Source organism: Bradyrhizobium sp. 2S1, from assembly GCF_011516625.5.
GTDB classification, from domain to species: domain Bacteria; phylum Pseudomonadota; class Alphaproteobacteria; order Rhizobiales; family Xanthobacteraceae; genus Bradyrhizobium; species Bradyrhizobium septentrionale.
The window spans coordinates 6181103-6642475 of record NZ_CP147717.1 but is presented as its reverse complement, the minus strand read 5'-3'; the positions used below and the strand labels follow the sequence as shown (position 1 = coordinate 6642475).

Sequence of the window (461373 nt, the reverse complement as noted above, 5' to 3'; positions counted from 1 at the left end):
GAGCTCCATCGCCCAGCTATCGAGATTGACCGACGCGCGTCCGGTAGCGACCGCGTGAAAGGCAGGATCGATGTAGTCCGGCCCGCTCTTCAGGCACTGCACCTTCAGCCCGCGATTCCGATAGGCGCGGGCCAGCGCCAAAGTCAGCGTCGTCTTGCCGACGCCGGATGCCGGCGCCGAGATCACGAGCCCCGCGCTCATCGCGATGGTTCCGGAAAGCGTGGCTCCGCTCCCACCGGCCGGTAGCGGCGGTCGTAGTCGGCCGCATAGAGGCGGCTTTCGGCGAATTCATCGGCACCCAGCGTCTTGCCGACCAGGATCAGCGCGGTGCGTTCGAGTTCCGGGCCAACGGCGGCGTCGAGGGTCGAAAGCGTGGCGCGCACGATGCGCTGGTCCGGCCAGCTCGCACGCCAGACGATCGCCACCGGGCAGTCGGCTCCGTAATGCGGCGTGAGCTCAGCAACGACCCTGTCCAGCAGATGGATCGAGAGATGGATCGCGAGCACCGCGCCGGTCGCGGCAAAGGCCGCGAGCGTTTCACCGTCTGGCATCGCGCTCGCCCTGCCCGGCGTGCGCGTCAGCACCACCGATTGCGCAAGGCCCGGCAGCGTCAGCTCGGACTGCAGTGCCGCCGCGGCTGCCGAGAAGGCCGGCACGCCTGGTGTCACCGAATAGGGAATCTGTAACGCGCGCAGCCGGCGCAACTGTTCGCCCATCGCCGACCAGATCGAGAGATCGCCCGAATGCAGCCGCGCGACGTCCTTGCCCTCCGCATGCGCGGAGGCGATCTCGGCGACGATCTCGTCGAGCGACAGCGGCGCCGTGTTGACGATACGCGCATCTTTTGGGCAATGCGCCAGAACCCCTTCCGGCACGAGCGATCCGGCATAAAGACAGACCGGGCAAGAGGCGATGAGATCGCGCCCGCGCAAGGTCAGGAGATCGGCAGCGCCTGGCCCTGCGCCGATGAAATGCACCGTCATTCGCCGTCTCCTTCCGCGATCGCCGCAGTGGCCATCCGATCCTGTGACGTCGCCCTGACCGAAATCAGGCGCGCACCGCGTCCTGCCGCAGCGATTGCCGCGGCTTCGGCGACCGAGCCCGTTTCAAACCTCGCCTTGATGAACCCGGATTGCGTTACGGTCTCTATCTCAGCCAATTTCTCTGCCGAAATCCCCCGGATCGGCAAATCCAGTTCCTGCGCCAGCAGTTTCAACGCCACCGCATCGGCCTTGTCACTCACCGTTGCAACGGCCGCAAGGCCATCGGAACCGCCGGCCGCGTCGAGCGCCTCGCGCAAGGACGCGGCACTGGCGTCACGCCTGAATCCGAAACCTGCGACCTTCATCGGATAACGCTCCATTGCACGATCGGCCGCGTAGCCTTCCAGGAGCGATACCGCCCCAGCAGCTCGGCATGGGCGATCTCGACGCGCATCAGGTCGCCACCATGGCGTTGATGCAGATCGGAGAGCAGCGCGTCGGTTTCCAGGGTCACCGCATGCGCAACCAGTCGCGCTCCCGTCGCGATACGCGACCAGATCGCGTCGAACATCGCCGCATCGAGGCCACCACCGATGAACACCGCATCGGGCGCCTCGAGATTCGATAAAATGCCGGGCGCCTCGCCGTCGATCACGGTGATCCGGTGGGCCAAGCCGGAGCTCGCAGCATTGCTGCGGATGTTCGCGGCACGTTCGCCACGGGCCTCGACCGCGATTGCCGTCCCGCCGCACAGCGCCCATTCGATCGAGATCGAACCCGAGCCGGCGCCGATGTCCCACAGCCGCTCGCCAGGCCGCGGCGAAAGCGCCGACAATGCAAGCGCGCGGATCGGCTGTTTTGTCAGTTGCCCGTCATGCACAAAGAGTGCGTCGGGAAGACCTGAGCTGCGCGCGATCCCTAGCGTTCCCCTCGCCTCCAACGCGACCGCGACCAGGCTGTCGCTTGCGTCGCCGGCGTAGCCGTCCGCGCGATGCTGCGTGACGGACTCACGGGGTCCGCCAAGCGCGGAAAGCGTCCACATCGATGACGGCCCCCAGCCGCGGCCCGTGAGCCATTGCGCGAGATCGGAAGCTGCCTTGCCATCGCGCACCAAGCAGATGATCCGTGCACCGCGCACGAGATGCGGCAACAGACGCTCGAACGGTGCCGCATGAAGGCCAAGGCAGATGACGGTCTCTAAGCGCCAGCCCAAGCGTGCCGCCGCAAGCGAGAACGTCGATGGTCCGGAGTATGCGACCCACTCGCCGGCCTGCAGCGTCTCGACAAGGCTCCCTCCGACGCCATGCCAGAACGGATCGCCCGAGGCGAGCACTGCCGTCGGACGGCCGCGGCATTCAAGCACAATGCCCGCATCGAACGGCACCGGCCAGGCACGGCCACGGTCGGTGATGCCGGCCAGCGCGAGGTGGCGTTCGCCGCCGAAAACTGTTTCGGCTTCGCGAAGCGCCTTTCGGCTTGCGTCGGAGAGGCCGGCAAGGCCATCTTCGCTGATGCCGATGATGGTCAACCAGGGATTATTCATGATGCGCGCCCTGATCCTGGGCGGAACCGCCGACGCCAATCTGCTCGCCGCTGCAATCGCGCGCGCGGGGATCGACGCGGTCTATTCCTATGGCGGCCGCACGCGTGCGCCGGCCGATCAGCCGCTGCCGACCCGGATCGGCGGCTTCGGCGGCATCAGCGGTCTTGCCGACTATCTTCGTCGCGAAGGCATTACCCATGTGATCGACGCGACGCATCCCTTCGCGGCCGAGATGAGCCGCAACGCGATCGCCGCCTGCGCGCAAACCGTAACGCCGTTGATCGCGCTCGAACGCTCGCCGTGGGACAAGGAAGCCGGCGACCGCTGGATCGAGGTCGCGGACGTCGTCTCCGCCATCGCGGCACTGCCGGACAGCCGCGCGCGCGTATTCCTCGCGATCGGCCGCCAGCACATCGCGCCGTTCGGCAGCCGGCCGCAACACGCCTATACGTTGCGATTTGTCGACCCGCCCGAGGAAGCGCCGCCATTGCCCGATGCAGACGTTATTGTCTCGCGCGGACCGTTCACGCTCGACGGCGAGCTCGAGATGATGCGCGAGCGTCGCATCGATTGGATCGTTGCCCGCAACTCCGGCGGAACCGGCGCGCGCGCCAAGATCGACGCCGCCCGTGCGCTTGGCCTTCCCGTCATCATGATCACCCGGCCACCTCTGCCCGACCGACCACGGCTGGAAAGCGTCGGCGATGTGATGCAATGGCTCGGTCATCGGACCTGCCTCGGCGCGTAGACCCAGCGCCCGACCCGCCGCGTCGCCGAATTGCCGACGATCACCAGTGTCCGCATGTCCGCCATTTCCGGCTTCGCGTCGCGCAGCTCGACCGTCTCGATCCGCTGATCGGGCGTGCTGACGGCACGCGCGAACACCACGATCCGCTCGTCGCAACCCGCCTCGCGCAGGATTTCGAGCGCGCGACCAAAACCTTCCGGCCGGCTCGCCGAGCGCGGATTGTACATCGCGATGGCAAAATCGGCTTCGGCCGCAAGCCGCAGGCGCTTCTCGATCAGCGGCCACGGCTTGAGATTGTCGGAGAGGTTGATCGCGCAGAAATCATGACCGAGTGGCGCACCGGCGCTCGCGGCCGCCGCCAGCATCGCGGTCACGCCGGGCAGCACGCGAATCGAGAGGTCGCGCCATTGCGGCGCGTCCTCGAGCGCCTCGAACACGGCGGACGCCATCGCAAAGACGCCGGGATCGCCCGAAGACACCACTACGACGTGGCGCCCTTCGGATGCAAGCCGCAACGCGTCGGCGGCGCGCTGCAGCTCGACGCGATTATCCGAGGAATGCAGCGTGAGCCCGGCGCGCGGCGGCACGCGCGTCACATAGGGCGCATAGCCTACGATGTCGGTCGCAGCCGCAAGCGCGGATGTGACTTCCGGCGTGATCAGCGCCTCGTCGCCCGGTCCCAATCCCGCGATGGTCAGCGTTCCCGTCATTCGGCCGCCTCCCTGCGCCGTCCCTGCCCGTGCACCAGCACGATCGCAAAATACGGACAGTCGGCCTCGCCGATCTCGGCGAGCCGGGCGACACGCTGATCCGGCATGGTGCCGCGTTCGACCAGCCACGCATCGTCGAGACGCCCCGCCGAGGCGAGCGCGCGTCGGATCTTCCTGAGATTGCGGCCGGTCTTCATGACGACCAGCGCGTCGGAGCTGCGCATCCGCTCTTCCAGCTCAGCCTCCGGCAGCGTGCCCATCAGCACGGTGGTCACATCATCACCCAGCGCGATCGGCTGGCCGACCGAATTCCAGCAGCCCGCCATGCCGGGAATGCCGGCGATCACCTCGATCTCGACACGCCCCTGCAGGCGCGAATGCAGGTGCATGAACGAGCCGTAGAAATAGGGATCGCCCTCGCAGAGCACGACGACGTCGATCGCGCGCGCAAGCCGCGCCAGGCGCTCGGCCCATTCGTCGTAGAAGCTCCCAAGCAGCTGCGCATAGTCCGGACTGTCGAAGGCGATCTCCGTGGTGACAGGATACTCCATCGGATACTCGCTAACGTCGGCGACGAGCAACCCCTCCACGATGCGGCGGGCCTGACCCAGCTGGCCCTTCTTGCGGAAATAGGCGACGTGCTTTGCGGCACGCACAGTGCGATCAGCGCGTACGCTCATCAGGTCCGGATCGCCTGGGCCGAGGCCGCAGCAGATGATGCGTCCCATCTACTCGCTCCGGCTCGCCAGTGCGTTGACGGCGGCGACCGTGATCGCCGAACCACCGAGACGTCCCTCGACCGTCAGCGCCGGCGCGTGCGGTGCGGCCATCAATGCCGTCTTGGACTCAGCCGCGCCGACAAAGCCGACCGGACAGCCGATGATCGCCGCCGGCCTTGGGCAATCGGGGTCCTCCAGCATGTTGAGGAGATGGAACAGCGCAGTCGGCGCATTGCCGATCGCGACGATTGCGCCGACCAGATGCGGCCGCCACAGCTCGAGCGCAGCAGCGGAGCGCGTATTGCGCATCGATTGCGCGAGTGCGGGAACCTCGGGATCACCAAGCGTGCAGATGACAGCATTGCCGGCCGGCAGCCGCGCGCGCGTAATTCCTTCAGACACCATGCGCGCGTCGCAAAGGATCGGCGCCCCGTTCTGCAAGGCGGCACGCGCGCTCGCGGCCATGCCGGGCGTGAAGCGGACATGCGCTTCCAGCCCCACCATGCCGGCGGCATGGATCATGCGCACGACCACCGGTTCTTCGTCCGGCGTAAAGCGGCCAAGGTCGGCCTCGGACCGGATGGTGGCAAAGGACTGCCGATAGATCGCAGCACCGTCGGTCTCATAGATGTGCGGCATCAGCGGCCTCCCAGCAGCACGGAGGGATTTGCGACGATGCCGGCGCCTGTCAGCCCACGCATGACGGGCTCATCCCGGGTCGAGCCACGACGGATCAGATCGAAGCCTTGGTTCGTAGCCACGAGGGTGACATCCGCAGAGCCGGAATGCGCACATCCCTTGGCGCAACCGGACACGTGAAGCCGGGCATCGGCCGGAATATGCCGCACCAGCGCCGACGCCAGCGCGCGCGTGTCGGCATGCGCCTCGCCGCAGCGCGGCGCACCGCTACAGGCGATCGCGCGGAGCGCCGGATCGTCGACCTCGGTGACGATGTCGGCCCCACCGGGCATCTCGCGCATCCCCTCCGCCAGCAGCATCCGCCACGGCGTCACGCGGAGAGCCTGCGCGCAGCCGGCGAGATGGCGCAGCGTCTGCTGCGGCATGAGCCCGAACGCAACGCCGACCATCGCACCGGACGAATAGAGTCCGGGAACGGCGTCTATCGATCGCGGCGCCGGCTCGACATCGCCGCGCAAGGATTCGGGCAGGCTCGCGCCGCCGGCGAGATAGGCCGCCATCCGTCGCCTCTCACCTTTCGCTCCGCCGGAAGCGATGAACCACTCGGCCAGCGCCAACGCGACCTGCACGGCCTCGCTCCGCGTGACGGAAAGCCCGAGCTCGGCGCCATCGGCGCGCACCAGCAGGCCGCCATTGCGATCGCGCTCGATCCTGATATCCGCAGACGCGCCAGCCAGCACCCGCTCGCTGCCATCATCGATTGCGAAACCGAACTTGGTCGGAAGATCGAGCAAAGAACCGGCGAGCACCCGCTCAAGCTCGGCGGCGAGCGCGCGCGTATCGTCGCCGGTGGCCCAGAATGGCGTCACCAGAATGTTGCGCTGCGCCTCGATGTCGGCATCCGTATCCAGCAACCCGAGCTCGCCAATTCCTTCGATCAAGCGCGGATAACCTTCATCGCTGACGCCGCGAATCTGCAGATTGGCGCGGCTGGTCAGATCGATCAGGCCGTTGCCGTGTCGTGCGGCCAGATCGGCGATTCCCGTTGCTTGCGTTGCCTCGAGCCGTCCGCCACGCGGGCGAATCCGCACCACGAGGCCGTCGCCTGATAGCATCGGCCGCAGCGCGCCGGGACACCAGCCCTTGATCGCAACAGCGCTCATGAGGCCTCCTGCAATGCCGCCGCAATCGAATTGCGCCGCGTCTGCCAGAGCGACGCCTCGTGCAACCGGGTAAAGCAGGTTTCCATCGCAGCCAGGGCAGCCGGGTTCTCGCGCGCCATGAAGCCGCGAACGTCGTCATTGCCGAGCGTCGCGTCGTAGTAGAGGTCGAACAGATGCGGCGGCACCGCGTCGGCCAGATGGGCGAACGCCGCCATGTGCTCCAGCGTCGCCGTGATCTCGGCGGCACCTCGGAAGCCATGGCGCATCATGCCGGCGATCCATGCGGGATTGGCGGCGCGCGCACGCACCACGCGCGAGATTTCCTCGGTCAACGAGCGCGCATGCGGCTGATCCGGCCGCGTCGCGTCGAGATGATAGAGCGCCGGGACCTCTGCGCCAATGCGCCGGGCTGCCGCCGCGATGCCGGCTTCATGCGCGGCATAGTCCGCCGCCAGCAGCAGGTCGGTCTCGGGCAAGTCCTGGGTATGGACAAAACTGTCGGCGGCCGCGAGCCGCCCCTCGATGCCGGCGCGATCGGGCCGCATCTCGCCGTCGGATGCAAACGCCCAGGACGACGCCGACAGCCAGGCTTCGCCGGCCGCATCGCGCGCTTCCTGGGTGAAGACGTCCGGAACCGACGCGATGCCGGCGCCATAGTGTCCCGGACGAGGCCCGAACACGCGCGACATGCGTTCGCTGTAGGGATTCTCCTCCCCCTCATCGCTGCGTTCGGACAATGCTTCCGTGGCCGCCTCGAACAACTGGGCAAGCCCCGAAAAGACGTCGCGGAACAACCCCGACACGCGCAGCGTGACGTCGATGCGGGGACGACCGAGCTCCGCCGGCGCGATGATGTCGTAGCCAACCACGCGGCCCGATCCGTGATCCCAGCGCGGCGCAATGCCGGCGAGATGCAGGGCCATCGCAAAATCCTCGCCGGCCGTGCGCATCGTCGAGGAACCCCAGAGGTCGACGACGAGCCCTTTCGGCCAGTCGCCGTGATCCTGCAGGTGACGGCGCAGCAGCTCTTCGGCGAGCTTCACGCCCTGCGCATGCGCCGACGGCGTCGGAACCCCGCGGGGATCAACGGCAAACAGATTGCGTCCGGTCGGCAGCACGTCGCGGCGCCCGCGATAGGGTGACCCCGAAGGTCCCGGCGCGACGCGCCGGCCAGAGAGCGCATCGCGTAACGCAGCCTTCTCCTTCGCACCGCAAGCGCCCTGCCCGAATATGTGCAGGCCGTCACCGAACTGGCTCTCCTTGAGATCGCAGACGAAGCGGTCGATCTGCGGAATCGCCTCGGCCGCGGAGACCGACGCAGCGAGACCAAGATCGTCCTCCAGCCCGGCCAGCCGCGCTTCCTCGCGGATATCGGCAATCAGGCGCTGCCGCCGTGCCGGATCGAGACCGTCCGCAGTCGAATATTCATCGAGTAAGCGCTCGAGCCTGCGCAAGCCTTCCGGCACCGCCGCCAGCGCGAGCGGCGGCGGCAGATGACCGATCGTCACGGCGCCGATCCGCCGCTTGGCCTGCGCCGCCTCGCCGGGATCGTTGACGATGAAGGGATAGATGACGGGCAGATCACCGATCAGCGCCTCGGGCCAGCACGCGGACGACAGCGCGACCGACTTGCCGGGCAACCATTCCAGTGTGCCGTGCGCGCCCATGTGCACGACGGCATCGATGCCCTGCTGCCTGAGCCACAGATAGAACGCGACATAGGCATGACGCGGCGTGCGCGACAGATCGTGATAGTCGGCATCGCGATGGCCGATATCACCGCGCTCCGGCTGAACGGCGATGATCGACTTGCCGCACTGGATTGCCGCGAATTGAAATTCGCCGTCACGACAATCGGGATCGTCCTCCGGCGCGCCCCATGCACGCGCGAGGTCGTCCTGGAGCTGTGACGGAAGGCCGGAGATGGCCGCGCGATACCCGGCCACGTCCCATGTCAGTTTCCGGTGCAAGAGCGCATCGCCCAGCAACGCCACCGGCTCGGGATCAAAGCCCGCGGCCGCGAGATCGGCCCGCAACGCCTCGACCGAGGCAAGCGCATCGAGGCCGACGGCATGCGCGATCTGGTGCGGACGGCCCGGATAGTTCGACAGCACGAGCGCGAGTTGCTTCTCCTGCGCGGGCTTGTCGGCAAGCCGATGCCAGGCTGCCACGCGGGCGGCAATTGCTGCGACGCGCCCGGCATCCGGCCGATGCGCAAGATGCGCGAATTGCAGATCGGGATCGCGCTCGCTCGCCGACTTGAAGCTCACCACGCCCGCAAACAGGCGGCCGTCAACCTCCGGCAACACCACATGCATCGCGAGATCGCCGGGCGACAGACCGCGGAGCGACTCGGCCCAATCCTCGCGCCGCGCCGTCGACAAGGCGACCTGGAACACCGGACATGAAGCGGCATCGAACGGCGTGGTGCCGTCATCGCCGGCCGCGGAGAATGCGGTCGCATTGACGATGGCGGCTGGAGGGCATTGCGCGAACTGAGCGCGCAGCCAATCGGCCACGCCTGCGGCCTTCAACGAGGCGACGAACACGCCGTAGGCGTCAAAACCTTTCTCGCGTAGCGCCTCGACCAAGGCATCGACCGGCGCGGTGTCGCCGGCCGCGAGATAGGAGCGATAGAAGGTCACGAGTGCCCGCGGCCGGCCACCCGATGCCGGCAACGCTGCGACAACACCGCGCCGCGGATCGTAGACGCCGATCTCCGGCAGATCGATCTCGCCGACGACAGGCCCGGCATAGAGCCCTGACGCCAGCGCCAGTTGCGCGATCACGGCCTGGGCCGCGACAGGCCCCCCCTTGTCGCACAGCACCTTAAGTCGCCGCAGCGTCGAGACCGGCAGGGTGGAAAATTCGTCCAGCCGCAGATCGTCGCGGCCATCCGCCGGCAACACCACCAGGGCGATATCGCGCTCCTTTGCCAGGCGATGCACCGCGGCCAGCCCGTAGGACCAATAGGGCTCACCGCCGATCAGCCGCACCAGGATGCCGCGCGCGTGCGACAGCGTCCGCTCGATATAGGTATCGACCGACAGCGGGTGGCGCAGCTCCGCGAGATTGGCGAGCCGCAGCGACGGCAGCGCGGCGCGGCCCCGCCGCCAGCCGGCCGCGAAGGCAGCGAGATCGCTGTCGGAAAACGACAACACCACGAGATCGGCCGGATCCTGGCCGAGGTCCCTTGGTGTCGCGGTCTCCTCAAGGCCGCGGCTCTCGCGGAAGACGACGTGCATCAGACACCTAGTCGCGCCCTGATCGCAGCTTCATTGATGTCGCCGTGCTCGCCGATCACGACCAGCTTCGACTGCCGCGGCCGTGTGCCCCAGGGCATGTCGAACTGATGCCGCACGCGTTCGCCGACGGACTGCACGAGCAGCCGCATTGGCTTGCCTTCGACTGCGATATAGCCCTTGGCGCGCAGCACGTTCTGCTCGCGGGCCAGCCCCTTGATCGAAGCGACGAGTGCCTCGACATCCGAAACCTCGGGAAGATCGATCACCACGGAGTTGAAATCATTGTGCTCGTGCTCGTCCTCGCCATCGTGGTGCGACGGCCGCGACGCGAGATCATCCTCTGCCGCGGCCTCGAGCCCCAGGATCACGCGCGCATCGACGGCGCCGTCGACGATCGGCAACATCGGAACCTCGCGCGGCATTTCAGCGGCAATCACCGCTTTGGCCGCCTTGATCCCTTCCGCTCCGGCGAGATCGGCCTTGGTCAGCAGCACGATATCGGCACAGGCGATCTGGTCCTCGAACACTTCGGACAGCGGCGTCTCGTGGTCGAGATTGCCGTCGGCCGTACGCTGTGCGTCGACCGCAGCCGGGTCAGGCGCAAAGCGGCCGGCCGCGACCGCCTCGGCATCGGCGAGCGCGATCACGCCATCGACCGTGATCCGCGAGCGGATCTCCGGCCAGTCGAACGCCTTCAGCAGCGGCTTCGGCAGCGCGAGCCCCGACGTCTCGATCACGATGTGATCGGGCCTCACGCTTCGCGCCAGCAACTGCTCCATGGCCGGGATGAAATCGTCGGCGACGGTGCAGCAGATGCAGCCATTGGCGAGCTCGACGATGTTCTCGGCCGGACAATTGGCGTCGGCGCACGACTTCAGGATCTCGCCGTCGACGCCTTCGCTGCCGAACTCGTTGACCAGCACCGCAAGCCTCTTGCCGTTGGCATTGCGGATCAGATGCTGGATCAGCGTCGTCTTGCCGGACCCGAGAAACCCGGTCACGACGGTGACCGGAACCTTGGCGAGCGTGGTCATTCTGCGGCCTCCGGCACGACGGAAAGAGGTGGAATGCGGGCGAGCGATTGCTTGCGGAAGATTTCCGGACGGCTGCGCCACGGCACGATGCCGTCAGGCGCGGCCGCATAGGCGGAGGCACCGGCGATCACATCCCTGGCATTGTCAGCGGACAGGCGGCCATAGACATAGGACCACCGCCCCGGCGCGCTGAGCGCGACCGAGCAGCCTTGGCTACAGGCCGACAGGCATTCGACGGGAACAAGATTGACGTCATCGGGCACGCCGGCCTCAAGAAGCGCGGCATGCAGGCGCGCACCGAGCGCGAGCTCACCTTCCGCCAGCGTCTGGCCGGCGCGGCACGTGATGCAGACATGAAGTGTAACGCTCATCGCCCATCCTGGATTGACAGCGGGAGGCGAAGAGGCACACGAACCGATGTGAATGGGTTCGTTCCCCGTCGCGGAACACCCCGTCCGCCGGTCTCACTACACGTTGCGTTGGCAGGTCTCCCGGCTTGCGGAGCAGGATTTCTCCCTCGATACCCACCTTCCCGATCCCTGAAGGGAATCAGTGGCTTTTGGGCATCTCTCCGGTCACGGTCGCGGGGGCGGCTGCTTTTCAGGCCCACCTTGAGCCCTATCGCATTCCCTCTTCGCCTGTCGTAGGACAGGAACCAACGCGGGCCCACCATTCGTCCGTGGCTCGAACTTGTCAAGCCGAAGGAACGTCATGATTTCTGAAGAAAACGGCGCCGAAGACGAGGTCGTCAGCAGCGAGGTTTCGCTGGATGCGCGCCACGCGACCAAGATGGCGAAAAAAAAGGTTGCCCGCGACAAGATCATGGCGACCAAGAGCGGTGAAAAGGGTCTGATCATCGTTCATACCGGCGCCGGCAAGGGAAAGTCCTCCTCCGCCTTCGGCATGATCGTGCGCTGCGTGGCGCATGGCTTCCCATGCGCCGTGGTGCAGTTCATCAAGGGCGCCTGGGATACCGGCGAGCGCCGCCTGCTCACCGGGCATTTCGGCGAACTCTGTCAATTCCACGCGATGGGCGAAGGCTTTACCTGGGAGACCCAGGATCGCGCGCGCGACATCGCGGCGGCTCAGGCGGGCTGGGAAAAGGCCAAGCAGCTGATCGCAGACCCGAGCTTGCGCATGGTTGTGCTCGACGAGATCAACATCGCGCTGCGCTACGATTATCTCGCCATCGCCGACGTCGTCGACTTCCTGACGACGTCAAAGCCGCCGATGACGCATGTCGTGCTCACCGGACGCAATGCCAAGGAGGAGTTGATCGAGATCGCCGACCTCGTCACCGAGATGACGCTGGTGAAGCATCCGTTCCGCTCCGGCATCAAGGCCCAGCCGGGCGTCGAGTTCTGACAAGCACCATGGCGCGCGCATTGATGATCCAGGGAGCCGGCTCGGACGTGGGCAAGTCGCTCATCGTCGCGGGCCTGGCGCGCGCTGCCAGACGGCGCGGCCTGCGTGTCTTGCCTTTCAAGCCGCAGAACATGTCTAACAACGCCGCCGTGACCATCGACGGCGGCGAGATCGGACGTGCGCAGGCCCTGCAGGCGCTCGCCGCCGGTGTCGAGCCGCACACCGACATGAACCCGGTGCTGCTGAAGCCGGAGAGCGATGTCGGCGCCCAGATCATCGTGCACGGCAAACGGATCGCTACCGCACGCGCGCGCGAATATTCCGCTATGAAACCGTCGCTGATGGGCGCGGTGCTGGAGAGTTTTGGGCGGTTGAAGGATCGCGCCGATCTGGTGCTGGTCGAAGGCGCCGGCAGCCCCGCCGAGGTCAATCTGCGTAAGTCCGATATCGCCAATATGGGCTTTGCACGCAAAGCTGACGTCCCCGTGGTGCTGGTCGGCGACATCGACCGCGGCGGCGTCATCGCACAGCTCGTCGGTATCCAGGCGGTGATCGATCCCGAGGATGCCGCGATGATCCAGGGTTTTGTCATCAACAAGTTCCGCGGCGATCCGACGCTGTTCGACGACGGCTACCGCCTGATCGAATCCCGCACGGCATGGCGCGGCTTTGGCGTGCTGCCCTGGTTTACCCGCGCCGGCGAGCTTCCGGCCGAAGACGCGCTCGGGCTCGGCGAGGCGCGCAAGCCCGGCCAGTGCAAGATCGCCTTCCTTGCGCTGTCGCGGATCGCCAATTTCGACGATCTCGATCCGCTGAAGCTCGAGCCCGGCGTCGATCTCGTGATGGTGCGCCCGGGCGAAGCCATCCCGGGTGATGCGAAGCTCGTCATCCTGCCCGGCTCGAAATCGACCCGCGGCGACCTCACCTTCCTGCGCGCGCAGGGCTGGGACATCGATCTGCTCGCGCATCATCGCCGCGGCGGCCATGTCCTCGGTCTCTGCGGCGGATATCAGATGCTCGGACACAGCGTCGCCGATCCCGACGGGATCGAAGGCTCGGCCGGCGAAACGCGCGGCCTCGGGCTTCTTGATGTCACAACTGTCATGACCGAGCAGAAGACGCTGACACGCGTCAGCGCGGTGCATGCCGCTACCAGTCAGCCGATCAGCGCCTATGAAATCCATATCGGGCGCACCGACGGTCCGGATCGTATCAGGCCATTTGCGTCGCTCGACGGCGCACCCGAAGGTGCCGTTTCCGCCGATGGTCGCGTTCACGGCAGCTATCTGCACGGCCTGTTCACGTCGGACGAATTTCGCAAGGCGTTCCTTGCAAAGCTCGATATTCCCGCGGCCGACCATCCATACGGCGCCAGGGTCGAGAGCGCGCTCGACGCGCTCGCCGAACACATCGAGACCCATCTCGATGTCGAAGGCCTGCTCGCGCTGGCGCGCTAGTACCTACTGTTCTTAAAGCGTGAGTCGTGATTCAAGGTCGGGATGATACCCGAAGCAAGAGAAGTCCACCTTTCGAGGAAAGATCGCAAGGTGCTTGAGGCGTGTTGCCGCTCCCCGGTGACGTTGCAGCGCGATTTGAAGCGGGCGCGGATAGTTCTGTTGGCGGCGGATGGACGCAGCACTCGGTCGATCGCCAAGGAAGTTGGGGTCCAGCCGCGGATTGTCAGCCTTTGGCGGCATCGCTATGCCGACCAAGGCCTTGAAGGGCTGCAAGACAAGCCGCGACCGGGCAAGCAGCCAATCTATACGAAGGCCACCGACAAGCGGATTCTGAAGCTGCTGGACAAGCCGCCGCCGGACGGGTTCGCACGCTGGACCGGGCCCCTGCTGGCCGGGGCGCTGGGCGATGTTGACGTCCAATATGTCTGGCGGTTCCTGCGCAGCCACAAGATTGACCTCGCGGCTCGTAAGTCCTGGTGTGAGAGCAACGACCCGAACTTTACGGCCAAAGCCGCCGATGTTGTCGGCCTCTATGTCGCCCCGCCCGCGAAGGCCATTGTGCTGTGCGTGGACGAGAAGCCCTCGATCCAGGCTTTGGAGCGAGCGCAGGGTTATCTGAAGTTGCCCAATGGCCGCGCCTTGACCGGCCAGAGCCACGATTACAAGCGGCATGGCACCACAACATTGTTTGCGGCGCTCGAAGTCGCCACCGGAAAGATCATCGCGGCGCATTCAAAACGCCGACGCCGCGTCGAGTTTCTCGACTTCATGAACAGCGTCACCGCGGCTTTTCCGAACCGGAAGCTTCACGTCATCCTCGACAACCTCAACACCCACAAGAAGAACGAGCATTGGCTCAAGGCCCACCCCAACGTGCAATTTCATTTCACGCCGACAAGTGCGTCTTGGCTCAATCAGGTCGAGGTATGGTTTTCGATCTTGCAGGGGCAGTCGCTCAGCGGCACCTCCTTCACAAGCCTCACGCAGCTTCAGGAGCACATCGATGCCTACGTCAACGCATACAACGACAGAGCCGAGCCCTTCGTCTGGACCAAGAAAAAGGTCCGTCAACGCCGTTTCAAAGGCCGCCGTATCACTCAGCTCTGATTCTGGGTACTAGGTCAGCGCGACAACGTCGTAGACAGCCGAGACCATTCGGCCTCGCCGCCGGGCAGACCGAGGCGCAGCCATCCCGGTTTTTGCTGAAAGACGCGCGACCAGATCAGCCCGCGGGCAAGCTTGTCCTGCGCGGCCAGCGCATCGCCGGTCTCGTAGAGACGGAACAGCGGCGTGCCACCGACCAGAGTCCAGCCCTGCGATCGCACCGCTGCATCGAGCCTGACGCAGTCGTCCGCCAGCCGCGCGGCCGTCGCCTTTGCCCAGTCGTGATCGCGCAGCGCCCGCCGCCCAATCGCAATCGCAGCCCCCGAAACCGGCCATGGGCCCGCCATCGCCGCAAGCGCGGCGATATCCGCCTCGCTGCCGATCGCGAAGCCGAGCCGCAGCCCGGCCAGTCCGTAAAACTTTCCGAATGAGCGCAGGATCACGAGCCCCGCTCGTCCGGCTTCCGGTGTGAGCGACAGGTCCGGCACGGCGTCCGCAAAACTCTCGTCAATCACGAGCCGTCCAACGCGCGGCAGCAGCGCGAGCAGCTCGCGCCGCTCATGGTGCCGCCCATCGGGATTGTTCGGATTGACCACCACGGCAAGATCGGCGCCCGCGAGCGCTGCGAGATCGGATACCTCGGCGACGTCCCATCCGGCAGCCGACAACACCGCGGCATACTCATTGTAGGTCGGCGCCAGAATCCGCGCCCGTCCACGGGACGCCAGCTGCGGCAGCAGCTGAATGGCAGCCTGCGCACCGCCCATCGCCACGATCGGCGCGTCGGTCGCGTAAGCCTGCCGCGCGGCGGAGTGCAGGGATTCAATCTCGGACCGCGACGGCAACGCGCTCCATTGCCGCGGCGACACATCGACGTCAGGATAAGGCACCCGATTGATCCCCGTCGACAGGTCGATCCAGTCGTCCGCAGCGCCGCCGAAGCGTTGCTGGGCGACATCGAGATTTCCGCCGTGCTCGCGCATGCGCCGCTCCTTCACGCCAGCGCAAGAGCGACGAACGCCGCAGCCAGCAGCATCATGGCGTAACGATAGAGTTTCAGCCCGGCGAAGATGTCGGCGGCAGCCGGATCGCGCGCGCCCTCGTTCAGCCAGGGCTCATCGGCGATGCTGCCGTGATAGATGCGGGGACCGCTAAGCCGCACGCCGAGCACGCCGGCCATCGCCGCCTCCGGCCAGCCGGCATTCGGCGAGCGATGGCGGCGCGCATCACGCAACATGCATGACCACGCCTGCGATGGCCGCGGCGCGAGCACCACGAACAGAAGGCCGGTCAGCCGCGCCGGAACGAGATTGGCGAGATCGTCGATCCGCGCGGCCGCCCAGCCAAAGGCGTCGTGCCGCTCGGTGCGATGGCCGATCATGGAGTCCAGCGTGTTGATCGCCTTGTAGCCAAGGATGCCCGGCAGGCCGAACAGCGCACCCCAGAACACCGGCGCCACGATGCCGTCGGAGGCATTCTCGGCGAGGCTCTCGATGGTCGCGCGCGCGACGCCGGCATCGTCGAGCGTTGCCGGATCGCGTCCGACAATCTGTGCGACCGCCGAACACGCGGCCGCGATGTCACCGGACGCCAGCGGATCGGCCACCGCCGCAACATGGTCATGCAGCGAGCGCAAGGCCACCAGCGGCCACGCCAGCACACCAACGAGGACGACGCGCACCCATCCGGATCCGAGCACGGACTGAACCGCCCAACCGAGGGCCATCGCCAGCGCGATCACTAGGATAGCAGCCGCGACACCGGCGACGCGGCGAAACGCCGGCGGGTCAGTGTTCCGGTTCCAGGCGCTGTCGACAAGCTGGATCAGCCGGCCGAGCCAGGTCACGGGATGGCCGATGCGTGCAAACAGCGGCGATGGCCAGCCCATCAGGGCATCCACAGCCATCGCCACCGCCATCGCTCCCGCAAAGCCCACTTAACCCTCTCCTCGCCGCGATCCCCCTGATGCGCAAGACATTGGCCGAGTGCAAGCCCTCCGTGGCGGATTTCGGCTTTGTGTTTCACCGCGATTGGTGGTTAGAGCGACGTAAACAGGAGATCCCATGGCCGTCATTCTGATCACGGGCGGAGCCCGATCCGGGAAAAGCCGGCGCGCAGAACTGCGTGCGCGCAGCTTTCCGGAGCGGCCGGTCTATATCGCGACCGCCGAGGCGCTCGATACGGAAATGGACGAGCGGATCGCCAAACATCGCGCGCGGCGCGGCAGCGACTGGATCGAACGCGAGGTGCCGCTCGACCTTGTCGCGGCGCTGTCCGAGACCGACGGCGGCGGCGCAAGGCTGATCGATTGCCTGACGCTCTGGCTGTCCAACCTGCTGCATGCGGAGCGCGATTGGTCCGAGGAAGTGACGCGCCTGGCGGACGCGCTGCCGCGTCAGCACAGCCCGGTTGTCCTGGTCACCAACGAGGTTGGCCTCGGCATCGTGCCCGACAACGCACTGGCGCGCAGCTTCCGCGATGCCGCCGGTCTGATGAACCAGACCATCGCCGGCGTGGCAGACGAGGTCGAGTTCGTCGTTGCGGGCCTGCCGATGAAGCTTAAGTGACGTCCGCGATGGATTCAGCCAAAGGCCCCGCGATGGTCTCATTCGACGATGGGTTTCGCCGGCAACTGCAGGAGCTGTTCGTGTGGCGGCGCGACGTGCGGCGCTTCCGAACCGATCCGCTGCCGGATGGCACGATCGAGCGGCTGATCGAGGTCGCCTGCCTTTCGCCTTCGGTTGGCCTGAGCCAGCCCTGGCGGTTCGTGATTGTCGACGATGCGGCACGCCGCCGCGCGGTGATCGAAGACTTCAAGACTTGCAACGCCGATGCGCTGCGGTCTTACTCGGGCGAGCGTGCAGCAAAATATGCCGCTTTGAAGTTATCGGGCCTCGAGGAGGCGCCCGGCCATCTCGCCGTATTCGCCGACAAGACCGACCACATCGGCTCCGGCCTCGGGCGTGCGACGATGCCGGAGACAACAGAATATTCCGTGGTGGCCGCGATCTGCTCGATGTGGCTTGCCACGCGCGCCGAAGGCATCGGGCTCGGCTGGGTGTCGATCCTCAACCCAGCCCGCATTCAGGAGATTCTGGAAATACCGGACGCCTGGAAATTCATCGGCTACCTCTGCATCGGCACCCCCCAGGCGGAATGCGACCGTCCGGAGCTCGAGCAGGCCAAATGGGAATCGCGGCGAGGTCCGGATGAATTCACCATCCGACGCTGACGGAGCTCCGGCCGCCGGCGGCGCCCAAAGCGGGGACGTTCACTGGCGCGCCGACATCGCCTCCCTGGTCTTTGGCCTCCCGGAGCACAGCGCGATCTGCGCGGTGCATCGGGGCGCATTTCGGACGCTGCTCGGCACGAACCCGACGCCAGACGCCTGTCTCGGCTATTTCTGCCAGTTTGAAGAAGCGTTTAGAGCAGCGGCGCACGCGAAAATCCTGCGCAAGCGCATCCCTGTTGCAACAAATTTGCATCTTACCAGTCGCGACATCGCGCGAAAGCTGCTAGAAGCCGACCAAATCGAACGTGGAGAACGACCATGAGCCAACCCCAGGTCACGCAAGCTCAAGTCACGCATCTGCCGGTTGCCACCGGACAGGTCGGACGGCTTGCCCAGTCCCTGATGGCGATGACGCTCGGTCTGTTCATCGTCGGCGTCGTCGGCTTCTCGCACATCGACATGATCCACAACGCGGCGCACGACGTGCGCCACTCCAACGCGTTCCCCTGCCACTGACCGCCTTGACATGAGCACGTTTCGCTCGATCGTCTTCTCGTCGGTCATTGCCGGTTTCATCGTTGGCCTGATCGTCACGGCGGTCCAGCAGTTCGGCACCGTCCCCCTGATCCTCAAGGCCGAGGTCTACGAGAAGGCGGCCGAGCACAAGCACGAAGCCTCCGCGCAGCCGCGCGCCATCCTCGTGCACGATCAAGCAGCGCATGATCATGGTGCGGAAGCCTGGGAGCCACGGGACGGGTTGGAGCGCACCCTCTATACGGCGGGGGCCAACATCCTGACCGGGATCGGCTTTGCGCTTTTGCTCTGCGGCTTCTTTTCGGTTCGCAGCGGCGCGACCGGCGAACCGGTCTCGTGGCATGAAGGCTTGATGTGGGGACTCGCAGGTTTTGCCGTCTTCACGATCGCGCCGGGCCTTGGGCTGCCGCCTGAACTGCCAGGTGTCCCCGCTGCACCACTGATGTCGCGTCAGATCTGGTGGGTCACCGCGGTGCTGGCGACTTCGGCCGGCCTCGGGCTGATCGTTTTCCGGCGTTCAGCGCCAGCCGCGATCGCCGGTGTGGTCCTGATCATGCTGCCGCATTTGATCGGCGCGCCCGAGCTCGAGCATGTCGAGACCAATGTGCCGTCGTCATTGTCGCATCAGTTCGTGGTCGCGGTCACGCTGACCAGCCTGGTGTTCTGGTCCCTGCTCGGCAGCCTGACGAGCGCCGCGTTCGCTTATTTCGATCGCCCCACTTCGGCCTAACGGCTTGATGACGACGCGGCTCAGCTCGCCTTCCTGAGCCGCTTCCCGGCCCGCAACTCCCTGTCCTGCACCAGCACCTTCTCGGCATAGAGCTGGTCGATCTCCTGCTCCGACAGCCCGAGCTCACCCAGGATCGCCTCATTGTGCTCGCCGAGCAGGTCGGCCCTCAGGTCGGCTTGCTGCGGCCATTCCGAGAAACGCATCGGCGCACCCGGGATCGCAAACTTGCCAATCTGCGGATCGCTGACATGGCGGACCGTGCCGCGCTCGATCAGATGCGGCTGCGCCATGGCATCATTCAGGGTCAGCACCGGCGCGCAGGGAATCCGCTCTTTCTCCAGCGCAGCAATCGCCGCATCGCGCGACGGAAACGTCTTGAGCCAGGCTTCCACGATCTCCCCCACCAGCACCCTGTTGTCGGCGCGGGCGCGCGCCGACTCGAACCGCGGGTCCTTTTCGAACTCCGGCCGCCCCAGCGCCCTAACCATTTGCGGCCATTGATGCGCCAGCGCGCAGATCACAATAAACTCGTCCCGGCCGCAATCGAACACGCCGACCGGGCCGCCGTTCGGGTGTAGCGAGCCTTCCCGCTGCGGCACAAAGCTGTCGCCGCGCAACGAAACCTTCGGCACATTGGCCTCGTGCATATGGAAATAGGTGTCGAGCAGCGTCGACTCGATGAACTGGCCTTCGCCGGTACGCTCGCGATGCAGCAGCGCAAACCCCACCGCCATCGCCGCGGCAACGCCGGTCGAGGCGTCTCCAATCGCGACCGGCACCTGCGCCGGTTTCCCGTCGGGGTCGCCGATCACGCCGGTGATGCCGGCGAAGGCCTGCGCGATATAGTCGAAGCCCGGCTTGTCGCTCAGCGGACCGCTCTGTCCGGCAAAGGAGATCGAGCACATGATCAGCCGCGGATTGATCTTTTTGAGCGTCTCGTAGCCAGGTCCGGCGCGCTCCATCACGCCGGGCGTAAAGTTCTCCACCAGAACGTCGGCCTTGGCCGCGAGCCGGGTCAGGATCTCGCGGCTCTTCTCGTGCTTGAAGTCGAGCGCGAGGCTGCGCTTCGAATGGTTCTGCTGGAAGAAGTAGGTGCTCTGCGAGGTGTTCTTGTAGGCGGGATCGCGCGGCTTGAGGCCCTGGAAGCGCGATCGGTCGCCAAACGGCGCGAGCTCGATCTTGATCACGTCGGCGCCGGCCTCGGCCAGCAGACGCGTGCAGGTCGGGCCCGCGACAAACTGGGTGATATCGAGCACGCGATAGCCGGTCAGCATTTTCGGAGGCAGGGTCATCTCAATGGTCCAATTGTTGTGATTGAAGCGCTCCGCCGGGCGCATCTCCACCCGCCGGCCTCGTTCCAAACAGATTGCTCCGCGCCTGCGCGTCGAGCGTCTTGCGAATGCCACGCCGGCCGACCGCGAGCCCCTTCTGGAGCTTCGGCCGCGCGCGCAACTCGGCGAACCAGCGCCTGACGTGTGGAAAGTCGTCGAGGGTGACGCCTTGCGCCTTGTGGGTCATCACCCAGGGAAAGCAGGCGATATCGGCGACCGAATAGCCGTTACCCGCAACACAAGTGCTCTCGCCGAGCCGATCGTTGAGCACGCCGTAGAGACGGCGCGCCTCATTACTGTAGCGCTCGACTGCATAGGGTATCTTGCTCGGCGCGTAGAGTGAGAAGTGCCCGTTCTGGCCGAGCATCGGTCCGAGCGCGCTCATCTGCCACATCAGCCATTGCTGCACGCGGGTGCGGCCACGCATGTCACGCGGAAAAAAGGAGCCAGTCTTCTCCGCGAGATAGAGCAGGATCGCGCCGGACTCGAAGATGGTCACCGGCTCTCCTCCGCCGGGCGGATCCCTGTCGACGATGACAGGGATCCGGCCATTCGGATTGAGTGCGCGAAACTCCGGCCGGAACTGGTCGCCGCGCGTGATGTTGACGGGCACCACGGTGTACGGCAGCTCGCATTCCTCAAGCATGATCGAGATCTTCCAGCCATTCGGTGTCGGCGCGAAATGAAGATCGATCATCGGAGCCTCCATCCTGCCGTTCAGGCCGGCTGCTTTTCTCGGGCGAGCAAAAGGCCAACCTCCTGCAGCCGGCGCTCCAGCATCGGCACCCGGTCGTTGCCCCAGAACTGCTCGCCGCGGAAGACGCAGATCGGCACGCCGAAGATATGGTCGCCCTGGCTCTCCTGTTGCGCCTCCTCATATTCGCGGCGGCCGTCGCCCTCGACATAGGCGCGATAGTCGGCACCGGACATGCCGAGCGAGACGATGAAGCGCTCCACCGCATCGACCTCGTCGACCGCGAGCTCGCGGCGGAAGAACAGCTCATAGACCAGCCGGCTGTATTCGATCAGACGTCCCTGCTTCTCCGCGAACAGCCCGCCGATCAGCGCCGGCGCGGTGTCAAAGATCTTCAGCGGGCCGCGGATGATCTTCTTGTCGCCGCGCTCGTTGGCGGACCGCCGTGCATCCATGTAGGAATACTTGACCTTGTATTCCGAATAGACGCTGCGCTGGCCGGAGCCCTTGATCCGCAGCTGGAACGGCCGCCATTGCACCTTGATGTCGTATCTCTTCTCCAGCTCGAACACCGGATCGAACGCCAGCCAGGCATAGGGGCTCTTGTAGTCCGAATACATCTTGAGGATTTCGCGCGACATGGTCTCTCCTTTGTGTCGATGTCATTGTGATTGAGCGACGAGCGGGCACTGGCTCTCCGACAGCGGCTGCGCCGCCTCGGATGGCGGAATGACCTTCTCGATGTTGTAGTAGTCCCAGGGCTTCTTGACCTCGCCGGGCGCCTTGATGCTCGCCATATAGAACGGATGCATCAGCCAGCCGTCGGCGCGCACAAAACCGTTCTCGACATACATGTCGTTGACCGACAGCTTCCGGATCTCATCGGCGACCTTCGGGCCATCGAGCGTCCTGGCGGCGGCGACGGCCTGCAGATAGTGCAGCGTTCCCGAGTAGACCGCGGCCTGATCCATGGTCGGCATCGCATGATGCTGCCTGAAGAAGCGCTCCGACCAGGCGCGTGTTTTGTCGGTGCGGTCCCAGTAGAACGGCGTCGCAAAGGTCAGCCCCTGCACATTGGCAATTCCGAGCGCGTGCACATTGGTGATGTAGGTCAGCGGCACCACGATGTGCTGACCGCCCTCGGCAATCCCAAACTCCTTGGCCTGCTTCAGGGCATTGGTGGTGTCCTCGGCGGCGGAGATCAGCCAGATCACCTTGGCCTTTGACGACACCGCCTGCAGCAGGAACGAGCTGAAGTCGGGATTGTTCTGCGGGAAGCGCACCGAGCCCAGCACCTTGCCCCCGGCCGCCTTGATCGCATTGGTGGCAGCGTCCTCCATCGCCTTGCCGAAAGAATAGTCGGCCGAGAGGAAGAAGAAGCTGTCGAGCCCGCGCTCGATCAGCGGCTTCGGCAGCGGCGCCGAAATCGCATAGGCATTGAGCGACCACGAGAAGGCGGTCGGCGCGCAAGCCTGCTGGGTGATCGCCGGACTTCCGGTCACGCCATGGATGACGATCTTGTTGCGCGCCCGCGCCAGTTCCTGCACGGCGAGCGCCACCGCCGACTGCGCCACATCGACGATGACGTCAGCGCCGCCGTTGTCGAACCAATTGCGGGCGATCGCCGCGCCCACGTCGGCTTTCGCCTGGTGGTCGCCGGAGATGACCTCGATCGGACGGTCCAGCACCTTGCCGCCAAAATCTTCAACCGCCATTTTGGCGGCGAGCACCGAGCCCGGCCCCATGATGTCGCGATACATGCCCGACATGTCGGTGAGCACGCCGATCCTGACCGGCTGCACATCCTCCGCCCGAACCGGCATCACCATCGCGCTGCCGACCAGCAACGCGATTGCCGCACCTGTGATCCATCGTGTCTTCGCCATCACTGTCCTCGACGTTCCCCACTTGGGACGGCATGCATGTGCCGGCCTCTTTGCTTCAGATGATCCGCCTTGACTTCAGATCGTCGATCCTCTCACCGGAAAGACCCAGCAGATCGCCATAGATCTCCAGATTGTTCTGCCCGAGCGTCGGCGCCGGCGCGGCGTATCCCTTATGCGTCCGTCCCAGCTTGATCGGGAAACCGGCGCCGATGACGCGCTGCTCGAGCGCCTCCGTCGGATGCGCGACGGCCTGCAGCATGTCGCGCGCATCGAGATGCTCCCAGGCGAGGATGTCGTCGATATCGCGGATCGGGCTTGCCGCGACATCGCCGCGATTGAGCGCCTCGATCGCCTCTGCCGTGGTGCGGCCCAGCGTCCATTCGCTGACGATCGCGTCGACGAGCGCATTGTTGCTGACGCGCCAGCCGGTGTTCATGAATTTTTCGTCTTGCGCGAGGTCGAGCCGGTCCATCACACCCAGCAGCGCAAGCCAGTCCTCGTTGGTGGCGGCGCCGAGCGCGATCGCACCGTCGCGCGTGGCATAGGTGTTGAACGGCGAGAATCGCATGATGCGATTGCCCTGCCGCGGCGCCATCCCCATCTGCTCGTAGCAATCCAGGGGCTCGTCGAGCACCAGCGACAGCAGGCAGTCGGCCATCGCGACGTCGACGAACTGGCCTTGCCCCGAAATGCGCTGCTCGGTCAGTGCCGCCAGAATGCCGGAGACCGCGAAGGCGCCGGTGATGCCATCCGCGAGCGCAGTGCCTGCCTTGCTGGGGCCGCTGTCCGGCGCACCCGTGATCGACATCAACCCGGACGCCGCCTGGATCATCAAATCATAGGCCTTGAGACGCCGGTCGGCGCCGGTCGATCCGTAGCCGGTCAGCGCGCAATGCACGATCGCGGGGTTGACCTGCCGGTTCGCCTCATAGTCGATCCCGAGCCGCTCGGCGGCGCCCGGGCGCAAATTCTCAACCAGGATGTCCGCCTTGCGCAGCAGCGCATGGAACAGCTCCATGCCCTCCGCCGAGCGCATGTTCAGCGTGATCGACTTCTTGTCGCGGCAGCGCTTCAGATAAGCAAGACCGAGATCGCTGTCGTGCTTGCGGTCGAGCGCGACGCCATCCTTGCCGAGGAACGGCGGCCCCGTCATGGTCGGGTCGCCCTGCTCCGGGGTGTCGATGCGGATGACTTCCGCACCGAAGCCCGCCAGCATCAAGGTGGCGAACGGACCTGAATAGAACCGCGTCAGATCGAGAACGCGGACACCCCTGAGCGCGCCGTTTGCCGTCATATTCAGGCTCGCCGTCATCCGGAATTCCCTTCCCGCTCACCGCCCTGCCGTTGTCTTCATCGTTGACGCCGCGGCGATATAGGTCAAATATTTTCCGATCCGGATTATTGATGCCAAAATGGAATGAATGATGCGCCAGCGTCGCCCGCGCCAGTTCGAGGTCAGCCTCAAACATCTACGCGCCGCCAACTCGGTTGCGGTGTATGGCAGCTTCACCGCGGCTGCCGCCGACCTCGGCATGACGCAATCGGCGGTCAGCCGTCTGGTGCTTCAGCTCGAGCGGCAACTCGGCGTTTCGCTGTTCCTGCGCTCGACGCGCAACGTCATCCTGACCGCACCGGGCCGCGAATTCACCGCATCGACGCAGCGCCTGCTCGCCGATCTCGGCGCCCAGGTCGACAATGCCCGTGCGCTCGGCGATCAGATCAAGGGACGCCTGATCATCTCGTGCCTGCTGTCGTTGACCCACCACGTGGTGCCGGAGGCCGTGCTGAAATACAGGAAGGCGCATCCGGGCGTCGAAATCCACCTGCGCGAGGGCCTCGGCAGCGAGGTCTATGAGGATGTCCGCAGCGGCCTTGCCGATTTCGGCGTCGGCAACGTCACCGCGCTCGGCCAGGAGGTGGTCAGCGATGACGCAGTGGAAGAGTCCTGCTTCGCGATCCTGCCTTCGCGCCATCCGCTGCGACACAAGAGCACGCTGAGCCTGCGCGAGTTGCGCAATGAAGCCTTCGTCTCGCTGCCGACCGGCTCAGGCCTGCGCAAGCAGATCGACAGCGTCGCGACCGCGAACGGCATCGTGCTTAATCACAGCACAATCGTCGAGCAGTTCGGCACGCTCTATGATTTTGTCGGCGCCAATGTCGGCATCTCGATCGTTCCGGCATCGGCATTGCCGCCGCGTGCCCCGCGCGGTGTCGTGGTCAAGCGCCTGGTCTCGCCGCCGCTAGTCCGCAAGATCGGCATCCTGCGGCTAAAGAACCGCCCGCTGACTCCGGCGGCGACCGGATTTCTCGATATCTTCCGGCCGCTGTTTCTGAGCGCATCGCGGCGGTGAAATCCGTCACCCCGTCAGCCAGGCGAACGCGCGGCGCAGGAATCCCGGCGCATCCTGCTCGACCGGAGTTCCGTGAGCCATCAGCACCTTTTCGGCGGGCCACGCCAGAATCCGTTGCAGCGCCTCGCGCGCCGCGCGGCGGTTGGTGAAGGCTGTGCGGAACTTGCGCGGCACCGACGGCTCCGGCCCGACCATCAGGTCGAGCCTTGCAATCGCCGCACGCCAGCCGGAGACCAGGTCGGCAGGGATCTGTTGCACCAGGTCAGTGAACAGCACGGTCCCGCTCGCGAGATGAAAAAATACCACCTCTGACGTGATCAAATTGCCGCGCATCACGACCTGGTCGATCTGCCCTGCCCAACCGGCGCTCGGTCCATCTGCGAGATCGGCATCGAAGGCGAGATCGCGCCGCCGCTTGCGCAGGCCCGGCGGGGCATGGAGCACGGCGGCCGGATAGGCCTGCTTCCACTCGCCGAGGAACAGGTGGTGCAGCGAGTTGGGGGCCACGATGTGCCTGATCGGGCCGATCGCGTCCACTTCGGTCCGCAGTTCCGCCGTCAACCGGACCGGAGACCAGATGAAGAGACCGCCGTCCGACAGCCTGATGACGGCCATCCGGGTCGGATAGTGAAACCCGGCGACCGCGACGTTCGGTCCTCCGGCGATCCAGATGTCGGGGCCGAAGTCCTGCAATACCGCCATTTCCGATGAACCATGACCGTCGAGCGCCGCGCACCATCGGCACGCTGCCGCCGGCGTTGCGGGTTCCTTTACCATGCCCGGCGTGACACGCCGCGGACAAAGGCAATGTCGCGCGACGGGTTCCGATCCTGCCGCGGCCAATTGCAGCGACCGGGTTTACGCAACCTTAGACGATTTGATCCAAATGTTGCGCGTGCATGACGCGATTGGGATGAAGCGGCCGATGTCGCAAAAGTCGGACCTCGAGGGACACAGGCTGACCTTCGCTGACGATGCTACGCGTCACCTCGCGACGCCGTCGGATGCCGCAGGTCCGGGCGCCGTCACGCTGCGCGCGACCAACAGCCAGACGTCCGGTCCAGGCACGCTGGTCTCCGCGCTGCGCGAGGCCGAATGGCTCACGGCCGATCGCGTCACGGCGTTCACCCGCGTCTTTCTCCTGCTGTTCATCGGCTGCATCGCGATCATCCCGTGGGCTGCGCCGACGATGGATGTCGGCCCTGACTTCGCAGCATTCTGGACCGCGGCAAAGCTCGCGCTCGAGGGCCGCGCCGGTGACGCCTATGGCGACGCAGGTCGCGCCGCGGTCGCGGCCCTGTTCGGTCAGAAGACCTACGCACCGTTCTTCTATCCGCCGACGTCACTGCCGTTCTGGCTGCCCTTCGCGCTGGTGTCCTTTGCGACCGCCGCCATCATCTGGATCGTCGCGACCGGCGCCGCCTATGCAGCCGCGGTGAGAGCCTTGCTCAAGGGCGGGTCCGTCGTTCCCATTCTCGCCTTTCCCGGCGTCTGGGTGTGCGCATTGTTCGGACAGAACTCGCTGTTCTCGGCAGCCTTGCTCGGCGGATCGGCCGTGACGCTGGACCGCTATCCGGTGATCGCGGGCGCGCTGCTCGGCTGCTTCAGCTACAAGCCGCAGGTCGCCCTGCTTGCGCCGCTCGTGCTGATCCTGACGCGGCGCTGGCGCGCGCTCGCAGCAGCGGCCGCAACAACGCTCGTGCTTGTCGTGGCGGCCACCGCCTGCTTCGGGATTGAGCCGTGGATCAAATTCATTGCCGTGCTGCCGGAGGCAAGCGCCTGGAGCCTCGGCGGTGAGCCCGGCTTCGAGAAGTTCGCGAGCCCCTACGCCGCGATCAGGCTGGCCGGCGGATCGAGCAACACCGCCTGGCTCGTCCAGGTGGCCGCGGCCGCGGTCGCGATATCAGTTCTGATCCTGGTGCTCCGGAAGCGGCCCGGCGGCGCCGCCGAGATCGCGCTGATGGTCGCGGCGACCGCCCTATGCGTGCCATCCCTGGGCAGCTACGAGGTGGTGATCCTGGCGATCCCGGGCGCGTGGCTGATTGCGCACGCGCTCGCGCACGGCTGGCTGCCGTATGAACGCATCGCGCTCGCCGCGCTCTACATGACGCCATTCGCCATGGTGCCTGCGGGCGCCAACGGCCTGCAGCTGGCGCCGATCGCCGCCGCCGTGCTCATGGCACTTGTCGCGCGACGCATCAGGCAACAGGCAATTTTTGACGCCTCGGCCGAAATTGCCAATCACTGAGTTGCCCGACGGCGCAAGCCCTCGCAGCAAAAATATTTCGGTTTATCTGAATACCCAACTCAGTGTATGAACTCCCCGTCTCACCCGATCGAGGGACGCTTGCGCATCGTCACGGGTGTTGCGGTGAGATGCGGTGGACGCCGAGCGTGGTGCTGACGAGAGCACGCGAAGCGGACGGTGAAGTCGTGTGGTCCTGACGCACTAGAGCGGGATGGGTCTAGCTTGAATCGATTTGGGATTCCCAAATCGGAAGGCTTCTGATTCAACATGCTGGCTGGGAAGGAGGCCAGCATGGATGGGACGAGCCTATTCGGACGACCTTCGTGAGCGGGTAGTGAGAGCTGTCATCAAAGGTGGCCTGTCGCGGCATCAGGCTGCGGCTCAATTTGGGGTGGGCATCAGCACGGCGATCAACTGGGTACAGCGCTTCCACGAGACCGGTAGCGTCAAGCCAGACCAGATCGGGGGCTATCGGCCAAAGAAGATTGCGGGGCCGCACCGCGAATGGCTGATGCAACGGTGCCGAAACGATTTTACCGTGCGCGGGCTGGTGGCCGAACTCGCTGAGCGTGGCCTGAAGGTCGATTACCGCACGATGTGGGAGTTCGTCCACGCCGAGAAGCTCAGTTACAAAAAAAGACGATGATTGCCGCCGAGCAGGATCGTCCCGATGTCACCCGTCGGCGGGCGCAGTGGACCAAGTATCGGGATCGGATCGATCCCACTCGGCTGGTGTTCATCGATGAGACCTGGACCAAGACCAATATGGCGCCGCTGCGGGGCTGGGCGCCGCGCGGTCAACGTATCAAAGCCAAGGTACCGCACGGCCGCTGGCGGACCATGACCTTCATGGCCGCCTTGCGCCACGATCGCATTACCGCTCCGTGGTTCCTCGAGGGGCCGATCAACGGCGAAGCCTTCCTTGTCTATATCGAGAAGGCTCTGGTCCCGACCCTGCGGCACGGCGACATCGTCATCATGGACAATCTCGGCTCGCACAAGGCCCACGCCGTGCGTCGCGCCATCCGTGCCGCCGGCGCCCGGCTCTTCTACCTGCCGAAATACTCGCCTGATCTCAATCCGATCGAGCAGTTCTTCGCCAAGTTCAAACACTGGCTGCGCAAAGCCGCACAGCGAACCACCGAGGCCGTCTACGATGCTATCGCTCCGATCCTCGGCACCGTCTCACCGGCCGAATGCGCCAACTACTTCGCAAAGGCCGGATATGACCAAAACTAAACTCATCACGCTCTAGTGGCCGGTGTCTCCCCGCAAGACGCGAAAGCGTTTTTGCGGAGACGGTGACAAAAAAGCCAAGTCTCGCCGGGGAGAGCACGAAGTAAGCCGTAAAACCATCGCGCAGGGAGAGCCGGAGTGTTTCCGGTTACACCTGTGGTCCTACCCCCGAGCTTTCTACCCATTGCTCGGGGCCCATGGGTGCGATCGGCACCCGGCTTTCCCTGCGCCCTCTGATCTCAGAGCGGCGAAATGAGACGCAAAGCTCGGACAAATCATGTCGCGAGAATGCGAAGCTGCGGCGCACAGGCGTCTCTGGAATACTGGATCACCCGCATGCGCGGGTGATGACACCGAACAAGCTGTTTGACAGTTGAATCAGACCAATACCGTCAACACGAACGCACGTCCCGCCTCTACCCGGCCGGCGTCAGGATCGCCTGCCGTGCCGCATGCCAGCTCGCCTCGTCGGGCGCGCAGAGCAGGCCGCCCGTCAGGTTGACCGGCTTGTACGGAGATCCGTCGAAATGCGCGCTGTAGCCGCCGGCCTCGCGATGCAACAGCCAGCCGGCGGCATGATCCCACGGCATCAGCTTGTTGTAGAACAGCAGGTGACAATGGCCGGACGCCGCCATGCGATACTCGTGCGCCGCGCATCGGAGCCAGGCACTGGCGCCAAGCCTGCAAAGGTTGCCGGCGACAATCGTGCGCAGCGGCTCAGGCAGGAAGTTGACACCGACCACCGCGTCCATCTGCTTGACCGGCACGGCCGGCGCCACCTTCATGTCATGCCGCCGGCCATCCGGCATCTCGAGCCACGCGCCCTCGCCGCGCAGCGCGAATGCCGTGTCGTTGCTCACAGGATCATGGATCGCGCCGAACACGATCTCGCCGCGCATGGTGGCGGCCACCATGGTGCCGAACAGCGGCAGGCTCGAGGTGAAGTTCCGCGTGCCGTCGATCGGATCGATGATGAAGGCGAGCTCCGCGGGTCCAACCTGATCGAGCGCGGCCGGATGGCGCGACGTCGCTTCCTCGCCGATCACGACCGCATTCGGGAAAGCCCGGAGCAGCGCCGCCGATATCGCCTGCTCGGCAAGTTCATCGGCTTCGGTGACCACGTCGAATGCCGATGTCTTGGTACGGACCTCGATCTCCCGCACGCGGCGGAACCGCGGCATGATCTCGCTGCGGCCGACCTCGGCGAGGATGTTTCCGATGTTCAGCGCATCGGCATGAGACAGTTTCACGCGGCGTCCTCCTGTGTTGCGCCAGCATCGTATCGTGAAACTGTGACTGCGTGGCCGTCACCGGCGCTGATTGTAGACATCGATGCAGACGGCGCCGAGCAGGACGAGGCCCTTGATCACTTGCTGATAATCGATGCCGATACCGAGGATCGACATGCCGTTGTTCATCACCCCCATGATCATCGCACCGACCACCGCGCCGCCGACCCGGCCGACGCCGCCATAGGCCGAGGCGCCGCCGATGAAGCAGGCGGCGATCACGTCGAGCTCGAAGCCGAGCCCGGCCTTGGGCGTCGCGGTGTTGAGCCGGGCTGCGAACACGAGCCCCGCCAACGCCGCCAGCACGCCCATGTTGACGAAGGTGAAGAAGGTCAGCCGTTCGGTCTTGACGCCCGAGAGTTTCGCGGCCTTTGCGTTGCCGCCGACGGCATAGATCTGCCGGCCGATCACCGTCCGCCGCGCCACAAAACCGTAGAGCGCGATCAGGACCGTGATGATGACGAGCACGTTCGGCAGGCCGCGATACGAGGCGATCAGATAGGTGAAATAGAGCACCGCGCCGGCCAGCGCGATGCTCTTTGCCACGAAGAACGCGTAAGGCTCGACCTCGATGCCGTGCGACTGCTCGCGCGCCCGGCTCTTGGCGCTCGCCAGCACCAGCGCGAACGCCAGCACGACACCGATCAGCAGCGAGCTCGGATAGAGCGTGCCGGCACTCGGAAACAGCTCGGGGATGAAGCCGGACGACAGCTTCTGGAAGGTCGGCGGAAACGGCCCGACCGACCGGCCCTGCAGCACCGCGAGCGCAAGGCCCTTGAACACCAGCATGCCCGCCAGCGTCACGATGAAGGACGGAATCTTGAAATAGGCCACCCAGTAGCCCTGCGCCGCGCCGATCGCGGCACCGACCAGCAGACAGGCGACGAAGGCGATCGGGTAGTCGACATGGTAGCTCACCATCAGCACTGCTGCGACCGCGCCGACGAACCCCGCGACCGAGCCGACCGACAGGTCGATATGCCCGGTGACGATCACGAGCAGCATGCCGAGCGCCATGATCACGATGTAGCTGTTCTGCAGCACGAGATTGGTGAGATTGACCGGCTGCAACAGCGTGCCGTCGGTCACGATCTCGAAGAACAGCATGATCGCGAGCAGCGACAGCAGCATGCCGTAGTTGCGCAGATTGTTCTTGATGAAGCCGGAATGCTTGGGGGTTTCGGGAAGTGACACCGTCTTGTCGGTCATTGTGCTCCGCCTCCCGCCCGCACCTCACTGGCAGGGGCGCCGTTCCCGGACATCCTGACATTGCGCATGATGGCGCGCATGATCTTCTCCTGCGTCGCGTCGTCCTTCGCGAACTCGCCGACGAAGGCGCCGTCATTCATCACACAAATCCGGTCGCAGATGCCGAGCAATTCCGGCATCTCCGACGAGATCACCACGACCCCCTTGCCGGCCTCCGCGAGCTCGTTGATGATACAATAGATCTCGTACTTTGCCCCGACGTCGATGCCGCGGGTCGGCTCGTCCAGCAGCAACACCTGCGGATCGGTCATCAGCCATTTCGACAGCACCACCTTCTGCTGGTTGCCGCCGGAGAGCTGCCCGGCCTCCTGATAGACGTCGGAGCAGCGGATCCGCATCCGGTTGCGATAGTCGCTGGCGGCCTTCAGTTCGACCACATCGTCGATCACGCCACGATCCGACACCTGGCGAAGGCTCGCCAGCGTCACGTTCTTGCGGACGTCGTCGGCGAGAAGCAACCCGAGCTGCTTGCGGTCCTCGGTGACATAGGCGAGCCCGGCATCGATCGCCGCCGGCACGCTGGCAAAGTTGGCATCGCGTCCATTGAGGCCGATCCTGCCGGAGATATTGTAGCCCCAGGCCCGGCCGAACAGGCTCATGGCGAACTCGGTGCGGCCAGCGCCCATCAGGCCGGCGATGCCGACCACCTCGCCGCGGCGCACCTTGAAATCGACGTTCTTGATCACCTGCCTCCCGGTGTGCAGCGGGTGATACACCGACCAGTTCTCCACCGTCAGCACGGGATCGCCGATCGCGACCTTTCGCTCGGGAAAGCGGTGCGCGAGATCGCGGTTGACCATGCTGCGGATGATCCGGTCCTCATCGACTTGCTCGGTCCGGCAATCGAGGCTGTCGACGGTGCGACCGTCGCGCAGCACCGTGATGCGGTCGGCGACGCGTGCGACCTCGTTCAGCTTGTGCGAGATCAGGATCGAGGCGATGCCCTGCGCGCGGAACGCCAGCAGCCGATCCAGCAGCGCGGCGCTGTCGGCCTCGTTGAGGCTCGCGGTAGGCTCGTCCAGGATCAGGAGGCGCACCTGCTTCGACAGCGCCTTGGCGATCTCGACGAGCTGCTGCTTGCCGACGCCCAGATCGGTGACCAGGGTATCAGGCGATTCCCGCAGGCCGACCTGGGTCAGCAGCTCCGCGGTCCGCCGGTACACCGCATCGCGGTCGATCACCCCGAACCGCGACGGCGCGCGCGACAGGAAGATGTTCTCGGCGATCGACATCAGCGGGATCAGCGCCAGCTCCTGGTGGATGATGATGATCCCCAGCGCCTCGGAGTCGTTGATGTCGCGGAACCGGCGCTCCTCGCCGTCGAACAGGATCGACCCTTCATAGCTGCCGGCGGGATAGACCCCGCTCAGCACCTTCATCAGGGTCGACTTGCCGGCCCCATTCTCGCCGACCAGGGCATGGATCTCCCCGGCCTCCACGGTGAAGTTGACGTCGCGCAATGCCTGCACGCCGGCAAAGCTCTTGCTGACGTCACGCATCTCAAGCATCGCCGTCATCAGATCGTGTCCCGCAGCGTCGATCGGTCTCGGCGCTATCAGCCGCCGCTCACCCGCCACTCCGCTCTAGTCGAATTGCGAGCGCTTATAGTAGCCGCTGTCAATCAGGACTTTCTCCCAATTGGTCTTATCCACCACGACCGGCTTGAGCAGGTAGGACGGAACCACCTTGACCCCGTTGTTGTAGGTCTTGGTGTCGTTGACGCTGACCTCCTTCTTGCTCAGCACGGCATCGACCATGTCGGCCGTGACCTTGGCGAGATCGCGGGTGTCCTTGAAGATGGTCGAGTATTGCTCGCCGCGCAGCATCGCCTTGATCGAGGGCACCTCGGCATCCTGGCCGCTGACGAACGGCATCGGCTGGTCCTTGCTGCCGTAGCCGACGCCCTTCAGCGAGGAGATGATGCCGATCGACAGGCCGTCATAGGGCGACAGCACCGCATCGACGCGCTTCTTGCCGTAGAAGGCGCTGAGCAGATTGTCCATGCGGGCCTGCGCGGTGGCGCCGTCCCAGCGCAAGGTCGCGACCTTGCCCATGCCCGTCTGGCCGCTCGCAACCACAAGCTTGCCGCTGTCGATATAGGGCTTCAGCACCGACATCGCGCCGTCGTAGAAGAAATAGGCGTTGTTGTCGTCGGGCGAGCCGCCGAACAGCTCGATGTTGAAGGGCCCCTTGCCGTCCTTCACCCCGAGCGCATTCTCGATCGACTGCGCCTGCAGCACGCCGACCTGGAAATTGTCGAAGGTCGCGTAGTAGTCCACATTCGGCGTATCCCGGATCAGACGGTCATAGGCGATCACCGTGATGCCCTGAGCCTTGGCCTGCTTCAGCACGTCGGACAGCGTGGTGCCGTCGATCGCCGCGATGACCAGCACCTTGGCGCCCTTGGTCACCATGTTCTCGACCTGGGAGAGCTGGTTCGGGATGTCGTCGTCGGCATATTGCAGGTCGGTCCCGTAGCCGCGTTCCTTCAGCACCTTGACCATGTTGTTGCCGTCGTCGATCCAGCGTGCCGAGGATTTGGTCGGCATTGCGATGCCGATGGTCGGCTTGCTCTGGGCGCGCGCGTCCGGCGCGGCCGCGGTGAGACCTGCCAGCGCCAGCGCGATCAACGAGACCTTCAATCTGAACATGCGTCACTCCCCTTCTTCCTGGATTGGTTTCCGCGCTAGGGCCGCTGGCGCATCAACAACCATGACGAGCACGGCATATTGCGTACCACCTCGCGACGACCGAACCTGCGCCGCTGTCAGGGTGATTTGTTGCGAAAAAGTCGATGCAGCCCATGACTGGCACCACCATCCCTCGCGTCCCGTCGATCGCCAGTCCACGCGGCACCGGCCGGCTTCACTCGCCTGCGAGGGAAGGGATTGAAGCGGGCGCAACGGTGGATTCGGGCATCATGAGGCGCGGTCTCCCAAGCTCATTCGTGTGCGCCCCCCACCAGCGTTCAAGGTGGTGTGGCAGCGCAGGGCGACCCTCTTGCGGGGTACTTCGGTACTATTCCACGGAAGAAATGCGCCGACTAGTCACATTGTTTGTGACCTGTACCGGGCAGACCTATCCGAACGACAGGGCGCCGACCTTACTTGTCGATCACCGAGAGGTCGTCGACGACGAGCAGCGCCTCGGCGAAATCGTCATCACCGAAATACGCGCTTCGGGTGATAACCACAGGGATGCCTGCGTGCGACGCGGCAACGAGGCCATTGCCGGAATCCTCGATGGCGATGCAGTCCGACGGCGCCAGTCCAAGCCGGGCCAGGACCTCGACATAAACGTCGGGCGCGGGCTTCTTGCGCGGAACGTCATCGCCGGCAACGATCGCCTCGAACAAATCGGCCCAGTCGAGCCCCAGCGCAACCGAGAGCAGCGCATCGATGTTGCCATGCGAGGTCGTGGTCGCAATCGCAAGACGCTGGCCGCGGCGGCGCGCATTGCCGAGGAATGCTCTCACGCCCGGCCGCAGCGGGCAGCCGCCCGCCGCAATCAGCGCGGCATAGCGCGCGGTCTTGATCCGGTGTAGGTCCGCGATATCGGCGAATGTCAGCGACGGCACCGCGTTGCGCTGGTCGAACGCGTGGATGCGCTCCTTGCCTCCGGCGACGCGCAGCAGCCGCGCGTAGGTGACCCGATCCCAGAACCAGTCGAGGCCTGCCTCGGCAAACGCCTCGTTGAAGGCGCGACGGTGCACCTCCTCGGTTTCGGCCAGCGTGCCGTCGACGTCGAAGATCAGCGCACGGGCGCCCGCAATGATGTCGCGCATCCCGGTCTTTCGGATCACCGCGAGCGCCTGGTTCATCGTCCCTCGCCCGCTGCACCGGCTCCCTTGCTGAACACGCGGCTGGCAAGCACGTCACCGGCCTCGATCGACATCACGTCGTCGGCCGTCAGCGTGCGGTCGAGCTTCGCCACGATCCGGTTGGCCTGGCGCAGCCGGATACGGTCGAGCGCGTTGCGGATCGAACGTGCATTGGAGAACAGCGGTTGTTCCTTGCGCACGGCGATGTAGCGGATAAAGGCCTCGCGTGCTTCCGGAGACAAGCGATAATTCTGCTGCTGCAACATCAACTCGGCGATCCAGAGCAGCTCGCCGTCCGAATAGTCCGGGAAGTCGATGTGATGCGCGATGCGGGAGCGGAAGCCCGGATTGCTCTGGAAGAACTTCTCCATGCGGTCGCCGTAGCCGGCCAGGATCACCACCATATCCTCGCGCTGCTGTTCCATGATCTGCAGCAGGATCTCGATCGCCTCCTGGCCGTAGTCGCGCTCGTTCTCGGGGCGATAGAGATAATAGGCCTCGTCGATGAACAGCACGCCGCCCATCGCCTTCTTCAATATTTCTTTGGTCTTCGGCGCGGTGTGGCCGATATATTGCCCGACCAGGTCGTCGCGCGTGACGCTGATGACGTGGCCGCGGCGCACGAAGCCGAGCTTGTGCAGGATGCCGGCCATCCTGAGCGCAACCGTGGTCTTGCCGGTGCCGGGATTTCCGGTGAACGACATGTGCAAGGTCGGAAATGTCGTCGCCAGCGCCATCTTCTGCCTGATGCGTTCGACCAGCAGCAGCGAAGCGATCTCACGGATGCGGGTCTTCACCGGCTTGAGGCCGATCAATTCGGAATCGAGCTGGTCGAGCACGTCGCCGATGCCGAGGTCGGCGAACTCATGCCGGAGGTCGATGGTTGCGAGCGGCGTCTCGCGGACTTGGTCGCTGAGTTGTTCTTGCGCTTGGGTCATCATCCTCTCGCTTCGAAAAAGGCTCCGTCGCCGCGGCGGCGACGACGGAGAAGTGCATCCGGACCAGGACGGTCGAGGGAGCAATCCGCCTGGTTTGCTGACCGGACGCGGTCACTGGTCGGTGTAGCGTTCGCCCTCGGGGCGCGTCGCCGCATAGGAACGCGTCGCGTAACGGAGGTTGCGTCCGGCGGCTTCCTGGCGGTCGAGCCGGAAGCCCGGCTCCTCGCGCGGCCGGTTGACGATGAAGGAGATGCGAACGGACTCCCAGCCGTGGCCGGAATCGAAACCGGAGATCCGGATATAGCGGTCGCCATAGACCCGCCGGCAGTCGGCGAGTTCCTTCATGATGCCGGCCGCATCGCGCAGGTCGAACATCGGCAGGCCCCACATCTCCCAATAGGTGTTGCGGGGATGCGGATCGTCGGTGAACTCGATGTTCACCGCCCAGCCCTTGTCGAGGCAGTATTGCACCTGTGCGGCGATCTGCTCGTCGGTGAGATCGGGCAGGAAGGAAAAGCAGCCTTGGGTAACGCGCATGAGAACCTCCTGTCAGACCGCCATGCTCGGCGTGGGAACGAAATCGGGGGCATCCGTCGACTCGTAGTTGAAGGTGACGTCCTTCCAGACGTCCAGCGCCTCGCGCAGCGGCGTGCAGGTCTGCGCCGCCTTGGCCAGGATCTCCGGTCCTTCATGGACGTAGTCGCGCCCCTCGTTGCGGGCGAGGACCATCGCTTCCAGCGCGACGCGATTGGCGATCGCGCCGGCCTGGATGCCGCGAGGATGCCCGATCGTGCCGCCGCCGAACTGCAGCACGACGTCCTCACCGAGCAGATCGAGCAGCTGGTGCATCTGGCCGGCATGAATGCCGCCGGAGGCCACCGGCATCAGCTTGTTGAGGCTCGCCCAGTTCTGGTCGAAGAACACGCCGTGCTCGAGCTGCATCGGGTTGAAGTCCTCGCGGCAGATGTCGTAGTAGCCCCGCGTGGTGTTCGGATCGCCTTCGAGCTTGCCGACCACTGTGCCGGCATGGATGTGATCGACACCGGCCAGCCGCATCCATTTCGCGATCACCCGGAACGAGACGCCGTGGCTGCGCTGCCGCGTATAGGTGGAATGGCCGGCGCGGTGCAGATGCAGGATCATGTTGTTCCTGCGCGCCCACTTCGCCATCGACTGGATCGCGGTGTAGCCGATCACCAGATCGATCATGACGATGTTGGAGCCGAGCTCATGGGCATATTCGGCGCGCTCGTACATATCCTCCATGGTCGCCGCAGTGACGTTGAGGTAGGTGCCCTTGATCTCGCCGGTCGCGGCCTGCGCGCGGTTGACCGCCTCCATGCAGTACAGGAAGCGCTCGCGCCAGTGCATGAAGGGCTGCGAGTTGATGTTCTCGTCGTCCTTGGTGAAGTCGAGCCCGCCTTTCAAGGCTTCATAGACAACACGGCCGTAGTTGCGGCCGGACAGGCCGAGTTTCGGCTTCACGGTGGCGCCGAGCAACGGACGGCCGAACTTGTCGAGCCGCTCGCGCTCCACCACGATGCCGGTTGCCGGGCCCTGGAATGTCTTCACATAGGCGATGGGCAGCCGCATGTCCTCGAGGCGCAGCGCCTTCAGCGGCTTGAAGCCGAACACGTTGCCGATGATCGACGCCGTCAGGTTCGAGATCGAGCCCGGCTCGAACAAATCGAGGTCGTAGGCGATATAGGCGAAGTAGCTGCCGGGCGAATTCGGCACCGGATCGACGCGATAGCACTTCGCCCGATATTTCTCCGCGGCCGTCAGCCGGTCGGTCCACACCACGGTCCAGGTCGCGGTCGAGGATTCGCCCGCCACCGCCGCGCAGGCTTCGGTCGGATCGACGCCGTCCTGCGGCGTGACGCGGAACAAGGCGATGACGTCGGTGTCCTTGGGCTCGTAATTCGGCTCCCAATAGCCCATCCGCTTGTATTCCATCACGCCGGACTTGTAGCGATCCTTGCCGCGCACCGTGATCGACTGCTGAATATTCATCAAAATCTCCTGTCGTTCGCTGCCATTTGCTCAGGCGGCCTGGGTCATCTTTCCAATCTGCGGATCGAGCGCGCCGGCGCGGTAGCGCCGGGCCATCTCCGGCAGTGCCACCACCTTGATCCTGGCGGCATTGCCGGCCGTGCCGAATTGTTCGAAGCGGTCACGGCAGAGTTCGCGCAGCGCATCCATCGCGGGCTTCAGGAATTTGCGCGGATCGAACTCGCTCTTCGACTGCACCGCGACCTTGCGGAAGGCCGCAGCCATCGCCAGCCGGCAATCGGTGTCGATATTGACCTTGCGCACGCCGTGCTTGATGCCGCGGACGATCTCCTCGACCGGCACGCCCCAGGTCTGCGGCATCTCGCCGCCGAACTGGTTGAACATGTCCTGCAGCGGCTGCGGCACCGAGGACGAGCCGTGCATGACCAGATGCGTGTTCGGCAGCCGCGTGTGGATCTCCTCGACCACGCGCATCGCCAGGATCTCGCCGTCGGGGCGGCGTGTGAACTTGTAGGCGCCGTGTGAGGTGCCCATCGCGATCGCGAGCGCATCGACCTTGGTGGCGCGGACGAAATCGACGGCCTGGTCGGGGTCGGTGAGCAGCTGATCATGGCTCAGCTTGCCCTCGACGCCGTGACCGTCCTCCTGCTCGCCGCCGCCATGTTCGAGCGAGCCGAGCACGCCGAGCTCGCCCTCCACCGACGCACCGACCCAGTGCGCCATCTCGACGACCCGGCGGGTGATATCGACATTGTAGTCGTAGTCGGCCGCGGTCTTGGCGTCGGCTTTCAGCGAGCCGTCCATCATGACCGAGGTGAAGCCGTAGCGGATCGCCGTGGCGCAGGTCGCCTCCTCGTTGCCGTGATCGAGATGCAGGCAGAGCGGGATCTGCGGATACATCTCCTCCAGCGCGTCGATCATCTTCGCCAGCATGATGTCGTTGGCATAGGACCGAGCGCCGCGCGAAGCCTGGATAATGACAGGCGCATCGCAGGCCGCAGCCGCCTCCATGATGGCGAGGCCCTGCTCCATGTTGTTGATGTTGAAGGCCGGCACGCCATAGCCGCGTTCGGCGGCGTGGTCCAGCAATTGCCTCAGTGTGATCCGCGCCATCGTGGCGTCCTCCTTTCAATTCGCTCGTTGCATGAGCTGTTTTGCTGCGGCTGCGACCGCCGCAGGCGTGATGCCAAATTCGCGGTACAGCACGTCGGCCGGCGCGGAGGCGCCGAAGCCGGTCATGCCGACGAACGCGCCGTCGTCGCCGAGCCAGCGCGCCCAGTCGCCCTCGACTGCAGCTTCCACGCCGACGCGCGGGGCGCTGCCCAGCACCTTGGCGCGGTAGTCGCGCGGCTGCTGGCGGAACAGGTCGAGGCACGGGGCCGAGACGACCGCGGCCTGCACCCCTCCTTCCGCCAGCAGCTTTGCGGCTTCGAGCGCGATCGCCACCTCCGAACCCGTTGCAATCAGGGTGACGTCACGCCCGAAGGCCGGCTCGACGAGAACGTAGGCGCCGAGCGCGACCTGGTTGTCCTTGATATCGTCGCGGACCGTCGGCAGTGCCTGCCGCGACAGGCAGAGGATCGACGGCGAGGTCTCCGCCTTCAGCGCGCAGTCCCAGGCTTCAGCCGTCTCCACTGCGTCGGCCGGGCGGAACACCAGCAGGTTCGGGATCGCCCGCAGCGCCGCCAGATGCTCGACCGGCTGATGCGTCGGCCCGTCCTCGCCAAGCCCGATCGAATCGTGGGTCATCACATGGATGACGCGGATCCCCATCAGCGCCGCGAGACGGATGGCCGGCCGGCTGTAATCGGCGAAGCTGAGGAAGGTGCCGCCATAGGGAATGAACCCGCCGTGCAGGGCGATGCCGTTCATCGCCGCGGCCATGCCGTGCTCGCGGATGCCATAATGGATATAGCTGCCGTCGAGCGTCTCCGGCCGCACCGAAACCTGCGACTTCGCCAGCGTCAGATTGGAATGCGTGAGGTCGGCCGAGCCGCCCAGCAGGTTCGGCAACGCCTCGGCGATCACGTCGATGACCTGCTGCGAGGCCTGCCGCGTGGCGAGCTTCGGCCGCTCCGTCGCAAACCGCGCCACGAGCTTGGCCATCGCTTCGGCATAGGCGCAGGGCAGTTTCCGGTTCAGCGCGTCGTGGAACGCAGACCGCTCGCCCTTGTCGGCCTTGCAGGCGCTGCGCGAACGCTCGATCCAGGCCCGCCGCGCGTCGCGGCCGCGGCCGCCGAGCTCACGCCACTCGGCCAGCACCGCGTCGGGAATCTCGAACGCCGGATACGGCCAGCACAGGGCGCTCCGGGTCTTCGCCACCTCATCGGTGCCGAGCGGCGCGCCATGCACTTTCTCGCTGCCCTGCCGGTTCGGCGCACCGAACCCGATCACGGTGCGGCAGGCGATCAGCGACGGACGATCGCTCGACCGCGCCTGCCTGATCGCCGCAGAAATTGCCTGCGGATCGTGGCCGTCAATGCGGCAGACGTTCCAGCCGCTGGCCGCAAAGCGCGCCGTCTGGTCGTCCGAACAGGACAGCGAGGTGGCGCCGTCGATCGAGATGTGGTTGTCGTCGAACAGCACGATCAAGCGGTTCAGCCGCAAATGGCCGGCGAGCGAGATCGCCTCATGGCTGAGGCCCTCCATCAGGCAGCCATCGCCGGCGATCACATAGGTGTAATGGTCGACCAGGTCGTCGCCGAAGCGTGCGTTCATCAAGCGCTCGGCGAGCGCCATGCCGACCGCGGTCGCAATCCCCTGCCCGAGCGGCCCGGTCGTGGTCTCGACGCCCGGCGTATGCCCGTATTCGGGATGGCCCGGGGTTTTCGATCCCCATTGCCTGAAGGCCTTGAGCTGATCGAGCGTCATGCTCTCGTAGCCTGTCAGATAGAGCAGCGCGTAGAGCAGCATCGAGCCGTGACCGGCCGACAGCACGAAGCGGTCGCGGTCAGGCCAAGCCGGATCGGCCGGATCGAACTTCAGGAAGTCGGTGAACAGCACGGTCGCGACATCGGCCATGCCCATCGGCATACCGGGATGGCCGGATTTCGCCTGCTCCACCGCGTCGATAGTGAGGAAGCGGATGGCGTTGGCCATCTCGTCATGGCTGACGTCGGGCCGGCTGGCAACGGACGCAAGTGCGGTCATATCGTTCGCCTCTTTCGTTCGATCAGTTGCAGGATCAGCGGGGTCAGGATGAGCTGCATCGCGAGGTCGAGCTTGGCGCCGTGGATCACGATCGAGTTGGCGCGCGACATGAAGCTGTTCGGGATCATCGAGAGCAGATAGGGAAAATCGATGCCGCGCGGGTTCTTCAGCCGGATCACGACCATCGATTCATCCGGCGTCGGGATCCAGCGCGCGATGAAGGGGTTCGACGTGTCGACCGTCGGCACACGCTGGAAGTTGATGTCGGTTTCGCTGAACTGCGGGCAGATGTAGTTCACATAGTCAGGCATGCGGCGCAGGATGGTGTCGGTCACCGCCTCGGTGGAGTAGCCGCGATGGCTGCGATCGCGATGCAGCTTCTGGATCCATTCGAGGTTGATGACCGGCACGACGCCGATCTTGAGGTCAGCGTGCTGCGCGACGTTCACCTTGTCGGTGACCACGGCGCCATGCAGGCCCTCGTAGAACAGCAGGTCGGAATTCTCCGGCAGCGGCTCCCACTTGGTGAAGGTGCCGGGCTTGGCGCCGTAGAGCCGGGATTCCTCTTCGTCGTGGACATAGTGCCGCGTCGTTCCGGTGCCGGTCTCGGCATAGTCGCTGAACAGCTTCTCCAGTTCCTCGAACAAATTGGTCTCGGGGCTGAAATGGCTGAAATGCTTGTCGCCGCGCTCGGCCTTCTCCAGCATCTGGCTGCGCATCTCGGCGCGGTCGTAGCGGTGGAAGGCGTCGCCCTCGATATAGGCCGCGACCACGTTCTCGCGGCGGAAGATGTTCTCGAACGTCTTCTTCACCGAGGTGGTGCCGGCGCCGGAGGAGCCGGTGATCGAGATGATGGGATGTCGACGAGACATACGCTCCCCCTCAGCGGAACAGGCCGCGCCGCGCGAACAGCGGGGCATCGCTGCTCTCGAACAACGGCTCGACGGTCAGGTGGATCGCATCAACGTCGCGCACGGCGCGTGCCGATCCCATAATCAAGGGCACGCGCTGATGCGGCGTACGTGCCGAGAGTTCAAGAATGCGCGAGCGGCCGTTCGACGCGGCGCCGCCGGCCCATTCCATGATCAGCGCGATCGGATGCGCCTCATAGAGCAGGCGCAGCCGGCCTTCGCGGTAGCTCTGGCGCGCATCCGCCGGGTACAGGAACACGCCGCCGCGCATCAGGATGCGGTAGGCTTCCGCCACCAGCGAGCCGATCCAGCGCATGTTGTAGTCCCGCCCGCGCTCCCCGTTCACCCCGGCGAGGCACTCGTCGATGTAGCTGCGCACCGGGCCGCTCCAGTGCCGCCGGTTCGAGGCATTGATGGCGAATTCCGACCCGTCCTGCGGCACCCGCAGATCACGCGCGGTCAGCACGAACTCGCCGGTTCGCGGGTCCAGCGTGAAGCAGTCGACGCACTGGTCGAGCGCCAGCACCAGCACCGTCTGCGGACCGTAAATGAAGCAGCCGGCGGCACATTGCGCCGTGCCGGGCTCGAAGAATGTCGAGATGATGTCGTTTCCCTTCGGCCGGATCGAGAAGATCGTGCCGATCGAGATGTTGTTTTCGAGATTGGCGGATCCATCGAGCGGATCGATCGCAACACAGAGCGGCGCATCGGGATCGAGCGTCTCCGGCAGCTCGACCTCCTCCGACAGCACCGCGGCGACCGGCGCGGTGCGCAGCGCGTCGCGCATCAGGCGGTCGGCGACGATGTCGACGGTCTTCTGGTGATCGCCGTCTGGATTGACGCCGCCGCTCTCGCCGCCGATCCCGGCGAGCGGGCCGGAGGCGATGAGCCGCGAGAGGACGATCGCCGCACCGGCAAGGGCTTCGATCACCGCAACGGTCGCGGCGCGCAACGGGTTGTGTTGCGTCGGCCACTCCAGATGGGCATGCAATGCAGGACGAATCTCCACCGGCCTCTCCCTTTGATCGCCCTCTGTCCCGAGGGTCGAGAGGCGACCGCAGGGAGTCGCCGTGGCCACATCAACGCGCGATTTGCCGAATTAGGGAAATTTTATTATCTTTGGTCCGGGCAAAGTATTTCTTATGGAGCTTGTCGTGGCCGGGAACTTCTCGCGGGACCTCACCATCCGCCAGCTGCGCGCGCTGTCCGCCGTGCACGGCGCCGGCTCGATCACATCGGCGGCCAACCAGCTGAACCTGACGCAGCCAGCAGTGACGCTGCAGCTCCGCAACCTGCAGGCGCTCGCCGGATTGCCGCTGATCCAGCGCACCGGCGACGGCATGGCGCTGACCGATGCCGGCGCGCATGTGCTGACGCTGGTCGAGCGGATCGAGGCGGCGCTCAAGGACTGCGAGCAGTCGCTCGACATGATCGCAGGCCGCAGCGGCGGCCGCGTCGCGATGGGCGCGGTCTCGACCGCGAAATACTTCGTGCCTTTCGCGATCGCGGCGTTCTCGCGCCGCTTTCCCAAGATCGAGGTCACGCTCAGGATCGGCAACCGCGAGGAGATCCGCGACGCGCTGCGCGGCTACGATCTCGACATCGCGGTGATGGGCCGGCCGCCGGCCGATGTCGAGGTCGAGATGAAGCCGCTCGGCCGGCATCCGCACTTCATCATCGCTGCGCCCGATCATCGGCTGGCGCGGCGGCGGCACGTCGCCACATCGGAGCTCACCAATGAGACCTTCATCACCCGCGAGCAGGGATCAGGCACGCGGATGCTGATGCAGCAATATTTCGAGCGGGTCGGGCTAGAGCCGAAGCTCGGCATGGCGATGGACAGCAACGAGACGATCAAGCAGGCGGTGATGGCCGGACTCGGCATCGCCTTCATCTCCCAGCACACGGTGTTTCACGAGCTGGAGGACGGCCGGCTGGTGGTGCTCAAGGTGAAGGGCCTGCCGATCGTCCGGCAGTGGCACGCGATCAGGCGCATCGACAAGATCCTGCTGCCGCCCGCGCAGGCCATGCTGGACTTCCTCGGCAAGGAGGGCTGGCGCTATCTGCCGAATTCGCGCTAGCGCCGCGCACTGCCGCGATGCACGCGCGATCGAGAAAAACGAAGTGGCACCGTATGTTAGGCATTGAAGTTCCGCGAAACGCATGTCACATCTTGAGTGCGGCCACCTGGCGGACCGTATCCCCCAAGGGAGGATGAACTGCAGAACCAGTCCCCGCCGATGCCTGACTTCAAGGCGGTATTCGAGGCGGCGCCCGGCCTCTATCTGGTGCTGACCCAGCCCGACTTCCGCATCGTGGCAGTAAGCGACGCCTATCTGCGTGCCACCAAGACCGAGCGCGCCGCGATCCTTGGGCGCGGGCTGTTCGAAGTCTTTCCCGACAATCCCGACGATCCGGCCGCCGACGGGGTACGGAACCTGCGCGCCTCGCTCGAGCGGGTGGTCCAGTTCCGCCGTCCCGACACCATGTGGGTGCAGAAGTATGATATCCGCAAGCCCGACTCGGAGGGCGGCGGCTTCGAGGAACGTTACTGGAGCCCGCGCAATTCGCCGGTACTCGGGCCGAGCGGCCAGTTCACCTACATCATCCATCGGGTCGAAGACGTCACCAGCTTCATCCAACTGAAGCAGCGCGGCGCCGAGCAGGACAAGCTGACGGACCTGCTGCGCGAGCGCACCGAGCAGATGGAAGCCGAAATCTTCATGCGCGCCCGCGAGGTCGAGGCCGCCCGCGAACAGCTCGAAGCCGAGCAGAAGCTCCGCCAGGTGCAGAAGATGGAGGCTGTCGGTCACCTCACCGGCGGCATCGCGCACGACTTCAACAACATCCTGACCGTCATCACCGGCCTGATCGACATCCTCGCCGAGGCGGTCGAACATGATGCCGCGCTGTCATCGGTGACGAAAATGATCAGCGACGCGGCATTTCGCGGCGCCGAGGTGACCAAGCATTTGCTGGCCTTCTCGCGGCAACAGCCGCTACAACCGCGTGAAGCAGACCTCAACACGCTGGTGCAGGACACCGCGCGGCTGCTGCGCCCCTCGCTCGGCGAGCAGATCGAAATCGATACCGCGCTCGAGCCCGACGCCTGGCCGGCCTTCATCGACCCCAACCACATGTCGACCGCGCTGCTCAATCTCGCCCTCAATGCCCGCGATGCGATGCCCGATGGCGGCAAGCTGATGCTGGAGACCAGCAACGTCATCCTCGACGAGGTTTATGCCGCCGCCAATCTCGATGCGCGGGCGGGCGAATATGTGATGGTCGCAGTCAGCGACACCGGCGCCGGCATTCCGGAGGGGATCCGCGAAAAGGTGTTCGAACCGTTCTTCACCACCAAGGACACCGGCAAGGGCACCGGCCTTGGGCTCAGCATGGTCTACGGCTTCATCAAGCAGTCCGACGGCCACCTCAAGATCTATTCCGAAGAGGGCCACGGCACCTCGATCAAGCTCTATTTGCCGCGCAGCAGCGGCGACATGGTCGACGTCGAGCCGCCTCCTCTGGTCGACACGCGTGGCGGCAATGAGTCCATCCTGGTCGTCGAGGACGATCCGCTGGTCCGCAACTATGTCAGCGCCCAGCTCGAGCAGCTTGGCTACCACACGATGGTCACCGCCAACGGCCCCGAGGCATTGGCTGCCGTCGAAAACGGGTTCGTCTGCGACGTGCTGTTCACCGATGTCATCATGTCCGGCGGCATGAACGGCCGGCAGGTGGCCGATGCGGTGATCGCGAAGCTGCCGTCGGTGCGCGTGCTCTTCACCTCCGGCTATACCGAGAACGCGATCATCCACCACGGCCGTCTCGACCCCGATGTGACGCTATTGCCGAAGCCCTATCGCAAATCCGATCTGGCACGGATGATCCGCCAGGTGCTGGCCCAACCGCCGGCATCAGCGGTGGCAGCCAAGTAGCAGGGCACGCTTAGGGTCCGAAACTCGAGCGGCTCTGGATCTTCCAGGCGCCGTCGAGCAGGCTCAGCACGTAAAGCGAATCGTAGATCCCGATGATCGATCCGTCCTCGCGATAGCGCGTGTAACGAACGGCGTAATGCGCTTTCGCCGGCGATGACTGCACGAGCGTCGTCTCGTTCCAGGCGCTGCGGTGCCAGCCGTCCTGCTTGCGCAGCCGCTCGAACAGGTCCATCGGATTGTTGCCGGACTGCTGATAAACCGTGACCACGCCGCCCGCGATCCGCACATGCGGGATGTGCATCAGCGCATCCATGGCTGAAGCATCATAACCATTGAGCGCCGCCATCCAGCGCGTCAGCACGTCCTGGCATTTGGCCTGATCGTCGCGCGAAATCTGCGCCTCGACGGTGTAGGTCGGCCCCGGCTCCGGCATCACGCGTCTCCACTCTGCTTGCTGGTCTGGTCGGCCGGCACCGCGCATCCGGACAGGAAGAGGGCCGCGCAGGCCCTGGCGCGCGCCTCGATCTCGCTGCGTGCCGGCGGCGGCTTGTGCCCGAACATGACGTCGCGTTGCGGCTTGAACACGAGCATGCCGAGCAGCATGCCGGCGGCAGTCTCGGCATCGTCCAATACGATCCGCCCCCGCCTCTGCTGCACGCCAAGCCAATTCGCCAGCGCGGCGACGGTGCGCTGCATGGCCTTTTCGTAGAAGGTCTCGGCAATGTCGGGGAATTTGTCGCTCTCGGCCAGGATGATCCGTTGCAACGCGATCACCTCGCCATCGAGAATGAGCTCGGCGCAGCTCAGCAAGGCGGCCTCCAGCGCCGCCGCAATATTGCGGCCGTCGCAGGCGCCGAGATTCACGATCGACACGAACCGGTCCACCCTGTCCGTCACCATGCCTTCGAACAGCGCGAGCTTGGTCGGGATCAGCCGGTAGAGCGTCTTGGTGGAGACGCCGGCGCGGCAGGCCACGTCGGCGATGTTGGCCGCAGCGAAGCCGCGTTCCGAGAACTCACGCCGCGCGGCCTCATAGATCAGCGCGCGCGTCTCGTCGTCGGAGCGCAGCTGGGGCCGCCCGCGGCCGCGCCGCTCCGGTGCCGGCGCGCTTTGTCCTGCCTGAGGTCCTGCCTGACCTTTGCCCTTTCCGTTCATCGGTCGATCCGAGCCATTTAGATGATGCCTGTCATTCTATTGACGTTCCTAATATGGGCTCTATTTTGGAAAAAATCAAGTTTCCTAATTAATCCCGCCAGCCGCCACCGGAATAGGCAATATTTTACAACGGGATAGAACGGATCAGGAGCGCCGCCATGAGCCAGCATGAGACATCATTCAAGGCCGAGAGCCAGGTTCCGGCCGAGACCGCCAAGCAATTGATCGCCGCTCCGGAGGCCTCAAGGGCGCCCGCCGCCAAGGGCAAGCTTCGCCGCCTGCTGCTGACCGGCGCAGCTCTCGCCCTCCTCTCCGGTGGCGCCTGGTACGGCTGGGATTACTGGACGGTCGGCCGCTTTCAGGTCTCGACCGACGACGCCTATGTGAAGGCCGACAACACGACCATCGCACCCAAGGTCTCCGGCTATCTCAGCGCGGTGCTGGTCGGCGACAACGAGCATATACGCGCCGGCCAGGTCCTGGCGCGGATCGATGACCGCGATTTCAAGGTCGCGCTCGATCAGTCGAAGGCTGACGTCGCCGCCGCTGAAGCTGCGATCACTAGCAAGCGCGCGCAGCTCGACGTGCAGCATTCCGTGATCGAAGCCGCCCGTGCGACGCTCGATGTCGACACCGCAACGCAGACTTTCGCCGAGCAGGAGAACAAGCGCTACACCGACCTCGCCGGCACCGGCTACGGCAGCGTGCAGAACGCGCAGCAGGCCCAGTCGCGGTACGCCAGCGCGCAAGCCGCGATCGCCCGCGACACCGCGAACCTCGCCTCCGCCCAGCGCCAGGTGGAGCTGCTCAAGGCCGAGATCGCCCAGGCGGTCGCAGCGTTGGGACGGGCCACTGCCCTGCAGCACCAGGCCGAGCTCAATCTCAGCTACGCCACCATTACCGCCCCGATTGACGGCGTCGTTGGCAACCGCACGCTGCGCACCGGCCAGTACGTCCAGGCCGGCACGCAGTTGATGTCGCTGGTGCCGGCCAGCGGCGCCTATGTGATCGCGAACTACAAGGAGACCCAGCTCACCAATGTTCGCAAGGGACAGCCGGTCGAGATCGAGGTCGACATGTTCCCCGGTCAGGTCGTGCGCGGCCATGTCGACAGCCTCGCGCCGGCGAGCGGTCAGGAATTCGCGCTGCTGCCGCCTGACAACGCCACCGGCAACTTCACCAAGGTGGTGCAGCGCATCCCGGTGAAGATCGTGCTTGACGCAACTTCCGTCGAGCTGCGGCCGGGCATGTCCGTGATCCCGTCCATCGCGACGCTTTCACATCCTGCCGAGGACGCCCCGCACGCCAAGGCCACCCCGAAACTCGCTGTCGCCTCGTTCAAATAGGTGATATTATGTCCGACCTCGCGCTCTCCTCCCCCGCCGCCGCGCCCCGCGCTGCGGCCGCCGTCGATCCCAACCGCGCCAGCGTGACCGTCTGGATTTCGATCCTGGCGGCCATGATCGGTGCCTTCATGGCGATCCTCAACATCCAGATCACCAACGCCTCGTTGCTCAACATCGAGGGCGGCATCGGCACCGACGTCGACAATGGTTCCTGGATCTCGACATCATACCTGATCGGCGAGATCGTGGTGATCCCGCTGACCGACTACCTCAGCCGTGTGTTCTCGTTCCGCAAGATCATGATCGTCCACGCCACGCTGTTCGCGATCTTCTCCGTCGCCTGTGCCTTCACCCACGATCTGCCGTCGATGATCACGATGCGCGGCTTGCAGGGCTACTTCGGCGGCGTGCTGATCCCGATGGCGTTCACGCTCGTGTTCACCAAGCTGCCGAAGCCGCAGCAGCCGATTGGGCTGGCGATGTTCGCGCTCGCTGTGACCTTTGCCCCGGCGATCGGCCCGACCATCGGCGGCTACCTCACCGAGAATTACGGCTGGCAGACCATCTTCTTCGTCAACGTGATTCCGACCGCGGTGATGGTCATCACCCTGTATTTCACGCTGGAACGCCAGCCGATGCAGCTCCACCTGCTCCGCGAGGGCGACTGGCTCGGCATCATCACAATGGCGATCGGTCTCTCGTCGCTGCAGGCGGTGCTGGAGGAAGGCAACAAGGACGACTGGTTCGGCTCGCCCTTCATCGTCAGGCTCGCGGTGATCGCAGCCGTCAGCCTCACCCTGTTCGTCGTGATCGAGCTCGTGGTCGAGAAGCCGCTGCTCCGGCTGCGGCTGCTGACCGAGCGCAGCTTCGGCTTTGGCACCATCTCGGCGGTGTTCGTCGGCTTCGCGCTGTTCGGCTCGGTCTATTTGCTGCCCGCCTATCTCGGCCAGGTGCAGCGCTACAATGCTGAGCAGATCGGCCAGGTGCTGGCCTGGACTGGCCTGCCGCAGCTGATCCTGATTCCGCTGGTGCCGAAGCTGATGCAGCGCTTCGATGCCCGCCTGATCGCGTTCACCGGCATGGCGCTGTTCGCGGTCTCCTCCTTCATGAACATCCAGATGTCGCTCGACTACTCCGGCGACCAGTTCTTCTATCCGAACATCGTCCGCGCCGTCGGCCAGGCGATTACGCTGGCCCCGTTGTCCGCGATCAGCCTCGGCAGCGTCGCGCCGCAGGATGCGCCGGCGGCCTCCGGCATCTCCAACATGATGCGCAACCTCGGCGGCGCGATCGGCACCGCGCTGCTCGCGACCATCGTCACCAAGCGCGAGCAGTTCCACTCCAACATCATCGGCCAGTCCGTCCATCTCGGCCGCGAGGAGGTGCGCACCCGAATCGCCGAGGTCACCAACTACTTCCTCAGCCACGGCATCTCGGACCCCGCCACCGCACACAGCCAGGCGATCGTGGCGATCGGCAATATCGTCAAGCGCCAGGCGCTGGTGCTCGGCTTCAGCGACGCGTTTGCGGTGATCGGCGTCGTGCTGGTGCTCGCCGCAATCGCGATCGTGCTGACCGGCAAGCCGAAGAGCGCGGCGGGCGGCGCCGGCGCGCATTGAACTCTCGATGGCGACGGCCGCAGCCGGCGCCCTGCTCTCAACTAGAGCATTTTCCGACCGGAATGAATCGGGTGGGGATTCCCAAAACGGCGCGAGTCAGATTCAAGCTGCATGCTGGCGAGGGAGGCCAGCATGTATGGCCAGGGCGCTTTCGGTTGATCTTCGTCAAAGGGTGATAGCCGCGATTGACGGTGGCATGTCCTGTCGACAGGCTGCTGAGCGCTTTGGTGTCAGCGCGGCCAGTGCGATCCGCTGGCGCGGTCGCCTCAAGGAAGTTGGCGACATCGTTCCTAAACGCCAGGGCGGTGACCGCAAATCGCAGCGCATCGAAGCGCATTCGCAATTGATTCTGGAGGCAGTGACAGCGAAGCCGGATATCACGCTCGCCGAGTTGCGAGAACTGTTGAAACGTCGTGGAATATCGACTGGCATCGCGTCGCTCTGGCGTTTTTTCCAGCGCAGAAAGATCACACTTAAAAAAAGACAGCGCACGCCGCCGAGCAACGGCGCGGCGATATAAATGCCGCGCGTGAGGAGTGGTTCGAAGGGCAAATCGATCTTGACCCTGAGCGTCTCGTCTTCATCGACGAAACCAGCGCCAACACCAAAATGGCGCGGCTTTACGGCCGCTCGCCACGCGGCGAGCGATGTCGTGCAGCTATCCCACACGGACATTGGAAGACGACGACATTCACCGCTGGATTGCGCTCCGACGGTCTGATCGCGCCGCTTGTTCTGGACGGTCCAATGGATGGCGACGCTTTCCTGGCCTACGTCGAGCAATTGCTCGCCCCATCGCTGCGGCCGGGCGATACCGTTATCATGGACAACTTGCCCGCTCACAAGGTCCATGGCGTTCGAGAGGCCATCCGGGCGGTCGGAGCAAGCCTGCTCTATCTTCCGCCCTACAGTCCAGACTTCAACCCGATCGAAATGGCCTTCTCTAAACTGAAAGCCCTGTTGCGGGCCGCCGCAGCGCGCACCATGCCCGATCTCTGGCAAGCAATCGCCAACGCTCTCAAGCGCTTCTCACCCGAGGAGTGCCAAAATTATCTCGTCGCGGCTGGTTACGACGCAACGTGATCGGAAAATGCTCTAGCTTCTCGCAGCTTGAAGCGCTGGATCTTTCCGGTCTGGGTCTTCGGCAGCGCCTCGACGAAGGCGATCGCGCGGGGATATTTGTATGGCGCGATCGTCGCCTTGACGTGATCCTGCAACAGCTTGACCTCGACATCGTCGTTGCGCGCACCCTGCTTCAGCACCACGAACGCTGAGACGATCTGTCCCCGCTCCTCGTCGGGCGCGCCGACCACGGCACACTCCGCGACATCGGGATGCCCGAGCAGCGCGGCCTCGACCTCGGGGCCGGCGATGTTGTAGCCCGCCGAGATGATCATGTCGTCGGCACGCGCCACGAACGACAGCCGGCCGTTCTCGTCGCTGACGAAGGCGTCACCGGTGATGTTCCAGCCATCGCGGACATATTTGGTCTGCCTGGAGTCCGCGAGATAGCGGCACCCGGTCGGGCCGCGAACCGCCAGCTTGCCAACCTGGCCCGGCGGCAGCTCGTTCATGTCTTCGTCGACAATCCTGGCCTGGTAGCCGGTAACAGGCGTGCCTGTGGCGCCGCCGACCGCGCTACCCGTCCGGTTGGTGATGAAGATGTGCAGCAGCTCCGTGCTGCCGATGCCGTCGAGGATCGGCTTGCCGGTCTTCGTCGTCCAGCTCTCGAACACCGGCGCCGGCAGCGTTTCGCCGGCCGAGACCGCGAGGCGCAACGAGGACAGATCGGCCCCCTTGTCCATCGCGGCCATCATCGCCCGATAGGCGGTCGGCGCCGTGAAGCAGATCGTCGCCTTGTAGGTTTCGATGATCCTGATCATCTCGCTCGGCGCCGCGTTCTCCAGCAGCGTCGCGGTGGCGCCGAAGCGCAGCGGGAAGATCGCGAGCCCGCCAAGGCCGAAGGTGAAAGCGAGCGGCGGCGAACCGACGAACACATCGTCCGGCGTCACATTGAGCACTTCCCTGGCGTAGCCGTCCGCCACGATCAGGAGATCGCGGTGGAAGTGCATCGTCGCCTTGGGTTCGCCGGTGGTGCCCGACGTGAAGCCGAGCAGTGCGACATCGTCGCGGCCGGTCTTCACAGCATCGAACTTCACCGGCTTGTTCAGCGCGATCCGGTCGAGTTCGGCATCGTGGTTCTGGGTGCCGTCGAAATTGACGACCTGCTTGAGGAATTTGCTGGTCTTGGCGCAGGCCACCAACTCATCCGCGATGCGGCTGTCGGTCAGCGCCAGCGCGATCTCGGCCTTGTCGACGATCTTGGCCAATTCGCCGGCGCGCAACATCGGCATCGTGTTGACGACAACCGCGCCCGCCTTGGTCGCTGCGAGCCAGGCCGCAACCAGCGCCGGGTTGTTGCCCGAGCGGATCAGGACGCGATTGCCGGGCTTGACGCCGTAATTTTCCACCAGCGCATGCGCCAGGCGGTTCGACCAATCTGTCAATTCCTTGTAGGTGCGCTGGCGGCCGTTGCCGATCAGCGCGATGCGATCGCCCATGCCCTGCTCGACGATGCGGTCGGTCAGTTCGACCGCGGCGTTGAGATAGTCGGGATAGCAGAATTCAGGCCGGTCGAGCAGCAGCTGCGGCCATTGCTCGACTGGCGGCAGGTTGCGCCGCGCGAAATCGTCAATATGCCCGGATGGGCCGAGCCCGGGAAATTCACCTGACATTCGATTGCCCCTCGCTTTCCATCCAGAAAGGCCAAGATCAACATCAAGATCAAATCAACATCGAGAAGACCAGGATCGAGGACGCCCGGCAGCGTTCCAATCGCCAATCATTTTATACTTAAAATAATTTGGCGCAAGGGTGGAAATCGCGCGGAATAGCCGGCGATCCCCGAACCTCAGATCTGCCTGAGCTGCGTCAGCCGCGCGACCATCGCCGATCCCGGGTCGGCAAGCGGTGCGATCGCGGTGAAATGATTGGCATCGGTCACGACGTCGAACTGCGTTGCCACGCCCGCTTTGCCCCAGACGTCGACGATGGTCCGGCTCTGCCGATGATATTCACTGCTCTCATTGCCGCCGACGACGGCATCGAGCGTCGCGCCCGCGGGCGCTTTCCAGAACAGCGGGCTCGCCGACCTTGCCGCGGCGCGGTCGAGGCCGAGCGCCTTGTTGACGGAGGTGCCGACCAGCGGCTCGAGATCGAACAGGCCGGAGATCGCGTAAGCAGCCCTGACCAGGTTCTTCGGCAGCGTCGCGTCGTAGGCCGGCCAATCGGTCGCGAGCATGCATGCATGCGGCAAGATGTCCGCCCGCCGAATGCCCCGACACGATCAACGGCCGGCCGAGCTTCGTCAGTTCGCGTGACGCCCCGCGCATCTCCTCGATGATATCGCCGACCGAGACGTTGGGGCAGAGATCGTAGCTCGGCACCGCGACGCTGATGCCGTGGCCATTGAGGCCGCGCGCGCAGTGGCTCGATGACGAACCGTCGAGCGCCTGCCAGTAGCCGCCATGGATGAAGACGACGAGTGGCCGGTCACGATCGGCTTCGAACAGGTCGATGACGTTGCGGCTGCCCGGACCATAGGTCAGCCGCCGCGGCGGGTGCTGCTCGCGATAGGCCGCAGAGTCCCTCGCCCAGCCGGCCATCAGCGCCGGATTTTCCGGCACCCGCGCCCGGTTGTTGTACTCGACCTCATAATCGATGTCGGTCACGGCGCTACGCCGTCCTTGCCTTGGCGGCGCGCTGCGCCGAGCCCTTTGCCTTGGCGAGCAGCCGCATCAGTTCGCGGATGTCCTTCGGCGAGAGGTCGCCGAAGATATCGGCGATCCATTTCTCGTGCTCGGTCGCCATCTTGCGGAATTCGGCCCGCCCGAGCTTGGTCAGCCGGATGAACTGCACGCGGCGGTCCGTCTCCGAGGTGCGGCGATCGAGATGGCCCGATTCGACCAGGCGCTCGACCAGTCCGGTGACGTTGCCGTTCGACACCATCATCCGCTTCGACAGGTCCGACAGCGTCATGCCGTCGGATACCTTGTCGAGCTGGGCCATCAGGTCGAAGCGCGGCAGCGTGACGTCGAACTTCTCGCGCAGCCGGCTGCGCACCTCGCCTTCGATCAGCGTGGTGCAGGTCAGCAGCCGCAGCCACAGCCTGAGCTCGGTGCCGTGATCGTCGGGCAGTTCGACGGCTTTGGTTTCGGAATCAAGGATCATGCGGCGATCGCGCCTCTACAGCGGGTTCCGGTCGGACCGATTGCTTTGAGCTTCAAGCAATTCGCCTCGCCCCGCAAGGACAAATGCGAATCTTGCCTGCTACATCAGGCCGATCCTGCAATTTCTTTAAACTTCAAGCAATTGGCGCGGCGCTTGCATGTGCGGCGAGTGGATGCTGCGCGACGATCGCCCTGACACGATGCCGCATCGCTTGCAGCGGTCGCGCGCGTCGGACTAAGCTGAGGCCAAACAAGTTGAAGCCGAGGCATCGAGCCAGGGGTTGGGGGAGTGAGATGAAGCAATTGACGAAGCTCGCGGGATTGGCGGCGCTGCTGGGTATCGCAGACACCCCGGCGGCCGCGCAGGAGAAGATCAAGATCGGCGTGCTGGTGACGACCTCGGGGCCGGCCGCCGCGCTCGGCCAGCAGGTCCGCGACGGCTTTGCGCTCGCGATCAAGGACCTCGGCGGCAAGATGGCCGGCCGCGATGTCGAGATCGTCAACGCCGACGACGAGCTCAAGCCCGACGGCGCCGTGGTCAAGGTGCGCGGCCTGCTCGAGCGCGACAAGGTTGATTTCGTGGTCGGCCCGATCTTCTCCAATATCCTGCAGGCGATCCACCGCCCGGTCACCGACAGCAAGACCTTCCTGATCAGCCCGAATGCGGGCCCGTCCAGCTACGCCGGCAAGGAGTGCAACCCGTTCTTCTATGTGACGTCGTACCAGAACGATCAGGTGCACGAGATCCTCGGCAAGGTGGCGCAGGACCGCGGCTACAAGCGCGTCTATTTGCTGGTGCCGAACTATCAGGCCGGCCGCGACTCCGTCGCCGGCTTCAAGCTCGATTACAAGGGCGAGGTCGTCGAGGAATCCTACACGCCGCTGAACACGCTGGATTTCCAGCCCGAGCTCTCCAAGATCGCCTCGCTGAAGCCGGACGCGCTGTTCACCTTCATGCCGGGCGGCATGGGCGTGAACCTCGTGAAGCAGTACAAGCAGGCCGGCGCGACGGTGCCGGTGCTCTCGGCCTTCACCGTCGACGAATCCACTCTCCCTGCGCAGCAGGACGCAGCGGTCGGCATGTTCGGCGGCGCGAACTGGGCGCCGAACCTGGACAATCCGCAAAGCAAGAAGTTCGTCGCGGCCTATGAGGCGGCCTACAACGGCGTGCCCGGCACCTATGCGATGCAGGCTTATGACGCGGCGCTGTTGATCGACAGCGCGGTCAAGGCGGTGAAGGGCGACCTCTCCAACAAAGACGCGGTCGCGGCGGCGCTGAAGAAAGCGGATTTCACTTCGCTGCGCGGTAACTTCAAGTTCAACACCAACGGCTATCCGATCCAGGATTTCTACCTCACCAAGGTCGCGAAGCGGCCGGACGGCAAATTCCAGACCGAGATCGTCGAAAAAGTGTTCTCGAACTATGGCGACCGCTACGCCAAGGACTGCGCCTCCAAGTGAATCACTCAAAGTGTTTTCAAGCGAAGTGGACACCGGTTCGCGAGAAGAAAACGCGCCAAACAAAGCGAGGGAAACATGACGATGAAAGACGAGATCGCCGGCATCACCCGCGCCAATGAGGGCATCCAGGGCATTTCCTGGAGCATCCTTGGCCAAACCTACGTGCCGAAGAGCCGCACCGAGCATTCGTTCTCCTGGCACGCCACCTTTCCGCCGGCACCTTCGTGCCTCCGCATATCCATCCCGACCAGGACGAGTACCTCTACATCCTCGAGGGCAAGCTCGACTTCATGCTCGACGGCGCCGACGAGTCAGCCACCCCTGGTGATCTGGTGCGCCTGCCCATGGGCAAGCCTCACGGCATCTTCAACAAGTCGCAGCAGCCGGCCAAGACGCTGTTCTGGGTGTCGCCGACGCGGAGGCTCTACGACCTGTTCTGGGCGATCCACAACATGAAAGAACAGAACCCGGATGACGTGGTGCGGCTCGCCGCCGAACACAACATCCACTTCCTACCGCCGCCTCCGGCGTAGCACCGGCGCCGGTACTCTCTCCCGTCATCCTGAGGAGCCGCGAAGCGGCGTCTCGAAGGATGCACGGCCCGGCTGGTGGCCGTCGACCCTTCGAGACGGCCGCGTTGCGGCCTCCTCAGGGTGACGGATCGGAAGTTGCCGCCTCACCATGAGGAGCAATCGTCTCGCCTCGACCTACTGCCGCGCCACCACGCGCGCGGCGAAGCCGGCCTTCGCCGCATAGCCGCGCACGATCGCTTCGCGCGCCTCGTAATTGAGGATGGTGTCGACGTCGGTAAATCCCTGCGGCGCGAGTTGCTCGACGGCGTCGATCAACACCCTCCGGACCGCCGCGGCGGTTGGAGGCGACGATGTCGGCGGTCATCGGCAGCCGCTGCCGCTCATAGCCGGCCAGCGCCTGGCGCGGATGTTAGGCCCGCGCCAGCGCATCAGCAAGGCAGCGCGCATCGAGGATGGCCTGCGAGGCGCCGTTCGAGCCGACCGGATACATCGGATGCGCGGCGTCGCCGAGCAGCGTGACGCGGCCGCTCGACCAGTACGGCAGCGGATCGCGGTCGCAGCACGGATACTCCCAGAACTCCGGCGTGGCCTTGATCAGGCCGGCGAAGTCGACCTGCGGGATCGTGAAACCAGTGACATAGGGCATCATCTCGTCGCGCCGGCCGAGATTGGACCAGCCCTCGCGGCGCGGCGGCGGCGAGGAGCCGTCGCCGATCCGCACCAGCACCGCCCAGTTGGTGAGGCGGCTTGCCGGGCTCGAGCCCGGCGCGATCGGATAGATCACGGCCTTGGCGTTCAGCCCGCCGGCGATGATCATCGAGCGTCCGGTCAGGAAGGCCGGCCAATCGGTGGCGCCGCGCCACAGCATCAGTCCGTTCCAGCACGGCCCGCCTTCATCCGGAAACAGCATCTCGCGCACCTTGGAGTGGATGCCGTCGGCGCCGATCAGAATGTCGCCGCGCGCGGTGTGCACATGGCTGCCGGCGCGGTCGAAGAAATGGGCCGAGACGCCGCCCTCGTCCTGCGTGAACGAGCCGAGCCGGCAGCCGGTGCGGATCGCGTCCGCGCCAAGACGGTCGATCACGGCCTGATGGATGACGCCCTGCAGGCGGCCGCGATGAACAGAGAATTGCGGCACGTCGTGGCCGGCATCGAGCCCGCGCTTCTCATGCCAGACCTGCTGCCCATGCCGCGTCAGATAGAACAGCTCAAAGGTGCGGATCGCGACGTCGTCGAGCTTGTCGAGCAAGCCAAGCCCCGCCAGTTCGCGGATCGCATGCGGCAGCGTGTTGATGCCGACACCGAGCTCGCGGATCGTCTCCGACTGCTCATACAGCTCGCAACTGATGCCGCGCGAGCGCAGCATCAACGCAGCGGTGAGGCCTCCGATTCCACCTCCGACGATAATCGCCTTCATCGTCCTTTACTCCACTCACAACAGGAGGTTTTTACGCTTGCGCCTAGGGTCGCACGGCCGCTTGGCTGGCCGCAAGCAGGTTTGCCGCCCCGAACTCGGGCTGGCCCGCGATGATTGGGCTTAAGCTTAACATTGCTTCAGCGTACTCCAATCTATTCCCGTCACCCTGAGGTGCGAGCACAGCGAGCCTCGAAGGGTCGACGGCCGCCAGCCGGGCCGTGCATCCTTCGAGACGCCGCTTCGCGGCTCCTCAGGATGACGGATTACTCTGAGGCCTATTCCCCTCAATCCGGCAGCACCGCTATCGCCTGGATCTCCACTTTGGCGCGATCCTCGATCAGGCCGGCAACCTGGACGGCGGTCATCGCCGGAAAGCTCCGACCGATCACGTCGCGATAGACCACGCCGATCTCCTTCAGCCGCGCGGAATATTCCTTGCGATCGAGGAGGTACCAGGTCATCGACACGATGTGCTCCGGCCCGGCCCCGCCGGCGGCGGCGGCGACCGCGACGATGTTGCGCAGGGTCTGCGCGATCTGCGCCACCAGATCGTCGGTCTCGAACACGCATTGCCCGTTCCAGCCGATCTGGCCCGCGATGAATATCTGCTTGCCGCGCGCGGCCATGCCGTTGGCGTAGCCGATCGGCTTCGCCCATCCGTCCGGTTGCAGGATCTCGATCATCTCAATTGCCCTCGAAGGCCGGTTTCTGCTTGGCGGCGAAGGCTTCGAAGGCGCGGCGGAAATCGCCGGTCACCATGCAGATCGCCTGCGCCTGCGCCTCCGACTCGATCATCTCGTCGACGCCCATCGCCCATTCCTGGTTGAACATCGTCTTCGTCACGCCATGCGCGAACCACGGTCCATCGGCGAGCGAGCGCGCCAGCTCCTGCGCGGCGGCAGCGAGTTCGGCCGGCGGCACCAGGCGGTTGTGAAAGCCCCACGCAAACCCCTCCTCGGCGCTCATCGCCCGGCCGGTGTAGAGCAGATCGGCAGCATGGCCCTGCCCGATCACCCGCGGCAACAGCCCGCAGGCGCCCATGTCGGCGCCGGCCAGGCCGACGCGGGTGAACAGGAATGCGGTCTTGGCCTGCGGCGTCGCGAGCCGCAGGTCGGACGCCAGCGCCAGCATCGCGCCGGCGCCGGCGCAGATGCCGTCGATCGCGGCGACGATGATCTGCGGGCATTTGCGCATCGCCCGCACCACCTCGCCGGTCATCCGGGTGAAGGCGAGCAGATCCGGCATCGCCATCCGCGTCAACGGCTCGATGATCTCGAACACGTCGCCACCGGAGCAGAAATTGCCCTCGGCGCCGGTCAGCACGATGGTCCGGACATCGGAGGCATATTTGAGATTGGTGAAGAGATCGCGCAGCTCTTCGTAGGACTCGAAGGTCAGCGGGTTCTTCTTGTCCGGCCGGTTCAGCGTGATGGTGGCGACACGGCCGCTCTCATCAGTCGACCAGCGGAAGTGTATCGCAGGATAATCCTTGAACGGCCGGAGCTTTGCTTTCATCTCGGACATGATGTGTTCCTTCACCCGGTAAGGACTTCGCCGCCGGCGACCGCGACGGCTTGTCCGTTGATTGACGATGCAGTCTCGGACGCCAGCCAGAGGATGGTGTCGGCGACCTCCTCCGGCGTGACCAGCCGCTGCATCGGATTGACTTTTGCCAGCGCCGCGCGCGCCTCCTGCTCGCTGCGTCCGGTCTTGGCGACGATGTTCGCGGCGGCATCGGCCACCAGCGGCGTGTCGGTATAGCCGGGGCAGACCGCATTCACGGTGACGCCGCGCCGGGCATATTCCAGCGCCAGCGAGCGCGTCAGGCCGACGACGCCGTGCTTGGCCGCGACATAGGCGGACACATAGGCGTAGCCGGTCAGACCTGCGGTCGAGGCCACGTTGATCACCCGCCCGCGGCCGCGCTGCGCCATCCCCGGCAGCACCGCCTGCGTCACCAGGAACACGCTGGAAAGATTGCTCGCCAGCATGTCCGCCCACAGCGCCGCGTTGGTCTTGTCGAACGGCGCGCTGGCGGCCTTGCCGGCATTGTTGACGAGGATATCGATCGGGCCGGCCGCGGCTTCGATCTGCGCGACACCCTTGGTCACCGCCGCTTCATCGGTCACGTCGATCGCAACAACAGCGCCGGTGTTCTTGCCGAGCAACGCCGCCGTCGCCTTCAGCGCGTCGATCCGGCGTCCGGCGATGCTGACGCGCACGCCGGCTGTTGCGAGCGCGACCGCTGTTGCGGCGCCGATGCCGGAACCGGCACCGGTGACCAGCGCATGCGCATTGGGCCAGAACCGTGTCATGGCTTCACTCCTGCGGCTGCGCGTTCGAGATTGGCTTCGTATTGCGACTTGCCCGACTGATACTGCTTCGGCCAGGCGATCTGCTTGACGCCGATCTTCGCGGCCTCGTGCAGCGTCCAGGCCGGATCGGCGAGATGCGGCCGCGCAATGGCGCAGAGATCGGCGCGGCCGGCGGCGATGATCGAATTGGCATGGTCCGCTTCCGAGATCGCACCGACCGCGATGGTGGCGATGCCGACCTCGTTGCGGATCTTGTCGGCGAACGGCGTCTGGTACAGCCGGCCATAGATGGGATGGTCGTCGGCCCAGACCTGGCCCGACGAACAATCGATCAGATCCGCGCCCGCTCCCTTGAACAGTTTTGCGAATTCGAGCGCATCCTCGGGCGTGTTGCCGCCCTCGGCCCAGTCGTGACAGGACAGGCGGACCGACATCGGCTTGTCCTCCGGCCACACCGCGCGGATGGCGCGGAACAGCTCCAGCGGATAACGCGCGCGGTTCGCGATCGATCCGCCGTAGCCGTCGGTGCGGCGGTTGGTCAGCGGCGAGAGGAAGCTCGACAGCAGATAGCCGTGGGCGCAGTGCAGCTCCAGAATATCGAAGCCCGCGCTCGCGGCGCGCCTGGCCGCTGCGACGAACTGCTCGCGCACCTCGTCCATCTCGGCGCGGCTCATCGGCTCCGGCACCTGACCGTCGGGCAGATAAGGCACTGACGAGGCCGACACCAGCGGCCAGTTATGGTCCGGCAGCGGCTCGTCCATGCCCTCCCAGGCAACCCGGGTCGAGCCCTTGCGGCCGGCATGGCCGAGCTGGATGCCGATCTTGGCCCCCGAATTGCGATGCACGAAATCGACGATACGCTTGTAAGCCGCCGCCTGTTCGTCGTTCCACAGGCCGCAGCAGCCCGGGGTGATCCGCGCCTCCGGCGAAACGCAGGTCATCTCGGTGAACAACAGGCCGGCGCCGCCGAGCGCGCGGGAGCCGAAATGCACCAGATGAAAATCGTTCGGCACGCCCTCCTCGGCCGAATACATCGCCATCGGCGAGACGATGATCCGGTTGGTAAGCGAAAGCCCGCGAATCTGGAACGGCGTCAGCATCGGCGGCGTGACGCGCTCGTTGGTGGCAGGCACGCCGCTCCGCTCCGCGAACCAGCGCTCGTAGCCTTCTAGCCACGCTTTGTCGCGCAGCCTTAAGTTCTCGTGGCTGATGCGCTGCGAGCGGGTCAGCAGCGAATACATGAACTGCTCCGGCTCCAGCGTATCGGCATAGCGCGAGCCGACCACCTCGAACCATTCCATCGCGTTGCGCGCGGCGTTCTGGATCCGCGCCACATCAACCCGGCGCAGCTCTTCATACGCCTTCAGCACCGCCGGAATGCTGTCCCTGACAGCGCCGTGGTTCTTGAACTGATTGGTCAGCTCGATCGCGTCTTCCAGCGCGAGCTTGGTACCCGAGCCGATCGCGAAATGCGCGGTGTGGGCGGCATCGCCCATCAGCACGACATGGCTGTTGCCGTTGAACGCGGTCCATTTGCCGCAGATCAGCCGCGGGAACGACAGCCAGGCCGAGCCGCGCAGATGCCGCGCGTTGGAGACCAGATGATGGCCCTCGAGGATTTCCGCGAACACGTTTTCGCAGAACGCGATGGATTCGCCCTGCTCCATCTTGTCGAGGCCGTGGGCGAGATACGCCTCCTCGGTGGTCTCGACGATGAAGGTCGCCGCGCCGTCCTCGAATTTGTAAATGTGCGCTTGGAACCAGCCGTGCTCGGTCTTCCGGAAGTCGAAGGTGAAGGCGTCGAACGGCCTGACGGTGCCGAGCCAGATATAGCGGTTCGGCCGCATCAGCATGTCGGGCTGGAAGGTCTCGGTGTACTTGGTGCGGACCTTTGAGTTCACGCCGTCGCACGCCACGATCAGATCGGCGTCGGGAAACTCGAGATCGGAGTTCACCTCGCGCTCGAAAATCAGCTCGACACCGAGTTCCTCGGCCCGCGCCTGCAGGATGTTGAGCAGCCGCTTGCGGCCGATGCCGACGAAGCCGTGGCCGGTGGTGCGCATCCGCCGGCCCTTGATCAGGACCTCGATGTCATCCCAATGGTTGAAGGCCTGCTCGATCGTGTCAGCGGTGACCGGGTCCCATTTGCGCATGTTGTCCATGGTCGCATCCGAGAACACCACGCCGAACCCGAAGGTGTCGTAGGGCCGGTTGCGCTCGACCACGGAAATGACGTGCGCGGGATCCAGCATCTTCATCAGAATGCCGAAGTAGAGCCCGGCCGGCCCGCCTCCAATGCAAACGATGCGCATGGCGTTCTCCCGTTGGCTTCGGCGGATCGGGGTGCGGACGAGGTGCGGTCCCCTGGAACCGAGGAGGCATATTATTTTATACTTAAAATAATTGTCAAGAGCGGCTTGAGCCGGGCGCACAACAGTCGTCCCTGCGAAAGCAGGGACCCATAACCCCAGGCCCTTGTTGTTGAAATGGACTGTGGCCCCAGCGCTGCAAACCAAAAGCACTCGGTGGCTATGGGTCCCTGCTTTCGCAGGGACGACACCGAATTTGTTGCACGGGCGGTGACTCACGCACCCGTATGCTCGCGGCGCGATGCGCCCGAGGTTTGCGTTCTGGTATCAACAGGTCTTGCCGGGTTGCCCGTCGGGTTAGTTTGTTGCAGCGCTCCCGACATCATTCCGGGTGCTGTAGCGCGGATTAGCCGAAGGCGTAATCCGCCGTTCGCGACGGCACGAGAAGATGGCGGATTACGCTGCGCTAATCCGCCCTACGCATCTCGCCCGGACCGCATCACGACCTCAATGCACCGCCGCGTACAAGATCTTGTCCTGCGTCGCGTCCGCGGCGTCGAATTCGGCGGCGATGCGGCCGGTGCGGGCGACCAGGATGCGGTCGGACACCGCGAGGATCTCCGGCAGATATGACGAGATCACCACCACCGCCTTGCCCTCGTCGGCGAGACGGCGGATTTCGCCGTGGATGTGCGGGATGGTGCCGACGTCGACGCCGCGCGTCGGTTCGTCGAAGAAGATGATCGACGGCTCCTGCACCAGCGTCTTCGCCAGCACCACCTTCTGCTGGTTGCCGCCGGACAGCTCGACGATCCGCGCCTTGCGTTGCAGCGCGCTGATCTTGAGCCGCTCGACCCAGTAGTTGGCGAGCTTGCTGCGCCTGGCGCGCGACAGCAGGAAACTCCAGCCCTTCCTCGTGGCGAGGCTGCCGATATAGACGTTGTCGTCGACCACCATGGTCTCGAAGAAGCCGTTGGCCTTGCGATCCTCGGTGATGTAGGCGATGCCGTCATTGATCGCCTGCCGCGGCACACGGTAGCGGATCGGTTTGCCGCGCAGCCGGATGGTGCCGCCATTGACCAGATTGCGCTTCAACGCGCCGTAGATGATCTTTGCAATCTCGGTGCGGCCGGAGCCGATCAGGCCGGCGATGCCGACCACCTCGCCGGCATAGACCGAGAACGACATGTTCTTGACCGCCATGCCCATAGTGACGTTCTCGACCGTCAGCACCTTCTCGCGGCGCTGATGGGTCTTCTCCTTGCGGCCGTAGACCGCCTGCGCCACCTCGCGCCCGACCATGTGCTGCACCAGCGCGTCGCGGGTGAGCTGCTTGGCGGGCGCCGTGATCACCAGCTTGCCGTCGCGCAGCACGGTGATGCGGTTGGCGATCTGCAGCGATTCCTCCAGCGCATGCGAGATGTAGATGATCGAGACGCCGCGGGCGCGCAGGTCGCGCACCAGATGGAAGAAGTGGACGATCTCCTCCGGCGTCAGCGACGCGGTCGGCTCGTCGAAGATGATGATGCGCGCCTTGTTGTAGATCGCGCGCGCGATCTCCACCATCTGCTTCTTGGCGGTGCCGAGCAGCGCCACCGGCGTTGCCGGATCGACGTGGAAGTTGAGCGACTGCAGCAGCTGCTGGGCCTGGATGTTCAGGGTGCGGAAGCGCGTCAGCAGCTTTTCGTTGCCGAGCTCGATGTTCTGCGCCGCCGTCATGGTCGGCACCAGGCTGGTCTCCTGATAGACCATGCAGATGCCGGCATCGAGCGCGTCGCGCGGCTGCTCGAAATTGGCAGGCTTGCCGTCGAGCAGATAGTCGCCGGAGGTGAGATTGATCGCGCCCGCGATCGCCTTGCATAGCGTCGACTTGCCGGCGCCGTTCTCGCCAACCAGCGCGTGCACCTCGCCGGGATAGAGATCGAAATTGACGCCCTCGATGGCGTGAACGCCGCCATAGATTTTCGAGCCGCTAGTGATCCGCAGCACCGGCTCGCGGGTTGCGGACTGGGGCGCGGTCGTGGCCTGCATCACGCCGTCATTCATCGCAGCTCTCCCGTATAGCGCAGCAGCCGTCCGGCGCCGCGCGCGGCGATCACGACGCCCGAGGGCGTGGCGCAGGCGGCAGTGATGCCGTGGAAGCGGCCGCCGGCGCGGCTGTGCAGGCTGTCGCTGGCCTCGCCATCGGCATCGAGATGCACCAGCAGGCCATAGGAGCGCGGCGGCGCCCAGGGCTTCTGGATGCCGAGCGCCTTGACGCTGCCGATCTGCATCGGCTCCAGGCAATCGCTGCCGCCGGTGAGCGCCGGCGCCACCCAGTAATCCGGCGGCATCGTCGCCATCATCTCCTCGCGGAAATCGTCTTCCTTGAGCACGAACTCGATCAGATGCGTGCGGCGCGCGAACATGCCGAGCAGCAGGCCACCATGGCCATCCGGATGCAGCCGCGCCGGATAGCCCGGCATATTGGCGGCGACGGTCTCGCGCGGGCCAAGTCCGTCACCGGCAAGCGCGAAGCGGCTGAGCCGATGCGCCCAGCTCTCCGTGAGCCACAGGCTCTTGCCGTCGTCCGAAACGCTGACGCCATAGGGATACGCCAGGTCGCGCAGCAGCACCTGCGGATTGTCGAGGCCGGCACCGCAGCTCACGAGGCGGCCATTGGCGCGCTTTTCCATCAAATCATGCCGCCACTCGCCTGGGCGGCGGCCGGCGCTGCCTTCGACGGCATAGATGCGGCCATCGGGCGCCGCCGTCACCGACAACAGCCCGGTCAGCGCGCTGCCGCCGGCAGCCTCCAGCCAGCGCGGATCGGGCTTTGCCGGATCGATCGCGGCTAGCCCCCTGCCCGCGACGCAGACCAGCAGGCGGCCGTCCGGATGCAGCGCCAGCCCGCCGGCATCGTCCTCGAACTCGGCGACAACAGTGCGGGTCGAGAGATCGTTGCCACTGAGCTTCAGCACCTGCCTTCCGGCGGAGACATAGACCGCGCCGTCGCCGGCCGCGATAACGTCGTCGATGCCGGGCAGCGGCTCGCCAATCGGCACGGCGGCGTCGAGCCGGTCGTTCGGGCTCATCGCGCCGTCGAGCGGCGGGATCGCGTTCTGGCCACCGTCGCGGTCGATGACGCTTCTGATGTCGCGCAGCAGATGATCGAAAAATCCCATTATTTCGCCACCCTGCTCTTTGCGCCCCAATACGCATCGTAGCCAGTCCAGCTGTCGTCGACGCCGTCGAGCTTGATGCGGCCGATCCGGTTGTTCTCGAGCCCGCCGAGATAGAGATAGCCCTCGTGCTCGCGCATCGAGGTCAACGTTGAATGCGAGATGCCGGTCGGGTCCCACCACGACTCCAGCGCCTCACCCTGCTCGTTGAACTTCAGCACGCAGCCATGGTTGAGCGCCGGCGCCAGCCACTCGTCGGTCGGCACCTGCTTGACCATGCGCAGCCGGAAGCCGGGTTTTCGCGCGGCAAGGTCGAACGTCGGCGTGCGGATGCCGACCAGTGCCAGCCAATAGGTGCCGTCGGAGGCGCGGTTGATGTTGTCGGGGTTGCCCGGCAGTTCGTCCATCAGCACTTCGGTCTTGCCCTTGTTCGGCCCCTCGATCCAGTGGCGGAACACCTTGCACAGCGAGGTCGACGCGATCAGGATCGACCTGCCGTCATGCGAGACGCAGATCCCGTTCGGAAAATAGAAGTGGTTGATCACGGTGCGCGTGGTCTTGGTCGCCGGGTCGTAGCAGACCACGCGACCGTTCGGCCGGCCCTCGAGAATGTCGAGGGTGTTGGTGGTCATCTCGTAGCGCGTGGTGCAGTCGCTGAAATAGATCTTGCCGTCGGGCGCGATGTCGAGGTCGTCGGCCATGCGCAGCCGGGAATCGTCGTTCAGCTTGTACCAGGTACGGTTGGTCTCGTCGGTGACCTTGAAGATGCCGCCATCGGGCGCGACGCCGTAGACGCCCATGCCGGCGACCGCGACGATCAGATTCTCGTCGCGATCGAACTGCATGCCGAGCGGCCGCCCGCCGATATGGGCGAACACCTCGCGGGTCTTGAAGTCGGGCCCGGAGAAGCGGATCACGTTGCCGTCGCGGGTCGAGCCGTAGAGCCGGCCCTGGCGGTCGAGGATGACATCCTCGGGCCCCTCGACCTGGTCGACGCCGATCGCCTGCGCGTTGATCAGCCGGTCGTTCTGCGCGTAGGGCGATGTCGCGCCGGGCTGCACCGCCGGCGCCGAGGCCAGCGGCACGAAGGCCGGGTTGACATAAATCTTCTGGATCGCCTTGCCGCGGTTCTTCGACCATTTGACGTCGATGCCAACGGCGGCGAGCAGGATCATGCCGGTCACTGCCGAGGTGACGTAGCCCGGGATGCCCATGCGCACGAGGCCGTTGATCAGAAGGAAGATGATCAGCGCGCCAATCATCGCCCGCCACACCGTGCCCTTGCCGCCGGCCAGCGACACGCCGCCCAGCACCACGGCGGTGAGCGCCTGGAACTCCCAGCCGACGCCGGTGGTGGAATCCGTCGAAGCCTGGCGTGCAGCGTAGAAGATTCCGCTCGCCGCGCACAGCGTGCCCGACAGCACATAGGTCATGAACAGCATCAGGCGGACGCGGATGCCGGCGTGGCGCGCCGCCTTGCGGCTGGCGCCGATCGCGGTGAGATGCCAGCCATAGCGCGAGCGCGACAGGAAGATGTGGCAGATCAGGAGCACCACGAACAGCGTCGCCGCATTGATGGGAATGCCGAGCACGCTGCCGCCGCCGACGAAGTCCCAGGCGTCGCTCTCGACCGAGTTGGTCGCGAACACCTGGGCATAGCTGGTGTTGAGCAGATTGACCGAGGCGCGCAGGATGATCAGCGTCACCAGCGTGGTCAGGAACGGCCGCGTCTTCAGGAAGCCGATCAGGAAGCCGTTGATGCTGCCGAGCAGCGCGCCGACCAGAAGCGTCGCCGGAATGGCCAGCCCAACCGGCCATTCGCGCACCAGCAGGAAATACAGCGCCGCAAAATTGCACAGCGCGAAGATGGCGCCGACGGAAAGGTCGATGCCGCCGGTGACCAGGCAGAAGCCCATCGCAAGCGCGACGAAGCCGAATTCGGCGAACAGCCGCAGCAGCGAGACCGAGTTCTGCACCGAGGCGTAGTCGGGAATGGTGAGCGCGAAATAGGTCCACAGCCCGATCATCACGGTGAAGGGAACCACCGGCTCGAACCACTGCTTGAGCAACAGCTCCGACAGCAGGAGCCGGGGTGAGAAGCGCCGCACCGATGCGGCAAAGGAATCGACAGCCATCGACATCGTCAAAGCACTCCCTCGATCATGATGTGAGAACTCCCATCGTGATCTCGTTCTCTTATTGAGCATGATCTTTCGGAAAACCGGCTTCCACTTTTCCTGATCATGCTTGTGATACAGCCGGCGCGGGAATGCCCCCCGCGCCGGCTGTCTCGCGCCTTGTTAGTTTTTCTTGGGTAGCGCGAAGCAGTTGGCGCCCGAGGCGTTCGACTTGTCGAGCCAGATCGGCCGCGTGTAGTAGACGAGATTGCGCCCGCCCGGCTTCTCGCCGGATACCAGCAGGGTTTCGGCGGCGAACATCAGGTCATGGCCCTGCTCGGTCGCCTTGTAGCTCAGGAACTTGTAGAAATTGCCCGAATTGACCTGGTCGCAATCGAGCTGCGAGCCTTCACCCGAGGCGAACACCTTGACGTCGTCGATCTTGCCGGCGTTGCGGATCGCCTGCGCCGCGCCCGACTCCATGATGCCCCAGAAGCCGATCGAGGCGCACAGGTCAGGATGCTGCTGGATCACGGTTGCGGTGACATTGAGCGCGGTGTTGGCGTCCCAGTTGGCGGCCTGGTTCGAGACCACCTTGATGTTGGGATCCTTGTTCAGGACCTCCATGATGCCGCCGACCTGGTCGACGCTGGCGGCCGCGGTCAGTTCGCCCTGCACGATCTGGACCTTGCCCGACTTGCCGGAGCCGGTGCCGCAGGCCTTCACGGTCTCGCTCGCGAGCATCTTGCCGATCTCGCGCCAGTCGGCGCCGACAAAGGCGCCGGACTTGTAGTTCGAGGACATGTTGATCTGGATCACATGCGTGCCCTGGCTTTCGGCGCGCTTGAGGTCCTTCATCAACAGCGTGACGCTCGGATTCTGCACGATCAGCACGTCGGGCTTCTGGTCGACCAGCGCGGTCAGCGCCTGCTGCATCGCCGACGGATTGTTGTTGGGATCGCGCACGACGTATTTCATGCCGCGCCACTCGGCCTCTTCCTGCACCACCCGGCCCCATTCGTCGGACAGCGGCACGCCGAGCGCGATCGGCAGATAGGCGATCGTCTTGCCCTGCAGCGCCTTGTCGTAGACGGCGCGCAGCTCGCGCGCGGTCTTGGTGCCTTCCTCCTGCGCGGGTGCCGCAAACGGCATCGCGGCCAGCGTCGCGCCGGCGAGCAGGATCGTCCAGAACTTGGTCGTCTTCATCGTCTCCTCCACACAAAATTCTTTTGATTGATTGGGAATTGTTCTGATTGATTGGCGCGAGGGGCGCGCTCAATCGCCTTGTTTCAGTCGCCTTCCTTTAGTCGCCCTGCCGCGCGGTCTCCTCGTCGCGAGGATGCAGCCAGTTGTCGAGCACGATGGCAGCCAGCAGCACCACGCCCTTGACGATGTTCTGCACCTCGCTGTTGACATCCATGATGGTGAAGGCATTGAGCAGCGTGCCGATCAGGACGCAGCCGACCACGACGCTGAACACGCTGCCGCGGCCGCCGATCAGGCTGATGCCGCCGATCACGACGACCAGCACGACGTCGAAGATCATGGTGCCCTGGGTGATCGCCATCTGCATGCTGCCCGTGGTGCCGACCCAGACCAGGCCTGCAATCCAGGCGAGCAGTGCAACCAGCACGTGCTCGAGCACAATCAGCGGCCGCAGCGGGACGCCGGTCAGCCGTGCGGCCTCCGGATTGTCGCCCTGCGCATAGATGAAGCGGCCGATCGAGGTGCGCGACAGGAACAGATGCATCGCGATCGCGCAGACCGCGAACACCAGGATCGGAACCGGGATGCCGAACAGCCGTCCGGCGCCGAGATACATCAGGCCCGGCGCATCCTTCGGCGCATAGACCACCCAGGCCGGCGCGATCCAGAACGCAAGGCCATAGATCACGAAGCCCGCCGCCAGCGTCACGAACAGCGCCGGCGCCTCGACGAAGGCGACCATCACGCCGTTGACGACGCCGATCAGGACCGCAATCGCCAACGCCAGCAGCACTGCCGTGAAAACAGGCATGCCGTTCTGCATCTCGATCAGCGCGATCGCCCAGGAACCCGCCATGATCGCGACCTCGGAGAGGTCGATGCCGCGGCTGATCACGATCAGCCCCATGCCGAGGCCGAGCACGCCGAGGATGGAAATACTCCGCAACAGATTCAGGAGGTTGGAGACGGTGGCAAAGCCGTTCAGCGTCAGGCCGAACACGACCAGAAGCGCGATCGTGATCAGGAGCACGATTTGCTCCTGGCTCGGCTTTGCGAACATTGTGCCCGAGCGAGATGATGCCGCAGGGACAGCAACGCCGCGCGATGGCGATTGCACGCTCATCGTTTCCTCCAGGTATTATTTTGCTTGAGACTTTAAGAGTGCCGACTAGTATTCGTCAAATGCATTCGACGGATACGGGTAGATCATTTCTATGCATGTACGCGACGTCGACCTGAACCTGTTCGTGGTGTTCGACGCGATCTATTCCGAGGGCGGCGTCAGCCGGGCCTGCTTTCGCCTCAATCTGACGCAGCCCGCGGTGAGCCATGCGCTGGGCCGGCTGCGCGCGATGTTCAACGATCCGCTGTTCGTGCGCCGCAACCACGTGATGACGCCGACGCCGCTTGCACGCCAGATCATCACCACGGTGCGCCAGGCACTCAACGGCCTTGAGACGACGCTGCCCCACACCCACCGCTTCGATCCGGCGAAGACGCCCAAGCGGTTCGTGATCGGTCTGCGCAACAATCTCGAGGCGCCGATGCTGAGCGCGCTGATCAACCGGATCAGCACGGTGGCGCCGCTGGTCGAGATCGCGACCGTGCGCAGCGAGCGCAACAATCTGGAGCGCGAGCTTGCCGCCGGCACGCTGGATGTCGCGATCGATACGCTGCTGCCGCTCTCGACGGAGGTGCGGCGCGAGCAGATCCTGACCGAACATATCGCGGTGTTCGCGCGGCGCGGCCATCGCGAACTCGGCACAAGGCTCGACAAGAAGGCGTATCTGCGCATGGAGCATGTTTGCGTGACGTCGCGGCGCAGCGGCCTGTCGTTCGAGGATTTCCAGTTCCAGCGCCTCGGCCTGACGCGTACCGTTCGCCTGACCTGCCAGAATTTCGCGACCGCCTGCCACGTCGTGAGCCGCAGCAACATGCTGCTGACGGCGTCGGAAAGCGCAGCCTCCGTGCTGGAGGATCCCGGGCTGTTGCAGTGCTTCCCCTGCCCGTTCCCGATCAGCCCGCACGTCAATTATCTCTACTGGCATGCCACCGCCGAGGGCGACACCACCAATCAATGGCTGCGCGAGCAGCTGCGCGCCGCCGCTTCGCTGCTGGCGGGCAGCCGTTTCAGCAAGAAGAACCGGCGCGCGGCCAAAACGCGCCCCAAGGTCGGCATCCCGGTGCCGACCAGCCTCGCCGCGGAATAGCCGCGTCAGCCCACCACGCGGATTGGGTCCGAGCCGTCCCAAGTCGCGGCCACGGTCCTGATCTTCTCGAAGAACCGCCCCTTCGATCCCGAGATGTCTGAGATCTCGATCACGGTGCCGGCGTGGCCGGCGGTGTCGAAATAGGCGAAGCGTCCGTTGGGGCCGCCGATCTGGCCTTCATGACCGATCGTGAAGCCTGCCGCGATGGCGCGCTCGTAGAGCGACTGGTAGTCCGTGCTCCAGTACGACATGTGCTGCAGGCCCTCGCCGTGGCGCGCCAGAAAATCCAGATACATCGACGGCGCGTCGTTGCGCTGTTGGATCAGCTCGATCTGCAGATCGCCGGAATTGGCCAGCGCGATCGACATCTCGACCGCGGAGTCCACGCCGCGATAGCGGAACCAGTCGACCTTGACCGAGGGGATCAGGAAGAATGGCCCGACCCGCAGCGTCTCGGTCCAGAACTCCAGCGCCGCATCGATGTCGCGAACGACGTAGCCGTTCTGACAGACCTTGCCGAACAATGCACTCATGCGCCCTCCCCGCCGCTCACAAACCGCTGAGCCCGCTGTCCACCGCCAGCGTCTGCGCGGTGACGTAGACGCTTTCATCCGACATGAAGAACAGCACGGCGTAGGCGATCTCCCACGCCGTGGCCTGACGGCCGAACGGGACATGCCCCTTGCCGCGCGATGGCCGGCCGGCGCCGGCCTCGCGGCCGTTCGGGGTGTCGACCAGCCCGGGATAGACCAGATTGGCGCGGATGCCGCGCCGCGCACCGGCATGCGCGATGTTGCGCATCAGACCGCCGAGCGCAGCCTTGGAGGAATCATAGACCGCCATCTGCGATCCCGCCTTCAGTGCCGCGATCGAGGAGATGAAGACGATCGCGCCGCCGTCCGCGAATTTCGGCAAGGCAGCGCGGCAGCACAGCATCGGGCCGCGGACGTTGACGTCGTAGATCCTGTTCCACTCCTCGGCGCTGACATTGTCGAGCCCGGTCTTGCCGAAAGTGCCGATGTTCAGCACCATGCCGTCGAGCCCGCCCATGGCGCGGTGCGCCTCGTCGATCATCCTGATGACATCGGCCTCGTTGGTGACGTCGGCGGCGATCGCGAACGCGCGGCCGCCGTCATCGGCAATACGCGCGACCGTATCCTCGGCGGAGGCGCGATTGAGGTCGGCGACCGCGACATGCGCGCCCTCGCGCGCGAACAGCAGGCTCATGGCGCGGCCGTTGCCGATCGGATCGGTCGCGGCATCGAACACGCGTTGGCCGCCGCCGACCACCAGAATGCGGCGTCCGTTGAGACGTCCCCTGCCCGGCGCGATGCCTGACGATTCCGCGCTCAGGGGACGGACATAGCGCTCCGGCTTGGAGTCTTGTGACGTGTCCGACATCTCATCAGCTCCGCTTCTTGCCGCCCTCGTAGACGGCCATGCCGGCGGCCGGATCGAGATCGGTCTCGGTCGCCTCCGTCAGCCGCGCCATCATCATGTAGAAGCCGACCGCGACGATCGCCTCGACGATTTCCTGGTCGCTGAAGTGTTTGCGCACAGCGGTAAAGGCGGCATCGCTGACGCGCACCTTCTCGACCACCTCGCGGCCGAAGCCGAGCAGCGCGCGCTCGGCCGCATCAAGTGCAGCATCGTCGTAATTGCCGCGCTCCACCGCATCGATCTGCGCCTGCGTCACGCCGACGCCGAGTGCGATCGGCACATGCTGGCGCCACTCATAGGCGCCGCCCTCGAGCTGCGCGGCCTGCAGGATCAGAAGCTCGCGGTTGACCGCCGACAGCTTCTGCTTGTGCAGGATCGAATTGCCGAGCCGCATCACGGGAATCGCATTGGCCTCGGCATGGGCCATCATGCGGAAGATGTTGAGCTTGACCGGCATTCGGTCGAACGCGGCGCGGATGTCTCCGCCGGTCGTCTCCGGATCAATCAGGGGCAGCCTTGCCACGCGTCTCTCCCTTTTGGTTGTTCTTGTTCATTGTCTTGCTGTCCGGCTTCCCGGTCCGTCCAGCTAATGCGCGGGGCCGGCTGAGATCAAGCTGGCCCGTCGGAATGGTCCGAATAGCGGGGTTCTGCCATGCGGTTCCGCGCTTGAATCCGCAGGCCCGGGCAGGCATAAGGACCCCATCTCCCCTAAAAAATGCCCATAGCCCAAGGATTTACGATGCCCGCCTATCGCTCCCGCACCACCACCCACGGCCGCAACATGGCGGGTGCTCGCGGCCTCTGGCGCGCCACCGGCATGAAGAACGAGGATTTCGGCAAGCCGATCATCGCGGTGGTCAACTCCTTCACCCAGTTCGTGCCGGGACACGTGCATCTGCAGAACCTCGGCCAGCTCGTCGCGCGCGAGATCGAGAAGGCCGGCGGCGTGGCAAAAGAGTTCAACACCATCGCGGTCGATGACGGCATCGCGATGGGCCATGACGGCATGCTCTACAGCCTGCCCTCGCGTGAACTGATCGCCGACAGCGTCGAATACATGGTCAATGCGCATTGCGCCGACGCGATGGTCTGCATCTCGAACTGCGACAAGATCACGCCCGGCATGCTGATGGCGACGCTGCGGCTCAACATCCCGACCGTGTTCGTCTCGGGCGGCCCGATGGAATCGGGCAAGATCCTGCTCAAGGGCAAGAAGCGCGCGGTCGACCTGATCGACGCGATGGTGGCGGCCGCCGACTCCAACGTGTCGGACGAAGAGGTCGAGGTGATCGAGCGCTCGGCCTGCCCGACCTGCGGCTCCTGCTCCGGCATGTTCACCGCAAACTCGATGAACTGCCTGACCGAGGCGCTCGGCCTCGCACTGCCCGGCAACGGCTCGGTCCTGGCCACCCATGCCGACCGCAAGAGCCTGTTCGTCGAGGCCGGCCATCTGATCGTCGACCTCGCCCGCCGCTACTACGAGCAGGACGATGCCAAGGTGCTGCCGCGCAATATCGCGAACTTCAAGTCGTTCGAGAACGCGATGACGCTCGACATCGCGATGGGCGGCTCGACCAACACCGTGCTGCATCTGCTCGCCGCCGCGCGCGAGGGCGAGGTGCCGTTCACGATGACCGACATCGATCGTCTGTCGCGCAAGGTGCCGGTGCTGTGCAAGGTCGCGCCCTCGGTGCAGGACGTCCACATGGAGGACGTGCATCACGCCGGCGGCATCATGGCGATCCTCGGCGAGCTCGACCGCGCCAGGCTGCTCACCACCGACGGCCCGACCGTGCATGCCGCGACGCTCGACGACGCGCTGAACCGTTGGGACGTGGTGCGAACCTCAAGCGACAAGGTGCGCAACTTCTATCGTGCCGCGCCGGGCGGCGTGCCGACCCAGGAAGCCTTCAGCCAGGACCGCCGCTTCGACGAGGTCGATCTGGACCGCGCCAAGGGTGTCATCCGCAACGCCGAGCACGCCTATTCCAGGGATGGCGGTCTCGCCGTGCTGTTCGGCAATCTGGCGGAAGATGGCTGCATCGTGAAGACCGCCGGCGTCGACGAGAGCATCCTGAAGTTCTCCGGTCCGGCCCGCATCTTCGAGAGCCAGGACGCATCGGTCGACGCCATCCTGGGCAACAAGGTGAAGGCCGGCGATGTCGTGCTGATCCGCTATGAAGGTCCGCGCGGCGGTCCGGGCATGCAGGAGATGCTGTACCCGACCAGCTATCTGAAGTCGAAGGGACTTGGAAAGGCCTGCGCGCTGATCACCGACGGCCGCTTCTCCGGCGGATCGTCCGGCCTGTCGATCGGCCACGTCTCGCCGGAAGCCGCCGAGGGCGGCCTGATCGGCCTGGTCGAGGAAGGCGACATCATCGAGTTCGACATCCCGAACCGCAAGGTCAACCTCAGGGTCGACGACGCCGAACTGAAGCGCCGTCGTGCGGCGATGGAAGCCAAGGGCAAAGCTGCGTGGAAGCCGGCCGCACCGCGCAAGCGCGCCGTCTCGACCGCGCTGAAGGCCTATGCGGCGTTCGCGAGCAGCGCGGCCAAGGGTGCCGTGCGCGTCCTGCCGGAGTAACAAGCGACGAGCTTGGCCGCGTTTGGCTCCGGTCTCGCGGCAGACCAGCTGCACCTCTCCCGCTTGCGGGAGAGGTCGTCGCAGGGTTGCACTGCCAAAATATCGAAAACAACCCCATGCAAAGTAGCCGGCGGACACGGCAACTTGACTCGACGGGCAACTCAGCGGTATTCTTCGATTATCCAGAAATCGTGCAGACGCCCTCCCCCCGGGACTATCGCATCGGCATTTCCGGACTTCTGCAACAGACGCATATGCGATTGCCCTCCCCCGCAAGCGGGAGAGGGAGCACAGAGCGGATGCGGCTGATCTCGACCTAGAGCATTTTCCGATCACGTTGCGTCGTAACCAGCCGCGACGAGATAATTTTGGCATTCCTCGGGTGAGAAGCGCTTGAGAGCGTTGGCGATTGCTTGCCAGAGATCGGGCATGGTGCGCGCTGCGGCGGCCCGCAACAGGGCTTTCAGTTTAGAGAAGGCCATTTCGATCGGGTTGAAGTCTGGACTGTAGGGCGGAAGATAGAGCAGGCTTGCTCCGACCGCCCGGATGGCCTCTCGAACGCCATGGACCTTGTGAGCGGGCAAGTTGTCCATGATAACGGTATCGCCCGGCCGCAGCGATGGGGCGAGCAATTGCTCGACGTAGGCCAGGAAAGCGTCGCCATCCATTGGACCGTCCAGAACAAGCGGCGCGATCAGACCGTCGGAGCGCAATCCAGCGGTGAATGTCGTCGTCTTCCAATGTCCGTGTGGGATAGCTGCACGACATCGCTCGCCGCGTGGCGAGCGGCCGTAAAGCCGCGCCATTTTGGTGTTGGCGCTGGTTTCGTCGATGAAGACGAGACGCTCAGGGTCAAGATCGATTTGCCCTTCGAGCCACTCCTCACGCGCGGCATTTATATCGCCGCGCCGTTGCTCGGCGGCGTGCGCTGTCTTTTTTTAAGTGTGATCTTTCTGCGCTGGAAAAAACGCCAGAGCGACGCGATGCCAGTCGATATTCCACGACGTTTCAACAGTTCTCGCAACTCGGCGAGCGTGATATCCGGCTTCGCTGTCACTGCCTCCAGAATCAATTGCGAATGCGCTTCGATGCGCTGCGATTTGCGGTCACCGCCCTGGCGTTTAGGAACGATGTCGCCAACTTCCTTGAGGCGACCGCGCCAGCGGATCGCACTGGCCGCGCTGACACCAAAGCGCTCAGCAGCCTGTCGACAGGACATGCCACCGTCAATCGCGGCTATCACCCTTTGACGAAGATCAACCGAAAGCGCCCTGGCCATACATGCTGGCCTCCCTCGCCAGCATGCAGCTTGAATCTGACTCGCGCCGTTTTGGGAATCCCCACCCGATTCATTCCGGTCGGAAAATGCTCTAGCGTCACGTCACGTGCAAGTCGGCCGCTTCGATCCGGATGCGGTCAGCATGCAGTGACCAGTCGCACAGCGATTGTTCCTGACAGAATTTGAGCTTGGCCATCTCGGTGGCCTGGCCTTCGCTCGAGGCGTCGATCTCGAGCGCGCCCTGACAGACCTCGCGCTGGCGGCCATTGCCGCCGAGCACGTCCTTCATGAAATGAACGACGAAGCGTGACATGGAACCCTCCCTGCTGCGGGGGCAGAGCCCGGGGTTCACGTGCTAGCACTGACGCGGGGCGATGTTGAGTTAATTCGGCGCGCGGTTGCGGCGCACGGTGGAAAACTTACGCGCCGGCCTGCGGCAGGCTGGCGGCAGCGATCGCGACGATCTGCGCAATGCGGCGGCCGATCCTGGCCGGAGCTGCACGGAGGTATGACTGGACCTGTCGCATGACGCATTTTCCTTCCGCGCCCGGAATGGTCGGGCGCACCGGGAAAATGGCGATTTCGCCCTAAGCCGTCGATATCTCGGGGAAAATAACAACGGACGCTTCGTGAGGCGGTCGTTTGGCAGTGGGTTTGTTGTCCCGATCGAGGTTCCGGCGAAGGAGATTTTCTCCGACGGTTTTTTAGCCGCACGGCACGCTCCACCTCTCCCGCTTGCGGGGGAGGTCGGATCGCATCGCAGATGCGATCCGGGTGGGGGCTCCCTCCACGATGCGACTCGCGGAGAGAGCCCCCACCCCCACCCTCCCCCGCAGGCGGGAGAGGGAGCCCACGGCCGGTGGACGTGGAGACATCAAGCGCCGATGCCGCGGATCACCTACCCCGGCATGAACCCGAACGCCTTCTCGAACCGCTTCGCGTAAACCGGCCAGACCTCGGGGTTGATGATGCGTGGCGGGCGCTTGCCGTCGAGTGCGTCGAGGATCTGCTCGGCCGCGATGCGGCCCATGTTCATCCGCGCCTCGCGGGTGACGCCGGCGGTGTGCGGGCTCGCCAGCACATTGTCGAACTGCAGCAGCGGATGATCCGGCGGCGGCGGCTCCTTGTCCCAGACGTCGAGGCCGGCGCCGGCGATGCGTTTTTCGCGCAGCGCGTCTTCCAGCGCCTTCTCGTCATGGATGAAGCCGCGCGCGGTGGTGACGAAATAGGCGTGCGGCTGCATCAGCGCGAATTCGCGCGCGCCGATCATGCCTCGGCTCTTGCTGTCCAGCGGACAGGAGATCGAGACGAAATCGGCGCGGCGCAAGAGATCGTCGAGCTCGACCTTCTCCCCGCCCCGCTTCGCCATCTCATCCGCGGTGAGATAGGGATCGTAGGCGATCACCTTCATGTGCAGCAGGCCCTTGCACAGCTCGGCGATACGGCGGCCGACATTGCCGAGGCCGACGATGCCGACCGTCTTCTCGTTCAGCTCGTTGCCGATCAGGTCGTTGCGGTTGACATTGGCCTCGCGCCGCAGCCTGCGGTCGGACTGGATGATGCGCTTCGACAGCGTCAGCATCATGCCGAGCGCGTGCTCGGCGACCGAATTGGCATTGCCGCCGGACTGGTTGACGACAAGCACGCCCGCCGCCGTGCAGGCATCGACGTCGACGGGATCGAACCCGGCGCCGTTCGAGGAGACGATCAAGAGGTTCGGCGCGCGGTTCAACAGCTCGGCATGGGCATGGAAATGCGGTGCCAGCTCATCGCGCGCCGCGCCGATCTGATAGGCATGCGCATCGGCGAGGACCGGCGCGAACGTCGCCTCTGGCGTCTCGTTCTCCAGACGATCGAGCCGGACGTCAGGCCGCTTCTTCAGGATGTCGACGTAGATCTCGTGGGCGAGGTATTTGACGTAGAACACGCGCTTGTTGTTGACGGTCATGTCTTCGGACAGCTCTCAGTTTGGGAAGCCATAGAGTTTTGCGGGATTGTCGACGAGGATACGGTGCCGGGCCGCCGCATCCGGCGTCCATTCCTGGAACAGCGTGAGCAGATGGCCGGCGTCGGGCATCTCACCCGCGACCCGCGGATGCGGCCAGTCGCCGCCCCACACCAGCCGCTCGGAGTTGGCCGCGACCAGCGCCTCGTGGAACGGCCGCGCATCCGGATAATCCGGCGCTTGCTGGCTCAGGCGATGCGCGCCGGAAAGCTTGGCCCAGCACCAGCCCTCGCCGACCGCGCGCAGCAGGCTCTGGAAACCCTCGGTGTTGGTGCCAGCACGCGCATCGGTGCGGCCCATGTGATCGACTACGACCGGCAGCCCGAGCGCCTTCAGTGTCGGGATCGTGTCCGGCAAGTCCTTCACATCAATCCAGAGCTGCAGATGCCAGCCGAGCTCGGCCATCACAGCCGCGTGCGTCTCGGCGACACCAAGCGGAATGCCGCCGCGATAGTGCAACTGGCCGGCGCGGAAGAAATGGTTGAAGCGCAAGCCGCGCACACCGAGCACATGCCATTGCCGCAGCGTGCCCGCCGCGACATCGGCATCGGCCACCGCGACGCTGCGCAGCCGCGCGGGCTCGCGCTGTAGCGCATCCAGCATCGCCGAGTTGTCGCGGCCATGCGCGCTGCCCTGCACCAGCACGCCGCGGCTGAAGCCGAGCGCATCGAGCATGCCGAGATAGGTCGCAAGCGGCGCGTCCGGCGGCGTGTAGCTGCGATCTCCCGCATAGGCAAAGCGGTCCGCCGGCCCGAACACATGCGCATGGGTATCGCAGGCCTTCGCCGGCAACCTTTCCCTAGGCGGCGTCACCGGACGCGGCGGCAGGCAGGCGGGAATCTCTGACGCAGCCATCGGCTCACTCCGCCTTCATGCCGGCGGCCTTGATGATCGGCCCCCATTTGTCGTAGTCGGCCTTGATCTTGGCTGCGAATGTCTCCGGCGTCGAGCCGATCGGGATCGCGCCAAGCTTGCCGAGACGCTCCTTCACGGCCTCGGTGTTCACTGCCGCGACGAAATCGTGCGAGATTCTTGCGACGAGATCGGCGGGCATGCCGCCAGGGCCGATCAGGCCCCACCACACCTCGGTGTCGTAGCCCGGCACGGTCTCCGACATGCTGGGCACGTCAGGCAGGAACGGCGCGCGCGAGCCCGTCGTCACCGCCAGCGCGCGAACGGTGCCGGCCTGCAACTGCCCGACCGATTCCGGCCCGTTGTTGAACGACATCGGAATTTGTCCGCCAAGCAGATCGTTGATCGCGGGTGCGCCGCCCTTGTAGGGGATCGCGTTGAGATCGATCTTCGCCAGGCTCTTGAGCAGTTCTCCGGCAAGATGGGTCGAGGTACCGTTGCCGGCATGGGCGAAGGACAGGCTACCCGGCTTTGCCTTCGCCGCAGCGATGACGTCGCCGACCGATTTGAACGGTGAGTCCGCGCGCACCAGCAGCACGTTCGGCGACGATGCCAAAAGCGAGATCGGCGAAAAATCCTTGAACGTGTCGTAGGGCAGTTTTGGATACAGGAAGGGATTGGTGGCGTGGCCGCTCGCCACCATGATCAGGTTGTAGCCATCGGGTGCGGAGGTCGCGATCGCCTGCGAAGCGATCACCCCGCCGGCACCCGGCCGATTCTCGACCACGATCGACTGCGTCCAGGATTTTGACACCGCTTCGGCCAGCGTCCGCGTCAGCACATCGACGCCGCCGCCGGGCGGATATGGGACGAGAATGTGAACGGCCTTGGCCGGGAACGGCTGCGCGGACGCAAGGCCGGCCACAACCATGGCCGCTGCCGCAATGGCGGTCCGCCAGACCCATCCGGCCATCGACGCCTCCCGTCCCTTTATCGTTCCGTCCCTTTATCGTTAAGCCTCTATCGCACGTTGGTTCGGCGCTGGGATGGCCGAATTCCGCAGATCGCGTTGCGGCCGCGGCATGTTGACAATCGCATGCACGGCGTCAAGTTGCGTGTCACAAGCGCGCCTTGAGCATCGCGCGAGCAGGGAGAACAGGATGGCGGCCGCGGAACAAGCCTCGTCCCAAAATACAGCGAAGGACACGGCGACCACCTGGCACGGCATCGTGCTGCAAACGCTGAAGCGGAACGAGATCAAGCTGGTGCCCTATGTGCCCGACCGGGTGCTGACCACGCTGATCAAGAACCTGCACGCCGATCCCTATTTCACGACGTTTCCGACCGCGCGCGAGGAAGAGGCCGTCGGCATCGTCTCCGGCGCCTGGATGGCCGGAATGCGCGGCGCGGTGCTAATGCAGACCTCGGGCTTCGCCACGCTCGCCAACGTGCTGGCCTCGCTGGCGGTGCCCTACCAGATCCCGCTGATCATGTTTGTCTCCGAGCGCGGCACGCTCGGCGAGTTCAATTACGGCCAGGCGCTGGTCTGCCGCACCATGCGTCCGGTGCTGGATTCGCTTGCAATGGAACATCACACCATCACCCGGCTCGACGAGCTCGAATTCATCGCCGACCGCTCGATCAAGCAGGCCGTCGCCACCCAGGCGCCGGTGGCGCTGATCCTCTCGCCGCTGCTGACCGGCGGCAAAACCTTCGACAAGTGAGCGCCGCCATGATCAACACCCACGCGCGCAACACCAAGGTGATGAACCGCTTCGACCTCACCCAGCGCCTCGTCGCCAAATTGAAGGACGAGGCCGTGATCGGCGGCATCGGCAACACCAATTTCGACCTGTGGGCCGCCGGCCACCGCCCGCAGAATTTCTACATGCTGGGCAGCATGGGACTTGCGTTCCCGATCGCGCTCGGCGTCGCGCTGGCGCAGCCGAACCGGCGCGTGTTCGCGCTCGAAGGCGACGGCTCGCTGTTGATGCAGCTCGGCTGCCTCTCGACGATCGCGACCCTGGCGCCGAAGAACTTGACGATGGTGGTGATGGACAACGGCATCTACCAGATCACGGGCGCGCAGCCGACGCCTGCCGCCGGCCCTGCCGATGTCGTCGGGCTCGCGCTCGCCAGCGGCCTTGCCAACAGCTCGTGGGCCGCCGACGAGGACGATTTCGAGCGCCTGATCGAGCAGTCGAAACAGGCCTCAGGCCCGTCACTGATCGGCGTCCGCATCGACGACAAGCCCGGCACCGGCACCACCCGCCGCGACCCCGTCCAGATCCGCGAGCGGTTCATGAGCGGCATGGGGGTGAGGCAGCTGTTGTAGGCAATCTGCCACGATATCTCCCCCGACATTGCGAGCGACGCGAAGCAATCCATCTCTCCGCACACGTGGACAGATGGATTGCTTCGCTCCTCGCAATGACGGGGGTCAGCGCTGTGGCGCGGAGCCTACCTCTCAGTTCATCCGCAACTCCGTGATGTGCCGCGGATCCGGCGCGAGTTCGCCGCGTTCGACGCGCTTGACGATGTCGGTCAGCGCGGCGTTGGCCGTGCAGGCGATACCGAGCTTCTCGCCTTCGCGCACCACGAGGCCGTTCAAGAACTCGATCTCGGTGCGGCGGCCCTTCTGCATGTCCTGGCCCATCGAGGGGCGCTGCGCCGATGACGTGCGCTTGGCATCCTTGAAGCGTTGCTCGTCGCAGGCGCGCGTCGCGGCCTCATCGCCCTCGCCGGCCCGCGCGATGGTCTCGGGCGGCAGATGCAAGATTTCTTCCAGCTGATAGCCCTGCGCCTGCCCGACCCGGATCGCCTCGCTGCCGAGCCGCGTTGAGAAGCGGCGCAGCGGTTCGCTTTGCAGCACCTCACCGCCGGGCAGGCCGGTGCAGGCCGACAGCCCGTTGCCCATCACATTGGCGACCAGTTTCGACCAGCGCTCGCCCCACAGATTGCCCGTGACTTTTGCGCTGTCGGAATAGCCGACGAGACGGCAAACCTCTTCCGCCCGAGCGGTGATGCGGCCATGCACCTCGCCGGCGCGAAACACGGTGTGCGCAGCCCCGCCCTTGCCCGCGCCGCGGTGGATATGGCCGGGCTCGGGCAGATTGACGGTGATGCTGCTCGCGATGCAGCCGAGCGTCTTGCCCCAGCCGACAATGCCGGCGATCGTCTCCTCGTTCATGCAGTTCTGCAGCGACACGACGTAACCATCGGCCGCCAGATATTGCCGGATCAGCATCGTCGCCCAGGCCGTGTCGTACGACTTCATGCAGACGAAGGCGATATCAACCGGCTTTTCCTTCGCCAGTTGCTGCGCGTCGGTGACGTGCAGCGCGCGCACCGGCACCGAGAACTCCGCGACGTCCATCGCGTGCGTGACCCGCAGTCCGTGCTTGCGCATGTGCTCGACATGCTCGGGCCAGGGATCGATGAAGGTGACATCCTCACCCGCCTGCACCATATGCACACCGGCGTAGCCGCCGACCGCACCCGCGCCGACGATCGCGATCTTCCGACCCATGTTTCCATCCTGCTCTTGGCCGACGCTGGCCGCGTCCGCTCGTTGGGGCCAGTCTAGGAGCCCGTCCAGATATGTTTTCGTGACGGGCATTTGTTGTAGAGTAGCAGGCTCAGGCTGCGTTTGCGAGGTTGAACAGCTTGAGGAGGTTATGGACGGTGCAGATCATTGTCCACTCGGCGCGCACTTTCTCGATGCCCCGCAACAGGAACTGGCGGAAGCCTCTTGCCTGTTTGATCTGCCCGAACACCGGCTCCACCACTTGCTTTCGCAATCGGTAGGGTGTTTCGAAGCCGCCATCGTCGATCTTCTTTCGCATGGCCTGTGTCAGCGGGCCGCCGACTTTTCCGTTCGCTACTGTCGGGTGCTTGGCGCGTCCGGGCGCGACATAGCCATCGATGCTGCGTGTGTCGAGCGCTTCGAGATTGGCTTCGCTGCAGTAGCCGGAATCCGCTGAGGCCTGCCGCGGCTTGCGGCCAAGATTGCTCTCGATGGCCTCGATCAGGGGCACCAACTGGCCCTGATCGCTGCCGTGCTGGGTCAGTTCTTGCGCGACAATGATCTGGGCATGTGCATCGACGGCCGCCTGGGCATTATAGGCCTGAACGAAGCCATCCTTCGACTTCATGATGCGGCTTTCCGGATCGGTGAAGTTGCGTTGCGCCTTGGGATTGGGTTCCTCCGATGGCAGCGCCGCCGGTTTGCCCGGCTTCTTGCGGCCTTCGGCCTGGCGCTGCTGTTCCTTTTCGGCCTCGATGCGGCGCTCTTCCTCCGCCGCCAGTTTGGCGTCCGCTTCCAGCGCCGCCATCGCTTGCTGGATCTTCGCCAGCCGTTTCTGCTTGTCGACGGTCCAGTCCGGCAGTTCGTCGCTGTTGCCGAAAGTCTCATCCTCCGAGGCATCCGCCGCCTCGGCGGCCGCCAGCATGCGAGCGACCTCGGCCTTCAATTCCGCCTCGCGCTTCTTCATGCGCTCATAACTCATCGCCTTGTGTTTCGACGCGTTCGCCTTGATCTTCGTACCATCCAGCGCGACATGACCGAGCTTGACCAGCCCGGCCGTCTCGCACAACTTCAGAACCTGCACGAATAGCGCGCCGAGCGCCTTCAAATGTCGCTTGCGAAAGTCGCAGATCGTCCGAAAATCCGGCGCATCCAGCGCCACGATCATCACAAAATCGTTCCGCTCCCGGCAGGCCTTGGCAATCCGACGCGACGAATACAGCCCACTCGCATAGCTATGCAGCAGCAGCGCCACCATCATCCGCGGATCAAACGGCGGCTGCCCAAGCCCGCTCACATAGCTGCCCATGATCTCCCTGAGATCGAGGCTCTCCCGCACCAGATCAACCATAAACCGCGAGACATGGCCTTTCGGCACGAAGTCCTGCACATTCGGCGGCAGAAGCAGCGTCTGATCGATGTTCCAAGGCCGAAAATACTTGCTCATCGCCCAATGTTGAATCAGACCCGACCAGATTTGAACAGCGACTATCCAGACAAGCTCCTAGGGGATCGCGCCGTCAGGCCAACCGCTCGGTGCATGCCAAAAGCGGACCTGTGCCATGCCCGTATTCATGGGACAAACGAATCCCCGCGGGCGATGCGCCCGCGAGGATGTCGACAGTCAGAAATCCGGGCGCGATCAGTCGATGACCCTCACCACCCTGCGGGTGCGGGAATCCACGATCACGCGGTGATCGTTGACGATCGCATAGTGATATTCGGCGTAGCGCGGCACGGGGTGCAGCACGACCGTATCCGGCAGCGGCTCGCCGACCACGACGCGTTCGCGCACCACCACCGAAGGCTCGCCGCGCGGAATCGATCCGATCACCGCATTCGGAATCTCGAGGCCGGCGCCGACCGCAGCACCAACGGTGCCGCCGACGATCTCGCCGACGGGACCTGCGATTTCACCACCGGTCCGCGCACCGTTCGCGGCGCCCGCTGCAGTCGTGGACTGCGCGAAGGCCGAACCGGACGCAAGCAGCGACGCAGCAGCGACAAGGGAAACGGCAAAACGCTTGTTCATCATTCTCCTCCTCCGAGTTGTGAGCTGCCCCTCAACATCGCAAGCAATGAGAACGTTCCAGTTCCAACAGCGCAACTTGCGCGCAGACAGCGGTTCCGCGCGCAATTCCCTTCAGTTCCGGTGCGAATGAAAATGCCGCGTCGGATGGAAGTCCGAGGCGGCATTCATGATCAGTTCAGATTGAAGCGGATCAGAGCAGGCGCGGGCCGCTCATTCCGCAGGTTTTCGCGGCGCTCGCCGTCTTGGCGGCCTTGGCGGCGGTGCAGCCGCCGGCTTGACGCGGATTCGCATCGTCCCACCCTTGGACTCGATCTCGAAGGCGTTTGTCCTGCGCACCAGCTCACCCAGGGTGCGGAAGCCGTAGGTCCTCTGATCGAAATCGGACGCCAGATTGGCGAGCTGCCGTCCGACCTCGCCGAGCGTCACCCAGCCGTCCTCGCTCGCCATCTGGCCGATGACCTTCTTGAGGATGGGCGTCGCGGCGTCAGGCGGCTGCAACGGCTGGGCACGCACCGCCGCATCCTGATTGCTCGTCACCCCGCCGCGCAAATTCTCGGTATAGACGAACCTGCGGCAGGCCTGCCGAAAGCTCTCCGGCGTCTTCTGCTCGCCGAACCCGAACACGTCGATGCCATGCTCGCGGATGCGGGCGGCAAGGCGCGTGAAATCGCTGTCGGAGGACACCAGGCAGAAGCCATCGAACCGGCCGCTGTGCAGCAGGTCCATGGCGTCGATGACCAGCGTGATATCGGACGCATTCTTTCCGGTCGTATAGGCGAACTGCTGCTGGGGGATGATGGCGTGCTTCGACAGCACGTCGGCCCAGCCCTTGGATCGCGGATTGGAGAAGTCGCCGTAGATGCGGCGAACGCTGGCCTCGCCGATCTTGGCGATCTCCTCGAACAGCGCGTCGGCGATCCTTGCAGATGCATTGTCGGCGTCGATCAGGACGGCGAGTCGGGGCGAACGCAGTTCGGAAGGCATGGCTTTTCTCGGCTGGGAAGCGATGGATCGGCGTCTCCGCAAACGGCAGCGGAACCGGCGCGGCGCCGCATCGGAGCACATCGCGCGTCCCAAGCATAGGCTTGGCGGCCGTCGGGTAGATTTTCGCGACGACGGCAGCCTTCAGGCGGTGCGGATCAGATTACTTCGCCCATGTCGATCGCCCGCCTGGCGAATTCGATGGCCTTCTCGGCGGTGATCGCATCCGCCGTCGTCGTTGCGTCGTCGCGCACCGAGGGCGGAAAGGCGATCCGGATCTTCTTGCCGTTCGACCGGCGGATAGTGGCGCGCCAGCGATCGACATCGCGCCGGTAGGCATCGATCACATAGTCCTTGTAGGCGACGCCGCTCATGAGCGGCTGCCGCGATGCCATGTCGAGACCGGGCGGCCGGCTTGCGATATCGCGAACCAGTTCGACGATGGCCTCGACGGCATGGTCGCGCGCCACGCCGGTCGCGTCCCTGAGCAGATAGCTCACCGCCGCGTCGATCTGCGCCCTCGCGCGATCGTCGTTCTCAAAATCCGAATCGAGCTGAATTGACATGGTAGGGAAAACGCCTCCTCCGGACGCGCCATCGGATACCTTCCGGGTATCGCGCACGTGCAACCACGAGACGTTTAATCGGCCCCCCGTTAAAGCCGGATTATCTGTTAGCCCCCGATTTCTCGGATGCCGTTAACCGGGTGGCGATGCCGCTCCGGAGGGCCTCCGAAGCGGCACCGATTGTCGACCAGATCACAGCAGGCCCGTGCCGCGCGCCGATTTGTCCGCGGCCGCATCCGGCGCCGCAGCCGGGTTCGTACCGCCAATTCCGCACTGATCACCAATTGACATATCACTGCTATCCGTGTGACATTTCATGGACGGGCCGGCAAGAGCCCAGCAACGTCCAGCTGGGCAGGACAGCCATGACCATTTCCGACGTCACCGCATCGGCCGGTAGCCGGGCTCCGGCCGCCGTCGCGCGCACCGCGCAAGCGCAGCAGGTCGCCGACATCGCGGCACGGCTCGAGCGCCTGCCGCTGACCTCCTATCAACGCTGGATCTTCGGAATCATCGCGACCGCATGGTTCTTCGACAGCATGGACCTGGCCGCGCTGACTTTCGTGCTCGGCTCGATCCGACAGACCTTCGGCCTGTCGACGGCGGAAACCGGGCTGCTGTCCAGCATGAGCTTCCTCGGCATGTTCGCAGGCGCCGCCTCCGCCGGCCTGCTTGCCGACCGATTCGGCCGCGCCCGCGTCTTCCAGGTCAGCATGATCTTCTGGGGATTGGGCAGCCTGTGCTGCGGTCTCTCGACGACGGCGACCGCGCTCGGCGCATCCCGCCTGCTGCTCGGCTTCGGAATGGGCATGGAGTTTCCGGTCGCGCAGTCGATGGTCTCGGAGATCATGCCGGCCAAGAACCGCGGCCGCTACATCGCTTTCCTCGAAGGGTTTTGGCCGCTCGGCTTCATCGCGTCGGGCCTGTTGACCTACTTCGTGCTGCAGGCCGCCGACTGGCGCTGGGTCTTCATCTTGCAGGCGATCCCGGCCGTCTTCGTGCTTGTGGTGCGACGCTACGTTCCGGAATCGCCGCGCTGGCTGGCTTCCCACGGCTATTCCGAGCAGGCCGAAGCGACCGTGCGCGACATTGAAAGCAGGGTCCGCGATCGTCTCGGCAGCAAGGAACTGCCGCCGGTCGTGCGCCAGGCCGCCGCTCCCGCGTCCGAAGTGACGGGCCTGAGGACGCTGTTTTCAGGCATCTACGCCAAGCGGACCACGATGTTGTGGACCTTGTGGTTCTTCGCGCTGCTCGGCTTCTACGGTCTGACCACGTGGCTCGGCGCGTTGCTGCAGGCCAAGGGATTCCCGATCACCAAATCGGTGTTCTACACGATCCTGATTTCGCTCGCCGGCATCCCCGGCTTCCTGGTCTCGACGTGGCTCGTCGAATCCTGGGGCCGAAAGGCGACGCTGGTGATGAACCTGCTCTGCGGCGCGATCGCCTGCCACTTCTACGGCTCGGCGGCGGACCAGACCCAGCTCATCATTGCCGGCCTCTGCATGCAGTTCTTCCTGTTCGGCATGTGGTCGGCGCTCTACGCCTATACGCCTGAACTGTACCCGACCCATGTTCGTGCCACCGGAACCGGTTTTGCCTCCGCGGTCGGCCGAATCGGTTCACTGATCGGCCCTTATGTGATCGGCGTGATCCTGCCTGCGGCGGGACAGAGCGGCGTGTTCGCACTGGGCGCCGGCGCGTTCGTGGTGGCGGCGCTGGCGGTGCTGTTGCTCGGCGAGGAAACCCGCGGCCGGACGCTGGAGAGCATTTCGCACTGATGATGCGCTGCTGTTCGCTGCATACGGCCGGATTCGGCGTAGCGCTGATCGACTGGCCTTGTCAGTGCCATCGGGGCATGTGAGATATCTGCTGTACAGCAGCACGCGTGACCCCGATGGCCGATTCGAACAAGCGATCCAGCACGGTGCGCGCGCGCGCAGCCGGAAGCCGCCGGCCGGCGCGGCGATCGTCCGCCGCCGCCGATAAGCCGCGCGCTGCCGCGCAGGCCCCGCTCCCGCAAGGCGACGTCACCCTCACCGATCGCGCCTATGCCGAGCTGGAAGAGCTGATCGTGACCCTGCAACTGCCGCCCGGCACCGCGCTCTCCGAGCTCGTGCTCGCCAAGCGGCTCGACATCGGCCGTACCCCGATTCGCGAGGCGTTGCAGCGGCTGTCGCGCGACGGCCTCGTCAACATCCTGGCCCGTCGCGGCGTGCTGGTGTCCGAGATCGACCTGCGGGCCCAGCTCCGCCTGCTCGAGGTCCGGCGCGAGTTGGAACGGCTGATGGCGCGCGGCGCCGCCGAGCGCGCCACCAGCGAGCAGCGCGCGCAATTCACCGAGATCGCCGCCGGCATGCGGCGCGCGGCGGAAAAATCCGACGATCTGCTGTTCATGCGGCTGGATCACCAGTTCAACACACTGATCTCCGCGGCATCACGCAACGAGTTCGCCACCCGCGCCATGGGCCTGATGCACGGCCTGTCGCGCCGATTCTGGTACCAGCATTACAAGGAAGCGGCCGATCTGCCGCTCGCGGCGCGGCTGCATGCCGACGTCGCCGAAGCCGTCGCCGAGCGCCGCGTCGATGCCGCTGGCGCGGCGTCCGACAACCTGATCGACTACATCGAAAGTTTTGCACGTTCGACGCTGTGAGAGCTTTGGATCATGATGCGATTACATGGAATCGCATCATGATCTCATCTCTTTGTTTGAGCATGATCTCTTCGGAAAACCGGATTCCACTTTTCCGGATCATGCTCTAGAACTCGACGACCGTGCGGATCGAGCGGCCGCGCCGCAACGCCTCGAAGCCATCATTGATGCCGTCGAGGGTGCAGCGGCCGGTGATCAGTTCGTCGAGCTTGAGCCGGCCATCGAGATAGGCCTGCGCCAGCAAAGGGAAGTCGCGCCGTGGCCGCGCCCCGCCGTAGCTCGAGCGGCGAAATCGCTTCTCGCCCATCAACGCCCCCCAGCGGAAACTCACATCTTGCGTGACGTCGATCTTGCCGAGCCAGATCACCTCCCCCCCCGGCCGCACCGCCTCCGCGGTCTGCCGAAACGCCAGCGGATGGCCCGCCGCCTCGAGAATGACGTCAGCGCCCCGCCCGCGCGTCGCCTCCTTTGCGAACTGGACCGGGTCCTGGCGCGCCGCGTTGACGACCTGCGTCGCGCCGAGCGTTCGCGCCAGCGCAAGCTTTGCATCATCGAGGTCGACCGCGATGATCGCACCGGCGCCGGCGAGCCGGGCGCCCTGCACCGCTGCCAGCCCGACCGCGCCGCAGCCGGTGACCATCACGGTATCGCCATGGCCGATGTCGGCGACGTTCAGCGCGGCGCCAACGCCGGTCATGACGCCGCAGCCGATCAGGCACGCGCGATCGAACGGGATATCCTTTGGCACCACGATCGCCTGCTGCGCCGGCAGCACGACATATTCCGAGAACGCGCCGAGGAACATCAGATGCGCCAGGCCGCTGCCGCCCGCGAGCTGCGCCTTCGACGCGCCGTCGAAATGCACGCCTTCCGCGCCCCTGGCGAGATAGGTCTCGCACAGGATCGGCTGCCCACGGTCGCAGTGAAAGCAGTGCCCGCAATGCGGATTCCAGGACAGGATCACGTGATCGCCGGCGCGCACGTCACGCACCGCGCTGCCGACCTCCTCGACCACGCCGGCCGCCTCGTGCCCGAGGATCATCGGCAAGGGATAGCGCAGCGATCCGTCGATCACCTCCAGATCGGTGTGGCAGAGCCCCGCGGCACGCACCTTCACCACGACGTCGGTCGGCATGGGTGGTGCAAGCGAAACGCGCTCGACCGAAAGCGGCGTTCCGCTTTGATGCAGCACCGCCGCGCGACAGGTCAGGGTCATCTCGAAAGGCTCTCTGTCGGAAAAATCAGCGTGGGTTAGGCCGTCCGCCCGGACCGCAGCGCCGTGACCGCGTGTCGAGATCGGCGGAGGAAAGTTCCCATTCATTGTCGAAATTGGCGACGACGCGCCGCATGAACGCTTCGTGCAGCGCCTTCGCAGCGGCGGCGTCGTGCAGATGATCATAGAGCAGCGCGAAGGCCAGTTGTGCCGGCTCCGGCCCCTCATAGCTCCATTCAAAACCGTGTTCGGTGAGCCGAAGCTGGTCGTAATGCGCAGACAGCGGCGCGCCGTCGACCAGCACGGAAATGCCGTCGATGGTGCGGTCCCCGGTATAGCTCGCCATCGGCTCCTCCCTGTGCTGCCGCATCATATCAGGATCCCGGCGGACGCATCTTGAGGTTCTTCTTGACGACCTCGGGGAAGATCCACATCGCGACCGTGGCAAACACGCCGAGGAAAGCAACGGCGAAGCTCGGTCCCCGCCGTCCCAGATAGACCATGAAAAAGTATCCACCGGCCGCCGTGGCAAGGCACGCCAGCGACAGCATGAGCTTGATGTGGCTTGGCATCGAGACCTCCCTCTAGAGCATTTTCCGACCGGAATGAATCGGGTGGGGATTCCCAAAACGGCGCGAGTCAGATTCAAGCTGCATGCTGGCGAGGGAGGCCAGCATGTATGGCCAGGGCGCTTTCGGTTGATCTTCGTCAAAGGGTGATAGCCGCGATTGACGGTGGCATGTCCTGTCGACAGGCTGCTGAGCGCTTTGGTGTCAGCACGGCCAGTGCGATCCGCTGGCGCGGTCGCCTCAAGGAAGTTGGCGACATCGTTCCTAAACGCCAGGGCGGTGACCGCAAATCGCAGCGCATCGAAGCGCATTCGCAATTGATTCTGGAGGCAGTGACAGCGAAGCCGGATATCACGCTCGCCGAGTTGCGAGAACTGTTGAAACGTCGTGGAATATCGACTGGCATCGCGTCGCTCTGGCGTTTTTTCCAGCGCAGAAAGATCACACTTAAAAAAAGACAGCGCACGCCGCCGAGCAACGGCGCGGCGATATAAATGCCGCGCGTGAGGAGTGGTTCGAAGGGCAAATCGATCTTGACCCTGAGCGTCTCGTCTTCATCGACGAAACCAGTGCCAACACCAAAATGGCGCGGCTTTACGGCCGCTCGCCACGCGGCGAGCGATGTCGTGCAGCTATCCCACACGGACATTGGAAGACGACGACATTCACCGCTGGATTGCGCTCCGACGGTCTGATCGCGCCGCTTGTTCTGGACGGTCCAATGGATGGCGACGCTTTCCTGGCCTACGTCGAGCAATTGCTCGCCCCATCGCTGCGGCCGGGCGATACCGTTATCATGGACAACTTGCCCGCTCACAAGGTCCATGGCGTTCGAGAGGCCATCCGGGCGGTCGGAGCAAGCCTGCTCTATCTTCCGCCCTACAGTCCAGACTTCAACCCGATCGAAATCGCCTTCTCTAAACTGAAAGCCCTGTTGCGGGCCGCCGCAGCGCGCACCATGCCCGATCTCTGGCAAGCAATCGCCAACGCTCTCAAGCGCTTCTCACCCGAGGAATGCCAAAATTATCTCGTCGCGGCTGGTTACGACGCAACGTGATCGGAAAATGCTCTAGGTCATCCAGATGTGAAAAGACGGTGCAGCCACGCCGACGAGCAGCGCAAGCGCCGCAATCATGGCGCAGCAGGACAGGCGCAATCCCGCCCGTCCGTTACGCCACCATTCCGGCAGCGCCTGAAACAGCCCGGGCAGGAACAGGAACAGCACGCCGCCTACGACAACGACCGTGGTCCAGCGCAGCTCGACCAGGGCGAATGCCAGCGTGCCGGCGAGCAGCGTCACCCACAATATCGTCGTCACCGTCACCGGCAGAACGGCGCGTCCGCGCAGTGGATACATCCCGGCCAGTTGCAGGAAGCCGATGCAGCACACGCTCCACAGCAGACCGAACCAGGCGAGGCCGGCGAGGTTGGGTTCAAGCTGCGGCATGCGGCACCGATCGCTCCTTCGCCACGACCCGCGGCGTCCTCGCCGTCCGTCGCATGTCGGTCTTCACGTAGCGCGTGCTGTAGCCGTTGAAGATGTGGCCGAGCAGGCCGCGATTGAGATCGGAGGTGCCCAACAGGCAGTCCATCACCGGGAAGGTCAGATTCATGTTCCGCTCCATCATGATCGACTGGTTGTGATGGGCGGTATGATGCCGGCGGATGGTGTTGACAAAAGGCATGTTGCGCACGAAGGCATTTTCCTCGACGTGGCAGCAGAAGTGCATGAATTCGTAGATCAGTTACATCGACGTCGTCGTGGTGATCAGCAGCCAGCCGGTATTCGCCGAGATCACGAGGCCGGCGACGATCGCCGGCGGGATCGACATCAGGGTAAACACCACGAGCGCATAGGGAGGGAAGAAGGTGACGCGCCAGTCGTGATGATCGGCAAAGCGCATTTCCTCCTCGGTGAAGAACTGATGGTGCATCAGCGTGTGGCGGCTGTAGATCGCGCGCAGCAGCGGCACGTTCGACGGCCGGTGCATGACGAAGCGATGCACCGCCCATTCGAAGAAGTTTGCAATCAGGAAGACCGCCGGAATGGTGAGGTATTCCCACCACTTCACGTCATGCACATTGGCCAGGTAGACGTACAGCGCCGTGAAGCCGATCGTGTAGATCAGCACGACGTGCAGCCAGCCATTGTACCAGCCCACCACGCGCTCGCGGTAGGTCGCGCGATATTTGCGCTGGCGGTCGGTCATCCCTGTTGCAGCCAACTCCATCGCGGCTCCCTCCATCATCCTTCATCTGACATATCAATAGTACATCAGATGCGAAAGGCAAGCTGCCTTGCTGGGCCGAACGCGATCGGGAAAAAGGAATGGCGCGCGGAACCCGCGCAAGACGCAGCAGGAAGCCTGGGCAGGTTTTCGAACGATCGGGCCGATGCCGCCCTTTCCCGCTCACCTCGGCGGCAAGGCTCAGACGGGGCGACCCAATAAAAAGGGCCGCCCCGGACGATGTCCGAGGCGGCCTGTGGTCTTCGATGGATCAGACGATCACAGCAGGCCCGCGCCACGCGCCCACTTGTATTTGGCGCCCAGCACCTCGACCGGCAGTTCGGTCGAATAGGCGTAGGCCGGAATGCCGTTCTGGTAGAGATATTCGGCAGCTTCCTCGACCTCGACGTCGCCGGCGAGCGAGGCGACGATCGGCTTGACGAAGCCCTTCGCCTCCATCTCCTTCTTCACCTCAACCATGTTGCGCGCGAACACCATCGGCGGTGTCACGATCGTGTGCCAGTAGCCGAGGATCAGCGCGTGGATGCGCTCATCCGACAGGCCGAGCTTCACCGTGTTGACATAGGTGATCGGCGGCTCGCCGCCGGTGATATCCACAGGATTGCCGGCCGCGCCGAACGGCGGGATGAACTTGCGGAACGCCGCATCGAGATCCGGCGGCATCGACATCAGCGACAGGCCGTTGTCGACCACGGAGTCGGAAAGCAGCACGCCGGAGCCGCCGGCGCCGGTGATGATCAGGATGTTCTCGCCCTTCGGCGTCGGCAGCACCGGCACGCCGCGGGCGAATTCCAGCAATTGCCGCAGGCTGCGGGCGCGGATCACGCCCGACTGCTTGAACACGTCCTCATAGATCTTGTCGTTACCGGCCAGCGCGCCGGTGTGCGACGAGGCAGCCTTGGCGCCGGCCGAGGTGCGGCCGGCCTTGAGCACCACCACCGGCTTCTTCTTGGAGACGCGCTTGGCGGCCTCCGCAAAGGCGCGACCGTCCTTCAGGTCCTCGCAGTGCTGCGCGATCAGGTTGGTGTTGGGATCCTGCTCGAAGAAGGCGAGCAGATCGTCCTCGTCGATGTCGGACTTGTTGCCGAGGCCGACGATCGCCGACACGCCCATCTTGGCCGAACGCGAGAAGCCGATGATCGCCATGCCGATGCCGCCCGACTGCGACGACAGCGCGGCGTGGCCCTTGACGTCGTAGGCGGTGCAGAACGTCGCGCACAGATTGGCCGGGGTATAATAGAAGCCGTAGATGTTCGGCCCCATCAGGCGGATGTCGTACTTCTTGCCGACCTCGACGATCTCGGCCTGCAGCTCGGGCGCACCGGCCTCGGCAAAGCCCGACGGAATCAGCACCGCACCGGGGATTTTCTTCTCGCCGCATTCGGCGAGCGCACCGGCGACGAATTTCGCGGGGATCGCGAACACCGCCGTGTCGATCACGCCGGGGACGTCCTTGACGCTCTTGTAGGCCTTGTAGCCGAGAATTTCCTCGGCCTTGGGGTGGATCGGATAGATATCGCCCTTGTAGCCGCCGTTGATGAGGTTCTTCATCACCGAGTTGCCGATCTTGCCGTCCTCGGCGGAGGCGCCGATCACGGCCACGCCCTTCGGCTGCATGATGCGGCTCATCGCCGCGACGATCTCCTCGGTCGGACGCGGCGCCGGGCGCGGCTTGTAGTCGAAGTCGACGACGATGCGGACGTCGGCCGCGATCGCGTTCTTGCTGGTGGCGAACACCGGATTGAGGTCGAGCTCGACGATCTCGGGGAAATCGCTGACCAGCTGCGACACCTTGACGATGACGTCGGCCAGCGCCTCGCGATTGACCGGCTCGCCGCCGCGCACGCCCTTCAGCATCTCATGGGCCTGGATGCCGTCGAGCATCGACAGCGCATCGTCCTTGGTCGCGGGCGCGAGACGGAAGGTGATGTCCTTGAGGATTTCGACCAGCACGCCGCCGAGGCCGAAGGCGACCAGCTTGCCGAACGAGCCGTCGGTGATCGAGCCGACGATCACCTCGGTGCCGCCGCCCAGCATCTGCTGCACCTGGATGCCCTCGATCTTGGCATCGGCCTTATATTTCTTGGCGTTGGCGAGGATGGTCTCGTAGCTCTTCTCGGCGTCCGCGGCGCTCTTGACGCCGACCACTACGCCGCCCGCCTCGGTCTTGTGAAGGATGTCGGGCGAGACGATCTTCATCACGACCGGGAAGCCCATGTCGGAAGCGATCCGGGCGGCCTCGGCCGCCGACTTGGCAACGCCTTCCTTCGGCACCGGAATGCCGTAGGCATCGCACACCACCTTGCCTTCGGGCGCGGTGAGACTCGTGCGCTTGTCGGCCTTGACCGCATCGAGAATTTTGCGGACCGCATCCTTAGAATTTGACATTGGCTTCCTCCTGGGACAGATTTCGTGGCATTTGGTATGCCAAAGACGTAATTGTCAAGGTCGCTTGATGTCGAAAAATATCGAAAAATATAGGCACCTTGACATCCTGGTATTTGGCATGCCAAAAATCTAGGGTATTTCTTCTGCTAAGAAGACGTCTCCAAGAGGAGGAGACGAGTCGTGCCAGAACCGAAACAGACCAAGGCGTCACCCAACATGGCTGACACAGATATCGCCATCGTCCGGATCGCGCCGGAGACGAGCTTCAAGAACAAGGCCTATGAGGCCTTGAAGGAAGCGATCCTGAAGATGGACATCTACGCGACGCCGGAGCCGGTGATGCTCGACGAGCGCGCATTGTCCGAGCGTCTCGGCGTCAGTCGCACGCCGATCCGCGAAGCGATCGCGATGCTCGAGCAGGACGGCTTCGTGAAGACCGTGCCGCGCCGCGGCATCGTGGTGGTCCGCCGCACCAAGGCGGAGATCGTCGACATGATCCGCGCCTGGGCGGCGCTGGAGAGCATGGCGGCGCGCCTGATCACGACCACCGCGCGCAAGAAGGACATCTCGTCGCTGCGCGACTTCTTCAAGGACTTCAGCGACGATCGCCTGCCGCAGGATCACGTCGAGGAATATTCGAAGGCCAACATCGCCTTCCACCAGGCGCTGATCTCGCTGTCGGAATCGCCTGTGCTGGTCGACCTCACCAATGACCTGCTGCTGCATGTGCGCGGCTATCGCCAGCTCACGATCGGCCGCAAGGACCGTACCGCGACCTCGCTGCCCGAGCATCTCGGGATCATCGAGGCACTGGAGGCGCGCGACACCGAACTCGCGGAAAAGCGCGCCCGCGATCATACGCTTGGCTTGGCGGCTTATGTCGAGGCGCACGGCCAGGAACTGTTCACCTAAGACTTAGAGTTCACACACGCTTCAGACGACATTCAGATCGTCCGAACAAGAACGACCAGGGAGACGATGCCGATGCTGAATACCGCTACGAAGTCCGAGGCACCGGGCACCGAGCAAGAGCTGACCGATGGCTTCCATCTCGTCATCGACGCGCTCAAGCTCAACGGCATCGACACCGTCTATGGTGTGCCGGGTATCCCGATCACGGACCTGGGCCGCATGGCCCAGGCGGCGGGCATTCGCGTGCTGTCGTTCCGCCACGAGCAGAACGCCGGCTATGCGGCCTCGATCGCCGGCTTCCTGACCAAGCGTCCAGGCGTCTGCCTTACGGTCTCGGCGCCCGGCTTCCTCAACGGCCTCACAGCGCTCGCCCACGCCACCACCAACTGCTTCCCGATGATCCTGGTCTCCGGCTCGTCCGAGCGCGAGATCGTCGACCTGCAGCAGGGCGACTATGAGGAGATGGACCAGCTCGCGATCGCCAAGCCGCTGTGCAAGGCGGCGTTCCGCGTGCTGCACGCCCAGGACATCGGCATTGGGCTGGCGCGCGCGATCCGCGCCGCGGTGTCGGGCCGCCCGGGCGGCGTCTATCTCGACCTGCCCGCAAAACTGTTCTCGCAGGTGATGAACGCCGACGCCGGCCAGAAATCGCTGGTCAAGGTGATCGATGCGGCGCCGGAGCAGATCCCCTCCCCGTCATCCGTCAAGCGCGCGCTCGACGTTTTGAAGAACGCAAAACGTCCGCTGATCATCCTCGGCAAGGGCGCGGCCTATGCGCAGGCCGACGAGGCGATCAAGAATTTCGTCGAGAAGAGCGGCGTGCCGTTCCTGCCGATGAGCATGGCCAAGGGCCTGCTGCCCGATCTGCATCCGCAATGCGCAGGTGCTGCGCGCTCGACGGTGTTGAAGGACGCCGACGTCGTGATGCTGATCGGCGCCCGACTCAACTGGCTGCTCTCGCACGGCAAGGGCAAGACCTGGGGCGAAGCCCCGAAGAAGTTCATCCAGGTCGATATCGAGCCGAAGGAAATGGATTCCAACGTCGAGATCGTGGCCCCCGTGGTCGGCGATATCGGCTCCTGCGTGTCCGCGTTCCTCGACGCCATGGGCGCGAACTGGTCGGCCGCACCGAGCGACTGGCTCGCCACCGTGGCGAAGAAGCGTGACGACAACGTCGCCAAGATGGCGCCGAAGCTGATGAGCAACGCCTCGCCGATGGATTATCACGGCGCGCTCGGCGCGCTGCGCGCCATCATCGCGGAACGTCCGGACACCATCTTCGTCAACGAGGGCGCCAACACGCTCGACCTCGCCCGCGGCGTCGTCGACATGCACAAGCCGCGCAAGCGGCTCGACGTAGGCACCTGGGGCGTGATGGGCATCGGCATGGGCTATTCGATCGCGGCCGCGGTCGAGACCGGCCTGCCCGTGCTCGCGGTCGAAGGCGACAGCGCGTTCGGTTTCTCCGGCATGGAGGTCGAGACCATCTGCCGCTACAAGCTGCCGATCTGCGTCGTGATCTTCAACAATGACGGCATCTATCGCGGCACCGACGTCAACGTTGCCGGTGACGATCCGGCGACCACCGTGTTCGTCAAGGGCTCACGCTACGACAAGATGATGGAAGCCTTCGGCGGTGTCGGCGTCAACGCCACCTCCCCCGACGAGCTGAAGCGCGCGGTCAATGCGGCGCTGGATTCCGGCAAGCCGACGCTGATCAACGCGGTGATCGATCCGGCGGCGGGCTCGGAGAGCGGCCGCATCGGCAACCTCAATCCGCAAAGCGTGCTGCAGAAGAAGAAGTAAGCAACCCCTTCAACCCATTTTCCCTGCGGGTGCAGGGGTAGACCAGAGTACACGGAGCAAAAGATATGACCAAGGCGCTCAAGGGCGTTCGCATTCTCGATTTCACCCACGTCCAGTCGGGTCCGACCTGCACGCAATTGCTGGCCTGGTTCGGCGCCGACGTGATCAAGGTCGAGCGTCCCGGCGTCGGCGACATCACGCGCGGCCAGCTGCAGGACATTCCGAACGTGGACAGCCTGTATTTCACCATGCTGAACCACAACAAGCGCTCGATCACGCTCGACACCAAGAACCCGAAGGGCAAGGAAGTGTTGACCGCGCTGATCAAGCAGTGCGACGTGCTGGTCGAGAATTTCGGCCCCGGCGTGCTCGATCGCATGGGCTTCCCCTGGGAGAAGATCCACGCCATCAACCCCAAGATGATCGTCGCCTCGATCAAGGGTTTCGGCCCCGGCCCGTATGAGGATTGCAAGGTCTACGAGAACGTCGCGCAGTGCACCGGCGGCGCCGCCTCGACCACCGGCTTCCGCGACGGCCTGCCGCTGGTCACCGGCGCGCAGATAGGCGACAGCGGCACCGGGCTGCATCTCGCGCTCGGCATCGTCACCGCGCTCTATCAGCGCACCCACTCCGGCCAGGGCCAGCGCGTCACCGCGGCGATGCAGGACGGCGTGCTCAACCTCGCCCGCGTCAAGCTGCGCGACCAGCAGCGCCTCGCCCACGGCCCGCTCAAGGAATACAGCCAGTTCGGCGAAGGCATTCCGTTCGGCGACGCGGTGCCGCGCGCCGGCAACGATTCCGGCGGCGGCCAGCCCGGCCGCATCCTGAAGTGCAAGGGCTGGGAGACCGACCCGAACGCCTACATCTACTTCATCACCCAGGCCCCGGTCTGGGAGAAGATCTGCGACGTGATCGGCGAGCCGACCTGGAAGACCGATCCGAACTACGCCAAGCCGCCGGCCCGCCTGCCCCGCCTGAACGAGATCTTCGGTCGCATCGAACAGTGGACGATGACGAAGACAAAATTCGAGGCGATGGAGATCCTCAACAAGGACGATATCCCCTGCGGCCCGATCCTCTCGATGAAGGAGATCGCGGAAGACCAGTCGCTGCGCGCGACCGGCACCGTGGTCGAGGTCGATCACCCGACCCGCGGCAAGTACATCTCGGTCGGCAACCCGATCAAGCTGTCGGATTCGCCGAGCGAGGTCGCCCGTTCGCCGCTGCTGGGCGAGCACACCGACGAGATCCTGCGCGAGGTGCTCGGCTTCTCCGATCACCAGGTCGCCGATATCCACGATTCCGGCGCGCTCGATCCGCCGCGCAAGCAGGCGGCGGAGTAAGGGCTGCACCTAATCAAATCGACAAATGGCCGCGGGCAACCGCGGCCATTTTTGTTTGGGCTGGTTGCCCGCTCTCCGCGTCGATAGCGACCTCAATAAGATCCGCCCGCGATGGTGCGACCGGTCAACTTCTGCGCACAGCGTCAGTCGTGCCTGACGCCAAGGGTATGCCGGACGATCGCGCTGATCTCGGCGGCGTAAGATCCTGGATAAAATCTCTCAGTGCCTCGGTATCGAACGGCTTGCGAAGTATTCTTAGACTCGACGGAGCTGCTTTCGCGGCATCGCTATAACCGGTTGTAAGGGCTATCGGCAAACCGGGATATCGCGACCGAACTTCTCTCGCGAGCCCGACGCCATCGATGGTCCCCGGCATGACGATATCGCTGAAGACGAGATCGATCTTTGTACCGGTATCGAGCAATTTCAGTGCCGCTTCGGCCGAATCTCGATAGATGGTTTCATAACCCAGATGCTCGAACAGCGAGGATGTCACATCCGCCACTTCGGGGCTGTCGTCGACAACGAGAAGCGTCTGCCGCTGCGGCTGCCTCGGCTTTGCCCGGGCAGCGGCGAGTTCCTTGCTGCTGATTTGCTCGTCTGCACAGGACGGCAAGTAGATTGTAATCGTTGTTCCTTGTCCAACCTTGCTGTCTGCCGTCACCGTTCCGCCCGCCTGGTGCGCAAAACCATAAACCTGGGACAAACCGAGCCCGGTCCCTTTGCCGACCTCTTTGGTCGTGAAAAATGGATCGAACATCTTGGACAGAAGATTCGGCGGAATACCGGTGCCCGTATCGCCAAGCGTTATCTGAATGCGCGCAACGAGCCGGCTCACGTCCCGGCTCGTTCGGCACCGGCGAAGCACCGTGTGCGGCGTCGCCTGGACGCCTGGCCGCCGCTTGAAGGGATCTTTATGGAATAAGCGACGGCTTGCCAGAGCAAGCCGTCGCAATGTTTTTAGCGCAGTGACCCACCGTAGCGCTGCCGCTCCTCGCGAATCTCTTTGGCGCCGTAGGGCTGGCTGGCAGGATCGAACGATTTCCACCCGGCCTTTTGCCAGGCGGCACTCCGGTCACGCAAGTTGACGGACGACTCGTCAAGTATCGTCTCAAGGCGAGACCGCTCCGCGTCCGCTACGCGCGCCGACACGAGCGTACCTCCGCGACGGACTCCTTCCGTGTAGGTGCCCGCGTCCTCTCTTGAAACGCCGGCCTCCGTGAGCGCTCCGACAATTCCGCCCGTAGCTGCTCCCGCGGCAGCACCAACAGCAGTCGCGGCCAGCCAGCCGGCTGCGACAACGGGCCCAAGACCAGGGATCGCGAGCAAGCCGAGGCCGGCAAGAAGACCGGCGGCGCCACCCAGGCCCGCACCGATGCCAGCGCCCTTGCCGGCACCTTCGGCGCGATCGTCGACACCATCGCGGTCACGATCGACCTTCTTGTCGGTGCTGAACCAGCTATCCGAATTGTTGGCAACGATGCTGATGTCCGAATGCGGCACGCCGGCAGCCTCGAGGCGTCGAACAGCCTGCTGGGCGTCATTGTATTTGTCGTAAAGACGAGAAATCGTAATGGTCATTTTGTACCCTTCTTACTTGGCCGAATTACTTGGCTGAATTGACGTTGCCTTGAAAGTCGACGCTTACCGCAGTGGCCGATCCGCCTTTGCTGGCCTGGCCGCGCCAAACGCCGTTGTCGTCCTTCTTCAGTTCGGTGACGTTGGCGTAGCCAGCATCCTCGATCTTCGATTTGGCTTGTCCTTCGGTGAAACTGTTGCGACCCGCGACAGGAGCGTCGGAGTTGTTCTGACCGGCACTGTTGACCGCGTTGTTGTTCGGTCCGGACTGCGCCGGTGGATTTTGCGCTGAGGCCGGCAACGCCGTGGCAGCCGCCAATAAAGAAATGCAAACGAAAAGGAACGGGCGTTTCATAGTTATCTCCAAGGTGTGAGGAGTGAGCCAAGCCCGCATCGGCGCTTTAGTTCCTCCATCGCCGCGCTGCTTGCCTGCGATCAAGCTCCGAAAAATATCAACCACGTGCCCGCCATGATGAGCCCTGCAAGCGCCAGGCTTACGGCCAGCAGCATCAACATGCCGCGACCGAGCTCGCCCTGGCGCGCTTCGAGTGAAGTCTCAACGATACGTCCGCTCTTGTCTCGATCCATGACATTGAATCCCGCGTTCGAAGGGATGGGCTTGACCGTTAGCTTGCGCGAACAGGAAGCGAAGGAAGAGCCGCAGCGAGCCTTCCGTTGTGCTCAGAGAAAGCTCGATATCGCTGCCGAGCAGTGCCAGCCCGCGGCGTGGGAACTTTGGCTAATTCCGGTCGAGCATCAGTTAGGCCGACGTTGCCGCGCGAAAGCCGCACGCGGATTGATGCCACATCCGGCATCGCGGCCGGACGCCGATGCCATGCATTGTGCCCGCGTCTGATAGTTGCAGTCGCCCGGATAACCGGTCTGCTTTCCCTGAAGACACCAGCGATATTCCTGGGCATCCGCAGGTCCCGCGCCATCGAGCACGCCCGCGCCGGCCGTAAGTAACATCAAGACTACAAGCTTGCGCACGGCCGTCTCCCGTTGCTCAGTCAAATCGTCCTATGGAATCCCAATCGGGCCTTGCGAGGTTCGTTCCTAATCCTGCCGTGCCGCAGCTCTTCGCAGTGCTAGGAACATATGGTTGCGCCTCCTGTTGCGTCTGCACGACATGACCGCCATGGCACCACCGGAACTGTCCTCGATGAGTTCAAGGCCGCAACGTTGTTGGCTACGAGATCGTTGAGGACCAAATCGATCCCAGCTTTGTGGGTGCCCCATCCGGCCGGCCTCGAAACGCCTCCGGGATGCACATGAAACTCCGGGACAAAGAAGCCGGCGTCATCAAGGTCGTGATCAGACCAGGACGTTAATCCGGCGACGCCCCCTCCCCGTCTCGAACAGCTGGCTCCGTCCAGCGGAAGTATCACATGCGCATACTGAAAAAACGTTCGCCATCGCTAGCAACCAGCACCTTTCGTGCTCTGAAGGAATATCCGATCGCGTCCACCGTAGTCGCCACGATCGGCTTGATGGCTGCCGCTGCGGTCGTCAATCAACGACTTGCCGACAAGGCGCAACGCGATCATCCGCCACAAGGACGTTTCATCGAAATCGACGGTGTCCGCCTGCACTATGTCGAACGCGGGTCCGGCCGGCCTCTGGTCCTGCTTCATGGCAATGGCAGCATGATTCAGGATTTTGAGACAAGTGGTCTCATCGATCTCGCAGCCAAGCACTATCGCGTTATCGTGTTCGATCGCCCGGGCTTCGGCTACAGCCTGAGGCCCCGAAATGTCGTATGGACCCCCGCCGCTCAGGCTGATCTCTTCAGGGACGCGCTTGCGCACCTTGGCGTCGAAAAGGCGATCGTGCTCGGACATTCCTGGGGAGCTTCCGTTGCAGTCGCCTTGGCAAGCAAGCATCCCTCAATGGTCGAAGCCCTCATACTGGCATCGGGATACTATTTCCCGACGGCGCGCACCGACGCGATCATGGCGATGACCGGGCCGGCGATACCTGGTTTCGGTGATATCCTCAGTCACACAATTTCCCCGATCCTCAGCCGTATCATGTGGCCTGCCATGCTACGGCAGCTTTTCGGACCGAAATCCGTCCCTCAAAAATTCGACGGCTTTCCAAAATCATTGGCCGTGCGCCCATCGCAACTTCGCGCCAGTGCCGCCGAGGCTGCGCTAATGGTTCCTGCGGCGATCCTGTCCGCGAAGACCTACGGTGAACTGGCCATGCCGGTCGTCATCCTGGCAGGCGAGGATGATCGCCTCATCGACATCGACGAGCAGTCCGGCAGGCTGCATGACGAGATCAAGCACAGCAAAATGCACCGCCCGAGAGCCGGCCATATGATCCAGCAGTCGGATACGGCCGACTTGATGGCTGCGGTCGACGAAGCCGCAGCGGAAACGCTGCATTGAAAACGTTCTGAGCAGAACTGATTGCGGCGCGAGTGGAATTAGGAACGTTCAACACAGCGTCCAGTTGGCCTCGAGCTTTCCCTGCCAATCAAAGGTCTTTCAATGTACCATCACGTCAAAAAGCTCATGTTCACGGTCCGGGTCGATGAACCCGATCCTCGGTTCGGCAATATGCTGCTGGAACAGTTCGGCGGCGCCAACGGCGAGCTGGCGGCCGCCATGCAATACTCCATTCAGGGCCTTAATTGCGAAGATCCGGATCGCAAGGATCTCTTGATGGATATTGGAACCGAGGAATTGAGCCACCTCGAAGTCGTCGGCTCCCTCGCACGCCTGCATCTGAAGCCCTCGAAGTTCGATCGCGAAGCGGCGGAAGCCGATCCCTTGATCGCGATTGCCGGCGGGGGCGGCGTCAATCTGTTCAACTCGCAAGGCAACGCCTGGACGGCCGACTACCTCAAGATCACGGGCGAGCTTGACGTTGATCTGCGCAGCAACATCGCTGCAGAAGCGCGCGCCAAGATCGTCTATGAACGACTGATCAATTTCTGTGATGACGCCGGCACCAAGGATGCGTTGCAGTTCTTGATGACGCGGGAAATCACTCATATGAAGGCGTTCGCGCTTGCGCTTGAGAGTATGGGCAAGCCCACGTTCAGCATCGGCCGTATCGCCCCTACGCCAGGCCTTGTCGACCAGTTCTTCAACGATTCGACCGGTTCCGGCGACAACGGTGAAATCGACACCCGAGGTCCCTGGAACGAGGGTGATGCTTGGGTTTTCATGGAATCACCGGCCCTCCAGAGCGGCGATCCCGGCGCGACACCTTCCATCGTTGCCGAGAGTTCCCCGACCGAAGCTTTCGTTGGCTTCGACGATCTGTTGATCGATCAGCTGCGGGATCTCCTGCATGCCGAGAAACAACTGACAAAGGCGTTGCCTGAGATGATCGAGGCGGCACGCTATGACCAGCTCCGCGAGCTCTTCACAATTCATCTGGCCGAAACCGAAGCGCAGGTCGACCGTCTCGACGAGTGCTTCGGGTTGCTAGGCAAGAAGCCGCGCGCCAAGCCCTGCAAGGGTATGCAGGGACTTGTCGAAGAGGGCGGCGAAGTGATCAAGGAGAGCGCCAAAAAGGACGATGCAGCCGCGGATCTTGCGCTGATCGGCGCGGCACAGCGTGTCGAGCACTACGAAATCGCGGGTTACACGACTGCCCGCAACCTCGCGCAGCAATTGCGGTACGGTGCTCTCGTCGCGCTGCTCTCGAAGACGTTGGCGGAAGAGGAGAACGCGGATCAGGTGCTCAATCAGGTCGCGCGCTCACTGATGTCGGTTGCGAAAATGCCCGCCGCTATTGAGCAGACCTTGTCCGAAGATGAGCCCACCGCGGGCTAGATCATCTTCAGAGTATTGATATTGAAGCAAGGTGGCCCCACGGCGCCACCTTGCTTCGTTCGCCATCGTCGACACGCCATGGAAAAACGACCTGTTCGCCCCGCTTCAGCCGTCGAGGCCGAGCTTGCACAGCGGCGGAATCGTATTCCCGCGAGCTTTGCCAGCAATCTCGCGCTCGCCCCCGGCATGCAGCTGACGCCGCGCGCCTCGGTGGCCTGGCAATACGCCTTCGGCGACGTGACCCCGACGGCGGCGCTCGCGTTCCAGAACCTGGGAACCGGTTTCAGCGTGGCCGGTGTGCCGCTGGCGCGCAATGCGGCGCTGGTCGAAGGCGGGCTCGACCTCAAGGTCACGCCGCAGGCCCAGCCTCGGCATCGCCTATGTCGGTCAGCTCGCCGGCCGGGTGCAGGATCACTTGGTAAAGGCCAGTTTTAGCTGGAGATTCTGACCCTTAGGGGTCCGGGTTCGGTCCGCGGCCCCTCAATCTGGGATGCCAATCAGCCGGTTTTGCTGCATTGCACAGTCGCGAATGCTGCTATGCAAACAAGTCCGCTGCGTCTGGCATCTGGTATACATAATTTGGCTGCAGATGATGAGCCGGCCCGTTGCTGGCTTCCAGCCAAAGGGGACACCAATGTCCAAGACCACCGCTTTCGCGCTCGCGCCCTCCTCCACCCTGTTCAGCCGCCTGCTGGCCTCGATCGACCGCCTGCTGATGAAGAGCGCGGAGATCTCCAACCGCAATGGCGACCTGCCGCGCTTCGGCCTCTAGGCAAGGGTTTTCCGGCACTCTCCACCGGATGCGGCTTTCGTCGCGAAACCCGACCTGACATTCAACCTTCGACCAATGGCCCCGATTTCCGGGGCCATTTTCTTTGCGCGCTGAATTACTGTCCCGCGATGCCCACTGAGTCCCGTGCGGCATAAGCGCGCGTTACCGCTGCGACAGCTTGAACCTTGGCATATCAGATACCAAGATGCCGGTCGCGCGCCATAAGCAACGACAAGGGCGCACTGGGAGGATCAATTGGCGGACATGGTTCAGGCAACTGCGGCCCCGACGGCCGCGCGTGTCAGCGACACATATCGTTGGACGCAACTCGCGATCGGCGTCGCCGCGATGGTGATGATCGCAAACTATCAATACGGGTGGACGTTCTTCGTCCCCGACATCCAGAAGAAGTTTGGATGGGATCGCGCATCGATCCAGTGGGCCTTTACGCTCTTTGTGCTGTTCGAGACCTGGCTGGTGCCGGTCGAGGGCTGGTTCGTCGATAAATACGGTCCGCGCATCGTCGTCCTGGTCGGCGGCATCCTCTGCGCGATCGGATGGGCGATCAACGCGCAGGCGACCACGCTGAACGGCTACTATCTCGGCATGATCGTCGCTGGCATCGGCGCCGGCGGTGTCTACGGCACCTGCGTCGGCAATGCGCTGAAATGGTTTCCCGACAAGCGCGGACTTGCCGCCGGCATCACCGCCGCCGGCTTCGGCGCGGGCTCGGCGCTCACGGTCGCGCCGATCCAGGCGATGATCAAGGATTCCGGCTTCCAGACCACCTTCCTCTATTTCGGTCTCGGCCAGGGCATCATCATCGTGCTGCTCTCCTTCTTCCTGCTGGCGCCGAAGGCCGGACAGGTGCCGGCGGTCGTGGCCAATGCCAACATCATCCAGACCCGGCGCAACTATCAGCCGACCGAAGTGCTGCGGCAGCCGATTTTCTGGCTGATGTACTTCATGTTCGTGATCGTCGGCGCCGGCGGGTTGATGGTGACGGCGAACCTGAAGCCGATCGCGGTCGACTGGAAGGTCGACAGCGTGCCGGTGACGCTGATGGCGGTGACGATGACGGCCGTGACCTTCGCGGCGACCATCGACCGCGTCCTCAACGGCCTGACGCGTCCGTTCTTCGGCTGGATCTCCGACATGATCGGCCGCGAGAACACGATGTTCATCGCCTTCGGCATGGAAGGCTTCGGCATCTGGATGCTCTACCTCTGGGGACACGATCCGGTGTGGTTCGTGCTGCTCTCGGGCTTCGTGTTCTTTGCCTGGGGCGAGATCTACTCGCTGTTCCCCTCGACCTGCACCGACACGTTCGGCAGCAAGTTCGCCACTACCAATGCGGGGCTGCTCTACACCGCGAAAGGCACGGCGGCGCTGCTGGTGCCGATCGCCAACTACATGCAGCAGTCGTCGGGCAGTTGGGACAGCGTGTTCATCATCGCGGCAGGCGCCAACATCCTCGCCTCGCTGCTGGCGATCGCGCTGCTCAAACCGTGGCGAAAGATCGTGGTCGCGAAATCGGCTATGGCCTGAACAACGACCTCACTCCTGCTGACGAAAGCGCCCGGCCAAAAGCCGGGCGTTTTCATTTCTTCCAGAGCATTTTCGAGCGAAATGGATGCCGATTCCGGCTCCGTATGCCAGATTTGCTGCGACGCAGCAGAAAGATGGGCTCGCTTTCTGGAATATAGTATACCAACTTCCGCCGAGCGCTTGCGACGATACGCCACAATAATTGCGACACTCGGTCACAAGACCAGCGCGCTCGGGAGGACTTGATGGTTTCCAGCAATACTGCCGTCACACAAGATCAACCTTCGTCCAGTGGCTTCCGCTGGCTGCAGCTCGTGATGGGCATCGTCTGCATGGCGATGATCGCGAACCTGCAATACGGCTGGACGCTGTTCGTCGACCCGATCGACGGCACGCATCATTGGGGCCGCGCGGCTATCCAGTTTGCCTTCACGATCTTCGTGGTGACCGAGACCTGGCTGGTGCCGGTCGAGGCCTGGTTCGTCGACAAATACGGCCCGCGGATCGTCATCATGTTCGGCGGCGTCATGATCACGCTGTCCTGGGTGCTGAACTCGTACGCTGATTCACTCACCATGCTCTACGCCGCGGCGGTGATCGGCGGCATCGGCGCCGGCTCGGTGTACGGCACCTGCGTCGGCAATGCGCTGAAATGGTTTCCCGATCGCCGCGGCCTTGCCGCGGGCGCAACGGCCGCAGGGTTCGGCGCCGGCGCGGCGCTGACCGTGGTGCCGATCGCCAACATGATCGCCTCGAGCGGCTATCAGGCCGCGTTCTTCGATTTCGGCATCGGGCAAGGCCTGATCGTGTTCCTGCTCGCCTTCTTCATCCAGAAGCCTGCGGTCACGATCCCGCCGAAGAAGAAGCAGCTCAATCTGCCGCAGACCAAGATCGACTTCACGCCGCCGCAAGTGCTGCGCAGCCCGATCTTCTGGGTGATGTATCTGGTGTTCGTGATGGTCGCCTCCGGCGGCCTGATGGCGGCGGCGCAGATCGCGCCGATCGCGCACGACTACAAGATCGCCAACACGCCGGTGACGCTCGCCGGCTTCCAGATGGCGGCGCTGACCTTTGCGATCTCGCTCGACCGCATCTTCGACGGTTTCGGACGGCCGTTCTTCGGTTGGGTCTCCGACAATATCGGCCGCGAGCACACCATGTTCATCGCGTTCGGTACCGGCGCGCTGATGCTGCTGACGCTCTCCACCTGGGGCCACAACCCGCTGGTGTTCGTGCTGGCAACCGCGGTCTATTTCGGGGTGTTCGGCGAGATCTACTCGCTATTCCCGGCGACCTGCGGCGACACCTTCGGCTCGAAGTTCGCGACCACCAACAACGGCATGCTGTACACGGCAAAGGGCACCGCCGCGCTGCTGGTGCCGGCCGCCAGCATCGTCGCCGCCAGCTATGGTTGGCAGGCGGTGTTCGTGATCGCGGTCGCGCTCAATGCCACCGCGGCGCTGATGGCGCTGTTCGTGGTCAAGCCGATGCGCCGCGCCTTCATCCACGGCAACGAGGCTGCCGCCGCGACCGAAACCGCGACGAGCGCCAAGACCGCTTGATGTGACGGCCTGATTTGACGGGCCTGATTTCGAGACTTCCTCCCGAACTGACAGAGGCGCACTTCGGTGCGCCTCTTTCTTTTGGCGCAGTCAGGCATGCCAGATACCAGTGAGCCGGAGTAGCCGAAGGTCCGGTCACTCATCGCAGCTCATAATCGTCCGAAATGTCAGCGTCCCTGCCTATTTCAGCGATTTCCTGGTGGTAGATTTCTGCCGTGGCCACGTTGACAACTGGTATTTTGTATACCAGAATCCTGTCAACGATAACCCAAGGAGGTTGCCATGCAAGTCGGAGATATCCTGCGCAAGAAAACCCCTCGCGTCGCCACGGTTCGCATGAACGAGACGGTCGCGATCGCCGCGCAACTGATGCGCGCCAGCAATATCAGCGCGCTGGTGGTCAAGGATGTCGTTCGCACCGAAGGCAACACCGCGGTCGGCATGTTCACCGAGCGCGACGTGGTGCGCGCGGTCGCCGAGCACGGCGCAGCCGGCGCCAGCATGAAGGTGTCGCAGTTCGTCTCGGTGCAGCAGCTGGTGTCGTGCACCTCGACCGACACGCTCGAGCACATCCGTCATCTCATGACCAAGCACCACATCCGCCACGTGCCGGTGATCGACAATTACAGCCTGATCGGCGTCGTCAGCATGCGCGACATCGCAGCCGCGTTCGACGAGGAAACCGCCGCGTCGATGAAACAGGCTGTGCCAGCGTAACGCGCATCATCTTGCCTTGCTCTCAACAGAGCGTTTTCGAGCGAAGTGGATACCGGTTCGCGTGAAGAAAACGCGTCAAGATGAATCGAGAGCTCCGGTCCGATTCAATCGGAACGGAAATAGCTCGAGGCGCTGCGTGTCGAACACCAGCGCCTGAGCAATTGACCGAAAGCTTCGAGCCCGCCCTCACCTGACCGCCGCGCGCCCCTTCATTTCCGCATGGGCGCGCCGCCGGCGGCCGGTAGACATTTGCCGGTCAGGACTGCATCCTTCCGCTCGACATCAAAAACAAACCGTGCGCGGCCGTCCGCGTCGCGGAAAATTCCAGCGGAAACCGAGGGCAGAATGATCAAGACACGTTTCACCGAGATGTTCGGCGTCGACCACCCGATCGTGCAGGGCGGCATGCAATGGGTCGGGCGCGCGGAGCTCGTTGCCGCCGTCGCCAATGCCGGCGCGCTCGGCATGATCACAGCGCTGACCCAGCCAACGCCGGACGATCTGCGCAAGGAAATCGCGCGCTGCCGCGAGCTGACCGACAAGCCGTTCGGCGTCAACCTGACCATCCTGCCCGCGATCAAGCCGCCGCCCTACGCCTAGTATCGCCAGGCCATCATCGAGAGCGGCATCAAGATCGTCGAGACCGCCGGCAACAAGCCGCAGGAACATGTCGACGAGTTCAAGAAGCACGGCGTCAAGGTGCTGCACAAATGCACCAGCGTCCGCCACGCGCTGTCCGCCGAGCGGATGGGCGCCGACGCGATCTCGATCGACGGCTTTGAATGCGCCGGACATCCCGGCGAGGACGACACCCCCGGCCTGATCCTGATTCCTGCCGCCGCCGACAAGGTGAAGATCCCGATGATCGCCTCCGGCGGCTTCGGTGACGCGCGCGGCCTCGTGGCTGCGCTGGCGCTCGGCGCCGAAGGCATCAACATGGGCACGCGCTTCATGTGCACCAAGGAGAGCCCGATCCATCAGCTCGTCAAGAAACGCATCGTCGCCAATGACGAGCGCGAGACCGAGCTGATCTTCCGCACCATGCGCAACACCTCGCGCGTCGCCAGGAATGCGATCTCGACCAAGGTCGTGCAGATGGAGAAGGAAGGCGCCAAGTTCGAGGACGTCCGCGAGCTGGTCGCCGGCGCCCGCGGCAAGATGGTCTATTCGACCGGCGATGCCGACGAAGGCATCTGGTCGGCCGGCCAGGTGCAGGGCCTGATCCACGACATCCCGTCCTGCGGCGAACTGATCTCGCGCATCGTCCACGAGGCGGAAGCGATCATCCGCGAGCGGCTGGAAGTCATGATGTCCGGCGGCAAGCGCCAGGCCGCGGAATAGGCGTCCAGTAGTGATCCGTCACCCTGAGGAGCGCGAAGCGCGTCTCGAAGGGTCGACGGCCACCGGCCGGGCCGTGCATCCTTCGAGACGCCGCTTCGCGGCTCCTCAGGATGACGGAATTAATCTCACGCAAGCCAGGAACAATCCCATGAAAGCCTATGTGTACGGCGCAAACGGCCCCGAGATATCAGACGTCGCAAAACCCGTGCCGAAGGGCACCCAGGTGCTGGTGAAAGTCCACGCCTGCGGGCTGAACCGCGCCGACCTCGGCATGACCAAGGGCCACGTCCATGGCGCGGCCGGCGGCGTCGGCAGCGTGCTCGGCATGGAATGGGCCGGCGAGGTCGCCGAGCTCGGCCCCGACGCCAAAGGCGTCAAGGTCGGCGACAAGATCATGGGCTCCGGCGGCGCGGCGTTCGCCGAATACACGCTCGCCGATCACGGAAGGCTGTTCCGCAGCCCCTCGAACATGAATTTCGACGAGGCCGCCACCCTGCCCGTCGCGCTCGCCACCATGCACAATGCGGTGGTCACCAACGGCGCGCTGCAGCCGGGCCAGACCGTGCTGATCCAGGGCGCGAGCTCCGGCGTCGGCCTGATGGCGATGCAGATCGCCAAGCTGAAGGGCGCCAAGCTCGTGGTCGGGTCCTCGACCGATCCGATGCGGCGCGGGCGCTTGAAGGAATTCGGCGCCGATCTCGCGGTCGATTCCAAGGATTCCGGCTGGGTCGATCAGGTGTTGCAGGCGACCTCCGGCGAAGGCGTCGATCTGATCGTCGATCAGGTCTCAGGACCCGTCGCGAACCAGAATCTCAAGGCGACCAAGGTCAAGGGCCGCATCGTCAATGTCGGCCGGCTCGGCGGCACCCATGGCGACTTCAACTTCGACCTGCATGCGGCGCGCCGCATCCAGTATATCGGCGTCACCTTCCGCACCCGCTCGATCGAGGAGATCCGCGAGATCTTCGACGAGGTGCGCAAGGACATCTGGCCCGCGGTGGAGTCGCGAAAACTGCAGCTGCCGATCGACCAGGTCTACAAATTCGCCGACATCGGCAAGGCGTTCGCGCACATGGAAGCGAACAACCACCTCGGCAAGATCGTGGTGACGCTCTAGCGAAGGCACCAGTGCGTAGGATGGGTGGAGCGCAGCGATACCCATCAATTATATCCGCGCGGTGAGATGATGGGTTTCGCTACGCTCTACCCATCCTACGGTCCTGTTCCTTATGCGAAAGGAAGAGACGCCCGCGTCTCGCTCAGGATTTCCTTTGAGAGTTTCTCATCGTCGACCAAACGGGCAAGCACCATCGCGCCGACCATGGCCGACCATGCGGCAATTGCTGCGCGCCGTTTCTCCTTCGGCACGTCGCCTTCGGCATCAACAGTGAGATGATCGATCCGGCTGCGGACGGCTGCCGTCATTTTCTGCCGGAGATCGGCGGACCCTCGCGCGGCTTCCGTTCCCAGGCTTGAGAACAGGCAAGAGGTGGCGCGGTTGTCGCGGTGCTTGACGCTGAGATAGCCGTTGGCAAATTCCGCCGCCGAGCGGCGCGGCCTGGCCGTATCCGGAGCCGGTGGCAGCGCTTGCCCAACCGCTTCCGCGACCAGCGCCTCCTTGGATGGAAAGTGTCCGTAAAAGGCGCCGTGCGTCAGGCCCGCCTCCTTCATGACATCAGCGACGGTGACATAGTCGAAGCCTCGCTGCCGAAACAGGCTGGCGGCGACGGCCAAAATCCGTGCGCGGTGCTCTGCGACCTGTTCCTTGCTCACTTTCATGTGCGCGTCTCCGAACCCGCTTGACTCTATACATGACACTCATCATGAATACAATCATGATGTTCGTCATGAATAAGAGCCCGCACACCATGCCTCACAACCTCTCGGCCATCCTGCGCCGCCGCTCGGTCAGCGCCGCGCTTCTCCTCATCGCATTGGCGACCATCCCGGGCGGACGTGTATCCGCCGCCGCCGGTGAAGCCGAGGCACGCGCGTTCTTTGCCAAATTCGTCGCTGCGCAAAATGCCCATGACGTCAGCGACGTGAAGGCCATGCTGTGGAATTCGCCCGACATGCTTTGGTACGGGCGAGGCGTCGAGACCAGAGGGCCCGACGCCGTCGCCGATCGCTTCAGGGAATACTACCAGGGCACATGGCATCTCGAGCCCGACATGTCGCAATTTCGCGCCACCGCGATCTCGGACGACGTCATGCAGATCCTCGTTCCGATCGTTTTCACGCGGGGCCTCCCAGGCCAGCCGTCGCGAGACAACAAGTTTCTGATCAGCCAGACGCTGATTCACGATGCAAACGGCTGGCACGTCGCCTCGATCATGCCGATCGCAAACACGCAGTTGAAGTAGTCGCGCAGGATGGGTGGAGCGACTTGTCCGCCGTAGCTCGAAGAGCGAAGGCGGAAGCGATACCGATCAAGCGGCGCGCGGTGAGATGATGGGTTTCGCTCCGCTCTATCCATCCTTGCACCGTGACGGCACGTCGCGGGCCGGCCTATGCGAGCGGCAACGCGATTTCGCACCTGAGCCCGTTTGCGCGCCAATCAAAACGCACCTCACCCTTGAGTTGCCCGATCATGTTTTCCACAATGCGTGTGCCGAACCCGCGGTGCGTCGGCGGCGTGACGGTTGGCCCACCCGATTCGACCCAGCGCAGGCTGAGCCTTCCGCCTGCCGTAAGGGACCACGTGATTTCAACGTAACCAGCCGCCGCCGATAGCGATCCGTATTTTGCCGAGTTGGTCGCGAGCTCGTGCAAGGAAATTGCAGCAGTCTGAGCCGTACTCGGCTCCAGCATGACGGCTGGGCCGTCAATTCGCACACGCGCCCCTCTCTCCCCGCTGTAAGCCAGAAGCTCTTGCGTGACCAGGCGGTGAAGCTCGGCTCCCGCCCAGCGGGATTCCACGAACAGCGTATGGACCTTTGCCAACGCTCCAATGCGCCCCTCGATCAGTTCCTTGAGATCGTCAGACGTAGCTGAATGGGAAAGTCGCACCGTCGCCAACACGGTGGCCAGGATGTTCTTCGTTCGATGCTCGGCCTCGTGCGCGAGATTGACGACCTGCGCCTGGCTTCGCTTGTGCTCGGTGATGTTGCGCGCGATTTTCGATGCGCCGACGACCGCGCCTTGAGCATTTCTGACCGGCGAAACGCTCAGGGAAATGTCGATCAAGCGCCCATGCTTGCATTGCCGAACAGTTTCATAGTGTTCGACGCGCTGACCGCGCCGGACTCGCCCCATGATCACTGTTTCCTCTTCCTGGCGATCTGGCGGAATCAGAATCGTAATCGGCTGGCCGATGATTTCCTCGGCGAGGTAGCCAAAAATGCGTTCCGTGCCGCCGTTCCAGCTCGTGATGGTGCCATTGAGGTCCTTGCCGACGATCGCATCGTTGCTTGATTCGATGATGGCGGCGAGCCTTAGCGCGGCCTCCTCGCCGCGTTTGCGCTCCGTTATGTCCTGGAAGCAGTTGATGGCGCCGGCAATGTTCCCCTCACGGTCCTTGACTGCCTCGATGTCAACGAGCGCGATGCCGCGAGAACCGTCAGGTCGCTCAATGTGAACTTCCTGCTGGCGCACGGATACACCGGTGCGCAGAACATCGGCCATGGGGCATTGATGGTGCAGGAGCAGACTGCCGTCGGGGCGAAACATTCGATACGATCCACAGAACCGTTCCTCGGGATCGCCGAGTTTCGGCAATCGGCCCCATAGTTCCGCAGCACGGCGGTTGTATCGAACGACAAGACCATCCCGGTCACAAACATAAACGGCAAACGGCAGTTGCTCGAACAACCGCCCGGGCAATTCGAAGGCCGGTTCCTCATCGCGCACACCAAGGACGACGCCGGCAGCGTTCGCAATTGCATCGACCTCGTTGGAGGTTCTCACGGCTTCGCGCTGACGGAAGCGTCGCGCGTCGGAAGGTACAGTGCTCATTGTGGTGCAATCCAAGTCGGATTGGTGATTTGGTTTATCCCGGAGCCGGAACCCGACATGCCGCAACTCTCCCGATCCGCATCTGTTACTTCGATTTGACGGCTTGTGGTGCAAGCGCGCGCTTCATGAAAGCATACACCCTCAACTGTGCGGCGTTACGAAGCGCATTCTGTCTCGCCTCGCCTTCCGGCAATTGCTTCGCCTCACTGGCGCGCGCATCTGCCTGCTCGTCCAGATGGTCGGCCGTCAGAAATGTGGTCTTCGTCCTGTTACGCCTTTTGAGGTTCATGTCGGTGATCCCGAATTTCCCTCAAACCAGTCGAGCGGTTCGGGTTGGGACGGGCCCGATACAACCTGCATTTGATGGACGTGGCCGCAGCTTTTGCAGCGCAGCGTCCAATGCTCATGCCCAGGTCGCGAAGGCATAATGCGCTGCACCACGGTGGCGCCCGCACATCGCTGGCATCGTGGGTTCGACTGGAACCGGGGTGGCGATGGAGCTGTTTGATCGGCCATTTCTAATCTCCCATTGAGATTGCCAAAATCTAGTCCGGGGATTTAAGGTGGCCGCTAAGCCACCCTCGGCCGTCGCCGCTCAAGGGGTCGCTGACCACCAAGGTTCGCTGGGCACGATCACACTTGGGGCACTCGAAAGTGCGGACTTGGTAACCCACTGCGCCCGACGCAATGCAGGCCAGCCGCGTGCGGGTCTGGCAGAGCGGACAGCGCGGGCGCTCGATGGCGCTCAGCGGCGGACCGGTTGGAAACGTGCGAAGGCCGAGCATGCGGGCACCCTCTCTGGATCGGGCGGGCGCCCACCACATTGCCGGACACCGGCCACCGACCGGGTGATTTTCTCCCCTTGGAAACTGGTCCGCTGGTCAATATTGACCACAACACACCAGTTTTAATATTTAGAGATCGCTGGTCCGAAGGAGGGGCTTGTGAAGCCTGCAAAGCGACAGTTCGATCCCCAGGCTTTTCTCGCCAAAGTCGGGACCGGCAAGACGATATTGAAGTACCGTAAAGGCCGGATCATCTACGCCCAGGGCGAAGAGGCCGATAAGGTCTTTTACGTCCAATCGGGCAAGGTCAAGGTGACCGTCGTTTCCGAGCAAGGCAAGGAAGCCGTCGTCGGCATATTGGATGCTGCGCAGTTTTTTGGCGAAGGCTGCCTGAACGGTCAGGCGGTCCGCGTGGGAACCGCAAGGGCGATGGAGGAGTGCCTTATCACCTCAATCACGCGGAAGGCGATGATGGCGGCGCTCCGCAAGGAGCCACGATTTTCAGAACTTTTGGTGACCTACCTGGTGACCAGGAGCAATCGCATTGAAGAAGACTTGATCGACCAGCTGTTCAATTCGAGCGAGAAGCGGCTCGCACGCCTTCTTCTTCTGCTGGCCAATTTCGGAAAAGATGGAAAGCCAACACCAATCGATGCTTCGATCAATCAAGCAACCTTGGCGGAGATGATCGGAACGACCCGATCCCGGGTGAGCTACTTCCTGAACAAATTTCGCAAGCTGGGATTGATCAGCTACAACGGAAAGATCGAGGTGCATCGTTCCTTGTTGAACGCGGTCCTGTATGAAAAGCCTCAGCTGGAAAGAGACGAAGAACCCGCCCAATAGATCGCACCATTGCGCGAGCCTGAGCGGACTCGATCCGGCCGGTCCGGCTTGTCCGTAAAGGACAAGAGAAGGTCATTCGCTAAGGGAGCCGTTCGACCTTCGCCGCCATGTCAGGGGCACGCGTAATCCTGTACTTGGCATTGCTGCATTTGAGAACCCAGACGTCGCGATCTGGTCGAGACAATCTCGTATTCTTCTTTGCACCGAGCGGCTTCTCGCAGGTGAAGCCTTGTGTGCGAATCTGGGCCGCCAGCATCCCCTGAGGCGTTTCGGCCGGAATCTGCTGCGCCCGCGCCTGGGGACTAAAAAGAACAAGACCGATGGCCAACAGTAGTGATCCAGGTGCTTTGTGCATGATTTCAACCCTTAAAGCAGACACCCGCCGCCCGTTCGAATGTCGAACTATAGCAGAAACACCCGTGTTGCCTTCCTGCCAAACCTGAACTTTGGACATACCGATCCATCGACGCCAAGGACGCGGTTTGCCAACAAGACCGGCCATCAGCCGACCTTCCAAATTGCAAAAATGCGTCGCGCACGCTCGATCGACTAGACCGCTACCCGTTGCGAGCGACCGTGAGTCCATTCGCGAGAATCTGCCGGCGATCGTGAATCAGGTTCTCCAGACGGTGCGCTGCGACATTCAGGGTTGCGGCATCCACGGCACTCTCGTCGCCAGCCGCAGCCTTGGCCCGTTGCGCCCGCAAGATATCGTCAATCTCGTCTTCGATCGTACCGAGTTCGGCCTCGCTATCTGCACTCCGTATCCGCCGAACCAGGGCATACAACGCGTCGAGCGGACCATCATTTGCGAATGGCCCGATTCCCAGAAATTTCCAGGCCGCCGCGAGCACCGTGGCCATGCCGCCCAAGATCATCGGCGTCAGATAGATCCAGTTGCCGTATTCATCCATGAAGCTCTGCTGGGTCCCGTTGTAGAAGGCGGCGGCTCCCGGATGGAGCGCGAGGTAGGCATCCGCATCTGTGCTGGGAGCCGCAATTTGCGCAAAGATCGGCTGCTCGACCATGAGGTCCCTGCGCACGTTCATGATCGTCTGGGTCAGGCTGGTGACCAGATCAGAACCGAGCTTCTTGTTTGCAACCAGATATAATGCGGTTCTCAGCGTCGTCAGATCGTCGTCAGGAACCGGCGGGGCTCCGCGCAACGTGCCCTTTGGCACGTCAAAGCTCTCGTAGGCGCGGTCGGCTTCCGCGATCGCCCCGGCGGATCCGATTGATATGAGCACCGGCAACGTTTTGGGACCCTGCTGGAAGAATCCTCGCACCAGCGACAAATATTTTTGTGACAGTGGAATGACGACGAGGAGAGCGCTGATCTCCTTCGATTGAAGCGCGCGCCGGGCGTCTGCCAGTGCAACGTCCTTGAACACCTTGGCACGAACCAGGCCATATTCATTGCTCAAGACATCCACGAGCTTGGAGTTTGTTTCTGCTGAAATCACACCGACACTATGGCCCTTGAGCCCGGCCATGTCCTCGATTGACGAGCCCGGCGGCGCAATCACCAGCGCTACGACGTGGCTGACGACAACAACGGCCTGCGCTTGCGACAAATCACCGACATCGCCGCGAACGACAGCGAGATCGGCCTTGCCCGAAGCGAATGTCTTGGCCGCTGCCAGCGCCGTCCCGGTGTCGATGACTGTCAGCCGCACCGGCGCGTTGATCGTGACCAGCCGGCTCGCGATCGTCGACATTGCCTTGGCAGCTTCACCGTCGATCGAGCCGACCGCCACAGTCAGGGTTACGGGACGCGTATAGTACCGGTAGCCAAAGAGACCTGCACCGGCAGCAAGGATGACACCCCCCGCAATCAGGACGAAACGAAGCCAGAGCGGCAATCTGATCGACGTTAGATTCACTGTTGCCTCTCCGTTTGGTCGAGCGATGTGCAATCGCTCCCGCCTCAAAGATACGCTGTATAGGAGCTGACCCACACAAGAATCGAAGCGAGAAGGCCAATCACGCGTGTGCGGGCAATCTGACCGTCGGCGGGAACGCCGACGGCACGTTCTCGATTTCGCCAACGGCGCCCGCCAGCACGGTGACGCCGACACGCAGGATGGTGACGAAGTAAAGCTTATCGTGCCGGGCCTGAACCGGTGAACGCCAGTGGCGAGGCGACCTTCGGCGCGCTATGCAGTTTGTGCCAACGTTGACGACATGTGAAATCATCAGCAAATTAGCACGATCGCAAGCCAGCAGCAGCGCTGCGTGGCTGGTCTTTGAGTTTTGTGCTAAGCTTCACGCTCGTGGAAGTAGTCAAGGTCTCCTCTGCCAATTGTCTTAATTGCATCTAATTCCAAAGATCCCGCTTCTATCTTCGCGTCGTGCGCCATGAGATGGAATGCCGGCCGCGGCGATCCATCGCTTTAGAATTCAATTGAGCTGACAGGGAGCGCCGACATGAACCGCAGTGGCCGGATTGCGTCGTTGGGTAGCGCAGCTATCGCTTTCGTGTCGCCGGCGAGGGCGCAAAGCGCGGCCAATCCCGAGCGCATCGCCTATTTCGGCCAAACGCATCAGCACACAAGCCGGTCGCTGGACGCGTACATCATCGGCAATACCCTGGCCGGGCCGGACGACGCCTACAAATATTCGATGGGCGAGCCGATCAAGCACCCGGCGGCAAACTACATGATGAAGATCACTCGTCCGCTCGATTTCCAGGGCGTGACCGATCACTCCGAATATGCCGGCATGCTGAGGCTGGCGAACGACCCAACCTCTCCCATCAGCAAGCTTCCGATCGCCGCGAAGCTCAAGGCGAAGACGCCGGAAGAAGTCAACAAGGTCTTCCAGTTCCTTGCGCGCTCCATTGCCAAGCAGCAGCGGCTCAAGGAGCTGACCGACCCGAAGGTCGCCGGGTCGGTCTGGTCGCAGAACAATGCCATCGCCGACAAGTACTATAAGCCGGGAAAGTTCACGACGTTCTGCTCGTATGAGTGGACCTCGATGCCGAACAATCAGAACATGCATCGCAACGTCTTCTTGTGGGATGTCCTTCGGCAGCGTCTTCGGAGGCCGTCATGACACTCGCCGATGCGACCTCGTCGTCGAGCCGCGAACAACTGCCAGAGCATGGGGCCGATGCTGGCATGCTCTACGTTCCGGGCGGCACGTTCCGCATGGGTTCGGATCGACACTATCCCGAGGAAGCGCCCGTCCATCGCGTGACCGTCAACGGCTTCTGGATGGACCGTACGCCGGTGACCAATCGGCAATTCCGACAGTTCGTTGAAGCGACGGGTCATGTCACTTTTGCCGAAACAGCCCCGGACCCGAAGGACTATCCGGGCGCGCTGCCACATATGCTCAAAGCGGGTTCTCTCGCCTTTGCGCCGCCCAAACGGCGCGTCGATCTGTCCCACTGGGGCGAGTGGTGGACGTTCAAGTTTGGCGCCAACTGGCGGCGACCTTACGGACCCGGCAGCTCGATCCGCGGACTGGACGAGCACCCGGTCGTGCATGTGGCCTTTAGGGACGCCGAGGCTTTTGCCAAGTGGGCGGGCAAGGATCTACCGACCGAGGCGGAGTGGGAATTCGCGGCACGCGGCGGCCTCGAAGACGCCGAGTACGCCTGGGGCGACGAGCTCACGCCCAGCGGGCGTCAGATGTCCAACACCTGGCAGGGCGAGTTTCCGAACGAGAATCTGGCGACCGACGGCTATGAGCGGACATCGCCGGTCACCGCGTTTCCGCCGAACGGCCATGGCCTCTACGACAAAATCGGCAACGTCTGGGAATGGACGCTCGATTGGTACGCGGCCAAGCATGAGGCCGATGCACCGAAAGCCTGCTGTATCCCGGAAAACCCGCGCGGCGGTCGCGAAGACCAGAGCTACGACCCGTGCGCGCCCAACATCAAGATTCCACGCAAGGTGCTCAAAGGTGGATCGGATCTGTGCGCGCCCAATTATTGCCGCCGCTACCGGCCGGCGGCGCGCCATCCCGAACCGGTCGACACATCGGCCAGTCACGTTGGGTTCCGTTGCATCAAGCGAGAGGAGAAATCCCATGATCGATGAACAAGCCAGGCCTCGACTGAAGCAAAGGCTGTTGTTGGCCACCGGTCTTGCGACCTTGCTCGTCACCTTGCCGGGCCTGCTTGCTGCGCCGGCGGCGGCCCAACAAATCACGGGCACGCCGGGTACGCCCAGCGCCACGATGACACTTGATGGCAAGCAGCTTCCGGCCGAGCCTCCGAAGTTCGGCGGCGATATCAAGGAAACCGCGAAAGACTCCAAGCCCTACTGGCCACCGTCCGTCGTGCCGCCCAAAGGCGCACCAAACGTGTTGCTGATCATGACCGATGATCAAGGTTATGGCGTGACCGGCACCTTCGGTGGCGTCATCCCAACCCCGAACATGGATCGTATCGCGAAGGCAGGATTGCGTTATACGCAGTTTCACTCGACCGCGCTTTGCTCGCCTACGCGCGCAGCGCTGATCACCGGCCGCAACCACCATTCCGTCGGGTTCGGCGTGATCGATGAATTGTCCACTGGCTACCCTGGCTACGATTCCGTCATTGGTCCGGAGAGTGCGACGATCGGGACCATTCTGCGAGATAACGGATTTGCCACCTCATGGTTCGGCAAGAACCATAATACCCCGACCTATCTGTACAGCGCCGCTGGTCCATTCGACCAGTGGCCGGTTGGAATGGGATTTCAATACTTCTACGGATTCATGGGCGGCGAGACCGACCAGTGGACACCTTATCTTTATAAGAACACGACCCAGATTTTTCCGTGGATCGGCAAGTCCGGCTACAACCTCACCACCGATATGGCGGACGAAGCCATCAACTATATGAACAGCCTGAACGCAGCCGCACCCGACAAGCCGTTCTTCCTCTACTACGTGCCCGGCGGCACGCATTCGCCGCATCAGCCCAAGAAGGAATGGATCGACAAGTTCAAGGGCAAGTTCGACATGGGCTGGGAGAAGCTGCGCGAGCAAATCTTCGCCAACCAGAAGAAGCTCGGGGTGATCCCCGCGAACACCCAGCTCACTGCCTGGCCTGATACCCTCCCGAAGTGGGACTCGCTCTCGTTGATCCAAAAGAAGCTCTACGCGCGGGAGGCCGAGGTGTTTGCCGGCTACGCGGCCTATACCGACAATGAAATCGGCCGCGTCATCCAGGCGGTGGAGGACATGGGCAAGCTCGACAACACGCTGATCATCTATATCAGCGGCGACAACGGCACCAGCGCAGAAGGCACGCTCGAGGGCACCCCGAACCAGATGACCGCCTACAACGGCGTGCTGAAGCTTCCCGAAGCCGAGCTGATGCTGCACTATGAGAATTGGGGCTCCGACAAAACCTATCCGCATATGTCGGTAGCCTGGTCGTGGGCGTTCGATACCCCGTTCAAGTGGACCAAGCAGGTGGCATCGCACTTCGGCGGGACCCGGCAAGGCATGGTCATCTCTTGGCCCGGTCACATCAAGGACGTCGGCGGCATTCGCTCCCAGTTCCACCACATCATCGATATCGTGCCGACGATCCTGGAGGCCACGGGTATCCCGGCGCCTGCGACGGTGAATGGAATTGCGCAAAAGCCGATCGAGGGTGTGAGCATGGCCTATACGTTCGACCGGACTAACGCCAACGCACCATCAAAGCGCGACACGCAGTATTTCGAGATGTTCGCCAACCGCGGCATCTACCACGATGGCTGGTATGCGTGCACGACACCGCCCGAAGCACCTTGGCTTATGGGCACGGCAAAGATGCCGGACATCAACGAATACAAGTGGGAACTCTACAACATCGCCGAGGACTTCTCGCAAAACAACGACGTCGCAGCCAAGAATCCTGACAAACTGCGAGAGCTGAAGGAATTGTTCCTGGCTGAGGCGGCAAAGTACCAGGTCCTGCCGCTCGACAATTCCGTCTTGCCGCGCCTCGTGACGCCGCGGCCGAGCGCGACCGCTGGACGAACTGAATTCATATACAAGGGAGCGACCCCCGGCATTCCCGCCGAGAATGCGCCCAACATCATGAACAAGGACTACAAGATCACCGCCGAGATAACGGTCCCGCCCGGCGGGGCTGAGGGAATGATCGCCACTCTCGGCGGCAGGTTCAGCGGCTATGGCCTCTATTTGCTGAAGGGTAAGCCGGTCTTCGTCTACAACATGCTGGATTTGAAACGATACCGCTGGGAAGCCGGCGTGGGCGCGCGCGACTGGTTGGGCTCTGCGCTCAAGCCGGGCGAGCATACCATCGTGTTCGATTTCAAATATGATGGACCCGGCCCGGCCAAGGGTGGCACCGGAGTGCTCTCGGTGGACGGCAAGGAGTACGCCCGCCGGTCGATCCCGCACTCGATTGGGTTCCTGATGGCCATCGACGAATCCTTCGACGTCGGCGTCGATAGCCGCACCGGGGTGGATGACAGCTACAAGCTGCCGTTCGAGTTCACCGGGAAGATCGACAAGCTGACTTTCAAGCTCGGGCCGACGCAGTTGACGAGCAGCGAACGGAAGTCGATGCGGCACGCGCTTGAACGAGCGAGGGACTAGCCCGAATACGCTCTGATTTGCGGACATCCTCCACAGGATGTTTTCGGAAATGCTGATTGGAGTGAATAGCAGGCGATTTTTCGCGACTTTGGCGCAACAGTCGCGATGGAATTTCGATTTGGATCGCTTCGTATAGCGATCGCTTGCGACGAGGCGTTCAATCTAGGTCAAGCTCGGGTTGATCACTGTGATCTCAGGGACATGCAGGGATACCTCAATCCGAAGGGCTATGGTGAATTCGACGCCGTCAACCGACCGTCGGGATGGAATACGTGGCTGACGTTCTCGATCTCGCCAATGGCATCCACCAGCACAGTCACGCCAACGTGTCGAATGGTGACGAGGTAAGGTTTCCATGCTGCCAGATACACCGACCGTCAGCCAGCTCTCGCATGTGATCTCGCAATCGGCAGCGCCCGCTTTTCTGCTGGGAGCAATTGCGGCATTTATTGCGATCCTGATCTCGCGACTGAACAGGATCATAGACAGAACGATCGTGTTGAACGGGATATCGGAAGTCAACACCACCAAAGTTCGGCTCAGGGCCGATCTTCCCCGCCTGATGCGGCGCACCGCAATGTTGAACCGCGCAATCTTCTGGGCTGTCATCAGCAGTATAACGATAGCGGTGCTTGTGATCGTCGCATTCGTGAGTGCGTTCTTTGCAATTCAGCACGAGCGCGGGGTTGCCATCCTGTTCATCGCTTCCCTCGCCGCCTTCACTGTATCGCTGGTTGATTTTGCCCGCGAGGTGCGAATTGCTTTGAGCGAGTTCGATCACTATGCCTGACGTTGGCTTCGAGTTTACTGAAGTCGGCCATGGGTCAAAGACAGAAGTCGGTTCCCCTGAGGGGCATATCCCCTTTCGTACCTGGGAGTGGCCCTTGGCGCTCCACTCCGGCATGACTGTCAGGGTGCCCTCCTCATTCTGCCCGACGGGCAACTCAGCCAAACCTGTCAATCCCCCGCAGTAAAGATATTTCGGTTTATCGGAATGGCAACTCGGTGTATGGTTCGCCCGTCTCACCCGATCGAGGGGCGCTTCGCGATCGTCACGGGTGTTGCGGTGAGATGCGGTGGCCGCCGCATGTGTGACTGACGAGCATGCATGAGGCGGACGGTGAAGTCGTGTGGTCCTGACGCCCCAGTGGCAGGTGTCCTCTCGCAAAATGCGCAAGCGTTCTTGCGAAAGCGGTGACAAGCAAGCCCGGTCTCGCCGGGGAGAGCACGAAATAAGCCGTCAACCCATCGCGCAGGGAATGCCGGAGTGTCTCCCGCTGAACCTGTATGCTCGTGTGCGCTTTTGTTTCTACCTTTGCACACGGGACCGCGGGTGCAGCGCGCACCCGGCATTCCCTGCGCCCTCTTGTTTCCAGGGCGAACGATTTGGCAAAGCTCGGGCGAAACACGCCGCGAGAACGTGGATCCGCATCTCGGGCAAACGATGAGTCAAACTGCTTCCGACTTCAGAACAATTCGCAACAATCCTGCTCCTGCAAGTGAGTTGCGATTGCGAGATATCGACGACACTTGATGTTCACAGATTGGCTGCTAAACCGCCGCCCATGAGCGCACCCAGTACCAAGACATCCGTCGCCGCGATCTCGATCCTTGCCAGTGGCACCATGGCCCTGGCAAAGTTCGTCGTCGGCATTGCCATCGGATCGCTGGCGCTGATCTCCGAGGCGCTGCACTCGACGATCGACCTGGTCGCCACCATCATCACCTGGGCGGTGGTGCGGGTATCGGACCAGCCGGCCGACGCCGAGCATCATTACGGCCACGGCAAGTTCGAGAGCGTGTCGGCGCTCTTCATCATCGCCCTGCTCTACGTGCTGGCCGGCGGCATCCTGGTCCAGGCCTACAGCCATCTGCGCGAGGGCGCGCCGCCGCCGTCGATCTCGGCTGTCCCCTTCATCGTCCTGGTCATCGATATCGGCGTCAATCTGTGGCGCGCCCGCGCGCTGCACCGCGCCGCGCGCGACACCAAGAGCCAGGCGCTGGCCGCCGACGCGCTGCATTTCGCCTCCGACGTGATGGGCTCGACCGCCGTCATCGTCGGCCTGGTGCTGGCGGGCTTCGGCTTCTGGTGGGGCGACGCCGCGGCCGCGATCGCGGTCGCCGTGATGATCGCCCTGTTGGGCCTGCGCATGGCGCGGGAGACGGTCGAGACCCTGCTCGACCGCGCGCCCGAAGGCGCGCTGGAAAAGGCGACGACCGCCATCAAGGCGGTGCCTGGCGTCGTCGACGTCGATCGCCTGCGGGTCCGCATGGTCGGCGCCACCCATTTCATCGATGCCATCGCCAAGGTGCCGCGCACCTATCCGATCGACCGCGTCGAGGACATCAAGCGCAGGGCGCAGCAGGCGATGACCAAGGCGTTCGGCGACGCCGACCTCACCTTCACCGCGGTGCCGGTGGCGCGCGACAATGAGAGCGTGCGCGAGCGCATCATGGTGATCGCGCGCAATTCCGGCCTCGCCATCCATCATGTCACCGTGCACAATATCGGCGGCAGGCTGATCGTCGGCATCGACCTCGAAGTCGACAGCGACATGACGCTGGTCGCCGCGCACGACATCGCCCACGGGCTCGAGCGCGCGATCCGCGAGGATTTTGGCGAGGACGTCGAGGTCGACACCCATATCGAGCCGCTCGAGCCGGAGCTGCCGTGGGGAACCGACGCCGCACCAGACCGCGTCGAGGTCATCAGGACCGCGTTGACTGGATATGCAGCTGGCGGCGCGATCCATGACATCCACAATGTGCGGGTCCGCAACACCGACGCCGGCGAGATCGTCAACTTCCATTGCCGCGCCGCGCCCGCGATGAGTGTGATCAAGGTGCACGAAAGCGTCGACGAGATCGAACGCAAATTGCGCCGCGCGTTCCCCACCGTGAAGCGTGTGATCAGTCACGCAGAACCGGCGCGCGCGTAATTCTACGGAGCCGTTCCCGTTTCGGACTCACTTTGCGCCAACCGATTCTGTCTTGGACAAGAATTTTTTCGCATTAACGAATCGTTGACTCTCGACAGTCCGGGAAATCTGGATTCAAATCATCATGATTCGGATGCCTCGTGGGGAGCATCCGAACCGGGTAAAAAATCAGCTTAGAGCGGGGGTCTAGGGCATGGCGCGCGCGCATGCAGCGAACGCGTGCGTCCAATCCGATTCGATCAAAGGATTGGCGCAATCGATCGCAAAACCGGCCTATCACAGGCTCTTGACGGCCGAGCCTGCACTGCGCCGCGCTGTGCCTACCCTGATCATCGCCTTCCTCATCACCATCTGCCTCGGCGCCTTCGTCCAGGTGATCGACCAGACCCGGCAGAAGCGCGGCGCGATGAAACGCGACCTCGCCGCGCTGTCGGACATCCTCGCCGAACGTCTCGATCGACTGACCTCGGTGCGCCGCGAGCGGCTCGTCAACATCGAGCGGATGCAGGAGCTGCTGCCGGACCTGATTCCGTCCTGGGGCATCGCCTACGGCCGCCACGTCATCATCACCGGCGCCGATCACCGCGTGCTGGCGCGCGTGCCGATCGATAGCGCCGGCGAGAACGACCGCATCCTCGACATCGTCTCCACCGCGCAGTTGATGATCGCGCCGGGCCAGCAGGGTACGGTCAATGACATGACGTTGCCGGGCGGTACCGGCGCGCTCGCGATCTCGCAGCTCGTCAAGTCGCTGCCCGGCCAGGTCGTCGTCATCCAGGAGATGAACGAGCCGATCTGGGGATCGGACGCAGCGCTCTCGATAACGTTGTCGGCGACCACGAGCTTCGTGGTGCTGATCCTCGGCTTCGCCTTCCACTGGCAATCGACCCGCGCCCGCGAGGGCGATCTGATCAACGACGCCGTGCGCGGCCGGATCGACACCGCGCTCAATCGCGGCCGCTGCGGATTGTGGGACTGGGACCTGTCGCGCGGCAGGATCTTCTGGTCGCAGTCGATGTTCACCCTGCTCGGGCTCGACACCCGCAACGATCTCCTCACCTTCGGCGAAGTCAACGCGCTGGTGAATTCCGACGACATCAACCTGTTCGACATCGCCGAGCAGCTGATCTCGGGCAAGATCGATCACATCGACCAGAGCTTCCGCATGCGGCATGTCGGCGGCCACTGGATTTGGCTGCGCGTGCGCTGCGAGCTCAGCCACGCCGCGGCGGACAGCGGCCTGCATCTGATCGGCATCGCCATCGACGTCACCGAGCAGAAGAGCCTCGCGGAGAAGTCGGTCGAAGCCGACTTGCGGCTGCGCGACGCGATCGAGACCATCCCGGAGGCCTTCGTGCTCTGGGACGCCGAGGACCGCCTCGTGCTCTGCAACTCGCACTTCCAGCGGCTGCACAAGCTGCCGGACTCCGCCGTCAGCCCCGGCACCTCCTACGAGACCGTGATCGAGGTCGGCAGCATGCCCGAGGTGCGCACCCGGCTGCACGAGAGCGGCGTGCCGGCGCCCGGCGCGCGCACCTTCGAGGCCCAGCTCGACGACGGCAGCTGGCTGCACATCAGCGAACGCCGCACCAAGGACGGCGGCTACGTCTCGGTCGGCACCGACATCACCCGGATCAAGGCGCACGAGCAGAAGCTGGTCGACAACGATCTGCGCCTGCGCGCCACCGTGATCGACCTGCAGCGCTCGCAATCCGAGCTGGAGCGGCAGGCGGTCGAGCTCGCTGACCTCGCGGAGAAATATTCGCAGGAAAAGACCCGCGCCGAGGACGCCAACGCCGCGAAGTCGAAGTTCCTCGCCAATATGAGCCATGAGCTGCGCACGCCACTCAACGCCATCATCGGCTTCTCCGAGATCATGGGCAGCGGACTGTTCGGCACGCTCGGCTCGGACAAATACCAGGAATACTGCCACGACATCCTGACATCGGGGAAATACCTGCTCGAGGTCATCAATGACATCCTCGACATGTCGAGGATCGAGGCCGGCCGCATGAAGTTCGACATGGAGCCGCTCGACCTCTCCGGCATCCTCGCGGAATCCCTGCGGGTGGTCTCCGGCCGCGCCGAGCACAAGGGACTGTCGCTGGAATCCGATATCGAAAGCACGATCTCGGTGGTCGCCGACCGTCGCGCGGTCAAGCAGATCATCGTCAACCTGCTCTCCAACGCGGTGAAGTTCACGCCGGATCACGGCCGCGTGCTGGTGCGCGGCCAGATGCTGGACGACTCGATCGTGCTCCTGATCGCCGACAGCGGCATCGGCATCGCGCCGGAATCGCTGCGCCGGCTCGGCAAGCCGTTCGAGCAGGTCGAGAGCCAGCTCACCAAGAGCTACCAGGGCTCGGGCCTCGGGCTTGCGATCGCGCGCTCGCTCACCAACCTGCACGGCGGCTCGATGAAGCTGCGCTCCAAGCTCGGCGTCGGCACCGTCGTCCGTATCACACTGCCGCGCGATCCGCGCACCCTGCAGAGCAAGCTGCCGGAAGCGGCGTAGCTGCGCTACGACGTCTCCAGTGTCGGCGCGACCTCGCGCGCGACCTGCACCAGGGCGGCGATCAAGGGCGTCATCGGATCGCGCTGCGGGATCACCAGGCCGATGCTGTAGTCCACCACCGGATCGACGATCGGAATGCTGCGCACGGCATCCGCAAGGCCGAGCGTCTCGGCGAGCTTGGCCGGCATCACGCTGGCCCAGCGCCCGGTCTTCACATGGGTGTACAACACCAGCAACGAATTCGAGGTCAGCGTCGGCGTCGCCTCCGCGCCGACCGAGGTCAGCGCACGGTCGATGATGCGGCGGTTCTGCATGTCGGGCGTCAGCAGGCAGAGCGGCACGGTGCCGACTTCCTTCCACGTCACCTGCTTGCGGTCACCGAACATCGCGTCGGGCGCCGTCAGCAGCCGATAGCTCTCGTTATAGAGCGGGATGGTGCGAACCTTGCCGATCGGCTCGTTCTCGATATAGGTCAGCCCAGCATCGACCTCGAGATTTTCCAAGAGGCCGAGCACGTCGGCCGACGTGCAGGACTGGATGCGGAAACGCACATCGGGATGGCGCGCCCGGAACGGCGTGGTGAGCGCGGCCACCATGCCGAGCACGGTCGGGATCGCCGCGATCCGGATCTCGCCCGACAGCTTGTCCTTGAGGCTGTTGATCTCCTGCTTCATCGCCCGGGTATCGCCGACGATGCGCCGGGCCCAGTCGAGCGTCCGCTCCCCCTCAGGGGTGAAACCCTGGAAGCGAGAGCCGCGCTGCACCAGCATCACGCCGAGGATTTCCTCGAGCTGCTTGAGGCTGGTCGACATGGTCGGCTGGGTGACCCCGCAGGCCTCCGCGGCCCGGCCAAAATGCCGCTCCTTGGCCAGTGCCAACAGAAGTTCCAGCTTGTCGATCAAGGATTAAACCCCATCGGAAAAACGGTGTCCCAACACTGCCACACGTACCACGACCGCCGCGCGATCCCCAATCCCAATACGCGATGGAAGTGCGTGATTCCAGACCATTATTGCGATCCCAAATCGTCCAATTGCGCAACGCTATTAATCGCATTTCGCAATCGCCGCATGAGACAGCTTTATTGATGTTTCGAAGGATTCCAATGCAGATGTGCAAAGCAAAAAACTGATCGTGAGAAGCGCGAATGACGGTGGGATACGAACCCTGGGACGCGGCGCGCGGCGCTGAAATCATCGCCGAGCACGCCAAGCTCGAAGGCGCCACGCTGGTGATCCTGCACGCGCTGCAGGAGGCGTTCGGCTACGTGCCGGAGCCGGCGATCCCGATGGTTGCCGAAGCGCTGAATCTGTCCCGCGCCGAGGTGCACGGCGTGTTCACCTTCTACCACGACTTCCGCAAGCAACCGGCCGGACGCCACGTCCTGAAGCTCTGCCGGGCCGAGGCCTGCCAGGCTGCCGGCGGCGATGCGCTGGCGGCGCGCGCGGAGGCCAAGCTCGGCGTTTCGCTGGGACATACCACGGCGGACGAGCGCGTGACGCTGGAGCCGATCTACTGCCTCGGGCTGTGCGCCACCGCGCCGTCGGCGATGCTGGATGGCCGCGTGGTCGGCCGGCTCGATGAGGCGCGAATCGACGCGCTGGCCGCGGAGGCACAGCGATGACGATGCGAATCTACATCCCTCGCGATGCCGCGGCGGTCGCCGTCGGCGCCGACGATGTCGCCCTCGCCTTCGAGCAGGCTGCCACCGCGCGTGGCGCAACGGTCGAGATCGTCAGGACCGGCTCGCGCGGGCTGTGCTGGCTGGAGCCGATGGTCGAGCTTGCGACCGCCCAGGGCCGCGTCGCGTTCGGCCCGGTGACCACGTCTGACGTCCCTGCCCTGCTCGATGCGATGGCCGGCAACGGCCAGCATGTGCTGCGGCTTGGTGTCGCGGACGAGATTCCCTGGCTGAAGCGCCAGACCCGCCTGACCTTCGTGCGCTGCGGCGTGGTCGATCCGCGCTCGGTCGACGACTACCGCGCCCATGGCGGCTACAAGGGCCTGGAGCGGGCGCTGACGCTGACCTCCGACCAGATCCTGGCCGACGTCACCACCTCGGGCCTGCGCGGCCGCGGCGGCGCCGGCTTCCCCACCGGCATCAAGTGGAAGACGGTGGCGCAGGCCAACGCCGACCGCAAATACATCGTCTGCAACGCCGACGAAGGCGACAGCGGCACCTTCGCCGACCGCATGATCATGGAGGGCGACCCCTTCGTCGTGATCGAGGGCATGACGATCGCGGGCATCACGGTCGGCGCCACCAAAGGCTACATCTACATCCGCTCGGAATATCCGCATGCGGTCGCGGCGATGAACGCGGCGATCGCAGCCGCCCGGCGCGCCGGCTTGCTCGGCAAGCGCATCGGCGGCTCGGTGCATGAGTTCGATCTCGAGGTGCGGGTCGGCGCCGGCGCCTATGTCTGCGGCGAAGAGACTTCGCTGTTGGAAAGCCTCGAGGGCCGCCGCGGCATCGTGCGGGCGAAGCCGCCGCTGCCCGCGCATAAGGGCCTGTTCGGCCGCCCGAGCGTGATCAACAACGTGCTGTCGTTCGCGGCGATCCCCTTCATCCTCGACAACGGCGCCAAGGCCTACGCCGATTTCGGCATGGGCCGCTCGCGCGGCACGATGCCGATCCAGCTCGCCGGCAACATCAGATATGGCGGGCTGTTCGAGACCGCGTTCGGCGTCACGCTCGGCGAGCTCGTCGACGAGATCGGCGGCGGCACATTCACCGGACGCGAGGTGCGCGCGGTGCAGGTCGGCGGTCCGCTCGGCGCCTACTTCCCCCGCGCGCTGTTCGACACGCCGTTCGACTATGAGGCATTTGCGGCGCGCGACGGCCTGATCGGCCATGGCGGCATCGTGGTGTTCGACGACAGCGTCGACATGGCCAAGCAGGCGCGCTTCGCGATGGAGTTCTGCGCGGTCGAATCCTGCGGCAAGTGCACGCCGTGCCGGATCGGCTCGACCCGCGGCGTCGAGACCATCAACAAGATCATCAACGGCGAGCGCGTCACCGAGAACCTCGCGGTGGTCGAAGACCTCTGCAACACCATGAAATTCGGCTCGCTCTGCGCACTCGGCGGCTTCACGCCCTACCCCGTGCTGAGCGCATTGAAACATTTCCGGGAAGATTTTGGCCCGGCACCGGCCCGGCTGCAGGCCGCGGAATAGCAAGGAGATCACGATGTCGCTGATCCAGGAAACCGATTTCGGTACGCCAAAATCCAAATCCGAGACGATGGTCACGCTGACCATCGACGGCAATCAGGTCACGGTGCCCGAGGGCACCTCGATCATGCGCGCGGCGATGGAAGCCGGCACCCAGATTCCAAAGCTCTGCGCGACCGACATGGTCGACGCGTTCGGCTCCTGCCGGCTCTGCCTGATCGAGATCGAAGGGCGCGCCGGCACGCCGGCCTCCTGCACCACGCCGGCGATGAACGGCCTCGTCGTGCACACCCAGAGCGAGCGGCTGAAGAAGCTGCGCAAGGGCGTGATGGAGCTCTACATCTCCGACCATCCGCTGGACTGCCTGACCTGCGCAGCGAACGGCGACTGCGAATTGCAGGACATGGCGGGCGCCGTCGGCCTGCGCGACGTGCGCTACGGCTATGAGGGCGAGAACCACGTGTTCGCCAAATCGCACGGCTGCGAAAACGACAACTGGATGCCGAAGGACGAATCCAATCCGTACTTCACCTACGATCCGTCGAAGTGCATCGTCTGCTCGCGCTGCGTCCGCGCCTGCGAGGAGGTGCAAGGCACCTTCGCGCTGACGATCTCCGGCCGCGGCTTCGACAGCCGCGTCTCGCCCGGCATGGGCGAGAGCTTCCTCGGCTCCGAATGCGTGTCCTGCGGCGCCTGCGTGCAGGCGTGCCCGACCGCGACGCTGACCGAGAGATCCGTGATCGAGATCGGCCAGCCCGAACGCTCGGTCGTCACCACCTGCGCCTATTGCGGCGTCGGCTGCGCCTTCAAGGCCGAGATGCGCGGCGAGGAAGTGGTGCGCATGGTGCCGTGGAAGGACGGCAAGGCCAACCGCGGCCATTCCTGCGTCAAGGGCCGCTTCGCCTGGGGCTACACCACCCACAAGGAGCGCATCCTGAAGCCGATGATCCGCGAACGGATCGAGGATCCCTGGCAGGAAGTGTCGTGGGACGAGGCGTTCAACTTCGCCGCCGCGAAGTTCAAGGGCATCCAGCAGAAATACGGCCGCGACTCGGTCGGCGGCATCACCTCGTCACGCTGCACCAATGAAGAGACCTACCTGGTGCAGAAGCTGATCCGTGGCGGCTTCGGCAACAACAATGTCGACACCTGCGCCCGCGTCTGCCATTCGCCGACCGGCTACGGCCTGTCGCAAACCTTCGGCACCTCGGCCGGCACGCAGGATTTCGACTCGGTGGAGGACACCGACGTCGTGATGATCATCGGCGCCAACCCGGCCTCCGCACACCCGGTGTTCGCCTCGCGGCTGAAGAAGCGGCTGCGCCAGGGCGCCAAGCTGATCGTGCTCGATCCGCGCCGCACCGAGATGGTGGAATCGCCGCATGTGAAGGCACTGCATCTGCCGCTGATGCCCGGCACCAACGTCGCGGTGGTCACGGCGCTCGCCCATGTCATCGTCACCGAAGGGCTCGTCAACGAGAGCTTCGTGCGCGAGCGCTGCGACTGGAGCGAGTTCGAGGAATGGGCGGCCTTCGTCGCCCAGGAGAAATACAGCCCCGAAGCGACCGCGATCATGACCGGCGTCGACCCGAAGGATCTGCGTGAGGCGGCGCGGATCTACGCCACCGGCGGCAACGGCGCGATCTATTACGGGCTCGGCGTCACCGAGCACAGCCAAGGCTCGACCACCGTGATCGCGATCGCCAACCTTGCGATGGTGACCGGCAATATCGGCCGGCCCGGCGTCGGCGTGAACCCGCTGCGCGGTCAGAACAACGTGCAGGGCTCCTGCGACATGGGCTCGTTCCCGCACGAGCTGCCGGGCTATCGCCATATCTCGGGCGACGCCGTGCGCGAGCAATTCGAGGCGATGTGGAACGTCAAGCTCAACAAGGAGCCGGGCCTGCGCATCCCCAACATGTTCGACGCTGCGATCGAAGGCAGCTTCATGGGCCTCTATGTGCAGGGCGAGGACATCCTGCAATCCGATCCGAACACCAAGCATGTGGTGGCGGCGCTGTCGGCGATGGAATGTGTGATCGTCCATGATCTGTTCCTGAACGAGACCGCGAACTACGCCCACGTCTTCCTGCCCGGCTCAACCTTCCTGGAAAAGGACGGTACCTTCACCAATGCCGAGCGCCGCATCCAACGGGTCCGCAAGGTGATGACGCCGCGCAACGGCTATGCCGACTGGGAAGTGACGATCCTGCTCGCCAAGGCGATGGGATTCGAGATGCACTACAACCATCCGTCGGAGATCATGGACGAGATCGCGGCGCTGACGCCGACCTTTACCGGCGTCTCCTACGCCAAGCTGGACGAGCTCGGCTCGGTGCAGTGGCCCTGCAACGAGAAGGCGCCGGAGGGCACGCCGATCATGCATATCGGCGGCTTCGTCCGCGGCAAGGGCAAGTTCATCGTCACCGAGTATGTCGCGACCGACGAACGCACCGGCCCGCGCTACCCGCTGCTGCTCACCACCGGCCGCATCCTCAGCCAGTACAATGTCGGCGCGCAGACCCGGCGCACCGAGAACGTGGTCTGGCACGCCGAGGATCGCCTCGAGATCCATCCGCACGATGCCGAGCTGCGCGGCGTGCGCGACGGCGACTGGGTCCGGCTGGCGAGCCGCGCCGGCGAGACGACGCTGCGCGCCGAGATCACCGACCGCGTGGCGCCGGGCGTGGTCTACACCACGTTCCACCACCCGGACACCCAAGCCAACGTCATCACGACCGACTTCTCCGACTGGGCGACCAACTGTCCGGAGTACAAGGTCACTGCCGTGCAGATCTCGCCGTCGAATGGTCCGTCCGACTGGCAGAAGGCCTATGACGAACAGGCACGCCACTCCCGCCGCATCGCGCCGGTGGTGGAAGCCGCGGAGTAGCGATGCGCGAGCCCGTCTACCAGGCGAACCGGAAGGTCTGGCGCAACGGCGTCTTCAGCGACGGCGCGCGCCTGATCCCGGAGGAGACGCCGCTCGCGCTGACCTATAATGGCGGCACCTACGCCGTGATGATGGGCTCGCCCGAGGACCTCGGCGACTTCGCTGTCGGCTTCAGCCTCAGCGAAGGCATCGTGCAATCGGCCGACGAGATCGAGACGCTCGACATCATCGAGCTCGATGACGGCATCGAGCTTCGGATGTGGCTCAAGCCTGACAAGGCCGCGCAGATCGCCCAGCGCCGCAGAAACATCGCCGGCCCGACCGGCTGCGGCCTCTGCGGCATCGATTCCATCGCCGAGGCCGTCCGGCCGGCGGCAGTCGTCCCCGCAGGCCGCGTCTTCTCGCCGCGCGAGATCATGACCGCGTTGGCGGCGGTCGCGCCGCTGCAGGAGATCAACCACCAGACCCGCGCCGTGCACGCCGCCGCGTTCTGGACCGCGACGCGCGGCATCGTCGCGCTGCGCGAGGATGCCGGCCGCCACAATGCGCTCGACAAGCTCGCCGGCGCGCTGGCCCGCGACAGGGTCGTCGCCAGCGATGGCATGGTGCTGCTGACCAGCCGCGTCTCGGTCGAAATGGTGCAGAAGACCGCTGCAATTGGTGCGCCGCTGATCGCAGCGGTATCGGCCCCGACCGCCTTTGCGGTGCGGATGGCGGGCGCCGCCGGCATCACGCTCGCCGCGATCGCGCGTGCGGATGGATTTGAAATCTTTACGCATCCGGAACGCGTCACCGGCGCGGTGGCCGGCAAGGAGTCCGCTTATGTCGTCGTCGCCTGAAAAACTGATCTACATGGCGAACCAGATCGGGAAGTTCTTCCACAGCCAGGGCCACGACCGCGCCGTACAGGGCATCTCCGAGCACATCTGGAAGTTCTGGGACCCGCGGATGCGCAAGCAGATCTTCGCCCATCTCGACGCCGGCGGCGCCGGCCTCGACCCTGACGTGCTCGACGCGCTGCAAAAGCTGAAACAGCAGGCGTAGCAGGCCGACGACGCTCGTACTCTTAGACCGTCACCCTGAGGAGCGCGCTCTTGCGCGCGTCTCGAAGGGTCGACGGCCCGAGTGTGGCCGTGCATCCTTCGAGACGCCGCTACGCGGCTCCTCAGGATGACGGGTCGAGAGTTAGCCGCCGCCGACGATCGCGTTGAAGACGCGGCGTACCTCGCTTTGGGTCTCGCGCAGGCGCGCTTCGAGTGCTGAGAAATCCGGCGCGTCGCCGGCCCGTGCCATCACGCGCCGCAGGTCCTCGCCCGCGGTCTCCGGATTGAACTTGCCGGTGACGCAAAGCCGCAGGATCTGCGTCAGATCGTGATAGAGCCGCGCCGCCGAGCGCAAGATCTCGGCCTCGGATTGGCCGAGCAGCCCGAGCCTCGCCCCATGCTCGAGCACCTGCAGCGTCGAGACGCTGAGGATTTCCGGCTTCACCGAGGCATGCGCGAGCTGGAGATATTGCGCGATGAAATCGATGTCGACGAGCCCGCCGGCGGCGAGCTTGAGGTCCCAGACATCGTCCTCGCCCTTCTCCAGCGCGATCGCCCGCCGCATGTCGGCAACGTCGGCCGCGGTCGACGCCGCATCGCGCGGACGGGTCAGGACGCGGCGGATGATCGCCTCGATCTGCTCGCGGAATGCAGGCGACGACGAGATCACGCGTGCGCGCGTCAGCGCCATGTGCTCCCAGGTCCAGGCCTCGCGCTCCTGGTAGTCGGCGAAGGCATCGATCCGCGAAGCGACCGGACCGGCGCGGCCGGACGGGCGCAGCCGCATGTCGACCTCGTAGAGCACGCCGTAATTGGTGCGGGTGGTGAAGGCGCTGATCAAGCGCTGGGTGAAGCGGGCAAAATACTGCGCGCCGTGCAGCGAGCGTTCGCCGTCGGAATCCGGCGCCTCGCTGTCGAAATCGTAGAGCAGGATCAAATCGAGGTCGGAAGACGCCGTCATCTCGCGGCTGCCGAGCCGGCCCATCGCGATGATCGCGGTCTCCTGCCGCTTGATCCGGCCATATTGCGCGGCGAACTGGTCGGTGACGAGGCCGTGCACGGTGTGCACGATGCCCTCGGCGACGTCGGCAAAGGCTGTGCTGGCGTGCTGCGCCGACACCGTGCCTGACAGGATCCGCGTGCCGATCAGGAACAGGCTCTCCTGGCCGAACAGGCGGAGGCGGTCGAGGAAATCCTCGTAGGACGACGCATCCTGCAGCGTGGCGGCAAGCCGTTCCGACAGCTCCTTCTTGTCCGGCATCGCACCGAAAAAGCGCGGGTCGACCAGGCCGTCCATGATCTGCGGCTGCCGCGCCAGCATGTCGCCGAGCCGCGGCGCAGCACCAAGGATCAGCGCCACCAGCGCAACGAAGTCGCGGTTCTGGCTGAGCAGCGAGATCAGCCGCCCGCCCCGCTGCAGCGCGCCGAGGAAGCGGTCGAGCGCCGCCACGGCATCGTCCGGCTCCTCGGCATCGGCGAGACCGTCGATCAGGCCCGGAATGAACTCGAGGAACGCGGCACGCGTCGCCTCCACGCGCAGCGCGCGATAATCGCCCGCGATCCACTGCTGCAGTGTTGCGGCGACGGCAATTGGCTTCTTGAACCCAAGATGGGCAAGATGTTCGATCAGGCGGGCGTCTTCGGGGCCAGCACCGTAGTCGATATCCGGCAGCTTCGCGGTGCCGGTCGGATCGTCACCCTCGAACAGTTTGCCGTAGTGGTTCTGCACGATCTTGAGCTGGCCGAGCAGGTCCTTGGCAAAAGCCTCGCGATTCTCGTAACCGAAGAAATTCGCGAAGCGCTCGACGGCTTCCGGCTCCTCGGGCAGCGAGTGGGTCTGGTCGTCGGCGATCATCTGCAGCCGGTGCTCGACCCGGCGCAGGAATTCGTAGGCCGCCGTCAGCTCGTCGCGCGCCTCGAAGGTGATCCAGTTGCTGTCGGCGAGCACGTTGAGCGCCTCCAGCGTCGGCCGCACCCGCAACTCCGGATGGCGGCCGCCGGCGATCAGCTGCTGGGTCTGGGCAAAGAACTCGATCTCGCGGATGCCGCCGCGGCCGACCTTGACGTTGTGGCCCTCGACCGAGATCTCGCTCTGGCCGCGATAGGTCTGCATCTGCCGCTTCATGTCGTGGACGTCGGTCAGCGCGGCAAAGTCCAGATGCTTGCGCCAGACGAAGGGCGCGAGCTCGGCGATCAGCGCGTCACCGGCCTTGGGGTCGCCGGCGCAGGGCCGCGCCTTGATCATCGCGGCGCGCTCCCAGGAGCGTCCCTCGCGCTCGTAATAATGCAGGGCCGCGTCGGTGGAGATCGCGACCTGGGTCGAGGCCGGGTCCGGGCGCAGCCGGAGATCGACCCGGAAGACGTAGCCCTCGCCCGAGCGCTGCTGCAGCATCCGCGCCATCGCCTGGGTGACGCGCACATAGAACGGCTGCGGCTCGATATCCTCGGCAAGCGAGGTGGCGGCCGCGCGGTCGAAGAACACGATCAGGTCGATGTCGCTGGAATAGTTCAGTTCGCCCGCGCCCATCTTGCCCATCGCGAGCACGATCAGACCTGAACCCGCTTCAGGATGCTCAGGATCGACGGCGGTCATCCGGCCGCGGGCGATTTCCTGCCGGAACAAATATCGCAACGCCGATTGCACCGAAGTCACCGCGATGTCGGTCAGCGCCGCGGTCACCCGCATCACCGGCCAGGCGCCGCCGATGTCGCACAGCGCGATCATCAACGCGGCCTCCGCCTTCATGCGGCGAAGCAGATGCATCACGTCGGCCTCGCTGCCGGCGGCGAGCACCTCGCGCGACGTGGTCTCGATCAGGTCGGCAAGATGCGACTCGGGGTCGCATGACAGGATCCTGATCAGCCGCGCGGCGTCCGAGCGCGCGAGCTCGAACAGGTATGGCGAAAATTCGGCGATACCGCGCAGGATGTCCCGCGCGAACGGCTGCTCCAGCAGCGCCGCAAGCGCAGCCGATTGCGCTGGTTCGAGCTCGGCGAACCAGTCGGTCAGGCGCTGATCGGCGGATACGGAAACGGCGACATGCGGTCCGTCCGCGAACCGCGCGGCCAGACGATGTCGATCCGCGTTTCCCGGCGCGGCGGCATTCATGCCGCCTTCTGTGGCACATCCTGCGTTTGAGCCGCAAGCCTGTCACTGCCGCCCGCCCGCGCCGGCAGCACCAGGGTCGCCACCAGCCCAGGATGGGCGTCGCTCAGCCGCAGCTCGCCACCATGGAGCGTGGCAACCGCCGAGGCCAGGCTGAGGCCGAGGCCGGAACCGGGCAAGGTACGGCTCGCCTCGAGCCGGACGAAGCGCTCCACCGCGTGCTTGCGGTCGCCCTCAGGGATGCCCGGACCATGGTCGGTGACGCTGAGCAGGACCTGGTCGCCCTCGCGCCGCGCCTCGATCAGGATCTCGCGCGCATCCGCCTTCAGCGGCTCCACGCCCGCGTCCGGCTTGCCGTACTTGATGGCATTCTCGACCAAATTGGCGACCGCCTGGCTGATCAATTCGCGGTTGCCGTGAATCGGGGCCGGCATGGTCTTGACCTGCAGCGTCATGCCGTCGTCCTCGGCGAGCGGCTCGTACAATTCGTGGATGCCGTTGGCGACATCGGCGCCGTCGAAATCGTCCATGTTGCCCCGCGCCTGGCCGGACTCGGCACGCGCGATCATCAACAGGGCGTTGAAGGTGCGGATCAGCCCGTCGGACTCCTCGATCGTCCGCTCCAGCGCCGCGCGATAATCGGCCTCGCTCCCCGATCGCGCCAAGGCCTCCTCGGCGCGGTTGCGCAGCCGCGTCAGCGGCGTCTTGAGGTCGTGGGCGATGTTGTCGGAGACCTCCTTCAGCCCCGTCATCAGCGCCTCGATACGCTCCAACATGGCGTTGAGATTTTCCGCAAGGCGGTCGAGCTCGTCGCCGCTGCGGCCGACCGGCAGCCGGCCGGACAGATCGCCCGCCATGATGCGCTTGGTGGTGCCGGTCATGGCGTCGATCCGGCGCAGCACGCGGCGCGCGACGAAGATGCCGCCGCCGATACCGAGCACGACAACGACGAGGATCGACCATTGCGCGGCCTTGGCGACGATGCCGAACATCCGCCGCCGCTCCTCGAGGTCGCGCCCGACCAGGAGACGGAAGCCGTTGTCCATCTCGGTGACCCGCACCAGCGCGCGGTGATCGGTATTGTCCTGGTCGTCGAACCGGCGATAGGCGGTCTCGCTCCAGCCCTGGACGCTCATCACGCCCGGCGCCAGCGAGCCGACATTGCCGGCCAGCGCCTGCCCGTTCGGCGCCGTCAGGAGATAGAGATTGGCGCCCGGCCGCAGCGCACGATTGCCCATGGTGGTCAGCAGGCCGTGCAGGCCGCGACGGTTATAGATGGCGGTGATCTCGCCGATCTCGACGTTGACGGTCGTGGTGATCTGCTCGGTGATCAGCCGCCGCGTGTTCCAGGCGAAATACGCCAGCAACGAGGCGGCGAACAGCGCAAACAGGAACAGATAGACCAGCGTCAGCCGAAACGCCGTGGTCCGGATCAGTTTGCCGAAGGCCGTCACGATCTACCTGATGCCATCTCTGATCATATACCCAGCGCCGCGGATGGTATGCAGCAGCGGCCGCTCAAAACCCTTGTCGATCTTGGAGCGCAGCCGCGAAATGTGCACGTCGATGACGTTGGTCTGCGGATCGAAATGATAATCCCAGACGTTCTCGAGCAGCATCGTGCGCGTCACCACCTGCCCCGCGTGCTTCATCAGATATTCGAGCAAGCGGAATTCGCGCGGCTGCAAGGTCAGCTCATCCTTGCCGCGGGCGACGCGATGCGACAGCCGATCGAGCTCGAGGTCGCCGACCCGGTAGGTGGTCTCTTCGGCCGGCCCGACATTGCGCCGCGACAGCACCTCGACGCGCGCAAGCAGCTCGGCGAAGGAATAGGGTTTTGGCAGATAGTCGTCGCCGCCGGCGCGCAGGCCCTTGATGCGGTCGTCGACCTGGCCGAGCGCCGAGAGGATCAGGACCGGCGTCCGGTTGCCCTTGTCGCGCAGAATGCCGATCAGCGACAGGCCGTCCCGCTTCGGCAGCATGCGGTCCACAACCAGCACGTCGTAATCACCGGTTTCGGCCATCGACAGCCCTTCCTCGCCGTCGGCGGCGAGATCGGCGATATAGCCGACTTCGCGGAATGCCTTGACCAGATAGTCGGCTGACTCGCGGTCGTCTTCGATGATCAGGATGCGCATTTGCGGAGCGGTTGCAGTCACCGGAATTGGCCCTCTGTCAGCATGGCGCGGCCGGCCTGCACATGCAAGACGACCGCGCATAATCTCGAATTGTTAGAGAAAAGTGGGCGGTGAAGCTGGGGGACCTCACCGCCCTGAGACCTTCCGACAGAGGGGGGCATATTCCATCGAAAGGCAACATAGGGAGCGAGCAAGGGGCCCGCCCCCCGGAAAGCGCCGTCGGCGGGGGCGACTGATGCCGGCGACACTTTCCAACTCATAGATAGTTATCCCTTGGCCAATGGCACTGCCACAAAGCGCGACGAACCGCCGCTCTTCACGCGCATGAGAACGCTGTTCTTGTTGTCGCTGCGCGCCGCGGTGATCGCATCACGCACCTCCCCGGCAGTGCCGACCGACTTGCCGGCGACCTCGAGGATCACGTCGCCTTCCTTGAAGCCCCGCTCGGCGGCAGCACTCTTGGGATCGACTTCGGTCACGACCACGCCTTCCTTGCCGGCACCGGCCACGCTGTTGGCAGGCGCCACGGTGAGGCCCAGCTTCGGCACGTCGGTGCCGCGGGACGAGTTGCCCTTGTCGCTGTTGTCGGTGTCAGCCTTGGCTTCCAGGGTGTTCGGCAACTGGCCGAGCGTGAGGTTGATGGTCTTGTCCTGACCCTTGTGCAGTACGTTCAGCTTCACGGCATTGCCGGGCGCGAGGCCGCCGATGGTGCGGGCGAGCTCGCGCGCATCCTTCACCGGCTCGCCATTGACGGCGGTGATGACGTCACCGGATTCGATGCCGGCCTTGGCCGCCGGACCGTTGGCCTGCGGTTCGGCAACCAGCGCGCCTTCGGCCTTCTTCATGCCGAGGCTGTCGGCGATGTCGGAGGTCACCGGCTGGATCTGGACGCCGATCCAGCCGCGGCTGACCGAGCCCTTGTCCTTCAGCTGGGCAACGACGCTCTTCACGGTCGCGGCCGGGATCGAGAACGCGATGCCGACGCTGCCGCCGGACGGCGAATAGATCGCCGTGTTGACGCCCATCACCTCACCGGACACGTCGAACGCCGGGCCACCCGAATTGCCCTTGTTCACGGGCGCATCGATCTGGATGAAATCGTCATACGGGCCGTTGCCGATGTCGCGGCCGGAGGCGGAGACGATGCCCGCGGTCACGGTGCCGCCGAGACCGAAGGGATTGCCGACCGCCAGCACCCAATCGCCGATGCGCGGCTTGCTATCGGAGAGCTTGGCAAACTGGAAGTTCGAGCCGCCCTCGACCTTGATCAGCGCGAGGTCGGTGCGCGGATCGGTGCCGATCACTTTGGCGGAATAGGTCTTGCCGTCGTCGGTGGTGACTTCGACCTTGTCGGCGCCGTCGACGACGTGATTGTTGGTCACGGCAAAGCCGTCAGCCGAGATGAAGAAGCCGGAGCCCTGGCCGGTCACGGCCCGGCCGCCGCCGCGCGGTCCACCGCGCAGGCCCGGGGGCAGGCCATCCGGACCGCCGAAGCGGCGGAAGAAGCGCTCCATCGGCGAACCCGGCTGGAACGGCGAGTCGTCATTGTTGCTGCTGTCGTCCTTGGCGACCTTCTCGTTGATGTTGACCTTGACCGAGATCACCGACGGCTTGACGCGCTCGACGATGTCGGCAAACCCGACCGGCTGCTGGACCTTGCGGACCTCGTTGTTGACCTGGGCGTGCGCAGGCGTCGTGAACAGGTCGGCAGGATTATGCGAGGGGCTGAGGCCATAGGTGGCGGCACCGAGGCCGGCCACGACCGACGCCATCAGCGCGAGTTTGCGAGCAGAAAACAGCGAGCGCTTCGGCGCCTTGTAGGACGGGAGGGTCGAGAGGTCGGGACGTTCGGTCATTGGCTGAAATCTCCAGGGCCAGAATCATTGGTGCGGGGGCAAGCACCTGATGCGTCTGAACATGGGGTCATCAGCCTTACAGCGCGCTGGCTGCGGAATTAAACTTTTGTAATTGAGCGGGCCGATGCTGCGGCAGAATAGCGCAGGCAAATAAAGGGCTTAAAAGGGGGAACTAAACCGGTCTGTCCGGCCCGGATTCAGCCGCCAAGAGCCGTTCCAGGCGGGCCTGCTCGTCGGAGGTCAACCCGGGGGCGGAATCGCCCTCGCCCGCGGCCGAATTTGCCTTGCGCCGGCCGAGCCGCCAGAGCGCAAAACCACCCAGCAGAAGCGCCAGCGGCGGGGTCAGCCACAGCAGCAGCGTATGCTCATTGAGGCGCGGCTTCAGCAGCACGAATTCGCCGTAACGGGCGACCAGGAAATCGATCACCTGGCGGTCGCTGTCGCCGGCCGCGATGCGTTCGCGGACCAGGAGGCGGAGGTCGCGCGCCAGCGGCGCCTCCGAATCGTCGATCGACTGGTTCTGGCAAACCATGCAGCGCAGTTCCCTGGAGAGCTCGCGCGCCCGCGCCTCCTTGGCCGGATCCGCCATGATCTCGTCGGGCAGCACCGCCCGGGCGGGCATCGCACCGAGCATCAGGGTCGCCGCAAGCACGGCGGCTGCAAGACCGCGCGGCCGCATCACTCGGCCGCCTGCAATGCGCGCGCCGCCGCCTTGGCCGGTTTCGGCGCACCGACCCGCAAGCGGCGGTCGGACAGCGACAGCATGCCGCCGAACGCCATCAGCACCGGCCCCCACCAGATCATCAGCACCAGCGGCTTGTGATAGATGCGCACCGCGATCGCGCCGTCGGCCGAGGTATCGCCGAGCGAGATGTAGAGCTGGCTGGCGCCGCGGGTCAGCAGCGCGGCCTCCGTGGTCGAGGCGCCGCGGGTCGTGAAGTTGCGCTTTGACGGGGTCATCACGCTGACCTTGTCGCCGTCATGGGTCACGGTGAATTGCGCGACCATCTCGCGGAAGTTCGGCCCCTGCCGTGCGTTCACGCCGTCGAGCCGCAACTCGTAGCCGGCGACCCGGGCGACGTCGTCCGGCTTCATCGCGCCGATATATTCGCTGTTCCAGGTGGTCTCGCAGACGATCCCGATCAGCGCGACGCCGAGGCCGGCATGGGCGAAGGCGGTGCCCCAGGTCGCACGCGGCAGGCCGCGCGCACGGCGCAGCGAGAGCGACAGCGGAATCCGGAACAGCGCGACGCGTTCGGCGAGATCACACAGCGCGCCTGATATCACGAACACCGCAAGCCCGATCGCGAGCGGCGCCAGCGTCGCACCGCCATAGGTCCAGGCCCAGACCAAGGCGATCGCAACCAGCGCTGCGATGCCGGCGACCATCAGCCGCTGCGCCGCGCCGAGCAGGTCGCCGCGCTTCCAGGCCAGCAGCGGCCCGAACGGCACCGCGAGCAGCAGCGGCACGAACAGCGGCGCAAAGGTGAAATTGAAGAACGGCGCGCCGACCGAGATCTTCTCGCCGGTCAAAACCTCGAGCGCCAGCGGATACAGCGTACCGATGAACACGGTGGCGCAGGCCGTGGTGAGCAGCAGATTGTTGAGCACCAGCGCGCCTTCGCGCGAGATCGGCGCGAACAGCCCGCCCTGCTTCAGCGTCGGCGCGCGCCAGGCATAGAGCGAGAGGCTGCCGCCGATGAAGACGAATAGGATCAGCAGGATGAAGACGCCGCGCGTCGGATCGGTGGCGAAGGCGTGAACCGACGTCAGCACGCCGGAACGCACCAGGAAGGTGCCGAGCAGCGACAGCGAGAAGGTCAGGATCGAGAGCAGCACGGTCCAGACCTTCAGCGCGTTGCGCTTCTCCATCACCAGCGCCGAATGCAATAGCGCGGTGCCGGCAAGCCACGGCATCAGCGAGGCGTTCTCGACCGGATCCCAGAACCACCACCCGCCCCAGCCGAGCTCGTAATAGGCCCAGTAGGAGCCCATCGCGATGCCGAGCGTCAGGAAGATCCAGGCCATCAGCGTCCACGGCCGCACCCAGCGCGCCCAGGCCGCGTCGATCCTTCCCTCCAGCAGCGCTGCCACCGCGAACGAGAACGAGATCGAGAAACCGACATAGCCGAGATAGAGCATCGGCGGATGCACCGCGAGGCCGATGTCCTGCAGCACCGGATTGAGGTCGCGCCCCTCGAGCGGCGGATTGGCGATGCGCAGGAACGGGTTCGAGGTGATCAGGATGAACAGATAGAACGCGCTGGCGACCCAGGCCTGCACTGCCAGCACATGCGCACGCAGCGACAGCGGCAGATTGTTACCGAAGGCTGCGACGAGGCCGCCGAACAGCGCCAGGATCGACACCCACAGCAGCATCGATCCTTCATGGTTTCCCCACACGCCGGTGATCTTGTAGAGCAGCGGCTTCAGCGAATGCGAATTCTCGTAGACATTGGCGACCGAGAAATCCGAGCTGACGTGCAACGTCACCAGCGCGGCGAACGACGCCGCGACGAACAGCAATTGGGCGAGCGCGGTCGAGCGCGCCACGTTCATCAGCGCCGCATCGCGCCAGCGCGCGCCGACGATCGGCACGATCGACTGGATCAGCGCCAGCCCGAGCGCGAGCACCAGGGCGTAATGTCCGCTTTCGGCGATCACCGCATCGCTCCCTGGGTCGGCGCCGCGGAGGCGCTCGGCATGCTGTTTGGTTTGGCGCCGTAATCGTCCTTCCAGTGGCCCTGCTTCTTCAGCGCGTCGGCGACGTCCTTCGGCATGTAGGTCTCGTCATGCTTGGCGAGCACGGTGTCGGCGCGGAACACGCCGTTGTCATCGAGCGCGCCTTCGGCAATCACGCCCTGCCCTTCGCGGAACAGATCCGGCAGGATGCCCTTGTAGGCGACCGGCAGCGTCGCGCCGCCGTCGGCGACGGTGAAGGTCACGGCGAGATTGTCGCCGCGCTTGAGCGAGCCCTGCTCGACCAGGCCGCCAAGGCGGAAACGCTTGCCCGGCCCGAGGTGCTTCTCAGCGACCATCGACGGCGTCGAGAAGAACACGATGGAATCGCGCAGCGCGTTCAGCACCAGGCCTGCGGCGATCGCCAGCACGACGAGCGCGCAGCCGATCAATGTCAAACGCCGTTGCTTCCTGGTCATGGTTTTTCCTTGCGCATGACGTTCTCCGAAAACCGCTGTGCACTTTTCGGCGTCATGATTTATCCATCCAGCCCGAGATTCTTCAGCCCCTCATTGAGCTGACGCAACCGATCGGCATCGTTGGCCACCGCCTGACGGGCATCCGCGAGCGCGCTCATCGCCTTGTCGCGCTCGCCCATCACGAGATAGGCGCGGACCAGCCGCAGCCAGCCCTCGACATCGTCGCCATTGGTCTTCAGCCGCGTTGCCAGCCGATCGACCATACCCTGGATCATGGTGCCGCGATCGGCCTCGCTCATGTCCTTGGCCGCGGCCACCGCGCTGTCCGGTAACGCGGGTGCGCTGACGCCGCCGGGTGCGCTGACGACGCCGACGCGGACCAGCGCGGCCTGCACCAGCGGCCGCCACGGCGCATCCTGTGGCGCCTTCGCCAGCATCTTCTGCCATAGCGCCGCGGCGTCAGCCTTGCGGCCGTCCTGCTCGGCGGCAAGGCCGAGGAAATAATTCGCCTTGGCGTCATCGACATTCAGCGCGACCGCGCGCTCGAACTCCGTTTTGGCTTCCGCGGTGACGACGCCGCCGGCGGTCCCGATCATCGCCTCGCCGAGATCGGCGCGGCGATCGGCGCTGTCGCCGGCGTAGGTAATGGCATTGCGATAGGCGCGGACGGCGTCATCGTAGCGGCCGAGGCGCGACAGCACCGGCGCCAGCACGGTCCAGCCGCGGCCGTCGGTCGGGTTCTTCTCCAGATGGGCCTCGACCTGCGCGACCAGATTGGCGAGCGGCTGGTTGGCGTCGGCGACCCGGCTGCGCTCGGAAAGCGGGAAGTCGCCAAGCCGCGGCGAGCCGAGCGCGAGATAGAAGCCGGAGGCAATGACCGGCAATCCGACCAGGGCCACGATCGCAGCCGCGCGCCGCAGCGTGAGACTGCCTTGCACCGGGGTTTCGCGTCCGCTCTGGTCGGCGGCGGCCAGCAGCCGGCGGCTGATCTCGACCCGCGCGGCATCGGCCTCGGCGGCGCCGATGATGCCGGAGGCCATGTCGCGGTCGATTTCGGCGAGCTGGTCGCGGTAGACCACGACCTCGCTGCCGCCGGTATCCGCCCGCCCGCGTCGGCTGAGCGGCCAAAGCACGGCAAAGATCGCCGCGACCGTCATCAGCGCGAACACAAACCACAGCGTCATCAAACGGTTCCCGGATGGAACGGCGGCTTCCGGCAAGCCGCCTTAGAATCGCTTTACACTACCGGCGCCAAGCCCGGCAATTGACAATTGCTGGATCGGAGGACAGTGGGAACAGGCGGCTTCCGGTGGCCGGTCCGGCGGTACTGCAAGAGCGTTTTCGGGCGAAGCGAGCACCAGTTCGGACCCGATGCGCCAATATACCCGTCGCGAAGGCGCGCGCCGGCAAAATATCGAAAACAACCCCATGCAAAGTAGCCGGCCGCCGCCGGTACCCGAAGATTTGACATGTCGGGCAAATCAGCTGCACACTTCCATTATTCCGAAATTTCGCAAGCGTTTGTCGCCCGCCCTGGCGGCGAACAAAGTGAGGGATGCGCTCATGTTCACCCCTGAGCAATTATTCATTTATAACTTTGAGAAGCTTATTCGGTGTCACGACAATCCGACCCAAGAAAACCTCTTCGAGTCGGTCGGACCTCTACGTAGACTTTTGCTGGATCATCCGTCGATCACGAGCCTTGCGAACCGCAGGGCGCAACTGAAATTCCGCTTTACTATCTATTCCGACCCTACAATGAGGATCAATTACGATCCGAAGATACACCCCTCAACTCGAGAGATTATCAAGACGATGACTCTGGATGAGTTTCTGCGACATCCACTTATGCAGTTCAGGGGCACGGACATCACTGTCAAAACCGCAATAAATTATGTCCGAGACTATGCATGGCTCGAACACAAGAACGAACCAGAGAGCTGGCTCCGCAAATTCGGACAGTAGCTTGAGTGGATTTTCTGCCTGACAGCGGCGAGGATTCTTGCTGCGAATCAGGAGCGAAGATGACGAAGAAGAGCCGCCGGATGCATTCTCCGGCATTCAAGGCGAAGGTTGCTTTGGCTGCGGTCAAAGGCGACAAGACGCTGGCGGAGCTGGCGCAACTGTTTGATGTTCATCCGAACCAGATCACGATCTGGAAAAACCAGCTCCTGGAAGGCGCCGCCGGCGTGTTTGGGCATGACAAGGCGTCGGCCGAGACGCCGGTCGATTTGAAGGCGTTACATGCCAAGATCGGCGAGCTGGCGTTGGAAAACGATTTTTTGTCCGGCGCGCTCACCAAGGCGGGCCTGCTGAGCGCAAAGCGATGATCGACCGCGGTCATGATCTTTCTATCGTGCGCCAGGCGAAGGTCCTGAAGCTGGCTCGCAGCACGGTCTACTATGAACCTCGGCCAGTTTCGGCCGAGGACCTTGCCTTGATGCGTCGGCTCGATGAGCTGCATCTCGATTATCCCTTCGCGGGAGCGCGTATGCAGCGATCGTTGCTGCGGCGGGAGGGCGTATACGCCGGTCGCCGCCACATCGCGACGCTGATGAAGCGCATGGGGATCGAGGCGGTCTATCGTCGCCCGAACACGAGTAAGCCGGCACCGGGTCACAAGATCTACCCGTACCTGTTGCGCGGATTGAAGATCGAGCGGCCCGACCAGGCGTGGGCAATGGACATCACCTACATTCCGATGCGGCGTGGCTTCGTCTATCTCGCGGCGGTCGTCGATGTGTTCAGCCGACGGGTCCTGGCCCATCGCGTCTCGATCACAATGGAGGCGGCCTTCTGCGTCGAAGCGGTCCAGGAGGCGTTGGCGAAGCACGGCAGGCCCGAGATTTTCAACACGGACCAGGGCAGCCAGTTCACCAGCCTCGAGTTCACCGATGTGCTGCTGGACGCGAAGATCGCCATCAGCATGGACGGCAAGGGCGCCTGGCGCGACAACGTGTTTGTCGAGCGGCTCTGGCGCACGGTCAAATACGAAGAAGTTTATCTCCGCGCCTACGACAGCGTGTCCGAGGCGCGAGCGTCAATTGCCAAGTATCTGGCCTTCTACAATCAGGGACGCCCTCACTCGAGCCTTGACGGGCGCACGCCCGACGAGGCTTACTTCGGCACGCAAGCTATGGTGATGGCCGCATGACCGTCGCCGACGATTTTGTCGTCGCTCTGGTCGGGCTACGCCCTCCCGACGCAACGACAAAATCGTAAGGCCCCGCGTTCAGCATAACCCGGCAGGAATCCACTTAAATCCCGCGGGGCGCTGTCCAAACAACCGGCGCCAGCTCTCCAGACAGCGACACGTTGAGGGCAGCCCAGAATGTAAATTGGATCGGATTGGGTGGGATGCCAGCAATCCTGTACTGCCTGAAAGGAGCTGTCTCCCTAACACTTCAGGGATACGAACCGTTGTATCGAAAGCTTAAAGGACACTGAGAGCTCTACCCCGCGCGGGAGGATTTCCGCTCGCCGGTCACGGCGTTTTCGGCCGCCCGGTTCATCAGCGAGGCGTAGTCGTGGCCGAACAGCACCTCGCAGAAGCGGATCGCGGCCTTGACCTGCTGTTGACGGAACGCCCGGACCCGGGCGTCGCCGCCGCGCAGCGACTGCACCAGCCCCTCGGTCGATTGCTCGACATAATGCTGCAGGTCGGAGAAGGTCCGCAGCGTCACCTCGTTGATGGCGAGCTCGCTGGCATAGGTGCGGCAGACCGCGACGAAATCGATCAGGGCGGCGGCGTCCTCGACCTCGGACATGTCGATCTTGGCGCCGGCGGCAATATCCTTGTCGGCGCGCTGGCGCAGGATGCGGCGGACCCGGCCCGGCACGCTGTCGATCTCCGATTGCAGCGCGTTGGAGGTATCGGCGCGCACCGAGGTGAGCTGGCGGCCCCAGGTGGAATCGTTGCGCAGATCGAACTCGGTGCGCAGGCCGCGGACGCCGTCATGCAGGGTCTTGAGCTGCTCACCGACATAATCGAAATGCCCGCGCCTGATGTCGGTGCGCAGACAGGCCGCGACAAATGACAGGTCGTGCAGCGCGATGGTGACGGCGACGCCGTAGGGCGTTGCCGCAACCCGCAATTCGTCGTCGGAGGCCGCCATCTTGATGGCGAGGCGGATGATCTGCCATGGCGCAGCGAGCCGCTGCGCAATCAATGACAACGCGAAGGGCAACAGCTGCGGCGTCTGCAGCGACGGCAGCTTGAGCGCCTCGGTGGCGGAGGCGATCTGGGAATCGGCGAACACCCGGATCTGGCTCGGCAGCCGGCTTCCCAGGGTCTCCAGCGCTTCGCGGGCCTGCAGGACCAGGCCGATCGGCAGCAAATCCTCGACCACGCTGGTCGGACCGACGCGCAACAACGCACGCTGGCGATCGTCGCCCTGAGCCGGCGCCGCAATCTTGAGAATGGCTTCCGCGGCAGCCAGCTGGAACTTGCGCGCGGCGATCTCCATCGGACCGCTCTCGGTGGCCGCGGCGAGCGCCGCTTCGAATTCGCGGGCCGCCTCCGGCGCGCCCTCACGGGCCAGCCACTGCCAGATCGGCAGCAGTGAGGCGCGCCGCAGCTGGCCCGCTCGCGTCGGGAAATTGGTCTCGGCAAGGAACGGTTCGAGCGGCCGGAACAGCAGCCGCGCCGGATCGTCGCTGCGCGGCTCGATCTGCTCGTCCTCCTCGGCTCCGCGCACGATCTTGCGCAGCTGCTCCAGGACCAGATTGGCAACAGTGACGTCGTCACCGCGTTCGACGGCGCGCTCCAGCTCGCGCATCAGCAACGCCTGCGATTGCGGCGGAAGCTGTGCGAGATAATCCCTCAGCCGCTCGGTCGATTTCTGGCTCATCCGCCCGGTCGTGAAAGCTTGGTGCCCGGCGAAACCGCCGCAACCCGTCCGCCCCGCGATGATAGAGGTGGGCGCGTTAAGAAGCCGTTTAGGAATACTGACGGCGCCGAAGCGAGAGCTATACCGCCGGCAGCACGAGCTCGGCCCGCAAGCCGCCGACCGGCGCGTTATTCAGGGTGAGATTGCCGCCATAGAGGCCGGCGAGGTCGGTCACGATCGACAGGCCAAGCCCCGAGCCGGGCTTTGATTCATCGAGCCGCTGGCCGCGCCGCGCCACCTGGGCGCGCTCGTCCTCGGACAGGCCGCGTCCGTCGTCATCGACCACGATGCGCAGCTTCGGCCCGGCGCCCTGCGCCTCCGGCGGCACGACTGTGACCTCGATGAACACCTGCGAGGCCGCCCATTTGCAGGCGTTGTCGACGAGATTGCCGACCATCTCCTCGAGGTCCTGCCGCTCGCCGCGAAACCGTGCCGCCGGATCGGCCTTCGCCTCGATGGCGAGGTCGCGGTCGCGATGAATCTTCTCCATGGTCCGGCGCAGCGCCTCGATCGCGGGTGCGACGTCGGTGATGGTGCTGACGATGGAGGCCCGGGCGGCGATCCGCGCACGCTCGAGGTGGTGCGCGACCTGGTCCCGCATCACGTCGGCCTGCTCCAGCACCTTGCTGGCGAAGGGATCGGCGGCATGCCCAGCGGCCTCGTTCACGATCACCGACAACGGCGTCTTGATCGCATGGGCGAGGTTGCCGACATGGGTTCGCGAGCGCTCGACGATCTCCCGGTTGGCATCGATCAGCGCATTGGTCTCGCGTGCCAGCGGCGCGATCTCGACCGGAAACCGGCCTTCCAGCCGCTCGGCGCGGCCGGAGCGGATATCGGCGATCGAATCCGAAATGCGCTTGAGCGGCGCGAGGCCGTAGCGCACCTGGAAGATCGTGGTCAGCAGCAGCACGATGCCGAGGGCGGCAAAGGTGCCGAACAGATAATAGTCGAAGCTGCGCGTCTCATCGAAGATCTCGGTGGCGTCACCGGCGACGCTGACCAGGAACTTGCCGTCGGCACCGAGATCGACGGGACGCTCCACCACGCGCAGGCTCTGGCCTTCGGGTCCGTCGACATAGCCGAGGCGGACGCCCGCTGCGGTCAGCTCGGCGCCGTGCTCCTCGAGCTTCGGCAGCTTCTTGTCCCACAGCGAGCGCGAGGCGCGGGTCTCGCCCTTTTCGGTGTCGGTGCGGGTGATCTGCCAGTACCAGCCCGACAGCGGCAGGTCGAACAGCGGCTCGCCGAGCGACTGAAACTGGCGGTCCGCCGGCTCGTCCGGCGTCGCCACCTCGGCGATCAGGGTGCGCAGATAGAGATTGAGCCGCCGGTCGAAGGCGCGCTCGGTGGCGTCGCGATAGACCGACGACAGGATGACGCCGGTGATCGCCAGGATCACCACCACCCAGGCAGTCGCCGAGACGAACAGGCGGGTGGCAAGCGAGCTGCCGCCCATCAGGGCACGGGCCCGAACATCGTGTCAGCGGCAACAGATTCAGCGGCAAAAGACATTGGCGAATCCAGTCCTCCCGAATCGGATCATGCCGATGCCCGCATGGCGATCAAGCGCCTTAAGAGCATGATCCGTTTGAATAGGATGTGCTCTTATCCTTTTGTTTGGTCGCGTTTTCTTCACGCGAGTGAACCGGTATCCATCCCGCATCAAGTGCGGGACAGGCTTCGCTCGAAAACGCGCTAGAGCGCGATCAGATCAGATCGTGATCGCGCCTTAGCTTCTTGTTTAAGCATGATAAACCGCTTCACACTTTTCCGGATCATGCTCTAGGTCGGCGGCGACAGCATGTAACCGAGGCCCCGAACGGTCTGGATGATATCGACTTCCAGCTTCTTGCGGATGCGGCCGACGAACACCTCGATGGTGTTGGAGTCGCGGTCGAAGTCCTGGTCGTAGAGATGCTCGACCAGCTCGGTGCGCGAGACCACTCGCCCGGTGTGGTGCATCAGATAGTCGAGCAGATTGTACTCGTGCGAGGTCAGCTTGATCGGGTTGCCGTTGACGGTGACGCGCTTGGTGCGGGTATTGAGCGCCACCGGCCCGCAGACCAGCTCGACCTGGGCATGCCCGGTCGCCCGGCGCAGCAGGGCGCGGATCCGCGCCAGCACCTCCTCGAGATGGAAAGGCTTGGCGACGTAATCGTCGGCGCCGGCATCGAAGCCCTGAACCTTGTCGCTCCAGCGGTCGCGTGCGGTCAGAATCAGCACCGGCATCACCCGCTTGTTCCGCCGCCAGGCCTCAAGCACCGAGATACCGTCCATCTTCGGCAGGCCGATATCCAGCACGACCGCGTCATAAGGCTCGCTGTCACCGAGGAAATGCCCCTCCTCGCCGTCGAATGCGCGATCGACCACATAGCCGGCATCCGTCAGCGCGGTGGTGAGCTGGCGGTTCAGATCCGGGTCATCCTCAACGACGAGCAGACGCACATTGGCCTCCGAGAGTGAGCATTGCGATATCCGGTATCAAATGAGGCTTCCCGCCGTGAACGGCCTATGAATGGAACAGCCAGACGAACCTAAATATTTCGTCAGGTGCACCATCCCCAGGACGCGCGCAAGCCTTACGGGTTCCATCAATAAGATGCGGACGAAGCGCGTTCGGGTTTCAATTGTATGTATTATAATACCCATGACTTGAACGTGTGGCCGGCCGTCCCTTCGTCGCCGAACCACTGCCGTCAGCGCTGTGACCATTTGCACAGACAGCGGGCAGTTAACCTTCGGCGGCCATTTCCATGTCGCCGACCCCTGCGATGGGCTAATCCAGCGACGGTGCGGCGGGGGCACAGGGATCGGAAAAGATCATTGCTTGTTTCAAAGATCAGGACGTTCGCAGTGGTTGTCGGCTGGCTCGCGCTGGCCTTCATCGCATTCGTCACACTGTCCTCAATCCAGGACCGGCCCTCGTTTGCCAATCCGCAGGCCGAGCGTTTCGCGGCGTTTGCGGTGATGGCAATGGCCTTCGTGCTGGGTTATCCGCGGCGCACCGCGCTGATCGTGCTCTTTGTCGTCTTCAGCGCCTTCACGCTCGAGGCGATGCAATTGCTGACGCCGGACCGCCACGGCCGGCTGCTTGATGCGGTCGTCAAGGTGGCGGGAGGTCTCGCCGGCATCGGCGCCGGTCGTCTGGTGCTGCTTGTGCTGCGCAGCCAGTTCGGCCGGTTGAGATCGCGCGCGGAACATCCCGCGAGCTGAGCCGCCGGCGCGCTGCGCCCTAAGCCACACTTGCGGCTGCGCAGGGCATCATTCCGGCTCAATCGGTTTTGGGGACTTCCGCGGACGTGCTGCCGCCCTGCGCCATGCATTGCTGAAAGAAGTGCAGCCGGTCGCCATTCATCGGCGCGGCGCCCGGCCGCTTGTACGGGTAGACCATGTAGGCTGCGCGCAAGCACCGTTTCGCCGTCTCGGCATCGGGTGCTGCGACGGCGGCACTCGACGCCATCAGCAGCGCCAGCACGGCACTGAACCGGAGCCAAGCGCCGCTCACGGTTTCTCACATTCCGAATAGACACGCCATTTGCGGCCGCCAGCCGCTGCAGGCAATGCCGCTTGTCGGTCACCGCGCCCTCGACGGTGAAATCGTAGGCCTGCGCCTTCAGGATCAGCGCGTAGCGTCCCGGCGACAGCGGCGCGTCGTCGCGCGGCTGGACCTCGAACATCTGCGGATCCTCGCTCAACGGCGCGGCGCGGAACGGGATCGAGATGTTGCGGATCACCCAGGTGTCGTCACCCGGCGAGACCACCGGCTTGCCGGTCGCGTCGAACGTGGTCTGCTGGTTCACGCGCGCGATCAGGCGCACATCGATCGGGTCAGAGGCGCCGCTACTGCCTTCGCGCCGGAACACGATGAAGCGGAGATGGCCGTCGGGCAATGCGGTCTCGCTTGGCCTGGTGATCGCAGCCGAAATCGCCACGCGCGGATCCGGCGCCCGCCCCTGGATCAATTGCAGTTCGTACAGCCTGCCACCGCTCTCGGCGTAGACGCCGTAAGCGGTCGGCAACGGCCGTTTCGGCGCCGGCGGCGCAGCGGCAACGGCCGGTGCAGGCACCGCCGCGATGACGGCCGGCTTTTGGGTTTCAACCGGCGCCGGCGTGGGCTCGCCCGCAATCATCGCGCGCGCAGCTCCCAGGACACACCGCGTTGCTGCAGCAGGACAACGGCCGCGATCAGTCCAAAGAAGCCCAGCATGGCCACATAACGCAGCGGCGCCGACGACGACCATTTCGGACGGCGCAACAGCTCGACCGGCTCGGCGCGATCGAGCGTTGTGATGAATGCGTCCTCGGCATCAATCGAGGGAGGCCCCTCGATCCTCCGCGCGGCGCCCGCCGCCTCCAGAAATGCCGGAAGCGCCCGCGCCGGCGGCACCGGGAATTTCTCGACCGGATGGTTCCGGGTGTGCGCTTCGACGCCTTCGATCGCCGCTTCCAGCGCCTGCAGCAGGCGGTGCTTTTCGTTCGGATCCTCATGGGCGAGCTGCTGCAGCTTCTGCCGCGCGAGCTCGAAGACCGCGCTGCGCAGCTGCTGCGGATCTGAACTCACGAAGTCGATGGTTCGCGCCAGAACCAGCGCGAACTCCACCTCGGGGTGCGCAGGGCTGATGTCCCTGACCGTCCTCTGGGCCGGCGTCGACGTCATAAATGTTAGTCTGGTTTGATCATAACGTTAATGTATTCTAGGTGGCTTTTATCGTTAACACAAATGACGCAGCTCGCGGATGACGCCGTGCTCCAACCCTATCGTACCGAACCGCAGCGTGGTTCATTGATCCGTCCCTGGCAGATCCTGGACGACTGGTTGTTCGCGCCGAAGCGGGACCGCCGATCCTGGCGCGACATCCTGCTGCTTGCGGGATGGATGGCGTTGGTGGGCTTCCAGATCGCCCGTCACGTGATGTGGCGCGACGAAGTCCGCGCGCTCACCATTGCGCTGAACGGCGACGATCTGATCGCCATGCTGAGAGGGCTGCACGGCGAAGGCCACCCCGCCCTTTGGTACCTGCTGCTGCGCGGTGCGCATGCCGTGTTCGGCCGCGTCGAGGTGCTGTCAGGCGTCGCCTTCGTGGCCGGGCTCGTCACGGTCGCGCTGCTGATCTTCCGGTCGCCGTTCCCGCGGCCGCTGGTCCTGCTCCTGATCACCGGCCATGCGCTGCTGTTCGAATATGTCGTGATGGCGAGGAATTACGGCATCTCGGCCCTGTTCCTGTTTGCGATCGCGGCCTGCTATCCGGCCCACCGCGACCGTGGCGTCCTGCTCGGCGCACTCTTGTTGCTGCTCGCCAACACCAATGTCGTCGGCGCGATCATGGCCGGCGCGTTCCTGCTGTTCTGGCTGCTCGACCTGCTCGAGGCCCATGGTCGGCGCTGGTCGCCGCAACTGACCAATTTCGCGATCAACGCCATCATCGCGACGATCGGCGTCGTCATCTGCGCGGTGACGATGCTGCCGACCTATAATGACGCGGCGGCCCGCGACTGGTCGCACTCGTCACCGCTGACGGCCGCCATGCTGTCCCTGGTGAACCCCGGCGCGACGTCACTGGGGGCGCTGTTTGCCAATCTGCTGCCGGGGATCGTGGGATCGGTCCTGCTGTTTGCCGCAACGCTCGCCCTCCTGCCGCGACGTCCGGCTTTTCTTGCCGCCATCGCCGCGCTCCTGCTGACGTCGCTGTTCTTCGCCGTCGCTGCCAACGGCGCCTACCGCCACGCCGCGGTCTGGCTGTGCTTCCTGATCGCGCTCTACTGGATCAGCTGGCGCCAGGTCACCGCAGCGTCGACCTCTCGAACTTGGCTCGACGGGCTCTTGCCCGCGATCGGACGCATCTCGCTGCTGCTGGCGCTCGCGATCCAGACCGCCGCCGGCATCAACGACCTGCGCAACGCGGCGACCGACGTCGTCGCAAGCCGCAGCGCCGATCTCGGCCGCCTGATCGCCTCACGCGCCGATCTCGCCAACGCGGTCATCCTCAGCGAGCCGGAGTACCTGGTCGAGGCGCTGCCTTATTACGTCAAGAACCGGGTCTATCTCGCACGCGACCACAAGTTCGGAAGCGTCGTGATCTTCTCGCGCAAGGGCAGGATGGACAGCGATCTCGGCGAGACCCTGCGCCTGGCGCGCGAGCTCCGCGACACAACCGGCGCGCCCGTCATCATCCTGCTGGCCTATCGGCTCGACGAGATCACGCCAGACCGGACCTACGACGAGGGCAAGGACTGGCGCACATTCCGCGCCTCGCCCGCGCAGATCCGCGATTTCCGCGATTTCCGCGAAGCGACCACGATGATCCGCCGCTTCCGCCCCGCCAGGACCGACGAAAGCTTCGATGTCTACCTCCTCAACTAGGCGATCGCCGAGATCGAGGACAACTGGAAAGGATCACGCGATGGCGCTGATGGACAGCAAGCTCGAAACCGGCAAGCCGCCTGCCGCGGGCATCCGGCAGTACCTCACCATCCTGCGGCTCGATCACAGCACCAAGCACATCTTCATCGTTCCCGGGATCATCCTCGCCTGCCTACTGCGCGGCGTACGAGGCGATCATGTTGCCGCCTCAATCGTCCTTGGCCTTGTGGCCGCGGTCTGCATCGCGTCGGCCAACTACGTCATCAACGAATGGTTCGACCGCGACTTCGACCGGCATCACCCGACCAAGTCGCAGCGCTCCGCGGTCCAGAGTGCAATGGACGGCAAGATCATCGGCATCGAATGGCTGCTGCTGGTCGCGCTTGGCCTGGTCTGCGCGTCCGCGAGCAGCCGGCTGATGCTGTTCGCCACCGGCATCTTTGCCCTGCAGGGCATCGTCTACAATGTCCCGCCGCTGCGCAGCAAGGACAAGGCCTATTTCGACGTCATCTCGGAATCCGTCAACAATCCGCTGCGGCTGTTGATCGGCTGGGCCATGATCGACCCGACGTCGCTGCCGCCGGGCTCGGTGATCCTGTGCTACTGGTTCGGCGGCGCGTTCCTGATGGCCGCCAAGCGGTTGTCCGAATATCGCGAGATCGCCGCGTCCCACGGCAGGGAGCTATTGGCGCGTTACCGCGCGAGCTTTTCAGACTATAGCGAGGTGTCGCTGACCGCCTCCTGCCTCAGCTACTCGCTGTTCTCGGTGTTCTTCCTCTCGGTGTTCCTGGTGAAGTACCGCATCGAATACATCCTGGCGATGCCGCTGGTGGTGATGCTGTTCACCACCTATTTTTCGATGTCGACATCACCGGGATCATCAGCGCAAAAACCCGAGAAGCTCTATGGCGAGCGCGGCCTGATGCTGATCGTGCTGGCGCTGGTCGCCGTCTTCCTGGTGGCAAGCTTCGTCGATATGCCGTTCCTCGCCCGGCTGGCGGAGCAGCACTACATCACCCTGGATTGAAGTCTCGCGGCCGCGGGTTTATCGCCGGCGCGGATGCGCCTTCTGGTGCCACGCCCAGGCCGAGCGAATGATGTAGCCGAGATCGGACCGCTTCGCCTTGAAGCCGAGGCCGCTTTCAGACTTGGAGGGATCTGCCACCAGGATCGGCGGATCGCCGGCCCGACGCTCGCGCACCACGCTCGGCACCGCTTCACCGGTCACGGCGCGGATCGCGTCGAGTACTTCGCGCACCGAATAGCCGGTGCCGGTGCCGAGATTGAACACGCCGCCGGCGCCGCCGTTCAACAGCAGTTCGAGCGCTGCGATATGGGCGGCAGCGAGATCGTCGACATGGATGTAGTCGCGCACCGCGGTGCCGTCAGGCGTTTCATAGTCCTCGCCGAAGATCGCGAAATCAGGCACGTGCCCGAGCAGCGCCATCAGCGCCCGCGGAATCAAATGCGTCTCGGGATCGCGAAGCTCGCCGATGGTGGCGGAGGCATCGGCGCCGCAAGCGTTGAAATAGCGCAGGCAGACCGATTTGAACTGATAGGCCGCGCGATAATCAGCCAGCATCTGCTCGATCATGAATTTGGACCGGCCATAGGGATTGACGGTCGGACCTGCGGCGCTCTCGGGAATCGGATCGCGTCCGGCGTTGCCGTAGACGGCACCGGTGCTGGAGAACACCAGGCGGTCGCAGCCCGCCTCCCGCATGCCGCGCAGCAGGCCGAGCGTGCCGGTCACATTGGTGTAGTACTTCTGCGGATCCGCGACGGACTCGCCGACGGCGCTGAACGCGGCGAAATGCATCACGGCAAGCGCATCGTGCTCGCGGATGGTGGCGGCGATCCTGCCGTGATCGGCGACGTCGCCGATCACCAGCGGTCCCCATTGCACGAAGTTGCGGTGGCCGGTGGACAGGTTGTCGTAGACCACGGGGACAAATCCCGCCTCGGCAACAGCCTTGGCGCAGTGGGACCCAATGTATCCCGCGCCGCCCGTGATGAGTATCGAACCCCTGCTTGCCATTGAAAATGTCGTCCCTGCGCGGACCAATCCTGCATCTCAACAGACGCAGCGACTGAATGGGTACGACATTCCGTCTGACGCGGCAAAATGACGATGGGATTAGCGTTAAGACCGAACGGATTTGCCGCTGACGTGACGGTTAACGCGACCCGAGCGGGACGTTGGTCCGTTGCCCGGCCGGCGGCGCGTGTCGCGACGGCCTCCCATAAGGGTAAACCGGCGTTGCCGGCGGCACCGGCTGGGTCGCCTGCGGCCGCGATGTCGGAACGCCGCCGCCCGGTCCATCGATCGAATAGCGGGTTGCCGCGCCTTGCGTGGTCTGCCCGGTGCCCTGCGCAAGCACCGGAGCGCCGGAGGCTGCGACCAGCGCCGCAGTTGTGACAAGACAGGCCAGCTTCATGTCGATGCCTCGATGGGTTGGATCGACATCAACCGGTCACGCCGCCAATCGTTCCGGCAACGTGGTGGCAGCCGTCCAGCAATCGCGGGTCCCTCATATGAAAAGTGGCGCGGCGAAATGTCTCGCCGCGCCACTTTCGATCGATGGAGCTAACTGAAAAATTCAGGCGCCGAGCTGCGCGACCGCGGCCCAGTGATCGGGGTTCGCCGGGGTCTGCATCCTGACCCAGCGGTAATGCGCCTGCGACCAGTTGCGGATCTGCGCGTTCAAATTGTCGAGCACGATGTCGCCGCCCTTGGCGCGGACCACCAGCACCAGATGATGCTCGCCCCAGGAGGTCACCACCTCGCTCAGCAGCAGATTGCGCATCGGCCAGGCGCGCGCCAGCAACTCATGGCGCTTGCTGACGGCGTAGTCGTTGCAATCGCCGCGCGCCGGATTGATTAGCCATTCCTCGCCGGCAAGGCCGCGTTCATTGCGCTGCGGAGTGATGTGGCGATTGACCGAAGCATTGACCTCGATCAGGTCGGCAATGCGCTGCTTGGTCAAGCGCATCGCACCACCGCGGAACACCATTCGGGCGCGCGGCTTCTGCTTGCATTCGTCGGAATAGCGCATGCAGAACATCGTGTAGGCCATCGGCGCCAGCGTCGGCTCGCTGAAGCGGATCTTCTCGATCACGCCCCGCAGCGGCAGCGGAAAGCCGATCATTCCGGCCTGCGTGTCCCGTGCGCTTGTCCCGAGCGCAACGATCGCCAGAACCAGGGCCACCACTCTCTTGACGTTGTACATTCTTCACTCCCCACCGTGACGGGAAGCATGTACGGGAAATGTCTTGAGCCTAGCCTCAAGCGCGCGGCGGCATTTGCCTCAAATGCTCAGCTCTGCGCGAGCAATGCATTAACCAAGCAAGGGTTCCTCCCGATGGCGGGCATTTCGGCTTACCGCGATGGCGCGCGCGCCGATCTGCGACCATCGACAAACCCTAACGTTAGGGCTTTCGCGGCCCTATTCCGCGATTTCTGCCAAGACGGCCGCCGGATGAAGGCGCCGATGGCGCCGCAGAATTTTTTGTTCCCACGCCGGCATGGTTAGCCACGCGTGAGCGGCCGGCGCGCTTTGTTAAATCGTCACGCGCTGTCGCGGCGCGATCCCGCTCCAGCTCATGACGAGATCGGCAAGCGTCTTGATCTCGATATCCGCGGGCGTACCGCCGGCGAAATCGGCAACCGATTGCCCCAACGCGAAGGCGCGAACATAGGCCGAGCGGCTTCCGATCGTCGGCCCGATCGCTTCCTCGAATGTATCGAGCTCCTCGATGAATTGCTGGCCTTCGAGGGTGCGGTGGTCGACGCGGTTCGGCACGATCATGGCGCGGAGCGCCGTTCGCCGCGAGGCGCGCACCTCCCGCACGATGTCGAGCGTCCTTGCGGTCGCCTCGATGTCGAGGCCGGAGGGCGTACATGGCATCAGCACGATATTGGCGACTGCGAGCACGGCACCCAGCGCCCGATCGTTCGGTGCGGAGTCCACGACGATGATCTGATGCGGAACCTGGCGCATCAGCGTGGCCCATTCGGCGACCGGCCTGGTTTCAGGATCGAGCTGGTAGACCGGAAACGACAGATTGCCGGGCTCGGCCCAGTGACACGCCGACGCCTGGGAGTCGGCGTCAACCAGTCCCACCGCGCGCGTACGCCGATCCAGTTCTGCGGCCAGCAAGACCGCAAGGGTCGTCTTTCCGACCCCGCCCTTACGCTGGGCAACTGAGATCACAAGCGGCATCGCAAACTCCTGGCATTCTTCCCATGGGTGCGCGGGAGGACGCCGTCATCCAACGAGCGTCAGCATCCGGGGCAAGCAGACCCGCTTTGCGTCGTAATTGTCTCTCACAAAGCTCCTCGCCTTCATCCGCATCTTCTTGAAGGCCCTGGGCCGTGACAGCACCGAGATTACCTGATCCGACAGCGCATCAATATCAAAAAACGGCGCGAGGAGACCGTTGCCATCCGAGATGATGTCGCGCAGCGGGGCGGTGTCGGACGCCACCACCGCGCACCCCGCGCTCATGGCCTCCAGCAGCGACCATGACAGCACGAAGGGATAGGTCAGATAGACGTGCACCGAGGAAATCTGCAGCAGCTCGAGATACTGTTCCCGGGGAACTCGGCCGAGGAAATGCACGCGGCGCAGGTCGATGTCCGACCTGATCTCGTCCAGGAACGTCGACTTCCAGCTCGCGCCCTTGGGCGGATGCGCGCCATAGGATGTGCCGCTGCCGCCGACGATCACGACCTGCGCATTCGGCCGCGCGGCCATGATCCTGGGCAGCGATCGCATGAAGACGTGGAAGCCGCGCACCGGCTCCAGGTTGCGCGAGACGTAGGTGATCACTTCGTCGTCTGCCGAGAGTGTCGCACCGTTCGGAAGCTGATGCCTCGCGACGGGATTGGGCTTCACCTCGTCGGTGTCCACGCCCTCGTGGATGACCTCTATCTTGCTGCGAAACTCGGCGGGAAAGGTCGACCGCTGCCATGGCGTCGGTGAAACGCCCACGTCGCATTCGGTGAGCGCCAGCAGCGTGGTCGCGTTTTTCAGGTGGAGCGCGACATTGCCATCAAGGCCGGTCATGGGAAATTCCGGATCGAAGCCGACGTCCCTGCCTTCGGCCCCATAGTAGAATTCGCAATACAGGATGATCCTCGCCCTCGGAAACATCGTGCGCAGCGGCAACGTCTCGCCCCATCCGGGATGGGCGAAGATCAGATCCGGGACAAAGCCCTGCCCCGACAGCGATGACAGCGCATACAGAACCTCTTCCGCGCGCCGCGCTTCGGTATCGAAACGGCGGGCAAAGGGATGCACCGCGGCGGCGTCCGCCTTTGTGGTCGAGTATTTGATCAGCCGGATGTCAGGCGAAGTGACTGCAGTCGACGAACCGACCGCAACGATCCTGTTTCCGGGCTGATCCGCAAGCGCACGCGCGATGTGGCGATACTGGGCTGGAAAGTTATTGTGGACGAAGAGGACGTTCATCGGCGGGCGAGCGCGCCCCCCGGCCGCGCGATCTTCCATGGAGGTCAGGGTCGGCACCATGACCGGGCGTGTGTCATCGATCTGCACGGGTGAAACAATCTTACCAGATTAACATTAAGACCCCTTCTATCACATCAATTTTTGGGGCACACTGTGTGAGAGATATATCGACACATTCGGTTAGGTTCACAGGCGGGCGATGAACGAACAGATCCAGCAGAAAACCGTTGACCTGGCACGAGGTCTCTTCCTGGTCCGGTACAATGGCGCAGATGATAAGACGTCACCCCCGGTGGTGCGCGTATATGCAGATCGCGCCAGTCTTAACAATTGTAATATCATTACCGGGCCGGACGTGGTCAATGGAACCCTGTTCGCGCCCGAGAGCGCGCTGGTCGTATCGGTCGCCCGGCCAAGCCGCTTGATCGTCGAGGTCACGGCAGGACGTGCCGGCGGGTCGACCGCCGCCAATATCAAGATCGAGCCGCTGACCCAGGGACAGCAGGTTGGGCAGCCGGCCGGACAGCCGGTCGCGCAGCCGGTCGACACCTACGAGCCCGAGCCCAATGCCGGCGCCGGCGAGCTGGACGACCTCAAGCTGCTCGCACATGTTGCGGGTTTGGGCGACGTGACGGTCGGTGCCAACGCCTGGATTGCCGGACCGTCGGCTCCGGCCCGGATCGAGGGAATTTGCCTCGAATGGCCGAACATGCCGCACGATCTCAACCTGCAATATGCCGTCAAATTCGCCAGGCCGCAGCGGGGCGACAATCAGTTCGTTTCCATTGGAACCTTTGCCGGAACCCGGGGACGCGCGTTGGCCATCACCGGATTCTCGCTCGAAGCCACCGGCCCCGGCGTCGATCGCTACGCCATTTCGGCCGAGACCATCTTCTTGGGAGCTCCGGCGCTGCGGGTGTCCGGGAACCGGATCGTGGTGTCGGGCCCTTCAGGCCGGGAACCGCTGGTCGGCCTCAAGCTCAACCTCCAAGAGCGCCGCGTGCAGGCAGCACCGCTTGCGCCCCAGCAGCCGAGGCGCGTTGAGCCCGTCAATCAAATACCGCGCCTGGAGGGACGGGTGCGCGTGTTCCGGAGCCTGCAGAGCGCCGCAAAGACGGCCGGCTGACCATGCGGGCGCATGAGGGCGAGATTTGACCGCCGACGCGCGCAGGATCGCCTTCACGTCCAGAACGCTCCACCACATCGATCTCGAGCGCGCCGCCGTCAGGGCGCTCGAAGCACGCGACTTCCGCCTGGCGTTCGCGCTCGCCGATCGCCGCTGCCGGATTCTGCCGCATGCGGACGCCCGCGCCCATTTGCTGCGTGCGCAAGCGCTGTTTCATCTCGATCTCCTGGATGCGGCTGTCGCCAGCGTGGCAAGGGCGCTCGAGCTCGAGCCGGACGATCTGGTCGCCGCGCGGCGCATGATGGCATGGGGCGACGGCGCCGAGCAGATCGACGCCGCACGAAGCATCGCGCGGCGCGACGACGATCCGGATTCGGTCAGGGGCGCCCTCCTGCTCCTCGAACAGGCCGGTCAGGACAGCTGCGCCCGCGTCGACTTCCTCGATGAGGAGGTGAAGGGATGGGTGACATGGCGCGGAGCGGACGCCCCGCATCTTTCACTGGCGCAGGCGGGCCAATCGAGCACCGTCACGCTTCCCTCCGATCCCCGCCACAGATTCGCGCTCCACGGGCGACGCGCCGCGAGCTTCCGCCTGATGCGGCCGGCGTCCACGACCTCGCAGCTGCTCGAGATCACGCAGGCGGACCGGGTCATCGCAAGTCTCCAACTCCCGGCCAACCGCGCCCCGGATCGCCGGATCGCGCCGCATAGGCCCGCTCGCACCGGGCACGGCGAAACACCGCCGCTCACCATCATCATCCCGGTGTATCGGGATCTGACCGCAACGCGCGTCTGCATCGAGAGCGCATTGACCGCGATAGCCTGCACGCCGGATTCGACCATCGTCGTCGTCGACGACGCATCGCCTGAACCCGACATCAAGCATTTGCTCGGCGAGCTGGCTGCGGACTCCCGCATACGGCTCCTGACCAATGCGCACAATCTTGGATTCGTCGGAGCCGTCAACCGGGCCCTTGCCGAGACGACGGCGGGCGATGTCGTGCTGCTGAATTCGGATGCGATCGTGCCGCAACACGCGCTGCAGCGCCTGCGAAGCGCCGTGCGATCGATGCCGGGGATAGGTACCGCGACGCCGCTATCGAACAATGGCGAATACACCAGCTTCCCGGTCGCAAACAGATCGAACCCCCTGCCCCCGCCCGCCGAACTGGAATTGCTGGATGAATTTGCCGGCGCAGCGAATTCCGGCATCGCGATCGACATCCCCAACGGCATCGGGTTCTGCCTCTACATCACCCGCGAATGCCTCGAGGCCGTGCGTGAGTTGTCCGACGACTTCTATCGCGGCTATCTCGAAGACGTCGACTTCTGCCTGCGTGCTGCAGAGGCCGGATTCCGAAACGTATGCATCCCCTCGGTGTTCGTCGGACATGAGGGGTCACGCTCATTTCTTGGCGAGAAGCGCTCGCTGGTGATGCGCAACCTTCGCGTTCTCGAGCACCGCTACCGGCGCTACGCGACCGAGTGCGCGGCGTTCCTGCTTGCCGATCCGCTGCGCGATTGCCGCGCGGCGCTTGAGCTCAAGCTGCTTGCGAACGAAGCGCGCGCCACGGGCCCGCACGTCGTCCTCTGCGGCTCCTCGGTTGGCCGCGCGATCGCCATCAGGCGATGCCGGCAGCTCGCGGCGGAGGGCGAGCGCAGCCTGATCGTGCATTTCCGCTCCGAGGGACAACGCCAGCTGGCTGCAGCGTTCGACCCCGACGGTGGAACACCGCAGTCGATCGCATTCGACGTCGCGACGCATCAGGGCGGCGAGGCCTTTCTGAAGTTTCTCACCGGTCTCGACATCCGCTCGCTTACGATCGCAGAGCCGAACCGCATCCCCAACGCATGCCTGGCACAGCTCACCCAGCGCTTCGTCTACGACCTCCTGATCACCGACACCGCGCTTGCAACGCGCCCCGCGATTGGGGCTGGTGTTGATCCCGACTGGTCAAGCCTGATCGCTGTGGCGCGACGCGTGACTGCGATCAGCCAGAGCGGCGCCGACTTTTCGGACGCGGTGCTCGACCTGCGAGTGGTCAGGTTCGGCGAACCGTCTGCATCGCCAGCGCCTCCTCACGCCGCGAGCGGCCCGGCGCGTCTCGGCCTGCTTGCCCTCCACGCCAGCGCTGCGGAATTTCGCTTCATCCGCGCGTTGAGCGACCAAATGGCCGACGCCGACGACGAGATCGAGATCATCGTGCTGGGCACCACCCTCGACGATCTCAAGCTGATGCAGCGGACCAATGTCATGGTCACCGGCGAGATCGCCACGGCCGACGTTGCCACACTGATCGCGGGTCACGGCATCACGAAACTGGTTCTCGACATCGGCGCGCCGGCGTTTGGACATCCACTGGTCGACGCGCTCCTGGCAACCGGGCTGCCGGCCGCCGCAACAGCGTGGATTCCGGCACCAGGGCGCGGCCGAACAACCGACCTGAAGCTGCGGCCTGGCTTTGATGCCGACGCGACGATCGCTGCCGTATGCGACTGGTTGGTCGAGGATGTCGAGCTACATTCCGATCGGGGGAACGGTCGGAACGGGCGGCAAATTGGCACGCGCCTTCCATGACCGGGGCGGCCATGCAAGTGCAGAGAACGGCGCCGAATCCAGCCCCAGCAGCGGGCTGTAATAGGGATCGTCGAGCAGCACCGCTCCCCATTTCGCGCGCAGCATCGCCAGTTCGCGATTGAAGCGGGCCTTGCGATCCGGCGCGGAATCACGGCCCCGGCTCGCCGACTCCAGGTGAACGAGTTTCGCGTCGGGCGTGAATACGATCCGCTTTCCGAGCTGGCGCAGCTTCAGGCACAGATCGATATCGTTGAAATTGATCGGAAAGCGGATCGCGTCCATGCCGCCGACGGCGACGAAATCGCGCTTGCGCATCAGCAGGCACGCCGCGGTCACCGCCGAGCATTCGTGCGCCACCTGGAGCAGATCGCCGTAGCCGGGATCGCCATCCATCCGGTCATTGAAGGCGTGCGCGGCGAAGAAGTTGGTGCCCAGCACCACTCCGCCATGCTGCACGACGCTGTTCGGCCAGAGCAGCTTCGCACCGACAGCTCCGACATCGGGAGCAGCCAGCCGCCACAACAGTTCCGCCAGCCAGCCGTCGTCGAGCGCCTGAACGTCGTTGTTGAGAAAGCAGATATTCTCCGTGTCGACGCAATCGACGGCGGCGTTGTTGATCGCTGCGAAGTTGAACGGCCCCTCGGCCGAAATGACGTCGATCTCCTCCGCAGACAGGCTCTCCAGATAGTCCAGCGTTTCAGGTTCGGTCGAGCCGTTATCGACGACAAGAATCCGGGCATTGGTCTCATGTACTGCCGGCGTCACCGTCTCGATGCACCGCTTGAGAAGCTCGGCGCGATTCCTGTTCAGAATAATGATGGTGGTGCGCGCGTTCCAATCGACCGCGCGCCTGACCCGAACGGCCGGCAGGAGGCCAGCCTTTCGCGGCTCGACATTCGCGTCCATGCCGGCTCTGGCGAAATGCGCTTCGCTTGCGGCGATCAGTTCGGCGGTCGCAGCCAACGCATCGATCCGCGGCAATGCCGCAACCGATCCCGGCAGATGAAACGTGCGATCAGGCTCCACGCAGGACAGGAAGATATCGTAGAGCGACGTCGCGGATCGCAGCGCTTCCAACGCACGTTCCCGGCGCACCGCGAAACAATACGCGCCATAGGCCTGCTCGAGCGCACGTTCGAGGTCGAAGGCCGAAAACGCCAGCGGCCAGACGGCGCCGCCCTGGACCTCGACATCGCCGTAGACAAGATCGCAGTCGATTTCTGAAGCGAACACTTCGGCGAAGCGCTGCAGGGCGTCTTCCGCGAGGATGGTCCCGCTCAGGCAGAACACGAAAAACTCGCTGTTGGCCGCATCGCCGTCGACAAATTCGCGCGCAGCTCTCGGATCGAACTGGCTGAATCCCTGTGCTGGCAGGCTCGCCGCCGTCCAGGCCGCGTGCCGCTGGGCTTCGAGGCTCTCGATGCTTTCGTCCACCCTGACGTCGCCGATCAGCACGACCGCGGCCTCGGACGACACGTCGGACTGAATGGCCGGCCAGAAGCGCGCTTTCCAGCCCTGATAGGTGTGGAACGGCACCGAGGCCGGCAGCAGCTGGTCGAACAGCTGTCCGCGCAACCGCTCGCTGTCCCAGCGTCCGAGATCGGCGAGGGTTTGCTCCAATCCGCGATCGAACGCGACAAATGCAATCGGCTCGGAGACCAGACTCCGCCCCGACATTGTCCGCGCCGACAGTCCACGCACGCGACCATCCGCGAAATGCTCGGGCAGATGAAAATCAATCCGGCGGCCGACCCCGAACTCGCTTCCTCGCGCGATGTTGGTCCACCCGATCGGCCTCACGGTCATCACCGGCCGTTGCGCTATCAGGATTTCGATGTCTTCGTCGACGTCTTGAGCAAGCCAGCCTTCGAAGCGCAAACCTCCGGCCCATTTGATGTCGCCGATCCGGTGCCACTGCGCCTCTGGTGCGGCGACATCGCAACGAATCGGAGTACCGACGGGACTTCCGATATTTGCCAGCCTGGCTTCAACGATCCCCGCGTTCGAGCCGACCTGATCGTGCACGTGGAAGGTAAAGCCAAATCGGCCATCGCCGATCCCGGCGTCGGCCAGCTCTGTTACAAACTCGTCACACAATGATGACATGTATGGCTCGCCGTCGACGAGCAGTTCGACGGTGTAGCGTCGGCCGAGATCGGTGCGGTCATAAACAAACCCAGAAAACGTGGTGCGATCGTATCTGGAGAACTGCGTTTGCAACGACGCGTATTCAGTTCCTGAGGGCTTGTGCTTGCTGATCGTCTTCATCCTCATGTCACCCCTCAAACGGCGGCTCGGTTGTCAATCGATTGCAAACTGAGAATGACGTCCATGGCGCGCCCTGGGTGACTAGCGAGCACTCAACTGCACTCAGGCAATCACCGTTTGCACAAAAAGCCGCCGACCTTCAACATAAACTATACGTTATAAAACTTGGCGTTATCGGTGCCAATTGTGCTAGTGCTAACTCCTCCTCTCCACACACTGATCGACGAGCGGATTCATGAAGATTGCAATGGTTGGAACGGGATATGTAGGTCTCGTGTCAGGAGCGTGTTTTGCCGACTTCGGCCATCAGGTCGTTTGTGTCGACAAGGACGCCGACAAGATCGAAACCCTGAAGCGCGGCAAGATCCCGATCTACGAAACTGACCTCGATCAGCTCGTCAAGACCAACACCGGCGCCGGGCGGCTGACCTTCACGACCGAGCTCGCGGGAGCCGTCGGGGAAGCCGATGCCGTGTTCATCGCGGTCGGAACTCCGTCGCGGCGTGGCGATGGCCATGCGGATTTGAGCTACGTCTATGCGGCCGCCCGCGAGATCGGCGCGGCGCTCAAGAAATTCACCGTGGTGGTGACGAAGTCGACCGTGCCCGTGGGCACCGGCGACGAGGTCGAACGCCTGATCCGCGAAACCAATCCCAGCGCTGATTTCGCCGTGGCGTCGAACCCCGAATTCCTGCGCGAAGGCGCCGCGATCCAGGATTTCCGCCATCCGGATCGGATCGTCGTCGGCACCGAGGACGAGCGCGCCAAGAAGGTGATGGGTGACGTCTATCGCCCGCTCTATCTGAACCAGGCGCCGATCCTCTATACCGCTCGGCGCACGGCGGAATTGATCAAATATGCCGCAAATGCCTTCCTTGCCACCAAGATCACCTTCATCAACGAGATCGCCGACCTCTCCGAAAGGGTTGGGGCGAACGTGCAGGAGGTCGCGCGCGGCATCGGGCTCGACAACCGGATCGGAACCAAGTTCCTGCATGCCGGCGCGGGCTATGGCGGCTCCTGCTTCCCGAAGGACACCCGCGCGCTGTTCAAGACGGCGCTCGACCACGACGTGCAGCTGAAAATCGTCGAAGCCACGCTGACTGCGAACGACAACCGCAAGCGCGCGATGGCGCGCAAGGTCGCCAACGTGCTCGGCGGCGAGCTGCGCGGCAAGACGATCGGCGTGCTTGGCCTGACCTTCAAGCCCGATACCGACGACATGCGCGAGGCGCCCTCGATCCCGCTCATCAACGGCCTGATCGACTTCGGCGCCAAGGTTCGCGCCTACGATCCGGTCGGCATGGAGCAGGCGCGCAAGGAATTGCCTGAAATCGAGTACTGCAAGGACGCCTATGAATGCGCGCGCCAGGCCGATGCGCTGGTGATCGTGACCGAGTGGCGCCAGTTCCGCGCCCTCGATCTCAACCGCATCAAGCAGGAGATGAAGCATCCGGTCGTCGTCGACCTGCGCAACATCTACCGTCCGGACGAGATGGCCGCGCACGGCTTCACTTACGACAGCATCGGCCGGCCGCGCTGAGCGGCCGGGCCTGACGGACGGCGATCACCGCGGGCCGGCTCAATCACGCAGCCTCGGTTCTGATGGACTCAGAACCGAGGCTTTTTGTTTGACGCGCTTTGTTCGCGCGAACCGGCGTCCACGTCGCGCGAAGACGCGCTAGGCGTGAGCCGGCGCGCCGAGCTGGACAAATGCATCGAGTTCGGGTGCGAGCGCTTCCTGCCAGGTCGGCATCGTCACGCCAAACTGCGCCTTCAACCGCGACAGATCCAGCCGCGAATTGCCCGGGCGCACCGCCTTGGTCGGGAAATCGGCCGTGGCAATCGGAACGACGTTCTCGACAGCCAGCGCGACGCCACGCGACCTCAGGCCGTCGACGATGGCACGCGCAAAACCATGCCAGCTGGTTTCGCCGGCACAAACGAGATTGACGACACCACCGCGGCGCACGAGCTGATCGTGCAGCGTGGTGAGGTTCGGCACCACGATGCCGGCAACCGCTCCGGCGATCGCCCGTGCCGTCGTCGGCGCACCGATCTGGTCGGCCACGATCCGCAACTCCTTACGCTCGCCGGCGAGCCGCGCGATGGTGCGCAGGAAATTGGTGCCCGTTGCGGCATAGACCCATGAGGTGCGCGCGATCAGATGCGCGCCGCCCGCCGCCTGGATCGCAACATCGCCGGCAAGCTTGCTCGCGCCGTAGACCGACAGCGGCTCGGTCGGACTATCCTCGCGCCACGGCCTGTCGCCCGAACCATTGAAGACGTAGTCCGTGGAGAAATGCACCAGCGGAACGCGGTTCGCCGCAGCCCATTTGGCGATCGCTTCGGGTCCCTTCGCGTTGACCAGGAACGCCAGCTCGCGCTCGTCCTCGGCGCGGTCGACCGCGGTATAGGCCGCCGGATTGATGATGAGATCGGGCTTCAAGCTTTCAAGCTGGCCCGCCAGCTTTTCCGGCTTCGACAGATCGAACTCCGCGGTCGGCGGCGCGATGATCGTGCCGTGGCCTTCCAGCAGCGGCTTGAGCGCACTGCCAACCTGGCCACGTGTTCCCGTCAACAAGATCCGCATCAGATTTGTCCGTAGGTCGGAAGATTGCTGGCGTCGGCCAACAGCGGCGCGTCGGCATCCTTGGCCGACAGCTGCGGCTTGTCGACGCCCCATTTGATCCCGATCGCGGGATCGTTCCACCGGATCGAGAGCTCGTCCTTGGGGCTGTAGAAATCGTCGCACTTGTAGAAGAAGTCGGCGGTTTCCGAGAGCACCACGAAGCCATGGGCAAAACCGCGCGGCACCCACAATTGCCGGCGGTTCTCCTCGCTCAATTCGACCGCGACATGCTTGCCGAAATTCGGGCTGCCGACGCGCACGTCGACGGCAACGTCCAGCACCTTGCCGCGCAGCACGGAGACGAGCTTGCCCTGGGTGACGGGGTTTTGCAGATGCAGCCCGCGCAGCACGCCATAGGCCGAGCGGGACATGTTGTCCTGCACGAAGGGCCGCGTGATGCCGTGCTCGACATAGCGGGGGAACTGGTAGGTCTCCAGGAAGAAGCCGCGCTGGTCGCCGAACAGCTTCGGCTCGACGATCAGGACTTCAGGAAGCTCGGTCTTGATGACGTTCATTTAACAAAGGTTCCGATCTGCGCAGGCCCGAAATGTTAATTCGCTCTCATAACAAACTTGTGCGGCGCACGCTATATGTTATGTTTTGATAATCAAACTGTGAGGGACCATGAAGGGCATTATCCTCGCCGGTGGAACCGGCTCGCGCCTCTACCCCGTGACTACCGTCGTTTCCAAACAGCTGCTGCCGGTGTTCGACAAGCCGATGATCTACTATCCGCTGTCGACGCTGATGCTGGGCGGAATTCGCGACATTTTGATCATTTCGACGCCGCAAGACAAGCCGTTGTTCCAGCGCCTGCTCGGCGATGGCCACGAGATCGGCATCAGGTTCTCCTACGCCACGCAGGAGACCCCGCGGGGTCTCGCCGACGCCTTCATCGTCGGGCGCGACTTCATCGGCGATGACTCCGTCGCTCTTGTGTTAGGAGATAACATTTTCTACGGCCACGGCCTGCCGAGCATGCTGTCGGCCGCCTCGGTCCGCAAGAAGGGCGCCACCGTGTTCGGCTACGTCGTGAACGCGCCGGAGCAGTATGGCGTGGTGGAACTGGACAGCACCAACCGGGCGCTGTCGATCGAGGAGAAGCCGAAGCGGCCGAAGTCCAACGTCGCCGTCACCGGCCTCTACTTCTACGACAATGACGTGGTCGACATCGCGGCCGGCATCAAGCCGTCGCCGCGCGGCGAGATCGAGATCACCGACGTCAACAAGGCCTATCTCGAGCGCGGCGACCTCTATGTCGAGGTGCTCGGCCGCGGTTTTGCCTGGCTCGACACCGGCACCCATTCCTCGCTAGTCGAGGCGAGCCACTTCGTCCAGATCCTGGAGCAGCGCCAGGGCTTGCGCATCGCCTGCCCCGAGGAAATCGCGCTGCGCCAGGGCTACATTTCGCTCGAAGCCTTCGCCAAGGTGGCACAGAAGACCGCCAAGAGCAGCTACGGCGAGTATCTGCTGTCGGTCTATCGCTCCTTCCAGGGCCAACCCCGCACTGCCGAGGTATTGAAACATGCGGTTTAAGGGATCGACGATTTTCGTCACCGGCGGAGCGGGTTTCATCGGCTCCGCCGTGGTCCGTCACTTGCTGCGAGACACCCACGCCCGCGTCGTCAACATCGACAAGCTGACCTATGCGGCAAACCTGGCTTCGCTGCCCCGCGCCACCGAAAGCCTGAACTACAGCTTCGAAAAGGCCTGCATCTGCGAGGCGCAGAACCTGCGCCGGCTGTTTGAGAAATATCAGCCCGACGCGGTGATGAACCTTGCCGCGGAAAGCCATGTCGACCGCTCGATCGACGGCCCCGGGGAATTCATCCAGACCAACATCGTCGGCACTTTCACGATCCTGCAGGAGACGCTGCGCCACTGGCGCACGCTCTCGCCGGAGAAGCGCGACCAGTTCCGCTTCCTGCATATCTCGACCGACGAGGTATTCGGTTCGCTCGGCGACGAAGGCCTGTTCACCGAAACCACGGCCTATGCGCCGAACTCGCCCTATTCCGCCAGCAAGGCATCATCAGATCATCTGGTGCGCGCCTGGCGCGAGACCTACGACCTGCCGACCCTGGTGACCAACTGCTCCAACAATTACGGCCCCTATCACTTCCCGGAGAAGCTGATCCCGCACATGATCATCAAGGGGCTCGCCGGCGAACCGCTGCCGGTCTATGGCGACGGCCAGAACATCCGCGACTGGCTGTTCGTCGAGGACCACGCCAAGGCGCTGACGCTGGTGCTGGAGCGCGGCGAGGTCGGCGAGACCTACAATGTCGGCGGCCGCAACGAGCGCACCAATCTGCACGTGGTCGAGAGCATCTGCGACCTGCTCGACGAGGTCGCGCCGGCTGCGGCAGGCCCGCGGCGTCAACTGATAAATTTCGTCAAAGACCGGCCCGGCCATGACCGCCGCTACGCCATCGACGCCACCAAGCTCGAAACCGAGCTCGGTTGGCGCGCCGAGGAAAATTTCGAGACCGGCATCGCCAAGACCGTGCGCTGGTATGTCGACGAGCAGCCATGGTGGCGCGCGATCCTGGAGCGCGGCTACAAGGTCGAGCGCGTCGGGCTGAACCAGTAGTCGCCGATCTCTCGCGAGCGCCCGGGTTCAAGGATGCGAACATCGGGCGCTTGCTCGAAATGCCAGAGGCGGTCTTGCGGAGGGACGTTGTCCAAGCAGGAAGCCGGGAAGCGCGATGGTGATTCAATCTCATCGCCGTTTGACGAGCCACATCCGCCTTCCGCCAATGGTGGGCGCCACCCACCAGAGCAATCAAGAAACGACAGGATTCGCCATGAATGTCGCAATGGACGGTCAGGAACTGACACTGTTCAAGAGTTTCGTGGATCTCTCGACGCGCTATCTGGAATTTGGTTCGGGAGGAAGCACCTGGCTAGCCTGCCAAACCAGGAAGGAGTGGGTCATCTCCATTGATTCCTCCGAGGAATGGCTCTCCAACGTCGGCGACGCTACAAAAGGCGCAAGCACCAAACCGCTGCTGCTGCACGTCGATATCGGCAAGCTGCGCGAATGGGGTCATCCGGCGGACCGGGAGCGAGAGAGCTCGTGGCCCGACTATCACGAACTCGTCTGGGAGCGTCCGGAAAGCAAGACTGCCGACCTGTATTTCATTGATGGCCGGTTTCGCGTGGCCTGCTTCGTGCAGTGCGTGCTTCACGCCGCACCGGGCGCTTTCATCGCAATTCATGACTTCGAGAACCGCCCCCACTACCATCCGGTGCGAACGGTCGCCCGGGAAATCGCGCGTGCCAACAACATGTCGATCTTCCAGAGGCCGCCGAGGATCGACGTCGACGCCGCGCAAGCGCTGCTGCAGAAATACCGGCTGGAGCCCCTGTAGCCGACCGCTGCGATCAGGGATCGCTTCAAGCACCCACGATTTATCGGGGCCTCGCCAGCCGCCCCCTACCAGGCGAGCGGGGCTAACGTATTTGGCAAATCCGGTGCGCCGCGTCTTTGCGGCCATCCTTCGCGACGCCGCCCATGGCAGGCACCTCCAGCGACAAAGGCAAACCTTTGCGCGGAGATGAGGTGTTGTTTTTGTGGCAGAGCTGTAGACCCTCATGGCGAGGAGCGCCGCTTGCGGCGCGTCTCGAGCCACGACGCCAGGCGCTTGCACGGTCGCCGAAGGGAAGCCTGGGCGATCGCCCTCCCCCAGCGAGGAACATCGCTGTTCCCCAGACTCAGCCCGGGATCAGTTTCTTCAGCTCAGGAAGAAATCGTTGAATCGTTGCGTCTTCAACGTCATTGCGATCCCGCAAGGTGAAGAACTCCATCGCGCGGATCTTTTCAGGATCGCCATCGGCCAACGGCCTGCCGCGCTCGCGCTTCTTCAGCAATTGCTGCCGTGACTTCGTGTAGTAGTGGTTGATCACGAGCTTGTTCCGCTTGGGAGCGGTAATGCGCCCGCCGATCGGAAACACAGGCGTGCCGTCTTCCTGGACGTAGCAACCCAAAATCAGGGATTGGTGGGGATGCAGGTAGGCCACGATGGTGTCGGGCCTCAGGATTGACTTCATGATGAAATGATCCGGGAAGTCGTCCGGAGCGCGACGCGTGAAGGACTCGATGCACAAGCCGGCCGGCCTCGCGTCGTGACCGTTCGATCCGAAATTCAACCACTGCACCGCCACGGCCGGCGCCGGCCCGACCTCCGCCAGGACGTCCTTGATGTTGCCGGCCTCGGTCGGAAACAGGTACTCATCGGCATCAATGAAGGCGCACCATTCCGAACAATTGCGATAGCTGTCGATCGCATGCGAGAATGCGCGCATCTGACCGAATTCCCCCGCCACGAAATGATACGTGATCATTTCGGGCCACGGGAAGGACTCGATGACGGCACGGGTATTATCGGTGCTGCCGTTGTCGTAGAGATAGAAGTGATCGACCCCTACCAGCTTGTGGAAGTGCAACCATTCCAGTAGATCGTCGCCCTCATTCTTGATGGCGCACACCACTGCCAGGCCGTGCTTCTTCCGATCGATCCCGGCATAGAGCTTCCTCGCCTCCATCACGCGCAGGAGGCCGGCAAACTCTCGCCGCAGATTTTCACTTTTCGGGGCCGCAGCGAGCGCGGAAAGATAGACGTCCTGCGCTTCGGAGGCGGCTCCCATGTTGAGATCCGCGATCGCGAGGCGATGCAACACCCGCGAGTCGGACGGCAGCTGCTTGACGAGGTCGAGAAGGATGCCGCGCGCTCCAGCGAAATCACATGCCTGCACAAGCGCCGCCGCCTTTGCAAACTGGAATTCCCTGTAATCACCGAACTGCTGCTCCAACTGCTTGACCGATTGGATCAGTTCGTCGGGATTCGGATTTGCGATCCGCCCGGAAAAGAATTCTCTAAGCCTTGTCTCGATCTCACTTGCTGGAAGCGTATCGAGATTCACGCCTGAGCTGAAACTAGACAATGCTGGAATTTCCATGTCCAACCTGCGCCGCTCCCCACGAGATCAACAAGCAATTAACATTGGCTCGCACCACGAATTCCCTACTAGCGCACTTATTTTGCGAGATTAAGGCTATAACACGAAGTGCTCACACTTAACTGTTGTAAGGTTATTTCGAGGGAAATCAATACAATAGAGCAGAGAGGCTTGGTGTCGTTTGCACGAAAATCGTGTCACGGGACGGGAACGATCGGAGATCGGCAATGGACAATAGGAACGAAGCAGCTCGGAAGCCGTTCGCGCTCACGCGCAGGATGTTTTTGGCATCACTATCCGCAAGCTTCCTGCCTGGCGCGCTCAGCGTCTTGGGTTCCGGCCAGTCTGCCGCGGCCCCGGTCCCTCACAGGCCGCTCGTGGGCGCAATTCGATGGGACGCCTGGTATTCACCGGGCTCGCAGCCAACCGAGGCCGTCAAGCAATCACTCGCCCCTGAAAGATATCGTTGGCGGACTCCCTTCTTCGGGACGCAGGTGAACCGCGCGCCCAACACGCTTGATTTCCCGACCTCGATCGAGACCGAGATGGATAAGGAGATCGACCAGGCGATCTTTGCCGGACTGGATTATTGGGCATTCGCCGCCTACGGGGCCAACCATCCGATGTCAAAAGCCCTTTACGAGTTCAGGGCCCGTCCCAAGGCCGCCAATCTCCGATACTGCATGTTCACCGAGCTCGGCCGGTGGGGATCGCTGGCCAAGCAGTCCTCGCTCCCCCACGAGCACATCGGCCTGATGGCGGACAAGAACTATCTGAGGGTGGAGAACGATCGGCCGCTCTACTTCCTGGGCTTCATCAAGGGTGCGGATGTTCAGCGAAGCTGGGGAGGTGTGGAAGGCCTCCGGAGCGCGTTGAGCAAGTTCAAATCCGACGCGAACGGAGCTGGTCTCGCGGATCCCTACATCGTGCTGGCAGGAGACATGAAATTCCTGAGCCAGGAGGCCGCCAATGTGGGTGCCGACGCAGTGGGGTCGTATGCGCTGACAACGGGTAACGGCCGGGGAAGCTTTGTCGATCTCGCGAAATATGCCGAAAAAGGCTGGAATGATCTGGCCGCCAGCCAGCTCCCAGTTGTGCCCACGGTGATGACGGGATGGGACAGGCGCCCTCGCATCGAACACCCCGTGCCCTGGGAGACAAAGCAGCGTCCCGGCGACGGGATCACCAATTTCTATGCAGCTCCGACCAAGAAGGAATTGGCGGGCCATCTGGCGCAATCGATCAGCTGGGTGAACAGCCGCGCCCCCGATCGTCGGGCGCCCGCAGTGCTGATCTATGCCTGGAACGAAAATGACGAGGGCGGCTGGCTGGTCCCGACCATGCCTTGCCAAACCGATCGCCTCGAAGCGCTACGCGAAGTGCTGAAAGCGACCGCGCAGTCGCCGTCCAAGAACCTGTGTTAGATCGCCTCCGCACGAACCGCGCGCCGGCATCCGTGAAGCAGGTGCGCCGAACCTGAAGCCCGGCTCCGTTCCGATTCGATCGGAACGGACAGAGCCGGCCTTACGCGCCTCGATCAGCGCCAGCGAAGCGGCCTGGTCCGATCGTTCGACTCCACGGTCCGATGCTCGAGATGATAGGGCGCGTAGATCTGCTTGACCCAATAATTGAAATTAGGATGCAGCTTCACGAAGTCATAGAATGAATCGCCGAAATTCGACGGACTGAGGCAGGTCTTGTTTTGAGGCCTCGACGCGATCGCATTCAGACAATACGACTGCATGCAGGCCTTGGTCTCGCTCTCCGCCACCTTGGTCAGACTTCGGAAACTGTTGGCTGAATGAAGCCGATACAGATAGCGGTCCGTTTCAAGGTAGGTCGGCTCGACTTTCGTTACGGCGCGCAGGGCGAAATCCCAGTCATGGCAGTATTTGAGATCGGCGAGCCAGCCGACCTGCCGCAGCAGCTCACGGCTGAAGACAAAGTTTCCGGTTGAGGCCGCGATCTGGGAATCCAGGAACGTCCATGACAATGGCGTGCTGGCGATCTGAGCGCGGTCGATTGCATAACGCAGGCGCGTCGGAAACTGATAGTTGGCGATCGACTTGCCATGTTCGTCGATCGGCTCGACGGCCGAGAAGCCGAAAAACAGCCGCTCCTTGCCACACTTGTCTGCGAACTGCCGAACCCGATCCTTGGAAAAGGCGTCGTCCGAGTTCAAAAGGAAAATCAGGTCGCCGCCGGTCAGCGACAATGCTCTGTTCCAGGTGTAGTGGGCGCCCAGATTTTGCGGGTTCTTGAGCAGCTTGCAGGAAACAAAGCGCTTCCCAAACGACTTCTTCTTGATGACCTTCTGCGCGACCTCAAAACTCTTGTCCGGCGAATTGTCGTCCACGATGACGAGTTCGAGGTCGGCAAAGGTCTGTTGATAGACAGTCTCGAGGCATTCCTCGAGGTACTGTTCGTGCTTGTAGCAGGCGATGACGACACTTGCGAGCATAGCCGGCCTCAACGTCTCACGATGATCGAGTGACGCGACCTCACGAGGAGGCTGGCTCCGTCGCCGACCTCCAGGACGGCGAGTTGATACTCACCATCCGCCAGATCCCGAATCGAGAAGGACACCTGAAAACCGAAATAAGAGTCCTTGCTTTCGGCCTTCATGTATTCCTTCACGTCGACGCGCTCGTGCCAGTCGACGATCAGACAGTACCCGCTGTTCGCTGCATTCTCCGCGGCAAGCGACGATAGGACCAGGAATCCTGTTCTTTGCCTGCTTGCTTCGAACGCAGTGCCTGCGCAGATCCATCCGCGCACCACTATCTCGTATCGCGGATCGGCGATCACCCGCTCGCTCGTTTGGGAATTGATGTTTTCAATGACCAGCAACGAGCCCACCGGACCATCGGACGCGCCTTCTGCCTCGACCGGGACGCCGCTTCTGACGCGCTGCACCCCCGACTGACCGAGACCCGATCGATGCAGGTTTGCCAGCACCTCGACATGCGCAGATGATTCCTTCACCGCCCATTCGAGCTCCTGCCTGCTCAGGCAATCCAGAAGGTCCGGAGTATTTCGAATCTGGACCGAAATAGGCTCCGCCGAAGCGACCCGCCTCACGACCTCCAGAAACGCGCGTCCATAGCGCGAGTCCGGCTCGAGATGAGCACCCTCCGCCCACTCGTTCCAGGAATTGATGAAGACCAGTGACTCGGTAAAGCTGTTGCCCTTGGCCCGCAGGGTCGCGTCGCGAAGCCAGACCTCGAACGCTTCCGGGCTCGACCTGGTAAAGACGTGACCGCGCGCGCCCTTGCGCGGCGTATTGTCCCAGCGCGGCATCACGGCAGGAAAAAACGGGAAATCGTAGCTCTTGCCGAGAGACGACCGCATGGCGTCGACATAGTCGTACACCTTGCCGGCGAAGGTCGCCGGTGCGTCGACGTCGGTCGGCGGCACCTCTCTCGTCGAGACCGTATGCGGCGGAAATTCGATGGCGGCATCGCAATTGACATCTCGCGGGTCGAACTCTCCGAACGTCATCGCATTGCAGATCAGAAGCTCGCCGATTCCGAGCTCTCTCGCTCGCTTGCGCCAGATATCGAACATGTGCTGCTTGTCCGGCAACAATGACGGCCGGTAGATGACGATGATCTTTCGACCATCGACGGTTATGTAGCGCTCATCGAGCAGCAGATCGGCCATGTCGTCGATAAAGCGAACATCATCGTCCAGCGAGTGATTCTGCCCCAGCAGAAGCTCGGCATCCGAACCGTCCCACCGGCGGGACCAGTTCTCGTTTGCCCAGCAGATGCAGAACGGCAGGTTCGGCTCTCCGTCCTCAAGCATGAGCTGGAGCGGCTTCTCCAATAGCCTCCGCCCCTGAAACCAGTAGACATAGTAGCAGAACCCGTCGATGCCGTACTTGCGCGCCAAGTCGCCCTGCTGACGGCGCGTTTCCGGCAACCGGACGTCATAGAAGCCGAGATCAGCCGGCAGCCATGGCGATTCGTGCGTGGGGAATTGCGCGCGCATGCGCGCGACGTTGGTCCACTCGGTGAACCCCGGTCCCCACCACCTGTCATTTTCTTCAAATGAATGGAATTGCGGCAGGTAGAAACAGATGTAGCGCACCTCCTTGCTGGTGCCCTCCGCAAGTCCGGTAACGATCCTGCCGTCGTTGTTCGGAAACAGAAGATCGTCGTAGTCTTCGGTCGAGAAGCCGAGCGCAACAACCACCTCGCTTGGGGCGAAGTTTTCGAACAGGGGTATCTCGTAGTACTCGCCGTCGTTCAGGCTGACGCGGAGATAGATTTGCGCATGCTTGGGTTCGATTAGCGCGTTTCTCAGCGCGCGGGCCAGGCGGCGGCGCACGCCGCGCGTCGATAGATTGATCCGAAATCCGGGACGCCCGATCGCGCTCTGCTTGCCAATGCTGGCCGGCGCCGGTCGGCCTGTCCGTCCCTCTTCGACACAGTGCGAAGCGATAAAGAGCGCGATCGAGACGGTCGAAGCAGGCGATTGAGCGTCCACAATCCAACCGGAAACCGCCCGCCCCGAATACTCGAGGATCGCGCCGCGCAATCTTGGTCCGGATTGAAGATCGCTTACATCCGGATCCAGGAACACGCTCTGCGAATGATCGTCCTGCTGAACCGGACTGGCAACGGGCTGCATGTCCCTTGTGTCCCTGACGCTCCGTTCAACAATCTTGTTCATTGCCACTCAATCTCCTGCCAACGTTTAACGTTGGTCCCAGTTCTTTCCCGGTGAAGCAAAAGTTCGATTCCGAGATCACGTTGTTGTTCAAGCGCATCCAGGATCGATGACCTCCCGGTGCTATCGGTCATCTTCACACAACCAATGATACATGGAAGGTTTACTCCGCGACCGCAACATTAACGCAATCTCTCTGTCGTCGATATGAAAGTCATCGTTCGCCTTGCCCAGATTGTCATCCAGACGTGCCCGCTTCCGTGCCTTCGCGCCAACAACAAAGCCGCCGATCGTCTCTGCTTTAGCTGCGCACGACGAGAGGCACGCATCCAGCAACATCAGCCGACGCTCTCGCCCATCGCCTGCAGGCGGCGCAGCGCCCCTTCGTTGTTCTGCTGTGCCGCTTGTCGATACCAGCGCAGCGCAGAATCGCGGTCCTGCTCGACGCCGCTGCCGGCGCGCAGCGCATCGCCAAGCGCGAGTTGGGCTTCCACCATGCCCTGCTCCGCAGCTGCCTTGAACCATTCGGCCGCCTTCGCCGGATCGGCCTCGCAGCCCTGTCCGCGCCCCAGCATCGCGGCAAGGTTGTATTGCGCCGTCGTGTGGCCCTGGCGCGCCGCCGCCTCGTACCACGTGACGCCCTGGGCAAGGTCCTGCTCGACGCCCTGCCCGGTGCAATACATCACCGCCAGCTTGAACTGCGCTGCGGCGTTGCCGCCTTCTGCAGCCTTGACGATCCAGTTCGTGGCGGCCTGCGCATCCTTGATGCTGCTCTTGGGATCGGAATACAGCAGCGCCAGGCTGTGCTGGGCCTCGACATGGCCGGCACTTGCCGCACGCTTGAACCATTGGGCGGCCGCCGGTAGATCGACGGGACCACCTGATCTCCCCATGTGAAGCCCGCCCAGCTGGAATGCCGCGGCGGAATGTCCGACCTCAGCGGCGTCGGTCAACAGCGTGCGTGCCTGCGCAAGACGCGCTTCGGATGGGTCATCCTGGATCAGAAACACGGCATAGGCCGTCTTCGCATCGGCGTCGCCGCCGTCGGCCGCCTTGCTAAGCCATTCGGCTGCCCGCGCCTGGTCGCGCGGCACGCCGTTGCCCGCCGAGTAGAGCCGGCCGAGCTGCACGCCCGCAGCGCTGATGCCGCCCTCGGACGCGCGCTCGAACCACTTGATCGCGGTCGCGACGTCGCGCGTCACGCCGTTGCCGTTGAGATAGAACACCGCGATGTTGTGGGCAGCCGTGGCGTGGCCGTTCTCGGCCGCGCGTTCGAACCACTTCGCGGCCTGGCGGATGCTGGGCGCAACGCCGGTGCCGGTGGCATAGAAGCGCCCCGTAAAGAACTGCGCCTGCGCGTCGCCGCGCTCGGCCGCCTTCTCGTACCAATACGCCGCCTCGCGCAGATCCGGCTCCGCAGCAGTGCCGAGTGCATAGAATTCGGCCAACGCCTGGATCGCCGGCAGGTAATCCTTCCGCGCCGCCTTGCGCAACGCGGTCTCGGCCTTGTCGACGTCCTTGACGGCCCCTTTGCCGCTCAGCCGCAGCAGCGCGATGTTGTACAGCGCGATCGTATCGTCATGGGCAGCCGCACTCTGGAACAGCCGCGCGGCTTCTTCGGCGTTCACCGGGAGGCCGGTGCCCTTGAGGCTCATGAAGGCGAGCGCAACCTGTGCGCGGACATGCCCCTGCTCCGCAGCTTTCTGATACCAGGCCGCGGCCTGCGCGAAATCAACGCCAACGCCGCGCCCTTGATAATGCACGTCACCGAGTGCGAATTGACCTGACGCCGCGTTCTGCTCGGCCGCGGCCTGGTACCAACGCAGGGCAGTCGCGTGATCCCGCGCGCAGCCTTGCCCGTTGGCGTACATGTCACCAAGGATCGCTTGCGCCTCCGCCTTGCCGGCTTCCGCCGCCACCGACATCCAGAGGAAGGCGATGTCGAGATCCCTGGGCACGCCGGTCCCGTTCGGGAACACCAGATCGTGGACGCTGGCGGCCTTGTCACCCAGACGCGCCGCAGTGGATTGCCGCCACATCTCGGGCCTGTTCGGCCCGACGGCAGCCTGGACGCCGTGGAAGTAGATCAAGCCAAGCTGGAATTGCGCATCAGTGTGTCCGCTCAGGGCGGCGCGGTCATACCACGCGACCGCGTCCGGAAGGCTGCCGATAACACCCTCGTTCTTCGCATAGAGCAGTCCGATCCGGTAATCCGCCTCCGGATTGCCCGCTTCCGACGCAAGCCTCCAAAGGCGGAACGCCTCGAGATATTGCCGGTTCTCGTAAGCCGCCAATCCCCGTTCAAACGGGTGTGACTCTGAACGGGACGAACCGGATCGGAACAAGTCAAGCAGGGATCGCGCCGATACCGTCATGGCTCACGCATAGCTTCTTTGGCACTGCGCAGCATGCCGCCGAGCAGATACATCGCCACCGAGCGGGTGCCGACATTAACATCGCCCTGCAGCGTCATGCCGGGGATGAGGCGGAAGTGCTTCGGGACATCCTTGAAGTTGGTCTCGTCGACCGAGCACCGCGCCTTGTAGAAGGCATCGACAACCTTTCCGTCATCATCGGTCGTGAAGGCGCCTTCGCTGATCCAGCGAATCTTGCCTTGTGCCGTACCGTGCTCGGCCGCGTTGAAGGCATCGACCTTCATCGTGCAGGGGTCGTTCGGCCGAACGAAGCCGACGTCGCGCGACAGGATCTGGATCTCGGCCTCGAGCCGCGTCTTCAGCGGCATCAGCGTGATGAAGGGATCGCCCGGCTTCAGCACGGATCCAACCGAGAGCTTGGCGAGGGTCAGCACGACCGAGGGCTCTGCAGCCGTCCACCGCACGAGGTCCTGATGCTTGGTAGCCTTGTCAAAGGATGCGCGGGCCGTATCCAGGCTGTTGCGCGTCGTGACCAGATCCTGGCTCAGCTGCGCGTTCCACTGCTCGATGAAGGCCTTGCGGTCCGCCTTGAGCGATTCCAGCTGGTGTTGCGCTTCCAGCAAGGTGTTGTGGGTGTTGTCGATCTGACGCAACAGCTCCAGCCGACTGTCCTGCGAGAGATACAGGTTCAGCTTGGAGCCGCTGCCGCTTTCGGCAAGCGTCGAGCGCATGTCCTCGATCTTGCCGGCGATCTCGGCGCGTTGACCATACCGCTCGTCGTCCTTTTTCGCCTTCTGGATCGTCGCTTCGGTCTGACTGATCTTGGAATCGTAGCTCGTCACCTGCGCGTTGTACTGGGCAACGCGCTGGTCGTAGAGCGCCTTTTGCAAGGCGTTGTACTTGGTGGCCTCCGAATCCTTGGTCCCACCAAATGACAACGGTTTTCCGGACAGTTCGGCCTCATCGCGGGCGACCTGCGCGTCAAGGCTCGCAACCTGCGACTTGTACTGCGTGACGTCGGCCGCGGTGAAGGTCGAGTCGAGGGTCGCAAGCAGCTGTCCCTTCTCAACCTGCTGACCGTCCCGAACATCGATCGTCTTGATGATCGACGCGTCGAGCGCCTGCAGCACGTTGATCGAATCGACGGGAACGATCCTGCCGCCCACGCTCGTGATCACCCGATCGAGGCGCGTGAGGCACATGATCGCCACAAGCGATACCAGGAACGCCGACAGCACGAACAGCGTCGCGCGGGCCAGTAGCGGCTCGGCGGCCTCGCGGATCGCGTCGGTCTCGGACTGGAACTGGCGAACGGTCGCGAGCGAAGCTTGGTTAGGAGACAAGGGTCGGGCTCCTGAAGTTCTTGTCGCTGCGGCCCGTCGGAACAAGGTGTGTATTCTGCTGGTACCAGAGCGAGCTATAGATGTCGTTTCGTTCCAGAAGTTCATCATGACGTCCGATATCGTTGACCACGCCGCGATTGAGCACGAGGATCGCATCGGCCTTGGTGAGCGACGACAGGCGGTGCGAGATGATGATCAGCGTGCGGCCATGCGCAATCCGCGAAATGTTCGCGTTTACGATGGTCTCGCTCTCCGCATCGAGCGCGCTGGTCGCTTCGTCCAGGATCAGGATCGGGGGATTGACGATCAGGGCACGCGCGATCGCGAGGCGCTGACGCTGGCCGCCGGAGAGATTGGTGGAACCCTCGTAGATATAGGTCTCGTAGCCTCGCGGCAGCTTATCGATGAATTCCTCGGCGCCGGCCATTCGCGCCGCCCTGACAACGTCGTCGAAGGTCGCATCCGGCTTTGCGGCGGAAATATTCTCGCGGATGGTGCCGCTGAACAGGAAGTTCTCCTGCAGCACAACGCCCACATTGCGCCGGAGATGGTCGACATCGTATTCGCGGACATCGATACCGTCGACTTTGATCAAGCCACCATAATCGGAGTGCAGCCGCTGCAACAGCCGCGTGATCGTGGTCTTGCCCGAGCCGCTCTTGCCCATCACGCCGAGCGTGGTGCCGAGCGGAATCTCGAAGGAGACATTGTTCAACGCCGGCGACACCGCGCCCTTGTACTTGAAGGTAACGCCGGAGAACTCGATCAAACCCTTCAGCGGGTCCCTCACGCCATGGCCGGAACGTCCCTCTTCCGCCGGCTGATTCACCAGCCTGCCGACGATCGTGACTGCGGTGCGCGCCTCGTCATACTGGTTGATGAGCTGGGCCATCTGCATCAGCGGGCCGGCAACACGTTGCGACAGCATCAAAAAGGCAAACAGCGCCCCGACATAGACCGGATCGCCGCTGCTCACCGCCAGGTAGACACCGAGCGCATAGGGAGCGCTCACCGCCAGCCGTTCCAAGGGACGCACCAGCGTCTGGATCGCAGTTCCGGTCAGGCCTTCCGCAAGACGCGCCTTGGCGACGCGCGCCACCAGCACATCCCACATGTGCCGTTGCCGCGTATCGAGCGCCAGCGACTTGATGGTCCTCATGCCGTTCAGGCTCTGGATCAGAAACGCCCCCTGCGCGCCTTCAGCCGCCAGAGTTGCCGAGGACTTCTTTCGGTAGGCCGGCAGCATCAAGACGAGCCAGGTCACGATCGCTCCAGCAAAGGCCAGAACCATCAGCGTCATGGTCGGACTGAAGAAGAACATGACGGGCAGGAAGAAGAAGAGCGTTGTCGAGTCGAGAACGGTACCGAACAATTGCCCGGTCAGAAAGCCGCGAATCCGGAACACTTCGCGGATGTCCCGGGAAATCAGGCCGACAGGGTTCTGTTCGAAGTAATCAATCGGCAGATTGAGCACCTTCTCGAACACGTAGGTCGACAGCTTGACGTCGAGGCGTGCCGTCAGGCGCTGCACCAGATACTGCCGCAGGAACGTGAATGCCGCCTCGAACAGGATGACGACGAACATCGCAACACACAGCACGTAGAACGTGTTGTAGGCCTTGTAGAAAATGACCTTGTCCGAGAGCAGCCGCCAGAACATGATCGGCGCCAGGCCCATGAAGCCCAGGATCAGCGCCGCGATCGCGACGTCGCGCAGGATGCGCCGTTCACGGAACAGCAAGGCGACGACAAAGCCGAAGCTGAACGGCTGGGTCTCGTCGGAAATCTCGTAATCGCGCTTGGCCATGACGACATCGCCCGACCAGATGTCCTCGAAGCGCGGCTGGTCGATCACGAGCAGGGCATCCTCGCTCGCGTTCGGATCCCGCAACACCACCCGGGTGTTGTTCTCATCGCCCTCGAGGCGCAGCAACACCATGTGGCTGCCGTCGCGCAGGCGAACGATTGCCGGCAGCGCCCGCTTGAGATGGCTCAAGCCCTTCCAGTCCAGCTTGACGGCCTTTGCCGTCATGCCCGACGAATTCGCACACTTCAGGAGCTCGGGGAGCGTGACTTCCTGATCGCGCAGGAGATTGTCATGGATGAGCTGGGACGTGGTGAGGTGCAAACCATGCTGTCTTGCCACGATGACGAGACAGGCGAGGCCCGTGGGAGGCAGGTCGTCCACCGAAGCAGCGCCGACGAGCGAGAGGTGTGTGGTCATGGATGCCTCGAAGTTTCGACTGCGCAGATCCGGTTCTCAGCGAATTATAACTTATCATTGTTAGTTCGCTAACGCAGCATTTTCAGCAAGCCAGCCAAAAATATATGTATCGAGAAGGTTTGAGAAGCCTGTCTCGACACTGCTGCGGACCGGGTTTAATCGGAACCTTATAACATTATTTAACATCGACAACCGTCAAGCGGCGCTGACGGTCTCCCGGAAGTCGAACCCGCAGGCCTCCAGGAGCGGCCGGATCCGCCCATCATCGGCCTCCGGCATCAGCGCCAACGCGCAGATCTCGAAATTCCCGCTGCGCACGGAGACGGTCGGAAACCCGGCGCCGAGCAGCAGGTTCCCCATCCGGTCGCTCGAAAAGCCGGTCTTGTGCGCCATATGATGGCGCCCCTGCTCGATTGCGCCGGAATGTCCGTAGATCATGTCCAATGGCCGGATCGGACCGGCCGCCGAGACATAGGCGATCGCACCGAGACCTTGAGTCAACATGTGCTGGGCCACCGCCTCGAGATCGGGCGACATGATCAGCGCGAATCCGTCCGGCTTGAGGACCTCGCGGAACTGGACAAAGGTCGGGTGAATCTCATGGGCATAGAGGTGCTCCATCAGGTGGGAACACCAGATCGCGTCGAACGAGGCCGGCGGGAACAGTTCGGAGAGATCGGTGATCGATCCGACGATGTCCGGATCGACGTCTGCGTCGACATCCAATCGAATCTCTTCCCACTCAGGCGATGTCAGGAGCGGCTGGATCCGCTTGGCAACCGTCAATCCAGCACCGGCATTCAGCATCTTCTTCTTGGCCAATTCGAGAGCTCCACGCGTTGGTCCGTTAAGCGGCTGATTTCTACAGCAATCGCTTATCTTGACTGATGTTACCAAGGCCGCGGAAAGCTATTGGCCATAGTTCCATCGGGTCAAGCAAGCTTCCCGGCTTTACAAAAGCTACGTGGTCCGAATGTGACAAAGTAACTTCTAACATCCGTCGACGGGAAATGCCTGGCGCGGGACTTGTAATGCAGATCGGCCATTCGAGCGGGTCGATCGACAAAGCTCAGCATGTTCGGATGCAAAAGAAAGGCGCCGCCTCGGCCAGGGTTGAGGCGCCGTCGTCGTTTGGTGCAGACCCAGGATCTTACAGCTTGGTCCAGTGACCATCGTTGAAGATCAGGTATTCGATGTTGCTGATCTGGGTCACCTGGCCATTGCTGAAGGTGACGTCCAGAGAACCGTCCTTTCCGGCGGTGATGTCGGTCACGTCGGTCGAGGCGTGACCGAGGAAGGTCAGCGAGTCCTTGCTGCCCCCACCGCCGTCGATGCTGTCGCGGCTGGTGGCGTTCTTCAGGTAGAAGTAGTCCTGACCACTGCCGCCAACCATCGAAGCCGTACCGGTGGCGGAGCCGACGAACGAGTCGTTGCCGTTGCCGCCGATCAGCGTCTGCGTGCCCGAACCGGCGACCAGCGTGTCGCTGCCGGAGCCGCCGTAGAGCGAATCGTTGCCATCGCCGGCATAGAGCGAGGTCGCATGCGACGCGTCGCTGCCGGAGTAAAGCACATCCTTGCCGTCGCCACCGTACTCCGCGACAGTCCTGGCGCCGCCGACCAGGAGGTCGTTGCCGGCACCGCCGTAGAGCGTGTCGGCACCCGCACCGCCATACACCGAGTCGCTGCCGGCACCACCGTCGAGAAGCGAACCGTGCGATGCATCCGAGTGCGAGTAGAGCGCGTCGTTACCGCGGCCACCATACTCCGCAACAGTCCCGGCAGCGCCGATCAGCAGGTCGTTGCCGGCACCACCGTCCAGCGTGTCGGAACCGATACTAGCGGGGTTATACCCCGCACCGGCAACCAGCGTGTCGTCGCCCGCACCGCCATCGAGCAACGTGCCGAGCCCATAACCGGCGCCTGACTTGAGAACGTCGTTGCCGCTGCCACCGTACTCCGCAACAGTGGCTGTGCCGCCCTGCAGAGCTGGCGCCGGTTGTTTGGACAGCGCCCCGCGGGATTTAAGTGGATTCCTGCCGGGTTATGCTGAACGCGGGGCCTTACGATTTTGTCGTTGCGTCGGGAGGGCGTAGCCCGACCAGAGCGACGACAAAATCGTCGGCGACGGTCATGCGGCCATCACCATAGCTTGCGTGCCGAAGTAAGCCTCGTCGGGCGTGCGCCCGTCAAGGCTCGAGTGAGGGCGTCCCTGATTGTAGAAGGCCAGATACTTGGCAATTGACGCTCGCGCCTCGGACACGCTGTCGTAGGCGCGGAGATAAACTTCTTCGTATTTGACCGTGCGCCAGAGCCGCTCGACAAACACGTTGTCGCGCCAGGCGCCCTTGCCGTCCATGCTGATGGCGATCTTCGCGTCCAGCAGCACATCGGTGAACTCGAGGCTGGTGAACTGGCTGCCCTGGTCCGTGTTGAAAATCTCGGGCCTGCCGTGCTTCGCCAACGCCTCCTGGACCGCTTCGACGCAGAAGGCCGCCTCCATTGTGATCGAGACGCGATGGGCCAGGACCCGTCGGCTGAACACATCGACGACCGCCGCGAGATAGACGAAGCCACGCCGCATCGGAATGTAGGTGATGTCCATTGCCCACGCCTGGTCGGGCCGCTCGATCTTCAATCCGCGCAACAGGTACGGGTAGATCTTGTGACCCGGTGCCGGCTTACTCGTGTTCGGGCGACGATAGACCGCCTCGATCCCCATGCGCTTCATCAGCGTCGCGATGTGGCGGCGACCGGCGTATACGCCCTCCCGCCGCAGCAACGATCGCTGCATACGCGCTCCCGCGAAGGGATAATCGAGATGCAGCTCATCGAGCCGACGCATCAAGGCAAGGTCCTCGGCCGAAACTGGCCGAGGTTCATAGTAGACCGTGCTGCGAGCCAGCTTCAGGACCTTCGCCTGGCGCACGATAGAAAGATCATGACCGCGGTCGATCATCGCTTTGCGCTCAGCAGGCCCGCCTTGGTGAGCGCGCCGGACAAAAAATCGTTTTCCAACGCCAGCTCGCCGATCTTGGCATGTAACGCCTTCAAATCGACCGGCGTCTCGGCCGACGCCTTGTCATGCCCAAACACGCCGGCGGCGCCTTCCAGGAGCTGGTTTTTCCAGATCGTGATCTGGTTCGGATGAACATCAAACAGTTGCGCCAGCTCCGCCAGCGTCTTGTCGCCTTTGACCGCAGCCAAAGCAACCTTCGCCTTGAATGCCGGAGAATGCATCCGGCGGCTCTTCTTCGTCATCTTCGCTCCTGATTCGCGGCAAGAATCCTCGCCGCTGTCAGGCAGAAAATCCACTCAAGCTACTGTCCGAATTTGCGGAGCCAGCTCTCTGCAGCAGGTCGTCACCGGCGCCGCCATCCAGCGTATCGGCAACGCCACTGGCACCACCCTCCAGCGTGTCGTTGCCGTCACCGCCCGACAGCATCGAGCCCTGCGACGCAAACAGGTCCGCGTAGAGTATGTCGTTGCCGGCGCCACCGTAGAGCTGACAGCTCTCCATGCCTGCGACCAGCGTGTCATTGCCCGCGCCGCCGTCGAGAATCTCGTTGCTGAAACCTGCGCTCAACCAGTCGTCGCCGGCGCCTCCAAACAGTTGATCGTTGCCCCAGCCACCGAACAGCACATCGTTGCCGGTACCGCCGTAAAGCGTACTGGAAATGCTCGTATCGAACACTGGGCCGCTGGACAGCAGCGTGTCGTCGCCGCTACCGCCAAACAGTTGCGCTGAGCTACCGCCCCAAAGCCAGTCGTTGCCGGCGCCACCGTCCATCGTTTCGTGACCCACGCCGCCACCGTACACCGTGTCGTTGCCCGCGCCGGCAAGAACCGTCGTCCCGCGGTTGTTGTTAAAGGTGACAACGTCGTTGCCGTCGCTAGTCGCGACCAGCACCGGGGCGGCGCCGTTCACCGTCAGCGTCACGTCGCTCTTGGTGGCTTCGATGATCGCCTTCAGCTTGGCGTCAAGCTTGATCGTATTGTTCGCGTTGGTTTCGATCAGAACATTGGCGTCCGGATCCGGGCTGCTGATCCCAGCGCCTTCCTGGACCGGGATCGTGCTGCCGTCATCCGGCGAGGTGTACCCGATCCCCGCCGTGATCAGATAGTCGAGGATCTGTTGCCGGGTTGCGTGATCGATCGTGGAGCCGATCGCTGCATTGAGCCCCGTCTGGTTCAGGTTTTGCGTCACCATCGATGGAGCTCCTGCTTCGACGCGCTACATCATCGCTAAGCAAACGCTTAAATTATCTCGATGACTCACAATTGGAGCAGGCTGCAACACTCCGAGATTATCAGACAGCATTTCAGAACACCACCTGCAATCGCAAAAAAGCACCGCCTCAACCAGGGTTGAGGCGGCGCCTTCGTTTAGTGAAGACCTAGTTTGTGAAGACCTGGGATCTTACAGCTTGGTCGAGTGACCATCGTTGAAGATCAGGTATTCGATGTTGCTGATCTGGGTCACCTGGCCGCTGCTGAAGGTGATGTCCAGAGAGCCGTTCGATCCGGCGCTGATGTCGGTCACGTCGGTCGAGGCGTGATCGAGGAAGGTCAGGGAGTCCTTGTTGCTGGCGCCGCCGTCGATGGTGTCGCTGCTGGTGGCGTTGGACAGGTAGAAGTAGTCCTGACCATTGCCGCCGACCATCGAGGCCGTGCCGGTGGCGGAGCCGACGAACGAGTCGCTGCCGTTGCCGCCGATCAGCGTTTGCGTGCCCGAACCGGCGACCAGCGTGTCGCTGCCATTGCCGCCATACAGCGTGTCGTTGCCAGCACCGCCGTAGAGCGAGTCGTTGCCGTTGCCGCCGTAGAGCGAGGTCGCGTGCGAAGCATCGCTACCGGAGTAGAGGATGTCTTTACCGTTGCCGCCATACTCCGCGACGGTCCCGGTGCCGCCAACGAACAGGTCGTTGCCGTTGCCGCCATACAGCGTATCAGCGCCGGCGCCACCGTAGAGCGAGTCGGCACCGTCACCACCCCTCAGGACCGAGCCGTGCGACGCATCCGAGTTCGAGTAGAGCGCGTCGTTGCCGGCGCCGCCGGAGAGCAGATTGTTGCCCGTGCCGCCGACCAGCACGTCGTTGCCGCGACCGCCGACCAGATCAGACGAGGTACCGCCGTAGAGCGTGTCGTTGCCGGAGCCGCCGAGCAGCGCATCGGAACCAGAGCCGAACAGCAGATCGTTGCCGGCGCCGCCGTCCAGCGTGCTGTGACCGGAGGCATTATCGACGAGCACGTCATTGCCGGCGCCACCGCTGATTGAATCGTGCCCCGACCCGCCGAAGACGGTGTCATTGCCGGCGCCGGTGAGAACCGTCGTATCGCCGGTGTTGTTGATGAAGACCTGATCGTTGCCGTCGTCGGTCGCGACCAGCACCGGGGTGCTGCCGTTGACCGTCAGCGTGACATACTGGCTGGTGGCCTCGATGATCGCCTTCAGGTTGGCGTCAGTGTTAACAACGTTATTGGCGTTGGTCTCGATGAGAACATTGGCAGCCGGATCCGGGTTGGAGATTCCGGCGCCGACCTGGACCGGGATCTCCGTTCCGTCATCGGGGCTGGTGTAGCCGACCCCTGCATTGATCAAATAGTCAATGATCTGTTGCTGGGTCGCGTGATCGATCGTCGAGTTGATCGCGTGTTTGAGGTCGGTTTGGTCGAGATTGTAAGTCGCCATCGAGGTAGCCCCTGCTGGGATACGAGGATTCAAGCCGCTCGCCCACACGTAAGCTGTTGAATCACAACCCGTTTGTTGCGACGCAGCTCAAATGTGGACACATGTTACGAACTTGTTAAGTCCATTGTTAAGTCCGCGGTATCCGAGAGTCAATCAGCAATGTGCTATTAACGTCTGGTTCCATGAGGCTTTTGCGAGACTTAACGCAATTTCAGGCGTGCACTAACATTCAGCGCAGGCAAGCCGCCAATGTTAGCCGCGGCGCAAAAAAGGGTAGCGATTATACGGGGTTTCACGGGGGCTCGGGTTGGCGCGAGCGGACCGAATTTCGCAGATGTTGTGCGCGCTTCGACGCGATTTTCTGTTCTGAAAAAATATTTCTGTACCGCGTGAGAGCTTTTCCAAAAAAACGTCAAACTTCACAACCGGCGGGCCTCCGGCCAAGTGTTATGACGCTGCCTGGTTGCAGATTGTGAGCTTCAATCGGGCGAAATTCGCGGAATCAGCCGCAGAATCAGGGCCACTCGACCACCAGGCCAAACCTGGCGCGTCGCCCGCCGGACGCCGTGATATAACAAATTAACACCAGATTTGCCGCAATGTGTTAGCGACGTGGAAACGGAGCGACGATGCCCGATCACGGGCGGAGCACCGACCCGCGGCGGTCATCCGCCGACGGTACGCGCGTAGATCGCCTCGAGCAGCCGGCGGTTCTCGTCCGGCGCATAGAGTTCGAGATAGGCGGCCCGTGCGGCCCGTCCCCATGCAGCCGCCAGATCGGGGGCGCTGACAACGTCAGCGATCCGCTGCCGGAGCGCGGCCGCGTCGCCCGGCGGGACCAGCGCGCCCGTTCCGCCGTCGCTCACCACCTCGGCAAGCCCGCCGATCTCGGACGCAATTACCGGCGTCCCGCGCGCGAAGGCCTCGAGCACGACCATGGGAAATCCCTCGTACCAGAGCGACGGCACGACCAGCGCCCGCGCTTTAGCCATTTCCGCAAACACCTCCTCGCGCGAGATGGCGCCGAGGAACGTGACGTTGCCGCTCGCCCGGGCCTTCAGCGCAGTCGCCTCCGGCCCCTCCCCCGCAATCCGCAACGGCACAGCCGTGCCCGCAACGGCTTCGAGCAGCACGCCGACGCCCTTCTCGCGGCTCAGCCGCCCGACATAGAGCAGCCCGTCGCGCGGCGTCGCCGGATCAGGTGCCCCCGGATCGGCCATGAAGTTCGGCTTCACGTCGATCCGGCCAGCGTCGAAGCCGGCCTGCGTGAACAGATTTCGGGCAAACTGCGTCAGCGCGATCAGGCGCAGGCCGGGACGCGTCCAGGTGCCGCGGCGCTGGTGCTGCGCGATCATGTAGGCTGAAGCGAGCGAACCCGGCAGCGATCCGCGGTAGCAGCGATGCACAACGCCCCACAGATGGCCGCCGTCCAGGCACTTGTGGCAGATGCGGCCGTCGCGCAGCAGCATGCCGCCGGTGCAGATGGTGCGATAATTGTGCAGTGTGACCACGGCCGGCACGCGCTTTTGCCGGCACAGATCGAACACCGCCGGCGAGAGCAGCGGGAAGAAATTGTGGACGTGGACGATGTCGGGGCGGAAGCGATCGATCGCCTCCGCCACGACCCGCTTTCCCTGCGCATTGTCGGCGATCGACAGCGTCGTCGCGATGCGCGCGGCCAGCGAATTGATCGCCTCGTTGCTCACCGTGAGCGTTTCGACGCTGTGTCCTGCATTGCGCAGCAGGTCGACTTCCGCTTCGAAGACGACGTCCTCGCCGCCGCGTCCCTGATACCTGTTGTGCGCGACGAGAATCTTCATGGTCGGCGTGCCGGGTCTGAGAACCAGCGCAACTCCGTCACCAGATTTTGGCCGGCGGCGAGCGTACCGGCGCCGATCAAGGTCGTCGCCGGCACCTTGAGATCGAACGACGGCGAATACCAGCCGGCAGGCAGGGTCTCGTCGCCGCGATACGACATCCAGCTGAGTTCTGCCGGCAGATCGAGCTCGCCGCGCCCGCCAGGCCACGACAGCAGCGCCGTGCGCCCGTCGAGCGTGCATTCCACCTCGGGACCGAGATGCCAGCTGAGGCTCGCCGGAGCGGTAAGCCCTTCATTGCCAAGCACAATATCCGTGACCACGAGCCGCGCCGCCTGACGCTGCAACTGCACCGAACGGCGATGCACGAGGCCTGCGCCGCCCTGATATCCCGCGTGCTCGGCGACCCAGTCTGCGTCTGCATCACGCTCGTCGAGGCCGCTTGATGCGACAAGCCGGCTCTGCGCATGCCGTGTCCAGAGGAAAGGCCCGCCCGACACCGACTGATCGCGCGCGAACAGGCAGAGCGTGTTGTGGGCCAGCGTGGAGCGGAAGTAGGCCCGCCATCGCGGATCGCCGTGATAGCAATAGGTGCCGGGGTCGGCGAAGATCTCGACGCCGCCGATCCGGCATTCGATCGACAGCGCATCCGCATGGGCATGCGCCGCAATCCGGCCGAAGCCATGCGGGCCATGGTCGCAGCGGCACCACACTGCTCGCTCAGTATCGACGAGAAAAGTCTGCCCCGCCCTGTCAAGCAAATGCGGGCGGCGGGCGGGCCGCGCGGCGATCGCACGCGGCTTGATGCCGTCGGCCAGAACAAACGTGCGCAGATCAGGCTCCGGCAAACCGGGCCACCATGGCAGATCGCCGAACAGGCGCGCGCCCGTGCTGAGCAGGCCAAGCCAGCGATTGCCGCCGTGATCGTCGAGCAAGAGGCCAATGCCGTCATCGCCATCGCCCTGACGCGGCGGACGAGCGCGATCGTCGAGCATCGCGGCAATGACATCGCTCATGCGGCACATTGTGGTCCAGACCGCATCGTCGAGCGGGTGCCCCGACGCTTCGCCTTGTACCGCCGCCGCCAGCAGGAGTTCGAGGACAAAGCCGTGATAATCGGTCGCGAGCTCGCCGTTGCTGCCGCAGGCGAGGGTTTGCGCGATGGCTTCGTGTGCCAGCGTGCTGGCTGCATCCTGGCGCCATCGCGCGCTGTCGCGGAAGAAAGGAAACGCACAGGCCGCGACGAACTGCCCGGTGGCCTCAGCGATGACGTGGTTGTTGGCGGACGAGCCGCGGCTCGGAAACCGCGACAGCCAGTATTGATGGGCATGGAGCTGTGTCACGAACAGCTCATTATCCTCGAACAATGCGGGCGCGCCGGGCCAGTTCTGCAGCAGCTGGCGCACCCAGGTCCATGAGATCAGTCGCACGCCAAGCTCGATGCCGCTGATCCAGTGCGGGCCGCACGGGAATGGATTTTCGCGCCACCAGCTCGTGAGATGCTCGGCCACGCGCCGGGCGTAACGTTCGTCCGAGGTCAGGTAATAGGCCGATGCGAGCACCGTGAGATGGTGGTGACGCGACGGCTCCCAGATGTATTTGATGTTTCCGACCGCCGCTTCGTCGCGATAGGGAACCGCAAATGCGTATGTGTCGCCCGGCGCCCGCTTGCCACTGCGGACATCGACGAACCAGTCGGGCTGTTCGCCCAGCGCCTCATGATCTCTGGCGAAAACCCGCCAGCGTCCGGAGAGAATCTGATCGGCGCTATGGATCAGCCGCTCGGCAGCGTGCTGCGGGGCATTGGCGGCCAAGGGCAGCGGCTTCAGGCGCGGCTGCCGCGCGCCCGCCATCAGCCTGGCGCCCGCGCGCCGCGCGATGTCGGGCGGAGCGATCCGCCAGAGCAGGCGCAGCGCCTGGTCGTTCACCCGTCCGGCAAGCTCGGACGGCTCCATGCGCTGCAGTCTGCGCAGATACCAGGCCGGATTCATTTCGCGCCGGTCGCGGCGCGCAGAGCGCCCTGCCCCGCGGCGCCAATCGTCAGATCGACCGGCGTCCCGGAGGCCGCGCTTTCCTGCACGGCAAGCGTTGCGCGGGTGGTTGCAAGCAGCGAGTCGAGCGCGATCGGCATTGCGGCCCCCGATGCAACCGCCGCAATGAAGGCATCCAGCATCGGCCGCTGGCCCTTGTCGAGCCGCGCTTTCTGCGCTGTCCGCTGTCCGGCGTGCCAGATCTCGAAGCGCGAGAAATTGTCAAAGGCGGCAAATCCTGTGCTTGCCGATACTTCAAGCGCCTCCTTCGGCACGCGCGGATCGCCGCCGGTAAGATAGCTGAGGCTCGCGACCGAGCCGTCGGCAAAGTCGAAGGTCGCGACCAGATTGTCGACGTCCCTGCCCGCGGTACTGGCGGAGACACGCACGGGCTCCGCGCCCAGCCACCAGGACAACACGTCGATGAAATGCCCGCCCTCGCCGACGAAGCGGCTGCCTTCGGTCTCCGCCTGCAGATACCAGGATGATTTGTCCAGCGGGCCGGCGATGACCCGATATTGCAGGGTCTGCGGCCCGGCCGGCGCGAACGCCGTGCGCATGCCTCGCAGCAGCGGCGAGAAGCGGCGGTTGAAACCGACCATCAGCCTGTTGTTGCCGGTCTCGCGGATCGTCTGTTCCAGTTGATCGAGCGCATCAGTGTCGATCGCCAGGGGCTTTTCGACGAACACCGCCTTGCCGGCGCGCAGCGCGCGCGCCGCAAGGTCGGCGTGAGAAGCATGGCGTGTCGCGATCAGCACGGCATCGATATCGTCGGCCTCGAGCACCGAGGCAGCTTCCGTCGAGGCGCGCGCGAAGCCGAACTTGCGCACGGCGGTCGCGCCGCTCAGGCCGGTATTGGTGGCGACCTCGACGAGATCGACGCGCTGGTTATTCGCAAGCTGCGGCAAAAGCATGCTGGAGGCATAATTGCCGGCGCCGATGACGCCGAGCCGCACCCGGCCGCTGCGCAGGGCCGCGACCGGGCGATACGTCATCTGCAGCGCGCGGGGAGCGGCATCCGGATAGGCGAACACCATGCCGAGGCCGACTTCGCCGCGGCTCATGCGCTCGAAGGCCGACGTCGCCTGTTCCAGCGGCACCACTTCGGAGATCAGCGACGAAAAATCGAGCCGTCCGTCGGCAAGCAGCGCGACGATGGCCTCCATGTTGCGCTTCTCGGTCCAGCGCACATGACCGATCGGATAATCGATACCGCCCTCCTCGTAGAGCGGATCGTAGCGGCCGGGGCCGTAGGAGCGCGAGAAGCGAACGTCGAGCTCCTTGTCGTAGAATTCGTTCCACGGCAGGTTCAGCGTGCATTTGCCGATGTCGACGATGCGGCCGCGGTCGCGCAGCAGCGCGGCCGAACGCGATGCGAGATCGGGATCGTCGCTGCCCGCCGTGATGAACACGCAATCGACGCCGCTGCCTGCGGTCAACTGGTCGATCCGGGCGCGAAATTCGGCCGCGGCATCGTCCGATACGACCGCGCAGACTGCGGCGCCCGCGGCCTCCGCCTGGCGGCAGCGTGCTTCAAGCCGATCAAGCCCTACCACCACGACGCCGGCGCTGCGCAGCAGGCGCACCATGATCTGCCCGATCAGGCCGAGGCCGATCACGCAGGCGGTCTCACCGAAACGGATCTCCGACTGACGCATCGCCTGCAACGCGATCGAGGCGATCGTGGTGAAGGCGGCCTGGTCGAGTGCCGCACTGTCCGGCACCGGCACGCAGAGATTCACCGGCACCCAATTATATTCGGCGTGGGTCGCATATTGATTGCCGCCGCAGCAGACGCGCTGCCCGACCGAGAAGCCGCCGACGCCCTCACCCACTTCCACGACGGTGCCCGACAGCGAGTAACCGAGCGGCGTGTAGGAATCGAGGCGGTTCATCACCTTCTGATAGGTCGCGAGCAATCCCTGCTGACGGACCGAGCGCACCACCTTGGCGACCTGGTCGGGTCGCGCGCGCGCCTTGCCAAGCAGCGACAGGCGCCCTTCCGTGAACTTCATCATCTCGGTGCCGGTCGACACCGCCGAGAACGCCGTGCGCACCAAAACCCCGCCGGGGCGGCAGCGTGGCGACGGCACATCGATCAGCTTGAGCTCGCCGCTCTTATAGTTCTGCGCGATCTGCTTCACAGTCGGTCAATCGCCTCACGTTAACAGCGCTCCTTGTATCGCGCCTGTTATCCTGTTGTTCGTGAATTAACATCGTATCATTCGAGCAACAGGATCGGTTTTGGCGAGATCTCGACCTCGCCGTTGGCGACAGGTCCCTCGCCGCCATCCAGGCCCTGATAGCGGCTAAAGCGCGGGTCGACCCGGTAAACCGACCGCCCCTTGGTGGTCCACAGGATCAAGCCGTCACGGCCATCCTGCATATGAAGCGCAACGCGCCAGGTCGACGGCGAGGTCCGGATGGCGGTCACGATGCGTGCGCCGACCAGCCATGACTGGACCGTGCGGTAGGCCACGCCACCCGGAAGCAGCTCGCGCGCCGGATCCCATAATTTTCCAAAATCGCTGCCCCCGCCGGCAAACTCATACCAATAGAAGCGGTCGACACCATTGATCCATTTCAGGATATAGGCCCGCGCCAGACACCCATCCGGATTGTCCTCGTAGGACGACCAGCCGGCCTCGGTGTCCCAGATCGGCTTTGCGGAAAGATCGTGCGCAGCCAGGATCTGCCTGAAGCGCGCAATGATGCCGATCACGGCTTCCGGTTCGCTCGTGTAGCCGTGGAAGGCGAAGATATCGGCATATTGTCCGCCGCCCTGCGCCATGAAGGCCTGTTGCCAGCGATAGCCGTCCGGCGTGCCGTTGGACGGCGGCGTCAGCACCATCAGGCCGGGATCGCTGGCCTTGATGATCTGATAGGCCCGCTTCTGCATCTGGACCATGGTGGCGATATCACCCGAGTAATATTTGGGATCCTCGGGCTCGTTCCAGATTTCCCAATATTTGATGCGCCCCGCAGCGCGCGTGACGGCTGCGCGCACCCAGTCATCCCATGACGCGAGATCGCCGGGCGGCGAGCTTGCGCCCGGCGTGAACGCCGGCGGCGCATCCTTCACCGAAGCGGCCCAGCGCGGCGTGTAGGCGAGATTGAGAACGATATCGACATGCTCGCGCTCGGCCGCCGCGAGGATGGCGTCGAAGCGCGCCCAATTGTAGATGCCGGGCGCCGGATTGACCTGCGCCCAATAGATCGCGCCCCACAGCCGAACGCCGTCGAATTTGAGCTCGGGCCAAGGTGGCGACTGCGGCTGCGACTGCCCGATCGCGTTGATCGTCATGCCGAACAGCGTCGGCGGGATCACTACATTCTCACGGCTCGCATTCAGCGCATCGTTTGCCGATGCACCGCCCCACTGCAGCGGCCATTTGTGGGCCAGCGGCACCACTGCGCTCAAAATCAGGGCAATCAATGCCCTGTGGCCCCAATCCCTCGCTCTACCTGCCATGTCCGCATCTCGTCGCCGTCACATCGGTGCCGGGATTGCATAGTGCAAGCCGCGCATGTTAATGCCGATGTTAGTCAGATTGTGATGTTGTTAGGTCAATGGTATAGATCATCGCAGATGTCGAGAGCTGAACCATCCCCGCGGCGGATCCTGATCATCGTCGAGAACCTTCCGGTTCCTTTCGATCGCAGGGTGTGGTGCGAAGCAACGTCGCTGCGCAAGGCAGGCTACGCGGTCTCGGTGATCTGCCCGAAGGGCCGCGGCCATGACGCGTCTTACGAATGCCTCGAGGGCATTCACATCTACCGCCATCCGATGCCGGTGGAAGCACGCGGGATCGCCGCCTACCTCATCGAATATCCGGTCGCGCTGTTCTGGGAGATGTGGCTTTCGATCAAGGTGGCGTGGAAGCACGGCTTCGACGTGATCCAGGGCTGCAATCCACCCGATCTGATCTTCCTGATCGGCCTCTTGTTCAAGCTCGGCGGCAAGCGCTTCGTGTTCGATCATCACGACGTCAATCCCGAGCTCTACGAGGCGAAGTTCGGCCGCCGCGACATGTTCTGGCAGCTGCTGCGGCTGGTCGAATATCTCACCTTCAAGACCGCAAGCATCTCGATCGCGACCAACGAATCCTATCGTGAGATCGCGATCACGCGCGGCCGCATGCCGGCCAACCGTGTCTTCGTGGTGCGCTCCGGCCCCAATCTCGACCGGGTGCGCTCCCGCCCTGCCGATCCGGCCTGGCGCCGTGGCCGGCGCTACAGCGTCGGCTACGTCGGCGTGATCGGCCAGTCGGAAGGCATCGATCTCCTGCTGCAGTCGATCCGCCACATCGTGCACGATCTCGGACGCACCGACATCCAGTTCAACATCGCCGGCACCGGGCCGGAATGGAACGCGGTGGTCAAGCTTTGCGAGGAGATGCGGCTCTCCGACTACGTCAACTTCACCGGCGCTATCGCCGATGAGCCGCTGTTCACGATGCTCTCGACCGCGGACGTCTGCGTCAATCCGGACCGCGTCACGCCGATGAACGACATCTCCACCATGAACAAGATCATGGAGTACATGGCGCTGGGACGGGCGATCGTTCAGTTCGACGTCCGCGAAGGCCGCCGCTCGGCGCTCGACGCCTCGCTCTATGCGGCGAAGAACGATCCGAAGGATTTTGCCAGCAAAATCATTACCTTGATCGACGATCCGTCGCAGCGTGAGACGATGGGGGCATTCGGCCGCAGCCGCGTCGAGCGCGCGCTGTCCTGGACGCATGAGGAGCCGAAGCTGCTTGCGGCCTATGAGGCGCTGTTCGCCGCGAAAGCCCCCTCGCAAAGCCTTGCGCCGCGCGCAAATGCGACCGCCGAGCGGTCAACCTCGCATTCCAGCGCTAACGCTGCCGCCGGGCGGGCATCGTCTTGAACGGCCTGCCGCTCCATTCACGTCAACCGCGACACCGCCGCGGTCACGCGCAGGTCCCAGGGTTATTGAAGGTCGAAGCATGAATGTGAGCATTTTCGGCCTCGGCTATGTCGGAACGGTCTGCGCCGCCTGCTTCACCGAACTCGGCCACCAGATCATCGGCGTCGACAAGAGCGTCGCCAAGGTCGACCTGATCCGCGAAGGCAGATCGCCCGTGATCGAACCGGGCATCTCGGACAAGGTGGCGCGCGCGGTTGCCACGGGTCAGCTGACCGCGACCACCGACGCCACCGAGGCGATCGTCAATAGCGACATATCGATGGTCTGCGTCGGCACGCCCTCGTCCGGCAACGGCAACCTCGACCTGACCGCGATCCGACAGGTCGCGATCGAGATCGGCCGCGGACTGCGCGCGAAGAATGCGCCGCATACCGTGACGATCCGCTCCACCGTGCTGCCCGGCACCACCCGCGGCACCGTCGGACCGCTGATCGAGGAAGCATCCGGCAACCGGATCGGCCGCGATTTCGACCTCGCCTTCAATCCGGAATTCCTGCGCGAAGGCAGCGCCATTGCGGATTTCAACGCCCCCTCCAAGACCGTGGTCGGCGCCTTCAACCAGGAGACCGCCGACCGCGTCATGGCGCTCTACAAGGATCTGCCGGGCGCCAAGATCACGCCGCCGGTCGAGACCGCCGAACTGGTCAAATATGTCGACAACAGCTGGCATGCGCTGAAGGTGAGCTTTGCCAACGAGATCGGAACGATCGCAAAGACGCTCGGCATCGACGGCCGCGACGTCATGAACATCTTCCTGCAGGACACAAGGCTCAATATCTCGTCGGCTTATCTGCGGCCGGGTTTTGCCTTCGGCGGCTCCTGCCTCCCCAAGGACGTCAAGGCGCTGAAACATCTGGCGCACAGCCGCGGGCTGTCGACGCCGGTGCTCGAAAGCATCCTGCCCAGCAACGATATGATCATGTCGCGCGGCGCCGACTGGATCCTGTCGCATGACGGTCGCCGTATTGCCTTCCTCGGCATCAGCTTCAAGGCCGGCACCGACGATGTCCGCGACAGCCCGTTCGTGGAGCTGGTCAAAAGCCTGCGCGGCGAGCAGCGTGACATCCGGATCTACGACCCAAATGTGCGGCTGTCGCAGCTGATCGGCGCCAACCGGGACTTCCTGATGCGCAACCCGGAGCTGGTCGGCCTGCTGCATGACGATGTCACCGCGACCATCGAATGGGCCGATATCATTGTGCTGACGACGCCTGATCCGCGCTTCGTCGCGGCGCTGAAGGCAACCCGCTCCGACCAGGTCGTGCTCGAACTGTCTGACATCGGATTGCCGGACGAGGTGCGGGCCAGAGTGAGCGGCTTCCACTGGTAGGGAACAGCATGGCCACCATGGCCCAGATCGACCGCCCTGAAATCCGCTTTCACGACGAGATTTCGTCCGGGTGGGAGGCGCTGCATCAGAGCCGCACCTTCAAGGCGCGCACCGCTGCGATGTTCGATCTGCTCGGCAAGGCGGACCTCGCCGGGCAGCACTGGCTGGATGCCGGCTGCGGCACCGGGACGCTGTCCCGCCTGCTCGCCGCGCGCGGCTGCGACGTCACCGGGGTCGACGCGTCGTCGGAGATGGTCGCGGCGGCACGCGGCCGCTCCGCCGATGATACGCCGGCCGGACGGCTCTCCTTCAAGCAGATCCCGACGATCGCAAGCCTGCCGTTTGCCGATCGATCCTTCGACGGCGTGCTCTGCGCGAGCGTGCTGGAATATGTCCCCGACGTGGCGCAGTGCCTCGCCCAAATCCATCGCGTGCTCAGGCCCGGCGGGCTGTTGCTGGTCTCGATCCCCAACCGCGGATCGCTGCTGCGCCAGAGCTACAAGCTCGCGCACGCGACCTCCTCGCGCCTGTCGGCGCGGCCGCTGTTCCGCTACCTCGCCTTCTCCAAATTCGACGCCTCGCCGGCCGCCATGCAGGACCTGTTGCGGCAACATGGCCTCACCATGCTCCGCACGAGCTTTGCCGGCTCCCCGCTGCCGCCGGCGCTCGATCGCCGGCCCGCACTGGGCACGCTGATCAATATCCTAGCGCGGCGCGACGATTGATGCGGCCGGCGGACACCCGCCTCATGTCTTGACCGCCATCAGCGACTTGGTCATGCCGAGATATCGTTCGCGATAGATTGTCGCGTCCGGAAACGTCTCCGTCATCTCGCGCCAGTCGAACAGGTGCCAGTCGGGCGCGGTCCGCTTGAACCAGAAGCGGTTGAACACCCCGATCAGCGCGATCTGCAGCCGCCTCGGCAGCAACACGATGATGCCGGGCAGCCAGGTATGGCTCTCGATCGGAAAGTAACGGTACGGCGTCTGCACGTAAAACGACTTCGCGACCCGCGAGATTTCGCCGGCAAAGCAGTTCTGGTGCTGACGCGCGATACTCAGGAATGCCGCCCCGTCCTCGATCGTCACGACCTCCTGCTTCGGCCCGGTGACGTGCTCGATCACCGACGAGCAGAAGCAGAAGTCGAACGCCTGATCGTCGAACGGCAGGCGCTCGGTTTCCTGCAACAGCACGGTCTTGAAGTCAAAACGCTCGCGCGCGGCCTTGAGGTCGTCGGCCGAGATGTCGCACACCGTGATGTCGCGATGTCGGGGCAGGATCGCGCGAATATGCCGGCCGGTCCCGCCGCCGAGATCGAGGATTTTCGCATCCAGCGGCAGATTCACGGTGCGAACGAGGAACTCGCCGCGCCGCTTGCGCGCTGCACTGGAAAATCGGGCTTGAATTGCGCCCAGCAATGTCAGTCTCCTGCCTTACTTGATCGCCTCGAAGAAGATCGACTCGTCCGGCCGGTTGTCGAGCCGGTCGATATCGGGACAGACGCCCTCCCGGTAAGCCCGGGTGTGGGTCTCAGAACAGCCGGCGTCGCGGAACAGCGTTGCGAGCGACGCGCGGGTATAACCCCAGTGATGCGCGAACGCGACCTCCTTGCGCCGCTCGATCTCGAATACGCCCTTGAGGAAGGCCTGCGGCGCGGCCGGATCGTAGAGCGCGACGATCCTTTCCATGTCGGGGACGACAATGCGGCACACTCCACCCGGCGCCAGCACCCGCGCGATCTCGCGCGCCAGTCGCTCGACCTCATCGGGAAACAGATGCTCGAAGACGTGTGCGCTGAACACCGCCGAGAGACTGCCGTCCGCGAATGGCAGCGGTTTTGTCAGATCCATGTAGCGCAGCCCGGCAAACTTGCCCTGGCGGTGCTCGGCATAGCGGGCATCGCTGAGCAGGCCGGCAAGATGCAGCGTCCTCGCCGCAAACGGCACGCGCGCGATCCACAGATGCGTGGTGATGTCGGTGTTGATCCAGCCCTTGATGCCGCAATTGAAGGCACCGATATGCAACTTGGATAGCGCGCGGCCGGCTGTGTCGTCGGTCATGTCCGCTCCCGCACCGAATTGGTCAGCACCACTGTGACCACCGACGCTGCGCTGGAGGCGACCATCGCCGCAACCGCGCCCATCATTTGCCAGGCATGGGCCGCGAACGGCAGGACGCAGCACAGCGCGGCGAGGCCCGCGATCCGGCTCAGCATGAACCGCTGCGGCTTGCCGGTCGCAAACAGCGGCAGCGCGAGGCCGAGCCACACCGCATCGAGCGCCATCGCAGCCGCCATCAGGCCGAGGCTGCCGGTGCCGATCTCGTAACTCTGTCCGTGGATGACAAGCGCGAGAATGCGCTGGCCGAACAGTATGACCGCTGCGCCATAGGCAGCTGCGATCGACCCGAGCAGCAGCGCGTTTTCGCGCGCGGCAGCGGCGACCGCGCTGCGCCTCCCCGCGCGCAGCTCGGCCGCGATCTCCGGCAGGCGGACCGAGAACATCGTCGCGCAGAACTGGCTGAGCGGCGCGAACACCAGGAGCAGGATGCGTAGCGACGCGCTCGCCTCCAGCCCGATCAGCAGGCCGCACACCGGGATCAGCCCGATGCTGCCGATCCAGTAGGTGAGCGAAGTCGCGACGAACCAGCGGCCGTTCCTGAACAGCCGCCGCAACGAACCGCGGAAGATTCTGGCTTGCGGCCAGACCAGTTCGCCGGTGTGGGCGAGCAGCCAGCTCGCGGCAAACGCAGCCGAGATCGCGATGCACGCCATCGCCGCCGCAGCGCCGGCGAGCTTGAAGGCGATCATCAGCCCGGCCGAGGCGACCAGAGCCACGCAATAGGTCAGCGACAACGCTACCGCGCGCGGCAGCCGGCCGTCGAGATAGCAAATGCGGCGGAACATGCTTTGCAAACGCACCGCCGGGATCGCGAGCCCGGTTGCGATCACGAGCCCGCCGGCGCCACCGCCGAACGCAACGATCAAAAGGCCCGCCATCACGAGCAGCAGGCCGAGCGCACCCGAGACCAGCAACGAGGACAGATAGAGGCCGAGCCGCAGCTGCGGCCACAAAGATTTGGGAATCCGATGCGCGGCCGCCGGCAGCCCGTCGTCGAACAGGCCGCGCAAAAACACCGCCTCGATCAGGATCGAGATCGACCAGGCGACGCTGAAGCTGCCGAACGAACTGACATCGAGCACATTGGCGAGCACGATCGTCAGCACGAAGGCCGAACCGCTGAGCAGCGCCTGATCGACCAGGCCGAGCGCGACATTGCCTCCGGCGCGCCGCAGCCGGCGGAGCGATCCGCGCACGGCACCCGCGACCCGCCTTGGGGCCGCCACGCGGTCCAGCCTGTCGGTCAATGCACTCACGCCTCACTCGCACGCAGTCTGGTGAACGCCCGCCGCGGCGCCACTTGCAGCCTGGCCTCCGGGCCGAAATAGCACCAGAACACCAGCACGCAGCCGAAATAATTGTGCAGCAGCTGGCTGGAGTCGTTGGCCGACGCGATCACAACGAACAGCAGCATCGCGAACGGCGCCAGCCAGTACATCCCGCGCCGCTCGAATGTGAAGACAATGCTGTTCCACAACGCCCGTGCCAGCAGCAGCACGTAGAGCGCGCCGCCGAGCAGACCGAACTGGAGGAAGGCGTCGAGATAGGAATTCTCGAACGAGCCGAACTCCGTGTTCCATGGCGCCATGCTGGTCAGCTCGTTGGCGGGCGAACTCGGCAGCTCGTTGAAGAATCCGGAGAACCCGTAGCCGAGCCAGGGATGCTGCCAGAAGAAGTGCGGCCATACCGACCAGAGGAACGAGCGTCCGGTCAGGTTTCCGCTGCGGCCGACCAGCGCATACAGATAGTCGCTGGGCACGACGAGCACGACCAGTGCAAAGGACGCGAGCCCAAGCCAGTAGATCGACGCGGCCCCGCGGCGCCCGAGCACCACCAGTAACAGCCCGAAGCTCACCGCGACCGTCGTCAACATGCTGATCAGGGGCCCTGCGGAACCGGCCGCGGCGAGCGCGACAAAATGGCATCCCATCAGCAGCAGCGACCAGCCGAATTGCCGCCGTGGTCCGGCCAGCATGCGCACGAAGCAGATCAGCACCATGAGCCCGAAGAAGGCGCCCGCAAGATTCTTGTGGCCGAACACGCCGGCATAGGCCTGGGTCCCGAGCACCGTCGGCCGATTCAGCGCATCGTAGTTCCATTCCGAGCCGATCACCGGAAACAGCAGGACGTGGACGATCAGCACCACGATCCCGATCCGGAACAGCGTGTCGACGAGGCGATCGACCGGGCAGCTGATCACGACCCACGCCGAGAACATCGTGGTCAGCACATACATCGCGAACTTGATCGACGAGCCCGCGGGGTCGGCGCTCAAAGCGAGCGAGACGGCGGCGAAGGCCACGAATGCCAGATAGAGATGCGAATGCAGCAGCAGCAGGCCGAAGCGCTTCCGATCGACCGCGATATGCAGCATCAGGAGGATGTAGAGCAACAGCCACGCGCCGCGGAACAGGGTGGATTCGCCGGCCCGTTCCGCAAACGAGATCCCCTCGACAAAATTGAACAGGAAGTAGATGCAGCCGAGCACCATCACCAGATAGGCGTGCAGGAAGACGTCAGTTCGCGACCACCATCTGCCGATCATTGCACGGCTTCCTGTCGGGCTGGCGCGTCCACAAGATGATCGACCGCGGCCATGAAACGCAAGGCCGCGTCCTGAAGCGCATCGCTTCGCACGCCTTGCCGGGCCTGCTGCGACATCGCCTGCCAGCGCGCGGGATGGTCCAGCAAGGCGCGCGTCGCATCGACCCACACCTGTTCATCGAGCGCGCAAACAAGGCCATTGTCGTGGTCACGCACCAGCTCGCCGCCGGCCCCGACATGGGGCGATACCAGGCAGGGAACCCCGCACTGCAAGGCCTCGTTGCACACCAGCCCCCAAGGTTCCAGCAGCGAGGGCAGCAGCAGCAGGCGTGATTGCAGATAGACCTCCGAGATCGACGGCCACGGCACATAGGCGTCGTGACGGACCTCGATCGCGGCGGCGGCAAGCCGCGCCAGCATGCGCTGTTCGGCGACGCCGGACCCGACCACGCGGACCTTCAGCCCCGGCAGGATGCGGCCGAGCGCGATCGCGACGTTCTCGAAGAAGATCGCATTCTTGGCGTCATCGTTGATGCGGGCGCACCACAGCAGATGAAACGGACGTTCCTGAAAATCAGGCACAGTTTTCGGCGGATCCCATGCCGGCACCAGCGGCACCACGAACAGATCCGCGTCGCGGACGCCCTCGCCGCGGAAATAATCCCTGCCCTTGTCGCTGCAGCATACCACCGCGTCGCACTGGCGCAGCAGCCAGGGCCGCGCCAGACGATGATAGGCGGTATTGGGCATCGTCTCACGCCAGCCGTCGATCGTCAGCGCAAGCGGCTTGCCGTTGGCGCGTGCCCACGCGGCGCCGGCCAGCATGGACGGATAGAGGCCGTTGACGAACAGCAGGTCGGGCGCGAGCTGCTTCAAGGCGCGCGCGATCCCGACATTGACATGGGTGCGCCGCGACCGCGACAGCGGGATCGATATGCCGGGCACCGTCCGCGTCGTGTAACGCGGCGTGAAGGAGCCGGCCCAGGAGCGGTCGGCCTCCTGCGCGGTGCAGGACAGCACGGCGAGATCCAATCCACGACTGACCAGCTCGTTGTAGAGACGGTCGGTGTAGGGTGTGATCATGTTGTTGAAGACGACCACGCGCGGGGCCATGGCTCAGCGGTCCTGCGGCAGCGGCGGCGCCTCGTCGCGCCGGCAGAGCGCCCCGCAATGATAGGTCGCAAGCCTCGTCGCGAATGCCGGGCTGGCCGACAACAACGACTTTCGCACGATGCTCTTCGCAAGCCCCTTCACCCGCGACGCATGAAACGCGTGCACCGGCAGGCTATGGTCATAGGTGCCGAAGCCCATGACCTTGAGTCCCGCGGTCTCCAGCACCAGGCGAAACGTGTCGGGTGTGTAGAAATTGATATGGCCGATATCGAGCGTCGATTGCAGCGCCCGGCGGCTGGTGCGCGCGTGCAGCTCGCAGGGGACCTCGACATAGATGAACCCCTGCGCGACGCGGGCAAGCTCGTGCAGGAATGCGCGCGGCTCAGGCACATGCTCCAGGACATGGCTGGCGTAGACCAGATCGAACGATCCGTCCGCAAACGGGATCGTCACACCGTCATAGCTCAACCAGTGGAACGGGACCGCCGCCGCGCCGTCGGTTTCCAGATTGGTCGCGGGATCGATGACGTCGATCCCGGTGAAATCGCGGCCGATGCCGATCGCCGACAGCCGCGCCAGCACGGCGCCGGTGCCACAGCCGACGTCGAGCACGTTGCCGATCGCGGCGGCGGAGCTGCCCAGCGAGCCCGCGATATGATCGGCCTTGTCGACCGCACAGACCCGTCGCCAGTCGCGCTCGCGTGCCGAATAGACACCCTCATAATGCGCGTTGTGCTGTCCGACGCTGAATTCCATCGTCATGGTCTAGCCACAGCTCCTGATGGCATTCGGGCAGGCTCGTCACGGCGGGAATCCGGTTCGCGCTCCAGGCTGCGCCGTTCCGCCGGCGAGCGGCGATCGAGATCGTATCCGATGTCAGCCATGGTGCGGGTCAGGACGTCGACGTTCCGTTTGGGGACAGCTGCAAGGCCGGCCAGCAACTTCTCCCGGTGCGCCCATCCAGGTCCCTTCAATAGGTCGATGGCCTCGGTATACAGCTCCGTCTTCACGAGCCGCGCGAACTCGGCAACCACCGCACCCGAGAGGTCGGGCGGCAGGGCATCGAACATCGCGAGCGCCATGGCGCTGCGCTTGACCACGATCCAGCCCTCATTGGGGCCGAGCCGGTATGACATGCGCAGCAGGTCGAAATTGGCGTCGGTCAGGCCCTGCCTGATATTACGCAGCCAGAACAGCACGAGCCAGAGGTAAGGGTCAGCTGGCGCGCAGCCGAGCGACTTGTGAATGGCCGCGTCGAGCTCGCCCATCCGGGCGTCCACCCGATCGCCGGATGCGAGCGCATTCTCGGCAAGCCGCAGCCGGATCACCGCCGTGCTGCGATCGATCGCCGGCATGCAGTCCGCTCGCGCTACGACACGCGCGAGGGCCGGACCCAGCGCATCGAGCTCGGCATCGCTAATCGGCACGTTGCGCAGGATCACGTCCCTGGCGCCATCAAGCCGGGTCTGGTCGACAAAGTCAGGCAAGGTGGTCGCGCCCCAGGCGACCGACGAGCATGCGGCCGCGGCCAGCAAGCCGCGCGCCAGCCAGACGGCGGCACGCTTGATCGCCTCACCACGCGGCTCACTCGGTGTAGCCATAGCGTCCATAGTGAGAGTTGTAATAGTAGTTCTTGCCGCCATAGCCGCTGTAGCGGCTCATCGCGGCGATATCGGCCTTGTTCAGCACGACGCCGAGCAGGTTCTCGTTGACGGCACGGGCGCTGCGCAGCGCCCGTTCGACCACCTGCACCTGGGTCTTGCCCCACTCCACGATGAACACGAAGGAGTCAACGAAGTGCGCGGTGATGCGGACGTCGACCACCGGCGTCAGCGGCGGGAAATCGACGATCACGTAGTCATACTGGCTGCGGGCTGCGTCGATAAAGTCCTTCATCTGGTCGGAGGCCAGCACCTCGTGCGAATGCGCGATGCGCGATCGTGTGGCGCCCGGCAGGAAGGCAAGCCCGGTCTCGGGATCGCGCCATATCGTGTCCTGCAATGTCGCATTGTTCGACAGCACGTCGAGGATGCCGCGCTCGGCATTGGCCGCGACCTTGCGGCTGAGCGAGGGATTGCGCAGGTCGCAATCGATCAGCAGCACGCGCGCACCGCTCTGCGCCACCAGCTGCGCGAACACGAAGGCCAGCGTCGACTTGCCCTCGTTAGGCAGCGCCGAGGTCAGGCCAAGGATCTTTGACGGCTTGGTGACGTTGAGGTCGGCATTGACCTTGATCGAGCGGATCGCTTCCGAGAACCGCGAGAATGGCGAGTCGATCGCCGCCCACAGCACCGGTTCGTCGCCGCGTCGGATCGTCCGCGGACCGGCCGGCAGATTGGGACGAACGGCCACCGCGGTCTTGATCTGGCCCGCCGGCACGCGGGGAACGATGGCGACGCAATCCGTGTCGAGGATCGTCTCGACCATCTCGGCGGTGCGGAACACCCGGTCATAGAGGTCGCGCAACACGCCGAGCCCGAGCCCGGCAATCAGGCCGCCGAGCATCGAGAGCGCCAGCACGACGAAGGTCTGCGGGTGGCTCTTGCTGAGCGGACGCGAGGCACGGGTAATCACCCGCGCCTCGCTGACCGGGAACGACTGCTGCTGCACATTCTCCATGTAGCGCTGCAGGAAATTGTCGTACAGCGAGCGATAGGTCTGCGCGGAGCTCTCGAGCTCGCGCAGCGTCACCTGCGCCTGGTTGGTGGACTGCGACTGCGACACCGAATCGTTCACGGCGCGCTCGATCTCGCTCTGGCGCTGCAGGGCGATCGCATAGTCGCTCTTGTAGCTTTCGGCGAGCCGCTTCAGCTCATCCATGATCGACGACTGGATCTCGCGCATCTGGTTGCGCAGATTGACGGCGGCCAGATGATTGTAGCCATAGCGCGACGACCAGTCGGCCTCCCGGTTGGCAAGCTCGAGATATTGCGAGCGCAGCTTGGTGATGACCTGGTTGTTCAGGGTATCGGCGACCGTCGCATCGGGGACGCCGCTCTTCACCACCGCCTCGATGCGGTCGAGCTTGGCCTTGGCGTCGGTGACCTGCGACTTCACGTGAAGCAGCTGCGTGTTGAGCTCGCCGAGCTGCTGCTCGTTCATCAACTTGCCGCTGGAAGTGACGATGTTGTTGGTCTTCTTGTAGTCGAGCACCGCACGCTCGGCACTGGATGCCTGCGAGCGCAGCTCCTGGATGCGGTCCTGCAGCCAGACGCTGGCGCGGCGCGTCGCCTGGAACTTGGAATCGAGCTGATCGACGATGTAGGCGTCGGCGACGGCGTTGGCGATCTGCGCGGCGCGCTCGGGATCGAGCGAGCGGAAGGAGACCTCGATCACATAGGTCAGGCCGCGGCGGCGGACCTCGAGCTGCTTCTGCAAGGTACGGACCGCGCGCCGGGTCCGGTCGAACTCGTTGGGCGGCCCGCTGCCGGCGAACAGGCCGGTCACGAAATCCAGCACCGCTCCCGCCGCGCCGGCCTTGGAGCCGACGAATTCCGGATCGTCGGTGAGCTTGAGGTCCCGGATCACCGCGAGCGCCACGTTCTCCGACTTCAGGATCTCGACCTGGCTCTCGACCGCGGAGGAATCCACCGGGACGTCACTGACCGGCGATTGCTGCTGGAAGACTTGGAATTTGCGCGTGTCGATGATCATCGTGGCAAGCTCGTTATAGCTCGGCGCCGCCGTCGCCAGGTAGCAGATGCCGCCGAACAGGCAGAGCGCGGCGGTGCCGAGGATGACCCAATACTGCCGCAGCAGATAGGTGACGAACGCGTCGAACGTTTCCGCCAGCGACGGCAGTTCGGCCGGACGATTTCTCAGATCGACGCACGGCGAAATCTGGTTGCGCTGAAGCATCTCGTCCTATCGCCGCGCCGGCAGGCCGGAGTCTGCCCTCGCGCCCTCCAATGAAACTGGGAAGCGTCCCGCCGCCGACACCGAAGCGCATTGCTGCAGAGAGTTCGCCATTGACGATCGGAAGCCGGCTCAGGGAGTAACTGTTGTCAGAAGCGTGGTGCCGGTGGTCGTACCTGTCGTTCCGTTGCCCGATCCGGTAACCGATGACGTGAAGCTGAAAATGCCGGTGTTGACGCTGTTGCCGTTGATGGCCTCGAGCGTGCCGCCGCCTCCCGCACCGCCGGCACCGAGCGCGCCGGTCTGGCCGCCGGATGCGCCGGCGCTGCCCGCGCCGCCGCCACCCGTCGCAGCAGTGCCGCTATCACCCGACGCCGCGGCGAACGCCATCACGGTGTCGAGGTCCTTGGTGTCGGCAATCGCCTGCTGGATGCGCGTCGCGTAGGGCTGGTTGCTGCGCACCACGATGCGCGCGGCCTGGGCGAGACCGGCGGCGATCGCCGTCTTCTGGTCCTTGCTCGCCTTGGCGAGCAGCCCGATGATCGTATCCAGCGTGGTCGGATCGTTGATGGCGAAATCGCGCGCCCGTGAGGTCAATTCCACCCCCGCGTTCGGATACTGGGTCAGCAGCTGCTCCGGAGAGCCCTTGAAATTCGTGATCGCCTGGGAGAGCTGGCTCTGCCCGCCGGCGGCTTGCGCCAGTGCGTCACCGCCGGACGCCGTGAGCGCCAAGATCATCAACACCGCCACGCGCGAGGCGGAAAAGCCGCCCGATCGCTCAAATGTGAACACCGCTATCTCCCTAACGAATACTAACAGTTCGTTAGCATAATCGGAGTTATCGCGCCAATTAAATAGCCTCGCCGGCCGCGGCCCCGGCACGCCCGGCGAAATCAACGCTAACCGGCGGCCCCGCCATAACATTGGCACCGCCGCGGCCATTGCCCGGTCTGGAGCGGAAGGATTGTGACAGTCCCGCCCCGAGCAAGGCCGCGATGACGACCGCGTAGCCGGTGATCTGGAGCGAGAAATCGATCATCGAATGGATGGCGCCGGCGGCCGACGCGCACAGCGCCGCAAGCGGCACGATGACGTCGCGGCGGCGGCTCCGCACGCCATGCGTGAGCACAGCGAACGCTGCGAGCAGCGCGACAATCACGGCGCCGGCCATTAACATTCCGCCGTCGGACGCAAGTTCGAGCCAGCTGTTGTGCGCCCGGTTCCAGGTCCCGCGCAGCGAGATGTCACCGGTCCGATAGGCCGGATAGACCCATTCGAAGCTCCCGAAACCATCGCCGAGCCAGGGATGGTCAAAGATCATCCGCAGCGTCGCGCGATAGGTCGAGAACCGACCCTCATCCGACAGCCCCATGGTGCTGAAGCGCGCGCCGACGCCGCCGCCGAGAAGCTGCAGCAGGGCGAGCGCGACCAGGCTGCCGACGCAAAGTGCCATGATCAGGCCGTAGCGCGGCGGCATCCGCTTGCGGAAGAAGATCGCGACCGCGACGACCGCGGCGAGCAGCGAAATCCCGACGCCGCCGCGCGATCCGGTCAGAAACATGGCCAGCAGGCAGACCAGCCAGCCCAGCGCATGGCCGGCGAGCCGGCGCCGTGCCGGCCGATCGAGGCGCGCCAGCAGGCGCGACGGGCTGAAACGCCGTGGCGGCCAGTTGCGCTCGATCAGCTCGCAGCCAAAAAGCAGCCAGATCAGGGCGCAGCAGCCGTAGTAGATGCCCGCGGTGTTGCGGTTGACGAAGGGCGACGTCAGCCACGTCAGATGCGCCTCCTTCTCATGGAGCAGGAAAATCCGCGTGGGATCGATCGCGAACGTGACGATACCGGCGATCGCATAGACGAGGCCGGCCGCGGCCACGGTCCGCAACAGCCCGCGAGCTATGGCGCGATCGGCGCCGAGCACGACACCGACGGAAAAGAAGAGCAGGCAGACGATCCCAAGGCCGGCGGAATAAAACGGCTGATGGCGTGCGATCGACGCGATCGGCGGCAGCTCGGCGGGCAACAATTTTCCGGCCTCCGCCCACAGCGCGTTCGGCGCCACACCGAGCCAGGGGTGGACCGCCGACTGCTCGTGCAGCACCAGCAGGGCGAGCGCCGTCAGCAGCGCCGCGAGGATGGCGAGCTGGCCGTCGCGCAGGCGCATCGGCAACGCCCCGAGCAGCGCGACGGCGAGCAGGATCGACCAGATCGCGGGCGCGACAGCACCGACCGAGCCGAGCGGCAATGGCGCCAAGGCGACAACGGCGCAGAACAGCCACGACGACCATCGGACCGGCCAAGGCAATGCCGTCGCCTCGCGCGAGCCGGAAGGTAATCGTGAATTTGTCATGAAGCCGGCCGGGCCGGCTCACGCCCCGAAATCAGGGCGCAAGCTTGATCGAATTGCGAAGTAAGGTTGCGTTGTAGGCGGCCACGATCGGATCGTTCACCGTTGCGGTCACGAGGCGGATCTGCTGCATGACCTTGGCATCTTCGACCGACGCCGCATTCGACGCATACAGTACGTCCTTGTTGCGCAACTGGAAACGCGTGGCCAGGAAATAGCCGGCCGGATCGCGGAAATTGATGTTGTAGACGACCGGGATGATCGGCCCTGAATATTTGCTGACGTCGACGCCGAGCTTGGCGGCGACTTCCGGCAGCTCGCCGCGATAGACGAACACCGAGGCCGGATCGGCCGATGAATCGTTCAGGCCGCCGGCCTTGGCGACCGCTTCGGCGAGCGAGATGCGCCAGGCCTCGAAGTTGAACTGGCCCTGTGCGCCCGAGGCGCCGAAGGCAACGAAGGTCTGCGGTTCGCGGTAGACATAGATGGTGTCGCCCGGATGCGCGTAGATATTGCTCTTGGGCTCGTAGACCAGCTGACCGAACGGCACCGTGGTGCGCTTGCCGTCGCGCTCGAGCATCACCCAGGTATCGAAGCCCTGCCCTTTCGGGCCGCCGGCGCGCGTGATCGAGTCGAGCACGCGCTCGCCCGCGGCGTTGGCGGGGAAACGGTTCGGCGTATTGACCTCGCCGAGCACAGAGATCAGCGAGGTGCGTTGCTCGATCAGGGCGACCACGGCCTGCGGCTCGATCGCGCGGTTCTTCAGCGCATCGACGATCAGCGCTGCACTTCGGTCGGGGTGCGGTTCTTGGCGCGGATCGCGCCGGCATAGGGCACCGAAATATTGCCGTCGGTATCGACGTTCTGGTTCGGCAGCGTGATGTAATTGCCGGGGCGCACGCCGGCCTCGACCGGAATGAACAGACCGCCGGCGGCGGCCTCGAAGATCGTGACGCTGACGACGTCGCCGATGCCGAAGTGGATGTCCTTGGGCGGCGGGCCCTGAATGCCTCCGGCGAGCTGCGGCGCGAACGACGCCAGCACGTTCTCGACCTGCGGCGTGATCTTGACCATCGCATAGGGCAGGCTTTCCGGATCCTTCTGCCCGGCCACGACATCAGAACTCGTCGGACCGTTGGTCGGCATGTAATGGCAACCGCTGACCGATCCGGCGGCCGCAAGCAATAACAATGCTCGAATGAAATTCGCACGCGACATCTAAATACTCCGACCGTGCCGTAACATGTCGACTATCAAAATCACAAGGTTCCGTGATATATTGCGATGCAATTGATAGAGAATGTTAGCAAGGTGAGGCAATTCGGCGACACCGGCAACATCATCGCGGGACAAAGCTCCGCATGACGCCACTCCGGCTTTGCTTTCGTGTGATGTCCCCGTTACCTCTGAATGAGATGGTTTGAGTTAACCGATTGAGGGTGTGATGACCCGCCTGAAGCCACTGGCGATCGCGCTGGCAACCTCTGTGGTTTTGCTTGGCGGATCGGGCGCAAATGCCGCTGAATTGAGCATTACCAAAGCCCCGCGCGTCGTCGGCCACTGCCAGCGGCTGCAATATTGCCACGGCGACGTCTGCCAGTGGAAACGGGTTTGCTGGCACGGCTGTCCCGACCGCTACTCCTGCGCCCCGCTCTACGGCGCCTACGGACCCTATGGCGGCCGCGACTATTGGGCCGCCTACAGTTACGGCGACTTGCGGCCGTTCTGAATGTTAATTGACTAACATAACAGCCCGTCATGCGAGCGCCGGCCGTCATGCCGGCGGTTTGCGGCGATCGGGTTAACCCCGACTTAGGACCCGGCCCGATATGATGCGGGCACAGGGTTTGGTTATGTTATTTGTCTTCCTCGGCAATTTGATCGGCGGCGGCGTTCTCGGGCTGCGCCAGCACTGTCTGGTGCTGGTGCCGGTGGCGCTCGCGGAACTCGCGTTGCTGGCCGCCATCGGAGGCACGTGGCCGGAAACCGTGCTGCTCATGGTCATCGCCATCGTATCGCTGCAGGGCGGATATCTTGCAAGCACGTTCGCCCCGCTGCTCTGGTCCCGCCCGCGTATCCCTGTCCTCGCCCTGCGCCGCCCGCACTAACGCAGCGCAACGCTGCCTCACCCGGTGAGCCGATTTCCGTTGACCTCGCGACGAGCCCGGGGCATCCCGCTGCCTTGCGTTGTCATCTTCCGCAGGATCTGCCCCTCTCGTGTGGAACGTCACGGCTTTCATCTGCATCTTGATCGGGGCGTCGATTCCGGCGGGTCTGCTCGACGCATCGCTCGCCACCGGTCTCGTCGGCGCCGCAACGTCGCTTGGCCTGCTGGCAGGCCTGACCGCGATCCGTCCGGGTGAACTGTCCTTCCTGAAACAAATTGTCGGCCCTGCGGTTGCGGCGGCGCTGGTGCCGGCGGTCTGGATCATCCTGCAGATGCTTCCGCTATCGTTCTGGGCGCACCCGGTGTGGAAGTTCGCCGGCGAAACACTGGGCGCGCCGTTCAGCGGCAGCATCACGGTCGATATCGGCGCAAGCCTTGGCGCGCTGCTGCTCTGGCTGTCGCTGCTGTCGGTGATGATCGCCGCCGCCGCGATCGCGATCGACGCCCGCCGCGCCGATGTGATGAGCCGCAGCATTGCAGCGACGACCGTGGTCGCCGCGCTGATCTTGCTGCTGCACAGCGATCCGCTCAAGGCCTGGTTTGGCGCAGCCGGCGCTGCGCGCGATGAGACAGCAAACGGATTTCTGATGCTCGTTCTCGTGGGCGTTCCGCTCGGCCTCGCGCGCGCGCTCGACATCGGCGGTCACGCTGATGGCCGCAGCGCGGCCCGGCTCGCGCAGCTGCGCGCGCTGTTCGCCGCGAGCGCGCTGTTCTGCGCCACCAGCGCCTGCTGGTACGGGCATCGCGGCGCCGCGATCGCACTCTCTGCGGGCATCGCGCTCGTCCTGATGACCTTCGCCGCGCGAAAGCTTCATCTGCATCGCTGGAGCAGCGCCAGCGCGGCCACGGCGGTTGCGCTGATCGCGCTGGCGACGGCGGTCGCCAACCGTCATCCCGACGTGGCCTTAGCCGTCGCCTTCGCCGATGCCCCGGCCGACCTTGTGCAATCGACCCACACTCTGCTCGCCGACCTGCCCGCGCTCGGCAGCGGCGCCGGCACCACCGCAACGCTGGCGTCAACCTATATGGACTGGCAAGGCGCAGCCACGCGCCCCGTGGTGGCGACCAGCGCGGCCGCCTTGATCGCACAGGTCGGTTCCGCCATGTTCTGGACTTTACTCGCGGTTACCGTCGCTTGCATCGCTGCCTTCACGGCCGGTGCGCGCAATCGCGGCCGTGACTGGTCGTATCCCGCATCCGCTGCAGCCGTCCTGCTGACGCTGCTGCTCGCCGCCTTCACCTTGCCGGAATTACCGGCGCTGCCCGGAGTGATCGTGTTGGGAGCCGTGATCGGAACAGGACTGGCACAGCGGATCAGCCGTCCACGGTTGCAGGCGGGCTAGACCAAAGATGCGCAGCCTCCTCCGGCGCCTTGTCGGCCAGCCCGGCGACCTCGAACATGAGGGCGACGAGACCTGCATCTACGCCATCGGCGATATCCATGGACACGCCGAGCTGCTGCACGAGATCTGCGCGCGCATCGATGCCGATATCCGCAAGTTTCGGCCGGCACGGCCGATCCAGGTGTTCCTCGGCGACTACATCGATCGCGGACCGGATTCGCGCGATGTGATCGCGATGCTCGATCAACGCCGCCGAACCCACAGCGTGGTCTGCCTGCTCGGCAATCACGAGGCCTGCCTGCTGGAGTTTCTGGTCAATCCCGACATGCTCGCGCAATGGCGGCAGTTCGGCGGTCTGCAAACGCTGATGTCCTACGGCCTGTCGCCCTCGCCCAATCCCGACGCCGCCGAACGCAGGGCGCTGGCGCAGCAATTGATCCGTCAGATGCCGCCGGCGCATCTCGCTTTCCTGCGCGCGCTGCCGATCACCTTTTCCTACGGCCGTTACTTCTTCGTGCATGCCGGCGTCCGGCCCGGCATCGCGCTCAAGCAACAGCGCAAGGAGGACCTGCTGTGGATCCGCGACGATTTCCTGGTGTCGGAAGATGATTTCGGCAAGGTCGTCGTCCACGGCCATACGCCGGTGCGCGAGGCCGAGTTGCTGCGCAACCGCATCAATGTCGACACCGGCGCCTACGCCACCGGCCGCCTGACCTGCGTCAAGCTGGAGGGACCGCGCCGAACCCTGCTGACGACCGGCAACCGGGCACCGCGCCATGGCTATAACGATGGCCAACACAATGGCTGACGCGGTCGGCCGGCACGCGCGGCGTCTGTCGCCGGCTTTCCTGCCGGCCGCAGTGGCAATCGGTGCCGCGACGCTGGCGATGGCGGCCTGGTGGCTCGCCGCCGATGCGTTGCGCGGCAAGCCTGGGCTCGCTGCCGAGATCGGTGTGGTCAGGAGCGAGCTGTGGCTCGCCGACGGCTGGAGCGAATTGCCGGCATCGCCGGAGGCGGCCGAAGCCGCCTTCACCCGCGCGCCGGAGCTCAAGGGCGCGATCGGCCAGGCCTATCGCGTGGCTGACGACGCCAACCGGCGCATCATCGAGCAGGAATTCAGGGACGCCAATCAAAGCATTCCGCAGTAGCGCGCAAGCGCAAGCACCCGGCAGACGCCCGACCTTCAAACACCCAACCTTCAAACGCCCTTGTGCCGCAGCACTGCGCCGATCGTGCGCAACAAGATGCGCAGGTCCAGCATGAAGCTCCAGCTCTTGATGTAGACGAGGTCGTGGGCGACGCGCAGCTGCATGTCCTCGATCGCGGGCGTCGCGCCGCGCAGGCCCTGCACCTGCGCGAGACCGGTGATGCCCGGCTTGACGTGCTGGCGTTGCGCATAGCTCGCGATCAGCTTGGAATATTTGTCGTCATGCGCCAGCGCGTGCGGCCGCGGCCCGACCAGCGACATGTCGCCGCGCAGCACGTTCACCAGCTGCGGCAGCTCGTCGATGCTGCGGCGGCGCAGCGTCGCGCCGATCCCGGTCAGCCGCGGATCGTTCGGACGGGCCTGCGTGATGACATCGCCATCCTCGAGCACATGCATGGAGCGGAATTTGAGGATGTGGAATTGCTTGCCGTCAAACCCGTTGCGGCGCTGCCGAAACAGCACCGGCCCTCGGGAGTCGAGCTTGATCGCAATCGCCGTCCCGATCAGCAGCGGCGCGAACAGCAGCAGCAGGCCGCTGGACGCCACGATGTCGAACAGCCGCTTGCCGGCGCGCTCGAACGAGGTGAGCGGCGAGCGCTGCATTTCCAGCGTCGGGATCGGGCCAGACGCCACCATCCGCAGCGCCAGGAACCGCTCAGCCGTACGGTCGGGCAACAGCCGCACCGGCAGCGGCGACGCCCGCAGCAGGTCGCACACGAACTGGATGCGCGGCTCCTGCTGCCATGGCATCGCCAGGACGATTTCGTCGGCGCCGCACTCCCGCGCTGCGCGAATGGCTGACGCGACCGCCGCCCGGTCGCCGTCGTCGTCCGACGTGCCGGAAAGCTGCGCCCGTCGCACCTCGCTGAGACCGAAATCGCGTAGCAGGCTCGATTGCCGCACCCGGGACAATTCGTCCGCCATCCCGACCACGACGGCGCGGCGCGTCGCCAGCATGCCGCGGTCGATCGCCCGTTGCAGCGGCGCCTGCAGCAGCATCCGTCCGGTCACCAGCCCGAGGCCGCCGATCAGCCCGAACGACATCACCGAGCCGCGCGAGACGCCGGAACCCACCTTCAGGAGGAAGATGATCAGGGTCATCAGCAGGACGACCAGCAGCCACCCGCCGAGCAGGCTGCTCCAGCGCCGGTCGAGGCCGGCCAGCACCTGCGCATTGTAGAGGCCCTGCGACTTGGCGACGAACATGTGAAGGATCGCGGCGAGGACGCCGATCCCTAGAAAACCCTCGAAGCTGTTGCTATAAACCGTGTGGTAGTAAAACAGATGATAGGCCGCGCCGCCGATGATGCTGGACAGCACGACGATGATCATCTCGAAGGTGACGGCGAACGCCTCGAGAGAGGCAAAAGCGAATGAAAAGGCGCCGAAGCTAACCGGTGCCTTCGCTAATCGAGCGTCCGAAAGGTCGGTCATCGGGAATTAACATTCGTGTTAACAATTCATATCTCTCTTATCAGGCAGGTGATAAGCTCGCAAGACCTGCCGCACATATCGGGCAGAGAACGACCATGAGTTCGTCAGCTGGCGAAACCGAGGCCGCGCTGGTGGTCCTCCTCCATTTGATCCGCCTGATGGGCGCCGAGCTGGTCGCAGGCCAGCATCGCGACGATGTCGAGGTGCTGGTCAAGGCGATCGAAACAAAGCTGAGAGCGGCCCGATTCCCCGCAGAAATGCCGAATCAGGACATTGTCGGAGGTCTGGACCTGGCGCAGGCCAGACTACGTCCGATCTTCGAGGAGCTGCGCGCACGATCTGAGAAAGCGCATCTGAGCGACCGGCTGCTGCTGGCGCCCAGGCCCTCACGTATCCATTAACGGATCAGCTTACGTTAGCTCTGGACTTCACCACGGCGGGGCAAACCGCTGCCGCCGCTGGACCTGAGCGCAAGCTTCTCCTCAATCTTCATTTTCTCGAGGAGCAGGTCGGTTACGATCCGACGCAGCCGTTCATTTTCCAGCCGCAATTCGTCAATACGGTTGCGGACAGGGGGGATTCCATCTCGATCATCGGTACGAGCGACGAGCTCGGTAACAGTACCATTCCCATGGTGACCGCGCGCGGCCTCCTGCTTGCGCCAGCGGTGAAACGTCATCACGCTCACGCCCAGCACCTTGCACGCTTGGGCCTGTGATTGCCCCCGCGCCATGAGTTCCTCGGCCTGTTTGACCTTGGAAGTGATCTCCTCAGTAGAATGACGCCTCATTGGTCATCTCGTTGCCCCCTAGATTAGCAATAATCGCATGGCCTATAAGCTATGTAAATGCAACAGGAAATTCAAATTGAGGATATCCCGGGGGGCCTTCGGGAGCCTCGAACTTGCCGTCGGCAGCGACGCATTGTGCGAAGAAACGCCGAAGCTGCAAGGTATTTACCCGGAATATGTACGCAATATTCCCCCGCAGAAGGCATCAGGGAGAAAAAGTTATACGACTTTCTACGTATGAGAATTTGAGCTGGATAACTGGCGCACCGTTTGCATCCCCGAGTGAGAAGCAAATGAGAAATACCCAATCAGTCCGTTGACAGATTGTGAGTACCCCATGTCTCACTGTGTTACCCGCCCAGCCAGTCAAGCAAGACTTTCACAAAATCCTAACAAATTAATCTCTCGACCTTCGCGTCCGGCGGCTTGCGGGCACGCACGCGCAGCGGTACGTACGAAGACATTGGGTGTCATGAGGGTTTCAACATATTTGAGGATTATTTTCACGAAACCTAACGTTGATCGCTCGACCCACAAATTAACGATTAAGCGCTTTCCCACCCTTGGCGATCAGGCGGAACCACGACCGCCTGAGAGTCTGCGAACTATTCTGTGCTGACGCTCGTCAGAGCCCTTCTCTGATCAACATTTTTGCGAGGATCGACACTATGGCGCGTCTCAAGGTCTTCGAGGGGAACCAGTCCGCTTCCAGCGATGCGACCGACGCCCTGGAACGGCTCGTCGCGGAGAATTTCGAACTCCGACATACCGCCGTCGAGCTGGTCTTGCAGACTTGGATCCTGCGCGAGCGTCTGTCCGATGTCGGGGCGCACAAGTCCGTGCCGCAAGAGCACTGACCGCTCCAGCTGCCCTCCCTCATACGCGGACTTGCCGGGAAAAGCCGTCAGGCGGCCCGGCCGCATTGCGGAGAGGGCCGAACACTCTTCAACTCTAGATTGAACCACCCGCAACCATATGCAAGCCGGCGACCTTCGCTAGCGCCGGCGCAGACCAGACACAACTGCTCGGAGAGGAATTCGCGGACGAATGTCAGCGATGAACCCGGCGCAACGCGACGCGCGGGCGGCTCTGCTCACAGGATGCACCGAACGAACGAGACGCAACCGGGCCTTCGTGCAGCTCACGCAACTCAGCGATATCCAGCATCAGCGCAACGACCTCGTCGCGCAGCGATCGATTGGTCGCGAGCAACGCCTCTTCGATCGGCTGATGCAAATGTTGAATCTTGTGCTGCTTCATGGCGCGCCCTCGCTCTGCGGTTACGGGTATGAGCGATGTGATTGAAGTTTGAATGACAGAGACCGACCGCGCACATGGAAGGAAATTAATGGGGCAGGTTTGCGACCAACTTGGCTCTGACAGAAATTTTCCCACTCGGGTTCCACAACCAGATCGCGAAAGATTTAATCGATGGCCGTATTGTGTCGTCGCGATGGGAAATAGCCGCAAGTGATGAGACGCGCGGCGAAACGGCGCAGGTGGCGCCGAGCGTTGAACGCAACCAAGCGCATGAAATCATTCGGCGATCGTTGATTGCAGCGATCGCTGTTGAAACCGGAGGCGCGCGTTCGAGCGATCAAAATGTCGCCGCGTCAAAGGCTCGCGCGTTGAAGAGGAGTTCCGATGCCGAACCAGATATTCCACCAAAAGCAGCGCGCACACACTAAATCTGCTGCTGCCGATTGATGGGACTCGCTCTGCGCATAACAGGTTGAACCGAGCAGCATGGATGTGGGCAGCGAACGCCGCGGTCTGCACGGATCGCAGAATGTTTCGATCCATTACGGATAGTGAGACATCGTCTGATTTGATCCGTTCTGATCGGCTCTGACGATGCACCGGAAGCTTTCAACGCGCGACGTCCGGCCACGCACAATATTCGCCTCGAACCGGAGCCGAACGCGACAATGCTATTCCAATTCGAGAGATGGCATCGATGCGTTTTCGGCCTGGACGGATGGAGCGAACGCCTTCGCGCTTCGTCCCCGCATTGGCCCATGGCGCGATCATCGCGACGAGCGGCAATTCGTGCACCAACTGCCATAAGCATCGCTAATTCGCAACGCGTCGCGATCGCACGCTATTTCGATTTGGCAGCGGCGTCGTCGTCCATCTTGCCGCCATTGGCGACGCACTTGTTGAAGTAGTCGCGCTGGACCTTCGCATTGCCGTTTGCGCTGCTGGATGCCGGATTGCCCGGCTGCCGGGGCGGAAATGCCTTCGCCACCAGCGCATCGCAGGCGCGTGCCACCTTGACGTCGATCGCGCGCGCCGGAACGATTACGCTGGAGACGATGGTCGCGGCCGAAACGACGGCAAAACCGATGATAACTCTCATTGTGAAACTCCGTTCCACGCCGAACCAGCTTTTCTCGCGCCCGGATTCGCAAGCAGCGCACTACGTCCGATCGACGTTGTGATAGGCCCGATACCAATCGACAAATTGGGCGATGCCGTCCTCGATCCGCGTCTGCGGCCGAAAGCCGATTTCGCGCTCGAGATCGGAGACATCGGCTGCCGTCTCCAGAACATCCCCAGGTTGCATCGGCAGCAACTGCTTTTCCGCCTGCCGGCCGAAGCCCTGCTCCAGCAGCCCCACCACATGCATCAGTTCTTCCGGCCTGGAGTTGCCGATATTATAGACCCGCCAGGGCGCCCTGCTCGACCCTGGATCGGGATGCCCGCCCGACCAGTTGGCATCGCCCTCAGGCGCGCGGCCGATCAGCCGCACCATCGCCTCGACCACGTCATCGACATAGGTGAAGTCGCGCCGCATCTGGCCGTTGTTGAACAATTGGATCGGCTTCCCCTTGGTGATCGCGTCCGCGAAGGCATAGAGCGCCATGTCCGGCCGATACCACGTCCCATACACGGTGAAGAAGCGCAGCCCGGTCGTCGGGATGCGATAGAGGTGGCTATAGGAATGGGCGAGCAGCTCGTTGGCCTTCTTGGTCGCGGCGTACAGGCTGACCGGATGATCGACATTGTCGTGGATCGAAAACGGCAGCTTGGTATTGGCGCCGTAGACCGACGATGAGGAGGCAAACAGCAGGTGCCGGCACGCGGTATGCCGGCAGCCCTCCAGCACATTGATGAACCCTTCCAGATTGGAATCCGCGTAGGCATGGGGGTTCTGCAGCGAGTAGCGCACGCCGGCCTGGGCGGCGAGATGCACCACGACCTCGAAGCGATAACGCTCGAACAGTGCCTTCATCCCGGCGCGGTCGGCGAGGTCGAGTTGCTGGAAGGTGAAGCCACGGTGCTGCTTGAGCAGGTCGAGCCGCGCACGCTTCAGCGCCGGGTCATAATAATCGTTCAGATTGTCGATGCCGATGACCGGCTGCCCTGCCCTCAGCAGGTGCTCTGCCAGATGGAAGCCGATAAAGCCGGCGCAGCCCGTGACGAGTAGATTGCCTGCGATCACCACGTCCTGCCTGTGCCTTTCGCCTTGCGCCGGAGCCGGCCGGATGCGCCGTCAAACGCGGCCGCAACGGCTGGCTGTGCATTCCGGCCGCAAGGCGCCTCGGATGGCGCGTCAGTTGCTGGCGGCCGGAGCCTTGTAGTCCGGAAAGCGGCTCAGGACTGCGGCCTTCACGAACTTGAAGTGCGCAATCTCGGTCGCCAATTCCTTCAGCCGGCGCTGGCCGTTCAAGATCTCGGCGTCAAACAGGTCTTGATGATGGTTGTCAAGCGCCTCGCGTTCCAGATATTCGTCGGTGCCGTTGCCAAGCGTCACTGCGGCACGGGCCAGCACATCATCGACACGGCGGCCAAGGCCGGATTGCTCGCTTTCGGCGGCCTGCAGCGCGGCCTCGATTGCGGCCATGATCGATCCGATCCGGGCGCGATCGGTCTCGGCATCCCGCTCGGCCGAGCGTGCCTTGAAGCCTTCCTCGCCACGCCGCGACCGGGTCAGGTCGTGCGCGCGAGCCCGCAGAAACAGCTGAAACATCTGTCAGTATCCGGTTCGGGCCCATTCAGGCGGCATAGATCAAAATCGCCCGGTCTTAGTTAAAAAAGGGTGAATTGACCTGCTGCCCGGCCCTCAGGTCGGCCTTCCACTTGATCCAGGCCTTGTCGTGCTTGTCGTAGAGCTCGAGCCACCGTCCCTCGACGTCCGATGCACCCGGCTCCGCATCTCGCTCTCCGAGGTCCGGCAGCTGCGGCAGGGAGGTGTCCAACCCCTCGAATTCCGACGTCTCTTCGAGCGTAAGACCAACCAGCACGCGCCGGCCACTGACATCAACGACATACCGCCTCGGCGAATGACCCCTGAGATCACTCATGCTGTGCAAGTTCCCTCACGATGCGCAGGGCCAACGGCGACAAGAGGCCGGCACGCGAACCCAGCCCGGCTGCCGCAACGAAGACAGGATGACCGATTGCATGTCGCCCGCCAACCCCAACTCACCACAACGTCGCGCTACCTCGATCGAACTAGCCCGTTCTTAGGCATATCTCTTCGGAAAACCGCTCCGCACTTTTCCGGATCATGTCTTAGAACGCGCGACGCATGTGCCCGAACGCCGTGACCGGCTGTTTCGGTCTCGACGATCTGGCGACTGACGGCGCCACATACGGCGCATAGATCCGGTACCGCGCGCGGCGCTTGTGCGATCGCCACGAACGCGCGGCGAAACCGGCGAAAAAAAGCCTGCGACGAACACCGCCGCGAGAATAACAACAGAAGAAAGCATCACAGTCGTCCACATCAGCCTCGATGTTATTAACATTCCGAGTTGTGACGACATCATGATTGAGCGCGCCGAAAGATTGTTCAGCGGCCGAAATTTTTGTGCAACGGAACGGCGCGACAATAATCAGGCGCCGACGCCAGGTGTTCTCGCGCGACAAGTGTTGGCGAGAGACAAGTGTTCTCGAGAGAGAAGCGTTCTCGGCAGCGACGTCTCAGGAAAACCACCAGAGCATGAATTTCAGGAACATCGAGCTGAGAAGATAAATCCACCCTGCCATCGCCAGAACCGTCAATCCGACGAACGCGCCTGAAACGCTTTTCTCCTTGAAGCGCGCCAGCAGCGAGGTTTTTTCTTCTTGTTGATAGAACATCTCAAGCTCGAGGCAGATCTGATTCAAATCAGCTAGCAGTCAATTTCGATGATCTCGTGACGCGGCGCGAGGCAGCTATTCGCCCCGCGCATCACTGATCGTCATTGTGGAATTTTGTGAGACTGCGAGCCGCGAGCGATCGCTCAAGAAAAAATGTGCTTGGCTCAAGAAAATTCTACTCGACATGATCCGCGGTCGGACTGCAGCGGCGGCGACGGCCCGCACGCCGGAACTTTTCGCGTGCATCATCGTAACATCGGCGTCGACCGCAACCTGTCTTGAGTCAAGGCGATCGAACACGAGAACGCCGTTGCGGATCGGGGCGGCTGCACACCTCACGTCTCCTCGCGGCGACTTTTGCGCATGGACGATTCGTGAGGGGTCCGCGAGTTGTCGGTGGAGTGTTCCGCCACATCTCGATGAGCAATGAGCCTCACATGCGCAGTTAACGATAGGGGCTTCAGACGCGGAAGGAGACGAACCAGACAATGCCGAGGATCAGGACCGCGAGCCCTGTCGAGGCCGTGAGAAGCGCGAGAACCGAAGGTCCGGGCTCGGCCTGGCGCACCGCGGTCGGGGTTTCGATGATCTGACCGTGTCGTTCCGTTGCCATGCCGACCTCTGTGCTTAAGTGCTTGTAATTCCGGCGGTTGCCGCTCCCCTTCGAAAAGCCAACGCCAGATCGGGGGCGATGTTCCGGGCCTTCTGTGCGCGGCCGGCCGGCGATACCGCCGCGGACCGCGTCAAACCGGCGCAAGCTCGAGGCCACGGTTAACGCCGTTGCGAGATTCACCGGCCCGTGTTGTTTCAAACTGGGGTTCCCGGTGTTATCCTTGACCGTTCCGTCGGTTGCGTTATCGGAGTTTTGCCTATGGCCCCCCGCGCCAACTGGAAGGGCTTTTTGCGCCTTTCGCTCGTGACCTGCCCGGTTGCCCTGTACCCGGCGACGTCGGATATCGAAAAGGTCTCCTTCAACCAGATCAACCGCAAGACCGGCCACCGGATCAAATACGCCAAGGTCGACGCGGAGACCGGCGAGGAAGTGTCCACCGACGACATCATGAAGGGCTACAAGGTCGACACCGACACCTATATCGAGGTCACCAAGGAAGAGCTCGACGACATCGCGCTGGATTCGACCCGCACCATCGAGATCGACGAATTCGTGCCGCGCACCGAGATCGACAGCCGCTATCTGATCCGCCCCTATTACCTCGTTCCCGACGGCAAGGTCGGCCACGACGCCTTTGCGGTGATCCGCGAGACCATCCGCAGCCTGAACAAGGTCGCGATCGGCCGCGTGGTGCTGACCAACCGCGAGCACATCATCGCGCTCGAGCCGCTCGACAACGGGCTGATGGGCACGCTGCTGCGCTACCCCTATGAGGTGCGCAGCGAGAAGGAGTATTTTGACGACATCCAGGATGTGAAGATCACCAAGGACATGCTCGATCTTGCCAAGCACATCGTCGAGCAGAAGTCCGCCGAGTTCGATCCGGAGGATTTCGAGGACCGCTACGAGCAGGCGCTGATCGATCTGATCAACCAGAAGCGCAACGGCATCAAGATCGCCAAGCCCGCGGCGAAGACCAGCGGCAACGTCATCAACCTGATGGACGCGCTGAAGAAGAGCCTCGCCAACGAGAAGCAGGCGGCTCCTGCCAAGGCTGAGGCCAAGGCGGCGAAGGGCAAGAAGCCGAAGAAGCGCATCGAGGGCCAGCGCGAGATGCTGCTGCCGATCTCGGGCAGCGGCAAGCGCGAGCCGAAGGAGGCGGTCAAGCCCGAGCCGAAGAAGGCCGAGAAACCGGCGCGCGCGCAAGGCACCACGGCGCGCAAGAAGGCGGGCTGAGCGGGCGTCACCCGGCGATAGCAACAGGCCGCCGGCTACATCATAAGATTATTTGAAGACGCCCAGCAGGAGGCACGCTGGTCGATCGCGGTCGAGCATCTGATCAACCCTGCGCAACGAGGGGCTGGCTGATGTTTGTGCACATCGCGATGTTGCGCGCGTTGAACGGGGACGATTGAATCCGGAAGAATGCGAAGCGTTTCCGACCGCGCTTACTTGAAGGCCGAACTGACGGCGTTGAACTGACCGCTCACACTGGTGCCGATGCCCCTGACGCCGGCGACGATCACGATGCTGATGCCGCCAGCAATGATGGCGTATTCGATCGCCGTCGCGCCGACCTCATCACCCAGAAATCTTGCAAGCAACGCGCGCATGAAAAGCTCCTGTCCGACGCTCGCGGCTTTTTCTCCCGCGCCGTAGCAATATGCCAGCAAAACTAGGTCACATTGGTTGACGGCCCGTTGAGGGACAGGATGAACGGTCGCTTAAAGGTTGCACAGAAACTGGATGCTAGCCCGTCCTATTCGTGAGAGTGCTTTTTTTAGTCCGATTGATGTGGCCGCACATCTGCTCTGACGAGGCGCGCGGGATTGCCTTCGGCTTTTCACCGCCTGACCGACCCGTACTTTGCAACGCGCTTGAGGTGTAGGTTGGGCGAACGGGGGGCGGACGCCCCGCCGGTCAAGGACCGAGAGGCAGCAGCGCGCCTGGCAAGCCGCGGATCAGGTCGGCTTCGGGACATGCCGCGGCAAACGCAAGGCGAATGCGGCTCGTGGTCTCGACGACACGGGCAGCGAGTTTCAAGAGACGAAGACGCAGCGTCGCGAACTCGGCTGTGGCCAATTCCCGGGCTTTGGGAATCGCGTCGCGCACGGTCAGCATCAGCCAATAAGCGGCGGTGTGGAGAACGAGGCGGACTTGATTGGCGAGCGCCGAACGGCAGCTGGTGCGATCGGAGGCGAGCTGTGTCTTATGCAGCTTGATCAGATTCTCGGCTTGGCCGCGCGCGCAATACAGGCTGTCGTAGATCCACTCGGCCGAGCCGACATCGAGGCTGGTGACGACGAAACGGATGTCGAGGCCGAGCATCGTCGCCTCAATACGGGCGACGGTACGCCGTTCGCGATCCCAGGACTTGGCCTTGTGGCGCGTCTCGGTATAGCCACGCAGAACCGGCAGGTTCTCGATGGCGCGTCGCGTGCGGATGTCGTCGGCGGCCTCGTCGAGTTTTCTGGCGAGCGGCTTGGTGCCGGACAGACCGAAGATGTAGTCGATGCCGTTGGTCTCGCACCACGCCATTGCCTCCGGCCGGGCATAGTGCCCGTCGCCACGGAACGTAATTCGCGTGTTGTGCCACCGCGTCCGGATATGCCGTATCAGGCGGCGCAGATGGGCACGCACCTCGACGCCGCCCGGCGTCTTGCCGGGCCGCAACACGACCGCCACGGGCCGGCTCTTCTCCGTGTCGTAGACGTGGATCGGCAGGAAGCAGCGTTCGTCATAATGAGCGTTGAACAGCGAGAGCTGCTGATGGCCGTGGACGACATCGCAGGTATCATCGATGTCGAGCGTGACGGATGCCGGCTCGCGCGGGTAGCTATCCATCCATGCGTCGACCAAAGTGTAGGTCAGTCGGATCACGTCGCGCAGGCGCGGAGCATTCTCCAGCCGCGACAGCGTCGGTTGGGAACACAGATCGCGACCCGTGTCCGGCAGCCGTCCGCAGGCCAGCTTGAATGCGGGATCGGACCGCAGATGATCGAGGTCGTCGGCGTCCTCGTAGCCGCAGCAGATCGCGAACATGCGCGCGCGGAACATATCGACAAGGCTGTGCACGACCCGCGTCGGATCGCGCCGATCCGGGAACACCCGGGCCAAATTGTCGGCCAAGCCGAGACGCCGCTCGGCCATCGCCAGAAGCATCACGCCCCCGTTCGAGGTCAGCCGACCGCCATCGAAGGCAGCTGTGACTTTCTTGGCGTGAACGGCTGGAAACGAGAAGGGCAGAATCGTATCATCGGTCATGGCGGGCCTGGCGTTCGCGGTTGAGGTGATGGGGTTGGCTTTGCAACCGAATCCTACGCCGCATCAGCGCTTTACACCACGCTCGCCAGCCTCTCAGGCGCACTCTGACGAATAAGACGGGATAGTTCTGCCTGCAGCTTCCCGCCAGCCGGCAAGGCGCCAAGCCGCGATTGGGCGTAAACGCATATCAGGACTACCTGATCCGGCCCCGGCCGCGCTTTACCGGTCGACGGAATCCTGTTCCTTTATCGGACAGGACGACAACGAGGCCGGACCAAACCGGCCGCATCCAGAGGGAGTGACCGTCATGAAGCTCGGCACCGCGATCGCGGAAATCATGAAGCGCGAGGGCATCGAGATCCTCACGGGCTACCCGGTCAACCACCTGATCGAATACGCCGCCAGTGCCGACATCCGCCCGGTGATGGTGCGCCAGGAGCGCATCGGCGTGCACATGGCAGACGCGATCTCCCGCGTCACCTCGGGTGAGAAGATCGGCGCCTTCTGCATGCAGCACGGCCCGGGCGCTGAGAACGCGATGGGCGGCGTCGCGCAGTGCTATGGCGAATCCGTGCCGGTGCTGGTGCTGCCGATGGGCTATGCGCGCAGGCTTGCCAACATCGATCCGAACTTTAATTCCAGCCAGGCGATGAAGGCGTTCTCGAAGTCGTCCGAGCCGATCAACATCGCCGCGGAGGTCTGCAACATCTTCCGCCGCGCCTTCACCAAATTGAAGAACGGCCGTGGCGGGCCGGTGATCGTCGAAATCCCGGCCGACATGTGGAACGAGGAGGTGCCGGAGCCCTTGAACTACACACCGGTGCTGCGCACCCGCTACGGCGCCGACCCCGTGCATGTGAAAGAGGCCGCGGCGCTGCTCGTGAACGCAAAACGTCCGGTGATCTATGCCGGCCAGGGCGTGCATTATGCAAAGGCCTGGCCGCAGCTGAAGCGCCTCGCCGAACGGCTCGCGATCCCCGTCACCACGAGCCTCGGCGGCAAGTCGTCCTTCCCGGAGACGCATCCGCTGTCGCTCGGCTCCGGCGGCCTTGCGGTGCCGCGCGCGGTGCCGAAATTCCTCGCCGAAGCCGACGTGATCTTCGGCATCGGCTGCTCCTTCACCGAGACGTCGTTCGGCATCGCGATGCCGAAGGGCAAGACCATCATCCATTCGACGCTCGATCCGAACCACATCAACAAGGATGTCGAGGCCAGGATTGGCCTCGTCGGCGATGCCGGGCTCGTGCTCGATGCGCTGCTGGAGGAGATCGGCAAGACCGTGACCGCGGACCGCAACGCGAACGCCGTCGCCGAGGAGATCGCCGCGTCCCACAAGGAGTGGCTCGCCAAATGGATGCCGAAGCTGACGCACAACGACGCGCCGCTCAATCCCTACCGCGTGCTGTGGGACCTGCAACACACCGTCGACATTCACAACACCATCATCACCCACGACGCCGGCAGCCCGCGCGACCAGCTCTCGCCGTTCTGGAAGTCGGTCGAGCCGCTGTCCTATATCGGCTGGGGCAAGACCACGCAGCTCGGCTACGGCCTCGGCCTCGCGATGGGCGCCAAACTGGCAAAACCGGACAAGCTCTGCATCAATGTCTGGGGCGATGCCGCGATCGGATTCACGGGGATGGATTTCGAGACCGCGGTGCGCGAGCGGATTCCGATCATGTCGATCCTGCTCAACAATTTCTCGATGGCGATCGAACTGAAGGTGATGCCGATCTCGACCGAGAAATACCGCTCGACCGATATCTCCGGCGATTACGCCGCGATGGCCCGCGCCTTCGGCGGCTACGGCGAGCGGGTGACCAAGCCCGAGGACATCATCCCCGCGATCAAGCGCGGCATCCAGAAGACCAAGGAAGGCGTGCCGGTGCTGCTGGAGTTCATCACCAGCAAGGAAACCGAGGTGTCGCGGCCGGGGACGTGAGGCGCTGCACTCGGCCTCTTCCGCACTTCGCCCACTTGATTTGACCTTGCTTAGGCAGGCAAGCTCTCTCCGACAGAAGATCGGAGGGAGAGATGGCGCGCATCCTGGTGCTGGGGGCCGGCTTTGCCGGGCTGTGGGCTGCGCTCGGCGCGGCCCGCAAACGCGACGAGATCGGCGCGCGGGCGGCGGACACCGAGATTCTCGTCGTCGATCGCAACGCCTATCACAACATCCGGGTGCGCAATTACGAGGTCGATCTCGGCGATGTCGCGCTGCCGCTCAAGGAATTGCTCGATCCGGTCGGCGTCAAGCACATCGTGGCCGATGTCGCGGCGATCGATCCGGCGAAGCGTGAGGTCACGGTCAGAACGAGCGCAGGCACCGAGCACCTCGGCTATGACCGGCTGGTGCTGACCACCGGCAGCGAGCTGGTGCGCCCCGCGATATCAGGCCTTGCCGCCCATGGCTTCGACGTCGACACCTATGAAGCCGCCATCAAGCTCGACGCGCATCTTTCGGCGCTCGGCAAGCAGACGCCGTCGCAGGCCCGCACGACGGTCGTGGTCGTCGGCGCCGGCTTCACCGGGATCGAGGTCGCGGCCGAGATGCCGGCCAAGCTCGCCCACGCCGGCATCTCCAGCGACCGCCGCATCATCCTGATCGATCCCAACCCCGTGGTCGGCGCGACCTTCGGCGCTCATGGCCGCCCGGTCATCAACGAAGCGCTGTCCGCGCTCGGCGTCGAGACGCGACTGAATGTCAGGGTCAACGCCGTCGATGCCACGAGCATCACGCTAAGCTCGGGCGAGATCATTCCGACGGAGACCGTGGTGTGGTGCGGCGGCATGCGCGCCAGCCACCTCGCCGCAACGCTGCCGGTCAAGCGCGACGCGCTCGGCCGCCTCGCCGTAGACCACTTCATGCGCGCCGAGGGCATGGCGGACGTGTTCGCCGCCGGCGATGTCGCGGCCTGCCTGATCGACGGCGAGCATCCGACCGTGATGTCCTGCCAGTTCGCGCGGCCGATGGGCCGCTTTGCCGGCCACAATTTGATGGCGGATCTGTTCGGTGAAAAGCTATTGCCGCTCACCATCGACTGGTATGTGACGGTGCTCGATCTCGGCGCCTGGGGCGCGCTCTACACCCACCGGCTGGGACCGCGAGGTGCACACCACGGGCGCCGCCGCAAAACTCACCAAGCAGACCATCAACCAGCGGCGCATCTATCCGCCGCGCAACGGCGATCGCGCCGCACTGCTTGCGGCCGCGGCGCCGACGATCCAGGCGGCCCCGCCGACGCGCAAGTAAGAAGGGCGGCCACCGTGTGACCGCCCTTCGTTTCTCTTGATGCTCGCGCGATTACTGCGACAGCTTCACAAAGTTCGGAAACTTCAGCTTGCCCTCGGCGATAGCCTTCGGCCACACCGTGATCTGCTTGCCGCTTTGCCACTGGAACACGAGGCCAGTGACGGCGCCCGGGCCGGACTTGATGCCGTGGGTGAACTCGTCGTTCTTGCCGTAGAACTGGATCTTGCCGATGGTGCCGTCGAAGTCGGTCTTCTCGAGCTCGGCGACCATCTTGTCCGGATCGGTCGAGCCGGCGCGCTGGATCGCCTCGGCGATGATGTAGACCTCGTCATAGGCGGTGTAGCCGGTATAGGCCGGCGGCGTGCCGAACTTGGCCTTGAACGCCGCCGCGAACGGCTTCGTCTTGGGCGTCACCGCGACGTCGGGCGTCGCCACCGCGAGCGAGGGCACGCCTTCGGCGGCGCCGTTGGTGTCGCCCCAGAACGACGGGCTCAGCGCCTGCGCGCTGATGCCGAACATCGGGATCGGCACCTGCTGGTTCTTCCATTGCACGGTCGGCTGCACGCCGACATGGGAGATGCCGGTCACGATCACGTCGGGTTTTGCGCTCTCCATCTTGTTGAAGATCGGCGTGAAGTCGGTGGTATCGGGCGAGAAGCGGATGTGCTCGACCACCTTCAACCCGGCCTTCGGCAGGCAGGCCTCGTAGCCGACATCGAGCGGCTTGGTCCAGGCCGCGTCCTCACTCATGATCGCAACGGTCTTCATCTTGAGCTGGTCGACCAGCAGCTCCTTGGCGGCGTCGCAAACGAGCTGCGCCTGCGCGGCCGAGGTCAGATAGCCGTGGAAGGTGTACTTGTTCTTCTCATAGTCGTTATGGATTGCCTTGGTGATCTCGTTGGAGGCGGCGCCGGGCGTGATCAGCGGCATCTTCAGCCGCGACGCCCACGGCTCCAGCGCCAGCACGACCTCGCTGATGTAGCTTGCGATCACGGCGGAAACCTTGTCCTCGCTCACCGCGCGCTGGAAGGCCCGCACCGAGTCGGCCGACGAGCTCTTGTTGTCGTAGGTGACGATCTCGATCTTGCGGCCCATCACGCCGCCCTTGGCGTTGATCTCGTCGGCCGCGATCTGCGCGCCGCCCGGCGTTGCCGCACCCGCGATCGACTGCACCTCGGCGATGACACCGATCTTGATCGGATCGTTGGACTGCGCATAGGCCGGCGCCGCGAGGCAGAGCGCGAGCGCGGAAGCCAAAAAGCTCACGCGGGTGGCGGTTGAATATCCTGTCATCATGATCTCCCTTGCTTTGCTTTCTTGCTTGAAATTTTCGAACGTCAGAGAAAGTCTTTGCCGGCCTCCGCGGCGAACCGGCCGGGGTCGCCCTCCCAGACGATCCGCGCGTGCTCCAGCACATAGACGCGGTCGGCATGCGGAAGCGCAAACGTCACGTTCTGCTCGCCGAGCAGCACCGTGATCTTGGTGGTTTGGCGCAGCTTCTCCAGCGCCTTCGACAGCAGTTCGAGGATGACGGGCGCAAGCCCAAGCGTCGGCTCGTCCAGGATCAGGATCTGCGGCTGCATCATCAGCGCGCGGCCGATCGCCAGCATCTGCTGCTCGCCGCCGGACAGCGTCTGCGCCATCTGGCCCTGACGCTCCTTCAGGATCGGAAACAGTTCGAACAGCCAGGCGAGCTGTTTCGCCCGCGCCGCGTCGTCGAGATGCTGGCCGCCGAGATCGAGATTTTCCCGCACCGTCATCTCGCCGAACAGCTCGCGCGATTCCGGGCACTGCACGAGGCCCGAGCGGGCGATCTTGGCCGGCCCCGTGCCGCGCAACTTCTCGCCGCCGCGCAGGATCTCGCCGGTATAGGGCAGGAAGCCCGAGATGGTGTTGAACAGCGTGGTCTTGCCGGCGCCGTTCAACCCTACGATGGAGACGAACTCGCCCTCATGGACGTGGATCGAGACGTTCTCCAGCGCCTGCGCCTTGCCGTAATGCACGCTGACATTCTCGACCTGCAGCAGCGGCACCTTGTCCTTGAACGAGGTCTCGGGCCGCGCATGGGTTTCGATCGCGCCGCCGAGATAGACCCGCCGCACGGTCTCGTTCTTCATCACCTCATCGGCGCGGCCGGTCGTGATCTCCTCGCCGAGATACATCGCAAGCACGCGGTCGACCAGCGCCGCGACGCTCTTGACGTTGTGATCGACCAGCATCACCGCGCGGCCCTCGTCGCGGAAGCTGCGGATCAATTGCGAGAACGTTCCGACCTCGGTGCTGGTGAGGCCGGCGAAGGGCTCGTCGACCAGCACGACTTTTGGATCGCGCGCGATTGCCTTGGCCAATTCGAGCCGGCGCAGATCCGCGAATGGCAGCGTCGGTGGACGACGGTTCATCACCGCGCCAAGGCCGACGCGGTCGGCGATCCATTTGGCGCGCTCGGTCAGCGCCTTGTCGGGAAACAGCATGAACAGGCTGTCGGGCAATAGCGCGACCATGATGTTCTCCAGCACAGTCTGCCGGTTCAACGGCCGCGAGTGCTGGAACACCATGCCAAAGCCCTTGCGCGCGATCTTGTGCGCAGGCAGCCCGGCCACGTTCTCGCCTTCGAACAGCACCTCGCCCGCGGTCGGGCGCTCGATGCCCATCACGCTCTTCATCGCGGTCGACTTGCCCGAGCCGTTCGGCCCGATCAGGCCGAGGATCTCGCCGGGGCGCAGCTCGAAACTCAGATTCTTCACCGCGGTCAGGCCGCCGAACCGCTTGGTCAGGCCGCGCACCGCGAGCGTCGGGGTGGTGATCACAGTCTGGTCCATCAGGAGCGCGCCTCGCGTGACAGGGCCGCTCCGAGGAAACCGCCGGGGAAGAACAGCACGACGAGCAGCGCCACCGCCGAGACGATGAAGGTCGCAAGCTCGCCGGTCGGGCGCAGGAATTCGCCGGCCACGATCAGGAAGATCGCACCTAACGCAGCCCCCAGCACGGTGCGCCGGCCGCCAAGCACGGCGGAGACGATCACGTTCACGCCGACCGCGACGTCGACCACGGTGCCGACCGAGGCGGTGCCGAAGTAGAACACCAAAAGCGCCCCCGACAGGCCTGAGAAGAACGCGCTGACGATGAACGCCGCGAGCTTGTGCTTGACGATGTTGAAGCCGAGCGCGCCGGCCTGCACCGGGTCCTGCCCGCTCGCCTGCAGCACGAGGCCGACGGGCGATTGCGACAGGCCATAGAGGATGGCCGCGCTGATGGTCATGAAGCCGAGCGCGATCCAGTAATTGGCGCCGGCATTGATGGTGATGACATCGGGGATGGTGAGCCCGATCTCGCCGCCGGTCAGGTCAGCGAACACCACGATGAAGTTCTGCAGCATCAGCACCGCAACCAGCGTGGTCAGGCCGAAATACGGCCCCCGCACCCGCAGCGCCGGCAGCGCCAGCACGAAGCCCGCGACGACCGAGGCAAGCGCGCCGAGCAGGATGCAGAGATAGACCGACCAACCGAACTGGTTGTTGAGGATGCCCGCGGTGTAGGCGCCGGTGCCGATCAGGAAGGTCGGGCCGAAATTGACCTCGCCGGCAAAGCCGAACAACAGGTCCCAGGCCATCGCGAACACGCCGAAATAGAACGCGACGGTGAGGAGGCCAAGGATGTAGCCCGAGACGTAGAACGGCAGCGTCGCGGCCAGCACCACGCAGACCAGCGATATGAAGAACAGGCGCGACGTGAAGAAATTGGCCATGTCAGCGCCTCCCGAGCAGGCCCTGGGGCCGGATATACATCACGAACACCAAGAGCAGCAGCGCTGGAATGGTGCGGTAGGCCGGCGAGATCATGTAGGCCGTGATGGTCTCGAGATAGCCGACGACGAAGGCCGCGATCAGCGAGCCGGAGACGCTGCCGAGGCCGCCAAGCACCACGATCGAGAACGCGCTCGCGGTGAGCGGCCCGACGCTGTAGGAGCTGACGCCAAGGAACATGCCGAGCAGCACGCCGGCGATGCCGGCGAGAATGCCGTAGATGCCCCACACCACGATATAGATCTGCGTGAGTTCGAGCCCGAGCAAGGTGACGCCGCGCGGGTTCATCGAGGCCGCCAGCACCGCTTTGCCGGTCCGGGTGCGGTTCACCAGAAGCCAGAGCAGACCGATCACGAGGCAGCACACCAGCGCGGTGAAGATATTGTTGCGTGGCGTGCGGTTGCCGAAGATATCGACGACGCCCTCGACGATCGGCAGCACCGTCTTGGCGTTGTTGGTGAAGAAATAGGCGATCAGCTCCTGGATCATGATGCCCCACAGCAAGGTGCCGGTGAGGACGAAGATTTCCTTCTCCTCGTTGGGGATCCGCCTGGAGTTCTGGATCGGTTTCACGACCGCGAAATAGGTCGCGAACGACACGATCAGCGCGACGCCGACACCGAACAACGCGCCGGTCTAGATGTCGAGGTGCAGCACGCTGGCCGCGGCCCAGGCCGCGACCGCTGCGGCCACCATGATGGCGCCGTGGGAGAGGTTGAGAACGCCGGAGACACCGAAGATCAGGGTGAAGCCGGTCGCGCCGAGCGCATAGAGCGCACTGATGGCAAAGCCATCGATCAGGATTTGTAAGGCGAGCATCTCAGATTGGCCGCGGCAGCAAGGCTGCCTGTTGTGGAGGACGCGAAACCGAAGACGAATGCTCCCGGGAGGGACCCGGGAGCACGATGACCGGTCAGTTCGTGGGGACCTTGACGAAGCTCGGGAACTTGAGATCGCTCTTGGCGACCTCCTTCGGCCAGACCGCGACCTGCTTGCCGCCCTGCCACTGCAGCATCAGTCCGGTGATCAGGCCCTTGCCGTACTTGATCGAATGGGTGAACGGGTCGTCCTTGCCGTAGAACTGGACGCGTCCGATGGTGCCTTCCCAGTTGGTCTTCTCCAGCGCATCGACCATCTTGTCGGCCTCGACCGAGCCGGCGCGCTTCACCGCATCGGCGATGTAGTAGACCTCGTCATAGGCGGTGTAGCCGGCGTAGGACGGATAGTTGCCGTAGCGCTTCTTGAAGTCCTCCGCGAACGGCACCGACTTCGGCGTCACGGCGACGTTCGGGCCCGACACGCCCTGATACAGCACGCCTTCCGCCGCATCGTTGGTGTCCTTGCCGAAGGTCTCGTTGGTCGCCTGCGAGGAAATGCCGAACATCGGGATCGGCACCTGCTGGTTCTTCCACTGCACCGTCGGCTGGACGCCGACATGGGAGATGCCGGTGATGATCACGTCGGGCTTCGCGGCTTCGACCTTGTTGAAGATCGGCGTGAAGTCGGTGGTATCGGGCGAGAAGCGGATATGGTCGACGACCTTGAGCCCGATCTTCGGCAGGCACTCTTCATAGCCGACATCGAGCGGCTTGGTCCACGCCGCGTCCTCGCTCATGATGACCGCGGTCTTCATGTGCTTCTGATCGACCAGCAGGTCCTTGGCGGCATCGCACACCGACAGCGCCAGCGCCGCCGAGGTCAGGTAGCCGTGGAAGGTGTACTTGTTCTTCTCGTAATCGGCGTGAACGCTCTTGCTGATCTCGTTGGAGGCGGCGCCCGGCGTGACGAACGGCGTCTTCAGGCGCGAGGCCCACGGCTCCAACGCCAGCACGACTTCGCTGATATAGCTCGAGATGACGACGTTGACCTTGTCCTCGTTGACCGCGCGCTGGAATGCGCGCACCGAATCCGCCGATGATGAGTGATTGTCGTAAGAGACGATTTCGATCTTGCGGCCGTCGATGCCGCCCTTGGCGTTGATCTCGTCGGCAGCGAGCTGCGCTGCCTGCGGGATCGACGCCCCGGCGATCGCCTGCGCCTCGGCGATCACGCCGATCTTGAGGGTATCGGCGGCCTGCGCTCCGCTCGGCGCCGCGGCCAGCAGGCCCAACACGGCCACTCCGGCAAGTTGCTGCATCGCATGAAAAGGCAGTCGCGATGTTGTTTTCACCCTGTTTCACTCCTCTTGTTCTTCTTCGGCCGCTTCCAGCTCTTGGGGCGGGACTATAGCTGCGACAAAATGCGCAGCAAGTGAAACTGCGCGCAGATCGCCATGCATCGACGGCAACTAAAGTAGTGGGTCGGCGCTTTCAGGCTGAACAAAGATGAGGCAGTGGAGGAATATGAGCGCGGGACGCCGATCACTGAGTTGCCCGACGGCGCAAGCCCCTCGCGCAAAAATATTTCTGTTTATCGGCGCACCCAACTCAGTGTATGAATTTCCCGTCTCACCCGATCGAGGGGCGCTGCGCATCGTCACGGGTGTTGCGGTGAGATGCGGTGGACGCTGATGTCACAACTGACGAACGTGACTGACGCGGACGGTGAAGTCGTGTGGTCCTGACGCCCTAGCGGCCGGTGTCCCCAAGCAAAGCGCGAATGTGTTTTGCGAAGGCGGTGACAAAAAAGCCCAGTCTCGCCGGGGAGAGCACGAAATAAGCCGTAACCCATCGCGCAGGGAAAGCCGGCGTTTCCGGTGACACCTGTGGTCCTACCCCCGTGCTTTCTACCAATTGCACGGGGCCCATGGGTGCGATCGGCACCCGGCTTTCCCTGCGCCCTCTGCGAGATGAGGGAGGAACGAAGAGCAAAGCTCGGACAAATCACGTCGCGAGAACGCGAAACGGTATCCCCACTCACACTGTCATCGCCCGGCTCGACCGGGCGATCCAGTACGCCGCGGCCCCTCGGCTCAAGCACTAGCGTCTCTGGAATACTGGATCGCCCGGTCAAGCCGGGCGATGACACCGAACAAGCGGTTTGAGAGGTTGAATCGAGAACCATCCTCATCGTCGTCCTGGCCTAGTGCGCAATTGCGCACGGGAGCCAGGACCCATTACCCCAAATGCCAATTGTTGCGCGATGCTGGGGCCGCGATCCCTACGGCAACCAACACGCTGGTTATGGGTCACCTCCCGGCCTTCGCCGGGACGACAGCGGTGGACTTGGCGTGGTCACAGGATCATCCCTGCGTTCGTTCAGCGGGACGACAGCGGTAAGCTTGGCTCCCGCCCTACTCCGCCATCTCCGCCGGCGGCCGCGCGGCGGGGCCGGCGAGCGGGCGCTCTTCCATCGTGATCATGCAGATCGAAGCCGTGGTCAGCAGCACGGCGGCGGCGCCGAATACGTAGCGGAACGCCGTGATCATGTCGGCCATCGGGATCGCGCTCACGGCGCCTGCGGCCGCAGCATGATGCTCGCCGTTGAGCGAAATATCGGGGCCCAGCGTCATCAGCAAAATCGTGGTGAAGGCGGCGACCGTGAACGAAGCCATCATCGCGCGGAAGAAGTTCATCGCGCCGGTCACGGTGCCGACCTGCGGGCGCGCCACCGCGTTCTGCAGCGACACCACGCTGATCGGGAACGTAGTGCCGAGCCCGAGCGCGAACACGCTCATCAACAGCAGCAATCCCCACAGCGGCAGCGTCGTCACCGCCATGCCGACGGCGCAGATCGCGGCGACCGAGGTACCGACGATCGCGACGCGCTTGTAGTGCCTAGCCTTCGCCATCGTCCGTCCGGCGATCGCCGCACCGAAGGTCGAGATCGCCGCGAGCGGGATCAGCGCAAGGCCGGCCTCGCTGGCGGTGAGGTGATAGACCACCTCGTAATACAGCGGCAGGTGCACGGTCAGCCCGACCATTGCGCCGAGCGCACAGCCGCCGGCCCCCATCGCGAACGGCACCACCGAGCCGCCGAGCAGCGACAGCGGCAGGAACGGCTCGTCGGCGCGGCGCGCATGCCAGACGAAGGCGCCGGCGAGCGCGATCGAGGCGCCGATCATGGCCGTGATGGTCGGCGACAGCCAGGACAGACGGGTGCCGCCCCAGGTCAGCACCAGCATCAGCACGACGGCCGAAGCCATCAGCAGCACGCCGCCGAGCCAGTCGACCTTGCGCTTGCGGTGGAACACCGGGATCTTGCTCATCTTCGGCAGCAGCAGCGCCAGCGCCGCCGCCGCGAGCGGCAAGTTGATCCAGAAGATCATCGACCAGTGCAGATGCTCGGCGAACACGCCGCCGACGACGGGGCCGAGAATGCCGCCGGCCATCCAGACGCTGGAGAAATAGGCCTGATAGCGGCCACGCTCGCGCGGGGTCACCACGTCGGAGATCACGGTCTGCACAACAGGCATGATGCCGCCGCCGCCAAGCCCCTGCAGGCCGCGGGCAACGATCAGCATGGTCATGCTGGGGGCGATCGCGCACAGCACCGAGCCGACCACGAACAGGCTGAGCGAGGTGATGATCATGACGCGGCGGCCGTAGATGTCGCTCAGCGTCCCGAACACCGGCGCCACCGCGGTGGAGGCGAGCAGATAGGCCGTGATCACCCAGGACAGATTGGTGACGTCGTGAAACTGGCGTCCGATCGTCGGCAGCGCGGTCGCGACGATGGTCTGGTCGAGCGCGGCCAGGAACATCGTCAGCATCAGGCTGATCACGATGGTGCGGACTTCATCCGGATTGAGCGGTGCCGGCGGCGCCAGCGGCGGCGCGTCGCTGAGTTCGATCACCTTGCTCGGGAGGCGGGACAGCTCTTCGGCAATGTCGTCGGGCAATGTTGCTTGGTCGGCAGGAATCCGGCTCTGCCGTTCATACTTGTTCATTTGAGGCGTAATGCTGCTGCGCGGGCTGATCCCGCGATGGAATCATTCTCTGCTTCGCAATTTAAGCAGCAAATCGATGCTGAGGCAGGCCCCCCAACGCATGGGTGCATCCCGCCGCGACCTTCTCGCGATGACGTGATCGCAGCGCTCGTTGCGACGTCACGCCTTGGTCGTCTTGCCCAGCGCTTTCGGCCGCTTCTTGAGCCGTGCTTGCTTCGGCAACAATCCCGGCCAGCGCACGATGTGATCCTCGAGATCGGCGTCGTTGACGTCGATCTCGGTGCCATGCACCCGCCCGCGCACCGAGACGCCGGCTTCATGAACGGTGTTGGGATCGCCCGAGATCAAAGGATGCCACCAATAGAGGTCCCGCCCCTCGGCCACGAGCCGGTAGCCGCAGCTCGGCGGCAGCCAGTTCAGGGTCCGGACGTTTTCGGGCGTCAGGCGGACGCAATCCGGAACCTGGTCCGAGCGGTTCGAATAGTCCTTGCAGCTGCACAGGCCGGCATCGAGCAGCTTGCAGGAGATATGGGTGAAATAGATCTTGCCGGTGTCCTCGTCCTCGAGCTTCTCTAGGCAGCAACGTGCGCAGCCGTCACACAGGCTCTCCCATTCGTCGCCAGACATCTCTTCCAACGTCTTGGTTTTCCAGAAGAATCCATCCTGGTCCGACGGGCGCTTGGGCGGTGCGGTCATGATATCCCTGACATGGCGGTACAGCTCTTCTTGGGATGCCGGCGCCGGCTCCGCAAGGGGGAGCACCTGCGGGGTCGCAAAAGCCGGTGGGCAGCGTTAGGGCTTTCATTAAATTCACCAGCCGCGCCATTGGTTTATGGCGGCCGCTCGGATAGAACAACGAACGAGTCCCCAACGACGCAAAAGCGCCTTGGGATTGCCGCAACATCGAAGCAAGACGCTGGCCTGTGCCCGTTTTGGGCAGGCGCAGCGCTGTCGAACTGATCAAGGGTCCGGTCCGCCAGATCATGCCGTCGCATTGGAAACAGAAGGTCCGGAACTTCTTCCTGGACCTCGATGCGCGTATCGACTCGACGCTGTTCTCGTCGGGCAAGGGCCTGCGCGAGCTCTACGAGCGCTATTCCACCTTCATGGACCGCTTCTATGTCGGCCGCTGGAAGCGCTGGGTGTTCATCGAGCCGCTGTCGGAAGCCGCGACCATCGGGCTCGGCGGCATGATCCTGATGCTGACGCTCGCGATCCCCGCCTTCCGCGAGACCGCGGACGAGGACTGGCTGAAGAAGTCCGATCTCGCGGTGACCTTCCTCGACCGCTACGGCAATCCGATCGGCAGCCGCGGCATCAAGCACAACGACTCGATCCCGCTGGAAGACTTTCCGGACAATCTGATCAAGGCGACGCTGGCGACCGAAGACCGCCGCTTCTATGACCATTTCGGCATCGACTTTCCGGGCCTCGCCCGCGCGCTCGTCACCAACGCGCAGGCCGGCGGCGTCCGCCAGGGCGGCTCGTCGATCACCCAGCAGCTCGCCAAGAACCTGTTCCTGAACAACGAGCGCACCATCGAGCGCAAGGTGAAGGAAGCCTTCCTCGCGATCTGGCTGGAAACGCGCCTCACCAAGAACGAGATCCTGAAACTCTATCTCGACCGCGCCTATATGGGCGGCGGCACCTTCGGCGTCGACGGCGCGGCGCATTTCTACTTCAACAAGTCCGTGCGCGACGTGAACCTCGCGGAAGCCGCGATGCTCGCCGGCCTGTTCAAGGCGCCGACCAAGTACGCCCCGCACATCAACCTGCCCGCGGCGCGCGCCCGCGCCAACGTCGTGCTCGACAATCTCGTCGATGCCGGCTTCATGACCGAGGGCCAGGTGTTCGGCGCCCGCCGCAACCCGGCGGTCGCGGTCGACCGGCGCGACGAGAACTCGCCGAACTACTATCTCGACTACGCCTTCGACGAGATGCGCAAGCTGGTCGACACCTTTCCGAAATCCTACACCGAGCGTGTCTTCGTGGTCCGCACCGCGATCGACATGAACGTGCAGAAGGCGGCCGAGGAAGCGATCGAGAACCAGCTCCGGCAGTTCGGGCGTGATTATCACGCGACGCAGGCGGCGACCGTGGTGTCCGATCTCGACGGCGGCATCCGCGCCATGGTCGGCGGACGCGACTACGGCGCGAGCCAGTTCAACCGCGCCGTCGACGCCTATCGCCAGCCCGGTTCGTCGTTCAAGCCTTACGTCTACACCACGGCGCTATTGAACGGCTACACGCCGAACTCGAAGATCGTCGACCGCCCGGTCTGCATCGGCAACTGGTGCCCGCAGAACTATGGCCACTCCTATTCCGGCTCGGTGACGCTGACGCAGGCGATCACCCGGTCGATCAACGTGGTGCCGGTCAAGCTTTCGATCGAGCTCGGCAAGAACATTGGCGGCCCGAAGGCCGGCCGCGCCAAGATCATCGAGGTCGCGCGCCGCTTCGGCCTCAAGGCGCCGCTGCCCGATACGCCGTCGCTGCCGATCGGCTCCGACGAAGTCACGGTGATCGAGCACGCGGTGGCGTATGCGACCTTCCCGAACCGCGGCAAGGCGGTGACGCCGCATTCGGTGCTCGAGGTGCGCACCGGCGCCGGCGACCTGGTCTGGCGCTGGGACCGCGACGGGCCGAAGCCGCGGCAGGCCATTCCGCCGAATATCGCCGCCGACATGGCCGGCATGATGAGCCACGTGGTCAGCGAAGGCACCGCTCGACGCGCCGCGCTCGACGGCATTCCGACCGCGGGCAAGACCGGCACGACCAACGCCTATCGCGACGCCTGGTTCGTCGGCTACACCGGCAACTTCACCTGCGCGGTCTGGTACGGCAATGACGACTACTCGCCGACCAACCGCATGACCGGCGGCTCGCTGCCGGCGCAGACCTGGCACGACATCATGGTCGCCGCGCATCAGGGTGTTGAGGTGAAAGAACTCAACGGCGTCGGCATGGGCCAGAAACTGCCGCCGCAGCCGGCGCAGGCCAATGCCCAGGCCAACGCAGCGCCGCGCATATTGGAGACCAAGCCGGGTCCGCCGCCGGTGCTGACCAAGCGCGGTGCCGATATCCTGGTGCGGGTCGAGAAGCTGCTCGATGACGCCGCCAAGACCGCCAACAAGACCACGCTGAACGAGCCCTCGAAGGCCGGCAAGCCGGAATCCTCGAGCGCGCTGGCGTTCCCCGAAAATTACATTGCCGCGGCCGGGCCGGACGGCGCGACAACAACTCCTGCGCCACGCAAGAACTGACGTGCGGCTCCTCCTCACCACCCTGCTGGCACTCGTCATCGCCACCGCCGTCGGCCTCGGCCTGACCTACGCGACGGCGACGCGCGGCACCGATCTCGGCACCTTGAAGATCGGCGCCTGGACCGCGCGGCCGAAAAACGGCACCTCCGACGTCGATCCCTATTCGCGCGCCACCATTGCGCGCAGCGGCGAGCTGCCGATCGGCACCGGCGACGGCATCGCGTTCTCGGCGACATCAGACGACAAGAACAAGCCGCTCGACGGCCGCTGCGACATCGTGGTCAGCGGCGTGACGCCGGCGGCGCGGTTCTGGACGCTGACGCTGTTCGACCGCAAGGGTCACCTCGTCGCCAACTCGCTGCAGCGCTACGGCTTCACCAGCCAGGAGATCATGCGCGCCTCCGACGGCACGTTCGAGATCCACATCGCCTCGCGCTCACGCGCCGGGAACTGGCTGCCGACCGGCGGCATCGAGCGCTACGCGCTGATGCTGCGCCTCTACGACACGCCGGTCGGGGTCGCGACCCGCACCCAGCGCGACGCGCCGATGCCCTCGATCGCAACGACGGGCTGCCCATGATCCGGCTGCTGTTCACCATCCTCGCAGGCGTGCTGCTCGGCGGCGTGGTGCATCTCGTCAGCGTGCTGGCGCTGCCGCGCATCGCCTCGCAGGACGCCTATTCGCGGCTGACGCCGATGACCAAGCTCAACGAAGTGACGCAGCTGCCGCTGGCCGACCCGACCCACTCGCCGATGCCGCTGATGGATCCGGCGTTCGCGATGGCGATCTGCCGCTACGATCTCTCGAGCGCGCCGCTCAAGCTCACCGTGCCGGTCAGCCAGGCCTACACGTCGGTGTCGTTCTACACCCGCAACGAGGTCGCCTATTACGCGATCAACGACCGCTCCGCCGGCAAGAAGGTGATCGAGCTCTATTTGATGACCGAAGCGCAGCACAATGAGCTGCCGGAGGACGAGGAAGTCACCGCCGCCGACCGGCTGATCATCGACTCGCCGACATCAACCGGGCTGATCCTGCTGAAAGCGCTGGCGCCGGAGCCCGGCCTGATGCCGCAGGCGCAGGCCTCGCTCGCGGCCTCCTCCTGCAAGCCGCAGACCGAGCCGGTGGCAGCCAAGCAGGAGGCGCCGCCGCCGCTGCCCGCGCCGGCACCGCCGCCCGCGGCGCGCAAGCGCTAGCTCGCTGCCAGCGCGTGCCGGCCGCAGCGGCAGGTCTCGTAGTCGACGGGATCGTGGCTGTTGACGATCGTGACGCTAGCGCCATGCGCCGCCTTCAATTGGCGCAGCCGCTCCTGGTTCTGGATGCGCCTCGCGCGATCCATATCCGCGCGGCGCTGGAACATGCCGAGCACCAGCGGGATCCGCGGCCTGGCGTGGAGCTGCGCGTGATGGAAATAGGCATCACCGGCGTGCAGCAGCCATCTGTCTTTGTCGCGCACTGCGATCCCGCAATGGCCAAGCGTGTGCCCCGGCAGCGGGATCATCAGGATATCCGGCTCGCGGTCGCCGAGCGGGCGCACGCCCTTGAAGCCGAACCAGTCTTCACCATCGGCGCCGTAGAACGCCCAGTCCGGCCCGTGCTGCCACTGCGCCGTGATGTAGCGTCCCACCGGCGGCGCGACCTGGTGCGTCACCGCCATCTCGTATTCGTTGCGATGGACGTGCACCTTGGCCTTCGGAAAGTCCGGCACGCCGCCGGCATGGTCGCGATCGAGATGCGTCAGCAGCAGATGGCGCACGTCATCAGGCGAGAAGCCGAGCGCGTTCACCTGCCGGACGGCGGTCTCGGCCGGATCGAGCCGCGGCGTGGTCTGCCGCACCCATTTGCGTCCGAGCCGCGGCGGGTCAGCGATATCGCCGAGCCCGATCCCGGTATCGACCAGCACGAGGCCGTCGTTGCTCTCGACCAGCAGGCAGTGACAGACCATCCGCGCCCGCTGGAAGATGCTGCCGCTGCCGTTCACGAGCCGCTTGCCGATCGGGCACATGGTGCCGGTGTTGAGATGGTGGATGCGCATGACCAGTCCTCCGCTGAAGTCAGCGCAGGCTTGCCACCCGCCTTTCCATAGGTAAAATATTGTCTATCTATCTATACGATAGGATGTACCTATGGATATCCGCGAACTCCGCTACTTCGCCGCGGTCTACCGCGAGCGCAATCTGACCGCCGCGGCGAAGCTCTGCTTCATTTCGCAGCCGTCGATCTCGGCGGCGATCACCAATCTCGAGGCCGAGCTCGGCACCACGCTGTTCATCCGGCACAAGAAGGGCATGGCCCCGACGGAGTCAGCCGCGCAGTTTCACGGCATCGCCCGCAAGATCATCGACGAGGCGGACGCGGCGCGAAACCTGTTTCGCAAGCCCGCGACCAGGCAGGCGCTGACGCTCGGCCTGTTGCGGACGCTCGATCAGGCCCGGACCATCGCGCTGCTGAAGCCGCTGACGGGCCATGCCGACCTCGCGCTCCGGCTGGTCGGCGCCAATGAGAAGGCCGACGCGCGGATCGTCGCCAAGACCATGATCACCGCCGGCGAGCACTTCATCCCGCTCTGGAGCGAGCGCTATGTAGCGGCATTGCCGCCGTCGCATCCCCTGACCCTGAAGGAGACGCTCCGGACCACCGACTTCGCTGGCGTTCCGATGATCGATCGCTGCCATTGCGAGCAGCAGGAATTCTTCAAGCGCACGTCACCGCCGCGCAGACCGGTGGCGATCGCGGAATCCGAGGAATGGGCGATGGCGCTGGTGGCGGCCGGGGTCGGGGTTGCGATCGTCCCCGAAGGCGTCGCGCGCGGCAATCCTGATGTCGCGGTGCGGGCGATCGATATCGACGTGACGCGCCAGGTCGGCCTCGCCTATCCCGCGGCTAACCCGCCATCCGATGCGCTGAGGGCGTTCATCGCGAGCCTGCCGCGGCAACCGAACAGTCGCCGCGTCAGATCGACCGCGACGAAAGCGAGGCGGGCCTAGCCCTTCGTCACCACGGCCTGGCCGGCAACCGGCGCGGAGACCAGCGGCGCATTGGCGGTGAGCCGGGCGAGCTCGTTGATCTGGCGTTCGGCGTCCGCGGCCATGCCGTCGGGCGCCTGGATCACCAGCCGCTCCAGCGCCCAGCGATAGGACGCGATCCGCCGCTCCAGGCTCTGCCCGACCCACTGCACGATCAACGCATTCTCTTCCATCCGCGCGACCGCATCGGCCTTCTCGCGCGGCGACAGGTCCGCGATCATCTTGAGGCTGGCATTGCGCTTGCGGTCGAGCTCGATCACCTGGATCGCGACGGCGAAGAACGGCTCGAACCGGGTGATGTCGTCGCGGACCTCGTCGATCAAGAGCGAATAGCGCGAGGCGAACGAGCGATGCGGCTCGTCGATCAGATTGCGGCCATACGCTGTGCGGTCGAACACGACCCTCTGCCGCCAGGGCGCAGGCAGCGGCTGGTAGTCGCCGAACACGCTCTTCCACGCCGGACGCGACAGCGGCGGCTCGATGAACTGATAGGCGAGATCGCGTAGCTGACGTTCGTGTTCGGTGAGCTGGAATTGCGAGGCGTTCCTGCCGACGCTGCCGGTCGCCTCCGCGCCCATCCAGCGATGCATGTCGTCGTTGCGGAAATCGGCGCGGGTGCGGCCGAAATCGCCGCCGCTGCAACCCGCGAGCGCCGAGCCCGCCAGCAGCAGGATCAGCGCCGGGAATGGCCGCCACGCGGCGATCCGCTGCACAAGCTCCGGCATTGCGCGATGTCCGCGATCAGGAGCGGCGTCGGCGACGGCGGCCCTGCGCAGTGCCCTGCTCCGGTCCGCGATCGCCACCGGTCTCCTCCGTCGTTCGCTCGATCCGGACGACGGGAAGGATCAGCACGGTCCCCATGCCTTCGCCGGCAGCACCGGCCATGCTCGGCCGCCGCGCAGCCGCATCCGCCGGAAACTCAACGATGGTGCCCATGTTCCGTTCTCTCTGGCCCCGCACGGACATGATTTGCCCCGCGCCTGCCGAGTTAAGAACGCGCATGGTTAATGACATCTTAAGCCGCCGGTACGGACGGTTACGGATATGGCGCTGTGCCTTAATGGACACGCGCAAATGCGAGCATTCGCCTTCACGGCTTGTTTTCCTTAACCGGCTCTTAAAGCAGCCTGCGTAGGCTCGCTGCCACAAGGTTTTCAAACCGATTCCTTACTGGCAAGTGCGTACGCCCGAGATGAGCGCAGCTCCGTTATTTCCTGGTTTCGATGGGCTGATGACGCTCTCCCGCCGCGAGGGCGTCGACATCCGCCCCACTTTGCTGCGCGTCCTGACGGACCTCTATGTGCAGGCCAGCGCACACTCGGCGGACGAAGAGCGCCAGTTCGTCGAGCTGACCTCGCGCCTGATCGACGAGGTCGACGACGCGACACGCGCCGCCGTCCGCGCACGGCTTGCGATCTACCCGGCAACGCCCGCTGGGATCATGGACAAGCTCGGGCTGCGGCGCGGCGGTCCAGACCAGCCGATGCCGGCTGCCGGTCCAATTCCCGCGCCGTCACCGTCCGCGCTGCCCGCCAAGATTCCGACCGAAGCCGAGCTGCGGATGGCGGCGAGCCTCGCGATGCGGCCGAACGATGCCGCCGAGATTTCCGACATGTTCTTTGCCGCCAACGCGAAGGAACGCGCGCAGATCCTGCACAATCTGCAGGAGACGCCGCTGAAGGCGGCGGCGCGGATTCCGGCCGCCCGCGCCGCGCGGGCGATCCATATCCTGGAGATGGCGGCGTTTGCCGAAGACATCGATAACTTCACGCTCGAGCTCGGCGAGGCGCTGATCCTGCCGTCGCGGATCGCCGCCGACGTGGTGAATGATCCCGGCGGCGAGCCGCTCGCCTGCGCGATGCGGGCGCTTGATGTGTCGAGCGCCGCGTTCCAGCGCATCCTGATGTTCCTCAATCCGGAAGCCGGCTCGTCGGTCAACTATGTCTACCGCCTGTCGCGGCTGTACGATCATCTGAGCGAGCGCTCGGCGCTGGTGATGCTGGCGGCGTGGCGCGGCTCGACCATGGCGGTGGCGCGCGCCAAGTATCGCTCGTCGCTCTATGACGATGAGCGTCACCGCGTGCGTGCAGCAGCCTCGCAGACGCGATCCGTGGTGCAGCCCGGCAGCGCACCGGCCATCCGCAACCAGAAATCCGGAAGCTAGTTTTTCGCTAGATCGAGAAAATGCCGCCCGGCGCGGTCCTCGGTCTCGACGATCCAGGCGTCGGGATCGAAGCGAAGTTCCTTGGTCAAGCGCTCCTCGACCGAAGGCTCGGGCACCGGCTGCAACGCCGACGGCACGAACAACCGCTCGGCCGGACGGCTGTCGTCATAGACCGTCTGCGGCGCCGGCGCGTACAGCATCGCGTTGCCGTCCATCAGCGTCACCTTGACGAAGACGGCACCGGCCTCCTCCGCGCCCTTCTTGCGGATCGCGCCGAACACGCCCTCGGTCTGGCAGCGGCGCAGATAGGCCGCGACCCAAATACTTGTTTTCAATCGCATGCGCAGACCTATAGGCCAGCGGCGTGACGCCGTCCAATCGCCGCACGCCAAACGGCGGGTTGACCGGCGCGCCGGCCGCTCATATCCTCAGCTTGCGTGCAAGCCGCGCCCGGGTCCACGGGAAGGGTTGAACCCACTTGCAACATTGAAGCGGCAAATCAAGCCTTTGTGCAGCCGGTTTTGTGGACCATCGGCGATTGATGCACGGAGGTTTCCATGGACCGATCGCGCGCGCGATTGAATCTCGAACATCTGAAGAAGCAGGCCAAGGAGCTGATCCGCCTTTACCGGCGGCAGGCGCCGGAAGCTTACGCCCGTTTCCGCCACGCGCTTCCGGCCGCGGCCGGCCGCAGCGACGCCGACATCGCCGCGCTCGATCTGCGGCTCCACGACGCGCAGTCCTGCGTGGCACGCGATCTTGGCTTTGCCTCATGGCCGGATTTGCGGCGTTACGTCGAGGCGCAATTGCCGCCCGGCAAAAGCAAGGACGATCGCGTGCGGCGGTGGCTGCAGCTGGTCTATGCCGCCGACGTCGACGGCACCACCGATCGCGCCAATCCGCGCGTTGCGGTACGGATGCTCAAAGAGGATCCCGGCCTTGTGGCCGATGATCCCTATCTTGCCTGCGCCATTGGCGACGAGGAAACGATACGGCGCACCGCAACCAACGATCCCGCATGGGTCAACCGTCCCGGTGGTCCGCTCAAGCTGCCGCCGCTGGTCGCGGTCACGCATTCCAGCCTGCTGCAGATTCCGGAATTTCAGCCGCGGCTGCATCGCTGTGCGCGCCTGCTGCTGCAGGCCGGTGCCAGTCCCGACCAGCATATCGGTAGCCGCTGGCCGCCGGGATCGCTCGATGCGCCCGACGACGGCAATCCGCTGTCGGCCCTGTATGGCGCCGCGGGGCGCAATCACGATCTCGAGCTGACCAGGCTTTTGCTCGAAGCGGGCGCCAATCCCAACGACAATGAATCGCTGTACCACTCGCTGGAAGGCTTCGTGACGACCGGCGTGTTGCTCGCGCATGGCGCGCGGATCGCCGGCACCAACGCGATGTACAAGGTGCTCGACGACGAGAACGTGGCGGCACTCGAATTGCTGCTGCGGCATGGTGGAAATCCGAACGAGCCCGCCCGCAATGCGCCGTTGACCGATTGCGGCTCGCCGCTGATGTGGGCGATCCGGCGGCGGCGGTCGCGGACGTGCATCGCGGCCTTGCTCGACGCCGGCGCCGACACGCACATCACGACACCGGACGGTCTCAGCGCCTACCGTTACGCGCTGCAATTCGGACTGACCGAGGTCGCCGAGCTGCTGCGGGAGCGCACCGGTGCCGAGACGCTGGCCGATGACGAACGCTTCGTCGCAGCGTGCAGCAGCGGCGACGCGCGCGAGGCACGGCGGATCCAGGCCAGCCGGCCCGACCTTCCCGGCGCGCTTTCACCACAGCAATTGCGCCTGCTTCCGGAGCTCGCCGCGGCGGGTGGCGATGACGCGGTGCGGCTAATGGTCGAGCTGGGCTGGCCCATCGCGGTACGCGGCGGCGACTGGGATGGCTCGGCGCTCAATCACGCCGTATTCCGCGGCAACGCCGCCCTGACGCGCTTCCTGCTCGAGCACGGTGCAGAGTGGACCGAGCAGCACGGCTTTGGCGACAATGCCTCCGGCAGCTTGTCGTGGGCCTCCTGCAATGAGCCGGTCAGTGGCGGCGATTGGGTGGGCTGCGCGCACGCCCTGCTCGATCACGGCATGCCGCGCGCCGTTCCGGATCGCGACGATCCGGAATGGGTGCTGCTGGCCGGCCGCAAGAAGCTGTTCTCCGACGAGGTCAGGGACGTTCTGCTGGGCGAAAAACCCTAGCTCGTCATGGCCGGGCTTGACCCGGCCATCCACGTCTTCGCTTCAACAACTCTCAAAGACGTGGATGCCCGGGACAAGCCCGGGCATGACGAACACACTTTTTCAATGCCGTCGCGGAGAACTACTCGATCGAATGCCCGATCATCACGCTGAGTTCGTGCACCAGGCGATCGGACATCTGCCCGGTCACCGGCAGCTTGCGGGCGCGCTCGAACTTCGCGATTGCAGTCTGCGTGTCCGCACCGATCGTGCCGGTCGGCTTGAGCTGGCCGTAGCCATATTCGGTCAGCGTACGCTGGACCGCGGCGATGCGTTTTCCGGCCGGGCTCAGATGCGCCGTCGGGATGGGTGCCGGCGGACGAATGACGCTCGACGGTGCGGCGGCCGGCGGCGCGGCGGTCGACTTCATCACCAGGCTCGCCATCGGATCGACCGGCTTCGCATCAACCGGCTTGGGTTCGGCGGATCTTGCTTCAACGGGTTTGGATTCGACAGGCCTTGCTTCGACCGCTTTGGTCTCCACGGGCTTCACCTCGACCGGCCTGGGTGGCTCCATGGCAGCGGCGGCCTCGGCCGGGCGCGGACGCGGCAACGGACTGGCGGCCGCTACAGGCGGTGCCGGCGGCGGCAGCGTCACGACCGAACCGCCGAACATCGGCGACGGATGACGGCCGGCCTGCAGGAACAGCGCATTGATCAGGATCGCAACGATGGCGGAAACGGCCAGCACGCCCGCGACGAGATCCTTCGGACTGTGCAGCAGCAGACGCAGCACGAGGCCACGTTCTTCCTCGGCCGCGATGGCCACTGCCTTGGCGCCGCGGCGACGGCGCGGCGTTTCATCGTCATCCAAAGTCTGTCTAGGCACTCTTCTTCACCTGATGGGTTTGCTCTTGTAATCCGGACCGCAGCGCGGGCTTCAGGGTCGAGACATTGCTGGACGGCTCGACCGCGGCCGGCGGGGTGAACGCCAGCGGCAGCGCGACCGACACGATGGTGCCCTCGCCGACCTTGCTCTCCACGTTCATTTCGCCGTTATGCAGGCCGACCAGTCCCTTGACGATGGACAGGCCAAGGCCGGTGCCTTCGTGGCGGCGCTGATAGGTCTTGCCGGCCTGGAAGAACGGATCGCCGATCCGCTTGAGATCGTCGGCGGCGATGCCGACGCCGGTGTCCGAGACGCGCAGCAGCAGGCGCGCCCCCTCGACGCTGGCCGATACGGTCACCTTGCCGCCGCGCTCGGTGAACTTGATGGCGTTGGAAACCAGATTGAGGACGATCTGCTTGAACGCGCGCGGATCGCCATTCACGATCGGCAGATCGTCGGGCACGCGGGTGACGAGGTCCACACCGCTCTCGCGCGCCTTCAGCGCCACCAGATTGCAGCAATTGATTAGCGCCGGCCGCGGCGCAAACGGCTCCGGCGAAATCTCGAAATTGCCGGACTCCATCTTCGACATGTCGAGGATGCCGTTGACGACGGACAACAGATGCTGGCCGGAGTCGTTGATCAGCTGCGCATATTCCTTCCGGCGCGCCGCGTCGAGCCCGAGCACGTCTTCCTGCGCGATCATCTCGGAGAAGCCGATGATGGCATTGAGCGGGGTCCGCAGCTCGTGGCTCATGGTGGCGAGGAAGCGCGTCTTCGAGGCATCGGCCTGCTCGGCCGCGTTGCGCGCCTGTTCCAGCGCCTGCTCCTGCACCTTGCGATCGGTGACATCGCGGATCACCGCGACGACCTCGGCATCGGCGGCGGTCTGCTCCAGCGGACGGCAGCGCATCTCGGCCCAGATGAATTCGGCGGTCTCGCCGCGCGCGGCGTCGCGGCGCACCCGGAACTCGACGCTGCGGGACTCGCCGCGTGCCGCGTCCGACAGCGCGGTGAGATAGGCCGGGCGATCGGCGACATGAACGCGGTCGAACAGGCCGTGGCCCAACAGCCGCGATGCCGGCACGCCGAGCATGATCTCGACCCCAGGCGAAATGAAGCGTACCGCGCCGTTGCGGCTGTGCCGCGACAGCACGTCGCTCATGTTGTGCGCGAGCAGGCGGTAACGCTCCTCCTCGACATAGAGCAGCGCCACGCTGGTGCGCGCCAGCGATTCCGCGCCGAAGGCGAGCCCGGCCGCATAGAAGATCGCCGACACGACGCCGAACCCGATCAGCGTGCTGTTGGTCGCGACCGCGGGATCGGCGAACGGCAGCAGGTGATAATGGCCGAGCACGCTGAGCAACGCCGCGCAGATCATCGCCAACGCGAACGCAAAGGCGACCACGCGCCGCGAGGCCGACAATGCGGCCTCGATCGGAATCACGACGAGCCAAACCGTGGCGAACGACGCGATGCCGCCGGTGGACGCCGCGATCATCATCACGAGACCCGCGAGCGCCAGCGACGACAGCACATGCGCGCCTTCATAGCGGCCGGTGCGCGACAGGAACCATGACAGCAGGATCGGCGCGATCAGCCAGGCAAATGCCGCGACCTCGATCGCTGTGGGCGCACCGCGCATCGCCAGGAAGGCCGGAAAGGAAGCGAGCGCCGCCAGGCTGCCGAGCAGCCGCGGCGCCATGAAGGCACGATGGCGCGCACGCGTCAGCGCATCATATTGCGCCGACGGATGCAGCAGCGCATCCAGGCAATCGCGGATCAGACTCAAACTACTCACAGCACTCGCGCTTCGGCTTAGTCGTCAGACAGACGCGCCGGAACGCCTCCTTGGTGATTGCAGGTCAACGTGTCAGAGCGAACTTAAGCGAACGCTAAGGCAATGCGGCCTGCTGCCAAACACCGTGCATTGGCGAGGCTTTGACGCAGCCATTCACCGCCCATTTGTCGGGGATGGTGAACGACTGGTTTCCGGATGCGACAATCTATGGTTTCGAAAGGGTGGACGCGGCGCAATCTGCGCACTCGGCGCGCACATGCAGCCATCAATCGAAAATTTACGGCGAATCAATTCAGGCGGATTTTCCGCGATTTTTGGGCGGATTTACTTCAATGCGGATACTTCCGGTTTATCGACCGCTGCTAAGCCTGAGGGCAATAGCGGCATCGACCGCGCAAGAAGCAAAAGACAAGATAGACGACCGGGATCGCGCCATGTTCTTCCTGCTGCGTTTGGCATTCTGGCTCGGGCTTGTGCTCGTGCTGCTGCCGAGAGACAAAACACCCGAAGCGGACAAGGTGCCGCAGATCAACGCGTCGGACGCGGTGTCGGCCGCGACGGCGACGATCAACGACATGGGTCAGTTCTGCAAGCGCCAGCCTTCCGCCTGCGAAGTCGGCGGCCAGGCCGCGACCGCGATCGGTCAGCGCGCAACCGACGGCGCGCGCAAGCTCTACCAGATCATCACCGACAAGAAGCCGCCGGACCACACCGGCTCGATCGGCGGCGACGATACCGCGTCAGCCCTTGCCGCATCCCGCGACACGCTGACCGCGGACGATCAGACGATCGAATTCCGCCTGCCGCCGACGCCATGAGCTGAAAATAGCAGCGTTTTCGAGCGAAGTGGGTACCGGTTCGCGTCAAGAAGACAGGTCGAAACAATAATAGCCGCGGAACCGGTTCCATTTTCGTCGCTTTCGCGGCCCGCCTTCCCTATATAAGCCGTTAAGGATAGGACGCGGGCCACGATGACGACGATCGACGAAATCAGGGACAATTTTGCGCTGCTGGACGAGTGGGACGACCGCTACCGCTACGTCATCGAGCTCGGCCGCACGCTCGAGCCGTTGTCGGAAGCGGAGCACTCGGCCGAGAACAAGGTGCAGGGCTGCGTCAGCCAGGTCTGGCTGTCGAAACGGGTCGAGCGCGATGCCAATGGCAAACCCCGCCTGATCTATGTCGGCGACAGCGATGCCCACATCGTGCGCGGCCTGGTCGCGATCGTGCTGACGCTGTTTTCCGGGCATACGCCGAAGGACATCCTCGCCACCGATGCGCTCGCGCTGTTCGACGAATTCGGCTTCCGCGACCATCTGACGCCGCAGCGTTCCAACGGTCTCCGCTCGATGGTCGATCGCATCCGCAACGATGCGCGCGAGGCGCTGGCGTCCGCCGCGTAAACCCCTACTTCCGCTTCCGGGTCTGCTGGCCCAGTCCCATCTTCTTGGCGAGTTGCGATCGCGCCACCGCGTAGTTCGGCGCCACCATCGGATAATCGGCCGGCAGCCCCCATTTGTCGCGATATTGCTCCGGCGTCATGTTGTACTGGGTGCGCAGATGGCGCTTGAGCGACTTGAAGCGCTTGCCGTCTTCGAGACACACCAGATATTCCGGCGTGATCGACTTCTTCATCGACACCGCAGGCCTGGCCGGCTCGCTCGGCGTGTCGCTGCGCCCGCTCGACACCCGCAGCAAGGCGGCGTGGACCTGGCTGATCAGGTTCGGAATATCCGAGGCCGGCGTCGGATTGTTGCTGAGATAGGCCGAAACGATGTTTGCGGTCAGCTCGACCGGCGTTTTGCCTGAGATATCGGACATGGCTCAATCTTCCCCGTGCTAGCCCGTCCTATTCGTGAGAGTGCTTTTTTTAGTCCGATTGATGTGGCCGCACATCTGCTCTGACGAGGCGCGCGGGATTGCCTTCGGCTTTTCACCGCCTGACGACCCGTACTTTGCAACGCGCTTGAGGGATGGGTTGGGCGAACGGGGGGCGGACGCCCCGCCGGTCAAGGACCGAGCGGCAGCAGCGCGCCTGGCAAGCCGCGGATCAGGTCGGCTTCGGGACATGCCGCGGCAAACGCAAGGCGAATGCGGCTCGTGGTCTCGACGACACGGGCAGCGAGTTTCAAGAGACGAAGACGCAGCGTCGCGAACTCGGCTGTGGCCAATTCCCGGGCTTTGGGAATCGCGTCGCGCACGGTCAGCATCAGCCAATAAGCGGCGGTGTGGAGAACGAGGCGGACTTGATTGGCGAGCGCCGAACGGCAGCTGGTGCGATCGGAGGCGAGCTGTGTCTTATGCAGCTTGATCAGATTCTCGGCTTGGCCGCGCGCGCAATACAGGCTGTCGTAGATCCACTCGGCCGAGCCGACATCGAGGCTGGTGACGACGAAACGGATGTCGAGGCCGAGCATCGTCGCCTCAATACGGGCGACGGTACGCCGTTCGCGATCCCAGGACTTGGCCTTGTGGCGCGTCTCGGTATAGCCACGCAGAACCGGCAGGTTCTCGATGGCGCGTCGCGTGCGGATGTCGTCGGCGGCCTCGTCGAGTTTTCTGGCGAGCGGCTTGGTGCCGGACAGACCGAAGATGTAGTCGATGCCGTTGGTCTCGCACCACGCCATTGCCTCCGGCCGGGCATAGTGCCCGTCGCCACGGAACGTAATTCGCGTGTTGTGCCACCGCGTCCGGATATGCCGTATCAGGCGGCGCAGATGGGCACGCACCTCGACGCCGCCCGGCGTCTTGCCGGGCCGCAACACGACCGCCACGGGCCGGCTCTTCTCCGTGTCGTAGACGTGGATCGGCAGGAAGCAGCGTTCGTCATAATGAGCGTTGAACAGCGAGAGCTGCTGATGGCCGTGGACGACATCGCAGGTATCATCGATGTCGAGCGTGACGGATGCCGGCTCGCGCGGGTAGCTATCCATCCATGCGTCGACCAAAGTGTAGGTCAGTCGGATCACGTCGCGCAGGCGCGGAGCATTCTCCAGCCGCGACAGCGTCGGTTGGGAACACAGATCGCGACCCGTGTCCGGCAGCCGTCCGCAGGCCAGCTTGAATGCGGGATCGGACCGCAGATGATCGAGGTCGTCGGCGTCCTCGTAGCCGCAGCAGATCGCGAACATGCGCGCGCGGAACATATCGACAAGGCTGTGCACGACCCGCGTCGGATCGCGCCGATCCGGGAACACCCGGGCCAAATTGTCGGCCAAGCCGAGACGCCGCTCGGCCATCGCCAGAAGCATCACGCCCCCGTTCGAGGTCAGCCGACCGCCATCGAAGGCAGCTGTGACTTTCTTGGCGTGAACGGCTGGAAACGAGAAGGGCAGAATCGTATCATCGGTCATGGCGGGCCTGGCGTTCGCGGTTGAGGTGATGGGGTTGGCTTTGCAACCGAATCCTACGCCGCATCAGCGCTTTACACCACGCTCGCCAGCCTCTCAGGCGCACTCTGACGAATAAGACGGGCTAGCGACGGCCCGGCGCCCACCGGACAGTATCCATGTGCAGCAATACATAAATGGAATCGCGTACTACTTGGCGAATATGAGCGGATTGCAGCAAGCCTGACAAGAACGGCCGAATTTTAGGCTTCGCGCCGGCGGCTCGCAAGTATTGGCGCGGATCTACGGCCGCTGCTCGAGATGCGACCTGAGCTCGTCGATCGAGGCGAACCGCATCATGCCCTCGGGCATCTGCGCTTCGATCGATCCGTCCGAATAGAGCGAATAGGCCATGCCGTCGACGACGCCCGATTTGAGCACGGTGACCGGGGGCTGCTCCTGCGGCGCCGGCGGATGGCCTGATGACGGCGACGGCGACGGCGCGGCGGCGGCCGACTGGGTCTCGCCGAAGGTTGACGGCCGGGGCGTACGCCGCGGGGCGACATCGACCGATCTCGGTCGCTCGGCCTTCGGCCAGGCATCGTCGAAGGTTGCCGGCGCAGCCTCGGCCGCAGCGGAAGGATTTGGACGCAGTTCCGGCGACAACAGATCCGGCGTGAGCGGCTCGGCAGCAGCGCGCCCCTGGGTCCTGTCGCGCTCCTTCCGCGAGGACGAGAACAGCAGGTTGCGCCGCTTGGGCGGCCCTTCGCCGTCGGTGGGCGTTGCGCCCGGCGGCGGCAGCTCGCCAGACGCGCCACGCTGGGGGATTTCGTCGTGCCAGGGCGGTGGCGCCGCGGGCGCGGATGGCTGGACCGATGGAGCGAGCGGCGGAGGCGCCGCGACCTTTGGCTCACGCGGCGGCGGGAACACCGGATCGTCGGGAGCGTTGCGCGGGGAAGTTGCAGACGGCGACGGGCCCCCGGACCGGATACCCGTGGCAACAACCGCGTCGAGCCGTCCGCCCATGGCCTGGAGCTCGCGTACGACCGCGGCGAGGCCCAGGACGATCGCGCCCGAGCATACACCGGTCACGCCGACCAGGATCATGGTGCTGCCGAAGCTGAACTCCTTGTCCTGGATTCCCAAGCCGACCGCCGCCAAGCCTGCCAAAACCAGGCCCGCACCGACGACCAACAGACCAACCTTCATCGAACTAACCCCCGGGAGACCCGACCGAAAATCGGCGCGAGCCACCGACGCCACGATACCGTCATAGTGCCCACACCGCCAACCGCCAATTGTAGGTAGAGTTCCCTAACATCCCGCTTAACCAGCGCTCCGCGCGGCAGATCGCGCTCCCAACGACTGCGCCGCAGCACAGCTCCCGTAAATTTACTGACGACGAATTGCTGCCAATATATTGCAATGCATCTGGGAAATTACGCCACAATTACCAATTACTTGGAAACGGAACTGCGCTATGGATGCCGGGGAATGAGGCCCTAAAGCGCCAAACAGGGCCACAGGCACGCCGGTACCACTAGCTATGTCATCGATTACGACGTCTGCATTCGAGGCGCCTGCGCGGCGCTCGATGGAGAAGACCTGCGACGATCTCGCATTCCTCGTCCTCGGCGTGGTCGCCGTGGTCGCCGGTCTCACATTCCGCGATTACGGCCTGGGCTGGGACGATTACACCCACGCTGAATACGCCGACCTGCTGCTGCGCATGTACGGGTCCGGGTTCAAGGACACCGGCGCGCTGTCGTTTGCCAACCTCTATATGTACGGCGGCGGCTTCGATATGGCAGCTGCCCTGCTGCACAAGATCATCCCGCTCGAACTGTTCGAGACACGCCGCCTGCTCGGCGCGATCGTCGGCGTGATCGGCCTTGCGGTCACCTGGCGCCTGGCGCGCCGCGTCGGTGGTCCGCTGGCGGGACTGGCGGCGCTCTTGCTGCTGGCGCTGTGCCCGACCTTCTACGGCCACATGTTCATGAATCCGAAGGATGCGCCGTTCGCCGTGGCGATGGTGATCCTGATCATGGGCCTCGTCCGCCTGATGGAAGAATATCCAGCGCCCTCGCCGCGCACGATCCTGATCGTGGGCTTAGGGGCCGGCCTGTCGATCGGCTGCCGCGTCCTCGGCGGGCTCGCATTGATCTACGCCGTCGTCGGCTTCGCTCCGCTGTGGATCGAGGAACTCCGCAAGCAGGGCGCGCGCGAGGCCACCCATCGCTTTGCCCATGTCATCTATGTGCTGCTGCCGGGGCTTGTGTTCGGCTATCTCGTGATGGGCCTGATCTGGCCGTGGTCGATCATGGAGCCCGGGCATCCGTTCGAAGCGGTGACCTATTTCTCGCACTTCTTCGAGAAGCCGTGGAAGGAGATGTTCGACGGCGCGCTGGTGTCGGTGCCGGACATGCCGTGGTCCTATCTGCCCACCCTGTTCGCGCTGCAACTGCCCGAAGTGCTGCTGGTGCTGCTGACCGCAGCCATCGTCATCACCTTCATGTCACTGTCGCGCACCGAGGTGCCGGCGAAGCGCAAGTCGATCATGCTGATGCTGACGCTGGCGGCGACGCTGCCGCTGGTGATCGCGATGGTGAAGCGGCCGGCGCTCTACAACGGCATCCGCCATTTCATCTTCGTGATCCCGCCGATGGCGGTGCTCGCCGGCGTCGCATTCGCCCGCGGCATGGATTGGCTCGGCGAGAACCGCCGCGCCTGGCAGCCTGCGGCGCTCGCCGTGTTCGCGTTCGGCCTGCTGCTGCCGTTCAGCGAAATGATCCGCCTGCATCCCTATCAGTACACGCACTTCAACCACATCGCCGGCACGGTGCGGACCGCGGACAACTTCTTCATGCTGGACTATTGGGGCCTGGCGCTGAAGCAGGCGTCGGACGGGCTGCGTGAGCAGTTGGCGGAGCGGCAGGAAGTGCCGCCGCAGCATCGCAAGTGGAAGGTCGCTGTGTGCGGACCGCAGCGCCCCGCGCAGGTCGCGCTCGGGCCCGACTTCACGATAGGCTGGGACAGCAATGCCGCCGACTTCGCCATGACGCTCGGCGAATTCTACTGCAAGGGCCTCACCGCCCCTGTGATGGTCGAGATCAAGCGCGACGACGTCGTGTTCGCCCGCGTCTACGACATCCGCGGCCGCAGCATCTCGAGCCTGCTGGCGATCCCGGCGCCGTAGCGCGCGATACCAGGACCGCCTGGAGCGTCTTCGAGCGAAGTGGACGCCGGTTCGTGTGAAGAGAACGCGTCAAGACAAAAAGCTAGAGCTTCGGTTCTGATTCAATCGCAACCAAAAATGCTCTAGCCTCGCGTGGCACGTTTTGTCGTGCCGGCCTTCGAAGCCGTCGCCTTCCGCGCCTGCTCGATCAGCAGCTGCGCAGCCGGATGAAGCAGCCGGTGCTTCAACGTAACGATGGCGACCGGCAAGGGCTTTCCGAGCGACACCGGCAAGCCCGTTAGAGCATTTTCCGATCACGTTGCGTCGTAACCAGCCGCGACGAGATAATTTTGGCATTCCTCGGGTGAGAAGCGCTTGAGAGCGTTGGCGATTGCTTGCCAGAGATCGGGCATGGTGCGCGCTGCGGCGGCCCGCAACAGGGCTTTCAGTTTAGAGAAGGCCATTTCGATCGGGTTGAAGTCTGGACTGTAGGGCGGAAGATAGAGCAGGCTTGCTCCGACCGCCCGGATGGCCTCTCGAACGCCATGGACCTTGTGAGCGGGCAAGTTGTCCATGATAACGGTATCGCCCGGCCGCAGCGATGGGGCGAGCAATTGCTCGACGTAGGCCAGGAAAGCGTCGCCATCCATTGGACCGTCCAGAACAAGCGGCGCGATCAGACCGTCGGAGCGCAATCCAGCGGTGAATGTCGTCGTCTTCCAATGTCCGTGTGGGATAGCTGCACGACATCGCTCGCCGCGTGGCGAGCGGCCGTAAAGCCGCGCCATTTTGGTGTTGGCGCTGGTTTCGTCGATGAAGACGAGACGCTCAGGGTCAAGATCGATTTGCCCTTCGAACCACTCCTCACGCGCGGCATTTATATCGCCGCGCCGTTGCTCGGCGGCGTGCGCTGTCTTTTTTTAAGTGTGATCTTTCTGCGCTGGAAAAAACGCCAGAGCGACGCGATGCCAGTCGATATTCCACGACGTTTCAACAGTTCTCGCAACTCGGCGAGCGTGATATCCGGCTTCGCTGTCACTGCCTCCAGAATCAATTGCGAATGCGCTTCGATGCGCTGCGATTTGCGGTCACCGCCCTGGCGTTTAGGAACGATGTCGCCAACTTCCTTGAGGCGACCGCGCCAGCGGATCGCACTGGCCGCGCTGACACCAAAGCGCTCAGCAGCCTGTCGACAGGACATGCCACCGTCAATCGCGGCTATCACCCTTTGACGAAGATCAACCGAAAGCGCCCTGGCCATACATGCTGGCCTCCCTCGCCAGCATGCAGCTTGAATCTGACTCGCGCCGTTTTGGGAATCCCCACCCGATTCATTCCGGTCGGAAAATGCTCTAGCGACCAGCGTTCGGCATTGAACTGCAGCAATGAAGCCGGCACCGGTGTAAGATACTGACCGGTCGCCATCAGTTGCATGCGCAACTGCATCGAATAGGTCGTGACGCCCAATCGCGGCACCGGAAGTCCCTGCGCGCTGAACGCACCGCTCACGAGGTCGCGCACCGCCGTACCCGGCGGCGCAAGAATCCAGGATTCATCGGTCAGATCCCCGAGGGTGAGCTGCCTGCGCCGGGCGAGACGATGATTCGTGCCGGCGGCAACCACGATTGGCTCGTCATAGAGAACGTCGACCTTCAGATCGTCGTCGCGCACCGGGCCGGAAATACGACCAAGCATCATGTCGACCTTGCGCTCGCGCAACTCGCGAAATTCCATCGCAGCCGTATTCGCCTCGAGGACGTGAACGACAATGCGTGGATATTGCGCGGCGAGTCCGGCAATGACGGCCGAAAGAAGCCCGCCGGAGATATAGGATTCCGACGTTCCGACCCATACCTCGCCCTTGCCGGGATCGGACAGAAACTCGATGTCCTTGATTCCCTGCGCCAGCGCGTCGAACGCCTCGGTGCCGCGCCGGAGCAGCGCCTCGCCATAGGCGGTCGGCGACACACCGCGCGGCGAACGCTCGAGCAAGCGGACACCGAGCGCGGCTTCGAGATCCGCGATGGCCTGCGAGATCGCCGGCTGGGTGAGCCGAAGCTCCGCAGCCGCCTTCGCCATGCTGCCAAGCTTGGTGACCGACGCCAGCACATGCAGGTCGCGCAGCCGAAGCCGGCGGCCGATGCGCTGTTCCCAATCCGTGAGTTTCCCAACCATCAGATGTTATTATACCCCTATGCGATATTTCGCCATTCTGATTATAGCCCTGTCGTACCAAGGTGACGGCCGTTGAGCACCAACATGCTCGCCCCTCTCGACGGAGACCGCCATGACACCGACTTCGAAATTCGCGTGCGTCACTTCCGCGGCCGTTAGCCTCGGCTTCCTCGCGTTGTCCGGCCTGCACGCACAAGGCACGGCTTCTGCGCCCGCCTATGTCGTCAACGAGGTCGACGTGACCGATCAGGCAGGCTTTGCCACTTACGCCAAGCGGCAGGGCGAACTGATCGACAAATTCGGCGGCCGCTTCCTGGCGCGCGGCGGGAAGGCCGAAGCCGTCGCCGGAACTCCGCTGCCGCATCGTATTACGATCTATATCTTCGACAGCCTGGCAAAGGCGCAGGCTTGGCACGATGCGCCCGAGCAAGCGGAGCTCGCGGCGATCCGCGACAAAGCCGCGAACTTCCGGTCCTTCATTGTCGAGGGCTGCTCGGCCTGCAAGCCGCCGGCCAGCTGACGATGACCCGGGGCCGTCGACCAGACGGCCCCGTTGCGCGGGAGCAGCACAATGTCTGATCTGAAGCCCCTCGCTATCGAGAGACTGACGGGCGACAGCGCAATATCCATTGCGGCGATCGAGCGGGAGTTGGGTTTCGTGCCTGACCTGATGCGCGTGCTCTCGCATTCGCGGGCGGCCCTGCACGGCTACCTCGCACTGCGCGCCGCCTTGAAGGACGGAGCGCTGCCGGCAGCCTTGCGCGAACGGATCGCCATTGCGGTCGCCAACACAAACGGTTGCAACTCCTGCCTTGCCAACCACCGCCACCTTGCGCGTTGCGCCGACGTTAGCGATCAGGAGCTCGATGCGGCAACAGCATTCGGCTCGCGGGACCGGGCTGCGGCCGCGGTCTTGCGGTTCACCAAGGCTGTGATTGCTGCGCGCGGCGGTGTCGATGCCGTGGAGTTCGCGGCCGTCCGCGACGCGGGATTCGGCGACGCCGAGATCGTCGAGATCGCTACGGTGATCGGCGCGAACATGCTGGCGAACTTCGTCAACAATCTCGCACATTCCGCGCGAAACGCCGCCGACGCATGACTGCCACCCCGCCCGTGCCTTGCTGGGGGAAGCACACGGGGCTATCCTTCCCAGACAACCAATATTCACGGGAGATCCCACCCATGTCGCCGGCCGAAGCACGCTTGAAGGAAATTCCGTCCGGCATGACGGACGCGGAGTGGCAACAGCGGGTCAATCTCGCCGCCTGCTACCGGCTGGTCGCGCTCTACGGCTGGGATGATCTGGTCGATCCCCACATCTCGGCCCGCGTGCCCGGACCGGAGCATCACTTCCTGATCAACCCCTACGGGCTGATGTTCGACGAGATCACCGCCTCCAGCCCGGTCAAGGTCGACCTCGATGGCAACCAGCTCTCGCAGAGCGACTACAGCATCAACCCGGCCGGCTTCACCATCCATTCGGCGATCCACGAGGTGCGCGAGGACGCCGGCTGCGTGCTCCATCTGCACACCGTCGACGGCACCGCGGTATCGTCGAGCCCGGAGGGACTGCTGCCGCTGAACCAGACCGCGCAGCTCGTCACCCACGACCTCGCCTATCACGACTATGAAGGCATCGCGCTCGATCACGACGAGCGCCCGCGCCTGCAGCGCGATCTCGGCGGCAAGAACCACATGCTGCTGCGCAATCACGGCACGCTGACGGTCGGCCGCTCGGTCGCATCCGCCTTCGAGCGGATGTACCATCTGGAGCGCGCCTGCTCGATGCAGGTGGCGACCCGCGCACTCGGCCCGATCGCCTATCCGGTCGAGGCGGAGGCGATCGACAAGAACACCGAGCTCTTGTCCAACCCGGACCGTGCCGAGCTGCGCTCGACCCAGCTGGTCTGGCCGCGGCTGCTGCGCAAGCTCGACCGGGTGAACCCCGGCTATCGCGATTGAAATTTCACAATCTTCGGGTAAACTGTTCGCCAACACCCTCTGCACGTTCAGAATCAAAACGCCGCCCAATTCCGGGCGGCGTTTTTACGTTCAGGGTGCCTCGCGCTATTTGGCGTCGGCGAACGCCGCCAGAATCCGCGCCCAGGAGCGGATGCCCTTGTGGTAGCTCTTGAGGTCGTACTTCTCGTTCGGCGAATGGATGTTGTCGTCGTCGAGCCCGAAGCCGACCAGCACGCTGTCGAGGCCGAGCGTGCGCTTGAAGTCGGCGACGATCGGGATCGAGGCGCCGGAGCCGACCAGCAGCGCATCCTTGCCCCATTCATCGGTCAGCGCGCGGCGGGCGGCCGCGAGCGGCTTCATGTTCCAGTCGAGCGCGATCGCCGGCGCGGAGGAATGATCGGTGAACTCGGCCTTGCAGTCCGCCGGCACGCGCGCCTTCACGTAGTCGCGGAACGCCTGGCGGATCTTCTCGGGATTCTGTCCCTCGACCAGGCGGAACGAGACCTTCGCTGACGCCTCGGCCGGGATCACCGTCTTCGAGCCCTCGCCGGTGTAACCGCCGACGATGCCGTTGATGTCGCAGGTCGGGCGCGAGGACACCTGCTCGATCAGGAGCCGGTCCTTTTCGCCGGCCGGCAGCGAGAGACCGATCGGCTTGAGGAAGCTGTCCGGCGTCAGATTGAGCTGCTTCCACTGCGCCAGAATGTCCGGCGGCAGATCCTTCACGCCGTCATAGAAGCCGGGGATGGTGATGTGGCCGTTCTCGTCATGCAGGCCGCCGAGGATCCGCGTCAGCACGCGGATCGGGTTCTGCGCGCCGCCGCCGAACACGCCGGAATGCAGGTCGCGGTTGGCGGCCTTGATCTTGACCTCGTCATAGACCAGGCCGCGCAGTGAGGTGGTGATCGCCGGCGTGTTGGGGTCCCACATGCCGGTGTCGCAGACCAGTGCGAAGTCGGCCTTCAGGTCATCCTTGTTGGCCTCCAGGAACGGCACGAAATTCTTCGAGCCGATCTCCTCCTCGCCCTCGATGACGATGGTGATGTCGACCGGCAGCGATCCCGTCACGTTCTTCCAGGCGCGACACGCCTCGACAAAGGTCATCAGCTGTCCCTTGTCGTCCTCGGCACCGCGCGCGACGATGATCTTGCGCCCGTCGGCATGGTCGGTCACCACGGGCTCGAACGGCGGACGGTGCCAGAGATTCAGGGGATCGACCGGCTGCACGTCGTAATGGCCGTAGAACAGCACATGCGGACGGCCGTCGGTCGAGCCGTTCAGCTTGCCGACCACGGCCGGATGGCCCGCCGTCGGCCGCACCTCGGTCTTGAAGCCGAGGGTTGCGATATCCTTGGCGAGATGATCGGCGGCCGCCTTGCAGTCATTGGCGAAGGCCGGATCGGCCGAGATCGATTTGATCCGCAGGAGCGTGAACAGCCGCTCCAGACTGTTGTCGAAATCGGCGTCGATGCGGTCGAGGACGGGCTGCAGCTTGGCATTGGACATCGCGGATATCCTATTGGTTGGACGTTGCGCCAACTTGTAGCGCGCCGGCCGGCGGAGGCAAAGCCGCTCGCCCGCGCCGGCCGGAGCGGCGCGATGCTATCGGCGCAGAATTCCGCCGAGCGCGCCGCGCACCAGTGCACGGCCGATCGAGCCGCCGACCGAACCGCCGACCGACTTGCCGAGATCGGCAACCACGCCGCCGATCACCTTGTCGGTGACCGAGCGCGTGACGTTGCGCGCGATCACCTGCCCGGTCGAGAGCCGGCCGCGCTTGACATTGGTGCCGAAGATCGTGGCCGCGATCGAGCCGATCTGGCCGAGGATGCCGCCCCCTCCGCTGCCATCGCCACCATCCGCCGGCGCAGCCGCCGCCCCGGACAGCCGCTTCTGGATGATCTCGTAGGCGGATTCGGCGTCAACAGCGGTGTCGTATTTGCCCTTCACCGGGCTCGCATCCATGATCGCCTTGCGCTCCTCGGGCGTGATCGGCCCGATCCGTGCCGACGGCGGCCGCACCATAATGCGCTCGACCATCGACGGCGTGCCGCCGCCCTCGAGGAACGACACCAGCGCCTCGCCCTTGGCGAGCTCCATGATCACCCGCGCGGTGTCGAGCTTCGGATTAGGGCGGAAGGTCTGTGCGGCCGCGGCGACCGCCTTCTGGTCGCGCGGCGTGAAGGCGCGCAGCGCGTGCTGCACACGGTTGCCGAGCTGCGCCAGCACCTTGTCCGGCACGTCGATCGGATTCTGCGTGACGAAATAGACGCCGACGCCCTTGGAGCGGATCAGCCGCACCACCTGCTCGATCTTGTCCATCAGCGCCTTCGGCGCGTCGGTGAACAACAGATGCGCCTCGTCGAAGAAGAACACCAGCTTCGGCTTCGGCAGGTCGCCCGCCTCCGGCAATTCCTCGAACAATTCCGAGAGCATCCAGAGCAGGAACGTGGCGTAAAGCCGCGGGCTCTGCATCAGCTTGTCGGCGACGAGGACGTTAACCATGCCGCGGCCTTCGCGGTCGGTCCGCATGAAATCCTTCAGCGTCAGCGCCGGCTCGCCGAAGAACTTCGCGCCGCCCTGGTTCTCGAGCACCAGGAGCTGACGCTGGATCGTTCCGACCGTCGCCTTGGAGACGTTGCCGTAGCCCTGGGCCGCCTTGCGGATCGGCGCCAGCGGATCTTCCTCGTCGTCGGCCGCTTTCTTGCTGCCGTTGGGCGCGATCGCATCCAGAAGCGCACGCAGATCCTTCATGTCTATCAACGTGAGGCCGTTCTCATCGGCGACACGGAAGGCGACATTGAGCACGCCCTCCTGCACGTCGTTCAGGTCGAGCATCCGCGACAGCAACAGCGGCCCCATTTCGGTGACGGTGGCGCGCACCGGATGGCCCTGCTCGCCGAACACGTCCCAGAACACGGTCGAGAACTGATCCGGCTGGAACGTCAGCCCCATGTCCTTGGCGCGTTTGACGATGAAGTCCTTGGCCTCGCCGATTTCGGAGATACCGGAGAGATCGCCCTTGATGTCGGCTGCGAAAACCGGAACGCCGGCGCGTGCAAATCCTTCGGCCATGACTTGCAGCGAGACGGTCTTGCCGGTTCCGGTTGCGCCGGTGACAAGGCCATGCCGGTTGGCCAGCGCCAGCGTCAGCCATGCCGTCTCCTCGCCCTTGCCGATAAAAATCTTCTCGTCCGTATCGGCCAGTGTGTTGTCGGAGGTCGCCATCGCTTCGCCTCTTCGCGCAGATTAGATTGGTTCGATGTCGAACCCGGTTCGGTGTCGAACCCGGTTCGATGTGTCGAACCTATGCCATCATATTGCATCTTGCAGGTCGATTGAAACCATCGACGCGTGCCGACGTAGATTGTCGCTTCACCAGTTCCTCATACTTTATTCCCGGCCAAGTGACGAAAGGCATTGCGCATTGCGACAAGATAGTGTGAATCCGCCGCTCACTCTTGCAGCGAGGCAACAGTCACGGCGCGATCGAAAAAGAAAACGAACTGAAATGCGCGGATCGCTTGAATTTCGTGACACAGGCGCTCAAGATAAATCCTCAAGAACGATCCGGCTAAAGCCGGTTGAGGCGGGGCAATATGGACGAATTGGTTGGACGGCTGGCCGCGAAGGCCGGCATCGATGGTGCTGTCGCTGAAAAAACCATCGGCATCGTTCTGGGTTTCCTCCGTAACGAGGGACCTTCCGACAAGGTCCAGGCTCTGATCGACCAAATCCCCGGCGCCGAAGCGGCGATTGCCACCGCCAACAACAGCGGTGGTCTATCGCGGTTGATGGGTGGCGGGCTGATGGCCGTCGGCACCCGGCTGATGGCGCTCGGATTGAGCATGAGTGAGATACAGAACGTCGCGCGTGAACTTTTTAGGTTTGGCCGCGACAAAATCGGAGCGGATCAAATGGGCGAGATCATCTCGGGGACGCCGGGCCTCAGCCAGTTCGCCTGAAGCATTTTCCCAACGCCTTTTGCGCGTGCGCTCCCTTCTACCTGCATACGAGTATCATGACATACCCCCTCTCCGAGATCGAAGGCCTGTCCGCCTATTGCGCCAACAAACTGAAATCGCAGGGTATCCGCACGACCGAAGCGCTGCTTGAAGCCGCCCGCACCGTCAAGGGACGCAAGGAGCTGTCCGCCAAGACCGGGATCAGCGAACAGCAACTGCTCGAATGGGCCAACATCTCCGACTACATGCGGATTCCCGGCATGGGCAAGGCGAAGGTAGGGCTGGTCCGCGCTGCCGGCGTCACCACGGTGCGCGAGCTCGCCCACCGCAACCCGTCGCGGCTGGCGCAGAGCATGAAGGACGCCAATGTGAGGCGGAAGCTCGTCCGCGTGATGCCGTCGGAGAAATCGGTCGAGCTGCTGATCGAACAGGCACGCAAGCTGCCTCCGAAAATCACCTATTAGGGTGACCTATTAGCCTTCCTTAAAGGCACTCAGCGGCCGCCGGCGCCCACGCATCCCTGCGACATCTTGACTTGCCGCTGTCGTCAGCGCAAAGCCACCGCATGATGGCGACCAAGCCCATAGCATCGGCGGGGGCCGGCACGGCCGTATCAGCGGTGCTGCCGGCGCTATTGTCGATGCCCTATCCGGCCGTGATGGGCATCCTGAACGTGACGCCGGATTCATTCTCCGATGGCGGACAGTTCGTCGCACCCGAGCAGGCGCTGGCGCAGGCCCGCAGGCTGGTCACCGAGGGCGCCGACATCATCGACATCGGCGCGGAATCCACCCGTCCCTACGGCTCGCAGCCGGTCTCCGCCGATGCCGAGATGGCGCGGCTGAAGCCGGTGCTGGCCGAGGTGATCGCGCTCGGCGTGCCGGTCTCGATCGACAGCATGAAATCGGAGGTCGTGGCCTGGGCGCTCGATCAGGGCGCTGCGATCGCCAACGACGTCTGGGGCCTGCAGCGCGATGCCGGCATGGCGTCAATGGTCGCCGCGCGCGGCGTGCCCGTGATCATCATGCACAATCGCGAGCAGGCCGATCCGGCGATCGACATCATGCGCGATATCACCGCCTTCTTCGAGCGCTCGCTCGAGATTGCCGCGCGCACCGGCATTGCCGACGACCGGATCGTGCTCGATCCCGGGATCGGCTTCGGCAAGACGCCGGAGCAGAGCATGATGGCGCTGGCGCGGCTCGCCGAGCTCGACTGCTTCGGCCTGCCGGTGCTGGTCGGCGCCTCGCGCAAGCGCTTCATCAGCACGGTCGTGCCTGCGGAGCCGCAACAGCGGATCGGCGGCTCGATCGCCGCGCACCTGATCGCCGTGCAGAATGGCGCCCGCATCATCCGCGCGCATGACGTCGCGGAAACCGTTCAGGCGCTGCGGGTGGCCGCAGCAATCAAGGGACAGCAATGACCGACACGATCTTCATTACCGGGATCGTCATCCATGCCCGCCATGGCGTGATGGAACATGAGACCGAGGTCGGGCAGCGCTTCGTGATCGATCTCGAGCTCTACACCGACCTCTCGGAATCCTCGCGTACCGACCGCCTCTCCGACACGGTCTCCTATTCCAACGTGGTGGCGACCGCGACGTCGGCATTCAAGAACACCAACTACAAGCTGCTCGAGCGCGCCGCCGGCGCGGTGGCCGACGACATCCTGGTCACCTTCCCGCGCGTCAGGGCGGTCAAGGTCACCGTGCACAAGCCGCATGCGCCGATCGCCGCGATCTTCGACGATGTCGGCGTGGTGCTGACCCGCTCGCGCCATCCAGCGCCGCATTCACCGCCCCATGGGTGACCCCCGATGGCTGATGTCCTGATCGCACTCGGCGGCAATGTCGGCGACGTCCGCACCACGTTTCGCAAGGCGATCGCAAATATCTGCGGCATGACGCAGGCGGCGCTGTTGGCGCGCTCGTCGGATTATTCGACGCCGCCCTGGGGCGAGCAGCAGCAGGACAGCTTCATCAATGCCTGCATCGAGATCGAGACCAGCCTCGATCCGCATGCGCTGCTGTTCACGCTGCACAAGATCGAAACCAAGTTCGGCCGCGACCGCAAGAACGAGCAGCGCTGGGGCCCGCGCACCCTCGACCTCGACCTGATCGCCTATGACGACGTCACACTGAACAAGCCGGAACTGACGCTGCCGCACCCGCGCCTGTTCGAGCGCGCCTTCGTGCTGGTGCCGCTGGCCGAGATCGTTCCGGACCGCATCATCGCCGGCCGCCGCGTCGCCGACGCGCTGGCCGAGGTCTCCGCCGACGGTATTTTCCGTCTAGCGGACCTCGATTAAAGCCAAACCACCTCAAACAACCGTTTGGCTTGGCCGCCCGCCCGTGGCAATTTCCGGCCAAATCAAGGGACCCCTCGCGGGGCCGGTGAAGGATATTCTGGGCGGATGACGACCTCGACTGACGACTTGCCTCTGGCTTCGGATTTTGCATCGGCGACCTACGACGACTGGCGCAAGCTGGTCGACGGCGTGCTGAAGGGCGCCCCGTTCGAGAAGCTGGTCGGCAAGACCTATGATGGGCTCAAGATCGATCCGATCTACCGCCGCGCCACCAACACGGGCCCGCTTCCGGGCCGCGCCGCTGCGGCCCCCTGGCAGATCCTGCAGCGGGTCGACCATCCCGACGCCGCGCAGGCCAATGCGCAGGCGCTGGAGGATCTCGAGAATGGGGCGACCGGCCTCGAGTTCGAGTTTGCCGGCGGTCCCGGCGCGCGCGGCTTCGGTCTTGCCGATGCCAGCAAGAAGACCCTGGCGCGGGCCTGCGGCGGCATCCATCTCGATGCCGGCATCATGATCGCGCTCAACCCGGTGCTCGGACGCGAGAACGCCGGCGAGACCTTTGCCGACATGGTCGAGGCCCGCAAGCTCGATCCGGCCAAGCTCGACCTTCATTTCAATTACCAGGCGCTCAGCACGGTTGCGGTGCGCGGTGCCGCGCCCGGCGCCTGGGCCGACTACGAAAAGCCGTTCGGCCAGGTCGTCAACGGGCTGATCAAGCGCGGCTTCAAGGGACCGTTCGTGGTGGCCGACGGCCGGCCGGTGCATGATGCCGGCGGCTCGGAGGTGCAGGAACTGGCCTTCACGCTCGCGCTGGGCCTCGCCTATCTGCGCATGCTGGAGGCCGCCGGGATCGATCTCGATGCGGCGCGCGCGGGCGTCTCGTTCCGCCTCAGCGCCGACGCCGACCAGTTCCTGACCATGGCGAAATTCCGCGCGCTGCGACGCCTTTGGGCAAGGATCGAAGAGGCCTGCGGCCTTAAGCCGAAGCCGATCTTCGTCAACGCGCAGACGGCCTGGCGGATGCTGACCCAGCGCGACCCCAATGTGAACCTGCTGCGCGCCACCATGGCGACCTTTGCCGCTGGCCTCGGCGGCGCCAACGCGATCACCGTGCTGCCGCATACGCTGGCGCTCGGCCTGCCGGATGATTTCGCCCGGCGCGTGGCGCGCAACACGCAGCTCGTGCTGCTCGAGGAATCCAACCTTGCAAAAGTCTCCGACCCCGCGGCGGGTTCGGGCAGCATCGAGACGCTGACCGCGCAGCTTTGCGAGGCGGCGTGGACGCTGTTCCAGGAGATCGAAAAGGCCGGCGGCATCTTCCCGGCACTCCAGCAGGGGCTGCTGCAGAACAAGGTCGCCGCGACGCGGGCCCAGCGCGAAGCCAATGTGGCGAAGCGCCGCGACGTGCTGACCGGCGCCAGCGAATTCCCCAACCTGCACGAGGCCGACATCGCGGTGCTGGATGTGAAACCGGCAGCGCTGGCTGCCAAGGTCGATGCCAAGATCAAGTTCGATTCGCTCGCGCCGATGCGGCTTGCCGAACCGTTCGAGGCGCTGCGCGACAAGTCGGACGCCGCACTGAAGGGGCGCGGCGCCCGGCCGAAGGTCTTTCTCGGCAATCTCGGCACAGCAGCTGATTTCACCGCGCGCGCGACGTTCGCAAAAAGCTTCTTCGAGACCGGCGGGATCGAGGCCGTCGACAGCGAGGGCTTTGCCGATGCGGCGGCGCTTGCCGCGGCCTTCAAGGCCTCGGGCGCCGCGATGGCGTGCATTTGTTCCTCGGACAAGGTCTATGCCACGAGCGCCGCTGACGCCGCCAAGGCCCTTCAAGGCGCCGGAGCAAGGCATATCTATCTGGCAGGGCGGCCCGGCGACCAGGAGGCGGCGCTGCGGGCCGCCGGCATCGGCGAGTTCGTGTTCGCCGGCGGTGATGCGCTGGCGACGTTGCGCGAGGCCTATCGGCGGATGGAGCAGGCATGACGGCAGAAGCACCATCGACACACGTCCTGACCGGCGGTTGCCAGTGCGGCGCCGTCCGCTTTGCGGTCACGGGCGTCCCGGCCAAGATCAGCATCTGTCACTGCCGGATGTGCCAGAAGGCCTCCGGCGCGCCGTTCGCTTCCTTCGCCGATATCGAGCGTGAGAACTTCACCTGGACCCGCGGCAAGCCGGCCGCGTTCAAATCCTCCTCGATCGCCGAGCGCGACTTCTGCGCCGCCTGCGGCACGCCGCTCAGCTTCCGCCGGATCGACGGTCCCCGCATCGAGATCATGACCGGCACCTTCGACCGGCCCGACCGGGTGATCCCGACGCAGCAATTCGGAACCGAGTCCCGGCACGGCTGGGTGGTCGGCATCGCCAATCTGCCCAGCCAGACCACGATGCAGAACTATGGACCGGAGAAGATGGCGACCATCACCAGCCACCAGCATCCGGACCATGATTGAGAGGCAGGTTGCGCGTGAGCAAACGATGATAGACTCTGCCTTAGAACTTGTCGGGTTGATATTGGGGTCTTTCTTGCGGTTCGATAGCAAGATCAGACCTCCGACGAAATTGAGCGAAGATGTGACCGACGAAGAGAGGTTCAAGGACGAAGAGAGGTTCAAGGACAGGGTTGAACGGAATCCAGGATTCCGCGATCCCGTCTACAAGCAGAACCTGCAAAGGTTGATCGAGCGAAGCCGAGAGTTTGAGGACTGCAAGGAATGACCCGGATTCCCAATTTCGCTGATGTCGCGTTCCAGCCCGTCGCCGCAGGTGCACCGGCCGGAAACGCCGAGCCGTGGCTGACGCCGGAGGGCATTCCGGTGAAATCCGCCTACAGCGAGGCCGACCTCGAAGGCATCGATTTCCTCGAGACCTGGCCCGGCATCGCGCCCTATCTGCGCGGCCCCTACCCGACCATGTATGTCAACCAGCCTTGGACCATCAGGCAATATGCCGGCTTCTCCACGGCGGAGGCTTCCAACGCCTTCTATCGCCGCAACCTTGCCGCGGGACAGAAGGGCCTGTCGGTCGCGTTCGACCTCGCCACCCACCGTGGCTATGACTCGGATCATCCGCGCGTCTCCGGCGACGTCGGCATGGCCGGTGTCGCGATCGATTCCATATACGACATGCGCACGCTGTTCGCCGGCATCCCGCTCGACCAGATGAGCGTGTCGATGACCATGAACGGCGCGGTGCTGCCGATCCTCGCGTTGTTCGTTGCCGCGGCCGAGGAACAGGGCGTGCCGCCGGAAAAACTGTCGGGCACCATTCAGAACGACATTCTGAAAGAGTTCATGGTGCGCAACACCTACATCTATCCGCCGGCGCCATCGATGCGGATCATCTCCGACATCTTCGCCTACACCTCGCAGCGGATGCCGAAATACAATTCGATCTCGATCTCCGGCTACCACATGCAGGAAGCCGGCGCGACGCAAGACCTCGAGCTCGCCTATACGCTGGCCGACGGCGTCGAATATCTGCGCGCCGGGCTTGCCGCGGGTCTCGACGTCGACCGCTTCGCGCCGCGGCTGTCGTTCTTCTGGGCGATCGGCATGAACTTCTTCATGGAAGTCGCCAAGATGCGCGCGGCGCGGCTGTTGTGGGCCAAGCTGCTCAAGCAGTTCAACCCGAAGGACCCGCGCTCGCTCAGCTTGCGCACGCACTGCCAGACCTCGGGCTGGTCGCTGACCGCGCAGGACGTCTTCAACAATGTGATGCGCACCACGATCGAGGCGATGGCGGCAACGCAAGGCCACACCCAGTCGCTGCACACCAATGCGCTCGACGAGGCCTTAGCGCTGCCGACCGATTTCTCGGCGCGCATCGCCCGCAACACCCAGCTGTTCCTGCAGCAGGAAAGCGGCACCAACCGCATCATCGATCCCTGGGGCGGCTCCTACTATGTCGAGCGGCTGACCCGCGATCTCGCGCAGAAGGCCTGGGGCCACATCCAGGAGGTCGAGGAACTCGGCGGCATGGCCAAGGCGATCGAGGCCGGCGTGCCGAAACTGCGGATCGAGGAAGCCTCCGCCAAGAGCCAGGCCCGGATCGATGCCGGCCGCCAAGCTGTTATCGGCGTCAACAAGTTCAAGCCGGAGAACGAGAAGCCGATCGACGTGCTCAAGGTGGAGAACTCCACCGTGCGCCGTTTGCAGATCGACAAGCTCGGCCGGCTCAAGAAGGAGCGCAACCAGAAGGACGTCGATGCGGCGCTCGCCGCGCTCACCCGCTCGGCCGGCGAAGGCAACGGCAATCTGCTGGCGCTGGCGATCGACGCCGCGCGCGCCAAGGCCACCGTCGGCGAGATTTCGGACGCAATGGAAAAGGTGTTCGGCCGCCACCGCGCCGAGATCAAGTCCATCACCGGCGTCTACAAGCGAGAGGCAGCGGCGATGTCCAACAAGGTCGAAAAAGTGCAGGCCCTGATCGACGCTTTCGAGGAGGCCGAAGGGCGGCGTCCCCGCATCCTGGTGGCAAAAATCGGCCAGGACGGTCATGACCGCGGCCAGAAGGTGATCGCATCCGCCTTTGCCGATGTCGGCTTCGACGTCGATATCGGGCCGCTGTTCGCAACCGCCGACGAAGCCGCCCGCCAGGCGGTCGAGAACGACGTCCACATCCTCGGCGTCTCCTCGCTCGCCGCGGCGCATCTCACCGCAGTACCCGAACTGAAGGCCGCGCTGAAGAAGCACGGCCGCGAGGACATCATGATCATCATCGGCGGCGTGGTGCCGCCGCAGGATTACGACGCGCTCTACGCCGCCGGGGCTGAAGCAATCTTCCCGCCGGGCACCGTGATCTCCGATGCCGCAGAGGAGCTGATCCGCAAGCTCAACGCGCGGCTCGGCCACAGCGAGGCGGCGGAGTAGCGCTGCCGCGTCCCCGTCCACAAGACTCGTCATGCCCGGGCTTGTCCCGGGCATCCACGTCTTTGGTTCTAACGGAAGAAAGACGTGGATGGCCGGGCCAAGCCCGGCCATGACGACGCGGAATTGGTGGCTCCAGAACCCCACCAGCGTTATACGCGATTGCCTGCCCTCCGAAGGGAGTTCTCCATGCGCGCCGCGCGGCTCGTGACGCCGGTTCACTTGCTTTGCCTTGCCAGCCTGCTGGCCTGCCTCTGGCTTCCCGCGCGCGCCGCCGATCCCACGCCGGACGCCACGATCAAGACCGCGAGCATCGAGGCCAACGTCTATCTCGACGACAAGATCAAGGCCGATCCAGCACTGGCGGCCGATTGTCTCGCCGAGGGCAAAAAGTGGATCGACAAGAACGCCGCCGAGGCGGCTTCCGCGCGGAAGGATGAGCCTGACCTCTTCAAGGACCGCGGCGGCTATTCGTTCGAACGCAAATATTCCGTGCGCTCCGTCGTCGACGGCCGCTATGTGAGCGTGCTGCGCGACGACTACATGGACACGCTCGGCGCGCACCCGAACACCGACGTCAACACCATCCTGTGGGATACGACGGCGAAGAAGCGCATCAGCATCCGTCCCTTTTTCACCGAGACGGCAGACAACGGCCCGACCCTGACGGCGATGCGCAAGGCCATCGTCTCGGCGCTGAACGCCGAGAAGAAGCGGCGCGGTGCCGGCGAGACGGCCACCGCCGAGTGGTACAAGGAGCTGAAGCCGACCCTGCTCAAGATCGGCGCCGTGACGCTGGCGCCGTCGACCGAAGCCGGAAAGAGCTCCGGCCTGACCTTCCACTACCCGCCCTATGCGGTCGGCCCCTACGCCGAAGGCCAGTATGTCGTCTTCGTGCCGTGGGAGACGCTGAAGCCGTATTTGACGCCGGAAGGCGCCAGCATCTTTGCCGGCGCGCGGCCGAAGGGCGATGCGGACGATCAGCAATAGGCGTCATCAACAAGCCTCGCTGGCGCCACTCCGCGTTCCCCTCGCCTGCAATGGCCAGCCGTTGTAAACCAGTGCCATGACCGCGTCGAAGCCTGCCTCCCCCGACATCCGCGCCCTCGCCAAAGACCTTCGCGCCGGCCACCGCGCCGCGCTGGCGCGGGCGATCACGCAGGTCGAGAGCCGGCGCGGTGATCACCAGGCGGCGGCGCGCGAGTTGGTGCAGGCGCTGCTGCCCGACACCGGCAAGGCGGTGCGGGTCGGCATCACCGGCTCGCCGGGCGTCGGCAAGTCAACCACGATCGATGCGCTCGGCATGTTCCTGATCGAACGCGGCCACAAGGTCGCGGTGCTGGCGGTCGATCCCTCCTCGGCGCGCACCGGCGGCTCGATCCTCGGCGACAAGACCCGGATGGCGCGGCTCGCCGTCTCCGACCAGGCCTTCATCCGCCCCTCGCCCTCGTCGGGCACGCTCGGCGGCGTCGCGGCAAAAACCCGCGAGGCGATGCTGTTGTGCGAAGCAGCCGGCTTCGACGTGGTGCTGGTCGAGACCGTCGGCATCGGCCAGTCCGAGACCGCGGTCTGCGACATGACCGATTTCTTCCTGGCGCTGATGCTGCCGGGTGCCGGCGACGAGCTGCAGGGCATCAAGAAGGGCCTGGTCGAGCTCGCCGACATGATCGCGATCAACAAGGCCGATGGCGACAACCTCAAGCGCGCCAATCTCGCCGCCGCCGACTATCGCAGCGCGCTGCACATCCTGGCGCCGCGCTCCGAGCACTGGCATCCGCCGGTCGAGACCTACTCCGCGCTGACCGGCGCCGGGCTCGACCGGCTCTGGCAGAAGATCCTCGATCACCGCACCGCGATGAACGCCTCCGGCGAATTCGAGGCCCGCCGCCGCGAGCAGCAGGTGAAGTGGATGTGGTCGATGCTGGAGGGCCGCATGATGGCGCGGCTGCGCGCGGACGCTGCGATCCGCGCCAGGGTGAAGAAGATGGAAGCCGAGGTCGCCGCCGGCCGCATCTCGCCCGCGGTCGCCGCCGAACAGATCGCGGAGATGCTGCATTGAGCGAGAAGCTGCGCATCCTCCTCACCGGCTTCGGGCCGTTCCCGGGTGCGCCGTTCAACCCGACCATGCCGCTGGTCAAGCGGCTCACCACGCTGCGCCGCCCGGCGTTCGACGATGTCGCGCTGACCAGCCACATCTTCCACGTCACTTATGCTGCCGTCGATCGCGAATTGCCGGAGCTGATCGCAACGCATCGCCCGCAGGCGCTGTTGATGTTCGGCCTCGCCGGCCGCACCTGGCATCTGCGGATCGAAAGCCGCGCCCGCAACGCGGTGACGACCAGATTTCCCGATGCTGGCCGCCAGCATGCCCGCAAGGGATCGATCGAGGGCGGCGCCGATGCGCAAATGTTCGGGCCGCACAGCGAAAAGCTGCTGCGTGCCGCGCTGGCCACCGGCATCGATGCACGGCTGTCGCGCGACGCCGGCAGCTATCTCTGCAACTATCTGAGCTGGCGCGCGATCGAGGCCGTGAACGGCAACAATGGCCTGTACCTCGCGCAATTCATCCATGTTCCGCCGCTTGCGCATGACGGAACGGCTGCATCAGGCAGATCACAGATCACGCTGGAACAGCTCGTCGATGCCGGCGAAGCCATGCTGCTGGAGCTGGTGAAACTGACCCGGCAGGCCGCGCGCGCGTGAGCGCGGACAGGTCTCGAACCGAGTGCGGGCGCGGGGTCCGCATCCTCTCCGTTTTGGCTCGATCGTGCCGCACTTCTTGCAGGTGTAAAGGTCTCGCAGGTGGGCGTGCAGTCGTGACCCGCGCTAATGCGCCAGCTTGCACCGAGCTTTTCGTGGCGGAGCTCGCAAAGGAACGGCTAACCACGTTGCGACGGCTGCATATGTGAGGCATGGGAAGGTCAATCAACCAATGGTAGCATAGCGTTTCTTTGGATCAATCAAAGAGAGACGACCGTGACTGGAATGACCAAGCCTCGCTTTCGATTTCTGTTAGGTGCTCTGTGGATCATTCTCGTCGGTGCTCTCGTCGTATGGTTCACGCTCGTCAATGCACCGGGCGGTGGTTCGCCGTCCTGGGTGGTTAGTCTGATTGTGTCCTGGTTACCGTTCTTGGTGCTGATCGGCGTCTGGTTGTGGCTCTCGCGCAGGAATTGGCGCGGGTCATCCGGGACGAGTTGGGTTGATCTCTGTGAGCAACAGGTCGCCGAATCCCGGCGCACGAATGCTTTGTTGGAGAGGATCGCAGCGGCTCTGGAAAAACTGTCTCCGTCTCCGGGTTAGCTCAAACACTGGCGCATCGGGGGAGGAAGGGTATGCGCTCGAGGATTTCCGCGCATGTCTGGATAGTTGCCTTGGCATTGGCAACAGCCGCAGCCGTCAGCCGGGCAGCGGCCGACGATCAACAAGAGTGCTTGAAAGGATCGAAGGAAACCGCTGCCGCGACTATCGCCGCCTGTACACGCGCGATCCAGAGCGGAGACTACAATGACCGCGACTTGTCCAGCTTGTATCATCAGCGCGGTTACTCTTGGTCGTGGACAAGCTTCGCAGATCGTGTCGACCGGGCCTTCAAAGACTACACTGAGGCGATCCGGCTTGATCCGAAAGCTGCTGGCACACTGCTCAACCGGTCGCATATCTACAACCAATGGCACGACTACGACCGCGCGATAACGGACGCCAACCAGGCGTTCGAAAGCGGTCTGTCGGACTATGGAAAGCGGGTCGGATACGGCGAGCGCGGCTACGCCTATCAAGCCAAGGGTGACAACGACCGTGCCATCGCGGACTATACTAGCAGTATCCAACTGGATTCGAACAACAATGCCGCCCTCACGGCACGAGGCAACGCCTACTGGGCCAAAGGCGACTTTGATCGCGCCATCGCCGACTACGACCAGGTGATCCAACTCGATCCGACATATGTGCTCGCCTACTACAACCGCTCCCTTGCGTACAGGGCGAAGGGTGACCTCGATCGCGTCATCGCCGACTGTAGTCAGGCGATCGCGCTCTATCCAAAATATAGGGATGCTTACTTCGACCGCGGCTACGCTTACCAAACCAAGGGCGACTTCGACCGCGCCATCGCCGACTACGACCAGATGATCGCGCTCGATCCGACGGATAAGGACGCCTACAGCAATCGCGCCAGTGCGTACCTATCCAAGGGCGACTTCCGTCGGGCTATCGCGGACTCCGGTCTGGGTCGGGCACTGTCATGGCTCGCTGCTGTTGTCTTTCTGGCGGTAGGGGTATGGCTTTGTTGCCGAACAGGCACGCGTGCGCGCGGACGGTTGTCCGGGCGGACAGTCATTGAGATTTGCGAAGAACAGGTCGCCGAAATGCAGCGCAGGAACGCGGTCCTGGAGAAGATTGCTGTGGCCCTGGAGAAGCATTCGTTGCGTTAGCTCGGATTCCCAACAGGACGGTCAGGCGCGACGTGTTGCGGATATTAGTAACCGGCGGTCCATCCTGTGTGCTCGCCCCGCGAGTGACCGCCGCCCAACTTCCAATTTCCGATTATCATAAATCTTCTTGACACGCACCCCAACTCACGGCTATGAATCCCCGTCCCGCCCGGCATGAGGGGCGTATCGCGATCGTCACGAACGTGCGGCGGGATGCGGTGGACGCTGTGCGTGATACTGACGAGAGCACGTGAAGCGGACGGTGAAGTCGTGTGGGCCTGTTGTCCAGCCCTATTCCGGAATAAAAAATAATGGCTTTTCAGCACCTTAGAAAAGCGGGAGGGCCTGAGCGGATGGCTCAGGCCCCGAATAGGCCCCGGATCAGTATATCAAGGCAGCTGAGCCTATATGGCCCCAGCTGGGCCGATCCTAAAGCAAGGTTCAGTCGGGGGGTGGCCATGTCTGACTTACCTGTTTGAATGCGGGGTGCCCGAGCCGCGAGTATACATCGCGTCATGTCTGGATCGGATCACATAGACAAGTGGAGTATGGCTTCCTCGGCTTTGCCGGGGCGTCGTTCCTCGCGCTTGTCGTCAGCATCGGCTGGTTGCTGACCGAGTGACGATCCTACGTCATGGATGAACGTAACTCGGCCACAGCGTGTACCCCTCGTTGGGGCCGCTTCTTGCCGAAGGAGTTAAGCCCAACGGTCTAAGGCGGCCCTACTTTGGCCGCCGAAGGCAACTCTTTAGCCAGCCGATAAACTTTCCAGCTTTCATCGGATCATCGGGCTTGAATATCGCAATCCTGCGGTGGGATTCCCACAGCTCGATGGTGCGCCAGTCTACTAGCCCGTCTTATTCGTCAGAGTGCGCCTGAGAGGCTGGCGAGCGTGGTGTAAAGCGCTGATGCGGCGTAGGATTCGGTTGCAAAGCCAACCCCATCACCTCAACCGCGAACGCCAGGCCCGCCATGACCGATGATACGATTCTGCCCTTCTCGTTTCCAGCCGTTCACGCCAAGAAAGTCACAGCTGCCTTCGATGGCGGTCGGCTGACCTCGAACGGGGGCGTGATGCTTCTGGCGATGGCCGAGCGGCGTCTCGGCTTGGCCGACAATTTGGCCCGGGTGTTCCCGGATCGGCGCGATCCGACGCGGGTCGTGCACAGCCTTGTCGATATGTTCCGCGCGCGCATGTTCGCGATCTGCTGCGGCTACGAGGACGCCGACGACCTCGATCATCTGCGGTCCGATCCCGCATTCAAGCTGGCCTGCGGACGGCTGCCGGACACGGGTCGCGATCTGTGTTCCCAACCGACGCTGTCGCGGCTGGAGAATGCTCCGCGCCTGCGCGACGTGATCCGACTTACCTACACTTTGGTCGACGCATGGATGGATAGCTACCCGCGCGAGCCGGCATCCGTCACGCTCGACATCGATGATACCTGCGATGTCGTCCACGGCCATCAGCAGCTCTCGCTGTTCAACGCTCATTATGACGAACGCTGCTTCCTGCCGATCCACGTCTACGACACGGAGAAGAGCCGGCCCGTGGCGGTCGTGTTGCGGCCCGGCAAGACGCCGGGCGGCGTCGAGGTGCGTGCCCATCTGCGCCGCCTGATACGGCATATCCGGACGCGGTGGCACAACACGCGAATTACGTTCCGTGGCGACGGGCACTATGCCCGGCCGGAGGCAATGGCGTGGTGCGAGACCAACGGCATCGACTACATCTTCGGTCTGTCCGGCACCAAGCCGCTCGCCAGAAAACTCGACGAGGCCGCCGACGACATCCGCACGCGACGCGCCATCGAGAACCTGCCGGTTCTGCGTGGCTATACCGAGACGCGCCACAAGGCCAAGTCCTGGGATCGCGAACGGCGTACCGTCGCCCGTATTGAGGCGACGATGCTCGGCCTCGACATCCGTTTCGTCGTCACCAGCCTCGATGTCGGCTCGGCCGAGTGGATCTACGACAGCCTGTATTGCGCGCGCGGCCAAGCCGAGAATCTGATCAAGCTGCATAAGACACAGCTCGCCTCCGATCGCACCAGCTGCCGTTCGGCGCTCGCCAATCAAGTCCGCCTCGTTCTCCACACCGCCGCTTATTGGCTGATGCTGACCGTGCGCGACGCGATTCCCAAAGCCCGGGAATTGGCCACAGCCGAGTTCGCGACGCTGCGTCTTCGTCTCTTGAAACTCGCTGCCCGTGTCGTCGAGACCACGAGCCGCATTCGCCTTGCGTTTGCCGCGGCCTGTCCCGAAGCCGACCTGATCCGCGGCTTGCCAGGCGCGCTGCTGCCTCTCGGTCCTTGACCGGCGGGGCGTCCGCCCCCCGTTCGCCCAACCTACACCTCAAGCGCGTTGCAAAGTACGGGTCGGTCAGGCGGTGAAAAGCCGAAGGCAATCCCGCGCGCCTCGTCAGAGCAGATGTGCGGCCACATCAATCGGACTAAAAAAAGCACTCTCACGAATAGGACGGGCTAGAGGCGGCGCGAAGGCCGTCGACTACGTGGCTGGCTGGCTATGGAAGGCGTCCGACTTCATCCGACGAGGCGGCGCGTTTGCATTTGTCTCGACTAATTCCATCTGCCAAGGTGTACAGGTTCCGCTGATTTGGCCATCCATCTTTCAAAGTGGCCAGGAGATTATTTTCGCGCATAAGGATTTCTACTGGGCGAACAACGCAAGCAACAACGCCAACGTTATTTGCGTCATTGTTGGGGTCTCAAGCGAACCACATGGCGAGAAGTTCATCTATTTTGACAATCAGAGGAAGCTCGCCAAGTCTATTAACGCATACCTCACCGACGGGCCGAACATTATTGTCGAAAAGCACGCCACGCCGATCTCCGGTCTGCCCGAGATGGTTGCTGGCAATATCCCGAGAGACAAGGGACACTTCATGCTGAGCCTTGAGGATCGGGATGCTATCGTCGCCAAATATCCCGAAGCGGCTCAATTATTTCGGAAGATTGTGGGGTCATTTGAACTAATTAACGGCGTGGAGCGCACCTGTCTCTGGATCGATGACGGCCAAGCCGCCCTCGCATCGTCCATTCCCATGATCGCCCAACGGCTGGAGGCCATTCGCAAGTATCGCGAAACCGGCAGTGAGCGGGGCAAGCTGGGCATCGAAACGCCGTACAAATTCGAGCGCACAATCACCGGCAAGGCGTCTCAGATCGTCATACCGCGCGTATTCTCGGAACGCCGGCTATACGTAACAGCCGACTACATGAAGAGCGAGATCATCGTGTCAGATGCCGCCCAGGCTCTGTACGATGCACCGATACACGTACTTTCGATCATCAGCTCGCGTATGCACTTGGCGTGGATCAACGTGACTGCCGGCCGAATGAAGTCGGATTATAGGTACTCGTCCGGCGTTTGTTACAACAGCTTAGGAAGCGTCCAGCCTTTGCCTACGGCCCATTTTGCGACCTTGTGCATGTCAAGTTCGCGTTCGTGCGTTTCGTCCTTATACGCCCTAATCAAACGCTGCATTTCTCGTTTCTTCGACATTCTTGTCTCCGTTAATGTCCGAGAGGCGCAACGTCGCCCCATCCATCGGTGATCGCGTTCGGCGTCACGATGGATCTGATCTTTGAGAGGTGATTAACAAACCGGTCGTAACGATTCGTTCGGTGTCGCAACTGACCAGCAATCAAACCGGGATGTACATTGATCATCCTGGAGAACGCGAGAATATCTTTCTCACTAAAGATGGGAGCCTTACGCGCGACAAAAGCATCCATCATTTTCTTTGGTACACAGAACTCAGCCGCAGCGGCGTTTGCTATTCGCTCTTCTTCATCAATCTGAGCGCCGGTTCCGGCGTTTTCTCCCTCAAGTTCAGTATCGAGCATTATTTTCGTTAGGCCGTGACGTTTATCGACGTGCTCTAATTCATGACGAAGCACGAACCAAAAATTGTCGATGCGATCAAATCGCATGGTCAGAGCAACGACAGGCGATGCGTCGTTGAGCCAAAAACATACGCCATCAATCTTGGCGGAGGGGAGCGATTCGACGATTAGAAATCGGATGCCGTGTTCTGCCAGAATGCGGGGGACTTTTCGCGCCTCTTCTGGAGCGGCTAGCAAACTTTTCAGTTTGCCGATTGCCTGTGTGGCAGAGTAAGTCGAATATTTCGCAACCATCATGTTTTTGGCGATTTGCCTTACACGATACAGCCAAGCCAATTGCGCCGGTGTTGCCTGAGTATTTACCTCAGTCTTCTTTGCGGAATGTGGGATGACTTCGATATCCTCAATGCGGTTCACGCCGAAAAAACGCATGAGTTCAGAGCTAACGGCTGGATCGCGAACATCTTGGGCGTTAATCCAGCCGCGTTTAATCATGTCGGAAATTGGCAGCTTACCGTAGAGATGTGCCCGCATGGCCCGCAAGGGGTCTGGTCGGCGCGCAACGCGCGCTAACGCCAAATCGTATCGCTGCTGAACATCCAGAAAGCGCTCGGCAGGCACCTCGAAAAGCTCTTCCAGCGTAAGTGCCAACTCCGCATCGACGGGGCGCTTATCAGATACCAACCGGGCGATGCTGGATTTGTCTAAACCGAGAACCACGGCAAGCGTGACCCCGGTCCAGCCGCGCTGTTCCATCAAGGCCGAAATGAACTGTCCGGGAGTACGAAAGTCTTCAGAATCAAGTCTCATATGGCCATAATAGCCGAGTTGCGCAATTGCGCAACCACGAAACCGGACTGAACTTTGATGGGCTGCACTCGCGCAGGCACGATCAGGAGTCCAGTTGTATGCCGACATGCTGGAGGGCGGCGGCGATGATCGCCGCAAGCTGCCCCTATCGCTGCGAAAGCAGAACCTTGCCGCGCTGCGCGCGCGCCGCACCGTTCGAGCAGGGCGAGATCGGCCCCGATCTGTTTCGCCACGCCTGCCTGATGGGATTGGAAGGGCTGGTGTCGAAGCATCGCGAGTGAGCCTATAGCGTTGGCCGCTGCTCGCACTGGCTGAAGGTCAAGAACCCGAAGCCCGGCTTATCGGCGCGTGCAGGATCAGTTCTGACCCGCGAATCGGGCGCCGGTTCGCTATCAGATAGCCCAATAGTTAAGGTTGTGTCCGCGGGCCGAGTGCTTAGTATGCGCGAACATCGTTTTCGCCTTACAGGATTCGACATTTATTATGGCCCGCCGCAAACCGGATGAGCTGCCTCACATCATTCTCAATATCCAGACCAAGCGGCCGATTGAGCTAGCCCGTCCTATTCGTGAGAGTGCTTTTTTTAGTCCGATTGATGTGGCCGCACATCTGCTCTGACGAGGCGCGCGGGATTGCCTTCGGCTTTTCACCGCCTGACGACCCGTACTTTGCAACGCGCTTGAGGGATGGGTTGGGCGAACGGGGGGCGGACGCCCCGCCGGTCAAGGACCGAGCGGCAGCAGCGCGCCTGGCAAGCCGCGGATCAGGTCGGCTTCGGGACATGCCGCGGCAAACGCAAGGCGAATGCGGCTCGTGGTCTCGACGACACGGGCAGCGAGTTTCAAGAGACGAAGACGCAGCGTCGCGAACTCGGCTGTGGCCAATTCCCGGGCTTTGGGAATCGCGTCGCGCACGGTCAGCATCAGCCAATAAGCGGCGGTGTGGAGAACGAGGCGGACTTGATTGGCGAGCGCCGAACGGCAGCTGGTGCGATCGGAGGCGAGCTGTGTCTTATGCAGCTTGATCAGATTCTCGGCTTGGCCGCGCGCGCAATACAGGCTGTCGTAGATCCACTCGGCCGAGCCGACATCGAGGCTGGTGACGACGAAACGGATGTCGAGGCCGAGCATCGTCGCCTCAATACGGGCGACGGTACGCCGTTCGCGATCCCAGGACTTGGCCTTGTGGCGCGTCTCGGTATAGCCACGCAGAACCGGCAGGTTCTCGATGGCGCGTCGCGTGCGGATGTCGTCGGCGGCCTCGTCGAGTTTTCTGGCGAGCGGCTTGGTGCCGGACAGACCGAAGATGTAGTCGATGCCGTTGGTCTCGCACCACGCCATTGCCTCCGGCCGGGCATAGTGCCCGTCGCCACGGAACGTAATTCGCGTGTTGTGCCACCGCGTCCGGATATGCCGTATCAGGCGGCGCAGATGGGCACGCACCTCGACGCCGCCCGGCGTCTTGCCGGGCCGCAACACGACCGCCACGGGCCGGCTCTTCTCCGTGTCGTAGACGTGGATCGGCAGGAAGCAGCGTTCGTCATAATGAGCGTTGAACAGCGAGAGCTGCTGATGGCCGTGGACGACATCGCAGGTATCATCGATGTCGAGCGTGACGGATGCCGGCTCGCGCGGGTAGCTATCCATCCATGCGTCGACCAAAGTGTAGGTCAGTCGGATCACGTCGCGCAGGCGCGGAGCATTCTCCAGCCGCGACAGCGTCGGTTGGGAACACAGATCGCGACCCGTGTCCGGCAGCCGTCCGCAGGCCAGCTTGAATGCGGGATCGGACCGCAGATGATCGAGGTCGTCGGCGTCCTCGTAGCCGCAGCAGATCGCGAACATGCGCGCGCGGAACATATCGACAAGGCTGTGCACGACCCGCGTCGGATCGCGCCGATCCGGGAACACCCGGGCCAAATTGTCGGCCAAGCCGAGACGCCGCTCGGCCATCGCCAGAAGCATCACGCCCCCGTTCGAGGTCAGCCGACCGCCATCGAAGGCAGCTGTGACTTTCTTGGCGTGAACGGCTGGAAACGAGAAGGGCAGAATCGTATCATCGGTCATGGCGGGCCTGGCGTTCGCGGTTGAGGTGATGGGGTTGGCTTTGCAACCGAATCCTACGCCGCATCAGCGCTTTACACCACGCTCGCCAGCCTCTCAGGCGCACTCTGACGAATAAGACGGGCTAGACGATTTCGTTTCAGCATTTTCGTCGATAGCAAGCCAATACGACAGGTTCGTGCGGGCGCAGTACCCTGAGCTGTCGGGCGACGCCAAAATTTTCGTGCGCGAGGTTCGTGCAGGCTCCATCGAGGCCGATCTGATCCCTTGGGCGTTGCAAGGGTTGAGCGCAGTAGTAAACGTCATCGAGCAAATTCAGATCGTTGAAAAATTCGTCCGAACCTACGGGACGGTTCTCGGGAAATACCTGCACGGCTCGAAAGAAGCCGATGCAACACGCACCGACCTAAAGGACTTCATGGGTGCCGTGTCAGCGATAGCGAACGACCCTGACGGGCGCTCGACGCTGCAGGCGGTCGCGTTTGAGGACGGCAAAAAAAAGATCAGGGCTGCGCTGGTGTTCGACACTGCTCAAGCGCGGGAGGCCCAGAAACAGATCGAAGATCAAAAGCTGCTGCTGGAGTCTTCCACCACTGCGGATCACCAGCGAGTGTTGATGACGTTCAAGCAGTCCAACGTCAAAGACGGCGTGATAGGCAAGAGAACGGGCGAGCGCGTTGCAATCGAAGACATATCGCCCCGCGACTTGCCATTGATCTACGCTTCGGAATTGGCCGAGCAGAGGATCAAGCACGAGGTCCGTGAAGCGGACGAAAATGTTTACAAGAAGGGCTTCATCGTGGACGTGAATGTTCAGCTTGTCGGCGGTCGGCCTGCGGGTTACCGCGTCACCAATTTGCATCAGGTGATCGACCTGCCAGAATAGCAGTCACGCCGAGCCCTTGGTCGTGGTGGCCCGCATCGCCATCTCGCGGCCGAAGGCGCACAGCTCCTTGTCGATCAGGTCCATCTTGTGCAGATCGGCCTCGGTCTCCTCTTCGCCCGGATCGAGGATGTTGATGATGCTGGAGAATAGGTGCTGCGATCCGGCCATGAACGCCATCTTGCATTCATCGATCTGAATCTGCGGCGCGTCGGGCGGCAGCACCAGCATGCGGTAACCGGCCCAACCCGCCTCGATCAGCTTGCCCTCATCGGCCAGCTTCTTTGACAGCTCGGTGGCGATGCGGTCGATCTCTGCTCGGTCAGGCATTTAGTGCTCCTTGCTCCAATTCCTTGATGCGCTGATGCAGCTGCGCGTTGAGCTGCATCGAGCGGGCCAGCTGCCGCGCCAGCGCGTGATCGACGCGCTCGATGCGCGCAGCTTGCGCGAGCGCCGCGCGGGCGATCTCGCCAGCGCCTCGCACGACATCGCGCATGCAGGCGGCGCTGATACTGTCTAGAGCGGTTTCCACTTGATATGGGTCACTACGCGTATCCAGCATGTCGAAAGTAGTTGGCGCACTGCTCGGGTGCAAATGTCTTGATGAGCTTGCCGATCAACTTCATCAGCGTTTTCACGGTGCGAGCGGCCCGCTTGCGCAGCGCCGTCTTCAGCTTTGAGAATGCCATTTCGATCGGATTGAGGTCCGGCGAGTAGGCCGGCAAATAGCGCACTTTGGCGTCGACCGCTTCGATCGCCTGGCGAACGCCGTCGATCTTGTGGGTGCGCAGGTTATCCTTGAAGACGATATCGCGTCTGCGCAGACGTCGGCGCGAGATGGCGGCAAGGTGAAGTAGCGGTACAAACCCCTTTTTGATTTCATGACGTGGGCCGCCCGGATGTGCAGACATCTGCGCATCCGCGTGGCCTACCCTTTTCGGTAGGCGGCAACCGTCGGTGAGGCATGTAAACTTATCGGGATCGATCTGTCTTTCTGCCCGCGCGGAGGCCCTCGCCATGAAGCGGATGTCGCCCCCTGAAGCGATCGCGGCCGTCGCCTTGTTAGCGATCTTCGCGTTTGCGATTTGGTTTCGCGCCATTGGCGTGAACATCGAGCACTCGTCGTCGAACCGTGCGCGATCGATGGTCACACTTCGATGACCATAGAAAATAGCAGAGGTCGGGATGCGTAAGATGCTGGTCTATGGCTCAGCTCGATAGAGTCTTGCCTCGGCTGTCACGGAATCGGGTACGAAGCCGTACAGGCCCATAGAACGCGAACTGAGAGGAGTTGGCCGCCATTTGTCATTCGGCCCTTTAATTGCAGTTTATTGTCAAGCCCCCCTTTTGAACTCGCCAACGGCACGACGGTAGCGCTTGTGCCGTCGGATGTGAATCGGCGTGGGGTCCGGACGCCGATCGGCGTCCCAAGTGCTTGATTGACTTCGCGCGTGCGGGGTCAATGTTCAGCGTCGATTCACAATCGAGGTCTCCGGCCTCGACCGCCCCGGCCTGCTCTACCAGCTCACCACCGCGATCTCGAAGCTCAACCTCAACATCGCCCTCGGCGCATGTCGCGACCTTCGGCGAGCGCGCCCGCGACGTGTTCTATGTCACCGACCTGCTCGGCGCCCAGATCACCGCGCCGACCCGCAGGCCGCGATCAAGAGCGCGCTGCTGCATCTGTTGTCGACCGAGGACCAGGCGGCGAAGCCGGCGGCTTGACGCGTCGCCTCTCTCCGTCGTCATTCCCCGATGCGCAATTGCGCATCGGGGAATGACGACGGATGGGACTGCTGCAGGCCCACCTCATTCATGCCGCTCTAGCCGAACAGCCGCATCAGCAGGGCCTTGCCGACCGGCGCTGCGCGGACACTGCGGAAGGCGCGGACATATTCGCCGGCATAGAATGCGCGCACGACATTGATCCGCGTCGCAACCGCGTCCTCGAAGCGGACGCCGAAGCCATCGCGGGTGCGGCGGACCACGAGCGCGGCCACGTTCTGTCCGTAGACATTGCACTTGATCGAGGCGCCGATTGCGGGAGGGGCGGGATCGATGAAGCGCGCGCCCGAGATCGAAATGTCGACCATCCGGACCAGCCGCGGCTCCGTACCTTCGTGAATCAGGATCGGCTCGTCACGCTCGAAGCGCTCGGCCTTGCGACGCCGCGGCTGCTCGATGCAAATGAAGCACACGATCGCGAGCACGACGCAATTATAGAGGCTCCAGGCCAGCGCCAGCCCGCCATAGGCGATGCTGTCGCCGCGCACATGCAGGATGAATGCGTAGGCGATCGCCAGCAGCGTGATGAGCAAGGCGCTGCCATAGAGCCGCAGCAGCGGCCACTCGATGAAGCGGCGATTGCGGTCACCGCCCTTGGCCGTCACCTTGAACTTGTGGCCTTGCGGCTTGGCGAGGCCGGTCACGACCGCCTTCAGGACCGCGGGGGCTGCGATGTATTGCGACACGTCGGTCATGATCGCGAGCGAGCGACCGCGCGAGATCCAAGCCATGGTGAAGGCGTGCCAGACATAGAACGGCATGAAGTACTTCAGAAGCTCGAACAGATCGGCGTGAACCGCCTTGATGCCGAACAGCAGATAGAGCCACGGCACGACGAGGCCGAAAACCTTGGTGCCATAGAGCGCCGTCCAGCTCATGAAGGCGTCGACCAGCGACAGCCGGTCCATGAAGGCGAGCTTCGATTGCCGCGAGAACGGCCCGCTGCGGCCCCTGAAGATCTGCATGAAGCCGAGACACCAGCGCCCGCGCTGGGTGATGTACTCCTTCAATCCTTCCGGCGCGAGACCGATGGTCAGGCGCTCGTTGAGATAGACCGTGCGCAATCCCCATTCCTTCAGGCGCAGCGTGACGAGATAATCCTCCGTCACCGAATCGGTCGGAAAGCCGCCGATCTGCATCAGGCCGGAAAAGCGGATCAGCGATGAGGTGCCGCAGCAAAATGCCGTGCCCCAGGCGTCCTTGGCCGGCATCAGGATGTCGAAGAAGAAACGCTGTTCGTCGGGCCAGACGTCGGTTGCGGCGAGATTGGTCTGGATCGGATCCGGATTGATGAAGTGCTGCGGCGTCTGCACGACGCCGACGGTGCCGTCCTGCATCAGGCTCATCGCCCGCGTTAGGAAGTCCGGCATCGGGACAAAATCCGCATCGAGGATCGAGACGAACTCCGGCCGGTCCGGCAGCCCGGAAACGTGCTGGAGCGCATGATTGATGTTGCCGGCCTTGGCATGGCGGTTGTCCGGACGGGTCAGATAGTTGCAGCCGAGCTCCTGGGCGAGCCGGCGCAGCCAGAGCCGCCGTCCGTCGTCGAGCACCCAGACGCGATAATCGGGATAGTTCAGCCCGGTGGCGCCGATGATGGTGCGCTCGAGGATCGCCTTCTCTTCATTGTAGGTGCAGATGAAGACGTCGACGCGCGGCGCATCCGTCAACGCCTTGGATTGACGCAGGATGGCATTGACGGCGGGCGAGCGGTCGATGGTGCGGCTGAGGAACAGCAGCGACAGGCACACCGCGATCATCGAGGCCGCCTCGGCCGCCACGAAGGGATAGCCGACCACCGCGTCGGCGGTGAGCCCCAACGGCGGCAGGCTCTGGGTCACCCGCCAGACGAAGTAGTGCAACAGCAGCAGGAACGATATGCCGGTCATCATGACGCGCCCCAGCGTCTGCTCGCGCCGGAGCAGCGGCAGGATCGCAAGGCAGGCGCCTAAGGCGACCAGCCCGGGCGCGAATGCCGCCATCATGACTTTGCCGCGTCCGTGTTGAACACCACCCGCCCGGTTCGGCCGACCACGCAATCCTTGCCCGTGGTGTCGAGCTCCGGCATCGAAACCGTCACCCGGTACGGTTCCTTATTCAGCGCATCCGGATTGATCGCAAGGTTCGCGGGCGCCCCCGATGCACCGGTGAGGTTGGCGATCTCACCCTTGATCGAAGCGCTGCCGTCGTTCGGCTCAAAGCTCGCCCGCTCACCAAGCCTGAGGCGGTTATAGACGCCTTCGGTGACATTGGCGGTGACCACTGCGCCGGTGCAATCGAGCAGCTTGAGCAGGGGCTGCCCGGCCCTGACGTCCTCGCCCGGCGACGTCATCATCTCCCAGATGCGTCCGGCGACCGGCGCCTTGATGTCGGCTTCCGCCCGGTTGATGTAGTGCAATTGCTCCGAGGCAATCTCGTGGGTGAGCCAGTCGATCTCCGCATCGGAATGCACCAGATCGGCGCGCAGATCGCTGACGCGCTGGCGCATCTCCTCTTCGCGTTGCACGGAACTCGGCCGGTCATTGTAGCTGTCGCCAAGATAGGTGCCGTTCCTTGCCGCGGTGAGTTCGACCTTGGCGGCGTCGAGCCGGCGCTGCGCGCCTATCTCGGTCTGATGGGCGATCGCCTGCTCGCGCGTCAGCCGGGCCATTTCGACCGTCGAGACGCTGCCCGATTTGATCAGCGACGAGGCGCGTTCGACCGCCGCCGTCGCTTCTTCCCGTCGCGCGGCCGCGGCCTCGATCGCGGTCTGGATTTCGGCGATCCGCGCCTCGAGCTGGAGGATGCGGCCGTCGCGGAACTGGGCCGCCTGGCGCGCGAGGTCCTGTTGCGACGTCTCGGCGGCCGCAAGCTTTGCGGCGAGACTCGGGCGCTCATTCTCCATCCGGGACATCTGCCGCCGGAGATCGTCGAGCCGCACCCGATCGCCGCGCGCGTTGACGACATGAAGGATCGTATCGCCTTCGTGGACCACACTGAGCTGCGTGGAGCTCTGCGGCTTCGCACTCACGGTGCCGTCGATCGGCGAGCGCAGGGTTACGATCCTGGCATTGACCACGGCCTCGACGCTCGAGGTCTGCAGCACGGCTTTCAGCGGCAGCCATCCGAAGATCGCGACGAGGGCGAGGCCAATGCCGACCTTGAGCAGGCGGCGAACCCACCGGCCCGAGCCTGCAGGCGCTTCGGGATGGGGGGCGCTATCATTGACAGGCTCGCTGACCGGCTCGTCGTCCGCCGGCTGCAAGCGGTCCTGCCGGTCCTGCAAATCGCGCTGCAACCCCCGTGCGCCCGATTCCTCGTCCTTGCTGACGGACGTATGATCTTCGGGAACGGGCTTCTGCTGTTCCTGATTCATGATGACCGGACCTGAACTGTCAGTGCGCGCGGGGTTCAGAAACCGTAATCCTGAACGGCCAATGTGCTTTTGGGGTGCCCCTTCGACATAGGCGCACCGTCCCACCGAACGGGGCCGTTATACGCTGGCCCATTGATGGCCACTGATGCTATCTTGGGTTTCTGGGGCCCAAGCCGAGGGTTGCAAACAACCTAGACGTTTGCAACAGTCAGCTTCTACTTAGGGTGCGACGAAACCGCGCGCTCTCGTAAAGCGGTTGCAAGGCTCGACGCTGACGGAAGACACTGTGAATCGGCGTGGGGTCCGGACGCCGATCGGCGTCCCAAGTGCTTGATTGACTTCGCGCGTGCGGGGTCAATGTTCAGCGTCGATTCACACCCGTCTCCGGCAGCCGTCCGCAGGCCAGCTTGAATGCGGGATCGGACCGCAATGATCGAGGTCGTCGGCGTCCTCGTAGCCGCAGCAGATCGCGAACATGCGCGCGCGGAACATATCGACAAGGCTGTGCACGACCCGCGTCGGATCGCGCCGATCCGGGAACCCCCGGGCCAAATTGTCGGCCAAGCCGAGACGCCGCTCGGCCATCGCCAGAAGCATCACGCCCCCGTTCGAGGTCAGCCGACCGCCATCGAAGGCAGCTGTGACTTTCTTGGCGTGAACGGCTGGAAACGAGAAGGGCAGAATCGTATCGTCGAGTCGCGGTCGTGCCGCGTCCAAAGAAACCGGCGCGAGCGCCCTATTAGATGCGGTAGGTGATCGGCCTCCGAAACGAGAATATCAAACTGGCTGCGGATTCAGGGTCAAGGGGAGCGTTCCTCCTACAACTACGACATGCCATGGCACCATTTGTCTGGGCCAACAGGAGGAATTTGGCGATGAACTGCATCAAGAAAATGTCTGTCGCGGGTATCGCTGCGTTCGGGACGCTCGCTGGCCCGGGCGCAGGTTTATTGGCTACGGCCCTTCTTGTCTTTCTCGGCTCAGTCTCGATCGCCGAAGCCCGGAACACGCCTTGTTCAGGCAAGAAAGGTGGTATTTCTCATTGTGAGAATGGTAAGTTTGTTTGCAAGAACGGAACTATTAGCCAATCTAAACAGACATGTTCTCGCTAATTCGGCACCTTCGGCAGAAGCATGAAGATATCGAGCGCGAGGCAGAGGCATTATTTGTGTTGAATTCTTGATTTGTGTTGAATTCTTGCTTCTCGATATTGGCCTGAAATTGTGGAGCTGGGGGTTGGCCTTTCTTCGCTCATTCCAGTTTAAAACGCAAAAAGGGCTGGGAGCAGAAATTGAGCAACGAAGAGCTATTGAAACAGATACTCGCACAACAAGACGAGGTAGACGCTCAAAAGGAGCTCGAACTCATAAAAAGGCAGGCTGACCAAAAGCTTGCGGAAGAACAGGAGCAAGAGGCGCGGAGCGTTTGGCCGAATGTTGAGGCCATGATCGTTCGCATTTCCAAGAAACTAAATGACGCCATGAAGGGCGGACGGAAGCTCTACGCCAAAACCGAAAAGGCGACTTTCGGCTATGTAGGCACTCGTTGCTTGTATACAAGTGATCCTCAAAAAACAGCCAACGCATCTCGGTGCATCTTCAAGGCAACCGTAAATGGGGTGTTAAAAGTGCATTACGAAGATCAACGGAACCTCGAATCGCACGCAAAGCAATTCGAATTGCGATCGGTTGACGACGACCAGATCGAGAACGCCATTTTGCTTTTCGTGAAGGATTATTTGCATTGATGAAGGTCCGCCCCTTTCGCTCCTCGAACTGGAGGCCATGAGCACCTTCAGGACTCCGACGAGCTGTTGCATGCGCTTGACTAAACAACCTCTGTTGCTGACGAGGTTGGCGCATTTGATGCCCTGGACCTCGGCCGACGCCTCATAGAGGCGCTGTCGATCGATCGCCTTGCGCATCTGCCGATTAAGCCCGGGGGGCGGAGGCTGTCGGTCAGGGCGACAACCTTCACCGACACCTGCTGCCCGAAACGTAGCACCAGGTCGTGACCTGCCACTGCGTAGTTCCTCCAGATGGAGTTAGAGTCCGGCCTGACGAAGGACGGACAGAAGAAGCGAGCAAGGTTTACGGAAGAGCAGATTATCGCGGTGCTGAAGGAGCATGAGGCTGGTGCAAAGACGGCCGACCTGGCTCGCAAGCATGGAATCTCCGAGGCGACGATCTACAATTGGAAGGCCAAATTCGGCGGCATGGAGGTCTCTGAGGCCAAGCCTGCCGGGCCGCCCGCCGCCGCGCTCGGACTGCCAAGCCGATCACTGTCCACACTCTCCGGCACTCGTTTGCGACCCATCTTCTGGAAAGCGGGATCGACATCCGCATCATTCAGGTGTTGCTCGGACATACCGACCTCGGATCGACCGCGCGCTACGCACAAGTTGCGACCAATCTGCTCGCCCGCACAACCAGCCCGTTCGATGGGCTCCCCTGAGTTCACAAACGAAGTGCAACACTTCCTTGAGGAGGTGTTGCGATGGGGCGGAGTTACGAGCAGCTATCCCTGGACGAGCGATGCGAGATTGCCCGGCTTTCGGCCAATGGCAGCTCGGTCCGGCAAATCGCGGCAGCTCTGGATCGCTCGCCATCAACGGTCTCTCGGGAGCTGACCCGCAATCGAGGCGTCCAGGTCGGCTACAAACCCAGCTATGCCCAGCAACAGATGCGAGCACGGCGCTGGACGGGCGTACGCCTCGAACGGGAGCCCGGCCTGCGCCGTGCGGTGTTGGAACGCCTGGGTCGGGGCTGGTCGCCCGAGCAGGTCGCCGGCCGGCTGGCCCGCGAACACGGCCGCAAGGTGATCTCCCACGAGACCATCTACCGCTTCATCGTACGCATACGACGGAGGCCGCCTGATTGACGCATGCGCGCGGGCACGGCGAGGTCTATGATGGCATTGGGTGAAGGGTGAAGGTCAGGCGGCCTGCTGATTGGCTGGCTTGTCGGCCTGGCGCAGGAGCTTCCATTCCCAGGGCAAGAGCTCGTGCAGACGCGATGCGGGATGATCGGCGATACGGGCCAGGACGTCGGCGAGCCAGGCCTTGGGATCGACGTCGTTGAGGCGACAGGTCGTGATCATCGTCAGCATGATGGCGGCACGGTCGGCGCCGCGTTGGCTGCCGGCGAAGGTCCAGTTGCGCCTTCCCAAGGCGATGCCTCTCAATGCGCGCTCAGCGCAATTGTTGGTCAAGCAGATCCTGCCGTCGTCGAGGAAGCGGGCGAAGCCGTCCCAGCGCCTGAGCATGTAGTTAATCGGCTTCAGGACCTCGGAGGAACGCGAGAGGGTTTCGCGCTCGCGGAGCAGCCAGGCATGCATGTCCTCGAGAAGTGACTTACTCTGTTCCTGGCGAGCGGCACGCCGCTCGCCGGCACCGCGGCCGTTGATGGCGCGCTCGATCTCGAACAACGTATCGAGGCGTCTGACAGCCTCCAGCGCGATCGGGGAGACCGGTTTGCCTTTCTTGCCTTCCCGAGCATTTTTCTCGATATCAGCCAGCTCGAAGAAGCCCCGCCGCGCATGGGCCACGCAAAACGCCGGCGTAATCGGCAGCGCCTTCTTCTGCGGGTCGAACAGCGGCTCGAAGCCGCTGTAGCAATCCGCCTGCAAGATGCCGGCGAAGGCGGCCAGATGTCTCTGTGGATGCTCGCCTCGTCGGTCGCTCGAGGCGTAATAGACCGCTGCCGGCGGCGCAGGCCCGGCGAACGGCCGGTCATCCCGCACATAAGTCCAGATCCGCCCGGTCGTGCACTTGCCCTTCGCCAGAATACGGATGGTGGTGTCGTCGCCATGAAGGCGCTCGGCAGCGAGCACGTGGCGTTCGATCAAGTGGAAGAGCGGCATGACGGCGAAGGTCCCGTGGCCGACCTGGTCGGCCAGCGTCGACAACGGCAGGTCGATCCCCTCGGCCTTAAAGCGCGCACTCTGGCGGTTGAGCGGGATATGCATGCCGAACTTGTCGAACAGGATCGTCGCCAGCAATTGTGGGCCGATGAAGCCGCGCGGCGTGGCATGGAACGGCGCGGGCGGCTGGCTGATCTTCTCGCAATCGCGGCAGGTGAACTTCTCGCGTACCGTCTCGATCAGCTTGAAGCGGCGCGGGATCTCCTCCAGCGTCTTGGTCACATCCTCACCGATCTTCGCCAGCCGCGATCCACCGCAGCAGGCGCAGGTCGTTGGAGTCTCAATGACGACGCGCTCGCGTTCGATATCGTCAGGCCATGGCTTGCGCACCGGCCGCTTGCGCATGAAGGGGCGGACGTTCTGCGTCTTCGCCGCTGCGGCCTGTGCGGCAAGCTCATCCTCGCTCGCCGTGGTGACGAGTTCTTCGAGCTCCAACTCCAACTGCTCGAGCAGCCGTGCCGAGCGCTCGGATCGCTGCCCGTGCAGTTCGCGTTTCAGCTTCTCGATGCGCAACTCGAGATGAGCGATCAGCGCCTCGGTATCCGACAGTTTCGCCTGCGCATTCGCGGCTTGCGCCTGCCAGTTGGCGGCCTTCGCCTCGGCTTTCTGTCGCGCCTCACGCTCGGCCTGCAGCGCCGCCAGGGCACTGACAAGGTCCGATGGAAGATCATCCGGCTTCGATATCATGGAGCCATTGAATCAGATCAAGCCGCAGATTCAAACCGTAAAACGACTATCCGACCCGCGTCGGACGCTGGGTTTCTTGAGGGTTGCGCCAATCGATCCCGGACAACAGATAGCTCAACTGCGCCGGAGAGATCGTTACCGATTCACCAGCAACCGATGGCCAGATGAACCTGCCTCTCTCGAGTCTTTTGGTGAACAAGCAGGCGCCCTGGCCATGGTGAGTCGGCCCCGGGGGTTGCACCCGGAGCCGCTCTCCGAACCGTACGTGACGCTCTCACGTCATACGGCTCTCAACAAGTAACGAGGCAGAACTCAACATCGCCCAATGAGCGAACAGCTTCGGCCTGCGGCAGCGGATCAATCTGAGCCAGGTGGAGGCTCTGACTTTTCCATTCTTCAGCCCTTTGTATTTGCGTCGCGCCCAGCGGTTAAGAGATTCGTCGACATATCGATACAGGTTGTGCATTTCTGACCGCCCATATCTGCCGTAGTACTGCCTCCATCCACGAAGGACGGGGTTCAGTTCCAAGGCAATTGCGTCGACTTCCGTCTGCGAGCGAAGCCTGAGGCGGAGCTGCCGGATCGTCATACGCATAGACGTCATCGCCGCCCTGCTGACCGCTGGCGAGAACGTACAGAAGTTTTCTTTCTTCTGATGGTTTCTTGCCCTGCGCGGTCGAAAGGTAAATCCCAGAAAGTCAAATGACTGACTGGCATGGCTACCCGGGCGATTGCTGTCTTTGCAGTAGACGATCTTGGTCTTGTCGGGATGCATTTCGAGTTCGCATTCCTTAAACCTTGCTTGCAGCGCCGCCTTGATGGCTTCCGCTTCAGCCTTGGTTCGGCAATGAACGAGCCCGTCGTCCGCGTATCGACACCACGGCGACTGCGGGAAGTTCCGCGCCATCCATGTATCGAACGCATAATGCAAGAACAAATTGGCAAGGACGGGACTGATCACGCCGCCTTGGGGTGTGCCCCGGTCGCGAGCGGTGATCGCTCCGTCTCTGTCTTGCATCGGCGCTGTTAGCCAGCGTTCGATGTAGAGCAGAGCCCATTCGTCTTGCACATGCTTCCTGACGGCCTTCATAAGCAACTTGTGGCTGATATTGTCGAACAGGCCTTTGATGTCGAACTCCAGCACCCAGTCCATCCTCCAGCACCGTTGCCGGGTGACGCCGACGGCGTCCAGCGCGGATTTTCCGGGCCGGTAGCCGTAGGAATCGGGAAGGAAGATTTCCTCGAGTGCTTGTTCAATCTGCAGCTTGACGACCGTTTGCGCCACGCGATCTGCTACTGTCGGCACACCTAGAATGCGTTGCCCGCCGTTCTTCTTGGGAATGGAGACAGCCCGAACGGCAGGTGGAAAGTAGCTGCCAGAAGACATTCGATTCCAGACCTTGTAAAGGTTGCCCTTCAAGTCCTTCTCAAAAGCTTCGAGCGACACCTTATCCACGCCGGCCGAGCCCGCATTGGCTTTGACCAATCGGTAGGCCTTCATCACTGTCTGCTTGTCGATATCGTACTGCTTACGTCCGGTTACACTCACATGTCCTCCTGCTCATCACAGTTGCATATGGGAGCAACCCACTTGTTTCGGCCCCTTCGCTCCAGTCCCATTACAGCACCTTCATCACTACTACGAGCCGATCCGCCCCAGTGTTGTGCTTCGGTACTCTCGTCTCGCGGTGTGCGCCGCTTGAACTTCTCCCTTGGCATCACAACGACTGGTTCCTGCAGTTCTCTACAAGAGCCTGTATCCAGATCGCGTCCCCTAAACGCCGGTCGCCATCCGCGCAGTAATCCAGGCGCCTCACGGATTGATCTCAGGGATGGCACGCGCCCCTGATTTTGGCGACGCCTTAGTAATTTTCGACGCGTCATCGGAAGATTCGCTTTCGCTCGCCTTCTGGATACTTACCTGCCCCGTACACCCGGGACTTTTGCAACACTTGCTCATGACCGCGCCTTTTAAGCGAAGCCACAGTGTCGTGGTTTTGCATCTGCGCCTGAAACGCCGATGCAGGAGGGCCATCCTCCATCTCTCATAAAGCTGTACGCATTAAATTCGGTTATTCACCTCCTTCATGCTCTGCAGCACACCGTGCCAAATGACCTTCAATAGATCACCGCGTTTGCCCCGGAAGCAGAAAAGACCGCCGCCCATGGCGTCGCGCTTGAGCACTTCCTGCACGCGCAGAGCCAGGCTCGGAAAGCCGCACCGCATGTCGGTATGGCCCGTCGCCAGCCACACCCGCACGCCCATCGGGATCGGGATCATCGGCGCGCCAGGCCCCGAGCAATTCGAACGACCGCCTCGATATCCGCACCGGGGCCGAAGACCACGCGCAGCCCCTGAGGGCTCACGATTTCGATCTGACCTGTCTCGACAGCTTCCGTCGTTGGCGGCGTACTTGCCGCAACTATCGCAGGGACGAATGTCGGGCCGATCGAATCCTCTTCGGCCGGATCATGACAGGTCCAAGCCTTGCGCCAGCTCAGCAGAAGCTGACGTGATATCCCATACCGGCGAGCCGTCGCCGACACCAGTCGTGGCCCCGAGAAGCTCTCCTCTACGATTCTGAGCTTCTCCGCACGCGTCCAGCGTCGCCGCCGACCGGTCTCCACCAAATCCATGCGGCTCAGCACCGCACTGTCCTTATGTACGTCCATAAGGACAGTCAGCTACAGATCGGAAAAACTCGCAAGACGGCCGCCCTCGGACGGATACGCTTCATCTACGCCCAGATCCGACGCACCTCGGACTTCAGCTGGCGGCGTTATCTGCCGCGCGGCAAGAGCAAGCGCGGTTACCGCGGCAAGAAGGGCGGCAGCCCCGCAAGCTTCATCGAAGGCCGTGTTTCCTTGGATCAACGGCCTATCGAGGCCGCCGATCGCAGCACTCCCGGTCATTGGGAAGCCGACCTGATGATGTTCTCCAAATACGGTCAGGCCGTCCTGACTGTGCATGAGCGCACCTCGCGCCTGCTGCTCGGCATCCGCCTCGCCAGCAAGGTTGCGCGCGGGGGCGCCCATCATCTCGTTCGCTTGTTCGCATCCCTGCCACAGGACCTGTGCCAGACCGTCACCTTCGACAATGGCACCGAGTTCGCCTGCCACACGGCGCTGCACCGCCTCGCGATCGAGACCTTCTTCTGCGATCCGCACGCGCCCTGGCAGAAGGGCGGCATCGAGAATGCGATCGGTCGAATGCGGCGCTTCATCCCGCGCAAAACCGACCTCGCAACCCTCCCGACCCGCCGCTTCCATCAGTCCTTCAACGCCTACAACAACACCCCGCGCAAATCTCTTGACTTCCAAACTCCCGCCGAGGCCTTCTCCCAAGTGTTGCACTTCGAGTGTGAATCCACCTCCTGGCCTTCGCCAGGACGACGCGGGGAAGGAGCCGTGGGCTCTCATTCTCCCCGGTGTCAGGCCAGAGAAAGCGGACGATCCAGTACGCCGCGGCCTCGAGGCTCAACGACAGGCGTCTCTGGAATACTGGATCACCCGCCTGCGCGGGTGATGACGCCGTGAAATCGCTGTTTGACAATGTGAATCGGCTGCACCGGGGGTTAACCCTACCGGCAACAATCGCCCCGCTGCGTCGGCGTGTTCACCATGCGGCGCCGCATTTCGCGTTACCTAACAGGCGCGAACGCCACTGCTCGCGTCTTCTTGCGAGGGCATGCACCATGGACGTCAACCGCCGCCATCTGATCGGAGCAACTGCTGCCGGCGCAGCCGGTGCGCTTGCGATGTCGCCGGACGCTGCGCGCGCCGCTGCATCTACCGGCTCGCTCGGCCGCGACGTCACGCAATATGGCGTCCGCCCCGGCAGCCCCGACGACCAGACCCGCAATTTGCAACGCGCGATCGATGATGCGGCGCGCGCGCAGGTGCCGCTGGCTTTCCCGCCCGGCGTCTACCGCACCGGGCTGTTGCGGCTTGCGCCCGGCAGCCAGCTGATCGGCGTGCGCGGCGCCAGCCGCCTGGTGTTCAACGGCGGCGCCTCGCTGCTGGAAGGCGAAGGCGCCGGCGGCATCGTCCTGATGGGCCTCAGCTTCGACGGCGGCAACGTCCCGCTGCCGACACGGCGCGGCCTCGTGCATTGCCTGTCCGGCCGCGACATCCGCATCACCGATTGCCAGTTCATCGGCAGCGGCGGCAACGGCATCTGGTTCGAGCAGATGTCGGGCGACGTCAGCAACAACATCTTCACCGACATCGCGACCACCGCGCTGGTGTCGTTCGACGCGCTCGGCCTGATGGTCTCGCGCAACACCATCAAGGGCACCAACGACAACGGCATCGAGATCCTGCGCACCGCGATCGGCGATGACGGCTCGATCGTCGCCGACAACCGGATCGAGGACATCAAGGCCGGCCCCGGCGGCTCCGGACAGTACGGCAACGCCATCAACGCGTTCCGCGCCGGCAATGTGATCGTGCGCGGCAACCGCATCAAAAACTGCGACTTCTCGGCGGTGCGCGGCAACTCCGCCTCCAACATCCACATCACGGACAACAGCGTCAGCAATGTCCGCGAGGTCGCACTCTACTCGGAGTTCGCGTTCGAGGCCGCTGTCATCGCCAACAACACGGTCGACGGCGCCGCGATCGGTGTCTCCGTGTGCAATTTCAACGAGGGCGGCCGCATCGCGGTGGTCCAGGGCAACATCATCCGCAATCTGTTGCCGAAGCGCCCTGTCGGCACCGACCCGAACGACGGCGCCGGCATCGGCATCTATGTCGAGGCGGACAGCGCCGTCACCGGCAACGTGATCGAGAACGCGCCGACCTTCGGCATCGTCGCCGGCTGGGGCAAATATCTGCGCGACGTCGCGATTTCAGGCAATGTCGTCCGCAACGCCTTTGTCGGCATCGGCGTCTCGGTGGTGCCGGGCGCCGGCACCGCGCTGATCAACAACAACATGATCTCGGAAACCCCGCGCGGCGCGGTGGTCGGGCTCGACCACGCCCGCCCGGTTACCACCGACCTGTCAGTAGGTGGCGCCCAGCAATTTGCGCAGCTCGTGGTCGGCGCGAACGCGGTGCGGCGCTAGAGCGTTTCGAGCGAATTGGCCGACCGTTCGGCTACAGCGCGTTGCGCAGCAAGGGATAGCGCCGCTGGATGGTGTCGAGGTCGAGCACCGGCGGCCGCAGCACCGGCTGCGGCATCTCCAGCGGCGGTGCCGTCAGCCATGGTGGGCGGCTCCTCCAGGACTTCCGTCGCCGTCTCCAGGGCGGCCGCCACCGCATTCATCGCGGCCTCCACCAATGTCGCAGCCTCCGACCGGCGCTCCAGCGCCGGCGAGACGTAGGGCGCCGACGAGATGTAAGGTGGCGGCAATATCGACTTGCCGCGGCCGAGCCAGGACAGATCGATCGGCGAATTTTCGAGCGAGGCCTCGCGCGACAGCAATTCCCGCCAGATCTCGACCGCGGCCCGTGCTTCCCTGATGTTCTCGAGGAAGGCCTGCTCGCTGTGATAGCGGCGCCAGCGTCCGGTTTCGAATAGTTCGGTAAGGTGTTCCAGCCTTTGCTCGGCCAGGTTGCACCAGCGTGCAACGATCTCTTGGCCCCTGGCCACGTCGGTCCGATGTGTCATTCAACTTGCCCGTAGGGAAAGAAACGGACGCAGACGCAACCGAACCGAATCAACTGGACGCGACGCTGATATTCTGTGGAAAAGGTAAATAAAGTCTAACTAAATTCTTAATCGCGAACGGGCGATGAGAGAAGTCCGCTCGACTACGGAGTTTCTCGCGCGAACCCCCGTCAAGTCATCGACTTGCATCGTGGTGATGCGAAGCGCGTCCGGACGAATGATCCACAGCAATCCGTCGCATGCGGTCACCCGCGGCAGCCATCGCGTCGCGACCGCGCTGCGCGCCGTTGCAATTGTTGGCCGCGTAAGGCGAGCCCGTCATGCAGGGGTGCCCCCAAAAGCAAAGACCCGTCCGGGGGGACAACCGGACGGGTCAAAGCCATATGGGCGCTTGGGGTGGATGGGCGCTCGCGCCTGATATAGCCGGGGAGGGATAAACCGCTCCCACACACATAAGTCGTGACAGGATGGCGGACGTTCAAATCCTCGGCGATTTTTTTAACTTTTGGCGACGTGGTTCCATCGCACCATTGCCGGCCTTCGACGCCGAAAATCACTGTGATTTACAGCGGAATCATCGCTGCGATCGACGGCGCGGGTTCATGCAGCGCGCGGCTCACGGAAGTGTTATTGTCTGCGAGGGCTGCGGCGGTTTGTCCACGGGTGCTGCAACGAAGCGCCCTGGTCCAGTCGTCGGCGGTGATGGCAACGTCCCGCCGTCGGCGGTCGTGGCGAGGTCAACCAGGCGCAGAGCGGCCCGACGCCGGCTACGGCGTTTCGACCGCGAGGTTGACGATCTTCTCTTTCTGCAAACGGGCAATCAGCGCGGCGACGCCGCTCTTGTCCATTGCACGGAATTGCAGGCGGAACATGCCGCCCTTACCGTCGACGATCGAGGCCTGGTAATTATCGAGCAGCGTCGAGATGTCGGCGATCCTGGCATCGGGCGCAAAGCGCACCAGGAGCCGCGTCGGCGCCGCCGCGACGCCGGCGCCGAGGTCACGGGTGATCGGTGCCGCCGCACTGGGCGCACTCGGTGCCGGCGCGCTGCGTTCGGCGACATCCAGCGACGCGGTCTGGATCGAAGCCGGCTGGTCGCGCATCAGCACCGCGCCGATCACGCCCGCCTGCAGCAACACCACGACCGCACCAAGGCTGGACGACCAGGCCAGTGTCCGCGGCGACAATTTTGCGAAGAACTCGGAGACCCCGGACGACATCCGCGCCCCCACCGACGACTTGCGCTCCGGCTCGGCATCGATCGCGGCAAACAGCTTCTGCATGGCGCGCGCCGAGGGCGCACCGAGGCTCTCGTTGAGGCCGATGGTCTCGGCATATTCCTCGCGGATGACGGCATACTGCCGTGCCAGCTCCGGATCGGACGCCAACGCGTCCTCGACGCGGCGCGCATCGCGCGCGTTCAGCGTGCCGGCCGCGTGCCAGGGCAGCAGCATCTCGACATCATCAGGTTCTTGACCCAGCATCTTCTTGCTCGCAGCCATCATGGCCAACCTCGCTCGACACCGGCTGCCTTCAGCAACTCGGCAAGTTTCTTGCGCGCATAGAACAAGCGCGTCTTCACGGTATTCTCCGGAATCCCCACGATCTCAGCGACATCTTCCACGGATTTCTCGTGATAGTAGACAAGATCGACGATCTCCCGGTGTTCCGCCGATAGCCCCCTCAGGCATTTGCGCAGCGTATCGCCGGTGTCCTTCTTCTGCACTACCGTTTCCGGATCGTCGGACGTGTCCTCGATCGCGTTCGCGGCCTCATCGTCCAGTTCGGCGTCTTTCCTCCGCCGTAGCGAAGACAAAGCCTTGAACCGGGTAATCGCCAACAGCCAGGTCGAAACGGCGGATCGTCCCTCGAATTTGCCCGCCTGACGCCACACGTCCAGAAAGACCTCGCTGATGAGGTCCTCCGCCACCTGTTCGTCCCGCACGAGCCGAAGCCCGAAGCGGTACACCCTGACATGATGCCGTCCGTACAGCACCTGCATGGCGAGCCGGTCGCCTTGAGCAATCCGAGCGATCAGAACCTCGTCTGAAGCCGCCTGTGTCGCGCTCAATGGCCGTCTCGCAAAGTTGGTCTGAGGGGGATGGTGCGTGGTTCGACGCGAGAGGCAAGATTCTTCACAATACGGCAATGTCCAGACCGCATGTGTGATCTATGACACAGTCGACGATCACAATAAGGAAAAATCGCCCGAGACTCAGGAAGCGGTATCATAATACTTAGCACTCTCGCGGACGCCCACCGTCCGGCGCGACCATATCGAGGCTTTGCCCGCAAGCCAGCGCCCTCGCGACGTCAGCACCGGCACCGGCCCTTCGCAGGATCGCTCGCAGCCAGCCTCGGGACACGGATTCCCCTTACGAAACAAGGGTGATGCCCGCATTTCACCGGAGCAGATTCGGTTCCCAAAGATACCAAACCTAAAGGCTTTCCCACTTAGATTTTTGCCGGATTTCACCAACGGCGAGACCATGGGCAGCGCTGCGTCGTCACTTCCCGGCCCGATCACGGGCGCATCGGAAAGCGGCCGTCCCAGGCTGACGGTCGACCGCCTCGCGCGCCGCGCCCGGCAGCGCCGCCAGATCCAATCGATGATCGCCGCCTGCTTCGTGCTCGATGCCGTGGTGCTGCTGATCTACGCGCATGCCGGCACCACATCGGTTTTGGTCGCGACCAGTTACGCCTTGACCGGCCTCTCGCTGGTCGCCGTCTATGTGCTGCTGTCGGAGCGCGGCTTCCACGAGCGCTTCAGCGACCACTATCTGGTCGCGCCGCAATCGGCGATCAACATGGTGAACCTGCTGGTATTCACCTACATCGCGCCGGAAGTCGGCGTGCTGTTCCTCTGCAACCTGTTCGTGGTGTTCGGCTTCGGCGCGCTGCGCACCTCGGCACGGCAGACCGCGATCGTCTGGACCATCATGGTGCTGGGCCTCGCTGCACTCTTTCTCGGAACCGACAAGGCGATCGGGATGCCGACCGGCACGCGGATCGACCGCCTCGCCACCATGCTGGTGTTCGCGCTGACGATCGGGCGCTGCATGTATCTCGGCATCTTCTCCAGCTCGATGCAGCAATCGCTGTATCAGAGCGGACTGAAGCTAAAGGAGGCCTACCGGCGCATCGAGGAGCTCGCCGAGCTTGACGAACTGACCGGCACCTCCAATCGCCGCAGCATCATGCGTACGCTCGAAGAGGAGATCGCGCGCTGCGCCCGCAACGGCAGCTCCTGCGCGGTCGCGCTGATCGACCTCGACCATTTCAAGCGGATCAACGACGTCTACGGCCATCCGATCGGCGACGAGGCGCTGCGCACCTTCGCCATCGGCATGTTCGCCAATCTCCGCAGCATCGATCGCTTCGGCCGTTACGGCGGCGAGGAATTCCTGCTCGTGCTGCCCGACCTGTCGCAGGATCAGGCGATGCGCGCGCTCGAACGGCTGCGCAAGATCATCGCCGATCTCGACTGGAGCGCGTTCTCGCCGGGCATGCAGGTGACGATCTCCGCCGGCGTCACGACGCTGAAGCCGCGCGAAAACTCCGACACATTACTCGCCCGCGCCGATGGCGCGCTTTACGCAGCCAAGGCCCGGGGACGCAACCGCATCGGCAGCGCCTGAACCCTTTCATTTCCCTATTCGGCGCCGGAGAAGCCGTCGCCACCGCTCCAGGACAGAGTCATGAGTTCGAAGCCCGCGACCGCCCCCGAAAGTCTGCTCGATGAGCTGCAGACAACCCTCGCCCACGGCACCGTCGCCCGCCGTGTCGAGACGCTGCGTCGCGTCACCGACCTCTTCATCAACGGCTCCGTGAACTATTCGGACGAGCAGATCGTGCTGTTCGACGACGTCTTCCAATGCCTGCTCGAGCACATCGAGAACTCGGCCAAGGCGCTGCTCGCCAACCGCCTCGCCCCGATCGACACCGCACCGCCGCAGACCATCCGCACCCTGGCGTTCGACGACCTGATCGAGGTCGCCGGCCCGGTGCTGACGCTGTCGCCGCGGCTTGACGACGACACCCTGATCGAGACCGCGCGCAGCAAGAGCCAGGCGCATCTGCTCGCGATCTCGAACCGCAAGTCGCTGAGCGGCGCCGTCACCGATGTGCTGGTGCTGCGTGGCAATGACGAGGTGATCCAGAGCGCGGTCAACAATCCGGGCGCCGAATTCACCGAGCGCGGCTTCACCCGCCTGGTCAGCCGCGCCGAGGGCGACGACAATCTGTCGACCTGCGTCGGCCTGCGGCCGAACATCCCGCGGCATCTCTATCTCAAGCTGGTCGCCAAGGCCTCGGACGCGGTCAGGCAGCGGCTCGAAGCTGCCATCCCGCAGCAGGCCAAGGAGATTCCGATCGCGGTGAAGGAAGCCACGCGACGCGCGCGCTCGGCGTCGGCAGCCGTGACGCCCGACACCGCGATCGCGCATGCGCTGGTCAAGTCGCTTTACCAGGACGGACGGCTCGACGAATTCCAGCTCGCAGCCTTCGCCGAGGCCGGCAAGTTCGACGAAACCAACGCCTCGCTTGCCGCGCTCGCCAATGTCTCGGTCAGCGTCGCCGAGAACATGATGATCGAAACCCGCGCCGAGGGCGTGATGATCCTGGCCAAGGTCTCGAGCCTGTCATGGTCGACGGTGCGGGCGATCATCAATCTGCGCGACGAAATCTCGGGCGGCGAGCCGACCGACCTGCAGGCCTGCAAGGACACCTATGAGCGGCTGCGGCCATCCACCGCGCAGCAGGTGCTCCGCTTCCATCGCATGCAGCAGTCCGCGCCCGCGGCCTAGGTGGTGTGGACTCTAAGGATTCCCTTTTAGGAGCAAATCAGATTCAAGGCTGCTTTTGGGGAGGCCGCCTTGGGTGTGATGGACCGTTTGGTATTGAGCGACGCGGCGTGGGAGCGGATAGCGCCGCTGATCATAGGGCGCCCCGATCAGAAGGGCTCCACCGGGCGCGACAACCGGATGTTCGTGGAAGGTGTGCTGTGGATCGTGCGTACGGGGTCTCCCTGGCGCGATCTTCCGGAGGTGTTTGGGGACTGGAACAGCGTGTTCCGGCGCTTCAGTCGATGGAGCATCAAGGGTGTTTGGTGGCGGATCTTCGAGGCGATGTCCGATGATCCGGACTTCGAATATCTGATCGTCGATTCCACCATCGTTCGGGCGCATCAGCACGCCGCCGGCGCCAAAAAGGGGGGTCTGAAGATCAAGCGGAAGATCAAGCGATCGGCCGCTCGCGCGGCGGCCTGAGCACCAAGATACATATGGCCGTTCGAGGCTTGGGATGTCCGGTGCGGTTCACGCTCACCGCAGGTCAGAAGGGCGATGCACCGCAAGCCGCCGCATTGATCGAAGGCTTATCCGCCGAGGTCGTCATGGCCGATACGGCCTATGACGCCGATCACTTGCGCCAAGCCATCGCCGCCAAAGGCGCGCTCGCCGTGATCCCCAACAACCCGTCACGCGCGCTCAAATATCCACTCGACAAGCATTTCTATGCCCAGCGTCATCTCGTCGAATGCTGCTTCTCAAAGCTCAAGCAGTTCCGCCGCGTCGCAACCCGCTTCGAAAAAACGGCCCGGAACTACCGGGCCGTCGTCACTCTCGCAGCCATCGTTCTATGGATGCGCTAGTGTCCACACCACCTAGAGCCCTTGCCGTTCCGATTGAATCGGAACGGGAGCTCTAGACTCTAGCCCGTCCTATTCGTGAGAGTGCGTTTTTTTAGTCCGATTGATGTGGCCGCACATCTGCTCTGACGAGGCGCGCGGGATTGCCTTCGGCTTTTCACCGCCTGACGACCGGTACTTTGCAACGCGCTTGAGGTGTAGGTTGGGCGAACGGGGGGCGGACGCCCCGCCGGTCAAGGACCGAGCGGCAGCAGCGCGCCTGGCAAGCCGCGGATCAGGTCGGCTTCGGGACAGGCCGCGGCAAACGCAAGGCGAATGCGGCTCGTGGTCTCGACGACACGGGCAGCGAGTTTCAAGAGACGAAGACGCAGCGTCGCGAACTCGGCTGTGGCCAATTCCCGGGCTTTGGGAATCGCGTCGCGCACGGTCAGCATCAGCCAATAAGCGGCGGTGTGGAGAACGAGGCGGACTTGATTGGCGAGCGCCGAACGGCAGCTGGTGCGATCGGAGGCGAGCTGTGTCTTATGCAGCTTGATCAGATTCTCGGCTTGGCCGCGCGCGCAATACAGGCTGTCGTAGATCCACTCGGCCGAGCCGACATCGAGGCTGGTGACGACGAAACGGATGTCGAGGCCGAGCATCGTCGCCTCAATACGGGCGACGGTACGCCGTTCGCGATCCCAGGACTTGGCCTTGTGGCGCGTCTCGGTATAGCCACGCAGAACCGGCAGGTTCTCGATGGCGCGTCGCGTGCGGATGTCGTCGGCGGCCTCGTCGACTTTTCTGGCGAGCGGCTTGGTGCCGGACAGACCGAAGATGTAGTCGATGCCGTTGGTCTCGCACCACGTCATGGCCTCCGGCCGAGCATAGTGCCCGTCGCCACGGAACGTAATTCGCGTGTTGTGCCACCGCGTCCGGATATGCCGTATCAGGCGGCGCAGATGGGCACGCACCTCGACGCCGCCCGGCGTCTTGCCGGGCCGCAGCACGACCGCCACGGGCCGGCTCTTCTCCGTGTCGTAGACGTGGATCGGCAGGAAGCAGCGTTCGTCATAATGAGCGTTGAACAGCGAGAGCTGCTGATGGCCTGGACGACATCGCAGGTATCATCGATGTCAAGCGTGACGGATGCCGGCTCGCGCGGGTAGCTATCCATCCATGCGTCGACCAAAGTGTAGGTCAGTCGGATCACGTCGCGCAGGCGCGGAGCATTCTCCAGCCGCGACAGCGTCGGTTGGGAACACAGATCGCGACCCGTGTCCGGCAGCCGTCCGCAGGCCAGCTTGAATGCGGGATCGGACCGCAGATGATCGAGGTCGTCGGCGTCCTCGTAGCCGCAGCAGATCGCGAACATGCGCGCGCGGAACATATCGACAAGGCTGTGCACGACCCGCGTCGGATCGCGCCGATCCGGGAACACCCGGGCCAAATTGTCGGCCAAGCCGAGACGCCGCTCGGCCATCGCCAGAAGCATCACGCCCCCGTTCGAGGTCAGCCGACCGCCATCGAAGGCAGCTGTGACTTTCTTGGCGTGAACGGCTGGAAACGAGAAGGGCAGAATCGTATCGTCGGTCATGGCGGGCGTGGCGTTCGCGGTTGAGGTGATGGGGTTGGCTTCGCAATCGAATCCTACGCCGCATCAGCGCTTTACACCACGCTCGCCAGCCTCTCAGGCGCACTCTGACGAATAAGACGGGCTAGTTTTGACGCGTTTTCTTCACGCGAACCGGTACCCGCTTCGCTCGAAAACGCTCTAGTATCGCAGCGCCCGCTGTCCCATCAGGGCGCCGACGCTCGCGACGATCGCGGTCGCCAGCGTGTACCAGGTGGCGACGAACAGCGGCGAGTCATCGGTGCAATGCGACGCATAGATCGTCGCCGCCAGTCCGGCCGAGAGCAGGCCTGCGATTGCGCCGGCGACCGCGGGCCGCGCCGGGGCGCCCTGCCGGAGCCCGTACAGCGCGCCGACCAACAGCGGCAGCGACATCGCCGGGATCGCAGTCATACACGCCATCGAGTTCCTGCCGATCAGCCGCGTCATCATCGGCGTACGCTGCGGCATCATCATCTCGCCGCTGATCGCAGCAACGAGGATGCCGGCCGGAATCAGCAGCCACCAGCCGAAGCCGCGCAGCGAGGCTTCCGGCCGTGACAGATGCAGGCTGACCGCGATCGCCGAGGCGGCGAGCGCCAGCGTGACCGCGAACTTCAGGTCGAAGAACGGATTGCGCATTGCGGTCATCACGTCGGGCCGCACGCCGAGCTCGGCGAAGAAGATCAGGAGCGAGACCGGCGCCGCCGCCAGCAGCGCCAGCATCAGCGCAAGACCGACCGGCCGCGCACGATAGGCATTGTCGGCGGCAAGGGTTCGAATGAGTTGATCCGTATCCATGCTCATCGGTCCCGTAATTTCGCGGTCAGGCTCGCAAGCCCGCGGTGCAGCGCGACCCGCACCGCGCCCTCGCTCATCGAGAACTTCGCCGCGGTATCCTTGATCGAGGCACTGTCGACCGCAATCGACTGCAGCACGTCGCGCTGCCGTGCCGGCAACGCCTGCAGCTGGGCGATCACCTCGCTCGGCGACGCCGTCGGCTCCGGCGTTTCCCCCGGCAGCGTCTCGGCGAAATCGTCGATGTTGACGAAGATGCGCCTGCCGCGGCGGCGTAGTGCGTCGATCAGCTTGTTGCGCGCGATCGCGAACAGCCACGGCGCGAACGGCGCGTTGGTGTCCCAAGTCTGCCGCTTCAAATGTACCGCCAGCAAGATGTCCTGCACGATGTCCTCGGACTGATCGACCGGTTGTCCCGCGCGCGCCAAGCCACGGCGCGTCGCGGCACGGAGTACCGGCGTGATGGCCTTGAGCAGGCGATGATACGCCGCGTCATCGCCTGAAATGGCCGACCGCATCAGGTCGGTCCATTCATCCTCACGTTCGCGCACGCAGGCTCCTGAATTGCAATTCGGCCGATCTTTCAGTTCGTTACGCGGCAAGCCAAGAGATCACGAGTTCGTGATCACCATCCTCCGACAAGACCGCGCCGAGGATCAGCTCCAAAGAATCGCTCCGGCGGGTTTCCAGACGTCACGGCTCATAACATTGATCGCTTCGACAAGCATCGGTGCTGCTGCCGTCGATCACGCACTGGGACGAAATTGCCCAGCTTTTGCCCCCGGAAGCCCGAAGATTCCCTTTTTCTGCCCCGGTGTGGACACGCAGCGGGGTCTTTTTTCGCCCTCGGGCGGGCGAAATGGGGAGATCATCAAAATGAAGATCAAAGCCAGCGGGCGCTTGGCCTTGATGGTCGCGACAGGGCTTACCGGGCTTTTCATGGGTCTTGCCGGTCCGTTGCCGGCGCATGCGGCCGGTTCGGACGCATCGGCGGCGAAATCCGACACCGCGACCACCGACAAGTCCGCGCCGCAGAGTTCGCGGCATGGCCGGCGCCATGCGCGTCACCAGTCTTCCGACAAATCCGAGAGCAAGAAGACCGCCGGTAACGACGCCGGCAGCGTCACCTCGACAGGCATGCCTGCCACGGTCGCCAATGCCAATGCGGAGCTGACCTCGGGCGACGACAACGCGGCCGCGACGACGGTGAAGGCCAACGCGTTGATTGCCGCGGCCGACAAGCCCGCCGACGCGCAGCCTGACAGCAACGTGGTCGCATCCGACCAGCTCAACGATGTCGACCGGGCCCTGCAGCAGGAGCAGCCGGCGCAGCCGCCGGCGGTCGCCGTAGCTGCACCCAAGCCGGCGCCGGTTCTGGCGAGCAGCGACAGCTCGAGCCTGGACCAGACGTCGCTGATCGGGAAGATCTTCATCGGCTTCGGCGCCCTGCTCACGGTGGCCTCCGCCGCGCGCATGTTCATGGCCTAGCCAGGGTGCTTGCGGCTGCGGCGCGGGGTGCGCCGCACCGCGGCCCGGTGCCTCGTTTCAGCCACTTGAAGCGCATCCCGCCAGCGGGCACATTGCCCGCCAAATCAGCATGGGGTTTGCGTCTATGGCTACGCTCGAATTCATCATCGTCGAAAGCAAGGGACCGGTCGGCGTCATCACACTGAACCGGCCGAAAATGTTGAATGCGCTGTCGTTCGGCGTGTTCCGCGAGATCGCCGCGGCGATCGACGATCTCGAGGCCGACGACAAGATCGGCTGCATCCTGATCACCGGCAGCGAGAAGGCCTTCGCGGCCGGCGCCGACATCAAGGAGATGCAGCCGAAGGGCTTCATCGACATGTTCAACAGCGACTTCACCGCGATCGGCGGCGACCGCGTGGCCCGTTGCCGCAAGCCGACCATCGCGGCGGTCGCGGGCTATGCGCTGGGCGGCGGCTGCGAGCTGGCGATGATGTGCGACATCATCATCGCCGCCGACACCGCCAAGTTCGGCCAGCCGGAAATCACCCTCGGCACCATTCCCGGCATCGGCGGCACGCAGCGCCTGACCCGCGCGATCGGCAAGTCGAAGGCGATGGACCTCTGCCTCACCGGGCGGATGATGGATGCCGCGGAAGCCGAGCGCTCGGGCCTCGTGTCGCGGATCGTTCCGGCCGACAAGCTGATGGAAGAGGCGCTCGCCGCAGCGGAGAAGATCGCCTCGATGTCGCGTCCGGCCGTCGCGATGGCCAAGGAAGCCATCAACCGCGCGTTCGAGACGCCGCTCGCGGAAGGTATGAATGTCGAGCGCAACCTGTTCCACTCGACCTTCGCGCTCGAGGATCGCGCCGAGGGCATGGCGGCCTTCATCGAGAAGCGCAAGCCGGTCAACAAGAACCGCTAACCCGTTCGGCTTCGCTGCAATGCTGCGGTGACGAGCGCGCGATAGGCGCGCTCGGCAAAATGCGTCGGCTTGTCGAGACCAAGCCGCGCCAGGCATTCGCGGTCGGCAGAATTGGGCGGGTGCCGCATGCCCTGCCACAGCAGGCCGGCGAGTTGCAGCGGCGTGCGCTGCGCCTGCTGCAATATCTGCAAAGCCGGAATCAGCCGCTGCTCGACGTCGGTGAAATCGCTGCCGAACGGGAATGACGGCAGAAGCCCAGCGTCGCGCGCGGGCTTCAGCGCGTCGCTGATCCGCTCTGGATAGTTTTCGCGATGCGCGGCCGGGATCTCGTGATTGCGCGGCAGCTTGCCGGCATCCTTGGCCTGCCGCATCAGCTCGCTTTGGAAGCGGGAATCCGTCACCTGCAGCATCGCTGCAATGACATCGGCGTCGGACTTCCCTCTGACATCGGCGACGCCGTATTCGGTGACGAAGATATCGCGCTGGTGCCGCGGAATGGTTTCGTGGCCATAGGACCAGCGGATGTTCGACTGCGCTTGTTTACCGGACTGCCGGGTCGCCTCCAGCGCCAGCATCGAGCGCGCGCCTTCGAGCGCGAATGCCTGCGCGACGAAGTTGTACTGGCCGCCGACGCCGCTGACGACCTGGCCGTGCTCGAGACCATCCGAGATCGCAGCGCCGAGAAGCGTCGCCATCATCGCGTTGTTGACGAAGCGCGCATCGACGCGGGCGCGGCGCTTGCCGTCCTCGTCGCCGAAGATCTCGTTGGTGAAGGACACCGGCATCATCTGGATGCGCGCCAATTGCTCCGGTGGCATCTCGCGCAGTGCCCGGTAGAACGATTGCGGGCCCAGGAAGAATGCGCCGTGCAGGATCACGCCGCCAATGTCGCGCTTGAGGATGCCGGCGTCGATCAGCCCGAGGAACGCCTCGAACAGCATCTCGCTGACACCATAGAGGCCCTTCTCGAACGGCGCGGTCTCGGCCGCCCCGAGCTGTGCGCGACCGGGCGCAAGGCGCTGCATGATGCCGTGGAATTGTGCATTGTCGCGGTGGCGGACCACGAGCCCCTGCGCCAGCGCATCACCGACTTGCCCGATCCCGATCTGCAGCGTACCGCCGTCGCGGACCAGACCCGCGGCATGCAACCCGATCGCATATTTGGTGTCGCTGATCGGCTCCGACGGCGGCGCGAACAGCGGGAAGTCTGTGTCGGGACTGTCGAGCACCGCCGCAAACTCATCCGCCGGCAAATCGCCGGGCCCGGGCATGAACGGCAGCTCGGAATTGACCTGGCCGATCAGCTTGAACGACGCCCGCCCCTGCGCGCGCGCCCGCAGCACGTCGAGCGTTGTGTCGGTGTTGCAACTCAAACTGTAGCGCGGCACGCCGTCGACCACGCGCTTGGCGACCAGCTGGGGCACGACATTCAGTCCGCGCGACAGCAGATATGACGCCGCATGGGTGTAGTTGGCGGAAATGTAGTGCTGCTGGGCGAACGGCTGATGCAGCCACTGGCCTGCGAGGAAGAAGAACTCGATCACCTTGATGTTGGGCGGCAGCGCGCCGCGATGCAGCACCTCCGCATAGGCGAGATCCGGATAACCGCCGAACAGGCGATCGATCACCGGACCGATGAAGCGCTGTTCGAGCAGGCTCTTCGGCTTCGGCTTTTCCAGCGTCAGCGCGGAGAACAGCGTCAGATTGATCGAGCGGTCGGCCACCGCGCGCGCGTACAGCGCGTTGACGATGTGGTTGGCCTTGCCGAGGCCGAGCGGCAGCCCGACCACCAGCTCGGTTCCGACGTCACGAACGATGTGCTCCGCGATCGCCTCGGGGTCGGAGAAAAATATGGGCATCAGCAATGAACCCGGAGCAGGCAGCGGATAACCGGCGCCACAGAATCGGCGGCGGACGGTTCGAGCTTATACTTCATATGACCGTTGCGTTCGCCTGTGACGAACCGGCAACAGACAAGAACTGAAATGATGTGCAGATGTCGCGTGGCGGTTTGCCTGTGGCGGCACGGCCCCCTAAACAGGTAGATGTGTCGGCGGCGTCGGCGGAGGCGGACTGCCGCGGTTTTGGTTTGCGGGATCACATGGTTGAGCGTGCCGCGAGGGTTGGCGATGTAGCGAGGCGCGTGCTTTTGTCGGGCATCGGCCTCGGCGCCCTGGCATGTGCGCTGCTGGCTGATACCGCTGCCCGTGCCGAGAGCCTGCCCGAAGCCCTGGTCAAGGCGTATCAGACCAATCCGCAGCTCAATGCCGAGCGGGCGCGGCAGCGTGCCACCGACGAGAACGTGCCGCAGGCGCTGGCCGCCTACCGCCCGCAGATCATCGCCGGCCTCTCGGTCGGCCTTCAGGCGGTGCGCGACCAGCTGCCCGGCAACGTCATCCAGACCGCGACGCTGAAGCCGTGGCAGATCGGGGTCACGGTGACCCAGACCCTGTTCAACGGCTTCAAGACCGCCAACAGCGTCCGCGTCGCCGAACTGCAGGTGCAGTCCGGCCGCGAGGCCCTGCGCAATGTCGGCCAGGGCGTGCTGCTCGACGCCGTCACCGCCTATACCAACGTGCTGGCCAACCAGACGCTGGTCGAGGCGCAGCGCGCCAACGTGAACTTCCTGAAGGAGACCCAGGCAATCACGCAGCGCCGCCTCAATGCCGGCGACGTCACACCGACCGATACGGCCCAGGCCGAGGCCCGCCTCAACCGCGGCCTCGCCGATCTCAACGCCGCCGAAGTCAACTTCGCGATCAGTCAGGCCACCTATGCCCAGGTGGTCGGCAACCCGCCCTCCCAATTGCGTCCCGCCGAGACCATTGACCGGCTGCTGCCGCGCAACCGTGAAGATGCGATAGTGCTCTCGTTGCGCGAACACCCCGCCGTGACCGCGGCCGGCTTTGACGTCGACGTCGCCTCCACCTCGATCCGCGTCGCCGAGAGCAGCCTGATGCCGAATGTCTCGGTGCAGGGCAGCGTCAGCCGCAGCCGCGACAGCGACCCCACGCTCGGCACCTTCGGCACCGATCAAGCCTCGGTGATCGGCCAGCTCACGCAGCCGATCTACGACGGCGGCACCGCGGCGTCGCAGACCCGGCAGGCCAAGGAAGTGGCGGCGCAGAGCCGGCTCGTGCTGGATCAGGTCCGCAATCAGGCCAAGACCGCCGTGGTCAGCGCGTGGGTCGCCAATGAAGGGGCCAAGATCGCGGTGTCGGCCTCCGAGTCCGAGGTGAAAGCTGCGGAGGTTGCGCTGGCCGGCGTGCAGAAGGAAGCCGCCGGCGGCCAGCGCACCACCGTCGACGTGCTCAACGCCCAGCAGGATTTGATCACGGCCCGGGCACGCCTGATCGGCGCGCAGCGCGACCGCGTGATCGCTTCCTACACATTGCTCAGCGCGACCGGACGGCTCGACGTCAAGACGCTCAATCTCAAGACGCCAGACTATCTGCCCGAGGTGCACTACCACCAGGTCCGCGACGCTTGGCACGGCCTGCGCACGCCGTCGGGACAATAGGCGTTGCGGAACCGTTCGCACATCGAACCGGCCCTTCCCGCCCGCACTCTCCGCCGATAACCTCCGCCCCCGCCGGCAACCGATAATGCCGGCGCGCGGATCACGCGCATAACAGCCGAGCACGCAGGGAGACGTCTAATGCTGACGCGACGCGATATGATGCTGGCTTCCATCGCAGCCGGAGTGACCATGACCAGCAGCAACGCTTTTTCCAAGCCATCGCAACCATCCACCCCGGTCAACTTCGACGTGCCTGCCGGTGCGTGCGACTGCCACACCCACATCCATGGCGATCCCGACAGGTTCCCGTTCTTCGCCGGCCGCGTCTATACGCCGGAGCCGGCCTCGCCGGAGGAGATGAGCGCGCTGCACAAGGCGCTGCATGTCGAGCGCGTGGTGATCGTGACGCCGAGCGTCTACGGCCCCGACAATTCGTCGTCGCTGTTCGGCATGACGGCCCGCGGGCCGACGGCGCGCGGCGTCGCGGTGATCGACGACAAGACCAGCGAGGGCGATCTCGATGCTTTGAACAAGGCCGGCTTCCGCGGCATCCGCCTCAACCTCGCGACCGGCGGCGTCAACGATCCCAATGTCGGCCGGCAGCGCTTCACGGCCGCGATCGAGCGGATGAAGGCGCGCGGCTGGCACGTGCAGCTGTTCACCAGCCTTGCCATGATCTCCGCGATCAAGGATCTGGTCGCGACAGCTCCGGTGCCGGTCGTGTTCGACCATTTCGGCGGCGCCGAGGCCGCGCTCGGCACCGGCCAGCCGGGATTTGCCGACCTGCTTGCGCTCGTCAAGTCCGGCAAGGCCTACGTCAAGATTTCCGGCGCCTACCGCGCCTCCAAGCTCGCGCCGGACTATGCCGACGCCACGCCGCTGGCGCAGGCGCTGATCGCAGCCAACGCCGAGCGCATCGTCTGGGGCACCGACTGGCCGCACCCGGATTCGGTGACGCCGCAAGGCAAGAAGGTCACCGAGGTGACGCCGCTGTACCAGATCGACGACGGCCGCCTCCTCAACCAGCTGCCGGTCTGGGCGCCGGACGCCGCGGTCCGCAAGACCATCCTGGTCGACAATCCGGCACGGCTCTACGGCTTCACCTGACGTTGTCCTTCGGCCGGCGCGAGAAATAGGAGATCAGGACCGGCAGCGTGATCAGGATAACGAGCGGCGCCAGCATCATGCCGGTGACGACGACGATGGCGAGCGGCTTCTGCACCTGGGAGCCGATGCCCTCCGAGATCGCCGCCGGCAGCAGGCCGACGCCGGCCACGACGCAGGTCATCAGCACCGGACGCAGCTGCAACTCGCCGGTGCGGATCACCGCGCGCATCCGGTCATAGCCTTCGTCGATCAGCTGGTTGAACTGCGACAGGATGATGATGCCGTCCATCACGGCGATGCCGAACAGCGCGATGAAGCCGATCGCCGCCGACACGCTGAAGGGAATCCCCGAGATCAGAAGCCCGAGCACGCCGCCGAAGATCGCCATAGGGATTACGCTCATCGCCAGCAGAGTGTCGACCATCGAGCCGAAGTTGAAGAACAGCAGCACTGCGATCAGCGCCAGGCTGATCGGCACCACGATCGACAGCCGCTTGATCGCATCCTGCAGATTGCCGAACTCGCCGACCCACTCGACACGCGAACCCGGCGGCAGCTGCACCTGCTCCTCGATCTTCTGCTGCGCCTCCCGGATCGCGCTGCCGAGGTCGCGCTCGCGCACCGAGAACTTGATCGGCAGATAGCGCTCCTGCTGCTCGCGGTAGATATAGGCCGCGCCGGAGATCAGCTTGATCGAGGCAACTTCGCTGAGCGGGATCTGGGTGATGCCGCCATTGGCGTTCGCCACCCCGATCCTTAAGTTCTGGATCGCCTCCGCGCTCTTGCGATATTCCGGCGCAAGCCGGACGATGATCGGGAAGTGCCGGTCGCTGCCGGGCTCATAGAGGTCGCCGGCGCTGTCGCCGCCGACCGCGACCCTGATCGTGGCGTTGATGTCGCCCGGCGACAGGCCATAGCGCGCGGCACGCGCCCGATCGACGTCGATCTGGATCGTCGGCTGCCCGAGCGAGGTGAACACCGCAAGGTCGGTGACTCCCTGCACCGTCGACAGCACCGACTTGATCTTGTTGGCGGTGTCGGTCAGCGCTTGCAGATCGTTGCCGTAGAGCTTGATCGAGTTCTCGCCCTTTACGCCGGATACCGCTTCCGAGACGTTGTCCTGCAGATATTGCGAGAAGTTGACTTCGACGCCCGGGAACTTCTCCTGCAGTTGCGTCAGCAACTGCGCGGTAAGCACGTCCTTGTCGTGGGTATCGGGCCATTCGCCGGCGGGCTTCAGCGGCGCGAAGAATTCGGCGTTGAACAGGCCGGCAGCGTCGGTGCCGTCGTCGGGTCGGCCGTGCTGCGACACCACCGAGACCACCTCGGGGCGGCTGCGGATCAGCTTCCGCATCTCGTTGACATAGGCGTTGCCTTCCTGCAGCGAGATCGTCGGCGGCAGCGTGGCGCGGATCCACAGATTGCCCTCTTCCAGCTTGGGCAGGAATTCGAGGCCGAGGAAGCGCGCGAAGATGATGGTCATGACCACGAGGCCGGCGGCGCCGGCCATCACGATCTTGCGGTTGGCGATCGCCCAGTTCAGGACCGGCACGTAGATCGCATCGAGCTTCTTGACGATCCAGGTCTCGGTCTCGTGGATATGCGCCGGCAGGATGATCGCGCTCAGCGCCGGCGTCACCGTGAAGGTCGCAAGCAGGCCGCCGGCCAGCGCGTACGCATAGGTGCGCGCCATCGGGCCGAAGATGTTGCCCTCGACGCCGCTCAGCGTGAACAGCGGCAGGAACGCCGCGATGATGATCGCGGCTGCAAAGAAGATCGAGCGCGACACGTCGGCGGCCGCCGACAGGATCGCGTGGCTCTTCATCCCCATCATCGTGTCGTCGGAGATATGCGCCTGCTCGGCGTCCGACAGCGCCGTGGTCTGCGACAACCGGCGGAAGATCGCCTCCACCATGATCACGGTGGCGTCGACGATCAGGCCGAAATCGATCGCGCCGACCGACAGCAGATTGGCGGACTCGCCGCGCAGCACCAGGATGATCACGGCAAAGAACAGCGCGAACGGGATCGTCGCGCCGACGATCAGCGCGCTGCGCAGATCGCCGAGGAAGATCCACTGCAGCAGCACGATCAGGAGGATGCCGACCACCATGTTGTGCAGCACCGTGTGGGTGGTGAGTTCGATCAGGTCCTTGCGGTCGTAGATGCGCTCGATCTTCACGCCCGGCGGCAGGATCGAGGAATGGTTGATCTCGTGGACGAGTTGCTCGACGCGGGTGATGGTCGGCGAGCTCTGCTCGCCGCGCCGCATCAGCACGATGCCCTGCACGATGTCGTCGTCATTATCGAGGCCGGCGATACCGAGCCGCGGCTTCTCGCCGATCGTGACATGGGCGATGTCGCGGACCAGCACCGGATTGCCGCCGGACTGCGAGACCATGGTGTTGGCGAGGTCGTCGATCGAGCGGATCAGCCCGACGCCGCGCACCACGGCCGATTGCGAGCCGATGTTCACGGTGTTGCCGCCGACATTGATGTTGGCGTTGGAAACCGCCTGCAAGACCTGCGGCAGCGTCAGGCCGTTGGCGACCAGCTTGTTGAAGTCGACCTGGATCTCGTAGGTCTTGGTCTTGCCGCCCCAGCCGGTGACGTCGATCACGCCGGGCACCGCGCGGAAGCGGCGCTGCAGCACCCAGTCCTGCAGCGTCTTGAGGTCGAGCACGCTGTAGTTCGGCGGCCCCTTCAGCCGGTAGCGGAAGATTTCGCCGATCGGGCTGAGCGGCGAGATGCCCGGCAGCACGTTGCCCGGCAGCGGCGCGAGCTGCGAGAGGCGGTTGAGCACTTGCTGCAGCGCTTCGTCATAGGTGTAGTCGAAGGAGAACTGCAGCTTGACGTCGGAGAGACCGTACAGCGAGATGGTGCGGATGGTCTTGAGGTTCTTGATGCCGGCGACCTGGGTCTCGATCGGGATCGTGATGTAGCGCTCGATCTCCTCGGCCGAGAGACCCGGGCTCTGCGTCACGATGTCGACCATCGGCGGGGTCGGATCGGGATAGGCCTCGATGTTGAGCTGCTTGAACGCAAGCAGGCCGCCGATGAAGACGGCGACGAACATGGCCACCATCAAATAGCGGCGATTGACGGCAAGGGCGACGAGGCGATCCATTCAGATCGGCGCTTTCAACTGGAAGGGACTTTTCTTGTTGAGCATGATCTATTCGGAAAACCGGTTCCCACTTTTCCGGATCATGCTCTTACGTGCCTGACGCGGTGCGGTCGATGAAGAGGCTTCCCTTCGTCACGATCTGCTCGCCCGGCTTGAGATTGCCGGCCACCTCGACGAGGTCGCCATTGATGAGCCCGGGCTTGATCTGGCGCAGCTCGATCGTCTTGTCGTCGGCTCTCGCGACCCAGACCCGCACCTGGTCGCCCTCGTAGATCAGCGCCTGCTTCGGCACGCCGACCGCCGGATGGTCGCCCTTCGAATACAGCGTCACATTGGCAAACATCTCGGGCTTCAGCCGATTGTCGGCGTTGTCGATGGTGGCGCGGACCAGGAGCCGGCGCGAGGTCGCGTCGATCGCGGCGGCGACATAGTTGACGCGGGCGGTCAGCACCTTGCCCGGCAGCGCCATCACGCTGAAGGAGAGGTCCTGCCCGACCGCAACGCTGTCGGCGTCGGATTCGCGGACAAAGGCGATCAGCCAGACCGTCGAGAGATCGCCGATCACGTAGACCGGATCGCTGGCGCCGGTCGAGACATACTGGCCGGGGCCGGCCTTGCGCTGGACCACGGTGCCGCCGATCGGCGCGAACACCGTCGTCTCCGGATTGAGGCGGCCCTTCTGCTGCAGCGTCACGATCGCATCGTCGCCGAAGCCGAGGATGTGCAGCTTGTTCTGCGCCGCTTCCAACAGCGTCTGCGCCGAGCGCGCATCGTTCTGCGCCTGCACCAGCGCCGTCTGCGCCTGCTGATAGTCCTTCAGCGGGATCGCCTTGCCCTCGGACAGGTCCTTGGCGCGCTTCTCCTGGATCTGCGCGAGGTCGAGCGCCGACTGTGCCTTGTTGAGGCCGGTCATCGCCGCGACGTAATCGTTCTGCGCCTGCACGGTGTCGGCCGCCTCGATCACAAACAGCGGCTGCCCCTTCACCACAGAATCGCCCGGCCGCACCAGCAGGCGGGTGACGCGCCCGGTGTAGGGCGAGTAGACCGGGGTGGAACGGTCCTCATCGATCCCGATCTTGCCCTCGGTCACCAGTTCGGAGCGGAAGGTGTGCTCGGTCACGTTCTGGAAGGTCAGGCTGGCCCACTCGGCCGGCGATGGCGAATAACGCGTCCCCCCCTTGCGGGACTGGCTGGAGACTTCCGACGACGACTGCTTGTCCGAGCCGAAACGCGTATAGCCGTAGGCGCCCGCGCAGGCAGCCGCCAGCACCGCCGCGGCCACGAGCAGGCGCGGACGGCTAAAGCTCTGCATTCTCTTGGTAAACTCTTTCAGCATGCGGTCCGCGGGGTCGATCGTTGCAGCTTCCGGCGGGACAGCCCCAGCGGTGCGCTAATAGTGCCGAATTGGCGTTTCAAACAACCTAAAAATCGCACTTCGGCAGTGCCTGTCGTTAAAGTTTGGATACCCTGAATGGCTGCTGAATGTCTCATCCGGGAAACTCCGGGGCAGGAAACTCCGGAGGATGGCTGCCGAGCGGCATGGCCGGACGGGACCAATGGGCCGGGGTCCTCGACAGGACGGCCGCGTGCCGGACCGAGCTCAGCGTGCCAAAGCCTGATGGCAGCTGCTCGATGAAGGGCTGCACCGCATCCGCGGTCAGATCCGCGGTCGCAAGGCCTGCTTCGAGGCGGCCGAGATTCCACAGCCAGCGCCCGGTCTGCGCCAGCGACACCCGAACGTGCCAGCTGCCGCCCTCGCGCGCCTGGCGTGCCCTGGCCATCATGGCGCCGAACGCCATGAAATATCCGGTGGCATGGTCGAGCATCTGGGCCGGCAATTCCTTCGGACCCTCGACGCCGGCCGCCTGTCCTTCGGCATGATTGAAGCCGGTCGTGGTCTGCACCAGCGAATCGAAGCCGCGGCGCTCCGCCCATGGGCCAGCATGGCCATAAGCCGAGAGTGTCACATAGACGATCCCGGGGTTGATGCGCGCGGCGTCCTCCGGCGAGAAGCCGAGGCGCGCGATCGCCTGCGGACGATAGCCCTGGGAGAGAATATCGGCCTGCGCCACCAGACCGCGCATCACCCGCCGTCCCTCCTCGCTCTTCAGCTCGACGAAGCTCGCGAGCTTGCCGCGGCCGGTGTCGATGGTCAGCCAGGGGATATCAGGCAGATCGGGGCCCGAAATCAGCAGCACGTCGGCGCCATGCGCGGCGAGCGTGCGGCCGGCAACGGGACCTGCGATCACGCGCGACAGATCGAGCACGCGGATCCCGGCCAGCGGGCGGTCGCCGGCAGGCCACGGCTTTGGCGCGGCCTCGCCGATCTTCTCGATCGAGATCAGCGGCAGTTTTGCAAGCTCCTTGGCGTGCGGCGTCGCCGACCATTCGTCGTGCGAGCGCATCAGGGCGACGACGCCGCCGGCGGCATAGGCCGCGGTCTCGAACGCCTCGCCGTCCCGGCGCGTCAGCGCGGCCTGGACGTCGTCACGCTCGGCGTTGCAGCCCAGCACCTTGCAGACGGCGTCGCGGTGATGCGGGAAATTGGTGTGGAGGCGGACGAAGCGCCCGTCTTTGACACGGTAGACGCCGGCGATCTTGTCCCAGGCCGGCGGCGGCTTGTCGTCGACGCGCAGATAACGTTCGCTGCGGCATTCGACGACAGCGTGGCGCATGTCGACCGCGACGTCCTGCGGCTCGCCGCTGCGCGCTTTCCAGATCTCAGCCGCGGCAAGCCCGGCTGCGGCGATCGGCGCCTGCGCCGCGGCTGCGACCCGGAACGAGGACGGCAGCTGCGGCTCGCTGCCGGTCAGCCGGACAGCATCGAGCGCGGACGGCGCGCCGCCGGCGCCGATCCAGATATCGGCGAGGATTTCACGGATGCCCTGCATGCGCATTCCTCTTTGCGATTATTCTATGCCTGCGCATGATGACAATAAGGCGGTGCCCGATCCCGACCGTCATACTTAGCTCTGCAGGAGTTGCAATGGCTGCCATCGATCCCCTCACCGCCGGCGCGGTCTTCATCGCGACCGCGGCCACCGACGCGGTCTATGTCATGTTCACCTCGGCAGTCGTGGCGCGCAAGCGCGTTCCAGCGGCGACCTGGAGCAGCATCTGGTATCTGCTCTCCTCCTATGCGGTGATCAGTTACACCGAAAACTGGGTCTATGTCGCCTTCGCCGCACTTGGCTCGTGGGTCGGCGCCTATGCATCGATCACCTTCCTGCATCGGCCGCCGGGCGGACCGCCGGTCGGTGCGGCGGTCGAGTAGCTGCGGCTGCAAGACCGCATTCAACCGTCGTCCCTGCCTGGTGCGCAATTGCGCACGGGAGCAGGGACCCATAACCACAGGTGATCATCGTTATACGACGCTGTGGCCCCAGCGTCTCGAGACAATCAACATTTGTGGTTATGGGACGACACCGAATTTGAGCCACTTGTAAGCCCCACGTCAGCATTCTCGTGTAAGGCACACTTCAGCACTCTCGCGACATGATCTGTCCGAGCGTTGCGTTTTGTCGTGCCCTCTTGCGATCAGAGGGCGCAGGGAAAGCCGGGTGCCGATTGCACCCATGGGTCCCGTGCAACAAAAAGCACGGGAGGTAGGACCACAGGTGTAACCGGAGCAATCCGGCTTTCCCTGCGCGATGGCTTTACGGCTTATTTCGTGCTCTCCCCGGCGAGACTGGGCTTGTTTGTCACCGCCTTCGCAAAACGCTGTCACGCCTTGCTTGGGGACACCTGCCACTAGGGCGTCAGGACCACACGACTTCGCCGTCCGCCTCATGCGCACTCGTCAGTTGCGCATTCCGCGTCCACCGCATCTCGACCCACGTTCGTGACGACCGCGAAGCGCCCCTCATCGGGTGAGACGGACGCATTGAACATCTGAGTTGGGTCAGGCGTCAAGTTAAATTCTGAAAAGCCGAACAAAATAATTGACGGCCTTGTAGGATGGATGGAGCGAAGCGATACCCATTTGCGCCGCGAGCATAAGTCGATGGATTTCGCTTCGCTCTACCCATCCTTCATTCCCGCTCAATTCATGCGCCGGAGGACTTCTGCCGGACCCGAAGCCCGGCAGAAGCATCACGTCGTTGCCCCTACTCCAGCGCGGCCTGGCCGGCGATCGAGATCACATTGTCCTGCGAGCCCGAACCGCCGCTGACGCCGATGGCGCCGACGACCTTGCCGCCGACGATCAAAAGATTGCCGCCGCGCGAGGCGACCACGTCGTCGAGCGTCGCGAGATAGGAGAAGTATGCTCCCTTGCCCATCAGGTTTTCGAACGCCAGCGTGGGCCGGCGATAGCGCGTCGTGGTGCGCGCCTTATGCTGCGAAACACCAATCGAGGCATATTGGCAGTTGTCCTGCTTCTCAAAATAGACCAGCTCGCCGGCCGGATTGACGATCGCGATGCAGAACGCATTCCAGTGTCGCTTCTGGGTCTCGGCGACCGCCGCGGCGGCGACCTTCTTGGCGGTCTCCAGATTGATCGGCTCGCCATAGGGCGGCGGCGCGAGCGCATCGGCGACGACGTCGTTCGGATTGTCGGGATTGGGCGCCACCTGGGCAAACGCGCCGGTGGCGGTAGCGAACGCGACGCAGGCCGCGCCGATGAGCGCAGTGAAATAACGCATGGAGTGCTCCCGAATGGTTGTTATTCAGATCCCGGATCGATCGTCCGGGCGGCGGGACGATAGCAATTGAGTTGTGGCGTACAAGGCGGGATTGGATTGGGTGCACCGCGATATTCGCCTGGCTACAATGAAAATCGCGTGACGCGAGGGAATATCGAGGTCGCGCAGTGCTGCGATGGACGCTACAGTCCGCGCGCATCAGCAAAGGACATCCGAATGGATCTGGGTTTGAAGGGAAGAAACGCCGTCGTGCTCGGCGGCACGCGCGGCATCGGGCGGGCGATCGCGGCGACGCTAGCCGGCGAAGGCGCGGGCGTAGCGGTGTGCGCCCGCAATGCCGAGCAGGTTGCGGCCAGCGTTGCCGAATTGAAGGCAGCGGGCGTGCGCGCCACCGGCAAGGCCGTCGACATCACCGACGGCGCGGCGCTGAAATCGTGGATTGCGGATGCCGCGGCCGAACTGGGCAGCATCGACATGCTGTTCTCCAACGCCGGCGCCATGGCGCAAGGCGGCGATCCGGCATCGTGGGAGCAGAATTTCCGGCTCGACGTGCTCGGCGCGGTGAACGCCTTCGAGGCAGCGCGTCCGTTCCTCGAAGCAAGCGGCGAAAAGACCGGCGATGCGGCCTTCGTCCTCATCTCGTCGATCTCGGCAGCGCAAGCCGATCGCGCCGGCTCCTACGGCCCGATCAAGGCGGCGCTGGTGCACATGGCAAAGGGACTGGCGCGGCAATACGCGGCGAAGAAAGTCCGCGTCAACGTGGTGTCGCCGGGCACCGTGTATTTCAAGGGCGGCGTCTGGAACATGGTCGAGCAGAACGCGCCCAAGATGTACCAGGACGCACTGGCGCGCAATCCGACCGGCCGCATGGCGACGCCGCAGGAGATCGCGAGCGCAGCGGTGTTCCTGGCGAGCCCGATCTCCTCGTTCACAACAGGTTCGAACCTCGTCGTCGACGGCGCGATCTCGAACCGTGTGAATTTTTAGAGGAACACGACATTCATGGTCGCCCCGTCATCCTGAGGTGCGCGCACTTGCGCGCCTCGAAGGATGCACGGCCCCGCTGGCAGCCGCACGGAGAAAGCCGGGCCGTTCGCCCTTCGAGACGGCCGCTCCGCGGCCTCCTCAGGGTGACGGTGAGAGAGCGTCGCCGTAGCACGACCCTCAATGAAAATCCCGTGACGGCGGCAGGATGCGGACGTTGCGGGGGTGGCGGATCTTTTGCGGCGTGTTGTCGCCGTGATTGCGGCGGTCGTCGTTCAGCGGCTCGATCAATGCGGAGCCTGCCGGCACCGGATGCGTGCGACTGAGGGATTCATTGGCGAGGCCGATCAGATCGTGGGAGCGGTCGGTCATGCGCTGCGCCACCAGATGCGTGACGCCCTCGGGGCTGCTCTGGATATAGCCCTCGACCAGGATCAGGCGCGCGCCCATCACTTCCTTGCGATACTGCTCCATCACCTTCGGCCACACCACGATGTTGGCGATGCCAGTCTCGTCCTCCAGCGTCATGAACACGACGCCCTTGGCGCTGCCCGGCCGCTGCCGCACCAGGACGACGCCGGCACAGCTGACGCGGCGGCGGTCGTTGCTTTGGTTGATGGTGTGGCAGGCGACCACGCGCTCCCTGGTGAACATCTCGCGCAAGAATTCCATCGGATGGCCCTTCAGCGACAGGCGGATGGTCTGATAGTCGGCGACCACCTGCTCCGGGCGCGGCATCTCCGGCAGCGGTCTTGCGCCCTCATCCGGCTGCTCGCGCGCGGTGGCGGCCTCGAACAGCGGCAGCGGCACGTCGTCGGGCAGCCGCCGCACCGCCCACAGCGCCTCGCGGCGGTCGAGCCCGAGCGAACGGAACGCATCGGCGTCGGCGAGCAGGATCAGCGCGCGCTTGGGCAGAGCCGTGTCGCGGGCGAAGTCTTCCAGCGAGGTGAAGGGCCGGCGGTTGCGCGCGGCGACGATGCGGTCGGCCCAGTCTTTCTCTTGCTTCGCCTCTCCCGCTTGCGGGGGAGGCCGGATCGCATCGACAGATGCGATCCGGGTGGGGGCTCTCTCCTCACAAAGAGTGTCGCTTGCGGAGACACCCCCACCCCAGCCCTCCCCCGCAAGCGGGAGAGGGAGCACAGGCGCGCCCCGGAATGACAGTTGTAGTTGCTTCAACCTCTCCTCATCCTCATCGAGCCAATGAAACCCGTCGATCTGGCGGAAGCCGAGCCGCACCGCGCAATAGTCTCCGTCGCGCTCCTCCAGCGTGTTCTGCGCAAAGCTGAAGGAGACGTCGACCTCGCGCACCGTGACGCCGTTGTTGCGGGCGTCGCCGACGATCTGCGCCGGGGCGTAGAAGCCCATCGGCTGCGAGTTGAGCAGGCCGCAGCAGAACGCATCGGGATGATGGTGTTTTAGCCATGAGGAGATGTAGACCAGTTGCGCAAAGCTCGCGGCATGGCTTTCCGGGAAGCCGTAGGAGCCAAAACCCTTGATCTGGTCGAAGCAGCTGCGGGCGAAGTCCGGATCGTAGCCGCGCGCCACCATGTTGCCGACCAGCTTCTCCTCATAGCTGCCGATGGTGCCGAGGTTGCGGAAGGTCGCCATCGAGCGGCGCAGGCCGTTGGCTTCCTCCGACGTGAAATGCGCCGCCTCGATCGCGATCCGCATCGCCTGCTCCTGGAACAGCGGCACGCCGAGTGTTTTATGCAGGACATTGTAGAGTTCGTCCTTGTCGCCCTTGTCCGGCGACGGCGATGGATAGGTCACCTGCTCCTGCTTGTTTCTCCGCCGCAAATAAGGATGCACCATGTCGCCCTGGATCGGACCGGGGCGCACGATCGCGACCTCGATGACGAGGTCGTAGAAGGTACGCGGCCTCAAGCGCGGCAGCATGTTCATCTGGGCCCGGCTCTCGACCTGGAACACGCCGAGCGACTCGCCGCGACACAGCATGTCGTAGACTCTCTTGTCGTCCTGCGGGACGGAGGCGAGCTCCCAGCGCTTGCCCTTGTGGTCATCGATCAGGTCGAAACATTTGCGGATGCAGGTCAGCATGCCCAGCGCCAGCACGTCGACCTTCATCATGTGAAGCGCGTCGACGTCGTCCTTGTCCCATTCGATGAAGGTGCGGTCGTCCATCGCGGCGTTGCCGATCGGCACATAGGTGTCGAGCCGGTCCTGGGTCAGCACGTAGCCGCCGACATGCTGCGAGAGATGGCGCGGAAACTCGATCAGCTCGGTGGCGAGCTCGACCGCGAGGTTGATCATCGCATTTTTCGGGTCGAGCCCGGCCTGCCGCACCTGCATGTCGTTGAGGCCCTTGCCCCAGCTGCCCCACACGGTGTCGGCGAGCGCCGCGGTGACGTCCTCGGTCAGCCCGAGCGCCTTGCCGACGTCACGGATCGCGCTGCGCGGACGATAATGGATGATGGTGGCGATGATGGCGGCGCGGTGCCGGCCGTAGCGGCGATAGACATATTGCATCACCTCCTCGCGCCGCGAATGCTCGAAATCGACGTCGATGTCGGGCGGTTCCAGCCGCTCCTTGGAGATGAAGCGCTCGAACAGCAGATCGACCTTGGTCGGATCGACCGAGGTGACGCCGAGCACATAACAGACCGCCGAATTCGCCGCCGAGCCCCGCCCCTGGCACAGGATGTTCTGGCTGCGCGCATAGCGCACGATGTCATGCACGGTGAGGAAGTAATGCGCGTATTTCAGCTCGGCGATCAGCGCGAGCTCCTTGTTCAGGGTGGTGCGAAGCTTTTCGTCAATCTCGCCGCCGAAATATTTGTCGACGCCAGCCCAGGTCAGGTCCTCCAGATGCTGCTGCGCGGTCTTGCCCGGCGGCACCGGCTCGTCGGGATACTGGTATTTGAGCTGGTCGAGCGCGAAGGAGATACGCGCAGCGAAGCGTATGGTTTCCGCGATCGCATCAGGGAGATCGCGAAACAGCCTGATCATTTCATGCGCCGGCTTGAGATGCCGCTCGGCATTGGCCTCGAGCCTGCGGCCAACAGCCTCGATCGTGGTCTTTTCGCGGATGCAGGTCAGCACGTCCTGCAGCGGGCGGCGCGCGGGATGATGATAGAGCACCTCGTTGGTGGCGAGCAGCGGCACGCCGGCATCAGTGGCGAGACCATGCAGCCGCGCGAGGCGGCGCCTGTCGTCGCCGCGATAGAGCAGGCTTGCGGCAAGCCAGACGCCATCGGCGGCGCTTGCCTTTAGTTGCGCGAGCAGATCGAGCGCGTCAGCCGCTTCGAAACGATGCGGCAGCACCAGCACCAGAAGCTGGCCCTCTGCAAAGTCGAGCAGATCGGACAGGGTGAGTCGGCAGTCGCCCTTCTCGATACGCTCGATGCCGCCGCCGCGCTTGCCGCGGGTCAGCAGCTGGCACAGCCGGCCATAGGCGGCGCGGTCGCGCGGATAGACCAGGATGTCGGGCGTGCCGTCGATGAAGACGATGCGGGCGCCGATCAAAAGTTTTGGCGGATGAGCGACCTTCTCGCTGTCGAGCTCCTTCCAGGCGCGCACCACGCCGGCCAGCGTGTTGTGATCGGCGAGCCCGATCACGGGGATCCCGAGTTCGCTCGCCTGATGCACATAGGCGCGCGGATCGGAACCGCCGCGCAGGAAGGAGAAATTGCTGGTGATGCCGATCTCGGCATAATCAGGCGTTGGCGTATTCATGCGAACAGCCCATGCACATACCAGTTAGCGGGGACCGGCTTGCCCTGCTCGTCGCGCAGCTCGCTCTCATAGAGACCGTCGCGGAAGATCCAGAAGCGCTGGCCCTCGGCGTCCTCGACGCGGAAGTAATCGCGGGTCAGCGATGCGCCGTCCTGCTTCCACCATTCCATCGCGATGCGCTCGGGGCCCTCGACCCGCACCACGTCGTGCTGCGCGCGCCGCCAGGTGAATTGATGCGGCGGACCGTCGGGCACGCTCGCGAACGGCACCTTGATCGGCTCGGGCCGATCGAACAGCCGCAAGGGACGCAGCGGCGGCTCGCCGGCGACGCGTTCCGGCCAGGCGGCGGCGCTGGCAGCAGTCAGATGATGCTGCGCCGGCAGCGCGAGCGCTGATCGTTCGGGGATGTGGCTCTCCAGCGGCAGATGCACGACGACGCGTTTTCCCCCGATGCGGGCCGCGATGCGGTCGATCAGCGCCGAGATCTCGTCATTGTCGTGCACTGACGTGTCGAGATCGCGCTGCTGCTGCACCACGATCTCGGTACGCCCTGCGGCGAGGCGGATGAGATCGAAGCCGAAGCCGGGATCGAGGGGATCATTAAGCGCATCGAGCCGCTCGCGGAACAGGCGGTCGATCATCTCGGGTCGCGTCACCGGACGCCCGGTCTCGACCATGATCGCGCGCACCGCGCCGTCGGTGCGGAAGAAGCTCGCCTCCAGCTGCCGGGCGCCCTTGCCTTGCTTGTCCATCGCCGCGACAAGCATCTTGGCGAGGCTTTGTAACGTCAGCGCGATCACGGTGTCGGTGGAGACCGGTTCGGGGAAACGCTTCTCGACGATGTAATCGGGCAGCGGCTTGCGCGGGCTGATCGGGGCATCGCCCTGCCCGAGCGCGTGGCTGAGCAGGGTGGTGAAGGCGGCGCCGAACCGTGCCGAGATTTCATGCGGGGCGCGTGAGGCGACGTCGCCGATGGTCTTCAAGCCCGCGCGGCGCAGGCCGGTGGTCACGGCAGGATCGGCACCGAGCGCCGACACCGGCAGCGGGCCGACCGCCTCTGCTTCCGCGCCGCTGGCGACGATCTGCCCGGAAGTGTAACGCGTCAGCGTGCGGGCCGCGATCGAGGTGCCTGATATCGCAGCGCTGACCGCAAAGCCGCGCCGGCTCAGCGCATTGGTCACGATCTGCAGCAGCGCGCGCTCGCCGCCGAACAGATGTGCGCAGCCGGTGATGTCGAGGAACAGCCCGTAAGGCGGATCAAGCGCGACCAGCGGCGTGAAGCGGTCGCACCAGTCGGCGATGTCGTTCAGCGTCTTCAGATCGGCGGCCGGATCGGCGTCGTAGACCGTGAGCTCCGGACAGATCGCCCGCGCATTGGCGAGCGGCAGCCCGATCGACAGCCCGGCGCGCACCGCCGCCTCGTCGATCGCGTGCAGCAGGATCGCGTTGTGGTCCTTTGCGACGACGACGCTGGGGGCCTCAGTCGATTGCTGCGGAAAGCGAGATTCTTTCTTCGCCTCTCCCGCTTGCGGGGGAGGCCGGATCGCATCGTTAGATGCGATCCGGGTGGGGGCTCTCTCCTCAGCGGGACTCGTGGCGAGACCCCCACTCCAACCCTCCCCCGCAAGCGGGAGAGGGAGCCCTACCACCTGCCGAATGTCCCGCGCATCAGCTTGCGAGGCGATGTCCTGCGCGAGCTTGCGCTTGATGCGGTCGATGGGCAGGCGTGGCAGCCACAGGCTGAGGATACGCCGACGGTTCACTGAATTGGCACTCATCACATTTCCATTCCATGATCCATCGCCCGACCGGGCCATGACGATTGCGCACGAGTTCGGCGTCGAAGCGCGGCGCGCCCCAGGCGCTTGCGGCATTGCCGGGCGGCGAATGCGCCGCGCGCACGATCCAGCGCGTCTCCGCGGTCGAGGGGATCGCCGTTGCCGCGATCCGCAGCACCAGCGCGGTGACGCCGGAGGCTTGCGCGGCCAGGGTCAATTTGCGGCTGGCGACGAGGTCGAGCTGGCGCGCATGGCCCCAGACCTCGAGCACCACGGCGCCGAGCGCATCGCAGGCGAGCGCGTCGGCCGCGGTGCGGAGGCCATTGTCGACATCGGCGGCGCGCACCGTGACCAGCAGGCGCGGATCGAGGCCGAGTTCGGCGAGCCCGCGCATCGACAGCGCGCCGTTTTCGCGATCGGAAAAATCCTGCCGCACCCAGACCAGCGGCTTGCGCGCTGAGAGCCGTCCGGCAAGCCCCGCGATGAAGCCGGTCGCCGCCCCGCCTTGATGGCCGGCGGCGAACACCTCGTGCAACGTTGCCGCCGCAAGCCCGCCGCGCAGCATGGCGTCCGCGCTGGCGTGACCGAGCGCGATGCGGTTCGGCATCGCCGCCTCCGATGGCGCCTCGATGCGCGCGATGCTGCCGCGCAGAGACGCAAGCGTACCCGTGCGTGCGCCGTTCATATGCGCCGCTCCTTCAACTTGAAAATTTGAGGCCGTCACTGCCTGAACAGCGAACCAGGGACTGGCTCAATTGTTCATGGTATGTTCTAATATAAAGCTAACAGGGCCGGCGGAGTCAATCGGATTGGTGAGTTCCGTGATTCATGAGCGGAATCAATGGGATTCAGGAGCGGCCGAACTGTACGCCGCCGGTTCGCCCGCGGCGTCCGGCGCGACGGCCCGGAAAATGGCGGCGTGACGGAAACGGAGCAATCGCATGCGTATCATCGTGCTCGACAACGACACCGATTTCGAAGGCTGGCGCAAGGCCGCGCGGCGATTGGTGCTGAATGACGTGAAGCCGTCGGACGTCACGTGGACGGTGCGCAGCGACGACGAACTGTTTTCGGCATCCTGCGTGAATGAATTGCCTGATACGCCGCAGGCGCAGTTCAACGTCACAGCGAAATTCGTCGAGCTGGCAAGGACCGCGATCCTGCATCGCAATGACACGCGCTTCGTCCTGCTCTATCGCCTGCTGTGGCGGCTGCGCAGCCATCATGATCTGCTCAGCGCGACTGATGATCCCGACGTCGCCGAGGTCCACGCGATGGCGCGCGCGGTCTATCGCGATATCGACAGGATGCACGCGCATCTGCGCTTCCGCGAGATCGGCCGCGAGCAGAAGGCGCATTACGTCGCCTGGTTCGAGCCGGAGCATCGCATCGTCGAGCACGCCGCACCGTTCTTCGCCGGCCGCTTCGCCGACATGCCGTGGTCGATCCTGACCCCCGACGCCTGCGCACATTGGGACGGGCACGCGATCTCGATCACGCCGGGCGTCGCCAAATCCGAGGTGCCGAGCGAGGACCGGCTCAGGAGGTCTGGCGGCGGAATGACAACGGCCGCTTCAATCCCGCGCGGCTGAAAGTGATGGAGATGCCGCAGGCCTATTGGAGGAACCTGCCCGAGGACTCGATCATTAAACCTCTGATCGAAGACGCCATGCGCATGACCAGCGGCCCCTTCATCGCACGCAAGGCCGCCGAGCCGCAGCAGCGGCAGGATACGCCGATGCCCCGCAAGCAAACTCACGACGCGCATACCCAGGACAAGCAAACTCGTGACGCGATCGCAGCCTTGCGCGACGAGGCCGCCGCTTGCCGCGCCTGCCCGCTGTGGAAGGACGCAACACAAACCGTGTTCGGCGAAGGGCCGCAAGGCGCGACGCTGATGCTGGTCGGGGAGCAGCCCGGCGACAAGGAAGATCTCGCCGGCCATCCCTTCGTCGGTCCCGCCGGGCAGATGCTCGATCGCGCGCTTGAGGAAGCCGGCATCGCGCGCGCCAAGGTCTACATCACCAATGCGGTGAAACACTTCAAGTTCGTGCCGCGCGGCAAGATCCGGCTGCACCAGAAGCCGGGCACACCGGAGATCCGCGCCTGCCGGCAGTGGTATGAGCGCGAGCTCGCCGCCATCAAGCCGGAGCTCGTGGTGGCGCTCGGCGCCACGGCCGCGCAGAGCGTGCTCGGCAAGATCACACCTATCCACAGGAACCGCGGCCAGCTGATCGAGCATGACGGAACCAGGGTGCTGGTCACCGTACACCCGTCCTATCTGTTGCGGCTGCCCGACGAGAAAGCCAAGGCGCTGGAATATCAACGCTTTATCGACGATCTGAAAATCGCCGCAAATCAGCTGCGCAATTCAGCCCACGCGGCTTGAGTTCCGGGGGAACTGCAGGATCACACTTCAACGTGAAATTGTTCAAAACGCTGATAAATCCCTACAACCTTGAATTGATCCGTGATACCCTCACGTGTCTACGGGCATCGGGCGTCATGTTCACGCCATGACGTACCCTGAGGCGGGCGCGCTGCGCGGTTTGCTAGCCCCGATCGTGCGGCGCGCCACCTCATCCTCACTCCCGAAACAGCCGTCCTGGACCGACGATGCGCACGAATGATCGTACGATATCCACCGCGCGCGCCAGTCCCGTCGTGTCCGTATTCGCGGGACTGTTCAAACGATTTCAAGGAGAAGCAGCAAGATTCAGCGCATGACGCATGGCGCGGATTCAAGCACCTGCTTGCGCTGCGCAAAACAACGTTGAGCTTGTCATCTAACCTTCAACTCCATCAGTCAAAAATGCCCCTCCAACTACGAGGGGCGTCAGAATGACCGACATTACACTCAATTCATCGCTGGCCGATGGAGCGCCGATACAGCCGGCGTCGCGGCCCAATCTCGACAAGGGTTTTAACCCGCTCACGATGATCATCTTCTTCGGCATCCTTGCCGCGGGACTTTTGTACGTTGCCTACAGCATCTATTCGGACGTCGACGCCACCGGCACCAGGGTCACCTCCTACCTGCCCTACTTGCTGCTGCTGGTCGCGTTGTTGATCGCGCTCGGCTTCGAGTTCGTGAATGGCTTCCACGACACCGCCAACGCGGTGGCCACCGTGATCTACACTCACTCGCTGCCGGCGGAAGCTGCGGTGATGTGGTCCGGCCTGTTCAACTTCCTCGGCGTCTTGACCTCGACCGGCGCGGTGGCGTTCGGCATCGTCTCGCTGCTGCCGGTGGAATTGATCCTGCAGGTTGGCTCCAGCGCCGGCTTTGCCATGGTGTTCGCGCTGTTGATCGCCGCGATCCTGTGGAATCTCGGCACCTGGTATTTCGGTCTGCCCGCCTCCTCCTCGCACACGCTGATCGGCTCGATCATCGGCGTCGGCGTCGCCAACGCGCTGTTGCGCGGCCGTGACGGCACCTCGGGCGTGGATTGGGGCAAGGCCACCGAGATCGGCTACGCGCTTCTGCTGTCTCCGCTGGTCGGCTTTATCTGCGCCGCCCTGCTGCTGCTGCTGCTGAAGGTGATCGTCAGGAACCCGGCGCTCTACGCCGCGCCGGAAGGCAACAAGGCGCCCCCGCTCTGGATCCGCGGCCTGCTGATCCTGACCTGCACCGGCGTCAGCTTCGCCCACGGCTCGAACGACGGCCAGAAGGGCATGGGCCTGATCATGCTGATCCTGATCGGTACCGTGCCGACCGCCTACGCTCTGAACCGCGCGCTGCCGGAGAGCCAGGTGGCCCAGTTCCAGAAGACCTCGGAGGCCGCCTCCGAGGTGGTCGCGGCCAAGGGCGCCGGCCACAGCATCATCGGCGATCCCCGCCCGGCGGTGACCCAATACGTCTCGTCGCACCACATCAGCGACTGTCGGTGCTGGTGAAGGACGTCGGCGACCAGGTGCAGAAGTACGGTTCGCTGAACAAGGTGCCGGCGGAAGTCGTCGGCAACACCCGTAACGACATGTACCTGACCTCGGAGGCGATCCGCTTCCTGATGAAGGACAAGGAAAACGACCTCAGCAAGGAAGAGGTCGCGACCCTGAACGCCTACAAGGCCTCGCTCGACAGCGCCACCAAATTCATCCCAACCTGGGTGAAGGTTGCGGTCGCGATCGCGCTCGGCCTCGGCACCATGATCGGCTGGAAGCGCATCGTCGTCACGGTCGGTGAGAAGATCGGCAAGACCCATCTCACCTACGCACAGGGTGCATCGGCCGAACTCGTTACCGCCGCCACCATCGGCGCCGCCGACATGTTCGGCCTGCCGGTCTCGACCACACACGTGCTGTCGTCAGGCGTCGCCGGCGCGATGGCGGCCAACGGCTCCGGCCTCCAGGTCGCCACCATCAGAAACATGGTGATGGCCTGGGTGCTGACGCTCCCCGCCGCGATCCTGCTGTCGGGCTGCCTCTACGTGATCTTCTCGCGGGTGTTCTGACCCGCGAGAGCCGCGGCGGCTCTCGCAAGACACGCAAGAAACACGCAAGGCCCGCGCCGCCAGCGCGGGCCTTGCTGCGTGATGGAGGACGTTTCGCGACGGCCGTCTTCAAAGACTGCGGCTCAGGCAGCATAAGCCCGGGCTTCCTCGGCGAGCAGGCCGCGCGCCCATTTGTGCAGGCCGGATTTGGCCGTCCTTGCGCTCCAGTACATGTCGATCGAGACCGGCACGCGGAACGGCAGCGCACCGACATGCAGGCCGCCGCGCATCGCCCGCGCCAGATGATGCGGGATGGTCGCGACCAGCCTTGTGCCGGCGATGATGCGCTCCAGACTGTCATGGTTCGGAAGGCTGACCACCGGCTCGATCTCGATCTGCTTCGCCCTCAGCGCCTCGAGATAAAGCGGCTGCCACTCGCCGCTGTGAGTGATGAAGACATGCTCGGCCTTCGCATAGGCCGATAGCGCGATCCGGCCGCGCGCCAGCGGATGGGCCGGATCCATCACGCAGACATAGTGATCGGTGAGGATGTGGCGCCTAAAGAAGCTGTCGCCGACGATCCTGACCGGGCCGAGCACGATGTCGCATTGGTTCTGCTTGAGATGGACGTCGCCGTGGCCGGCGGCGTCGAGCAGGACAAGACGAACGAGCGGCGCGCCGGCCAGCAGCCGCGCAGTGAATTGCGGGATCAAGGTTTGGCGTTCGTGGTAGTTGCAGGAGATCGTCACGCTGCTCTCGGCGTCGCCGGATCGAATTCCGCCGGTGCGGCGAGCCCGTCGATCTCGCCGATCATGTCCCGCGCCCAGCCGACCAGTGCCGCACAGCGCTCCGTGGCGGTCACGCCGTTGCCGTTGCGGACGAACAGCGGGTCATGGAGCGCGCAGCGCAGCCGCTCGATCGCGTAGCTGATCGTGGACTGGTTGACGTCGAGCCGCTTGGCTGCCGCCGAGAACGACTGCAGGTCATACACCAGCACCAGTGTCCGCAAGGTCCCGATGTCGATCGGATCGATTGAGGAATTGACCGCCACGCTGCACCTCCCGCATTGCTGGCGGCCCAGCCTAGCACGAGGTCATGCAGGATTTCGATTGGCCTGATCGATCCCATCGAATTGAGCGATTGCGCCCCCGGCGCTAGCTTTGGCGAAAAGACGCTCCCGGGAGGATCCATGACCAGCACGGTGCCAGTCGTCACCGACATCGCGTATCAGGACCTGCTCGACGACCCCTACCCGGTCTTCCGCCGCCTGCGCGAGATGGCGCCGGCGGTTTTCGTCGAATCCGCCCGCCTGACGCTGGTGACGCGCTTCGACGACATCACGCGAATCGAGCGCGATCCCGCGACCTACTCGGCCGACAATCCAACCTCGCTGGTCAACAGAGTGATGGGGCCGACGTTCATGCGCAAGGACGGCACCGAGCACGCGATCGGCCGCAAGGCGATCGAGCCCTCGTTCCGCCCGGCCACGATCAAGGAGTATTGGGCGCCGAAATTCACCGCGATCGCGGAGACGCTGATCGATGAACTGACCGTGACCGATGAGGCCGATCTGTTCGCCGCGCTGGCGGCGCCGGTGGCCTCACTCAGCCTGATGGCGATGATCGGCTTTCGCGAGATGCCATGACAGATCCTGGCCGAGTGTTCGCAGGCCTTGATCGACGGCGCGGGCAATTATGCCGCCGATGCCGAGATCGAGCGCAAGGCGATGCAGGCGAGCGCCGATGTCGATACCGCGATCGGCGCGGTGCTCGAACTTCACCGCAGCAATCCAAATCCGTCGATCCTGTCCTCGATGGTCAATGCCGATCCGCCGATGCCGATCGAGGCCATCCGCGCCAACATCAAGGTGATCATCGGCGGCGGACTGAACGAGCCGCGCGACGCGATCCTGACCCTCGTGCTCGGCCTGCTGGAAAATCCCGTGCAGAAGGACAGCGTGCTGGCGAAGCCGGAGCTATGGCCGGCCGCGCTCGAGGAGGCGGTGCGCTGGATCTCGCCGATCGGCATGTATCCGCGCCGGGTGACCCGCAGCGTCGATCTCTCCGGCATCACGCTGCCCGAAGGCCTTCAGATCGGCCTCTGCGTCGGCGCCGCGAACCGCGACGGCAGCCGCTTCGCCGATCCCGACCGTTTCGACATGATGCGGCCAAAGCAATCGCATCTGGCGTTCGGTGCCGGACCGCATTTCTGCGCCGGCACCCGGTGTCGCGGCTTACCGTCGGCAAGATCGTGGCGCCAATGCTGTTCGACCGCCTGCGCAACCTGCGCCTCCGCGAGGAGGCACCGCCTGTTATCCGCGGCTGGGTGTTCCGCGGTCCGGTGTCGTTGCCGGTGCAGTGGGATTCGTGACGAACGCGTCTGCGCCAGCGTAGCGCTGCGACCGCGCTCTTGCGGTCGCCTCAACTCCCGATGATGCCGACCAGACGAGGGCGGCGGTGGTTTGCGAGCGCCTTCTCGGCCGCCACGGTGCGCAGCCATTGGCGGAAGCTGATGACCTCGGGACAGTCCGCTGTGCCTTCGGGCGCAATCAGCCAATCACCCAAACCGGATCCCTCATTGACCCGGTCGCAGCGATAGCCCGGATGGTGACCAAGACCGGGGGCTATCAGCAGGTCGACCTTGCCCTCGACCAACTCGTGCAAGCCGGCGGGCTGCAGCACCCGCAAACCGATGTCCGCATGCGCGCTGCGAAACTCCGCCAACGCGAGGCGACGCAGGTCGAAGCTGCCATGGACCCCCAACTGCAGCAGCACCGCACCTGCCGGTTTCAATTGCGAGGTCGCTTCCGCGATGCGACGGAAACCATCGGATATCCCGGGCAGGTAAGCCTGGCCGGCCGCCGTCAGGATGAGCTGCTTATGCAGCCGCTCGAACAGGCGCACGCCGAGGCGCGCCTCCAGCGCTTTCACCTGCTGCCCCACGGCGGCAGGCGTCACGTGCAGCTCGTGCGCGGCCAGCTTGAAGCTGAGATGCCGCGCGGCAGCTTCGAATGCGCGGAGCGCGTTGAGCGGAGGAAGGGCGTAGGTCATCGCGCTGCAGTTTGACACTGATGCGCCGTGGCCTTGCAATAGATTTTCTTGTGTTGGACCGAAGGAAACATGGTTTGCGCCGGCTTGGTGGCCGCAGCTACGGTTGGGTCGCAGCATTTGCGGAGATCCCATGCCTCACCGCCTCGATCATCTGGTTATCTGTGTCCGCGATTTGGCGCAGGCCGCGCTGGACTGGCTTTCCCGCATAGCTCCTGCTTCCCTTCCCAGCTTCTTTTGGCTGCCATCGGTTCAGCCCGTAGTGTGCTGAACAACAGCACTGGTCGAGGGCCATGTTGCCTTGGAATTAATCGCCTTCAGCGCGAGCGCGACTTCTATGCTTACAGCGCTTGGTGTTTCGAGACACGGCCGAAGCTCCACGCCCATTTCCTGTTCGTCGGCGACACTGCGGTGGTCGAGCGCTTGAGGCGCGGCGCATTCGCCGAGATCATTCAGATCAAGCCGGGACGGTCCGGACGCCATTGCCCTCGATCCGGTCCAGCAAGGCGGCGAAGCCGGGGCGGGTCTCAATCGGGTCCGCGCCTCGGCTTCAGCCTGACGCCAACCGGTGTCCATCCCTTCGGAACCAGCAACCGCCTGGCGATGTTCGGCAACAATTTTCTGGAATTGCTGGCCGTCACCAATGTCGCAGCGATACCGCCGGCCGAGGGCGGCCACTTCAACTTTGCCGCACATCAGCAGGATTTTCTCAAGACTGCTGAAGGGATGTCGATGCTGGCCTTGCACAGCACCGACGCACACGCCGACGCAGCACGCTTCCGCGCGATGCGCATCGGCGCTTATGCACCATTCGATTTCGGCCGTGATGCGGTGCTGCCGGGCGGCGGCACTGCCCGTGTCGCATTCTCACTGGCGTTTGCCACCGATGCCGCGATGCCCGGGATAGCCTTCTTCACCTGCCAGCAACGCCATCCGCCCGAACTGTTCTGGAAGGCGGAATACCAGCACCACCCCAACGGCGCCTTGCGCGTGATCGAGGTCGTCATGTCGGCGCCGGAGCCTGAGCAACATCGCGCGTTCCTCGAACGCCTGACGGAGAGTGCGGCCGAGCACGCGCCCGGACAACTGACGGTCGGCGAGAGGGGCGATCGGATCGCCGTGCTCGGTCCGTCCGAGCTCGCGCGCCGGCTACCAGGTGTCGCCGCCGATGGCTCGCCACGATTTTGCGCGGCGCGCCTGGCGGTCACCGATCTGGATGCGACCAGGCGGCTCTTGAAGAATAACGGCGTCGCGTTCCAGCTGATCGACAATGCGTTACTGATTGCACCCGCCGCGTCGCATGGCCTGGCTCTGGAATTCGTCGAACATGAGGAAATCTGACATGGCTCATCTCGTCCGTCACAATCCCGCTGCCGTCCACGCTCCCTCCAGCGGTTACAGCATGGGGCTGGAAGTTGGCCAGCACCGCCGGCTGCTGTTCATCAGCGGCCAGGTGCCGGAGAATTCCGACGGCAGCGTGCCCGAAGGGTTCGAGGCGCAATGCGAGCAGTCCTGGCGCAATGTCATCGAAGTGCTCACCTCCGCCGGCCTCGGCGTCGAGCATTTGGTCAAGATCAACACGTTCCTGACTGACAAGAGCCAGCTGGTCCCCAACCGCGCCATTCGCCGCAAGATGCTCGAAGGAAACGAACCTGCATCGACGGTCATGATTGCCGAAACCGTCGACAGCAAATGGTTGCTGGAGATCGAGGCGATCGCTGCCGAGTGAAGCGTGGATGCCGCGCCGGGGTTTGATGAGAGAGGATGTCCAATGGCTGAGATTATCCATCCCTTTTACGAGTCGCATCGCGGTGCCATGGAGGCCGCAATGTGCCATCGCCTCGACCTTGCGGAAGCGATGTTGCGCGAGTGCGCGCATCTGTCCGATATTGCCGGGATCAGGCAGGAGGTGATGGACGAATTCGAAATCGTGCTCACCCAAATGCCCTATGTCGGAGGCGCGGCTAGTCGCATGAGCGATTTCTTCATGCGTCTGATCGGATTTATGGCTATCAGCCGCGTACTCCGGCGGCACGGCGTGTCGCTCTCGGTGATCGGCGAAATCGAGCGAGAAACCTACAAGGCGCAACTGCTCACGGTGCCTGAAGCGGAACGTCTCGCCTCGGGGCGTCAGTTCATGTCATCGGAGAATCAGGCTTTGCTGCGTGAGCAGGCGACACGAAGCGCGACAAAAAGCCATCAGAAAGAATTTCCGGAAGATTTCGTCTACGATTTCGTCGAGCCGGGTCCCGATGACAGCTTTGAATTCGGCATCGACTACAAGGCTTGTGGCTTTTGCAAATTCGCGGCTCGCCATGGCGATAAAGATATCTTGCCGAACATTTGCGGGCTCGATTTCGACGCCTATGCAACCCGAGGCATCCACCTGCAAAGGACCCAAACGCTGGCTGGCGGCGCGAGCCACTGCAATTTCCGATTCTCGCGGCTCCCGACGGACTAGGACCGCACACGTGTGCGCTTCGCATCCACCTCTTCGGTTCGAGTAAGGAAACCCGTGGATGGCCGGGACATCCGGCGCGAAGACGCGCTTCGCGCTTTCGCCCGGCCATGAGGCGTTCGTTGAACCAAGGTGACGCGGACGGCGACATCACGCCGCCAGCGCGTTCTCCACGATCTTCACGAAATACGAGGTGCCGTAGACGATCGCCTCGTCGTTGAAATTGTAGGCGGGGTGATGCAGGCCGGCGCTGTCGCCGTTGCCGCAGAAGATGAAGGCGCCAGGCCGCGCTTCCAGCATATAGGAAAAATCCTCGGCGCCCATCAACGGCGGCATCTCGTGCACATTGGCCTCGCCCGCGACCTCGCGCGCAACGCGGGTCGCAAATTCGGTCTGCGGCCCATGATTGACGGTGACGGGATAGCCGTGCTCATAGTTGAGCTCAATCCTGGCGCCGGTCATCTTGGCGACGCCATCCACGACTTCGCGCACGCGCTTCTCGACGAGCTGGCGAACCTCATTGGTCAGCGTGCGCACGATGCCGCGCAATTCCGCAGTCTGCGGGATCACATTGTGGGCGTTGCCGGCGTGGAATTCGCAGATCGAGATCACAGCGGAGTCCAGCGGATCGACGGTGCGCGAGACGATCTGCTGCAGCGCCGTGATCAGCTGCGCACCGACCAGCACAGTATCGATGCATTTGTGCGGCCGGGCGGCATGCCCGCCAAGGCCCTCGATCTTGATGTCGATCGCGTTGGTTGCGGCCATGATCGGGCCGGAGCGGATCGCGAACGAGCCGATCGGAATCCCCGGGCCATTGTGCATGCCGTAGACCTGCTCGACCCCGAAGCGATCCATCAGGCCGTCCTTGATCATCGCGGCGGCGCCGGCCCCGCCCTCCTCGGCCGGCTGGAAGATCACGACCGCATCGCCGGCGAAATTGCGCGTCTCGGCCAGATAGCGCGCCGCTCCGAGCAGCATCGCGGTGTGACCGTCATGGCCGCAGGCGTGCATCTTGCCAGGCGTCTTCGAGGCGTAAGGCAGGTTGGTCTGTTCATGGATCGGCAGCGCGTCCATGTCGGCACGCAAGCCTATCACCTTGACGTCGCCCTTGGCCGGCCCCTTCTTGCCCTTGATGACCCCGACCACGCCGGTCTTGCCGAGGCCGGTGGCGACCTCGTCGCAGCCGAACTCCCTGAGACGATCGGCCACGAATGATGCGGTGCGATGCACATCATAGAGCAGCTCGGGGTTTTCATGGATGTTGCGGCGCCAAGCCTGGATATCGGGTTGCAGATCGGCGACGCGGTTGACGATGGGCATGAGAATTCTGGCCTCAGAGGGTTGGACGACTTGTGCCTGTTTAGCATGCAAGAGCCGGTCCACCCAACAGATGTGGCATGCCTGCGGCTGGGGCCTGCATTCGCAAACGGGAGGCAGAATGCTTCTCGCGGCACTTTGCACCGACGTCAGGCCTGATACGATCGCATCCGTCCAAAGCCTAATAGTGCCGGAGATATCCCGCGCGGATACTACCTCAGGTTTCCGCACCGAGAATCCTCAGGCCTTCAAAAAAGGGGCGGCTGCATGACGCCGGATCAGGCGGTCTTGTTCTCCACCATCATCCTGCTGGTGCCGATGGGCTATTTCCTGCTGGCGGCGCCGGCGTTCCTGCTTGTGAAGCTCGACGTCCCACCGGTGACCCGCCTGCTGCGCGGCATGTTCAATGCCTACTTCCTCGTGCTCACGGTCTCCGGTGTGATCGGAACACTGGCCTTTGCCGCGGCTGGCCGGCCAGCCGTCGCGCTTGGCATCGCCTTGATCGCGGGATTTGCGGTGCTGGCGCGCCGCTGGTTTCTGCAGCGGCTCGATGCCGAGGCGAACGCGCGAGACTCAGGTGATCCCACCGCGGTGCGGCGGCTGCGCCGGTTGCATTGGGGCGGCATGCTGTGCAACGCGGTTCAGGTGTTCGCGCTGGTCGCCAGCATTCCCTACATGGCGCCGCTGCCCTGATCGCAGGTTGCTTCCCTATTCACGTTTCCGGTGCGGATCGTATTTCGAAAGGACCTCTTTGAGGTAATCCCGGCTTTTCCATTCCGGTGCGGGCGGCTCGTAGCCTGGCCGAGGAACGAACAGATTCGCCGGCACATCAGCTGAAGCACCCATCAGGTCCGGAACGTAGCGCGGGCAATTTGGAAAGATTTCGCATGTGACGCGCACGACAACCTTCGCGCCATGATGCCCGGCAAGCGCTTCAGCGCTGTCGTGGATCGTTGCCTTGCCTCGGATGCGCGTACGAAACGTCTTGCCGTCGAGGCGTACAAACAGCAAGCCGATGTTCGGGTTGCGGTGGATATTGCCGAGCGTGCGGTACATGTTGTTGCCGTCGTACTCAGGGAATTCAAGCGTGTCGGGCCCAGTGATCTTCACGAAGCCGGGATCGCCGGAACGCATCGAACAATCGACGTTGTCCTGATAGCTCGTCGCAATGAAAAAGAACCGCGACTCTTCGATGAGCTTGCGGTCCTGTTCCCAGAATTCGAAGTGGAGGCGATGCTTCTCGAGGCCGTCGGCGACACGACGACCGTCGAAGCGGTCCTGCAACTCACGCATTCCGTCGTGGTAGAAAGGGGCGCGGACCGGGTCTGCCACGGGAATCCTCCAGCAAGTTGAGCAACGTTTGACGCGGCCGGAATTTTTCCTGGCAATTCAGCCGGCCAACAAAGAGAAAGCCTATTCATTCGGCACGGGCGTGAAAAGCCATCCAGGTCCGAAACGGCTGAAAAGGCGTCGATGACGGCCGCGCCCTAGCCCGAGGTCAGCATCTGGCTGCGGATCTCCTGCGCGGTGCGCCGCAGCGGCAGCAGGAATTTCTTGCGCGCGCCGGCTTCGCTCACGGTCCCCGAGATCGTGTTGACGCTGAGAGCCGCGACCACGGAGCCTGCCGGATCGCGCAGCGGCACCGCGATGCCGCAGATCGCGGGATCAAGCTCGCCATCGACCCAGGCATAACCCTCGCTCTCGACCCGCGCGAGCAACTCGCCGAGACGCTCCGGATCGGTGACCGTGCGCGGCGTCACCTGCTTGAAGGCGCTGCCTGAGAGATAGGCCCCGCGGGTAACAGGCGGCAGCGCCGCGAGCATGACGCGGCCGAGCGACACCAGATGCGCGGGCAGCCGGCTGCCGACGCCGAGATTGGCCGACAGGATCCGCCGCGCCGGCAGGCGCAGCGCATAGACGATCTCGTCCTCGTCGAGCACCGCCATCGCGCAGGATTCTCCGATCTCGTTGCGCAGATTTTCCAGCGCGCGCTGAGCATGCGCCCAGTATGGCAGCGTGTTGAGATAGGACAGGCCGAGCCCGAGCGCGCGCGGCCGCAAGCTGAAATAGCGTCCGTCGGAGGCGCAGTATTTCAGCGCCACCAGTGTCGCGAGGATGCGGCGCGCGGTGGCGCGGTTGAGGCCGGCGGTGTCGGCGGCTTCCGCCAGCGTGTGCCGGCCCGGCGGCTTGCCGAGCGCCTCGATGATCGAGAAGCCGCGCGCGATCGCGCGCACGAAGCCGTCACTCTCTTTGCTCATCCCGTCGCTCTGGCTTTTCGATTGAGCATGATCCTTTTCGGAAAACCGCTTCGCACTTTTCCGGGTCATGCTCGGGCGTTGGTATTGCTCATGACATCGCAGCCCGCATGGCTGCCTGCACATGACGCGGCGCTGCGCGCTTGTCAGGCGCTCCCGACCGCGCTAGCGTCAGTTCATGCAGCGAATAAATTGTTCGCCTGGCGAACTGAATAGCAGGAGGATGCCCGATGGCGCAAGCGGAAAGTTCTGCGACCACCCCGTTCGAAACCGATTTCTGGAAGGACGCGAAGCTGCGTAAGGTCTGGGACGAGATCGTCCCCGGCGAACCGCGCAAGACGCTACCCTACACGCTGACGCTAGAAGCAATCGCGCTGTACTGCCGCGCGGTCGGCGAGACCAATCCGCTGTATCTGGACGAAGCCGCCGCCAAGGCCGGCCCTTATGGCGGGCTGATCGCGCCGCCCGCGATCCACATCCTCTTGATGTTCGCCTGCACACCGGCCGACGACTGGATGCGCTCGCCGGGCACCGTCAATGCCGGGCAGTCCTGGAGCTACAACGTCCCTGCCCGCCCCGGCGACACCATCACCTTGCAGGCCCGCGCGCTCGACAAATTCATCAAGCGCGAGCGGCTGTTCGTGGTGCACGACAACGTCTTCTTCAACCAGCATGGCGACGTGATCTGCTCGGGTCGCGGCCAGACCATCCGTCCGATCTGAGGGGGATCACGATGACCACAGCGAATTTCGATACTCTCAAGGCCGGCGACAGCATCGACGGCCCCGCATTCGCGGTCTCGCGCGAATCGATCCGCCTGTTCTGCGATGCATCGCTCGACCACAACCCGCTGCATTTCGACGACAACTACATGAAGGGCGATTTCGGCAAGACCAATTTCGGCGGCATCATCATGCATGGCATGAACAATTTCGGCCTGATCTCGCGCATGCTGACCGACTGGGCTCTTCCCGCGGGCGCGATCCATCGCAGGCTCGAGACGCGCTGGCTGAAGCCGGTGAAGCCCGGCGACACCATCCGCCCCGCAGGCACCATCAAGGCCAAGCAGATATCAGCCAGATCGCGCTGGGTGCTGGTCGACGTCGTCGTGCAGAACCAGCGCGGCGAGACGGTCGCGGCCGGCGAAGCGATGGTGGAGTTTCCGGCGAACTAGCGAACTGCGCTCAGGTCGAGCAGCGCGCTCCGCCTCGCCCCGCCTGCGGGGAGAGGCCGGAACGCATCGCCAGATGCATTCCGGGTGAGGGGGAGCCTCCGCGGGCGTTCTCCGAGTATGCGGAGACAGCCCCTCACCCCAACCCTCTGCCCGTAAGACCGGGGCGAGGGAGCGCACCGCCGTCGCCGCGCCAACAAACAATCAAAATAATCACTGAGGAGATTTCGATGCAGGATGCGGCCCAATCGCGGCTCTATCGACGGATCGCCTGGCGCCTGATCCCGTTCCTGCTGGCATGCTACACGGTGGCGATCATCGATCGCTTCAACATCGGCTTCGCCAAGCTGCAATTCCTGCACGACCTGAACATCGACGACGCGGTGTTCGGGCTTGCCGCCGGCATCTTCTCGGTCGGCTATGTCGCGCTCGAAGTGCCGAGCAATCTGCTGCTGGTCAAGATCGACGTCCGCAAGACGCTGCTGCGGATCATGGTGCTGTGGGGCGCCGTCACCGTGCTGCTCGCGCTGGTGCAGAACCAGTATCATCTCTATTTGCTGCGCTTCCTGCTCGGCGCCGCCGAAGGCGGATTCTTTCCCGGTATCCTGTATTATCTGACGCTGTGGTTTCCGGACCGCGTGCGCGGCCGCATGACCAGCCTGTTCGTGATGGCGGTGCCGCTCGGCGGCGTGATCGCCGGACCGCTGTCGGGCCGAATCATGGATCGCATGCAGGGCGTCCATGGCCTGCATGGCTGGCAGTGGCTGTTCATCCTCGAAGGTGTTCCCGCCGTGCTGCTCGGTATCGCCGCCTATCTTTATCTCGCCGACGGGCCGCAGGCCGCGAGCTGGCTCAGCACTGACGAGCGGCGGCAGGTCGCAAGCGATCTCGCCCGCGACCGCGCCGCCACGCCCGGCACCACGCGGAGCTTCGCGGCGGCGCTGCGCGAGCCGCGCGTCTATTTGCTGTCCTTCATCTATTTCGCGTTCTTCTGCTCGCTCAACACCATCCTGTTGTGGACGCCGACGCTGCTGAAACGCGTCGGCGTCGCGACCACCACCGAGATCGGCTGGCTGAGCGGAGTGATCTCGGTGGCGTCGGCGATCGGCATGGTCGCGATCGGCACCAGTTCCGATCGCACCAGGGAGCGGCGCTGGCATGTGGTGTGCTGCGGTCTTGTCGCAGCGGCGTGCTTCATCGCCTTGCAGGCGGCGCAGGGCAGCATCCTCCTGACCGTGACGCTGCTCGCGATCGCATCGATCGGCATCTTCGCGATCCTCTCGCTGTTCTGGACCATCCCGAACGCGATGCTGGAAGGCAGCGCCGCGGCCGGCGGTATCGCGCTGATCAGCGCGATAGGCTCGTTCGGCGGCGCGGTGTGCCCTGCCCTGATCGGATGGATGAATGTCGCAACCGGGAGCATCTACGCACCGCTAGCCGTCGTCGGTGCGCTGCTCGCGATCGGCATGCTGACCCTGATTCTCTGTGTCCCGCGGCCGAAACCCGAGGTCACACTCGCCGAACCCAGCCGTCCCTGATCACCCAGCGCACGCCCGGCGTCCTCCGCCGGGCTTGTCTCGACCGGCTACGTCTGACTAATAGGGGCTCAACAAAAGACGCTTGCCGGGAACGAGGACATGCCGCGAAGGCTCGAGGGTGATTACGACTACATTATCGTCGGCGCAGGCACGGCGGGCTGCATCATGGCCAACCGCCTGTCGGCCGATCCGAAGAAGCGCGTGCTGCTGCTGGAAGCCGGCGGCAAGGACAACTGGATCTGGTTTCACATCCCGGTCGGCTATCTCTTTGCGATCGGCAATCCGCGCTCGGACTGGATGTTCAAGACCGAGGCAGAGCCCGGCCTCAACGGGCGCGCACTCGCCTATCCGCGCGGCAAGGTGATCGGCGGGTCCTCGGCGATCAACGCCATGATCTCGATGCGCGGCCAGGCCGCGGATTACGATCACTGGCGGCAGCTAGGCCTCACCGGCTGGAGCTACAGCGACGTGCTGCCGGCGTTCAAGCGGCTCGAGGATCATTTTCTCGGTGAGAGCGAGCATCACGGTGTCGGCGGCGGCTGGCGCATCGAGGCGCCGCGCCTGTCATGGCAGATCCTCGACGCGGTCGGCGATGCCGCGGAAGAGATGGGGATCAAGCGCATTCCCGATTTCAACACCGGCGACAATGAGGGCACCAGCTATTTCCACGTCAACCAGAAGCGCGGCCGGCGCTGGTCGTCGGCGCGCGGCTTCCTCAAGCCGGTGCTGAACCGCAGCAATCTGCGGCTCGAGACCAACGTGCTGGTCGACCGCCTGATCATCGAGAGCGGCCGCGCCGCCGGCGTGCTGTTCCGCCAAGGCAACGAGCAAGGCAGTGAGGTCGTGGAAGCGCGCGCCAAGGGCGAAGTGATTCTCTGCGCCGGCTCGATCGGCACCACGCAGGTGCTGCAGCGCTCCGGCATCGGCCCGGCCGAATGGCTGTCGCCGCTCGGCGTCGACATCGTCGCCGATGTGCAGGGCATCGGCCGCAATCTGCAGGACCATCTGCAGCAGCGCGCGATCTACAAGGTATCGGGCGTGCGGACGCTGAACGAGACCTATTACAACCTGGTCCGCCGCGGCCTGATGGGCCTCGACTACGCATTCCGCCGCCGCGGTCCCTTGACCATGGCGCCGTCGCAGCTCGGCATCTTCACCCGCTCGGACGCGACGCGCTCGCGCGCCAACATCCAGTTCCACGTGCAGCCGCTGTCGCTCGACAAGTTCGGCGATCCCTTGCACCGCTTCCCGGCGATCACGGTGAGCGCCTGCAATCTGCAGCCGACCTCGCGCGGCACCGTGCGGATCAAATCGACCGCGCCCGACGACAAGCCGTCGATCGCGCCGAACTATCTGTCGACCGAAGACGACCGCCAGGTCGCAGCCGATGCGATCCGCACCACGCGCAAATTGATGAAGCAGGCGGCGCTTGCGAAATATCACCCCGAGGAATTCCTGCCCGGCCCCGCGGTCGGCGACGACGATGCCTCGCTCGCCAAGGCCGCCGGCGACATCGGCACCACGATCTTCCACCCCGTCGGCACCGCGAAGATGGGAATGGCCAACGATCCGATGGCTGTCGTCGACGAGCGGCTGCGCTTCTACGGGCTGCACGGCCTGCGCATCGCGGATGCTTCCGTGATGCCGACCATCACCTCGGGCAACACCAACACGCCGACCGCGATGATCGCCGAGAAGGCCGCGGCGATGATTTTGCAGGACACGCGATAGAGCGACGATGACGCAGCCGCAGCGAATTCTCGTTGGCGATGCCGGCACCGCGATCGCGGTGGCGCGATGGGGCGAGCCCGCTTCCGGCAAGCCGCCCGCGCTGCTGCTGCACGGCACCGGCTTTGTCGCCGAGGTCTGGAGCGAGGTCGCCGAGGCGCTGGCCGCCGACCATACCGTCTATGCGCTCGACCGCCGCGGCCATGGCCTGAGCCACAAACCGGCGGCCGATTGCTACCACTTCCAGGATTTCGCCGAAGACATCTGCATGGTGGTCGAACGCCTCGGCCTGCATAACATCTACGGCATCGGCCACAGCGCCGGCGCGACCGACCTGCTGCTCGCAACGAAGCTGATGCCGGACCGCTTCGCGCGGCTGTTCGTGACGGAGCCGACCGTGATGGACCCGCACGCGCCACGGACCGGTGGCTTGAGCGAGATGTCGAGCGCGTCCGTGCAGGGCGCGCTGCGCCGCCGGGCCGAGTTCGACAGCGCGGATGCGCTGTTCCAGCGGCTGCGCACCGCGCCCGCGTTCGCGCCATGGACCGAGCGATCGCTTTGGGCCTATGTCCATCACGGGTTTGCAAAACTCGACGACGGCCGCGTGCGGCTGCGCTGCACGCCCGAGATCGAGTCCGCGCTGCTGCTGCCGATCGTCCAGGCGATGGAACAGATCTACACCGGCGATGCCCGCGGCAATCCATTCCCGTGGCTCTCCGAGATCACCTGCCCGGTCTGCATCGCCACCACCGAGCAGTCAGGATCGGTCTACAAGCTGATGGCCGACCGAGCCGCGGCGCTGCTCCCGCACGCGAGCCGCTGGACGTTCGACGGCGTCGGGCATTGCGTCGCGCAGGAAGCGCCGGCGCTGAAGGTTGCGGCGGTCAGAACGTTTGCAAGACGCGCGGAGTAGGTCAAAAAGAAAAACGCCGTCCCCTGGCGGGGACGGCGGAAGCCACGCACGCAGTACTGGAACGGTTATTAGTGCTTGCCGTGGTGCTCGGCGTGATGCCGGCTCGCCTCGGTGTGGTGATGCTGGGCATGGCTGGCGTGACCATGGGCGCTGTGGGCGTGATGTGCCGCCTTGTGATGGTCGCCGGCTTCGTGGTGCTTGGCGGCTTCGCGGTGATGACGCGCCGCGTGCTCGTGATGCTCAGCTGCCTTGTGGTGATGCTCAACGCCTGCGTGGTCGCTCATGATGCTCTCCCGATGTGGCGAATGAAGTCCGGCATCATTACGCAGCAGCGCTGACATTATGCTGACGGCTGCAAGACAGCTTTGTTGCGGCCGTTCATCTATGTTGCGCAACATGTCCATGCTGCGGCGCGCATCATCGCCGGTCGCCGGTCATGTCGGCGGCGGAAAGCGGTCGAAGGTCGGCAGCTCATGCGCATCTTCCATCCAGCGCAGCCGCTCGGCGACCTGGATATGCACCACGGCCGGCACCGCGCCGGGGTCATCATAGGTGCCGCTTTGGAATGTCGATGAACCCGGGCAACATGTTGCCATCGGTGTAGAAAAGCCCGGTACCGCAATCCGCGCAGAAGTGCCGCCGGCCATGCTCCGAGGACTGGTAGATCCTGGGCTGGCCCTTGGTCAGCTTGACCATGTCCTCGGCGACCATCACCCAGCCGACCATCGGTGCGCCGGCATGACGCCGGCAATCGCTGCAATGACACAGCGCATGGACGATCGGTTCCCCGGTCACCTCATAACGAATCGCGCCGCAGTGACAGCCGCCGGTCACGTCGCCCATGGTTTCCTCCGGCCGATCAGTGGTTTGATGGGTCGATAGAGCCGCAAGCCGTTGGACGGCAATGACGCATCTTGCCCTTGCGTCCACCTGTCGCGCGGGCCCTCACGAAATCGTCAACCCGGCCCTCCGGCCGCTCCGGAGCCCCGGGAATAAAGCCCCGGCACCACTGATCACCTACCCGGAAACCCAATCCCTGGGGACCACGGGAGACTTGCCATGAGCGGACACGATCACGACCATCACGATGAGGAAAAAGGCGTCAGCCGACGCAAGGTGCTGGAATGCATGACCTGGGCCGGCACCGGCGTGCTGTGGACCGTCACCGGCGGCGTGCCGCATTCGCTCGGCATCATCGGCTCGGCGCAGGCTGCAGAGCCCACCGGCATGACCTTCATGCAGATCAGCGACAGCCATGTCGGCTTCGACAAGCCGGCCAACCCGAACGCGATCGGCACCTTGGAAGAGGCCATCAACAAGGTCCGGGCGATGCAGGTCAAGCCGTCCTTCATGATCCACACCGGCGACATCACGCATCTGTCGAAGGCGTCCGAATTCGATGACGCCGATCGCATCATCTCGCAGGCCAAGCTCGACGTGCATTACGTGCCGGGCGAGCACGACTTCATCGACGAGGAGGTCAAGCTCTACAAGGAGCGCTACGGCCGCGGCACCAAGGGTCCGGGCTACTATTCGTTCGATGCCGGCGGCGTGCATTTCATCGGCCTTGTCAACGTCGTCGATCTCAAGGGCGGCGGCCTCGGCAATCTCGGCAACGAGCAGCTGGAATGGCTGGAGAACGACCTCAAGGGCCGTTCGAAGTCGACGCCAATCGTGCTGTTCGCCCACATCCCGCTGTGGACGGTCTATCCGCAATGGGGCTGGGGCACCGAGGATGGCGCCCGCGCGCTCGAATACGTCAAGGGCTTCGGCTCGGTCACCGTGCTCAACGGCCACATCCACCAGGTGATGCAGAAGGTCGAGGGCAACGTCACCTTCCACACCGCGCGCTCGACCGCCTTCCCGCAGCCGGCGCCCGGTTCCGCGCCCTCGCCCGGCCCGATGAAGGTCGAGGATGCCAAGCTGCGCAGCATGCTCGGCGTCGCCAGCATCAACTTCAAGCAGAACAGCCAGCCGCTGGCCATCATCGACACGCCGCTGCAGGGTTGAGGGAAGAGAGCGATGAGTTCGATCAATCGACGCGACTTCGGTATAGCCGTGGTCGCGACCATGCTGCTGCCGGTCACGGCGGCCCGCGCCGAAGACACCGCGGTCCACATCGACAACTTTTCGTTCACGCCGAACCCGCTCGACGTGAAGGTCGGCACCACCGTGACCTGGACCAACCGCGACGACATCCCGCACACCGTGGTGTGTGCGGGCAAATTCCGCTCCAAGACCATGGATACCGACGGCACCTTCTCGTTCACCTTCACGGAAGCCGGTGAGTACAAGTATTTCTGCTCGCTGCATCCGCACATGACAGGCAGTATCAAGGTTGGGTAACGTGACCAGCCATACAATCACAGCCATGCCCGGCCGGTGGCCCTCCGCCCCCGGCCGGGTACAAGCCGTCTCTCGATATGCCGGGCAGGACACGATGGTTGTCAAAGCGTCGCAAGACGATCCCGAGAAGGCACGGCGCTGCCGTATCTCGACGACGCCTATACGCTGGCGCGCTACCTGCTGCGCGATGCCGCCGACGCCGAAGATGCGGTGCAGGAATGCTATCTGCGCGCCTACAAGCATTTCGACAGCTACCGGGGACCTGCCATGAAGCCGTGGCTGTTCGCGATCCTGCGCAATGTCTGCCGCGCCGAATATGCAAGGCGCAAGACCGCCCCCACCGCGGTCGAGGAGCTGCCCGAAGGCGGCGAGCAGACCCCGCTGTGGAGCGAAGCTCCGGAGACACCGGAAAAGCAGCTGCTGCGCCGTTTCGACGGCGATACCGTGCGCAAGCTGGTCGCGGCGCTCGCCGAGCCGTTTCGCGAGACCTTTGTGCTCAGGGAAATCCAGAATCTTTCATACCGCGAGATCGCCGATGTCGCCGCGGTGCCGGTCGGCACCGTGATGTCGCGCCTCGCGCGCGCCCGCGCCATGCTGCGATCGGCCTGGCTTGCGGAACAGGAGCAAGTGAAATGACCTGCGAGGAAGCCGAAGTGCTGGTCCACGCGCTGATCGACGGCGAACTCGACGCCGGCCATGCACGCGACGTGGAAGCCCATATCGAGGGTTGCGCGCATTGCGCCGTCCTGATGAAGGAGTATCAGGAGATCCGCCAGGCGATCGCCGAGAGCGACGTGCGCTACAAGGCGCCGCTCGAGCTGCGCCGCAAGATCGAGAAGGCATTGCCGCAGCCGCAGGTGCAGGCGGCGCCGAGCCGGCGCTCGGTGCTGCGCGGCTTCGCTCTCGGCTCCGCGGTATCGGCGATGGCCGCGACCGGCCTTGTCGCGGTCGTGCTGCGCAATGACGACGAGCAGCGCATCGAGAGCGAGGTGGTGTCGGCGCATCTGCGCTCGCTGCAGGCCGGCCACCTCACCGACGTGATCTCGACCGATCAGCACACGGTCAAGCCCTGGTTCAATGGCAAGCTCGACGTCTCGCCACCGGTGATCGACCTCACCGCGCAGGGCTTCACCCTGATCGGCGGCCGGCTCGACTACGTCAACACCCGCGAGATCGGCGCCGTGGTCTACAAGCGGCGCCAGCACGTCATCAACCTGTTCGTGGCGCAGACCGCGAACACCGAACGGCACCCGGCGAAGATCTCGACGTTGCAAGGCTTCAACATCCGCCGCTGGAGCGACCGCGGCCTGAACTACTGGGCGGTCAGCGACCTCGGCGCCGACGAGCTGACCGAATTCGGCGACAAGTTCGAGAGCGCGATGCGCGCCAACAAGGAGGGATGATTTGTAGGGTGGACTAGGGCCTGTTTGGATTCCGGATTCTCATCCTGGCTTGGTTGTGATTCAAGCTTGGGATGGACCGATTCGTTTTGACTGATGCCCAATGGGCGAAGATGGAGCCGCTTTGTCTTGGCAAGCCGGGTGATCCCGGCCGGAGCGGCAATAACAACCGGCTGTTTGTCGAAGCCGTGCTGTGGATTGCGCGCACGGGCAGTCCGTGGCGCGATCTGCCGCGCGCCTTCGGCAACTGGATAACCGTGTACACGCGCTTCCGCGACTGGGCCAAGGCGGGCGTCTGGAAGCGCATGTTTGATGCGGTCTCGGACGAGCCGGACATGGAGTACGTCATGGTTGATGCCACCATCGTCAAAGTCCACCGCCACGGACAGGGCGCAAAAGGGGGACGCAAAACCAGGCGATCGGCCGCTCGAAAGGCGGAATGACCACCAAAATCCTGGCACTGACCGACGCGCTCGGCAATCTCCTGCGTTTCGTGCTGCTGCCAGGACAGCGCTTCGACACGGTCGGCGTCCCGCCGTTGATCGAAGGGCTGACCTTCGATGCGATGATCGCCGACAAGGCGTTCGACAGCAACGCCATCATTGCCGACCTCGACGCACGCGGCGCCAAGGTCGTCATCTCCCAGCACCCGCGGCGCGCAAAACCTCTCGCCATCGACGCGGAAATCTACAAATGGCGACATCTGATCGAAAATTTCTTCTGCAAGCTCAAGGAATTCAAGCGGATCGCCATGCGAGCCGACAAAACAGATATCAGCTTCGAAGCCATGATCAATCTCACCGCCGCTGTGATAAATTCAAGATGAATCCAAACAGGCCCTAGCCGGAGGCGTAATCCACCAAATTTCTCGCGCGCGATGGCGGGTTACGGCTTCGCCTAACCCGCCCTACGCAGCTCGCAATGACCGATGAGTCAGCTTCAGGCTTACGCCGACTTGCGCACCGCGTTGTCGACCAGCGTCTTGCCGAGCGACCAGATCGCGCCGGGCACCTTGTGGCTGCCGGCGATCACCTCGTCGAACGACTTCTCGATCCAGGCGCAATCCTGTTCGGTGATGACGAGCGGCGGCAACAGCTTGATGGTGTGGAGGCCGTGGCCCGCGACCTGGGTCAGGATCTTGTGATCCTTGAACAGCGGCACCGTGATGAGCTGGCAGAACAGACCCTTGTTGGCGGTCTCCAGCAGGTTCCACGACGCCTTCAGGCGCAGCGATTTCGGCGGCCCGAACTCGACGCCGATCATCAGGCCCTTGCCGCGGACTTCCTTCATCAATTCGTATCCCGGCACCATGCGGGTCAGCGCCAGGCGGAGCTCGGCGCCGCGCTTGGCGGCGTTCTCGACGAGCTTCTCGGCCTTGATGACGTCGAGCGTGGCAATGCCGGCGGCCATCGCCAGATCGTTCTTGGCGAAGGTCGAACCGTGCACGACCGCGCGGTCCATCTGGTTGAAAATCTTGTCGAAGATGTTCTTGCGCGTCAGCAGCGCGCCGATCGGCACGTGACCACCGGAGAGCGCCTTCGCCAGCAACACCATGTCGGGCTCGATGCCCCAGTGCTCGACCGCGAGGAACTTTCCGGTGCGGCCGATGCCGGTCTGGATTTCGTCGGCGATGAACAGCGTGCCGTATTTGCGGCACAGCGCCAGCGCGCCGGGCAGGAACTCGTCAGTGGGCATGTTGACGCCCTTGCCCTGGATCGGCTCGACGATGAATGCGCCGACCTGGCGCGATGACAGCGCTTTCTCCAGCGCCTCGAGATCGTTGTAGGGTATCGGGGTGCAGCCCGGCAGCAGCGGCTCGAAGCCGCTGCGGAAATTCGAATCATCGGTCAGCGACAGCGCGCCGTAGGACAGGCCATGGAACGAATGCCCGCAATAGACGATGCCGGGACGGCCGGTGGCGCCGCGCGCGAACTTGATCGCGGCTTCGACGGTTTCGGCGCCGGAATTAGCAAAAAACACCTTGTCCAGATATGGAACATATTCCAGAAGCCGTTCCGCGAGCACGCCGGCGAGCGTGGAGACGTCGAGCTGCACCAGATTCGGCAGATCGGCGTCGAGCACGCTCTTCAGCGCCTTGCGCAGGTCCGGATGATTACGACCGACCGCAAAAACGCCAAATCCGCTCAATAAATCTAGGTAACGAGCCCCCTGACGATCGAAGAGGTATTGGCCTTGCCCCTTCTGGAAGCCGACGTCGTAGCCGATGGTCTTGAGGACGCGAACGAGCTGCTCGTTGAGGTGACGCGTGTGCATGGCACCGCGCTGCCCCTCCCGCTCCACAAAAATCTCGGAAACGTCTAAATTGGAACTTACCATTCGTTACATACGTCGGTTGATGGCCATCTCGTCAACTTAAAACGCTCGCTCGCGGCGTTTTGACCCCCGCTCGGATCGTCCAGTTAAGCACAGGTTTGGACCATGTTGCACTGCCCAAGAACTTTCGCGCGTACAATAGCCTTTTCAGGTTTATTTTTGGCCACCGTATTATCACCGGCACTTGCTGCGGACCCCACCGGCGACTGGAAGGTCGCAGACGGTGTCGCAACCATCCGCGTCGCCCAGTGTAATGGCAACATGTGGGGTGCGGTGTCCTGGGAAAAAACCCCCGGCGGCAAGGATAAGAACAATCCTGATCCCGCGAAGCAGAGCCGGCCGACACTCGGCATGCCGATCCTGATCGACATGAAGAAGAAGGCCGGCGTCGATGCGTGGGAAGGTCAGGTCTACAACGCCAAGGATGGCCAGCTCTACAGCTCGACCATCAAGCCCGTCGGCACCGATCAGCTCGAGATCCAGGGCTGCGTGCTCGGCTTCCTGTGCGGCGGCGAGACCTGGACCCGCGTCAGTCCGCCGATCCCGGTCAGCGTCGCCGGCAACCCTGCTGCGAAGGGCGCCCTGCCCAAAACGGCAGCACCGCAGACTCCGAAAACCACCGGCGTCGTGGCGCCTGCCACCAAGCCGGCTCAAAAGCAGGCGGTCAACCCGCCAGCCAACGCCAATGCGTCGGCCGACCTCGTGGGCGATATCTGCCTGCTCCCGGACATCGCAAAGCCGACGCGTTAACGAAGGCGCGCTGACCACACCGTGAAGCGGTGTAGTCGAGCGCGAGAGCACAGGTCGCTTCTCGCGCGCGCCGGGACGACCGGCTCGCTGCGTCCTGAATTCAGGCCTCGGCGGCGCTTGCCACCGAAGCCTGATCGAAAGCGGACCGCCAGGGCGTCAGATGACGAAGACGTCAGGTGACGTCGTTGGCGATATCCTCCTCCTTGCCGACCTCGCGCGGCTTGCCCATCAGCGCCGGCTGGAACAGCAACACCGCCGCGAGCGTGGTGACCAGCGACAGCGCAAGCAGCTTGCCCATGCTCGCGGTGCCGGGATGGCTGGACAGCCACAGGCTGCCGAACGCGGTCGCCGTGGTCAGCGCGCTGAAAAAGATCGCGCGCGTCAGGCTCGACTGCAGCAGATTCGTTCTGCCCTGGCGCCACGCCGTGACATAGTAGATCTTGAACGCCACGCCGACGCCGAGCAGCAGCGGCAGCGCGACGATGTTGGCGAAGTTGAGCGGCAGCCCGATCAGCACGCAGATCTCCAGCGTGACGATGCCGGCGACCAGGAGCGGCACCAGCGTCAGCAGCACGTCGACGACACGGCGCAATGCCAGCCACAGCAGCACGCTGATCGCCACAAGCGCCAGAATGCCGGCGTGAATGAAGGCGTCCACGACGACATCGCCAGATTTCAGAATTGAAATCGGTCCACCGATCGCGGTCGGCTCGGCAACGAGCACAGCGTCGGCAAAGCGGCGCAGATTGTCGTTGTCGTTCGGATCGCCCTTCGGCTCCGCCTCGACGCGCATCAGGCCATCCTTGGTCTTCCAGCTCGCGACCAGTTCCGGCGGCAGGTTCTGCAGCGTGACGGTCTGGGCCTGCAGCGTGTTCTTGAGCTGGTCGAACACGATCCTCATCGGCGCGACGAACACCTCCTGCGCCTTGTCGCGGGTCGCCTGGTTCGAATCGGCAAGCTTCTGCAGCGCGTCGGCCAGCCGGCGCGCCGCAACCGCACCCGGCCCCTTGTTGTCGCCGGCGGTCCTGCGCAGGCTGTCGACCGAGCTCTTTAGCGACTCGACATTCTCCTGATCTGACGGCGCCGGATCGACCGAGTCGGGGTTGAGCGCGGGGCCGAGCGTCTTGGCCGCCTGCGCGATCAGCTTCAGCTTGGCTGGCTGGTCGTCCGGCACGAAACTGTCGAGCGACATCACGCGCGACACTTCCGGCAGCTTCTCGAGCTTGGCCTCGATCTTCTTGGCGTCGGCTTCCGAGCGCGTCATCACATTGATGGCGTTGGCGCCGGTGTTCGGATCCTTGCGCAGGTCGAGGAAGGTCGCGATCGATTCCACCTTCGCACTGCGCAGGTTGATCGGATTGAAGTCGAACTTCATCCAGTGGAGCAGCGGCAGACCGGCGACGGAGATCAAGATCGTGCCGACGATGATCGGGATGCGGTGCTTCTCCAGGAAGTGGTCGAGGGGCGCCAGGAAGGCATAGCCAACCGGCTCCTTCTCGCCGGGCGGGTTGAGCAGATCGAGCAGCGCCGGCAGCACCGTGATGCTGGTGAGGAATGCGATCAACATGCCGGCGCCGGCGATCTTGCCGAGCTCGGAGATGCCCCTGTAGTCGGTCGGCAGGAAACAGAGGAAGCCGGCGGCGGTGGCCATCGCCGCAAGCGACAGCGGCACCGCCGAGCGGCGCGCCGCGTTCTCAAGTGCCAGCGTGAGATTATCGTTCTTGAAGCGCTCGGAGCGGTAGCGAACGCTGAACTGGATGCCGAAGTCGACGCCGAGACCGATGAACAGGACCGCGAAGGCAATCGAGAGCAGGTTCAGCGATCCGACCATCATCAAGCCGACCGCCGTGGTGAGCGCAAGGCCGATGAACAGGTTCACGAACACGGCGAAGATGATCTTGCCGGAATGCAGCGCCAGCCAGAGGATGACCAGCACGATCACCACGGTGCCGATGCCGTTGGTGATCGCGCCGTCCTGCACGGTGGCGTACTCCTCGTTGGCGATCGGCACGGGTCCGGTCAGGCGGACGCGCGCGTGATATTCGGTCGGGAATTTCAGATCGGCGGCCGCCTGCCGGATCGCATCGGTTGCGGCCTTGCCCGGCTCCAGCGCCGAATAGTCGATGATCGGCTTGACCTCGATGAAGGCGCGCTTGTCCGAATCGGTCAGCGGCGTGTCGCTGGTGAGCTCGCGCCAGGAGAAGGTCGCGTTGCCCTTGGCGAGGACGGTCTCGATGGTCTGGGAGATCAGGTTGAAGGGAGGAGCGGCATTGTCGAGCTTGACCTGCCCGCGCTTGACGCCGGCAAGGCCGGTCTCGAGCGCGCCGGTCAGCCCGCGAATCGAAGGATCGCCCGCCATGATCTCGATCAGCGGCGCGGCCGATCCGAGCTGTCCGGTGACCTTGCCGACCTCTTCGGTGGGCAGGAACAGCAAGCCGTTCTTCTCGAAGAACTCGCCGGAGCCGAGCGCGGTGATCGCCTCGAAGTTCTTCTTGTCGGCCTGCAGCTTCGCGGTGAGCGCCTTCGCGGCCGAGCTGGTCAGCTCCGGCGTCGCGGCCTCGACCACGGCCAGGATCAGGCGCTCGCGATCAAACGCCTCCTCGAACTGGTTGTCGCGCTTGCGCCAATCCAGATCGGGCGAGATCAGCTTGTTGATGTCGGTGTTGATCGAGAAGTTGCGGGCCGTATAGAAGCCGGCGCCGATCGACAGCAGCACAGCAAGAATCACAACCGGAAGGGCAAAACGCGTACAGGTTCGAACAACGGAGACGACAATATTTGTCAGCACTTCGTTTCTTTCTAATCTCGGGGAAGCATGGCCGAAAACGCTCGCTCTGTAGCGGAGTTCCCGGGACCGATCTAATGTTGTTTTGGTTACCTTCCTCGACGCGATGGCGAGGAGGTTCCAAACGACAGGGAACGGCCACGAGTGGCCGGTATAAACCGCATCAGAGGGCGATAAAGTGACGAACAAGTGAGGGGGACGGAGGGTCGCAGGGGCCGGAATCCACACCATATTACCTCATACACCCTCCTGGTTGACCGCCCACCCGCGCGAGGCGCTACCTTTTTGCCACAAAAGCCTGTATTTCCATGCGCTTGGGGCACGGATCCCGTGCAGGACCTGTGATGGTGCGGACATTGCAACTGACGTTGCGGCGTCCGACGTGTGGAGTGCGTTGCCGAAACGGCCGCAGGGCATTGAATGAGATTGGTGCAATTTGCGTAGCGAAAGTCCGATGGAAGTTTTTCTTGCTCAGCCGCGCGGCTTCTGTGCGGGCGTGGTGCGCGCGATCGAGATCGTCGAACGCGCGCTGCAGAAGTATGGCCCGCCGGTCTATGTCCGCCACGAGATCGTTCACAACAAATACGTGGTCGAAAGCCTGAAGAAGAAGGGCGCGATCTTCGTCGAGGACCTGTCGGAAGTGCCGGCCAAAGCCGTGACCGTCTTCAGCGCCCATGGCGTGGCGAGGAGCGTCGAGCAGGAGGCCGCCGAGCGCGACCTGCCCGTGCTCAATGCCACCTGCCCGCTTGTGACGAAGGTCCACAACCAGGGCAAACGCTATATCTCGAAGGGCCGCGCCCTGATCCTGATCGGGCATGCCGGCCACCCCGAGGTCGAGGGCACCATGGGGCAGGTTCCAGGGCCGGTCCTGCTGGTCCAGAGCGTGCAGGATGTGGCAGAACTGAGGCTACCGACCGACGCCCCGGTCGCCTACATCACCCAGACCACGTTGTCCGTGGACGACACCAGGGACATAATCGCGGCCCTTCAGGCAAAATTTACAGATATTCAAGGCCCGGACATCAGGGATATCTGCTATGCGACACAGAACCGCCAATCTGCGGTAAGGGACCTAAGCAAGCTGCTGGACGTCATTTTGGTGGTGGGGGCCGCCAATAGTTCCAACTCGAACAGGCTTCGCGAAATCGGCACCGAGGTCGGCGTCGCGAGTTATCTGATTGCCGATGGGAGCGAGCTCAACCCGGATTGGCTGAAGGATGCGAAGGCCGTCGGCATCACCGCGGGCGCTTCAGCGCCCGAAGTTTTGGTCGACGATGTGATCGAGGCCCTGCGGCGCATCGGACCGGTGTCGGTCTCGGTCGTTCCGGGCCGCGAAGAGAATATCGAATTCCGGCTGCCGGCCGAACTGACTGCGGGCTGATCTGAACCCACTTCCCTTTGATAAGTGCAGAAAGAAAATCGTCTAATGGCTATACCGTTCTTCAAGGAAATGCGTATCGGCGGTTATCTGATCAAGCAGAAGCTGCTTGGCCGCAAACGCTATCCGCTCGTGCTGATGCTGGAACCCCTGTTCCGTTGCAACCTCGCCTGCGTCGGCTGTGGCAAGATCGACTATCCGGATGCGATCCTCAATCGCCGCATGACTGCGCAAGAATGCTGGGACGCAGCCGATGAATGCGGCGCGCCGATGGTGGCAATTCCCGGCGGCGAGCCGCTGATCCACAAGGAGATCGGCGAGATCGTGCGCGGCCTCGTCGCGCGCAAGAAGTTCGTCTCGCTGTGCACCAACGCGCTGCTGCTCGAGAAGAAGCTCGATCTGTTCGAGCCGTCGCCCTACCTGTTCTTCTCGGTGCATCTCGACGGCCTGAAGGATCATCACGACAAGGCGGTGTCGCAGAAGGGCGTGTTCGATCGCGCCGTCTCCGCGATCAAGGCGGCGAAGGCGCGCGGCTTTACGGTCAACGTCAACGCCACCATCTTCGACGGCCATCCGGCCGAGGAGATCGCAAAGTTCCTCGACTTCACCACCGAGCTCGGCGTCGGCGTCTCGATGTCGCCGGGTTACGCCTATGAGCGTGCGCCCGACCAGGAGCACTTCCTGAACCGCACCAAGACCAAGAAGCTGTTCCGCGACGTCTTTGCGCTCGGCAAGGGCAAGAAGTGGAACTTCATGCATTCCGGCCTGTTCCTCGACTTCCTCGCCGGCAACCAGGAATACGAGTGCACGCCTTGGGGTATGCCGGCGCGCAACATCTTCGGCTGGCAGAAGCCCTGCTATCTGCTTGGTGAAGGCTACGCCAAGACCTTCAAGGAGCTGATGGACACCACCGATTGGGAGACCTACGGCACCGGCAAGTATGAGAAGTGCGCCGACTGCATGGCGCATTGCGGCTACGAGCCGACCGCGGCGACCGCTGCGATCAACAATCCGCTGAAGGCGATGTGGGTGGCACTGCGCGGCATCAGGACGACCGGCCCGATGGCGCCCGAGATCGACATGTCGAAGCAGCGTCCGGCGCAGTACATCTTCGCCGAGCAGGTCCAGAAGAAGCTCTCGGATATCCGCCGCGACGAGGCCGCGGCTGCCGCCGCCAAGCAGCAGCAGAAGGCTTCCACCGCCGCCTAAGGCTTTGTGTGAGCAGAATGATGAAAGGCCTCGGTTCAGCGAACCGGGGCCTTTTTTCGATCAGGAGACCGCCTGCTCTTCCCGGCTACTCCGTCGAAGCACCTTCTCGATCTCTGCCGCGCGCGGTGCGCTGAGTGTGCCGCGCTCGATCCCGAGCGGGACATTGCGCAGGGCCAGTTCGCGATACAGCGCGCCCGAGGGAGGAAAGCGCTCGTCCAGGGCTCGGAGGTGCTTGAGGATCGTTCCAACGTCGCCGCGCGCCACGCAGCCGCCCATGCCGTTGGCGAGGCCACCGTCGAGAACGGCCGCGACCGTCCCGCGCAACAGCGGCATCATCGCACGCAGCGCGTCGGCCTCGCTGGCGCCAAAGCTCTTCCAGAGCTCGACGCCCTCCTTGAGCAGCGCGATCAGGAACGGACCGACATAATAGGCCGAAGCATGATAGAGCGCCCGCACGCCGGCCGGCAGCGCCAACGGTTCGCAGCCGATGCTGACAGCGAGATGTTCGAGGTCGCGCCTGAAGTCGGGTTCTGCCTCGATGCCGACGGTGCATCCGCGCAATCCCTCGAGCGCGACGTCGGGATTTGCAAACATCTGCATTGGATGAAATCCGCCGGTTGATGCGCCCGCGGCTTTCGCATGATCGAGCGCCGCCAGCTCGGTCGCGCCGCTGCAATGGACCACGCGGTGACGCGGCTCCCAGCGCAAATCGCGGCAGACCGGCAGGATCGCGTCATCGCTCACCGTCAGGAAAACCATATCGCAGCTGTCCACGACCTGCTGCGCGTGCGTCATCGACCGCGCCGACGGCACGCGGGATCCGAGCTGCTGCGCGGCATCACGGCCGCGGTTGTAGAAGGCCGCAACGTTCAGATCCGCGCCGGCGAACGCCGGCGCGAGCGTTTGCGCGACGCGGCCGGCGCCGATGAAGCCGATCCGCAGCGCTGCCAGCGACGTGCTCATTGCGCATAGCTCCCGTCGATGCGGTCGAGCCGGCGCCGCAACGCCGGCCATTCCAGCAGGCCGTAACCGGCCTGCAGGTTTTGCGCTGTTTCATTCAACACCGGATTGGTGTCGCGCTCGTTGTCGAGCGTGATCTCGGTGCCGGCGAAGCAGGTCACCGTGTTGTCGATCGCGAGTTCGGTCGGCGCGTGCAGCGGCCGGCCGCAGCCAAGCGCATCGACCTGGATCCGGCACGCCTGCTCCAGCCAGTAGATCGCGTTGAACGCCTGCTGAATCGTGTTGCCGCAGACCAAGAGGCCATGATTGCGCAACACCAGTACATTGTTGCGGCCGAGATCGGCGACGACCCGATCGCATTCGTCGCGATCGATCGCCGGCCCCTCAAAATCGTGATAGCCGATCCGCCCGTGAAACCGCATCGCCGTCTGCGACAGTGGAAGCAGCCCCTCGGCCAACGCGCTGACCGCCGTGCCCGCCCTGGTGTGGGTATGCAGGACGCACTTCACGTCAGGCCGCGCGCGATGGATCGGGGCATGCAGATAGAAACCGGCGACGTTGACGTTGTAGCCGTGGTCGGGCTGCAGCAGGGTGCGGCCCTCGATGTCGATCTTGACGAGGCTCGACGCCGTGATTTCCTCGTACAGCATGCCGTAGGGATTGATCAGGTACTGATCGTCATGCCCCGGGATTTGCGCGCTGATGTGGTTGTAGATCAGGTCGGTCATTCCATAGAGCGCGACCAGACGGTAGCACGCCGCGAGATCGACCCGTGTCGCCCATTCCTCTTCGCCCACAACGGCCCTGATGTCGTTGACGGCACAAACTTCGCTCTGACGCATGTGACTGGGCTTCCCTAGTGACGGATGACGGAGGCGCGCGCGACGATACGGCTGAGGCCGTCCGACGATGGCAGCGTGCCGAACACGTGCATGCCGTCCGCGCCAAGCCTGGATTGCACGAACAGATCGGCGGCAGCCGCGTCGCCATGCCGCAACATCTCGGCAGCCTGCAACGCATGCGCCATGCGGGTGACCAGCGCCCGCGCATGCCCGTCGTCCGGATAGCGCGCACACAGTCGATCGGCGAGATCGTCCGTGCTCCTGTCATAGGTCGGGTTGAGGCCCCTGCTCGCGCGCAGTTCGTCGACGAATGCATCGCGGCAGTTTGCATCGCGTTGCATGGCCCGCAGCACGTCCATGCACATCATGTTCGAGGTGCCTTCCCAGATCGAGTTCAGCGGCGCCTCGCGATAGAGCCGCGCCATCGGGTTCTCCATGATGAAGCCGTTGCCGCCATGCACCTGCAAGCACTCGTAGGTGAACGAAGGGGCGCGCTGGCAATTCCAGAACTTCATCACTGGAGTGGCGACCCGCGCCAGCAGCCGTTCGTGCTCGCTGGTTTGCAGGCCATCGGTCGCACGCGCGACCCGGAATGCGCCAAGCATCGCCGCCTCGCTCTCGAGCGCGAGGTCGGCGAGCACGTTGCGCTGCATCGGAAGCTCGGCCATCGGCTTGCCGAACGCCGTTCGCGTTTGCGCGTGGTTCAAGGCCAGGCTCAACGCCTGCCGCATCAGGCCGGCGGAGCCGACCGCGAAGTCAAGCCTGGTCAGATGCGCATGCGAAAGGATTTCCTTAATCCCGCGTCCTTCTTCACCGACCAGGATCGACCACGTGTCGTGATATTCGATCTCGCTCGAGGCGTTGGAACGGTTGCCGCACTTGTCCTTCAGGCGCTGTATGTGGACGCGGTTGGCGCTGCCGTCCGGCAGCAGGCGCGGTACGAACAGGCAGCTGACACCGGATTGGGTCTGCGCCAGCGTGTAGAACCCATCGGCGACCGGCACCGAGAAGAACCATTTGTGGCCGGTGATCGCATAGATCTCGCCATGCGCGCCGCGCTCGACGAAGCGTGCGGTGGTCTGGGTCTCGCGCAGGTCGGAGCCGCCCTGCTTCTCGGTCATCGCGTAGCCGATGACCGCCGCACGCTTGTCCTCGATCGGGAGCCGCCGCGGATCGTAGTCCGAAGCGAGCGTTCGCTCCCGCCACAGACTGAATTGCGGCTTGCCGGAAAATCCGGCGATCGCGGCGTAAGCCATTCCCGTGGGGCAACCGACGCCGTTCTCGATCTGATTCCAGAGATAGCTCAGCGCCGCGCGGGCCAAATGTCCATGCGGTTCGCGCGTCGACCAGGCGAGGCTATGAACCTCGCTCTGGAACGCCAGCGCCATCAACTGATGCCAGGCCGGATGAAATTCGACCCAGTCATTCCGGTTACCATACCGATCATGGGTCTGGAGCTTCGGTTCGTGCTCGTTGGCAAGCCGTGCCGCGTCCTGCACGGCTTCGCTGCCGGCATGGGCCCCGAGCATAGAGAGCTTATCCTTTGCCCACGGCGCGAGCCTTGCGATCAGGCCGCTCAACGCGCGGTCATCGTCGAACGCGTTGAAGCCTGTCGCCGGCCGCGCCTGATTGCGGACTTCGTGGGTCGCAAACGAACTGGCTTTCGTTGCCGCGACGGCAACCGGCTGGACACGCGCATTCATGCGGAGACTCGCGATACAGGGGTCAATTCAGGCGTGGCGTGGCGAAACAGCATGCGCGCGGAAAGCCCGGCGATCGATTGTGCGATCGCCTTGGCCGCGTCGGAATCCGGGGCCGCTTCGGGCGCCAGAGGACCAACCAGCGCCTCCATGAAAGCGCCGGTTACGCAGGAAGCCGCGACGTTGGCGTCGATCTCGACGAACTCACCGCTGGCGATGCCGCGCCGGACCAGCCGTGCGATCTGGTCGGCCAGCGCCGCGCGGTATTTCAGGCGCGCCGCGTCGATCTCGGGTTCGCAGGGTTCGGCGATCAGCGCGTAGGCCAGACGGCGGCCGCGCATCGCGCGGACCGAGAAGGTGTAGATCGCGTCCACCAGACACTGCGACGCAGATCCTTCGGCCTCGACGATCGCGGCGACCACGGCCACCTCGCGCTCCGAAACGAGCCCCAGCACCTGCGCGTAGAGGTCCGCCTTGGAGTCGAAGTAGCGGTACACGCTGCCGGTGGCCACGCCGGCCCGTGAGGCGATCAGGGCGATCTGGGCATCCTTCCAGCCACTCAACGCCACCGCCTCCTTGGCGGCATCCAGGATGCGCGCCTTGGTTTCGACGAGTTGATTGAGGCGAACCGCAGCGATTGCCATAATGAACCTTAATTCATGAATATAGGATCATAATTCATAGTCGATCGAATGCCAGTGCTTGTCAAGCATTCGGCGGAGCCTTGAGGTCGCAGCACAGCACCAGGCGCCCCGGAGGCCGCCGGGCGTGGCCAGTGGAGACCAGCGCCACACCCTGAGGCGGCGGGAACGGGAACAGCGGGATCCCTACCCGGCTGGACAAGTCCGCGCCGAGCAACGCGCGGAGCCGGACGGCGCGGCATCAAGCCGGCTCATGAGCGACCAAAACAAAAGGCCCGATCGCGATGCGACCGGGCCTTTTTTTGAGGGTGTATCTCGGCGTCAGCGCCTCGCCGGTGGCCTGTCAGGCCTCCACCGGCACCAGCACGTCGTTGCCGAGCAGGAAGCCGCGGCAGCTGCGCAGCGAGCGCAGCGCGCGGTTGAAGTCGATACCGGTCGACACCAACGCCCGCAGCGTGCGCGGATTGCGCGCGATGCCGCTCAGCACCTTGCGCAGGTCGATGTCGCCGTTCGGCTTCACCGCGGATTTCGCAAGCTCGGGCAGCGCCCGGTGCGCGGGATCGCTGATCACACGCAGCGCGGCGAACGGAATGCCTGCCTTTGCGGCATAGGCTGCCGCGATATGGCTCTCCATATCGACCGCAGCCGCGCCCGTGATCGAGCGCAGGGCCGCCTTGCAGGCCTTCGCCGCAATCACCTCTTCTACGCCGGCAAGTCCACCACGGACGATCCTGCGGCGCTTCAGCGCGGCGCTGGCGATCATCTCCTCGTTCAGCGCGGATGCCGCCAGGAAACGGGTATCGCCGGCCATCACTTCGGTCGCGACCACGACATCGCCGGATTTCAGCGACGGGTCGAGCCCGCCGGCCACGCCGAACGAGATCACGCCGCGGAACGTCATGGGATCCAGCGTCGCCAGCAATGCACGCAGCTGCTGCGGATCGCTTGAACTGCAGATCACGATCATGCCGGGCCCTGCCGCGATGCGGGCCTCCTGCACCAATCCAGTCACAATCAATACCGGCCGAGGATCAATTCTATTGCCCACGGTCTCGGCGGCCCCCGCCTCAACAATCACATCCCGACCCCTACCACCCTGCTATTGGTGCTTCTCAAATTCCGATACCGCGCCAGCGCCCAGAGCGGAAAGAACTTCGAGTAGCCATGATATCGCAAGTAAAATACCCGCGGAAACCCCGTAGCGGTGTATCGCTGCTCGTCCCACAGCCCTTTTTCCGTCTGTGTTGCCTTTAGGTACTCCACCCCCCGCGCAACTGCGGGATTTTCGACCTCTCCGGCCGCCATCAATCCAAGCAAAGCCCATGCCGTTTGCGAGGAAGTCGATGGCGCAGCTTCATAACCCTTGTAATCCAGCCGGTAACTGACGGCGTCCTCGCCCCAGCCGCCGTCCTGATTCTGGACCGACGCCAGCCAGTCGACCGCGTTGCGAATCATCGGGTCGTTGCGATCGATCCCTGCGACATTTAGCGCCGAGAGCACCGACCAGGTGCCGTAGACGTAATTCAGGCCCCAGCGGCCGTACCAGGAGCCCTCAGGCAGCTGGGTGCGGCGCAGATAGGCGATGCCGTCGGCCATCGCCTTGCTGCTCCCGGCGGTCTCGCCGAGCTGGCCCAGCATCGAGATGCAGCGCGCGGTGACATCTTCGGTCGGCGGATCGAGCAACGCGCCGTGATCGGAGAACGGGATGTTGTTGAGGTAATATTCGAGGTTGTTGGCATCGAACGCGGCCCAGCCGCCGTCGCGGCTCTGCAGCCCTTCGATCCACTCGCGGCCGCGCGCGATCGCCTCGTCATATTCCCTGGTCCCGCTGTGCCGCCGCACGCGATCCATCGCCATCACGACCACGGCGGTATCGTCGAGATCGGGATAGTGGTCGTTGTTGTACTGGAACGCCCAGCCGCCGGGACGGACGTCCGGCGCCTTGACCGCCCAATCGCCCTTCAGCTCCAGCACCTGGCGCGGCTTCAGCCAGTCGAGGCCCTGCTTGGCCTTGGCAAGGGTGTCCTCGCCGCCGGCCTCCTGCAGCGCGTGGCAGGCCAGCGCGGTGTCCCACACCGGCGAGACGCAGGGCTGGCAATAGGCCTCGTCGTCGCCGATCACGAGCAGCTTGTCGATGCCACGGCGGGTGATGGCGCGCGGCGGGAAATTCTCGTCCTCGCCGAGCGCCTCATACATCATGACGATGTTGGCCATCGGCGGATAGATCGCGCCCATGCCGTCTTCGCCGTTCAACCGCTCTTCGGTGAAGGCGAGCGCGGCGTCGATGGCGCGCTGGCGCAGGCGCTTCGGAAACATCGGCTCGATCGCGCGCAGCACGGCGTCGAGCGAGCGGAACAGATAGAACCAGCCCGCGCTCTGATGCGGCGCCTTTGGCGCCATCCGGACCGACTTCGGATCTTCCAGGAACAGTTCGTCGATGCCGACGCCCTTCGGATTCTTCGCACGCGGCTTCAACGCAGCGAGCACCATCAGCGGCACCATGGTGGTGCGCGCCCAGTAGGAGATCTTGTTGATGTGGAACGGCGACCACATCGGCAGCAGCATGATCTCGATCGGCAGCACCGGCGTTGCGCGCCAGGTCACGACGCCAAAGAGCGCGAGCAGGAAGCGCGTGAACACGTTGCTGCCCGAAGCCCCGCCGCGCGAACGGATCGCCTCGCGCGCCCGCACCATGTGCGGCGCGTCAATGGAATCGCCGATCATCTTCAGCGCGAAGTACGACTTCACGCTGGCGCTCATGTCGAACGGGCCGTCGTGCACCAGCGGCCAGCCGCCATGCGCACCCTGGGTGCGGCGCAGATAGTTGGCGATCTTGGCCTCGAGCCCGGCGTCGACCGGCTCGGCAAGGTAGTGACGCAGCAGAACGTACTCGGCCGGAATGGTGCTGTCGGCCTCGAGCTCGAATACCCAGTGTCCGTCGGACTGGCGATAGCCGAGCAGCGCTTCGGTTGCCTTGGAGATGCTCTTCTCCAGCGCGACCGGATCGACTGCGACGCTGTGATCTCTCGAAAGCATTTCGCTCGATATCCTCTTCATCGCGGGCCGGCCCACGCTGGCCGGCGTCGCTCCAATAGGTCGAATCTAGCCCGTCTTATTCGTCAGAGTGCGCCTGAGAGGCTGGCGAGCGTGGTGTAAAGCGCTGATGCGGCGTAGGATTCGGTTGCAAAGCCAACCCCATCACCTCAACCGCGAACGCCAGGCCCGCCATGACCGATGATACGATTCTGCCCTTCTCGTTTCCAGCCGTTCACGCCAAGAAAGTCACAGCTGCCTTCGATGGCGGTCGGCTGACCTCGAACGGGGGCGTGATGCTTCTGGCGATGGCCGAGCGGCGTCTCGGCTTGGCCGACAATTTGGCCCGGGTGTTCCCGGATCGGCGCGATCCGACGCGGGTCGTGCACAGCCTTGTCGATATGTTCCGCGCGCGCATGTTCGCGATCTGCTGCGGCTACGAGGACGCCGACGACCTCGATCATCTGCGGTCCGATCCCGCATTCAAGCTGGCCTGCGGACGGCTGCCGGACACGGGTCGCGATCTGTGTTCCCAACCGACGCTGTCGCGGCTGGAGAATGCTCCGCGCCTGCGCGACGTGATCCGACTGACCTACACTTTGGTCGACGCATGGATGGATAGCTACCCGCGCGAGCCGGCATCCGTCACGCTCGACATCGATGATACCTGCGATGTCGTCCACGGCCATCAGCAGCTCTCGCTGTTCAACGCTCATTATGACGAACGCTGCTTCCTGCCGATCCACGTCTACGACACGGAGAAGAGCCGGCCCGTGGCGGTCGTGTTGCGGCCCGGCAAGACGCCGGGCGGCGTCGAGGTGCGTGCCCATCTGCGCCGCCTGATACGGCATATCCGGACGCGGTGGCACAACACGCGAATCACGTTCCGTGGCGACGGGCACTATGCCCGGCCGGAGGCAATGGCGTGGTGCGAGACCAACGGCATCGACTACATCTTCGGTCTGTCCGGCACCAAGCCGCTCGCCAGAAAACTCGACGAGGCCGCCGACGACATCCGCACGCGACGCGCCATCGAGAACCTGCCGGTTCTGCGTGGCTATACCGAGACGCGCCACAAGGCCAAGTCCTGGGATCGCGAACGGCGTACCGTCGCCCGTATTGAGGCGACGATGCTCGGCCTCGACATCCGTTTCGTCGTCACCAGCCTCGATGTCGGCTCGGCCGAGTGGATCTACGACAGCCTGTATTGCGCGCGCGGCCAAGCCGAGAATCTGATCAAGCTGCATAAGACACAGCTCGCCTCCGATCGCACCAGCTGCCGTTCGGCGCTCGCCAATCAAGTCCGCCTCGTTCTCCACACCGCCGCTTATTGGCTGATGCTGACCGTGCGCGACGCGATTCCCAAAGCCCGGGAATTGGCCACAGCCGAGTTCGCGACGCTGCGTCTTCGTCTCTTGAAACTCGCTGCCCGTGTGGTCGAGACCACGAGCCGCATTCGCCTTGCGTTTGCCGCGGCATGTCCCGAAGCCGACCTGATCCGCGGCTTGCCAGGCGCGCTGCTGCCGCTCGGTCCTTGACCGGCGGGGCGTCCGCCCCCCGTTCGCCCAACCTACACCTCAAGCGCGTTGCAAAGTACGGGTCGGTCAGGCGGTGAAAAGCCGAAGGCAATCCCGCGCGCCTCGTCAGAGCAGATGTGCGGCCACATCAATCGGACTAAAAAAAGCACTCTCACGAATAGGACGGGCTAACAGAACGTAGCAGGGCCCGCTTTGCAGAAGGCCTGCTTAAAAACCTGATCGAAAAAGGTATTAACTGGCCAATATTCTAACTCCGGGCGGGGCCTCCTGCAATCAGTAGGACCTCGGGTAACGCCCGGTTCCCGACCGCAGGCCTCAGAAGAAGCGATCGAGAAAGGACGCAGCCTCGTCCGTGATGCCGACGATCTTGTTGGTGGCCTGGCGATAGAATTTAAAGTTGAGCTCGCGGCCGACCTCATTCTCGCTGGCAAACAGGACCACGATGTCGTCTGTGGCGACGTGCCCGCCGCTTATGCATGGTTTTCTGGGCGGTGAAGCTGAACGCCTTCGCCCGTGGATCGGGGATCTCGGTCTTGATCGCAAACGCCATCGCAGGCCCTCCACCGGTTCACTGCGCCTTCAGGCATCGGAGGCTTGACATGCTGGCAGCAGCGATATTGAATTGAATTCAATTCAGCGGATGACCAAGCGATGAGCAACCAATGAGCGCGGCGAGTAGCACGACGAGTCCTAGGACACGGGAACGGCTGCTCGCGGCGGCGCAAGAGGAGCTCATCGAGGGCCATGGGCACCTGGAGATGCAGGCCGTCGCCAGGCGGGCGCAGGTGTCGGTGGGGCTCTCCTATCATCACTTCGGCTCCAAGGCCGGCCTGATCGCCGCCGTGGTCGAGGAGTTCTACGACCGGCTGGATCAGGCGGCATTCGCCGGTGCCAGGCTGTCAGCCGAGAGCTGGGCGGACCGGGAAAGGCAGCGGATCGGGGCCTACGTCGCCTTCCACTTCGATCATCCGTTTGCGCCGCTGGTCATTGGACCGCTGAGCCGCGCGTCCGAGGTCCTCGATGTCGAGACCGCCTTCACCCGCCGCCAGCTCGCAGCCGGTGCCCGGATGCTTGAAGCCGCCCGGCGCGACGGGATCGTATCCGGCGACATCGACGCTCACCTCACCATCGCGCTGATGATCGGCGGCATCCGCCAGGCGCTGATTGGCGCACTCACCGGCGAACGGCGGCCCGATCCGGCTCAGCTGACCGACGACATCTGGGCCTTCATGGCGGCCGCGCTGCGGCTGCCTGCGGAGGCTCAATCCGGGCCGTCAAACACCATGCGGCGAAGCCGCCCTAACGTTCAACAATAACCGCAATTTCAATGGCCAGCTTGTTCAACCCGCACGATTTTCACACACCGCAATCGTCCTACACAAGGCCGGATCTGCTGCGATCGAGCGAGGGCGGCTATTTCGGCCCCGGCAACGCCCAGCTGCCGGCGCCACCGATGCTGATGATGGACCGCATCACCGAAATCAGCCTCGACGGCGGCGCCTTCGGCAAGGGCCATGTCGCCGCCGAGCTCGACATTGCACCCGGCCACTGGTTCTTCGCCTGTCACTTTGCCGGCGATCCCGTGATGCCGGGATGTCTCGGTCTCGATGCGATGTGGCAGATCATCGGCTTCTGGCTCGGATGGTCGGGCTCGCCGGGCAAAGGCCGGGCGCTTGGGGTCGGCGAGGTCAAGTTCAGGGGCCACATCACGCCGGACGTCCGGCTGGTCCGCTATGAGGTCGACATCCGCCAGGTCAGGCGCGGCATCGCCGATGGCCGCGTGCTTGCCGACGGCGGCTGCGTCTATGTCGCGAAGGACATGCGGGTTGGCCTCGTCGCGCCCGCGACCTGACCTGCGGCGGCAGGCCCGTCGGCCGGTCGGAAGCCGTCCCGTTTTGGGGCAGCGCGTGCAGTTGTCGGCAAATTTCGCTGTCGCCGCATGGGTCTAGCGGACCCCGGGTTTTGCCCGCGCCGCGGTTGTGCTAATCAAAATCTTTCAATTGATGTCCGGTTCTGGTCGCATGGTCGAACTTGCCCCCCGGAATTCACCAGTCGGCAGCCTGATTGGCGTGCAGCCGATCGCGATCGGCGCCGTGGCGCTTGTGCTCGTGCTGTTCGGAATTGGCTCGATCGCGCTGTGGCGCGGCTTCACCGGCAACGTGCCCGAGACCGACCGCATGGTCGCCGCCCGTCTGTTGCAGGCTAGGACCGCACAGGTCTCCGAGGCCCTGGTGGAGAAGACCAAGGGAATCGAGGAGACCCAGCAGGAAGCGATCGACCAATTGCAGCTGGTCCAGGACGAGCTGCAGACCATGCGCAAGCAGTTCGCGGCGCAGCAGGCCGACGCCAAGAAGCTGTCCGATCAGGTCGCCCAATTGACCGAACAGGTCGAGGGCCTGCAACAGTCACTGGCGAGCGCACAGGCCAACGAGCCGGCCGCCGAGCCCTCCCCGCGCAAGCGCTCGAAGGCCAGCCGCAGCGCCAGCCGGAAGCGCCACCGATCGCGCGGTTGATCCCTCGCGAGGTCTCCACGGCGCTCCCCAATCGGCCCGCCCGTAAAATTCCGCGAAACCGATCAAGTGCCCGTTAGCGGGAATTAATCCTGACTTTGTGAACTGGTTCACATATCGGACTTCGAATCCGAGTCATCTTCAAATAACCGGATGGCGTGAGCCGATTTCAATATCCGGGGCTGGCAAGGTCGTTGACGGTATACTACGTCGACGGCCTTGTTCTTTTGAGGGCCTTGGAATGCGGCCCACCCTTCCCGACTATCATTGGCGCGCTCTAGACAGGTGCACCCGCGCAGCGATGCGCAAGCGGCCGCGGACGGCTGGAATCAGATGCAGGCGTGGCTGAAGAAATACGGCGTGCTCGGCTGACGCGCGAAACAGCGCCGCGGCGGGCTCGACCTGATCGAAACCCCCGCGTGCAGCATTGCGGACTACCTGATGCGTTCGCGGCGGGCGCGATCAACTCGCAGCCTCAGCCGGGCAAGCTTCGGCTCGAGCTGATGGAGCATGTAGATCAACGCAACGGCGAGACTCGACACAACGACCATGAACAGCAATGTCAGATCAGGAATGGTCAGCATCTTTATTGTCCTCTGAGGCCCGGCTCAAATCGCAGCCGGGCCTTTTGTTTTCGCGACGCGTTCACGCATCAACTGCCGCAATGCGAAGCAAGCCGCATACCAGTGTACGACAGCCAACGTCGCCCCAGCATCGCAACACCGAGGCCGCGCCAACCATTCCAAAACCATCACCATGGCAATCGAATGGACTGGCCATGCGTCAGTGGATAGCTCAGTTGCAAACCTGCACGGGGCGGATCTGCCAGCCGTACGGCGTCAGCATGCGACGACGAACGACGTAGCAGCCGCCATCACTGTAGCCATAGCCGTAGCCGTCGTCGTAGCCATAGCCCGCGTAATACGGATTGCCATAGTAGCCGTCATAGTAATCGTAAGCGCCGTAGCCGAGTCCGAACCCAACCGCTGCAGCAGCGAACGGATAGCCCCAGCCGCGCCGGAATCCGCCACCGTGCCAGCCTCCGCCGTGCCAACCGCGGCCAGCCCAACCGCGGCCGGCCCAACCGCCGCCGCCGATCGCAGCCGAGCGGAAGCCGCCGCCTCCGCCCATGGCGCGGAAAGCGCCACCATGGAAGCCGCCGAAACCGCCGCCGCCGCGGAAGCCGCCACCACCACCACCACCGTGGAAACCGCCGCCGCCAAAACCGCCGCGCGCCGACGCGGCGTCGGCCGTGAACAGGCCGACCGATGCCGCAGCCAACAAGGCAATCATCGTTTTACGCAACATCACCCGTTACTCCTTCTTTCCAAGGCTTTTCTTTTCAAGCCTCCTCCGCCGCGTCCTGCGCATGCTAACTCAATGTAGGACCGCAGCTTCCGCCGCGCGCCTTTGTCGCACTCACTTCTACGCGACCGTCGTTCATCGAAGACGCAGCCGGCGAAAAGCTAACAGCCGCGGCAGATGCCGTTCATCCGGCGATCGACGATCCTGTTCTCGTCGGCGATTGCCTTGTCGATGCTTTCGGTCGACGCCGATCCGGTGGTGACGCCTTCACCGCTGTTCAGCCGGCCGGAGGATTGCGCCGTGCCGGCGCTGGTGGTGCCGGGCGGCGGCGACGTGACCTGCGGTGGCGTCGGGGTGGCCAACGAGGGGCTGCCGCTCCCGGTGCTTTGGGCGACGGTAACCGCTGGCGCCAGCAGAATGGCGATTGTCGCTAACGCGGCGGTGGCGGATAATTTGCGCACGGAATTCTCCCTTGCGGACATCAACGAGTCCGCAAAACCCCGGTTCCGACAGGCGTTGGAGCAATACAGTTTGGGAGCAATGCAATTTGCGCAAGCTGATCGAGTTTGACGACGACACGTTCGACAAGCTGAAGCAGCTTGGCCGCGACCGGATGGCGACCCTGCAGGAGCTCGCCGACGAGGCCTTCGCCGACCTCTTCAAGAAGCACGGTATTCCGATGGACCTGAAGGATGCGCTGCGCAAGAGCGCAAGACTGCAGGAGGCAGCAAAGCCAGGCGGCGCAGCACCGAAGCGCACACGCAAGCAGGGCCGGAAGCGCTGAGGGCTAAAGCGCGATGAGATTGGGTTGAATCATCATCGCGCTTCTGGTTCTTGTTTAAGCATGGTCTCCGCGCAAACGCTTCGCGTTTGTCGCAGGGAAAACCGCTTCGCACTTTTCGGGATCATGCCTTAGCCGATCTTCTTCAGCCCGGCTTTGTACTGCGGGCCCCTGATCGCGTAGGACTTCGCCGGCCGCGACAACGCCTCGATCTGGGCGGCGTCGAGCGTGCGCACCACGCGCGCGGGCGCACCGATGATCAGGGAATATTCCGGAAATTCCTTGCCCTCGGTGATGACGGAGCCGGCGCCGACGACACTGCCGCGCCGGATGCGCGCGCCGTTCATCACGATCGATCCCATCCCGATCAGCACGCCGTCTTCCAGCGTGCAGCCGTGCACGATCGCGTTGTGGCCGATGGTGACGTGGTTGCCGATGGTCAGGGGAAAGCCGGGATCGACATGCAGGGTCGAATTGTCCTGGACGTTGGAGCCCTCGCCGATCTCGATCCACTCGTTGTCGCCGCGCAGCACGGCGCCGAACCAGACGCTCGCCGCGGACTTGAGGCGCACCTTGCCGATCACAACGGCATTGTCGGCGATGAAATAGCTGCCGTCAGCGGGAAGATCGGGCCCCTGCCCGTCGAGTTCGTAGATCGCCATGAAGGTCTCCCTGGAGCGTTTTCGAGCGAAGTGGACACCGGTTCGCGTGAAGAAAACGCGTCAAAACGACAATCCCGCGCTTTCGGTTCTGATTAATCAGAACCGAAGCTCTGGTCAGGACGACCTTGGCACAGCGGCGGACGTGGTTTCAAGCGACCGTAATCGGCCGCGGATCGCGACCGGATCAGGCGAGCACGCCGGCGGCGCGCAGCGTCATCATGAAGAAGGTGCCCGACATAAGGCTCCAGAAGCCGGAGATCACGGTTGCCATCATCACGAATTCGAAACGGCGGCGCTCGATGCGGGCGCCGCGCAGCGTGTTGCGCATGATGATGAACGGTGCGGCGAAGACGAGGAACGGGACCGCGGCAAAGGTCTTCGGCGCCACGCCCTCCTGCAGCAGGCCGAAGCCGGCCGGCCGCTCGGCCATCGCCTGATAACCGCTGGCCAATGCGCCGGCGAGCGCGAAGCCAATGAAGAGCGAGAACAGGGAATTCAGGGTATCGGGCGACATCGGCACTTCCGCTACGCAACAGGCCACTCACCCTGCTTCGCAGAATTGGCGGACGGCCGCCACATCATCCTTAAGGAAAGGTTAACCGGACCACTCCGGCGCGGCGTTTGCGCATGGCCAATCAATTTGGGATTCCATTGGAATCGTACGGAAATTCCTCGCCTCGTGGCATATTCGGCAGGTGATTCGGCCACTCCCGGCCTGCTCTCAGCTTCGCCCATGACGCTTCTTTCGACGGCCCAGCATCTCGCCCGCGACACCCGCCGCAACCCGCGCGCGCATCTCGTTCCGGTCATCGCCTCGGCAGTGATCGCAGCCGGTGCGATCACGCTGGTCGCCTATCTGTTGTGGCCTACCTACACCACCGCCCCGCCGAGCGATCCGTCGCGGCTGCCGGTGAGCGTCGGCGGCACGCTGTTCAACGTGCCGACCTTGGCCGTGCGCATGAAGGTCCAGCGCCATTCCGGGCCGCAGGAGCGCGTCGATCTGAGCTTCCTCTATCCGTCGCTGGAGGCGCCTGCCGCGCCGAAGCACTACAGTGCCGACACCGTCGAGGACAAGGTGCAGCCGATCGACCGGATCTTCGTGTCGATCGCGGCGCACCACGATTCACTCGCACCCGAGATGCGGCTGCGCACGATCTATCCGCGCTATCTGGACGAGCGCGCGACGACCGATGACGGCTTGACGACGCGCGCATTCCGCGACGGCACGCCCTATGGCGGCGAGGACCTGTTCACCGCGAGCGAGCCGCAGCTGACCGCGCGCTGCACGCGCGATAGCTCGACGCCCGGCATGTGCCTGAGTGAGCAGCGCATCGAGGGCGCCGATCTGACCTTCCGCTTTCCGCGCGGCTGGCTCGCGCAATGGCGCGACATCGCCACCGCGATGAACCGCCTCTCCGCACAGATGCACAGCGCGAAGGGCTAGCCTCCTCGTCATTGCGGGCAGAGAGAAGCCTGATATCGGGCGCGCATTCGCGCGCCCCGTCGTGACAGCGCGACAGGCAGCGAGGCCGTTCGGCCTTTACTCGCTCAGATCTTCTTCCAGGATCGCCATCTGGAACTGGAACGAGCGATCATCGTCCTCGTCGTCGACGAACAGCACGCCGATGAACTCCTCGCCGATATAGACCTCGGCCGAGTCGTCCTTCTTGGGCCGCGGCACCACGCGGATCTTGGGATTGCTGAACACGCGTTTGAGATACGCGTCGAGCTTCCTGACTTCCTGAACGTCCACGGCCGTCTCCAATCGGGTCGATGATTTTCGGGGGAGTTTTAGGACGAGACGGCAAAGATCGCCAGAGCCTTTTCGGGCTTTGGCGACGTGATGTTGCGCACGCAATTCATGTTTTGACGCGTTTTCCTGACGCGAACCGGCGTCCACTTTGCTGAAAAACGCGCCGCGGTCAGAAAACGAGTGAAATCAAAGACCGATCGCGTTGAGCATCTGGTCCATGGTGCGTGACGGCTCCGCACATCCGGCTTCGCCGACGATTTTTGCCGGCACGCCCGCAACCGTGACGTTGTGCGGCACAGGCTTGACCACGACGGAGCCTGCCGCGATGCGCGCGCAATGACCGATCTCGATATTGCCGAGGATCTTGGCGCCGGCACCGATCAGCACGCCGTGGCGGATCTTCGGATGGCGGTCCTCGTTCTCCTTGCCGGTGCCGCCGAGCGTGACGCCATGCAGGATCGAGACATCGTCCTCGATGACGGCCGTCTCACCGCAGACGAAACCGGTGGCGTGATCGAGGAAGATGCCGCGGCCGATCCTGGCGGCCGGGTTGATGTCGGTCTGGAACACCGCCGACGAGCGGCTCTGCAGGTAGAACGCAAAATCCTTGCGGCCCTTCTGATGCAGCCAGTGCGCGAGACGATGGGTCTGCAGCGCGTGAAAGCCCTTGAAGTAGAGCAAGGGATCGATGAAGCGCGAGGTCGCGGGATCGCGATCATAAACGGCGACGAGGTCGGCGCGGAAGGCGTTGCCGATATCGGGCGCATCGCGCAACGCCTCGTCATAGGTCTGGCGGATCAGGTCGCCCGACAGCGCCGCGTGATCGAGCCGCTCGGCGATGCGATGGACCACCGAATCTTCCAGGCGCTCATGATGCAGCACGGTCGCATAGATGAAGGATGCGAGTTCCGGCTCGCGCCGCAGGATGTCTTCCGCCTCGCCGCGGATTCGATCCCAGATCGGATCGAGCGCCGCCAGCTTTCCCCCCTGCGGATTGACCTGATGAACTGCCATGGCTGCTCTCGCAATTCGGTTGTTCTGATGTGCGTTATAGCACGATGGACCCAGCGCGTCCCGGGATGGCTCGGTACGGTAAACCTCAACCGAACCCCCCCGGGGCCGGCGTCTACGGGAGTTGGTCGGGATTTTGCCGAAATCAAGCCGTGCTTCTGCAACTATTGGCGGATTTCGTCGCGAGTGTGGTTTTGGGCATGGTCAGCCCCAATAAAAAGGGGGAAACAACATCAGTACCAGGAGTTTACGCGCCCGCCTGACCGACGCGCGGTCGGTCTGGATCGCCACCATTGCCATCCCCCTGCTCCTGCTCGCCCCTGCCTTCTGGAACGGCTATCCGCTGCTCCAATGGGATACCGGCGGCTATCTGGCACGCTGGTACGAGGGCTATCTGGTGCCGAGCCGGTCCACGGTGTTCGGCGTCTACCTCCATGTCGGCGAGGCGTCTGGCTTCTGGCTCAACCTCGGTATCCAGACCCTGGCGACGCTGTGGATCCTGCAGCTGACGCTGCGCGTGCTCGACCTCGCCCGGCCGGTCAGGCTGATCGCGATCAGCCTCGCGCTGGTCGCAACCACCGCCCTGCCCTGGCTCGCCAGCATGCTGCTGACCGACATCTTTGCCGGCCTCGCGGTGCTCGCGCTCTTCATCCTCATCCTGCGCGGCGAACGGATTGCGGCGCTGGAGAAGGCGGTGCTGTTTGGCTTCATCGCATTTTCGGCCTCAACGCACAGCGCGACGCTCGCCGTGCTGCTCGGCCTGTGCTGCGTCGGCTGGATGCTGCGTCCGTGGCTCGGCCGGCGCATCCCGATCGCGGGCCTCGTGCAGGGCAGCCTGACCGCCGTCGCCGGCGCGGCGACGCTGCTGGCGGCGAATTTCGCGCTGTCAGGGCAGCTTGCCTGGACGCCCGGCGGCGTAGGCGTCGCCTTCGGCCGCATGCTGCAGGATGGCATCGTGACGCAATATCTGCGCGACCATTGCGCGAAAGAGAACCTGAAGCTCTGCCCCTATCGCAACGAGCTGCCGCCGACCGCCGACGACTTCCTGTGGGGCCACAGCATGTTCAACACGCTCGGCCGCTTCCAGGGACTGAATGACGAGATGGGCTACATCGTGGAGCGTTCGCTGGCCGAATATCCGGGATGGCAGGCCAAGGCGGCGCTGGAGGCCACAGTCGACCAGCTGATGCATGTCGCAACCGGCGAAGGCTCTTCGGGCTGGATCCCGCACACCTACGGCATCATCGAGCGCTACATTCCCAAACAGGTCGCGCCGATGCGCGCAGCGCGGCAACAGCGCTGGCGCCTCGACTTCACCGCCATCAACCGCATCCATGTGCCGGTCGCACTGGCCTCGATGCTTGTGGTCGTGATCCTGTTCGGCCGCGGGCTGTGGCAGCGGCGGCTCGACGACCTCACGCTGCTGGCGGGCACCGTCACGCTCGCGCTGCTCGGCAATGCCGTGATCTGTGGCGTGATCTCGGGTCCGCACGACCGCTACGGCGCGCGCATGGTGTGGGTTGCGACCTTCGTCGTGCTGATCGCGGCGGCGCGCTCCTTCGCCAAAGACGATGCGGAGAACGAAGCCGACGAGCTATTTTCGCCGCGACAGGAAGTCGATGACGCCGCTCTTGTAGACCTTGTCGCCGACCGCCCGCATATGATCGCGGTTCGGGATGTCGAGCACCTCCGAACCCGGAATGATCCTGCCGAGCGCCGCCGCTGAGCCGGCGATCTCGTCCTTGCTGCCGACGGCGATCAGAACCGGCACGCGGATGCCGGCCGCCTCCTCGCGCGTCATCAGCCGGCGCGAGCCGCGCAGGCAGGCGGCGAGTGCGCGGCGGTCGGAGCGGGTCTGATCGGCAAAGGCGCGGAAGGTGCGGCCGACCGGATCGGTGACATCGTCGAGCGACGGTGCCTCCAGCGCGAGGGCTACGGTCTCGCCGGGACCGCCGCCCTCGATCAGCCCGATGCCGATGCCTCCCAGGATCGCCGAGCGCACCCGATCGGAATTTTCGAGCGCAAGGATCGCTGTCATCCGCGAGCCCAGCGAATAGCCCATGATGTCGGCGCGCGCGATCCCAAGATGATCCATCAGCGCGATCACGTCGCTCGCCATGATCGCGATCTCGTACTGCGCGGCATCGTAGAGCTTGGCGGATTCGCCGTGGCCGCGATTGTCGAGCGCGATGACGCGCCGGCCAGCCTTGACGAGATCCGACACCCAGGTCGGATAGATCCAGTTGACGTTCTTGCTCGAGGCGAAGCCGTGCACGAGCACGATCGGCTCGCCCTCGCCTTCGTCGATATAGGCAATTTCAACGTCGCCGTGATGGAAACTCGGCATCATCCATTCCGTTGTTTTTTGGGATTGAGTTTGGCGATCGAAAAGCCGACCGCGAGCTTAGCCCTGGGCGGCAGAACCCGCCAGCGCAACCTGAGCGGACATCTGCCGCTGCAGGCGACGCGCCTTACTCCGCCTGAGCCACCACGCGGTAGCCCGTTCGGTGGTCGCCTTGATCGAGGACAGGAAGCCGAACAGCGCAAGCAGCGCACCGAACAGCCACATGGTGAGATTGAACGTGCCGGCCGCGAGCAGCAGCGCGCCGCGGCCGAGCAGCTTGAGGATCGCGCGGGTCTGGCCGCCCTTCGCCTCCGCGAGCCGGGCCGCGCGCGCGATCTCCTGCGGGTTCTCCGCGACCTTCAGCGTGTCCCGTGCGGCACGAATCCCGGCGGCCTCGCCGACGCGTCCGACGTCCTTGGCGACGCGCACCAGCGCCCCGGCCTTCTCGGCGCGGAACGCCGCGCGGATCGCGGTTGCGGTCTCTGCCGGGCGAAGCACCGAGCCGGAGGCGACCGCCTCGCGCAGCGCCGGCTGGTCGACGACCTCGCGGGTCGAACGCCCGGCCCATTCGATCAGCCCTTCGCTCAGCCGTCCCGCCTTGCGCGTATCCTTGACCAGTGTCAGCCCGGCGCGCAGCGGCCCGGCGCCGCCGACCGACACATAGGTCGCCGCCGTCACGGCGAGCCCGGCGGCCGCAAGCCCAAGCACCAGCTGGTCGGTGTCCTCACCCATCACGAGATGCTTGCCCTCGCGCACGACGTCCCTGACATCGCCGAACACGAACAGGTCGCCCGCGACCGTGCCGGACAGGCTTGCGACATCGTCGGCGTTGCCGGTCACGAGGCCGGTGGCGAACCCCTTGGCGAAATGCGTGGTGGACGATTGCTCGGCGCGCGCCTCGTCGACCCGCCTTGTGAGCTCATCGCCGAGCGCGATGTCCTTCTCGGCGGCGAGCGCGACAAAGCTCGTCGCAAGGTCGGCATCCCCCGCGGCCAGTGCCGCCTCGATATTGTCCGAAATCAACGCCGGGTTGTTGCGCACCACGGAATTGATCCCGAGGTCGGCGAGCTCGGCGGGATCGTCCCGCGCGGCGAGGATCGTGCCGGCATCATGGGCATGCGGCCAAATGACCGCGCCGATGGCAGCGCTCGTTGCCAGGCCGGCCACCGCAAGACTGAGGCGAACCCCGTTCATTCCGCTTGAAACCTCAAGTTTAATTCGCCTCGTTCAGTTCGCCTTGGAAATAGTGTGCCGTTTTTGCGACACAACGGCTCCGACCAAAGAAGGGCTTCTCTGGGACGACAAGATTGTGTCGAATTTGCATGAGCAAATGAGCCGTCGGGGCTCTAGGAATCAACTGTTCCCGCCAGTATGGTGCGCGGCATTTCGCGATGCCGCATGCTGTCGATTGCGTCTGCCCATCGTTGCCACCAAGGTGAGAATATGTCCGACCACGTCGTCCCGCACTTCCATAACGATGCCGGTGTCTCGGTGATCGAAATCGGATCGCAGGAGTTCATGTGCGTGGGCGCCAACCCGCCGTTCGACCATCCGCACGTGTTCCTCGACCTCGGCAACGACAGCGAGATCATCTGCCCGTACTGCTCGACGCTTTATCGCTTCGCGTCCGACCTCGCTGCCGGCGAAGCGCGGCCGCCGGAATGCGTGCTGAAAGACAAGGTCGCCTGACCGCTCCGTGGCGCTGACGCGAACCGTCATCGTTGCAGGCGCCGGGATCGGAGGACTGACGGCGTCGCTGACACTGGCGGCACAAGGCTTTCGCGTCGTCGTGCTGGAGAAGGCCGAGCGGCTCGAGGAAGCCGGCGCCGGCATCCAGCTCTCTCCCAATGCCAGCCGCATCCTGGTCGGGCTCGGGCTCAAGGAACCGCTTGCGCGGCGCGCGGTCACGCCTGAATCCGTCAACATCCTGAGCGCGCGGGCCGGCGGCGAGATCGCGCGGATGCCGCTCGGCCAGGCGGCCGAGTTCCGCGCCGGCGCCCCCTATTGGGTGATCCACCGCGCCGACCTGCAGGCCGCACTGCAGGCCGCGGTCAGCGACCACCCCGATATCGACCTGCGGCTCGGCTGCCAGTTCGAGGATGTGACAAAGCACGCCAAGGGGCTGACGGTGGTGCAGCGCCGCGGCAACGCACGGCAGAAGGAATTGGCGGTTGCGCTGATCGGCGCCGACGGCATCTGGTCCGCCGTGCGCGGGCATTTGTTTCCGGATGTACAGCCGCAATTCTCCGGCCTGATTGCCTGGCGCGGCACGCTGGAGGCAACTGCCCTGCCGCGTGAATACACCGCGCCGCGCGTCCAGCTCTGGATGGGGCCGGACGCCCATCTCGTGGCCTATCCGATCTCGGGTGGGCGCCAGATCAACGTGGTCGCGATCGTCGCAGGCACCTGGAACCGGCCGGGCTGGAGCGCGCCCGGCGACATCAACGAGATCAAGGGCGCGTTCGCCACGGCGCGCTGGCCAGCGACCGTGCGGATGCTGATCGGCGCCGTCGACGGCTGGCGCAAATGGGCGCTGTTCACCCTGCCCGACATCGGCCGCTGGAGCGAAGGCGCGGTGACGCTGCTCGGCGATGCCGCGCATGCGATGTTGCCGTTCGCCGCACAGGGCGCCGGCATGGCAATCGAGGATGCCGCCGTGCTCGCCAAGGCGCTCGGCGACTGCACCGGGGAAAACACCTCAGGCATTCCCGCCGCGCTGAAGCGCTACGCCGAGATGCGGCGCAGGCGCGTACTGAAGGTCCAGCGCCTGGCCCGGCAGCAGGGCCGCATCTATCACCTGCGCGGGCCGCTCGCGATCGCGCGCGATCTCGCGATCCGCGCCATCGGTCCAGAGCGCATGCTGGCGCGACAGGACTGGATCTACGACTGGCGCGTTTGAGCCATCAGCTGAACGCGCGCGAACAGCGATCGGCTTCGCTCGAACGCGCTGAGTTTAGTGGACGACGCCCCGCGGGGCGCGTGCCCCCTTCGCGGCTGCCGCCGGCGCGGCGGGGGCTGCGGCCGCAGCGGTCTCGTCCGGCGGGCTTTCATGGCACTTGTTGCTGCGCCAGGCCTGATCGGCAAGCTTCTGCTGGGCGTGGATCGAGATCAGCTCGTTACGATAGACCATCTCGGAGACCACGGTACCGCCGACGCCGGTCTCCGCCTTGGCCATCAGCTTCTCCTGATCGGTCGCGCGGGTCGCGAGGTTCTTGCGCTCGGTCTCAAGCTGCTTGCAATCATAAAGGTCGTATTTGGCGGGATCGGCGAACGCTGGCGACATGGTGTCGCCGATCTGTGCGCAGCCGGAAACGCCCGCGGCCGAGGCAAGCAGCACAATGACGGCCGCCGCGCGCGACAGCTTTGAGCGGCGTGGGAAACGAACAGACATTCGGCTTTCTTAATCAGACAGTGTTGAGATTGCCTAAAGCAGCCGCCGGTGTCCGGATTGAGGCTCAATCGCGGCGGCGCGCTGCTTATCCCAATGCGGGGCGGCCGAAGCAAATGGAATTGCTGGCCACTGTTTAAGTCTTTGAAACCGCACCTGTTAGCACCGGATAATGACAATTCCACTTCGCGCTCAAACGCGCTAGAAATCGGCGCGCCTGGCGCAATGCGGACGTGGCGGAACTGGTAGACGCAAGGGACTTAAAATTCCTTGCGATTCCTCTAACGCATTGAAATCACGACATAGGGTTTCCAACGCGAATCTCGCGAGCCCCACCGAGAAACCAAGAACAAATCGCGTTTTGGAAAACCACCCTAAGGTTGCAATCACCGCATTCGTCGCCTGTGAAGCTGAAGGCCGACCGGCCGATGCCTGCCCGGGACCTCTACATCTAGCCATGGTTCAAGCTGGCCCGACGCTGCGCCCTACGAACGAACGCTGAGCCGCATGACGGTCATGGACCGCGGCACATGGGCCAACGTCGTGACCCGGCAGCTGGCGGAGCGAGGCGTCGGCGGCGGGACGGCCGTCGTCCTGGCCGGGACCGTCTATCGGGCTCCCCTGCTGGACACCCTGCCTCCCGGTTCCTGTTCGTCGAGGTCCCCGTGAGGGGCCTTAGGTTGGGCCAGCAGCTGAGTTAGCTTCTGGCGATCAAATCCCTTGGCTGACGCGCGACTGTCGCTCTTCGTAACGTCTTGGCAGACGACCCCGATCTAGCCCGTCTTATTCGTCAGAGTGCGCCTGAGAGGCTGGCGAGCGTGGTGTAAAGCGCTGATGCGGCGTAGGATTCGGTTGCGAAGCCAACCCCATCACTCAACCGCGAACGCCAGGCCCGCCATGACCGACGATACGATTCTGCCCTTCTCGTTTCCAGCCGTTCACGCCAAGAAAGTCACAGCTGCCTTCGATGGCGGTCGGCTGACCTCGAACGGGGGCGTGATGCTTCTGGCGATGGCCGAGCGGCGTCTCGGCTTGGCCGACAATTTGGCCCGGGTGTTCCCGGATCGGCGCGATCCGACGCGGGTCGTGCACAGCCTTGTCGATATGTTCCGCGCGCGCATGTTCGCGATCTGCTGCGGCTACGAGGACGCCGACGACCTCGATCATCTGCGGTCCGATCCCGCATTCAAGCTGGCCTGCGGACGGCTGCCGGACACGGGTCGCGATCTGTGTTCCCAACCGACGCTGTCGCGGCTGGAGAATGCTCCGCGCCTGCGCGACGTGATCCGACTGACCTACACTTGGTCGACGCATGGATGGATAGCTACCCGCGCGAGCCGGCATCCGTCACGCTCGACATCGATGATACCTGCGATGTCGTCCACGGCCATCAGCAGCTCTCGCTGTTCAACGCTCATTATGACGAACGCTGCTTCCTGCCGATCCACGTCTACGACACGGAGAAGAGCCGGCCCGTGGCGGTCGTGCTGCGGCCCGGCAAGACGCCGGGCGGCGTCGAGGTGCGTGCCCACCTGCGCCGCCTGATACGGCATATCCGGACGCGGTGGCACAACACGCGAATTACGTTCCGTGGCGACGGGCACTATGCCCGGCCGGAGGCAATGGCGTGGTGCGAGACCAACGGCATCGACTACATCTTCGGTCTGTCCGGCACCAAGCCGCTCGCCAGAAAACTCGACGAGGCCGCCGACGACATCCGCACGCGACGCGCCATCGAGAACCTGCCGGTTCTGCGTGGCTATACCGAGACGCGCCACAAGGCCAAGTCCTGGGATCGCGAACGGCGTACCGTCGCCCGTATTGAGGCGACGATGCTCGGCCTCGACATCCGTTTCGTCGTCACCAGCCTCGATGTCGGCTCGGCCGAGTGGATCTACGACAGCCTGTATTGCGCGCGCGGCCAAGCCGAGAATCTGATCAAGCTGCATAAGACACGAGACTCTAATTGCCGCTGGATGAAACTTCAGTGGCAGGTCACCTGTGCCCTATGATTTATTGGAATCCGTTTGGCGCCGCTCGCTGACTGGCCAAGGGCCCTTGATAGGCATCGAGCCAGAACTAGGCGGTTCGCCGGGACATTCATCATCGTTATGTGGTCACCTGGAATTGGCACAGCATGAATGGCTTCCGTACTCAAAATTCGGTCCCACCCCCGCAAAGGCGAACGCGCTTCTGGACCTATTGAATTCTTGCGAGATCGTGTCCGATGGCGAAGAGGTTCATTGGCATAGAACTGGTATACCTCGACGGGGAGGGATGGAGCTTGATACGAGTCCAGCGCCAATTGGAACTGCATGGCCCTTTCATACGTCAGAATGTCACTGTGGAGATTGCGATCCTGAGGGATCGCCCCAATTTTCTGTGCCTTTTCCAGGAATTGAGAAATTGAACTTCGTCCAGCGTAGCGTTCAAGTATTTGGAACCTTTCGTCGTCTAACTCGAGAGATTCCAGGATCACTTCTTGTATCCTTTGGGTGGGCGACACGCTTGATGGATTTGAAAATAGTACAACGTCAATTAGAGCGATGAGTGAAAGAGCTTCGTCGTGGTCCAGTAATTGCTGCGCAATTGCGTAAGCCAAGATTCCTCCGGATGAGTATCCAGCGATCCGATATGGACCTCGTGGCTGGATCTCTCTAATTGCCAAATTTAGTTGCGAGGCTATCTCTTCAAGAGTTGGAAATTGAACTTCACGAAATGGCGGCCATGGCAAAGTGTAGACAGGGCATCCTGCGCCCATCTCCTGCACCAAACTAAGGACATAGGAGCAATCGCCTAAACCTGTGGGAACAAAGAACAGCGGCGGCTGCGATCCGGTTTCTCGAACACAAATCACTCCCGCGCTGCTGGGCTCTGGTTCGAAATGAATCTTGGATGCAAGTTCCTTTAGAACGGGGGCTTGGAAGAGGTCGGCGGCGCTGAACTTGAGCCCGAGATCGACTGCGCGACTGAGCAACTGCACCGCCAAGAGCGAGTGGCCGCCCAGTTCGAAGAAGTGGTCGTGGCGTCCGACCCGCTCCACACCGAGAAGCTCGGCCCAGATCTGCGCCAGCGCCGTCTCGATCTCGCCCTGCGGCGGCGCGTAAGCGCGATGCGCATACGCCTCATCCGCAGGTGCCGGCAGCGCCTGGCGGTCGAGCTTGCCGTTCACCGTCAGCGGCAGCGCCGCCAGCCGCACGAACGCCGCCGGCACCATGTAGTCCGGCAGGTGCGCGCCCACATGCGCCCGCAACGTCGCGGCCAGCTCAGCGCCAGCGCCATCCGGCTCATCCGATCGAGCTTCAGGCGCGCACACCACATAGGCCACCAGCCGCTTCTCGCCGGCGCCATCCTGCTGCGCCACCACCACCGCATCGCGCACCCAGGCATGCTCGATGAGCCGCGCCGCAATCTCCCCCGGCTCGATCCGGAAGCCGCGGATCTTCACCTGGTCGTCGTTGCGGCCCAAAAACTCAAGATTGCCGTCCGGCAGGTAGCGCGCCAGATCGCCAGTGCGGTACAGCCGGTCGCCGTCCACAAACGGGCTGGCGATGAACCGCTCCGCCGTCAGCTCCGGCCGGTTCAGATAGCCGCGCGCCACCCCCGCCCCGCCAATGTAAAGCTCCCCGACCGCGCCAAACGGAACCGGCGCACCATGACCGTCCAGCAGGTACACCCGCGTGTTCGCGATCGGACGGCCGATATGCGGCACAGCGTTGTCGCTGAAGAGCCGTCCTGAGGTCGCCACGACCGTAGCTTCAGTAGGCCCATAGTTGTTGATTAGCTTCAGAGGCGACAGAGGCCCAGGCACACGCTGGAGACGTTCCCCGCCAACAAGCAAGTACTCCAATCTGGAGTTGATGAGCTTATCTTCCAGCGCGAGTGTAGCCAGTGGCGTGATCAAAAAGGCAACGTCCAGCGATTGATCTCGCCACCATTGCAGCAGACGCAAGGAATCTGCAGCTGTCGCTTTGGGCGGCAGCTGCAATGTGCTGCGGTTGCATAACGCAGACCATAGCTCCCAGGTGCTGGCATCGAATGCCACTCCAGCCACGAGTGCGCAGCAGGCTTCTGGTTGCGGACAAAACGTTTGCACATGCCATGCGACAAGATTGACCAGGCTCCGATGCTCGACCATGACGCCCTTGGGGGTGCCTGACGAGCCCGAGGTGTAGATCACATAGGCCAGATGGCGCGAGGTCAGGCCGAGCGCGCACGGGTCGGGATCGGTGGCCGGCAGCGCCGCCCAGGCCGGGCTCGCCGCCGCCAGATCCACTACCGTCAGATCGCGTAGCGCATCGGCGCCCAGCGCCGATCGTCCCGCCGCATCGGCCAGCAGCAGCGACGGCGCCGCATCCGCAAGCACCTGGCGCAGCCGCGCGCTCGGATAGGCCGGGTCCAGCGGCAGATAGGCCCCACCCGCCTTCAGGATCGCCAACAGCCCCACCACCATCATCGGACTGCGCTGTAGGCAGATCGCCACCGGCTGGTCCGGCGTCACCCCAATTGCGATCAGATGATGCGCCAGCTGGTTGGCCCGCGCATTGAGCTCGCCATAGCTGACGCGCTCCTCCGCGCACACCACCGCCACCGCATCCGGCGCACGGCGCACCTGGGCCTCGAACAGCTCATGGATGCACTGCTGCTCAGGATACGTCACCGCCGTCCGGTTCAGCGCCTCCAACAGGTACGCCCGCTCGTCAGGGGGCAGGATGTCCAGCTCCCGCACCGGCGTGGTCGGCGCCCGCTCCAGCGCCTCCGCCAGTTGCGCGAGCGTGTGCTGCATGTAGCCGCAGACCCGATCCGCTGAGACGCCCTCCGCCACCTGCGCCGTCAGCCCGAGTGCCTCGCCAAAATCCTCCACCGACAAGATCAGCGGATAGTTGGTGCGCTCCTCCCCGCCCAGCCATTCCACGCCGGACAGCGCATCATCGGCTGCGGAGGCGGAGATCGCCGCCGGCGTGTTGTGGCGGTAGTTCAACAGCGCGCTGAACAGCGGCGCCGGCGCCGCAACGCCGCTGCAGCGTTGCGCCAGCGCCAGCGAGGCATGCTCATGTGCGAGCAGCTCGGCCAGCCGCGCGTGGGTGGTCCGCACGCTCGCCTCGACCCCGGTCCCGTCCAGGTCAAGCCGCAGCGGCAGCGTGTTGATGAACAGACCCATCGCGCGGTCGCCACCCGCCCCGCCATGCATGCGGCCGAACAGCACCGTGCCGAACACCACCTGCTCGCGGTCGCTGCTGCGCGCCACCACCTGCCCCCAGGCCAGATGGCACAGGCTCGCCAGGCTCACCCCCAGCCGCCGCGCCTGGCTGCGCAATCGCGCGTTGAGCGCCTGCGGCAGCATGCGCCGCGCCTCATGAGCCCCGCGGCCCTCGCCGTGGACCTCGCTCAGCCCAAACGGCGTGGTCGGCTCAGCGATGTCCCCCAGCATCGTCCGGAAGAACTCTTCATGCGCCTCTGCACCCACGCCAAGCCGTGCCGCCGCCACCAGGTTGCGGAACGGCTGCGGGGCTGCCAGCTCATGCTCGCGTCCCTCCAGCACGGCCCGGACCTCGGCATGCATCACCTCCAGCGTGGTGTGATCCCCGATCAGATGATGCTGCAGCTCCAGCAGCAGCCAGCGCGCACTGCCGGGCTCGCGCGCAATCACAAACCGCAACAAGGGCGCCCGGCCAAGCTCGATGCGCTGCCGGCGCGGATCAAACCGATCCTTAAGCTGCGCGGCGCCAGGACCACCAGACCCGTCCAGCTCGACCTCGCTCACCTCCAGCGGCGCGTTCCGCCACACCACCTGGGCCGGGCGCGACAGCCCTTCCCAGACAAACGACGTCCTCAGGATATCGTGCCGACCCACCACCCGCTGAACCGCGGCAAGATAGCGCTCGAGCAGGTCACGATCGGCAAACGCCATCTGCGAGACCAGCAGGTACGGATCGCCCTTTGTCGCCAACAGATGATGGAACAGGATGCCGTCCTGCAGCGGCGACAAGCCATAAATGTCCTGGATGTTGCCGACGCCGCCCGGCACCGTGACGACGATCCGCGCGATCTCGTCCTGCGTCAGCTCGATCAGCGGCAGCATCTCTGGCCTGATCGCCGCACTCTGTTCGCTGATCAGGTTGGCCGGGACCGCCACCTCGTGATGACTGCCGAGGCTCGCGGCCAGATCCGCCAGCACGGGCTTTGCAAACAAGGTCCGCACCTCGACCCCCAGCGACCGCCGCCGCAGCCGCTCCATCAGCTGCACCGCCAAGAGCGAGTGGCCGCCCAGTTCGAAGAAGTGGTCGTGGCGTCCGACCCGCTCCACACCGAGAAGCTCGGCCCAGATCTGCGCCAGCGCCGTCTCGATCTCGCCCTGCGGCGGCGCGTAAGCGCGATGCGCATACGCCTCATCCGCAGGTGCCGGCAGCGCCTGGCGGTCGAGCTTGCCGTTCACCGTCAGCGGCAGCGCCGCCAGCCGCACGAACGCCGCCGGCACCATGTAGTCCGGCAGGTGCGCGCCCACATGCGCCCGCAACGTCGCGGCCAGCTCAGCGCCAGCGCCATCCGGCTCATCCGATCGAGCTTCAGGCGCGCACACCACATAGGCCACCAGCCGCTTCTCGCCGGCGCCATCCTGCTGCGCCACCACCACCGCATCGCGCACCCAGGCATGCTCGATGAGCCGCGCCGCAATCTCCCCCGGCTCGATCCGGAAGCCGCGGATCTTCACCTGGTCGTCGTTGCGGCCCAAAAACTCAAGATTGCCGTCCGGCAGGTAGCGCGCCAGATCGCCAGTGCGGTACAGCCGGTCGCCGTCCACAAACGGGCTGGCGATGAACCGCTCCGCCGTCAGCTCCGGCCGGTTCAGATAGCCGCGCGCCACCCCCGCCCCGCCAATGTAAAGCTCCCCGACCGCGCCAAACGGAACCGGCGCACCATGACCGTCCAGCAGGTACACCCGCGTGTTCGCGATCGGACGGCCGATATGCGGCACAGCGTTGTCGCTGAAGAGCCGTCCTGAGGTCGCCACGACCGTAGCTTCAGTAGGCCCATAGTTGTTGATTAGCTTCAGAGGCGACAGAGGCCCAGGCACACGCTGGAGACGTTCCCCGCCAACAAGCAAGTACTCCAATCTGGAGTTGATGAGCTTATCTTCCAGCGCGAGTGTAGCCAGTGGCGTGATCAAAAAGGCAACGTCCAGCGATTGATCTCGCCACCATTGCAGCAGACGCAAGGAATCTGCAGCTGTCGCTTTGGGCGGCAGCTGCAATGTGCTGCGGTTGCATAACGCAGACCATAGCTCCCAGGTGCTGGCATCGAATGCCACTCCAGCCACGAGTGCGCAGCAGGCTTCTGGTTGCGGACAAAACGTTTGCACATGCCATGCGACAAGATTGACCAGGCTCCGATGCTCGACCATGACGCCCTTGGGGGTGCCTGACGAGCCCGAGGTGTAGATCACATAGGCCAGATGGCGCGAGGTCAGGCCGAGCGCGCACGGGTCGGGATCGGTGGCCGGCAGCGCCGCCCAGGCCGGGCTCGCCGCCGCCAGATCCACTACCGTCAGATCGCGTAGCGCATCGGCGCCCAGCGCCGATCGTCCCGCCGCATCGGCCAGCAGCAGCGACGGCGCCGCATCCGCAAGCACCTGGCGCAGCCGCGCGCTCGGATAGGCCGGGTCCAGCGGCAGATAGGCCCCACCCGCCTTCAGGATCGCCAACAGCCCCACCACCATCATCGGACTGCGCTGCAGGCAGATCGCCACCGGCTGGTCCGGCGTCACCCCAATTGCGATCAGATGATGCGCCAGCTGGTTGGCCCGCGCATTGAGCTCGCCATAGCTGACGCGCTCCTCCGCGCACACCACCGCCACCGCATCCGGCGCACGGCGCACCTGGGCCTCGAACAGCTCATGGATGCACTGCTGCTCAGGATACGTCACCGCCGTCCGGTTCAGCGCCTCCAACAGGTACGCCCGCTCGTCAGGGGGCAGCAGCTCAATCCGCCCGACCTCTTGCTGCGCATCGGCAACCATCGCCCGCAGCAGCGCCAGCAGATACCCCCGCTGTCGCTCGATCGTCGCCTGATCAAACAGCGCCGTGGCATAACCCAGCGTCCCGGCGATCACCTCGCCATGTTCGCAAAGGTTCAGCTCCAGATCGAACTTGACCTGATCGAACCCCTGCCCCGCAGCCTCCACCAGCAGCCCGGGAAGGTCGAAGGACGGGATGGCGTTGTTCTGCCAGGCCAGCATCACCTGGAACAGCGGGGTGTGATCAAGATGCCGTGGCGGCTGCACGATCTCCACCACCTGCTCAAACGGCAGGTCCTGATGCTCCTGTGCTCCCAAGGCCGTGCGCCGCGTCCGCTCCAACAGCTCCGCCACGCTCGGCGCGCCCGACAGGTCGAGGCGAAGCGCCAGGGCGTTGACGAAGAACCCGATCAACCCTTCGAGCTCGCACCGACCTCGATTGGCGCTCGGCACCCCGATCACAATGTCGTCCTGCCCCGACAGACGCAACAGCACCGCCGCCCACGCCGCCAACACCGTCATGAACAAGGTCGTGCCATGCTGCCGGCTCAGCCGCTTCAGATCCCGCGTCAGATCCGCATCGATCACGACAGGCAGGTTGGCCCCGGCAAACGACTGCTCTGCCGGCCGAGGCCGATCTGTCGGCAGCGCCAGACGGGCCGGCGCGCCAGATAGATTGTTGCGCCAATACTGCGCCTGGCGCTGCAGCCGTTCCCCCGACAGCCACTGCCGCTGCCAGGCGGCATAGTCCGGATACTGGATCGCAAGCGGCGGCAGCGGATCGTCCTGCCCAGCTACGAACGCCCGGTACAGCTGACTGAGTTCGCGCACCAAGACGCCCAGCGACCAGCCATCGGAGACAATGTGATGCTGGGTCAGCAGGAACACGTGCTCCCCATCCGAGGTGCGGATCAGGCGGCCCCGGATCAGCGGCCCGCGCGCCAGATCAAACGGCGTGCGCGCCTCTTCCCGGCACAGATCCAAAAGCGCCGCGTCCGCATCCGGCCTGTCCCGCAGATCGTGCTCGAGCACCGGCAGCCCCGCATCCGGCGGCAGCACCTCAACCCAGGGCTTGCCCTCCGGCGCGACAAAGACGCTACGCAGCGCCTCATGACGCGCCAACACACGGTCAAGGCTGCGCCGCCAGGCGCGGCGGTCGAGCACGCCGCGCAGCCGCAAGGCCAGCGGCACGTGATAGCTCGTGCTATCCTGATCCAGCTGCGCCAAAAACCACAGCCGCTGCTGCGCAAACGACAGCACAAGCGGTTCATCACGCGACACGCCGACAATCGCCGGCAGGTCTTGCGGACCGCAGCGGCTCAACATCTCGACAATGTTCGTCGCCAGATCGGCCAGCACCGGTTTGGCAAACAGCGCCGCCAGCGGCAGCGCTACACCCAGCGCCTGCGACAGCCGGCTCAAGAACTGCACCGCCAAGAGCGAGTGGCCGCCCAGTTCGAAGAAGTGGTCGTGGCGTCCGACCCGCTCCACACCGAGAAGCTCGGCCCAGATCTGCGCCAGCGCCGTCTCGATCTCGCCCTGCGGCGGCGCGTAAGCGCGATGCGCATACGCCTCATCCGCAGGTGCCGGCAGCGCCTGGCGGTCGAGCTTGCCGTTCACCGTCAGCGGCAGCGCCGCCAGCCGCACGAACGCCGCCGGCACCATGTAGTCCGGCAGGTGCGCGCCCACATGCGCCCGCAACGTCGCGGCCAGCTCAGCGCCAGCGCCATCCGGCTCATCCGATCGAGCTTCAGGCGCGCACACCACATAGGCCACCAGCCGCTTCTCGCCGGCGCCATCCTGCTGCGCCACCACCACCGCATCGCGCACCCAGGCATGCTCGATGAGCCGCGCCGCAATCTCCCCCGGCTCGATCCGGAAGCCGCGGATCTTCACCTGGTCGTCGTTGCGGCCCAAAAACTCAAGATTGCCGTCCGGCAGGTAGCGCGCCAGATCGCCAGTGCGGTACAGCCGGTCGCCGTCCACAAACGGGCTGGCGATGAACCGCTCCGCCGTCAGCTCCGGCCGGTTCAGATAGCCGCGCGCCACCCCCGCCCCGCCAATGTAAAGCTCACCCGCCGCGCCAAACGGAACCGGCGCACCATGACCGTCCAGCAGGTACACCCGCGTGTTCGCAATCGGACGGCCGATCGGGACAATGGCTCCATCAAAGCCATCCGGGCAGCTCCACGCTGTGACGTCGATCGCAGCTTCCGTCGGACCATAGAGATTGTGCAGGGCCGTCCAGGGCAATACGCGCCGAACCCTATGCACACTCGCGGCAGCAAGCGACTCCCCGCTGCACAAAAGCCGCCGCAACGACGTGCAGTGCTGAACCCCCGTCGTCTCCATAAAGCTGACCAGCATGGACGGGACGAAGTGGGCCGTCGTGATGCGCTCGCTGATGATCAAGCCGACCAATGCATCGGGATCTTTGTGCGCACCCGGAGGCGCCAGCACCAGCCTTGCCCCTGTAAGCAGCGTCCAGAAGAACTCCCAGGCCGAGACATCGAAGCCAAATGGCGTCTTCTGCAACACGACATCAGTTGCCTTGAGGCCATAGGCGTTTTGCATCCAAATCAAGCGATTGACGACAGCCCGATGCTCATTCTGTGCCCCCTTGGGCGCTCCGGTGGATCCGGAGGTGTAGATCACATAGGCCAGATGGCGCGAGGTCAGGCCGAGCGCGCACGGGTCGGGATCGGTGGCCGGCAGCGCCGCCCAGGCCGGGCTCGCCGCCGCCAGATCCACTACCGTCAGATCGCGTAGCGCATCGGCGCCCAGCGCCGATCGTCCCGCCGCATCGGCCAGCAGCAGCGACGGCGCCGCATCCGCAAGCACCTGGCGCAGCCGCGCGCTCGGATAGGCCGGGTCCAGCGGCAGATAGGCCCCACCCGCCTTCAGGATCGCCAACAGCCCCACCACCATCATCGGACTGCGCTGTAGGCAGATCGCCACCGGCTGGTCCGGCGTCACCCCAATTGCGATCAGATGATGCGCCAGCTGGTTGGCCCGCGCATTGAGCTCGCCATAGCTGACGCGCTCCTCCGCGCGCACCACCGCCACCGCATCCGGCGCACGGCGCACCTGGGCCTCGAACAGCTCATGGATGCACTGCTGCTCAGGATACGTCACCGCCGTCCGGTTCAGCGCCTCCAACAGGTACGCCCGCTCGTCAGGGGGCAGGATGTCCAGCTCCCGCACCGGCGTGGTCGGCGCCCGCTCCAGCGCCTCCGCCAGTTGCGCGAGCGTGTGCTGCATGTAGCCGCAGACCCGATCCGCTGAGACGCCCTCCGCCACCTGCGCCGTCAGCCCGAGTGCCTCGCCAAAATCCTCCACCGACAAGATCAGCGGATAGTTGGTGCGCTCCTCCCCGCCCAGCCATTCCACGCCGGACAGCGCATCATCGGCTGCGGAGGCGGAGATCGCCGCCGGCGTGTTGTGGCGGTAGTTCAACAGCGCGCTGAACAGCGGCGCCGGCGCCGCAACGCCGCTGCAGCGTTGCGCCAGCGCCAGCGAGGCATGCTCATGTGCGAGCAGCTCGGCCAGCCGCGCGTGGGTGGTCCGCACGCTCGCCTCGACCCCGGTCCCGTCCAGGTCAAGCCGCAGCGGCAGCGTGTTGATGAACAGACCCATCGCGCGGTCGCCACCCGCCCCGCCATGCATGCGGCCGAACAGCACCGTGCCGAACACCACCTGCTCGCGGTCGCTGCTGCGCGCCACCACCTGCCCCCAGGCCAGATGGCACAGGCTCGCCAGGCTCACCCCCAGCCGCCGCGCCTGGCTGCGCAATCGCGCGTTGAGCGCCTGCGGCAGCATGCGCCGCGCCTCATGAGCCCCGCGGCCCTCGCCGTGGACCTCGCTCAGCCCAAACGGCGTGGTCGGCTCAGCGATGTCCCCCAGCATCGTCCGGAAGAACTCTTCATGCGCCTCTGCACCCACGCCAAGCCGTGCCGCCGCCACCAGGTTGCGGAACGGCTGCGGGGCTGCCAGCTCATGCTCGCGTCCCTCCAGCACGGCCCGGACCTCGGCATGCATCACCTCCAGCGTGGTGTGATCCCCGATCAGATGATGCTGCAGCTCCAGCAGCAGCCAGCGCGCACTGCCGGGCTCGCGCGCAATCACAAACCGCAACAAGGGCGCCCGGCCAAGCTCGATGCGCTGCCGGCGCGGATCAAACCGATCCTTAAGCTGCGCGGCGCCAGGACCACCAGACCCGTCCAGCTCGACCTCGCTCACCTCCAGCGGCGCGTTCCGCCACACCACCTGGGCCGGGCGCGACAGCCCTTCCCAGACAAACGACGTCCTCAGGATATCGTGCCGACCCACCACCCGCTGAACCGCGGCAAGATAGCGCTCGAGCAGGTCACGATCGGCAAACGCCATCTGCGAGACCAGCAGGTACGGATCGCCCTTTGTCGCCAACAGATGATGGAACAGGATGCCGTCCTGCAGCGGCGACAAGCCATAAATGTCCTGGATGTTGCCGACGCCGCCCGGCACCGTGACGACGATCCGCGCGATCTCGTCCTGCGTCAGCTCGATCAGCGGCAGCATCTCTGGCCTGATCGCCGCACTCTGTTCGCTGATCAGGTTGGCCGGGACCGCCACCTCGTGATGACTGCCGAGGCTCGCGGCCAGATCCGCCAGCACGGGCTTTGCAAACAAGGTCCGCACCTCGACCCCCAGCGACCGCCGCCGCAGCCGCTCCATCAGCTGCACCGCCAAGAGCGAGTGGCCGCCCAGTTCGAAGAAGTGGTCGTGGCGTCCGACCCGCTCCACACCGAGAAGCTCGGCCCAGATCTGCGCCAGCGCCGTCTCGATCTCGCCCTGCGGCGGCGCGTAAGCGCGATGCGCATACGCCTCATCCGCAGGTGCCGGCAGCGCCTGGCGGTCGAGCTTGCCGTTCACCGTCAGCGGCAGCGCCGCCAGCCGCACGAACGCCGCCGGCACCATGTAGTCCGGCAGGTGCGCGCCCACATGCGCCCGCAACGTCGCGGCCAGCTCAGCGCCAGCGCCATCCGGCTCATCCGATCGAGCTTCAGGCGCGCACACCACATAGGCCACCAGCCGCTTCTCGCCGGCGCCATCCTGCTGCGCCACCACCACCGCATCGCGCACCCAGGCATGCTCGATGAGCCGCGCCGCAATCTCCCCCGGCTCGATCCGGAAGCCGCGGATCTTCACCTGGTCGTCGTTGCGGCCCAAAAACTCAAGATTGCCGTCCGGCAGGTAGCGCGCCAGATCGCCAGTGCGGTACAGCCGGTCGCCGTCCACAAACGGGCTGGCGATGAACCGCTCCGCCGTCAGCTCCGGCCGGTTCAGATAGCCGCGCGCCACCCCCGCCCCGCCAATGTAAAGCTCACCCGCCGCGCCAAACGGAACCGGCACACCATGACCGTCAAGCAGGTACACCCGCGTGTTCGCAATCGGACGGCCGATCGGGACAATGGCTCCATCAAATCCATCCGGGCAGCTCCACGTCGTCGCACAGACTGTCCCTTCGGTAGGTCCATAGGCGTTGACAATAGATGCTGCAGGCAGGCGTCGGATGAGTTCAGCCTTCGGCAGCTCTCCAGCAAGAATGAGAGCCTGCGACGCCAAATATTCCACATTCCTGCCTTCCTGAAGCAATGCTGGAGGCAACGTCGCATGGGTGATGGCTTCGCTTCGCAGATAATCCGATAGCTTGTTACCTGCTTGACGGAGCTCATCCGCAGGCAAATGCAATGCGGCTCCTGAGCCCAATGCCATAACCAGCTCCGAGGCGCTGGCATCAAAACCAAAGGAGGCGAACTGCACCACGCGACTGTTTGAACAAACGCCAAAAAGCCTGATCTGAGCCAGCCCCAGATTGACCAGGCCGCGATGCTCGACCATGACGCCCTTGGGGGGGCCTGACGAGCCCGAGGTGTAGATCACATAGGCCAGATGGCGCGAGGTCAGGCCGAGCGCGCACGGGTCGGGATCGGTGGCCGGCAGCGCCGCCCAGGCCGGGCTCGCCGCCGCCAGATCCACTACCGTCAGATCGCGTAGCGCATCGGCGCCCAGCGCCGATCGTCCCGCCGCATCGGCCAGCAGCAGCGACGGCGCCGCATCCGCAAGCACCTGGCGCAGCCGCGCGCTCGGATAGGCCGGGTCCAGCGGCAGATAGGCCCCACCCGCCTTCAGGATCGCCAACAGCCCCACCACCATCATCGGACTGCGCTGTAGGCAGATCGCCACCGGCTGGTCCGGCGTCACCCCAATTGCGATCAGATGATGCGCCAGCTGGTTGGCCCGCGCATTGAGCTCGCCATAGCTGACGCGCTCCTCCGCGCGCACCACCGCCACCGCATCCGGCGCACGGCGCACCTGGGCCTCGAACAGCTCATGGATGCACTGCTGCTCAGGATACGTCACCGCCGTCCGGTTCAGCGCCTCCAACAGGTACGCCCGCTCGTCAGGGGGCAGGATGTCCAGCTCCCGCACCGGCGTGGTCGGCGCCCGCTCCAGCGCCTCCGCCAGTTGCGCGAGCGTGTGCTGCATGTAGCCGCAGACCCGATCCGCTGAGACGCCCTCCGCCACCTGCGCCGTCAGCCCGAGTGCCTCGCCAAAATCCTCCACCGACAAGATCAGCGGATAGTTGGTGCGCTCCTCCCCGCCCAGCCATTCCACGCCGGACAGCGCATCATCGGCTGCGGAGGCGGAGATCGCCGCCGGCGTGTTGTGGCGGTAGTTCAACAGCGCGCTGAACAGCGGCGCCGGCGCCGCAACGCCGCTGCAGCGTTGCGCCAGCGCCAGCGAGGCATGCTCATGTGCGAGCAGCTCGGCCAGCCGCGCGTGGGTGGTCCGCACGCTCGCCTCGACCCCGGTCCCGTCCAGGTCAAGCCGCAGCGGCAGCGTGTTGATGAACAGACCCATCGCGCGGTCGCCACCCGCCCCGCCATGCATGCGGCCGAACAGCACCGTGCCGAACACCACCTGCTCGCGGTCGCTGCTGCGCGCCACCACCTGCCCCCAGGCCAGATGGCACAGGCTCGCCAGGCTCACCCCCAGCCGCCGCGCCTGGCTGCGCAATCGCGCGTTGAGCGCCTGCGGCAGCATGCGCCGCGCCTCATGAGCCCCGCGGCCCTCGCCGTGGACCTCGCTCAGCCCAAACGGCGTGGTCGGCTCAGCGATGTCCCCCAGCATCGTCCGGAAGAACTCTTCATGCGCCTCTGCACCCACGCCAAGCCGTGCCGCCGCCACCAGGTTGCGGAACGGCTGCGGGGCTGCCAGCTCATGCTCGCGTCCCTCCAGCACGGCCCGGACCTCGGCATGCATCACCTCCAGCGTGGTGTGATCCCCGATCAGATGATGCTGCAGCTCCAGCAGCAGCCAGCGCGCACTGCCGGGCTCGCGCGCAATCACAAACCGCAACAAGGGCGCCCGGCCAAGCTCGATGCGCTGCCGGCGCGGATCAAACCGATCCTTAAGCTGCGCGGCGCCAGGACCACCAGACCCGTCCAGCTCGACCTCGCTCACCTCCAGCGGCGCGTTCCGCCACACCACCTGGGCCGGGCGCGACAGCCCTTCCCAGACAAACGACGTCCTCAGGATATCGTGCCGACCCACCACCCGCTGAACCGCGGCAAGATAGCGCTCGAGCAGGTCACGATCGGCAAACGCCATCTGCGAGACCAGCAGGTACGGATCGCCCTTTGTCGCCAACAGATGATGGAACAGGATGCCGTCCTGCAGCGGCGACAAGCCATAAATGTCCTGGATGTTGCCGACGCCGCCCGGCACCGTGACGACGATCCGCGCGATCTCGTCCTGCGTCAGCTCGATCAGCGGCAGCATCTCTGGCCTGATCGCCGCACTCTGTTCGCTGATCAGGTTGGCCGGGACCGCCACCTCGTGATGACTGCCGAGGCTCGCGGCCAGATCCGCCAGCACGGGCTTTGCAAACAAGGTCCGCACCTCGACCCCCAGCGACCGCCGCCGCAGCCGCTCCATCAGCTGCACCGCCAAGAGCGAGTGGCCGCCCAGTTCGAAGAAGTGGTCGTGGCGTCCGACCCGCTCCACACCGAGAAGCTCGGCCCAGATCTGCGCCAGCGCCGTCTCGATCTCGCCCTGCGGCGGCGCGTAAGCGCGATGCGCATACGCCTCATCCGCAGGTGCCGGCAGCGCCTGGCGGTCGAGCTTGCCGTTCACCGTCAGCGGCAGCGCCGCCAGCCGCACGAACGCCGCCGGCACCATGTAGTCCGGCAGGTGCGCGCCCACATGCGCCCGCAACGTCGCGGCCAGCTCAGCGCCAGCGCCATCCGGCTCATCCGATCGAGCTTCAGGCGCGCACACCACATAGGCCACCAGCCGCTTCTCGCCGGCGCCATCCTGCTGCGCCACCACCACCGCATCGCGCACCCAGGCATGCTCGATGAGCCGCGCCGCAATCTCCCCCGGCTCGATCCGGAAGCCGCGGATCTTCACCTGGTCGTCGTTGCGGCCCAAAAACTCAAGATTGCCGTCCGGCAGGTAGCGCGCCAGATCGCCAGTGCGGTACAGCCGGTCGCCGTCCACAAACGGGCTGGCGATGAACCGCTCCGCCGTCAGCTCCGGCCGGTTCAGATAGCCGCGCGCCACCCCCGCCCCGCCAATGTAAAGCTCCCCGACCGCGCCAAACGGAACCGGCGCACCATGACCGTCCAGCAGGTACACCCGCGTGTTCGCAATCGGACGGCCAATCGTCTCGACGACAGTCTCTCCCCGTCGCATGCAAATCCAGGTCGAGTACGTCGTGGTTTCCGAAGGCGCGTACAGATTGCAGATCTTCTCGACCCGACTGCTCTCGAAAGCCTTCTCTATGAGGCCTGCCTGCAGCCGCTCGCCCGCCAAATTGATGACCCTTGTCGAGGGCGGCACGGCTTTGTTATCGACCAGAGCGGCGATCGCCGAGGGGACTGTGTTGATCAAGGAGACATCCAAGGACGTCTGCCCCAGCGTCAACGCACTTTCGACAAGATAAAGCGTGCTTCCTTGTGACAGCGGAACGAAGCACTCATAGATCGACAGATCAAAACTGATCGAGGTGGAGAACAGCATGCGGCTGGTCTCCTCCGCAAACACGCCGCTGCTCCAATGCAGCAGGTTCACGGTGCTCGCATGCTCAATCATGACGCCCTTGGGCGTTCCGGTGGATCCGGAGGTGTAGATCACATAGGCCAGATGGCGCGAGGTCAGGCCGAGCGCGCACGGGTCGGGATCGGTGGCCGGCAGCGCCGCCCAGGCCGGGCTCGCCGCCGCCAGATCCACTACCGTCAGATCGCGTAGCGCATCGGCGCCCAGCGCCGATCGTCCCGCCGCATCGGCCAGCAGCAGCGACGGCGCCGCATCCGCAAGCACCTGGCGCAGCCGCGCGCTCGGATAGGCCGGGTCCAGCGGCAGATAGGCCCCACCCGCCTTCAGGATCGCCAACAGCCCCACCACCATCATCGGACTGCGCTGTAGGCAGATCGCCACCGGCTGGTCCGGCGTCACCCCAATTGCGATCAGATGATGCGCCAGCTGGTTGGCCCGCGCATTGAGCTCGCCATAGCTGACGCGCTCCTCCGCGCACACCACCGCCACCGCATCCGGCGCACGGCGCACCTGGGCCTCGAACAGCTCATGGATGCACTGCTGCTCAGGATACGTCACCGCCGTCCGGTTCAGCGCCTCCAACAGGTACGCCCGCTCGTCAGGGGGCAGGATGTCCAGCTCCCGCACCGGCGTGGTCGGCGCCCGCTCCAGCGCCTCCGCCAGTTGCGCGAGCGTGTGCTGCATGTAGCCGCAGACCCGATCCGCTGAGACGCCCTCCGCCACCTGCGCCGTCAGCCCGAGTGCCTCGCCAAAATCCTCCACCGACAAGATCAGCGGATAGTTGGTGCGCTCCTCCCCGCCCAGCCATTCCACGCCGGACAGCGCATCATCGGCTGCGGAGGCGGAGATCGCCGCCGGCGTGTTGTGGCGGTAGTTCAACAGCGCGCTGAACAGCGGCGCCGGCGCCGCAACGCCGCTGCAGCGTTGCGCCAGCGCCAGCGAGGCATGCTCATGTGCGAGCAGCTCGGCCAGCCGCGCGTGGGTGGTCCGCACGCTCGCCTCGACCCCGGTCCCGTCCAGGTCAAGCCGCAGCGGCAGCGTGTTGATGAACAGACCCATCGCGCGGTCGCCACCCGCCCCGCCATGCATGCGGCCGAACAGCACCGTGCCGAACACCACCTGCTCGCGGTCGCTGCTGCGCGCCACCACCTGCCCCCAGGCCAGATGGCACAGGCTCGCCAGGCTCACCCCCAGCCGCCGCGCCTGGCTGCGCAATCGCGCGTTGAGCGCCTGCGGCAGCATGCGCCGCGCCTCATGAGCCCCGCGGCCCTCGCCGTGGACCTCGCTCAGCCCAAACGGCGTGGTCGGCTCAGCGATGTCCCCCAGCATCGTCCGGAAGAACTCTTCATGCGCCTCTGCACCCACGCCAAGCCGTGCCGCCGCCACCAGGTTGCGGAACGGCTGCGGGGCTGCCAGCTCATGCTCGCGTCCCTCCAGCACGGCCCGGACCTCGGCATGCATCACCTCCAGCGTGGTGTGATCCCCGATCAGATGATGCTGCAGCTCCAGCAGCAGCCAGCGCGCACTGCCGGGCTCGCGCGCAATCACAAACCGCAACAAGGGCGCCCGGCCAAGCTCGATGCGCTGCCGGCGCGGATCAAACCGATCCTTAAGCTGCGCGGCGCCAGGACCACCAGACCCGTCCAGCTCGACCTCGCTCACCTCCAGCGGCGCGTTCCGCCACACCACCTGGGCCGGGCGCGACAGCCCTTCCCAGACAAACGACGTCCTCAGGATATCGTGCCGACCCACCACCCGCTGAACCGCGGCAAGATAGCGCTCGAGCAGGTCACGATCGGCAAACGCCATCTGCGAGACCAGCAGGTACGGATCGCCCTTTGTCGCCAACAGATGATGGAACAGGATGCCGTCCTGCAGCGGCGACAAGCCATAAATGTCCTGGATGTTGCCGACGCCGCCCGGCACCGTGACGACGATCCGCGCGATCTCGTCCTGCGTCAGCTCGATCAGCGGCAGCATCTCTGGCCTGATCGCCGCACTCTGTTCGCTGATCAGGTTGGCCGGGACCGCCACCTCGTGATGACTGCCGAGGCTCGCGGCCAGATCCGCCAGCACGGGCTTTGCAAACAAGGTCCGCACCTCGACCCCCAGCGACCGCCGCCGCAGCCGCTCCATCAGCTGCACCGCCAAGAGCGAGTGGCCGCCCAGTTCGAAGAAGTGGTCGTGGCGTCCGACCCGCTCCACACCGAGAAGCTCGGCCCAGATCTGCGCCAGCGCCGTCTCGATCTCGCCCTGCGGCGGCGCGTAAGCGCGATGCGCATACGCCTCATCCGCAGGTGCCGGCAGCGCCTGGCGGTCGAGCTTGCCGTTCACCGTCAGCGGCAGCGCCGCCAGCCGCACGAACGCCGCCGGCACCATGTAGTCCGGCAGGTGCGCGCCCACATGCGCCCGCAACGTCGCGGCCAGCTCAGCGCCAGCGCCATCCGGCTCATCCGATCGAGCTTCAGGCGCGCACACCACATAGGCCACCAGCCGCTTCTCGCCGGCGCCATCCTGCTGCGCCACCACCACCGCATCGCGCACCCAGGCATGCTCGATGAGCCGCGCCGCAATCTCCCCCGGCTCGATCCGGAAGCCGCGGATCTTCACCTGGTCGTCGTTGCGGCCCAAAAACTCAAGATTGCCGTCCGGCAGGTAGCGCGCCAGATCGCCAGTGCGGTACAGCCGGTCGCCGTCCACAAACGGGCTGGCGATGAACCGCTCCGCCGTCAGCTCCGGCCGGTTCAGATAGCCGCGCGCCACCCCCGCCCCGCCAATGTAAAGCTCCCCGACCGCGCCAAACGGAACCGGCGCACCATGACCGTCCAGCAGGTACACCCGCGTGTTCGCAATCGGACGGCCAATCGTCTCGACGACAGTCTCTCCCCGTCGCATGCAAATCCAGGTCGAGTACGTCGTGGTTTCCGAAGGCGCGTACAGATTGCAGATCTTCTCGACCCGACTGCTCTCGAAAGCCTTCTCTATGAGGCCTGCCTGCAGCCGCTCGCCCGCCAAATTGATGACCCTTGTCGAGGGCGGCACGGCTTTGTTATCGACCAGAGCGGCGATCGCCGAGGGGACTGTGTTGATCAAGGAGACATCCAAGGACGTCTGCCCCAGCGTCAACGCACTTTCGACAAGATAAAGCGTGCTTCCTTGTGACAGCGGAACGAAGCACTCATAGATCGACAGATCAAAACTGATCGAGGTGGAGAACAGCATGCGGCTGGTCTCCTCCGCAAACACGCCGCTGCTCCAATGCAGCAGGTTCACGGTGCTCGCATGCTCAATCATGACGCCCTTGGGCGTTCCGGTGGATCCGGAGGTGTAGATCACATAGGCCAGATGGCGCGAGGTCAGGCCGAGCGCGCACGGGTCGGGATCGGTGGCCGGCAGCGCCGCCCAGGCCGGGCTCGCCGCCGCCAGATCCACTACCGTCAGATCGCGTAGCGCATCGGCGCCCAGCGCCGATCGTCCCGCCGCATCGGCCAGCAGCAGCGACGGCGCCGCATCCGCAAGCACCTGGCGCAGCCGCGCGTTCGGATAGGCCGGGTCCAGCGGCAGATAGGCCCCACCCGCCTTCAGGATCGCCAACAGCCCCACCACCATCATCGGACTGCGCTGTAGGCAGATCGCCACCGGCTGGTCCGGCGTCACCCCAATTGCGATCAGATGATGCGCCAGCTGGTTGGCCCGCGCATTGAGCTCGCCATAGCTGACGCGCTCCTCCGCGCACACCACCGCCACCGCATCCGGCGCACGGCGCACCTGGGCCTCGAACAGCTCATGGATGCACTGCTGCTCAGGATACGTCACCGCCGTCCGGTTCAGCGCCTCCAACAGGTACGCCCGCTCGTCAGGGGGCAGGATGTCCAGCTCCCGCACCGGCGTGGTCGGCGCCCGCTCCAGCGCCTCCGCCAGTTGCGCGAGCGTGTGCTGCATGTAGCCGCAGACCCGATCCGCTGAGACGCCCTCCGCCACCTGCGCCGTCAGCCCGAGTGCCTCGCCAAAATCCTCCACCGACAAGATCAGCGGATAGTTGGTGCGCTCCTCCCCGCCCAGCCATTCCACGCCGGACAGCGCATCATCGGCTGCGGAGGCGGAGATCGCCGCCGGCGTGTTGTGGCGGTAGTTCAACAGCGCGCTGAACAGCGGCGCCGGCGCCGCAACGCCGCTGCAGCGTTGCGCCAGCGCCAGCGAGGCATGCTCATGTGCGAGCAGCTCGGCCAGCCGCGCGTGGGTGGTCCGCACGCTCGCCTCGACCCCGGTCCCGTCCAGGTCAAGCCGCAGCGGCAGCGTGTTGATGAACAGACCCATCGCGCGGTCGCCACCCGCCCCGCCATGCATGCGGCCGAACAGCACCGTGCCGAACACCACCTGCTCGCGGTCGCTGCTGCGCGCCACCACCTGCCCCCAGGCCAGATGGCACAGGCTCGCCAGGCTCACCCCCAGCCGCCGCGCCTGGCTGCGCAATCGCGCGTTGAGCGCCTGCGGCAGCATGCGCCGCGCCTCATGAGCCCCGCGGCCCTCGCCGTGGACCTCGCTCAGCCCAAACGGCGTGGTCGGCTCAGCGATGTCCCCCAGCATCGTCCGGAAGAACTCTTCATGCGCCTCTGCACCCACGCCAAGCCGTGCCGCCGCCACCAGGTTGCGGAACGGCTGCGGGGCTGCCAGCTCATGCTCGCGTCCCTCCAGCACGGCCCGGACCTCGGCATGCATCACCTCCAGCGTGGTGTGATCCCCGATCAGATGATGCTGCAGCTCCAGCAGCAGCCAGCGCGCACTGCCGGGCTCGCGCGCAATCACAAACCGCAACAAGGGCGCCCGGCCAAGCTCGATGCGCTGCCGGCGCGGATCAAACCGATCCTTAAGCTGCGCGGCGCCAGGACCACCAGACCCGTCCAGCTCGACCTCGCTCACCTCCAGCGGCGCGTTCCGCCACACCACCTGGGCCGGGCGCGACAGCCCTTCCCAGACAAACGACGTCCTCAGGATATCGTGCCGACCCACCACCCGCTGAACCGCGGCAAGATAGCGCTCGAGCAGGTCACGATCGGCAAACGCCATCTGCGAGACCAGCAGGTACGGATCGCCCTTTGTCGCCAACAGATGATGGAACAGGATGCCGTCCTGCAGCGGCGACAAGCCATAAATGTCCTGGATGTTGCCGACGCCGCCCGGCACCGTGACGACGATCCGCGCGATCTCGTCCTGCGTCAGCTCGATCAGCGGCAGCATCTCTGGCCTGATCGCCGCACTCTGTTCGCTGATCAGGTTGGCCGGGACCGCCACCTCGTGATGACTGCCGAGGCTCGCGGCCAGATCCGCCAGCACGGGCTTTGCAAACAAGGTCCGCACCTCGACCCCCAGCGACCGCCGCCGCAGCCGCTCCATCAACTGCACCGCCAAGAGCGAGTGGCCGCCCAGTTCGAAGAAGTGGTCGTGGCGTCCGACCCGCTCCACACCGAGAAGCTCGGCCCAGATCTGCGCCAGCGCCGTCTCGATCTCGCCCTGCGGCGGCGCGTAAGCGCGATGCGCATACGCCTCATCCGCAGGTGCCGGCAGCGCCTGGCGGTCGAGCTTGCCGTTCACCGTCAGCGGCAGCGCCGCCAGCCGCACGAACGCCGCCGGCACCATGTAGTCCGGCAGGTGCGCGCCCACATGCGCCCGCAACGTCGCGGCCAGCTCAGCGCCAGCGCCATCCGGCTCATCCGATCGAGCTTCAGGCGCGCACACCACATAGGCCACCAGCCGCTTCTCGCCGGCGCCATCCTGCTGCGCCACCACCACCGCATCGCGCACCCAGGCATGCTCGATGAGCCGCGCCGCAATCTCCCCCGGCTCGATCCGGAAGCCGCGGATCTTCACCTGGTCGTCGTTGCGGCCCAAAAACTCAAGATTGCCGTCCGGCAGGTAGCGCGCCAGATCGCCAGTGCGGTACAGCCGGTCGCCGTCCACAAACGGGCTGGCGATGAACCGCTCCGCCGTCAGCTCCGGCCGGTTCAGATAGCCGCGCGCCACCCCCGCCCCGCCAATGTAAAGCTCACCCGCCGCGCCAAACGGAACCGGCGCACCATGACCGTCCAGCAGGTACACCCGCGTGTTCGCAATCGGACGGCCGATATGCGGCACAGCGTTGTCGCTGAAGAGCCGTCCTGAGGTCGCCACGACCGTAGCTTCAGTAGGCCCATAGTTGTTGATTAGCTTCAGAGGCGACAGAGGCCCAGGCACACGCTGGAGACGTTCCCCGCCAACAAGCAAGTACTCCAATCTGGAGTTGATGAGCTTATCTTCCAGCGCGAGTGTAGCCAGTGGCGTGATCAAAAAGGCAACGTCCAGCGATTGATCTCGCCACCATTGCAGCAGACGCAAGGAATCTGCAGCTGTCGCTTTGGGCGGCAGCTGCAATGTGCTGCGGTTGCATAACGCAGACCATAGCTCCCAGGTGCTGGCATCGAATGCCACTCCAGCCACGAGTGCGCAGCAGGCTTCTGGTTGCGGACAAAACGTTTGCACATGCCATGCGACAAGATTGACCAGGCTCCGATGCTCGACCATGACGCCCTTGGGGGGGCCTGACGAGCCCGAGGTGTAGATCACATAGGCCAGATGGCGCGAGGTCAGGCCGAGCGCGCACGGGTCGGGATCGGTGGCCGGCAGCGCCGCCCAGGCCGGGCTCGCCGCCGCCAGATCCACTACCGTCAGATCGCGTAGCGCATCGGCGCCCAGCGCCGATCGTCCCGCCGCATCGGCCAGCAGCAGCGACGGCGCCGCATCCGCAAGCACCTGGCGCAGCCGCGCGCTCGGATAGGCCGGGTCCAGCGGCAGATAGGCCCCACCCGCCTTCAGGATCGCCAACAGCCCCACCACCATCATCGGACTGCGCTGCAGGCAGATCGCCACCGGCTGGTCCGGCGTCACCCCAATTGCGATCAGATGATGCGCCAGCTGGTTGGCCCGCGCATTGAGCTCGCCATAGCTGACGCGCTCCTCCGCGCACACCACCGCCACCGCATCCGGCGCACGGCGCACCTGGGCCTCGAACAGCTCATGGATGCACTGCTGCTCAGGATACGTCACCGCCGTCCGGTTCAGCGCCTCCAACAGGTACGCCCGCTCGTCAGGGGGCAGGATGTCCAGCTCCCGCACCGGCGTGGTCGGCGCCCGCTCCAGCGCCTCCGCCAGTTGCGCGAGCGTGTGCTGCATGTAGCCGCAGACCCGATCCGCTGAGACGCCCTCCGCCACCTGCGCCGTCAGCCCGAGTGCCTCGCCAAAATCCTCCACCGACAAGATCAGCGGATAGTTGGTGCGCTCCTCCCCGCCCAGCCATTCCACGCCGGACAGCGCATCATCGGCTGCGGAGGCGGAGATCGCCGCCGGCGTGTTGTGGCGGTAGTTCAACAGCGCGCTGAACAGCGGCGCCGGCGCCGCAACGCCGCTGCAGCGTTGCGCCAGCGCCAGCGAGGCATGCTCATGTGCGAGCAGCTCGGCCAGCCGCGCGTGGGTGGTCCGCACGCTCGCCTCGACCCCGGTCCCGTCCAGGTCAAGCCGCAGCGGCAGCGTGTTGATGAACAGACCCATCGCGCGGTCGCCACCCGCCCCGCCATGCATGCGGCCGAACAGCACCGTGCCGAACACCACCTGCTCGCGGTCGCTGCTGCGCGCCACCACCTGCCCCCAGGCCAGATGGCACAGGCTCGCCAGGCTCACCCCCAGCCGCCGCGCCTGGCTGCGCAATCGCGCGTTGAGCGCCTGCGGCAGCATGCGCCGCGCCTCATGAGCCCCGCGGCCCTCGCCGTGGACCTCGCTCAGCCCAAACGGCGTGGTCGGCTCAGCGATGTCCCCCAGCATCGTCCGGAAGAACTCTTCATGCGCCTCTGCACCCACGCCAAGCCGTGCCGCCGCCACCAGGTTGCGGAACGGCTGCGGGGCTGCCAGCTCATGCTCGCGTCCCTCCAGCACGGCCCGGACCTCGGCATGCATCACCTCCAGCGTGGTGTGATCCCCGATCAGATGATGCTGCAGCTCCAGCAGCAGCCAGCGCGCACTGCCGGGCTCGCGCGCAATCACAAACCGCAACAAGGGCGCCCGGCCAAGCTCGATGCGCTGCCGGCGCGGATCAAACCGATCCTTAAGCTGCGCGGCGCCAGGACCACCAGACCCGTCCAGCTCGACCTCGCTCACCTCCAGCGGCGCGTTCCGCCACACCACCTGGGCCGGGCGCGACAGCCCTTCCCAGACAAACGACGTCCTCAGGATATCGTGCCGACCCACCACCCGCTGAACCGCGGCAAGATAGCGCTCGAGCAGGTCACGATCGGCAAACGCCATCTGCGAGACCAGCAGGTACGGATCGCCCTTTGTCGCCAACAGATGATGGAACAGGATGCCGTCCTGCAGCGGCGACAAGCCATAAATGTCCTGGATGTTGCCGACGCCGCCCGGCACCGTGACGACGATCCGCGCGATCTCGTCCTGCGTCAGCTCGATCAGCGGCAGCATCTCTGGCCTGATCGCCGCACTCTGTTCGCTGATCAGGTTGGCCGGGACCGCCACCTCGTGATGACTGCCGAGGCTCGCGGCCAGATCCGCCAGCACGGGCTTTGCAAACAAGGTCCGCACCTCGACCCCCAGCGACCGCCGCCGCAGCCGCTCCATCAGCTGCACCGCCAAGAGCGAGTGGCCGCCCAGTTCGAAGAAGTGGTCGTGGCGTCCGACCCGCTCCACACCGAGAAGCTCGGCCCAGATCTGCGCCAGCGCCGTCTCGATCTCGCCCTGCGGCGGCGCGTAAGCGCGATGCGCATACGCCTCATCCGCAGGTGCCGGCAGCGCCTGGCGGTCGAGCTTGCCGTTCACCGTCAGCGGCAGCGCCGCCAGCCGCACGAACGCCGCCGGCACCATGTAGTCCGGCAGGTGCGCGCCCACATGCGCCCGCAACGTCGCGGCCAGCTCAGCGCCAGCGCCATCCGGCTCATCCGATCGAGCTTCAGGCGCGCACACCACATAGGCCACCAGCCGCTTCTCGCCGGCGCCATCCTGCTGCGCCACCACCACCGCATCGCGCACCCAGGCATGCTCGATGAGCCGCGCCGCAATCTCCCCCGGCTCGATCCGGAAGCCGCGGATCTTCACCTGGTCGTCGTTGCGGCCCAAAAACTCAAGATTGCCGTCCGGCAGGTAGCGCGCCAGATCGCCAGTGCGGTACAGCCGGTCGCCGTCCACAAACGGGCTGGCGATGAACCGCTCCGCCGTCAGCTCCGGCCGGTTCAGATAGCCGCGCGCCACCCCCGCCCCGCCAATGTAAAGCTCCCCGACCGCGCCAAACGGAACCGGCGCACCATGACCGTCCAGCAGGTACACCCGCGTGTTCGCGATCGGACGGCCGATATGCGGCACAGCGTTGTCGCTGAAGAGCCGTCCTGAGGTCGCCACGACCGTAGCTTCAGTAGGCCCATAGTTGTTGATTAGCTTCAGAGGCGACAGAGGCCCAGGCACACGCTGGAGACGTTCCCCGCCAACAAGCAAGTACTCCAATCTGGAGTTGATGAGCTTATCTTCCAGCGCGAGTGTAGCCAGTGGCGTGATCAAAAAGGCAACGTCCAGCGATTGATCTCGCCACCATTGCAGCAGACGCAAGGAATCTGCAGCTGTCGCTTTGGGCGGCAGCTGCAATGTGCTGCGGTTGCATAACGCAGACCATAGCTCCCAGGTGCTGGCATCGAATGCCACTCCAGCCACGAGTGCGCAGCAGGCTTCTGGTTGCGGACAAAACGTTTGCACATGCCATGCGACAAGATTGACCAGGCTCCGATGCTCGACCATGACGCCCTTGGGGGTGCCTGACGAGCCCGAGGTGTAGATCACATAGGCCAGATGGCGCGAGGTCAGGCCGAGCGCGCACGGGTCGGGATCGGTGGCCGGCAGCGCCGCCCAGGCCGGGCTCGCCGCCGCCAGATCCACTACCGTCAGATCGCGTAGCGCATCGGCGCCCAGCGCCGATCGTCCCGCCGCATCGGCCAGCAGCAGCGACGGCGCCGCATCCGCAAGCACCTGGCGCAGCCGCGCGCTCGGATAGGCCGGGTCCAGCGGCAGATAGGCCCCACCCGCCTTCAGGATCGCCAACAGCCCCACCACCATCATCGGACTGCGCTGCAGGCAGATCGCCACCGGCTGGTCCGGCGTCACCCCAATTGCGATCAGATGATGCGCCAGCTGGTTGGCCCGCGCATTGAGCTCGCCATAGCTGACGCGCTCCTCCGCGCACACCACCGCCACCGCATCCGGCGCACGGCGCACCTGGGCCTCGAACAGCTCATGGATGCACTGCTGCTCAGGATACGTCACCGCCGTCCGGTTCAGCGCCTCCAACAGGTACGCCCGCTCGTCAGGGGGCAGCAGCTCAATCCGCCCGACCTCTTGCTGCGCATCGGCAACCATCGCCCGCAGCAGCGCCAGCAGATACCCCCGCTGTCGCTCGATCGTCGCCTGATCAAACAGCGCCGTGGCATAACCCAGCGTCCCGGCGATCACCTCGCCATGTTCGCAAAGGTTCAGCTCCAGATCGAACTTGACCTGATCGAACCCCTGCCCCGCAGCCTCCACCAGCAGCCCGGGAAGGTCGAAGGACGGGATGGCGTTGTTCTGCCAGGCCAGCATCACCTGGAACAGCGGGGTGTGATCAAGATGCCGTGGCGGCTGCACGATCTCCACCACCTGCTCAAACGGCAGGTCCTGATGCTCCTGTGCTCCCAAGGCCGTGCGCCGCGTCCGCTCCAACAGCTCCGCCACGCTCGGCGCGCCCGACAGGTCGAGGCGAAGCGCCAGGGCGTTGACGAAGAACCCGATCAACCCTTCGAGCTCGCACCGACCTCGATTGGCGCTCGGCACCCCGATCACAATGTCGTCCTGCCCCGACAGACGCAACAGCACCGCCGCCCACGCCGCCAACACCGTCATGAACAAGGTCGTGCCATGCTGCCGGCTCAGCCGCTTCAGATCCCGCGTCAGATCCGCATCGATCACGACAGGCAGGTTGGCCCCGGCAAACGACTGCTCTGCCGGCCGAGGCCGATCTGTCGGCAGCGCCAGACGGGCCGGCGCGCCAGATAGATTGTTGCGCCAATACTGCGCCTGGCGCTGCAGCCGTTCCCCCGACAGCCACTGCCGCTGCCAGGCGGCATAGTCCGGATACTGGATCGCAAGCGGCGGCAGCGGATCGTCCTGCCCAGCTACGAACGCCCGGTACAGCTGACTGAGTTCGCGCACCAAGACGCCCAGCGACCAGCCATCGGAGACAATGTGATGCTGGGTCAGCAGGAACACGTGCTCCCCATCCGAGGTGCGGATCAGGCGGCCCCGGATCAGCGGCCCGCGCGCCAGATCAAACGGCGTGCGCGCCTCTTCCCGGCACAGATCCAAAAGCGCCGCGTCCGCATCCGGCCTGTCCCGCAGATCGTGCTCGAGCACCGGCAGCCCCGCATCCGGCGGCAGCACCTCAACCCAGGGCTTGCCCTCCGGCGCGACAAAGACGCTACGCAGCGCCTCATGACGCGCCAACACACGGTCAAGGCTGCGCCGCCAGGCGCGGCGGTCGAGCACGCCGCGCAGCCGCAAGGCCAGCGGCACGTGATAGCTCGTGCTATCCTGATCCAGCTGCGCCAAAAACCACAGCCGCTGCTGCGCAAACGACAGCACAAGCGGTTCATCACGCGACACGCCGACAATCGCCGGCAGGTCTTGCGGACCGCAGCGGCTCAACATCTCGACAATGTTCGTCGCCAGATCGGCCAGCACCGGTTTGGCAAACAGCGCCGCCAGCGGCAGCGCTACACCCAGCGCCTGCGACAGCCGGCTCAAGAACTGCACCGCCAAGAGCGAGTGGCCGCCCAGTTCGAAGAAGTGGTCGTGGCGTCCGACCCGCTCCACACCGAGAAGCTCGGCCCAGATCTGCGCCAGCGCCGTCTCGATCTCGCCCTGCGGCGGCGCGTAAGCGCGATGCGCATACGCCTCATCCGCAGGTGCCGGCAGCGCCTGGCGGTCGAGCTTGCCGTTCACCGTCAGCGGCAGCGCCGCCAGCCGCACGAACGCCGCCGGCACCATGTAGTCCGGCAGGTGCGCGCCCACATGCGCCCGCAACGTCGCGGCCAGCTCAGCGCCAGCGCCATCCGGCTCATCCGATCGAGCTTCAGGCGCGCACACCACATAGGCCACCAGCCGCTTCTCGCCGGCGCCATCCTGCTGCGCCACCACCACCGCATCGCGCACCCAGGCATGCTCGATGAGCCGCGCCGCAATCTCCCCCGGCTCGATCCGGAAGCCGCGGATCTTCACCTGGTCGTCGTTGCGGCCCAAAAACTCAAGATTGCCGTCCGGCAGGTAGCGCGCCAGATCGCCAGTGCGGTACAGCCGGTCGCCGTCCACAAACGGGCTGGCGATGAACCGCTCCGCCGTCAGCTCCGGCCGGTTCAGATAGCCGCGCGCCACCCCCGCCCCGCCAATGTAAAGCTCCCCGACCGCGCCAAACGGAACCGGCGCACCATGACCGTCCAGCAGGTACACCCGCGTGTTCGCAATCGGACGGCCAATCGTCTCGACGACAGTCTCTCCCCGTCGCATGCAAATCCAGGTCGAGTACGTCGTGGTTTCCGAAGGCGCGTACAGATTGCAGATCTTCTCGACCCGACTGCTCTCGAAAGCCTTCTCTATGAGGCCTGCCTGCAGCCGCTCGCCCGCCAAATTGATGACCCTTGTCGAGGGCGGCACGGCTTTGTTATCGACCAGAGCGGCGATCGCCGAGGGGACTGTGTTGATCAAGGAGACATCCAAGGACGTCTGCCCCAGCGTCAACGCACTTTCGACAAGATAAAGCGTGCTTCCTTGTGACAGCGGAACGAAGCACTCATAGATCGACAGATCAAAACTGATCGAGGTGGAGAACAGCATGCGGCTGGTCTCCTCCGCAAACACGCCGCTGCTCCAATGCAGCAGGTTCACGGTGCTCGCATGCTCAATCATGACGCCCTTGGGCGTTCCGGTGGATCCGGAGGTGTAGATCACATAGGCCAGATGGCGCGAGGTCAGGCCGAGCGCGCACGGGTCGGGATCGGTGGCCGGCAGCGCCGCCCAGGCCGGGCTCGCCGCCGCCAGATCCACTACCGTCAGATCGCGTAGCGCATCGGCGCCCAGCGCCGATCGTCCCGCCGCATCGGCCAGCAGCAGCGACGGCGCCGCATCCGCAAGCACCTGGCGCAGCCGCGCGTTCGGATAGGCCGGGTCCAGCGGCAGATAGGCCCCACCCGCCTTCAGGATCGCCAACAGCCCCACCACCATCATCGGACTGCGCTGTAGGCAGATCGCCACCGGCTGGTCCGGCGTCACCCCAATTGCGATCAGATGATGCGCCAGCTGGTTGGCCCGCGCATTGAGCTCGCCATAGCTGACGCGCTCCTCCGCGCACACCACCGCCACCGCATCCGGCGCACGGCGCACCTGGGCCTCGAACAGCTCATGGATGCACTGCTGCTCAGGATACGTCACCGCCGTCCGGTTCAGCGCCTCCAACAGGTACGCCCGCTCGTCAGGGGGCAGGATGTCCAGCTCCCGCACCGGCGTGGTCGGCGCCCGCTCCAGCGCCTCCGCCAGTTGCGCGAGCGTGTGCTGCATGTAGCCGCAGACCCGATCCGCTGAGACGCCCTCCGCCACCTGCGCCGTCAGCCCGAGTGCCTCGCCAAAATCCTCCACCGACAAGATCAGCGGATAGTTGGTGCGCTCCTCCCCGCCCAGCCATTCCACGCCGGACAGCGCATCATCGGCTGCGGAGGCGGAGATCGCCGCCGGCGTGTTGTGGCGGTAGTTCAACAGCGCGCTGAACAGCGGCGCCGGCGCCGCAACGCCGCTGCAGCGTTGCGCCAGCGCCAGCGAGGCATGCTCATGTGCGAGCAGCTCGGCCAGCCGCGCGTGGGTGGTCCGCACGCTCGCCTCGACCCCGGTCCCGTCCAGGTCAAGCCGCAGCGGCAGCGTGTTGATGAACAGACCCATCGCGCGGTCGCCACCCGCCCCGCCATGCATGCGGCCGAACAGCACCGTGCCGAACACCACCTGCTCGCGGTCGCTGCTGCGCGCCACCACCTGCCCCCAGGCCAGATGGCACAGGCTCGCCAGGCTCACCCCCAGCCGCCGCGCCTGGCTGCGCAATCGCGCGTTGAGCGCCTGCGGCAGCATGCGCCGCGCCTCATGAGCCCCGCGGCCCTCGCCGTGGACCTCGCTCAGCCCAAACGGCGTGGTCGGCTCAGCGATGTCCCCCAGCATCGTCCGGAAGAACTCTTCATGCGCCTCTGCACCCACGCCAAGCCGTGCCGCCGCCACCAGGTTGCGGAACGGCTGCGGGGCTGCCAGCTCATGCTCGCGTCCCTCCAGCACGGCCCGGACCTCGGCATGCATCACCTCCAGCGTGGTGTGATCCCCGATCAGATGATGCTGCAGCTCCAGCAGCAGCCAGCGCGCACTGCCGGGCTCGCGCGCAATCACAAACCGCAACAAGGGCGCCCGGCCAAGCTCGATGCGCTGCCGGCGCGGATCAAACCGATCCTTAAGCTGCGCGGCGCCAGGACCACCAGACCCGTCCAGCTCGACCTCGCTCACCTCCAGCGGCGCGTTCCGCCACACCACCTGGGCCGGGCGCGACAGCCCTTCCCAGACAAACGACGTCCTCAGGATATCGTGCCGACCCACCACCCGCTGAACCGCGGCAAGATAGCGCTCGAGCAGGTCACGATCGGCAAACGCCATCTGCGAGACCAGCAGGTACGGATCGCCCTTTGTCGCCAACAGATGATGGAACAGGATGCCGTCCTGCAGCGGCGACAAGCCATAAATGTCCTGGATGTTGCCGACGCCGCCCGGCACCGTGACGACGATCCGCGCGATCTCGTCCTGCGTCAGCTCGATCAGCGGCAGCATCTCTGGCCTGATCGCCGCACTCTGTTCGCTGATCAGGTTGGCCGGGACCGCCACCTCGTGATGACTGCCGAGGCTCGCGGCCAGATCCGCCAGCACGGGCTTTGCAAACAAGGTCCGCACCTCGACCCCCAGCGACCGCCGCCGCAGCCGCTCCATCAGCTGCACCGCCAAGAGCGAGTGGCCGCCCAGTTCGAAGAAGTGGTCGTGGCGTCCGACCCGCTCCACACCGAGAAGCTCGGCCCAGATCTGCGCCAGCGCCGTCTCGATCTCGCCCTGCGGCGGCGCGTAAGCGCGATGCGCATACGCCTCATCCGCAGGTGCCGGCAGCGCCTGGCGGTCGAGCTTGCCGTTCACCGTCAGCGGCAGCGCCGCCAGCCGCACGAACGCCGCCGGCACCATGTAGTCCGGCAGGTGCGCGCCCACATGCGCCCGCAACGTCGCGGCCAGCTCAGCGCCAGCGCCATCCGGCTCATCCGATCGAGCTTCAGGCGCGCACACCACATAGGCCACCAGCCGCTTCTCGCCGGCGCCATCCTGCTGCGCCACCACCACCGCATCGCGCACCCAGGCATGCTCGATGAGCCGCGCCGCAATCTCCCCCGGCTCGATCCGGAAGCCGCGGATCTTCACCTGGTCGTCGTTGCGGCCCAAAAACTCAAGATTGCCGTCCGGCAGGTAGCGCGCCAGATCGCCAGTGCGGTACAGCCGGTCGCCGTCCACAAACGGGCTGGCGATGAACCGCTCCGCCGTCAGCTCCGGCCGGTTCAGATAGCCGCGCGCCACCCCCGCCCCGCCAATGTAAAGCTCACCCGCCGCGCCAAACGGAACCGGCACACCATGACCGTCCAGCAGGTACACCCGCGTGTTCGCAATCGGACGGCCAATCGGGACAATGGCTCCATCAAAGCCAGCAGGCACCGGATAGCAGAGACTGAAGGTGGTGTTCTCTGTCGGGCCGTAGGCATTTGAGATCCGCAGCGTCGGATGTCGCTTCTGGCATGCTCTAACGGAAGTGACGGAGACCTCTTCGCCTCCGACCAGCAGTTGCTGCAGCCGATCAGTGCCGCGCCCCTCTGCGGTATAGGTATCGAACAACCGGGCAGTCATCCAGGCGATGGTGATGCCTTGATCTTGGATGATCTGGGCCAGCGTTGCTGTCGAGAGGTAGCGTTCAGGATAGAGCACAACACTCGCACCGTTTGCTAAGGCTCCCCAGAGCTCGAACGTGGTCGCGTCGAATGTCGGCGAGGATGCGTTGAGAAAGACGTCCTGCGGCGAGATCTCGACGAAGTCGTTCCCCGCCACTAGACGCACCAGGCTCCGATGCTCGGCCATGACGCCCTTGGGCGTTCCGGTGGATCCGGAGGTGTAGATCACATAGGCCAGATGGCGCGAGGTCAGGCCGAGCGCGCACGGGTCGGGATCGGTGGCCGGCAGCGCCGCCCAGGCCGGGCTCGCCGCCGCCAGATCCACTACCGTCAGATCGCGTAGCGCATCGGCGCCCAGCGCCGATCGTCCCGCCGCATCGGCCAGCAGCAGCGACGGCGCCGCATCCGCAAGCACCTGGCGCAGCCGCGCGCTCGGATAGGCCGGGTCCAGCGGCAGATAGGCCCCACCCGCCTTCAGGATCGCCAACAGCCCCACCACCATCATCGGACTGCGCTGTAGGCAGATCGCCACCGGCTGGTCCGGCGTCACCCCAATTGCGATCAGATGATGCGCCAGCTGGTTGGCCCGCGCATTGAGCTCGCCATAGCTGACGCGCTCCTCCGCGCACACCACCGCCACCGCATCCGGCGCACGGCGCACCTGGGCCTCGAACAGCTCATGGATGCACTGCTGCTCAGGATACGTCACCGCCGTCCGGTTCAGCGCCTCCAACAGGTACGCCCGCTCGTCAGGGGGCAGGATGTCCAGCTCCCGCACCGGCGTGGTCGGCGCCCGCTCCAGCGCCTCCGCCAGTTGCGCGAGCGTGTGCTGCATGTAGCCGCAGACCCGATCCGCTGAGACGCCCTCCGCCACCTGCGCCGTCAGCCCGAGTGCCTCGCCAAAATCCTCCACCGACAAGATCAGCGGATAGTTGGTGCGCTCCTCCCCGCCCAGCCATTCCACGCCGGACAGCGCATCATCGGCTGCGGAGGCGGAGATCGCCGCCGGCGTGTTGTGGCGGTAGTTCAACAGCGCGCTGAACAGCGGCGCCGGCGCCGCAACGCCGCTGCAGCGTTGCGCCAGCGCCAGCGAGGCATGCTCATGTGCGAGCAGCTCGGCCAGCCGCGCGTGGGTGGTCCGCACGCTCGCCTCGACCCCGGTCCCGTCCAGGTCAAGCCGCAGCGGCAGCGTGTTGATGAACAGACCCATCGCGCGGTCGCCACCCGCCCCGCCATGCATGCGGCCGAACAGCACCGTGCCGAACACCACCTGCTCGCGGTCGCTGCTGCGCGCCACCACCTGCCCCCAGGCCAGATGGCACAGGCTCGCCAGGCTCACCCCCAGCCGCCGCGCCTGGCTGCGCAATCGCGCGTTGAGCGCCTGCGGCAGCATGCGCCGCGCCTCATGAGCCCCGCGGCCCTCGCCGTGGACCTCGCTCAGCCCAAACGGCGTGGTCGGCTCAGCGATGTCCCCCAGCATCGTCCGGAAGAACTCTTCATGCGCCTCTGCACCCACGCCAAGCCGTGCCGCCGCCACCAGGTTGCGGAACGGCTGCGGGGCTGCCAGCTCATGCTCGCGTCCCTCCAGCACGGCCCGGACCTCGGCGTGCATCACCTCCAGCGTGGTGTGATCCCCGATCAGATGATGCTGCAGCTCCAGCAGCAGCCAGCGCGCACTGCCGGGCTCGCGCGCAATCACAAACCGCAACAAGGGCGCCCGGCCAAGCTCGATGCGCTGCCGGCGCGGATCAAACCGATCCTTAAGCTGCGCGGCGCCAGGACCACCAGACCCGTCCAGCTCGACCTCGCTCACCTCCAGCGGCGCGTTCCGCCACACCACCTGGGCCGGGCGCGACAGCCCTTCCCAGACAAACGACGTCCTCAGGATATCGTGCCGACCCACCACCCGCTGAACCGCGGCAAGATAGCGCTCGAGCAGGTCACGATCGGCAAACGCCATCTGCGAGACCAGCAGGTACGGATCGCCCTTTGTCGCCAACAGATGATGGAACAGGATGCCGTCCTGCAGCGGCGACAAGCCATAAATGTCCTGGATGTTGCCGACGCCGCCCGGCACCGTGACGACGATCCGCGCGATCTCGTCCTGCGTCAGCTCGATCAGCGGCAGCATCTCTGGCCTGATCGCCGCACTCTGTTCGCTGATCAGGTTGGCCGGGACCGCCACCTCGTGATGACTGCCGAGGCTCGCGGCCAGATCCGCCAGCACGGGCTTTGCAAACAAGGTCCGCACCTCGACCCCCAGCGACCGCCGCCGCAGCCGCTCCATCAGCTGCACCGCCAAGAGCGAGTGGCCGCCCAGTTCGAAGAAGTGGTCGTGGCGTCCGACCCGCTCCACACCGAGAAGCTCGGCCCAGATCTGCGCCAGCGCCGTCTCGATCTCGCCCTGCGGCGGCGCGTAAGCGCGATGCGCATACGCCTCATCCGCAGGTGCCGGCAGCGCCTGGCGGTCGAGCTTGCCGTTCACCGTCAGCGGCAGCGCCGCCAGCCGCACGAACGCCGCCGGCACCATGTAGTCCGGCAGGTGCGCGCCCACATGCGCCCGCAACGTCGCGGCCAGCTCAGCGCCAGCGCCATCCGGCTCATCCGATCGAGCTTCAGGCGCGCACACCACATAGGCCACCAGCCGCTTCTCGCCGGCGCCATCCTGCTGCGCCACCACCACCGCATCGCGCACCCAGGCATGCTCGATGAGCCGCGCCGCAATCTCCCCCGGCTCGATCCGGAAGCCGCGGATCTTCACCTGGTCGTCGTTGCGGCCCAAAAACTCAAGATTGCCGTCCGGCAGGTAGCGCGCCAGATCGCCAGTGCGGTACAGCCGGTCGCCGTCCACAAACGGGCTGGCGATGAACCGCTCCGCCGTCAGCTCCGGCCGGTTCAGATAGCCGCGCGCCACCCCCGCCCCGCCAATGTAAAGCTCACCCGCCGCGCCAAACGGAACCGGCACACCATGACCGTCAAGCAGGTACACCCGCGTGTTCGCAATCGGACGGCCGATCGGGACAATGGCTCCATCAAATCCATCCGGGCAGCTCCACGTCGTCGCACAGACTGTCCCTTCGGTAGGTCCATAGGCGTTGACAATAGATGCTGCAGGCAGGCGTCGGATGAGTTCAGCCTTCGGCAGCTCTCCAGCAAGAATGAGAGCCTGCGACGCCAAATATTCCACATTCCTGCCTTCCTGAAGCAATGCTGGAGGCAACGTCGCATGGGTGATGGCTTCGCTTCGCAGATAATCCGATAGCTTGTTACCTGCTTGACGGAGCTCATCCGCAGGCAAATGCAATGCGGCTCCTGAGCCCAATGCCATAACCAGCTCCGAGGCGCTGGCATCAAAACCAAAGGAGGCGAACTGCACCACGCGACTGTTTGAACAAACGCCAAAAAGCCTGATCTGAGCCAGCCCCAGATTGACCAGGCCGCGATGCTCGACCATGACGCCCTTGGGGGGGCCTGACGAGCCCGAGGTGTAGATCACATAGGCCAGATGGCGCGAGGTCAGGCCGAGCGCGCACGGGTCGGGATCGGTGGCCGGCAGCGCCGCCCAGGCCGGGCTCGCCGCCGCCAGATCCACTACCGTCAGATCGCGTAGCGCATCGGCGCCCAGCGCCGATCGTCCCGCCGCATCGGCCAGCAGCAGCGACGGCGCCGCATCCGCAAGCACCTGGCGCAGCCGCGCGCTCGGATAGGCCGGGTCCAGCGGCAGATAGGCCCCACCCGCCTTCAGGATCGCCAACAGCCCCACCACCATCATCGGACTGCGCTGTAGGCAGATCGCCACCGGCTGGTCCGGCGTCACCCCAATTGCGATCAGATGATGCGCCAGCTGGTTGGCCCGCGCATTGAGCTCGCCATAGCTGACGCGCTCCTCCGCGCGCACCACCGCCACCGCATCCGGCGCACGGCGCACCTGGGCCTCGAACAGCTCATGGATGCACTGCTGCTCAGGATACGTCACCGCCGTCCGGTTCAGCGCCTCCAACAGGTACGCCCGCTCGTCAGGGGGCAGGATGTCCAGCTCCCGCACCGGCGTGGTCGGCGCCCGCTCCAGCGCCTCCGCCAGTTGCGCGAGCGTGTGCTGCATGTAGCCGCAGACCCGATCCGCTGAGACGCCCTCCGCCACCTGCGCCGTCAGCCCGAGTGCCTCGCCAAAATCCTCCACCGACAAGATCAGCGGATAGTTGGTGCGCTCCTCCCCGCCCAGCCATTCCACGCCGGACAGCGCATCATCGGCTGCGGAGGCGGAGATCGCCGCCGGCGTGTTGTGGCGGTAGTTCAACAGCGCGCTGAACAGCGGCGCCGGCGCCGCAACGCCGCTGCAGCGTTGCGCCAGCGCCAGCGAGGCATGCTCATGTGCGAGCAGCTCGGCCAGCCGCGCGTGGGTGGTCCGCACGCTCGCCTCGACCCCGGTCCCGTCCAGGTCAAGCCGCAGCGGCAGCGTGTTGATGAACAGACCCATCGCGCGGTCGCCACCCGCCCCGCCATGCATGCGGCCGAACAGCACCGTGCCGAACACCACCTGCTCGCGGTCGCTGCTGCGCGCCACCACCTGCCCCCAGGCCAGATGGCACAGGCTCGCCAGGCTCACCCCCAGCCGCCGCGCCTGGCTGCGCAATCGCGCGTTGAGCGCCTGCGGCAGCATGCGCCGCGCCTCATGAGCCCCGCGGCCCTCGCCGTGGACCTCGCTCAGCCCAAACGGCGTGGTCGGCTCAGCGATGTCCCCCAGCATCGTCCGGAAGAACTCTTCATGCGCCTCTGCACCCACGCCAAGCCGTGCCGCCGCCACCAGGTTGCGGAACGGCTGCGGGGCTGCCAGCTCATGCTCGCGTCCCTCCAGCACGGCCCGGACCTCGGCATGCATCACCTCCAGCGTGGTGTGATCCCCGATCAGATGATGCTGCAGCTCCAGCAGCAGCCAGCGCGCACTGCCGGGCTCGCGCGCAATCACAAACCGCAACAAGGGCGCCCGGCCAAGCTCGATGCGCTGCCGGCGCGGATCAAACCGATCCTTAAGCTGCGCGGCGCCAGGACCACCAGACCCGTCCAGCTCGACCTCGCTCACCTCCAGCGGCGCGTTCCGCCACACCACCTGGGCCGGGCGCGACAGCCCTTCCCAGACAAACGACGTCCTCAGGATATCGTGCCGACCCACCACCCGCTGAACCGCGGCAAGATAGCGCTCGAGCAGGTCACGATCGGCAAACGCCATCTGCGAGACCAGCAGGTACGGATCGCCCTTTGTCGCCAACAGATGATGGAACAGGATGCCGTCCTGCAGCGGCGACAAGCCATAAATGTCCTGGATGTTGCCGACGCCGCCCGGCACCGTGACGACGATCCGCGCGATCTCGTCCTGCGTCAGCTCGATCAGCGGCAGCATCTCTGGCCTGATCGCCGCACTCTGTTCGCTGATCAGGTTGGCCGGGACCGCCACCTCGTGATGACTGCCGAGGCTCGCGGCCAGATCCGCCAGCACGGGCTTTGCAAACAAGGTCCGCACCTCGACCCCCAGCGACCGCCGCCGCAGCCGCTCCATCAGCTGCACCGCCAAGAGCGAGTGGCCGCCCAGTTCGAAGAAGTGGTCGTGGCGTCCGACCCGCTCCACACCGAGAAGCTCGGCCCAGATCTGCGCCAGCGCCGTCTCGATCTCGCCCTGCGGCGGCGCGTAAGCGCGATGCGCATACGCCTCATCCGCAGGTGCCGGCAGCGCCTGGCGGTCGAGCTTGCCGTTCACCGTCAGCGGCAGCGCCGCCAGCCGCACGAACGCCGCCGGCACCATGTAGTCCGGCAGGTGCGCGCCCACATGCGCCCGCAACGTCGCGGCCAGCTCAGCGCCAGCGCCATCCGGCTCATCCGATCGAGCTTCAGGCGCGCACACCACATAGGCCACCAGCCGCTTCTCGCCGGCGCCATCCTGCTGCGCCACCACCACCGCATCGCGCACCCAGGCATGCTCGATGAGCCGCGCCGCAATCTCCCCCGGCTCGATCCGGAAGCCGCGGATCTTCACCTGGTCGTCGTTGCGGCCCAAAAACTCAAGATTGCCGTCCGGCAGGTAGCGCGCCAGATCGCCAGTGCGGTACAGCCGGTCGCCGTCCACAAACGGGCTGGCGATGAACCGCTCCGCCGTCAGCTCCGGCCGGTTCAGATAGCCGCGCGCCACCCCCGCCCCGCCAATGTAAAGCTCCCCGACCGCGCCAAACGGAACCGGCGCACCATGACCGTCCAGCAGGTACACCCGCGTGTTCGCAATCGGACGGCCAATCGTCTCGACGACAGTCTCTCCCCGTCGCATGCAAATCCAGGTCGAGTACGTCGTGGTTTCCGAAGGCGCGTACAGATTGCAGATCTTCTCGACCCGACTGCTCTCGAAAGCCTTCTCTATGAGGCCTGCCTGCAGCCGCTCGCCCGCCAAATTGATGACCCTTGTCGAGGGCGGCACGGCTTTGTTATCGACCAGAGCGGCGATCGCCGAGGGGACTGTGTTGATCAAGGAGACATCCAAGGACGTCTGCCCCAGCGTCAACGCACTTTCGACAAGATAAAGCGTGCTTCCTTGTGACAGCGGAACGAAGCACTCATAGATCGACAGATCAAAACTGATCGAGGTGGAGAACAGCATGCGGCTGGTCTCCTCCGCAAACACGCCGCTGCTCCAATGCAGCAGGTTCACGGTGCTCGCATGCTCAATCATGACGCCCTTGGGCGTTCCGGTGGATCCGGAGGTGTAGATCACATAGGCCAGATGGCGCGAGGTCAGGCCGAGCGCGCACGGGTCGGGATCGGTGGCCGGCAGCGCCGCCCAGGCCGGGCTCGCCGCCGCCAGATCCACTACCGTCAGATCGCGTAGCGCATCGGCGCCCAGCGCCGATCGTCCCGCCGCATCGGCCAGCAGCAGCGACGGCGCCGCATCCGCAAGCACCTGGCGCAGCCGCGCGCTCGGATAGGCCGGGTCCAGCGGCAGATAGGCCCCACCCGCCTTCAGGATCGCCAACAGCCCCACCACCATCATCGGACTGCGCTGTAGGCAGATCGCCACCGGCTGGTCCGGCGTCACCCCAATTGCGATCAGATGATGCGCCAGCTGGTTGGCCCGCGCATTGAGCTCGCCATAGCTGACGCGCTCCTCCGCGCACACCACCGCCACCGCATCCGGCGCACGGCGCACCTGGGCCTCGAACAGCTCATGGATGCACTGCTGCTCAGGATACGTCACCGCCGTCCGGTTCAGCGCCTCCAACAGGTACGCCCGCTCGTCAGGGGGCAGGATGTCCAGCTCCCGCACCGGCGTGGTCGGCGCCCGCTCCAGCGCCTCCGCCAGTTGCGCGAGCGTGTGCTGCATGTAGCCGCAGACCCGATCCGCTGAGACGCCCTCCGCCACCTGCGCCGTCAGCCCGAGTGCCTCGCCAAAATCCTCCACCGACAAGATCAGCGGATAGTTGGTGCGCTCCTCCCCGCCCAGCCATTCCACGCCGGACAGCGCATCATCGGCTGCGGAGGCGGAGATCGCCGCCGGCGTGTTGTGGCGGTAGTTCAACAGCGCGCTGAACAGCGGCGCCGGCGCCGCAACGCCGCTGCAGCGTTGCGCCAGCGCCAGCGAGGCATGCTCATGTGCGAGCAGCTCGGCCAGCCGCGCGTGGGTGGTCCGCACGCTCGCCTCGACCCCGGTCCCGTCCAGGTCAAGCCGCAGCGGCAGCGTGTTGATGAACAGACCCATCGCGCGGTCGCCACCCGCCCCGCCATGCATGCGGCCGAACAGCACCGTGCCGAACACCACCTGCTCGCGGTCGCTGCTGCGCGCCACCACCTGCCCCCAGGCCAGATGGCACAGGCTCGCCAGGCTCACCCCCAGCCGCCGCGCCTGGCTGCGCAATCGCGCGTTGAGCGCCTGCGGCAGCATGCGCCGCGCCTCATGAGCCCCGCGGCCCTCGCCGTGGACCTCGCTCAGCCCAAACGGCGTGGTCGGCTCAGCGATGTCCCCCAGCATCGTCCGGAAGAACTCTTCATGCGCCTCTGCACCCACGCCAAGCCGTGCCGCCGCCACCAGGTTGCGGAACGGCTGCGGGGCTGCCAGCTCATGCTCGCGTCCCTCCAGCACGGCCCGGACCTCGGCATGCATCACCTCCAGCGTGGTGTGATCCCCGATCAGATGATGCTGCAGCTCCAGCAGCAGCCAGCGCGCACTGCCGGGCTCGCGCGCAATCACAAACCGCAACAAGGGCGCCCGGCCAAGCTCGATGCGCTGCCGGCGCGGATCAAACCGATCCTTAAGCTGCGCGGCGCCAGGACCACCAGACCCGTCCAGCTCGACCTCGCTCACCTCCAGCGGCGCGTTCCGCCACACCACCTGGGCCGGGCGCGACAGCCCTTCCCAGACAAACGACGTCCTCAGGATATCGTGCCGACCCACCACCCGCTGAACCGCGGCAAGATAGCGCTCGAGCAGGTCACGATCGGCAAACGCCATCTGCGAGACCAGCAGGTACGGATCGCCCTTTGTCGCCAACAGATGATGGAACAGGATGCCGTCCTGCAGCGGCGACAAGCCATAAATGTCCTGGATGTTGCCGACGCCGCCCGGCACCGTGACGACGATCCGCGCGATCTCGTCCTGCGTCAGCTCGATCAGCGGCAGCATCTCTGGCCTGATCGCCGCACTCTGTTCGCTGATCAGGTTGGCCGGGACCGCCACCTCGTGATGACTGCCGAGGCTCGCGGCCAGATCCGCCAGCACGGGCTTTGCAAACAAGGTCCGCACCTCGACCCCCAGCGACCGCCGCCGCAGCCGCTCCATCAGCTGCACCGCCAAGAGCGAGTGGCCGCCCAGTTCGAAGAAGTGGTCGTGGCGTCCGACCCGCTCCACACCGAGAAGCTCGGCCCAGATCTGCGCCAGCGCCGTCTCGATCTCGCCCTGCGGCGGCGCGTAAGCGCGATGCGCATACGCCTCATCCGCAGGTGCCGGCAGCGCCTGGCGGTCGAGCTTGCCGTTCACCGTCAGCGGCAGCGCCGCCAGCCGCACGAACGCCGCCGGCACCATGTAGTCCGGCAGGTGCGCGCCCACATGCGCCCGCAACGTCGCGGCCAGCTCAGCGCCAGCGCCATCCGGCTCATCCGATCGAGCTTCAGGCGCGCACACCACATAGGCCACCAGCCGCTTCTCGCCGGCGCCATCCTGCTGCGCCACCACCACCGCATCGCGCACCCAGGCATGCTCGATGAGCCGCGCCGCAATCTCCCCCGGCTCGATCCGGAAGCCGCGGATCTTCACCTGGTCGTCGTTGCGGCCCAAAAACTCAAGATTGCCGTCCGGCAGGTAGCGCGCCAGATCGCCAGTGCGGTACAGCCGGTCGCCGTCCACAAACGGGCTGGCGATGAACCGCTCCGCCGTCAGCTCCGGCCGGTTCAGATAGCCGCGCGCCACCCCCGCCCCGCCAATGTAAAGCTCCCCGACCGCGCCAAACGGAACCGGCGCACCATGACCGTCCAGCAGGTACACCCGCGTGTTCGCAATCGGACGGCCAATCGTCTCGACGACAGTCTCTCCCCGTCGCATGCAAATCCAGGTCGAGTACGTCGTGGTTTCCGAAGGCGCGTACAGATTGCAGATCTTCTCGACCCGACTGCTCTCGAAAGCCTTCTCTATGAGGCCTGCCTGCAGCCGCTCGCCCGCCAAATTGATGACCCTTGTCGAGGGCGGCACGGCTTTGTTATCGACCAGAGCGGCGATCGCCGAGGGGACTGTGTTGATCAAGGAGACATCCAAGGACGTCTGCCCCAGCGTCAACGCACTTTCGACAAGATAAAGCGTGCTTCCTTGTGACAGCGGAACGAAGCACTCATAGATCGACAGATCAAAACTGATCGAGGTGGAGAACAGCATGCGGCTGGTCTCCTCCGCAAACACGCCGCTGCTCCAATGCAGCAGGTTCACGGTGCTCGCATGCTCAATCATGACGCCCTTGGGCGTTCCGGTGGATCCGGAGGTGTAGATCACATAGGCCAGATGGCGCGAGGTCAGGCCGAGCGCGCACGGGTCGGGATCGGTGGCCGGCAGCGCCGCCCAGGCCGGGCTCGCCGCCGCCAGATCCACTACCGTCAGATCGCGTAGCGCATCGGCGCCCAGCGCCGATCGTCCCGCCGCATCGGCCAGCAGCAGCGACGGCGCCGCATCCGCAAGCACCTGGCGCAGCCGCGCGCTCGGATAGGCCGGGTCCAGCGGCAGATAGGCCCCACCCGCCTTCAGGATCGCCAACAGCCCCACCACCATCATCGGACTGCGCTGTAGGCAGATCGCCACCGGCTGGTCCGGCGTCACCCCAATTGCGATCAGATGATGCGCCAGCTGGTTGGCCCGCGCATTGAGCTCGCCATAGCTGACGCGCTCCTCCGCGCACACCACCGCCACCGCATCCGGCGCACGGCGCACCTGGGCCTCGAACAGCTCATGGATGCACTGCTGCTCAGGATACGTCACCGCCGTCCGGTTCAGCGCCTCCAACAGGTACGCCCGCTCGTCAGGGGGCAGCAGCTCAATCCGCCCGACCTCTTGCTGCGCATCGGCAACCATCGCCCGCAGCAGCGCCAGCAGATACCCCCGCTGTCGCTCGATCGTCGCCTGATCAAACAGCGCCGTGGCATAACCCAGCGTCCCGGCGATCACCTCGCCATGTTCGCAAAGGTTCAGCTCCAGATCGAACTTGACCTGATCGAACCCCTGCCCCGCAGCCTCCACCAGCAGCCCGGGAAGGTCGAAGGACGGGATGGCGTTGTTCTGCCAGGCCAGCATCACCTGGAACAGCGGGGTGTGATCAAGATGCCGTGGCGGCTGCACGATCTCCACCACCTGCTCAAACGGCAGGTCCTGATGCTCCTGTGCTCCCAAGGCCGTGCGCCGCGTCCGCTCCAACAGCTCCGCCACGCTCGGCGCGCCCGACAGGTCGAGGCGAAGCGCCAGGGCGTTGACGAAGAACCCGATCAACCCTTCGAGCTCGCACCGACCTCGATTGGCGCTCGGCACCCCGATCACAATGTCGTCCTGCCCCGACAGACGCAACAGCACCGCCGCCCACGCCGCCAACACCGTCATGAACAAGGTCGTGCCATGCTGCCGGCTCAGCCGCTTCAGATCCCGCGTCAGATCCGCATCGATCACGACAGGCAGGTTGGCCCCGGCAAACGACTGCTCTGCCGGCCGAGGCCGATCTGTCGGCAGCGCCAGACGGGCCGGCGCGCCAGATAGATTGTTGCGCCAATACTGCGCCTGGCGCTGCAGCCGTTCCCCCGACAGCCACTGCCGCTGCCAGGCGGCATAGTCCGGATACTGGATCGCAAGCGGCGGCAGCGGATCGTCCTGCCCAGCTACGAACGCCCGGTACAGCTGACTGAGTTCGCGCACCAAGACGCCCAGCGACCAGCCATCGGAGACAATGTGATGCTGGGTCAGCAGGAACACGTGCTCCCCATCCGAGGTGCGGATCAGGCGGCCCCGGATCAGCGGCCCGCGCGCCAGATCAAACGGCGTGCGCGCCTCTTCCCGGCACAGATCCAAAAGCGCCGCGTCCGCATCCGGCCTGTCCCGCAGATCGTGCTCGAGCACCGGCAGCCCCGCATCCGGCGGCAGCACCTCAACCCAGGGCTTGCCCTCCGGCGCGACAAAGACGCTACGCAGCGCCTCATGACGCGCCAACACACGGTCAAGGCTGCGCCGCCAGGCGCGGCGGTCGAGCACGCCGCGCAGCCGCAAGGCCAGCGGCACGTGATAGCTCGTGCTATCCTGATCCAGCTGCGCCAAAAACCACAGCCGCTGCTGCGCAAACGACAGCACAAGCGGTTCATCACGCGACACGCCGACAATCGCCGGCAGGTCTTGCGGACCGCAGCGGCTCAACATCTCGACAATGTTCGTCGCCAGATCGGCCAGCACCGGTTTGGCAAACAGCGCCGCCAGCGGCAGCGCTACACCCAGCGCCTGCGACAGCCGGCTCAAGAACTGCACCGCCAAGAGCGAGTGGCCGCCCAGTTCGAAGAAGTGGTCGTGGCGTCCGACCCGCTCCACACCGAGAAGCTCGGCCCAGATCTGCGCCAGCGCCGTCTCGATCTCGCCCTGCGGCGGCGCGTAAGCGCGATGCGCATACGCCTCATCCGCAGGTGCCGGCAGCGCCTGGCGGTCGAGCTTGCCGTTCACCGTCAGCGGCAGCGCCGCCAGCCGCACGAACGCCGCCGGCACCATGTAGTCCGGCAGGTGCGCGCCCACATGCGCCCGCAACGTCGCGGCCAGCTCAGCGCCAGCGCCATCCGGCTCATCCGATCGAGCTTCAGGCGCGCACATCACATAGGCCACCAGCCGCTTCTCGCCGGCGCCATCCTGCTGCGCCACCACCACCGCATCGCGCACCCAGGCATGCTCGATGAGCCGCGCCGCAATCTCCCCCGGCTCGATCCGGAAGCCGCGGATCTTCACCTGGTCGTCGTTGCGGCCCAAAAACTCAAGATTGCCGTCCGGCAGGTAGCGCGCCAGATCGCCAGTGCGGTACAGCCGGTCGCCGTCCACAAACGGGCTGGCGATGAACCGCTCCGCCGTCAGCTCCGGCCGGTTCAGATAGCCGCGCGCCACCCCCGCCCCGCCAATGTAAAGCTCACCCGCCGCGCCAAACGGAACCGGCGCACCATGACCGTCCAGCAGGTACACCCGCGTGTTCGCAATCGGACGGCCAATCGGGACAATGGCTCCATCAAAGCCAGCAGGCACCGGATAGCAGAGACTGAAGGTGGTGTTCTCTGTCGGGCCGTAGGCATTTGAGATCCGCAGCGTCGGATGTCGCTTCTGGCATGCTCTAACGGAAGTGACGGAGACCTCTTCGCCTCCGACCAGCAGTTGCTGCAGCCGATCAGTGCCGCGCCCCTCTGCGGTATAGGTATCGAACAACCGGGCAGTCATCCAGGCGATGGTGATGCCTTGATCTTGGATGATCTGGGCCAGCGTTGCTGTCGAGAGGTAGCGTTCAGGATAGAGCACAACACTCGCACCGTTTGCTAAGGCTCCCCAGAGCTCGAACGTGGTCGCGTCGAATGTCGGCGAGGATGCGTTGAGAAAGACGTCCTGCGGCGAGATCTCGACGAAGTCGTTCCCCGCCACTAGACGCACCAGGCTCCGATGCTCGGCCATGACGCCCTTGGGGGTGCCTGACGAGCCCGAGGTGTAGATCACATAGGCCAGATGGCGCGAGGTCAGGCCGAGCGCGCACGGGTCGGGATCGGTGGCCGGCAGCGCCGCCCAGGCCGGGCTCGCCGCCGCCAGATCCACTACCGTCAGATCGCGTAGCGCATCGGCGCCCAGCGCCGATCGTCCCGCCGCATCGGCCAGCAGCAGCGACGGCGCCGCATCCGCAAGCACCTGGCGCAGCCGCGCGCTCGGATAGGCCGGGTCCAGCGGCAGATAGGCCCCACCCGCCTTCAGGATCGCCAACAGCCCCACCACCATCATCGGACTGCGCTGTAGGCAGATCGCCACCGGCTGGTCCGGCGTCACCCCAATTGCGATCAGATGATGCGCCAGCTGGTTGGCCCGCGCATTGAGCTCGCCATAGCTGACGCGCTCCTCCGCGCACACCACCGCCACCGCATCCGGCGCACGGCGCACCTGGGCCTCGAACAGCTCATGGATGCACTGCTGCTCAGGATACGTCACCGCCGTCCGGTTCAGCGCCTCCAACAGGTACGCCCGCTCGTCAGGGGGCAGGATGTCCAGCTCCCGCACCGGCGTGGTCGGCGCCCGCTCCAGCGCCTCCGCCAGTTGCGCGAGCGTGTGCTGCATGTAGCCGCAGACCCGATCCGCTGAGACGCCCTCCGCCACCTGCGCCGTCAGCCCGAGTGCCTCGCCAAAATCCTCCACCGACAAGATCAGCGGATAGTTGGTGCGCTCCTCCCCGCCCAGCCATTCCACGCCGGACAGCGCATCATCGGCTGCGGAGGCGGAGATCGCCGCCGGCGTGTTGTGGCGGTAGTTCAACAGCGCGCTGAACAGCGGCGCCGGCGCCGCAACGCCGCTGCAGCGTTGCGCCAGCGCCAGCGAGGCATGCTCATGTGCGAGCAGCTCGGCCAGCCGCGCGTGGGTGGTCCGCACGCTCGCCTCGACCCCGGTCCCGTCCAGGTCAAGCCGCAGCGGCAGCGTGTTGATGAACAGACCCATCGCGCGGTCGCCACCCGCCCCGCCATGCATGCGGCCGAACAGCACCGTGCCGAACACCACCTGCTCGCGGTCGCTGCTGCGCGCCACCACCTGCCCCCAGGCCAGATGGCACAGGCTCGCCAGGCTCACCCCCAGCCGCCGCGCCTGGCTGCGCAATCGCGCGTTGAGCGCCTGCGGCAGCATGCGCCGCGCCTCATGAGCCCCGCGGCCCTCGCCGTGGACCTCGCTCAGCCCAAACGGCGTGGTCGGCTCAGCGATGTCCCCCAGCATCGTCCGGAAGAACTCTTCATGCGCCTCTGCACCCACGCCAAGCCGTGCCGCCGCCACCAGGTTGCGGAACGGCTGCGGGGCTGCCAGCTCATGCTCGCGTCCCTCCAGCACGGCCCGGACCTCGGCATGCATCACCTCCAGCGTGGTGTGATCCCCGATCAGATGATGCTGCAGCTCCAGCAGCAGCCAGCGCGCACTGCCGGGCTCGCGCGCAATCACAAACCGCAACAAGGGCGCCCGGCCAAGCTCGATGCGCTGCCGGCGCGGATCAAACCGATCCTTAAGCTGCGCGGCGCCAGGACCACCAGACCCGTCCAGCTCGACCTCGCTCACCTCCAGCGGCGCGTTCCGCCACACCACCTGGGCCGGGCGCGACAGCCCTTCCCAGACAAACGACGTCCTCAGGATATCGTGCCGACCCACCACCCGCTGAACCGCGGCAAGATAGCGCTCGAGCAGGTCACGATCGGCAAACGCCATCTGCGAGACCAGCAGGTACGGATCGCCCTTTGTCGCCAACAGATGATGGAACAGGATGCCGTCCTGCAGCGGCGACAAGCCATAAATGTCCTGGATGTTGCCGACGCCGCCCGGCACCGTGACGACGATCCGCGCGATCTCGTCCTGCGTCAGCTCGATCAGCGGCAGCATCTCTGGCCTGATCGCCGCACTCTGTTCGCTGATCAGGTTGGCCGGGACCGCCACCTCGTGATGACTGCCGAGGCTCGCGGCCAGATCCGCCAGCACGGGCTTTGCAAACAAGGTCCGCACCTCGACCCCCAGCGACCGCCGCCGCAGCCGCTCCATCAGCTGCACCGCCAAGAGCGAGTGGCCGCCCAGTTCGAAGAAGTGGTCGTGGCGTCCGACCCGCTCCACACCGAGAAGCTCGGCCCAGATCTGCGCCAGCGCCGTCTCGATCTCGCCCTGCGGCGGCGCGTAAGCGCGATGCGCATACGCCTCATCCGCAGGTGCCGGCAGCGCCTGGCGGTCGAGCTTGCCGTTCACCGTCAGCGGCAGCGCCGCCAGCCGCACGAACGCCGCCGGCACCATGTAGTCCGGCAGGTGCGCGCCCACATGCGCCCGCAACGTCGCGGCCAGCTCAGCGCCAGCGCCATCCGGCTCATCCGATCGAGCTTCAGGCGCGCACACCACATAGGCCACCAGCCGCTTCTCGCCGGCGCCATCCTGCTGCGCCACCACCACCGCATCGCGCACCCAGGCATGCTCGATGAGCCGCGCCGCAATCTCCCCCGGCTCGATCCGGAAGCCGCGGATCTTCACCTGGTCGTCGTTGCGGCCCAAAAACTCAAGATTGCCGTCCGGCAGGTAGCGCGCCAGATCGCCAGTGCGGTACAGCCGGTCGCCGTCCACAAACGGGCTGGCGATGAACCGCTCCGCCGTCAGCTCCGGCCGGTTCAGATAGCCGCGCGCCACCCCCGCCCCGCCAATGTAAAGCTCCCCGACCGCGCCAAACGGAACCGGCGCACCATGACCGTCCAGCAGGTACACCCGCGTGTTCGCGATCGGACGGCCAATCGTCTCGACGACAGTCTCTCCCCGTCGCATGCAAATCCAGGTCGAGTACGTCGTGGTTTCCGAAGGCGCGTACAGATTGCAGATCTTCTCGACCCGACTGCTCTCGAAAGCCTTCTCTATGAGGCCTGCCTGCAGCCGCTCGCCCGCCAAATTGATGACCCTTGTCGAGGGCGGCACGGCTTTGTTATCGACCAGAGCGGCGATCGCCGAGGGGACTGTGTTGATCAAGGAGACATCCAAGGACGTCTGCCCCAGCGTCAACGCACTTTCGACAAGATAAAGCGTGCTTCCTTGTGACAGCGGAACGAAGCACTCATAGATCGACAGATCAAAACTGATCGAGGTGGAGAACAGCATGCGGCTGGTCTCCTCCGCAAACACGCCGCTGCTCCAATGCAGCAGGTTCACGGTGCTCGCATGCTCAATCATGACGCCCTTGGGCGTTCCGGTGGATCCGGAGGTGTAGATCACATAGGCCAGATGGCGCGAGGTCAGGCCGAGCGCGCACGGGTCGGGATCGGTGGCCGGCAGCGCCGCCCAGGCCGGGCTCGCCGCCGCCAGATCCACTACCGTCAGATCGCGTAGCGCATCGGCGCCCAGCGCCGATCGTCCCGCCGCATCGGCCAGCAGCAGCGACGGCGCCGCATCCGCAAGCACCTGGCGCAGCCGCGCGCTCGGATAGGCCGGGTCCAGCGGCAGATAGGCCCCACCCGCCTTCAGGATCGCCAACAGCCCCACCACCATCATCGGACTGCGCTGTAGGCAGATCGCCACCGGCTGGTCCGGCGTCACCCCAATTGCGATCAGATGATGCGCCAGCTGGTTGGCCCGCGCATTGAGCTCGCCATAGCTGACGCGCTCCTCCGCGCACACCACCGCCACCGCATCCGGCGCACGGCGCACCTGGGCCTCGAACAGCTCATGGATGCACTGCTGCTCAGGATACGTCACCGCCGTCCGGTTCAGCGCCTCCAACAGGTACGCCCGCTCGTCAGGGGGCAGGATGTCCAGCTCCCGCACCGGCGTGGTCGGCGCCCGCTCCAGCGCCTCCGCCAGTTGCGCGAGCGTGTGCTGCATGTAGCCGCAGACCCGATCCGCTGAGACGCCCTCCGCCACCTGCGCCGTCAGCCCGAGTGCCTCGCCAAAATCCTCCACCGACAAGATCAGCGGATAGTTGGTGCGCTCCTCCCCGCCCAGCCATTCCACGCCGGACAGCGCATCATCGGCTGCGGAGGCGGAGATCGCCGCCGGCGTGTTGTGGCGGTAGTTCAACAGCGCGCTGAACAGCGGCGCCGGCGCCGCAACGCCGCTGCAGCGTTGCGCCAGCGCCAGCGAGGCATGCTCATGTGCGAGCAGCTCGGCCAGCCGCGCGTGGGTGGTCCGCACGCTCGCCTCGACCCCGGTCCCGTCCAGGTCAAGCCGCAGCGGCAGCGTGTTGATGAACAGACCCATCGCGCGGTCGCCACCCGCCCCGCCATGCATGCGGCCGAACAGCACCGTGCCGAACACCACCTGCTCGCGGTCGCTGCTGCGCGCCACCACCTGCCCCCAGGCCAGATGGCACAGGCTCGCCAGGCTCACCCCCAGCCGCCGCGCCTGGCTGCGCAATCGCGCGTTGAGCGCCTGCGGCAGCATGCGCCGCGCCTCATGAGCCCCGCGGCCCTCGCCGTGGACCTCGCTCAGCCCAAACGGCGTGGTCGGCTCAGCGATGTCCCCCAGCATCGTCCGGAAGAACTCTTCATGCGCCTCTGCACCCACGCCAAGCCGTGCCGCCGCCACCAGGTTGCGGAACGGCTGCGGGGCTGCCAGCTCATGCTCGCGTCCCTCCAGCACGGCCCGGACCTCGGCATGCATCACCTCCAGCGTGGTGTGATCCCCGATCAGATGATGCTGCAGCTCCAGCAGCAGCCAGCGCGCACTGCCGGGCTCGCGCGCAATCACAAACCGCAACAAGGGCGCCCGGCCAAGCTCGATGCGCTGCCGGCGCGGATCAAACCGATCCTTAAGCTGCGCGGCGCCAGGACCACCAGACCCGTCCAGCTCGACCTCGCTCACCTCCAGCGGCGCGTTCCGCCACACCACCTGGGCCGGGCGCGACAGCCCTTCCCAGACAAACGACGTCCTCAGGATATCGTGCCGACCCACCACCCGCTGAACCGCGGCAAGATAGCGCTCGAGCAGGTCACGATCGGCAAACGCCATCTGCGAGACCAGCAGGTACGGATCGCCCTTTGTCGCCAACAGATGATGGAACAGGATGCCGTCCTGCAGCGGCGACAAGCCATAAATGTCCTGGATGTTGCCGACGCCGCCCGGCACCGTGACGACGATCCGCGCGATCTCGTCCTGCGTCAGCTCGATCAGCGGCAGCATCTCTGGCCTGATCGCCGCACTCTGTTCGCTGATCAGGTTGGCCGGGACCGCCACCTCGTGATGACTGCCGAGGCTCGCGGCCAGATCCGCCAGCACGGGCTTTGCAAACAAGGTCCGCACCTCGCCCCCCAGCGACCGCCGCCGCAGCCGCTCCATCAGCTGCACCGCCAAGAGCGAGTGGCCGCCCAGTTCGAAGAAGTGGTCGTGGCGTCCGACCCGCTCCACACCGAGAAGCTCGGCCCAAATCTGCGCCAGCGCCGTCTCGATCTCGCCCTGCGGCGGCGCGTAAGCGCGATGCGCATACGCCTCATCCGCAGGTGCCGGCAGCGCCTGGCGGTCGAGCTTGCCGTTCACCGTCAGCGGCAGCGCCGCCAGCCGCACGAACGCCGCCGGCACCATGTAGTCCGGCAGGTGCGCGCCCACATGCGCCCGCAACGTCGCGGCCAGCTCAGCGCCAGCGCCATCCGGCTCATCCGATCGAGCTTCAGGCGCGCACACCACATAGGCCACCAGCCGCTTCTCGCCGGCGCCATCCTGCTGCGCCACCACCACCGCATCGCGCACCCAGGCATGCTCGATGAGCCGCGCCGCAATCTCCCCCGGCTCGATCCGGAAGCCGCGGATCTTCACCTGGTCGTCGTTGCGGCCCAAAAACTCAAGATTGCCGTCCGGCAGGTAGCGCGCCAGATCGCCAGTGCGGTACAGCCGGTCGCCGTCCACAAACGGGCTGGCGATGAACCGCTCCGCCGTCAGCTCCGGCCGGTTCAGATAGCCGCGCGCCACCCCCGCCCCGCCAATGTAAAGCTCCCCGACCGCGCCAAACGGAACCGGCGCACCATGACCGTCCAGCAGGTACACCCGCGTGTTCGCAATCGGACGGCCAATCGTCTCGACGACAGTCTCTCCCCGTCGCATGCAAATCCAGGTCGAGTACGTCGTGGTTTCCGAAGGCGCGTACAGATTGCAGATCTTCTCGACCCGACTGCTCTCGAAAGCCTTCTCTATGAGGCCTGCCTGCAGCCGCTCGCCCGCCAAATTGATGACCCTTGTCGAGGGCGGCACGGCTTTGTTATCGACCAGAGCGGCGATCGCCGAGGGGACTGTGTTGATCAAGGAGACATCCAAGGACGTCTGCCCCAGCGTCAACGCACTTTCGACAAGATAAAGCGTGCTTCCTTGTGACAGCGGAACGAAGCACTCATAGATCGACAGATCAAAACTGATCGAGGTGGAGAACAGCATGCGGCTGGTCTCCTCCGCAAACACGCCGCTGCTCCAATGCAGCAGGTTCACGGTGCTCGCATGCTCAATCATGACGCCCTTGGGCGTTCCGGTGGATCCGGAGGTGTAGATCACATAGGCCAGATGGCGCGAGGTCAGGCCGAGCGCGCACGGGTCGGGATCGGTGGCCGGCAGCGCCGCCCAGGCCGGGCTCGCCGCCGCCAGATCCACTACCGTCAGATCGCGTAGCGCATCGGCGCCCAGCGCCGATCGTCCCGCCGCATCGGCCAGCAGCAGCGACGGCGCCGCATCCGCAAGCACCTGGCGCAGCCGCGCGCTCGGATAGGCCGGGTCCAGCGGCAGATAGGCCCCACCCGCCTTCAGGATCGCCAACAGCCCCACCACCATCATCGGACTGCGCTGTAGGCAGATCGCCACCGGCTGGTCCGGCGTCACCCCAATTGCGATCAGATGATGCGCCAGCTGGTTGGCCCGCGCATTGAGCTCGCCATAGCTGACGCGCTCCTCCGCGCACACCACCGCCACCGCATCCGGCGCACGGCGCACCTGGGCCTCGAACAGCTCATGGATGCACTGCTGCTCAGGATACGTCACCGCCGTCCGGTTCAGCGCCTCCAACAGGTACGCCCGCTCGTCAGGGGGCAGGATGTCCAGCTCCCGCACCGGCGTGGTCGGCGCCCGCTCCAGCGCCTCCGCCAGTTGCGCGAGCGTGTGCTGCATGTAGCCGCAGACCCGATCCGCTGAGACGCCCTCCGCCACCTGCGCCGTCAGCCCGAGTGCCTCGCCAAAATCCTCCACCGACAAGATCAGCGGATAGTTGGTGCGCTCCTCCCCGCCCAGCCATTCCACGCCGGACAGCGCATCATCGGCTGCGGAGGCGGAGATCGCCGCCGGCGTGTTGTGGCGGTAGTTCAACAGCGCGCTGAACAGCGGCGCCGGCGCCGCAACGCCGCTGCAGCGTTGCGCCAGCGCCAGCGAGGCATGCTCATGTGCGAGCAGCTCGGCCAGCCGCGCGTGGGTGGTCCGCACGCTCGCCTCGACCCCGGTCCCGTCCAGGTCAAGCCGCAGCGGCAGCGTGTTGATGAACAGACCCATCGCGCGGTCGCCACCCGCCCCGCCATGCATGCGGCCGAACAGCACCGTGCCGAACACCACCTGCTCGCGGTCGCTGCTGCGCGCCACCACCTGCCCCCAGGCCAGATGGCACAGGCTCGCCAGGCTCACCCCCAGCCGCCGCGCCTGGCTGCGCAATCGCGCGTTGAGCGCCTGCGGCAGCATGCGCCGCGCCTCATGAGCCCCGCGGCCCTCGCCGTGGACCTCGCTCAGCCCAAACGGCGTGGTCGGCTCAGCGATGTCCCCCAGCATCGTCCGGAAGAACTCTTCATGCGCCTCTGCACCCACGCCAAGCCGTGCCGCCGCCACCAGGTTGCGGAACGGCTGCGGGGCTGCCAGCTCATGCTCGCGTCCCTCCAGCACGGCCCGGACCTCGGCATGCATCACCTCCAGCGTGGTGTGATCCCCGATCAGATGATGCTGCAGCTCCAGCAGCAGCCAGCGCGCACTGCCGGGCTCGCGCGCAATCACAAACCGCAACAAGGGCGCCCGGCCAAGCTCGATGCGCTGCCGGCGCGGATCAAACCGATCCTTAAGCTGCGCGGCGCCAGGACCACCAGACCCGTCCAGCTCGACCTCGCTCACCTCCAGCGGCGCGTTCCGCCACACCACCTGGGCCGGGCGCGACAGCCCTTCCCAGACAAACGACGTCCTCAGGATATCGTGCCGACCCACCACCCGCTGAACCGCGGCAAGATAGCGCTCGAGCAGGTCACGATCGGCAAACGCCATCTGCGAGACCAGCAGGTACGGATCGCCCTTTGTCGCCAACAGATGATGGAACAGGATGCCGTCCTGCAGCGGCGACAAGCCATAAATGTCCTGGATGTTGCCGACGCCGCCCGGCACCGTGACGACGATCCGCGCGATCTCGTCCTGCGTCAGCTCGATCAGCGGCAGCATCTCTGGCCTGATCGCCGCACTCTGTTCGCTGATCAGGTTGGCCGGGACCGCCACCTCGTGATGACTGCCGAGGCTCGCGGCCAGATCCGCCAGCACGGGCTTTGCAAACAAGGTCCGCACCTCGACCCCCAGCGACCGCCGCCGCAGCCGCTCCATCAGCTGCACCGCCAAGAGCGAGTGGCCGCCCAGTTCGAAGAAGTGGTCGTGGCGTCCGACCCGCTCCACACCGAGAAGCTCGGCCCAGATCTGCGCCAGCGCCGTCTCGATCTCGCCCTGCGGCGGCGCGTAAGCGCGATGCGCATACGCCTCATCCGCAGGTGCCGGCAGCGCCTGGCGGTCGAGCTTGCCGTTCACCGTCAGCGGCAGCGCCGCCAGCCGCACGAACGCCGCCGGCACCATGTAGTCCGGCAGGTGCGCGCCCACATGCGCCCGCAACGTCGCGGCCAGCTCAGCGCCAGCGCCATCCGGCTCATCCGATCGAGCTTCAGGCGCGCACACCACATAGGCCACCAGCCGCTTCTCGCCGGCGCCATCCTGCTGCGCCACCACCACCGCATCGCGCACCCAGGCATGCTCGATGAGCCGCGCCGCAATCTCCCCCGGCTCGATCCGGAAGCCGCGGATCTTCACCTGGTCGTCGTTGCGGCCCAAAAACTCAAGATTGCCGTCCGGCAGGTAGCGCGCCAGATCGCCAGTGCGGTACAGCCGGTCGCCGTCCACAAACGGGCTGGCGATGAACCGCTCCGCCGTCAGCTCCGGCCGGTTCAGATAGCCGCGCGCCACCCCCGCCCCGCCAATGTAAAGCTCACCCGCCGCGCCAAACGGAACCGGCGCACCATGACCGTCCAGCAGGTACACCCGCGTGTTCGCAATCGGACGGCCAATCGGGACAATGGCTCCATCAAAGCCAGCAGGCACCGGATAGCAGAGACTGAAGGTGGTGTTCTCTGTCGGGCCGTAGGCATTTGAGATCCGCAGCGTCGGATGTCGCTTCTGGCATGCTCTAACGGAAGTGACGGAGACCTCTTCGCCTCCGACCAGCAGTTGCTGCAGCCGATCAGTGCCGCGCCCCTCTGCGGTATAGGTATCGAACAACCGGGCAGTCATCCAGGCGATGGTGATGCCTTGATCTTGGATGATCTGGGCCAGCGTTGCTGTCGAGAGGTAGCGTTCAGGATAGAGCACAACACTCGCACCGTTTGCTAAGGCTCCCCAGAGCTCGAACGTGGTCGCGTCGAATGTCGGCGAGGATGCGTTGAGAAAGACGTCCTGCGGCGAGATCTCGACGAAGTCGTTCCCCGCCACTAGACGCACCAGGCTCCGATGCTCGGCCATGACGCCCTTGGGGGTGCCTGACGAGCCCGAGGTGTAGATCACATAGGCCAGATGGCGCGAGGTCAGGCCGAGCGCGCACGGGTCGGGATCGGTGGCCGGCAGCGCCGCCCAGGCCGGGCTCGCCGCCGCCAGATCCACTACCGTCAGATCGCGTAGCGCATCGGCGCCCAGCGCCGATCGTCCCGCCGCATCGGCCAGCAGCAGCGACGGCGCCGCATCCGCAAGCACCTGGCGCAGCCGCGCGCTCGGATAGGCCGGGTCCAGCGGCAGATAGGCCCCACCCGCCTTCAGGATCGCCAACAGCCCCACCACCATCATCGGACTGCGCTGTAGGCAGATCGCCACCGGCTGGTCCGGCGTCACCCCAATTGCGATCAGATGATGCGCCAGCTGGTTGGCCCGCGCATTGAGCTCGCCATAGCTGACGCGCTCCTCCGCGCACACCACCGCCACCGCATCCGGCGCACGGCGCACCTGGGCCTCGAACAGCTCATGGATGCACTGCTGCTCAGGATACGTCACCGCCGTCCGGTTCAGCGCCTCCAACAGGTACGCCCGCTCGTCAGGGGGCAGGATGTCCAGCTCCCGCACCGGCGTGGTCGGCGCCCGCTCCAGCGCCTCCGCCAGTTGCGCGAGCGTGTGCTGCATGTAGCCGCAGACCCGATCCGCTGAGACGCCCTCCGCCACCTGCGCCGTCAGCCCGAGTGCCTCGCCAAAATCCTCCACCGACAAGATCAGCGGATAGTTGGTGCGCTCCTCCCCGCCCAGCCATTCCACGCCGGACAGCGCATCATCGGCTGCGGAGGCGGAGATCGCCGCCGGCGTGTTGTGGCGGTAGTTCAACAGCGCGCTGAACAGCGGCGCCGGCGCCGCAACGCCGCTGCAGCGTTGCGCCAGCGCCAGCGAGGCATGCTCATGTGCGAGCAGCTCGGCCAGCCGCGCGTGGGTGGTCCGCACGCTCGCCTCGACCCCGGTCCCGTCCAGGTCAAGCCGCAGCGGCAGCGTGTTGATGAACAGACCCATCGCGCGGTCGCCACCCGCCCCGCCATGCATGCGGCCGAACAGCACCGTGCCGAACACCACCTGCTCGCGGTCGCTGCTGCGCGCCACCACCTGCCCCCAGGCCAGATGGCACAGGCTCGCCAGGCTCACCCCCAGCCGCCGCGCCTGGCTGCGCAATCGCGCGTTGAGCGCCTGCGGCAGCATGCGCCGCGCCTCATGAGCCCCGCGGCCCTCGCCGTGGACCTCGCTCAGCCCAAACGGCGTGGTCGGCTCAGCGATGTCCCCCAGCATCGTCCGGAAGAACTCTTCATGCGCCTCTGCACCCACGCCAAGCCGTGCCGCCGCCACCAGGTTGCGGAACGGCTGCGGGGCTGCCAGCTCATGCTCGCGTCCCTCCAGCACGGCCCGGACCTCGGCATGCATCACCTCCAGCGTGGTGTGATCCCCGATCAGATGATGCTGCAGCTCCAGCAGCAGCCAGCGCGCACTGCCGGGCTCGCGCGCAATCACAAACCGCAACAAGGGCGCCCGGCCAAGCTCGATGCGCTGCCGGCGCGGATCAAACCGATCCTTAAGCTGCGCGGCGCCAGGACCACCAGACCCGTCCAGCTCGACCTCGCTCACCTCCAGCGGCGCGTTCCGCCACACCACCTGGGCCGGGCGCGACAGCCCTTCCCAGACAAACGACGTCCTCAGGATATCGTGCCGACCCACCACCCGCTGAACCGCGGCAAGATAGCGCTCGAGCAGGTCACGATCGGCAAACGCCATCTGCGAGACCAGCAGGTACGGATCGCCCTTTGTCGCCAACAGATGATGGAACAGGATGCCGTCCTGCAGCGGCGACAAGCCATAAATGTCCTGGATGTTGCCGACGCCGCCCGGCACCGTGACGACGATCCGCGCGATCTCGTCCTGCGTCAGCTCGATCAGCGGCAGCATCTCTGGCCTGATCGCCGCACTCTGTTCGCTGATCAGGTTGGCCGGGACCGCCACCTCGTGATGACTGCCGAGGCTCGCGGCCAGATCCGCCAGCACGGGCTTTGCAAACAAGGTCCGCACCTCGACCCCCAGCGACCGCCGCCGCAGCCGCTCCATCAGCTGCACCGCCAAGAGCGAGTGGCCGCCCAGTTCGAAGAAGTGGTCGTGGCGTCCGACCCGCTCCACACCGAGAAGCTCGGCCCAGATCTGCGCCAGCGCCGTCTCGATCTCGCCCTGCGGCGGCGCGTAAGCGCGATGCGCATACGCCTCATCCGCAGGTGCCGGCAGCGCCTGGCGGTCGAGCTTGCCGTTCACCGTCAGCGGCAGCGCCGCCAGCCGCACGAACGCCGCCGGCACCATGTAGTCCGGCAGGTGCGCGCCCACATGCGCCCGCAACGTCGCGGCCAGCTCAGCGCCAGCGCCATCCGGCTCATCCGATCGAGCTTCAGGCGCGCACACCACATAGGCCACCAGCCGCTTCTCGCCGGCGCCATCCTGCTGCGCCACCACCACCGCATCGCGCACCCAGGCATGCTCGATGAGCCGCGCCGCAATCTCCCCCGGCTCGATCCGGAAGCCGCGGATCTTCACCTGGTCGTCGTTGCGGCCCAAAAACTCAAGATTGCCGTCCGGCAGGTAGCGCGCCAGATCGCCAGTGCGGTACAGCCGGTCGCCGTCCACAAACGGGCTGGCGATGAACCGCTCCGCCGTCAGCTCCGGCCGGTTCAGATAGCCGCGCGCCACCCCCGCCCCGCCAATGTAAAGCTCCCCGACCGCGCCAAACGGAACCGGCGCACCATGACCGTCCAGCAGGTACACCCGCGTGTTCGCGATCGGACGGCCGATATGCGGCACAGCGTTGTCGCTGAAGAGCCGTCCTGAGGTCGCCACGACCGTAGCTTCAGTAGGCCCATAGTTGTTGATTAGCTTCAGAGGCGACAGAGGCCCAGGCACACGCTGGAGACGTTCCCCGCCAACAAGCAAGTACTCCAATCTGGAGTTGATGAGCTTATCTTCCAGCGCGAGTGTAGCCAGTGGCGTGATCAAAAAGGCAACGTCCAGCGATTGATCTCGCCACCATTGCAGCAGACGCAAGGAATCTGCAGCTGTCGCTTTGGGCGGCAGCTGCAATGTGCTGCGGTTGCATAACGCAGACCATAGCTCCCAGGTGCTGGCATCGAATGCCACTCCAGCCACGAGTGCGCAGCAGGCTTCTGGTTGCGGACAAAACGTTTGCACATGCCATGCGACAAGATTGACCAGGCTCCGATGCTCGACCATGACGCCCTTGGGGGTGCCTGACGAGCCCGAGGTGTAGATCACATAGGCCAGATGGCGCGAGGTCAGGCCGAGCGCGCACGGGTCGGGATCGGTGGCCGGCAGCGCCGCCCAGGCCGGGCTCGCCGCCGCCAGATCCACTACCGTCAGATCGCGTAGCGCATCGGCGCCCAGCGCCGATCGTCCCGCCGCATCGGCCAGCAGCAGCGACGGCGCCGCATCCGCAAGCACCTGGCGCAGCCGCGCGCTCGGATAGGCCGGGTCCAGCGGCAGATAGGCCCCACCCGCCTTCAGGATCGCCAACAGCCCCACCACCATCATCGGACTGCGCTGCAGGCAGATCGCCACCGGCTGGTCCGGCGTCACCCCAATTGCGATCAGATGATGCGCCAGCTGGTTGGCCCGCGCATTGAGCTCGCCATAGCTGACGCGCTCCTCCGCGCACACCACCGCCACCGCATCCGGCGCACGGCGCACCTGGGCCTCGAACAGCTCATGGATGCACTGCTGCTCAGGATACGTCACCGCCGTCCGGTTCAGCGCCTCCAACAGGTACGCCCGCTCGTCAGGGGGCAGCAGCTCAATCCGCCCGACCTCTTGCTGCGCATCGGCAACCATCGCCCGCAGCAGCGCCAGCAGATACCCCCGCTGTCGCTCGATCGTCGCCTGATCAAACAGCGCCGTGGCATAACCCAGCGTCCCGGCGATCACCTCGCCATGTTCGCAAAGGTTCAGCTCCAGATCGAACTTGACCTGATCGAACCCCTGCCCCGCAGCCTCCACCAGCAGCCCGGGAAGGTCGAAGGACGGGATGGCGTTGTTCTGCCAGGCCAGCATCACCTGGAACAGCGGGGTGTGATCAAGATGCCGTGGCGGCTGCACGATCTCCACCACCTGCTCAAACGGCAGGTCCTGATGCTCCTGTGCTCCCAAGGCCGTGCGCCGCGTCCGCTCCAACAGCTCCGCCACGCTCGGCGCGCCCGACAGGTCGAGGCGAAGCGCCAGGGCGTTGACGAAGAACCCGATCAACCCTTCGAGCTCGCACCGACCTCGATTGGCGCTCGGCACCCCGATCACAATGTCGTCCTGCCCCGACAGACGCAACAGCACCGCCGCCCACGCCGCCAACACCGTCATGAACAAGGTCGTGCCATGCTGCCGGCTCAGCCGCTTCAGATCCCGCGTCAGATCCGCATCGATCACGACAGGCAGGTTGGCCCCGGCAAACGACTGCTCTGCCGGCCGAGGCCGATCTGTCGGCAGCGCCAGACGGGCCGGCGCGCCAGATAGATTGTTGCGCCAATACTGCGCCTGGCGCTGCAGCCGTTCCCCCGACAGCCACTGCCGCTGCCAGGCGGCATAGTCCGGATACTGGATCGCAAGCGGCGGCAGCGGATCGTCCTGCCCAGCTACGAACGCCCGGTACAGCTGACTGAGTTCGCGCACCAAGACGCCCAGCGACCAGCCATCGGAGACAATGTGATGCTGGGTCAGCAGGAACACGTGCTCCCCATCCGAGGTGCGGATCAGGCGGCCCCGGATCAGCGGCCCGCGCGCCAGATCAAACGGCGTGCGCGCCTCTTCCCGGCACAGATCCAAAAGCGCCGCGTCCGCATCCGGCCTGTCCCGCAGATCGTGCTCGAGCACCGGCAGCCCCGCATCCGGCGGCAGCACCTCAACCCAGGGCTTGCCCTCCGGCGCGACAAAGACGCTACGCAGCGCCTCATGACGCGCCAACACACGGTCAAGGCTGCGCCGCCAGGCGCGGCGGTCGAGCACGCCGCGCAGCCGCAAGGCCAGCGGCACGTGATAGCTCGTGCTATCCTGATCCAGCTGCGCCAAAAACCACAGCCGCTGCTGCGCAAACGACAGCACAAGCGGTTCATCACGCGACACGCCGACAATCGCCGGCAGGTCTTGCGGACCGCAGCGGCTCAACATCTCGACAATGTTCGTCGCCAGATCGGCCAGCACCGGTTTGGCAAACAGCGCCGCCAGCGGCAGCGCTACACCCAGCGCCTGCGACAGCCGGCTCAAGAACTGCACCGCCAAGAGCGAGTGGCCGCCCAGTTCGAAGAAGTGGTCGTGGCGTCCGACCCGCTCCACACCGAGAAGCTCGGCCCAGATCTGCGCCAGCGCCGTCTCGATCTCGCCCTGCGGCGGCGCGTAAGCGCGATGCGCATACGCCTCATCCGCAGGTGCCGGCAGCGCCTGGCGGTCGAGCTTGCCGTTCACCGTCAGCGGCAGCGCCGCCAGCCGCACGAACGCCGCCGGCACCATGTAGTCCGGCAGGTGCGCGCCCACATGCGCCCGCAACGTCGCGGCCAGCTCAGCGCCAGCGCCATCCGGCTCATCCGATCGAGCTTCAGGCGCGCACACCACATAGGCCACCAGCCGCTTCTCGCCGGCGCCATCCTGCTGCGCCACCACCACCGCATCGCGCACCCAGGCATGCTCGATGAGCCGCGCCGCAATCTCCCCCGGCTCGATCCGGAAGCCGCGGATCTTCACCTGGTCGTCGTTGCGGCCCAAAAACTCAAGATTGCCGTCCGGCAGGTAGCGCGCCAGATCGCCAGTGCGGTACAGCCGGTCGCCGTCCACAAACGGGCTGGCGATGAACCGCTCCGCCGTCAGCTCCGGCCGGTTCAGATAGCCGCGCGCCACCCCCGCCCCGCCAATGTAAAGCTCACCCGCCGCGCCAAACGGAACCGGCGCACCATGACCGTCCAGCAGGTACACCCGCGTGTTCGCAATCGGACGGCCAATCGTCTCGACGACAGTCTCTCCCCGTCGCATGCAAATCCAGGTCGAGTACGTCGTGGTTTCCGAAGGCGCGTACAGATTGCAGATCTTCTCGACCCGACTGCTCTCGAAAGCCTTCTCTATGAGGCCTGCCTGCAGCCGCTCGCCCGCCAAATTGATGACCCTTGTCGAGGGCGGCACGGCTTTGTTATCGACCAGAGCGGCGATCGCCGAGGGGACTGTGTTGATCAAGGAGACATCCAAGGACGTCTGCCCCAGCGTCAACGCACTTTCGACAAGATAAAGCGTGCTTCCTTGTGACAGCGGAACGAAGCACTCATAGATCGACAGATCAAAACTGATCGAGGTGGAGAACAGCATGCGGCTGGTCTCCTCCGCAAACACGCCGCTGCTCCAATGCAGCAGGTTCACGGTGCTCGCATGCTCAATCATGACGCCCTTGGGCGTTCCGGTGGATCCGGAGGTGTAGATCACATAGGCCAGATGGCGCGAGGTCAGGCCGAGCGCGCACGGGTCGGGATCGGTGGCCGGCAGCGCCGCCCAGGCCGGGCTCGCCGCCGCCAGATCCACTACCGTCAGATCGCGTAGCGCATCGGCGCCCAGCGCCGATCGTCCCGCCGCATCGGCCAGCAGCAGCGACGGCGCCGCATCCGCAAGCACCTGGCGCAGCCGCGCGCTCGGATAGGCCGGGTCCAGCGGCAGATAGGCCCCACCCGCCTTCAGGATCGCCAACAGCCCCACCACCATCATCGGACTGCGCTGCAGGCAGATCGCCACCGGCTGGTCCGGCGTCACCCCAATTGCGATCAGATGATGCGCCAGCTGGTTGGCCCGCGCATTGAGCTCGCCATAGCTGACGCGCTCCTCCGCGCACACCACCGCCACCGCATCCGGCGCACGGCGCACCTGGGCCTCGAACAGCTCATGGATGCACTGCTGCTCAGGATACGTCACCGCCGTCCGGTTCAGCGCCTCCAACAGGTACGCCCGCTCGTCAGGGGGCAGGATGTCCAGCTCCCGCACCGGCGTGGTCGGCGCCCGCTCCAGCGCCTCCGCCAGTTGCGCGAGCGTGTGCTGCATGTAGCCGCAGACCCGATCCGCTGAGACGCCCTCCGCCACCTGCGCCGTCAGCCCGAGTGCCTCGCCAAAATCCTCCACCGACAAGATCAGCGGATAGTTGGTGCGCTCCTCCCCGCCCAGCCATTCCACGCCGGACAGCGCATCATCGGCTGCGGAGGCGGAGATCGCCGCCGGCGTGTTGTGGCGGTAGTTCAACAGCGCGCTGAACAGCGGCGCCGGCGCCGCAACGCCGCTGCAGCGTTGCGCCAGCGCCAGCGAGGCATGCTCATGTGCGAGCAGCTCGGCCAGCCGCGCGTGGGTGGTCCGCACGCTCGCCTCGACCCCGGTCCCGTCCAGGTCAAGCCGCAGCGGCAGCGTGTTGATGAACAGACCCATCGCGCGGTCGCCACCCGCCCCGCCATGCATGCGGCCGAACAGCACCGTGCCGAACACCACCTGCTCGCGGTCGCTGCTGCGCGCCACCACCTGCCCCCAGGCCAGATGGCACAGGCTCGCCAGGCTCACCCCCAGCCGCCGCGCCTGGCTGCGCAATCGCGCGTTGAGCGCCTGCGGCAGCATGCGCCGCGCCTCATGAGCCCCGCGGCCCTCGCCGTGGACCTCGCTCAGCCCAAACGGCGTGGTCGGCTCAGCGATGTCCCCCAGCATCGTCCGGAAGAACTCTTCATGCGCCTCTGCACCCACGCCAAGCCGTGCCGCCGCCACCAGGTTGCGGAACGGCTGCGGGGCTGCCAGCTCATGCTCGCGTCCCTCCAGCACGGCCCGGACCTCGGCATGCATCACCTCCAGCGTGGTGTGATCCCCGATCAGATGATGCTGCAGCTCCAGCAGCAGCCAGCGCGCACTGCCGGGCTCGCGCGCAATCACAAACCGCAACAAGGGCGCCCGGCCAAGCTCGATGCGCTGCCGGCGCGGATCAAACCGATCCTTAAGCTGCGCGGCGCCAGGACCACCAGACCCGTCCAGCTCGACCTCGCTCACCTCCAGCGGCGCGTTCCGCCACACCACCTGGGCCGGGCGCGACAGCCCTTCCCAGACAAACGACGTCCTCAGGATATCGTGCCGACCCACCACCCGCTGAACCGCGGCAAGATAGCGCTCGAGCAGGTCACGATCGGCAAACGCCATCTGCGAGACCAGCAGGTACGGATCGCCCTTTGTCGCCAACAGATGATGGAACAGGATGCCGTCCTGCAGCGGCGACAAGCCATAAATGTCCTGGATGTTGCCGACGCCGCCCGGCACCGTGACGACGATCCGCGCGATCTCGTCCTGCGTCAGCTCGATCAGCGGCAGCATCTCTGGCCTGATCGCCGCACTCTGTTCGCTGATCAGGTTGGCCGGGACCGCCACCTCGTGATGACTGCCGAGGCTCGCGGCCAGATCCGCCAGCACGGGCTTTGCAAACAAGGTCCGCACCTCGACCCCCAGCGACCGCCGCCGCAGCCGCTCCATCAGCTGCACCGCCAAGAGCGAGTGGCCGCCCAGTTCGAAGAAGTGGTCGTGGCGTCCGACCCGCTCCACACCGAGAAGCTCGGCCCAGATCTGCGCCAGCGCCGTCTCGATCTCGCCCTGCGGCGGCGCGTAAGCGCGATGCGCATACGCCTCATCCGCAGGTGCCGGCAGCGCCTGGCGGTCGAGCTTGCCGTTCACCGTCAGCGGCAGCGCCGCCAGCCGCACGAACGCCGCCGGCACCATGTAGTCCGGCAGGTGCGCGCCCACATGCGCCCGCAACGTCGCGGCCAGCTCAGCGCCAGCGCCATCCGGCTCATCCGATCGAGCTTCAGGCGCGCACACCACATAGGCCACCAGCCGCTTCTCGCCGGCGCCATCCTGCTGCGCCACCACCACCGCATCGCGCACCCAGGCATGCTCGATGAGCCGCGCCGCAATCTCCCCCGGCTCGATCCGGAAGCCGCGGATCTTCACCTGGTCGTCGTTGCGGCCCAAAAACTCAAGATTGCCGTCCGGCAGGTAGCGCGCCAGATCGCCAGTGCGGTACAGCCGGTCGCCGTCCACAAACGGGCTGGCGATGAACCGCTCCGCCGTCAGCTCCGGCCGGTTCAGATAGCCGCGCGCCACCCCCGCCCCGCCAATGTAAAGCTCCCCGACCGCGCCAAACGGAACCGGCGCACCATGACCGTCCAGCAGGTACACCCGCGTGTTCGCGATCGGACGGCCGATATGCGGCACAGCGTTGTCGCTGAAGAGCCGTCCTGAGGTCGCCACGACCGTAGCTTCAGTAGGCCCATAGTTGTTGATTAGCTTCAGAGGCGACAGAGGCCCAGGCACACGCTGGAGACGTTCCCCGCCAACAAGCAAGTACTCCAATCTGGAGTTGATGAGCTTATCTTCCAGCGCGAGTGTAGCCAGTGGCGTGATCAAAAAGGCAACGTCCAGCGATTGATCTCGCCACCATTGCAGCAGACGCAAGGAATCTGCAGCTGTCGCTTTGGGCGGCAGCTGCAATGTGCTGCGGTTGCATAACGCAGACCATAGCTCCCAGGTGCTGGCATCGAATGCCACTCCAGCCACGAGTGCGCAGCAGGCTTCTGGTTGCGGACAAAACGTTTGCACATGCCATGCGACAAGATTGACCAGGCTCCGATGCTCGACCATGACGCCCTTGGGGGTGCCTGACGAGCCCGAGGTGTAGATCACATAGGCCAGATGGCGCGAGGTCAGGCCGAGCGCGCACGGGTCGGGATCGGTGGCCGGCAGCGCCGCCCAGGCCGGGCTCGCCGCCGCCAGATCCACTACCGTCAGATCGCGTAGCGCATCGGCGCCCAGCGCCGATCGTCCCGCCGCATCGGCCAGCAGCAGCGACGGCGCCGCATCCGCAAGCACCTGGCGCAGCCGCGCGCTCGGATAGGCCGGGTCCAGCGGCAGATAGGCCCCACCCGCCTTCAGGATCGCCAACAGCCCCACCACCATCATCGGACTGCGCTGCAGGCAGATCGCCACCGGCTGGTCCGGCGTCACCCCAATTGCGATCAGATGATGCGCCAGCTGGTTGGCCCGCGCATTGAGCTCGCCATAGCTGACGCGCTCCTCCGCGCACACCACCGCCACCGCATCCGGCGCACGGCGCACCTGGGCCTCGAACAGCTCATGGATGCACTGCTGCTCAGGATACGTCACCGCCGTCCGGTTCAGCGCCTCCAACAGGTACGCCCGCTCGTCAGGGGGCAGGATGTCCAGCTCCCGCACCGGCGTGGTCGGCGCCCGCTCCAGCGCCTCCGCCAGTTGCGCGAGCGTGTGCTGCATGTAGCCGCAGACCCGATCCGCTGAGACGCCCTCCGCCACCTGCGCCGTCAGCCCGAGTGCCTCGCCAAAATCCTCCACCGACAAGATCAGCGGATAGTTGGTGCGCTCCTCCCCGCCCAGCCATTCCACGCCGGACAGCGCATCATCGGCTGCGGAGGCGGAGATCGCCGCCGGCGTGTTGTGGCGGTAGTTCAACAGCGCGCTGAACAGCGGCGCCGGCGCCGCAACGCCGCTGCAGCGTTGCGCCAGCGCCAGCGAGGCATGCTCATGTGCGAGCAGCTCGGCCAGCCGCGCGTGGGTGGTCCGCACGCTCGCCTCGACCCCGGTCCCGTCCAGGTCAAGCCGCAGCGGCAGCGTGTTGATGAACAGACCCATCGCGCGGTCGCCACCCGCCCCGCCATGCATGCGGCCGAACAGCACCGTGCCGAACACCACCTGCTCGCGGTCGCTGCTGCGCGCCACCACCTGCCCCCAGGCCAGATGGCACAGGCTCGCCAGGCTCACCCCCAGCCGCCGCGCCTGGCTGCGCAATCGCGCGTTGAGCGCCTGCGGCAGCATGCGCCGCGCCTCATGAGCCCCGCGGCCCTCGCCGTGGACCTCGCTCAGCCCAAACGGCGTGGTCGGCTCAGCGATGTCCCCCAGCATCGTCCGGAAGAACTCTTCATGCGCCTCTGCACCCACGCCAAGCCGTGCCGCCGCCACCAGGTTGCGGAACGGCTGCGGGGCTGCCAGCTCATGCTCGCGTCCCTCCAGCACGGCCCGGACCTCGGCATGCATCACCTCCAGCGTGGTGTGATCCCCGATCAGATGATGCTGCAGCTCCAGCAGCAGCCAGCGCGCACTGCCGGGCTCGCGCGCAATCACAAACCGCAACAAGGGCGCCCGGCCAAGCTCGATGCGCTGCCGGCGCGGATCAAACCGATCCTTAAGCTGCGCGGCGCCAGGACCACCAGACCCGTCCAGCTCGACCTCGCTCACCTCCAGCGGCGCGTTCCGCCACACCACCTGGGCCGGGCGCGACAGCCCTTCCCAGACAAACGACGTCCTCAGGATATCGTGCCGACCCACCACCCGCTGAACCGCGGCAAGATAGCGCTCGAGCAGGTCACGATCGGCAAACGCCATCTGCGAGACCAGCAGGTACGGATCGCCCTTTGTCGCCAACAGATGATGGAACAGGATGCCGTCCTGCAGCGGCGACAAGCCATAAATGTCCTGGATGTTGCCGACGCCGCCCGGCACCGTGACGACGATCCGCGCGATCTCGTCCTGCGTCAGCTCGATCAGCGGCAGCATCTCTGGCCTGATCGCCGCACTCTGTTCGCTGATCAGGTTGGCCGGGACCGCCACCTCGTGATGACTGCCGAGGCTCGCGGCCAGATCCGCCAGCACGGGCTTTGCAAACAAGGTCCGCACCTCGACCCCCAGCGACCGCCGCCGCAGCCGCTCCATCAGCTGCACCGCCAAGAGCGAGTGGCCGCCCAGTTCGAAGAAGTGGTCGTGGCGTCCGACCCGCTCCACACCGAGAAGCTCGGCCCAGATCTGCGCCAGCGCCGTCTCGATCTCGCCCTGCGGCGGCGCGTAAGCGCGATGCGCATACGCCTCATCCGCAGGTGCCGGCAGCGCCTGGCGGTCGAGCTTGCCGTTCACCGTCAGCGGCAGCGCCGCCAGCCGCACGAACGCCGCCGGCACCATGTAGTCCGGCAGGTGCGCGCCCACATGCGCCCGCAACGTCGCGGCCAGCTCAGCGCCAGCGCCATCCGGCTCATCCGATCGAGCTTCAGGCGCGCACACCACATAGGCCACCAGCCGCTTCTCGCCGGCGCCATCCTGCTGCGCCACCACCACCGCATCGCGCACCCAGGCATGCTCGATGAGCCGCGCCGCAATCTCCCCCGGCTCGATCCGGAAGCCGCGGATCTTCACCTGGTCGTCGTTGCGGCCCAAAAACTCAAGATTGCCGTCCGGCAGGTAGCGCGCCAGATCGCCAGTGCGGTACAGCCGGTCGCCGTCCACAAACGGGCTGGCGATGAACCGCTCCGCCGTCAGCTCCGGCCGGTTCAGATAGCCGCGCGCCACCCCCGCCCCGCCAATGTAAAGCTCCCCGACCGCGCCAAACGGAACCGGCGCACCATGACCGTCCAGCAGGTACACCCGCGTGTTCGCAATCGGACGGCCAATCGTCTCGACGACAGTCTCTCCCCGTCGCATGCAAATCCAGGTCGAGTACGTCGTGGTTTCCGAAGGCGCGTACAGATTGCAGATCTTCTCGACCCGACTGCTCTCGAAAGCCTTCTCTATGAGGCCTGCCTGCAGCCGCTCGCCCGCCAAATTGATGACCCTTGTCGAGGGCGGCACGGCTTTGTTATCGACCAGAGCGGCGATCGCCGAGGGGACTGTGTTGATCAAGGAGACATCCAAGGACGTCTGCCCCAGCGTCAACGCACTTTCGACAAGATAAAGCGTGCTTCCTTGTGACAGCGGAACGAAGCACTCATAGATCGACAGATCAAAACTGATCGAGGTGGAGAACAGCATGCGGCTGGTCTCCTCCGCAAACACGCCGCTGCTCCAATGCAGCAGGTTCACGGTGCTCGCATGCTCAATCATGACGCCCTTGGGCGTTCCGGTGGATCCGGAGGTGTAGATCACATAGGCCAGATGGCGCGAGGTCAGGCCGAGCGCGCACGGGTCGGGATCGGTGGCCGGCAGCGCCGCCCAGGCCGGGCTCGCCGCCGCCAGATCCACTACCGTCAGATCGCGTAGCGCATCGGCGCCCAGCGCCGATCGTCCCGCCGCATCGGCCAGCAGCAGCGACGGCGCCGCATCCGCAAGCACCTGGCGCAGCCGCGCGCTCGGATAGGCCGGGTCCAGCGGCAGATAGGCCCCACCCGCCTTCAGGATCGCCAACAGCCCCACCACCATCATCGGACTGCGCTGCAGGCAGATCGCCACCGGCTGGTCCGGCGTCACCCCAATTGCGATCAGATGATGCGCCAGCTGGTTGGCCCGCGCATTGAGCTCGCCATAGCTGACGCGCTCCTCCGCGCACACCACCGCCACCGCATCCGGCGCACGGCGCACCTGGGCCTCGAACAGCTCATGGATGCACTGCTGCTCAGGATACGTCACCGCCGTCCGGTTCAGCGCCTCCAACAGGTACGCCCGCTCGTCAGGGGGCAGCAGCTCAATCCGCCCGACCTCTTGCTGCGCATCGGCAACCATCGCCCGCAGCAGCGCCAGCAGATACCCCCGCTGTCGCTCGATCGTCGCCTGATCAAACAGCGCCGTGGCATAACCCAGCGTCCCGGCGATCACCTCGCCATGTTCGCAAAGGTTCAGCTCCAGATCGAACTTGACCTGATCGAACCCCTGCCCCGCAGCCTCCACCAGCAGCCCGGGAAGGTCGAAGGACGGGATGGCGTTGTTCTGCCAGGCCAGCATCACCTGGAACAGCGGGGTGTGATCAAGATGCCGTGGCGGCTGCACGATCTCCACCACCTGCTCAAACGGCAGGTCCTGATGCTCCTGTGCTCCCAAGGCCGTGCGCCGCGTCCGCTCCAACAGCTCCGCCACGCTCGGCGCGCCCGACAGGTCGAGGCGAAGCGCCAGGGCGTTGACGAAGAACCCGATCAACCCTTCGAGCTCGCACCGACCTCGATTGGCGCTCGGCACCCCGATCACAATGTCGTCCTGCCCCGACAGACGCAACAGCACCGCCGCCCACGCCGCCAACACCGTCATGAACAAGGTCGTGCCATGCTGCCGGCTCAGCCGCTTCAGATCCCGCGTCAGATCCGCATCGATCACGACAGGCAGGTTGGCCCCGGCAAACGACTGCTCTGCCGGCCGAGGCCGATCTGTCGGCAGCGCCAGACGGGCCGGCGCGCCAGATAGATTGTTGCGCCAATACTGCGCCTGGCGCTGCAGCCGTTCCCCCGACAGCCACTGCCGCTGCCAGGCGGCATAGTCCGGATACTGGATCGCAAGCGGCGGCAGCGGATCGTCCTGCCCAGCTACGAACGCCCGGTACAGCTGACTGAGTTCGCGCACCAAGACGCCCAGCGACCAGCCATCGGAGACAATGTGATGCTGGGTCAGCAGGAACACGTGCTCCCCATCCGAGGTGCGGATCAGGCGGCCCCGGATCAGCGGCCCGCGCGCCAGATCAAACGGCGTGCGCGCCTCTTCCCGGCACAGATCCAAAAGCGCCGCGTCCGCATCCGGCCTGTCCCGCAGATCGTGCTCGAGCACCGGCAGCCCCGCATCCGGCGGCAGCACCTCAACCCAGGGCTTGCCCTCCGGCGCGACAAAGACGCTACGCAGCGCCTCATGACGCGCCAACACACGGTCAAGGCTGCGCCGCCAGGCGCGGCGGTCGAGCACGCCGCGCAGCCGCAAGGCCAGCGGCACGTGATAGCTCGTGCTATCCTGATCCAGCTGCGCCAAAAACCACAGCCGCTGCTGCGCAAACGACAGCACAAGCGGTTCATCACGCGACACGCCGACAATCGCCGGCAGGTCTTGCGGACCGCAGCGGCTCAACATCTCGACAATGTTCGTCGCCAGATCGGCCAGCACCGGTTTGGCAAACAGCGCCGCCAGCGGCAGCGCTACACCCAGCGCCTGCGACAGCCGGCTCAAGAACTGCACCGCCAAGAGCGAGTGGCCGCCCAGTTCGAAGAAGTGGTCGTGGCGTCCGACCCGCTCCACACCGAGAAGCTCGGCCCAGATCTGCGCCAGCGCCGTCTCGATCTCGCCCTGCGGCGGCGCGTAAGCGCGATGCGCATACGCCTCATCCGCAGGTGCCGGCAGCGCCTGGCGGTCGAGCTTGCCGTTCACCGTCAGCGGCAGCGCCGCCAGCCGCACGAACGCCGCCGGCACCATGTAGTCCGGCAGGTGCGCGCCCACATGCGCCCGCAACGTCGCGGCCAGCTCAGCGCCAGCGCCATCCGGCTCATCCGATCGAGCTTCAGGCGCGCACACCACATAGGCCACCAGCCGCTTCTCGCCGGCGCCATCCTGCTGCGCCACCACCACCGCATCGCGCACCCAGGCATGCTCGATGAGCCGCGCCGCAATCTCCCCCGGCTCGATCCGGAAGCCGCGGATCTTCACCTGGTCGTCGTTGCGGCCCAAAAACTCAAGATTGCCGTCCGGCAGGTAGCGCGCCAGATCGCCAGTGCGGTACAGCCGGTCGCCGTCCACAAACGGGCTGGCGATGAACCGCTCCGCCGTCAGCTCCGGCCGGTTCAGATAGCCGCGCGCCACCCCCGCCCCGCCAATGTAAAGCTCACCCGCCGCGCCAAACGGAACCGGCGCACCATGACCGTCCAGCAGGTACACCCGCGTGTTCGCGATCGGACGGCCAATCGGGACAATGGCTCCATCAAAGCCAGCAGGCACCGGATAGCAGAGACTGAAGGTGGTGTTCTCTGTCGGGCCGTAGGCATTTGAGATCCGCAGCGTCGGATGTCGCTTCTGGCATGCTCTAACGGAAGTGACGGAGACCTCTTCGCCTCCGACCAGCAGTTGCTGCAGCCGATCAGTGCCGCGCCCCTCTGCGGTATAGGTATCGAACAACCGGGCAGTCATCCAGGCGATGGTGATGCCTTGATCTTGGATGATCTGGGCCAGCGTTGCTGTCGAGAGGTAGCGTTCAGGATAGAGCACAACACTCGCACCGTTTGCTAAGGCTCCCCAGAGCTCGAACGTGGTCGCGTCGAATGTCGGCGAGGATGCGTTGAGAAAGACGTCCTGCGGCGAGATCTCGACGAAGTCGTTCCCCGCCACTAGACGCACCAGGCTCCGATGCTCGGCCATGACGCCCTTGGGCGTTCCGGTGGATCCGGAGGTGTAGATCACATAGGCCAGATGGCGCGAGGTCAGGCCGAGCGCGCACGGGTCGGGATCGGTGGCCGGCAGCGCCGCCCAGGCCGGGCTCGCCGCCGCCAGATCCACTACCGTCAGATCGCGTAGCGCATCGGCGCCCAGCGCCGATCGTCCCGCCGCATCGGCCAGCAGCAGCGACGGCGCCGCATCCGCAAGCACCTGGCGCAGCCGCGCGCTCGGATAGGCCGGGTCCAGCGGCAGATAGGCCCCACCCGCCTTCAGGATCGCCAACAGCCCCACCACCATCATCGGACTGCGCTGTAGGCAGATCGCCACCGGCTGGTCCGGCGTCACCCCAATTGCGATCAGATGATGCGCCAGCTGGTTGGCCCGCGCATTGAGCTCGCCATAGCTGACGCGCTCCTCCGCGCACACCACCGCCACCGCATCCGGCGCACGGCGCACCTGGGCCTCGAACAGCTCATGGATGCACTGCTGCTCAGGATACGTCACCGCCGTCCGGTTCAGCGCCTCCAACACATACGCCCGCTCAGAGGATGACAAGAGTTCAACCCGCCCCACCGGCTGCTGCGCATCAGCCTTCACAGCACACAACAAATTCTGCAAATGCTGTGTCATACGCTCGATCTGATTGGGCTCCAGGCGACTTGCATCAAAGTGCCATCGGAAGCTCCCATCCAGAGCGCAAACCTCAAACGTTAGCGCCTCACCAGCCAGGGCCGCCTCAGAAATCGGGCTCGAAGCTAGATCACCAGTGGCAGATCCGCCATTTACCGTAACCGTAACGCCAACCGGCCAGGGACGGCGCAATCGTAGCGCCTCCACACCGCGCAACGTCGGGCATCGCGCAATAAGATCCCGCGCAAAGGTATCCTGCTCATTCAGCTGAGCGAATTCTGCCGCGACCGCCGTGCGCGCCTCTACGAAATCATTATCAAGGTCGATGGTAATTCCCATCGGCACGACAGACGCAACAAGCACCTCGAGCGCTTTCACGCCGGCTCGCGATCCATTCGGCGCGGGAGTCCATCCCAATTGAAGCTCTGATTCCCCCGTGATGCGGGCGAGATAGACCAGCCAAGCAGTTAGCAAGAATTCCGCGCGATC

At 64.6% G+C, this 461373-nt stretch carries 347 protein-coding genes, 19 pseudogenes and 1 riboswitch (1 of these 367 running past the window's edge); of the genes and pseudogenes, 155 read left to right on the top strand and 211 right to left on the bottom strand.

Annotation, left to right across the window (positions count from 1 at the left end):
• The 4 genes in view from HAP54_RS31230 to cbiE are tightly spaced (each overlapping or abutting the next) and all read right to left on the bottom strand, a layout consistent with a single transcriptional unit that may run on beyond the window.
• On the bottom strand, nt 1–201 hold the beginning of the coding sequence (locus HAP54_RS31230) for a cobyrinate a,c-diamide synthase (RefSeq protein WP_166294018.1). Its footprint begins 1110 nt before the window's first position; only the first 201 of its 1311 coding nucleotides appear in the window; the start codon lies at nt 199–201; the stop codon falls past the left edge of the window.
• Nucleotides 198–983, bottom strand: coding sequence for a precorrin-4 C(11)-methyltransferase (gene cobM / locus HAP54_RS31225; protein ID WP_166294016.1), 786 nt, complete (start codon nt 981–983; stop codon nt 198–200). The genes HAP54_RS31230 and cobM overlap by 4 nt, the downstream gene beginning before the upstream one ends.
• On the bottom strand, nt 980–1348 hold the full coding sequence (locus HAP54_RS31220; RefSeq protein ID WP_166294014.1) for a cobalamin biosynthesis protein: 369 nt from the start codon (nt 1346–1348) through the stop codon (nt 980–982). The genes cobM and HAP54_RS31220 overlap by 4 nt, the downstream gene beginning before the upstream one ends.
• Nucleotides 1345–2526, bottom strand: coding sequence for a precorrin-6y C5,15-methyltransferase (decarboxylating) subunit CbiE (gene cbiE, locus HAP54_RS31215; protein WP_166294012.1), 1182 nt, complete (start codon nt 2524–2526; stop codon nt 1345–1347). The genes HAP54_RS31220 and cbiE overlap by 4 nt, the downstream gene beginning before the upstream one ends.
• Here cbiE and HAP54_RS31210 point away from each other — a divergent pair.
• Nucleotides 2525–3274: a cobalt-precorrin-6A reductase gene (locus tag HAP54_RS31210; protein WP_166306546.1), complete on the top strand. Its 750-nt coding sequence runs from the start codon at nt 2525–2527 to the stop codon at nt 3272–3274. The two genes, cbiE and HAP54_RS31210, sit on opposite strands and share 2 nt — an antisense overlap.
• Here the strand turns inward: HAP54_RS31210 and cobJ are convergent.
• From cobJ to HAP54_RS31175, 7 genes are read right to left on the bottom strand one after another with little or no spacing between them, the layout of a single operon-like run.
• On the bottom strand, nt 3250–3984 hold the full coding sequence (gene cobJ, locus HAP54_RS31205) for a precorrin-3B C(17)-methyltransferase (protein WP_166294010.1): 735 nt from the start codon (nt 3982–3984) through the stop codon (nt 3250–3252). The two genes, HAP54_RS31210 and cobJ, sit on opposite strands and share 25 nt — an antisense overlap.
• Nucleotides 3981–4712: a precorrin-2 C(20)-methyltransferase gene (locus HAP54_RS31200; RefSeq protein WP_166294008.1), complete on the bottom strand. Its 732-nt coding sequence runs from the start codon at nt 4710–4712 to the stop codon at nt 3981–3983. Before HAP54_RS31200 ends, cobJ begins: the two co-directional genes overlap by 4 nt.
• Complete coding sequence (locus HAP54_RS31195) at nt 4713–5342, bottom strand: precorrin-8X methylmutase (protein ID WP_166294007.1); 630 nt, start codon at nt 5340–5342, stop codon at nt 4713–4715.
• Nucleotides 5342–6505 (bottom strand): precorrin-3B synthase, encoded by a 1164-nt coding sequence (gene cobG, locus HAP54_RS31190; RefSeq protein ID WP_166294005.1) that lies wholly within the window; start codon nt 6503–6505, stop codon nt 5342–5344. The genes HAP54_RS31195 and cobG overlap by 1 nt, the downstream gene beginning before the upstream one ends.
• Entirely contained in the window at nt 6502–9750 is a 3249-nt protein-coding gene (gene cobN / locus HAP54_RS31185; RefSeq protein WP_166294003.1) for a cobaltochelatase subunit CobN, read from the bottom strand. Before cobN ends, cobG begins: the two co-directional genes overlap by 4 nt.
• Nucleotides 9750–10784, bottom strand: coding sequence for a cobalamin biosynthesis protein CobW (gene cobW / locus HAP54_RS31180; protein ID WP_166294001.1), 1035 nt, complete (start codon nt 10782–10784; stop codon nt 9750–9752). Before cobW ends, cobN begins: the two co-directional genes overlap by 1 nt.
• Complete coding sequence (locus HAP54_RS31175; RefSeq protein ID WP_166293999.1) at nt 10781–11155, bottom strand: DUF1636 family protein; 375 nt, start codon at nt 11153–11155, stop codon at nt 10781–10783. The genes cobW and HAP54_RS31175 overlap by 4 nt, the downstream gene beginning before the upstream one ends.
• Nucleotides 11156–11248: 93 nt before the next feature.
• Nucleotides 11249–11459: riboswitch (cobalamin riboswitch) on the bottom strand.
• 36 nt (nt 11460–11495) lie between these two features.
• Between HAP54_RS31175 and cobO the strand changes: the two genes are divergently transcribed.
• Genes cobO through HAP54_RS31160 form a run of 3 tightly spaced genes read left to right on the top strand, consistent with a single transcriptional unit; the run spans nt 11496 to nt 14713 of the window.
• Nucleotides 11496–12149 carry a cob(I)yrinic acid a,c-diamide adenosyltransferase gene (gene cobO, locus HAP54_RS31170; protein ID WP_166293998.1) on the top strand — a complete coding sequence of 218 codons (654 nt, stop codon included), beginning with the start codon at nt 11496–11498 and terminating at the stop codon, nt 12147–12149.
• Between the two features lie 8 nt (nt 12150–12157).
• Nucleotides 12158–13606 (top strand): cobyric acid synthase, encoded by a 1449-nt coding sequence (locus tag HAP54_RS31165; protein WP_166293996.1) that lies wholly within the window; start codon nt 12158–12160, stop codon nt 13604–13606.
• Nucleotides 13607–13648: 42 nt separating this feature from the next.
• Nucleotides 13649–14713: an IS630 family transposase gene (locus HAP54_RS31160; RefSeq protein WP_166204319.1), complete on the top strand. Its 1065-nt coding sequence runs from the start codon at nt 13649–13651 to the stop codon at nt 14711–14713.
• A 14-nt stretch (nt 14714–14727) separates the two neighbouring features.
• Here HAP54_RS31160 and cobD read toward each other — a convergent pair whose 3' ends face one another.
• Both cobD and cbiB read right to left on the bottom strand, forming a co-directional pair.
• Entirely contained in the window at nt 14728–15693 is a 966-nt protein-coding gene (cobD, locus tag HAP54_RS31155) for a threonine-phosphate decarboxylase CobD (protein WP_166293994.1), read from the bottom strand.
• 11 nt (nt 15694–15704) lie between these two features.
• On the bottom strand, nt 15705–16646 hold the full coding sequence (gene cbiB / locus HAP54_RS31150; protein WP_166293992.1) for an adenosylcobinamide-phosphate synthase CbiB: 942 nt from the start codon (nt 16644–16646) through the stop codon (nt 15705–15707).
• Nucleotides 16647–16773: 127 nt separating this feature from the next.
• On the opposite strand from cbiB, the gene cobU reads away from it, so the two are divergent.
• From cobU to HAP54_RS31125, 5 genes are read left to right on the top strand one after another with little or no spacing between them, the layout of a single operon-like run.
• Entirely contained in the window at nt 16774–17277 is a 504-nt protein-coding gene (gene cobU / locus HAP54_RS31145) for a bifunctional adenosylcobinamide kinase/adenosylcobinamide-phosphate guanylyltransferase (protein ID WP_166293991.1), read from the top strand.
• A 32-nt stretch (nt 17278–17309) separates the two neighbouring features.
• Nucleotides 17310–17942 (top strand): 5,6-dimethylbenzimidazole synthase, encoded by a 633-nt coding sequence (gene bluB / locus HAP54_RS31140; RefSeq protein WP_166306543.1) that lies wholly within the window; start codon nt 17310–17312, stop codon nt 17940–17942.
• A complete protein-coding gene (locus HAP54_RS31135; RefSeq protein ID WP_210297517.1) occupies nt 17920–18264 on the top strand; it encodes a hypothetical protein in 345 nt (114 codons plus the stop codon). Before bluB ends, HAP54_RS31135 begins: the two co-directional genes overlap by 23 nt.
• Nucleotides 18261–18458, top strand: a complete 198-nt coding sequence (locus HAP54_RS31130; RefSeq protein WP_224741711.1) for a CbtB domain-containing protein — start codon at nt 18261–18263, stop codon at nt 18456–18458. The genes HAP54_RS31135 and HAP54_RS31130 overlap by 4 nt, the downstream gene beginning before the upstream one ends.
• Before the next feature lie 10 nt (nt 18459–18468).
• Nucleotides 18469–19206 (top strand): CbtA family protein, encoded by a 738-nt coding sequence (locus HAP54_RS31125; RefSeq protein ID WP_166293989.1) that lies wholly within the window; start codon nt 18469–18471, stop codon nt 19204–19206.
• 20 nt (nt 19207–19226) lie between these two features.
• Here HAP54_RS31125 and HAP54_RS31120 read toward each other — a convergent pair whose 3' ends face one another.
• From HAP54_RS31120 to HAP54_RS31100, 5 genes are read right to left on the bottom strand one after another with little or no spacing between them, the layout of a single operon-like run.
• Nucleotides 19227–20498 carry a CaiB/BaiF CoA transferase family protein gene (locus tag HAP54_RS31120; RefSeq protein ID WP_166293987.1) on the bottom strand — a complete coding sequence of 424 codons (1272 nt, stop codon included), beginning with the start codon at nt 20496–20498 and terminating at the stop codon, nt 19227–19229.
• Between the two features lies 1 nt (nt 20499).
• Nucleotides 20500–21234 (bottom strand): glutathione S-transferase N-terminal domain-containing protein, encoded by a 735-nt coding sequence (locus HAP54_RS31115; RefSeq protein WP_166293985.1) that lies wholly within the window; start codon nt 21232–21234, stop codon nt 20500–20502.
• Between the two features lie 20 nt (nt 21235–21254).
• Nucleotides 21255–21872 (bottom strand): DsbA family protein, encoded by a 618-nt coding sequence (locus HAP54_RS31110; RefSeq protein WP_166293984.1) that lies wholly within the window; start codon nt 21870–21872, stop codon nt 21255–21257.
• 21 nt (nt 21873–21893) lie between these two features.
• Nucleotides 21894–23117, bottom strand: a complete 1224-nt coding sequence (locus tag HAP54_RS31105; protein WP_166293982.1) for an ABC transporter substrate-binding protein — start codon at nt 23115–23117, stop codon at nt 21894–21896.
• A gap of 55 nt (nt 23118–23172) precedes the next feature.
• Nucleotides 23173–24411, bottom strand: a complete 1239-nt coding sequence (locus tag HAP54_RS31100) for a CoA transferase (RefSeq protein WP_339156780.1) — start codon at nt 24409–24411, stop codon at nt 23173–23175.
• 130 nt (nt 24412–24541) lie between these two features.
• Between HAP54_RS31100 and HAP54_RS31095 the strand changes: the two genes are divergently transcribed.
• A complete protein-coding gene (locus HAP54_RS31095) occupies nt 24542–25468 on the top strand; it encodes a LysR family transcriptional regulator (protein ID WP_166293978.1) in 927 nt (308 codons plus the stop codon).
• Between the two features lie 6 nt (nt 25469–25474).
• On the opposite strand, the gene HAP54_RS31090 is transcribed toward HAP54_RS31095, so the two are convergent.
• Nucleotides 25475–26170: a DUF4336 domain-containing protein gene (locus HAP54_RS31090; RefSeq protein WP_166293976.1), complete on the bottom strand. Its 696-nt coding sequence runs from the start codon at nt 26168–26170 to the stop codon at nt 25475–25477.
• Nucleotides 26171–26393: 223 nt separating this feature from the next.
• Between HAP54_RS31090 and HAP54_RS31085 the strand changes: the two genes are divergently transcribed.
• The gene (locus tag HAP54_RS31085) at nt 26394–27716 is read left to right on the top strand and encodes a glycosyltransferase family 87 protein (protein ID WP_166293974.1); all 1323 of its coding nucleotides are present in this window, start codon (nt 26394–26396) and stop codon (nt 27714–27716) included.
• Nucleotides 27717–28011: 295 nt separating this feature from the next.
• A protein-coding gene (locus HAP54_RS31080; protein ID WP_166293972.1) for an IS630 family transposase occupies nt 28012–28955 on the top strand; the annotation gives its coding sequence in 2 pieces (ribosomal slippage) (nt 28012–28348 and nt 28348–28955; 945 coding nt in all).
• Between the two features lie 413 nt (nt 28956–29368).
• Here HAP54_RS31080 and HAP54_RS31075 read toward each other — a convergent pair.
• The 12 genes from HAP54_RS31075 to HAP54_RS31020 form a co-directional block, all read right to left on the bottom strand.
• Nucleotides 29369–30202 carry an inositol monophosphatase gene (locus HAP54_RS31075; protein WP_312022799.1) on the bottom strand — a complete coding sequence of 278 codons (834 nt, stop codon included), beginning with the start codon at nt 30200–30202 and terminating at the stop codon, nt 29369–29371.
• A 57-nt stretch (nt 30203–30259) separates the two neighbouring features.
• Nucleotides 30260–31450, bottom strand: coding sequence for a multiple monosaccharide ABC transporter permease (mmsB, locus tag HAP54_RS31070; protein ID WP_166293970.1), 1191 nt, complete (start codon nt 31448–31450; stop codon nt 30260–30262).
• The gene (mmsA, locus tag HAP54_RS31065) at nt 31447–33027 is read right to left on the bottom strand and encodes a multiple monosaccharide ABC transporter ATP-binding protein (RefSeq protein ID WP_166293968.1); all 1581 of its coding nucleotides are present in this window, start codon (nt 33025–33027) and stop codon (nt 31447–31449) included. The genes mmsB and mmsA overlap by 4 nt, the downstream gene beginning before the upstream one ends.
• 66 nt (nt 33028–33093) lie before the next feature.
• On the bottom strand, nt 33094–34161 hold the full coding sequence (gene chvE / locus HAP54_RS31060; RefSeq protein WP_166293966.1) for a multiple monosaccharide ABC transporter substrate-binding protein: 1068 nt from the start codon (nt 34159–34161) through the stop codon (nt 33094–33096).
• A gap of 452 nt (nt 34162–34613) precedes the next feature.
• Nucleotides 34614–35330 (bottom strand): HAD family hydrolase, encoded by a 717-nt coding sequence (locus HAP54_RS31055; protein ID WP_166293964.1) that lies wholly within the window; start codon nt 35328–35330, stop codon nt 34614–34616.
• The gene (gene cbbX / locus HAP54_RS31050) at nt 35327–36268 is read right to left on the bottom strand and encodes a CbbX protein (RefSeq protein WP_166293962.1); all 942 of its coding nucleotides are present in this window, start codon (nt 36266–36268) and stop codon (nt 35327–35329) included. Before cbbX ends, HAP54_RS31055 begins: the two co-directional genes overlap by 4 nt.
• 111 nt (nt 36269–36379) lie before the next feature.
• Nucleotides 36380–36805, bottom strand: coding sequence for a ribulose bisphosphate carboxylase small subunit (locus HAP54_RS31045; RefSeq protein WP_029080708.1), 426 nt, complete (start codon nt 36803–36805; stop codon nt 36380–36382).
• A gap of 12 nt (nt 36806–36817) precedes the next feature.
• The gene (locus HAP54_RS31040; RefSeq protein ID WP_166293960.1) at nt 36818–38281 is read right to left on the bottom strand and encodes a form I ribulose bisphosphate carboxylase large subunit; all 1464 of its coding nucleotides are present in this window, start codon (nt 38279–38281) and stop codon (nt 36818–36820) included.
• A 30-nt stretch (nt 38282–38311) separates the two neighbouring features.
• Nucleotides 38312–39394 (bottom strand): class II fructose-bisphosphate aldolase, encoded by a 1083-nt coding sequence (fba, locus tag HAP54_RS31035; protein ID WP_166203903.1) that lies wholly within the window; start codon nt 39392–39394, stop codon nt 38312–38314.
• A gap of 15 nt (nt 39395–39409) precedes the next feature.
• On the bottom strand, nt 39410–41431 hold the full coding sequence (gene tkt, locus HAP54_RS31030) for a transketolase (RefSeq protein ID WP_166293958.1): 2022 nt from the start codon (nt 41429–41431) through the stop codon (nt 39410–39412).
• Nucleotides 41428–42303 (bottom strand): phosphoribulokinase, encoded by an 876-nt coding sequence (locus HAP54_RS31025; RefSeq protein ID WP_029080712.1) that lies wholly within the window; start codon nt 42301–42303, stop codon nt 41428–41430. The genes tkt and HAP54_RS31025 overlap by 4 nt, the downstream gene beginning before the upstream one ends.
• Nucleotides 42304–42313: 10 nt before the next feature.
• On the bottom strand, nt 42314–43345 hold the full coding sequence (locus HAP54_RS31020) for a class 1 fructose-bisphosphatase (protein WP_414646230.1): 1032 nt from the start codon (nt 43343–43345) through the stop codon (nt 42314–42316).
• 151 nt (nt 43346–43496) lie between these two features.
• Between HAP54_RS31020 and HAP54_RS31015 the strand changes: the two genes are divergently transcribed.
• Nucleotides 43497–44423: a LysR family transcriptional regulator gene (locus tag HAP54_RS31015; protein WP_166293954.1), complete on the top strand. Its 927-nt coding sequence runs from the start codon at nt 43497–43499 to the stop codon at nt 44421–44423.
• A 159-nt stretch (nt 44424–44582) separates the two neighbouring features.
• Nucleotides 44583–46280 carry an ATP-binding protein gene (locus HAP54_RS31010; protein ID WP_166293952.1) on the top strand — a complete coding sequence of 566 codons (1698 nt, stop codon included), beginning with the start codon at nt 44583–44585 and terminating at the stop codon, nt 46278–46280.
• 10 nt (nt 46281–46290) lie between these two features.
• Here HAP54_RS31010 and HAP54_RS31005 read toward each other — a convergent pair whose 3' ends face one another.
• Together HAP54_RS31005 and HAP54_RS31000 are read right to left on the bottom strand one after the other, a co-directional pair.
• Entirely contained in the window at nt 46291–46713 is a 423-nt protein-coding gene (locus HAP54_RS31005) for a hypothetical protein (RefSeq protein ID WP_166293950.1), read from the bottom strand.
• A complete protein-coding gene (locus HAP54_RS31000; RefSeq protein ID WP_166293948.1) occupies nt 46713–47435 on the bottom strand; it encodes a TetR/AcrR family transcriptional regulator in 723 nt (240 codons plus the stop codon). The genes HAP54_RS31005 and HAP54_RS31000 overlap by 1 nt, the downstream gene beginning before the upstream one ends.
• Nucleotides 47436–47593: 158 nt before the next feature.
• On the opposite strand from HAP54_RS31000, the gene HAP54_RS30995 reads away from it, so the two are divergent.
• The 3 genes from HAP54_RS30995 to HAP54_RS30985 all read left to right on the top strand — a co-directional run bounded on the left by HAP54_RS30995 (nt 47594) and on the right by HAP54_RS30985 (nt 51483).
• Nucleotides 47594–48781, top strand: coding sequence for an HlyD family secretion protein (locus HAP54_RS30995; protein ID WP_166293947.1), 1188 nt, complete (start codon nt 47594–47596; stop codon nt 48779–48781).
• A gap of 8 nt (nt 48782–48789) precedes the next feature.
• On the top strand, nt 48790–50400 hold the full coding sequence (locus HAP54_RS30990) for a DHA2 family efflux MFS transporter permease subunit (RefSeq protein ID WP_175619246.1): 1611 nt from the start codon (nt 48790–48792) through the stop codon (nt 50398–50400).
• 136 nt (nt 50401–50536) lie between these two features.
• Nucleotides 50537–51483, top strand: a protein-coding gene (locus HAP54_RS30985) for an IS630 family transposase (RefSeq protein ID WP_166293531.1) whose coding sequence is annotated in 2 segments (ribosomal slippage) — nt 50537–50876 and nt 50876–51483 — 948 coding nt in all. Because the reading frame shifts where the segments join, the coding sequence is not laid out codon by codon here.
• Here the strand turns inward: HAP54_RS30985 and HAP54_RS30980 are convergent.
• From HAP54_RS30980 to HAP54_RS30965, 4 genes and pseudogenes are all read right to left on the bottom strand, one after another.
• Entirely contained in the window at nt 51468–53135 is a 1668-nt protein-coding gene (locus HAP54_RS30980) for a benzoate-CoA ligase family protein (RefSeq protein WP_166293943.1), read from the bottom strand. The two genes, HAP54_RS30985 and HAP54_RS30980, sit on opposite strands and share 16 nt — an antisense overlap.
• A 176-nt stretch (nt 53136–53311) precedes the next feature.
• Nucleotides 53312–53701: a hypothetical protein gene (locus HAP54_RS30975; protein WP_224742085.1), complete on the bottom strand. Its 390-nt coding sequence runs from the start codon at nt 53699–53701 to the stop codon at nt 53312–53314.
• 46 nt (nt 53702–53747) lie between these two features.
• Nucleotides 53748–54065 (bottom strand): annotated as a pseudogene (locus tag HAP54_RS30970) (alpha/beta hydrolase); the annotation flags it as partial.
• A gap of 70 nt (nt 54066–54135) precedes the next feature.
• Entirely contained in the window at nt 54136–54630 is a 495-nt protein-coding gene (locus tag HAP54_RS30965) for a MarR family winged helix-turn-helix transcriptional regulator (protein ID WP_166293941.1), read from the bottom strand.
• Between the two features lie 293 nt (nt 54631–54923).
• Here HAP54_RS30965 and HAP54_RS30960 point away from each other — a divergent pair, with 293 nt between their 5' ends.
• Both HAP54_RS30960 and HAP54_RS30955 read left to right on the top strand, forming a co-directional pair.
• Complete coding sequence (locus HAP54_RS30960) at nt 54924–56090, top strand: ABC transporter substrate-binding protein (RefSeq protein ID WP_166293939.1); 1167 nt, start codon at nt 54924–54926, stop codon at nt 56088–56090.
• An 81-nt stretch (nt 56091–56171) separates the two neighbouring features.
• Nucleotides 56172–56623 (top strand): annotated as a pseudogene (locus tag HAP54_RS30955) (cupin domain-containing protein).
• Between the two features lie 174 nt (nt 56624–56797).
• Here the strand turns inward: HAP54_RS30955 and HAP54_RS30950 are convergent.
• From HAP54_RS30950 to HAP54_RS30905, 10 genes and pseudogenes are all read right to left on the bottom strand, one after another.
• Nucleotides 56798–58040: pseudogene (locus HAP54_RS30950) on the bottom strand (flavin-dependent oxidoreductase).
• Nucleotides 58041–58324: 284 nt separating this feature from the next.
• On the bottom strand, nt 58325–58723 hold the full coding sequence (locus tag HAP54_RS30945) for a RidA family protein (RefSeq protein ID WP_166293937.1): 399 nt from the start codon (nt 58721–58723) through the stop codon (nt 58325–58327).
• Nucleotide 58724: 1 nt separating this feature from the next.
• Nucleotides 58725–59564, bottom strand: a complete 840-nt coding sequence (locus HAP54_RS30940) for an enoyl-CoA hydratase family protein (RefSeq protein WP_175619245.1) — start codon at nt 59562–59564, stop codon at nt 58725–58727.
• An 11-nt stretch (nt 59565–59575) separates the two neighbouring features.
• Nucleotides 59576–60355, bottom strand: coding sequence for an SDR family NAD(P)-dependent oxidoreductase (locus tag HAP54_RS30935; protein WP_166293933.1), 780 nt, complete (start codon nt 60353–60355; stop codon nt 59576–59578).
• Nucleotides 60352–62667, bottom strand: a complete 2316-nt coding sequence (locus HAP54_RS30930; protein ID WP_166293931.1) for a bifunctional salicylyl-CoA 5-hydroxylase/oxidoreductase — start codon at nt 62665–62667, stop codon at nt 60352–60354. Before HAP54_RS30930 ends, HAP54_RS30935 begins: the two co-directional genes overlap by 4 nt.
• Before the next feature lie 504 nt (nt 62668–63171).
• Nucleotides 63172–64710, bottom strand: coding sequence for a sugar ABC transporter ATP-binding protein (locus HAP54_RS30925; RefSeq protein WP_224741712.1), 1539 nt, complete (start codon nt 64708–64710; stop codon nt 63172–63174).
• A complete protein-coding gene (locus HAP54_RS30920; protein ID WP_166293929.1) occupies nt 64707–65828 on the bottom strand; it encodes an SMP-30/gluconolactonase/LRE family protein in 1122 nt (373 codons plus the stop codon). Before HAP54_RS30920 ends, HAP54_RS30925 begins: the two co-directional genes overlap by 4 nt.
• Nucleotides 65828–67966 carry an ABC transporter permease subunit gene (locus HAP54_RS30915; protein WP_166293928.1) on the bottom strand — a complete coding sequence of 713 codons (2139 nt, stop codon included), beginning with the start codon at nt 67964–67966 and terminating at the stop codon, nt 65828–65830. The genes HAP54_RS30920 and HAP54_RS30915 overlap by 1 nt, the downstream gene beginning before the upstream one ends.
• Nucleotides 67967–68125: 159 nt before the next feature.
• Nucleotides 68126–69148, bottom strand: a complete 1023-nt coding sequence (locus HAP54_RS30910) for a sugar ABC transporter substrate-binding protein (RefSeq protein WP_166293926.1) — start codon at nt 69146–69148, stop codon at nt 68126–68128.
• A 97-nt stretch (nt 69149–69245) separates the two neighbouring features.
• Nucleotides 69246–70271 carry an ABC transporter permease gene (locus HAP54_RS30905; protein ID WP_224741713.1) on the bottom strand — a complete coding sequence of 342 codons (1026 nt, stop codon included), beginning with the start codon at nt 70269–70271 and terminating at the stop codon, nt 69246–69248.
• A gap of 91 nt (nt 70272–70362) precedes the next feature.
• On the opposite strand from HAP54_RS30905, the gene HAP54_RS30900 reads away from it, so the two are divergent.
• Nucleotides 70363–71358: a LysR family transcriptional regulator gene (locus HAP54_RS30900; RefSeq protein WP_166293924.1), complete on the top strand. Its 996-nt coding sequence runs from the start codon at nt 70363–70365 to the stop codon at nt 71356–71358.
• Between the two features lie 5 nt (nt 71359–71363).
• Here the strand turns inward: HAP54_RS30900 and HAP54_RS30895 are convergent, their stop codons facing one another.
• From HAP54_RS30895 to HAP54_RS30885, 3 genes are read right to left on the bottom strand one after another with little or no spacing between them, the layout of a single operon-like run.
• Complete coding sequence (locus HAP54_RS30895) at nt 71364–71891, bottom strand: VOC family protein (protein WP_166293922.1); 528 nt, start codon at nt 71889–71891, stop codon at nt 71364–71366.
• Nucleotides 71892–71907: 16 nt separating this feature from the next.
• A complete protein-coding gene (locus HAP54_RS30890; protein WP_166293920.1) occupies nt 71908–72759 on the bottom strand; it encodes an SDR family NAD(P)-dependent oxidoreductase in 852 nt (283 codons plus the stop codon).
• 4 nt (nt 72760–72763) lie between these two features.
• Entirely contained in the window at nt 72764–73321 is a 558-nt protein-coding gene (locus HAP54_RS30885; protein ID WP_166293918.1) for a carboxymuconolactone decarboxylase family protein, read from the bottom strand.
• A 216-nt stretch (nt 73322–73537) separates the two neighbouring features.
• On the opposite strand from HAP54_RS30885, the gene ilvD reads away from it, so the two are divergent.
• Entirely contained in the window at nt 73538–75382 is a 1845-nt protein-coding gene (gene ilvD / locus HAP54_RS30880; RefSeq protein WP_166293916.1) for a dihydroxy-acid dehydratase, read from the top strand.
• Between the two features lie 332 nt (nt 75383–75714).
• Here ilvD and HAP54_RS30875 read toward each other — a convergent pair.
• From HAP54_RS30875 to HAP54_RS30855, 5 genes are all read right to left on the bottom strand, one after another.
• Nucleotides 75715–76661, bottom strand: a protein-coding gene (locus HAP54_RS30875) for an IS630 family transposase (protein WP_166293914.1) whose coding sequence is annotated in 2 segments (ribosomal slippage) — nt 75715–76322 and nt 76322–76661 — 948 coding nt in all. Because the reading frame shifts where the segments join, the coding sequence is not laid out codon by codon here.
• 97 nt (nt 76662–76758) lie between these two features.
• A complete protein-coding gene (locus HAP54_RS30870; protein ID WP_166293912.1) occupies nt 76759–76974 on the bottom strand; it encodes a hypothetical protein in 216 nt (71 codons plus the stop codon).
• A gap of 585 nt (nt 76975–77559) precedes the next feature.
• On the bottom strand, nt 77560–78609 hold the full coding sequence (locus HAP54_RS30865) for a hydroxyacid dehydrogenase (RefSeq protein ID WP_166293910.1): 1050 nt from the start codon (nt 78607–78609) through the stop codon (nt 77560–77562).
• A gap of 15 nt (nt 78610–78624) precedes the next feature.
• Entirely contained in the window at nt 78625–79521 is an 897-nt protein-coding gene (locus HAP54_RS30860) for an amidohydrolase family protein (protein WP_166293908.1), read from the bottom strand.
• A 4-nt stretch (nt 79522–79525) separates the two neighbouring features.
• The gene (locus HAP54_RS30855) at nt 79526–80491 is read right to left on the bottom strand and encodes a Bug family tripartite tricarboxylate transporter substrate binding protein (RefSeq protein ID WP_166293906.1); all 966 of its coding nucleotides are present in this window, start codon (nt 80489–80491) and stop codon (nt 79526–79528) included.
• Nucleotides 80492–80678: 187 nt separating this feature from the next.
• On the opposite strand from HAP54_RS30855, the gene HAP54_RS30850 reads away from it, so the two are divergent.
• Nucleotides 80679–81242 (top strand): thiamine pyrophosphate-binding protein, encoded by a 564-nt coding sequence (locus tag HAP54_RS30850; protein ID WP_166293904.1) that lies wholly within the window; start codon nt 80679–80681, stop codon nt 81240–81242.
• Nucleotides 81243–81250: 8 nt separating this feature from the next.
• Entirely contained in the window at nt 81251–81853 is a 603-nt protein-coding gene (locus HAP54_RS30845; protein WP_175619244.1) for a thiamine pyrophosphate-dependent enzyme, read from the top strand.
• Nucleotides 81854–81985: 132 nt separating this feature from the next.
• Here HAP54_RS30845 and HAP54_RS30840 read toward each other — a convergent pair whose 3' ends face one another.
• From HAP54_RS30840 to HAP54_RS30820, 5 genes are all read right to left on the bottom strand, one after another.
• Entirely contained in the window at nt 81986–83047 is a 1062-nt protein-coding gene (locus HAP54_RS30840; protein ID WP_166293902.1) for a ketopantoate reductase family protein, read from the bottom strand.
• A gap of 109 nt (nt 83048–83156) precedes the next feature.
• Nucleotides 83157–84491: an IS1182 family transposase gene (locus HAP54_RS30835; RefSeq protein WP_166293900.1), complete on the bottom strand. Its 1335-nt coding sequence runs from the start codon at nt 84489–84491 to the stop codon at nt 83157–83159.
• 195 nt (nt 84492–84686) lie between these two features.
• Nucleotides 84687–85076 (bottom strand): DUF1236 domain-containing protein, encoded by a 390-nt coding sequence (locus HAP54_RS30830; protein WP_166203874.1) that lies wholly within the window; start codon nt 85074–85076, stop codon nt 84687–84689.
• 210 nt (nt 85077–85286) lie between these two features.
• Nucleotides 85287–86060, bottom strand: coding sequence for an NYN domain-containing protein (locus HAP54_RS30825; protein WP_166293898.1), 774 nt, complete (start codon nt 86058–86060; stop codon nt 85287–85289).
• Nucleotides 86061–86215: 155 nt separating this feature from the next.
• The gene (locus tag HAP54_RS30820) at nt 86216–86623 is read right to left on the bottom strand and encodes a hypothetical protein (RefSeq protein WP_166293897.1); all 408 of its coding nucleotides are present in this window, start codon (nt 86621–86623) and stop codon (nt 86216–86218) included.
• Between the two features lie 365 nt (nt 86624–86988).
• Between HAP54_RS30820 and HAP54_RS30815 the strand changes: the two genes are divergently transcribed.
• Nucleotides 86989–88401, top strand: coding sequence for an MFS transporter (locus HAP54_RS30815; protein WP_166293895.1), 1413 nt, complete (start codon nt 86989–86991; stop codon nt 88399–88401).
• A 116-nt stretch (nt 88402–88517) separates the two neighbouring features.
• Nucleotides 88518–89276 (top strand): GntR family transcriptional regulator, encoded by a 759-nt coding sequence (locus HAP54_RS30810; RefSeq protein ID WP_166293893.1) that lies wholly within the window; start codon nt 88518–88520, stop codon nt 89274–89276.
• 106 nt (nt 89277–89382) lie between these two features.
• On the opposite strand, the gene HAP54_RS30805 is transcribed toward HAP54_RS30810, so the two are convergent.
• The 3 genes from HAP54_RS30805 to HAP54_RS30795 are packed head-to-tail and all read right to left on the bottom strand — an operon-like array spanning nt 89383 to nt 91061.
• The gene (locus tag HAP54_RS30805; protein WP_166293891.1) at nt 89383–90492 is read right to left on the bottom strand and encodes a Zn-dependent alcohol dehydrogenase; all 1110 of its coding nucleotides are present in this window, start codon (nt 90490–90492) and stop codon (nt 89383–89385) included.
• A gap of 25 nt (nt 90493–90517) precedes the next feature.
• Nucleotides 90518–90835, bottom strand: coding sequence for a DUF6166 domain-containing protein (locus HAP54_RS30800; RefSeq protein ID WP_166293889.1), 318 nt, complete (start codon nt 90833–90835; stop codon nt 90518–90520).
• Nucleotides 90836–90863: 28 nt separating this feature from the next.
• Nucleotides 90864–91061, bottom strand: a complete 198-nt coding sequence (locus tag HAP54_RS30795; RefSeq protein WP_166293887.1) for a hypothetical protein — start codon at nt 91059–91061, stop codon at nt 90864–90866.
• A 107-nt stretch (nt 91062–91168) separates the two neighbouring features.
• Between HAP54_RS30795 and HAP54_RS30790 the strand changes: the two genes are divergently transcribed.
• Nucleotides 91169–92115 (top strand): IS630 family transposase gene (locus HAP54_RS30790; protein WP_414646153.1). Its coding sequence is split into 2 segments (ribosomal slippage): nt 91169–91517 and nt 91517–92115, totalling 948 coding nucleotides; the frame shifts between segments, so codons are not numbered across the junction.
• A gap of 12 nt (nt 92116–92127) precedes the next feature.
• Here the strand turns inward: HAP54_RS30790 and HAP54_RS30785 are convergent.
• From HAP54_RS30785 to HAP54_RS30775, 3 genes and pseudogenes are all read right to left on the bottom strand, one after another.
• Complete coding sequence (locus tag HAP54_RS30785) at nt 92128–92505, bottom strand: hypothetical protein (RefSeq protein WP_166293883.1); 378 nt, start codon at nt 92503–92505, stop codon at nt 92128–92130.
• Nucleotides 92492–93289 (bottom strand): annotated as a pseudogene (locus HAP54_RS30780) (fatty acid hydroxylase family protein). The gene HAP54_RS30785 and the pseudogene HAP54_RS30780 overlap by 14 nt, the downstream one beginning before the upstream one ends.
• Nucleotides 93290–93565: 276 nt before the next feature.
• The gene (locus HAP54_RS30775; protein WP_166293881.1) at nt 93566–95695 is read right to left on the bottom strand and encodes an acetate--CoA ligase family protein; all 2130 of its coding nucleotides are present in this window, start codon (nt 95693–95695) and stop codon (nt 93566–93568) included.
• A 216-nt stretch (nt 95696–95911) separates the two neighbouring features.
• Here HAP54_RS30775 and HAP54_RS30770 point away from each other — a divergent pair, with 216 nt between their 5' ends.
• The 3 genes from HAP54_RS30770 (at nt 95912) to frc (ending at nt 99756) form a co-directional block, all read left to right on the top strand.
• Nucleotides 95912–96607 (top strand): GntR family transcriptional regulator, encoded by a 696-nt coding sequence (locus HAP54_RS30770; protein WP_051346457.1) that lies wholly within the window; start codon nt 95912–95914, stop codon nt 96605–96607.
• A 72-nt stretch (nt 96608–96679) separates the two neighbouring features.
• Entirely contained in the window at nt 96680–98413 is a 1734-nt protein-coding gene (oxc, locus tag HAP54_RS30765; protein ID WP_166293879.1) for an oxalyl-CoA decarboxylase, read from the top strand.
• Between the two features lie 65 nt (nt 98414–98478).
• A complete protein-coding gene (gene frc, locus HAP54_RS30760) occupies nt 98479–99756 on the top strand; it encodes a formyl-CoA transferase (protein WP_166293877.1) in 1278 nt (425 codons plus the stop codon).
• A 124-nt stretch (nt 99757–99880) separates the two neighbouring features.
• Here the strand turns inward: frc and HAP54_RS30755 are convergent, their stop codons facing one another.
• The 5 genes from HAP54_RS30755 to HAP54_RS30735 form a co-directional block, all read right to left on the bottom strand.
• Entirely contained in the window at nt 99881–100594 is a 714-nt protein-coding gene (locus tag HAP54_RS30755; RefSeq protein ID WP_224741714.1) for an ATP-binding protein, read from the bottom strand.
• 122 nt (nt 100595–100716) lie between these two features.
• Nucleotides 100717–101337, bottom strand: a complete 621-nt coding sequence (locus HAP54_RS30750; RefSeq protein WP_166293875.1) for a general stress protein — start codon at nt 101335–101337, stop codon at nt 100717–100719.
• Nucleotides 101338–101362: 25 nt separating this feature from the next.
• Complete coding sequence (locus HAP54_RS30745; RefSeq protein ID WP_165128486.1) at nt 101363–101689, bottom strand: hypothetical protein; 327 nt, start codon at nt 101687–101689, stop codon at nt 101363–101365.
• Between the two features lie 80 nt (nt 101690–101769).
• Nucleotides 101770–101922, bottom strand: coding sequence for a hypothetical protein (locus HAP54_RS30740; RefSeq protein ID WP_166293873.1), 153 nt, complete (start codon nt 101920–101922; stop codon nt 101770–101772).
• 168 nt (nt 101923–102090) lie between these two features.
• The gene (locus tag HAP54_RS30735) at nt 102091–102324 is read right to left on the bottom strand and encodes a DUF3551 domain-containing protein (RefSeq protein WP_312022801.1); all 234 of its coding nucleotides are present in this window, start codon (nt 102322–102324) and stop codon (nt 102091–102093) included.
• A 398-nt stretch (nt 102325–102722) separates the two neighbouring features.
• Between HAP54_RS30735 and HAP54_RS30730 the strand changes: the two genes are divergently transcribed.
• The 7 genes from HAP54_RS30730 to HAP54_RS30700 all read left to right on the top strand — a co-directional run bounded on the left by HAP54_RS30730 (nt 102723) and on the right by HAP54_RS30700 (nt 109724).
• Nucleotides 102723–103727 carry an alpha/beta fold hydrolase gene (locus tag HAP54_RS30730; protein ID WP_166293872.1) on the top strand — a complete coding sequence of 335 codons (1005 nt, stop codon included), beginning with the start codon at nt 102723–102725 and terminating at the stop codon, nt 103725–103727.
• Between the two features lie 102 nt (nt 103728–103829).
• On the top strand, nt 103830–105125 hold the full coding sequence (locus tag HAP54_RS30725) for a DUF892 family protein (RefSeq protein WP_166293870.1): 1296 nt from the start codon (nt 103830–103832) through the stop codon (nt 105123–105125).
• Between the two features lie 78 nt (nt 105126–105203).
• Nucleotides 105204–105560: an autotransporter domain-containing protein gene (locus tag HAP54_RS30720; RefSeq protein WP_166293868.1), complete on the top strand. Its 357-nt coding sequence runs from the start codon at nt 105204–105206 to the stop codon at nt 105558–105560.
• Nucleotides 105561–105759: 199 nt separating this feature from the next.
• Complete coding sequence (locus HAP54_RS30715) at nt 105760–105897, top strand: hypothetical protein (protein WP_166293866.1); 138 nt, start codon at nt 105760–105762, stop codon at nt 105895–105897.
• A 255-nt stretch (nt 105898–106152) separates the two neighbouring features.
• The gene (gene oxlT, locus HAP54_RS30710; protein WP_175619243.1) at nt 106153–107445 is read left to right on the top strand and encodes an oxalate/formate MFS antiporter; all 1293 of its coding nucleotides are present in this window, start codon (nt 106153–106155) and stop codon (nt 107443–107445) included.
• Between the two features lie 245 nt (nt 107446–107690).
• Entirely contained in the window at nt 107691–109007 is a 1317-nt protein-coding gene (gene oxlT / locus HAP54_RS30705) for an oxalate/formate MFS antiporter (protein WP_029082331.1), read from the top strand.
• A 282-nt stretch (nt 109008–109289) separates the two neighbouring features.
• Nucleotides 109290–109724: a CBS domain-containing protein gene (locus tag HAP54_RS30700; protein WP_166293864.1), complete on the top strand. Its 435-nt coding sequence runs from the start codon at nt 109290–109292 to the stop codon at nt 109722–109724.
• A gap of 209 nt (nt 109725–109933) precedes the next feature.
• Here the strand turns inward: HAP54_RS30700 and HAP54_RS30695 are convergent, their stop codons facing one another.
• Nucleotides 109934–110077 (bottom strand): hypothetical protein, encoded by a 144-nt coding sequence (locus HAP54_RS30695; protein ID WP_166293862.1) that lies wholly within the window; start codon nt 110075–110077, stop codon nt 109934–109936.
• On the opposite strand from HAP54_RS30695, the pseudogene HAP54_RS30690 reads away from it, so the two are divergent.
• A pseudogene (locus tag HAP54_RS30690) lies at nt 110070–111065 on the top strand (NAD(P)H-dependent flavin oxidoreductase). The gene HAP54_RS30695 and the pseudogene HAP54_RS30690 overlap by 8 nt on opposite strands.
• Nucleotides 111066–111213: 148 nt before the next feature.
• On the top strand, nt 111214–112182 hold the full coding sequence (locus HAP54_RS30685) for a zinc-binding dehydrogenase (protein ID WP_166293860.1): 969 nt from the start codon (nt 111214–111216) through the stop codon (nt 112180–112182).
• A 110-nt stretch (nt 112183–112292) separates the two neighbouring features.
• Here the strand turns inward: HAP54_RS30685 and HAP54_RS30680 are convergent, their stop codons facing one another.
• The gene (locus HAP54_RS30680; RefSeq protein ID WP_166293858.1) at nt 112293–112844 is read right to left on the bottom strand and encodes a TetR/AcrR family transcriptional regulator; all 552 of its coding nucleotides are present in this window, start codon (nt 112842–112844) and stop codon (nt 112293–112295) included.
• 44 nt (nt 112845–112888) lie between these two features.
• On the opposite strand from HAP54_RS30680, the gene HAP54_RS30675 reads away from it, so the two are divergent.
• Nucleotides 112889–113428 carry a nuclear transport factor 2 family protein gene (locus HAP54_RS30675; RefSeq protein ID WP_339156778.1) on the top strand — a complete coding sequence of 180 codons (540 nt, stop codon included), beginning with the start codon at nt 112889–112891 and terminating at the stop codon, nt 113426–113428.
• A 145-nt stretch (nt 113429–113573) separates the two neighbouring features.
• Here HAP54_RS30675 and HAP54_RS30670 read toward each other — a convergent pair whose 3' ends face one another.
• On the bottom strand, nt 113574–115019 hold the full coding sequence (locus HAP54_RS30670) for a sensor histidine kinase (protein WP_166293856.1): 1446 nt from the start codon (nt 115017–115019) through the stop codon (nt 113574–113576).
• An 85-nt stretch (nt 115020–115104) separates the two neighbouring features.
• Nucleotides 115105–115308 carry a hypothetical protein gene (locus HAP54_RS30665; RefSeq protein WP_166293854.1) on the bottom strand — a complete coding sequence of 68 codons (204 nt, stop codon included), beginning with the start codon at nt 115306–115308 and terminating at the stop codon, nt 115105–115107.
• 655 nt (nt 115309–115963) lie between these two features.
• Here HAP54_RS30665 and HAP54_RS30660 point away from each other — a divergent pair.
• On the top strand, nt 115964–116650 hold the full coding sequence (locus tag HAP54_RS30660; protein WP_224741715.1) for a Crp/Fnr family transcriptional regulator: 687 nt from the start codon (nt 115964–115966) through the stop codon (nt 116648–116650).
• A gap of 79 nt (nt 116651–116729) precedes the next feature.
• Here the strand turns inward: HAP54_RS30660 and HAP54_RS30655 are convergent, their stop codons facing one another.
• Nucleotides 116730–117152 (bottom strand): hypothetical protein, encoded by a 423-nt coding sequence (locus HAP54_RS30655; protein ID WP_224741716.1) that lies wholly within the window; start codon nt 117150–117152, stop codon nt 116730–116732.
• Nucleotides 117153–117207: 55 nt separating this feature from the next.
• Complete coding sequence (locus tag HAP54_RS30650) at nt 117208–118533, bottom strand: TAXI family TRAP transporter solute-binding subunit (protein WP_224741717.1); 1326 nt, start codon at nt 118531–118533, stop codon at nt 117208–117210.
• A gap of 544 nt (nt 118534–119077) precedes the next feature.
• On the opposite strand from HAP54_RS30650, the gene HAP54_RS30645 reads away from it, so the two are divergent.
• The 6 genes from HAP54_RS30645 to HAP54_RS30615 all read left to right on the top strand — a co-directional run bounded on the left by HAP54_RS30645 (nt 119078) and on the right by HAP54_RS30615 (nt 128659).
• Nucleotides 119078–119704, top strand: coding sequence for a DUF3604 domain-containing protein (locus HAP54_RS30645; RefSeq protein ID WP_166293852.1), 627 nt, complete (start codon nt 119078–119080; stop codon nt 119702–119704).
• The gene (locus tag HAP54_RS30640) at nt 119701–120699 is read left to right on the top strand and encodes a formylglycine-generating enzyme family protein (protein WP_166293850.1); all 999 of its coding nucleotides are present in this window, start codon (nt 119701–119703) and stop codon (nt 120697–120699) included. The genes HAP54_RS30645 and HAP54_RS30640 overlap by 4 nt, the downstream gene beginning before the upstream one ends.
• Nucleotides 120689–123205 (top strand): arylsulfatase, encoded by a 2517-nt coding sequence (locus HAP54_RS30635; RefSeq protein ID WP_166293848.1) that lies wholly within the window; start codon nt 120689–120691, stop codon nt 123203–123205. The genes HAP54_RS30640 and HAP54_RS30635 overlap by 11 nt, the downstream gene beginning before the upstream one ends.
• A 355-nt stretch (nt 123206–123560) precedes the next feature.
• Complete coding sequence (locus HAP54_RS30625; RefSeq protein ID WP_166293846.1) at nt 123561–123995, top strand: DUF2721 domain-containing protein; 435 nt, start codon at nt 123561–123563, stop codon at nt 123993–123995.
• A gap of 775 nt (nt 123996–124770) precedes the next feature.
• Entirely contained in the window at nt 124771–126144 is a 1374-nt protein-coding gene (locus HAP54_RS30620; RefSeq protein WP_166293844.1) for a cation-efflux pump, read from the top strand.
• A gap of 193 nt (nt 126145–126337) precedes the next feature.
• Nucleotides 126338–128659, top strand: a complete 2322-nt coding sequence (locus tag HAP54_RS30615) for a PAS domain-containing sensor histidine kinase (protein WP_166293843.1) — start codon at nt 126338–126340, stop codon at nt 128657–128659.
• Nucleotides 128660–128664: 5 nt separating this feature from the next.
• Here the strand turns inward: HAP54_RS30615 and HAP54_RS30610 are convergent, their stop codons facing one another.
• Complete coding sequence (locus HAP54_RS30610) at nt 128665–129561, bottom strand: LysR family transcriptional regulator (RefSeq protein ID WP_166293841.1); 897 nt, start codon at nt 129559–129561, stop codon at nt 128665–128667.
• Nucleotides 129562–129806: 245 nt separating this feature from the next.
• On the opposite strand from HAP54_RS30610, the gene HAP54_RS30605 reads away from it, so the two are divergent.
• From HAP54_RS30605 to HAP54_RS30585, 5 genes are read left to right on the top strand one after another with little or no spacing between them, the layout of a single operon-like run.
• Nucleotides 129807–130283 carry a formate dehydrogenase subunit gamma gene (locus tag HAP54_RS30605; RefSeq protein ID WP_166293839.1) on the top strand — a complete coding sequence of 159 codons (477 nt, stop codon included), beginning with the start codon at nt 129807–129809 and terminating at the stop codon, nt 130281–130283.
• A complete protein-coding gene (locus HAP54_RS30600; RefSeq protein WP_166293837.1) occupies nt 130280–131836 on the top strand; it encodes a formate dehydrogenase beta subunit in 1557 nt (518 codons plus the stop codon). The genes HAP54_RS30605 and HAP54_RS30600 overlap by 4 nt, the downstream gene beginning before the upstream one ends.
• A 13-nt stretch (nt 131837–131849) precedes the next feature.
• Complete coding sequence (gene fdhF, locus HAP54_RS30595) at nt 131850–134726, top strand: formate dehydrogenase subunit alpha (protein ID WP_166293835.1); 2877 nt, start codon at nt 131850–131852, stop codon at nt 134724–134726.
• Nucleotides 134727–134728: 2 nt separating this feature from the next.
• Entirely contained in the window at nt 134729–135565 is an 837-nt protein-coding gene (gene fdhD / locus HAP54_RS30590) for a formate dehydrogenase accessory sulfurtransferase FdhD (RefSeq protein ID WP_166293833.1), read from the top strand.
• On the top strand, nt 135549–135770 hold the full coding sequence (locus tag HAP54_RS30585; RefSeq protein WP_166293831.1) for a formate dehydrogenase subunit delta: 222 nt from the start codon (nt 135549–135551) through the stop codon (nt 135768–135770). Before fdhD ends, HAP54_RS30585 begins: the two co-directional genes overlap by 17 nt.
• 141 nt (nt 135771–135911) lie before the next feature.
• On the opposite strand, the gene HAP54_RS30580 is transcribed toward HAP54_RS30585, so the two are convergent.
• From HAP54_RS30580 to ccmI, 8 genes are all read right to left on the bottom strand, one after another.
• The gene (locus HAP54_RS30580) at nt 135912–138878 is read right to left on the bottom strand and encodes a bifunctional [glutamine synthetase] adenylyltransferase/[glutamine synthetase]-adenylyl-L-tyrosine phosphorylase (RefSeq protein ID WP_166293829.1); all 2967 of its coding nucleotides are present in this window, start codon (nt 138876–138878) and stop codon (nt 135912–135914) included.
• Nucleotides 138875–140329, bottom strand: coding sequence for a sensor histidine kinase (locus HAP54_RS30575; RefSeq protein WP_166293827.1), 1455 nt, complete (start codon nt 140327–140329; stop codon nt 138875–138877). Before HAP54_RS30575 ends, HAP54_RS30580 begins: the two co-directional genes overlap by 4 nt.
• A gap of 3 nt (nt 140330–140332) precedes the next feature.
• Nucleotides 140333–141013, bottom strand: a complete 681-nt coding sequence (locus tag HAP54_RS30570) for a response regulator transcription factor (RefSeq protein WP_166306504.1) — start codon at nt 141011–141013, stop codon at nt 140333–140335.
• Nucleotides 141014–141279: 266 nt separating this feature from the next.
• On the bottom strand, nt 141280–142869 hold the full coding sequence (locus HAP54_RS30565) for a Do family serine endopeptidase (protein ID WP_166293825.1): 1590 nt from the start codon (nt 142867–142869) through the stop codon (nt 141280–141282).
• 172 nt (nt 142870–143041) lie between these two features.
• Nucleotides 143042–143548, bottom strand: coding sequence for a cytochrome c-type biogenesis protein (locus HAP54_RS30560; protein WP_166293823.1), 507 nt, complete (start codon nt 143546–143548; stop codon nt 143042–143044).
• Nucleotides 143548–145533 (bottom strand): heme lyase CcmF/NrfE family subunit, encoded by a 1986-nt coding sequence (locus HAP54_RS30555; protein ID WP_166293821.1) that lies wholly within the window; start codon nt 145531–145533, stop codon nt 143548–143550. The genes HAP54_RS30560 and HAP54_RS30555 overlap by 1 nt, the downstream gene beginning before the upstream one ends.
• Nucleotides 145530–146027 (bottom strand): cytochrome c maturation protein CcmE, encoded by a 498-nt coding sequence (gene ccmE / locus HAP54_RS30550; protein ID WP_029082351.1) that lies wholly within the window; start codon nt 146025–146027, stop codon nt 145530–145532. Before ccmE ends, HAP54_RS30555 begins: the two co-directional genes overlap by 4 nt.
• A gap of 59 nt (nt 146028–146086) precedes the next feature.
• Entirely contained in the window at nt 146087–147211 is a 1125-nt protein-coding gene (gene ccmI / locus HAP54_RS30545) for a c-type cytochrome biogenesis protein CcmI (RefSeq protein WP_166293819.1), read from the bottom strand.
• Between the two features lie 187 nt (nt 147212–147398).
• Here ccmI and HAP54_RS30540 point away from each other — a divergent pair, with 187 nt between their 5' ends.
• Both HAP54_RS30540 and HAP54_RS30535 read left to right on the top strand, forming a co-directional pair.
• Nucleotides 147399–147992, top strand: a complete 594-nt coding sequence (locus HAP54_RS30540; protein WP_166293817.1) for a hypothetical protein — start codon at nt 147399–147401, stop codon at nt 147990–147992.
• Between the two features lie 59 nt (nt 147993–148051).
• Nucleotides 148052–149181 (top strand): IS3-like element ISRj2 family transposase gene (locus HAP54_RS30535; RefSeq protein WP_166204126.1). Its coding sequence is split into 2 segments (ribosomal slippage): nt 148052–148304 and nt 148304–149181, totalling 1131 coding nucleotides; the frame shifts between segments, so codons are not numbered across the junction.
• 298 nt (nt 149182–149479) lie between these two features.
• Here HAP54_RS30535 and HAP54_RS30530 read toward each other — a convergent pair.
• The 5 genes from HAP54_RS30530 to HAP54_RS30510 form a co-directional block, all read right to left on the bottom strand.
• The gene (locus HAP54_RS30530) at nt 149480–150877 is read right to left on the bottom strand and encodes a hypothetical protein (RefSeq protein WP_166293815.1); all 1398 of its coding nucleotides are present in this window, start codon (nt 150875–150877) and stop codon (nt 149480–149482) included.
• Between the two features lie 118 nt (nt 150878–150995).
• A complete protein-coding gene (locus HAP54_RS30525; RefSeq protein ID WP_166293813.1) occupies nt 150996–152372 on the bottom strand; it encodes a sensor histidine kinase in 1377 nt (458 codons plus the stop codon).
• 326 nt (nt 152373–152698) lie between these two features.
• Nucleotides 152699–153361: a response regulator transcription factor gene (locus HAP54_RS30520; protein ID WP_163154879.1), complete on the bottom strand. Its 663-nt coding sequence runs from the start codon at nt 153359–153361 to the stop codon at nt 152699–152701.
• A 545-nt stretch (nt 153362–153906) separates the two neighbouring features.
• The gene (locus tag HAP54_RS30515; protein WP_339156777.1) at nt 153907–155046 is read right to left on the bottom strand and encodes a hypothetical protein; all 1140 of its coding nucleotides are present in this window, start codon (nt 155044–155046) and stop codon (nt 153907–153909) included.
• Complete coding sequence (locus tag HAP54_RS30510; RefSeq protein ID WP_224741720.1) at nt 155043–155573, bottom strand: hypothetical protein; 531 nt, start codon at nt 155571–155573, stop codon at nt 155043–155045. Before HAP54_RS30510 ends, HAP54_RS30515 begins: the two co-directional genes overlap by 4 nt.
• 87 nt (nt 155574–155660) lie before the next feature.
• Between HAP54_RS30510 and HAP54_RS30505 the strand changes: the two genes are divergently transcribed.
• Complete coding sequence (locus tag HAP54_RS30505; protein WP_224741721.1) at nt 155661–157277, top strand: hypothetical protein; 1617 nt, start codon at nt 155661–155663, stop codon at nt 157275–157277.
• A gap of 40 nt (nt 157278–157317) precedes the next feature.
• Nucleotides 157318–158304: a UbiA family prenyltransferase gene (locus tag HAP54_RS30500; protein ID WP_224741722.1), complete on the top strand. Its 987-nt coding sequence runs from the start codon at nt 157318–157320 to the stop codon at nt 158302–158304.
• 18 nt (nt 158305–158322) lie between these two features.
• On the opposite strand, the gene galE is transcribed toward HAP54_RS30500, so the two are convergent.
• The 5 genes from galE to HAP54_RS30475 all read right to left on the bottom strand — a co-directional run bounded on the left by galE (nt 158323) and on the right by HAP54_RS30475 (nt 162838).
• Nucleotides 158323–159315: a UDP-glucose 4-epimerase GalE gene (gene galE, locus HAP54_RS30495; RefSeq protein ID WP_166293812.1), complete on the bottom strand. Its 993-nt coding sequence runs from the start codon at nt 159313–159315 to the stop codon at nt 158323–158325.
• Between the two features lie 139 nt (nt 159316–159454).
• On the bottom strand, nt 159455–159715 hold the full coding sequence (locus HAP54_RS30490; RefSeq protein WP_166293810.1) for a hypothetical protein: 261 nt from the start codon (nt 159713–159715) through the stop codon (nt 159455–159457).
• 162 nt (nt 159716–159877) lie between these two features.
• The gene (locus HAP54_RS30485) at nt 159878–160507 is read right to left on the bottom strand and encodes a transglutaminase-like cysteine peptidase (protein ID WP_166293807.1); all 630 of its coding nucleotides are present in this window, start codon (nt 160505–160507) and stop codon (nt 159878–159880) included.
• A 330-nt stretch (nt 160508–160837) separates the two neighbouring features.
• Complete coding sequence (locus tag HAP54_RS30480; protein WP_029082364.1) at nt 160838–161500, bottom strand: ParA family protein; 663 nt, start codon at nt 161498–161500, stop codon at nt 160838–160840.
• Between the two features lie 45 nt (nt 161501–161545).
• A complete protein-coding gene (locus tag HAP54_RS30475; RefSeq protein WP_339156776.1) occupies nt 161546–162838 on the bottom strand; it encodes a glycosyltransferase family 4 protein in 1293 nt (430 codons plus the stop codon).
• A 112-nt stretch (nt 162839–162950) separates the two neighbouring features.
• Here HAP54_RS30475 and HAP54_RS30470 point away from each other — a divergent pair, with 112 nt between their 5' ends.
• Entirely contained in the window at nt 162951–163877 is a 927-nt protein-coding gene (locus HAP54_RS30470; RefSeq protein WP_224741724.1) for a hypothetical protein, read from the top strand.
• Between the two features lie 25 nt (nt 163878–163902).
• Nucleotides 163903–166455 (top strand): glycosyltransferase, encoded by a 2553-nt coding sequence (locus tag HAP54_RS30465; RefSeq protein WP_166293805.1) that lies wholly within the window; start codon nt 163903–163905, stop codon nt 166453–166455.
• Here HAP54_RS30465 and HAP54_RS30460 read toward each other — a convergent pair.
• Nucleotides 166396–168156, bottom strand: a complete 1761-nt coding sequence (locus tag HAP54_RS30460) for a glycosyltransferase family 2 protein (protein ID WP_224741725.1) — start codon at nt 168154–168156, stop codon at nt 166396–166398. The genes HAP54_RS30465 and HAP54_RS30460 overlap by 60 nt on opposite strands.
• Nucleotides 168157–168171: 15 nt before the next feature.
• Here HAP54_RS30460 and HAP54_RS30455 point away from each other — a divergent pair, with 15 nt between their 5' ends.
• Both HAP54_RS30455 and HAP54_RS30450 read left to right on the top strand, forming a co-directional pair.
• Nucleotides 168172–168555 carry a hypothetical protein gene (locus HAP54_RS30455; RefSeq protein ID WP_224741726.1) on the top strand — a complete coding sequence of 128 codons (384 nt, stop codon included), beginning with the start codon at nt 168172–168174 and terminating at the stop codon, nt 168553–168555.
• A gap of 403 nt (nt 168556–168958) precedes the next feature.
• The gene (locus HAP54_RS30450; protein WP_166293801.1) at nt 168959–170266 is read left to right on the top strand and encodes a UDP-glucose dehydrogenase family protein; all 1308 of its coding nucleotides are present in this window, start codon (nt 168959–168961) and stop codon (nt 170264–170266) included.
• A gap of 138 nt (nt 170267–170404) precedes the next feature.
• Here the strand turns inward: HAP54_RS30450 and rfbD are convergent, their stop codons facing one another.
• Nucleotides 170405–171316 (bottom strand): dTDP-4-dehydrorhamnose reductase, encoded by a 912-nt coding sequence (gene rfbD, locus HAP54_RS30445; RefSeq protein WP_166293799.1) that lies wholly within the window; start codon nt 171314–171316, stop codon nt 170405–170407.
• On the bottom strand, nt 171316–171870 hold the full coding sequence (rfbC, locus tag HAP54_RS30440) for a dTDP-4-dehydrorhamnose 3,5-epimerase (RefSeq protein WP_166293797.1): 555 nt from the start codon (nt 171868–171870) through the stop codon (nt 171316–171318). The genes rfbD and rfbC overlap by 1 nt, the downstream gene beginning before the upstream one ends.
• A 109-nt stretch (nt 171871–171979) precedes the next feature.
• Here rfbC and rfbA point away from each other — a divergent pair, with 109 nt between their 5' ends.
• The 3 genes from rfbA to HAP54_RS30425 all read left to right on the top strand — a co-directional run bounded on the left by rfbA (nt 171980) and on the right by HAP54_RS30425 (nt 174729).
• Nucleotides 171980–172891 carry a glucose-1-phosphate thymidylyltransferase RfbA gene (rfbA, locus tag HAP54_RS30435; RefSeq protein ID WP_029082372.1) on the top strand — a complete coding sequence of 304 codons (912 nt, stop codon included), beginning with the start codon at nt 171980–171982 and terminating at the stop codon, nt 172889–172891.
• Nucleotides 172881–173948, top strand: coding sequence for a dTDP-glucose 4,6-dehydratase (gene rfbB, locus HAP54_RS30430; RefSeq protein ID WP_166293795.1), 1068 nt, complete (start codon nt 172881–172883; stop codon nt 173946–173948). The genes rfbA and rfbB overlap by 11 nt, the downstream gene beginning before the upstream one ends.
• Before the next feature lie 115 nt (nt 173949–174063).
• Entirely contained in the window at nt 174064–174729 is a 666-nt protein-coding gene (locus HAP54_RS30425; RefSeq protein WP_224741727.1) for a hypothetical protein, read from the top strand.
• Between the two features lie 343 nt (nt 174730–175072).
• Here HAP54_RS30425 and HAP54_RS30420 read toward each other — a convergent pair whose 3' ends face one another.
• Nucleotides 175073–176317, bottom strand: coding sequence for a glycosyltransferase family 92 protein (locus HAP54_RS30420; protein WP_166293793.1), 1245 nt, complete (start codon nt 176315–176317; stop codon nt 175073–175075).
• A gap of 494 nt (nt 176318–176811) precedes the next feature.
• Here HAP54_RS30420 and HAP54_RS30415 point away from each other — a divergent pair, with 494 nt between their 5' ends.
• Entirely contained in the window at nt 176812–177741 is a 930-nt protein-coding gene (locus HAP54_RS30415; RefSeq protein ID WP_224741728.1) for a hypothetical protein, read from the top strand.
• Nucleotides 177742–177854: 113 nt separating this feature from the next.
• On the opposite strand, the gene HAP54_RS30410 is transcribed toward HAP54_RS30415, so the two are convergent.
• The 14 genes from HAP54_RS30410 to HAP54_RS30345 form a co-directional block, all read right to left on the bottom strand.
• Nucleotides 177855–178778 carry a glycosyltransferase family 2 protein gene (locus HAP54_RS30410; protein WP_166293789.1) on the bottom strand — a complete coding sequence of 308 codons (924 nt, stop codon included), beginning with the start codon at nt 178776–178778 and terminating at the stop codon, nt 177855–177857.
• 8 nt (nt 178779–178786) lie between these two features.
• Nucleotides 178787–180952, bottom strand: a complete 2166-nt coding sequence (locus HAP54_RS30405) for a glycoside hydrolase family 99-like domain-containing protein (RefSeq protein WP_248114424.1) — start codon at nt 180950–180952, stop codon at nt 178787–178789.
• A gap of 377 nt (nt 180953–181329) precedes the next feature.
• Complete coding sequence (locus HAP54_RS30400; protein ID WP_166293786.1) at nt 181330–183366, bottom strand: SEL1-like repeat protein; 2037 nt, start codon at nt 183364–183366, stop codon at nt 181330–181332.
• The gene (locus tag HAP54_RS30395; RefSeq protein ID WP_166293784.1) at nt 183363–184709 is read right to left on the bottom strand and encodes an HlyD family type I secretion periplasmic adaptor subunit; all 1347 of its coding nucleotides are present in this window, start codon (nt 184707–184709) and stop codon (nt 183363–183365) included. The genes HAP54_RS30400 and HAP54_RS30395 overlap by 4 nt, the downstream gene beginning before the upstream one ends.
• Nucleotides 184699–186933, bottom strand: a complete 2235-nt coding sequence (locus HAP54_RS30390; RefSeq protein ID WP_166293782.1) for a peptidase domain-containing ABC transporter — start codon at nt 186931–186933, stop codon at nt 184699–184701. The genes HAP54_RS30395 and HAP54_RS30390 overlap by 11 nt, the downstream gene beginning before the upstream one ends.
• A gap of 195 nt (nt 186934–187128) precedes the next feature.
• A complete protein-coding gene (locus HAP54_RS30385; RefSeq protein ID WP_166306484.1) occupies nt 187129–187740 on the bottom strand; it encodes a class I SAM-dependent methyltransferase in 612 nt (203 codons plus the stop codon).
• A gap of 343 nt (nt 187741–188083) precedes the next feature.
• Nucleotides 188084–188830: a calcium-binding protein gene (locus tag HAP54_RS30380; RefSeq protein WP_224741730.1), complete on the bottom strand. Its 747-nt coding sequence runs from the start codon at nt 188828–188830 to the stop codon at nt 188084–188086.
• A gap of 231 nt (nt 188831–189061) precedes the next feature.
• A protein-coding gene (locus tag HAP54_RS30375) for an IS3-like element ISRj2 family transposase (protein ID WP_166204126.1) occupies nt 189062–190191 on the bottom strand; the annotation gives its coding sequence in 2 pieces (ribosomal slippage) (nt 189062–189939 and nt 189939–190191; 1131 coding nt in all).
• Between the two features lie 37 nt (nt 190192–190228).
• Nucleotides 190229–191140 carry a calcium-binding protein gene (locus tag HAP54_RS30370; protein ID WP_166293780.1) on the bottom strand — a complete coding sequence of 304 codons (912 nt, stop codon included), beginning with the start codon at nt 191138–191140 and terminating at the stop codon, nt 190229–190231.
• 210 nt (nt 191141–191350) lie between these two features.
• Nucleotides 191351–192670: a calcium-binding protein gene (locus HAP54_RS30365; protein ID WP_248114425.1), complete on the bottom strand. Its 1320-nt coding sequence runs from the start codon at nt 192668–192670 to the stop codon at nt 191351–191353.
• Between the two features lie 617 nt (nt 192671–193287).
• Nucleotides 193288–194442, bottom strand: a complete 1155-nt coding sequence (locus HAP54_RS30360) for a glycosyltransferase (RefSeq protein ID WP_166293779.1) — start codon at nt 194440–194442, stop codon at nt 193288–193290.
• On the bottom strand, nt 194439–196430 hold the full coding sequence (locus HAP54_RS30355) for a heparinase II/III family protein (RefSeq protein WP_166293777.1): 1992 nt from the start codon (nt 196428–196430) through the stop codon (nt 194439–194441). The genes HAP54_RS30360 and HAP54_RS30355 overlap by 4 nt, the downstream gene beginning before the upstream one ends.
• Complete coding sequence (locus HAP54_RS30350) at nt 196427–198613, bottom strand: bi-domain-containing oxidoreductase (RefSeq protein ID WP_166293775.1); 2187 nt, start codon at nt 198611–198613, stop codon at nt 196427–196429. Before HAP54_RS30350 ends, HAP54_RS30355 begins: the two co-directional genes overlap by 4 nt.
• 77 nt (nt 198614–198690) lie before the next feature.
• Nucleotides 198691–199941: a glycosyl hydrolase gene (locus HAP54_RS30345; RefSeq protein WP_248114426.1), complete on the bottom strand. Its 1251-nt coding sequence runs from the start codon at nt 199939–199941 to the stop codon at nt 198691–198693.
• Nucleotides 199942–200058: 117 nt separating this feature from the next.
• Here HAP54_RS30345 and HAP54_RS30340 point away from each other — a divergent pair, with 117 nt between their 5' ends.
• The 3 genes from HAP54_RS30340 (at nt 200059) to HAP54_RS30330 (ending at nt 203475) form a co-directional block, all read left to right on the top strand.
• Nucleotides 200059–201360 (top strand): glycosyltransferase family 4 protein, encoded by a 1302-nt coding sequence (locus HAP54_RS30340; protein ID WP_166293773.1) that lies wholly within the window; start codon nt 200059–200061, stop codon nt 201358–201360.
• 79 nt (nt 201361–201439) lie between these two features.
• Nucleotides 201440–202750, top strand: a complete 1311-nt coding sequence (locus HAP54_RS30335) for a nucleotide sugar dehydrogenase (protein WP_166293771.1) — start codon at nt 201440–201442, stop codon at nt 202748–202750.
• Between the two features lie 8 nt (nt 202751–202758).
• Entirely contained in the window at nt 202759–203475 is a 717-nt protein-coding gene (locus tag HAP54_RS30330; RefSeq protein ID WP_166293769.1) for a class I SAM-dependent methyltransferase, read from the top strand.
• A gap of 21 nt (nt 203476–203496) precedes the next feature.
• Here the strand turns inward: HAP54_RS30330 and HAP54_RS30325 are convergent, their stop codons facing one another.
• The 12 genes from HAP54_RS30325 to HAP54_RS30270 all read right to left on the bottom strand — a co-directional run bounded on the left by HAP54_RS30325 (nt 203497) and on the right by HAP54_RS30270 (nt 215872).
• A complete protein-coding gene (locus HAP54_RS30325) occupies nt 203497–204168 on the bottom strand; it encodes a class I SAM-dependent methyltransferase (protein ID WP_166293767.1) in 672 nt (223 codons plus the stop codon).
• Between the two features lie 15 nt (nt 204169–204183).
• On the bottom strand, nt 204184–204810 hold the full coding sequence (locus tag HAP54_RS30320) for a class I SAM-dependent methyltransferase (protein ID WP_166293765.1): 627 nt from the start codon (nt 204808–204810) through the stop codon (nt 204184–204186).
• Nucleotides 204807–206126: a polysaccharide transporter gene (locus HAP54_RS30315; RefSeq protein WP_166293763.1), complete on the bottom strand. Its 1320-nt coding sequence runs from the start codon at nt 206124–206126 to the stop codon at nt 204807–204809. Before HAP54_RS30315 ends, HAP54_RS30320 begins: the two co-directional genes overlap by 4 nt.
• Nucleotides 206123–207415: an O-antigen ligase family protein gene (locus HAP54_RS30310; protein ID WP_166293761.1), complete on the bottom strand. Its 1293-nt coding sequence runs from the start codon at nt 207413–207415 to the stop codon at nt 206123–206125. Before HAP54_RS30310 ends, HAP54_RS30315 begins: the two co-directional genes overlap by 4 nt.
• The gene (locus HAP54_RS30305) at nt 207412–208527 is read right to left on the bottom strand and encodes a glycosyltransferase family 4 protein (protein WP_166293759.1); all 1116 of its coding nucleotides are present in this window, start codon (nt 208525–208527) and stop codon (nt 207412–207414) included. The genes HAP54_RS30310 and HAP54_RS30305 overlap by 4 nt, the downstream gene beginning before the upstream one ends.
• Before the next feature lie 3 nt (nt 208528–208530).
• A complete protein-coding gene (locus HAP54_RS30300) occupies nt 208531–209289 on the bottom strand; it encodes a class I SAM-dependent methyltransferase (protein WP_166293757.1) in 759 nt (252 codons plus the stop codon).
• Complete coding sequence (locus HAP54_RS30295) at nt 209286–210137, bottom strand: hypothetical protein (RefSeq protein WP_339156775.1); 852 nt, start codon at nt 210135–210137, stop codon at nt 209286–209288. The genes HAP54_RS30300 and HAP54_RS30295 overlap by 4 nt, the downstream gene beginning before the upstream one ends.
• Nucleotides 210112–212385, bottom strand: coding sequence for a polysaccharide biosynthesis tyrosine autokinase (locus tag HAP54_RS30290; RefSeq protein ID WP_166293756.1), 2274 nt, complete (start codon nt 212383–212385; stop codon nt 210112–210114). Before HAP54_RS30290 ends, HAP54_RS30295 begins: the two co-directional genes overlap by 26 nt.
• Nucleotides 212386–212514: 129 nt before the next feature.
• Nucleotides 212515–213174, bottom strand: coding sequence for a hypothetical protein (locus HAP54_RS30285; RefSeq protein WP_224741732.1), 660 nt, complete (start codon nt 213172–213174; stop codon nt 212515–212517).
• 58 nt (nt 213175–213232) lie between these two features.
• Nucleotides 213233–214633: an O-antigen ligase family protein gene (locus HAP54_RS30280; RefSeq protein WP_248114428.1), complete on the bottom strand. Its 1401-nt coding sequence runs from the start codon at nt 214631–214633 to the stop codon at nt 213233–213235.
• A 127-nt stretch (nt 214634–214760) separates the two neighbouring features.
• Nucleotides 214761–215462, bottom strand: a complete 702-nt coding sequence (locus HAP54_RS30275) for an SLBB domain-containing protein (RefSeq protein WP_312022802.1) — start codon at nt 215460–215462, stop codon at nt 214761–214763.
• Between the two features lie 41 nt (nt 215463–215503).
• Complete coding sequence (locus HAP54_RS30270) at nt 215504–215872, bottom strand: polysaccharide biosynthesis/export family protein (RefSeq protein ID WP_312022803.1); 369 nt, start codon at nt 215870–215872, stop codon at nt 215504–215506.
• 298 nt (nt 215873–216170) lie between these two features.
• Between HAP54_RS30270 and HAP54_RS30265 the strand changes: the two genes are divergently transcribed.
• The 5 genes from HAP54_RS30265 (at nt 216171) to HAP54_RS30245 (ending at nt 219384) form a co-directional block, all read left to right on the top strand.
• Nucleotides 216171–216455, top strand: coding sequence for a hypothetical protein (locus HAP54_RS30265; protein ID WP_166293753.1), 285 nt, complete (start codon nt 216171–216173; stop codon nt 216453–216455).
• 100 nt (nt 216456–216555) lie between these two features.
• Nucleotides 216556–216834 carry a hypothetical protein gene (locus HAP54_RS30260; RefSeq protein ID WP_166293751.1) on the top strand — a complete coding sequence of 93 codons (279 nt, stop codon included), beginning with the start codon at nt 216556–216558 and terminating at the stop codon, nt 216832–216834.
• A gap of 109 nt (nt 216835–216943) precedes the next feature.
• A complete protein-coding gene (locus HAP54_RS30255) occupies nt 216944–218236 on the top strand; it encodes a hypothetical protein (protein ID WP_166293750.1) in 1293 nt (430 codons plus the stop codon).
• 7 nt (nt 218237–218243) lie between these two features.
• On the top strand, nt 218244–219044 hold the full coding sequence (locus HAP54_RS30250) for a metallophosphoesterase family protein (RefSeq protein ID WP_166293748.1): 801 nt from the start codon (nt 218244–218246) through the stop codon (nt 219042–219044).
• Nucleotides 219037–219384: a hypothetical protein gene (locus HAP54_RS30245; protein ID WP_166293746.1), complete on the top strand. Its 348-nt coding sequence runs from the start codon at nt 219037–219039 to the stop codon at nt 219382–219384. Before HAP54_RS30250 ends, HAP54_RS30245 begins: the two co-directional genes overlap by 8 nt.
• Nucleotides 219385–219434: 50 nt before the next feature.
• Here HAP54_RS30245 and HAP54_RS30240 read toward each other — a convergent pair whose 3' ends face one another.
• Nucleotides 219435–220877: an undecaprenyl-phosphate glucose phosphotransferase gene (locus HAP54_RS30240; protein WP_224741734.1), complete on the bottom strand. Its 1443-nt coding sequence runs from the start codon at nt 220875–220877 to the stop codon at nt 219435–219437.
• Nucleotides 220878–220972: 95 nt separating this feature from the next.
• Between HAP54_RS30240 and HAP54_RS30235 the strand changes: the two genes are divergently transcribed.
• Entirely contained in the window at nt 220973–221278 is a 306-nt protein-coding gene (locus HAP54_RS30235) for a hypothetical protein (protein WP_166293745.1), read from the top strand.
• A gap of 14 nt (nt 221279–221292) precedes the next feature.
• On the opposite strand, the gene HAP54_RS30230 is transcribed toward HAP54_RS30235, so the two are convergent.
• Entirely contained in the window at nt 221293–221667 is a 375-nt protein-coding gene (locus HAP54_RS30230) for a helix-turn-helix domain-containing protein (protein ID WP_166293743.1), read from the bottom strand.
• A gap of 668 nt (nt 221668–222335) precedes the next feature.
• Here HAP54_RS30230 and HAP54_RS30225 point away from each other — a divergent pair.
• Complete coding sequence (locus tag HAP54_RS30225; protein WP_029084082.1) at nt 222336–222524, top strand: hypothetical protein; 189 nt, start codon at nt 222336–222338, stop codon at nt 222522–222524.
• A gap of 193 nt (nt 222525–222717) precedes the next feature.
• On the opposite strand, the gene HAP54_RS30220 is transcribed toward HAP54_RS30225, so the two are convergent.
• Nucleotides 222718–222927: a hypothetical protein gene (locus tag HAP54_RS30220; RefSeq protein ID WP_166293742.1), complete on the bottom strand. Its 210-nt coding sequence runs from the start codon at nt 222925–222927 to the stop codon at nt 222718–222720.
• A 110-nt stretch (nt 222928–223037) separates the two neighbouring features.
• Between HAP54_RS30220 and HAP54_RS30215 the strand changes: the two genes are divergently transcribed.
• Nucleotides 223038–223355, top strand: a complete 318-nt coding sequence (locus HAP54_RS30215) for a hypothetical protein (protein WP_166293741.1) — start codon at nt 223038–223040, stop codon at nt 223353–223355.
• Nucleotides 223356–223768: 413 nt separating this feature from the next.
• Here HAP54_RS30215 and HAP54_RS30210 read toward each other — a convergent pair whose 3' ends face one another.
• The 6 genes from HAP54_RS30210 to HAP54_RS30185 all read right to left on the bottom strand — a co-directional run bounded on the left by HAP54_RS30210 (nt 223769) and on the right by HAP54_RS30185 (nt 227368).
• Nucleotides 223769–224026: a hypothetical protein gene (locus HAP54_RS30210; protein ID WP_175619241.1), complete on the bottom strand. Its 258-nt coding sequence runs from the start codon at nt 224024–224026 to the stop codon at nt 223769–223771.
• Between the two features lie 60 nt (nt 224027–224086).
• Nucleotides 224087–225115 (bottom strand): NAD-dependent epimerase, encoded by a 1029-nt coding sequence (locus HAP54_RS30205; protein ID WP_414646152.1) that lies wholly within the window; start codon nt 225113–225115, stop codon nt 224087–224089.
• A 108-nt stretch (nt 225116–225223) separates the two neighbouring features.
• Nucleotides 225224–225640, bottom strand: coding sequence for a hypothetical protein (locus tag HAP54_RS30200; RefSeq protein ID WP_166293739.1), 417 nt, complete (start codon nt 225638–225640; stop codon nt 225224–225226).
• 55 nt (nt 225641–225695) lie between these two features.
• Nucleotides 225696–225974 carry a hypothetical protein gene (locus HAP54_RS30195; protein ID WP_166293738.1) on the bottom strand — a complete coding sequence of 93 codons (279 nt, stop codon included), beginning with the start codon at nt 225972–225974 and terminating at the stop codon, nt 225696–225698.
• A 622-nt stretch (nt 225975–226596) separates the two neighbouring features.
• A complete protein-coding gene (locus tag HAP54_RS30190) occupies nt 226597–226755 on the bottom strand; it encodes a hypothetical protein (RefSeq protein WP_165128757.1) in 159 nt (52 codons plus the stop codon).
• Between the two features lie 460 nt (nt 226756–227215).
• Nucleotides 227216–227368: a hypothetical protein gene (locus HAP54_RS30185; protein ID WP_166293735.1), complete on the bottom strand. Its 153-nt coding sequence runs from the start codon at nt 227366–227368 to the stop codon at nt 227216–227218.
• 258 nt (nt 227369–227626) lie between these two features.
• On the opposite strand from HAP54_RS30185, the gene HAP54_RS30180 reads away from it, so the two are divergent.
• Nucleotides 227627–228604 carry a Ku protein gene (locus HAP54_RS30180; RefSeq protein ID WP_166293733.1) on the top strand — a complete coding sequence of 326 codons (978 nt, stop codon included), beginning with the start codon at nt 227627–227629 and terminating at the stop codon, nt 228602–228604.
• Nucleotides 228605–228816: 212 nt separating this feature from the next.
• Here HAP54_RS30180 and HAP54_RS30175 read toward each other — a convergent pair whose 3' ends face one another.
• Together HAP54_RS30175 and HAP54_RS30170 are read right to left on the bottom strand one after the other, a co-directional pair.
• The gene (locus HAP54_RS30175; protein ID WP_029084091.1) at nt 228817–228981 is read right to left on the bottom strand and encodes a Flp family type IVb pilin; all 165 of its coding nucleotides are present in this window, start codon (nt 228979–228981) and stop codon (nt 228817–228819) included.
• Between the two features lie 307 nt (nt 228982–229288).
• Nucleotides 229289–230632 carry an IS1380-like element ISBdi2 family transposase gene (locus HAP54_RS30170; protein ID WP_166204320.1) on the bottom strand — a complete coding sequence of 448 codons (1344 nt, stop codon included), beginning with the start codon at nt 230630–230632 and terminating at the stop codon, nt 229289–229291.
• Between the two features lie 247 nt (nt 230633–230879).
• Between HAP54_RS30170 and HAP54_RS30165 the strand changes: the two genes are divergently transcribed.
• Both HAP54_RS30165 and HAP54_RS30160 read left to right on the top strand, forming a co-directional pair.
• The gene (locus HAP54_RS30165) at nt 230880–232574 is read left to right on the top strand and encodes a thiamine pyrophosphate-requiring protein (RefSeq protein WP_224742030.1); all 1695 of its coding nucleotides are present in this window, start codon (nt 230880–230882) and stop codon (nt 232572–232574) included.
• Nucleotides 232575–232666: 92 nt separating this feature from the next.
• Nucleotides 232667–233882: pseudogene (locus HAP54_RS30160) on the top strand (NAD(P)/FAD-dependent oxidoreductase).
• Between the two features lie 51 nt (nt 233883–233933).
• Here the strand turns inward: HAP54_RS30160 and HAP54_RS30155 are convergent.
• The 7 genes and pseudogenes from HAP54_RS30155 to HAP54_RS30125 all read right to left on the bottom strand — a co-directional run bounded on the left by HAP54_RS30155 (nt 233934) and on the right by HAP54_RS30125 (nt 243209).
• Nucleotides 233934–235178, bottom strand: coding sequence for an ABC transporter substrate-binding protein (locus HAP54_RS30155; protein WP_166293731.1), 1245 nt, complete (start codon nt 235176–235178; stop codon nt 233934–233936).
• Nucleotides 235179–235219: 41 nt separating this feature from the next.
• On the bottom strand, nt 235220–236701 hold the full coding sequence (locus tag HAP54_RS30150; RefSeq protein WP_166293729.1) for an ATP-binding cassette domain-containing protein: 1482 nt from the start codon (nt 236699–236701) through the stop codon (nt 235220–235222).
• Nucleotides 236701–237627, bottom strand: a complete 927-nt coding sequence (locus HAP54_RS30145; protein ID WP_029084096.1) for a branched-chain amino acid ABC transporter permease — start codon at nt 237625–237627, stop codon at nt 236701–236703. Before HAP54_RS30145 ends, HAP54_RS30150 begins: the two co-directional genes overlap by 1 nt.
• A gap of 1 nt (nt 237628) precedes the next feature.
• Nucleotides 237629–238504 (bottom strand): annotated as a pseudogene (locus HAP54_RS30140) (branched-chain amino acid ABC transporter permease).
• Between the two features lie 94 nt (nt 238505–238598).
• Entirely contained in the window at nt 238599–239795 is a 1197-nt protein-coding gene (locus HAP54_RS30135; protein ID WP_414646229.1) for an ABC transporter substrate-binding protein, read from the bottom strand.
• A gap of 1122 nt (nt 239796–240917) precedes the next feature.
• Complete coding sequence (locus HAP54_RS30130; protein WP_166293725.1) at nt 240918–242513, bottom strand: MDR family MFS transporter; 1596 nt, start codon at nt 242511–242513, stop codon at nt 240918–240920.
• Nucleotides 242514–242672: 159 nt separating this feature from the next.
• Nucleotides 242673–243209 (bottom strand): YcgN family cysteine cluster protein, encoded by a 537-nt coding sequence (locus HAP54_RS30125; protein ID WP_166293723.1) that lies wholly within the window; start codon nt 243207–243209, stop codon nt 242673–242675.
• Between the two features lie 287 nt (nt 243210–243496).
• Here HAP54_RS30125 and HAP54_RS30120 point away from each other — a divergent pair, with 287 nt between their 5' ends.
• The 3 genes from HAP54_RS30120 to HAP54_RS30110 are packed head-to-tail and all read left to right on the top strand — an operon-like array spanning nt 243497 to nt 246973.
• Nucleotides 243497–245776, top strand: coding sequence for a transglycosylase domain-containing protein (locus tag HAP54_RS30120; protein ID WP_166306457.1), 2280 nt, complete (start codon nt 243497–243499; stop codon nt 245774–245776).
• Between the two features lies 1 nt (nt 245777).
• Nucleotides 245778–246356: a DUF1214 domain-containing protein gene (locus HAP54_RS30115; protein WP_029082050.1), complete on the top strand. Its 579-nt coding sequence runs from the start codon at nt 245778–245780 to the stop codon at nt 246354–246356.
• Nucleotides 246353–246973 carry a DUF1254 domain-containing protein gene (locus HAP54_RS30110; protein ID WP_029082051.1) on the top strand — a complete coding sequence of 207 codons (621 nt, stop codon included), beginning with the start codon at nt 246353–246355 and terminating at the stop codon, nt 246971–246973. Before HAP54_RS30115 ends, HAP54_RS30110 begins: the two co-directional genes overlap by 4 nt.
• On the opposite strand, the gene HAP54_RS30105 is transcribed toward HAP54_RS30110, so the two are convergent.
• Entirely contained in the window at nt 246970–247812 is an 843-nt protein-coding gene (locus tag HAP54_RS30105; protein WP_166293721.1) for an MBL fold metallo-hydrolase, read from the bottom strand. The two genes, HAP54_RS30110 and HAP54_RS30105, sit on opposite strands and share 4 nt — an antisense overlap.
• 91 nt (nt 247813–247903) lie before the next feature.
• On the opposite strand from HAP54_RS30105, the gene HAP54_RS30100 reads away from it, so the two are divergent.
• Nucleotides 247904–248764, top strand: coding sequence for a LysR family transcriptional regulator (locus tag HAP54_RS30100; protein WP_166293719.1), 861 nt, complete (start codon nt 247904–247906; stop codon nt 248762–248764).
• Here the strand turns inward: HAP54_RS30100 and HAP54_RS30095 are convergent.
• The gene (locus tag HAP54_RS30095) at nt 248761–249528 is read right to left on the bottom strand and encodes a hypothetical protein (protein ID WP_166293717.1); all 768 of its coding nucleotides are present in this window, start codon (nt 249526–249528) and stop codon (nt 248761–248763) included. The two genes, HAP54_RS30100 and HAP54_RS30095, sit on opposite strands and share 4 nt — an antisense overlap.
• A 16-nt stretch (nt 249529–249544) precedes the next feature.
• A complete protein-coding gene (locus HAP54_RS30090) occupies nt 249545–249739 on the bottom strand; it encodes a hypothetical protein (RefSeq protein WP_029082055.1) in 195 nt (64 codons plus the stop codon).
• 295 nt (nt 249740–250034) lie between these two features.
• Here HAP54_RS30090 and HAP54_RS30085 point away from each other — a divergent pair, with 295 nt between their 5' ends.
• Nucleotides 250035–250967 carry a DUF2336 domain-containing protein gene (locus HAP54_RS30085; protein ID WP_224741735.1) on the top strand — a complete coding sequence of 311 codons (933 nt, stop codon included), beginning with the start codon at nt 250035–250037 and terminating at the stop codon, nt 250965–250967.
• Here HAP54_RS30085 and HAP54_RS30080 read toward each other — a convergent pair.
• Entirely contained in the window at nt 250964–251308 is a 345-nt protein-coding gene (locus tag HAP54_RS30080; RefSeq protein WP_166293713.1) for a DUF1491 family protein, read from the bottom strand. The two genes, HAP54_RS30085 and HAP54_RS30080, sit on opposite strands and share 4 nt — an antisense overlap.
• 216 nt (nt 251309–251524) lie before the next feature.
• On the opposite strand from HAP54_RS30080, the gene HAP54_RS30075 reads away from it, so the two are divergent.
• Nucleotides 251525–253168 (top strand): ankyrin repeat domain-containing protein, encoded by a 1644-nt coding sequence (locus tag HAP54_RS30075; protein ID WP_166293711.1) that lies wholly within the window; start codon nt 251525–251527, stop codon nt 253166–253168.
• Nucleotides 253169–253289: 121 nt separating this feature from the next.
• Here HAP54_RS30075 and HAP54_RS30070 read toward each other — a convergent pair whose 3' ends face one another.
• Together HAP54_RS30070 and HAP54_RS30065 are read right to left on the bottom strand one after the other, a co-directional pair.
• A complete protein-coding gene (locus tag HAP54_RS30070; protein ID WP_166293709.1) occupies nt 253290–254021 on the bottom strand; it encodes a peptidoglycan-binding domain-containing protein in 732 nt (243 codons plus the stop codon).
• Nucleotides 254022–254028: 7 nt separating this feature from the next.
• Nucleotides 254029–255837: an ATP-binding protein gene (locus tag HAP54_RS30065; protein ID WP_166293707.1), complete on the bottom strand. Its 1809-nt coding sequence runs from the start codon at nt 255835–255837 to the stop codon at nt 254029–254031.
• A 434-nt stretch (nt 255838–256271) separates the two neighbouring features.
• Here HAP54_RS30065 and HAP54_RS30060 point away from each other — a divergent pair, with 434 nt between their 5' ends.
• Both HAP54_RS30060 and HAP54_RS30055 read left to right on the top strand, forming a co-directional pair.
• A complete protein-coding gene (locus tag HAP54_RS30060; RefSeq protein ID WP_166215313.1) occupies nt 256272–256655 on the top strand; it encodes a DUF5330 domain-containing protein in 384 nt (127 codons plus the stop codon).
• Nucleotides 256656–256808: 153 nt separating this feature from the next.
• The gene (locus HAP54_RS30055; protein ID WP_029082062.1) at nt 256809–257240 is read left to right on the top strand and encodes a SufE family protein; all 432 of its coding nucleotides are present in this window, start codon (nt 256809–256811) and stop codon (nt 257238–257240) included.
• Nucleotides 257241–257244: 4 nt separating this feature from the next.
• On the opposite strand, the gene HAP54_RS30050 is transcribed toward HAP54_RS30055, so the two are convergent.
• The 3 genes from HAP54_RS30050 to HAP54_RS30040 all read right to left on the bottom strand — a co-directional run bounded on the left by HAP54_RS30050 (nt 257245) and on the right by HAP54_RS30040 (nt 260375).
• The gene (locus tag HAP54_RS30050) at nt 257245–257658 is read right to left on the bottom strand and encodes a MucR family transcriptional regulator (RefSeq protein WP_166293705.1); all 414 of its coding nucleotides are present in this window, start codon (nt 257656–257658) and stop codon (nt 257245–257247) included.
• Between the two features lie 188 nt (nt 257659–257846).
• Nucleotides 257847–259190 carry an IS1380-like element ISBdi2 family transposase gene (locus HAP54_RS30045; protein WP_166204320.1) on the bottom strand — a complete coding sequence of 448 codons (1344 nt, stop codon included), beginning with the start codon at nt 259188–259190 and terminating at the stop codon, nt 257847–257849.
• A gap of 279 nt (nt 259191–259469) precedes the next feature.
• Nucleotides 259470–260375, bottom strand: coding sequence for a DUF308 domain-containing protein (locus HAP54_RS30040; protein WP_166293703.1), 906 nt, complete (start codon nt 260373–260375; stop codon nt 259470–259472).
• Nucleotides 260376–260712: 337 nt separating this feature from the next.
• Between HAP54_RS30040 and HAP54_RS30035 the strand changes: the two genes are divergently transcribed.
• Nucleotides 260713–262362: a glycosyltransferase family 39 protein gene (locus tag HAP54_RS30035; RefSeq protein WP_166293701.1), complete on the top strand. Its 1650-nt coding sequence runs from the start codon at nt 260713–260715 to the stop codon at nt 262360–262362.
• A gap of 122 nt (nt 262363–262484) precedes the next feature.
• Here HAP54_RS30035 and HAP54_RS30030 read toward each other — a convergent pair whose 3' ends face one another.
• From HAP54_RS30030 to HAP54_RS30020, 3 genes are all read right to left on the bottom strand, one after another.
• Nucleotides 262485–262628, bottom strand: coding sequence for a hypothetical protein (locus HAP54_RS30030; RefSeq protein WP_166293699.1), 144 nt, complete (start codon nt 262626–262628; stop codon nt 262485–262487).
• A 27-nt stretch (nt 262629–262655) separates the two neighbouring features.
• Nucleotides 262656–263602 (bottom strand): IS630 family transposase gene (locus tag HAP54_RS30025; protein ID WP_166293531.1). Its coding sequence is split into 2 segments (ribosomal slippage): nt 262656–263263 and nt 263263–263602, totalling 948 coding nucleotides; the frame shifts between segments, so codons are not numbered across the junction.
• Nucleotides 263563–264516: a LysR family transcriptional regulator gene (locus HAP54_RS30020; protein ID WP_166293697.1), complete on the bottom strand. Its 954-nt coding sequence runs from the start codon at nt 264514–264516 to the stop codon at nt 263563–263565. Before HAP54_RS30020 ends, HAP54_RS30025 begins: the two co-directional genes overlap by 40 nt.
• A gap of 112 nt (nt 264517–264628) precedes the next feature.
• Between HAP54_RS30020 and HAP54_RS30015 the strand changes: the two genes are divergently transcribed.
• The 3 genes from HAP54_RS30015 (at nt 264629) to HAP54_RS30005 (ending at nt 266478) form a co-directional block, all read left to right on the top strand.
• Nucleotides 264629–265036, top strand: coding sequence for a DUF1330 domain-containing protein (locus HAP54_RS30015; RefSeq protein WP_166293695.1), 408 nt, complete (start codon nt 264629–264631; stop codon nt 265034–265036).
• Between the two features lie 51 nt (nt 265037–265087).
• Nucleotides 265088–265615, top strand: a complete 528-nt coding sequence (locus HAP54_RS30010) for a carboxymuconolactone decarboxylase family protein (protein WP_166293693.1) — start codon at nt 265088–265090, stop codon at nt 265613–265615.
• Between the two features lie 83 nt (nt 265616–265698).
• Complete coding sequence (locus tag HAP54_RS30005) at nt 265699–266478, top strand: class II aldolase/adducin family protein (protein WP_166293691.1); 780 nt, start codon at nt 265699–265701, stop codon at nt 266476–266478.
• Between the two features lie 105 nt (nt 266479–266583).
• Here the strand turns inward: HAP54_RS30005 and HAP54_RS30000 are convergent, their stop codons facing one another.
• A complete protein-coding gene (locus tag HAP54_RS30000; protein ID WP_166293689.1) occupies nt 266584–267984 on the bottom strand; it encodes a M20/M25/M40 family metallo-hydrolase in 1401 nt (466 codons plus the stop codon).
• Between the two features lie 96 nt (nt 267985–268080).
• Nucleotides 268081–269706 carry a helicase HerA-like domain-containing protein gene (locus tag HAP54_RS29995; RefSeq protein ID WP_166293687.1) on the bottom strand — a complete coding sequence of 542 codons (1626 nt, stop codon included), beginning with the start codon at nt 269704–269706 and terminating at the stop codon, nt 268081–268083.
• A gap of 371 nt (nt 269707–270077) precedes the next feature.
• Here HAP54_RS29995 and HAP54_RS29990 point away from each other — a divergent pair, with 371 nt between their 5' ends.
• The 14 genes from HAP54_RS29990 to HAP54_RS29925 all read left to right on the top strand — a co-directional run bounded on the left by HAP54_RS29990 (nt 270078) and on the right by HAP54_RS29925 (nt 285625).
• Entirely contained in the window at nt 270078–270443 is a 366-nt protein-coding gene (locus HAP54_RS29990; protein WP_029082072.1) for a hypothetical protein, read from the top strand.
• A gap of 56 nt (nt 270444–270499) precedes the next feature.
• On the top strand, nt 270500–270907 hold the full coding sequence (locus HAP54_RS29985) for a DUF4332 domain-containing protein (protein WP_166293686.1): 408 nt from the start codon (nt 270500–270502) through the stop codon (nt 270905–270907).
• 101 nt (nt 270908–271008) lie between these two features.
• On the top strand, nt 271009–271866 hold the full coding sequence (gene folP, locus HAP54_RS29980) for a dihydropteroate synthase (RefSeq protein ID WP_166293684.1): 858 nt from the start codon (nt 271009–271011) through the stop codon (nt 271864–271866).
• Nucleotides 271863–272255, top strand: coding sequence for a dihydroneopterin aldolase (gene folB / locus HAP54_RS29975; RefSeq protein WP_166293682.1), 393 nt, complete (start codon nt 271863–271865; stop codon nt 272253–272255). Before folP ends, folB begins: the two co-directional genes overlap by 4 nt.
• Before the next feature lie 6 nt (nt 272256–272261).
• A complete protein-coding gene (gene folK, locus HAP54_RS29970; protein WP_166293680.1) occupies nt 272262–272753 on the top strand; it encodes a 2-amino-4-hydroxy-6-hydroxymethyldihydropteridine diphosphokinase in 492 nt (163 codons plus the stop codon).
• A gap of 105 nt (nt 272754–272858) precedes the next feature.
• Nucleotides 272859–274733 (top strand): methylmalonyl-CoA mutase family protein, encoded by a 1875-nt coding sequence (locus HAP54_RS29965; protein WP_166293678.1) that lies wholly within the window; start codon nt 272859–272861, stop codon nt 274731–274733.
• Nucleotides 274730–275200 carry a GFA family protein gene (locus tag HAP54_RS29960; protein WP_029082078.1) on the top strand — a complete coding sequence of 157 codons (471 nt, stop codon included), beginning with the start codon at nt 274730–274732 and terminating at the stop codon, nt 275198–275200. Before HAP54_RS29965 ends, HAP54_RS29960 begins: the two co-directional genes overlap by 4 nt.
• A 261-nt stretch (nt 275201–275461) precedes the next feature.
• A complete protein-coding gene (gene scpA, locus HAP54_RS29955; protein WP_166293676.1) occupies nt 275462–277618 on the top strand; it encodes a methylmalonyl-CoA mutase in 2157 nt (718 codons plus the stop codon).
• A gap of 186 nt (nt 277619–277804) precedes the next feature.
• Nucleotides 277805–278605, top strand: a complete 801-nt coding sequence (locus HAP54_RS29950; RefSeq protein WP_166293674.1) for an RsiV family protein — start codon at nt 277805–277807, stop codon at nt 278603–278605.
• 76 nt (nt 278606–278681) lie between these two features.
• Nucleotides 278682–279674, top strand: coding sequence for a methylmalonyl Co-A mutase-associated GTPase MeaB (meaB, locus tag HAP54_RS29945; RefSeq protein WP_166293673.1), 993 nt, complete (start codon nt 278682–278684; stop codon nt 279672–279674).
• Nucleotides 279671–280318, top strand: a complete 648-nt coding sequence (locus HAP54_RS29940; RefSeq protein WP_166293671.1) for a pyroglutamyl-peptidase I — start codon at nt 279671–279673, stop codon at nt 280316–280318. Before meaB ends, HAP54_RS29940 begins: the two co-directional genes overlap by 4 nt.
• Nucleotides 280319–280950: 632 nt before the next feature.
• Nucleotides 280951–282048 (top strand): tetratricopeptide repeat protein, encoded by a 1098-nt coding sequence (locus tag HAP54_RS29935; protein WP_166293669.1) that lies wholly within the window; start codon nt 280951–280953, stop codon nt 282046–282048.
• Between the two features lie 972 nt (nt 282049–283020).
• Nucleotides 283021–284364, top strand: a complete 1344-nt coding sequence (locus tag HAP54_RS29930) for an IS1380-like element ISBdi2 family transposase (RefSeq protein ID WP_166204320.1) — start codon at nt 283021–283023, stop codon at nt 284362–284364.
• A gap of 73 nt (nt 284365–284437) precedes the next feature.
• A complete protein-coding gene (locus HAP54_RS29925; protein WP_312022804.1) occupies nt 284438–285625 on the top strand; it encodes a type IIL restriction-modification enzyme MmeI in 1188 nt (395 codons plus the stop codon).
• On the opposite strand, the gene HAP54_RS29920 is transcribed toward HAP54_RS29925, so the two are convergent.
• The gene (locus HAP54_RS29920; RefSeq protein ID WP_210297520.1) at nt 285585–286835 is read right to left on the bottom strand and encodes a helix-turn-helix domain-containing protein; all 1251 of its coding nucleotides are present in this window, start codon (nt 286833–286835) and stop codon (nt 285585–285587) included. The two genes, HAP54_RS29925 and HAP54_RS29920, sit on opposite strands and share 41 nt — an antisense overlap.
• Before the next feature lie 17 nt (nt 286836–286852).
• Here HAP54_RS29920 and HAP54_RS29915 point away from each other — a divergent pair, with 17 nt between their 5' ends.
• Complete coding sequence (locus HAP54_RS29915; protein WP_175619240.1) at nt 286853–287008, top strand: hypothetical protein; 156 nt, start codon at nt 286853–286855, stop codon at nt 287006–287008.
• Nucleotides 287009–287210: 202 nt separating this feature from the next.
• Nucleotides 287211–287345, top strand: coding sequence for a hypothetical protein (locus HAP54_RS29910; protein ID WP_283843184.1), 135 nt, complete (start codon nt 287211–287213; stop codon nt 287343–287345).
• Nucleotides 287346–287449: 104 nt separating this feature from the next.
• On the opposite strand, the gene HAP54_RS29905 is transcribed toward HAP54_RS29910, so the two are convergent.
• A complete protein-coding gene (locus HAP54_RS29905) occupies nt 287450–288793 on the bottom strand; it encodes an IS1380-like element ISBdi2 family transposase (protein WP_166204320.1) in 1344 nt (447 codons plus the stop codon).
• 175 nt (nt 288794–288968) lie between these two features.
• Here HAP54_RS29905 and HAP54_RS29900 point away from each other — a divergent pair, with 175 nt between their 5' ends.
• A complete protein-coding gene (locus tag HAP54_RS29900; RefSeq protein ID WP_166293663.1) occupies nt 288969–289676 on the top strand; it encodes a hypothetical protein in 708 nt (235 codons plus the stop codon).
• Between the two features lie 3 nt (nt 289677–289679).
• Here HAP54_RS29900 and HAP54_RS29895 read toward each other — a convergent pair whose 3' ends face one another.
• From HAP54_RS29895 to HAP54_RS29885, 3 genes are read right to left on the bottom strand one after another with little or no spacing between them, the layout of a single operon-like run.
• On the bottom strand, nt 289680–290003 hold the full coding sequence (locus HAP54_RS29895; RefSeq protein WP_166293661.1) for a hypothetical protein: 324 nt from the start codon (nt 290001–290003) through the stop codon (nt 289680–289682).
• Nucleotides 289996–290169: a hypothetical protein gene (locus HAP54_RS29890; protein WP_166293659.1), complete on the bottom strand. Its 174-nt coding sequence runs from the start codon at nt 290167–290169 to the stop codon at nt 289996–289998. Before HAP54_RS29890 ends, HAP54_RS29895 begins: the two co-directional genes overlap by 8 nt.
• Nucleotides 290170–290218: 49 nt before the next feature.
• Nucleotides 290219–290824, bottom strand: a complete 606-nt coding sequence (locus HAP54_RS29885) for a transposase (protein ID WP_166293658.1) — start codon at nt 290822–290824, stop codon at nt 290219–290221.
• A 322-nt stretch (nt 290825–291146) separates the two neighbouring features.
• Here HAP54_RS29885 and HAP54_RS29880 point away from each other — a divergent pair.
• Nucleotides 291147–291398: pseudogene (locus HAP54_RS29880) on the top strand (ACT domain-containing protein); the annotation flags it as partial.
• A 98-nt stretch (nt 291399–291496) separates the two neighbouring features.
• On the opposite strand, the gene HAP54_RS29875 reads toward HAP54_RS29880, so the two are convergent.
• The 3 genes and pseudogenes from HAP54_RS29875 to HAP54_RS29865 all read right to left on the bottom strand — a co-directional run.
• Entirely contained in the window at nt 291497–293443 is a 1947-nt protein-coding gene (locus tag HAP54_RS29875; protein WP_166293656.1) for a glycosyltransferase, read from the bottom strand.
• A complete protein-coding gene (locus HAP54_RS29870; protein ID WP_175619239.1) occupies nt 293440–294813 on the bottom strand; it encodes an HlyD family secretion protein in 1374 nt (457 codons plus the stop codon). The genes HAP54_RS29875 and HAP54_RS29870 overlap by 4 nt, the downstream gene beginning before the upstream one ends.
• A gap of 376 nt (nt 294814–295189) precedes the next feature.
• A pseudogene (locus HAP54_RS29865) lies at nt 295190–295530 on the bottom strand (transposase); the annotation flags it as partial.
• 574 nt (nt 295531–296104) lie between these two features.
• On the opposite strand from HAP54_RS29865, the gene HAP54_RS29860 reads away from it, so the two are divergent.
• From HAP54_RS29860 to HAP54_RS29845, 4 genes and pseudogenes are all read left to right on the top strand, one after another.
• Nucleotides 296105–296560 carry a hypothetical protein gene (locus HAP54_RS29860; protein WP_166293654.1) on the top strand — a complete coding sequence of 152 codons (456 nt, stop codon included), beginning with the start codon at nt 296105–296107 and terminating at the stop codon, nt 296558–296560.
• A 291-nt stretch (nt 296561–296851) separates the two neighbouring features.
• Nucleotides 296852–297049 (top strand): annotated as a pseudogene (locus tag HAP54_RS29855) (transposase); the annotation flags it as partial.
• A pseudogene (locus HAP54_RS29850) lies at nt 297049–297267 on the top strand (tyrosine-type recombinase/integrase); the annotation flags it as partial. The pseudogenes HAP54_RS29855 and HAP54_RS29850, both read left to right, overlap by 1 nt.
• Before the next feature lie 42 nt (nt 297268–297309).
• Nucleotides 297310–297690: pseudogene (locus HAP54_RS29845) on the top strand (transposase); the annotation flags it as partial.
• 57 nt (nt 297691–297747) lie between these two features.
• Here the strand turns inward: HAP54_RS29845 and tnpC are convergent.
• The 5 genes from tnpC to tnpA all read right to left on the bottom strand — a co-directional run bounded on the left by tnpC (nt 297748) and on the right by tnpA (nt 302094).
• Nucleotides 297748–299421: an IS66 family transposase gene (tnpC, locus tag HAP54_RS29840; protein ID WP_166205228.1), complete on the bottom strand. Its 1674-nt coding sequence runs from the start codon at nt 299419–299421 to the stop codon at nt 297748–297750.
• Between the two features lie 46 nt (nt 299422–299467).
• Entirely contained in the window at nt 299468–299662 is a 195-nt protein-coding gene (gene tnpB, locus HAP54_RS29835; protein WP_166293650.1) for an IS66 family insertion sequence element accessory protein TnpB, read from the bottom strand.
• A gap of 33 nt (nt 299663–299695) precedes the next feature.
• Nucleotides 299696–300922 carry a group II intron reverse transcriptase/maturase gene (gene ltrA, locus HAP54_RS29830; protein WP_166306448.1) on the bottom strand — a complete coding sequence of 409 codons (1227 nt, stop codon included), beginning with the start codon at nt 300920–300922 and terminating at the stop codon, nt 299696–299698.
• Nucleotides 300923–301483: 561 nt separating this feature from the next.
• A complete protein-coding gene (tnpB, locus tag HAP54_RS29825; protein WP_166293648.1) occupies nt 301484–301702 on the bottom strand; it encodes an IS66 family insertion sequence element accessory protein TnpB in 219 nt (72 codons plus the stop codon).
• A complete protein-coding gene (gene tnpA, locus HAP54_RS29820) occupies nt 301699–302094 on the bottom strand; it encodes an IS66-like element accessory protein TnpA (RefSeq protein WP_166204038.1) in 396 nt (131 codons plus the stop codon). Before tnpA ends, tnpB (HAP54_RS29825) begins: the two co-directional genes overlap by 4 nt.
• Before the next feature lie 57 nt (nt 302095–302151).
• Here tnpA and HAP54_RS52605 point away from each other — a divergent pair.
• Both HAP54_RS52605 and HAP54_RS29810 read left to right on the top strand, forming a co-directional pair.
• A pseudogene (locus HAP54_RS52605) lies at nt 302152–302793 on the top strand (IS30 family transposase); the annotation flags it as partial.
• Nucleotides 302794–303116: 323 nt separating this feature from the next.
• A complete protein-coding gene (locus tag HAP54_RS29810; protein ID WP_029082088.1) occupies nt 303117–304487 on the top strand; it encodes a TIGR03808 family TAT-translocated repetitive protein in 1371 nt (456 codons plus the stop codon).
• Here HAP54_RS29810 and HAP54_RS29805 read toward each other — a convergent pair.
• The 3 genes from HAP54_RS29805 to HAP54_RS29795 form a co-directional block, all read right to left on the bottom strand.
• Entirely contained in the window at nt 304484–305014 is a 531-nt protein-coding gene (locus HAP54_RS29805; protein WP_312022805.1) for a TIGR03809 family protein, read from the bottom strand. The two genes, HAP54_RS29810 and HAP54_RS29805, sit on opposite strands and share 4 nt — an antisense overlap.
• A gap of 785 nt (nt 305015–305799) precedes the next feature.
• Nucleotides 305800–306537 carry a hypothetical protein gene (locus tag HAP54_RS29800; protein WP_166293645.1) on the bottom strand — a complete coding sequence of 246 codons (738 nt, stop codon included), beginning with the start codon at nt 306535–306537 and terminating at the stop codon, nt 305800–305802.
• Nucleotides 306534–307103, bottom strand: a complete 570-nt coding sequence (locus HAP54_RS29795) for a sigma-70 family RNA polymerase sigma factor (protein ID WP_029082091.1) — start codon at nt 307101–307103, stop codon at nt 306534–306536. The genes HAP54_RS29800 and HAP54_RS29795 overlap by 4 nt, the downstream gene beginning before the upstream one ends.
• Before the next feature lie 418 nt (nt 307104–307521).
• Between HAP54_RS29795 and HAP54_RS29790 the strand changes: the two genes are divergently transcribed.
• From HAP54_RS29790 to HAP54_RS29780, 3 genes and pseudogenes are all read left to right on the top strand, one after another.
• Complete coding sequence (locus tag HAP54_RS29790) at nt 307522–308670, top strand: GGDEF domain-containing protein (RefSeq protein WP_166293643.1); 1149 nt, start codon at nt 307522–307524, stop codon at nt 308668–308670.
• Nucleotides 308671–308730: 60 nt separating this feature from the next.
• The gene (locus HAP54_RS29785; protein ID WP_166293641.1) at nt 308731–309837 is read left to right on the top strand and encodes a DUF2336 domain-containing protein; all 1107 of its coding nucleotides are present in this window, start codon (nt 308731–308733) and stop codon (nt 309835–309837) included.
• Nucleotides 309838–309915: 78 nt separating this feature from the next.
• Nucleotides 309916–310682, top strand: a pseudogene (locus HAP54_RS29780) (IS5 family transposase).
• A gap of 230 nt (nt 310683–310912) precedes the next feature.
• Here HAP54_RS29780 and HAP54_RS29775 read toward each other — a convergent pair.
• The 3 genes and pseudogenes from HAP54_RS29775 to HAP54_RS29765 form a co-directional block, all read right to left on the bottom strand.
• Nucleotides 310913–312255, bottom strand: a pseudogene (locus HAP54_RS29775) (IS1380-like element ISBdi2 family transposase).
• 177 nt (nt 312256–312432) lie between these two features.
• A complete protein-coding gene (locus HAP54_RS29770) occupies nt 312433–313071 on the bottom strand; it encodes an NrsF family protein (RefSeq protein ID WP_166293639.1) in 639 nt (212 codons plus the stop codon).
• A gap of 2 nt (nt 313072–313073) precedes the next feature.
• Nucleotides 313074–313619: a sigma-70 family RNA polymerase sigma factor gene (locus tag HAP54_RS29765; protein ID WP_166293637.1), complete on the bottom strand. Its 546-nt coding sequence runs from the start codon at nt 313617–313619 to the stop codon at nt 313074–313076.
• 325 nt (nt 313620–313944) lie between these two features.
• Here HAP54_RS29765 and HAP54_RS29760 point away from each other — a divergent pair, with 325 nt between their 5' ends.
• Nucleotides 313945–314556, top strand: coding sequence for a hypothetical protein (locus HAP54_RS29760; RefSeq protein ID WP_166293635.1), 612 nt, complete (start codon nt 313945–313947; stop codon nt 314554–314556).
• A 124-nt stretch (nt 314557–314680) separates the two neighbouring features.
• Entirely contained in the window at nt 314681–315460 is a 780-nt protein-coding gene (locus tag HAP54_RS29755) for an enoyl-CoA hydratase (protein ID WP_166293633.1), read from the top strand.
• Here the strand turns inward: HAP54_RS29755 and HAP54_RS29750 are convergent.
• A complete protein-coding gene (locus HAP54_RS29750; RefSeq protein ID WP_166293631.1) occupies nt 315457–317319 on the bottom strand; it encodes an acetyl-CoA hydrolase/transferase C-terminal domain-containing protein in 1863 nt (620 codons plus the stop codon). The two genes, HAP54_RS29755 and HAP54_RS29750, sit on opposite strands and share 4 nt — an antisense overlap.
• A gap of 242 nt (nt 317320–317561) precedes the next feature.
• On the opposite strand from HAP54_RS29750, the gene HAP54_RS29745 reads away from it, so the two are divergent.
• On the top strand, nt 317562–318980 hold the full coding sequence (locus HAP54_RS29745; protein WP_175619236.1) for a TolC family outer membrane protein: 1419 nt from the start codon (nt 317562–317564) through the stop codon (nt 318978–318980).
• A gap of 138 nt (nt 318981–319118) precedes the next feature.
• Complete coding sequence (locus tag HAP54_RS29740) at nt 319119–320087, top strand: amidohydrolase family protein (RefSeq protein WP_166293627.1); 969 nt, start codon at nt 319119–319121, stop codon at nt 320085–320087.
• On the opposite strand, the gene HAP54_RS29735 is transcribed toward HAP54_RS29740, so the two are convergent.
• From HAP54_RS29735 to HAP54_RS29725, 3 genes are all read right to left on the bottom strand, one after another.
• Nucleotides 320080–323214, bottom strand: coding sequence for an efflux RND transporter permease subunit (locus HAP54_RS29735; protein WP_166293625.1), 3135 nt, complete (start codon nt 323212–323214; stop codon nt 320080–320082). The genes HAP54_RS29740 and HAP54_RS29735 overlap by 8 nt on opposite strands.
• Before the next feature lie 88 nt (nt 323215–323302).
• Nucleotides 323303–324550, bottom strand: coding sequence for an efflux RND transporter periplasmic adaptor subunit (locus HAP54_RS29730; RefSeq protein WP_166293624.1), 1248 nt, complete (start codon nt 324548–324550; stop codon nt 323303–323305).
• A gap of 151 nt (nt 324551–324701) precedes the next feature.
• Nucleotides 324702–326105 (bottom strand): CoA transferase, encoded by a 1404-nt coding sequence (locus HAP54_RS29725; RefSeq protein WP_166293622.1) that lies wholly within the window; start codon nt 326103–326105, stop codon nt 324702–324704.
• A gap of 95 nt (nt 326106–326200) precedes the next feature.
• Here HAP54_RS29725 and HAP54_RS29720 point away from each other — a divergent pair, with 95 nt between their 5' ends.
• Nucleotides 326201–326488, top strand: a complete 288-nt coding sequence (locus HAP54_RS29720) for a hypothetical protein (RefSeq protein ID WP_166203732.1) — start codon at nt 326201–326203, stop codon at nt 326486–326488.
• 832 nt (nt 326489–327320) lie between these two features.
• On the opposite strand, the gene HAP54_RS29715 is transcribed toward HAP54_RS29720, so the two are convergent.
• Nucleotides 327321–327857 (bottom strand): GlcG/HbpS family heme-binding protein, encoded by a 537-nt coding sequence (locus HAP54_RS29715; RefSeq protein ID WP_166293620.1) that lies wholly within the window; start codon nt 327855–327857, stop codon nt 327321–327323.
• A 216-nt stretch (nt 327858–328073) separates the two neighbouring features.
• Between HAP54_RS29715 and HAP54_RS29710 the strand changes: the two genes are divergently transcribed.
• Entirely contained in the window at nt 328074–328844 is a 771-nt protein-coding gene (locus HAP54_RS29710) for an SDR family NAD(P)-dependent oxidoreductase (RefSeq protein ID WP_166293618.1), read from the top strand.
• 177 nt (nt 328845–329021) lie between these two features.
• Here HAP54_RS29710 and HAP54_RS29705 read toward each other — a convergent pair whose 3' ends face one another.
• Genes HAP54_RS29705 through HAP54_RS29695 form a run of 3 tightly spaced genes read right to left on the bottom strand, consistent with a single transcriptional unit; the run spans nt 329022 to nt 334997 of the window.
• Nucleotides 329022–332534 (bottom strand): error-prone DNA polymerase, encoded by a 3513-nt coding sequence (locus HAP54_RS29705; protein WP_166293616.1) that lies wholly within the window; start codon nt 332532–332534, stop codon nt 329022–329024.
• Nucleotides 332531–334312: a Y-family DNA polymerase gene (locus tag HAP54_RS29700; protein ID WP_248114432.1), complete on the bottom strand. Its 1782-nt coding sequence runs from the start codon at nt 334310–334312 to the stop codon at nt 332531–332533. Before HAP54_RS29700 ends, HAP54_RS29705 begins: the two co-directional genes overlap by 4 nt.
• Complete coding sequence (locus HAP54_RS29695; RefSeq protein WP_166293614.1) at nt 334203–334997, bottom strand: ImuA family protein; 795 nt, start codon at nt 334995–334997, stop codon at nt 334203–334205. The genes HAP54_RS29700 and HAP54_RS29695 overlap by 110 nt, the downstream gene beginning before the upstream one ends.
• Nucleotides 334998–335253: 256 nt before the next feature.
• Between HAP54_RS29695 and HAP54_RS29690 the strand changes: the two are divergent.
• Nucleotides 335254–336701: pseudogene (locus HAP54_RS29690) on the top strand (UdgX family uracil-DNA binding protein).
• A gap of 452 nt (nt 336702–337153) precedes the next feature.
• A pseudogene (locus HAP54_RS29685) lies at nt 337154–338766 on the top strand (inorganic phosphate transporter).
• Nucleotides 338767–338888: 122 nt separating this feature from the next.
• On the opposite strand, the gene HAP54_RS29680 reads toward HAP54_RS29685, so the two are convergent.
• Both HAP54_RS29680 and HAP54_RS29675 read right to left on the bottom strand, forming a co-directional pair.
• Nucleotides 338889–339494, bottom strand: a complete 606-nt coding sequence (locus HAP54_RS29680; RefSeq protein ID WP_224741738.1) for a LysR substrate-binding domain-containing protein — start codon at nt 339492–339494, stop codon at nt 338889–338891.
• Nucleotides 339491–339796, bottom strand: a complete 306-nt coding sequence (locus tag HAP54_RS29675) for a helix-turn-helix domain-containing protein (protein WP_224741739.1) — start codon at nt 339794–339796, stop codon at nt 339491–339493. Before HAP54_RS29675 ends, HAP54_RS29680 begins: the two co-directional genes overlap by 4 nt.
• A 138-nt stretch (nt 339797–339934) precedes the next feature.
• Here HAP54_RS29675 and HAP54_RS29670 point away from each other — a divergent pair, with 138 nt between their 5' ends.
• The gene (locus HAP54_RS29670; RefSeq protein WP_224741740.1) at nt 339935–340390 is read left to right on the top strand and encodes a hypothetical protein; all 456 of its coding nucleotides are present in this window, start codon (nt 339935–339937) and stop codon (nt 340388–340390) included.
• 27 nt (nt 340391–340417) lie between these two features.
• Nucleotides 340418–341179: a cytochrome P450 gene (locus HAP54_RS29665; protein ID WP_224741741.1), complete on the top strand. Its 762-nt coding sequence runs from the start codon at nt 340418–340420 to the stop codon at nt 341177–341179.
• Here HAP54_RS29665 and HAP54_RS29660 read toward each other — a convergent pair.
• Nucleotides 341166–341795, bottom strand: a complete 630-nt coding sequence (locus tag HAP54_RS29660) for a LysR family transcriptional regulator (RefSeq protein ID WP_166293613.1) — start codon at nt 341793–341795, stop codon at nt 341166–341168. The two genes, HAP54_RS29665 and HAP54_RS29660, sit on opposite strands and share 14 nt — an antisense overlap.
• A 234-nt stretch (nt 341796–342029) precedes the next feature.
• On the opposite strand from HAP54_RS29660, the gene HAP54_RS29655 reads away from it, so the two are divergent.
• The 3 genes from HAP54_RS29655 to HAP54_RS29645 are packed head-to-tail and all read left to right on the top strand — an operon-like array spanning nt 342030 to nt 344253.
• A complete protein-coding gene (locus HAP54_RS29655; RefSeq protein WP_248114433.1) occupies nt 342030–343133 on the top strand; it encodes a VOC family protein in 1104 nt (367 codons plus the stop codon).
• A 1-nt stretch (nt 343134) separates the two neighbouring features.
• A complete protein-coding gene (locus tag HAP54_RS29650; protein ID WP_166293609.1) occupies nt 343135–343521 on the top strand; it encodes a RidA family protein in 387 nt (128 codons plus the stop codon).
• 42 nt (nt 343522–343563) lie between these two features.
• Complete coding sequence (locus tag HAP54_RS29645; protein ID WP_166293607.1) at nt 343564–344253, top strand: L-2-amino-thiazoline-4-carboxylic acid hydrolase; 690 nt, start codon at nt 343564–343566, stop codon at nt 344251–344253.
• A gap of 147 nt (nt 344254–344400) precedes the next feature.
• On the opposite strand, the gene HAP54_RS29640 is transcribed toward HAP54_RS29645, so the two are convergent.
• The gene (locus HAP54_RS29640; RefSeq protein ID WP_166293606.1) at nt 344401–345573 is read right to left on the bottom strand and encodes a M20 aminoacylase family protein; all 1173 of its coding nucleotides are present in this window, start codon (nt 345571–345573) and stop codon (nt 344401–344403) included.
• A 264-nt stretch (nt 345574–345837) separates the two neighbouring features.
• On the opposite strand from HAP54_RS29640, the gene HAP54_RS29635 reads away from it, so the two are divergent.
• Nucleotides 345838–346263, top strand: coding sequence for a hypothetical protein (locus HAP54_RS29635; protein WP_166203720.1), 426 nt, complete (start codon nt 345838–345840; stop codon nt 346261–346263).
• 15 nt (nt 346264–346278) lie between these two features.
• On the opposite strand, the gene HAP54_RS29630 is transcribed toward HAP54_RS29635, so the two are convergent.
• On the bottom strand, nt 346279–346902 hold the full coding sequence (locus tag HAP54_RS29630; RefSeq protein WP_166293604.1) for a pyridoxamine 5'-phosphate oxidase family protein: 624 nt from the start codon (nt 346900–346902) through the stop codon (nt 346279–346281).
• Between the two features lie 155 nt (nt 346903–347057).
• Complete coding sequence (locus HAP54_RS29625; protein ID WP_166293602.1) at nt 347058–347828, bottom strand: IclR family transcriptional regulator domain-containing protein; 771 nt, start codon at nt 347826–347828, stop codon at nt 347058–347060.
• 227 nt (nt 347829–348055) lie between these two features.
• Here HAP54_RS29625 and HAP54_RS29620 point away from each other — a divergent pair, with 227 nt between their 5' ends.
• From HAP54_RS29620 to HAP54_RS29595, 6 genes are all read left to right on the top strand, one after another.
• Complete coding sequence (locus HAP54_RS29620) at nt 348056–348547, top strand: MaoC family dehydratase (protein WP_166293601.1); 492 nt, start codon at nt 348056–348058, stop codon at nt 348545–348547.
• Nucleotides 348548–348558: 11 nt separating this feature from the next.
• The gene (locus HAP54_RS29615; protein WP_166293599.1) at nt 348559–348999 is read left to right on the top strand and encodes a MaoC family dehydratase; all 441 of its coding nucleotides are present in this window, start codon (nt 348559–348561) and stop codon (nt 348997–348999) included.
• A 227-nt stretch (nt 349000–349226) separates the two neighbouring features.
• Nucleotides 349227–350534 carry an MFS transporter gene (locus HAP54_RS29610; RefSeq protein ID WP_166293597.1) on the top strand — a complete coding sequence of 436 codons (1308 nt, stop codon included), beginning with the start codon at nt 349227–349229 and terminating at the stop codon, nt 350532–350534.
• 99 nt (nt 350535–350633) lie between these two features.
• Complete coding sequence (locus tag HAP54_RS29605) at nt 350634–352265, top strand: GMC family oxidoreductase (RefSeq protein WP_166293595.1); 1632 nt, start codon at nt 350634–350636, stop codon at nt 352263–352265.
• A gap of 7 nt (nt 352266–352272) precedes the next feature.
• Complete coding sequence (locus tag HAP54_RS29600) at nt 352273–353175, top strand: alpha/beta fold hydrolase (RefSeq protein WP_166293593.1); 903 nt, start codon at nt 352273–352275, stop codon at nt 353173–353175.
• 71 nt (nt 353176–353246) lie between these two features.
• A complete protein-coding gene (locus HAP54_RS29595; RefSeq protein ID WP_166293591.1) occupies nt 353247–353513 on the top strand; it encodes a hypothetical protein in 267 nt (88 codons plus the stop codon).
• A gap of 208 nt (nt 353514–353721) precedes the next feature.
• On the opposite strand, the gene HAP54_RS29590 is transcribed toward HAP54_RS29595, so the two are convergent.
• Nucleotides 353722–354018, bottom strand: a complete 297-nt coding sequence (locus tag HAP54_RS29590; protein WP_224741742.1) for a GFA family protein — start codon at nt 354016–354018, stop codon at nt 353722–353724.
• Nucleotides 354019–354234: 216 nt separating this feature from the next.
• Here HAP54_RS29590 and HAP54_RS29585 point away from each other — a divergent pair, with 216 nt between their 5' ends.
• The 5 genes and pseudogenes from HAP54_RS29585 to HAP54_RS29565 all read left to right on the top strand — a co-directional run bounded on the left by HAP54_RS29585 (nt 354235) and on the right by HAP54_RS29565 (nt 357747).
• The gene (locus HAP54_RS29585; RefSeq protein ID WP_029082125.1) at nt 354235–355185 is read left to right on the top strand and encodes a metallophosphoesterase family protein; all 951 of its coding nucleotides are present in this window, start codon (nt 354235–354237) and stop codon (nt 355183–355185) included.
• A 12-nt stretch (nt 355186–355197) separates the two neighbouring features.
• Nucleotides 355198–355521, top strand: coding sequence for a cupredoxin domain-containing protein (locus HAP54_RS29580; protein ID WP_166203713.1), 324 nt, complete (start codon nt 355198–355200; stop codon nt 355519–355521).
• A 75-nt stretch (nt 355522–355596) separates the two neighbouring features.
• The gene (locus HAP54_RS29575; RefSeq protein WP_166306442.1) at nt 355597–356157 is read left to right on the top strand and encodes a sigma-70 family RNA polymerase sigma factor; all 561 of its coding nucleotides are present in this window, start codon (nt 355597–355599) and stop codon (nt 356155–356157) included.
• Complete coding sequence (locus HAP54_RS29570; RefSeq protein WP_166293589.1) at nt 356154–356924, top strand: anti-sigma factor family protein; 771 nt, start codon at nt 356154–356156, stop codon at nt 356922–356924. The genes HAP54_RS29575 and HAP54_RS29570 overlap by 4 nt, the downstream gene beginning before the upstream one ends.
• Before the next feature lie 71 nt (nt 356925–356995).
• Nucleotides 356996–357747 (top strand): annotated as a pseudogene (locus tag HAP54_RS29565) (IS5 family transposase).
• 119 nt (nt 357748–357866) lie between these two features.
• On the opposite strand, the gene hpnO reads toward HAP54_RS29565, so the two are convergent.
• Nucleotides 357867–359258, bottom strand: a complete 1392-nt coding sequence (gene hpnO, locus HAP54_RS29560) for an aminobacteriohopanetriol synthase HpnO (RefSeq protein WP_166293585.1) — start codon at nt 359256–359258, stop codon at nt 357867–357869.
• Nucleotides 359259–359360: 102 nt separating this feature from the next.
• Here hpnO and HAP54_RS29555 point away from each other — a divergent pair, with 102 nt between their 5' ends.
• Entirely contained in the window at nt 359361–360005 is a 645-nt protein-coding gene (locus HAP54_RS29555) for a DUF2147 domain-containing protein (protein WP_166293583.1), read from the top strand.
• A 172-nt stretch (nt 360006–360177) separates the two neighbouring features.
• On the opposite strand, the gene HAP54_RS29550 is transcribed toward HAP54_RS29555, so the two are convergent.
• Nucleotides 360178–362793, bottom strand: a complete 2616-nt coding sequence (locus HAP54_RS29550) for an MMPL family transporter (protein ID WP_166293581.1) — start codon at nt 362791–362793, stop codon at nt 360178–360180.
• 451 nt (nt 362794–363244) lie between these two features.
• Here HAP54_RS29550 and ispH point away from each other — a divergent pair, with 451 nt between their 5' ends.
• Nucleotides 363245–364171 (top strand): 4-hydroxy-3-methylbut-2-enyl diphosphate reductase, encoded by a 927-nt coding sequence (gene ispH / locus HAP54_RS29545; RefSeq protein ID WP_166293579.1) that lies wholly within the window; start codon nt 363245–363247, stop codon nt 364169–364171.
• 45 nt (nt 364172–364216) lie between these two features.
• On the top strand, nt 364217–365377 hold the full coding sequence (hpnH, locus tag HAP54_RS29540; protein ID WP_166293577.1) for an adenosyl-hopene transferase HpnH: 1161 nt from the start codon (nt 364217–364219) through the stop codon (nt 365375–365377).
• Nucleotides 365378–365437: 60 nt separating this feature from the next.
• Here the strand turns inward: hpnH and HAP54_RS29535 are convergent, their stop codons facing one another.
• The 6 genes from HAP54_RS29535 to shc form a co-directional block, all read right to left on the bottom strand.
• Nucleotides 365438–366340 (bottom strand): Rossmann-like and DUF2520 domain-containing protein, encoded by a 903-nt coding sequence (locus HAP54_RS29535; RefSeq protein WP_166293575.1) that lies wholly within the window; start codon nt 366338–366340, stop codon nt 365438–365440.
• The gene (locus tag HAP54_RS29530; protein ID WP_166293574.1) at nt 366337–367179 is read right to left on the bottom strand and encodes a class II aldolase/adducin family protein; all 843 of its coding nucleotides are present in this window, start codon (nt 367177–367179) and stop codon (nt 366337–366339) included. Before HAP54_RS29530 ends, HAP54_RS29535 begins: the two co-directional genes overlap by 4 nt.
• Before the next feature lie 14 nt (nt 367180–367193).
• The gene (locus tag HAP54_RS29525) at nt 367194–368882 is read right to left on the bottom strand and encodes an acyl-CoA dehydrogenase family protein (protein ID WP_166293572.1); all 1689 of its coding nucleotides are present in this window, start codon (nt 368880–368882) and stop codon (nt 367194–367196) included.
• Entirely contained in the window at nt 368879–369523 is a 645-nt protein-coding gene (locus HAP54_RS29520; RefSeq protein WP_166293570.1) for a TetR/AcrR family transcriptional regulator, read from the bottom strand. Before HAP54_RS29520 ends, HAP54_RS29525 begins: the two co-directional genes overlap by 4 nt.
• A gap of 340 nt (nt 369524–369863) precedes the next feature.
• Nucleotides 369864–370568, bottom strand: coding sequence for a phosphorylase (locus tag HAP54_RS29515; RefSeq protein ID WP_166293568.1), 705 nt, complete (start codon nt 370566–370568; stop codon nt 369864–369866).
• 26 nt (nt 370569–370594) lie between these two features.
• On the bottom strand, nt 370595–372556 hold the full coding sequence (shc, locus tag HAP54_RS29510) for a squalene--hopene cyclase (RefSeq protein WP_166293566.1): 1962 nt from the start codon (nt 372554–372556) through the stop codon (nt 370595–370597).
• A gap of 191 nt (nt 372557–372747) precedes the next feature.
• On the opposite strand from shc, the gene HAP54_RS29505 reads away from it, so the two are divergent.
• Nucleotides 372748–374091 (top strand): IS1380-like element ISBdi2 family transposase, encoded by a 1344-nt coding sequence (locus tag HAP54_RS29505; RefSeq protein ID WP_166204320.1) that lies wholly within the window; start codon nt 372748–372750, stop codon nt 374089–374091.
• 315 nt (nt 374092–374406) lie between these two features.
• Here the strand turns inward: HAP54_RS29505 and HAP54_RS29500 are convergent, their stop codons facing one another.
• Nucleotides 374407–374532, bottom strand: coding sequence for a hypothetical protein (locus tag HAP54_RS29500; protein WP_283843185.1), 126 nt, complete (start codon nt 374530–374532; stop codon nt 374407–374409).
• A gap of 221 nt (nt 374533–374753) precedes the next feature.
• Here HAP54_RS29500 and HAP54_RS29495 point away from each other — a divergent pair, with 221 nt between their 5' ends.
• The 3 genes from HAP54_RS29495 to HAP54_RS29485 all read left to right on the top strand — a co-directional run bounded on the left by HAP54_RS29495 (nt 374754) and on the right by HAP54_RS29485 (nt 376604).
• Complete coding sequence (locus HAP54_RS29495) at nt 374754–375407, top strand: TetR/AcrR family transcriptional regulator (RefSeq protein WP_166293564.1); 654 nt, start codon at nt 374754–374756, stop codon at nt 375405–375407.
• Between the two features lie 11 nt (nt 375408–375418).
• Entirely contained in the window at nt 375419–375943 is a 525-nt protein-coding gene (fabA, locus tag HAP54_RS29490) for a bifunctional 3-hydroxydecanoyl-ACP dehydratase/trans-2-decenoyl-ACP isomerase (RefSeq protein ID WP_414646151.1), read from the top strand.
• A gap of 169 nt (nt 375944–376112) precedes the next feature.
• Nucleotides 376113–376604, top strand: coding sequence for a hypothetical protein (locus HAP54_RS29485; protein WP_166293562.1), 492 nt, complete (start codon nt 376113–376115; stop codon nt 376602–376604).
• 431 nt (nt 376605–377035) lie between these two features.
• On the opposite strand, the gene HAP54_RS29480 is transcribed toward HAP54_RS29485, so the two are convergent.
• Both HAP54_RS29480 and HAP54_RS29475 read right to left on the bottom strand, forming a co-directional pair.
• Nucleotides 377036–377185, bottom strand: a complete 150-nt coding sequence (locus tag HAP54_RS29480) for a hypothetical protein (RefSeq protein WP_166293560.1) — start codon at nt 377183–377185, stop codon at nt 377036–377038.
• A gap of 211 nt (nt 377186–377396) precedes the next feature.
• Entirely contained in the window at nt 377397–377909 is a 513-nt protein-coding gene (locus HAP54_RS29475) for a hypothetical protein (protein WP_166293558.1), read from the bottom strand.
• A 174-nt stretch (nt 377910–378083) separates the two neighbouring features.
• Here HAP54_RS29475 and HAP54_RS29470 point away from each other — a divergent pair, with 174 nt between their 5' ends.
• Nucleotides 378084–378476 carry a hypothetical protein gene (locus HAP54_RS29470; RefSeq protein ID WP_166293556.1) on the top strand — a complete coding sequence of 131 codons (393 nt, stop codon included), beginning with the start codon at nt 378084–378086 and terminating at the stop codon, nt 378474–378476.
• A complete protein-coding gene (locus HAP54_RS29465; RefSeq protein ID WP_166293554.1) occupies nt 378454–378690 on the top strand; it encodes a hypothetical protein in 237 nt (78 codons plus the stop codon). The genes HAP54_RS29470 and HAP54_RS29465 overlap by 23 nt, the downstream gene beginning before the upstream one ends.
• A 128-nt stretch (nt 378691–378818) precedes the next feature.
• Here HAP54_RS29465 and HAP54_RS29460 read toward each other — a convergent pair whose 3' ends face one another.
• Together HAP54_RS29460 and HAP54_RS29455 are read right to left on the bottom strand one after the other, a co-directional pair.
• Nucleotides 378819–379349 (bottom strand): gamma carbonic anhydrase family protein, encoded by a 531-nt coding sequence (locus tag HAP54_RS29460; RefSeq protein ID WP_029081524.1) that lies wholly within the window; start codon nt 379347–379349, stop codon nt 378819–378821.
• A gap of 184 nt (nt 379350–379533) precedes the next feature.
• Nucleotides 379534–379863: a DUF6949 family protein gene (locus HAP54_RS29455; protein WP_166293552.1), complete on the bottom strand. Its 330-nt coding sequence runs from the start codon at nt 379861–379863 to the stop codon at nt 379534–379536.
• Nucleotides 379864–380082: 219 nt separating this feature from the next.
• Between HAP54_RS29455 and HAP54_RS29450 the strand changes: the two genes are divergently transcribed.
• Nucleotides 380083–380793, top strand: coding sequence for a hypothetical protein (locus HAP54_RS29450; protein ID WP_166293550.1), 711 nt, complete (start codon nt 380083–380085; stop codon nt 380791–380793).
• Between the two features lie 96 nt (nt 380794–380889).
• Here the strand turns inward: HAP54_RS29450 and HAP54_RS29445 are convergent, their stop codons facing one another.
• The 4 genes from HAP54_RS29445 to HAP54_RS29425 all read right to left on the bottom strand — a co-directional run bounded on the left by HAP54_RS29445 (nt 380890) and on the right by HAP54_RS29425 (nt 385651).
• Nucleotides 380890–381102 (bottom strand): DUF3126 family protein, encoded by a 213-nt coding sequence (locus HAP54_RS29445; protein ID WP_024582483.1) that lies wholly within the window; start codon nt 381100–381102, stop codon nt 380890–380892.
• A 186-nt stretch (nt 381103–381288) separates the two neighbouring features.
• Nucleotides 381289–382116, bottom strand: coding sequence for a serine O-acetyltransferase (gene cysE / locus HAP54_RS29440; RefSeq protein WP_029081529.1), 828 nt, complete (start codon nt 382114–382116; stop codon nt 381289–381291).
• A 1591-nt stretch (nt 382117–383707) separates the two neighbouring features.
• Nucleotides 383708–384460 carry an alpha/beta fold hydrolase gene (locus tag HAP54_RS29430; RefSeq protein ID WP_166306436.1) on the bottom strand — a complete coding sequence of 251 codons (753 nt, stop codon included), beginning with the start codon at nt 384458–384460 and terminating at the stop codon, nt 383708–383710.
• Nucleotides 384461–384517: 57 nt separating this feature from the next.
• Complete coding sequence (locus HAP54_RS29425) at nt 384518–385651, bottom strand: hypothetical protein (RefSeq protein WP_166293548.1); 1134 nt, start codon at nt 385649–385651, stop codon at nt 384518–384520.
• A 249-nt stretch (nt 385652–385900) separates the two neighbouring features.
• Here HAP54_RS29425 and HAP54_RS29420 point away from each other — a divergent pair, with 249 nt between their 5' ends.
• Entirely contained in the window at nt 385901–386146 is a 246-nt protein-coding gene (locus tag HAP54_RS29420) for a zinc-finger domain-containing protein (protein ID WP_092115185.1), read from the top strand.
• Nucleotides 386147–386153: 7 nt separating this feature from the next.
• Entirely contained in the window at nt 386154–387356 is a 1203-nt protein-coding gene (locus HAP54_RS29415; RefSeq protein ID WP_166293546.1) for an FAD-dependent monooxygenase, read from the top strand.
• Nucleotides 387357–387410: 54 nt separating this feature from the next.
• On the opposite strand, the gene HAP54_RS29410 is transcribed toward HAP54_RS29415, so the two are convergent.
• The gene (locus tag HAP54_RS29410) at nt 387411–387848 is read right to left on the bottom strand and encodes a twin-arginine translocation pathway signal (RefSeq protein WP_166293544.1); all 438 of its coding nucleotides are present in this window, start codon (nt 387846–387848) and stop codon (nt 387411–387413) included.
• Nucleotides 387849–388277: 429 nt separating this feature from the next.
• On the opposite strand from HAP54_RS29410, the gene HAP54_RS52600 reads away from it, so the two are divergent.
• Together HAP54_RS52600 and HAP54_RS52595 are read left to right on the top strand one after the other, a co-directional pair.
• Nucleotides 388278–388514 (top strand): DUF6884 domain-containing protein, encoded by a 237-nt coding sequence (locus HAP54_RS52600; protein ID WP_414646228.1) that lies wholly within the window; start codon nt 388278–388280, stop codon nt 388512–388514.
• Between the two features lie 228 nt (nt 388515–388742).
• Nucleotides 388743–389803: pseudogene (locus HAP54_RS52595) on the top strand (IS1380 family transposase); the annotation flags it as partial.
• 26 nt (nt 389804–389829) lie between these two features.
• Here HAP54_RS52595 and HAP54_RS29395 read toward each other — a convergent pair.
• Nucleotides 389830–461223, bottom strand: a complete 71394-nt coding sequence (locus tag HAP54_RS29395) for a non-ribosomal peptide synthase/polyketide synthase (RefSeq protein ID WP_248114553.1) — start codon at nt 461221–461223, stop codon at nt 389830–389832.
• Nucleotides 461224–461373: the final 150 nt, after the last annotated feature.

Coding starts and splice junctions, on each gene's coding strand:
- cobM (WP_166294016.1), bottom strand. CDS start 983: ATGACGGTGCATTTCATCGGCGCAGGGCCAGGCGCTGCCGATCTCCTG.
- HAP54_RS31220 (WP_166294014.1), bottom strand. CDS start 1,348: ATGAAGGTCGCAGGTTTCGGATTCAGGCGTGACGCCAGTGCCGCGTCC.
- HAP54_RS31210 (WP_166306546.1), top strand. CDS start 2,525: ATGATGCGCGCCCTGATCCTGGGCGGAACCGCCGACGCCAATCTGCTC.
- cbiE (WP_166294012.1), bottom strand. CDS start 2,526: ATGAATAATCCCTGGTTGACCATCATCGGCATCAGCGAAGATGGCCTT.
- cobJ (WP_166294010.1), bottom strand. CDS start 3,984: ATGACGGGAACGCTGACCATCGCGGGATTGGGACCGGGCGACGAGGCG.
- HAP54_RS31200 (WP_166294008.1), bottom strand. CDS start 4,712: ATGGGACGCATCATCTGCTGCGGCCTCGGCCCAGGCGATCCGGACCTG.
- HAP54_RS31195 (WP_166294007.1), bottom strand. CDS start 5,342: ATGCCGCACATCTATGAGACCGACGGTGCTGCGATCTATCGGCAGTCC.
- cobG (WP_166294005.1), bottom strand. CDS start 6,505: ATGAGCGCTGTTGCGATCAAGGGCTGGTGTCCCGGCGCGCTGCGGCCG.
- cobN (WP_166294003.1), bottom strand. CDS start 9,750: ATGCACGTCGTCTTCCGCGAGAGCCGCGGCCTTGAGGAGACCGCGACA.
- cobW (WP_166294001.1), bottom strand. CDS start 10,784: ATGACCACGCTCGCCAAGGTTCCGGTCACCGTCGTGACCGGGTTTCTC.
- HAP54_RS31175 (WP_166293999.1), bottom strand. CDS start 11,155: ATGAGCGTTACACTTCATGTCTGCATCACGTGCCGCGCCGGCCAGACG.
- cobO (WP_166293998.1), top strand. CDS start 11,496: ATGATTTCTGAAGAAAACGGCGCCGAAGACGAGGTCGTCAGCAGCGAG.
- HAP54_RS31165 (WP_166293996.1), top strand. CDS start 12,158: ATGGCGCGCGCATTGATGATCCAGGGAGCCGGCTCGGACGTGGGCAAG.
- HAP54_RS31160 (WP_166204319.1), top strand. CDS start 13,649: ATGATACCCGAAGCAAGAGAAGTCCACCTTTCGAGGAAAGATCGCAAG.
- cobD (WP_166293994.1), bottom strand. CDS start 15,693: ATGCGCGAGCACGGCGGAAATCTCGATGTCGCCCAGCAACGCTTCGGC.
- cobU (WP_166293991.1), top strand. CDS start 16,774: ATGGCCGTCATTCTGATCACGGGCGGAGCCCGATCCGGGAAAAGCCGG.
- bluB (WP_166306543.1), top strand. CDS start 17,310: ATGGTCTCATTCGACGATGGGTTTCGCCGGCAACTGCAGGAGCTGTTC.
- HAP54_RS31135 (WP_210297517.1), top strand. CDS start 17,920: ATGAATTCACCATCCGACGCTGACGGAGCTCCGGCCGCCGGCGGCGCC.
- HAP54_RS31130 (WP_224741711.1), top strand. CDS start 18,261: ATGAGCCAACCCCAGGTCACGCAAGCTCAAGTCACGCATCTGCCGGTT.
- HAP54_RS31125 (WP_166293989.1), top strand. CDS start 18,469: ATGAGCACGTTTCGCTCGATCGTCTTCTCGTCGGTCATTGCCGGTTTC.
- HAP54_RS31120 (WP_166293987.1), bottom strand. CDS start 20,498: ATGACCCTGCCTCCGAAAATGCTGACCGGCTATCGCGTGCTCGATATC.
- HAP54_RS31115 (WP_166293985.1), bottom strand. CDS start 21,234: ATGATCGATCTTCATTTCGCGCCGACACCGAATGGCTGGAAGATCTCG.
- HAP54_RS31110 (WP_166293984.1), bottom strand. CDS start 21,872: ATGTCGCGCGAAATCCTCAAGATGTATTCGGACTACAAGAGCCCCTAT.
- HAP54_RS31105 (WP_166293982.1), bottom strand. CDS start 23,117: ATGGCGAAGACACGATGGATCACAGGTGCGGCAATCGCGTTGCTGGTC.
- HAP54_RS31100 (WP_339156780.1), bottom strand. CDS start 24,411: ATGACGGCAAACGGCGCGCTCAGGGGTGTCCGCGTTCTCGATCTGACG.
- HAP54_RS31095 (WP_166293978.1), top strand. CDS start 24,542: ATGCGCCAGCGTCGCCCGCGCCAGTTCGAGGTCAGCCTCAAACATCTA.
- HAP54_RS31090 (WP_166293976.1), bottom strand. CDS start 26,170: ATGGCGGTATTGCAGGACTTCGGCCCCGACATCTGGATCGCCGGAGGA.
- HAP54_RS31085 (WP_166293974.1), top strand. CDS start 26,394: ATGTCGCAAAAGTCGGACCTCGAGGGACACAGGCTGACCTTCGCTGAC.
- mmsB (WP_166293970.1), bottom strand. CDS start 31,450: ATGACCGACAAGACGGTGTCACTTCCCGAAACCCCCAAGCATTCCGGC.
- mmsA (WP_166293968.1), bottom strand. CDS start 33,027: ATGACGGCGATGCTTGAGATGCGTGACGTCAGCAAGAGCTTTGCCGGC.
- chvE (WP_166293966.1), bottom strand. CDS start 34,161: ATGTTCAGATTGAAGGTCTCGTTGATCGCGCTGGCGCTGGCAGGTCTC.
- HAP54_RS31055 (WP_166293964.1), bottom strand. CDS start 35,330: ATGAACCAGGCGCTCGCGGTGATCCGAAAGACCGGGATGCGCGACATC.
- cbbX (WP_166293962.1), bottom strand. CDS start 36,268: ATGACCCAAGCGCAAGAACAACTCAGCGACCAAGTCCGCGAGACGCCG.
- HAP54_RS31045 (WP_029080708.1), bottom strand. CDS start 36,805: ATGCGCGTTACCCAAGGCTGCTTTTCCTTCCTGCCCGATCTCACCGAC.
- HAP54_RS31040 (WP_166293960.1), bottom strand. CDS start 38,281: ATGAATATTCAGCAGTCGATCACGGTGCGCGGCAAGGATCGCTACAAG.
- fba (WP_166203903.1), bottom strand. CDS start 39,394: ATGGCGCGGATCACACTGAGGCAATTGCTGGACCACGCCGCCGAACGC.
- tkt (WP_166293958.1), bottom strand. CDS start 41,431: ATGACCGCACTTGCGTCCGTTGCCAGCCGGCCCGACGTCAGCCATGAC.
- HAP54_RS31025 (WP_029080712.1), bottom strand. CDS start 42,303: ATGTCTCGTCGACATCCCATCATCTCGATCACCGGCTCCTCCGGCGCC.
- HAP54_RS31010 (WP_166293952.1), top strand. CDS start 44,583: ATGCCTGACTTCAAGGCGGTATTCGAGGCGGCGCCCGGCCTCTATCTG.
- HAP54_RS31005 (WP_166293950.1), bottom strand. CDS start 46,713: ATGCCGGAGCCGGGGCCGACCTACACCGTCGAGGCGCAGATTTCGCGC.
- HAP54_RS31000 (WP_166293948.1), bottom strand. CDS start 47,435: ATGAACGGAAAGGGCAAAGGTCAGGCAGGACCTCAGGCAGGACAAAGC.
- HAP54_RS30995 (WP_166293947.1), top strand. CDS start 47,594: ATGAGCCAGCATGAGACATCATTCAAGGCCGAGAGCCAGGTTCCGGCC.
- HAP54_RS30990 (WP_175619246.1), top strand. CDS start 48,790: ATGTCCGACCTCGCGCTCTCCTCCCCCGCCGCCGCGCCCCGCGCTGCG.
- HAP54_RS30980 (WP_166293943.1), bottom strand. CDS start 53,135: ATGTCAGGTGAATTTCCCGGGCTCGGCCCATCCGGGCATATTGACGAT.
- HAP54_RS30975 (WP_224742085.1), bottom strand. CDS start 53,701: ATGCTCGCGACCGATTGGCCGGCCTACGACGCGACGCTGCCGAAGAAC.
- HAP54_RS30965 (WP_166293941.1), bottom strand. CDS start 54,630: ATGATCCTTGATTCCGAAACCAAAGCCGTCGAACTGCCCGACGATCAC.
- HAP54_RS30960 (WP_166293939.1), top strand. CDS start 54,924: ATGAAGCAATTGACGAAGCTCGCGGGATTGGCGGCGCTGCTGGGTATC.
- HAP54_RS30945 (WP_166293937.1), bottom strand. CDS start 58,723: ATGATCGAGATCCTGCAACCGGACGGATGGGCGAAGCCGATCGGCTAC.
- HAP54_RS30940 (WP_175619245.1), bottom strand. CDS start 59,564: ATGTCCGAGATGAAAGCAAAGCTCCGGCCGTTCAAGGATTATCCTGCG.
- HAP54_RS30935 (WP_166293933.1), bottom strand. CDS start 60,355: ATGACACGGTTCTGGCCCAATGCGCATGCGCTGGTCACCGGTGCCGGT.
- HAP54_RS30930 (WP_166293931.1), bottom strand. CDS start 62,667: ATGCGCATCGTTTGCATTGGAGGCGGGCCGGCCGGGCTCTACTTCGGC.
- HAP54_RS30925 (WP_224741712.1), bottom strand. CDS start 64,710: ATGAATGACGGCGTGATGCAGGCCACGACCGCGCCCCAGTCCGCAACC.
- HAP54_RS30920 (WP_166293929.1), bottom strand. CDS start 65,828: ATGGGATTTTTCGATCATCTGCTGCGCGACATCAGAAGCGTCATCGAC.
- HAP54_RS30915 (WP_166293928.1), bottom strand. CDS start 67,966: ATGTCGATGGCTGTCGATTCCTTTGCCGCATCGGTGCGGCGCTTCTCA.
- HAP54_RS30910 (WP_166293926.1), bottom strand. CDS start 69,148: ATGAAGACGACCAAGTTCTGGACGATCCTGCTCGCCGGCGCGACGCTG.
- HAP54_RS30905 (WP_224741713.1), bottom strand. CDS start 70,271: ATGAGCGTGCAATCGCCATCGCGCGGCGTTGCTGTCCCTGCGGCATCA.
- HAP54_RS30900 (WP_166293924.1), top strand. CDS start 70,363: ATGCATGTACGCGACGTCGACCTGAACCTGTTCGTGGTGTTCGACGCG.
- HAP54_RS30895 (WP_166293922.1), bottom strand. CDS start 71,891: ATGAGTGCATTGTTCGGCAAGGTCTGTCAGAACGGCTACGTCGTTCGC.
- HAP54_RS30890 (WP_166293920.1), bottom strand. CDS start 72,759: ATGTCGGACACGTCACAAGACTCCAAGCCGGAGCGCTATGTCCGTCCC.
- ilvD (WP_166293916.1), top strand. CDS start 73,538: ATGCCCGCCTATCGCTCCCGCACCACCACCCACGGCCGCAACATGGCG.
- HAP54_RS30870 (WP_166293912.1), bottom strand. CDS start 76,974: ATGTCACGCTTCGTCGTTCATTTCATGAAGGACGTGCTCGGCGGCAAT.
- HAP54_RS30865 (WP_166293910.1), bottom strand. CDS start 78,609: ATGACCGTCAACAACAAGCGCGTGTTCTACGTCAAATACCTCGCCCAC.
- HAP54_RS30860 (WP_166293908.1), bottom strand. CDS start 79,521: ATGGCTGCGTCAGAGATTCCCGCCTGCCTGCCGCCGCGTCCGGTGACG.
- HAP54_RS30855 (WP_166293906.1), bottom strand. CDS start 80,491: ATGGCCGGATGGGTCTGGCGGACCGCCATTGCGGCAGCGGCCATGGTT.
- HAP54_RS30850 (WP_166293904.1), top strand. CDS start 80,679: ATGGCGGCCGCGGAACAAGCCTCGTCCCAAAATACAGCGAAGGACACG.
- HAP54_RS30845 (WP_175619244.1), top strand. CDS start 81,251: ATGATCAACACCCACGCGCGCAACACCAAGGTGATGAACCGCTTCGAC.
- HAP54_RS30840 (WP_166293902.1), bottom strand. CDS start 83,047: ATGGGTCGGAAGATCGCGATCGTCGGCGCGGGTGCGGTCGGCGGCTAC.
- HAP54_RS30835 (WP_166293900.1), bottom strand. CDS start 84,491: ATGAGCAAGTATTTTCGGCCTTGGAACATCGATCAGACGCTGCTTCTG.
- HAP54_RS30830 (WP_166203874.1), bottom strand. CDS start 85,076: ATGAACAAGCGTTTTGCCGTTTCCCTTGTCGCTGCTGCGTCGCTGCTT.
- HAP54_RS30825 (WP_166293898.1), bottom strand. CDS start 86,060: ATGCCTTCCGAACTGCGTTCGCCCCGACTCGCCGTCCTGATCGACGCC.
- HAP54_RS30820 (WP_166293897.1), bottom strand. CDS start 86,623: ATGTCAATTCAGCTCGATTCGGATTTTGAGAACGACGATCGCGCGAGG.
- HAP54_RS30815 (WP_166293895.1), top strand. CDS start 86,989: ATGACCATTTCCGACGTCACCGCATCGGCCGGTAGCCGGGCTCCGGCC.
- HAP54_RS30810 (WP_166293893.1), top strand. CDS start 88,518: ATGGCCGATTCGAACAAGCGATCCAGCACGGTGCGCGCGCGCGCAGCC.
- HAP54_RS30805 (WP_166293891.1), bottom strand. CDS start 90,492: ATGACCCTGACCTGTCGCGCGGCGGTGCTGCATCAAAGCGGAACGCCG.
- HAP54_RS30800 (WP_166293889.1), bottom strand. CDS start 90,835: ATGGCGAGCTATACCGGGGACCGCACCATCGACGGCATTTCCGTGCTG.
- HAP54_RS30795 (WP_166293887.1), bottom strand. CDS start 91,061: ATGCCAAGCCACATCAAGCTCATGCTGTCGCTGGCGTGCCTTGCCACG.
- HAP54_RS30785 (WP_166293883.1), bottom strand. CDS start 92,505: ATGCCGCAGCTTGAACCCAACCTCGCCGGCCTCGCCTGGTTCGGTCTG.
- HAP54_RS30775 (WP_166293881.1), bottom strand. CDS start 95,695: ATGTCAAATTCTAAGGATGCGGTCCGCAAAATTCTCGATGCGGTCAAG.
- HAP54_RS30770 (WP_051346457.1), top strand. CDS start 95,912: ATGGCTGACACAGATATCGCCATCGTCCGGATCGCGCCGGAGACGAGC.
- oxc (WP_166293879.1), top strand. CDS start 96,680: ATGCTGAATACCGCTACGAAGTCCGAGGCACCGGGCACCGAGCAAGAG.
- frc (WP_166293877.1), top strand. CDS start 98,479: ATGACCAAGGCGCTCAAGGGCGTTCGCATTCTCGATTTCACCCACGTC.
- HAP54_RS30750 (WP_166293875.1), bottom strand. CDS start 101,337: ATGACCATTACGATTTCTCGTCTTTACGACAAATACAATGACGCCCAG.
- HAP54_RS30745 (WP_165128486.1), bottom strand. CDS start 101,689: ATGAAACGCCCGTTCCTTTTCGTTTGCATTTCTTTATTGGCGGCTGCC.
- HAP54_RS30740 (WP_166293873.1), bottom strand. CDS start 101,922: ATGGATCGAGACAAGAGCGGACGTATCGTTGAGACTTCACTCGAAGCG.
- HAP54_RS30730 (WP_166293872.1), top strand. CDS start 102,723: ATGCGCATACTGAAAAAACGTTCGCCATCGCTAGCAACCAGCACCTTT.
- HAP54_RS30725 (WP_166293870.1), top strand. CDS start 103,830: ATGTACCATCACGTCAAAAAGCTCATGTTCACGGTCCGGGTCGATGAA.
- HAP54_RS30720 (WP_166293868.1), top strand. CDS start 105,204: ATGGAAAAACGACCTGTTCGCCCCGCTTCAGCCGTCGAGGCCGAGCTT.
- HAP54_RS30715 (WP_166293866.1), top strand. CDS start 105,760: ATGTCCAAGACCACCGCTTTCGCGCTCGCGCCCTCCTCCACCCTGTTC.
- oxlT (WP_029082331.1), top strand. CDS start 107,691: ATGGTTTCCAGCAATACTGCCGTCACACAAGATCAACCTTCGTCCAGT.
- HAP54_RS30700 (WP_166293864.1), top strand. CDS start 109,290: ATGCAAGTCGGAGATATCCTGCGCAAGAAAACCCCTCGCGTCGCCACG.
- HAP54_RS30685 (WP_166293860.1), top strand. CDS start 111,214: ATGAAAGCCTATGTGTACGGCGCAAACGGCCCCGAGATATCAGACGTC.
- HAP54_RS30680 (WP_166293858.1), bottom strand. CDS start 112,844: ATGAAAGTGAGCAAGGAACAGGTCGCAGAGCACCGCGCACGGATTTTG.
- HAP54_RS30675 (WP_339156778.1), top strand. CDS start 112,889: ATGAATACAATCATGATGTTCGTCATGAATAAGAGCCCGCACACCATG.
- HAP54_RS30670 (WP_166293856.1), bottom strand. CDS start 115,019: ATGAGCACTGTACCTTCCGACGCGCGACGCTTCCGTCAGCGCGAAGCC.
- HAP54_RS30665 (WP_166293854.1), bottom strand. CDS start 115,308: ATGAACCTCAAAAGGCGTAACAGGACGAAGACCACATTTCTGACGGCC.
- HAP54_RS30655 (WP_224741716.1), bottom strand. CDS start 117,152: ATGGCCGGTCTTGTTGGCAAACCGCGTCCTTGGCGTCGATGGATCGGT.
- HAP54_RS30645 (WP_166293852.1), top strand. CDS start 119,078: ATGAACCGCAGTGGCCGGATTGCGTCGTTGGGTAGCGCAGCTATCGCT.
- HAP54_RS30640 (WP_166293850.1), top strand. CDS start 119,701: ATGACACTCGCCGATGCGACCTCGTCGTCGAGCCGCGAACAACTGCCA.
- HAP54_RS30635 (WP_166293848.1), top strand. CDS start 120,689: ATGATCGATGAACAAGCCAGGCCTCGACTGAAGCAAAGGCTGTTGTTG.
- HAP54_RS30625 (WP_166293846.1), top strand. CDS start 123,561: ATGCTGCCAGATACACCGACCGTCAGCCAGCTCTCGCATGTGATCTCG.
- HAP54_RS30620 (WP_166293844.1), top strand. CDS start 124,771: ATGAGCGCACCCAGTACCAAGACATCCGTCGCCGCGATCTCGATCCTT.
- HAP54_RS30615 (WP_166293843.1), top strand. CDS start 126,338: ATGGCGCGCGCGCATGCAGCGAACGCGTGCGTCCAATCCGATTCGATC.
- HAP54_RS30605 (WP_166293839.1), top strand. CDS start 129,807: ATGACGGTGGGATACGAACCCTGGGACGCGGCGCGCGGCGCTGAAATC.
- HAP54_RS30600 (WP_166293837.1), top strand. CDS start 130,280: ATGACGATGCGAATCTACATCCCTCGCGATGCCGCGGCGGTCGCCGTC.
- fdhF (WP_166293835.1), top strand. CDS start 131,850: ATGTCGCTGATCCAGGAAACCGATTTCGGTACGCCAAAATCCAAATCC.
- fdhD (WP_166293833.1), top strand. CDS start 134,729: ATGCGCGAGCCCGTCTACCAGGCGAACCGGAAGGTCTGGCGCAACGGC.
- HAP54_RS30585 (WP_166293831.1), top strand. CDS start 135,549: ATGTCGTCGTCGCCTGAAAAACTGATCTACATGGCGAACCAGATCGGG.
- HAP54_RS30580 (WP_166293829.1), bottom strand. CDS start 138,878: ATGAATGCCGCCGCGCCGGGAAACGCGGATCGACATCGTCTGGCCGCG.
- HAP54_RS30570 (WP_166306504.1), bottom strand. CDS start 141,013: ATGCGCATCCTGATCATCGAAGACGACCGCGAGTCAGCCGACTATCTG.
- HAP54_RS30565 (WP_166293825.1), bottom strand. CDS start 142,869: ATGACCGAACGTCCCGACCTCTCGACCCTCCCGTCCTACAAGGCGCCG.
- HAP54_RS30560 (WP_166293823.1), bottom strand. CDS start 143,548: ATGCGGCCGCGCGGTCTTGCAGCCGCCGTGCTTGCGGCGACCCTGATG.
- ccmE (WP_029082351.1), bottom strand. CDS start 146,027: ATGACCAGGAAGCAACGGCGTTTGACATTGATCGGCTGCGCGCTCGTC.
- ccmI (WP_166293819.1), bottom strand. CDS start 147,211: ATGACGCTGTGGTTTGTGTTCGCGCTGATGACGGTCGCGGCGATCTTT.
- HAP54_RS30540 (WP_166293817.1), top strand. CDS start 147,399: ATGCGCCAATATACCCGTCGCGAAGGCGCGCGCCGGCAAAATATCGAA.
- HAP54_RS30530 (WP_166293815.1), bottom strand. CDS start 150,877: ATGAGCCAGAAATCGACCGAGCGGCTGAGGGATTATCTCGCACAGCTT.
- HAP54_RS30525 (WP_166293813.1), bottom strand. CDS start 152,372: ATGGGCGGCAGCTCGCTTGCCACCCGCCTGTTCGTCTCGGCGACTGCC.
- HAP54_RS30515 (WP_339156777.1), bottom strand. CDS start 155,046: ATGATTGCGGGCGAGCCCACGCCGGCGCCGGTTGAAACCCAAAAGCCG.
- HAP54_RS30510 (WP_224741720.1), bottom strand. CDS start 155,573: ATGACGTCGACGCCGGCCCAGAGGACGGTCAGGGACATCAGCCCTGCG.
- HAP54_RS30500 (WP_224741722.1), top strand. CDS start 157,318: ATGGCGCTGATGGACAGCAAGCTCGAAACCGGCAAGCCGCCTGCCGCG.
- galE (WP_166293812.1), bottom strand. CDS start 159,315: ATGGCAAGCAGGGGTTCGATACTCATCACGGGCGGCGCGGGATACATT.
- HAP54_RS30490 (WP_166293810.1), bottom strand. CDS start 159,715: ATGAAGCTGGCCTGTCTTGTCACAACTGCGGCGCTGGTCGCAGCCTCC.
- HAP54_RS30485 (WP_166293807.1), bottom strand. CDS start 160,507: ATGTACAACGTCAAGAGAGTGGTGGCCCTGGTTCTGGCGATCGTTGCG.
- HAP54_RS30480 (WP_029082364.1), bottom strand. CDS start 161,500: ATGCCGCTTGTGATCTCAGTTGCCCAGCGTAAGGGCGGGGTCGGAAAG.
- HAP54_RS30470 (WP_224741724.1), top strand. CDS start 162,951: ATGAACGAACAGATCCAGCAGAAAACCGTTGACCTGGCACGAGGTCTC.
- HAP54_RS30455 (WP_224741726.1), top strand. CDS start 168,172: ATGCTCGGGCAGATGAAAATCAATCCGGCGGCCGACCCCGAACTCGCT.
- HAP54_RS30450 (WP_166293801.1), top strand. CDS start 168,959: ATGAAGATTGCAATGGTTGGAACGGGATATGTAGGTCTCGTGTCAGGA.
- rfbD (WP_166293799.1), bottom strand. CDS start 171,316: ATGCGGATCTTGTTGACGGGAACACGTGGCCAGGTTGGCAGTGCGCTC.
- rfbC (WP_166293797.1), bottom strand. CDS start 171,870: ATGAACGTCATCAAGACCGAGCTTCCTGAAGTCCTGATCGTCGAGCCG.
- rfbA (WP_029082372.1), top strand. CDS start 171,980: ATGAAGGGCATTATCCTCGCCGGTGGAACCGGCTCGCGCCTCTACCCC.
- rfbB (WP_166293795.1), top strand. CDS start 172,881: ATGCGGTTTAAGGGATCGACGATTTTCGTCACCGGCGGAGCGGGTTTC.
- HAP54_RS30425 (WP_224741727.1), top strand. CDS start 174,064: ATGGTGATTCAATCTCATCGCCGTTTGACGAGCCACATCCGCCTTCCG.
- HAP54_RS30420 (WP_166293793.1), bottom strand. CDS start 176,317: ATGGAAATTCCAGCATTGTCTAGTTTCAGCTCAGGCGTGAATCTCGAT.
- HAP54_RS30410 (WP_166293789.1), bottom strand. CDS start 178,778: ATGCTCGCAAGTGTCGTCATCGCCTGCTACAAGCACGAACAGTACCTC.
- HAP54_RS30405 (WP_248114424.1), bottom strand. CDS start 180,952: ATGCAGCCCGTTGCCAGTCCGGTTCAGCAGGACGATCATTCGCAGAGC.
- HAP54_RS30400 (WP_166293786.1), bottom strand. CDS start 183,366: ATGACGGTATCGGCGCGATCCCTGCTTGACTTGTTCCGATCCGGTTCG.
- HAP54_RS30390 (WP_166293782.1), bottom strand. CDS start 186,933: ATGACCACACACCTCTCGCTCGTCGGCGCTGCTTCGGTGGACGACCTG.
- HAP54_RS30385 (WP_166306484.1), bottom strand. CDS start 187,740: ATGCTGAATGCCGGTGCTGGATTGACGGTTGCCAAGCGGATCCAGCCG.
- HAP54_RS30370 (WP_166293780.1), bottom strand. CDS start 191,140: ATGGTGACGCAAAACCTGAACCAGACGGGGCTCAATGCAGCGATCGGC.
- HAP54_RS30360 (WP_166293779.1), bottom strand. CDS start 194,442: ATGAAGATTCTCGTCGCGCACAACAGGTATCAGGGACGCGGCGGCGAG.
- HAP54_RS30355 (WP_166293777.1), bottom strand. CDS start 196,430: ATGAATCCGGCCTGGTATCTGCGCAGACTGCAGCGCATGGAGCCGTCC.
- HAP54_RS30345 (WP_248114426.1), bottom strand. CDS start 199,941: ATGGCAGGTAGAGCGAGGGATTGGGGCCACAGGGCATTGATTGCCCTG.
- HAP54_RS30340 (WP_166293773.1), top strand. CDS start 200,059: ATGTCGAGAGCTGAACCATCCCCGCGGCGGATCCTGATCATCGTCGAG.
- HAP54_RS30335 (WP_166293771.1), top strand. CDS start 201,440: ATGAATGTGAGCATTTTCGGCCTCGGCTATGTCGGAACGGTCTGCGCC.
- HAP54_RS30330 (WP_166293769.1), top strand. CDS start 202,759: ATGGCCACCATGGCCCAGATCGACCGCCCTGAAATCCGCTTTCACGAC.
- HAP54_RS30320 (WP_166293765.1), bottom strand. CDS start 204,810: ATGACCGACGACACAGCCGGCCGCGCGCTATCCAAGTTGCATATCGGT.
- HAP54_RS30310 (WP_166293761.1), bottom strand. CDS start 207,415: ATGATCGGCAGATGGTGGTCGCGAACTGACGTCTTCCTGCACGCCTAT.
- HAP54_RS30305 (WP_166293759.1), bottom strand. CDS start 208,527: ATGGCCCCGCGCGTGGTCGTCTTCAACAACATGATCACACCCTACACC.
- HAP54_RS30300 (WP_166293757.1), bottom strand. CDS start 209,289: ATGACGATGGAATTCAGCGTCGGACAGCACAACGCGCATTATGAGGGT.
- HAP54_RS30295 (WP_339156775.1), bottom strand. CDS start 210,137: ATGGACGCTATGGCTACACCGAGTGAGCCGCGTGGTGAGGCGATCAAG.
- HAP54_RS30290 (WP_166293756.1), bottom strand. CDS start 212,385: ATGCTTCAGCGCAACCAGATTTCGCCGTGCGTCGATCTGAGAAATCGT.
- HAP54_RS30270 (WP_312022803.1), bottom strand. CDS start 215,872: ATGCCGACCAACGGTCCGACGAGTTCTGATGTCGTGGCCGGGCAGAAG.
- HAP54_RS30265 (WP_166293753.1), top strand. CDS start 216,171: ATGACCCGCCTGAAGCCACTGGCGATCGCGCTGGCAACCTCTGTGGTT.
- HAP54_RS30260 (WP_166293751.1), top strand. CDS start 216,556: ATGATGCGGGCACAGGGTTTGGTTATGTTATTTGTCTTCCTCGGCAAT.
- HAP54_RS30250 (WP_166293748.1), top strand. CDS start 218,244: ATGCGCAGCCTCCTCCGGCGCCTTGTCGGCCAGCCCGGCGACCTCGAA.
- HAP54_RS30245 (WP_166293746.1), top strand. CDS start 219,037: ATGGCTGACGCGGTCGGCCGGCACGCGCGGCGTCTGTCGCCGGCTTTC.
- HAP54_RS30240 (WP_224741734.1), bottom strand. CDS start 220,877: ATGACCGACCTTTCGGACGCTCGATTAGCGAAGGCACCGGTTAGCTTC.
- HAP54_RS30235 (WP_166293745.1), top strand. CDS start 220,973: ATGAGTTCGTCAGCTGGCGAAACCGAGGCCGCGCTGGTGGTCCTCCTC.
- HAP54_RS30230 (WP_166293743.1), bottom strand. CDS start 221,667: ATGAGGCGTCATTCTACTGAGGAGATCACTTCCAAGGTCAAACAGGCC.
- HAP54_RS30225 (WP_029084082.1), top strand. CDS start 222,336: ATGGCGCGTCTCAAGGTCTTCGAGGGGAACCAGTCCGCTTCCAGCGAT.
- HAP54_RS30220 (WP_166293742.1), bottom strand. CDS start 222,927: ATGAAGCAGCACAAGATTCAACATTTGCATCAGCCGATCGAAGAGGCG.
- HAP54_RS30210 (WP_175619241.1), bottom strand. CDS start 224,026: ATGAGAGTTATCATCGGTTTTGCCGTCGTTTCGGCCGCGACCATCGTC.
- HAP54_RS30200 (WP_166293739.1), bottom strand. CDS start 225,640: ATGTTTCAGCTGTTTCTGCGGGCTCGCGCGCACGACCTGACCCGGTCG.
- HAP54_RS30195 (WP_166293738.1), bottom strand. CDS start 225,974: ATGAGTGATCTCAGGGGTCATTCGCCGAGGCGGTATGTCGTTGATGTC.
- HAP54_RS30190 (WP_165128757.1), bottom strand. CDS start 226,755: ATGTTCTATCAACAAGAAGAAAAAACCTCGCTGCTGGCGCGCTTCAAG.
- HAP54_RS30185 (WP_166293735.1), bottom strand. CDS start 227,368: ATGGCAACGGAACGACACGGTCAGATCATCGAAACCCCGACCGCGGTG.
- HAP54_RS30180 (WP_166293733.1), top strand. CDS start 227,627: ATGGCCCCCCGCGCCAACTGGAAGGGCTTTTTGCGCCTTTCGCTCGTG.
- HAP54_RS30175 (WP_029084091.1), bottom strand. CDS start 228,981: ATGCGCGCGTTGCTTGCAAGATTTCTGGGTGATGAGGTCGGCGCGACG.
- HAP54_RS30170 (WP_166204320.1), bottom strand. CDS start 230,632: ATGACCGATGATACGATTCTGCCCTTCTCGTTTCCAGCCGTTCACGCC.
- HAP54_RS30155 (WP_166293731.1), bottom strand. CDS start 235,178: ATGATGACAGGATATTCAACCGCCACCCGCGTGAGCTTTTTGGCTTCC.
- HAP54_RS30150 (WP_166293729.1), bottom strand. CDS start 236,701: ATGGACCAGACTGTGATCACCACCCCGACGCTCGCGGTGCGCGGCCTG.
- HAP54_RS30145 (WP_029084096.1), bottom strand. CDS start 237,627: ATGGCCAATTTCTTCACGTCGCGCCTGTTCTTCATATCGCTGGTCTGC.
- HAP54_RS30130 (WP_166293725.1), bottom strand. CDS start 242,513: ATGAACAAGTATGAACGGCAGAGCCGGATTCCTGCCGACCAAGCAACA.
- HAP54_RS30125 (WP_166293723.1), bottom strand. CDS start 243,209: ATGACCGCACCGCCCAAGCGCCCGTCGGACCAGGATGGATTCTTCTGG.
- HAP54_RS30120 (WP_166306457.1), top strand. CDS start 243,497: ATGCCGTCGCATTGGAAACAGAAGGTCCGGAACTTCTTCCTGGACCTC.
- HAP54_RS30110 (WP_029082051.1), top strand. CDS start 246,353: ATGATCCGGCTGCTGTTCACCATCCTCGCAGGCGTGCTGCTCGGCGGC.
- HAP54_RS30105 (WP_166293721.1), bottom strand. CDS start 247,812: ATGCGCATCCACCATCTCAACACCGGCACCATGTGCCCGATCGGCAAG.
- HAP54_RS30100 (WP_166293719.1), top strand. CDS start 247,904: ATGGATATCCGCGAACTCCGCTACTTCGCCGCGGTCTACCGCGAGCGC.
- HAP54_RS30095 (WP_166293717.1), bottom strand. CDS start 249,528: ATGCCGGAGCTTGTGCAGCGGATCGCCGCGTGGCGGCCATTCCCGGCG.
- HAP54_RS30090 (WP_029082055.1), bottom strand. CDS start 249,739: ATGGGCACCATCGTTGAGTTTCCGGCGGATGCGGCTGCGCGGCGGCCG.
- HAP54_RS30085 (WP_224741735.1), top strand. CDS start 250,035: ATGACGCTCTCCCGCCGCGAGGGCGTCGACATCCGCCCCACTTTGCTG.
- HAP54_RS30080 (WP_166293713.1), bottom strand. CDS start 251,308: ATGCGATTGAAAACAAGTATTTGGGTCGCGGCCTATCTGCGCCGCTGC.
- HAP54_RS30075 (WP_166293711.1), top strand. CDS start 251,525: ATGGACCGATCGCGCGCGCGATTGAATCTCGAACATCTGAAGAAGCAG.
- HAP54_RS30060 (WP_166215313.1), top strand. CDS start 256,272: ATGTTCTTCCTGCTGCGTTTGGCATTCTGGCTCGGGCTTGTGCTCGTG.
- HAP54_RS30055 (WP_029082062.1), top strand. CDS start 256,809: ATGACGACGATCGACGAAATCAGGGACAATTTTGCGCTGCTGGACGAG.
- HAP54_RS30050 (WP_166293705.1), bottom strand. CDS start 257,658: ATGTCCGATATCTCAGGCAAAACGCCGGTCGAGCTGACCGCAAACATC.
- HAP54_RS30045 (WP_166204320.1), bottom strand. CDS start 259,190: ATGACCGATGATACGATTCTGCCCTTCTCGTTTCCAGCCGTTCACGCC.
- HAP54_RS30040 (WP_166293703.1), bottom strand. CDS start 260,375: ATGAAGGTTGGTCTGTTGGTCGTCGGTGCGGGCCTGGTTTTGGCAGGC.
- HAP54_RS30035 (WP_166293701.1), top strand. CDS start 260,713: ATGTCATCGATTACGACGTCTGCATTCGAGGCGCCTGCGCGGCGCTCG.
- HAP54_RS30020 (WP_166293697.1), bottom strand. CDS start 264,516: ATGGTTGGGAAACTCACGGATTGGGAACAGCGCATCGGCCGCCGGCTT.
- HAP54_RS30015 (WP_166293695.1), top strand. CDS start 264,629: ATGACACCGACTTCGAAATTCGCGTGCGTCACTTCCGCGGCCGTTAGC.
- HAP54_RS30010 (WP_166293693.1), top strand. CDS start 265,088: ATGTCTGATCTGAAGCCCCTCGCTATCGAGAGACTGACGGGCGACAGC.
- HAP54_RS30005 (WP_166293691.1), top strand. CDS start 265,699: ATGTCGCCGGCCGAAGCACGCTTGAAGGAAATTCCGTCCGGCATGACG.
- HAP54_RS30000 (WP_166293689.1), bottom strand. CDS start 267,984: ATGTCCAATGCCAAGCTGCAGCCCGTCCTCGACCGCATCGACGCCGAT.
- HAP54_RS29995 (WP_166293687.1), bottom strand. CDS start 269,706: ATGGCGACCTCCGACAACACACTGGCCGATACGGACGAGAAGATTTTT.
- HAP54_RS29990 (WP_029082072.1), top strand. CDS start 270,078: ATGGACGAATTGGTTGGACGGCTGGCCGCGAAGGCCGGCATCGATGGT.
- HAP54_RS29985 (WP_166293686.1), top strand. CDS start 270,500: ATGACATACCCCCTCTCCGAGATCGAAGGCCTGTCCGCCTATTGCGCC.
- folP (WP_166293684.1), top strand. CDS start 271,009: ATGATGGCGACCAAGCCCATAGCATCGGCGGGGGCCGGCACGGCCGTA.
- folB (WP_166293682.1), top strand. CDS start 271,863: ATGACCGACACGATCTTCATTACCGGGATCGTCATCCATGCCCGCCAT.
- folK (WP_166293680.1), top strand. CDS start 272,262: ATGGCTGATGTCCTGATCGCACTCGGCGGCAATGTCGGCGACGTCCGC.
- HAP54_RS29965 (WP_166293678.1), top strand. CDS start 272,859: ATGACGACCTCGACTGACGACTTGCCTCTGGCTTCGGATTTTGCATCG.
- HAP54_RS29960 (WP_029082078.1), top strand. CDS start 274,730: ATGACGGCAGAAGCACCATCGACACACGTCCTGACCGGCGGTTGCCAG.
- scpA (WP_166293676.1), top strand. CDS start 275,462: ATGACCCGGATTCCCAATTTCGCTGATGTCGCGTTCCAGCCCGTCGCC.
- HAP54_RS29950 (WP_166293674.1), top strand. CDS start 277,805: ATGCGCGCCGCGCGGCTCGTGACGCCGGTTCACTTGCTTTGCCTTGCC.
- meaB (WP_166293673.1), top strand. CDS start 278,682: ATGACCGCGTCGAAGCCTGCCTCCCCCGACATCCGCGCCCTCGCCAAA.
- HAP54_RS29935 (WP_166293669.1), top strand. CDS start 280,951: ATGCGCTCGAGGATTTCCGCGCATGTCTGGATAGTTGCCTTGGCATTG.
- HAP54_RS29930 (WP_166204320.1), top strand. CDS start 283,021: ATGACCGATGATACGATTCTGCCCTTCTCGTTTCCAGCCGTTCACGCC.
- HAP54_RS29920 (WP_210297520.1), bottom strand. CDS start 286,835: ATGTCGGCATACAACTGGACTCCTGATCGTGCCTGCGCGAGTGCAGCC.
- HAP54_RS29915 (WP_175619240.1), top strand. CDS start 286,853: ATGATCGCCGCAAGCTGCCCCTATCGCTGCGAAAGCAGAACCTTGCCG.
- HAP54_RS29910 (WP_283843184.1), top strand. CDS start 287,211: ATGGCCCGCCGCAAACCGGATGAGCTGCCTCACATCATTCTCAATATC.
- HAP54_RS29905 (WP_166204320.1), bottom strand. CDS start 288,793: ATGACCGATGATACGATTCTGCCCTTCTCGTTTCCAGCCGTTCACGCC.
- HAP54_RS29895 (WP_166293661.1), bottom strand. CDS start 290,003: ATGCCTGACCGAGCAGAGATCGACCGCATCGCCACCGAGCTGTCAAAG.
- HAP54_RS29890 (WP_166293659.1), bottom strand. CDS start 290,169: ATGCGCGATGTCGTGCGAGGCGCTGGCGAGATCGCCCGCGCGGCGCTC.
- HAP54_RS29875 (WP_166293656.1), bottom strand. CDS start 293,443: ATGATGGCGGCATTCGCGCCCGGGCTGGTCGCCTTAGGCGCCTGCCTT.
- HAP54_RS29870 (WP_175619239.1), bottom strand. CDS start 294,813: ATGAATCAGGAACAGCAGAAGCCCGTTCCCGAAGATCATACGTCCGTC.
- tnpC (WP_166205228.1), bottom strand. CDS start 299,421: ATGATATCGAAGCCGGATGATCTTCCATCGGACCTTGTCAGTGCCCTG.
- ltrA (WP_166306448.1), bottom strand. CDS start 300,922: ATGAAGGCCTACCGATTGGTCAAAGCCAATGCGGGCTCGGCCGGCGTG.
- tnpB (WP_166293648.1), bottom strand. CDS start 301,702: ATGATCCCGATCCCGATGGGCGTGCGGGTGTGGCTGGCGACGGGCCAT.
- tnpA (WP_166204038.1), bottom strand. CDS start 302,094: ATGGACGTACATAAGGACAGTGCGGTGCTGAGCCGCATGGATTTGGTG.
- HAP54_RS29810 (WP_029082088.1), top strand. CDS start 303,117: ATGGACGTCAACCGCCGCCATCTGATCGGAGCAACTGCTGCCGGCGCA.
- HAP54_RS29800 (WP_166293645.1), bottom strand. CDS start 306,537: ATGATGGCTGCGAGCAAGAAGATGCTGGGTCAAGAACCTGATGATGTC.
- HAP54_RS29790 (WP_166293643.1), top strand. CDS start 307,522: ATGGGCAGCGCTGCGTCGTCACTTCCCGGCCCGATCACGGGCGCATCG.
- HAP54_RS29785 (WP_166293641.1), top strand. CDS start 308,731: ATGAGTTCGAAGCCCGCGACCGCCCCCGAAAGTCTGCTCGATGAGCTG.
- HAP54_RS29770 (WP_166293639.1), bottom strand. CDS start 313,071: ATGGATACGGATCAACTCATTCGAACCCTTGCCGCCGACAATGCCTAT.
- HAP54_RS29760 (WP_166293635.1), top strand. CDS start 313,945: ATGAAGATCAAAGCCAGCGGGCGCTTGGCCTTGATGGTCGCGACAGGG.
- HAP54_RS29755 (WP_166293633.1), top strand. CDS start 314,681: ATGGCTACGCTCGAATTCATCATCGTCGAAAGCAAGGGACCGGTCGGC.
- HAP54_RS29750 (WP_166293631.1), bottom strand. CDS start 317,319: ATGCCCATATTTTTCTCCGACCCCGAGGCGATCGCGGAGCACATCGTT.
- HAP54_RS29745 (WP_175619236.1), top strand. CDS start 317,562: ATGGTTGAGCGTGCCGCGAGGGTTGGCGATGTAGCGAGGCGCGTGCTT.
- HAP54_RS29740 (WP_166293627.1), top strand. CDS start 319,119: ATGCTGACGCGACGCGATATGATGCTGGCTTCCATCGCAGCCGGAGTG.
- HAP54_RS29735 (WP_166293625.1), bottom strand. CDS start 323,214: ATGGATCGCCTCGTCGCCCTTGCCGTCAATCGCCGCTATTTGATGGTG.
- HAP54_RS29730 (WP_166293624.1), bottom strand. CDS start 324,550: ATGCTGAAAGAGTTTACCAAGAGAATGCAGAGCTTTAGCCGTCCGCGC.
- HAP54_RS29725 (WP_166293622.1), bottom strand. CDS start 326,105: ATGCAGGGCATCCGTGAAATCCTCGCCGATATCTGGATCGGCGCCGGC.
- HAP54_RS29720 (WP_166203732.1), top strand. CDS start 326,201: ATGGCTGCCATCGATCCCCTCACCGCCGGCGCGGTCTTCATCGCGACC.
- HAP54_RS29715 (WP_166293620.1), bottom strand. CDS start 327,857: ATGCGTTATTTCACTGCGCTCATCGGCGCGGCCTGCGTCGCGTTCGCT.
- HAP54_RS29710 (WP_166293618.1), top strand. CDS start 328,074: ATGGATCTGGGTTTGAAGGGAAGAAACGCCGTCGTGCTCGGCGGCACG.
- HAP54_RS29705 (WP_166293616.1), bottom strand. CDS start 332,534: ATGAATACGCCAACGCCTGATTATGCCGAGATCGGCATCACCAGCAAT.
- HAP54_RS29700 (WP_248114432.1), bottom strand. CDS start 334,312: ATGAGTGCCAATTCAGTGAACCGTCGGCGTATCCTCAGCCTGTGGCTG.
- HAP54_RS29695 (WP_166293614.1), bottom strand. CDS start 334,997: ATGAACGGCGCACGCACGGGTACGCTTGCGTCTCTGCGCGGCAGCATC.
- HAP54_RS29670 (WP_224741740.1), top strand. CDS start 339,935: ATGACCAGCACGGTGCCAGTCGTCACCGACATCGCGTATCAGGACCTG.
- HAP54_RS29660 (WP_166293613.1), bottom strand. CDS start 341,795: ATGACCTACGCCCTTCCTCCGCTCAACGCGCTCCGCGCATTCGAAGCT.
- HAP54_RS29650 (WP_166293609.1), top strand. CDS start 343,135: ATGGCTCATCTCGTCCGTCACAATCCCGCTGCCGTCCACGCTCCCTCC.
- HAP54_RS29645 (WP_166293607.1), top strand. CDS start 343,564: ATGGCTGAGATTATCCATCCCTTTTACGAGTCGCATCGCGGTGCCATG.
- HAP54_RS29640 (WP_166293606.1), bottom strand. CDS start 345,573: ATGCCCATCGTCAACCGCGTCGCCGATCTGCAACCCGATATCCAGGCT.
- HAP54_RS29635 (WP_166203720.1), top strand. CDS start 345,838: ATGACGCCGGATCAGGCGGTCTTGTTCTCCACCATCATCCTGCTGGTG.
- HAP54_RS29625 (WP_166293602.1), bottom strand. CDS start 347,828: ATGAGCAAAGAGAGTGACGGCTTCGTGCGCGCGATCGCGCGCGGCTTC.
- HAP54_RS29620 (WP_166293601.1), top strand. CDS start 348,056: ATGGCGCAAGCGGAAAGTTCTGCGACCACCCCGTTCGAAACCGATTTC.
- HAP54_RS29615 (WP_166293599.1), top strand. CDS start 348,559: ATGACCACAGCGAATTTCGATACTCTCAAGGCCGGCGACAGCATCGAC.
- HAP54_RS29610 (WP_166293597.1), top strand. CDS start 349,227: ATGCAGGATGCGGCCCAATCGCGGCTCTATCGACGGATCGCCTGGCGC.
- HAP54_RS29605 (WP_166293595.1), top strand. CDS start 350,634: ATGCCGCGAAGGCTCGAGGGTGATTACGACTACATTATCGTCGGCGCA.
- HAP54_RS29600 (WP_166293593.1), top strand. CDS start 352,273: ATGACGCAGCCGCAGCGAATTCTCGTTGGCGATGCCGGCACCGCGATC.
- HAP54_RS29590 (WP_224741742.1), bottom strand. CDS start 354,018: ATGGGCGACGTGACCGGCGGCTGTCACTGCGGCGCGATTCGTTATGAG.
- HAP54_RS29585 (WP_029082125.1), top strand. CDS start 354,235: ATGAGCGGACACGATCACGACCATCACGATGAGGAAAAAGGCGTCAGC.
- HAP54_RS29580 (WP_166203713.1), top strand. CDS start 355,198: ATGAGTTCGATCAATCGACGCGACTTCGGTATAGCCGTGGTCGCGACC.
- HAP54_RS29570 (WP_166293589.1), top strand. CDS start 356,154: ATGACCTGCGAGGAAGCCGAAGTGCTGGTCCACGCGCTGATCGACGGC.
- hpnO (WP_166293585.1), bottom strand. CDS start 359,258: ATGGTAAGTTCCAATTTAGACGTTTCCGAGATTTTTGTGGAGCGGGAG.
- HAP54_RS29555 (WP_166293583.1), top strand. CDS start 359,361: ATGTTGCACTGCCCAAGAACTTTCGCGCGTACAATAGCCTTTTCAGGT.
- ispH (WP_166293579.1), top strand. CDS start 363,245: ATGGAAGTTTTTCTTGCTCAGCCGCGCGGCTTCTGTGCGGGCGTGGTG.
- hpnH (WP_166293577.1), top strand. CDS start 364,217: ATGGCTATACCGTTCTTCAAGGAAATGCGTATCGGCGGTTATCTGATC.
- HAP54_RS29535 (WP_166293575.1), bottom strand. CDS start 366,340: ATGAGCACGTCGCTGGCAGCGCTGCGGATCGGCTTCATCGGCGCCGGC.
- HAP54_RS29530 (WP_166293574.1), bottom strand. CDS start 367,179: ATGCGTCAGAGCGAAGTTTGTGCCGTCAACGACATCAGGGCCGTTGTG.
- HAP54_RS29525 (WP_166293572.1), bottom strand. CDS start 368,882: ATGAATGCGCGTGTCCAGCCGGTTGCCGTCGCGGCAACGAAAGCCAGT.
- HAP54_RS29520 (WP_166293570.1), bottom strand. CDS start 369,523: ATGGCAATCGCTGCGGTTCGCCTCAATCAACTCGTCGAAACCAAGGCG.
- shc (WP_166293566.1), bottom strand. CDS start 372,556: ATGCTTTCGAGAGATCACAGCGTCGCAGTCGATCCGGTCGCGCTGGAG.
- HAP54_RS29505 (WP_166204320.1), top strand. CDS start 372,748: ATGACCGATGATACGATTCTGCCCTTCTCGTTTCCAGCCGTTCACGCC.
- HAP54_RS29495 (WP_166293564.1), top strand. CDS start 374,754: ATGAGCGCGGCGAGTAGCACGACGAGTCCTAGGACACGGGAACGGCTG.
- fabA (WP_414646151.1), top strand. CDS start 375,419: ATGGCCAGCTTGTTCAACCCGCACGATTTTCACACACCGCAATCGTCC.
- HAP54_RS29485 (WP_166293562.1), top strand. CDS start 376,113: ATGGTCGAACTTGCCCCCCGGAATTCACCAGTCGGCAGCCTGATTGGC.
- HAP54_RS29480 (WP_166293560.1), bottom strand. CDS start 377,185: ATGCTGACCATTCCTGATCTGACATTGCTGTTCATGGTCGTTGTGTCG.
- HAP54_RS29475 (WP_166293558.1), bottom strand. CDS start 377,909: ATGTTGCGTAAAACGATGATTGCCTTGTTGGCTGCGGCATCGGTCGGC.
- HAP54_RS29470 (WP_166293556.1), top strand. CDS start 378,084: ATGCCGTTCATCCGGCGATCGACGATCCTGTTCTCGTCGGCGATTGCC.
- HAP54_RS29460 (WP_029081524.1), bottom strand. CDS start 379,349: ATGGCGATCTACGAACTCGACGGGCAGGGGCCCGATCTTCCCGCTGAC.
- HAP54_RS29455 (WP_166293552.1), bottom strand. CDS start 379,863: ATGTCGCCCGATACCCTGAATTCCCTGTTCTCGCTCTTCATTGGCTTC.
- HAP54_RS29450 (WP_166293550.1), top strand. CDS start 380,083: ATGACGCTTCTTTCGACGGCCCAGCATCTCGCCCGCGACACCCGCCGC.
- cysE (WP_029081529.1), bottom strand. CDS start 382,116: ATGGCAGTTCATCAGGTCAATCCGCAGGGGGGAAAGCTGGCGGCGCTC.
- HAP54_RS29430 (WP_166306436.1), bottom strand. CDS start 384,460: ATGCCGAGTTTCCATCACGGCGACGTTGAAATTGCCTATATCGACGAA.
- HAP54_RS29425 (WP_166293548.1), bottom strand. CDS start 385,651: ATGAACGGGGTTCGCCTCAGTCTTGCGGTGGCCGGCCTGGCAACGAGC.
- HAP54_RS29420 (WP_092115185.1), top strand. CDS start 385,901: ATGTCCGACCACGTCGTCCCGCACTTCCATAACGATGCCGGTGTCTCG.
- HAP54_RS29410 (WP_166293544.1), bottom strand. CDS start 387,848: ATGTCTGTTCGTTTCCCACGCCGCTCAAAGCTGTCGCGCGCGGCGGCC.
- HAP54_RS29395 (WP_248114553.1), bottom strand. CDS start 461,223: ATGGGAATTACCATCGACCTTGATAATGATTTCGTAGAGGCGCGCACG.